Genomic DNA, 461,373 nt, shown 5'->3' on the forward strand with positions numbered 1-461,373 from the left:
CGCCTTCACCGGCTCCACCGCCATCGGCCGCCATGTGGCCGGCACCGCCGGAGAGGGCCTCAAGCCGGTCACCGTGGAGCTCGGCGGCAACGCCGCCCACATCGTCTTCGAGGACGCCGACCTGGAGAAGGCGGTCGGCGCGATCATCAAGGCCTTCGTCTTCAACACCGGCCAGTTCTGCATGGGCGGCCCCCGCCTGCTGGTCTCCCGCCCCGTCCACACCACCCTGCTCGGCATCCTCGCCGACGCGGTGCCCGGCGTACCGGTCGGCGATCCGCGCGATCCCGGCACCGTCGTCGGACCGATGGCGGGGGAGAAGCACCTGAAGAAGGTCGAGGAGTACGTCGACCTGGCCCGCAAGGAGGGCGGCCGGATCGTCTGCGGCGGGGAGCGGCTCGACCTCGACGGCTACTACTACAAGCCCACCGTGATCGCCGACCTCTCCAACGACTCCCGTGTCGTCCAGGAGGAGATCTTCGGCCCGGTTCTCACCGTGCAGCCCTTCGACACCGAGGACGAGGCGGTCGCCCTGGCCAACTCCACCCCGTACGGCCTCGCCTCGGGCATCCAGACCTCCAACCTGGCCCGCGCCCACCGCATCGCCGACCGGCTCCAGGCGGGCATCGTCTGGATCAACGACTGGGCGATGCTCGACCCGGCGGTGCCCTTCGGCGGCGTCAAGGACTCCGGCTTCGGTCGCGAGTACGGCCCCGAGGCGCTCGCCGCGTACACCAGGGTCAAGTCCGTCGTCGTCTCGCTCGGCTGAGCGCGCCCGAACCAGCTTCAGAACCAAGGGAGTTCGTACGATGTCCATCACCACCCGCGCCGCCGTGGTCGAGTCCGGCGGCGCACCCTTCACCCTCTCCGACGTCGTCCTCGACGAGCCCGGGCCCCACGAGGCGGTCGTCCGGATGGTCGCCGCCGGTCTGTGCCACACCGACCTCGGCGTGGCGAGCGGCGGACTGCCCTTCCCGCTGCCCGGGGTCCTCGGGCACGAGGGCGCGGGCGTCGTCGAGGCCGTCGGATCCGCCGTCACCGGCATCGCCCCCGGCGACCACGTCGTGCTGTCCTTCACCTCCTGCGGCGCGTGCCGCAACTGCGACGGCGGCCACCCGGCGTACTGCTCCACCTGGCTGCCGCTGAACCTCATCGGCGGCCGCCGGGCCGACGGCACCAGCCCGATCAGCCGTGCCGGGGAGCCGCTGGGAGGCCACTTCTTCGGCCAGTCCTCGTTCGCCGAGCGGGCGGTGGTGAACGACAGAAGCCTGGTCAAGGTCGACACCGACGTACCGCTGGAGTCGATCGCCCCGCTCGGCTGCGGGGTGCAGACCGGCGTCGGCGCCGTGTGGAACGTGCTGAAGCCGGCCACCGGCTCCACCATCGTGGTCCTGGGCGCCGGAGCCGTCGGCCTGTCCGCGGTGATGGCCGCCGCCCTCACTCCGGCCACCACCGTCGTCGCCGTCGACCGGGTGGGCGAACGCCTGTCGCTGGCCAAGGAGCTGGGCGCCACCCACACCGTCGACGCGGGCGAAAGGGACCTCGCCGAGGCCCTGGCGGAGATCACCGGCGGCCGGGGCGCGGACGGTGTCGTGGAGACCACGGGCAACGTCGGTGTCCTGCGCCAGGGCGTGGACGCGCTCGCCGCCCGCGGCACCCTGGTCGTCGTCGGCGCCCCGCCCTTCGGCACCGAGGTCGCCCTGGACGTCAACGGACTGCTCGGCGGCAAGCAGGTCGTCGGTCTCACCCTCGGCGACGCCGAGACACAGTCCTTCATCCCCGCCCTGGTCGAGCTCGTCAAGGACGGGCGCCTCCCGTTGGACCGCCTGATCAGCACCTACCCCTTCGCGGACATCGAGCAGGCGGTGCGGGACATGCGCGCGGGCAAGGCCATCAAGCCCGTCCTGACGTTCTGACCCGAGCTGCTGTTCCGACTCGGACGTCCTCAGTCGACGGTCAGGACCAGCTTCCCCGTGGTCCGGCCGGTGTCGCCCAGCGCATGCGCCTCGGCGGCATCGGCCAACGGGAAGGTACCGGCGATCGCGGGGCGCAGCTTCCCCGCCTCCACCAGCTCCGCGATCGCCTTCATACCGGCCCGGTCGGCGTCCACCAGGACGAACTGGACCCGGACACCGAGCCGTTCGGCCTCCTCGTGCACCTCGGGACCCGTGCCCGGAAGGATCGACACCACCACTCCACCCGGACGCAGCACCCGCAGTGAGCGCAGCGCGTGATCGCCGCCCATGGTGTCCAGGACCACGTCGACGTCCTTGACGGCCTCGGCGAAGTCGGACTCCCGGTAGTCGATCACCTCGTCCACGCCCAGCTCCCGCAGGAACGCGTGCTTGCCCGAGCTGGCGGTGCCGATCACATACGCCCCGCGGGCCTTGGCGATCTGGACGGCCACATGGCCGACACCACCGGCCGCCGCATGGATCAGCACCCGCTGCCCCGGCTGGAGATCGGCATGCTCCACGAGGGCCTGCCAGGCGGTCAGCGACACCAGGGGAAGGGCCCCGGCCCCGACATGGTCGATTCCGGCGGGCTTGGGCACCAGGGCGCGCGCCGGGGCGATGACGTACTCGGCGTGCGAACCGGCACCGTAGGGGTAGGGCAGCATCCCGAAGACCTCGTCCCCGACCGTGAAGTCCGAGGCGCCGAACCCGGTCGCCTCGACCACGCCCGAGACGTCCCAGCCCAGGACGAACGGGGGCTCACCGAGGAAGATCCCGAGGGCCCGGTGCTTCCAGTCGGTGGGGTTGAGCCCGGCCGCCCGCACCCGGACCAGTACCTCGTTCGCCCGCGGTTCGGGCCGCTCCAGCTCCACTTCCCGCAGTACCTCGGGACCCCCGAGGATGTCCTGACTGATGGCTCGCATCGTGTTCTCAGTGCTCATGGTCACAGAGCCTGCCCGGCCCCGCCCGCCCGGGAAATGGCATGAAGGCCATCATTCGATAGGATCGTGCCATGCGTGGGACGAGCGGTGCGGAACGGGTCGTGGTGCTGGCCCTGGACGGGGTCTACCCCTTCGAACTGAGTATCCCCAGCCGGATCCTCGGCGCCGCCGACGGCCGGTACGAGGTCCTGACCTGCACGGTCGACGGCCGTCCGGTGCGCACCAGCTCCGACTTCACCGTCGGTGTCGAGCACGGACCCGAGCTCCTCGCCACCGCCGACACGGTGGTGATCGCGCCGATCGCGCCCGACCGGATGCCCCCCACCTCGCTCCCCGAGGAGGTCCGGGCCGCCCTGGCGCTGATCCGGCCCGAGGCACGCATCGTCTCCATCTGCACCGGCGCCTTCGTCCTGGCGGCGGCCGGGCTCCTCGACGGCCGCCGGGCCACCACGCACTGGCAGCTCGCCGGCCACTTCCGGCGCCTCTTCCCGCACATCGACCTCGACCCGGACGTCCTCTTCGTCGACGACGGCCGGATCCTCACCTCCGCCGGGGCCGCCTCCGGAGTGGACGTCTGCCTGCACCTGGTCCGCAAGGACCACGGCAGCGAACTCGCCAACGCCGTGGCCCGCCGCTGTGTCGTCCCGCCGTTCCGGGACGGCGGCCAGGCGCAGTACATCGAACAGCCGGTCCCCGAGCGGGGCGCCGCCGGCACGGCCGCGACCCGTGCCTGGGCCCTCGAACGCCTCCACGAGCCGCTCACCCTGGCCGACCTCGCCGCCCACGCCCGGATGAGTCTGCGCACCTTCGCCCGCCGCTTCAACGAGGAGGTGGGCCTGAGCCCCGGCCGCTGGCTGATCCAGCAGCGCGTCGCCCGGGCCCGCCACCTGCTGGAGGCCAGCGACCTGTCGGTGGACCACATCGCGGGCCAGGTCGGCTTCGCCACCGGCGCCTCCCTGCGCCAGCACCTGCACGCCGCGATCGGTGTCTCTCCCCAGGCCTACCGGCGCACGTTCCAGGCGGCCGGACGCTGAACGTTCCGGGGCGCCGGAGCGTCGGAGGAGCGGAACAGCGGTCGGTGATCAGGGGGCGGGGTATGCGCGCAGGGGTCGGGGCGGTGGCGGTGGCGGTGCTGGTGGCCATGGCGGTCGTGGGGTGCGGGGAGGGCATCGACGAGGACATGGTCGTCGCGGGGGAGCCCCCGGCCGCGCCGTACGGCGGACCGCTGTACCTGCCCATGAAGGAGGTGGACGAGAGCGGCGAGCGGGCCGTGCTCACCCGGTCGGGCGCCGCGGGACGGGCGCTGGAGTGCGAGGGCGAGGCCTACGCGGGCAGCAGCGGCGAGGAGTGGAGCCGGGCGGACGCGGGGGAGAGCCCCGAGGAGGGCCTGAAGGCGTACTTCGACATGGAGCAGCCGGAGGTCCCGCGCACCGGATACCGTCTGGAGGCCGAGCGGGACGGCCGGGTGCTGTACTCCTTCGACGTGAACGGCAGGACCAAGGTCGCCGTCGTCGTCGCCGAGGACCGGAAGGGCAGACCGGGGTGGGGCCCGGAGGCGAGCGCCTCGTGCGACCCGGCCGAACTCCCCGCGAGCTTCACCGACTCCTGGGGGACCGAGATCTGGACCGACGCGACCGGGAAGCGGATCCCCGTCACCACGGTGCACAGCTCCCTCGGCCCCGAGCACTGCGACTGGCAGAGCGCCCGCATGCTGCACCTGGGCCGGGGCCGGAACGCCGAGCAGTTCGTCCGCGATCCCGAGGGCGTGTTCGAGCGGGACTTGCTCACCGGCCCGTACGACGGTGACGTCCGGATGCCCGACGACGCCCGCGACACCGGATACCGCCTGGACGACCGGGAGTTGTGGCTGACCGACGACCGTACGACGGCGTACGTCCGTACTCCCGACGGCGTGGAGGCATGGCCCCGGACGAAGGACGTGATCGCCTGTATGTGAGGGACCGCAGGCGTCACCGGCTCGCGTGCAGCGCCACCAGCAACTGCCAGACCTGGTCGGCTATGTGAGCGGGTTCCGCGTCGAGCAGGCCGTGCAGCCAGTCGGCCAGTACCCCCGCGAACGTGGCGGCCACCGCCGACGCCACCAGCGGCGCGTCGGCGGCCCCCGCGAGTTCGCGCTCGCGCAGGCTGTACGCCCGCAGGTCCCGGTGCAGCACCCGCCCCAGCGGACCGCCGCCGCCCGGACTCAGCAGCGCCCGGTACAGCCCCGCGTGCGGGGTGAGCGAGGCGAAGAACTCCGCCAGCGCGGGCGGCGCGTGCACCGGGTCGGGCCGGCCGCGCCAGGCGTGCAGCGCCTGAACCGCCTCCCGTACGACGTCCGCGCAGGCGTCGACCGCCAGGGCCTCCAGGCCGTCGTAGTGGACGTAGAACGTGGCCCGGCCGACCCCCGCCCGGCGGACCAGGGCGGCCACGCCGACCTCCGCCAGCGGCCGCTCGGCGCACTCCGCGAGCAGTGCCTCGCGCAGTCGCGCCCGGGTGCGGGCCGCGCGCGGGTCCTCGGCGGCGGGGCGGGTCACTGCGCGATCAGGACGGCGGCCAGGGCGAGCGCGCCCGGCAGGGCCTGTGCGAGGAGGATGCGGACGTTGGCGGTCACCGCCCCGTACACGCCTGCCACGATCACGCATGCCAGGAAGAACACCTGGGCGCGGAAGCCGGTCGGATCGGCGGCGACGAGGCCCCAGACGAGGCCGGCCGCGAGGAAGCCGTTGTAGAGGCCCTGGTTGGCGGCCATGGCGGCGGTGGCCTTCGCCATCTCCTGGTCGAACCCGTGGAAGGACATCCCCGGCTTCTTCTGCCACAGGAACATCTCCATCACCAGGATGTACGCGTGCAGTGCCGCCACCAGGCCGACCAGCACGTTCGCCAGGATCTCCATCAGGTTCTTCCTCTGTTGCTCGGGACGGGGTATTTCTTGGACGGGTGTCCATTATAACTGGACATCCGTCCAAGAAGCCCGTCGGGCCGGTGCCCGTCGGCTCGACGCGGCGGCGGCGCGGCCGGCCGACTGAATCGGCCGGGCCGGGATATCCGCTAGGTACAGGGCCGCGCGGCACGGACGCCTCGCGCCCGGACCTATCGGAGGAGACATGGCCTTGGTGAAAGCGGGCGTCGTCGTGCTCGACTGTGCCGAGCCGGAGAAACTCGCGGAGTTCTACAAGGAGTTGCTGGACGCGGAGCAGACGAACGAGAGCGCCAACCTGGTGGAGATCAGGGGCGCCGACGGGATCCGGCTGGCGTTCCGCCGTGATGTGAACGCGACACCGCCGAGCTGGCCCCGCCCCGAGAACGCGCTCCAGGTCCATCTGGACTTCGTGGTGGAGGAGTTGGACGAGGCTGAACGCAAGGTCATCGGCCTCGGTGGACGCGCGCTGGACACGAGGGACGCCACCGGCATCCACGAGGAACGTGGTTTCGCCGACCCGGCAGGGCACTCCTTCACCCTGCGGCTCATCCCGTCCACGGCACCGAAGCAGGGGTGAGGTGAACGAGGGGGGCTCGCAGCGCCGCGAGCCCCCCCCCGTGCCGTCGTCCGCCGTGCCGTCGTCAGGCCCGTGCCGCCGGTGTGGCCGGGCCGTCCGCCGTCGTCAGTCGCGGCCGCCCTTCTCCGAGGCGGGCCAGACCCCTGTCGAGCGTTCGATGGCCTTCGCCCCGGTGCGGTCCACCGCGCTGCGGACCACGGCGAAGATGGCGCCCTGGACCGCCGCGGCCAGCAGGATCTCTCCCCAGCCGCGATCCCGGTCCAGCGCGTCGGGGGCGTCCTCCTCGTGCCGTATCGCCATCCAGGTCTTGCGGAAGGCGAGCCCGGCCAGGGCGCCGCCCGCCCAGCCCAGGACGAAGCCGACGGGCTGGTAGGCGAGGGGCAGTTTCTTCTTCTTGGCCACGTGGATCTCCTCCATCGATGGGTGCGTTGCTCGCGCGTTCAGGGCCGTCCCCGTGCCGGGACCTCCTCGTCGGCCGGCACCGGCCCCGGCGGTGTCCCGTCGCCGAACGGCCGCCCGCCCAGTTCCTCGCGGTGGTGCGGCGACAGCCAGCCGGACAGATCGGGGCCGAGCGGCACGATGCCGGTCGGGTTGATGCCGGTGTGGACCTGGTGGTAGTGCCGTTTGATGTGGTCGAAGTCGACCGTGTCACCGAACCCGGGCGTCTGGTAGAGGTCGCGGACGTAGGCCCACAGCACCGGGTTCTCCGCCAGCTTCCAGCGGTTGCACTTGAAGTGGCCGTGGTAGACGGCGTCGAAACGGACCAGCGTGGTGAACAGCCGGATGTCCGCCTCGGTGATCGTGTCCCCGACCAGATAGCGCTGCCGGGCCAGCCGCGCGGTCAGCGCCTCCAGCCGCCGGAACACACCGGCGCACGCGGCCTCGTACTCCTCCTGGCCGGTGGCGAAGCCCGCCCGGTACACCCCGTTGTTGACGTCCTCGTAGACGTCCGCCATCACCGTGTCGATCTCGTCGCGCAGCGCCTGCGGATAGAGGTCGGGAGCCCCCGACCGGTGCAGGGCCGTCCACTCGGTGGCGAGGTCCAGGGTGAGCTGCTGGTAGTCGTTGGTGACCAGCTTCCCGCTGGGCACGTCCACCACCGCCGGCACGCTCACACCGCCCGGGTGGTCGCGCTCCCGCCGGTCGTAGGCCTCACTGAGGTGGTGGATGCCGAGGACGGGGTCACGGCCGTCCGGGTCGAGGGTGAAGCGCCAGCTGCGGTCGTCCTGGATCGGATCGGCGACGGCGAGGGAGAGGGCCTCCTCCAGACCGAGCAGCCGCCGGGAGACCAGCGAGCGGCTCGCCCACGGACAGGCACGGCTGACCACCAGGCGGTAGCGGCCCGCCTCCACCGGCCAGCCGTCCCGGCCGTCGGCGGTGATCCGGTCCGTGAAGTGGCTCTTGGACCGCTTGAACGCCTTCCTGCCGTAGGTGCTGTTGCCGTCGTCTCCGGCACTCATGTGTCCTCCCTGCGGTACGCCCTGGTGAACGCGTTCCCCGATTTCCGCCGACGGCACGGGGTGTGTCCCATCCCGCCGGGGGCAGTCGGCGGAGGTGACCGAGACATCTCCGCACCACAAGGCCGACCGCAGGACCCGCGTCACCGTGCTGGTGGCGCTCGCCGCCAACCTGCTGATCGCCGTGGCCAAGGCCGTCGGCGGACTGCTCGCCGGATCGCCCGCTCTGCTGTCGGAGGCCGCGCACTCCGTGGCCGACAGCATGAACGAGGTCTTCCTGCTCGCCGCGCTGCGCCGCAGCCGCCGTCCCGCCGACCGGCGCCACCCCTTCGGATACGGCAAGGAGCGGTTCTTCTGGTCGCTGCTCGCGGCCGTCGGGATCTTCGTGATGGGCGGCTGCTTCTCCTTCTTCCAGGGCTTCGAGGCGCTGCGGGGCGGCTCCGAGGAGAAGCTGAGCGGCTATGTGGCGGGTCTGGTGGTCCTGGGTGTCGCGCTGCTCGCCGAGGGCGGCTCGCTGCTCCGCGCCCTGTACCAGGCGCGCCGGCAGGGCCGGGGCGGTGACGGCCTGCGCGATCCCGCGCTGCGCACGGTGGTCGCCGAGGACGGCACCGCGGTGCTCGGCGTCACCCTCGCGATGGCCGGCATGGCGCTGCACATGGTGACCGGGCAGGTCGTGTGGGAGGCGTCCGCGTCCCTGGCGATCGGCGCGCTGCTCGTCTACGTCGCCTACCGGCTGGGACGCGAGGCCCGCGCCCAGCTGATCGGGGAGGCCGCGGATCCGGAGGCCAGCGGCAGGATCCGGGTGCTGCTGGACGCCCAGCCCGAGATCGACAGCGTGGAGGCGCTGTTCACGATGAAGATGGGGCTCGACGCGCTCCTGGTGGCCGCCCGCGTCGACCTGATGCCCGGTCTGGACAGCGAACGGGTCGAGGAGGTGGCCGTCCGCATCAAGCGGTCCCTCGCGAGCACGGTCCCGGAAGCGGACCAGATCTTCCTCGACGTCACCGACCGGCGCGCCGCGGAGGCACGAGAAAGCCCCGCCGCGACGGGGGAGCGCGGCGGGGCCTGAGGCTCGGGTGCCCGGTCGTCACGCGTCCATGCGCATCCGGGCGAAGATTTTTTCCGAGCCGTCAGTTCCCGTCCGCGGGCTCCAGCACGAAGACCGGGATGACCCGATCCGTCTTCTTCTGGTAGTCGGCGTACGCCGGGTAGGCCGCGACGGCACGCTCCCACCACTCGTCCTTCTCCGCCCCGGTGATCTCACGGGCGACCATGTCCCGTTTCGTGGGCCCGTCCTGGAGCTCCACAAGCGGTTCGGACTTGACGTTGTGGTACCAGACCGGATGCTTGGGCGCTCCGCCCAGCGAGGCGACGGCGGCGTAGCGCCCCTCGTGCTCGACCCGCATCACCGGCGTCTTGCGCAGCTTGCCGCTCTTGGCACCCTTGGTCGTCAACAGGACGACGGGCATGCCCGTGTCCATCAACGTCGTGCCCTTGGTACCGCCGGAGCTCTCGTACAACTCCACCTGGTCGCGCACCCACTGCTCGGGGCTGGGCTCGTACTCGCCCTCAAGAGGCATGTTTCATCCGTCCCATCGTCATCGACTACGGCTGACTCGTACCGAGTTCAACTTCGGCACGTGCGGTATCCATCCCTACCTTGTTTCCGGCCGTTCCCCAAAGGGTGCCGCCCGGCCATCGGCGTTCATCTCCGGCCAGTTTGCGTCCGCCACCGATCTGGCCGAACTTGTCGTCGCCCCATAGGTGCCCGGGGCATCTAATGAAGATCTGCACGACGCACTCTTCGTCTGCGAGGTCTTCCATGACGGAAACGCAACCCGTCGCCTTCCCCCAGGACCGGACCTGTCCCTACCACCCGCCCACCGGCTACGACCCTTTGCGCACCGATCGTCCGCTGAGCCGGATCACGCTCTTCGACGGCACTCCCGCCTGGATGGTCAGCGGTCACACCGCCGCCCGCGCCCTGCTGGCCGACCCGAGGCTGTCCACCGACCGGACCCACCCCCGGTTCCCCGCGATCACGGCCCGCTTCGCGGCGGTGCGGAACAAGCGCGCCGCGCTCCTCGGTGTCGACGATCCCGAGCACCGCGCCCAGCGGCGGATGATGATCCCCAGCTTCACACTGAAACGCGCCACCGAACTCCGGCCACGCATCCAGCAGGTCGTGGACGAGCGGCTCGACGCGATGATCGCGCAGGGACCGCCCGCCGAACTCGTGAGCGCCTTCGCGCTGCCCGTGCCGTCGACGGTGATCTGCGCCCTGCTCGGTGTCCCCTACGCGGACCACGACTTCTTCGAGGAGCAGTCCCGGCGGCTGCTGCGCGGCCCCGCGGGTGAGGACGTCATGGACGCCCGTGAGCAACTGGAGTCCTACTTCGACGCGTTGATCGACCAGAAGGACAAACAGCGGGAGCCCGGCGACGGCGTCCTGGACGAACTCGTCCACCAGCGGCTGCGCGAGGGCGAGATGGACCGCGAGGAGCTGATCGCCCTCGCGCTCATCCTGCTGGTCGCGGGACACGAGACCACCGCGAACATGATCTCGCTCGGCACCTACACCCTCCTCCGGCACCCCGACCGGCTGGCCGAGCTGCGCGGCGACCCCGCACTGCTGCCCACGGCGGTCGAGGAACTCATGCGGCTGCTGTCGATCGCCGACGGGCTGCTGCGGATGGCCACCGAGGACATCGAGGTGGCGGGCACGACGATCCGGGCGGGCGACGGCGTGGTCTTCGCGACCTCGGTCATCAACCGCGACGAGGACGTCTACCCCGATCCCGACAGCCTCGACTGGCACCGCCCGGCCCGCCACCACGTCGCGTTCGGCTTCGGCATCCACCAGTGCCTCGGCCAGAACCTGGCCCGCGCCGAGCTGGAGATCGCCCTGCGCAGCCTGTTCGAGCGGCTGCCCACCCTGCACCTGGCCGCCCCGGCCGACGAGATCCCCTTCAAGCCCGGCGACACCATCCAGGGGATGCTGGAACTCCCCGTGACCTGGTAAGAGGACCGAGGTCATGCACATCGACATGGACATCGACATCGACACCGACGTCTGTATCGGCGCGGGCCAGTGCGCCCTGGCCGCCCCTGGCGTCTTCACCCAGGACGACGACGGCTACAGCACCCTGGTGCCCGGCCGCCGGGACGGTGCCGGCGATCCCATGGTCCGCGAGGCGGCCCGCGCCTGCCCGGTCGGCGCCATCACGGTGTCCGAGACCGTGCGCTGACCGCCGGCAGGTCGAGGACACCCAGCCCGACCCGGCGCAGCCGCGCCGGGTCGGCGACCACGTCGTAGGCCGTGATCCGCCCGTCCGTCACCGTCACCGTCAGGGCGAGCAGCAGCCGCCCGCGCGGGGCGACGACGATGCCGGCGTCGCCGTCGACCAGGGCGAGGGCGGCGAACCGGGAGCGCTCGCGCAGTGCCAGGGTCCCCTCGGCCACCGCACGGGCGCCGCGCAGTTCGGCGGGTACCCCGGGCGGCAGGACGGCGGGGTCGGCCCGGCGGACCACGTCGGGGGCGAGCACGTCGAGCAGTCCGCCGAGGTCGCCGCCCCGCGCGGCGGCCAGGAAGGCCTCGACGACCCGGCGGTGCCGGTCGAGTTCGGCGTCCGGGACGGCGGGAGTGCCCCGGACCTTGTGCCGGGCCCGGCTGGCGAGCTTCTTCGCGGCCGGCACCGAGCGGTCCACCACCGCCGCGACCTGGTCGAAGGGCACGCCGAACAGGTCGTGCAGCACGAACGCGACCCGTTCGGCGGGGCCCAGCCGCTCCAGCACCACCAGGAGGGCGATGCTCACCGAGTCGCCGAGGACGGCCTCCTCCTCGGGGGCGTTCGCACCGGCCCGCTCCGGCACCTGCGGGCCGTACGGCTCCTCCCGCCGCGAGGCGCGCGAGCGGAGCATGTCCAGGCACACCCGGGAGACCACCGTCGTCAGCCAGCCCGCCAGGTTGTCGATGGAGTCGGCGTCCGTACGGCTCAGCCGCAGCCAGGTCTCCTGTACGGCGTCCTCCGCCTCCTCGGCCGAGCCCAGCACGCGGTGCGCCACCGCCCGCAGCCGCCCGCGCCGCTCCTCGAACCGCCGCGCCAGTTCGTCGTGCCCGTCCATCGGTCACCTTCCTCCCTCGTGCTCCGTCACCCCCCTGACGCATCCGACCTGATCGAGGTGACCGGCATGACCCTCCTGCACATCGACGCCAGCGCCGACACGGCCGCCGACTCCGTCAGCAGGCGCCTGACCGACCTGTTCGCCACCACCTGGCGGGCCCGCCGGCCGACGGCCGAGCACCGGTACCGCGACCTGTGCGCCGCCCCGGTCCCGCCGCTGACCCCGGCGTACACCACCCTCGGCCGCCGCGTGGAGCGCGCGGGCTTCGTCCCGCCGGACAAGGTCCCGGCGCTGATCGACCACGCCGCCGAGGAGCACGAGTGGCGGCTGACCCGCCCCCTGATCGACGACCTGCTCGCCGCGGACACCGTGCTGCTGGGGGTGCCGATGTACAACTTCTCCGTCCCCGCGTCCCTGAAGGCGTGGATCGACCGCGTCACCTTCCCCGGCGCGTACGCCGACCCCGACACCGGCGAGAGCCGGCTGAGGGACACCCGTGTGGTCGTGGTCATGGCGCGCGGCGGCGGGTACGGCCCCGGCACACCGCGCGAGCCGTACGACTTCCAGACGCCCTACCTCAGGGCCTACTTCGGCAACCTCGGAGTGCGCGGCACGCACTTCGTGGCCGCCGAACTGACCCTCGCCGGGCTGCTGCCGCACCTGGCGGGCGGGCAGGAACTCGCGGACCGTTCCCTCGACCGGGCCAGGGCCGAGGTGACGGCCCTGGCCGCCGGCTGACCTCAGCGGGCCGCCAGCAGTGACCGGGCCGCCTCGCGGGCCTGCGCGGCAGGCCGGGTGCTCCCGGTGATCCCCGCCGTGACCATGGCGCCCTCGGCCAGCAGGAACAGGGGCCCGGCAAGGGCGGCGGGGTGTCCGGCGGCGGTCACGAGGGAGGTCAGGTAGTCGGCGAACGCCCGCTTGTGGGCCCGCACTTGAGCCGCCACGCGTTCCGAGGTGGCGCCCAGTTCACCGTAGGAGTTGATCCAGGCGCAGCCGCGGAAACCCTCCTCGCCGAACCACCGCTCCAGCCAGTCGAAGACGGCGAGGACACGCGCCCCGGGATCCTGCTCGCGCTCCACATACGCGGCGAGCCGTCCGCGCCAGCGCCCGTCGCGCCGCTCCAGATAGGCCTCGACCAACTGCTCCTTGGCCGGGAAGAGCTGGTAGAGCCGCTTGAGGGAGACCCCGGACGCGCCTCGGACGTCGTCCATGCCGACGGCCTGGATGCCCCGCCCGTAGAACAGCTCCTCGGCGGCGTCCAACGCCCGCTCACGGGCCACCGCACTGTCCATGTCCGACCACTCCTTGACGCGAGAACCAGCGTTCTCCTACGGTAGCAGCCACTGCGGAGAACGCACGTTCTCTCTTACTGTCCCGGAGGATGCCATGTCCGACCGCCCGCCCCTGCCGCCCTTCACCCGCGAGACGGCGGCCCAGAAGGTCCAGGCCGCCGAGGACGCCTGGAACACCCGCGACCCGCACCGGGTGGCGCTCGCCTACTCCGAGGACTCGGTGTGGCGCAACCGCGACACCTTCGTCACCGGCCGCGCCGAGATCGTCGCGTTCCTCGCCGCCAAGTGGGCCCGCGAGCAGGACTACGCGCTGCGCAAGGACCTGTGGGCCTTCGACGGCAACCGCATCGCCGTCCGCTTCCAGTACGAGTGCCGGGACGCCGAGGGGCAGTGCTGGCGGTCGTACGGCAACGAGCTGTGGGAGTTCGACGAGCACGGGCTGATGACCCGGCGCGAGGCGAGCATCAACGACGTCCCGATCGAGGAGAAGGAGCGCCGCCTCGTCGGCCCGCGTCACGCCTCCGAGCGGGGGCTGTCCTTCCCGCTTCAGTAGGGTTCCGAGGTGACCGAACAGGACGAGACACCGCCCTTTCTGTACGTCGTCGTCTGCGCCGCCGGTGTCGCCGCGGGCGTCGGCGAGCTGATCACCGCCGCGCAGGAACGGGCATGGCGGGTCGGGGTCTTCGCGACGCCGACCGCCATGAACGGCTTCTTCGACACGGCCGCCGTCGAGGCGCGCACCGGCCTCCCGATCCGCTCCGCCTGGCGCCGCCCGGGCGACCCGCGGCCCTTCCCGGACCCGGACGCGGTCGTGGTCGCCCCGACCACCTTCAACACGATCAACAAGTGGGCGGCCGGTATCGCCGACACCCTCGCCCTGGGCACCCTGTGCGAGGTCTCCGCCCAGGGCGTCCCGATCGGCGTCCTGCCCTGTGTCTCCGACGCGCTCGCCGGCCACCCCGCCTACCGGGACAGTCTGATACGGCTGCGCGGGATGGGCGTGCGCTTCGCCGACCCCGGGCGGGACGGGGAGTTCGCGTGGGAACGGGCGCTGGACCTGGTCGGGCGGATCGGACGGTGACAGGGGCGGCCGAGCCGCCACGCCGGGACGCCGGGGGCGAGTTCCGCCTCGGACCGCGGACGGGTTGGGCATGGAGCGCACGCGAAGTCGTACGCTCCCCTTCGTACCCATCTCGAAGGCAGGAGCGGCAACGATGCAGTACGTGAAGCTCGGTTCGACGGGTCTGGACGTCTCGCGGGTCTGTCTGGGCTGTATGTCCTACGGCCTGCCCGACCGCGGCGTGCACGAGTGGACCCTCGACGAGGAGGCCTCGCGTCCACTGATCCGGCAGGCGCTGGAGGCCGGGATCAACTTCTTCGACACGGCGAACGTCTACTCGGACGGCACCAGCGAGGAGATCGTCGGCAAGGCCCTCGCGGACTACGCGAACCGCGACGAGATCGTGCTCGCCACCAAGGTGCACGGCCGGATGCGACCGGGGCAGAACGCCTCCGGACTCTCCCGCAAGGCGATCATGACGGAGATCGACCACAGCCTGAGCCGTCTGGGCACCGACTACGTCGACCTCTACCAGATTCACCGCTTCGATCCGCACACCCCGGTCGAGGAGACGATGGAGGCCCTGCACGACCTGGTCAAGGCGGGCAAGGTGCGCTACATCGGGGCGAGTTCGATGTACGCCTGGCAGTTCTCCAAGATGCAGTACACCGCCGAACGGCACGGCTGGACGAAGTTCGTCTCCATGCAGAACCACTACAACCTCCTCTACCGCGAGGAGGAGCGCGAGATGCTGCCGCTCTGCGCCGACCAGGGCGTGGGCGCCCTGCCCTGGAGCCCGCTGGCCCGCGGCCGCCTCACCCGCGACTGGGGCACGGTCACCGAACGCAGCGCCACCGACAACTTCGGCAGCCGCCTGTACCAGGAGGGCGACCGGGCCATCGTCGAGTCGGTCACCCGTATCGCGAACGACCGGGACGTGCCCCGCGCCCGCGTGGCGCTCGCGTGGCTGCTGGCCCAGGACACGGTGGCCGCCCCGATCGTGGGCGCGGGCAAGCCCCACCACATCGAGGACGCGGTGGCCGCGGTGGACCTGGAGCTGAGCGACAAGGAGATCGAGGAGCTGGAGGAGCCCTACACGGCCCGTCCGATCTCCGGTCACTGAGCCTAGGGCCTGTCCGGCGGATCATGTCGCGGTCGCGGGGGTCTGGCACGCCCATCAGCACCGTGACTCCATGCGACCTGATCCGCCGGACAGGCCCTAGTGGGGCCCGTGCGGTTCGAACTCGGTGCCGCACGGGCCGGCCCCCTCGCTCTCGGGCAGCCGGACCCGCTCCCCGCTCATCGCGATGGTCCGGTAGTACTCCCCGATGCGCTCGGTCGACGCCCCGACGTAGTGCCCGATGAACGACCGCCGGAAGCGGTCCGTGGTGCCGTTGGGCTGTGAACCGTGCACCAGACTGCCGTTGAAGAACAGCACGTCCCCCGGAGACATGTCGACCGGCACGGCCGCGAGCCCCGCGGGCGGCGGCACGTACTCCCGCGCGAAGGACACCTCCGAGTCCGCCTCCTCCGGACAGAACAGGTCCATCCGATGGGTGCCGGGCACGACCTCCAGGCCGCCGTTGTCCCGGTCGATCACATCGCAGGCGATCCACGCCGCCACACACGTGCCCGGCTCGACCCGAAGGTAGAAGTTGTCCTGGTGCAGCGCCTGCCCCCGGGCCCCGGGCGGCTTGAAGTAGAACATGCTCTGCGCGGCCAGCACCTCTTCCCCGAGCAGCCCTTCCAGGATCTCCCGCAGCCGCCGGTCCAGCAGGAACCGCCGGGCGAGATCGTCGATCTCGTGCGGCTGCATCACCCGGGGATGGCGGTGCAGCGGATCCTCCGACACACGCGGTGAGAAGTGTCCCGGCACCGGCCCCGCCGCGTGCAGCGCCGTGAACCGGGCGCACAGCGCGTCGATCTCGTCGGCCCCGAACAGTCCCCGGGCGACCATGAAGCCGTCCTCCTGGAACCGCTGGACCCCTGTGGTGATATCCGTGACTGTCATCCGCCCTCTTCCTGGTTCTCGACGCCGAGGTGTGCTCCACTCGTCACGCTAGGCCGCCGTGCCCCGCAGGAGGATGCCCGTGACCGCTGACGGATTGCCCGAGACTGCTGCCACCCCCGGCGACCCCGCACCGCCGCCGGGCCTGGTGGTGGTCGGCCGCTTCGACCAGCGGCCGGGCTACGGCGTCAACCGGCCCCGCGGATCGGACAGTTGGCTGTTCACCTGGACGACCGGCGGACGGGGCCGACTGCGTCAGGGCGGTACCGCGACCGGGGCGGGCGCCGGGGACCTGGTGGTCCTGGGGCCGGGTGTCCGGCACGGCTACGGCGTCGAACAGGGCGTCGCGCACTGGGAGTTCTGGTGGGTGCACTGCGGGGCCAGACCGTCCTGGCACCCCTGGCTCCAGCCGTACGGCACGGGGGACGGGATGTACGTCGTGCCCGGCGCGTCCGGGGAGCCGCACGGCCGGATCGAGGCGGCCTTCCGGCGGATGCTCGCCGACGCCCGCTGGACCGGGACCGGGGCGCCGCCCCCGACCCCGCCGGCCGACGACCGGGTCGCCGTGGCCCACTCCACCACCGCCAGGGAACTCGCCCTGTCGGCGCTGGAAGAGGTCGTCCTGCTCACGGCCGGCGCCGCCCACGCCCCGTCGTCGGAGCGGACCGACCTCGACCCCCGCGTGCTCAGGGCCCAGGAGCTGATCGCGGCCGACCCCGGAGCCCCGCACACCGTCCGTTCGCTCGCCGAGAGCGTCTCGCTCTCGCCGTCCCGGTTCGCCCACCTCTACACCCGGCAGCTCGGCCGGTCCCCGATGCGGGCGCTGCGCGAGGCACGGCTGCGGCACGCCGCCCGGCTGCTGGAGGGCACCGATCTGCCCGTGGAACGGATCGCGGCCGCCTCCGGTTTCGCCAGCCCCTTCCACTTCAACCGGGTCTTCCGCGAGCACCACGGGCTGCCTCCGGGGGCCTACCGGACACACTGCTCAATGGTTGGAACATGATCTCGCGGGACCGGCCGGATGCGCGGTGTAGTGGCCGTTCAATGGTTTGAGTGGCGGCGACCCCGAGCCAAGTGAATCCCATTTCCAAATCAAGCCACCGATGCGACCGTAAACACCTAAGATGCCGGGGCTTGACGGCGGATCAAATCCCGGCTGCGCGCACGCAATGCACAAAAGCGCGAGATCTCTTGTTAGGTATCGCTGACCTGTGCAAAGGTGTGCCGTGTCGGCGCACAGACCATACACATTCTTCGTCGCGCCCAAGTGACCACTCTCGTACGCCCCTCATGCTTCAAAAGAGCTGTCCAGGCGGACGTACCCATTGGTATGGACTTTATGCAGCAGGTCCTCGGGAGGAATACCGCCGTGAAAGACGCAGGGCTGTCGAATTCTCCGACTCCCGCTCGCCCGTCCGCCGTCACGGACGAGCAACTCAGTGCCGAGCTCAAGAAGTGGAGTGGAGCGACCCCCGCGCTGCAACCGGTGGGTGAACTCCTCGACCGGCACTGGGAAGCCGCCTTCGCCTACGCGCGGCTGTGCACCGACGGCGCTCGTCCCGCGGGAATGCTCACCACCGCGGCATTCACCAGGCTCTTCGGCGAAACACTGCGCCAGACCGGGCCGACCTCGGCCTGGCGGCCCCAACTCCTTGTCACGGTCCGCCGTATCGCCGCGGAGTGGGACGCCGACCGCAGACGCGACATGCTCCACCCGGAGCTGAGAACCGACAGCGGCGAGGGAGACCACGCCGTCGCCCGGCTGCTGCCGCCGGCCGACCGCCGGCTGCTGTCCGGCGCGTTCCAGCGCGTGCCGCAGTCGGCCCGCTGCCTGCTGTGGCACGTCGAGGTGGAGGGCGAGCCGCTGGCCGTCCCCGCCGCGCTGCTGGGCCTGGACGAGGAGGACGCCCGGGTCGAACTCGGGCGCGCCCGCGACCGGTTGCGCGAGGAGTGCCTCCAGGTCCACCGCGAACTCGCGCCCGAGCAGGAGTGCCGCCACTACCTCCGGCTGCTGGACGTGACCTACCGCCGCGGCGGTGTCGAGCTCGACAAGGACCTGCGCGCCCATCTGGAGGGGTGCCGGCACTGCCGGTACACCGCCGACCAGTTGCACCAGTTCAACCAGGGGCTCGGCGGCGCGCTGGCCGAGGCCGTCCTCGGCTGGGCCGCGCAGGCCTATCACGGGACCCGCGTGCACATGAACGGCGTACCGGAGGAGCCCGAGGCCCCGCCCGCCCCGGCCGCGCGGGAGATACCGGCCCCGCCGATCGCGGGCGAGTCGTTCTTCCCGCTGCCGGACGCCGCGCCCCCGCTGCCGGACGCCGTGCCCCCGCTGCCCGATGCCGCGCCCCCGCCGCCCGCGCGGACGCCCACCGTCGCCGCTTCCGAAGAAGCTCCGGCGGCCGGTCCGCGCGCCCGCGCTCGCGCCGCCTCGCGGCGTTCCACCCACAAGAAGGCGTCCCGGCGGACCTCCCGCCGCAACCTCGGCGCGGCCGTCCTGACCGTGAGCGGCCTGATCGTCCTGCCGCTGGTGCTGTGGTCCTCCCTCGGCCCCAACGACGGGACCGGCACGGCCGGCGACGCCACGCCCTCGGACGCGGCGGACACCGACACGGGCGCCTCGGCCTCCGATCCGTCCTGGGTCGGTGCCGGTGACGCGAAGCAGGGCACCCTGCGCGGCCGGCTGCACAACGTGGCCTCCGGGCTGTGCGTCGGCGTCGTCGGCACGAAGGCCGTCAAGGGCGCGGAGACCGAGCTCACCGAGTGCTCCTCGGTGGCCGGGCAGCAGTGGTCGTACGACACCGACGGGCTGCTGCGCAGCGCGGAGGACCCCGACCTCTGCCTGGACTCCCACCTCGGCTACTCGGTGCAGCTGGCCCCCTGCACGGGCGCGTCCACGGCGGGTGCCAAGAGCACCCGGTACGACTTCACCCTCCAGGGCATGCTGGTGCCCCGCTGGGACCAGGACCTGGCCCTCACGCCCGCGGCCACCGACGGGGCGGGCGCCCTGGTCGTCAAGACCCGCGACGACGCCGCCGAGCAGCGCTGGGTGATCGACACCTCCAAGCCCGACCCGCAGATGGAAGTGGTCAACTGGGGCGCGGAGGCCACGCCTTCGCCCACGCCCACGCCCACCCCCAAGGCGTCGAAGCCCCCCACACCGACGCCCGCACCGACCCCGTCCACCACCCCGTCGGCCCCCCGGACCACCCCGGCGCCGACCCCGTCGGCCACGGACCCGTCGAACGCGTACTGCTACTACAACCCCTCCTACTGCTCCGGGGGCGGCCAGTACGGCGGGTACCCGGGATACGGCGGTGGCTATGGCGGCGGCTACGGCGGTTATGGCGGGTACGGCGGCGGCTACGGAGGCTACGGCGGCCGCTGAGCGAGGGCTCAGCCCCCGACGAGCCGGAGCGACACCCACAGCGCGAGCACGGCGGCGAGGAGGGCGGCCGGCACGGTCAGCAGGCCGAGCCGGGTGAACTCGCCCAGGTCGACATCGTGCTCGTGCCGGTGCGCGATGCGCCGCCACAGCAGCGTGGCCAGCGACCCGGCGTAGGTGAGGTTCGGGCCGATGTTCACCCCGAGCAGCACCGCGAGCACGGCGCCGGGTCCGGCCGCCGAGGTCAGCGGCAGCAGGACCAGCACCGCGGGCAGGTTGTTGATCAGGTTCGCCAGGACGGCGGCCAGCACGGCGATGCCCAGCAGCGCGGCGAGCCCCGTCCCCGCGGGCAGCAGGTGCCGCAGCCCGTCGGCCAGGCCGTTGTCGACGACCGCCCGTACGACGACGCCGAGCGCCAGGACGAACGCCAGGAACGGCGGTGACGCGGCCCGCACCACCCCGAGCGGGGTGTCCTGCCGCCGGACCAGCGCCCGCCCGGCCAGCACGAGCGCCCCGGCCAGCGCGGCCCAGGCGGGCTCGACGCCGACGGCGGAGGTCACCACGAACCCGGCCAGTGTGCAGCCCACGGTGACCAGCGCGAACACCGGCAGCGCGGGTGCCTCGGCCGGCTCGGGGGAGGGCGCGACCTCCCTCAGCTCGCGGTGGAAGAAGCGCCGGAAGACCAGGTACTCGGCGGCGATCGCGACCAGCCAGGGCAGCGCCATCAGCGCCGCGAACCGCGTGAAGCTCAGCCCGCTGGCCGCGAACGCCAGCAGGTTGGTGAGGTTGGAGACCGGCAGCAGCAGCGAGGCCGTGTTCGACAGGTGCGCGCTGGCGTAGGCGTGCGGCTTGGCGGGGACGCCCATGCGGGTGGCGGTGACGAACACCACCGGCGTCAGCAGCACCACCGTGGCGTCCAGGCTGAGGACGGCCGTGATCGCCGACGCCAGCACGAACACCGCTGTCAGCAGCCGCCCGGGCGAGCCCGCCGCCCGCCGGGCCATCCAGGCCCCGCACGCGTGGAAGAGCCCCTCGACGTCGCAGAAGTGGGCCAGCACCAGCACGGCGGCCAGGAACCCGACCACCGGCCCGAGCCGCTCGACCTCCTGCCACGCGTGCTCCGGCGAGATGATCCCGGTCGCGATCGCCACCCCCGCCGCCGGGACGGCCAGCACGGCCTCCGGCCATCCGAAGGGCCGCAGGACCGCCCAGGCGAGTACGGCGACGAGCAGGAGGACGGAGAGGGTTTCGGCGAGCGGGGTGTTCAGGGCGGATCCTTCAAACGTGAACAAGTGTGCGCGTCCATGAAACCAGGTTTCGGTAAGAGGCCGGTCTGACCGGCTTGGACGGCTTGCCCCCGCCTGGGCGTCGCGTTCTCCGGGCGGTCGGCGTACGCGCCTCCTGCGCACCGGGGACGGTGGTGTCGGCGGTGGGCGCGCACGTCGTGCCGGGGCGGATCAGGCCCCGGTGCCGGGGCTGAATGTGATGAGCCGGACTGTGGACTCGTTGCCGGAGACCGGCACCCGGCCGCCCTTCCAGGTGACCTGCAGTGGTGCGCGCTCGTCCGGTGGGGTGACGAGCAGGGTCGCGGGGGTGGCGGCGCGGGCTCCGCTGACCTCGGGGTTGGCGAAGGTCAGGCCGGCCCAGGCGCTGGCGCCCGGGGCCAGGGTGACCGTTTCGGGCGGGTCGGGGGAGCGCACGGGGTCAGGACCCAGCTGCTTGCCGGACGCGTCGAGGAAGGCGGCGCCCGGATAGCCGCGCACGGTGCAGGTGCGGTCGGAGGTGTTGGTGAGGACGATTGGGAAGTTCTCCTGCCCTGCCCCCGGGTTGTTGCGGCCGACCGACGCGCGCAGCTCGGGGGTGTGGCAACGGGTGCCGGTCGCCGGTGCCGGGGCATCGGTCGTCCCGGGCGGCGAGGCGGTCGGCGTGGCCGTGGCGCCCGGCTCGGCGGTCGTCGTGGCGGGGCCCGGCGAGGGGTCGGCGGCGGGGGAGGAGGCCGGGGTGGTCGTGGGTCCGCCGGTCGCCGGGGCGGCCGTGCCGGGCACGGTCCGCGGAGCGCCCGCGTTCTCCGCACCGGTGCCGCAGGCGGTCACCGCAGCGAGCACCGCGACCGTGCTCGCGAGCAGCCCCGCCCGCCTCCTGCCTGGGGACGTCTTGACCATGTCAGTCCACACTCCCGGAACTCCCCACACGTGGGACGGACGCCTCACGCGTGTACGGCGCTCTGTGCCCCGTCACAGAGGTCCGATGCGGCCGGACCCGGAAAAGTTCGCGCAGCCCGGAGAAAAATCCTGTCAGTCTCCGACGCGTACGGCATCCAGGACGCGGTCGGCCACCGAGGCACCCCCGCTCTGCCGGATCTGCACATACACCTGGGGCCGCTTCCCGCCGTCCGCCGGGAGGAGCGCCGCCTCCGTGACCGATCCGTCGTCCCCCGGACAGCCGCTCCACCTGCGGATCCTGCCGTGCCACACGGCACCGGCGTAATCGCGGGCGCCGTCGTAGCGACAGCCCGGATGGACGACCCCGTTCACCGCGGCCGTGACGTCACCGCGCTCGCTCAGGCCCACGAACACGCCGTTCACCGCCGCGCCGAGGTCCTGCCAGGCCTCCACGTCGTCGGCGACGACCAGCCCCGGCTCGCGCCCGGCGGGCAGTCCGAGGAGCCGCGGATCCCAGCCCGAGGCGCGCAGCTGCCGCCCCCACGCGCCCGGCACCTCGGCCCTGATCCGCCCGGTGCCGTCCTCGACCCGCACCTCCGCGACCGGGGAGTGCCGGTCCACCAGCACGGATGTCACCCCGCCGGCCACCACCGCGACCACGACACACCCCAGCACCAGCACCCGCCCGCGGCGGCCGGAGCGCGGGCCGGACGCCTTGGCCGCCAGCCGCTCCAGCTCCTCGGCGAAGGCCCGCGCACTGGGCCACCGCCGCCCCCGCTCGGGCCGGAGCGCCCGCAGCAGGGCCCGCCGGACCTCGGGATCCAGACCGGGGCGCAGCCGGTCGGGCCGCACGATCCTCCCCGGCGGGCCCGGCACCGCACCGGTGACCAGGTGGTAGCCGACCGCGCCCAGGCTGTACACGTCGGCACGCTCGTCGATGCCCACGCCGGGTTCGGCCTGCTCCGGCGGCCGGTACCCCGCCGACCCCGCGGCCTGGGTGAGCCCGGAGGCCTGGGCGAGGCTCTTGGCCAGCCCCAGGTCGGCGACCAGCACCCGCGAGGCCCCGTCCGGGACCCCGGCCAGCAGCACGTTGGTCGGCTTGATGTCCCGGTGCACGATCCCCGCCTCGTGCAGCGCGGCCGCGCCCCGGGCCGCCGCCGCGGTCAGCCGCAGCGCTTCGGACACCGGCAGCGGGCCGTCGGCGAGCAGGTCGGCGAGGGTGCCGCCGTCGGCGTACTCCATCACGAAGTACGGTCTGCCGTCGGGCAGTTCACCGATGTCGTAGACCTGCACCACCCGGTCCGAACCGGCCCGGCGCAGCATCCGGGCCTCGGACAGGAACCGCTCCCGCACGTCCAGGCGCGCCGACCAGTTGTCCGCGAGGACCTTGACGGCCACCGGCGCTCGGAGCACGTCGTCGTGCGCCAGCCACACCGTGCCGAACGCGCCGCTGCCCAGGCGCCGTTCGAGGCGGTAACGCCCGATCCGCTCGACGGAGTGCATACGACTATCATGCCTGCCCTGCGATCGACTCCGAGGGGAGCGCCCGTGCCGGACACCGCTCCGACCGAGGACCTGGCACGGCGTGCGGCCGGCGGCGACCCGGCCGCGCTGGACGAGCTGCTCCACGCCATCCGCCCCGAAGTCGTCCGGCGCTGCGGACGGTTCCTGCCCTGCCGTGAGGACGCCGAGGAGGCGGCACAGGACGTACTCCTCCAAGTCGCCCGGAAGATCGGCACGTTCGAGGGGCGCAGCCGCTTCGGCACCTGGCTCCACACGGTCGTGGCCAACTGCGCCCGTCAGAAGTATCGCGAGCTCAGGCGGCGGGCCGCCGAACAGCCCGCGCCGATCGACGTCGAGCGGCACGCGGACCCCCGTACGACCAGTGTGATCGCCGGTTCCCGCCTCGACCTGCTGGACGCGCTGGACCGGCTGGAGCGTGAACACCCGCACCTGGTCGCGCCGTTGGTGTACCGGGACATCTGCCAGCTGGAGTACGCCGAGGCGGCCGAACGCGCCGGGATCCCGCTCGGCACCTTCAAGTCACGGCTGCACGAGGCCCGCAGACAGGTACGGCCCTGGCTGGCGGCGCCCTCCTGACCGAGACCGGGGTCCGGCTCCTGCGGACGGCGCCCGAGGGGATTCACACCTCGTCGGCGAGTGCGATCTCCGCCCAGATCGTCTTGCCCTCGCCGGTGTGCCGGCTGCCCCAGCGCTGGGTGAGCTGCGCGACCAGCAGCAGCCCGCGGCCGCCCTCGTCGAAGGTCTTGGCGCGGCGCAGGTGCGGAGCCGTGTGGTTGGTGTCGGACACCTCGCAGATCAGCGTGGTCTCGTCATGGATCAGCCGCAGCCGGATGGGGTGGGCGCCGTAGCGGATGGCGTTGGTGACCAGCTCGCTCACCACCAGCTCGGCGGTGAAGCTCACCCCGCTCAGCGACCACCTCTCCAGCTGGGCGACGACCTGCTTGCGGATCGGCCCCACGAGCGCGGGATCGGCCGGGATGTCCCAGGTGGCGACCTGCGAGGACGGCAGCCCCTTGGTGCGGGCCAGCAGCAGGGCCACGTCGTCCAGGGCACCGCCCGCCGGGAGCAGCTCGTGCAGGATCAGGTCGCACGTCTCCTCCAGCGAACCGGAGGAGCGGGACAGGGCCTCGCACAGCAGTGCCTGACTGGCGTCCACGTCCCGGTCCCGGGTCTCGATCAGACCGTCGGTGTACAGGGACAGCACGGTGCCCTCGGGCAGGGCGAACTCGACCGACTCGAACGGCAGCCCGCCCAGGCCCAGCGGCGGCCCGGGCGGCAGGTCGACCTCCTGGGGCGAGCCGCCCGGCGGGCTCATGACGGGCGCCGGATGTCCGGCCCGCGCCACGGTGCAGCGCCGCGAGACCGGGTCGTACACGGCGTACAGACAGGTGGCGCCGACCTCGCCGGGACTGCCCTCGCCGCCGGCCTCCGCGGACAGCCGGACGACCAGGTCGTCCAGGTGGGTGAGCAGTTCGTCGGGGGCGAGGTCGATGTCGGCGAGGGTGCGGACCGCGGTGCGCAGCCGGCCCATCGTCGCCGATGCCTGGATGCCGTGTCCGACGACGTCCCCGACCACCATCGCGACCCGCATCCCGGACAGCGGGATCACGTCGAACCAGTCGCCGCCCACCCCGGCGCGGGCCGCCGGCAGATAGCGCGAGGCGGCCTCCACGGCGGCCGTGCGCGGCAGTGACCGGGGCAGCAGGCTGCGCTGGAGGGCGAGGGCGGTCTCACGCTCGCGGGAGTAGCGGCGGGCGTTGTCGATGCAGACGGCCGCCCGGGCGGTGATCTCCTCCGCCAGCAGCACGTCGTCGGGGGTGAAGCCGTCCGGCCGCCGGAAGCGGGTGAGGACGGCGACGCCGAGGGTCTGGCCGCGGGCCTGTATCGGCACCGACATCGTGGAGTGGATGCCGTACTGCTTGATCCGCTCCAGCCGGACGTCGTCCCAGCTGAGCCAGTCCGAGAGATCGCCGGTGTCCGTCGAGGCGACGATGGTGTGGCCCACCACCAGGGAGTCGGCCTGCGGGGAGGAGGCGGGGTAGACGTCGACCTGACCGGGCTTGGCCACGGCTTCCGGGTTGCCCGGGTTGATCGACCGGTGGGCGGCCCGGCGCAGACTGAACGGGGCGGTCAGCCGCCCGCTGAGGTACTCGCCCCCGTCGGCCGGAGGGTCCAGCAGGTCGACGCTGACGAAGTCGGCCAGGGCGGGGACGCAGACGTCCGCCAGTTCCTGCGCCGTCCGGGTGACGTCGAGCGTGGTGCCGACGCGGACGCTGGCCTCGTTCACCAGTTGCAGCCGCTCCCGGGCGAGGTACTGCTCGGTGAAGTCATGGGCGGCGACGCACACGCCCCGCACCCGTCCCCGGTCGTCGGTGATCGGGGCGATCCGGGCGAGCCAGGCGTTCATGCGCTCGTCGCCCATCGGCAGATACGTGCGCACGTCGTGCCCCCGGCCGGTGGTGAGCACGTGGTGCAGATGCTGCTCGATGTCCGCGCTCTGCGGTCTGCCGCTCATCTCGGGGACCCTCAGGCCCCGCACCCGCTCCTCGGGCAGGCCGAGGATCTCGGCCATGGCGCCGTTCATCCGGCGCAGGCGCAGCCGCTCGTCGTAGATCGCGACGGCGCAGGGGGACTGGACGAGCCGGGCGTCGTCCAGGGGGTCGCCCGGCGGGGACGGGCCGTCGCCCTCCAGCGGGGTCACGACCAGCCAGCGCCCCGGTCTGTCGTCGGCGGGTTCCCTGCGGTGGGCCAGGAGCCACACCGCCACCGTCGAGCCGTCCCGGTGACGCAGGGTGAGCGTGCCGTCCCAGCGGGGTGGCCGCGGTGTCCGTGGCAGGTCCCCGTCGACCAGCAGATCCGCGGCGGAACGGCCCACCATCTCGGCGGCCGAGTAGCCCAGGAGGCGGCGCGCGCCGTCGTTCCACTCCAGGAGTGTGCCCGTGTCGTCGACGACCGCCCGCGCTGTCGCGGCGTCGTCGAACGGATACACGGGACTCATCGGCGCCACTCCATTGCGCACACTCACAGTGAACAGATGTTTTCACTCGGGCTCCAGCCTAGTGCGTCGCGCCTGCGCGTGGACGGGAACTGCTGTGCGGGCGGCGGTGCGGTCGGGTCGCGATCGGGGCGCGGTCAAGGGGGAAATCCGGCCGTTGTGACACCTGGGGTGGAAGCGGCTCACCGCACCCTTGACGGGCGCGTGCGACAGGCCGACAGAATCTGTTTGTTCACGATCAGTTGTGAGTACTTCTGGGCCCTGATGAGGGAGAGCCGCCATGACGGTCACTCGCAGATCGGTACTACTGGCCTCCGCGGCCGCACCGGCCGCCGGCGCACTGGCCGGGACCCCGGCGGCACAGGCCGCCGAGGCCCTGGCGGCGGGGGGAGCCGCCGGGCGCGGCACGATCCCGCTGCGCGACGGCTGGCGCTTCGCGCTGGTCGACCCGGGCGGGATCACCGACCCCACCGGCGAGTACGCCGACGCCGCCGCCCCCGGCCACGACGACTCCGGATGGCGCCAGGTCGCCGTCCCGCACGACTGGAGCATCGAACTCGCCCCGACCACCGAGCACGGCACCACCAGCGGCACCGGGTTCTTCCCCGGCGGCCTGGGCTGGTACCGCCTCGCCTTCACCCTGCCGCCCTCCTACGCGGGCAAGCGGATCTCGGTGGAGTTCGACGGCGTCTACATGGACTCGTACGTCCACTGCAACGGCACCGAGGTCGGCCGCCACCCCTACGGCTACACCGGCTTCGCCTTCGACCTCACCGACCTGCTGCACACCGACGGCACCACCGCGAACGTCCTGGCGGTCAAGGTGCAGAACCGGCTGCCCAGCAGCCGCTGGTACTCGGGCAGCGGCATCTACCGCGAGGCCCGCCTCGTCGTCACCGAACCGGTCCACGTGGCTCGCTGGGGCACGTATGTCACCACCCCCGACATCACCGCCGAGCGCGCCACGGTCAAGGTGGAGACCTCGGTGGTGAACGGGACGGGCGCGGCGGCACCGGTCGAGATCCGGTCACGGGTCAGGGACCCGCGCGGTCGCACGGTGGCCCGTACCGCCTCCACGGTCACGGTCGACGGACAGGCCACGGAAGGCCACGAACTCACCGTCCCCGACCCCCAGTTGTGGGACTTCGAGACACCGCGCCGCTACACGCTGGAGACCGAACTGCGCTTCGGCGGCAGGACCGTCGACACCTACCGCACCCCCTTCGGCTTCCGCACCTTTCGCTTCGACCCGGACGAGGGCTTCCACCTCAACGGCACCTATCACAAGATCAAGGGCGTCGACCTGCACCACGACCTGGGCGCGCTCGGCGCCGCCGTCGGCATCGACGCGATCCGCAGACAGATGACCATCATGAAGTCGATGGGCGTCAACGCCTTCCGCACCTCCCACAACCCGCCCGCGCCGGAGATGATCCAGGTCTGCGAGGAGATGGGCATCGTGATGCTGGTGGAGGCGTTCGACTGCTGGAGGACCCCCAAGAACCGGTACGACTACGGCCGGTTCTTCGACGAGTGGGCCGACAAGGACGTCACGGAGATGGTGGAGGCCGCCCGCAACTCGCCCGCCGTCCTCATGTGGTCGATCGGCAACGAGGTCCCCGACTTCTCCTCCACCGCCGGCCTCGCGATGGCGGACCGGCTGATCGCCGCGGTCAAGGCCTCCGACGACACCCGTCCGATCGTCATCGGCTCCGACCGGCACCGCAGCGTGCCCGCGCCGGGCACCCCGGGCGACCTGCTCCTCGCCAAGCTCGACGGCCTCGGCCTGAACTACAACACCGCCAAGTCGGTGGACGCCCTGCACGCCCGCTACCCGCACCTGTTCCTCTTCGAGTCCGAGTCCTCCTCCGAGACCTCCACCCGCGGCACCTACCAGGAGCCGGAGCACCTCAACACCGGCGAGAACCACACCCCCGGCAGGCGGGCGACCTCGTCGTACGACAACAACCTCGCCTCCTGGACCATGAGCGGCGAGTACGGCCACAAGAAGGACCGCGACCGGAAGTGGTTCGCCGGGGAGTTCCTGTGGTCCGGGATCGACTACATCGGGGAGCCCACGCCGTACAACGTCTTCCCGGTGAAGGCGTCCTTCTTCGGCGCCGTCGACACGGCCGGCTTCCCGAAGGACATGTACCACCTCTTCCGCAGCCAGTGGGTGAGCGAGCCCATGGTCCATCTGCTGCCGATGACCTGGAACCACCAGGAGGGCGACACGGTCGAGGTGTGGGCGTACGCCAACGTCGCCTCCGTGGAGCTGTTCCTGAACGGCAGGTCCCTCGGCACGCGGACGTTCGACACCAAGAAGACCCTCGACGGCCGCGCGTACCTGGAGACCACCGAGGCCACCGGCGACGACAAGACCTTCACCGACGGCCCCTACCCGGGCAGTTACACCAGCCCGAACGGCAGCGCGGGCAAGCTCCACCTCACCTGGAAAGTCCCCTACGAGCCGGGCGAGTTGAAGGCCGTGGCCCGCAGGAACGGCAGGGTGGTCGCCACCGACGTCCTGCGCACTGCCGGCGCACCCCACGCCGTACGCCTCACCCCCGACCGCACATCCCTGGCCGCCGACGGCCGTTCCCTGGTCTTCGTCACGGCCGACGTCGTCGACGCCCGGGGAGTCGTGGTGCCCGACGCCGAGCATCTGATCTCCTTCGCGGTGACGGGCGGCTCCCTCGCGGGGCTCGACAACGGCCGTGAGGAGAGCGCCGAGCGCTACCAGGCGAGCACCCGCACCGCCTTCCACGGCAAGGCGCTGGCGATCGTCCGTGCCGGGACGGAACCGGGCGCCGTGAAGGTGACCGCGCGGGTGTCGGGCCTGCGCCCGGGCACGGCGACCGTACGGGCCGCCCCCGCCCGCCCGGCCGTGACCACTCCGGCCGCCGTGCTCCGGCCCGATCACCCGGCGCCGCCGAACTATCCGTACGCGGACGCCAGTTACTCCGGCCGTCCCGACACGCTGCCGGCCGCCATGCTCGACGGCGACCCGGCCACCGGCTGGTCCAACGCCTTCGTCAAGGCCGCCACCGCGCTGCTGCCCGCCTTCAACGGAGCCCGGACCGAGGACTGGGTGTCGGTGGACTTCGGGCGGACGCGGACCTTCGACCGGGTGGAGGTCTCCTTCACCCTGAGCGCGACCCACAGCCTGCCCTCCTCGATCGAGGCCGAGGTGTGGGACGGCCGGGCCTACGTGGCGGTGACGGGGGCGGTCGTCGACTGGGCCACCGCCTCCGACGAACCGACGGTGGTCGCCTTCGACGCCGTGCGCGGCTCCCGGCTCCGGCTCACCCTGACCAGCGCCCACCCGGACCAGGCACGCGGCGCGATCCGCATCAGCAGGCTGGAGGTCCCGGCCGGCTGACCGCCGCCGCACGGTCCTCGAAACGGTTCGGGCGGAACGAGTCCCGTCCGGACCGTTGACGGGATGTCATGGCTGCAACAAGCATGGCCTTCGCCCACATCTGGGAGCGCTCCCACGCCGAGCGTGACCCGTACCTCTCCGAGGAGCCCGGACGTGAAACGACGCAGAACCGCCCTGATCTCCCTGACGGCCCTGCTCGGGGCGGCACTCGTGGGCCTCCCCGCCCCCGGGGCCGCCGCCGACGAGGTCGAACAGGTCAAGAACGGCACCTTCGACACCACCACCGCCCCCTGGTGGACCACCAGCAACGTCACCGCGGAACTGTCCGGCGGACAGCTCTGTGCCGCCATACCGGGCGGCACCGCCAACCGCTGGGACGCCGCCGTCGGACAGAACGACATCACCCTGGTCAAGGGCGAGTCGTACAAGTTCTCCTTCAGCGCGAACGGTTCGCCCGAGGGACACGTGCTGCGCGCCATCGTCGGGCTGTCGGCGGCGCCCTACGACACCTACTTCGAGGTCAGCCCGCAGCTCAGCGTGTCGGGCAACACCTACTCCTACACGTTCACCTCGCCCGTCGACACCGCCCAGGGCCAGGTCGGCTTCCAACTCGGCGGCAGCGCCGACCCGTTCCGCTTCTGCATGGACGACGTGTCCCTGCTGGGCGGTGTCCCGCCCGAGGTGTACGAGCCCGACACCGGGCCCCGGGTCCGGGTCAACCAGGTCGCCTATCTGCCGGCCGGTCCCAAGAACGCCACACTGGTCACCGACGCGACCGCCAGTCTGCCCTGGCAGCTGAAGAACGCCACCGGCGCGGTGGTGGCCCGGGGCGCGACCGTCCCGCGCGGCACCGACGCCTCCTCCGGGCAGAACGTGCACTCCATCGACTTCGGCGCCTTCAAGAAGAAGGGCACCGGCTTCACCCTGGTCGCCGACGGCGAGACCAGCCGCCCCTTCGACATCGGCACGAGCGCCTACGAGCAGCTCCGCCTCGACGCGCCGAAGTACTACTACACCCAGCGCAGCGGCATCGCGATCCGCGACGACCTGCGCCCGGGCTACGGCCGCGCCGCCGGACACGTGAACGTGGCCCCCAACCAGGGCGACAAGGACGTGCCCTGCCAGCCGGGCGTGTGCGACTACACGCTCGACGTCACCGGCGGCTGGTACGACGCGGGCGACCACGGCAAGTACGTGGTCAACGGCGGCATCTCCACCTGGGAGGTACTGAGCACCTACGAGCGCGAGCTGCTGGCCCGCACCGGGCAGGCGGAGCGCCTCGGCGACGGCACCCTCGCCATCCCCGAGAGCGGCAACAAGGTGCCCGACATCCTCGACGAGGCCCGCTGGGAGCTGGAGTTCCTGCTGAAGATGCAGGTGCCGGCCGGGCAGCCGCTGGCCGGCATGGCCCATCACAAGATCCACGACGAGCAGTGGACCGGTCTGCCGCTGATGCCGAGCGACGATCCGCAGAAGCGTGAGCTGCACCCGCCGTCCACCGCGGCGACCCTGAACCTGGCGGCGACGGCCGCGCAGGCGGCCCGTCTGTACAAGCCGTACGACAAGGCGTTCGCGGCGAAGGCCCTCGCGGCCGCCCGCACCGCCTGGGCGGCGGCGCTCGCCCACCCCGACCGGTACGCCTCGGAGAGCGACGGCATCGGCGGCGGCACCTACGCCGACAACAACGTCACCGACGAGTTCTACTGGGCGGCGGCCGAGCTGTACCTCACCACCGGTGAGAAGGCGTTCCAGGACCACGTCCTCGCCTCGCCCGTCCACACCGCAGACATCTTCACCCCCGTCGGCTACGACTGGGCCAGGACCGCCGCCGCGGCCCGCCTGGACCTCGCCACCGTGCCGAACAGGCTGCCCGGCCGCGACAAGGTCCGCCAGTCCGTCGTCAAGGGCGCCGACCGCTACCTGGCCACGCTGAAGGCCCACCCGTACGGCATGCCGTACGCCCCCGAGGGCAACGTCTACGACTGGGGCTCCAACCACCAGATCCTGCACAACGCGGTCGTCATCGCCACCGCGTACGACATCACGGGCGGCTCGAAGTACCGGGACGGCGCCGTGCAGAGCATGGACTACATCTTCGGCCGCAACGCGCTGAACATGTCGTACGTGACCGGCTACGGCGAGGTCAACGCCCATAACCAGCACGCCCGTTGGTACGCCCACCAGCTGGACCCGAGCCAGCCCAACCCGCCGCGGGGGACCTTGGCGGGCGGGCCGAACTCGAGCATCCAGGACCCCTTCGCACAGAGCAAACTCCAGGGCTGTGTCGGCCAGTTCTGCTACATCGACGACATCCAGTCCTGGTCGACCAACGAGCACACCATCAACTGGAACTCGGCCCTGACCCGGATGGCGTCCTTCGTGGCGGATCAAGGCTGAGCGCCTCGGAGCCGGCACTCGCGTGCTCCACCAGCTCACCGGGCCTCAAGTGCGCGGTGAGCGTGTGGAGCCGCGCCTGATCGAGCGGCTGGTGCACCTCGACGTACTCACCGTGCGGCAGCCGCTTGATCACGCCGGTCTCCCGGCCGTGCAACACCAGCTCCTTGTCCCGGAGTTGCAGCCCGAGGCAGATCCGGCGGGTCACCACGAACACCACCGCCGGGACCACGAACACCGCGATCCGTACCAGCCAGGTCACCGTGTTGATCGACAGATGCAGCCGGGTCGCCACGATGTCGTTGCCGCCGCCCGCCAGCAGCACCAGGTACAGGGCGATCCAGGCCGCGCCGAGCGCCGTGCGCACCGGCCGGTTGCGCGGGCGGTCCAGCAGATGGTGCTCACCCTTGTCACGGGTGAACCGGGCCTCCAGGAACGGGTACACGCCGATGAGCACCAGCAGCAGCGGGAACACCACGATCGGGATCAGCACCCCGAGGACGAGGGTGTGGCCCCAGAAGGTGATCTCCCAGCCCGGCATGATCCGCACCAGCCCCTCCGCGAAGCCGAGGTACCAGTCGGGCTGGGCGCCCGTGGAGACCTGGTCGGCGCGGTAGGGGCCGTACGACCAGACCGGGTTGATGCTCGCCACGGCCGCGAGCAGTGTGAGCGAGCCGAAGACCAGGAAGAAGAAGCCGCCCGCCTTCGCCATGTAGACCGGCATGAAGGGGGTGCCGACCACGTTGCGCTCGGTCCGTCCGGGACCCGCGAACTGGGTGTGCTTGTGGTAGAAGACCAGCAGCACGTGGGCCACGACGAGCGCCGCCATGATGCCCGGGATCACCAGGATGTGCAGCGAGTAGAAGCGGGCCACGATGTCGTGGCCGGGGTACTCGCCGCCGAAGAGGAACATCGCCAGGTACGTGCCCACGATCGGCACCGCCAGCAGGGCGCCGTGGACGAACCTCATGCCCGTCCCGGACAGCAGGTCGTCGGGCAGCGAGTAGCCGAAGAGCCCCTCGAACAGCCCGAGGAACAGCAGCGACCAGCCGAACAGCCAGTTGAGCTCGCGCGGCTTGCGGAACGAGCCGGTGAAGAAGTGCCGCATCATGTGCGTGAGCATCCCGGCCACGAAGACGAGCGCCGCCCAGTGGTGCAGCTGCCGGATCAGCAGCCCGCCGCGCACGTCGAAGCTGATGTCCAGGGTGGAGGCGTACGCCTCGGACATGCGGACGCCGTTGAGAGGGGCGTAACTGCCGTGGTACGTCACCTCGTTCATCGACGGATGGAAGAAGAACGTGAGGTACACGCCGGTCAGGATCAGCACGATGAAGCTGTAGAGGCAGATCTCGCCGAGCAGGAAGGACCAGTGGTCGGGGAAGACCTTGCGCAGGTACTTCTTGCCCAGGGTGTGGGTGCCGAGGCGGCCGTCGAACCAGTCGGCCATCCGCTCGCCCCTGCCCCGCCGGCCGGTGCCGGGTACCTCGGAAACGCTCTGTTCGGACATAGGTGTGGTCCTCCCGATGGCTCGCTCACCAAAGGGACGGCGTCGGGGGACCGGAATGTGACATCACCCCGTCCCGATGTGGCCCACGCCACAACGGAGCCCGTGCCACGACCGTCGGGCGGCGGGCCCGGTACCCCGGCAGTACTCACTTGACCTGGGGTTATTTACGGGTAAGTACCCGAGCGGTACCGTGGTGGCATGCCTGCTCTGAACGTGGAATTCAGCGATCGCGAGCTGGAGGACCTGCGGCAGATCGCCAAGGAGCGCGGTACGTCGATGAAGGCCCTGGTGCGCGAGGCCGCCGCGGCCGACATCGCCCGGCACCGCGCGCTGCAGGAGGGTGCCGAGGCCTTCCGCCGGTTCTTCGCCTCCCATGCCGACGAGTTCGCGGCCGCCTTCCCCGACGACGAACCCCGGGCCCAGGGCGCCGGGCGGGTCGCCTGACCGATGGCTCCCGTGGTCCACATCGACGTGCCCTGGCTGCTCCAGCGTCACGAAGAGGTCCTGCCCGAGCAGCCCGTCATCAACGACTTCTCCGCGCTGGTGGCCGCCGTCGCCCGGCACCGTGTCGACCCGCCGCGCCTCGGCGTGGACTCCGACCCCGCCTGGCGGGCCGCCGCGCTGCTGCACACCCTCGCCCTGCTCAAGCCCCTGCCGTCGGCCAACGCCCGCTTCGCCTGCGCCACCGCGGTGGCCTACATGTTCGTCAGCGGCGTCGGCATCGACCCGCCCTACGGCACCCTCGTCGACCTCGCCCGCGACCTGATCTCCGGCAAGACCGACGTGTACGGGGCCGCCGACCGGCTGCGGTCCTGGCAGATCTGACCCCGTCGCGGGATCTGCCGTCCGCCCTCCGGGCCGCCGACCGAGGGCGGGAGGAACGGGGTCGGCGGCCGTCGTCGCGCAGGAGAGCCTCCCCGAGCTCTCGGCTTCGCTCGAGCCCGGGGCGACCCCCACCCTGCGCGGGGCCTCCGAGGAAAAGGCCGGGTTCCAGTCCACTACGCGGTGCGGCACGCGGGGAGCGTGCGAGGCCCTGCGGCACGTGCGCGTGATTCACACGGGGCGCATGGAATCGTGAAAGGCCGGACGGGGCACATGAGTTGCGCTCGTATCCGACGTGCTTTCCATGAGGTGCATGTTGCCCCGGTGCCTTGTTGGCCCTGTGTGACATGTGCAAGGGTGAACTGTCGGTGTGGGGGGGAAGGACCGGCTCGCATTCGTCCCGAGGGGAAACGGGGGCGGGCGGATGCTGGTGAATTCACGCTCCCTGCACCCGCGCCCGAAAGCCGCGCCCCGATCCCGGGCCCTTTCGGCGACCAGAACTTCTGTGTGCGCCCTGCGCGCGGGAAGGAATCAGCTCAGTGCTCACCCCCCACCCCCCTCGCCCGCCCTACCCACCGTCCGGCGCAGTTCCCGGGGATTCGGACGAGAATATCGGCGACGCCCTCACCGGCCGCCCGGACCACGAGACCTCCCGGTCCGTCGCGCTCCTCATGGCCCGGCACTGGCGGCAGACCCACGAGTACGCGGTGATCTGCCTCGCCGCCGAGGGCACCGCCTCCATGGTCACCGCCGCCGCCTTCCACCAGGTGCTCGGCCGTCTCGCGCTCGGCGAGAAGGCCGTGGCGCTGCGCCCGAGGCTGCTCGTCACCGTGCGGGACACGGTCCGGCAGTGGGCGGCAGAGGACCGGATATCCGATGTTCTGCCGGAGCTCCGGAAACCCGCCGGCACTCGCGGTGTGCGGTCGGCCGTGTCGTCGACGCCCGAACATCGCAAGCTGGCCGAACGGTCATTCCACGCCCTTCCCGGACTTTTTCGGTGTCTGTTGTGGCATGTGGAGGTGGAGGGGGAGTCCTTAACCGTTCCCGCCGCCCTCCTCGGCGTGGATACCGACACCGCGTCGGTGTCACTCGAACAGGCGCGTGAAAAATTCCGTGAAGGTTGTGTACATGCCCATCGAGAACTCGCGCCGACCCAGGAATGCCGGTACTACAACCGGCTCCTCGACGTTCCCATTCGCCGCGGCGGGGCCCTGCTGCCGGATGTCCAGCAGCATCTGGGGCAGTGCGGCCACTGCCGTAATGCCGCCGAACAACTGAGCCATTTCGAGGGCGGGCTGGGGGTGCTGCTCACCGAGGCGGTGCTCGGCCGGGGCGGCCGCCGCTACCTCGACACCCGCCCGGGCCGGGGGCACGAGGAGCCGCGCGTCCGCGTCTCGGGCCGGCACGGCGGCGGACGCAGACGCCTGCTGCCCGGTGTCCCCGCATCCCTCCGCCGCCCGACCCCCGGAGGACCGCGCTCCTCGCGCACCCTGGTCGCCGGCGTCGGTCTCGCCTCCGCCGGGCTCGTGACCGCCCTGCTCGTCGGCGGCCTGTGGACGGACGACGACGGCGCCGACCCGGCCGCCTCCACCAGCGCCACCGGCGGCCTCGGCACCACCCCGGGCGCGTCCTCGGGCACCGCCGGACTCCCCTCCGGGCCCGGAACCACCCGGCTGCGCAACCTCGCGACCGACCTGTGCCTCGACATCGACGGCGAGCCGAAGGCCGGGGCCGGCACCGAACTCGCGGCCTGCTCCGACACGCCGACCCAGCAGTGGTCGTACGAGGACGACGGGCTGCTGCGCAGCGTGGCCGAGCCGGACCTGTGCCTCGACTCGCACCTGGCCGCCGGAGTGGTGGTCCTCGGCACCTGCGCCGCCCAGAACACGAAGCGGGGCGACGACGTCCGCTACGACCTCACGGTCCAGGGGGAGGTGCTGCCGCGCGGGGACGGGCAGCTGGCCTTCACCCCCACCACCGACGACCCGGGCGCCGGGCTCGTCGTCAAGATCCGGGACGGCTCCGCCCGACAGCGCTGGCTGACCGACCCGGTCTCGACGGCGAGCCCGGGTTCACTGTCCGGACCCGCGACGAGGACGCCGTCCACGCGCGTGGTGACGCTCTCCGAGCGGACGTAGAGGCGAGCCGTCGCCAGGGCGCCGGACGGTGGTCGGGCGCCGGTTCTCTCGCGGATGTCCGGAACCGCATCCCTCCCTCGACGCTCCAGGCGTCACCGAGCGGCACGGCTGGCAGTCTGGTGCGGCGATGACCGCGCACGACACAGCTGTGGGGGGCAGGACCGTGTTACGCGTTCACTTCACCGCCGAGGACCTGGCGCGCGTCCAGGTCGCCACCGAGCTCGACCCCCTGTGGGAGACGGTGCTGGGGCTTCAGCAACTGACCTGTCCGGGGCGGGGCGCCCGTGTCTTCCGGCTCTGGCGGCGGCAGGCGGGTGAGGTCGTGACGCAGCGTCAACTGGAAGGCGCCGTACGGATGTTGTCCGCTCTGGTGCCGAGCAGCGGGGCCTTCCCGGACTTTCTCACCCCGGCGGCGGCCGCATCCGGACTCGATGCCGGGCTGGACGCCGTCCGGGGCACCCCGCTCGGGCGTCTGCGGCGCGAACTGCGGTGGCTCCCAGTACCCGCCCGGCGCGGGCCGGCACCCCTGTGGCTGCGGGACCTGGCGGCCGGCGACCGGGACCGGATGGCCGAGCTCACGGACGCGCTGCGCGCCGTGCACGAGGCGGTCAGCGCTCCGCACTGGCCGGAGGCCGCCGCCCTGGTCGAGGCGGACCGTGCCCTGCGCGCCCGGACGCTGCGGGACGGCGGTGTGCACGGGCTGCTCGGCTCGCTGTGCACCGCCGTACGGTGGGATCCGCCGGTGCTGCACGCCGACTACCCGGTCGACCGCGACCTGCGTCTGAACGGCCGGGGCCTGCGGCTCATCCCGTCGTACTTCTGCTGGCGCACCCCGGTCGCGTTCGTCGACCCGGAACTGAGGCCGGTCCTGGTCTATCCCGTCGACCACGGCACCCCGGGCGCGGCCCGGGACGACCGGCAGGCTCTGCCCGCCCTGCTGGGCCGCACCCGTGCCCGGGTGCTGGCGGCGCTGGACGACACGGCGACGACCGGGGAGCTGGCCCGCCGCCTGCGGGTGTCACCGGCCTCGGCCAGCCAGCACGTGCACGTCCTGGCCGCCGCCAACCTGGTGCGCAGCCGACGGGAGGGAAACCAGGTCCTGCACAGTCTCACGCCCCTCGGCAGCGCCCTGCTCAGCGGGCGGGTGCCCCTCGGCACGTCCCTCACCTGAGGTTTTCGGGCCTCCCTGAAACACATGGCGCCCCCGGCACCACGCGGCCCACGCTGTCGGTGGGGCCGGAACCGTGGCCCACCGACCACAAGATCCAGCACGATTCAGGGGGAACACACTCATGGCACTTCGCAAACTGGCCGCGACCCTGCTCGCCGCCGGGACGCTGACGGCGGGATCGCTGATCGGCGCCTCGTCGGCCTCGGCGGCCCCGGCGGGCGCCCAGCTGGACTGCCCGTACTACTTCGTCTGCGGGCAGGCCGCCAACGGCAGCTGGTTCCGGTACAAGACCTGTGACTTCGAGTTCCAGCTGCCCAACCTGATCGGCTCGGGGCCCCTGATCAACAACCAGACGCCGGGCACGGTGGCGAAGTTCTACGACAAGAACCACAAGCTTCTCTTCACCTCCAAGGCGTACCAGTCTCGCACGGTGAACTGGACGCCGGTCTGGTACGTCATCGCCTGCTGAGGCACGGCACGGCCCGCGGGGCGGCGCACGTCACCGCCCCGCGCGGCCGACGGTCAGGCCGGATCCTCGACGAGGTCCCCGGGGCCCACCGTGGCCGGCCCGGCATGGCCGGACAGCGCGAGGGTGAGGTCCAGCTCCGCCAGCAGACAGCGGACGACGTGCTCGACGCCCGCCTGTCCGTCGAGCCCGAGGCCGTAGACGTACGGGCGTCCCACGAGCACCGCCCGCGCGCCGAGCGCCAGGGCCTTGAAGACGTCGTCGCCGGTGCGGACCCCGCTGTCGAACAGGACCGTCAGCCGGTCGCCGACCGCTTCCACGACCCGCGGCAGCGCGTCGGCGGCCGCGACCGCGCCGGCCACCTGGCGGCCGCCGTGGTTGGACACCACCACGCCGTCCATCCCGGCGTCGGCGGCGAGCCGGGCGTCGTCCGGGTGCAGGACGCCCTTGAGGACGATCGGGCCGCCCCAGTTCTCGCGCAGGAACGCCAGGTCCGGCCAGGTCTTGGCGGGATCGGAGAACATGCCGACGAAGTGCATCACGGCCGCGTTCGGATCCTCGTGCACCGGCTTGGCCAGCCCCGCTTGGAACGCCGGGTCGGAGAAGTAGTTGGCGGTGCCCACCCCGCGCAGGAACGGCAGATACGCCTGGTCGAGATCGCGCGGCCGCCAGGACAGCATCGGGGTGTCCAGGGTGACGACGAGGACGGTGAACCCGGCCGCCTTCGCCCGGTCCAGGAAACTCCGGGCCACCTCGGGATCCTTGGGCCAGTACAGCTGGAACCACCGCTCGGCGTCCCCCATCGCCTCCGCGACCTGCTCCATCGGGGTGCTGGACGCCGACGACAGGATGTACGGCACTCCCTGCGCCGCCGCGGCCCGGGCGGCGGCCGGCTCGGCGTCCGGGTGCATGATCGACAGCACGCCGACCGGTGCCAGGGCCAGCGGGGCGGGCAGTGTCCGCCCCAACACCTCGACGGACAGGTCCCGTTCGTGCACGTCCCGCAGCATGCGCGGCACGATCCGGCGCCGCTCCAGAGCCGCCCGGTTGGCCCGAGCCGTACTGCCGTCGCCCGCGCTGCCCGCCACATAGCCGACCGGACCGGGACCGAGCCGCTGCTCGGTGAGCTCCTCCAGCCGCGTCAGATCGGTGGGCAGGCGCGGCACGGCACCCGACATCCCGTTCAGGTAGATCTCGTACTGGAAGTCCGCCCAGTGCTTGGCCATCCGTGCGCCCAGCCTCTCCTCGTCGAGCCGCGTCGCCCCGACCATACTGGCCGGTACGGCACCGAGGTCAGGCCCGGGACGTGGCCGAGGGGACGGTCTCGCCGTCGGGGCTCCCCGGACCGGTGATCGGCGGCACCGGCACGTCCACCGTGCGGACCAGCCGCGCGCCCTCGGGGCCGTACACCGCCCGCGGCTCGGGGAAGAGCCGCAGCAGCGTCAGGAACAGCACCGCGGCCACGACCAGCGACAGCGGCAGTCCGATGTCCACACCGTCGGCGAGATCCCCGAGCGGTCCGACGAACTGGCCCGGGATGTTGGTGAAGAGCACCCCGATCAGGGCCGACACCCACCAGGCGGTCATACCCCGCCAGTTCCAGCCGTGCGCGAACCAGTAACGGCCGCCGCGCTGACGGCGGTTGAAGACCTGAAGGGCGTCCGGGTCGTACCAGCCGCGCCGGGTGAGGTAGCCCAGCATCATCACGACCATCCAGGGCGTCGTACACGTGACGATCATGGTGGCGAAGGTCGAGATCGACTGCACGAGGTCCAGTTCGAACCGTCCGACGAAGATGAACACGATCGACAGCGCCCCGACCAGCACCGTCGCCCGCACCCGGGACAGCCGCGGGAACACCGAGGAGAAGTCGAGCCCCGTGCCGTACAGGGCGGTCGTCCCCGTCGACATCCCGCCGATCAGGGCCAGCAGACACACCGGCAGGAAGAACCAGCCCGGCGAGATCGCCAGCAGCCCGCCCACGAAGTCGGGGGCCGCCGGGTCGACGTACCGCGGCGCCTGCGCGGCGATGATGCTCGCGGTCGCCAGCCCGAAGACGAACGGCACCAGGGTCGCGATCTGGGAGAGGAAGGCGGCGCCGACCACCCGACGGCGCGGGGTGCTCGCCGGGATGTAGCGCGACCAGTCGCCCAGGAAGGCGCCGAAGGAGACCGGGTTCGACAGCACGATCAGCGCCGCGCCGATGAACGACGGCCAGAACAGCGCGTCGGTCGCCGCGTCCGCCGACTCCGTGAAGACGCCCGCGTACGACGGGTCGAAGTCACCGGCGAAGGCGACCGCGCCCAGCAGGAACAGCACGGTCGCCGAGGCCACCGCGACCTTGTTGACCCACAGCATGAACCGGAAGCCGTAGACGCACACCACGAGCACCAGCCCGGCGAACAGCGCGTACGCCACGCCGTAGGACACGTCGTCGCGCTCCAGGCCGAAGAGCCGGTGGGCGCCGCCGACCAGGGCGTCGCCGGAGCTCCACACCGAGATGGAGAAGAACGCGACGGCGGTGAGCAGCGACAGGAACGAGCCGACCACCCGGCCGTGCACACCGAGGTGCGCCGACGAGGAGACGGCGTTGTTGGTGCCGTTGACCGGCCCGAACACCGCCATCGGACACAGGATCAGCGCGCCGACGACCACGCCGAGGAGGGTGGCGGCGAGGCCCTGCCAGAAGGAGAGGCCGAACAGGATCGGGAAGGCGCCGAGGACACAGGTGGAGAAGGTGTTGGCGCCGCCGAACGCGAGGCGGAACAGATCGAGCGGACGCGCGGTGCGGTCCGCGTCCGGGATGCGCTCCACGCCGTGGGTCTCGACCTCGGTGAGGGAAGGGGGCGAGGGCGGGGCGGCGGGGGAGACGGCGGCGCCGGACTGCTCGGGTGGCGCGGGCTGTTCGGGCCGGTCGGAATGTTCGGGCTGCGGGGACACGGGGGCTCCAGCGGGGACGGGGCGGTGGAGCGCGGGGTGGCGCGGCGGTGGGGACGGGCGGTCGCCGACGCCGGGGTGTGCGGCGGTGACGGAGCCCGTCCTCTCGGCGGTCCGCCGACCGTACGGCGGCGCAACGGGCTCGGAACAGAAGGCGTTTCATCCATCTTCCGGCCTTCTGGTGTGCGAATCATCCACCGGAGTCATCGACCGGAGTGATCGACCCGAGTCATCCACCCGAGCCATCCACCGGGGTCATCACCCACCGGCCCCGCCCACCGGCCTCGTCCACTCGGCGCTCACTCCTCGTCGGCCGGAGTGTCCTCGGGCTCGGCGTCGGGTCCCTGTGCCCGTACCCGCTGGACGTGTTCCAGGGACTCCCGGAGCTCGGCGAGCCAGTCGTCGGTGTGGCGCTGGACCAGGCGCACGCACCAGGCGAGGGCGTCGCTGCGGCTGCGGGCCACCCCGCCGGCGATGAGGGTGTCCAGGACCTGACGCTCGGGCTGCCGCAGCCGGGTCATGACGGGGGCCGCGACATGCGTGAACAGGGCGCGCTCCGAGCCGCACTCCACACCCCAGGAGACCTTCCGGCCGTACCGGTGCTCGGCGTCGCGTGCCACCGCGATCCGGGCGTCACGGGTGCGCTCCCGGAACTCCTGGATCCGGCCCTGTACGGCGGCCTCCCGCTCGGCGGCCGGGGCGTCCTCGACCAGCCGGGGTTCGGGAACACGGCCGATGACGGTGATCTCCTCGCGGTCGACCGTCACCTCGACGAGCTCCTCGAACAGATCGTCCGGCAGGCGGCCGGCGAACCAGCCGCGCAGCTTCTCTTGCTGCTCTGAAGTAATCATGTAATTACCATTACTCCGCGTGGACGGGAACGCAAGAACCTGTGCCCCGGGTGCGCTCAGGGCTGAAAAGCGGAATGTTTCAGGCCTATTGCCGAGCGGGGGAGATCCGGCCATCCGGCCGGACGGGCCGATCAAGAGCCGCTCGCTTCGGGGGTCTTGGCGTTCGAATTCCGTTACTTCACGCCACTGATTCAATACGCAAGGTTACTGAAACCCGTGGGGTCGATGTGAGTTTCGGTGGCGGACTCGGCAGACTCGCGCTCGCCGCAGTCGGCACCGACCGGGCCGGCCGTGGCACACCCTCGAATCCAGCGGAAGGATGCACACGATGCGGAACACCGCGCGCTGGGCGACGACCCTCGCCCTCACGGCCACCGTCGTCGGCGGCCCCCTCACGGGAGCCGCGCTCGCCGCCCAGCCCACCCCGTCCGCGCTCTACGCCCCCTCGGCCCTGGTGCTCACCGTGGGCCACGGCGACAGCGCGGCCCTCGCCACTCCGGAACGCGCGGTCACCCTGACCTGCGCACCGACCGCCTCCGGCACCCATCCCGCGGCCGCCCTGGCCTGCGCCCAACTGCGCGCCGTCGACGGCGACATCGACGCCCTGACGCCCGGAAGCGACATCCGCTGCACCAAGCAGTACGACCCCGTGGTGGTCACCGTGGACGGTGTCTGGAGGGGGCAGCGCGTCTCCTATGAGCGCGTCTTCGGCAACGAGTGCGTGAAGAACTCCTACGGGAGCGGTGTCTTCACGTTCTGAGACCGGGATCCCGTGGCCCCCGTGAACCCTTCAGGAGGCCCGTGACCGGGGAGTGCGAGCTCCTGTCACGGGGACCTGTGATCCCGCACCGGGGGTCGGCGGACGGAGTGGGGCCGTCCGCCGACCTCTTGGCCTCAGCCCGCCTCGTCGGGCAGCCGGGGCAGGGGAGGGAAGCGGCCCGACAGGCCCGAGGCGCGCAACAGCCGCAGCACGCGCGGCTGGTCCGTGACGACACGGAGCCGCCCGTCGCGCTCCCTGGCCCGCCGGTCCGCGCGGCACAGCACCCGCAGCCCCGAGCAGTCGAAGAAGTCCACGTACCGCAGATCCACCAGGACGTCCGGCCCGGGGCCCGAGGTCGCCGCGTCCAGGTGATCGGCGAGGAGGTGGGCGGTCGCCACGTCTATCTCGCCCGAGACCTCGACCACCGTGAAGGGACCGCCGACCCGGGTGCGGGCGTACTGGTTAGTCACGGGTGCTGCGGGGACGGGCTCGTCGGCGTCGGGTTCGTCGGCGTCGGGCGTCATGTCCTCTCCACCTCGGCGGGGCACGCATGTGGTCTCGGTAGTTACCCCGGCCGGGTCCGCTACATCCCTGTGGAGAGACCCGCAAGATCTGGTTCACTCGACCTGGTGAATTTCTGTCAATAGGATTGACAATTCACGTGCAGGGGTCAACTACCCCTGGGTGCGGTCCCGGTGGCTGGTGTCGCACCACGGATAGCGCCGACTGCGGCGACAGGTGCACAGAGCCACCCGGAAGCGGTCGGAGGCGACCGTGGTGCCGTCCTCCAGTTCCACTTCCACCGGACCTTCCACCAGCAGCGGGCCCTTGCGCCGCACGGTGATCCGACGGGGCCGCTCAGACGGGGAGTTCGGCACGGACGACCACCAGTTCCTCGTTCTCGTCGGTGGGGGAGAGCAGCCCGCGCCGGCGCAACCAGTCCTCCCGGCCCCGCAGTACGGGACCGAACGCGATCCGGGTCCGGCGGGTCACGGATGCCTTCAGGCCGGCCGCGCGCAGCCGGTCGAGGGTGCGTCCCGGATCGCTCAGCGCGGAGTGCACCATCAGCAGGACGCCCCCGGGTCGCAGCAGCGTCGGCGCCTCCCCGCAGATCCGGTCCAGGACGAGCCGCCCGTCGCGGCCCGCGTCCCAGGCCCGGGCGCTGCCCCGGGGCGGTCGGGCGCCCATGGGGGCCGGCACGTACGGCGGGTTGGTGAGGATGAGGTCGTACAGGCGGTCCTGGGCGGGTGTGAAGAGGTTCCCGCGCCGCACCCGGAGCGGCACCCCGGCCACCCAGGCGTTCAGCCGTGCCGTGCACACCGCGCGCCAGGACACGTCCACCGCGGTCACCCGGGTCCCGCGACGCGCGGCCTCGATGGCCAGCGCCCCGCTCCCGGTACCCACGTCGAGGACGTCCGCGCCGGGCGGCAGCGACTCTTCGGACAGGGCCCCGGCCAGCAGGGCGGTGTCCTCCTGCGGGGCGTACACGCCCGGGAGGACCAGCGGCAGCATCAGAGGATTCACGTGGATCGAGTACCCCGACATTCAGGAGATATCGGAGATTCCGGTGTGCGCTGGTGTTTCCGGTGTCGTGTCCGGTGCCGCGCCCAGGGGCGTACGCAGCGACGAGCGTCCTGCCCGCCAGGCACCCAGCACCTGCGCGGCGAAACGGTCCTCGACGTGCCCGGTGGCGTCGATTCCGAAGGCCACGTCGGGGGCGAGCTGCGGCTCCTGGGCCAGCAGTCCGCCGATGACGTCATGGCGGACGACCTGCTCGTGGACGGCGTCGGCCTCGACGTGCTCGTCGTAGAAGAACGCGGCGGCCGGGCCGGCGTCCGTGCGCCGCATCGCCTCGGCCAGCCGTCGTGAGCCCGGCGAGGAGGTGATCTCCACGGCCGCGAAGTGACCCACCAGCGCGCCCCGCAGGGACCGGTGCAGGCCGAAGAGGGACATCAGGTTGACCGTGGCCAGCAGCTCCGCGGAGGCCGCGTCGAGATAGCGGCCGTACGTCGTGTCCAGGCCCAGGTCCGTCATCAGGTCGGCGAACAGCTTGGCGTGCACCCGGTCGGGGCGGCCGCCGCCGTACTCGTCGAACTCCACCGCCGCCATGCCCGCCTTGGCCCGGCCCCACAGCCGGGGCAGCACCCAGGCGTGCGGGTCGGCCTCCTTGAGGTGGTAGAGCGAGCGCTGCGCCGCGTACTCGCGCAGCTGCCACAACTCGCCCTCCTCGCGCAGGTAATGGGTGACCCCGCTGCCCTCGACGGGTTCGACCAGCAGCTCCGCCAGGGCGTCGTCGACGCTGTCGTGGACGGTGGTGTCGGCGCGCAGGGCCGACAGGAAGCGGTGCTCCAGCGCGGCCCGGACGCGCAGCACCTCGGGGTCCCACTCGCGGTCCGGGGACACGCCGGCGAAGCCGCGGTAGTGCAGCTCGTAGCAGAGGTACAGGGCGAGCTGGAGATCGTCGCCGTAGACGGCCGCGGCCGCGATCTCCTCGGCACGTGGGAGGGGTCCGGCACCCCGCAGGTGCTCCGCGACGGCCGCGGAGACGGGGCCCCGCGAGCCCGGCAGTCGTGGTTCCCGACTCTCGTGTGGCATGCGCGCCGGGTACCCCACCCGTGTCGCGCCACCCGCCCGCGTGGAGCCGCCCGCAGGGGGTACTCCGGGTCGGCATGAAGGCACTAGTGATCAACTGCACGCTCAAGCGGTCGCCGGACCCCTCCAACACCGAGGCGCTGGCGCACGTGGTCGTGGAGTCGCTGGAGAAGGAGGGCGTGGACGTCGAGGTCGTCCGGGCCGTCGACCTGGACATCGAACCCGGGGTGGTCAGCGAGGCCGTGCGGCCCGGCGACGCCTGGCCCTCCCTCCACGCCCGGCTGCTCGACGCGGAGATCCTCGTGATCGCCTCGCCGACCTGGCTGGGCCGTCCCTCCTCCGTCGCCCAGCGGGTGCTGGAGCGGATGGACGCGCTGATGTCCGAGACCGACGGCGAGGGCAGGCCGGTCGCCTACAACCGGGTCGCGGGCGTGGTCGTCACCGGCAACGAGGACGGCGCGCACCACGTGATCAGCGAGATCTCCGGTGCGCTCGCCGACCTCGGCTACACGATCCCCGGCCAGGCGTGGACCTACTGGCACCTCGGGCCGGGCCCCGGCCCCGACTACCTCGACGACGAGCGCGGCCGCGCCTGGTCGCACCGGACGGGCCGGGCCATGGCCGCCAACCTGTACGGCGTGGCGCGCGCCCTCGCCGACCGGCCGCTGGGCGCGCCGCCCGAGTAGGTCAGTCGCCCTCGGACTCCTCCTGGGCGCGGGTGTTGGGGGTGATGGCCTCCGACGCCTCGCCCCGGTGGCGCCGCTGCTCGGCGGAGTCCCGGGTGCGGGTCGCGGCGTCCTCGGTCTCACGCACGACCTCCTCGAAGGCGGTGCGGGGCGACTCGTCGCGACGGTTCTTGCCGGAGTCGGTCATGTCGCGGTCGGTCGTGTCGCGGTCGGTCTTGCGATCGGTCTCGCGATCGGTCATGGCGGGCTCCTCGTCTCCGGTCTCTGTTCGTCTCCGGTCTTCGTCTCCGGTCTCTGTGGATTCCCCGGCCCGGTCGGATCTCCTGGTACGACCGGATTCCCCGGTCCGGTCGGATTCCCGGGCTCGGTCGGATTCCCCGGTCCGTCCGGGCCGTTTCAGGTCGTGGAACTCGCGATGCGCAGCGGCACCGGGTCAGGGGGCGCGGCCTCCTCGTTGCGGCGGGTGATCTCCGCCCACCAGGACGCGCCGTCCTCGATGTGCCGCAGCAGGACCCCCTCCCGGATCGCCCACGGGCAGAGCGTGAGGGTCCGGATGCCGGTCAGCTTCATCGCGGTGTGGCCGACCACCGCGCCGGCCAGGCTCTGCGCGGCGCGCGGGGCGGAGATGCCGGGCAGCAGGGCGCGTTCGGCGGCCGGCAGGACGGACAGCCGGTCGACGGCGCGGCGCAGGTCCTCGCGGTGCAACCGCCGTTCCACGAACGGGCCGTACCGTCCGGGCGGGGCCCCGCACAGTCGGCCCAGCTGCTGGAAGGTGCGCGAGGTGGCCACGGCGGTGCGCGGTCCCTCCCAGCGGATCCGGGCCGACGCGTCCCGCAGCTGATGCCGGACCTTGCGGCGCAGCGCCCGCATCTGCTCGGGCGAGGGCGGGTCCTGCCCCTCGAAGAACTCATGGGTCAGCCGGCCCGCCCCGAGCGGCAGGGAAGCCACGAAGTCCGGAAGCCGCCCCCGGCCGAAGGCCACCTCCAGCGAGCCGCCCCCGATGTCCAGCAGGGCGAGCGGCCCCGAGCGCCAGCCCATCCAGCGCCGCGCCCCGAGGAAGGTCAGCTCGGCCTCCACCTCGCCCGGCAGGGTGCACAGCCCCACCCCGGTGCGCGTCCGGACGGCGCGCAACACCTCCTGACGGTTCGGGGCGCCGCGCACCACGGCGGTGGCGAAGGCCAGCGGGCCCGCCGCACCCCACCGGGTCGCGGTCCGGCTCGCCTCGGAGACCGCGTCGACCAGCCGCTCCACCGCCTCCTCCGGAATCGGCCCGCCCGGCCGCACCTGATCGGACAGTCTCAACCGCCACTTGGCGGTGTGGACCGGCAGTGGCACCCCGCCCTCCGCGTCCGCCACCACCAGCCGGACCGTGTTCGACCCCACATCCACCACGCTGATTCGCATGGACCCGTGAGTACCCACTTCAGGGACCGTCCAACGTCAGGGGCGCGCCGGGAGGTCACCCTCGGCCACCGTCCGGGCACGATCAGGTGCTCGCCCGGGCCGCGGAGAGGGGCCGCCGTCTCCCTGAAGACGGCGGCCCCTCGGACCGTGGCGGCCGGGCCGGATCACCTACGGATCGGATACGGATCACATGTGGACGACCGGTGCCGCGTCGGCGTCCTGCTCAGGGACGCCGCGCCGGTAGAGCAGGAACGCGATCGCCGTGCCGGCGGCGAAGAAGCCGGCCGACCACCAGAAGGCGGTGGTGTAGCTCTCGACGGTGGCCTGCGCCTGGACCAGCTTGTTCGTGGCGTCCTTGCCGGTCAGGTAGTCGGTGGCGGCGCTCGCGGCCAGCGTGTTCAGCAACGCCGTACCGATCGAACCGCCCACCTGCTGCATGGCGTTGACCGTGGCGGAGGCGACGCCCGCGTCCTCGGCCGCCACTCCGCCGGTGGCCAGCTGCATGGCGGGCGGCATCACCAGGCCGAGACCGGCGCCGATCACGATCAGCTGCGGCAGGACGGCGGTGGCGTAGTCGGAGGCGACTCCGATGCCGGTCAGCCAGGCCATGCCGACGGCGGCGATCGCGAAGCCCAGCGGGATGGCGGCCTTGGGGCCGATCCGCGGTACCACCCTCGTGGTGCCGAGCTGGGCCGACACCATCAGCGCCGCGACCATCGGAAGGAACGCCACACCGGTCTTGGTCGGGCTGAAGCCCAGGTTCAGCTGGAGGTAGTAGGTGAGGAAGAGGAACACACCGAACATGCCCGCGCCGGAGATGAGCACGGCCAGGAAGGAGGCCGCCCGGTTGCGGTCCAGCAGGATGCGCAGCGGCAGCAGCGGGTGCGCGGCCCGGGTCTGCCACCACGTGAAGGCGGCCAGCAGCACACCGCCGGCGATCAGGAAGCCCCAGGTGGCGACCGAGGACCAGTCGTGCGTCTCGGCGTTGGAGAACCCGTAGACCAGGGAGAACAGACCGGCGGCGACCAGGACGGTACCCGGCACGTCCAGCTTGGAGTTCGCGGCGTCGCGGTGGTTGTTCAGCAGGAACCAGCCGCCCGCGAAGGCGACGACGGCGATGACGACGTTCACGTACAGCGTCCAGCGCCAGTCCAGGGCGTCGGTCAGGATGCCGCCCAGCAGCAGACCCACCGCGCCGCCCGCGCCGGCGATGGCGCCGTACACGCTGAACGCCTTGGCGCGCTCGCGGGCGTCGGTGAACGTGGTGTTCAGCAGGGACAGCGCGGCCGGCGCCAGGAGTGCGCCGAAGGCGCCCTGGAGGGCGCGCGCGGTGACCAGCATCTCGAAGTTGGTGGCGGCGCCGCCGAGGGCGGAGACCGCGGCGAAGCCGACGATGCCGATGAGGAAGGCCGGCTTGCGTCCGAAGAGGTCCGCGATGCGTCCGCCGAGCAGGAGCAGGGAGGCGAAGGCCAGCGCGTAGGCGGTGACGATCCACTGCCGGCTGCCGTCGGAGAACCCGAGGTCGGCCTGGGCCGACGGCAGGGCGATATTCACGATGGTGGCGTCCAGCACCACCATCAGCTGGGCGAGCGCGATGACCGCGAGGATCCACCACTTCTTGGACGAGGCGGCGGCCGGCGCCTCGACGGCGCCTGCCTGTCCGCTCTCGGTCAGGGTCTTCTGTGACATCGGGGCCAACTCCAGGGAAGTCGATCGAAGGGGTATGGGCAAGCAAGGGTTACGAGCACGTAAACGAAACCGTTTCGTACACGTCGAGGTTAGACCACTTCGATCGAAACGGCAACGTTTCGCTTGGCGGGGCTTCCTGGCATGTATTCCTTGACAGGCATATAACTGGAGCGGCATGGTGGAGTCATGTCCGACGCCGCTCTGTGGACCGCCCTCGCCGACCCGCACCGGCGCGCGATCGTCGCGCTGCTGCTGGAGCGGCCGCGACCCGTCGGCGAGATCGCGGAGGCCTGCGGACTCAGTCAGCCCGGCACGTCGAAGCATCTGAAGGTGCTGAGGGAAGCGGGCCTGGTCCGGGTGCGGCACGACGCGCAGCGCCGCGTCTACGCGCTCGACCCGGGCCCGATCATCACCCTGGACGCCTGGCTGGCGCCGTACCGCAAACTCTGGAACGACAGCCTCGACGCCCTGGGGCGCCGCCTGGACGAGACGGCGTCGGATCCCCCGGACACCCCCTTGCCGAAGGACTGATCCGCATGGCCACCGAACTCACCGGCACCTATCTGACCCTGGACGACGGCCGCCCGGCGGTCCGTTTCAGCCGTGTCTACGACCACCCCGTCGAGCGCGTCTGGCAGTTCGTGACCGAGGCCGACCATCTCGCCGCGTGGTTCCCGTTTCGCGCGCAGTTCGAGCTGCGTCCCGGCGGAACGGTCACCTTCCCCGACGACCCGGACATGGCGGACCACCCGGGCACGGTGATCGCCGTCGACGTGCCCCGCCACCTGTCCTACGCGTGGGACGGCGACGAACTCCACTTCGACCTGGAGGAGATCGACGCCAAGCGCACCCGCTTCACCCTCACCAACGTCCTGGCCGCACAGGACACCGCCGCGCGTACCAGCGCCGGTTGGGAGATGTGCCTCCAAGCCCTCGACGCCAAGGCACGGGGCGAGCGGTACGAAGAGCCGCACGCCGGGGTCACGGCGCCGTGGAAGGGTGTCTACGACGCCTATGCCGCCGCCGGCTTCCCCTCGGGCGCGCCGGTCCCGGGCCCCGGCGCCTGACCCCTCACGCCATCTGCCGTCGCACCAGCTCGTGCAGCCGCCCGCCGGTGTCCGCGAGCAGTTGGGCGGGCGGGCCCTGCTGGGCGACCTTGCCGTTCTCCATGACGATCACACGGTCGGCGTCCAGCACGGTCGACAGGCGGTGGGCGATGACGATCCGGGTGGCGTTGAGGGCCTTGGTGGACTCGATCACCGTGCGCTGCGTCTCGTTGTCGAGGGCGCTGGTCGCCTCGTCGAAGAACAGGATCCGCGGCCGGCGGATCAACGCCTGCGCGATCATCAGGCGTTGGCGCTGGCCGCCGGAGATCGCGCCGCTGCCCGAGACGATGGTGTGCAGCCCCATCGGCATCCGCTGAATGTCCTCGGCCAGGCCCGCCATCGCGGCCGCCGCCATCGCCTCCTCCGGCGTGTACGGCTCGGTCCCGCAGATGACGTCCAGGATGGACCCGGTGAACGGCTGCGCGTGCTGGAGCACCACCCCGCACTGCCGGCGCACCGCCGACTGGTCGAGAGCGGCCAGGTCCTGGCCGTCGTAGAGCACGCTCCCGGAGACCGGGCGGTCGAAGCCGATCAGCAGTCGGAGCAGGGTCGACTTGCCGCAGCCGCTGGGGCCGACGATCGCCACGAACTCGCCCGGCCGGATCTCGAACGACACGTCGTCCAGGACCAGCGGGCCGTCGTCGGAGTAGCGGAAGGACAGCCGCCGGGCCTCCATCGCGCCGGTCAGCGGACCCGGCCGGGTGCTCGCCGTGCGCACCTCGGGCGTCGCGTCCAGGACCGGCTTGATCTCCTCGAACAGCGGCAGCGCGGCCACCACTGAGACGAAGGCGCCGGTCAGCGAGGTGACCGAGGTCAGCAGCATGGTCACCGAGGTGTTGAAGGTGAGGAACGCCGCCGCCGACATCGTGCCCTTCGCCGGACCCGCCAGCAGCATGAACATCAGCAGGGTGCACAGCGGCAGGTACACCGCGCCCGCCACCGCGGTGAGGTTCTTGATGCGGCCGACCTTCTGCTGGAGCTCACGGCTGCGCGCGAACTCCGAGGCCCAAGCGGCGTACGCGTAGTTCTCGGCCGCCGCGACCCGCAGCTTGGGCAGGCCGCGCAGGGTCTGGAACGCCTGGTTGTTCAGCTTGTTGCCGAGCACCACCAGACGCCGCTGCCAGCGCACCTGCCACAGCCCGAGCCCGAGGAACAACGCGGCGATGACGACGAGCATGCCGATCGCGGCCGCAGCCATCGACGCGCTGAACCAGAACAGCAGCCCCAGGTTCATCGCTCCTACGGTCACCGACTGGGCGACCGTCGGCGCGATGCCCGCCATCATCCGGCGGATCGAACTGATGCCCATGGCCTGGCTGGCCAGTTCGCCCGTCGAGCGCTCGGTGAAGAACTTCGTCGGCAGCCTCAGCAGCCGGTCCCACACCGCCGGCTGGAGCGTCGCCTCGATCCGGCCCTCCAGACGCAGCATGGTGAGGTTCTGCATCAGCATGAACACCGCCGCCACCACACTGCTGACGATGACGGCCAAGCACACCTGCACGATCAGTTCGGTCTGCGCCTTCGGCACGAACTCGCCGAGCACCTTGCCCGTCGCGATCGGCACCAGCGCACCGATCGCCACCGTCACCAGCATGCTGATCAGCAGGTTCGCCATGTCGCCCGTCGTGCCGCGCATGCTGAACCTGAGCAGCCCGAGCGGACTGAGCCCACGGTCGGGCAGCGGACGGTAGAACATCACCGCACGCGGCTCGAACTCCTCCGCGTTGTCCTTCTCGATCGGCGTCTCGCGCCCGGTCGCCGGATGCACCGCCACATATCCGCCGCGCCGCCACAACAGCGCGACCGGCGCCCCCGACAGCGCCCGATGGCCCACCAGCGGCCCGACGTTGTCACGCCACCACCGGCCGTCCAGGCGCACCGCCCTCACCCGCACGCGCGAGGCGAGGGCGATCCGCTCGATCGGGTCGAGGCGGTCGCTCTCGGTGCCGCTCTGCGCGGGCTCCGCGAGGGGGATCCCGGCCGCCCGGGCGACCAGCTTGCAGGCCGCGTAACTGGCGTCCGCGTCGGCGGCCGTCGTCCGCCGTTTGGACTTGCCGATGGACGCCAGCAGCGTCTGGTCCGCCTGGGCGCGGACGGCCTCACCGGCCTTGATACCGGCGGCCGTGCGCGTCTCGTGGGTGCGCTCCACCTGCTCGATCCAGCGGTCCAGCGTGGTCAGCAGCCGGTACTGCTGGTCGACCATGGACTGCCACACCGCGGGATCCATCAGCAGGTCGGCGGCCGCCTCCTGGCCGTACAACGAGCCGTACTGCACGCTGCCCGGCGGCACCTGCATCCAGAAGACGTCCTCATCGGTCACCTCCGCGGCCCGCTCGGTGGCCATCGGCGCCTGGAAGAGGATGGACAGGCTGCGGCCGACACCGAGCGCGAGGGCGTACTCCAGGGGGCTGGTGGTCGGCGGCACGTACTGGGGGTTGCCGTACGCGTCGTACGACCAGGTCTGGGTGTGCGCGGGCTCGTACAGCTCGCGCAGCCCGATGCGGTGCACCACGCAGTCCCTGAGCGGCCGGGCCACCAGAGTGTGCTGGGGCCCCGCCACCGGACCGAGCAGCAGCGCGCCCGGTTCCAGACGGCCCAGATGGTGCCAGTGGCCCTGCTGCTCGGCGTCCACCGCGAACAGGTCCACCGCGCCCGACGCGACCAGCCACAGCACCTGCGGCCCTTCCAGGTCGAGGCGGTTGAAGCCGGCGCAGTCGATCCGCGTGCCCATCGCCCCGAGCGCGTCGAGAACGAGGTCGCCGTCGTAGGGGGAGGTCATGTCACCTGGGGAGGTCATGTCACCGTTCCTTGACCAGCGTCGCGTACGCGCCGCCGCGCGCCACCAGCTCCTCGTGCCGCCCGCGTTCCACGATCGTGCCGTGTTCGAGTACGACGATCTCGTCGCTGTCGCGCACGGTGCTCAGCCGGTGTGCGATCACCACACAGGCGCAGCCGCGCTTGCGCAGGTTGTCCATGACCACGAGCTCGGTCTCCGCGTCCAGCGCGCTGGTCACCTCGTCGAGCACCAGGATGCTCGGCCGGCGCACCAACGCCCGCGCGATCTCCAGGCGTTGGCGCTGCCCGCCGGAGAAGTTGCGCCCGTCCTGCTCCACCTTGCTCTGGATGCCGCCGGGCCGGCGCATCACCACGTCGTACAGGGCCGCGTCCCTGAGGGCGTCGATCACGGCCTCCTCCGGGATCGACGGGTCCCACAGCGCGATGTTGTCGCGGATGGTGCCCTCGAACAGGAACACGTCCTGGTCGACGAAGGACACCGAGGACGCGAGCGCGCCGCGCGGGATGTCGTCCAGACGCTGGCCGTCGATACGGATCACGCCCTCCCAGGGCGCGTACAGACCCGAGATCAGCCGGGACACCGTCGACTTGCCGCTGCCGGATCCGCCGACCAGGGCGACCTGCCGGCCCGGGCCCACGGTCAGGTCGAAGCCCGAGAGCAGCGGTTTGTCCAGCGGGTTGTAGCCGAAGGTGATGTTCTCCAGCTCGACATGGCCGTGCAGCCGGCGCGTGGAGTCGCCGCCGCCCCGGCGGCCGTAGAGCGGATCGGCCTGGAAGTTCTCGACGTCCTTCAGCCGGGCCACGTCGGCCGCGAAGTCCTGGATCCGGCTCGCGACGCCGTTGAGGCGGGTGATGGGGGCCGTGAAGCGGGTGACCAGGGCCTGGAAGGCGACCAGCAGGCCGACCGAGATACCGCCCTCGACCGCCCGCATGCCGCCGATCCACAGGATGAGCGCGCTGTTCAGACTGGCGAGCGTCGGCGCGACCACGCCCAGCCAGGCGCTCGGCACCCCGAGCCGCTGCTGCTCCTCCAGCGTGGTGGCGTGCTGCCCCGCCCACTTGCGGAAGTAGCCCTCCTCGCCGCCGGTCGCCTTCATCGTCTCGATCAGCTGGAGACCGGTGTAGGCGGTGTTGGTGAGCCGGGCGCTGTCGGCGCGCAGCTTCGCCGTCCGGGTGGCGCGCAGCCGGATGACGACCCGCATGGCCACCACGTTCAGCAGGGCCACCCCGATGCCGACATAGGTGAGCTGGGGGTCGTAGGTATAGAGGAGGACCGCGTAGAGGACGACGACGACCGCGTCCACGCCGGCCGCCGCCAGGTCGCGGGCCAGGGTCTCGGCGACCTGGTCGTTGGACTGCAGGCGCTGCACCAGGTCGGCCGGGCTGCGCTGGGAGAAGAACGTCACCGGCAGCCGCAGCAGATGCCGCAGGAAGCGGGCGCTGGAGAGGGTGGAGGAGATGATCCGGCCGTGCAGCAGGTTCGCCTGCTGGAGCCAGGTCAGCACCAGGGTGAGCAGTACGCTCGCGCCCATCGACGCGAACAGCACGCCGAGCAGCGAGGTCTGTCCGCCGATCAGGAACATGTCGATGTACTGGCGGCTCAGCGCGGGCACCGTCGCGCCCACCAGCACCAGCAGCAGACTCGCCAGCACCGCCGCCGGCATGGTGCCCGCGGTGCCGCGCAGCCGGGCCGGCATCGCGCCCAGTACTCCCGGCTTGCGACCGCCCCGGGTGAAGCCCTCACCGGGCTCCATCACCAGGACGACACCGGTGAAGCTGCCGTCGAAGTCCTCCATGGGGACGAAACGGCGGCCCTTGCCGGGGTCGTTGATGTACACCCCGCGGCGGCCGAAGCGGCGGCCCATGCCGTCGTAGACGACGTAGTGGTTGAACTCCCAGAAGAGCACGGCCGGCGTCTTCACCTCGGCGAGCGCGGCCGTGTCCATCTGCATGCCCTTGGCCGTCAGGCCGTAACTGCGGGCCGCCTTGAGCAGGTTGCTCGCGCGCGAACCGTCGCGCGAGACACCGCAGGCGATGCGCAGTTCCTCCAGCGGGACGTGCTTGCCGTAGTGGCCGAGCACCATCGCCAGCGAGGCGGCGCCGCACTCCACGGCCTCCATCTGGAGGACGGTGGGCGTGCGGACGGTCTTCGCCTTCCCCGTGGGGACCGGGCGGCGCTTGGGCGGGGCGGAACGGCGCCGGCTACGGGTGTCCGGTGCGGTGCTCACGGCAGCAGCCAATCGACGGGGCGCTGGTCGGCCAGCCGGATCGAGCCCGAGGCCGCGGTCATGGAGGTGAGGGTGAACGGCGGTCCGTCGGCGGACGACCACTTGTAGCCGCTCTTGGTCTCCTTCGACCTGTCCAGCTTCACCAGGACCGCCACCGGCCGGCCGTCCTTGGTGAACTGCTCGCCGAGCTGGCTGTCACCGAGGAACGCGGCGATCTGCTGCGCGGACTGGGCGGAACGGTCCACCGACTGCACATGGCCGCGCAGGACGCCGTACTCCTGGGTGGGCACCGAGGAGACGGTCAGGTCCACGGCCGCGTTCTCGGGAATGGAGGCCGCGTTCTCGGCGGGCACGTACACGGTGGCGTACAGCGGGTCGGAGGCGCGGGCGACCTTCTCCACGGCGGCGACGTTCGCGCCGGTGGAGATGATCTGCCCGATCGTCGCGGCGAGCGCGGTGACCCGGCCCGCGGCGACCGTGCGCACGACGGTGTCGCCCTCGGCGGTACGGACCTTCAGTACGGGGGAGTCGGCGGGCAGCCGCTGTCCTTCCTCGGCGATCACCTGGGTGACCTGGCCCGCGACCGGGCTCTGGAGGATGTAACTGCCCTCCGCGTGGGTGAGGATGGCGGGCGCGCTCACCGTGGAGGCGACCGAACCGGTCACCGCCCACACGGACGCGGCGGCCATGGCGACCACGGTCACGGACAGCACGAGCCAGCCCTGGGGGCGGGCGAAGCGCACCGGAAGGTCGAGCTCCTCCGGCGACTGGAGCTTGGCGAGGGCCTGTTGGCGGAACTGCACGGAACTTCCCTCACCTGGAGAGATCTTCTGAGGCAGGCAAAAGCCCCGGAGCCGGGATACGGCTCCGGGACTCAGTGATCACATCTGGTGCGATCAGAGACCGGAAACCAGGTTGGTGACCGCACCGGTGTTCAGGCCGGTGGCGCCCTCGACGGTGCCGACGACCGTGTTGACCAGGCCGGAGACCGGGGCAACGCCGTCCACCAGGTTGGTGACGGTGCCCAGGGCGTTCAGCTGCAGGCCGCCGGAGACGTTGTCGAGCTCGGCGTCGGAGATCTCGACGGTCTCAACCTGGGGGGTGGAGTTCATGATGGAACTTCCCTTCATATGGATATTTCACAAGGGGGGGAGCGGCCCCCTCTGGGGACAGACGGACGGCCGCGACCGCAAGCACCAGCACCTTCGTTCCCGAAGGCCCTGTCGGCCCCTGCGGTGCGATGGATCAAAGCACGCTGCGGTGGCGCGCATCCAATCAACCATCCGTCCCACCAGGGCACTTGTGCCTCATGAGCACCGTTGCGTGCAGGACTGTGCACGCCGTGGTGGCGAGTTCTTCACATGGGCCGCCGCATTGGCCCGCGCGAACTCTTGCGGTCCGGCGAGCGAATCCGACACTCCGCGCCAATGGTCGGCGTCCGTCATTCCGCCGCGCGATTCATTTCCGTGCCGTGATGCCCTTGGGGGGCAGGTGTGCAGATTCTCTGGAGGGAGGATTCGACGCCGTGTTCGCGACCGACCGTTGCGGGCCGGTTGCCGACCGTGTCAGTCCGAACGGGGTCGGGCGTCAGTCGAGAAGTGCTCGGACGTCAGTCAAGGAGTGCTCGGACGTCAGTCGAGAAGTGCGTAGACCGTGCTCGCCCGTGCCGCGGTCTTCCCGGACGCCTCGTCGGTCAGCGTGATGTCGGCGAACGCCATCCGGCGGCCCAGCTTGGTGACCACCGCTTCGATCAGGACATCCGAACCGGTCACCGCGCGCTGGAAGGACGTGGACTGCTGCACCGTCGTCATGGGTCCGTACCCGCCCCGGGCCGCCGAGACGGCGAGCACGGTCGCCGTGTCGGCGGCGGCCATCAGTGACTGCCCGGACAGCCCGCCGCCCTCCCGGGCCAGCCGCGGTGACCAGGGAAGTCGCAGGATCGCGCGGTCCTCGCCCACGGCCTCGACCCGCAGGCCCAGTTCGAGCACCCAAGGGGCGAAGTCGTCGGTGAGGATCTTGTCGGCTTCGGCGGTGGTCATCGTCATATGGGGGATTGTTCCCCCTGCCGCGGCGTCCGGCGCCGGTCATGGCCGATTCGCGGTCGCACGCGGGGCGCGCGGAAACGGAATTGAACGCCCCGCACGAGCCGTGCGTACCTCCTGCCATCCAGGCGCCCCCCAACAACTGCCGCCCGGCGGCAGCACACTCCGGTCCCTCAGGAGGTCGAGAAGTTTGAGTCACAAGCGAATTCCGAAGCGCAAGGCCGCGATAGCGGCGGGCGGTGTGGTGGCGCTCGGAGCCGCCGCCATCCTGCTCCCCAACGCCAACGCGTCCCAGGACGGCGCGTCGGACGACGCCGCCGCCGCGCCGAGGACCCTGAAGGCAGGGGATGCCTCGGACCTCGCCTCGCAACTCCAGGGCCTGCTGGGCGAAGCCTTCGCCGGTTCCTACTACGACAGTGACAGCCAGCAGCTGGTCGTCAACGTCATCTCCGGCGACGACAACAACGTGATCGTCCAGGCGAAGAAGGCGGGCGCCAAGGTCCGCGAGGTGGAGAACAGCCTCTCGGAACTGTCCGCCGGCGCGCAGACGCTGAAGACCGAGGCGACCATCCCCGGCACCTCCTGGGCCGTCGACCCGCGGACGAACAAGATCCTCGTCACCGCGGACTCCACGGTCACCGGTGCCAAGTGGGACAGACTGGAATCGACGGTCGACACCCTCGGTTCCGGCATGGCCACCATCAAGAAGTCGGCCGGCACCTTCAAGACCTTCCTCTCCGGCGGCGACGCCATCTTCGGCGGCGGCGCACGCTGCTCGGCCGGCTTCAACGTCGTCGCGGGCGACGGCAGCCCCGCCTTCCTGACCGCCGGTCACTGCGGGGTCGCGGAGGCCGCGTGGTCCGACACGGAGGGCGGCGAGCCGATCGCCACCGTCGACGCGGAGACAGCCACCTTCCCCGGTGCCGGTGACTTCGCCCTGGTGAAGTACGACGACCCGGCCACCGAGGCGCCGAGCGAGGTCAACGTCGGCGGCGGCCAGACCGTCCAGATCTCCCAGGCCGCGGACGCCGCGGTCGGCCAGGAGGTGTTCCGGATGGGCAGCACCACCGGGCTCGCCGACGGCCAGGTCCTCGGACTCGACGCCACCGTGAACTACCCGGAGGGCACGGTCACCGGACTCATCCAGACCAACGTCTGCGCCGAGCCCGGCGACAGCGGCGGCTCCCTGTTCACCCAGGACGGTCTGGCCATCGGCCTGACCTCCGGCGGCAGCGGCGACTGCACGGTCGGCGGCGAGACCTTCTTCCAGCCGGTCACCACCGCCCTGGAAGCGGTCGGCGCGACACTCGGCGCGGGCGGCGCGGCCGGCGGTGCGGGGGACCAGGCAGGCGGTGAGGAGGCCGGTGCGGGCGACCAGGCCGGTGGCGAGGAAGCCGGAGCCGGTGAGGAAGCGGGCGCGGGCGAGGAAGCGGGCGCCGGTCAGGAAGCGGGCGCCGGCGAAGAGGCCGGAGCCGGTGAGGAGGCCGGGGTCGGCGAGGACACCGGGGTCGGTCACGAGACCGGCACCGGAGCCGAGGGCGAGTCGGGTCTGACCCAGACCAACTGACCCCCGCGCCCCATGAGATGAACCCACCCCGGCCGCACCGCGGTTCCGGTCGGTGGTGGACCGGTCCGGCCCTCCGGCGGGAGGGCCGGACCGGTCTGTGCGTACGGCCCCACCACGGCCGCCGACGGCACACGAATGCCCGGCGCGAGGGTGAGGCCGACCGCGTACCCAGCAGACCCGGACCCATGCCCCCTCAGTCGATGCGCGTAGCCGCGCGCGAGCGCCGGGTGTGCGCCCCCGCGCCCCTCGATGGCCGGTTCCTCACGCCCGCGGACGGTGACGGACGCGAACAATGGGGCACGCGCTCAACACCATGTGGCGACGTTCGGTCGGCGGAGGGGGCGGAAGTGATCCGGGTGCTGTTGGTGCACGACGAGTGTCTGGTGCGATCGATCCTGGCGGAGTGGCTGCGCAGGGAACCCGATCTCGGGGTCCACGACACCTCCTGGCGCGGCGCGTCGGGACAGGTGCGCGCCGTTCGGCCGGACGTCTGCGCGGCCGACCTGGAGTGCTCCGACTCCTACGGCATCCCGCCCCTCGGCGAGCTGTGCGCCCGGGGCCCGGACCTGACCCCGCCCCGGCTGCTGGTCCTCGCCGCCGCGAACCGGCCCGGCCTGCTGAAGCGGGCCGCCGAGGTGGGGACGCTCGGCTACGTCGACAAGGAGGGCGCGCCGGAGAACCTGGTCCGGGGAATCCGCCGGGTCGCGGAGGGGAAACGTTTCGTCGACGACTCGCTGGGCTTCGGTTTCCTCAAGGCCTCGCAGATGCCGCTGACCCGCAGAGAACTGAGCGTGTTATCCCTGGCGGCGGAGGGTGCCTCCGTCGCCGAGATCGCCGGAAGCCTGCACCTGTCCCACGGGACGGTGCGCAACTACATGGCCGCCATCACCCGCAAGACCGGGGCCCGCAACCGCATCGACGCGATCCGGATCTCCCAGGGCGAGGGCTGGCTCTGACCGCCCGGAGGACGCGGTGGCCCAGCCCCCCACCAGCGCACGGTAGGGCGCCGAACCGCGTACCAACTCCTCGTGCGTTCCGTACGCCGTACGCCGCCCGTCCATCACCAGCACCCGGTCCGCCCTGCGGGCCGAGCTGATCCGGTGGGCGACGACCACGAGGGTGCCGCCGGGCCGGGCCGCGAAGGCGCGCTCGGCGCGTTCCTCCGCCGCCGGGTCCAGGTGGCAGGTCGCCTCGTCCAGCAACACCAGGGGGGCGTACGACAGATAGGCCCGGGTCAGCGCGACCAGCTGCCGCTCGCCCGCGGACAGGGCCGCCGGATCGACGGTCGCCGACGGTCCGCCGAGCGCTTCGAGCAGCGGCGCGAGTCCCACCGCCCCCGCCGCGGCGAGCAGCTCCGCCTCGGGAATCGGGTCCGGCCGGAACAGGCCGAGGTTCTCCGCGAGGGTGCCGGTGACGACGTACGCCTCCTGCGGGATCAGCACCCGCCGTCCGACCGCGCCCGGCTCCGTCACCGGCCGCCCGTCCACCCTTACCGTGCCCCGGCGGGGCCGCAGCAGCCCGGCGACCAGCGCGGTGAGCGTGGACTTCCCGATCCCGCTCGGGCCTACGACGGCCAGGTGCGCGCCGGCCGGGACGTCGAGGTCGAGATCGTCGATCACGGGGGCGCTGTGGGGGCCGTAGGCGAAGGTGACGGAGGTGAGGGAGAGGGCCGGGGCGGGGCCGGTGGGACGGGCGGGGCGGGCGGGGCGGGGCGGGTTCGAGTAGGTGCTGCCGCTGCCGCTGCCGCTGTGGCTCGTGCCGGCGCTGTCGGTGGTGCCGGTGCCGTCGGTGGTGCTCTCCCGGATCAGTCGGCGCAGCACCACGACCAGGCGGGAGCCGCTGGTGCCCAGGCCGTGGACGAGGTTGTTCAGGGCGGGAAGGAGGGAGTGGGTGACGTAGGCGAGCGCGCCGACCAGGGCGCCCGGGGTGACGCCGCGGTCGAGGAGCCAGGGCGCGGCGACGAGCAGCAGCACGATCGGCAGCTGACCGCCGAGCGCGAGGGAGGCCGCGCGCAGGACGCCCCAGCGGGCCAGGGAACGGGCGGCCCGCAGCTCCGCGTCGATCCGGCTGTCCGCCCCGGCGGCGATCCGGGCCTCCGCGCCGGTCGCGGTGATGTCCCGCAGCCCCGGGCAGACGGCCCCGAGGTTCTCGGCCAGCTCCTCGTCGGCGACCAGGAAGGTCTCCTGCCTGCGCGCCAGCGGCCGCAGCGTCGCCGCGAACAGGCCCACCCCGGCGAGCAGGGGAGGCCCGACGACCAGCAGGAGCAGCGGGTCCAGTGAGAACAGGCCGACCAGGGCGCCGACGCTGGTGAACAGGAACGACCGCGACACCATCACCAGCCCGGCGAACGTGTCCCGCGCGATCTCCACCTGCTGGGTGAGCCCCGACAGCGCCCCGGGGTCCGCCTCCCGCACCCCGCGCGCCACGACCCGCTCGACCAGCCGGTCCCGGAGCGGTTCCGCCAGCGCGGCCACCGCCGCGTACACCCGGGCCGTGCCGTACGCGCCCACGAGCACCCCGAGCCCGGCCACCCCGAGCCAGCCGAGCCCGACCTCCGGCCGCCCGGCCAGGAACCCCGCGTCCAGAGCACGGGCCGGGGCATAGCCGGTCAGGAATGTCTGCCCCGTCTCCAGCACGGACCACCCACCGAGCCGCACCAGCACCCGCCACCGGGCCCGCAGGAACCGCAGCCCGAGCCGAGAGATCCGTTCGCTCACGACGGCTCCCCCTCCCCGGCCCGACCGCGACACCCGACCCGGCTCGGCTCGTCGGGGTCGGTGCGCCGCCAGGGCTCCTCGGCTGCCCCGGTCCGGCCGTGCTCTTCAGAGAGCGGAACCGCGCCAGGTCCTTCGGCGGGCCCTCCCTCACCGGGCTCGGTGGGTGGTGCGCCCCGGCGGGAGCTCCCGCGATCACGCCCACCGCCGGACCGCCCGTTCACCCCGGCCTTCGCACTGCCCCCAACCCGGCGGCTTCCCCCGGATCCCCCGCCTGCCCCGAGCCCGCCCCTGACGTCGGCCTCGGCCTCCTCGCTTCCCTCCGTCCCCCCGAACACCGCCCGATACCCCGCCTCCTCCCACAGCTCCCCGTGCGTGCCCACCGCCCGCACCCGCCCCCCGTCCAGCCAGGCCACCCGGCCGGCGCGGGCCGCCGTGGAGGCTCGGTGGGCGATCAGGAGGCGGGTGCTGTCCGGGCCGGCGTGGACGAGGGCGTCGGTGATGTGGGTCTCGGTGACGGTGTCGAGGCTGGAGAGGGCGTCGTCGAGGACGAGCAGGCGGCCGCCGTGGGCGAACGCGCGGGCGAGACCGAGGCGTTGGGACTCGCCGCCGGAGCGGGGCGCGTCGGCGACGGCGGTGGCGTAGCCGTGGGGGAGGCGGCGGACGAAGTCGTCCGCGCGGGCGGTGCGGGCCGCCTCCCGGACCCGGGCGGGGGAGGGGGAGGCCGGTCCGAGGGCGATGGCGTCCTGGACGGTGTCGCCGAGCAGGGCGGGCCGCTCGAAGGCGTGGCCCACCGCGCGGCGCAGCGCCTCGTGGGTGAGGTCGCGCAGGGGCACGCCGTCGAGCAGGACCTCGCCCTCGTCGGGGTCGGTGAGCCGCCCGGCGACCGCGGCGAGCAGCGACTTGCCCGCGCCCGACCTGCCGACCACGGCGAGGGTCGTCCCGCCGGGCACGACGAGGTCGAGCCCGTCCAGCACGGGCCGTCCGCCGCGCCGGGCGGTGACCCCGCGCAGCTCCAGGCGCCCCGGGCCGGGCGGCAGCGAACGGGAGCCGTGGGCGGTGGCGGGTTCGGCCAGGACCTCGCCCAGGCGCCCGGCCGCCGCCCTGGCCCGGGCCAGGCCCGCGAGGTGGCCGACCAGCACGCCGACACCGGTGGCCAGGACCGCGTACCGGGAGGCCGCGAGCACCTCGCCGACGGTGAGGCGGTGCCGGACGAGGAGGACCCCGGCGACGGCGACGATCCCGAGCTGGAGCAGTGGCGCCACGGCGACGGCCTGGCCGCTCGCCCGCCCCTGCACCCGCCACATCCGGTGTCCGGCCCGGGACAGCTCGGGCAGCGGCCGCAGGATCCGGGCCGTCTCCCGGTCCGCCGCCCCGGCCGCGGCGATGGTCCGGTGTCCGGCGACGGCCTCCGCGAGCGCCCCGGCGATCCGGCCCTGCACGCGCTGGTAGTGCGTCACGCATTCCGTGGTGTCGCGGGCGAAGGCGCGCAGCAGCAGCGCCAGCACCGGCGCTCCGGCCAGGAACACCACGGCGAGCCAGGGGCTGATCAGTCCCAGTGCGACGATGCCGCCGACCGGTCCGACGACCGCGGAGAGCAGGGCGGCGCGGGCGGTCGGTGCCGTGCCGGCCTGGGCGGCGTTGCCGACGAGGCGGGCGACGAGGTCCCCGGGGCCGAAGCGGGCGGCGGCGCGCGGTCCGACGGCCAGGACGTGGCCGGTGAGCCGCCGGCGCAGCCAGGCCGTGGTGCGGGCGTCGACCGTGCCGCGCAGTACGGTCTCGCAGCCGTCGAGCAGCGCCAGCAGCAGGACGAGCCCGGCGCAGCGGAGCACCCAGTCGGTGGCCGGGGCCCGCGCCAGCAGCAGGTCCAGGGTGCGGCCCAGGGCGGCCGGCAGCAGCAGTCCGGCGCCGGTCGCGGCCGTGCTCACCAGGCACAGGACCAGACAGCGGGCGGGGGCCGGACCGAACGGCCCGTGCGGCACCGGGGCGGGTTCCGGGGCGGTGGTCATGCGGCGGCGGCCCCCTCGGCGGGTGCGGGACCCCGGGCGGCCCCTTCCTCGCGGGAAGGAACCGCCCGGGGCCGTGGACTCGCGGTGCCCGTCAGAGACAGAGCGTGAGGCTCGCCGCGCTGACGCAGGACAGCAGGCTGAGGGTGCTGGGGCCACCGCCCTCGGTGCGCTCTTCGGTCTCCATCGTCTGCAGGTCGAGAAGTGCCATGTCGTTTTCCTTCCTTCGGTGTCGTCTCCCGTGGGGACGGGGTTGCGTCACGGCTCCGTCAGGTCGCGGAACCGCGCTGTGGGGGCCGCCCGATCGGCGGCAGGAACGGCAGGTGAGCCTCGGTCCGGGTGCCGAGGGCCGCGCCGAGCGCGAGCAGGCACCCTGCCGTTCCGGTGCCCAGGTCCATCGACAGACGCATCATCTGGTGTCCTGGGAAGGCCAGTTGGCCCTGGTACGACATCGCGAACCAGCCGAGTCCGGCGATCTGTTCGGCGAGCCGTGCGTCACTCGCGCCGGGCGTGCCGGTGCGAGCGAGGTGCAGGATCATTCCGGCGCGGCCCTGGAGCAGGCCGGGCTGCACGTAGAAGCGGCTGGTCGCGGCGGTCAGGATGCCGCTCCGGGCGCGCTCGAACTCCCCGTCGGCATCGGTGACATGGGCCAGGAGGTCGTCCAGGACCATCCCGATGCCCGCACTCCCGTCGCCGAGGTACGGCAGCGTCCGCCAGCCCTCGTCGACCTCCAGCGAGCCGCCCGGGTGCGTCACACAGCACGCCAGGTCCCGGCGCAACGCCACCCCCGCAGCGTCCAACAGCCGGGTCTCACCGGTCCGTTCGTACTGCCGCAGCAGGAACAGCGCGGGCCCGGTGGCCCCTCGCATGAGCCCGGCCCGCCGCCGGGGCGTGTCGGCCGGCGGTTCCGCGAGACGTCGTACGAGGATGTCGGCGGCCTCGGCGGCGCGGTCCCGCAGCTCCGGCTCGCCGGTCGTCCGCGCCAACTCGCCTAGCACCAGACCCAGTCCGGCAAGGCCACCGTGCAGGTCGGAGGAGAGGTTCTGCCAGCGCTCGGCGAGGATCGCCCCGATCAGGTCGAGCGCGCGCTGCCGGTGTCCGAGCCGGTCCAGGACGTGGGCGACGCCCGCGAGTCCGTCGTACAGCCCGAGTGGCGTGCCCGTCGGCGCGGGCGCGGTGCGGGCCAGCAGCCAGCGCTCGCCCTCCTCGTGGCGTTCGGCGCCGACCGCGTCCAGCGCGTACAGCACGCCGGCCGCGCCGTGCGCGAGACCGAGGCCGCCGCCGTCGTTGAACTGTGTGATGTCGCCCGGGAAGAGCCGGTCCTCGCGGTCGGGGGTGGCCGAGGCGAGGATCGCCTTGACCATGGAGTCGCGGCTGTAGGGCCAGTCGCCGGGGTCGGCATAGGCGGCCGGCAGTGCGGACGACGGCCGCGCGACCGGGTCCCGGGCGATCTCCGCGACCGCCTCGTCGAGGAACTCCCTCGGCACGTCCGGGAACTGACGGGTGATCACCTCGGCCAGATGGGCCGCCTTGCCCCGGTCGACCACGAACAGCGTGGTGACGGGCAGGAACAGGGCGAGCCGCAGACAGGCCAGCGCGTACCGGTCGACGTCCACGCCCCTGCGGTCGGGCGGGGCGAAGAAGCCGGGATGGGCGACCACCTGGCGCCCGTTCTCCGTGACCGGTGCCGCGGCCTCGAAGTCGAGCAGGGACACCGACTCCTCGTCGGGCGCGACCATGATGTTGAAGACGTGCAGGTCGTTGAAGACGATCCCGCGCGCGTGCACCGCCTCCACCGCCCGCTCCACCAGCCCGTGGATGCGCAGTGCCCACGCGGTGTAGTCGGCCACGGCCTCGGGGTCGGGGTCCGGGGTGAGCAGCGGGTGCCGCTCGGCGAAGAAGGAGTTGAGCGGGCGTCCCTCCAGGAAGTCCATGACGAGGAACCGGTGGTCACCGAGCGTGAACCAGTCCCGTACCTCCGGCACCACACCGGTCCCCGACGCCTGCTCCAGGGCGTACTTCTCCCGCTCCAGGCGCGCGATCGCGTCCGCCCCGTCGGAGGCCAGCCCCGCGTGCGGCCGCCCCTCCTTGAGCACCACCCTGCTCCCGTCGCGGGTGTCGGTGCCCGCGTACACCCCGCCACCGTTGGAGAAGTGCAGCGCCTTCTCGATGCGGTACGGCAGCTCGCCCACCGTCGTGGTGTTGCGGGCCGCCAGATGCGGCTGGAGGAAGGCGGGCAGCGTCACCCACTCGGGCACCTGGAAGGAGGGCGCCCGCCGGTCCGGCACCAGCGTGCCCGCGCCGTCCCGCACCGCCGGCACCAGCGAGCCCCGCTCGTCGACGACGAAGGTGCGCGCGAAGGCGCCGTAGCGGACGTAGAGCGGACCGTCGTACCAGCGCAGATCGGTGAGGATGTAGGGCCCCTCGAAGCCTTTCAGCAGGTCGCCCAGCTCGCGCAGCACGGTGTGCAGCTGCTCCTCGTCGGCCGGGTAGACGGTGACGAACTTGCCGCTGGTGTCGCGCGCCGCGTACTTGGTGTTGCGCAGGTGCAGCAGGTGCGGGCCGGGCACGAACTTGAACGGGATGCGCCGGGGCACGCAGTACTCCCACACGATCGCGGCGATCCGCTCCGCGTTCGCCCGGGTGGCCGAGGCGTGGATCTTCCAGCCCTGGGCCGGGCCCGCCACCGGGGCGCCGTCCGGGCCGAGCGGCGTCAGCGTCAGCCAGTCGCCGATGCGTGACCCGTCCCAGCCCTCGGGCACCGCCCGCCGCGCCGCCTCGTACAGCGGCGCCGCCTGCCCACCCTCCGCGGACAGCCGGTCCGGCGTCTCGTAGAAGTGTCTGTCGGCGAGCGCGTACACCTCGTACCGCTTGTCCATGCGACCCCCTCCGTGGAACCGGCAACGAGCCTTCCAGTGGGCCGACGGGTGCGGACAGTCACGGCTGTCACGAGATCGCCGTGCGGAACGCATGCGTCAAGTCTTGTTCGGTCGGTTTCGAGCGCGGCCTCCGCGCGGGCTCCACGGAACGGTCACAGGGGCTGCGCACGTGCCGGATACGCGCTGTAATGGCGGACGTGGTCAGTGAGGGCGCTGCGGGACGCAGATCGAGAACCGTGCGTGCCGAAGACGCCCTGAAAACGCTCACCACCGATCCCGACTCGCGCGAACGGCTCCGCCGCGTCCTGGAGCAGGCACTGGTCTTCGCGGGAGCGACCTTCGCCGCCGTGTACACCCCCAGTGCGGACGGCGACCCGCTCTGCCTGGTCGAGTCCGTCGGCGTCCCCAGGACCTTCTACGGTCTGCGGGACAGCTACACCCGCTCGGGGCGCTCCCCGGTGGCCGAGGTGCTGCGTACCGGACGCCCCCTGTGGCTGGGCCCCGCGGAGCTCGCCGCCTTCCCGGAGTCCCGGCGGACCCCTGCGCGGGAGTTCTCCCTGGCCGTCCTGCCCGGCCAGGGGGACGGCGGCGGGACCTGCCTGCTCGCGGTGAGCGAGGAGGCGGCCGGCTTCGACAGCGAGGGCCGAGCCTGCCTGGAACTGATCGCCGACGCCGTGATCGGCCCGGTCCTGGGCCGCCCGGCCGAGGGCGAGGAACTCCAGTCGGGCGCCTTCAGCCTCGCCATGGACAGCGGACGCGTCGAGGTCGGCGACGACATCCTGGAGCTGTTCGGCCTCTCCCGTGAGGCGTTCGACGGCAAGGTCGAGACCCTGCTCGGGCTGACCGTGCCCGAGGACCTGCCCTCCCTGATGTCCGTGGTGGAGGCCGACCACATGTCCATCGGCGAGCGCGAGCTGGAGTTCCGGGTGCTCCAGCCCACCGGACCACCCCGGTGGCTGCGGCTGAGCGGCCGGCTCCTGCCCGGCGGTGAGGGCCGTCCGGCCCGGCTGGTGGGCACGGTCGGCGACGTCTCCGCGCTGCGCTCCGACGTCACCGACGTGGCCCGGGTGCAGCGCCTGGCCGCAGCCCTCGCCGTCGCCGGCACCGTCCACGACGTAAGCCAGGCCGTCGTCTCCGCGCTGCGCGGCCCGCTCCAGGCCGACCGGATCGCCCTCGCCGAGCTGGAGAACGAACGGCTCGTCGTCACCGTCCTCGACCCGCCCGAACCGGAGGCCTGGCCCGAGCTGTGGCGCATGGAGTGGCGCAGCGAGTGGCCCGACGCGCCGGTGCGGGCCATGCCCACGCTCGCCGCCGCGCTGCGCGAGGGCCGCGCCCAGATCTGGCCCGCCGGAGCCGCCCTGGAGCCCGCCCTCGCCGACGTCGGCCCCGGCGGCCTCGCCGTACTGCCGCTGCCCGCCGCCGGCCGGATGGCCGGGGCCTGTCTGATCGGCTGGGACGCCCCGCACGACTTCGGCACCGACGAACGCGCCCTGCTCACCGCCTCCGCCGGCCTCGCCGGACAGGCCCTGATGCGCGCCCACGCCTTCGACGCCGAGCACGAACTCGTCGGCATGCTCCAGCGCCAGCTGCTGCCCCGCCGCCTGCCCAAGCTGCCCGGCGCGGTCGCCGTCGCCCGCTACCTGCCGAGCACCGCGGGACTGGAACTCGGCGGCGACTGGTACGACGTGATCCCGCTGCCCGACAACCACGTCGCCCTCGTCATCGGCGACGTCCAGGGCCACAGCGCGGGCGCCGCCACCCTCATGGGCCAGATGCGCACCGCGCTGCGCGCCTACGCCGTCGAGGGGCACCCGCCGGACGTGGTCGTCTCGCACGCCAACCGGCTGCTGACGGACATGGAGACCGACCTGTTCGCCACCTGCGCCTACGTCGACGTCGACCTGGAGGAGGGCTCCGCCTGGTGCGTGCGCGCCGGACACCTGCCGCCGGTGCTGCGTCACCCGGACGGCAGTACGGAGATCGCCGAGGCCGAGGGCGGGCCACCGCTGGGCGTGGTCACCCAGGCCGACTTCCCGATGAGCCCGCTGCGACTGCAACCCGGCACCGTCATCGCCCTGACCACCGACGGCCTCGTCGAGACCACCGAGGACGACATCGACGTGGGCATGGACCGCTTCGCGCACGGCCTGGCCGTCTCCGACCCCACCCACCTGGGCCTCGTCGCCGACGCCCTGCTCGGCAACGCCCGCCGCAGCGACGACGTCGCCCTGCTCCTGCTGCGCTACGACGGCATGGCCACCCGCCCCCAGCGCGAGGGCTGGACCGTGTGGCGCGTTCCGCAGGCCGTCGGCCAGGCCCGCCGCTTCACCCGCCGCACCCTGCGCACCTGGGGGGTGCCGGCGGACGACATGGACGCCGTGCTGCTGGTCGTCTCCGAACTCGTCACCAACGCCCTCGTGCACACCGACGGCCGGGTCCGCCTCGACCTCACCCGGATCAACCACCGGCTGCGCGTCGCCGTCACCGACGCCTCCCCGCGCACCCCGGTCAAGCCCACCAGCATCGGCTGGGAGGCCACCGGCGGACGCGGCATCCTCCTGGTCGAGGCACTGTCGGCCGCGTGGGGGACCGTGCCGGTCAGCGGCGGCAAGCAGGTCTGGAGCGAACTGACGCTGCGCGGGTGAGGACGGCCCGCCCAGCGGGGTACCCGGGGCCGAGACACCCGACAAGGAGGCACGTCATGCCCCAGCACGTCAGCGACATCATGACCTCCGCGCCCGTCACCGTGGAACCGCAGACCTCCGTGACCGCGGTGGCCCGCATCATGCGCGACCAGGACCTGGGCGCCGTCCTGGTGACGGACGGAGACGACCTGCGCGGCCTGGTCACCGACCGCGACCTGGTGGTGCGCTCGCTCGCCGACGGCGGCGACCCCGAGCAGACCACCGTCGCCGGCGCGTGCAGCGACGACCTGGTCACCGTGACCCCCGAGGACGACCTCGACCGCGCCATCGAGCTCATGCGCGAGCACGCCGTACGCCGCATCCCGGTCGTCGACCACGGCCGCCCCGTCGGCATCGTCGCCCTCGGCGACCTGGCCATGGAACGCGACCCCGAGTCGGCCCTGGGCGACATCAGCGCGGCCCGCCCCAACACCTGAGCACTCGTACGAGTGACATGCGTGTGCGGTGCGGGGGACGAGCCGTCCGGTTTGACCGGAGTGTGGCAGGGGACCCGGAGGCGCGGACAGAACCGTCGCAGCCGCAACGACGGTCCGAACGACAGAAGGAAGATGAAGCGCCGTGACCGCGCAGACCAGTGAGAAACCCGTCGCCCGTCGGCCCGAGACAGGGTGGTCCAGGGCCCGCCGCCTGCGCGGCACGCACGCCCTGCGGACCTGGCTGCCGGCCGTCGAGGAGAAGAGCGTGCCGCACGCTCCGCGGCCCGCCACCGAGGGGAACATCGTCCGCGGCGAGGACTGAACCCGTGGTGGTGCCGTAACGTCCAAGCCACGCACTCGCCATGGTCCGTTCGGGCGGGCTAGGGTGAGGCAGATGAAGGCACTCGTGCTGTCCGGCGGCGCCGGGACACGGTTGAGGCCGATCACGCACACCTCGGCCAAACAACTGGTACCAGTGGCGAACAAGGCTGTCCTCTTCTACGGCCTGGAATCCATCGCCGCGGCCGGTATCACCGACGTGGGAATGATCGTCGGCGACACCGCCGCGGAGATCCAGGAGGCCGTGGGGGACGGGTCGAAGTTCGGCCTGGACATCACCTACATCCCCCAGGAGCGCCCCCTCGGACTTGCCCACGCGGTACTGATCGCCCGGGAGTTCCTCGCCGACGACGACTTCGTGATGTATCTCGGCGACAACTTCATCGTCGGCGGCATCACCGACCTCGTCGACGAGTTCCGCACCCACCGTCCCGACGCCCAGATCCTGCTCACCCAGGTGCCCGACCCGCGGTCCTTCGGCGTCGCCGAACTCGGCCCGGACGGACAGGTGATCGGCCTGGAGGAGAAGCCGGAACACCCCAGAAGCGATCTCGCGCTCGTCGGCGTCTACCTGTTCACGCCCCGCATCCACCAGGCCGTCGACGCCATCGAGCCGTCCTGGCGCGGCGAACTGGAGATCACCCACGCCATCCAGCACCTCATCGACAGCCGCGCCGAGGTCCGCTCCACGGTCATCAACGGCTACTGGAAGGACACCGGCAACGTCGGCGACATGCTGGAGGTCAACCGCAGGGTCCTGGAGACCCTGGAGCCCCGCATCGACGGCGAGGCCGACGAGGAGTCCGAGACCATCGGCCGGGTCGTCGTGGAGGAGGGCGCGCGCATCGTGCGCTCCCGCGTCGTGGGCCCCGTGGTCATCGGCGCCGGGACCGAGGTCGTCGACTCCTATGTGGGACCTTTCACCTCCATCGCCGAGAACTGCCGAGTCACCGACAGCGAGCTGGAGTTCTCCATCGTGCTGCGTGACTCCTCGATCCGCGGTGTGGGACGGATCGAGTCCTCGCTCATCGGCCGCCACGTCGAGGTGACCCCGGCGCCCCGGGTGCCCAGCGCCCACCGCCTCGTCCTCGGTGACCACAGCAAGGTGCAGATCCATCCATGAACCTTCTCGTCACCGGTGCCGCGGGGTTCATCGGCTCCACCCACGTCCGGGCACTGCTCGCCTCCCCCGAGTCCGACGCGTTCCGGAGCACGGTGCCGGACAAGCTGACCTACGCCGGCACCCTGGGCAACCTCGAACTCGACGGTCCCCGACCGGAGTTCGTGCAGGGCGGCATCCGCGACGAACTCGGCCACCGCCCCCGGCACGACGTCGCGGCCGGCCTCGCCCTCGCCGGAATGCCCGGCCGGCCCGTCCTGACCACCGAACTTCCGGACGGCGGCGCCTTCGCGCGCACCGCCCGGTTCCGTCGCGACACCGTGGACGTCGTCGACGATCATCGCGCTCTCGCGCACGGCGGCCGGCAGCAGCCGGGCCTGCCGTCGCTGCGTGACCGGCGCACAGCCCTGCACGAAGCCCTTACCCGGATCCGCAAGGAGTGCCCCGCGTGAAACGCCATGAGTTCCTCCGGGAGCTGCACAAGGTCAGCGCCAACCGCAACTACCTGGAGATCGGCGTCAACGACGGCCGCAGCCTGACGTTGTCCCGCGTCCCCAGCATCGCGATCGACCCCGCCTTCAAGGTGGTCACGGAGATCCGCACCGACGTCCACCTGGTGAAGGCCACCAGTGACGACTTCTTCGCTCGCGACAACCCCCTCCAGCACCTCAAGGGGGGCCGCCACCCGCTGCGCAACCTGCGCCGCGGCCGCAGCCCGATCGGCTACTGGCGCAAGACCAGCCTCGACCTGTCGTTCATCGACGGCATGCACCTGTTCGAGTACGCGCTGCGCGACTTCATGAACGTGGAGAAGTACTCGGACTGGGGCAGCGTGATCGTCCTCGACGACATGCTGCCGCGCAACATCGACGAGGCGGCCCGCGACCGGCACACCGGTGCTTGGACCGGTGACGTCTACAAGGTGGTGGAGATCCTCAACCGCTACCGTCCCGAGCTGGTGACCGTCCTGGTCGACACGCAGCCCACCGGTCAGCTGGTGGTCTTCGGCGCCGACCCGGACAACACCGTGCTGCACGACAAGTACGACGAGATCATGGCCGAGTTCGAGGTGCCCGACCCGCAGAAGGTGCCCGAGGCGATCCTGGAGCGGGTGCAGGCGGTGACGCCCGAGAAGCTGGTCGGGGCGCCGTTCTGGCGGCCGCTGGTGAAGGCCCGCAACCTCGGCATCCCGCGCTCCCGTGGCTGGGAGCCGCTGCGCAAGTCCCTGGAGGACCTCGCCGCCAAGCACTGAGCTCCGGCTCGGCAGAGCCTGGGTCCGGACCCCGCAGAGGGTCCGGACCCAGGCTCTCGTGCTGTCCGGCCCCCGTGCGGGGTTCGTGCGGTCAGCCCCGGCGCGCCTTGAGCCGGTTCGCCGCCGAGCGCCGCACCCGTCCGAGCACGCGCCGCGCCCTGCGGGCCAGTCGCCGCACGGCACCGGGCACGGGAGGACGCACCACCTGTACTCCGCCCGCCCCGGCGCGCAGGCCGAGCGGCAGCGGCAGGAAGCGCGGCTCGTCCGCACCGGGGACCAGGCACAGGGCCAGCCGCCGGGGCGTGCCCTTGAGTTCGGCGACCGGCACGGCGGCCTCCAGGACCGACCCCTCGCCGTCCGGGGCGAGTGTGCCGGGAACGTCGAGGGAACCGCTCGCGGCGGTGAGCCGCAGCACCACCGCGGTGTCACCGGGGACGTACACCGGCACGGGCACACGGATCCGGTCCTCGGTGACGGTCGCCTTGGTGACCTCGGACAGGCCGAGGCGCTTGGTCGCCCGGTCGACGTCCAGGGCGAGATGGCCCTTCACGGTCCAGTACGGCAGGACCACCCGGCCGGCCGCCACACCGGCGGGCGCGGCGGCGTCGCCCTTGCGCGGACTCGGTCCCAGCCGGCACTCCTTGGTCCAGCCGCCCAGCCTCACGCGGACGAGAGCGTCCCACAGGCCGGGCTCCGGCGGGACACCGTCCGCGGCGCTGGCGGGGTCGACGGTCGCGGTGGCCCGCAGCACCAGCCGGACCCGCTCGCCGTCGCCCACCGGGACCATCTTCCGGGTGACGTCCACCGACTGGAAGTACTGGGCGGAGGAGGAACGTTCGCGCAGCAGCAGATCCACCGTGGCCTTCCCGAACGCGCTCACCGTGTCGGCGCTCACCAGGGCGATCGCCTCGGCCACGTCCTTCGGGGCACCCCCGGTCGCGGCACCCGAAGGACCGGACGGGAACGTCATCACCGCACCGGCGGCCCGGTACTCGGCGGTGAGGTCGACCACGAGCGAGCCACCCTCCCACCGGATGCCGCCCGGCTCGGCCCGGACGGCCACGGAGGCCTCCCACTCCGCGAACGCCACCAGGTCGTCGAGGCGGTCGGCGGCGATCAGCGCGGCGATGATCCGCTGGGTCAGCGGCAGCCCCGCCGCGACACCGGGCGCGAAACGCTCCACCACCACACCGTGGATCTCCCGGAAGAGCTCCTTGCGGTAGTCCTCCGGCGCCGTCAGCAGACGCTTGCCGCGCATCCGCTCGACCATCTCGATCCGCAGCCAGCGCCGGTGCAGCCGGTCGCGCACCGGCCCCGGCTCGGTGTACCGGTCGACGACGTCGAGAGCCTCGCGCAGGTTCTTGAAGTAGCCCACCGGGTCGAAGCGCTGGAAGCCCGCGTTGGAGGCGTCGTCGCGTTTGACGTGGTAGTAGCAGACGTAGTCGCTCAGCACCGACACATTGCCGGCCCGCAGATAGGCCTCGGTGACGAAGACATGGTCCTCCAGCCGCCGCCTGCCCTCCGGGAAGCGCAGTCCGATGTCGTCGAGGAACTCCCTGCGGAACATCTTGTGCGGGGTGAGGCTGTCGATCAGCGGGGCGTTCTCCACGCTCGCACGAGGGTGGTTGCGGCGGAACAGCTCCACCGGCACGCCCCTGCCCTTGCCCGCCATCTTCCCGACGACGACGTCGGCGGAATGGGCGACGCCGTAGTCGTACATCCGCTCCAGGGCCTCGTCGCCGAGGTAGTCGTCGTTGTCGACGAACATGACGTACTCGCCCTTGGCGGCGGCGATGCCGACGTTGCGGGGCTTGCCCGACCAGCCGGAGTTCTCCTGGTGCACGACCGTGACCCGGGGGTCCTCGGAGGCGAGCGCGTCCAGCCGGGCGGGCGTGCCGTCGGTGGAGCCGTCGTCGACGAAGATCACCTCGTACTCGTCCGGGGGCAGCGACTGTCGCTGGAGTGAGGTGATGCAGTCCTCGATGTAGATCCCCGGGTTGTAGACAGGGATGATGACGCTGACCTTGACCGGCATCGGTCTTCGGGCCCCCTTGGTTCGCTCGCCGCACGATTTGGGCTGATGCGCGTTGGCAGATGCTAGCGCCACGGGGTGAGTTGTCCATCTTCGCCCCCGGCTCGGCGTGCCCGGCACCCGCGGCGGCGCGCGGGACGGGACGGCACGGGTGGGAGCGGCAACGCGGCCCGGTACCAAGGGAGTTCGGCTACGGTGTGCGGTGGCCGACGAACGGCGGGGAGGGGAGCGGAGCCGATGCACGGGCATCCGACCGGTGGAACGTCGATCAACTCCTCCGTGGCGCACCCCGCGCGGGTCTACAACGCCTGGCTCGGCGGCCGGGACAACTACCCCGCCGACCAGGAGGCCGCCGAGCTGGCCGCCGCGGCCAACCCGAGGATCGTCCCGGCCGTCCGCGCCAACCGCGCCTTCCTGGGGCGGGCCGTCCGCGAGCTGTCCCAGGCGGCGGGCATCCGCCAGTTCCTCGACATCGGCACCGGCATCCCGACGGCGGACAACACCCACGAGGTGGCCCAGCGCGTCGACCCCGGCGCCCGCGTGGTCTACGTCGACAACGACCCGATCGTCCTGGCCCACGCCCGCGCGCTCCTCGTCAGCACCCCGCAGGGAGCGACGGACTACGTGGAGGCCGACGTCCGCGACGTCGACCGCATCCTCGCCGTGGCCCGGCAGACCCTCGACCTGTCCCGCCCCGTCGGCCTCATGCTCGTGGCGATCCTCCAGTACGTCCCGGACGCCGACGACCCGCACGGCATCGCACGGCGGCTCCTGGACGCCCTCGCCCCGGGCAGCCATCTGGTGCTGTCCCACCCGGCCGCGGACATCGGCGCCGAGGAGGTCGCCGCGTCGATGCGCGTCTACAACCAGCGCGCCGCCGAGCGGGCCGGCGCGACACCCCGTACGCACGCCGAGGTCACCCGGTTCTTCGACGGCACCGACCTGCTGGACCCGGGGGTCGTGGAGCTGCCCCGGTGGCGCCCCGGACCCGACGACGAGCCCGCCCCCGCCGGGCTGCCCATGTGGTGCGGAGCCGGCCGCAGGCCCTGATCGCCGGGCCCCTCTAGGCTGACCCCGTGCGTCTGCTGCTGATGTCCGACACCCACCTCCCCAAGCGTGCCAAGGCCCTGCCCGCGCCGCTGCTCGCCGAACTCCCGCACGCGGACGTCGTGTTCCACGCCGGGGACTGGGTCGACACCGCCACCCTGGACCTGCTGCAGAGCCACAGCCGCAGACTCGTCGGTGTGTACGGCAACAACGACGGGCCGCAGCTGCGGGCGAGGCTGCCCGAGGTGGCGTACGCCGACCTCGACGGCCTGCGCTTCGCCGTGGTCCACGAGACCGGAACCGCCCAGGGCCGCGAGGCGCGCTGCGCCGCCCGCTTCCCGGACACCGACGTCCTGGTGTTCGGGCACAGCCACATCCCCTGGGACACCACCGCCCCCACCGGCCTGCGCCTGCTCAACCCCGGCTCCCCGACCGACCGCCGCCGTCAGCCCCACTGCACCTACATGACGGCGACGGTCGACGGCGGCACCCTCACGGACGTGGAGCTGCACCGCCTGCCGCCCCGGTAGCCGAGCCGGGGGCCGCCACTGTCGGTGCCCCCTGTCACCAAGGAACCATGGCCGATACACCGATGTCCCTCCTCCGGCACGCGGTGAGCCCCACGAGGCACACGGGCTCGCCCCGCTCCGTCCTCCTGGAGCGGCGGGGGATGCACTGAATCGCCACCGTAGGCCGTGTCGATGGAAGGAATCCTCCATCTCCCGGCTCTGGCTGGGGCACCCCCTGCCTCCCTTCCCACGCTGAGTCGTGGTCGGCCAGGACGCCCCGCGGGCCGGGGCCGGGCCGACGTGACGACGACGGTGGAGAGGAACCCCGATGACCGCTGAGCACGTGCTGACGCCCACGGCGTACCGAGGGCGGTGGGTGGCGCTGACCGCCCTGCTGCTCGGTGAGGCGATGAACCTGTTGGACGCGACCGTGGTGCAGGTCGCCGCACCGAGGATCCACGCCGGTCTGGGCGGGTCGGTGTCCGACATCCCGTGGTTCACGACCGCCTACACGCTGCCGTTCGCGGTGCTGCTGATCACCGGTGGCCGGCTGGGTGACATCGCCGGGCGCAAGCGGTTGTTCGTGATCGGGGTGATCGGTTTCATGGTCGCGTCCGTCGCCTGCGCGGCGGCGCCCACGGTCGGCCTGCTGCTCGCCTTCCGGGTGGTGCAGGGAGCCGCGGCGGCCGTGATCGTCCCGCAGACCATCGGCCTGATCAAGGCGATGTTCGCCGGCCCCGAGATGTCCAGGGCGCTGGGCACCATCGGCCCGGTGACGGGGCTCGCCGCCGTCTGCGGACCGGTGCTCGGCGGGGTGCTCACCCACGCCGACCTGTTCGGCTCCTCGTGGCGCGCCGCCTTCCTGGTGAACGTCCCCGTCTCGCTGGTCGTCCTCGCGCTCTCGCCCCGCCTGATGGAGAACCGCGCCCCCGAACGGCCCACCCTCGACGTGACCGGCACCGTGCTGGCCATGGCTGGTGTCGGTCTGGTCGTGTACCCGTTGGTCGGGGCCGGTCCGACCGCCGTGTCGGGGTGGCACTGGGCGGCCCTCGCGGCCGGTTCGTGCCTGATCGTGGTGTTCGCGGTGCATCAGCGGGCGGTCGCTGCTGGCGGGCGCAGCCCGCTGGTGGAGCCGAGTCTGTTCACCCACCGCGGCTTCCCGGCCGCCCTGGTGACCTCGATGTCCTTCTTCGCGGTCACCAACGGTGTGATGACCGTCGTCGTCCTGCAGCTCCAACTCGGCCTGGGCGCCGACGTGCTGACGGCCGGACTGACCCTCGCTCCGTGGTCGCTGGGCCTGGCCGTCGCCTCCTGGGTGGCCGGAGCTTGCCTGGTCACGCGCCACGGCCACCGCGTGATGACCCTCGGGCTGGCTGTGCTGCTGGTCGGCGCGCTGGGTGCCGTCGCCGTCTACCACGCGGCCGACCCGCACCGGTACCCGGCACCGCTGCTGCTCGCGCTCGGGGTCGTGGGACTCGGCGCGGGACTGTTCGCCCCGGCGTTCTTCACCCTCGCGCTCCGGCCGCTGCGACCGCAGGAGATCGGCTCGGCCGCCGGCCTGCTGAACGCGGTCCAGCAACTGGGCGCCACACTCGGGGTGGCCGTCCTCGGCAGCGTCTACCTGAGGAGCGCCGGCGACGGCGGTGCCCCTGCCGCGCTGCACGCCGTCCAGGCCGCCGTCTGGGCCGGCGTGGCGCTGGTCGTGGCCGCCCTGGCCACCAGCCGGATGATGACCCGGACCCCGTAGCGTCGGCCGCGGGCTGTCACAGCCGCGTGCGGGCCGGGGCGGGCGGCCGCCTGGCGCGGGCCGGATCCGTGACGACGGGGCTCGCGGCCTTGAGGTTGCGCAGGACCGGGCTGCTCTCCAGGCTGTGGACGGCGTCCAGCGAGCCCAGGCGCCGGGTCAGGTAGTGGTGCAGGTCGGCGGGGTCGCGGCACAGGGCCTGGGCCACCAGGTTGGTGGGCCCCGTGGTCGCGGCGACATAGGCCAGTTCGTCGTGACCCGCCAGCGTCGTCGCCACGCTCTCCAGCCGCGCCGGGGGCACCGACATCCACAGCAGCGCCCTGGTGTGGGCGCCGAAGTGCCCGGCGTCGACCTCGACGTCGTAGAAGACGGCGCCGCCGGCCCGCAGGTCCGCCAGCCGGCGGGCCACGGTGGCCGGGGACCAGCCGGTCGCCCGGGCCAGCTCCGCGTGGGTGGCGCGCCCGTCCTTCTGGAGGGCGAGCAGCAAGTCGGTGTCGCCGTCGGTGAGTCGGCGCGGCACGGGGACGTACGAGCTCTCGGCCTCCTGGTGTTCGCGCAGCAGGCGCTGCTGGTCCTCGTCCAGGGTGTCGGCGCTGCGACGCCAGTGCGTCGGTCCGCCGAGGTAGGTGTGCAGGACGCAGTGCGCGGACACGGCGGTGACGGCGCTGGTGCGTGGAATGTCGCGCAGGAGAAGGGAGTTGCCCGCGTCGGCCGCGGTCGGCGCGTGGACGATCGCGACGATCTCGGTGCCACCGGAGGCGAGTTTCACCCAGGAGGTGTCCTGCCGGCGCACGAGCGCGTGGGCCAGGTCCTGTGCGGAGCCCGCCGCCGCGGTGAGCCGCAGCAGCCACTGGGTCCGGCCCGCCCGATGGGGGTCCGGCAGTCCCACGACCCTCAGGGACGCCTCGCCGCGCAGCCGGCGGTAGCGGCGCGCGACGGTCTGCGGGGAGACGTCGAGGGCCGTGGCGATCCGGCTGAACGGGGCGCGGCCGTCGATGTGCAACGCGTGGATCAGGGCACGGTCGAGGTCATCCAGCATGCGCCCATCCTGCACTCCCGTGTCCGGCCATCGCTCAGTCGTTCAGTCACCTGAACATGAATCATGTGCACGTCTATTGACGCGTCCACGGCAACTACCTACCTTCCTGGGAAAGCGCTTCCTGTCCGTCATGCGGGGTCCGGTCGTCCGGTGGCCGTTCATGTAGTTGAACCAGCCGCATCGTCGCGCGAGGGAGCCCCCAGAGCAAGGGGCCGGCTGCCCGCACGTGCTCCACCGCACCGGACCACCCCCTTCAGGGCCCACGGACGGCCTGCCGACCGGCAGGCCGACAGCGAGCAACCGAAGACCGAATGGGGAAGCGAGATGAGGCGATCAGTCGCACTGCGGCTCTGCGCGGCACTGGCCATGACGGGCCTGGCGACGGGGACCGGTGCCGTGCTGCCGATACCCGAGGCGTCGGCCGCGACCGGTGGTGTCACCGGGTACGCGACCCAGAACGGCGGGACCACCGGCGGTGCGGGCGGGCAGACGGTGAAGGCCACCACGGGCACCGCGATCCACGCCGCCCTGTGCGGCCGGGCCAGCGCCAGTACCCCGATCACCATCCAGGTCGAGGGAACCATCAACCACGGCAACACCACCAAGGTGTCGGGCAGCAGCTGCAACACCGCCGCCGGCGTGATCGAACTGAAGGCGATCAGCAATGTCACGATCGTCGGCGTCGGCAGCGGCGCCGTGTTCGACCAGTTGGGCATCCACCTGCGCGAGGCCCGCAACATCATCATCCAGAACGTGACCGTCCGGAACGTCAAGAAGTCGGGTTCCCCCACGTCCAACGGCGGTGACGCCATCGGCATGGAGCGCAACGTCCGCAACGTCTGGGTCGACCACGTCAACCTGGAGGCCTCGGGCGGGGAGTCGGAGGGCTACGACGGACTCTTCGACATGAAGGACAACACCCAGTACGTGACCCTGTCCTACAGCGTGCTGCGCAACTCCGGCCGCGGCGGCCTCGTCGGCTCCAGCGAGAGCGACCTCTCGAACGGCTTCATCACCTACCACCACAACCGGTACGAGAACATCGACTCCCGCGCCCCCCTGCTGCGGGGCGGCACCGCCCACATGTACAACAACCACTACCTGCGCCTGAACGAGTCCGGCATCAACTCCCGCGCCGGCGCTCGGGCCAAGGTGGACAACAACTACTTCGAGGACTCCAAGGACGTCCTGGGCACCTTCTACACCGACGCGGCCGGGTACTGGCAGGTCGGCGGGAACACCTTCGACAACGTGACCTGGTCCAGCCCCGGCAGCGAGAACCACCCGGCCGGCCCCAATCCACAGTCCAACACCACGATCACCATCCCCTACTCCCACAGCCTCGACGCGGCCGGATGCGTGCCGGGCATCGTGAGCCGGACGGCCGGCGCCAACAAGGGGCTCCAGGTGTCGGACGGCACGTGCTAGGTGTGTTGATCACCAACGCCGTCGACGCCGTCCGGGTCGGGAAAACGGTCCGACGGCTGTGAGCCCGTCCTGACACAGTGGCGCGCCGCGACCCGTATCGAACCCGTGACCGCCGCGGACCTGCGACTCATGCAGACCCTGGCGCAGCGCGTCACGAGGTGATCGACTGGTACGACGGTGCGGCGGCCGGTCTCGACCGTACGGTGATTCCGTGCGCCGGCGACGAGTTCGCCCTGGAGCGGTGGTCGGCGCACGCGACGGTCGCCTGCCTGGGCGGTCCGGGTCATCCCGGTGCCCGCGGGCTGTACTACGGCGTAGGGTTCCGGAGGCTCTCGCGGGACGCGCCGCTCATCAGGACCGCGACCGCGGGCTGAGAACCGGCCGTTCGGGTAGGTGACCCGGCAGCACACCCTGGTCGCGGCGGATGGGGAGAACATGCGAGTCGTCGTCATCGGCGGAAGCGGGCACATCGGCACCTTCCTCGTGCCCCGGCTGGTGCGGGCCGGCCACGAGGTGACCACCATCAGCCGGGGCCGCCGGACCGCCTACGCCGATGCCCCCGAATGGCAGCAGGTACGGCAGGTCGTCGCCGACCGGGAGCGGGAGGACGGCGAGGGCACCTTCGGCGACCGGGTGGCCGGGCTGCGCCCGGACGTGGTGGTCGACCTGGTGTGCTTCACCCCGGAGTCGGCCACCGCACTGGTCGGGCGGCTGCGCGGCGAGGTCGGACATCTGCTGCACTGCGGCAGCGTGTGGCGCCACGGCCCCAGCCACAAGCTGCCGATCTCCGAGGGTTCGGGCACGGCTCCCGTCGGCGAGTACGGCGTTCAGAAGGACCGGATCGCGCGGATGCTGAAGGAGGAGACCGCCTCCGGGGGCCTGGTGACCACCTCCCTGCACCCCGGGCACATCGTCGGTCCCGGCTGGCACCCGATCGGTCCGCTGGGAAACCTCGACCCCGCCGTCTGGACCACGCTGTCCGCCGGAGAGCCGCTCCGAATCCCCGGCGGCGGTGTCGAGCTGATGCACCATGTGCACGCCGACGACGTGGCCCAGGTTTTCGAACAGGCGGTCCGGCACCGGGACGCGGCGGCGGGGGAGGACTTCAACGTCGTCGCTCCCACGGCGCTGAACGTCCGCGGCTACGCCCACATCGCGGCCGGCTGGTTCGGACGGACCGCCTCACTGGAACCGGTGACCTGGGACCGGTTCCGCCGGACCACGAGCGCGGAGTACGCCGAGCAGAGCTGGGAGCACCTCCACCGCAGCCAGTGCTTCACCATCGAGAAGGCCAGGGCGCTCATCGGCTACGCGCCGCGCTACGAACCCGAGGACGCCGTACTCGAATCAGTCCGCCGGCTGATCGACCTCGACGAGCTGAAGGTGGCCGGCCCGCTGGTCGTGTGATCGGAGCGGTGCGTCAGGACGCGGGCGGTGGGAGGGGCCGGAGCCGGGTGCGCAGGAGGCAGAACTCGTTGCCCTCCGGGTCGGCCAGGACGTGCCAGCTCTCGGTGCCGGTCTGGCCGACGTCGGCGGGCCTGGCCCCCAGAGCGAGCAGCCGCTCCAACTCGGCGTCCTGGTCGCGGTCGGTGGCGTTGACGTCGATGTGCAGGGGGAGCTTGGCCCTGCGCGGGTCGCCGCCGGGGCTGAGGACGAGGGTAGGCTGCGGGCCACCGAAGCCGACGTCGGGCGGCCCGATCTCGATGCTTCCGTCGTCCTCCCGGCCGAGTTCGACGTAGCCGAGGGCCTCGCTCCAGAACGCGGCGAGCCGGTCGGGGTCGACGCAGTCGAGGACCAGCTCACTGATGCGGCATGCCATGTCACGAGTGTACGGAGACGGCCCCGGAGCACCGGATCCGTGCGCTCACGGCGCCTCGGCCTCTCGGCCTCTTAGGCGGTGAACCTCTTCGCGAGATCCCGGAGCCGTGCCACGGCGGAGGTCATCGCGTAGGGCACCCGGTGTCCGCAACCGGTGGTGACGACGCTCGGCGCGTCGGGCGCCCGTTCCCGGACAAGGGTGGTGCGGTGCCGCGGACGAGGGGACGCGCTCGCGGGTCGGGTGCGTCAAGGACGCATCAAGTGGCTGGTCACAGGCGATACTTGACGAGCGGGGCCGCAGCGGTCCCACGACACGCAGACATGAGGGAGGCGACGTCCGGGTGAGCAGTTCCGACAAGGGGATCAGCAAGGTCGAGGTGAGGCTCAAGTGGGATCCGAGCCCTCTGGGAGAGCCGCCTCGTCACCTCGACATCATCGCCGCGACCTACACCGCGGACGATCCCCACGGGCCGCCCGTGTACGTCGTCCACTACGACAGCCGGTCACCGGACGGCACCATCAACATGACCCGGCACAGCCAGACCGGGCAGGGTTTCCGCTTCGTGGAGGTGATGGTGCTGGAACTCGACCGGCTGGCCTCCAGCTTCGGTCGGGTCGTGGTCGGCGTGGTCTTTCACCAGAGGGGTGGGCAGCGGACCTTCGGTGACCTGACGAACGCCGGCGTGGCGGTCGTCGAGAAATACACGGAACTCCTGGTGGACGACTTCGCTCAGGTCGCCGACTCCACCGCCACCACCGTCGCGGAGTTCGTCCGGAACGGCGTCGGCGGCTGGGAGTTCCACGAGATGGTCCGCGGCTTCGACAGCGACGCGGTGGCCTTCGCCCAGGAGATGGGCGCGATCCGGTAGCCGCACCTCCAGGGGCCGGGGCGGGTGGGGTTCGGCGGCGCGGAACGGCTTCGCTACGGGCGCCGCCGTCGACGGCGGCGTATCCGCGAGGCCGTCAGGACCACGACGGCCAGCGCGGCCACCGCCGCCGCGGCCCGCTTGGCGACCGGCACCCCGGCGGTGCGGAGGAGGTCCAGCGGCTCGTCCGGAGGCCCCGGCTCCCTCTGCCCCTCCTGCCCCTCCACCGTCCCCTCCGCCTCGCCCAGTCGCTCCGCCAGGCACTCGGCGAACCGGCCCACGATCCGGTCGCCGACCTCCGCCAGCACACCGCGGCCGAACTGGGCGGGCCGCCCGGTCACGGTGAGGTCGGTTCGGACCGACACCGCCGTGGCGTCACCCTGACTCGTCAGCGTGCCGGTCACGGTGGCCCGGGCGGTGCCCTGGCCGCGGGTCTCCCGGCCGCTCGCGATCAGCACCATGCGGTGCGCGGCCCCGTCCTGCTCCTCGAAGACGGCGGTGCCCTTGTAGGTGACGGTGATCGGACCCACCTTGACCTTCACCGAGCCGGTCACGGTCTTGCCGTCGTAGTCCTCGACCACCGCCCCGGGCAGGCACGGCGCGACGCGTTCGATGTCGACCAGCGTCCGCCAGGCCTCGTCGACCGGCACGGGGACGGTGAACTCGTGGTGCAGTTCCATGACTTCCTCCAGACGGGCTCGACGAAGGCCGGCTGCGGGGCGGCGGCCCTCAGAACCACGGGTCTCAGGACGACGGGCTTCGGGAAGGCGGGTGGATGGCCCCGGCCGTCGCGGTCAGCGGGGCGCCGCTGCCGCCCCACCGCAGCGCGACGATCTCCGCGGCGACGGACACGGCGACCTCCTCGGGCGTACGGGCACCCAGGTCGAGCCCGACGGGGGAGCGCAGCCGGGACAGCTCGGCCTCGGTGAGCCCGGCCTCGGCCAGCCGCTTCATCCGGTCGTCGTGGGTACGGCGGCTGCCCATCGCCCCGATGTACGCGGCCGGCCGGCGCAGCGCCTCCTCCAGAAGCGGGACGTCGAACTTCGGGTCGTGGGTGAGGACGCAGATCACCGTGCGCTCGTCGGTCTGCGTCCCCCGGAGATGGCGGTGCGGCCAGTCCACGACCACCTCGACGCCGTCGGGGAACCGCTTCGGCGTGGCGAAGACCGGGCGGGCGTCGCACACGGTGACCCGGTAGCCGAGGAAGTCCCCGAGGCGGGCGACCGCGGCCGCGTAGTCGATGGCGCCGAAGACCAGCATGCGCGGCGGTGGCGCGAAGGAGTGCAGGAACACGGAGACGGAGTCCTCCCGGCGCTCGCCGCGCGGCCCGTAGTGCCTCAACCCCGTCGCACCCAGGGCGAGTTCACCGCGCGCGTCGGCACTGACGGCCGCGTCCAGACCGCTCGTGCCGAGGGTGCCGGCGACCCGGTCCGGCCACACCGCGAGGGTGGCACCGCGCGGCGCGGGGCCGTCGGTCACGGTGGCGACGGTGGCCGGGCGTCCGGCCGCGACCGTCCCGGCCACCTCGCCGAAGGAGGGATCGAGGGCCGCCGTCACGGGACGTACCAGCACGGTGATCTCGCCGCCGCAGGTCAGCCCCACCGCGAAGGCGTCCTCGTCGCTGTACCCGAAGGTCGCGAGCCGCGCCTCGCCGCTCGCCACCACCTCCTGAGCGAGCTCGAACACCGCCGCCTCGACGCAGCCGCCGGACACACTGCCCACGACCTCGTCGTCCGGGCCCACGGCCATGGCGGCACCGGGATCGCGCGGAGCGCTGCGGCTGCGCGCGACGACCGTGGCCAGACCGAAGGGCGCACCCGCCGCGTACCAGTCGCCGAGCACCGGGAGAATCTCACGCATCGTCCGCTCCTCTCACCACCGCCGCCAGACGCTCCAGCGCGGCCGGACTGTGCCCCTCGACGAACGCGTCCACACTCGGCAGCGCCGCCGCCATCCCGGCCGCCAGGGGCGCGTATCCGGGGCGCGCCTTGCGCGGATTGGCCCAGATCACTCGGTGCGCCAGCCGGTGCAAGCGTCGCATCTGGGCACCGAGCAGCTCCGGATCGCCACGCTCCCAGCCGTCCGACAGCAGCACCACGACCGCGCCGCGCGCCGTCCCGCGCTGCCCCCACCGGTCCAGGAACACCCGCAGCAGCTCCCCGAGCCGGGTACCCCCGCTCCAGTCCGGTACGGCCGCGGCGACCGCCGCCATCGCCAGGTCCGGATCGCGCTGCGCGAGTTCCCGGGTCACCCGGGTGAGCCGGGTGGCGAGGGTGAACACCTCGGTGCGCGTCGTGCGGGCGGAGGCGTGCGCGAACCGCAGCAGGGCGTCCGCGCACGGCGTCATCGAGCCGCTGACATCGACGAGCAGCACGACCCGGCGCGGGCGCTCGGCCCGTGCCCGGTGCCGTAGCGGCGCCGGTTCCCCGCCGTGCCGCAGCAGGTCCCGGACGGTCCGGCGGGGATCGGCCTCACCGCGCCGGGCCGGCCGCCGGCGCGGGGTGCGCCGCGTCGGGCCGGGCAGCGCGAACGCGGCGAGGAGCTGGTGCAGCCGGGTGCGCTCGGCCGCGTCCAGCTCGGCGATGTCACGGTGCCGGAGCACCTCTGCGGAGCTCGCGAGCGCGCCGGTGGGCGTGGTGTGCCGTTCGTTCTCGGGTGCCGTCGTCCCAGGCGTGTCCCGTACGACGAGTCGCGGCCGTGGCGGGATCGCCGCCTTGGGCGTCGGGCCTTCCGGCGCGTCGCCGCCGGCGTCCGCGAAGTACGCCGTGAACACCTCGTCGTAGCGCTCCAGGTCCTCCCGGCTCCCGCACAGCGTCGACCGCCCCGCCCAGTACACGTCCCCGCGTACCCCGGGCCGCAGCACGGCCACGGCCCGAAGGAAGGCGTGCACCCGCTCGGCGCTCGCGTCGAGGCCGCCCGCCCGCAGGGCACGGGCGAAGCCGAGGAGAACGGCGTCGGCGCCCCGGCCGGTGACGGAGTCCACGGCTCTCACGCCCCGTGGGCGGCGAGGACCGCGGCCAGGTCGAGCCCCCGGGCCCGCTCGGTGTCCTCCCGGTACTTCAGGACCGAACCCAGCGTCGCCACGGCCAGCTCGGCGTCCACCTCCTCCGCGCCGAGGGCGTCCAGGGCCTCGGCCCAGTCGATGGTCTCGGCCACGCCCGGCGGCTTGACGAGGTCCTCCTCCCGCAGGGCCTGCACCAGCCCGGTGACCTGCTCGGCCAGCCGTGCCGAGACCCGGGGCAACCGCCGCCGCACGATGGCCAGTTCGCGGCCGAAGGAGGGATGGTCGAACCAGTGGTACAGGCAGCGCCGCTTCAGCGCGTCGTGCACCTCGCGGGTCCGGTTGGAGGTCAGCACGACCACGGGCGGCACCTCGGCGCGCAGGGTGCCCAGTTCCGGGATCGTGACGGCGAACTCCGACAGCAGCTCCAGCAGGAACGCCTCGAACTCGTCGTCGGCGCGGTCGATCTCGTCCACGAGCAGCACCGACGGCCGGGTCTCCAGCGCCCGCAGCAGCGGCCGGGCGATCAGGAAGCGCCGGTCGTACAGCTCGCCCTCCAGCTGGTCGGCGTCGGTGACCCCGGTCGCCTCGGCCGCCCTGAGGTGCAGCAGCTGGCGGGGGAAGTCCCAGTCGTACAGGGCCTGTGAGGCGTCGATGGCCTCGTGGCACTGCAACCGGATCAGCGGGGCGTCGAGCGCCTCGGCGAGGGCGGAGGCGAGCGCGGTCTTGCCGACGCCCGCGTCGCCCTCGCAGAACAGCGGCCGGTGCAGCCCGAGGGCCAGGAAACAGGCGACGGCCAGTCCGTCGTCGACGAGGTACCCCGTCTCCTCCAGACGGGCCCGCACCTGCTCCGGCCCCTCCATCCGCGTGATGGTCGCTCACCCCATCCCGGCCGCCGCGAGGACCGCCCGCCTGGTCAGCACCCGCGCCAGATGCGCCCGGTACTCGGGCGAGGCCGACAGGTCCCGCGTCGGCCGGGTCCCCTCCGACGCCGCCTCGGCGGCCCGGGCCACGGACCGGGCGTCCCCGGCACCGGACAGGGCCTCCTCGACGGCCGGGGCGCGCAGCGGTGTCGGGCCCATGTTGGACAGCCCGATCCGGGCCTCGCCGATGTGCCCGTCCGCGCGCCGCACCAGCGCGGCCACGCCGACGACCGCCCAGGCCTGCGCCGACCGCTGGAACTTCTCGTAGTGGAAGCCCCAGCCGTCGGCCTTGGGGATCCTGATCTCGGTGAGCACCTCGTCCGCCGCCAGTGCGGTCTGGAGGTAGTCGACGAAGAAGTCCCGCGCGGGGATCGTCCGCCGGCCTCCCGGCCCGTGCGCGATGAGGTCGCCGTCCAGAGCGAGTAGTACGGCGGACAGGTCACCGGCGGGATCGGCGTGCGCGAGCGAGCCGCCGAGGGTGCCGCGATGCCGTACGGCCGGATCCGCGACGGTGGCTGCCGCGGCCGCCAGCAGTCCCGCGTGCCGGCGGACGAGCGGGTCGCGGATCAGGTCGTGGTGGGTGGTGAGCGCGCCGACGACCAGCGTGCCGCCGTCCTCGCGCACCCCGCGCAGTCCGGGCAGCCGCCCGACGTCCACGACCAGGTCGGGGAAGGCGAGCCGCATCCGCAGCAGCGGCAGCAGGCTCTGCCCGCCGGCCAGCACCTTGGCCTCCTCGCCGGCGTCGGCGAGCGTGCGCACCGCCTCCTCGACGCTGCCGGGACGGGCGTACTCGAATGCCGGGGGAATCATCGGGAGGCCTCCCTCACCGCTCGCCACACCCGCTCGGGTGTGCAGGGCATGCGGATGTCGTGGACGCCCAGCGGGCGCAGCGCGTCCACGACCGCGCCCACCACGGCGGGCGTGGCGGCGATCGTCCCGGCCTCACCGACCCCCTTGACCCCCAGGGGGTTGGAGGTGGCGGGTGTCTCCGTCCGGTCGGTCGTGAACTCCGGCAGGTCGGGGGCGGCGGGCACGAGGTAGTCGGCCAGTGTGCCGGAGACCAGGTTGCCCTCGTCGTCGTAGACCGCCTCCTCGAACAGGGCCTGTGCGATCCCCTGGGCGAGTCCGCCGTGCACCTGGCCCTCGACGATCGGCGGGTTGACGACCCGGCCGACGTCGTCCACACAGACGTAGGAGCGGATCCGGGTGTGCCCGGTCTCGGTGTCGACCTCGACGGCGCACAGATGGGTGCCGTGCGGATAGGAGAAGGTGTCCGGGTCGAGGACGTGTCCGGCGTTGAGGGTGGGCTCCATGCCGTCGGGCAGGTCGTGCGAGGAGAACGTCTCGAAGGCGACCTCCTGGATGCTCCGGCGGGCGTCCGGGGAGCCCTTGACCGAGAACACCCCGTCGGTGAACTCCAGGTCCCGCTCGCTCGCCTCCAGCAGATGGGCGGCGACCTTGCGGGCCCTGTCCACCACCTTCGTCGCCGCGTGGTGCACGGCCGTGCCGCCTACCACCAGCGACCGCGAGCCGTAGGTGTCCATGCCCTGCGGGGCCGCCCGGGTGTCCCCGTGCACCACCTCGACGTCCTCGAACGGCACCCCCAGCACCTCGGCGGCGATCTGGCTCCAGCAGGTCACATGGCCCTGCCCGTGCGGGCTGGTTCCGGTGACCACCTCGACCTTGCCGGTGGGCAGCATCCGCACGCTCGCCGCCTCCCAGCCGCCGGCCGCGTACCGCAGATCCCTCAGCACCCGGCTCGGTGCCAGCCCGCACATCTCGGTGTACGTCGACACGCCGATGCCGAGGCGCACGCTGTCGCCCCGTTCGTTGCGGTCGGCCTGCTCGGCGCGCAGCTTGTCGTAGCCGAACAGCGCGAGCGCCTTGTCGGTGGCGGCCTCGTAGTTGCCGCTGTCGTAGGTCAGACCGGCGATCGTGGTGTACGGGAACTCCTCGTGCCGGATCCAGTTGCGGCGCCGCAACTCCACCGGATCCAGGTCGAGTTCGACGGCCAGCTCGTCCATGATGCGTTCGATGGCGTACGTCGCCTCCGGGCGGCCGGCGCCCCGGTAGGCGTCCGTGGGCGTCCTGGTCGTGAAGACGCCGGTGACGTTGAGCTCGTAGGAGCCCATCTTGTAGATGCCCGGGTACATGAACGCGCCCAGGATCGGGATGCCCGGCGTGACGAGCATCAGGTAGGCGCCCATGTCGACCAGCAGGTCGGCCTTGAGGCCGAGGACCGTGCCGTCGCGGGTCGCGGCGATCTCGATGTCCTGGATCATGCCCCGGCCGTGATGGGTCGCCAGATAGCCCTCGGAGCGGGACTCGGTCCACTTCACGGGGCGTCCGACGCGGCGCGCGACCGTGAGGGCGATGGCCTCCTCGCCGTAGACCTGGAGCTTGGAGCCGAAGCCGCCGCCCACGTCGGGGGCGACGACCCGCAGCTTGTGCTCGGGCACGCCGGTGACCACGGCGAGCATGACCCTGAGGATGTGCGGGATCTGGGTGGAGGAGTACACCGTGTACTCGTCCGAGGCGGCGACCGGGGTGACCACGACCGCGCGCGGCTCCATGGCGTTGGGGATCAGGCGCTGCTGGTGGTAGCGGCGCTTGAGGGTGACGTCGGCGCGCCGGCGGACCGAGGCGAAGTCCTCGCCGGTCCTGAGCGGCCAGTCGTAGCAGCGGTTGGTGCCCTTGTCGGCGTGGACCAGGGGAGCGTTCTCGGCGAGCGCGGCCTCCAGGTCGAGGACCGGGGGCAGGGGCGTGTAGTCGACCTCGATCGCCTCCAGGGCGTCGGCGGCCGCGTACCGGTCGCGGGCCACCACGACGGCCACCGGATCGCCGGCGTACCGCACCTCGTCCACGGCGATCGGCGGGTGGTCGGGCAGCACGATGTCCTCGGTCACCGGCCAGGCGCAGGGCAGCGAGCCCAGGCCTTCCGCCAGGTCGGCGCCGCTGAACGCGGCGACGACGCCCGGCCGTTCGAGCGCGGGCGTGACGTCCACCCGGTCGACGCGGGCGTGGGCCATCGGGCTGCGCAGGATCGCCAGGTGCAGCAGTCCGCTCACGGCGATGTTGTCGGTCCAGTTGGTCTGCCCGGTGATCAGGCGGGCGTCCTCCTTGCGGAGCCGGGCGCGGCCGATCTCCTGGGCGGTCATGCCGTGACCTCCCGTTCGAACTGTTCGGACTGCTCCGGCTGCTCCGACTGTTCGGAGGCGGTCAGGACGGCTCGCACGATGTTCTGGTAGCCCGTGCAGCGGCAGAGGTTGCCCTCCAGCGCGTGCCGGACCTCGTCGGCGGAGGGGTGCGGGTTCTCGCGCAGCAGATCGCGCGCCGCCATGAGCATGCCCGGGGTGCAGTAGCCGCACTGGAGGGCGTGCCCCTCGTGGAAGGCCCGCTGGAGCCCGGTCCACTCGCCGTTCCGGGCAAGCCCCTGGACGGTGGCCACGTCGCTCCCGTCCGCCTGGACGGCCAGCACCGAGCAGCTCTTGACGCTCACGCCGTCCAGGTCGACCGTGCAGGCCCCGCAGTTGGAGGTGTCGCATCCGATGGGGGTGCCGGTCAGACCGAGGCGGTCACGCAGGTAGTGGACCAGGAGAAGACGCGGTTCCACCTCGTCCTCGTAGGCCGTACCGTCCACTTTCACCGAGATGCGGGTCATGTGCCCTCCCAGGAAACATCGGACGTGATGTGCGTCACTGTAGGACTGGCACCGGAAGGCGGCGAGGGCCGCAGCACGCCTTTGTTGAGCGTTAATCCGTTGCCGTCGCGGCGCGGGCTCTGATGCACTGCACAGGAACCGCCCCCCGAAGATCCAGGAGAAGCGATGCGAACTGCGTGCATGTCCGCCCAGGAAGGAATGACCCCCATTTCTAAGGACATGACGCTTCGTGCATTTGCTCAACCTCGGGATCCTCGCCCATGTCGACGCCGGTAAGACCAGCCTGACCGAGCGGCTGCTGCACTCGGTCGGAGTGATCGACGAGATCGGCAGCGTCGACGCCGGCAGTACGCGGACCGACACCCTCGCGCTGGAGCGCCGGCGCGGTATCACCATCAAGTCCGCCGTCGTCTCCTTCGCGGTCGACGACGTGACGGTCAACCTCATCGACACCCCCGGCCACCCGGACTTCATCGCCGAGGTGGAGCGCGTGCTCGGCGTGCTCGACGGCGCCGTGCTGGTCGTCTCGGCCGTCGAGGGCGTCCAGGCCCAGACTCGCGTGCTGATGCGCACCCTGCGCCGCCTGGGCATTCCCACGCTCGTCTTCGTCAACAAGATCGACCGCAGGGGCGCGACGGACGAGCCCGTGCTGCGGGCGCTGTCCGAGCGGCTCTCGGTGGCCGTCGTCCCGATGGGCACGGCCGACGCGCTCGGCACCCGCGAGGCGCGCTTCGTCCCCGGGCTCGGCCCGTCCGCGCTCGACGTCCTCGCCGACCACGACGACGACCTGCTGTCCCGGTACCTGGAGGGCCCTGTCCCCGACGACCGGGTGCACGCCGCGCTCGTCGCCCAGACCCGGCGGTGCCTGGTGCACCCCGTGTACTTCGGCTCCGCGGCGACGGGCGCGGGTGTGTCCGAACTCGTCGTCGGGATAAAGGAGTTGCTCCCCGCGGCGGACGGCGAGCCCGAAGAGCGGGTCGCCGGCACGGTGTTCAAGGTCGAGCGCGGTCCGGCGGGCGAGAAGATCGCCTACGCGCGCGTGTTCTCCGGGACCCTGCGCACCCGCGACCGGATCCCCTTCGGCGAGAACCGCGAAGAGGGCCGCGTCACCGCGATCAGCGTCTTCGAGCAGGGTGCGGACGTCCGGCAGGACACCGTCCCGGCGGGGCGGATCGCCAAGCTGTGGGGCCTGGAGGGCGTCCGGATCGGCGACGCCCTCGGCGAACCCCGCACGGCGCACGAGCACCACTTCGCCCCGCCGACCCTCGAAACGGTCGTCGTCCCGGGCCCGGGCACGGACCGCGGAGCCCTCCACCTCGCCCTGACCCGCCTCGCCGAACAGGACCCGCTGATCGGCCTGCGCCACGACGAGGTACGCCAGGAGACCTCCGTCTCCCTCTACGGCGAGGTCCAGAAGGAGGTCATCGAGGCCACGCTCGCCGAGGAGTTCGGCCTCGACGTCAGCTTCCGCGAGACCACGCCCCTGTGCGTCGAGCGTCCGGCCGGGTCGGGGGAGGCGGCCGAGTTCAACAAGAAGGACGACAATCCCTTCCTCGCGACCGTCGGCCTGCGCGTCGACCCGGCCCCGGTCGGCTCGGGCGTGGACTTCCGTCTGGAGGTGGAACTCGGCTCCATGCCGTACGCCTTCTTCAAGGCCGTCGAGGACACCGTGTGCGACACCCTCGCCCAAGGACTGCACGGTTGGCAGGTCACCGACTGCACGGTCACCATGACCCGGTGCGGCTACTCGCCCCGGCAGAGCCACGCCCACCAGGGCTTCGACAAGAGCATGTCCAGCACCGGCGCCGACTTCCGGGGACTGACCCCGCTGGTCCTCGTCGAGGCGTTGCGCCGCGCGGGCACCCGGGTGCACGAGCCGATGCACCGCTTCCGCCTGGAGGCACCGGCGGACACGCTCGGCGCCCTGCTGCCGGTGCTGGCCGCGCTGCGCGCCGTACCGCAGGCGACCGGGACGCGCGGCGAGACCGCCATACTGGAGGGTGTGATTCCGGCGGAGCGGGTGCATGAACTGGAGCAGAGGCTTCCGGGTCTGACCCGGGGCGAGGGAGAACTGGAGAGCGCGTTCGACCACTACGCGCCGGTCGCGCGGGCGACCGTGCCGTGCCGGCCGCGTACCGATCACAACCCGCTCAACCGCAAGGAGTACCTGCTCAACGTGACGCGTCGCGTCGGTGGTTGAGGTCCGGATCGACCCTCGCGTCGACCTTTCGGTCCAGAAGTCGACCTTTCGGTCCGGAAGATGAAACTTACTCATCAGTCAGAAACTGTTGACTGTGTACCGAAATCACCGGACTGTAATGGACATGCCGAATATACGCGCGCGTTTGCTCGTAGTTCTGGTGATCCTCTCCGGATTCCTGACAGTGTCGGGCGTACGACCCGCCACCGCCGAAGCCCTCCCCGACTCCCTCTGGTTCGACGACACCCCGATCACCGTGCAGGACGGCAGATTCACCGACGGCCAGGGCCGCGAGGTCGTGCTGCGCGGCTACAACGTCTCCGGCGAGACCAAGCTGGCCGAGAACAAGGGCCTGCCCTTCGCCTCGGTCGCCGACGCAAGGAAGTCCGCGACCGCGCTGCGCGCCCTCGGCGGCGGCAACTCGGTCCGCTTCCTGCTCTCCTGGGCCTACGCCGAACCCGTGCGCGGACAGGTGGACACCGCCTACCTGTCCGCCGCCACCGCCCAGATGCGGGCCTTCCTCGACGCCGGCATCCGCGTCTACCCCGACTTCCACCAGGACCTCTACTCCCGGTACCTGTTCGACCCGGACAGCTGGTACACCGGCGACGGCGCCCCCAAGTGGGCGGTGGACCTCGGCAACTACCCGGACGAGTCCTGCGGGATCTGCTTCCTGTGGGGCCAGAACATCACCCAGAACGGCGCGGTGAAGGCCGCCCAGCACGACTTCTGGCACAACACCCACGGTCTCCAGGACTCCTTCCTCGCCATGGCCCAGCAGACCATGGCCTACGTCCGGCAGAACCTGACGGCCGACCAGTTCAGGGGCGTCATCGGCTTCGATCCCTACAACGAGCCGTACGCCGGCAGCTACGACTCCGGCCAGAACAGCCGCACCTGGGAACGCGACCTGCTGTGGCCCTTCTACGTGAAGTTCCGCGCCCGGATGGACGCGGCCGGCTGGCAGGACAAACCCGCCTTCGTCGAGCCGAACCTCTTCTGGAACGGCAACGTCAGCAAGGAGGAGGGCGGCCTCCTCGACGCAGGCGTCCTCGGCTCCCGCTACGTCTTCAACACCCACTTCTACGACCAGAAGGCCATCTCCGGCATCCTCATGTGGGGCAACGCCTCGGACGGCCAGTACGTGAACGACTTCAGGACGGTCCGCGACCGGGCCGCGGCGCTCGGCACCACGGGCATCGTCAGCGAGTTCGGCCACCCCCTGAACGGCTCCACCGCCGGCAAGGCGCCGACCGTACTGAAGGCGATGTACCAGGCCCTGGACTCCCGGGTGAAGGGCGCCGACTGGTGGACCGCGCCCGCCACTTCGGGCCCCGTCCTGTCCGGCTCGCAGTGGCAGTGGGACATCTACCACGGCCGCCACCACGAGCTGATGAACGGCAACCCCGACAAGGTGCTCACCGAGGGCGACGCCTGGAACGACGAGGACCTCTCCGCCGTACGCCTCGACGACTCGGGAACGGCCGTACTGCGCCAGGACGCCCGCCTCCTGGACCGGATCTACCCGAGCGCCACCGCCGGCACGACGGCCGCCTTCACCTACGAGGACCGCTCCCGCGACGGCTCCACCACCCTGACCTGGAACCCGGTCCCCGGCTCACTGCCCAACGTCTCCCGCCTGGTCGGCACCGGACAGTACGGCCTGTTGGTGTGGCGCTCCGACGGCACCTCTGCCCCCACCGAACTGCACCTGCCGGCGTCCTTCCCGACCGCGACCACCACGGTGGTCTCCGACCTGGGCACCTCCTACGGCCCGCCCGCCTACACCCGCACCACACCGATCGCGGCGGCCCCCGAACCCGGCGGCACCGGAAGCCGCCGCCTGCTCCTGACCGCCCCCGACAACGGCGTCCTGCACTACGCCCTGGTCACCAACGGCACGGCGAATCCCGCACCGGCCCTGCTGAACGCGGCCCGCTCCGAGCTGTCCGCCTGGGCGGCCCAGGAGTTCTGAGGGCCGCTCGACGCTCCGGGGCGCCGGTCCCACCACAGGGCCGGGCGCGGATCTGGTGTCGGCGTGGGGACGCCCCTGTCGGTTGCGCCCCGATTGCTTTCCTAGGGGTCCTAGGTTAAAACTAGGACCCCTAGGATATGGCGAGGGGTGCATGGTGCGGGCCGGGCTGACAGAGGGCCGGGTGACGGTCGCGGTCCGGAACGTCGCCCTCCACGGCGCCGCCGGCGACCTTCCCGGTGGGCGAGTCGGGCAGCACCTGATCGGGATGCTCGGCCTCCCACGCGGCGATGCCGCGAACCAGTCGGTCGTAGGAGTCGTCGTCCAGCACCGAGGTGCCGCTCGTGTAGTAGGCGGCCGACGCCTTCAAGGACCGCCTCGAAGATCCGTGGCGCCACAGGGACCGGCCGCGTGCGCTATGATTGATCTTGAGCTGGTCGCCGCAACTCCGGACGACTGGTCGTGCGTTGGTGGTCCAAGGAAAGACGCCCCGCTTCCTGCGGGGAAATGCAGGTGCAAGGCCTGCCCGGCGCTCTGATCCGAGCCCCGTCCCGCCGTCACCGGGATGGGGCTCGCGGCATTTCCCCAACTGCTCGGCGCGTTCGCCTGCACTCCACGCAGTTGCGTGGCGTCCTGGGTCATCCGGTCTGCGCTGGGTTCTTGAGGACCTCTGTCAGGGCGGAGATGCTGTGGTCGCCGTGGCCGGCTTCGACCGCTCGCTCGAGCAGGTCGTGGAAGGGCTTGTGCCAACCCGTGTCGAGGTTCGCTTCCTTGCCGAGTTCCTCGTCGTGGGCGGCTCCGTCCAGGAACAGGTTCACGGAGGAGGCGGGCTTGCTGTAGTCACCGCTGTCGATCTCCTCGGCGAAGACCGGCAGTACGGAGTTGATCATCTCGAACCACTTGATGCTGAACCGAACCATTGAGGCCGCCTTGAGTCCACGGGCCTGCATTGCTGCCGCGCCTTGGAAGAAACCGACGAGCGCGGGCAGCAAGGTGCCGCCCACCGCCATCTCGTACAGGGCGGCGAGGTCGACGTCGGTACCGAGGTAGACGGTGTCGCCGCCCAGCACCCGCAGCGTCGACGCGAACTCGTCGAAGACGCTGTTGTCGCCGCCGTAGTACAGGAGGGTGTCCTCGGCACCGACGGCGGACGGCACGTTCTTGATCGCTCCGTCGAGGTGGCGTGCGCCGTGTCCAAGCGCCCATTCGGCCATGTGTCGGGCCCCGGCCGGTGAACCGCTGTTCAGAGTGACAAGGGCTCGCCCCTTGAGCGCGGCGGCGGCCGGTTCCAGGGCTTCGATGGTGCTGTCGTAAGTGGTCAGGCAGGCGATGACCAGCGGACTCGCCGCGATCGCCTCAGCCGTCGTGTGCGCGTGAACGGCCCCCTTGGACACGAGCGGCGCGGCCTTCGACGGGGTCCTGTTCCAGACGGTGGTCGGATGTCCGGCGTCGGTGAACGCCTCGGCCAGTGCGCTGCCCATCGAGCCCAGTCCGATGACGGTCACGGGAGTGCGGTGATGCTCTGTCATGTGGTGCTCCTGCCTGCGACCGATCGCCCTGAGGATCTGGAACAACGTCAAATATGAGGCATGTGAACGGAGTTGTTGCGGTCCCGGCGCGATGCCTGCTCCATGCTGCGAGGGCGCTGACAGTTCTGCAAGTACCTACAATTTTGTCAGGTACCCACATTTTTGTTAGGGAGAAGCGCTGATGAAGAAGCGGGGCTATACCTGCGGGCTGGACGCTGCCATCGATGTCATGGGAGGGAAATGGAAGGGGCTGATCCTGTTCTGGCTCGGCGAAGGACCGCTGCGCTTCGGCGAGTTGCGCCGGACCGTGTCCGGTATCAGTGAGCGGATGCTGATCCTGCAGCTGCGGGAACTCGAGGCCAGCGGCCTGGTGCACCGCGAGGTCCATCACCAGGTCCCACCCAAGGTGGAGTACTCACTGACCGACTTCGGCCACTCGCTCATCGCCGCTCTCGCCCCACTCGGCCAGTGGGGCGAGGAACACATGGAGCGTCTTGAGGCCCTCCCGTGAGCTGGAGCTCGTTGCCGCGCGACGCACGGCGGCCGGGGACGGAGCGGGTGCGGCCGTGGCCCGGCCGGCGGGGTGAGCCTCAGGAGGCGGGGCCGGTCCAGTTCGCCGTGACGTTGCCCAGGCGCACGCGCTGCGGGTGGTCGCCCACCGGCACGGAGACCGTCTTGCGGCCGGTGGCGAAGTCGATCGCCGTGACCTGGTCGGCGCCGCTCTCGGAGACGACACAGCTCTTGCCGTCACCGCTGACCGTGGCCCAGTAGGGCTTGGAGGCGGTGACGAGCGGGCCCTCCTGGAGGGTGGCGCGGTCGACGACGGTCGCGTAGTCGTCCATGGTGCCCGCGACGCACAGCTTGGTGCCGTCCGGCTTCATCGAAAGACCGTGGTGGCGCGAGTCGTTGACGAAGGTCGTGCGGTCGTCGCTGGTCGCCGGGTTCTTCGGCAGGGTCTTCGTCCGGGTGATCTTTTCGGTGGCGAGGTCGTACTCGAAGAAGCCGTTGAAGAACGACACCTGGAAGTAGAGCTTGGACTCGTCCGGCGAGAACACGGCCGGCCGCACCGCGTCCGAGTGGTCCGTGAGGCCGATCGCGTTCAGCTTGTCCCGCATGTCGATGACCTTGACCTGCTTGTACGTGGTCGCGTCGGCGACGGTGATGCGCCGGTCGCCCTTCGTCCAGTCCAGCCACGGGGCGTCGGTCTGGGTGTTCACGTCACCGATCGCCATGTTGTAGATGTACTTGCCGTCCTGGCTGAAGATGTTCTCGTGCGGTTTGTCGCCGGTGGCGAACGAACCGAGCTGCTTGCCCGTGACGATGTCCAGCACGTGCACGGTGTTGCCGGTCGAGGCCGACACCGCCACCCGCTTGCCGTCGGGGGAGACCGCCATGTGGTCGGCGCGGTAGCCGGAGACCGCGAAACGCCAGTTGATCCTCCCGGTGGCGAGATCGATCGAGACGACGTCGGCGAAGCTCGGCCGGGAGACGACCACCGAGGTGCCGTCCGGGGTGGAGTACATGTCGTCCACGAACTGGTCGTGGCCCTCGCCGACGGTGTTGCGGATGGTCATGAAGGCGATCCACCGGATCGGGTCGGCGTTGATCTCCGCCATCCGCTGGTCCTTGTCGGGGATCACGTTGATCCGGCCGATCTTCGCGAAGTCGCCGGTCGACTTGATGACGTCGGCGGTGCCCTCCCAGTTGTTGCCCACGAACATCACCTCGCGCAGGGCGGCGGCCGAGGTGTCCGGGGCGGCGGTGGCGGCGGTCGCGGGGACGGTGACGGTGAGCACGAGGGCGGCGGCGGCAACGGCGCGGAGGTGCCTCGGTCCGAAAGCGGGCATGACTGCGCTCTCCTCTGGAGATGGCGGCTCTTGAGTCGGGCATGCCAAAGCGATGCCACGGCGGGCGGCAGATCTGAACACGATGGGATTCAGAGTCAACTTACTGCAAAGTAAGGAAGGGGTGCCCTTCTCCACAAGACTGCGTACACGACAAAATTGACCTGGAACGAAGCGCCCGGAGACCGGGCGGGACAAGGAGGCGCGCGTGGCGGGCAGGCTCAAGGCGCCGACGGGCCGCTACGGCGGCAAGTCGGCCGAGGAGCGGCAGGCCGAGCGCCGTCGGCGCTTCCTGGACGCGGCACTCCAGCTGTTCGGCGACACCCCCGGCTACCGGGGCACCACGGTCGCCGCGCTCAGCGAGGCCGCCGGGCTGTCCACCCGCCAGTTCTACGAGGAGTTCCGCACTCTGGAGGACGTGCTGGCCGCCCTGCACCTCCAGGTCAACGACTGGGCCCAGGAGGCGGTCCTGGCCGCCGTGGCCGAGGCGGAGCACCTGCCCCTCGTCGACCGGGTCGCCGCGATCTTCCGGGCGTACGCGGCGAACGTCACCGGAGACCGGCGTCGCGTCCGCATCACCTTCGTGGAGATCATCGGCGTCAGTCCGCGCCTGGAGGAACAGCGCCTGGCCCGCCGCGCCCACTGGGTCGACCTCGTCTGCGCCGAGGCGGAGGCCGCCGTCCGGCGCGGAGAGGCCGCACCCCGCGACTACCGGCTCCCCGCGACCGCCTTCATCGGCAGCGTCAACGGCCTGCTCCACGACTGGAACGCCGGCTGGCTGGACGCGACGCTGGACGAGGTCGTCGAGGAACTGGTCCGGCAACTGCTGGGGATCCTGCGTCCCCCGGACTGGCCCCCGCCCCCGCCCTCGGCCTGACGCCGGGCTGCGCTTGTGCCGGACCGCTTCGTCAGCGGGGCGGGTCCGTGTTCAGACGGTTCACCGCGGCCACCACGGGCGCGACGCCGTCCTCCGCGCGGATCCGGGCGCCCAGGGCCCGGGCGCGCTCGCGGTACCCGGTGTCGGCGGTGGCCCGGGTGAGGGCCGCGGCCAGGGTGTCGGCGGTCAGGCGCCGCAGGGGCAGGGTGCGCGGGGCGACTCCCAGGGTGACCAGGCGGGTGGCCCAGAAGTGCTCGTCGAACTGGATGGGCACCGGGACGGCCGGGACCCCGGCGCGCAGCCCGGCCGCTGTGGTGCCCGCGCCCGCGTGGTGGACCACCGCGGCCAGGTGCGGGAAGAGCAGCGCGTGCGGGATCTCGTCGACGGTCAGCATGTCGTCACCGGCCGCCTCCAGGCCGCCCCAGCCGCGCTGGATCACTCCACGCAGCCCTGCCCGGCGCAGGGCGCGGACGATCTCGGCGCTCAGCCGTCCCGGGTCGGGCACGGTGGCGCTGCCCAGACCCACGAAGACCGGCGCGGGTCCTGAGTCGATGAACTTCCGTACCTGGGAAGGGAGTTCGGCGTCGCCGTCGTACGGCCACCAGTAGCCCGCCACCTCCAGGCCCGCCCGCCAGTCGCGCGGCCGGGCGACCACCCGCGGGCTGAAGCCGTGGAACACCGGCCAGTCCTGTCGCTCCCGGGCGCGCAGCGCGGCGGTGGACCCCGCTCGGGGCAGGCCGAGGCGGGACCGCACCGCCGGCAGGGTCGCGGCGTACACCCGCTCCACCGCCAGGTTCATTCCCAGCCCCGCCACGCGGTTGCCCGCCGCTCCCCAGGAGCCGGTGCCGAGCAGTGGCGGGACGAACTCCCGGGTGGGGGCGAGCGGTTGGAGGTGCAGGCCCAGGCTCGGCAGGGACAGCCCCTCGGCCACGGTGTGCCCCAGCGGGACCAGCGGGGCGGACAGGAGCAGCACGTCGCTCGCCAGGGCGGCCGCCACCACGTCGTCGGTCATCCGCCCGGCCAGGTCGCGTGCCATCGCGACCATCCGCGCCATCTTGCCCACGCCGGTCGCACTGCGGTGCAGCCCCCGGCCCCGCGCCGACTCCAGCTCCGCCCGCGGATCCAGCGGCAGCGGACGGAACCGCAGCCCGGCCCGCGCCACCAGCGACTCGAAACAGCCGTGGGTGACGAGGGTGACCTCGTGCCCGGCCACAGCCAGACCGTGCCCCAGACCGGTGAACGGGGCCACGTCGCCCCGGGATCCCGCCGTGATGATCGCTACGCGCACGACGGACAGTATGGCGGCGGAGCAGGTTCTCCGGGGCGAACGACCCGTGGGCTCCGGCCAATCAGCTCGCCGCGCAAGGTGGCCGAGAGGTCACGCCACGCAACCGGCGTGACCTCCTCGCGTCACTCGTCCCAGGCCTGGATCATGGTCTGCTCGACGATCTTGCCGTCCCGCAGGGTCAGCATCGACTCGGCGAGGACGCGTACCCCGTCGGGGTACCGGCAGCTCTCGCTGAAGGCGACGCGGTCGTCCTGGACGACGCACTGTTCCAGTTTGTGGGTCATGTCGCGGCTGTAGACGTCGTCCAGCATCGCGCTGATCTCGTCCCTGCCGTGCAGGACCTTGGGGTGGCTCGGCTGGGTGTTGCGGTCCACGACGCGCAGTTCCGCGTCGTCCGCGTAGAGCGACAGAAGGGTCGCCGCCTGTCCTTCGATGCCCCGGCGCAATGTTTCGGTGTCGAAGCCGGATCCTGCCGCGGTGGCCATGGTGAACCTCCTTCGAGGGCCGCGGCCCGACGAGGAGCGGACCGCGTGGCCCTTCTCCTTCGAGACTCCTCCGCCCCGGCGGCCTCGGCAAGCGCGGCCCGGGCACTCCGCCTGACGGGTGAGCGGTGCCGGGCGGCCGTGTCCGCGCCGGGCCCGCCCGCGTTGCTGAGGGCATGATCTCAACTCGACGTATCGTCGCCGCCGTGGGTCTCGCCGTGGGTGTCACCGGCCTCGCCGCGCCCCTCGCGAACGCGGCCGACACGGCGGCCCAGGATGCCGCCGGCAAGCTGAGCCCCATCGCCATGCTCGACTCGCTCGCCGTGAGTGACGTCCCCGCGGAGCACAAGGCCGAGATCCCGCGGCCCTCGGCGCAGCTGGCCCAGGCCAACCGGCTCAACGACCTGAACCAGCTGCAGCAGCTCACCGGTCTGGCCGCTCCGGTCACCGGTCTGGTTCCCGGCATCGAGTACTGAACCCTCGCCGTCACCCCGAAGGGCCGCCCGGCATCGGGCGGCCCTTCGGGTGTTCCCGGCCCCCGAGTCCGCGACACGATCCGCCGGACAGGCCCTAGCCGTGATGCCCGTCGCCGTCGCCGTCCAGGAAGTGGAAGCCGGGGCGCGGGTGCATCAGGAAGTCGTGGTGCGAGATGTTCCACGCGTAGGCGCCCGCCAGCGAGAACGCCACCCGGTCACCGGCCCTGAGGCCGGGCGCGGGAACGTGCCGGGACAGGACGTCCTTCGGGGTGCACAGCTGCCCGGCCAGGGTGATCCGCCCGTTCCCGGCGGCCGGGCGTGGCCAGGGGTGCGGCCAGGAGTCCACCGGCAGCACGGAACAGGGCTGGTCGTGGCCCTTGGTCGCCGGGGTGCGCAGATGGTGGGTGCCGCCGCGGACCACGGCGAACTCCTCGCCGTGGCTGCTCTTCACGTCCAGCACCTCGGTGGCGTACCAGCCGCAGTACACCGTCAGCGCCCGCCCCGGCTCGATGCGCAGGGTCAGGCCCGGGTGCGCCTCGGTCAGCCGGGCGAGTCCGGCGCCGTACGCCACCCAGTCGAAGCGGCGCTCCGGGCGGGCGTAGTCGACGCTCATGCCGCCGCCCACGTTCACCTCGGCGATCGGCACGCCCAGGCCCGTCGCCCAGGAGACGACGGTCCCGGCCACGGCCAGCAGCTCGGCGGCTTCCAGGCCGCTGGCCAGATGGGCGTGGACACCGCGCAGTTCGAGCTGCGGGTGGCTGCCGTCGGTGAGGGCGTGGACGACCTCGCGGGCCTGCTCGGGGTCCATGCCGAAGGGGGTGGGCCGGCCGCCCATCGCCAGCGAGCTGCCCGCCAACGACCCGTCGGCGACCGGCAGGTTGACCCGGACCAGCACGCCCACCCGCCGCCCGGGCGCGTGCCGCCGCGCCGACTCGGCGAGCATCCGCAGCTCGTGTCCGCTCTCGACATGGAAGCGCTCGACTCCCCGGTCCAGCGCGGCCGTCACCTCCTCCGGTGTCTTGCCGGGACCGCCAAAGGCGAGCGGCCGGCCCGGCACCGCCTCGGCGACGTGGGCGAGTTCGCCCCCGGAGGAGACCTCGTAGCCGTCGACGTACGGGGCGAGCGCGGCGAGGATCTCCGGCTCCGGGTTGGCCTTGGCGGCGTAGTACAGCTCCACCCGCTCCGGCAGGGCGGCCCGCACGGCGGCTGCGTGGGCGCGCAGGCTCGTCACGTCGTAGACGTACGCGGGCAGTTCGGTGGCGGGCAGGGACAGGACGCGGTCGCGGACCGCGGGTGTCGGGTCGGTCATCGGGTACCTCCGGACGCGCCGGGCCGGGTGTGCGAGCAGGTCATCGGGTACCTCCGGACGCGCCGGGCCGGGTGTGCGAGCAGGTCATCGGGTACCTCCGGACGCGCCGGGCCGGGTGTGCGAGCAGGTCATCGGGCGCCCCCGGTCGTCCCGCGCTGGATGTCCACGTTGAGCGGGGACGGCAGCCGCACATAGCCGGCCTCGCGGTCGGGCTTGCGCTCCCAGCGGGTGAGCAGGTTGGTCTTCGCGGGCAGCGGCACCCCGGCGAGCAGGGCGGCCAGCCGCGGCGGGCAGCCGCACCGCTCGGCGTACGCCCGCAGCGTGTCGCGGACCCGGCCCCACAGCTCCGCCTCCGCGCCCGGGTGCAGGTCGGCGACGGCGGCCAGCAGCTCGGCCACGTGGTTGACGAGGAGGCAGTACACGACCCGGTCCCAGCCGCGCTGGGCGTCGTAGGTCATCGGGCCCGCGACCTCGGGCGGCAGCGCGGCCAGGGTCTCCGCGTGGTGCTCGGGCACCAGCTTGGTGCCCTCCAGGTCGCGGAAGAGGACCTGGACGGGCATGCCGTCGCCGTCGACGCCGATCAGGACGTTCTGCAGGTGCGGTTCCAGGACCAGGCCGTGGTCGAAGTAGGCGGCCAGGACGGGCGGGAGCAGCAGGTCGAGATAGGCCGACCACCAGTCCAGGGCCCGCCGCTCGTCCGCCCCGTCGAGGAGGCGGGAGAGGTGGGCGGGGCCGGTCGGGTACTCGTCGGCGACGGCCGCCGCGAGCAGGGGAGTCGTGCCCGGCGCCAGCCGCGCGGGCAGCCCTTCGCGGACGATGACGCCGAACCCCTCGAACAGGGCCCGGTCGGGTGTGCCGTCGGGGCCGGGCAGGGCGAGCGTTCGGTAGGCGGGCTCGCGGAGCACCGCGCTGCCCGGGAAGCGCTCGGCGAGGTCGGCCAGCGCCGGGGCCAGCACGCGGGTGAGCGCCACGGCGCCGGCCAGCTCGTAACTGCTGTTCTTGCGCAGGCAGTTGGTGATCCGGACGTTGAGGCTGAACTTCAGGAACGTCTCGCCGTCGTACAGGGTGCGCACGGAGGCGGTGGCCGAGAAGGGCCGTCCGCCCGGCCCGAGGTCGATGACATCACCGCTCGCCAGGGCCGCGCGCAGCGCCGGGTGGTCCTGGAGGGTGTCGTACTGCCACGGGTGGGCCGGCAACAGCCGGTAGCCGTCCGGGACGTCGGCGCGCTGCCGGTCCAGCACGGCGACGGCCGAGGCGTCCGCGTACTCCTCGGCGATCAGGTCGGCGCGGACCGCCAGATGCCGCAGGGGGAAGGCGGCGCCGACCTCCGGCGCGTACGCGGACCAGGCCTGCGGGTCGCCGGTGCGGGCCTTGGGCGTCGGGTGGAAGCGGTGCCCGAACAGCAGCGACTGCTCGGAGGCGAGGTAGACCGAGAGCCGGTCCTCGGGCGCCCGGTCGTCGCGCGGTGCGGACAGGGCGGCCGCGACCGCCGCGTGGCTGGAGGCGATCTGTTCCAGGAACTCCTCGTTGCGCACGCCGGTGCGCAGCCACAGCTCGTCGTGCGTGTACGCGGCCAGGCGTCGCCAGTCCACCTCCGCCCAGCCGTCGTCGCGCTGCTCGCCGACCGGGCCGGTGAACCGGTGCGCGCCGAGCAGCGAGGAGCGGCGCAGGGCGACACGCAGCAGGACCCCGCGCCGCGGGAGCCGCAGCAGGAGCCGGCCGTCGGCGACGACACTCTGGTGCTCGGGGCCCGACACCTCGCGCAGCAGACAGTTGAGGAGCGTGTGTGCCACCACGTCGTCGGCGGTGGGCAGTGCGGCGGGCGCGGAGGCGGTGCCGTCCTGCGCGGCCGGGTCGGAGAGCTGGGGGGTGCTCCCGGACGATGTCTGGGGGAGGGTCAGCGAGGGCATCAACGGCTCCTGCCAGTGCGATACTTGAGCGGGGGGAGAGTGATCGCGAGAACGGTGACGGCGGCCGCGGCACCGCCGGTCAGCACGGGGGCGGCCGGGCCGTAGCGGGCGCTGCCCGCCGCCGCGGCCAGGCCGGCGGCGACCGCGCCGGCCTTGGAGAAGAACTCCAGCGAGCCGAACATCCCGCCGGGCGCCCGGCCCCGGGCGCAGTCGGCGGCCAGGATCTGCAGGCACACCAGCCCGAAGGTGAGACCGGCGCCCAACAGCAGGCGTACGGCGACCAGTTCGGGCAGCGATCCGGCCACGCCGTGTCCGGCGAGCCCGAGCGCGATGCAGGTGAAGCCGAGCGCGAGTCCGGTCCGCGGACGGTCGCGGAAGACGGAGTGCACCGCCAGCGCCGCCACCAGGTAGCAGAGGTGGGGCAGGGCGAAGAGCACGCCGGACAGCAGCGGCGAGGCCCCCGGTATTCGGTCGTCGACGAGGGCGATCAGATACGGGAAGGAGATCACCGTGGAGAAGACGAAGGCGAACTCGAGCGCGTACAGCGTCCTCAGCGACACCACGGGCGCCGCCCCGGAGACGGGCACCGACTCCTTCGCGTCGGACCGCTCCCGGGCGGCCGGCTCCGGCTCGGGCAGCGCCGCCAGCAGCAGCGCGGCCGTCAGCGGCAGCACGGCGAGCAGCGCGTACTGGCGGTGCGGCGACAGCCAGCCGGACAGCGAACCGACCACGATCGGCGCCGCCACCAGGGCGGCCCGCGCGCTGCCCTGCATCAGGGTGAGCGCCTTGGACAGCGCCGGGCCCTCCAGGGCGGCGCCCAGGTAGCCGTTGGACGCGGCGAACGTCCCGCCCAGGACACCCTGGAGCACCAGCGCCAGCGTGAAGGTGGCCAGGGAGTCCGCCCAGCCCGCCAGCAGAAAGGCCAGGGCCAGTCCCAACTGGGCGCGCAGCAGCAGCCGTTTTCGCCCGTAGCGGTCGGCGAGCCGGCCCCACAGCGGCGCGCCCAGCGCGCCGAACACGGTCGGCACGACATACAGCACGCCCGCCCAGCGGGCCTGCCGGTCGCCCAGCTCCGGCAGGATCTCGGTGAGATACGGCGGCAGCCCGAGCGCGGCGAAGGAGGCCACGAAGTAGCAGCCCGCCACCGCGTGGACCTGCCCCCGGCCGAACGACGCCCGCGGTATCCGCAGCGTCCCGGCGCTCATGCCGAACCCCCCGCTGGGCGCAGGTAGTTGGGGCCGGTGGTGTAGTGCTTGTTGATGTCGGCCGCGCCCGATCGTTCCTTGGACAGCAGCGTCCCGGCCGTCACCATCGCCTTCACCGGCAGGGCCGGCGCGTCGAGCACGCGGGCGCGCAACTGCTGCGCCGCCTCGCCGCCCAGCCGGTCCACCGCCTGGGTCAGCCGCTCACGGATGAGACCCAGCACCGCGTCACGGTGGCGGGGGAGCCCGAACGCGTAGGCCCCGGCGCACAGATGGAGCGTGATCGTGGTGAACAGGTCGGCGACGGCGGAGTCGTCCCGGCCGAAGGTCCTGGGGTCGTCGAAGCCCCACGGGCCGGGCAGCACGGCCTGCAGCCGCTCGGTGTTGATCCGGGGCCCGTCGTTGTCCTTGAACAGCAGGCGCAGGCTCCTGGGGCGCAGCACGAGCGAGATGTTCTGCTGGTGCGACTCCAGGGCGATGCCCTGGCCGAACAGGGTGGTCTGCCAGTCGAAGAGCAGGGTGAGGCAGGCGTCCAGCAGCGCGAGCGGGTCGCCGTCGTAGAACCGGTCGGCCAGGTGGTCCAGGACCAGCCGTCCGTCGGGGGCCTCGGCCAGGAGCGCGGCCATCGGCACGATCGCGGCGCCGTCGAGTCCCGCCGGGTAGCGGCGGCACAGCACCGCGAGCAACTCGTGACCGGCGTGGGCGTAGGTGGACTCGTCGGCGTGCAGGATCATGGCCCGGAAACGGGGCTCGCGCGAGGCCGCCGCCTCCAGCAGGCGCTGGCCCGCCGCCCCGTCCACGAGGGTTCCGGGCTTGATGGAGCGCTTGTTGCGCAGGCCCAGGGTGGCGGTGGCCAGGGGGAGTTTGAGGTGCACGGACGGATCGTCGGCCACCGCCACGGTGCGCATCGACAGGGTGGGCACGACCTCCAGATGGGCCCGCTCGGCGAGCACGGCGCTGTCCGCCAGACCGGCGTCCCGCAGCGCCTCCTCCAGCGGGGCACCGACGGTCAACGGGTGCACGGGCAGCGCCACATGCGTGTCCCGGACCTGCGGCAGACCGAGCAGGGCCGGGGTCGGCCAGAAGTCCGGCAGCGGTCCGGTCAGGGTGAGGGCGGCGCGGGGCACGGCCAGCCAGCGCAGGGCGAACCGCGGATGGAACTCCGGGGCGTAGAGCCGTAGATGCTCCTCCGTGAGCCCGGAGCGGCCCCGCGAGGTCGGATAGACGGGGTGGTCCAGCCGCGCGGCGAGGGTGTCGTGGGCGAGGGCCGCGGTGAGGCCGGTCCAGCGTGCCGGGTCGCCGCCGTGCAGGGCGGTCAGCCGCTCGGCCGTCTCCTCCCGCGTCGCCGCGTGCAGCCGCATCGTCTCCAGCGTCTGCCGGCACTCCTCGGCGAACGCGTCGAAGCCGCCCCGGTCCGCCGGCTCGGCGAGCGCGCGCAGGGCGTCCAGGACCGCCCCGTACGAGGTCAGCTCGGCGCCGTCCGACTCGCGGAGCAGCAGCGGAAGCCGGGCGGCGTACGCGCTCTGGAAGCCGTCCTCGATCACGGGCAGCAGCAGGGAGCCGTCCGGGGTCGCCAGCCGCAGCCAGGCGCCGTCCGGCCGGTGGACGGGCGTGGACCGGGTGCGCAGGCCCACCACGTCCTCGCGCAGCAGGGCGCCGAGCACCCGGGTGAGCAGCTCGGCCTCGCAGGTGTCCGTGGCGGTCGGCGCGCTCACGGCTGGATCTCCCAGCGCCGGGCCGAAAGGAACGCGGCCGAGACCCGGTCCACCGTCGTCTGGTCGGTGCCGACGGCCCGCAGCACGCCGAGGTAGTCCCGGTTGGTGCGGTACAGCTCGTGCCGCTCGCCCACCGCACGCAGCGGACGGTACGTCAGATGCACGCCCTCGATGGTGAGTTCGGTGGCGGAGGGGGCGTCGGTCAGCGTCCCGCCCCGCCGCGCGCACGGGTACTCCAGACGCGCGGCACCGTCCCGACGGGCCCCCAGGTCGGCCGGCAGCCGCTCGCCCAGATGGGTGCGCAGGATGTGCTCGAACAGGGGCACGTCCAGCAGCCGGGCCAGCAGCAGGTCGCACTGGTCGCCGATGGCACGGTAGTTGACCTCGATGATCCGGGCCCGGCCCGCGTGCACCACGAACTCGGTGTGGCAGGCGCCGAACCCGACGCCCAGCGCGTCCAGTTGGGCCAGCACCTGCGCCACGACCGGCTCCGGATGCGCGGGGACGAAGGTGAGGGTCTCCTCGATGAAGTACGGCGGAGGCGACAGCTCGGTGTGGAAGCCGCCCAGCACATGGCGGCGCTCCCCGTCGCCCAGGGTCTCCAGGGTGTACAGCTCGCCGGGCAGGTACTCCTCCACGACCAGGACGGCACCGGGACGCCGGTCCAGGATCTCCTTGGTGTGGGTGACCAGTTCCTCGGCGTTCTCGACGAGGACGACGTCCTCGCTGGCCACGCCCTCGCGCGGCTTGACCACGCACGGGTAGGGGGCGTCGAGCGCGGCGGGTTCGGTGAGCTCGGCCGACCACACGGTGTCCGCGCCGGCGCCGGCCAGTCGGCGCCGCATCTCGGCCTTGTCCTTGCAGCGCAGCGTGGCCCGCCAGTCCTTGCCCGGCAGGTCGAAGTAGGCGGCGGCCAGGGCGGCCTGGGTCTGGAGGTGGTCGCTGTTGGTGAAGACGCCGTCGGGCCGGTGGTGCGTGGAGATCCGGGTGATCACGGCCCGGAAGTCCCGGACATCGCACTCCAGGACCTCGACGTCCGGGTAGGCGGCGCGGTGCGCGTCGGGCTGGTCGGTGAGGACGGTGACGTCCAGGCCGAGCCGGGCGGCGGCGGGCAGGAAGCCCTCGGTGACGGAGTCGGTCGGATTGAGGGCGAGCAGGTACAGGCGCATGACTGTGGAGCAACTTCCGCTAGCGGGTGGGGGGCTGGGGGCGGGCCGCACGCGGGGACACGCGGGGCGGGCACGCCCCGCACCTCGTCCCGGGCGAGGCCCGCCCCGGTTCAGCGGGAGTTACGCCGCCGGGAGGGCCACACCCGTGGCCTTGGCGACGTCCTTGAGCATCTGCTCGGCGGCCTGTACGCCGATGCCGGACATCCAGGTCTCGTCCGGGACCTCGAAGACCTTGCCGTCCTTGACCGCGGGGAGGGACTTCCACACCGGGTTGGAGACGACGTCGGCCTTCTGCGTCTTGTCGTCGGTGTCGGCGGAGGTGACGAAGATCAGGTCGGCGTCGGCCTGGTCGATCTGCTCGGGGCTGACGTCCTTCATGGTGACCTCGGGGTCGGTGGAGACCTGCGAGGAGGGGCGCTTGAAGCCGATGTCGTTCAGCACGACACCGCTGTAGGAGTTGGACGCGTACAGCCGGGTCGGGCCGGCGATGAAGCGGACCACGGACACGGTCGGCATGGTGCCGGCGTCCTTCTTCTTGATGGCCGCGCCGAGGGCCTTGGCCTGCGTCTCGTACTCGGTGAGCTTGGCCGCGGCCTCCTTCTCCAGGCCGAGCGCCTCGGCGTGGACCTTCAGGTTCTGCTTCCACACACCGCCGGTGGTCTCGGTGAAGACGGTCGGCGCGATCGCGCTGAGCTTGTCGTAGACCTTCTCGTGGCGGACCTTCGAGGACAGGATCAGGTCCGGCTTGAGCGAGGCGATCTTCTCCAGGTTGGGCTCCAGCAGCGGACCGACGTCGACGGTGTCCTTGAGCTCGCCCTTCAGGTACGTCGGGAAGCCGCCCTCGGTCTTGAAGTGCGGGGCGACCGCGCCCACCGGGTCGATGCCCAGCAGGGTGACGTCGTCCAGCTCACCGGTGTCGAGGACGACGACCCGCTTCGGCTGCGAGGGGATCTTCACGTCGCCCATGACGGTCTTGAGGGTGCGCGGGAAGGCGTCCGAGGAGGCACCGGTGGCCTTGGCGGTGTCGGCCGTGTCGGAGGAGTCCTCGCTGCCGCAGGCGGCCAGGACGGCCGTGCCGAGCAGGACGGAGAGCAGCACGGCGAGCAGCCGGCCGAGTCTGCGCAGGGGAGAGCGCTGGAGCATGGGGAGCGTTCTTTCTGGTAGGCGTACGGCCCGGGGGGCGTACGGGTGGTGCGGGTCAGGCGGTCGCGGCGGAGTGCCGTACCGCGCTGCTTCTCGGGACGACCAGCGGGGTGCCGGTCTCGGGGTCGGGGATCACCCGGCAGTCCACGTCGAACACGGATTTCACGAGGTCGGCGTCCAGGACGTCGGCCGGAGGGCCGGCGGCGGCGAGGCGGCCGTCCTTGAGGACCACCATGTGGTCCGCGTAGCGGGCGGCCTGTCCGAGGTCGTGCAGCACCATCACCACGGTGCGGCCCGCCTCGGCGTGCAGGGCGGCCACCAGGTCGAGGACGTCGAGCTGGTGCCGCAGGTCGAGGAAGGTGGTCGGCTCGTCGAGCAGTAGCAGCTCGGTGTCCTGCGCCAACGCCAGGGCGATCCAGGCGCGTTGGCGCTGTCCGCCGGACAGCTGGTCGACGGGCTGGTCGCGCAGCGGCGTGGTGCCGGTGCGCTCCAGGGCCTCGTCCACGGCCTTCTGGTCGGCGGCCGACCAGGGGCTCAGCAGCCGCTGGTGCGGGTACCGGCCGAGCCGGACGAGGGCTTCGACGGTGATCGCCTCGGGCGTGACCGGCTGCTGCGGCAGCAACCCCATCCGCAGGGCCAGCGCGCGGGCGGACATGCGGTGGATGTCGGTGCCGTCGAGGGCGACGATCCCGGCCGCCGGTGCCAGCAGTCGGCTCAGGCCGCGCAGCAGCGTCGACTTGCCGCAGGCGTTGGGGCCGACGATCGCGGTGACGGCCCCGCCGGGCAGGGTGAGGTCGAGCCCGCCGACGACGAGCCGGTCGCCGTAGCGCAGGTCGAGGCCCTGGGTGGAGAGCTGGTTGGCGGTGGTCATGCGGGGCTCCTTGGCACCGGCCGTACGCGGTGTCGCCGTGTCGGCCGTACGCGGTGTCGAGACGTCGGTCATACGTGGTGCCGGTACGCCGGTCGTACGCGGCTGCGGTACGCCGGTCATGCGGGGTTCCTTCGGACGGGCGAGGCCTGGCGGAACATCAGCACCAGCAGCCAGGGCGCGCCGAGGCTGGCGGTGACCGCGCCGACCGGCAGACCCTCGATCGGCAGCAGATGCTGCACCACCAGGTCGGAGGCGAGCAGCAGCACGGCCCCGGTGAGCGCGGCCAGTCCCAGGGAGGCGGCCGTCGGCGGCCCGGTGACGAACCGCACGATGTGCGGCACCGCGAGCGCCACGAAGGTCACGGGCCCGGCGAGCGCGGCGGCCAGCGAGGCCAGCACCACGGCGACGACCAGGAGTTGGAGGCGTGCGGCGGACGTGGAGAGACCGAGGGAACCGGCGGAGTCGTCGCCGAGGTCCAGCACGGCCAGTCGGCGATGCATCACGAGCGCGGCGGCCAGCGCGAGGACCATGGCGCCGCCCGCTCCCCACACCTCGGTCCAGGTCCGGCCGTAGACCGAGCCGGTGGTCCACTGGAGGGCGGATCCGGCGAGCTCCGCCGGGAAGCGCACGATCAGCAGGTTCACGGCGGCGGCCAGGCCCGCCTGTACGGCGAGTCCGGTGAGCACCAGCCGGGTGACGGCGAGCCCGGAGCCCCAGGCGAACACGCCCAGCAGCAGTGCGGCCAGCAGACCGCCGCCCAACGCGCCGACGGGGATGAGCAGTTGCGAGGCCCCGGCGGCGATCAGCGCCACCGCGCCCAGCGAGGCGCCGCCGGTGATGCCCATGACGTCGGGGGAGGCCAGGGGGTTGCGGAAGAGCCGTTGCAGCACGCAGCCCGCCGCGCCGAGGCCGGCCCCGGCGACGATCGCCGCCACCGTGCGCGGCGCCCGGAACTGCTGCACCACCAGGACGTCACCGGGATCCCCGGCCCCCACCAGGGCGCGCAACGCCGTGCTCGCGGACATCGGGATGTCACCGGTCGTCAGGGAGACGGTGAGCAGGACGGACAGCGCGGCCAGACCGCAGACGGCGAACACCAGGACGCGGCGGCGCACCCGGGTACGGGACGAGGACGGCGTACGGACGGACAGGACGGTGGCGGTCATCGGGTCACCTTCCGGGCCAGCAGAGCCAGCAGGGGCGCGCCGAGGAACGCGCTCACGATGCCGACCTCCAGCTCCGAGGGGCGGATCACCAGCCGGCCGATGACATCGGCCCCGAGCAGCAGCAGCGGGCCGGCGATCAGACAGCCGGGCACCAGCAGCCGGTGGTCGCCGCCGAGCAGCGGCCGTACGAGATGAGGGGCCGCGAGTCCGATGAAGGCGATCGGCCCGGCCACGGCGACCGCCGACCCGGCGAGCAGGACGACCGCGACACCGCCCGCGAGCCGGATCCGGGCCACGGGTACGCCCAGTGCCTGGGCCGCGTCGTCGCCCAGGGCGAGGGCGTTGAGGGCGGGGGAGATGGCGAGTGCGACCAGCAGGCCGAGGACGAGGGTGGGCAGGACCGGCCAGAGCACGTCGAAGGTGCGTCCGGACAGCGATCCGGCGAGCCAGAAGCGTGCCTCGTCGAGGGTGCGCTGGTTCAGCAGCATCACCGCCGACGTCCAGGACAGCAGGACCAGTTGGAGCACGGTCCCGCCGAGCGCGAGCCGTACGGGGTCGATGTCCCCGGCGCGGCGGGCCAGTGCCTGGGCGAACAGGGCGGCGCCCGCCGCTCCGGCGAAGGCGAACCACACGTACTCGGCGGGACTGTTCAGCTTCAGCGCGAAGATCGCGACGACGACCGCGAAACCGGCGCCCGCGTTGATGCCGAGCGTGGTCGGCGAGGCGAGCGGGTTGCGGGTGACCGCCTGGGCGACGGCGCCCGCGACCCCGAGCGCCGCGCCGACCGCGAGGCCGATGACCGTACGCGGCAGGCGCAGTCCGGTCACCACGAGGGCGTCCCGTCCCTGGGCGTGCCCGAACAGCGCGTCGGCCACCGTGGACAGGGGGACCGAGCGGGCTCCGAGGGCGAGGCTCAGCGCGGCGCACAGCGCGAGGGCGCCGACTCCGGTGAGGAGGACGGGTATGTGCCGGAAGGCACGAAAGGACACACCTGTGGTTGGTGCGTCCCGTTGGGTCGCAGTCACGAGCCGTGAGCTTAGGTGAGGCTTGCTTTACTTTTCAACTGCCTGTGTCCCTGCTTTGAACTGCTTTGACGTGCGGGTTTTGTGATCGTCCCCGTGGAACCCCTTGATCGCTTGGGTTCGCGGGGTCGAGTAAGGTAAGCCTTGCCTATTTGGTTGCTCGCCCGCAAATCCATCCGCACATCCGCCCTGGAGCGCCCATGTCCGTGGCCCTTGAGACTCCGCCGGCCGGCGCTGTCACCCACGTCCTCGCCGACGGCTACCGACGGCTGGCCGACGTCTGTGAAGCGCTCGCCCTGCGGGTCGCGGAACCGGGCTCGGAGAGGGGTCAAGTGGGCTTGTCGGCAGCGGAGTTGATGTCGGATCAGGGCGCCCTCGACGCGTTCGTCGACGCCGAGGCGGCCCGCGTCCTGGACCGCTACGGAACGGCCCCGCGCCGCGATGTCGCCGCCTCCCGCGCCCTGCACGACTACGCCTGGTCGGTCGGCCTGCTGATGGGCGGCGTCTGGTACCTGGAACGGAGGGTGCCGCGCATCCGGCCCGAGGACCTCCGGCTCGACCTGGACACGGCCACGTACACGATCACGCCGGGCGGTGAACTCGCCTGCCTGACCGGGGACTCACTGGCCGGAGGGCCCGGTGTGCTGGCCCTCCCGGAGGAGGAGCAACTGCGGGCCGCGCTGCGGATGGCGGTCGCGGATCACATGCGCCCGCTGCTGGTCGCGCTCGGGCCGACCGTACGGCGCGGAGCGCGCACCCTGTGGGGGATGGTCTCCGACGACCTCGTCTCCGGAATCTGGTACCTGGGCCGGATGCTCGGCCAGGAGGGCGAGGCGGTGCGCGCCGCCACCGACGTCCTGCCGATCGCGGTGCCGCCCTATCCCACAGGCGCGGACTTCCGCCACCTGGTCGGCGACGACGGCCGACGGCACGCCACCCGTACCCGCGCCGGCTGCTGCATGTTCTACAAGATCAGGCCGGAGGAGGCCTGCGTCACCTGCCCGCGCACGGGCGACGCGGAGCGGCTGCGCCGCCTGGAGGCTTGACCGGCCGGGGCCCGATCGGAGCCTCGGTCGACTGGCCCTCGCTTGTAGTCCTGACCGACCGGTCCCCGCCTGGAGGCTTGACCGATCGGCCTCGGCCGGAGTCCCGATCGACCGGTCCCCGCCTGGAGGCTTGCCCGACCGGCCTCGCCCGGAGCCGCGACTGACCGGTCCTCACCTGGAGCCCTGACCGGCCGGCCCCCGCCCGGAGGCTTGCCCGACCGGCCTCGCCCGGACCCCCGATCGACCGGCCCCCGCCCGGAGCCCTGGCCGACCGGCACCCGACCCGAGCCCCGCGCGGCGCCCCGCGGTCACTCCGCCGTCGCCAGGAACTGGGTCGCCGCCAGCTCCGCGTACAGCGGGTCCGTACCCACCAGCTCCCGATGGGTGCCCACCGCGCGCACGCGTCCCGCGTCCATCACCACGATCCGATCGGCCATCGTCACCGTGGACAGCCGGTGCGCCACGACCAGCACCGTGGTCGTCCGTGCCACATCCGCCACCGTGTCCCGCAGCGCCGCCTCGTTCACCGCGTCGAGCTGCGAGGTGGCCTCGTCCAGAAGCAGCAGCCGGGGGCGGCGCAACAGGGCCCGGGCGATGGCGACACGCTGACGCTCACCGCCCGACAGCTTGGTGCCGCGGTGTCCCACCAACGTGTCCAGCCCCTTCGGTAGCCGGGCGACCAGACCGTCGAGACGGGTCGTCTTCACCACCCGGGCGAGCGCGTCCTCGTCCGCCTCCGGACTGCCCAGCAGCAGGTTGTCCCGGAGCGAGCCCGACAGCACCGGGGCGTCCTGCTCCACATAGCCGATCGCGGACCGCAGCCGGGACAGCTCCCAGTCCGCCACGCTCCGGCCGTCCAGGGTGATCGCGCCCGACTCGGGGTCGTAGAACCGCTCGATGAGCGAGAAGACGGTCGTCTTGCCCGCCCCCGAAGGCCCGACGAACGCCGTCATCCCCCGGGCGGGCACCGCGAACGTCACCCCGTGGTGGACGTACGGCAGGTCGTCGGCGTACCGGAAGCGGACGTCGGTGAAGGCCACGGCGGCGGGCTCGGCCCCGGGGGAGGGCAGCGGCGCGGGCTCGGCGGCCGGTTCGGCGGGCAGCCGCAGCGCCTCCTGGATCCGGGCCAGCGCCGCGGACCCCGTCTGGTACTGGGTGATCGCACCGACGACCTGCTGGATCGGCGACATGAGATAGAAGACGTACAGCAGGAACGCCACCAGCGTGCCCACGTCGACGGCACCGGTCGCGACCCGCGCCCCGCCGACCGCCAGCACCGTGATGAACGCGATCTGCATCGCGAGCCCTGCCGTGTTGCCCGCCGCGGCCGTCCACTTGGCGGCGCGCACGCTCTGCCGCCAGGACTCCTCGGCCGCCTCGTGCAGCCGTATCTCCTCCCGGTGCTCGGCGCCGGACGCCTTGACCGTGCGCAGCGCGCCGAGGATCCGCTCCAGCGAGGCCCCCATCACCCCGACCGCGTCCTGCGCCTGCCGGCTGGCCCGGTTGATGCGCGGCACGATCACCCCGAGGACCGTGCCCGCGGCCAGGATCACCGCGAGGGTGACGCCGAGCAGCACCGGATCCACGAAGCCCATCATGGCCACCGTCGCCAGCAGCGTGAGCCCGCCGGTGCCCAGGCCCACCAGCGAGTCCGTGGTGACCTCGCGCAGCAGGGTCGTGTCGGAGGTGATCCGGGCCATCAGATCACCCGGTTCGGTACGGTCCACCGCCGCGATGCGCAGCCGCAGCAGATACGACGACAGGGCACGCCGCGCGCCGAGCACCACCGACTCCGCGGTGCGCCGCAGCACGTACGAACCCAGCGCCCCCACCGCCGCGTTGGTCACCACCAGCCCCGACATCAGGAGCAACGCCCCGGTGATCGCGCGGTCGTGGGACAGGTCGTCGATCAACTCCCGTGCCACCAACGGCAGCAGCAGCCCCGTGGCGCCCGTCAGGAGCGACAGCACGGCGCCCACCAGCAGGGCCCAACGGTGCGGTCGTACGTAGGCGAGGAGCAGCCGCCACGTGGGCGGGGCGGCCTCCTGCTGGGCAGTGCTCACGGTGCTCCTTCGAGCTGCGCCGGGTGGGGGACTCAGGCTACGTCGGCGGCGCGCGGGGGTGCGCCCCGGTTTCCGGCTGTGCCCCGGTGTCCGGTGCCGGGCGGGCGGCGAAGAGCACGAGCGCCCCGGCCCGCCCTCCGTTCGTGATCTCGTGTCGTTACCGATCAGTCACGCGTAGGGTCGGGGCTGGGACAGACGGACACGGGTTCGAGAGAAAGGGCCGGCCCATGGCGCAGGAAGTACGCGGTGTGATCGCACCGGGCAAGGACGAGCCGGTACGGGTGGAGACGATCGTCGTACCCGATCCGGGGCCCGGCGAGGCCGTGGTGCAGGTGCAGGCCTGCGGGGTCTGCCACACCGACCTGCACTACAAGCAGGGCGGCATCAACGACGACTTCCCCTTCCTCCTGGGCCACGAGGCCGCGGGTGTCGTGGAGGCGGTCGGCGACGGCGTCTCGGACGTCGTGCCGGGCGACTTCGTGATCCTCAACTGGCGTGCGGTGTGCGGTCAGTGCCGGGCGTGTCTGCGGGGGCGTCCCTGGTACTGCTTCGCCACCCACAACGCGACGCAGAAGATGACCTTGACCGACGGTACGGAGTTGTCCCCGGCGCTGGGGATCGGGGCGTTCGCGGAGAAGACGCTGGTGGCGGCCGGGCAGTGCACGAAGGTGGATCCGACGGTGGCGCCGCAGGTGGCGGGTCTGCTCGGGTGTGGGGTGATGGCCGGGATCGGTGCGGCGATCAACACCGGGAACGTCGGGCGTGGGGACACGGTCGCGGTGATCGGCTGCGGCGGCGTCGGCGACGCGGCGATCGCCGGATCCCGCCTCGCGGGTGCCGCGAAGATCATCGCCGTCGACATCGACGACCGGAAACTGGAGACCGCCCGCTCCATGGGCGCCACCCACACGGTCAACTCCCGGCAGACCGACCCGGTCGAGGCGATCCGCGAGCTGACCGGCGGCTTCGGCGCCGATGTCGTCATCGAGGCGGTGGGCCGCCCGGAGACGTACAAGCAGGCGTTCTACGCCCGCGACCTGGCCGGCACCGTCGTCCTGGTCGGCGTGCCGACCCCGGAGATGAAGCTCGAACTGCCGCTGCTGGATGTCTTCGGGCGCGGCGGCTCCCTGAAGTCCTCCTGGTACGGCGACTGCCTGCCCTCCCGCGACTTCCCCATGCTCATCGACCTGCATCTGCAAGGACGCCTGGACCTCGGCGCGTTCGTCACCGAGACGATCGAACTCACGGATGTGGAGAAGGCCTTCGAGCGGATGCACCACGGCGACGTCCTGCGCTCGGTGGTGATGCTCTGATGGCCGCCCGCATCGAACGCCTCGTCACCTCCGGTCAGTTCAGCCTCGACGGCGGTACCTGGGACGTCGACAACAACGTCTGGATCGTCGGCGACGACCACGAGGCGATCGTCATCGACGCCGCCCACGACGCCGACGCCATCGCCGAGGCCGTCGGCGACCGCCGGCTCACCGCGATCATCTGCACCCACGCCCACAACGACCACATCGACGCCGCCCCCGCCCTCGCCGAGCACACCGGCGCGACCATCTGGCTCCACCACGACGACCTGCCGCTGTGGAAGCAGACCCACCCCGACCGGGCCCCCGACGCCCGGCTGCTCGACGGCCAGGTCATCGAGGCCGCCGGCGCCGACCTGACGGTCCTGCACACCCCCGGCCACGCGCCGGGCGCCGTCTGCCTCTACGACCCCGGTCTCGGCACCGTCTTCACCGGCGACACCCTCTTCCGGGGCGGCCCCGGCGCCACCGGCCGTTCCTACTCCCACTTCCCGACCATCATCGACTCGATCCGTGACCGTCTCCTGACCCTGCCGCCCGAGACGAAGGTCCTCACCGGTCACGGTGACCCGACCACGATCGGCGCGGAGGCCCCGCATCTTGAGGAATGGATCGCCCGTGGCCACTGACGAAGTCGGACTCTCCACCGAGGAGACCGGCCTGCTCACCGGCGAGGTCGTGCCCGTGCACGGCGTGAACGTCCTGCGCTGCGCCGCCGACGGCCCACCCCTGGACGGTGAACGCGCCGCCCTGGACCTGATCGGCGACGCCTTCGGAGGGGACGCCCAGGTGGTCGCCGTCCCGGTCGAACGGGTCGCCGAGGAGTTCTTCCGGCTGCGCTCGGGCATCGCGGGCGCCGTGATGCAGAAGTTCGTGAACTACCGGCTGCGCCTCGTCGTGGTCGGAGACGTCTCCGGGCACATCGCCGACAGCACCGCCCTGCGCGACTTCGTCCACGAGACCAACCAGGGCGGTCACATCTGGTTCCTGCCGGATCTCGACGCGCTGGCGGAGCGGCTGCGCGCGGCCGGGTGAACCCGCCGTAAAACACGACAGAGGTTGTCCGGCTTTCCCGTCATGCTCGACACGACAACGGGCACAACGGAAGGCCGGACATGTCTCAACCGCTGAAGGACAAGGTCGCACTCGTCGCCGGGGCGACCCGGGGAGCCGGACGCGGCATCGCCGTGGAACTCGGGGCGGCGGGCGCCACCGTGTACGTCACCGGACGCACCACTCGGGCCCGCCGCTCCGAGTACGACCGTCCCGAGACCATCGAGGACACCGCCGACCTGGTCACCGAGGCCGGCGGCCACGGCATCGCCGTCCCCACGGACCACCTCGATTCCGCACAGGTACGCGCCCTCGTCGACCGCATCGCCGACGAGCGGGACCGTCTGGACGTCCTCGTGAACGACGTCTGGGGCGGTGAGCGGCTCTTCGAGTGGGACAGCCCGGTGTGGGAGCACGACCTCGACAACGGCTTGAAGCTGCTCCGGCTCGGCGTCGAGACCCACGCGATCACCAGCCACCACGCGCTGCCCCTGCTGCTGCGCCGTCCCGGCGGACTCGTGGTCGAGATGACCGACGGAACCGCCGAGTACAACGGCGCGAACTACCGCAACACCTTCTTCTACGACCTCGCCAAGACCTCCGTCCTGCGCATGGCCTTCGCCCTCGGCCACGAAGTCGGCCCACGCGGTGCCACCGCCGTCGCCCTCACCCCCGGCTGGCTGCGGTCGGAGATGATGCTCGACGGGTTCGGGGTGCGCGAGGACAACTGGCGCGACGCCACCGCCCGCATCCCGCACTTCGCGATCTCCGAGACACCCCGTTATGTGGGCCGGGCCGTCGCCGCCCTCGCCGCCGACCCCGACGTGGCCCGCTGGAACGGCCAGTCCCTCTCCAGCGGCGGCCTCGCCCAGGTGTACGGCTTCACCGACCTCGACGGCAGCCGCCCCGACGCCTGGCGCTACCTCGTCGAGGTGCAGGACGCGGGGAAACCGGCGGACACCACGGGCTATCGCTGAGGCGACACCGGGTTCGCCGCCGGGAGCGGCCGGCGTGCCGCATGGCCCGGCGGCAGGCCCAGATCGTCACGTACGGCCCGGTAGTAGCCGTCGCGCCCGGCGCGCTGCCGCTCCAGGAGAGCCTGCCAGGCCCGCGGATCCTGTGTCCCGTCACGCAGAAACTCCTCCATCGCCATCACCGTGACGACCCACTCCCGGGCCTTCTCCACCACCGCGGGGGCACCCAGCATGAGCAGCGCCTCCCCGCTCGGATCCCGGGCGACGGTCACCTCGGCCAGCAGCGGTGTCGCCTCCTCAAGCGACAGGGGGTGCGGATGCGGGTCGTTGCCGAGTTCGGCCGCGACCCGGTAGGCCAGCGTCACGGACTGCTTCACGGACCGCGCGTAGTCGGAGTACACCGTCAGCCGCCGCTCCTCCCAACGCGCCGCCTGCTCGCGCCGGAACCGCATCCGGTCGCCCCTCACGACCACCAGATACGAAGCGCACGCGCCGATCACGACACCGATCAGGGCGGGAAGTTGCTGAAGGAAGGCGGACATGACAGCACGGTAGCTGCCCGGTTGATCTCCCGGGCAGTACCGTCGCTCCCATGACGGACACCACACGCTTCGAGGGCCACGCGGTTCTCGTCACGGGCGCCGCACGGGGCATCGGCGCGGCCACCGCCCGGCGCTTCGCCGAGGAGGGGGCCCGGGTCCTGCTCACCGACGTGGACGCACCCGAGGCCGAGCGGACCGCGGCGCGGCTGCGAGGCCAGGGACTGACGGTCCTGGCTTCGGGATGCGACGTGGTTGACCGGGCGTCCGTCGAGGCGGCCGTGGCGCGGGCGGTCGACGCCTTCGGATCCCTCGACGTCCTAGTCAACAGCGCCGCCCGGTGCACCGCCGACGTCCCGCTCTTCGAGGACCAGTCCGACGAGGCCTGGGCGGGCGACCTGGACGTCACCCTGACCGGCCCCTACCGCTGCGCCCGCGCCGCCCTCCCGCACCTGGCGGCCTCCGGCCGGGGCGCCATCGTGAACATCGGCTCCGTCAACGGCCTCCAGTCCTTCGGCAACCACGCCTACAGCGCCGCCAAGGCCGGCCTCGGCTCCCTGACCCGCACCCTCGCCGGACACGCCGCCCCGCGCGGAGTGCGCGTCAACCTCGTGGCGCCGGGCACGGTCCGCACCTCGGCCTGGGAGGGCCGCGACGAGGACCTGGACGCGGTCCGCGGCCTCTATCCCCTCGGCCGCGTCGGCGAACCGGAGGACATCGCCGCGGCCGTCGCCTTCCTCGCCTCCCGCGACGCGGCCTGGATCACCGGGACCACGCTGACGGTCGACGGCGGCCTCACCACGATCAACACGGGCTTCCGAACAGCGCTTGACGGGCGGTACGGGGACGACTGAGCACCGGCCCGCCGCACGGGCCTACCGCGTCACCGCCTCCAGCAGCCGCACCAGCAGTGACCGCGCCGCGGGCCCCGTCGGGCCCTCCGTACGCCAGGCCAGCGCGACCCGGCCGCGCGCCCGGGGATCGTCGATGCGCAGGGTCGGCAGCCCGAACCCCGGGCCCGGTCCGGGGATCACGGCGACCCCGAGTCCCCGGGCCGCGAGACGGGTCAGCGCGTCAGGAGCCGCCGCCTCGAAGGCGATGCGCGGCCGGAACCCCGCCTCGGTGCACAACCGGTCGACCACCGCCCGCACCCCGGTCCCACGGACCAGGCTGATCAGCGGATACTCCGCGAGCGCGGCCACCGGAACCGCCCCGGCACCGCCGTACGCGGCGAACAGCGGATGCCCCTCGGCCGCGGCGGCCACCAACGGCTCGTCCACGAAAACCCGCATCGCCACGCCGGTCGGCGGCTCCTCGTCCTCGACGCCCACCACGGCGATGTCCAGCTCCCCGCGCCGCAGCGCCGTGAGCATCCGGTCGGAGGTGTCCTCGGTGAGGGTGATCTCCACCCGTGGATGGTCGTCGTGGAAGTCGGCCAACAGCCCCGGCACATCGGCCTCGTGGCGCAGCACGCCGGGGATCAGTCCGATCCCCACCCGGCCGCGCAGCAGCCCGGTGAACTCCGCCGCGGTCTGCCGCACCCCGTCCACGGCCGCCAGCGCGGCCCGCGCGAACGGCAGCACCGCCGCGCCCACCTCGGTGACCCGCACCGAGCGGCCCGAGCGGTCCAACAGGGGCTGCCCCAGCTCCCGTTCGAGCTGCCGGATCTGCGCGCTCACCCCCGGCTGCGCCAGATGCAGCCGCGCCGCGGCCCGCGTGAAACTCGCCTCCTCCACCACGGCGACGAAGTACTGCAACTGCCTCAACTCCATAACCGGACATGCTAGTTACCGGACGCCGTAGTTCTTGGACTTCTGCCCAGCAGGTCGCGAACCTGGAGCCATGGGAAGCGCAGCGCACGACCTCACCGCCGCCATCGCCGCCGAACGCACCGAGCTCGCCGACCTGTTCACCGGCCTGACCCCCGAGCAGTGGGAGGCCCCGACCCTGTGCGTGGGCTGGCGGGCCCGCGAGGTGGTGGCGCACATGTCGATGGGATTCCGGTACCCGACCGGGCGGGTGCTGTGGGAGTTCGCCAAGGCACGCGGCAGCCTCGACCGCACCACCGACCGGCTCGCCCGCCGCGACGCCGCCCACCACACCGACGCCCGGCTCGCGGGGTACCTGCGCGACCACGCCCGTCACCCGTGGCGACCGCCCGTCGGCGGCCTCGCCGCTGCGCTGGGCCACGACGTCGTCCACGGCCTGGACGTCACGGTCGCCCTCGGCGTCGACCGCCGCGTCCCCGAGGACCGGCTGCGGATCGTCCTCGGCACCGTCGCCCCGCGCACCCTGCGGTTCTTCGGCGCCGACCTGCACGGCGTCCGGCTGTGCGCCGAGGACCTCGACTGGTCCTTCGGCACGGGGGAGCCCCTGTACGGCGCGGCGCAGGACCTCCTCCTGATCGCCTACGGGCGGCGCCTGCCCGCCGGACGGTTGAACGGCGTCGATTGTCACCGTTTCGTCGCAGCGTGAAGGGTCCTACAACCGAATCCCCCGGGCACCGGTCTAGCTGGCAGAGAGATCGAAGGATTGCCTGAAGGGGGAAAGAACCATGGGGGACATGCGCAGACGGTCGGCCGTCGCACTCGGGATCACCGGACTGGTGGCTCCGCTCACGCTCGCGCTGGGCGCCACGCCCGCGGTGGCGGCGAGCTGCACCACGCAGACCGGGCCCTACCAGAAGCAGGTGGAGAAGTTCCTGGGCCGCCCGGTCGACGGCAAGCAGTCGGCCGCCGACTGCAAGGCCATCCAGGCCTTCCAGACCAAGCACGGCATCACACCGAACGCCGGTTACGCGGGATCCGTCACCTGGGGCGTGATGAACCTGATGAACAAGCAGAAGGCCGTGGGGAACAACCCCAACAAGGACGGCAAGTGCCCGGTGAACAAGGGCCGGATCGCCTGTGTGAACCTGACCCTCCAGCTCAGCTGGATCCAGGACGGCAAGAAGCTCGTCTACGGCCCCGTCCCGGTCCGCACCGGCCGCAACGGCTACGAGACCCGCACCGGCCTGAAGAAGATCTACTGGCGGAACATCGACCACGTCTCCAGCATCTACAACGTGCCGATGCCCTACGCCCAGTTCTTCGACGGCGGCCAGGCCTTCCACTCGGTCGGCGTCAGCATGTGGAACCCGCCCGGTTCGCACGGCTGCGTCAACATGACCAAGACCACCGCCAAGAAGTACTGGTCGCTGCTGAAGAACGGCGACGACGTCTTCGTGTACGGCCGCAAGCCGGGCACCTGACCCACACCAGAGGCACCCGGCTCGCGCCGACGACGGGACGCTCAGGCCCCCGGGGCATCCCCGAAGTCCGGAATCGCCAGCCGGGCCCCACCCTGCCGCGCCGACTCGTGCGCGATGACGCCCGGCAGGGTGTAGCGGGCCGCCACCCACGCGTTCACCGACGGCAGCGTGCGTGTGTTGACCGCGGTGACGAAGTCGTCCACCAGGAAGTGGTGGCTGCCCTCATGGCCGTTGTGGAGGTTGTCGAACTCCCTCGGCAGCCGCGCCCGGTCGTGCACCGGCGCCGACCCCGACGTGAAGGCGGCCCGCAGATCCGGCGCGATGTGCTGGAGCGAGGGGTCGTCGGGGGACAGCGTGGGCTTGGGCTCCAGCAGCTCGCTGATGTCCTTCACGCCCTTCTTGTCCTGCCACAGGGCCACCGTCGCCAGCTGCTCCATGCTCGCCTCCGTGCCGAAGAAGCGGAAACGGGACTCCCGGATGTGCGAGGGATAGCCGACCCGCCGGAACTCGTTCGTACGGAGCGATCCGCCGCCCGCCACCTCGAACAACGCGGTCGCGTTGGAGACGTCGTTGCCGAACCGGCTGACCTCCTTGTCGAACACCCCGTCCCCGCGGTCGTCGGTCACGCCGATCGCCGACACGCTCACCGCGTGCGTCTGCCAGGCGCCCAGCACCCCGCCCACCGAGTGCGTCGGGTACAGCAGCGGGGGATAGCTGGCGGTCTCCTTCCACTTCTCGCCGCCGCTGTACTGGTACGCCTCGTAGAACCCCAGGTCCATGTCGTGGACGTAGTCGCCCTCGGCGTAGAAGATCCGCCCGAAGGCGCCCTCGGCGATCTGGTTGCGGGCGTGCACGGTCGCCGGGTTGTACTGGCTGGTCTCACCCATCATGTACGTCAGCCCGGTCGCCCGGACCGTGTCGATGATCGCCGCTATCTCCTCGGTGGTGATCGCCATCGGCACCGCCGAGTACACGTGCTTGCCGGCGTTCAGCCCCTGGACGACCAGCGGCCCGTGCGTCCAGCGCTGGGTGAAGATCGCCACCGCGTCGACGGCCGGCGAGTCGAGCATCGCCTCGTACGACGGGAAGGTGCCGGCGAGACCCTGCGCGGCGGCGAGCTGCTCGGCCCTCTCGGGCAGCAGATCGGTGACGTACACGTCACCGACGCCGGGGTGGGCCTGGAACAGCGTGGCGAACTGGCCGGAGAACTGGCCGGCGCCGACGATGCCGAGCGAGAACGTCATGAAACGGGTGCCCTTCACTGGGAGAGTCACTGCGGTGGTCACTGGGAGAGGATGAGGTTGATCTGTTCGTTGGTCCGGTCGAGGCTGCTCACGGGTTTTCCGTTGCCGTAGATGTCCTCCATCGCGGGCGTCATGAGCGCCGTCATGTCCGCCGAGTAGCTGGCGATCGGGTACGAGAAGGTCCGGGCGTGCTTCTTGTCGGCCACCGGTTCGGTGAACGACGACACGTCGATGCCCTTCTTCTCGTACGCGGCGACGGCGGCCCGGGTCCCGGCCGGGGTGGCGGGGAAGACGACGCCGTAGCGGCCGACGACGGTCTGGCACTTGTCCGAGGCCAGGTAGGACACCCACTTGCGGGCGCCCGCCTTGTTCTTGGAGGCCTTGGTGATGGAGTCGGCGAGGCCGTTCATCATCGTGGCGCGCTTGCCGATCGGCCCGACGGGGGTGAGCGCGGACTTGATGTCCAGGCCCTTGAACCCCGCGTAGGTGGAGATCATCCAGGCGCCGTCCAGGGCGATGGCGGCCTTGCCCGCGGCGACCTGGGTGTTGGCCTGGTTGGACTGGATGTTGTAGTCGGACAGGGGTGGCATGTAGCCCTTCCTCGCCAGCCCGAAGTACCAGTCGACGACGGACTGGAAGGTCTTGCTGTCGTACTGGTACTTCGTGCCCCAGCGCGGCTTGTCCAGGTAGTTCCATCCGGCGGAGGCGGCGAAGTTGCTCCACTGCGTCTGGCCGTCGCCGAAGCCGCCGCCGTTGGTGGCCAGCCCGTACACCTTGACGTTGTTCCTGTCGAAGCCCGGCTCGTCGCCCCGCCTGCCCTTGGCGTCGACGGTGAGATGCGCGACGGCCTTCTCGAAGGTGCCGCCGTCCTCCGGGTTCCAGGACAGGCTGTTGAGCCGCTCCGCGGTGAGCCCGGCGTCCTTGGCCATCTTGGAGTTGTAGAACAGCGCGACCGTGTCCCAGTCCTTGGGAGCGCCGTACCGGTGGCCGTCCTGGCCGATCCAGTTGGCGGCGAGGCCCGGCTGGTAGTCGGAGTCCTTGATGCCGAGGTCGTCGAGGGGCTCCAGGACCTTCAGGTCGGCGAACTGGCCGAAGTTCTGGATGTGGTCGGTGAACACGTCCGGCTGGGTGCCCGCGATGAACCCGGCGGTGAGCTTGGTCCAGTAGTCGCTCCACCCCAACTGGGTGATCCTGACCTTCAGCCCGGGGTTCTCCCGCTCGAACCCCTTCGCGCAGGCCTGGTAGGCGGGCAGCTGGTTGGCGTCCCACAGCCAGTAGGTGACCGTGTTCGGGGAGGACCCGGCGGCGCCTCCCTGCGCGCAGCCGCTGACCAGGGACAGCGCCAGCGCTCCGGTCGCCGCGACGAGCGTACGAATCCGCATCACAGTCCCCTCACTTGATTCCGGTGAAGCCGATGGAGCTGACGATGCGGCGCGCGAAGCACGCGAACAGCACCAGCATGGGGAGCGCGGCGATCAGGGTCGCCGCCGAGAGCCCGGACCAGTCGACGCCGGTCGCCGGGGTCTGCGCCCGGAAGACCGCCAGCGCCACGGTCAGTACGCGGGAGCTGTCGCTGTAGGACACCATCAGCGGCCAGAAGTAGTCGTTCCAGGAGGTGATGTACGTCAGCACGGACAGCGTGATGATCGGCGTGGACGCCATGGGCAGGACCACCCGGAAGAAGATCTTGACCTTTCCGGCGCCGTCGAGCAGCGCCGCCTCCTCGACCTCGCGGGGGATGTTCATGAAGAACTGCCGCAGGAAGAAGACCGCGAACGGGGTCATGAACAGGCTGGGCAGCGCGATGCCCCACAGGGTGTCCACCAGGTGCAGTTGCTTGATGAGCACGAAGTTCGGCAGCAGGGTGAAGATCGTCGGCACCATCAGCCCGGCCAGGAACAGCCCGAACACCTTGTCCCGGCCGCGCCAGCGCAGGCGTGCGAAGGCGTAGGCGGCCATCGCGGAGAAGAAGATCTGACAGCCGGTGATCAGGGTCGAGACGAACACCGAGTTGAGCAGATAGCGCCAGAAGTCGAGCCCGCCTCCCGCGCCGCCCTGGGCGACGGCCTCCTCGGCGGACTGCATGCCGAGTGCCCGCTCGAAGCCGCCGGCGCCGACGTCGACCGGCAGCGGGTTGGCGGGGTCGGCGTTGAGCCCCGCGTTGGTGGACAGCGCGGTGCGCAGGATCCAGTAGAAGGGGAGCAGGGTGATGAGCACGATCAGGCCCATCACGGTCCAGGCGGCGACCCGGCCGGGGGAGAACCTGCGCCCGACCGGCCGTACTGCGGTCGTCGTCGTTGTCACGGCAGCCACGGTGAGCTCCTTCCGTCAGCCGAGGTCGGTGCGGCCGGCCCGGGTGAGCCGGTACTGCAGGATGGTGATCGCGCTCAGCACGACGAGCAGGGCGACGGACATCGCCGAGGCGTAGCCGAACTGGAAGCGGCCGAAGGCGGAGCCGTAGATGTAGTACTGGAGCACGTTGGTGGCGTTCGCCGGGCCGCCCGCGGTGGTCACCGCGACGGTGTCGAACACCTGGAACGAACCGATCACCGTCATGATCAGCACGACCGCGAGCACCGGCCTGAGCAGCGGCATCGTGATCCGCCAGAACATCCGCCACTCGCTCGCGCCGTCCACCCTGGCCGCCTCGTACATGTCGTTCGGGATCGCCTGGAGGCCGGCGAACAGCAGCAGCGCGGTGTAGCCGACGTGCCGCCAGACGTTGATCAGCGCGATGGTGGGGATCGCCCAGGTCTCGTCGGCGAGGAACGGGATGCGGTCCACGCCGACGGCGGCGAGGATCTCGTTGCCGATGCCGAGCTGGGTGTCGAGGATCCACAGCCACACCAGGCCGGCGACGACGTTCGACATCAGATACGGGGTGAGCACGATGCCCCGCAGCAGGGCCGACTGCGTCAGCCGCTGGAGCAGTACCGCGATCGCCAGCGCCGCCACGGTCTGCACGCCGATGTTGATGAGGACGTACTCGACGGTGACCGTCAGCGAGTCCCAGAAGATCGGGTCGTTGACCATGCGGACGTAGTTGTCCAGGCCCACCCACTCCGCGGGGGTGAGCAGGTTGAAGCGGGTGAAGCTCAGATAGATGCCCCGCAGCGTCGGCCAGAGCAGGAAGACCACGAAACCCAGCAGTGCCGGAGCGAGGAACACCGCGGCCAGACGGCCGTCGCCCTGGTTCTCACCCGCCCCGGCCCGCTGTGCGATCGTCTTGGGCGGCGCTCCCTCGGCGCCACCCAGGGGGAGGCGCGAAGGTGGACTGCTGGAGGCGATGGTCATCGGGAGACTCCCTCGTCTGCGGCGGCTCGTCCTCGTGGGCACTTACTTTTGAGGCGAAAGAATCCTGGCGTCAAGGGGCGTGCAAACATCTTTTCCAGGCCATCGGGTGGGCCCTAGAATGGTCACGTTGGTTTCACAGCAAAAGAAATCTTTGTCGAGAGGTCCGAACCTGATGACCCCAGGTGCCGCCAGCTGGCTGCCGCTGAGTCCGGGCGAACGCTCGGTGGCGATCGAGGTGCTCGTCCACGGCCCGCTCTCGCGCACCGAGATCGCCCGGCGACTGGACCTGTCGGCCGGCAGCCTCACCCGGCTGACCAAACCGCTGATCGAGTCCGGCCTGCTGGTCGAGGTCCCCGAGGCGGGCGCCCCGGCCGAGGCCCGCCAGGGGCGCCCCTCGCAGCCGCTCGACGTCGTCGCCGAGTCCCGCTCCTTCCTCGGCTTCAAGATCACCGAGGACATGGTCTACGGCGTCGTGACCACCCTCAGGAGCCACATCGTCGCCCGCCACGACCGGCCCCTGGCCGGCCACGACCCCGCCCTGGTCGCCGATCTGCTCGCCGAGATGACCGCCGACCTCGTCCGCGACCACCCCCGGCTCGCCGGGATCGGCATCGGGGTCGGCGGCCTGGTCCGGGACCGGTCGACGGTGGGGGAGTCGGCCTTCCTGCACTGGCGCGACGTGCCGCTCGCCGCGCTCGTCGAGGAGCGCACCGGACTGCCGGTGGTCGTCGAGAACGACGTCGCCGCGCTCGTCGAGGCCGAGACCTGGTTCGGCGCCGGTCGCGGCCTCGACCGCTTCGTCGTCCTCACCATCGGCGCCGGCATCGGCTACGGCCTGGTCCTGGGCGGCAGCCGGGTGCCCTACGCGGAGGAGGACCGCGGGTTCGGCCGCCACTGGATCCTGGACCCCAACGGGCCGCTCACCCCCGACGGGGAGCGCGGCAGCGCCATCTCGCTGCTCACCATCCCCAGCATCCGCTACCAGATCCAGGCCGCCACCGGCCGCGAGTACACCTACGAGGAGATCCTCGCCCTCGCCGCTGCCGAGGAGCCGCTGCCCGCCCGTGTCGTCGCCGAGTCCGCGCGTGCCCTCGGCATCCTGGTCGCCCAGATCTCCAACTTCGTCATGCCGCAGAAGATCCTGCTCGCCGGAGAAGGGGTCGGTCTGATGGAGGTGGCGGGCAAGGTGGTGGAGGACACCATCCGCTCCCACCGGCACCCGCTGGCCGCCCCGGTCGACCTGGAGACCAAGGTGTCCGACTTTCACGACTGGGCCCGCGGTGCCGCCGTCCTGGCGATCCAGGTGCTGGTCCTGGGCTCGGCGGACGCCTGAACTCGGTTCTCCCGGTGGACAGATGGACGTGATCAGCGACACGGTCCGAAATATCCTATTGGCTCGTGATTACTCACATCGCCTTCACGTCCGGAGTCGTATGCTTCACATCATGTCCACCACCGTTGAACCCACTACCGAACGATCGGCTGACGAGGTCAACGAGGAGATCCGGGCCCTGTGGCTCCGGTCGGGCGGGACACTGAACGGCGAGCAGCGCGAGGAGTACCGGCGCCTCGTCCTGGAGTGGGCCGCTTCGGCCCCCCAGCCGGCCGGCGCGGCCTGATCACCGCCCGGCCGAGGACCGCCCCAGGCATCAGTCCGTGATCCAGGGGCACCCCTGACCGGATGGGCCCCGTCCTCGCTCTGGCTTCCGCCGTCTGCTACGGCATCGTCGACTTCGCCGGCGGCCTGCTCTCCCGGCGCGCCCACCCCGCCGCCGTCACCTTCCTCGGCCAGCTCGGCGGCCTGCTGTTCGCCTGCGGCGCGGCCCTCCTCCTTCCCGCCGGCGGACCGCGCCCGGCGGACCTGCTGTGGGGCGCGCTGTCCGGCGTCGGCAGCGGCGCCGCCATGCACTTCCTCAACCGCGGGCTGAGTCGCGGCGCCATGAGCGTGGTCGTCCCCGTCAGCGCGGTCACCGGCGTCGCCCTGTCCGTGCTGTGCGGGGTCCTCCTCGGCGACCGCCCGACGCTCCTGGCCTGGATCGGCATCGCCGTCACGGTGCCCGCCCTGTGGTGCGTGGCCGGAGGCCGCGCGGGCCTCGGCGGTGAGACCGGGGACGGCCTGCTGGCCAGCGTCGGGGTCGCCGTCCAGTACATCGCGCTCGCCCAGGCCGACCCCGCGAGCGGGCTGTGGCCCGTCGCCGCCGGCCGCGTGGCCGCCGTCCTCGTGCTGCTGCCGGGCGCCGCACGTCACCCCGACCGCCTGCGCGTGCCGCCGCGACAGGGCCTCCAGGCCCTCCTGATCGGAGCGGGAGCCGCGCTCGGGCTCGTGCTGTATCTGCTCGCCGCCGGGCAGCAGTTGCTCGCCGTCGCCGTGGTGCTCGCCTCCCTCTACCCGGCCCTGCCGGTCCTCCTCGGGCTCGCCCTGCTCCACGAGCGGGTCGGCCGCAGACAGACGGCCGGCCTGCTCGGCGCGGCCGTCGCCACCGTCCTGCTCAGCCTCGGCTGACGGGACATCGGCCCCGGGGCCCGCACACCGGCAGGCCGCCGCCCCGTACGACGGTGAAGTCGGCGACGGCGGGGCGCGCGGGACACGAGACGCACCCGACGCCCCGGGCGTCAGCCCCAGGTCGCCGAGTAGTACCGCCGATAGGCCTTGCGGTCCTGCTCCGCGCGGATGAACCGCGTGGCCACCAGGGCCACCAGACTCCCCGCGATGACCAGCAGCCCAGGACCGACGTTCCTGGGGTCCGTGATCCGCGAGAGCAGGGCCTCACCTGCCTGCCCGCCCGCCACCGGACCCGACGCCCCGGGCTGGGCCGCACCGGGGGCGATCGCGCTCTGCGTGGCGGAGGCGGACGGCGCCGGCGAGGGCGTGCCGCCCGCACCGCCGGCCGCCGGTGCCGCCACGAGCAGCTTCACCTTCAGATCGGCCAGCGCCTTCGTCACCGGCTGGAAGAACGTCGTCCCGCCGCTCGCGCAGTCACCGCTGCCGCCCGAGGTCACCCCGAGCGCGATCCCCTCGGAGAACATCGGGCCACCGCTGTCCCCGGGCTCGGCGCACACGTTCGTCTCGATCAGCCCGGTGACGGTGCCCTCGGGATAGTTCACCGTCGCGTTGAGCGCCGTCACCTCGCCGTCGCGCAGCCCGCTCGTGCTGCCGCTGCGGAACACCCGCTGCCCGACCGTGGGATCGGCCGCACCCGTGATCTGCACACCCTTGCCGTCGCCGATGGCCACCACGGAGGCTCCCTCGCCGGCCGCACCGCCCGAGTACTCCACCAGGGAGTAGTCGTTGCCCGGGAAGCTCTGCGTGGTCGTGCTGCCCACCGGCTCCCGGCCCCCGCCGTCCGCGAACCACGCGGAACCGGTGGGTCCGCAGTGCCCGGCGGTGAGGATGAAGTCCTTGCGCCCGTCGGTCACGTTGAAGCCCGCCGAACAGCGGCCGGCGGTCGACAGGATCGGCTGCGCGCCGTTGATCCGGGTGGTGAAGGTGCCCTGGGCGCGCTCCATGCGGACGAAGCTGCCGATGCCGTGGGCGACGCGGGTCATCTTCGACCAGTTGTCGGCCGAGACGGTGCTGTCGGCGCGGACCACCACCTGGTTGGTCCGGTAGTCCATCGCCCACGCCGTCCCCGGCACCCGGGGCGCCGAACGCAGCGTCGCCGTCGCCGACTTCAGCTCGTTCATGCTGTGGGACACCATCTTCGGGGCGGCACCCGCCCGTTCGACCTCGGCGGCCGCCTCCTCGTCGGTGACCGCGACCACCGGCTTGCCGTCGTCACCGACCCAGGCGCCCGCCGTACGCGAGGCGCCCAGGCGTGTGACCAGGTCGGCGCCCGTGTCACCGGCCGTCTGCGCGTACGTCCGCGGTAAGGGGGCGGGGGTTTCGCTCGCCATCGCGCGCGTCACCATCGTCCCTCCCAGGAGGAGGCCGCCGACGGCCGCCAGCCGCGTCACTCGCCGGACGACCCGTCGTCGTGCGTGCCTCATGCATGGCTCCCGAACCCGAACTCTTGGTCAACACCGCCGAGCGCTCCCGTGGTTGAGCGCCCTCCTCCCATACGTGGGCGGGGCCCGAGGTGTTCACGGGACGGGCGATCTTTCCGGGTCCGCCGCGTTCCCCTGATTCCGGGGCGCACCGCGGCCGCCTATCTTGTGGCCCATGACCAGGATCCCGTACGACCCGTCCGGTGAACCGAATCCCCTGCGCGTCCTCACCCTCGACAGCCTCCGATGTCGTACGAGCATGAAATGGCGGACCTATCCCGAGGACGTGCTGCCGCTGTGGGTGGCCGAGATGGACGTGCCGCTCGCCGAACCCGTGCTCCGCGCGGTGACGGACGCACTGGTGCTCGGGGACACCGGCTACCCCGCCGGGACCGCCTACGCGGAGGCGCTCGCGGCCTTCGCGGAGAAACGGTGGGGCTGGGACGGGCTCGCGGTGGAGCGCACCGCGATCGTGCCGGACGTGATGCTCGGCGTGGTCGAGATGGTGAAGCTGGTCACCGGTCCCGGCGATCCGGTGGTCGTGAACCCGCCGGTGTATCCGCCGTTCTTCCATTTCCTGACGCACATGGACCGCCGGGTGGCCGAGGCCCCGCTCGGCGCGGACGGCCGGCTGGACCTCGACGTGCTGGAGGAGACCTTCCGGCGCTCCGTGGCGGGCGGAGGACGGGCCGCTTACCTGCTGTGCAGCCCCCACAACCCGACCGGCACCGTCCACACCGCCGCCGAACTGAGCGCCGTCGCCACGCTCGCCGACCGGTATGGGGTGCGGGTCGTCGCCGACGAGATCCACGCGCCGCTGGTCCTGCCCGGCGCGGACTTCGTGCCGTACCTGAGCGTGCCGGGCGGCGAGCGGGGCCTGTCGCTGATGTCGGCGTCCAAGGCCTGGAACCTCGCCGGGCTCAAGGCGGCGCTCGCCGTCGCGGGGTCCGAGGCCGCCGCCGATCTCGCCCGGATGCCCGAGGAGGTCGGCCACGGCCCGAGCCACGTCGGGGTCATCGCCCACACCGCGGCACTGCGCGAGGGCATTCCGTGGCTGGACGCCCTTCTGGCCGGCCTCGACGACAACCGGCGCCTCCTCGCCGCACTGCTGGCCGCCCGGCTGCCCGCGATCGCCCACCGTCCGCCCGAGGCCACCTACCTCGCCTGGCTCGACTGCCGCCCCCTCGGCCTCGGCGACGACCCCGCGGCCGTCTTCCTCCACGGCGGCCGCGTGGCCCTCAACCCCGGGCCCGACTTCGGCACCGGGGGAGCGGGGCACGTACGGCTGAACCTGGCGACCTCACCGGAGAACGTCGAGGAGGCGGTGCGACGGATGACGACGGCGCTCGACTGAGCCCCGCCGGGCCCGCGTCACCGCGGGCCCGGCCGGATCGAGCTCTCGCCGCCTGATCACGCCGGCCGAGCAAGGCGGCAGTCGGCTGTCAGGAGCGGCTGCCGGGAGCGGCTGCCGGCAGCCCGTCCGGCCGGTCGTGGCTGTCCGGCCGCTCGTGGCTGACGGTCGCCAGCAGGTGACCGACCAGCGGGTTCTGGTCGTTCTCGCGCCAGGCGACGGCGACGCGCGTGCGGGCGGTGTCCGGCGTGATCCTGCGGTAGGCGACGCCTTTGAGACGGATGCGCCGGATGCCCGCCGGGGCCAGCGAGACGCCCAGACCGGTTTCCACGAGGGCGCACACGGTCTGCCACTCCACCGCGTGCTGGGCGATCCGCGGGGTGAATCCCGCCGCGGTGCAGAGGCCGACGATCTGGTCGTGGAACCGAGGGCCGACGGCGCGGGGCAGCAGCACGAAGGGTGAGTCCGCCAACTGTGCGAGGTGCACGGTCCGTTGGGCGGCCAGCGGATGGGCGAGCGGCAGCACGGCCACGAACGGCTCGCTGAGAACCGTCCGGAAGCCGAGCTCCGGCTCGTCGGTGGGGGGTTCGCGCAGCAGGCCGACGTCGATGGTCCTGTCGTGCAGGGCGGCGATCTGCGGCGCGCTGGTCATCTCGTGGATGTCCAGATGAACGCCGGGGAACCGGTGCCGGAAGGTGCGCAGCAGACCGGGCAGAACGGTCAGCGCGAGGGAGGCGGCGAAGCCGATCCGCAGACGCCCGGTCCGGCCGCTGCCGACGGCTCGGGCCGCGGCCAGGCCGTCCGCGAGATCGGCGAGAGCCCGTCGCGCGGCGGGCAGCAGTTCCCGGCCCGCCGGGGTGAGCCCGACGCGTCCTGGTTCACGGCTGAACAGGGCGTGGCCGACCTTGCCCTCCAGGCGGCGGATCTGCTGGCTCAGCGGCGGCTGCGCGATGCCCAGGCGCGCGGCCGCGTGGCCGAAGTGGAGTTCTTCGGCGAGGACGACGAAGGCGTGCAGCTGCTGAAGGGGCAGTTCGGGACGCTCCATACGCCTAGAGATATCAGGTCATGCCTCACGCTGTATTAGACGTATCACCGCTGGCCGCTTAGCGTTCCGCGCATGACAGAGCGACGTGCGATCCTCGGCGGCTCGACCTTCGAGGAGCAGATCGGCTACGCCCGTGCCGTGGTCGACGGCGACCAGGTGCATGTGTCCGGGACGACCGGGTTCGACCCCACCACCATGACGATCTCCGACGACGTGGTGGAACAGGCCGAGCAGTGCCTGCGCACCATCGAGGGCGCGCTGGCCGAGGCGGGGTGCGCCTTCGCGGATGTGGTGCGGGTGCGCTACCTGCTGCCCGACCGCGAGGACTTCGAGCGCTGCCGGCCGGTGCTGCGCCGTTGCTTCGGTGAGGTTCGGCCGGCCGCGTCGATGCTCGTGTGCGGTCTCGCCGATCCCCGTATGAAGATCGAGATCGAGGTGTACGCACGGCGGCCGACACAGGACGGGCCCCGGGGCGATGGACGGACCCTGCCCCACAGCGGCGCGGTGAGCGATCACCCCGAAGCACCTGTCATGCCGGTCGCGGCCCATGAACCCCCTTACTACGTCGCTGTCTTCACCACCGTGCGAACCCAGGACCAGGACGCCTACAGCGAGACCAACGCCCGCCTGGAAGACCTGGTGCGGGAGCTCCCCGGATACCTGGGGATGGACCACGCGCAGACCCCCGGCGGACTCGGTATCACCGTCAGCTACTTCCGGGACGCCGACGCCCTCACACGGTGGCGGACCGACGCCGAGCACCGCGCGGCGCAACAGCGCGGGCGGGCCGAGTGGTACGAGAGCTACACGCTGCACGTGGCGAAGGTGGAGCGGAGCCACGGGTTCACGCGGGCGGCGGATTCGCAGGGCACCGGCACTGGTGGCGCGCGGCCCCGGCAAGGCGTTCGGTGAGGCCGCCTAGACTTCCCGGCATGGACGACACCCCGCTGGAGCGGCTCGGCGCCGGCAGGTACTTGCTGGTGACCAGTTATCGGAAGAACGGCACCCCGGTCGCCACCCCGGTGTGGGTGGTCCGTGACGGGGACGCGCTCGGTGTCTGGTCGGCCGCCGACGCCTGGAAGGTCAAGCGCATCCGGGCGCGCGGCGACGTCCTGGTGGGGCCCTGCGATCTGCGCGGCAACCCGACCGGCGAGCAGGTGCCCGCGACCGCCGAGATCACCGACGCGGAGACCACCGCCCGGTATCGCAAGCTCCTCGCCCGCAAGTACGGCCTCGTCGGCCGTCTCACCCTCCTCGGCAGCCGACTGCGCCGGGGCCTGGACGGCACGGTCGGGATCCGCGTGACGCTCTGACCCAGGAGGGACGCGCGACCACGAAATCCCGACCACGAAAACTCGACCACGAAATCCCGACCACGAAACTCAGCCACGAAAAAGGGGGCCCGGGCCGTACGGCCCGGGCCCCCTCGTGGGTGATGGTTACGACGCGTCCAGCACCGTGCCGGTCTGTACGGGATGGCCGGGCAGCGGCTCGCCCTCGTCGTCGGTCAGTGCCAGACGTACCGACTCGGTCGGCTCGGCCACCTGGTCACCGATGGTCGGTATCTCGATGTCGACGCTGGTGCTCCCGGCCGGGACGGTGGCCCACAGCCACAGGTCCGCCGCGGACAGGGTGCGCTCCGGATCGGCCGCCTCACCGGAGACGTCCAGGAGCCACTGCGGGTCCACGTCCTTGGTGGACAGTTCGGCGCCCTCGGTGACGGGCATGATCCGGATCGGCTTCCAGAGGTCCACCGCGGCGGGCTCGGACAGCGACATCCGCCAGGTCAGCTTGGCACCTTCGGCCACGCGGTCCGCGACCGGCGCCAGGGTGACCGCCGGCTCGGGGTCGTCGTTGCGCACGGTGACCCCGCCCGCGTAGGCGCCGACGACCGCGTTGCGTACCGCCTTCACGGCGATGGTGTGCCACACGTCGTCGCCGAAGACGGTGTCCCCCTTCACCTGGACCGGTACGTCGATGGCGTTGGCGCCGGGCCGTACCGTCACCAGCCGGTCGGTCTCCTTGCCGGTGACCGGGTCGACGACGTACAGGCGTACCTGGCCCTTGCCCTGCCCCGAGACCTGGACCGGGACCCGGTAGGTGCGGGTGCCAGAGTCGCCCTCGTCGACGGTGAGACGGCCGATGTCGACGCGGGGCAGCGTGGCCGCGCTCACGGCCGGGGTGCCGGGGGCAAAGCCCCAGGCGTCCATCAGCCAGGCCTTCCCGGACGTCGAACGCGGGGTCAGCTCAAGGGACTTGACGTGCCGCAGGTCAAGCCCGGCCCGGGTGGCCGCGCTCAGCGGGACGCGGACCTCACGGGCCCAGTAGGAGGAGGTGCGGTTGCTGCCCGGCAGGCCGTCCACCGTGACCCGGCCCAGGGTGGCCCGGCGGCCCGAGGCGTCGGTGACGGCGACGTCGAGCTTGGTGCCGGTGGTGTTCGGCGGCACGAAGACGCGCAGCGCCAGATCCTTGGAACCGGCGAGGGAGAGCGGCTTGGCGGGGGTGACGCGCGCGGGGGTGCCCGGCGCGGACCAGCCCAGGGCGACCGCACGCCGGCCCGTCTCGCGCTGCGTCACCCATGAGGCGAAGTGCGGCGAGGCACCGTCCGTGTCGGGTGTCAGGCAGGCGGCGGCCGGGTCGGGGTCGATCGCCGAGCACAGCTTGGCGCCGGTCACCTTCATCGGGCCGTCCGGCAGGAAGCCGCCGCCCCGGCGCGCACCGACCGCGTGGGTCAGGACGCGGGCCGGGTCGGCGGACGGGGCCCGCTTGCCCGAGCCGTCGAGCAGGGGACGCACCCGGTCGTCACCGGCGACGAACAGCCGGGCCGCGGCGGCGATGTAGGTGGCGCCGGCCTGGTGCTGCTGGTCGGCGGTCAGCCGGGTCGCGGTGCCCGTGGAGCACACCGGGTCCCGCTCCTCCTCGTCCTCCCAGAAGTCGTCCCAGGAGGGCGCCTCGGACTGGCCCGGGGTCCACTCGCTGTTGAAGTAGTTGTGGTTGGCGCCGACCATGTACACGGCGCTGTGCAGGGCGGTGCCCTTGCTCACCGAGCGCGTGCCGTCGACGAACACCTCGCCCTGGAGGTCGGAGACGTCGCCGTCGCAGCCCGGCAGGATCGTCATCGACGGCACGTCCGCGACCGGATTCTGGCCGAAGATCGTCGGTCCGATCAGCACGTTCCCGCGGATCTTCCAGCGGACCGGGCCCCGGTAGCCGTCCTGGGCGGCGGGCGGCGGAGCGAGGCTGTCCATCGCCGCCCGGTTCACGCCCTCGCCACCGCGCGAGTGACCGACGAGCAGGACCCGGGAGAGGTCCGCCTTCGGCGCCTTGCGCACGGCGGCCGGGGCCTTCGCCGGGTGGGCGGACCAGTCGGCCCAGCGGGCCAGGTGTTGGCGCACCAGCGAGGAGCGCGCCTGGGCGCCGGCGTCGTCGAGGTCGCCGTCCTGGCCGTTGACACCGTTGGCGGAGATCGACACCGTCACATAGCCCTGGGAGGCCAGCAGTTGCTGGTCGCGCAGATAGCCCCGGTGGCTGGGGATCTCCTTCATGCCGGCCGCACAGGGCCAGTCGATGCTGATGTCCTCCTCCGCGCCCGGCTTGTAGCAGGTGGGGTGACGCCCGTGCAGGAAGAGCGCGAGGGGGCGCTTGCCGGTGGCGCCCTTCGGGGCCACCACCTCGCCGCGCATCTCCACCGGCTCGGCGAGACCGGGCAGCCGTATGGAGGCGAGTTCGTACTCGCCCCTGACCGTGCGGTACGAGCCGGGCTTGCCGGGGTCGACGGTGTTGGCCGGCAGCTGGGCCGACGGGCGCACGGCGCGCGGGTTCCGCTGGCCGGACGTGTCGTCCGCGGCGTCCAGCCGGCGGCCGGCGGCCTGTGCCTGAAGGTCGGTCAGCTCGGCCGGGGCGGCCTCGTCGAGGGGGAGGCGGAAGGTCCGTCCGTCCTTCCCCTGGTCCGGCACGCCGAGCAGCTTGCCGCCGGCATGGAACTCCACGCGCGCGTCCCCCATGCCCACGCGCTTCGGGGCACGCCAGACCAGCTCGCGCGCGGTGCCCTCGCCGCTGATCCGCCAACCCGGCGGAAGCTCCTCGCCGGCCGGTGCGGCACTCAACGGCTGTGCCGGTCTTGGTGGTTGGGCCTGTGCCAGTCCGGGCGAGCCCGCCAGGGCCGCCAGCACCGCCACGGCGGTCACAGATATGCGCCGGGTACTACGGGTCAATGGTCCTCTCCTCTAACCCCCGAGCGTGGGCGCCCCGTTCGTCCCGGGAGCCTCACGTGTCACAAGGGACGGTGGAAGACCGTCTGTGGGTTGTCTGTGATCGGAAAATGATCGAGGTCGACCGATGTGATCAAGCCAGTGGAAGGCGCTCCCGGCGCGCTCCCGGCGAGAGGGGGCGTAGTCGGCCGCGCGGCGGGGGAAGCGCTCTCCATGAGCCGAAGCACCCGCCGCGCGGCCGTGGTCGGCACCGGCCACCGCGCCCAGCTGTTCACCCGGGCCCTGGCCGAACGCCCCGGCCACCTCGTCGCCGCCCTCTGCGATCCCAGCCCGGCCCGGATGGCCTTCCACAACGCACTGCTGGCCGCGGCCGGCGAACCCGCCGCCACCCGGTGGGAACCCGACCGCTTCACCGACATGCTCGCCAAGGAGGCCATCGACGAGGTCGTCGTCACCACCGTCGACGCCGAGCACGACCGCTACATCGTCCCCGCGCTGAAGGCCGGCTGCCGGGTCGTCACCGAGAAGCCCATGACCGTCGACGCGCACCGCTGCGCCAGCATCCTGGACACCGTCCGTGACACCGGCAACTCCCTGACCGTCGCCTTCAACTACCGCTTCAACCCCACCCACGAGAAGGTCCGCGCCCTGCTCGCCGAGGGCGCCATCGGCGAGGTGCTCTCCGTCCACTTCGAGTGGCTGCTCGACGTCCGGCACGGCGCGGACTACTTCCGCCGCTGGCACCGGGAGAAGCGCCACAGCGGCGGCCTCATGGTGCACAAGTCGAGCCACCACTTCGACCTGGTCGACTGGTGGCTCGCCGACGAGCCCGAGGAGGTCTTCGGCTACGGCCGGCTCGCCTTCTACGGCCGTGAGGCGGGCGAACGCCACGGACTGCGCCGGGACTACGACCGCGCCCACGGCGCCGCCCCGGCCGCCGACGACCCCTTCGCCCTGGACCTGGCGGCCGACGACACCCTGCGCGCCCTCTACCTGGACGCCGAACCGGACAACGGCTACGTCCGCGACCGCAACGTCTTCGACGGTCCCGTCACCATCGAGGACGACATGGCCGTCCTGGTCCGCTACGCCCGGGGGGCGACGATGACGTACCACCTCACCGCCTACTCCCCCTGGGAGGGCTACCGGGTGATGTTCAACGGCAGCGCGGGACGCCTGGAACTGGAGGTGGAGGAGAGCCGCTGGCAGCCCCCGCGCAGCCGGATGAGCTCCGCCACCGGCGCGGTGCACGGGGACACCGCCGCCGAGCACGCGGGCGGGGCGCGGCTCACCCTCCGCCCGCTGTGGCGGCCTCCGGCCGAGGTGCCGCTCACGACCACGCACGAGGCGCACGGCGGCGGCGACCCGCGCATGCTCGACGCGCTGTTCGGGCCGGTGGAGGCCGGTGTGTCCGGTGAGCTCGGGGAGCCGACCGATGCGGGCGCCGGTACCCACCCGACGGCCACCGAACGCGACGGGGCCCTCGCGCTCGCCGTGGGCCTCGCCGCCAACCGGTGCTTCGAGACGGGCGAGCCGGTACGGATCCGGGATCTGGTGCCCGGGGTGTGGCGCCGGTAGGGGCGGGGGTCAGCTCCAGGCGCGGTAGGGCTCGTCGAGCAGCTGGAAGACCGGCTCGCCGCGCACCGGGTCCTGCGCGGTGGACAGCCGTACCCGGTCCCCGCTGTGGATGCCGACGGGCGGGCCCATGACCCGGCCCCGCACCACGAAGCCCTCGGCCATCTCGATCAGTGACACATTGCGCGCGGCGGGGGTGTTGCGGTGCACCACCGTGGAGTGGCGGACCGTCCCGGCACCCTCGCTGCGCTCCGTCCGCAGGTCGCTGCCCTGGCACACCGGACACAGCAGCCGGTGGTACATGGCGGTGCCGCACCAGTTGCAGCGCTGGAAGAGGATGGCCTCGCTGTCGGCGCTCCGGGGAGCCGGGGGCCTGGGGTCGAGGAGGCCCGCCGCGGAGCCGACGGTCTGAGGGGCGACGTTTCCTGAGGGGTGATACACGCTGGTCAACTCCCTGCGCTCGGCCGGAAATCCCACGTGCCGGATGACCGTGCACGCACGTGCCCGGTTCACCGTGCCACCGTGCACGCCCTCAGCGTATGGCACTGAGTGCCACTCGTAAAGGCACTGCGTACCCCTTGATGGTTCTCCTGTCGGTGTCAGTCACGCCCCAGCGTGGTCTCGATCTCCTGGACGACCCGCCACAGCGGCGCCCCGCGCCGGGACACGACCACCACCACGTCCTCGGGCTCCTCGCCGACGACGGGGGCAGGACCGGCGCCGAAGGCGGACTGCACATACCCCAGGGCGTGGTCCACCGTGGCGCTCGCCTCGCCCCGGCCGTCCGAACGCAGCCAGGAACGCAGCGCGTTGTTGTGCGCCGCGACCACGGCGGCCGCGATCACGTCGGCCTGGAGGGTCCCGTCACGCCGGCCCGCGAACCGCGCCCGCAGATACTCGGCGAGTGCGCGCTCGTAGCGCCACACCACCGACAGCTCGTAGGCCCGCAGCCCGGGCACCTGCTTGGTCAGGCGGTAGCGCTGCACCGAGAACGTCGGGTTCTCCGCGTACATCCGCAGCACCAGCCGGGCCGCGTCGCAGACCCGCGCCACGGGCTCCTCCGTGCCCTCGCCGGAGGCCAGGAACGCCGTCATGTCGGCCAGGCACCGTTCGTGGTCGGGGAAGACCACGTCCTCCTTGGAGGGGAAGTAGCGGAAGAACGACCGCCGTCCGACGCCGGCGAGGCCGACGATGTCGTCGACGGTGGTCTGCTCGTACCCCCGCTCCAGGAACAGCCGGAAGGCGGCCGCGACGAGCGCGTCCCGCATGGGCGGCTTCCCGGCCGCGGCCTCCGCCGTCTCGTCCTTCTCGGCGCGGCGGGCCGCCGCCCTGCTGGAGCTCATGGACGCGAACGTAGCACCCGGCCGGTACCGATGGCACTCAGTGCTGCCGTACGAGGGTACTGAGTGTCGAGCGTCGGCCGGTGAACTCCTGGCGCGGTAGCCGCGTATCACTTCCCGGGGAAGGCCGGAGGTCCCTGTGGAAGGGGACGGAGGGAGTGCAGCATGCCGATACCGCCCGACCGGGGAACAGCTCACGACGATCCGCCTCTCGAACCCGTCCGTGTGCTGCGCCACCGCAACACCGACGCCCTCGCCGAGCTGATGAGGGAGTACCAGCGGGACAACGGCGTCTACGAGACGGTGCCCCTGCCCGCGCCGCGGCCCGGGATCGAGCCGGCGACGGAGGAACTGCCGCGGGTCGCCGGCGGGCGCCCGGCCCCGCCCGGCGACCGTGGCCGGGTACCGGGCCCGCGCCGAACCGTCGTCGTGGCGGCCGTGACCGCCGCGGCCGTGATCGGCTTCGGCTGCGCCCTCTTCCTGCCCGGCCGGAGCGCCGACACCGCGGCACCGGCCCCCTCGGCGCCCCAGGACACGTCCGCGCCGCAGGACACGTCCGCACCCCCGTCCGTCCCCCCTGCCGCGTCCGCCGCGCCCACCCCGACCGTCTCCTCGGGTACCGACCCGGACGGCGCCGGCACGCTCCGCGAGGGAGCCAACGGTCCCGAGGTCAGCGACCTCCAGCAGCGTCTGCTGCGTATCCCGAATGTCTACGACAACGGCCCCACCAGCGGCAGCTACGACGCCGTCCTGACCGAGGCGGTGGCCCGTTTCCAGCTCTGGTACGGCATCCGCGGCGACGAGACCGGCGTGTACGGCGACGACACCCGGCAGGCCCTGGAGTCCCGGACCGGCGGGGTGGGCGGGGGATGACCGCGGGCGTCGTCCCTCCCGCACGGATGGCATCCAGGTCTGTGCCGTGATGAGCTGAGCCACGGAACCCCAAGAGGAGCGGAGCGAGCATGGCGGGCATGGACGCGTTCCTCGGCCGGCTGAACCCCGACATGTGCGTGGTGACGGCCGCGGCCGACGGCGAACGGGCGGGCTGTCTGGTCGGCTTCGCCTCCCAGTGCTCCATCCGGCCACCGCGGTTCGTGGTGTGGCTGTCCAAGGTGAATCACACCTACCGGGTGGCGCGCTCCGCCCGGTTCCTCGCCGTGCATCTGCTCACCCCCGAACAGCACGAGCTGGCCGAGCTGTTCGGCTCGCGCACCGGTGACCGGACGGACAAGTTCGCCCACGTCCGCTGGCGGGAGGACCAGGACGGGGCGGTCGTCCTGGCGGACGCGGCGGCCTGGTTCGTCGGCGGGGTCGTGCTGCGCGCCGACGGGGGCGACCACGTCGGCTTCGTCCTGGACCCGGTCGCCGCCGGCGAGGGCGAGCGGCCGGGCAAAGGCCCGCTGCTGCGGCTCGACGACGCCGTCGCCATCCCTCCCGGTCACCCCGTGGACTGAACACCCGCCCCAGGGCTCGAACACCGGGCAACGCGTCGGGAAAGTGACGGCGCCGGCGGATCGCCGGACGTCACCATGGGCAGCCCTTGTCCGAGGGCTCGTCCGTCCCGAACCGAAGGCCACGCCGATGAGCGGCTCCCGCATTCCGGGCCTGGTGCTGCCCGCCGTATTCCTGCTGGCTCTGGTCGTGGGCGTGGTCTGGTACTGGAGACACCGCGGGGACGACTGAGCGCCGGGCGACCCCACGGGCGCCGCCGGATCACCCCGGCTCGGTCGGTACCCGGATGTCGAGGACGCACACGTCGTCCCGTCCGTCGCCCTCCAGGAGCGCGGCCAGCAGGGGTGCCAGGGTGCTGGGCCCGTCGGTGTGATGGGTCAGGGTGGCCTCCGCGAGCCGCTCCAGGCCGCTGTCGATGCCCTCCGTGGGCCGCTCCACCAGGCCGTCCGTGTACAGGATCAGCCGGTCGCCGGGCTGGAGGTGGCACTCCGCCTCCTCGAAGACCGGGGTGCCGGTCGCCCCGAGCAGCATCCCTCGTGGGCGGCCCAGGTAGCGCACCTCGCCGTCGCGCAACAGCAACGGCGGCGGATGGCCCGCCTGCGCCCACTCCAGGCGCCGCTCGTCGGGGTGGTAGCGCGCCAGCACCATGGTGGCGGTGCCGTGGGTGTCCCGGGAGTGCAGCAGCAGGGTGTTCAGCCGGGTCAGTGCCCCGGTCAGCGACGACCCGGTGATGACCATGCCCTTGGCGGTGAAGCGGAGCTGGGCCATCGTGGCGACGGCGTCGATCCCGTGACCGGCGACGTCACCGACCACGAACAGGGCGTCCCCGTCGGGCAGTTCGATGGCGCTGAACCAGTCGCCGCCCACGTGCAGTCCCGACTGGGCGGGCAGATAGGCGACCTCGACCCGCAGCCCCGCCAGCCGCACCGGCCGGGTGGGCAGGGGCAGCAGCGCGTGCTGGAGCCGGGCGGCCAGGGTCCGCTCGGCGCGCAGGACTCCGTGCTGGGTGAGGATCGCCTGCTCGCTCTCCACGAGGGCGAGCTCCACACTGCGCAGGGCGGTGACGTCCTGGACGAAGCCGTGCACCTCGACGGGTGTCCCGTCGACGTCCGGCACGGCCTCGGCGACGGCCCGCAGATGCCGCACGCCGCCTCCGGCCCGGATCCGGAACGGCACGTCGAACGGCCGACCGGCGCCGAGGAGCTCGCGTACCGCACGGGCCAGCGTGGGCGCGTCCTCGGGCAGCGTGTGGCCCGGAAGGTCGGCGAGGGCGATCGGGCCCTGCGCAGGGTCCCGGTCGAAGATGGCGAAGACCTGGGAGGACCAGCCGATCTCGTGGGTGACCAGGTTCCAGTTCGCCCAGCCCAGGTTGCCCAGCCGCTGTACGTCGGCCAGCCGCTGTTCCTGCCGGTCGGAGGACTCGCGGCGGATCCAGGTGACGACCAGCCCGTTGCCCAGCCGTGCGGCCCGCACCGCGTACATGGCGAGCCCCGGAGTACCGGCCACGACCTCCTGGTGGGCGAACGGCTCGCTCTCGTACGGCTCCCCGGTCGTCAGGGCGCGCAGGCAGCCGTGCCACAGCTCCTCGTCCGCCATGCCCGGGACGCACTCCAGGATCCGCCGGCCGACCAGGTCCTCCTCGGTGCGGCCGAGGACGTCGACCGCGTCCGCCGTCGTCGCGTCGACGCGATAGTCCTCGACGTCCCCGGAAGGGGTGCGCAGCGGGGTCAGCAGCAGGGCGGCCCCCGGCAGCGAGGAGAACACCGACCGCGCGGCCCGCGTCGTACCGATGACGGGTTCCTGCCGGTCGTCGATGGTGCGCAGGAGCCCGGCGCAGAGCCGAGCCACGGCCCGCAGCAGGTGCCGCACCGGCGGGGTGAACGGCCCGCCGCGGGTGCGCAGGACGCCGAGACAGACGTCGGTCGCGTCCTCCGACGGCACCGGCAGCCAGGCGCGGGAGCGCCACCGCTCGGGCGGATCCCCGATGAGCAGATACCGCTCCCGGTCCGTGTCGGTGTCCTCCAGCCAGCGCGGCTCCTGTGCGCGCAGTGCGGCCAGGGCGGCGATCCCGCTCAGCGGCGGCACCTGGTTCCACTGGGCGGCCAGGGCGTCGTCGACACCGGCGTGCCCGATCAGTTCGAGCCCTCCTGCGGGCATCCGGCGGTAGAGCATGACCGCGTCGGCGCCCACGTCCGACGCGAGGTGGGCCAGCAGGCACCGGGCGAGTTCCTGCGGGGTGCCGACATGGACCAGGGCCTGGCCGAGGCGGCTCAGTGAGGCGAAGTCGTCGTCCGGGCCGGCGCTGTCGTCCTCGTCGGCCGTGTCCCCGGAGGCGGGAACCGTGAGCGGGGACCCGTCGGATCCGCCGGCGCCGGCGGGCCGGGGTTCGGCCGGGGCGGGGCGCAGCGGGGACCGCAGCTGCCCGAGCGTGATCCAGCACTCCTCCAGCAGCGTGCGGCGCGCGGACTTGGCGCGCTGCAACAGCTCCTCGCCGGCGGCGTCCAGGGAACACCCCGCCTGAGCCATCAGCACGCCCTTGGCGCGCTCCACGACGGCCGACGTGGCCGTCTGGTCCCGCAGCCGGTCCAGCTCGGCGCGCTGGCGGGCAACGATCTTGGCCAGCGCGGCCGTGTCGGGCGTGGCGCCGGGATCAGCGGGGCTGGCGGACTCGCTCGTCACGCGTTGAGCATCGCACATCGGGCGCGGTCCGATCGTGGTGTTGTCCCACGGATCGCACGTGGTGGTGAATTCCGGCGTCGGCACGTGCCCCGGCCGTGCCGCCCGGTCCGGGGATCAGCGGTCCGGCGGCCGGTACAGCCACAGCCGCAGCACCCTGCTCAACAGCGGCATGACGAGGTAGGTCAGCACCGGGAGCAGCACCACGGGGAACACCGCGGCACGCAGTGGCAGCGGCCAGGCGGCGGTCGCGGGCGTGACCAGCCACTGGATCAGGAGCGTGAACGGATAGGCGCCGAGGAAGGTGGTCAGCACCATCTTCCACCGGGGCGGGGCCTGCACGGTCGTGCCCGGCAGGCCGAACCAGGTCTCCATCCCGGTCGTCGACTGGCGCTCGCTGCCGATCTCCGTCGCCACGCCCTCGATCCGCCCGTGCCAGTCGGCCCGCTCCGGCGACTCCAGCCAGGCGGTGAGCCGCTGCGGATCGGACCAGCGCAGCACCGCGTGGTAGCGGTGCCCGTCCTCCGGGCGCAGCCACGAGACGCCCTCGTTGCCGGGGAACCGTCTGGCGCAGCGGCTGATCCCGCGCGTCCACTTCTCGAACTCCCGCTCGTGCCCCGGCCGCACTTGCCAGGTCAGCACCGTGGTGACCGGCTCGGCGCGCCGTACTTCGGTGGTGCTCATGGTCACCACGTGTGCCACGCGGGACCGGAGTCATGCCCCGCGGTCACGGATCCGACGGCTTCGGGGCCCGGTCAGCGGCCGTGGGAGTGGTCCACCAGGGCTCGGGTGACGGCGCGGACACTGCGCGCGATGTGCTGCAACTGGCCGACCTCCGCCGCGTACAGCTTGATCGTGTGCTCGATGACCGACTCCGGCAGCCCCAGCGCGGGCAGGTCGGCCCGCGCGGTCTGGAGGGCGGTGCGGGCGACGCGGATCTCGTGCTGGACCTGGATCTGCGCGTGCCGGGCGAGCAGGACGGGGTGCCGGATCAGCGCCGGATAACTGGCGTAACGCGCCGGGACCAGCTCGCGCAGCCACCTGGCCGCCGATCGCTCCCAGTCGTAGCTGCCCGGGGTCTTGACCTGGCACGGCCAGTCCGGGCTGATGCGCGTTGTCGTCAGGGTCATGGTCATCGCTTCCGGGTGTGCGGCGTCGTGAGGGTGATCGACGGGATGGGGCGGCCCCGGTCTAGGGGATGACCGGGGCCGCCACGGGCGCTCGCGCGAGGCGGCGCCCGACCGAACATCCGTGGCGCCGACGCGGGTAGGAGACGGCGGCTACGGGTGCTCGTGCGAGCGGAACGTGTCCCGGTGCGGCCCGGGGAGCGATCCGTGAGCAGTATTTATATATGCCGTTCGCTTTGCAAGGCGCATGAAAACATTCATGCGCGCTTTGTTGCGGATGGTCCCCTTGTGAATCAGTCCCGCAGGAAGAACTGGTGCTGGTCGGAGATCTGCTCGTACTCCTCCAGCCGCGCCTGCGTCCGCTCGGGATCGGCGTCGGTCATCGCCTGGAGCAGGGCGGCGGCCATCACGCCGGGCGCCGCGTAGGAGTCGAAGACCAGGCGGGAGCCGGTGCCGGTGGCGAACACCACGTCGGCCTCGTCGGCGATCGGACCGAGTGCGAGGTCGGTGATGAGGGCGACCTTCAGGCCCGCGCTGCGGGCGACCCGTACCGCGGTGAGGGTCTCCTGGGCGTGCCGGGGCATCGAGAACGCCAGCACCCAGGTGCCGCCCGCCTCGCGTGACTGCAGCAGCGCGTCGTAGGCGACGCTGCCGCCCCGCGTCACCAGCCGGACGTCCGGGTGGACACGACGCGCCGCGTAGGCGAAGTACTCGGCCAGTGACGCCGAGATGCGCAGGCCCAGGAGCGTCAGCGGGGTCGACCGGGACAGCCGGCGGCCGATGTCGATGACCTGGTCGGGGGCGGCGAAGTCGCGGCGCAGGTTCTCCAGGTTGTCGATCTCGGCGTCGACGGCGGCCTGGAGTTCGTTGCCGTGCTCCTCCGCCGCCAGGGGACCGCCCGCCAGGGTGCCGAGCGCGATCGACTGGAGCTTCTCCCGCAGGGAGGGGTACCCGCTGAAGCCCACCGCGGCGGCGAAGCGGGTCACGGAGGGCTGGCTCACACCGACCCGCTCGGCGAGATCGGTGATCGAGAGGAAGGCCGCCTCGGTGATGTGCTCGATCAGGTACTGGGCGATGCGGCGCTGTCCGGGAGACAGCCGGGGCCGGTCGAAGAGCGCCCTGAGCTGGGACGTCGGGGAGACCTCGGTCTCCGGCGCGGTCTTCCCCGAAGTGATCGATGATGCCTGTGCGCGTGCCTGCTGCGGCGATGGCACCGGTGCGCCTCCTTTGTCTCCCACAGAAGTTCAACATAGCCCACACACAGTGGTGACCAGCGCCGAAGCGTGATCGTCCGGATTCGGGAGGAAAGACGGATACGCGCGCGCCCGCCGGGAACCCGCCCCGCGAAAGCGACCGACGACGGACGAGGAGCAGCCCGCATGACCGTCCCCGAGGAGAACCGCCCGAAGACCGGGACCACCGACGAACTCCTCGACCACCGGGAGACGACCACCCCGCGCACACCGGGCGGGACGAGCCGCACCCTGCGCGAGGCCCTGGAAGAGGCACAGGTGCGGCCCGACGACTTCGAGGAGGAGTGAATGAGCGCCATCAGCGCGCTGGAACAGGCCCTGGAGAACCGCTGGGAGGCGCTGTGGGCCCGGGTCTTCGACAAGGAACCCGTCGAACTCCTCGACGCCCTGCGCCGCGAGTGCGACCGGCACACGGTCGTGTGCAGCGAGTCCCGGACCGTGGTCCCCAACGCCTACGACGTCGAACTCGCCGACTTCGTCTACGACGAACTCACCCGCCGCGACAGCCGGGTGGGCCAGGAACTCACCGACAGCCTCGCCCGGCACGCCGAACGCCACGGCTACGAGTGGGCGGGACCGCTCACCGTGCACCTCACCAGGTCGCCGCACCTGCCCAACGGCCGCTACCGCGTGGCCAGTCGGGTGATGACCCATGTGAGCGCCGACGGATTCCAGCACGCGACGTCCTGACGGCACGCGACGCCCTGACGGCACGCCTCGCACGGAGGCGACGGTGGTCACCGCCGGTAGATGGTGATCGAGTGCCCGACCTCGTCGACCGGACGACTGCTGTCGATCAACTCGGCCAGCCGTCCCCGCGCCTTGGCGACGGCGGAGTCCGACACCACCAGCACCCCGCGCACCTCCCGCACGGGCACCCCGCGCGGATCGGCGGCGGTGATGCCGTAGAAGGACGGCACTCCGCTGCCCTTGTAGACGAGCCACAGGCGCTCGCCCCGGTACCGCTCGCGCAGCCGGTCGGCGAGCCGGCCCAGGTCCTGGCCCCAGTCGACGTTGGAGTCGTGCAGCCGCTGACTGGTCCGGGCCGGACCGCCGAACGCCTCGTTGGAGTACGGCAGGTAGGAGGGGTACGTCCGCAGCGAGCTGACCGCGACGAACAGCACCAGCGCCCCCGTCGCGACCGGCGCCCACCGCCACCGCAGGGCGGGCAGGGCGCCCGCGGCCACCGCCAGGAACATCGGCAGGAACAGGACGTAGCGGGTGCCGAAGTCCCGTGACGCCTGCATGGCCGTGGCCAGCAGGACGGCCGCGGGCACCAGCAGGTACGGCGCCGCGGGCCGCAGTCGCCGTACCGCCACCACGGCGACGGCGCCGGCGGCCCACAGTGCGAGCATGCCGAGCGGGGTCTTCACCAGCAGCGCGACGGGCAGGTAGTACCAGAGGGAGCCCTCGTACACCCGCCCGAACAGGAATCCCTGCCAGGGGCGGTTCTCCAGGCCGAACTGGATCCGCATCCCGTCCCGGTAGGCCTCCGGGAACGGCATCAGGTGGACCAGCAGCCCGCGCTTCCCGTGCACGATCGGCACATGCTGCTGGGGCGTCCAGCGCAGCCGCGGATCGACGATCAGGTACGACACCCAGACGACGGCGACCGCGGTCACCGCCACCACGGCCGCGCCCGCCGCCGCCCGCAGCAGGGTGGTGCGGCGCCGGTCCGGTGAGCCCGCGCTCCACACCGAGACGCCGGCCAGGACCATCAGCACCGGAACGGCGGCCAGCGCGTTCATCTTCGTGGCCAGGGCGGCACCGAGCGCCGCTCCGGCGAGCGGCAGGTACAGCCGGGGCCGGCGGCGGGCCCGCCACAGCAGCCACACCGAGGTCAGCAGGAACCCGGCCATCGGTACGTCGAGCGTGGCCAGCGAGCCGTGCGCGATCACGTCGGGGGAGAAGGCGTACAGGGCCAGTGCGGCCAACGCGCCGACGGGACCTGCGAGTTCACGGGCGAAGGCGAAGACCACGAGGCCGAACAGCAGGGTCAGCGCGATCACCGGGAGGCGGGCCCACAGCATCAGATGCCACGGGTCGTTGCCGGACTCGTACAGCAGATGGCGGCCCACCCGCCCCTGATCGCCGGTGAAGGACGTGTCGACGTGCGGATCGGCGAGCGCCACGCCGGTGGCGACGACGAGCTTGCCGAGCGGCGGGTGTTCGGGGTTGTACCGGACGCGGTGCTCGTGCAGGTAGTCGGCGGCCGTGCCCACGTACACCGGCTCGTCGATGGTCGGCGTCTGCCGCACGGCCGTCGACACCATCGCGGCGGCCATCTGGGCGAGCAGGACGACCACGAGGAGCGGCACGAGCCACCGTCTGCCGGGCCGCCGCGCGGCCGACGGGCCCGGGAGGGTCTCCGGGGCCCGGGCCTCGTGCAGGTCGCGTGCCATCATCCGCCCAGCGGTGACACCGGGCGGGTGGTGGCGGGAGCGGGGGAGCGGCGTCTCATGCGCCTACTCTGCACCAGCTCCCGCCCCGTGGGGTGTTACCGCTTCAGGAGTCGTACCGACAGACCGCCCGCCGTGTAGAGGGGTACGGCCCGCAGCGTGTCGGAGTTCAGCTCGACGCGGTCGAACTGGCCGCGCAGCACCTTGGTGCCGAGCACGCGGACCGTGCTGCCCGCCTTCGGCGGCCGCTTGGCGTCCAGGCTCAGCGAGAGCACGCTGCCCCGGCCGAGCACCGTCCGGCGCGTCACCTCAAGGACCGGCTCCTGGCCCGAGCGCAGTGTCACGTCGAGCGTGCCGGACTCCTGGGCGTAGGTGCCGTGGACCTGCAGCGACCTGCCGAGTTCCAGGGTGCCACCGGTGACCCGCACGTCGCCGTGGCCGAGCGCGTGGGCCGAGGCGGCGACCAGGACGCCGCCTTCGAGGACGGTGCCGCCGGTGTAGCGGTTGTGGCCGGTCAGGGTCAGCGTGCCGGTGCCCCGCTTGGTCAGCCCGCCCTCGCCCTCGATGTCGTTGCGCCAGCTGTCGGCCGCGTGGAAGCCCCCGGCCGCCGCGTCGAGCGTGACGGTCACGTCGGACTCGAAGGCGCCGTATCCGTCCGCCGCCGCGAACAGGTTCAGCCGCCCCCACTGCTCGAAGCCGTCCAGCAGTACGTACCCCGAGGGCAGCGCGGTCGTGCGCAGCACCGCGCGCCGCTGGGCCGCGTCCAGGTACGGCAGCCGGGTCTCCAGCAGGACCTCGGCGCCCTTGGGCACGGTCAGCGGTTCGTCACGGCCCCGGCGGGTGAGCACGTACGTCAGCTTGGGCCGGACGGCGCACTCGTTGGCGTGCCGGTCGGCGTAGGCGTCGGAGCCGTCCGAGTGGGCGTAGGAGTACAGCGTGTCCGCGGTGGTGCCCGTCTTCTCGGTGAAGTACTTCAGCGCCTGGGCGCGTGCCGCGGACTTCAGGCCGGCGTTCGCCGGGTCGGCCAGCGCGGCGGCGGCCAGGGCGGTGGCCATGGTCCGGCCGCCGAGGACGTCGACCGTGGAGTGCATGCCCGACATGATCCGGGTGTGGCTCAGCTCGAAGGCGCGGGTCACCAGCTCCTGGAAGCGCTCCGGGACCGCGTAGGCGAAGGCCAGGGCCGCCAGGTGGAAGGCGTTGGTGTGGCCGCTGGGGAAGCCGCCGTCCTCGGCCGCGTTGGTGCTGCGCTGGCGCAGCAGCTGGGGCACGACGACCACCTCGGAGTCGTACACCGGGTAGCCGAGCGCGTCGGTCCTGCCGGTGTCGACGACCTCGCTGTCCTCGTTCATGCGCCACGGACGCGGGTACTGGAAGGCGAACTTGGCCGGGTTGCCGGAGGCGAACGGGCCGCGCACCGTGTCGACCAGCCGGGCCACCTGGCCCAGCGCCGAGTCGTAGGAGCCGGCGCCGAGCGCGGATCCGGCGGGGGCGCCGGCAGGTACGGCGTCGCTGATCGTGGTGGGGGGCGTGGTGGCGGGTGCCTCGGTGATCGAGGTGACCGCCTTGGCGCCGGACCGGTACAGGTCCGCCAGAGGGCCCAGACCGCCGATCATCGCGTAGCTCTGGTGCTGACGGTCGTAGACGAAGGCATCCCTGGCCTGCGCCTCCGTCCGGGCGCGGGTGAGCCGGGCGCAGTAGCGCATGTTGGCGCGCAGTACCTCGGGCATCAGGGGCGTGCCGGTGTTCCAGGCGTCGCCGGTCTTCCACACCTTGGCGAAGCCGCCGAGGATCCGGAGTACGGCGTTGGTCTCGGCCGTCTGGTTCGCCACGACGTTGGTCTTGTAGTCGTCGACGAACGCGGCGGCGGCCGTGACGCCCTTCGCGTCGGCGGCGGCCAGCCAGCTGACGAGGGTCGGGGCGGCCAGGACGCCGGCCGAGGCGCCCAGGGACGTCTTGAGGAATCCCCTGCGTCGCATGGTGTGTTCGGTGAGCGAGTGGGAGTGCTGCCCGGCGGAAGACGGCATGGATGGGCCTCTCTTGAGTTCTGCGGCCGTACGGCCGGGAGCTGGTGCGGATGCGACTCATGATGCGCCGGACCACGTGTGTGTCGAATGCGCTTTCTGAAGTCGTACGAGCGAAGATCTACGGCCGAGTCATGTCGGAGTGGAGGAGACTCGGCGACCGGAACATGTCACACAAGTGAACGGGCCATCGCCACGGCCCCGTCGACCGGCGGTGCGCGCAGGGGCGTCGGCCGGGCCGCGGGTACCCCCTCGGCCAGCGCCACGACGAAGGCGTCGTACAGCGACGGCTGGGCGAGGACGGTGCTGCCCGCGACCACCACGTCGTCGACCACCACCCCGCGGGCGGCGAGCCGTTCGACGAGCGCGGCCAGGGCGCGGCCCGCCTCGGCGATCACGGTGCGGGCGAGTGCGGATCCGGCCTCGGCGGCGGCGAAGACGGCCGGGGCGTGCCGGCCCCAGTCGGCGGAGGCGGAGGCGACGTGTTCCAGCGCGGCGCCGAGGGCGGGCACGTCGGGGACGTCGAACCCGGTGAGCAGACCGAGCGCCAGCGCGTCGGGCTCCTCGCCGCGGTCGTGCGCCGCCCAGACGGCACGGACGGCCTCGCGGACGAGTCCGGCGGCGCCGCCCTCGTCGCCGAGGAGCGCGCCCCAGCCGCCGACCTGGACCGGGGTGCCGTCGGCGAAACGGCCCACCGCGACCGAGCCGGTGCCGGCCACCAGACCGACCCCCTTGTCCAGGCCCGCGGCCGGGACCAGCAGTTCGGCGTCGCCCACGACCAGCGCGGGCGCGTCGAAGTGCAGTTGGAGAGCGGTGCGGATCTGCGCGCACTGGCGCGGGGTCTCGCAGGCGTGCCCGCCGACGGCGAGGGCGGACGGGCGCGCGCCCGCGGGAAGCGCCTCGGCGGCGAGCGCGGCCAGCCATCCGGCGGCGGCCAGCGGGTCGTGCGGCCGCCAGCCGCTGCTGGACCGGACGTGATCGGCCACCGGGGCGTCGCCCGCTACCGCGCGGAGCTGTGTCTTGGTGCCGCCCACGTCGATGCCGACCACGAGCGGGCCGGGCACAGGGGAGTCCTGCACGGAACCTCTTTCGTCGGTGCGCTGAGTGCTGCGACGGTGGGCGAACCGTGCCTGGAGGCAGGTGAGTTGACGTACTAGGGAAGCCCCGGGACGGGCTTCTGACGGACACGGCAGGCGAGTACCGTGACGTTCGTTAGGAAGTTAACTAACGAAGTACAGTGCGTGTCAATAGGCGTCACGAACTCGGCTCGCCCGGCCTGAAGCCCGGGTCGGGGACGCAGGGCGCCGGAGCAAACCCATCGCCGCCTCCCGCCGAGCCGATCGGCCCTGGAGGACGGCCTGTGACCTGGGGGAAGTGTGGAGCACGACGTGGTAAGAACCCCCCGTCTGACCGAGAGCGCGAGCGCTGTGTTCGCCGTGCTGGCCCAGGCGGGCACCGCCACCCGGCCGCAACTGGCGAGTCTCGCGCGCCTGTCCAAGCCGACGGTCTCCTCCGCCGTCGCCGAGCTGGAGGGCGTGCATCTGGCCGCCCACTCCGGCACCTCCTCCGGCGGTACGGGCCGCAGCGCCGCCGTGTATCGCCTGGGCCCGGCCGCGGGCGCCGTACTGGCCGTCGACCTGGGCCCGGCGGTGACCCGGGTACGGGGCTGCGCCCTGGACGGCAGCCTGCTCGCCGAGGCCACCGGTCCCCGGGAGGACGCCGCCGGCGTGGTGCGCGAGGCGCTGTCCGCGCTGCCCGCCGACGCCCCGCTGCGCACCATCGTCGTGGCCGTCGGTGACGTCACCCCGCCGCAGCGGATGCGCCCCGCCACGGCCAAGGCCGGGCCCGTCTTCGACGCGGTGGCCGTCGCGTTGCCGCCCGGGGTCCCCGTCCACCTGGAGAACAACGTCAACTGCGCCGCCCTCGCCGAACTGCACGAGGGCGCGGCACGCGGCCGCCACACCTTCGGCTATCTGCGGATCGGCGTCGGTATCGGTCTCGGCATCGTCGTGGGCGGGCAGGTGCTGGCCGGCGCCAACGGCGCCGCCGGAGAGCTGGCCCGGCTGCCCTACCCCTGGGACGACGACCTGGAACCCCGCCACGAGGCGCTGGAGGAGTACATCGGCGCCCGCTCCCTGCTGCGGCGGGCCGCCGAGGCATGGCCGGATTCCGACGACTCCTGCCCCCGCACCGCCGAGCGCCTGTTCACCCTGGCCGGACAGGGCAGCGCCGTCGCCCGCGCGATCGTCGACCGGCATGCCGTGGACGTGGGCCGGCTGGCTGCCGCCGTGACCGCCGTACTGGACCCCGGACTGCTCGTGCTGGGTGGCAGCACCGGTGCGTATCCGCAGCTCCTGCCCGGTGTGCGGGCCGAGCTGGAGCGGCTCAGCTGGCCCACCGAGGTGGTCAGCAGCCGGGTGGGCGATCTCGGCACGGTCGTGGGGGCCGCACGGCTCGCGGTCGCCAGAGGAGTCCAAACCGTGACCGAGGCCGGGGGGACGAAGGATTGACGGTTTCGGACTCGGTCTGCCAATGTCCGGACAAGCGCTTTCTAAGTCGGCCGGGACGCCGGCTTGGAGCGAGCGTCCCGCCCGTACTCGACGTACGGCAACCGCACGAGGGCGTGCCCGTGCGGTGACGGCCGGAGGCCGGGGACCCTCGCCCGTCAGGATGACGCGGCCGGGCGAGGCCGTGCCCTCGGAAAGCGGACTTTCCTGCACAATGCACCCGTGCCGCTCGGTCGGCGCCGTGCTCCGTCTCGTACGACGAAAAGGGATCGAAGATGACCACTGTGGGTGTGCGGCGCTCTAGCCGTCTCGGCCGCGGCGGCATGCGCCGCCTGATTTCCCTCGCTGCCGCCGCCTCGGCGGGTGCCCTGCTGCTCTCCGCCTGCGGGTCGGACTCCGGCTCGGGCGGCAGCTCCAAGTCGCTGACCTTCTGGATCTCCACGGTTCCGGGGCAGGACGCCGGCTGGAAGAAGATGGTCGCGCAGTACAAGAAGGAAACCGGCGTCGACGTCAAGCTCGTCAACATTCCCTACGACGGCTACGACGCGAAGCTCCGCAACGCCGCGCAGGCGAACTCCCTGCCCGACGTGGCGGCGGTGCCGAAGCTGGACCCGATCTGGTCGAACAAGCTGCTCGACCTCAGCGACATCGCCAACAACAAGGCGAACAAGATCAACGCCAACTTCGTCGCCAAGGACTCGTCCGGGAAGGTGCTGTCCATCCCCTCGGACGTCACCGCGTCCGGCATGTTCATCAACAAGTCGCTCTTCGAGAAGGCCGGCGTCGACTTCCCGACCTCGCCCCAGAAGACCTGGACCTGGACCGACTTCATCAAGGCGGCGAACGAGGTCCGGGAGAAGACCGGCGCCAAGTACTCCCTGACCTTCGACCAGTCCCCGTCCCGGCTCCGCGCCATGGTGTACGAGATGGGCGGCAAGTACGTCCACGCGGACTCCTCCGGCAAGTTCTCGGTGGACGCGGCGACCAAGAAGGCCGTGAACACCTTCGTCGGCTGGAACGACGACAAGACCATGCCGAAGTCGGTGTGGACCAGCGGCGCCGACCCGTCGGCGATGTTCCAGAGCGGTGACGTGGTCGCCTACTGGTCCGGCGTGTGGCAGGTGCCCGCCTTCGCGGAGAGCATCAGCAAGTTCGAGTGGGCGAGCGTCCCGACCCCCGCCCAGCCGGTGCAGGCCAGTGACGTCAACAGCGGCGGCATGACGGTGGGCTTCAACAACAACGCCGACGCGGCCGGTGCCGCGACGAAGTTCCTGACCTGGCTGTACGAGCCGGCCCACTACCAGGCGCTGTGCGAGGCGTCCGGATTCCTGCCGGTCGAGAGCGGTCTGAACCCGAAGTACCCCTTCAAGTCCGAGGCGGCGCAGGCGGCGTTCAAGCTGTACAACGAGTCGATCCCGCTGTACGCCCCGATCTCCGGCTACTTCAACAGCGCGCAGACGAACTGGGTGCTGAAGGGCAAGAGCCTGACCGAGGACCCGACCAAGACGGAGCTCGGCAAGGCCATCAACGGCCAGCAGTCGGCCGACAAGGCCCTGGAGAACATCGTGGCCGGCTACAACCAGCAGGTCGGCGGCTGAGCCGAGACCCGGCAGGCCCGGGCGGCGGGGACCAGACACCGCCGCCCGGCCTCGGGCCCCCATGATGCCGGGCTCACGGCCTGAGCCCACCGGAACCCCATCCACCAGCACGGAGTCAGGAAGATGACCAAACGCGCCTCGGACGTGTCCGCCGTGTCCGTGAGCCCGCCCAGGAGACGCAGTAAGTACACCCTCGCGCCGCTCGTCCTCATCGCGGCCAACGTCGTGCTCTTCGCGCTGTTCTTCCTCTGGCCGGCGGTGATCGGGCTCGTCTACTCGTTCACGAACTACACGGGTGTGGGGGCGTTCCAGTTCATCGGACTGGACAACTACCAGAAGCTGTTCGGGGATTCCATCTTCTTCGACGCGCTGACCCGGACGCTGCTGTACACCGTCCTCTTCGTACCGCTGAACTTCGTGCTCTCGCTGCTCATCGCCAACGTGCTGGTGAGCAAGCACGCCAAGGGCACGTCGGTCGCCCGCATCTTCTTCTTCATCCCGTGGCTGCTGTCGCCCATCGTCGTGGGTGTGCTGTGGCGGTGGCTGTTCGGTGAGAACTTCGGACTGGTCAACTACCTCATCGAGAAGGTCGGCGGCAGCGCCGTGCCGTGGCAGTCGAACGCGGATCTGTCACTGCTGGTCGTCGTGGTGGCGGCGTCCTGGGCCTGGACGGGCTTCTCGATGCTGCTGTTCATCGCGGCGATCAAGAACGTGCCGACGTCGTACTACGAGGCGGCCGCGCTCGACGGCGCCGGTCCGTGGCGCCAGTTCATCAGCATCACCCTGCCGAGCATCGCGCCCACGTCCTTCATCGTCATCCTGCTCAACACGATCCACGGGATGAAGGAGTACCCGCTGTTCGCCGCCCTCAACAACGGCGGACCCGGAACGACGAACAACCTGCTTGTCCAGTACATCTACCAGACCGGGTTCAAGTCGGGCCAGATCGGCTACGCGAGCGCCGCGTCGTTCGTGCTCATGCTCATCCTGATGGCCGTCGCGATCATCCAGTTGTTCGTCAACCGGCGGGTGGAGAACCGATGACAACCACAGACATGCCCCGCAAGGTCGACGCAGGGCCCGCACGGCCCGTCCGCAGGAAGCGGTCCGGCGGCTCGGCCACCGGTGGGCTCCGGCGCGCGGTCGCGCCCACGACACTGCTGTGGGTCCTGGCGGCCGTCTACGGGCTGCCGGTGCTGTGGTTCGTCCTCAGCTCCTTCAAGCCGGCGGGAGACCTGTTCTCCCTTCCGCTGACGGTGTTCCCCGAGAACCCCACCGTGTCGGGTTACAAGGCGGCGTGGGAGAGCGCCAACTTCTCCCAGTACTTCATCAACACCACCATCGTGTGCGTGATCGCGACGATCCTCACGGTGGGCGTCAGCTGCTGCACCGGGTACGCGCTGGCCAAGTACGACAACAAGTGGCTCAAGGTCTTCTTCGTCGGCATCCTGGCCACCACGATGCTGCCGTCCGAAGTCATGCTCGCCCCGCAGTTCCTGGTGGTCCGCGACCTCGGCCTCTTCAACTCGCTCGCCGGCATCATCCTCCCGGCCGTGCTCACCGCGACCGGGTGCTTCATGTTCCGCCAGTTCTTCCTGACGGTCCCCGACGAGCTCATCGAGGCCGCCCGCATCGACGGGGCGCGGGAGCTGTCGATCTTCCTGCGGATCATGGTGCCGATCTCCCGGCCCATCATGCTGACGCTCGCCATCCTGTCCTTCCAGTGGCGCTGGAACGACTACATCTGGCCGCTGCTGATGCTCAACGATCCCGAGAAGTTCACGGTCCAGATCGGCATCCAGAGCCTCGTCGGCGCGCAGAACATCAACTGGTCGGTGGTGCTGGGCGGTTCGGTCATCTCCATGGTCCCGCTGATCGTCGTCTTCCTGGTGTTCCAGAAGTACGTCATGAACGCCGACATCAACGCCGGACTGAAGGACTGACCTTGCCCCACCCGCTCGACCACGAGTTCGTCCGGTCGGCGGCCCGCGCCGCCGACCGGACGACCGCCCCCCTGGCGGCCGGCCCCGACGAGGAACCCGCCGGTGTGCCGCACCGTGGTCTGGCGCGGCGGGTGAAGACCCTGGTCGCGGCCTACCGTTCCCCGGACTCGGCACTGCACGGCAGCGCACGGGCGGTCGCCGCCGCGCTGACCCACCTGCGCGCCCTGCGGGCCGTGCAGACGCCCTCCGGTCTCTTCGCGGGCGGCGACAACGTCCAGTCACCGCCCGACTCCGCGTTCACCGTCAACGACGTGTGCGACGCGTACGTCCTCGCCGCCGACGCGGGACCGGAACCGGTCGAGGTGACGGCCGCGCTCGCCGAGATCGCCGATGCCGCCACCGCCAGTCTCCTGACCGGCGGCGTGCACACCCCGAACCACCGCTGGGAGCTGAGCGCGGCCCTCGCCCGACTGCACCGGTCCTTCCCCGACGACCGGCTGCTCGACCGCGCCGAGGAGTGGCTCGCCGAGGGCGTCGACATCGACACGGACGGCCTGTACTCGGAACGCAGCGCCGTCTACGCGTCCATCGTCACCAACCCGGCACTGCTGTTGCTGGCCGACGTCCTCGGGCGTACCGACCTGCTGGACGCCGTCGAACGCAACCTCGCCGCGACCCTGGACCTGATCAGGCCGGACGGCACGGTGGAGACCGTCCACTCGCGCCGCCAGGACCAGAAGCTCTCGTTCGCGCTGTGGCCCTACCTGCCGCACTACCGGCTGCTCGCGATCCGTACCGGCCGGGGCGACTTCGCCCGCGCGGCCCGCCTGGCGGCCGCCGGCGGCATCGACGACCCCGACCTGCTCGCCCAGACCCTCCTCACCCCGGAGCTGTGCCGCGCCCTGCCGGCCCCGGAAGCGGAGCAGCTCCCGCGCGACCGGTTCCTGTCCACCGCACGCCTCGCCGCACACGTCTCGGCCACCGCGCACACCGTGGTGTACGGCGGCTCCGACGTGCCCGAGCACCGGCGCATCCGCTCGGGCCTCGCCTGCAACCCCACCTTCCTGCGCATGTTCGCCGGCGACGCCGTCCTCGACGCGGTCCGCCTCTCGCGGGCGTTCTTCGACCTGGGCCCGTTCCGTGCCGCCGACATGGAACGGCTCGCCGACCACCGGTACCGGCTCACCCAGACCCTCACCACCGCCTACTACCAGCCGCTCCCCAAGGACCACGGGCGCGACGACGGCGCCTACCGGCTGGTGGACGAGGGCCGCTTCTCCGCGGCGATGGCCTTCCCCGACCGCCCTCGGGACGAGGTCTCCCACACGACCCGGGTCGAGGTCGACCTGCGGGAGGACGGGGCCGACCTGCGGATCGACATCGGCGGCCCACCGGTGCCCTGGGCCCTCGAACTGACCTTCCGGCCGGACGGCGAGCCGCAGGGCGCCGTACCGCTCGGCGACGGAAGCTGGTGCCTGACGACCGAACCGCTGACCTACCGCGTCGGCGACGACGAGATCCGGGTCGAGGCCGCCGTCGAGACGGGCGAGCCGCTCGCCGGGCCGGACCGGACCGACGTACTGCGCTACGACCCGGGCCAGGACTACACCGTGGCCGGCGGCACCGACGCGACGACCGGACATCGCGTCTACCTCGGCGGGCAGGGGCCGCAGACACTGACCCTCACACTGCGCGCCAGACACCGACCCTCACACCGCGCGCCACGACCGTCACAGGCATGAAGGACTGATTCCCGTGCACCTCCCTCGTCAGCTCGGCCCGTTGCACGACCTGCCGGACTCCCCGGAGGCCTACGACGCCGTCCTCGCCGACGTCACCGAGCAGGCCCTCGCCCGGCTGACGCCCGAGGGCAGCCTCGAACACCCCGACTGTGTCGACGACATCGGCGACACCTCGCTCGGCATCACCTCCCTGCTCGCGTTCGCCTGGCAGCGGAACAAGGACCCGAAGCTGCCGGAGGCGGTCGGCCGCAGCCTCGCCTTCCATCTGCGCGAGCGGGTGTACACCGACGACAACCCGGGCTACCCGAACCTGAAGGTCCGCGACTCCGGCCTGCCGTACGCCCGTTACACCCTCGCGGCGGGCGCGCACCCCATCGGTGACTGGCCGAGCACGGTGTGGGCGCTGCTCCAGGCGGTCAACGTGCTCGACGCGGCGGAGGGACTCGTCGACGACGACCAGCGGGCCGAACTCCTCGACGTGGCCCGCGGATACTGGCGCTGGCTGACCGAGGCGACCTTCTTCAACCCGCAGGAGGCGGGCAACCAGGCGATCGGCTGTGTGGTCGGCGGCCTGATGCTGGCCCGCCATCTGCCCCTGGAGGAAGGGGAGTCGGTCCGCGCCCGCGCACTGGAGCTGTACACCGACGAGATCCGCGCCCACCGGGTCCGCGACCGCGGCGCCCTGCTGCCCCCCGAGCACGGCGGCGCCTACGACAACAACTACGGCCCGATCTCCCTGTCCTTCCTCGCCCAGGCCCACCGGATCAGCGGCGAGGAGGTCTTCGCCGAGGACGGCGACGTCCTGGCCCGCTACATCGACGCCCGGCTGACAGGCGGCGGCTTCGACAACGGCGGCCCCCGCTACAGCGAGCAGCACTCCGCCTTCGAATCGGTCCTCGGCCTGCGCTACTTCGGCGCCCGGATCGGCTCCGACCTCGGCCGCTACCGGGGCGACAGCCGCTGGGCCCGGCACGCGGTCAAGGAGGACGGCGGAGTCGACGGCCACTTCGCGTGGATGCTGGTCTGGCAGATCCAGGACACCACCCCCTGGCACCGCGAGCCGTCCACGGCCGCCGTCCGCCACCAACTGCGCGCCGGCACGGTCTCGGTGGCCTTCGACAGCCACCTGACCCCGGCGGTCGTGGAGGCCGGGGGAACGTACTACCTGCCCGCCGCCGTCAACCGCCAGCACGGCCACGGCCCCGTCACCGACGGCTTCCTGCTGTGCCGCCCGATGGGCGAGGTCCGCGTCCGCGACATCCGCGCCGACGGCCTCACCGCCAAGCTGGTCACCAAGCCCGTCGTCGGCCGCGACCACGTCCTGCGCCATGTGCGCTCCCTCTACGTCACCGACGGCACCACCCTGTGGACCACGGTCGCCGTGGAACGCCTCCCCGACACGCCCTACCTGCTGGCCGGCCTGCCGTACGCCGAGGACGACGGCGACCGCGTCCGCCGTACCGCGACAGGATCCGTCTCCTCGGCGGGCACCCTCCGCCTGACCCACCCCACCGCACCGGGCCCCGACCACTTCGACGCCCGCGCCGACCTCACCCAGGAACAGGCCGCCTTCGCCCTCGCCGAGGACCCCCGCGGCTACGGCAACCCGGACACCGGCTGGCGCCACCTGATCAGCTCCACGGCCCTGGAGGCGGACCCGATTCCGGACGCCCCGGAGGACCTGCACGTCTTCGCGGTGCGCTACGGCACGCAGGAGCCGCTGGAGGTGTCGGCGCGGTGGACCGAGGCGGGACTCACGATCCGCACCGGGGCCTTCACGGCGGTCATCGGTGCGGAAGACGCCTACGGGGAGCCGGAGCTGACGCTGCGTGCAGCGGCCCGCCACTAGGACAGGAACTGACCTAGAAGCCTCCTAAGGTCGGAAGGAGCAGCACGAGCACGCACGCACTCAGGAGGCAGGCGGATGACCGTACAGCCCGTCCCGGACGGATACCACACCGTCACGCCGTGGATCATCTCGCGTGACACGGCCCGGCTCATCGACTACATGACGGAGGCCTTCGGCGCCGAGGAGATCGCCCGGGTCGTCGGGGAGGACGGCCGGATCGGGCACGCCGAGGTACGGATCGGCGACTCGGTCGTCATGCCGTTCGACGCGCCGCCCCACTGGCCGCCGACCCCCGCCTTCCTGCGCCTGTACGTCGAGGACGCCGACGCCGCCCACCGCAGGGCCGTCGAAGCCGGCGGCACCTCCGTGACCGAGGTGACGCACCTGTTCTTCGGCGACCGGATCGGGCGGGTGCGCGACCCCCTGGGCAACCTGTGGTGGCTCCAGACACGGGTGGAGGACGTCGGCCCGGAGGAGATGGAACGCCGCCTCGGCGACCCGAAGTGGACCGAGGCGATGGCGTACGTCCAGGGCGCCGACTTCTTCCCGGGCGCCTCCGGCCCCGGGGCCTGACCGGCCTCAGACCACCAGGTCGGCCCGCCCCCGCGTCGCGGCGACCAGCTCCGCGTTGCGCTGGTCGCTGCGCCGCACCCACTCCACCGCCTCCTCGTACGGCTTCCCGAACTCCACGTGCCGGGCCACCAGCCGCCGTACCCGCACCTCCTCGTCGATCTCGCAGAACCACACCTCGTCCAACGCGGCCCGAACCCGCCGCCACGCCCCCGTGTCGAGCAGCAGGTAGTTCCCCTCGGTCACGACCAGCCGAGCGGACGCCGGCACCGGAATCGCCCCCGCGATCGGCTGCTCCAGCACCCGCTCGAAGCCGGGCGCGTACACCACCTCGTCGTCGCCCTGGACCCGCAGCCGCCGCAACAGCGCCGCGTACCCGAAGGCGTCGAACGTCTGCGGAGCGCCCTTGCGGTCCCGGAGCCCGAGCCGTTCGAGTTCGACGTCGGCGAGATGGAAGCCGTCCATCGGCACATGCGCCACCCACGGCTCCTCGTCCGCGTTCAGCGCCCGCACCAGACGCTCGGCGAGTGTCGTCTTGCCCGCGCCGGGGCTGCCGGCGATGCCCAGCACCGCACGGCGGCCTTCGGGGGCGAGGGAGCGGGCCCGGATCAGGAGGTCGTCGAAGGTCGGCGGCACGGACCGAGTGTGCCATCCGGCCCCGGGTCGAGGACCACAGGGAGGCGAGGCACCCTTGACCCGGGGGAGGAGGGAGCCCAGACCGTGTCCGACGCCCCGACCGACGACGCCCCGACCGACGAGGCGCAGATCCGCGCGCTGATCACCGAATGGGCCGCGGCCGTCCACCGCGGCGACCTGGCGGGCGTCCTCGCCTACCACGCCGAGGACCTCGTGATGTTCGACGTGCCGCCGCCTCACGGCGGCATCCGGGGCCTGGCCGCCTACGGTGCCGCCTGGCCGCCCTTCTTCGCCTGGCAGGCCCAGGGCGCCCGCTTCGACATCGATTCCCTCGACATCACGGCCGGCACCGACGTGGCCTACGCCCACGCGCTGGTGCGCTGCGCCACCCCGGAGGAACTCGCCGCGCACCCCACCCTGCGGCTCCGACTGACCTTCGGCCTGCGCAAGGAACGGGGCCGCTGGCTGGTGGCGCACGAGCACCACTCGTTCCCGCACGACTGACCCGAAGGCACACCCCCGGCCGCCGTGTGGCGTGCGCCACTCACTGGAGAGGCGGTTCCGGGGAACCGGGTCCTGTATGACCACGGACCTCGGTCTTCCCGAAGACATCCAGGCCTGCCTGTTCGACCTCGACGGGGTCGTCACCCGGACCGCCGTGGTGCACGCGGCGGCCTGGAAGGAGATGTTCGACGCGTTCCTGCGCGACCGCGAGGGCGAGCACTTCCGGCCGTTCGACGACCACGACTACGACGAGTACGTCGACGGCCTCCCCCGCGGCGACGGCGTACGCACCTTCCTCGCCTCCCGGGGCATCGAGCTGCCCGAGGGCGACCCGGACGACCCACCGGACGCCCCGACCGTCCACGGCCTGGGCAACCGCAAGAACGCCCTGGTCCTGGAGAAGATCCGCACCGACGGCGTCGAGGCCTACGACGGCACCCTCCGGTACCTCGAAGCGGTGCGCGGGCACGGACTGCGCACCGCGATCGTCTCCTCCAGCGCCAACTGCCTCGACGTCCTGCGCTCCGTCGACGCCGAGCACTTCTTCGACGTACGCGTCGACGGAGTGGTGGCCGCCGAGCGGAGGCTGCCGGGCAAGCCGCGTCCGGACACCTTCCTGGCCGCCGCGCACGACCTGGGCGTCGAACCCGCGCGCTGCGCGGTCTTCGAGGACGCGCTGGCCGGCATGGACGCGGGCCGCTCGGGCCGGTTCGGGTACGTCGTCGGCGTCGACAGGGTCGGACAGACCGACGCGCTGTACGCGCACGGCGCGGACGTGGTCGTCAAGGATCTCGCGGAGCTGGGAGGCAAGGAGTGATCACGAACCGGTCGTACACCGTCGAGCCGTGGGCCGTGCGCGAGACCGACCTCAAGCTCGACGTGCTGGCCCAGAGCGAGTCGGTGTTCGCGCTGTCCAACGGCCATGTCGGCTGGCGCGGCAACCTCGACGAGGGCGAACCGCACGGCCTGCCCGGCTCCTACCTCAACGGCGTCCACGAACTGCACCCGCTGCCCTACGCCGAGGCCGGCTACGGCTACCCGGAGTCCGGCCAGACCGCCATCAACGTCACCAACGGCAAGGTACTGCGCCTGCTGGTCGACGACGAGCCCTTCGACCTGCGCTACGGCCGTCTCGTCGCCCACGAACGCACCCTGGACCTGCGCCGGGGCGTGCTGGAGCGGACCTGCGAGTGGATCTCCCCGGCCGGCTCCCGGGTGCGGGTGCGCTCGACACGGCTGGTCTCCCTCACCCAGCGGGCGATCGCCGCCGTGGCCTACGAGGTGGAGCCCGTCGGCTGCCGGACACGCGTGGTGATCCAGTCGGAGCTGGTCGCCAACGAGAGCCTGCCCGCCCCGAACGGCGACCCGCGCGCTGCCCGGGCGCTGAAGTCGCCGCTGGAGCCCGAGGAGGACTTCGCCGACGGACTGCGGCTGCGCCTGGTGCACCGCACCCGCCGCAGCGGCCTCAGGGTCGCGGTGGCCGCCGACCATGTCCTCGACGGCCCCGAACGGACCACGACCGGCAGCGAGAGCAACGTGGACGTCTCCCGGCTGACCGTCACCTCCGTCCTCGAACCGGGCCAGCGGCTGCGGGTGGAGAAGCTGGTCGCCCACGGCTGGTCGAGCGCCCGCTCCCGGCCCGCGATGAGCGACCAGGTCGAAGCGGCCCTGGCCGCGGCCGGACACAGCGGCTGGCAGGGCCTGCTGGACGAACAGCGGGCCCACCTCGACGACTTCTGGGCACGCGCCGACGTCGAGGTCGACGGCGACGAGGAGATCCAGCAGGCGGTCCGCTTCGCCCTCTTCCACGTCCTGCAGGCCGGGGCCCGGGCCGAACAGCGGGCCATTCCGGCCAAGGGACTGACCGGCTCCGGTTACGACGGCCACGCCTTCTGGGACACCGAGACCTTCGTGCTGCCCCTGCTGACCTACACCGCGCCCGACGCGGTCTCCGAGGCGCTGCGCTGGCGCCGGCACACCCTGCCCGCCGCCCGTGAACGCGCGGCCCAACTCGGCCTGCGCGGCGCCGCGTTCCCCTGGCGTACCATCGAGGGCTCGGAGGGCTCCGCGTACTGGCCCGCCGGCACGGCCGCCTTCCACGTCAACGCCGCCGTGGCCGACGCCGTGGTCCGCTACACGGCGGCGACCGGCGACACCGCCTTCGAACGGGACACGGGCCTGGAACTGCTGGTGGAGACGGCCCGGCTGTGGCGCTCCCTCGGCCACCACGACCACCACGGCGTCTTCCACCTCGACGGCGTCACCGGCCCCGACGAGTACAGCGCGGTCGCCGACGACAACCTGTACACCAACCTGATGGCCCGCTCGAACCTGCTCGCGGCCGCCGACGCCTGCGAACGCCACCGGGACCGGGCCGACGAACTCGGCGTCGACGACGAGGAGACCGCCGGCTGGCGCGACGCCGCCCAGGCCGTGCACATCCCCTACAACCACGAACTCGGCGTCCACGAACAGCACGCCGGGTTCACCCGCTACCAGCGCTGGGACTTCGCCGGCACCCGCCCCGACCAGTACCCGCTGATGCTCCACTTCCCCTACTTCGACCTCTACCGCAAACAGGTCGTCAAACAGGCGGACCTGGTCCTGGCGATGTACCTGTGCGACGGCTGGTTCGAGGAGTTCCACGACGAGGAGCAGATCGCCCGCAACTTCGCCTACTACGAGCCGCTGACCGTCCGGGACTCATCCCTCTCGGCCTGCGCCCAGGCCGTCGTCGCCGCCCGGTCCGGCCATCTGGACCTCGCCTACGCCTATACGGCCGAGGCGGCGCTGATGGACCTGGCGGACCTGGAGCACAACACCCGCGACGGGCTGCACATCGCCTCCCTCGCCGGTACCTGGACGGCCCTGGTGGCCGGGTTCGGCGGACTGCGCCGCGACGGCGACTCGCTCCGGTTCGCGCCCCGCCTGCCCGAGCGGTTCAGCCGCCTCGCCTTCACGCTCCAGATCCTCGACCGCCGGCTGCGCGTGGAGATCGGCCCGGACAAGGCGACGTACATCCTGCTGTCGGGCGGCCCCCTGACCATCCGCCATCACGGCGCCCCCCTCACCGTGAACGGCGACGGCCCGGTCGCCCGCCCCGTCCCGGCGGCCCGGACCCGCCCGGCCCCGCAGCAGCCCCCGCACCGCGCTCCGCACGCCCGCTGACCACGGCTGTCGCACACCTGGCCGAACTCCGCCCTGCGCACCCGCCCGATGCGGGTTAGTTTGGCCATGATCCGCTGTCCCGGTCCCGTTTGTGGGGTCTTGGCTGCCCTACGCCAGGTAGGGGTGAGGGGTGGACGATGGCCCACGGCACGAACGCCATGCTCGTCGGTATGCGACGACGTGAGCCGGCGAGCGTGCCGCCTGCGTCCCGGTACCGGACGCACGGCCCCTGGCCGCTGGCGGCGGTGGCCGGCCTCTACACCCTCGCCCAACTGGTCCTCGTACGCCCCGGCATGGGCCTCGGCTGGGACGAGACGGTGTACGTCAGCCAGGTCGGCACCCAGGCACCGGCCGCCTTCTTCAGCGCCCCGCGCGCGTGGGGCGTGCCGCTGCTGGTGTGGCCCGTGGCGTCCTGGTCGACCTCCACCGAACTGCTGCGCGTCTACCTCGCCCTGCTGTCCGGCCTCGGCCTCTACCTGGCCCTGCGGGTGTGGCGCGGCATGTTCCCGACCCGGGTCCTGGCCGTGGCCGGTGCCCTCTTCTCCACCTTGTGGGTGAGCCTCTTCTACGGCCCGCAGGCCATGCCCAACCACTGGGTCGCGTTCGCCGCCCTGGCCTGTGTCGGATGCTTCCTGCGGGCCCGCGCCGACCGCCTGGACCGGGCCGCCCTGTGGGGCGTGGCGGCCGGCGGCGCGATCATGGCGTGGATGCGCCCCACCGACGCGGTCTGGGTGACGCTGCCGCTGCTCGTCCTGGCCGCCGCCACCCGCCTGTGGCGGCCCGGCCTCGCCCTGGCGGGGGGCCTCGCGGCGGGCGCGGCACAGTGGGTGATCCACGCCTACCTCTCCTACGGCGGCCTGGGGCAGCGGCTGCACGAGGCCTCGGAGGTGCAGGGCGGACTGGGCTGGTACTTCGCCGTCGACGACCAGATGCGCGGCCTGATGGGGCGGGCCCTGTGCCGCCCGTGCACCGGAGCGCTGCCCAACCCGGCGATCACGGCCTGGTGGTTCGTCCTCCCGCTGCTGGCCGCCGTCGGCCTGGCCGTCGCCGTGCGGGCCCGCCGCACCGGACCCACGCTGCTGCTCGTGGCCTGCGCCGGCACGGCCGCCGTGCCCTACCTCTTCATGATTGGATACGCGGCTCCCCGCTTCCTGCTGCCCGCCTACCTCCTGCTGTCGATCCCGGTCGCCGACGCGCTGTTCCACCTGGTCAAAAAGCCGGGCGGCCGATGGCGTCCGGTGGCCGCCGTCCTGGTCGCGATCGGCCTGACCGGACATCTGGCTGTGCAGTACGCCGTACTGGACCGCACCGTGGACCGCACCACGGCCGCCCGCGGCGACTGGGCCCGCACCGCCGCCGACCTGCACCGCCTGGGCGTCCGCCCGCCCTGTCTGCTCACCGGGCACGAGGCCATCCCGGTCGCCTACTACACGGGCTGCTCCGCGGCCAACACCAGCGGCAACAACGCCAACAACACCCCGGCCGGCATCCGGCGCACCGCCGAGCGGATCCCGACGGCGACCCTCAGCAGGCCGGGCGTGGCCCCACCCCGCTACGCACGCGGCTGGCGCACCCACGAGTCCGTCGACCTCGACCTCCACGTGGCACCGCCGCCGCGCGGCGACGACCCCGCATGACCTCCGAACCGATCGCTGTCACGCCCACCCGAAGACACGTCTACCGGCACACCGCCCTGACCCTCGCCGTGCTGGTCGCCGTCGGCTGCCTGGCCAAGCGGCACTGGCCCGTGCTGGAGACCGGCGCCCTGCGCCTGGCGGTGGCCGACCAGGGCTGGCTGCTGGCCGGCGCGGCGGCCGCGGCCGGCACCTGGCTGTGCGCGGCCCTCGCCCAGCAGGGCGCCGTACTCCGGCGGCTGCCCCGCGGACGGCTGGTGGCCGCCCAGTTCGCCGCCTGCGCCGCCAACCTCGTCCTGCCCGCCGGGATCGGCGCGGGGGCCGTCGTACTGCGCTTCCTCATACGCTGCGGGCTGCCGGCCGGCCGCTCGGCGACCGCCGTCGCGGTCAAGGCCACGGCCGGGGGAGTGGCGCGCGCCGCCCTGATCGCCGTACTGGCCACCGCCTGCCCGGGCGTCCTGCGGATCCCGCCCACCTGGGGCGTCTGGGCGGTCGCCGTCGGCCTGCTGCTCGGGGGCACCGTCCTGCTCGCCGTCCGGCTGTGGCCCCGGTGCCGCCGCGTGCTCGGCTCGGTGCTGTCCGACGTCCGGGCCGTCCACGCCCGACCGCACCGGGCGGTGGCCCTGTGGGGCGGCTCGCTGGCCTTCGCCGTGCTGCACGCGCTCGTGCTGATCGCCGTCACCCGGGCCGTCGGCCTGCCCCTGGCCCCGGCCCTGGTGGCGCTGCTGTACCTGGCCGCGAGCAGCGCCGCCGCTCTGCTGCCCACCCCCGGCAATCTCGGTTCCCTTGATGCCGCGCTCGTCCTCGCCCTGGCCGCGGCCGGAGCGCCCGCGGCGGTGGCCGCCTCGGCCGTGCTCGGCTACCGCCTGCTGACGGTGTGGATCCCGCTGGTCCCGGGACTGCTGGTGCTCGGGATCCTCGTGCGCCGCAGGGACGTGTGAGCGCACCCGGCGTTTCCCGCCCGGCGGCTTCTGGTAGGACATCGGGTGTCGGTTCCGAGGCGAGGGGGAGTGCCATGACGTGGAACGAGAACGGCGGGCGGCTGGGGGAGGAGTTCTTCACTCCGGGGGCCTCGTCCTTCACCGAGTTCCTGGCCGCGCACCGGCCGGAACTGCTCATCACCCGCCCGGTCCTGCCGGACGGTGTGGTGGCGGCGTCCGACCAGGTGCCGCACGGCACCACCATCCTGGCCCTGACCTTCCGCGACGGCGTCCTGATCGCCGGCGACCGCAGGGCCACCATGGGCAACCTCATCGCCCAGCGCGACCTGGAGAAGGTGCACCCGGCCGACGACCACACGGCGGTCGCCTTCGCCGGCACCGTCGGCCTCGCCCTGGACATGGTGAAGCTGTACCAGGTCGAGCTGAAGCACTTCGAGAAGATCGAGGGCGTCGCGATGAGCCTCGACGGCAAGGCGAGGCGGCTGGCCGGCATGATCCGGCAGAACCTCGGCCAGGCCATGCAGGGCCTCGCCGTCGTCCCGCTGCTGACCGGCTACGACCCCTCGGCGCCCGAGGGGGAGCGGGGCCGCATCTTCAGCTTCGACGTCGCCGGCGGCCTGTACGAGAAGCGGGACTTCCACGCCGAGGGCTCCGGATCGCCCTACGCCCGGGGTGCGTTGAAGAAGCTGTTCCGCCGGGGCATGGACCGGCGCGACGCGGCCCTGGCCGCCCTCCAGGCCCTCTACGACGCGGCCGACGACGACTCCGCGACCGGTGGCCCGGACGTCAACCGCCGGATCTTCCCCATCGTCTCGCTCATCACCGAGGACGGCTTCGAGCGCCTGCCCGAGCCGGAGACCGAGGAGCTGAGCCGGGAGATGGTCGAGCAGCGCCGCAGCAGGCCGGACGGACCTAACGCGACCGCCTGACGGACCGAAGGCACGCCCTGACGGACCGACGACCCCCCTGACGGGGCACTTTCCCCACTCGTGGGGAAGATCTGCCACGGGCTTTACTGCACATGACTTGCAGGTACCGGAGGATGGCACGAGGCTGCTCGACGCGGCCGTACGAGCGAGAGAAAGATCCTCCCCCCGATGACGGCCGCCCCTGAGACCACTCCGCCCCTCCTCCCCGCCACCGCCCCCGCGAGGGGGTCGGCCTGGCACCGCGTCCGCGGCTCCATGACGCGGCAGGAGTGGCTCAGGGTGGGCGGGATGGCCGCCGTCGTCGTGGCCCTCCATGTGATCGGCTGGGTCACGCTGATCGCGATCGTCGCCCCGCACCACTACAGCATCGGCGAGAAGTCCTTCGGCATCGGCATCGGTGTCACCGCCTACACCCTCGGCATGCGGCACGCCTTCGACGCCGACCACATCGCGGCGATCGACAACACCACCCGCAAGCTGATGGGCGAGGGACAGCGCCCGCTGTCGGTCGGCTTCTGGTTCTCGCTCGGTCACTCCAGCGTCGTCTTCGTCCTGGCCCTGCTGCTCTCCCTCGGCGTCAAGACCCTCGCCGGACCCGTCCGCGACGACGGCTCCCGGCTCCACGACGTCACCGGCCTGATCGGTACGACCGTCTCCGGGACCTTCCTCTACATCATCGCCGCGATCAACCTGGTGATCCTGGCCGGCATCTGGAAGGTGTTCCGGCAGATGCGCTCGGGCCACTACGACGAGGCCGCCCTGGAGGAGCAGCTGAACAACCGCGGCTTCATGAACCGCCTGCTGGGCCGGGTGATGACGTCGATCACCAAGTCCTGGCAGATGTACCCGCTCGGCCTGCTCTTCGGCCTCGGCTTCGACACCGCCACCGAGATCGCCCTGCTCGTCCTCGCGGGCTCCGGCGCCGCCTCCGGCCTGCCCTGGTACGCGATCCTGTGCCTGCCCGTGCTGTTCGCCGCCGGGATGTCGCTCCTGGACACGATCGACGGCACCTTCATGAACTTCGCCTACGGCTGGGCCTTCTCCAAGCCGGTCCGCAAGGTCTACTACAACCTCACCATCACCGGCCTGTCCGTCGCCGTCGCCCTCCTCATCGGCACGGTCGAACTCCTCGGCCTGCTCGCCGAGAGGTTCGACCTGCACGGCCCGTTCTGGGACTGGATCGCCGGCCTCGACCTGAACATCCTCGGCTTCGTCATCGTCGGCCTCTTCTTCGCCACCTGGATCGTCGCCCTGGTCGTGTGGAAGGTCGGCCGGATCGAGGAGAAGTGGTCCGCGGGACTGGCCCGGCCGGCTGCGCGGGCCGAGGAGGGCGCCTGAGACAGCGGCCGCGCCCGCGGTGCGGAACCGCCCAAGATCACTCCAGCGGCGTAGCGGTAGAACGATTCACCAGGTGAAAGGGCACGGCGATCGCTCAACCGGGCGGCACACACCGGTCATTCTGGGACGGCAGTTCTCGTTCCGGACATCGGCCAAGGAGTTCCCTTGCGTATGCGTCGTACCCTCACCAACGCCCTCGGTTCCGCCGCCCTCGTGCTCGCCTCGCTGGGCGCGGTGACCACCACCGCGACCCCCGCTGCCGCCGACCCGTGCGGATTCTTCGAGACGAGCTCCGACGCCTTCTACAACCACTGCACCTCCGACGGCTCCCGCGTGGTGATCAAGGTCGAGATCGCGCTCGCGCCCGATGTCGAGCGCTGTGTCGGACCGGGCAAGCACTGGCTCGGCTCCGCCGACAAGATCCAGGGCGCCTACTACGTCGGCCGCACCTGCTGACGAACCGCCCCGCGTCGGACCCTGTGCTCCGTACCGCCCGCGCCGGGCGGTACGGAGCACTTGCGCGTCAGGACCGCACCCGCAGATCTCTGCGCCACCTGACGAGTTCCTTCTCCGGGTCCCCGGTGTAGGACCACGGGGTCCGCGTGGCCCGCGGTCCCAGCAGCGTCAGCAGCGGGGCCGCGACCTCCCGGACGCCCGCGTGACAGGCCGCGTGCGCCAGGTAGTTGACGTCACGCAGCTCGTCCGGCGCCACCTCCTTCTCCGGCCGGTCCGCGAACCAGCGCTGCCAGGTGCGCTCTATGTCGCTGACCGCGCCGTCGTTCTTCCAGTGCTGCCCGAGCCCCACCGGTGCCCGGCCGTCGGCGGCGGAGTCCTGGGCGTAACGGAACTCCTCGACCCGGGCGTACTGCACCAGCACCGGCAGTGCGCAGCCGGGCGGGGACACCCCCGCCGCGTCGCGGGCGAAGTCGTACATCAGGCCGTGCGAACCGTGCCAGCGGGCCGCGTAGTAGTGCAGCACCTGGAGGTGGCCCTCCACGCTGTACGGGTCCCGCCCGTGCAACTCGTCCCACCAGCGCGCCAGTTCCTGCCGGCGCACCCCGGACGGATACAGCCGCGCCACGGAGATCAGGGAGACCCAGGGGGTGGGGTCCTCCGGATACGCGCGGGCCGCCTGGAGGCAGGCCATGACCGCGCCGTCGACGCGGTGCTGGTCGATCGGCACGCCCCGGCCCGCGGCGATGGCCAGGTTGAACGCCCGGGTGGTCTCGGTCGCCGCCCGCAGCACCAGGGCGTCCGGGCTGGGCTCGGCGGCCAGCCAGGTCTCCACCGTCGAGCTGGACGCGCAGACCTGTGCCAGTCGCCGGACGCGATGTCCGCGCACCGGCCAGTCCGGGCCGGTGCTCCGCAGCAGTTCACGCAGTCCCTGCCAGCGACCGATGACGACGTCCTGGCGGGTGATACCGAGAGCGGTGTCCCCGCAGTCGGGGTCGAAGTCGGGAGTGAATCGGTCTCGCGCCATCGGGCGGGTCTCCCTCAGAAGTCGGTGGGGAGATCGTCGTGGGTCCGGGAGAGCGCGAGCGCGCCGTCGTCGGGGACGTAGTCCGTCTCGATCGTGCGGGCGGCGTCGAGCCGGGCGGGCCGGTAGTAGTCGCTGCCCCGCATCCAGTACCAGAACATCGGGATCAGGCCCACGGCCAGGCCGCCGAGGCCGATCGTGATCGCGGCGGTGCTCAGTTCGCCCAGCGACTCGACCAGCACCCAGAACATGAACAGGGCGCCGAACAGCGGCCACAGCCCGCCGAGGACGAAGTTGGCCACCGACTTCAGCAGCATCCTGCGGTAGGCGACGACCGCCGCGAGCCCGGCGAGTCCGTAGTACACGGCGATCTGGAGGCCGATCGCCGAGATGGCGTCGGAGAGGATGTCGCCCACCGTGCCCAGGGCGTTGGAGGCGATCAGCATCACCATCGCCACCGTGCCGACGACCGTGATGGCCACCCACGGGGTGTTCCAGCGCGGATGGACGCGGCCCAGCGCGGACGGCATCGTCCGGTCCCGGCCCATCGCGAACAGCGAGCGGGTGACCTGGATGAGGGTGGTCTCCAGGGTGGCGATGGTGGACAGCATCACCGCCACGACCAGCAACTTGCCGCCCCAGCCCGGCCAGATCTCCTCGCCGAGCACCGCGAGCACGTTGGCGTCGTTCTCCTCGATCTGCTGCGCCGACAGGATCACGTTCACCGCGATGGTGAACGCCTCGAACAGCAGGAAGACGATCCCGACCCCGATCAGGCCCGCGAGTCCCGTCGTACGACGGCTGTTGCGGGTCTCCTCGCTCAGGTTGCTGGTGACGTCCCAGCCCCAGTAGTAGAACGCGGCGATCAGCGCGCCCGACGCGAAGCCCGCCATGCCGTCGAAGTGGCCGAGACCGAGCCAGGACCAGTCGAAGGCACGGGCGTTGTCGGTGTGGAAGACGGCGAGCACCGCGAAGAGCGCCAGGATGGCCAGCTCTATGCCCGACATCAGGAACTGCGCGCGGACGGTGAGCCGGGCGCCGCCGAGCACGACGAACAGCATGACCAGGAACCAGCCGGCCCCGACGGCCGTGGACAGCGCGGTGTTCTCGGCGAGTCGCTCGTCGAAGAGGGACAGCGTCATCGAACCGGCGGGCAGCGAACCGGCCACCATGAAGATGGTCGTCGAGATCACCAGCGCCCAGCCGCTGATGAAGCCCAGGAAGGGATGGAGCGTACGTCCCACCCAGGAGTAACTGGCGCCCGCGTTCACGTCGATGCGGCCCAGATAGCTGAACGCCAGCGCGATGCCGAGCATCGGTATGGCGCAGTACAGCAGAGCGGCCGGACTGGCCAGGCCCACCGCCCCGACCAGCACCGCGGTGGTCGCGGCCAGCGAGTAGGCCGGGGCACTGCCCGCCACGGCCATCACCACCGTGTCGAACGTGCCGAGGGCGTTGGCCTGAAGTCCTCTGCCCCTGTTGATGCTCATGGTTGCGCTGCTTTCCGTCGTGCACGACGTGAGGGCGAGCGGCCCTGACGGCGTTGGGGGGTGGGGGGGTGAAGCGGTGAGCCGGCCCCGGACACGAGAGGGATGGCCCCGGGCCGGGAGGATGGAAGAAGGCGTGGCGGATACCGCGGGATCGCTGCGTGGGCGGACGGTCACACCGTGTGTGCGTGTGATGATAGCGGCACCCCTTGAGCTTTCAAGATTGACCGGGAAGTAACCTCCCGCGGTTGCCTGTGGCGGAACGGGACACCCGTGAGACAGCAGTGCACGAGAGCGCGAGGGAGGCGGTCATGGACACGGAACGCACCGACGCCGAACCGATGGCGGACGACGCGTACCAGCCCACCGGCAGCAACGAGGAGCAGGAGGACGCCGCCCCGCTCGACCTCCAGGACGCCCTCGACGAGCGCACCTACGACGACACCCTGGACGAGGGCTACTCGCCGCCGGAGAAGCCGCTCGGGGTCACCGGACACGGCACCACGGCCGCCGAACAGCGCGACGGCGAGAGCCTGGACCAGCGGCTGGCCCAGGAGGTCCCCGACGTCGCCCCGCCCTCCGGGGACGGCATCGGCGACGCCCCGGACGCGGCCGGCGAGCCGGTCGACCCGGAGGCGGGCGAGGCCCGCGCCGGGCGCCTGGTCGCCCCCGACGAGGGCGCCCACCCCGACACCACCAAGGAGGCCGTCGCCTCCGACGTGGGCATCGACGCGGGAGCCGCGGGCGCGGAGGAGGCCGCGGTGCATGTCGTCGAGGACGACACCGAGCTGCCGGAGGACGATGAGAACGCCGAGTACGACGACGAGTACGACGCCGAGGGCGACGAGATCTGACGCGCTGTCAGTTTCCGTGCACCCCCGGCGGGTTCAGTCCCCGATCCGGTCGATCAGCCGCAGCTTGTTCGTGGCGTCCAGGGCGGCGACCTTGTAGGACTCCGCCAGCGTCGGGTAGTTGAAGACCGCGTCGACCAGATAGTCGACGGTGCCGCCGCAGCCCATCACGGACTGGCCGATGTGGATCAGTTCGGTGGCACCCGTGCCGAAGCAGTGCACCCCGAGCAGGGTGCGGTCCTCGGGGGAGACCAGCAGCTTCAGCATGCCGTGCGAGTCGCCCATGATCTGTCCGCGGGCCAGTTCGCGGTAGCGGGAGATGCCCACCTCGAACGGCACCCGTTCCTCGGTGAGCTGGTCCTCGGTCCGGCCCACGAAGCTGATCTCGGGGATGGTGTAGATGCCGATCGGCTGGAGGTTGTGCATGCGGGGGACGGGCTCCCCGCAGGCGTGGTATGCCGCCGCGCGGCCCTGTTCCATCGACGTCGCCGCCAGTGCGGGGAAGCCGATGACGTCACCGACGGCGTAGATGTGCTCCACCTCGGTGCGGTAGTGCTCGTCCACCGTGATCCGGCCCCGGGCGTCCGCCGACAGGCCGGCCTTGTCGAGGTCGAGGTCGTCGGTGAGGCCCTGCCGGCCCGCCGAGTACATCACGGCGTCGGCGGGGATCTTCTTGCCGCTCTCCAGGATGGTGAGCGTGCCCCGGGGATGGCGCTCGACCGCGGCCACCGTCTCCCCGAAGCGGAAGGTCACGGCCAGGTCCCGCAGGTGGTACTTGAGCGATTCGATGACCTCGATGTCGCACATGTCGAGCATCCCGGCCCGTTTCTCGACCACGGTGACCTTGCTGCCCAGCGCCGCGAACATGGACGCGTACTCCATGCCGATGACCCCGGCACCGACGATGACCATGGAACGCGGCACCCGCTCCAGGGCGAGCACGTTGTCCGAGTCCATGATCGTGCGCCCGTCGAACTCGACGCTGCCCGGACGGGCCGGACGGGTACCGGTGGCGATCACCACGTGCTCGGCGGTCAGGAGCCGTTCGTGGCCGCTGATCTCCCTGAGGGCGAGGGTGTGGGCGTCGACGAAACGCGCCGTCCCCGAGTGCAGGGCGACGTGGTTGCGGGAGAGCTGGCTGCGGATGACGTCGACCTCGCGGCTGACCACGTGCTGGGTGCGGGCGGTCAGGTCGGCGACGGTGATGTCCTCCTTCAGCCGATAGCTCTGGCCGTACAGATCGCGCTGGGTGAGTCCGGTGAGGTACAGCACCGCCTCGCGCAGCGTCTTGGAGGGGATGGTGCCGGTGTGGATGGAGACCCCGCCGACCATGTCGGGGCGGTCGACGACGGCCACCCGGCGGCCCAGCTTGGCTGCGGCGATGGCGGCCTTCTGGCCACCCGGACCGGATCCGATGACGAGCATGTCGTAGTCGGGCACCCTCCGGAGTCTGACAGCCCGGGGGGCCGGTTCGAAAGGGTGAACAGGTAATCACCCGGGGCGTGCCGGTCCCGCGCGCGACGGGACACCGCACGCCCATGAGCGCCGGTCGGTCAGGGCAGGAGCTTGTCCATCGCGGCGGGCCCCTCGGCCTCCAGCTTCCGCTTCGCCCATGCGAGAGTGCGCGGGGTGAGGTCCTTGCCCGAGGCAAGGACCAGGTCCTCCGCCGACACCTCGGTGCCGGTACGGGTGTGGAGCAGGGCGTCCGGGGTCGCGCGGTCCTCGGACGGCCCGGACACGTCGGGCTGTGACGTCGGCATGATGCAGCTCCTCGGATCCGGATCGTTCCTCGGTCCCGGTCTACCCTCACCGGTCCCGATATCACCATTCAACGCCCCGGCCCACCCTGCATCCCGAGAGCGGACCGAACCCGCGGAATTCGGTGTCAGGGACCGATCAATCGGGGTACGGTGATGGCGCACGCCCCGAGACCGACGGAAGGAGGCGAGTGCCGTGCTGATCACCACCATCGAGCGCTCCCTTTCCGTTGCCCCGGCGTGGATCGTCTGACCGGGAGCGCGTCCCGCTGCGTCACGCAGCACGTATCCCGGAGGAACCCATGACCGATCCGGTCATCCGCGCGCTCGACGAGCGCGACGCCCAGCTCTTCGACGCCCTGCCCGACCCGCTCGACGCGGCGGAAGGACACCGGCGCACCCGCCACCGCCCCGACTGGAAGCGCGTCGCCCTGCGCGACGGCCAGGTCGTGGCACGCGGCGCCTGGTGGGGCGGCCCCGACGACACCGAACCGGTCAACCTCAACTGGTTCGACGTGGCCGAGGGCGAGGAGGAGGCCGGTGCCGAACTCCTGCGCACCGCGCCCTGGCGGGTCGAACTCGAACTGAACCTGCCCGGCGGCTGGCGTGAGGATCCGGCGCTGCGTACCGCCGCCGAGACCCGCTTCACCGCCGCCCGCAAGGCCGGCTACGAACTCCTGGTCGAACGTTTCCTGTACCGCTGGACCCCGGAGTGCGGGCTGCCCGAGCGCTCCGGCCGACTGCGCTTCCGCCCCGAACCCGACGACGAGGTCTTCCGTGACGCGCTGATCCGCATCCACTCCGTCACGCTGGACGCCCATTCCCTGCTCGCCATCGAGGAGGGCGGCATCGAGAAGGCCGCCCAGGAGGAACTCGACTTCTTCCACTGGTGCCCCTCGCCCCGTGAGTGGTGGCAGCTCGCGCACACACCCGAGGGTGAACTCGTGGGCATCCACATCCCGGCCCACAACCCCTCGGGCCCCTGCGTCGGCTTCATCGGCGTCGTGCCCGAACAGCGCGGACACGGCTACGCCTACGACCTCCTCGCGGAGTGCACCCACTTCCTGGTCGAACAGGGCGCGGAGTTCGTCTCCGGCGCGACGGACCAGGGCAACTTCCCCATGGCCGCCAACTTCACCAAGGCGGGCTATCCCGTCGTACGCGAACGCCTGAACTTCCGGGCGCCCGGCACCGACTGATCCGCCGCCGCCCCGGCACCGGCGGACGGTTCGGACCGTCCGTCGGTGCCGGGTGGCATGCTGATCCAGGGTGATCGGCGGCGGACGACGGAGGCGGCGTGGGGTTCGAGGGCGAGGTCTGGCAGGTACGCAGCGGTGCGGACACGGTCGGGGAGATCCTGATCGACGACGCCGACTTCCCCTGGCTCTCGGGCCACTTCACCGCGGGTCCGGGATACGGCGCCGTCCGGGAGCTGTTCGCCCGCGAACTCGCCCTGACCGAACGGGACGACGAGGGGCACTGGCAGCAGTGGGAGGAGGCCTACGAGGAGATCCGGCGGAGCGTGTCGCTGGCCTCGCCGGACGGTCCGGTCGCCGAGTTCCTGCTGCACATCGACGGCGACCGGGCGTGGTTCCGGTGGAGCGACGAGCCGTTCGGCGAGGAGACGTAGGCGGACGCGGGCCGCGACCCGCCCCCCAGCGGCTGCCCCCGCTGCCCCGCCTGCCCTGTCGGAGATCGGCAGCCCCCGCCGTCGCCCGAAAGCGGGCCCGCGTGGGCCGAGGGCTCAGCCGGCCGCGCCGTTCAGCAGCGTCTCCGCCTCCGTGAGTACCTCCGTGACCCGCAGGCCGAACGCGGCGTCGCACGGGTGCGGGCGGCCCGTGCGGGCGGCCTCCAGGAGTTCGTCCGCGGCCCGGAGCAGGGCCGGCACCGCGCCCTCGGAGCTGTCCGGAAGGAGCGTCACGCCCGACTCGCCGCGCAGTTCCACCGCGGATCCGGCCGCCGGGGGTGGGGCCGTGAGGCTCAGCGTCAGGGTGCTGGAGGCGCCGCCGGTGTGGTCGAGGACCAGGTGGACGGTGTCGCCGGGGCCGGGGGCCGCGGCGGCCACCCGCCGTACGTCACCGAGGACCGGCATCAGCACGGACAGGGCATGCGGACCCACGTCCCACAGGGCACCCTTCTCGCGCCGCCACGGCGAGTCGGCGAAGGGGCTGTCGGTGGTGAACACCGACCCCAGCCACTGCGCCCGCGCCGTGAACCAGCCCTCGGTGGCGGCCTGTTCGGCGATCCACGCAGCGGGCTCGGTCAGGAACCGGGCGGTGAAGAACACGACCGAGGCGACCTGGGCCTTCTCGACGGCGTCGACCACGGCCCGCGCTTGCTCGACGGTCGTCGCGACGGGTTTGTCCAGCAGCAGATGGCACCCGGCCCGCGCGGCCCGCGCCGCGAGCTCGGCCTGCACGCCCGGGGGCAGCGCGACGGCCACGGCGTCCACGTCGGCCAGCAGCGCGTCGACCTCGTCGTACGCACGCGTGCCGTGCAGATCCGCCACCTCCTTGGCGGCCTCCGGACGCCTGCCCCACACGCCCACGAAGTCCAGCCCCTGGTGCTCGCTCAGGGCGGGGGCGTGGGCCATCCGGGCCCAGGGGCCGGTGCCCAGCAGTCCGATGCGCATGCCGTCGCCTCTCGATGCCGTCGATCCCGATGGCGACCCGATCTCCGGGCGCCGCCGTGAGCGTCACACGAGGCCGGAGCGCGGGCAACCCCTTTCCACCGGCCTACCGATTCAGTGTCTCGGCTGCTGAATGCGTTCTCATTCTTCTATTGGACCTATGAGGTCCGCCGGGAGGAGGCTGGGACGGTCCGGTGTCTTCGGCATCCCCGTGCGACGCCACCGGACGCCGTCTGTTCCGCGCGCCATCCGAAAGAGGTCACGACCCCATGCAGACCCGCCGCATCGGTGACATCGAAGTAAGCGCGATCGGACTGGGTGCCATGCCCATGTCCATCGAGGGGCGGCCGGACGAGACCCGCTCCCTCGCCACCATCCACGCCGCCCTGGACGCCGGGGTCACGCTGATCGACACCGCGGACGCCTACCACCTGCACGCCGACGAGGTCGGGCACAACGAGACGCTGATCGCCAAGGCCCTCGCCTCCCACGACCGCGGCAAGGACGTCCTGGTCGCCACCAAGGGCGGCCATCTGCGCCCCGGCGACGGCAGCTGGACGCTCGACGGCAGCCCCGAGCACATCAAGGAGGCCTGCGAGGAGTCCCTGCGCCGGCTCGGCGTCGAGGCCATCGACCTCTACCAGTTCCACCGCCCCGACCCGAAGGTGCCCTACGCGGAGTCCGTCGGCGCGGTCCGTGACCTTCTCGACGCCGGGAAGATCCGCATGGCGGGCATCTCCAACGCGGACCCGGAGCAGATCCGGCAGGCGAACGAGATCCTCGGCGGCCGCCTGGTCTCCGTGCAGAACCAGTTCTCCCCGGCCTTCCGCTCCAGCGAGCCGGAACTGCGCCTGTGCGACGAACTCGGCATCGCCTTCCTGCCCTGGAGCCCGCTGGGCGGCATCTCCCGCGCCGGCGACCTGGGCTCCGTCCACGCCCCGTTCGCCCGGATCGCCGAGGCCCACGGCGTGAGCCCGCAGCAGGTGTGCCTGGCCTGGATGCTCGCCAAGTCGCCGGTGGTCGTGCCGATCCCCGGGTCGAGCCGCCCCGAGACGATCCGCGACTCCCTCGCCGCGGCCGATCTCACCCTCACGGCGGACGAACGCGCGGAGCTGGACGCCGTCTGAGACCCGCGCACCCTGTCGTTCGTTCGTGGCCCGGACCGTGCGTGGGCTGGCACCGGCGATCCTCCGCTCTCTAGGATGGACTCCCTGTCCTGCCAGGCCAGTTGGCCCGGCACGAAGCTGGGGGAACGATGGAGACCGGTAAGAAGCTGTCCACGCAGATCGACGCGTCCGTCCCCACCGCGGCGCGGATGTACGACCACTACCTGGGCGGCAGGGACAACTACGCGGCCGACCGCGCGGCGTGCGAGGAACTCGACAAGGTCGTTCCCAGCACCCGCCGACTGGCCGTCAACAACAGGCGTTTCCTCCAGCGGGTCGTCAGGACACTGGCGGCGGAACACGGCATCCGCCAGTTCCTGGACCACGGCTCCGGCCTGCCCACCCAGGACAACGTCCACCAGGTCGCCCAGCGCATCGACCCGGCCTCGCACGTGGTCTACGTCGACAACGACCCGATGGTGCTCGTCCACGGCCGGGCCCTGCTGGAGCAGGACGAGCGCACCGCCGTCATCCACGCCGACATGCGGGAGACCGAGGCGATCTTCTCGCACCCCGAGACCGAGCGGCTGATCGACTTCAGCCGGCCCGTCGCGGTGCTCTTCAACTCGGTGATGCACTGCATCCCCGACAGCGAGACCGACGGGCCGCTCGCCCTGGCCCGCCGGGTGGCCGAGCGGCTGGTGCCGGGCAGCTACATGGTGATGTGCCAGCTGGTCAGCGAGGACCCCGAGGTGCGGGAGTTCGTCACCAACTTCATGGACCAGGCGACCCAGGGGCACTGGGGCCGGGTGCGCGAGGAGAAGGACGTCGCCGAGTGGTTCGAGGGGCTGGACGTCCTCGAACCCGGTCTGGTCGAGGTCTCCACCTGGCGGCCCGACTCCGAGGTGGCCCCCCGTCAGCTCACCCACGAGTGGATCGAGTTCGGCGGCGTGGGCCGCATCCGCTAGCCGAGCGGGAGACCTTCTCGTCCCTCCGGCGATCACGCCCCTCACGGGACCACTCCGGTCCCGTGAGGGGCGTTTCGTTTAGGTGTGCCGGGAGTGCGCAGGCGTCCGCCGGGCGCGTCGGGGTCCGCGGCTCATCCGCCGTAGCGCTGCTCCATCGTCTCGCGGAGCAGCTTCAGGGAGGCGCGGGGTTCGAGTGCCTCGTCGGCCAGCCGGTCGAGGGCGACCCGGTACTCCTCCGTCTCGTCGAGGTCCTCCAGGAAGTTGGCGCTCTTGATGTGCTCCAGGTAGACCACGTCGGGCAGGTCGCCGCCGAAGCGGAGATAGGTGATCGGGATGGCCGGCGCCGACGCGTTCGTCACGTCCAGCGGGACGATCTGGACCGTCACATTGGGCCGCTGGGCCATCGCCACCAGGTGCGTGAGCTGCTCCCGCATCACCTCGCGGCTGCCCAGGACCCGCAGCAGTACCGACTCGTCGAGGACCGCCCACAGCTGCGGGGCGTCCGGGCGGTCCAGCAACTGCGCCCTGCGCGTGCGCAGTTCGACCCGGCGCCGCACCTCGCTCGCGGCGGCCGCGGGCAGGCCCCGCTCCACCACCGCCCGGGTGTAGTCCGGGGTCTGCAGCAGACCGGGCACGTACTGGATCTCGAACGTACGGATCGCGGCCGCCGCCTCCTGGAGGCCGACCAGCCGGTCGAACCACTCGGGCATCAGCCGCTTGTCGTAGCGCTGCCACCACCCCGGCTCACCGGCGCGCTGGAGCAGCCTCAGCAGCACCGACGCCTCGTACTCGTCGGTGCCGTACAACTCCAGCAGGGCGCGGACGTCGCTCTGGGCGGGCGGCCTACGGCCCTTGCCGGACTCGATGCGGGACAGCTTCGCCGCGCTGAAGCCGAGGGCCTTGGCCGCCTGGTCCTGGGCGAGACCGGCGTCCTCGCGGAAACCCGCCAACTGCACGCCGACCAGCATCTTCAGCAGAGTCGGGGCCGGCTCGGGCCGGTCCAGATACGGTTGCAGGCGGGAGATGCGATGCGACTCGGGGGACATCCAGACTCCCAGTAAACCGGCATAGAGGCGGTCCACATTATCGCACCGCATCGTGTCGCACCGCATCCGTCCGAACACGTAAGGGAGTTGACCATCTCGTCACAGCAGATGGTCGAACTCGCCCTCCTTGGCTCCGGCGACGAACGCCGCCACCTCCGCCGGCGTGTAGACCAGCGCCGGACCGTCGGGATCGCGGGAGTTGCGCATCGCGATGGTCCCGTCGACCAGAGGGGCGACCTCGACGCAGTTGCCCTCGGCGTTGCTGTGCCGGCTCTTGATCCAGCAGGCGTCCAACGAACTCGCCCGCACTCCGTTCCGCACTGATGGCACCGCAGTCTCCTTGCTGTTCACGTTCTTCGCCGGGCACCGGGCCCGGCCGTCGGCCGGGTGACAGGACGGGTTCCCCGTCCCTCCCGCCCCATCCGTTCGTTCGTGCAATTTCTCGTGCAATTGCACGCGGACGCTGTCTGCGTGGATAATAGCCACGGCGTCAACCCCATTCGTGACGCCCCGTCTTGACGTCGCATCAGGGAGATGCCGTGTCATCACCTGCGAACCACGTGCTCCGGCAGCCCCACCGGGCGGTGCCGGGGACAGGTGGAGCGGCCACGACCGGCGCCCTCCCGCCCCCCGAGCGACCCGCGGATCCGGGGGAGCGGTCGGCCTCCCGGCCGACGCCGGCGACCGAAGGGGCGGGTGCGGCGGCGCTGCGGATCAGCTGCAGCGGACAAGGCTTCGCCCTGGCCCGCGACTTCACCCGGGACACGCTGCGCCGCTGGTCCCTGGACCACCGCGGCGACGACGCCGCCCTCGTGATCACCGAACTCGCGGCCAACGCCGTGGCGCACGGAGTGCCCGGCTCGGCCACCGGCGAGGAGGAGGTGTGGCTGGGGATCATGCTCGACTCCGACCATGTCCTGCTCACCGTCTCCGACCCGGGCGACGATCCGCCCGCGTACACAGTCACCGGCGACCCCGCCCTGCGGGAACACGGCCGGGGGCTGATCATCGTCGACGCCCTGGCCGAGGAATGGGGCTGGACGCTCAAGCCCCCGGCGGGCAAGACCGTCTGGGCCAGGTTGTCGACCTGCCCTCCTCCCTGACATGACTGCCGCGGAAAGGTCTCACGCCATGCGCACCGCTCCCGAGCACCAGCCGAGCAACGAGCGCACCGACCACCACCGGCCGCCGACCGGGGCGGACCGGTCCACGCCCCTGACCGGCCTGGGACGGGTGCCGTGGCGCGAGATCCAGGACTCCACGGGCAGCGCGGACGCCATCCCCGTCCTCCTCGACCGCGTCGCCCGCGGCGACGAGGACACCGCCCGGGCCGCCCTGGCCGATCTGCGCCGACGCATCTGCCAGTACGGCTTCGTCGTCGAACAGGCCACCGCCGCCACCGTCCCCTTCCTCTGGGAACTCGCCCAGCGACCCCAGGTGGCCTGCCGTGCGGAGATCATCCAGCTGCTCAAGAGCATCGCCGACGCCCGGCAGTGGGAGAACACGGCGGCCGTCTACCCCAAACTGCTCAACCACCGTGAGAACCACGTGGTCTGGGAGCGCAAGGCCCGCCAGGCCGTCCGCGACCGCCGCGGTGCCCTGCGACGCCTGATGGCGGAGGAGGACGCCGACGCCGACATAGCCCGCGCGACGACGGAACTCGCGCGCACGCTCGGCGAATAGAGCGGCCGAACCACTTCCCGCCGGTGCGGTGGACGCATCGGTGACCCAGGCCCGCACGCCCCTCGCCCGCACCGCCTGAGCGGTAGGCCGCGCGGCGATGTCCCGCGCCGGTCCCTGGCCGAGGCCGACCCGTTATTGAAAATGGTTTTCGAACGCAGTACGGTGTGTACGTCGTATACCCCGTGCGTTCGGCCGTTCGGCTGCCCGGGGGTTGGTGCAGGCAAGGGGAGAGGGATCCGGCGTGATAAGTCGGCGTACCGCGCTGCGCGGTGTCGTGGGAGGGGCGGCCGTGGTCGCCGTCGGCGGAGGGCTGACGGCCTGCGGAGAGGGCGACGGGAGCGCACAGCCCGCCGGTGCCGACGCGTCCGCCACTCCGCGCAAGGGCGGGAAGCTGCGGGCGGCGTTCATCGGGGGGAGCGCGGAGTCCACCGACCCGACGCTCGCCGCCGGTGTCGGCATCGACTACGTGCGGGCCCGGGTCGTCTGGGACACCATCGGTGAGCTGGACGGCGGCAAGCCCGTGTGGCGGCTGGCGGAGTCCGTCGAGCCCAACTCCGACGCGACGCAGTGGACCGTACGGATCAGGAAGGGCGTCACCTTCAGCGACGGACGCCGACTCGCCGCCCGTGACGTGCTGTTCAGTCTGCGCACGCTGGTCGAGAAGCGCAGCCCGCAGGGCGGCTTCGCCACGCACCTCGACCTGAAGAACGCCCGGGCCCGCGACGAGCGGACCGTCGAACTGCCCCTCACCATGGCCGACGGGTTCTTCGATCTCGCCCTCGCGCATTCGATGTTCGTGTTCCCCGACGGCACCAAGAACCTCGCCAAGGCCGTGGGCAGCGGACCCTACGTGCTCAAGCGGTGGCAGCCCGGACGCAGCAGTGTGCTGGCCCCGCGCGAGGACTACTGGGACGCGGACAACGGCGGCCCGTACCTCGACGAGCTGGAGCTGATCTCCGTCACCGACGCGGCGGCCCGGCTCAGCGGCCTGAAGTCGGGCCAGTTCGAGTACGCCGGCGGGCTCGCCCTCACCGCTGTACGCACCGAACGCGGCAACAGCGCGCTGCGCGTCGAGACGCCGCCCAAGGACCTCTGGGTCGACCTCAACCTCCCCATGAACCTCGGGCTGAAGCCCTTCACGGACGCGCGTGTCGTGCGCGCGGTGAAGCTGGCGCTCGACCGCGAGTCCCTGGTGCGGACCGTGACGCTCGGCCAGGGCGAGGTCGGCAACGACCTGGTGGGCGCGCACCAGCCGTACTACGACAGCGGCATCGCGCAGACCGCCTACGACCCCGAGCAGGCGAAGAAGCTCCTCGCCCAGGCCGGACAGGAGGGGCTGTCGGTCACGATCCGCACCTCCGACTACGACTACGGCACCGAGGAGAGCGCCACCGCGATGGTGCCGATGCTCGCGAAGGCCGGGATCAGGGCGACGCTCGACAAGGTGCCCGCCGCGGACTACTACAGCGACTTCAAGACGATCCTCAGCACGCCGGTGCAGACCGCCGCCTATCACCCCAACCCGCTGCCGCTGGCGATCCGTACGTACTACGGCTCGACGGCCTCCTTCCCGCTCACCGGAACCAAGGGCGCGGCCGACGTCGATCCGCTGATCGCCGCCATGAACCGCGCCACCCGCGAGACGGACCGCCGGGCGCGCGTGGCGGACGTCCTGCGGCATCTGCACGAACACGGCGGCGACGCGCTGTTCGCCCGGGTGCCCACGGTGTCCGGATCGGCCGCGAAGGCGCACGGGGTGAAGTCGCGCGGCTACGCGGACTTCCCCAGCCTGCGGGACGCGTTCGTCGAATGAGCCCGTCGCAGTCGTGGCGCGCACGCCCGAGACCCGCGTGGGGGCCCCGGTGGTGGGCGGCCCGGAGTGCGTGGGCGCTGCTGGTGCTGCTGATCGTGTCCGTGCTGGTGTTCGCCGCCACCGAGGCGGCGCCCGGCGACGCGGCCACCGCCCGGCTCGGCCCGCAGGCCCCCGCGGACGCCGTCACGGCGCTGCGCGCCCGGCTGGGGCTGGAGCGGCCCGCGCCGCTGCGGTACCTCGACTGGCTCGGGCACGCCGTGCGCGGGGACTTCGGCGCCAGCTACGCCAGCGGGAGACCGGTGGGCGAGCTGATCGCCGACCGGTTCGGCAACTCCCTCGTCCTGGGGCTCGCCGCCACCGCCGTGCTGGTGCCGCTCGCCGTCGGACTCGGCCTGTGGGCGGGGCTGCGGGCCGGGCGGCGCGGTGACCGGATCGTCTCCGGCACGGCTCTCGGGCTGGCCGCCGTACCGGAGTTCGTCACGGGCGCCCTGCTGATGGCGGTGTTCGCGGCGGGGCTGGGCTGGCTGCCGGCCGTGTCCCTGCTCGGCGCCGGGCAGGGGCCGCTCGACGCACCGTCCGTGCTGGTCCTGCCGGTGCTCACCCTGGTCTCGGTGTGCCTGGCGCAGAACCTGCGGCTGGTGCGGGCCGGTGTCGCCGAGGCCGCCCGGTCCCCGGCGGTGGAGGCCGCGCGGCTGAACGGGGTGCCCGAGAGCCGGGTCGCCCTGCGCCACGTCCTGCCCGCCGGGCTCGGTCCCGCGGTCCCGATGCTCGCCCGCTCCGCCGCGTACCTGCTGGGCGGGGCGCTCGTCGCCGAGTCCCTGTTCGGCTATCCGGGCGTCGCCGCGCTCCTGGTGGACGCCACCGCGGCCCGGGACGTCCCCGTGGTGCAGGCGGTGGCCCTGCTCGGCGCGGCCGTCGCGGTGGCCGCGAACCTCGTCGCCGACCTGGCCGTACCACTCCTGGATCCCGTGCAGAGGCACCCGCGATGACCCTGATGTCCGAACGCACGCCGTCCGTGGCCGTCCCCGAGGCCGGCCGGCCGGAGCGGCGGCGCCGGCGTGGACGGGCCGCACTGGCCGTCCTGGTGCTGGTCGCCGCCGTCGCCCTGCTCGGACCGCTGTTCGCGCAGCACGCCGTGACCGAACCCGTGGACATCCCGTACGCGCCCGGCAGCGGCCGAGCCCCTCTGGGAACCGACCGGTTGGGCTCCGACGTGCTCAGCCGGGTGCTGTCCGGCGGCCGTTCCCTGCTGCTGAACGCACTCGCGGTCACGGCCGCGGTGTGCGCCCTGGGCGCGGTCGCCGGAATGGCCGCCGCCTACCGCAAGGGATGGACCGACACCCTGATCCTGCGCCTGGCCGACGTCCTGCTAGGGCTGCCCGCCTTCCTCCTGCTGAGCGTGGTGGTCGTGGCCACCGGACGGGGCACGGCGGGCGTCGCCCTGGCCGCCGGGCTCGTCCTGCTGCCGGAGAGCATCCGCGTGGTCCGGGCCGCGACCCTGCGCATCCTCTCCCAGGACTACGTGGAAGTCGCCGTCGCCCGGGGCGAGCGCACGGCGAGCCTGCTGGGGCGCGAGGTGCTGCCCAACCTCGCCCCGGTGCTCGCCGCCGACGCGGGGGTGCGCTTCCTCGGTGCGATCACTGTCGTGGCCACCGCCGCGTTCCTCGGCTACGGCGCCCAACCACCCGCCGCCGACTGGGGGTTGATGGTCCTGGAGAACCGCGACGGCCTCACCCTGCAGCCTCTCGCGGTCCTCGCCCCGGCCGTCCTGCTCCTGGTCCTGCTGCTCGCCACGAACCTGCTGCTCGACGCGGCGTTCCCCGGCCCGGAGGTCAGAGCCGTCGGCCGTCGGCGCAAGGCCGCGGCGAGCTTCTCCGAGGCACCGCCGGGCGGCCTGCTGGCCGTGCGCGGACTGCGCGTCGAGAGCGGTGCGGGACACCCCGTGCTCGACGGCGTCGACCTCGACCTCGCGCCGGGCGAACTCCTCGCCGTGGTGGGGGAGTCGGGCAGCGGCAAGACCACGCTCGTGCTCGCCGCGCTGGGGCACGTCGCCCCGGGGCTGCGGCACACGGGAGGCGCCGTACGGCTCGACGGGCACGACCCCATGACGCTGGACGAGCGCCGGCTGCGGCGGCTGCGCGCCTCCGTGTGCGGGTACGTCGCCCAGGATCCGCGCACCGCGCTCACCCCGCACCTGCGGGTCGCCACCCAGATCCGCGAGGTGCTCCGGGCCCGCCGCGTGCCGAGGGAGCAGTGGCCGGAGCGGATGGAACGCGCCGTGCGGCTCGCGGGGCTCGACCGGCCGCAGGAGATCGTCCACCGCCTGCCGCACCAGCTGTCCGGCGGTCAGCGGCAGCGGGCCGCACTGGCGGTGGCCCTCGCCGCACAACCCCGGCTGCTCGTCCTCGACGAACCCACCAGCGCCCTCGACACCGTCACCGCCGCCGCGTTCCTCGCCGACCTGACCCGGCTGCGGCACGAGACGGACACGGCGGTCCTGCTCGTCTCGCACGACCTCGCCTCGGTCGCCACCGTGGCCGACCGGGTGGCCGTCATGGAGAACGGGCGGGTGGTCGACCACGGGCCGGCGCAGGCCGTGCTGACGGACCCGGCGACGGAACACGCGCACGCGGCCGGCCCCGCCCGGCCGGACGCCGGTGACCCCGTGGGGAGCCTGCTCCGCGCCTCCGGCCTCTCACTCCTCCGCGGGAGACCGGTACTCGACGGCGTGTCCCTCGCCCTCGACCCGGGAGACTGTCTGTCCGTCGTCGGCCCCTCCGGCTGCGGCAAGACGACCCTGCTGCGCTGCCTCGCCGGGCTCGACGTCCCCACCGGCGGCGGGATCCACCTGCACGGCGAGCCGCTCGCCCCGGACGTGCGCGACCGCCGGTCCGGACAGCGCCGCCGGGTCCAGCTCGTCCCCCAGGACCCGTACGCCTCGCTCAACCCCCGCCACACCGTGGCCGCGATCGTCGGCCGCCCTCTCGTGTTCCGCCCCGACATACCGGCGGCGCGGCAACCGGCCGAAGTGGAGCGGCTGCTCGCACAGGTGGGCCTGGACCCGCGGCTGGGCGGACGGCTCCCCGGGGCCCTGTCGGGCGGGCAGCGGCAGCGGGTGGCACTGGCCCGGGCGCTGGCCGCGAACCCCGAGGTGCTGCTCTGCGACGAGGTGACCAGCGCCCTGGATCCCTCGGTGGCGGCCGCGGTCACCGAGCTGATCGCCGGCCTGCGGGACCGGTGGGGGATCGCCGTCGTCATGGTCACGCACGACCTGTCGGTCGCCGCCCGCCTCGGAGGCCGCGTGGCGGTGCTGCACGAGGGCCGGATCCGCGAGACGGGACCGGCGGGCCGGGTGCTGAGCCGGCCCGAGCACGACGTGACCCGCGCCCTGGTGGCGGCGATGCCCCACCGGACGCGGCCCGCCGGAAAGGATCTGACACGGTGACCTTAAGGTGGCGGTATGCCGAGCCCGACGACCGACAGCGACGGAACGCGCCCCGCGACCGGGAAGCGCCGCGCCCCGCTGAACCGGGCGAGCGTCGTGGCCGCCGGACGGCGGGTGGCCCGCGACGAAGGGCTGTCGGCGGTGACGCTGCGCCGGGTCGCGGCCGAACTCGGTGTGACGGCCATGGCGTTGTACCGGCACGTCGGCGACAAGCGCGAGCTGCTGGTGGCGATGCTGGACGACGTGGCCGAGCACCTGGTGATCCCGGACCGCGAGGGAACGCCCTCGGACCGGCTGGTGCTGGCCTTCCGCGCCCTGCACGACCATCTGACGGCCGAGCCGTGGGTGACCGAAGTCCTCAAGGCCGGCGAGCTGTTCGGGCCGCGCGCCTCCCGGTTCGTCGAACATGTGCTGGCCCTGCTGGAGGAGGCCGGGCTCGGCGACGAGCGGGCGGCCGACGCCTATTGGGCGCTGTGGTGGTACACCTTCGGGCATCTGTCGTATCTGCCCGCGTTGCGGCCCGAGGGCCGCCCCGCCCGGGCCGAGCTGATGACCCGAGTCCCGGCGACCGACCATCCCCGGCTGGCCCGCATGCTGGCCCGCCCGCCGCGCCAGGCGGCGGCGGAGGACGCGTTCGTGCCCGGCCTGAGGGCCCTTCTGCGGGGCCTGCTGACGGACTGAGACCCAAGGGCCCGTGCCTCGCGCACGGCACCCGACCGGTTCTCCGCCCGCATGTATACGCCGTATATCCATGTCTGCAAGGGGTTTGCCCATGACCCAGGACGTACACCGGGAACCGGCCGCCGAGGCCGACTCCCCGGCCGGCAGCGGATGGCTGCTCGCCACGACGTCACTGGCCGCCGTACTGATGACGCTGGACATCACCGTCGTCAACGTCGCCCTGCCCGAGGTCGCCGCCGACCTGGACGCCGGACTGACCGGCCTCCAATGGGTGGTGAACGCCTACACCCTGACCTTCGCCGCGCTCCTGCTGCCCGCCGGAGCCCTGTCCGACCGGATCGGCCGACGGAGCATGTTCCTGGTCGGCGTCGCCGTCTTCACCGCCGCGTCGGCGGGCTGCGGCGCCGCGCCCGGCGTCGGGACGCTGATCGCCTGCCGCGCCGTGCAGGGACTGGGCGGCGCGATGGTGATGTCGACCGCGCTCGCCCTGATAGCCGGGGCCTACGAGGGACGGCGCCGCCAGTCGGCCATCGGGATGTTCTCCGCGGCCGGCGGCGCCGCGGCCGCCCTCGGGCCGGTCGTCGGCGGCGCCGTCGTGGAGGGGCTCGACTGGCGGTGGATCTTCTACGTCAACCTGCCGGTCGGCGTCCTCATCCTGGTCGGCACCGTGCTGCGCGTGCCCGCCGACCGCACCCGCGAACTGCCCCGCCCCGAGGGCCGGTTCGACCTCGTCGGGCTGCTGCTCGCCGCGGGTGCGCTGCTCGGCCTCAACTACGGCCTGGTGACCGGACCCGAGGACGGCTGGACCTCCGCCTCCGCCCTGCTGCCCCTGGTGGCCGGGGCGCTGCTCGTCGCCGCGTTCGCGGGCTGGGAGACCCGGCGCCGGGACGCGGCGATGTTCGACGTACGGCTGCTGCGGGTGCCGTCGTTCACCGGCGCGATCGTCCTCAGCTTCGTCTGCCGCGTCGTCAGCTTCGGCGTGCTGCCGTACCTGATCCTGTGGCTGTCGGGCATGCTCGGCCACAGCCCGCTCGGCACCGGCCTGCGGCTGCTGGCGATGACGGCCTTCATCATGCTGGTCGCCCCCTTCAGCGGGCTGTTCCTGAAACTGATGCCGACGCGCGGGGTGATGGCCCTGGGCACCGGGATCACCGCGGTCGCGCTGCTCACCATGGCGCGGGTCGGCCCCGACGACTCCTGGCTGGTGATGCTGCCCGGCCTGGTGCTCCTCGGCATCGGCGGGGCGATCGCCTTCCCGCCGCTGATGGGCATCGCCGTCGGGGTCGTGCCCCCGGAGCGGGCCGGAATGGCGTCCGGGATGACCAACACCTTCTTCCCGCTCGGCACGGCGACCGGAGTGGCCGCCTTCGGCGCCGTGTTCAGCACCCGCATCGACCACGACCTGGACGACACCAGGCTCGCGGCGCTCGGCGTCCCGGAGGGAACGCGGCAGCAGGTCCGGGACGCCGTCGCCGCCGGGCAGTTCGGGCAGCTCGAACGCGTCCTGCCCGCCGCGGCCCGCGAACCCGTCCTGGACGCGGCCCGCTCCGCGCTCACCGGCGGCCTGGCCACGATCTGCCTCACCGCGGCCGTGGTCAGCCTCCTCGCCGCCGTCGCCTCCTGGACCCTCATCCGCGACCGGGATCAGCTGACCGCGAAGGAGCCGGCCGATGTCCCCGCCTGACGTCTACGGCCCGGCCGCCGAGTTCTACGACCTGCTCGCCGCACCGGCCTGGGCCCGGCTCGGCCCCCTGCTCCGCAAGGCGCTGGACGGCGTCGACCCGCAGCACGGGCCCCTGCTCGACCTCGGCGCGGGCACCGGGCTGTCCACCGAGGCCGCCGCCGACGCCGTCCCCGGCGCGCGGGTGCTGGCGATGGAGCCGTCCGCCGGGATGCGCATCGCGCTGTCCACCCGCCTCGCCTGCCGGCCCGCGCTCGCCGACCGCGTCACCGTCACCGCGGGCACGGTCCACGACGCGCGACTGCCGCCCCGCCTGTGCGCGGCCGTCGCCCTCGGCGTCGTAGGACATCTCCTTCCCGCCGAACGGGCCGCCCTGTGGCGGGAGTTGAGCCAGCGGCTGGCGCCCGGAGCGCCCGCCGTCGTCGACGTCCTGGACCGCACCGCGCCCCCGACCCGGGCGCCGCTGCGGCTGGCGACGCGGCGCGTGGGCGCGCTGACCTACGAGTCGTGGAGCGAGGGCGCCGACGACGGCTGGACCCTCACCTACCGCGTACGCGAGGGGCAGCGGGTCGTCCGCGAACACGCCGTACCGCTGCCCTGGTCGGGGATCGGCATCGACCTCCTCGCCGAGGAGGCCGGGGCCGCCGGACTCCGGTGCACGCGGCTCGCCCCCGACTTCGCGGTATTCCGTACCACCACCCGAGAGGAACACTCATGACCGGCGCGGCCCTCGCGGACACGCGAGAGGGCACCCCCGACACCGCCCCCCAGCCGCCCGAGGCCCCCGGCTCGCCGCCGGGCCTCGGCGACCTGCTCGCCCCCGTGCGCGGGCGCCTGATCGCCGCGGTCGTCGCCCAGGCGGCGGCCGCGGTCTGCTCGACGATCCCGTTCATCGCGGTCGCCGAACTCGCCCGCGCCCTGCTGGCGTCCGGCGGCCCGGACGAGGGCCGCGCCTGGGCCGCGGCGTGGACCGCCGTGGCCGCGCTGGTGGCCCGCCTCGTGCTGTACGCGACCGCGGGCGTTCTCACCCATCTCGCCGACGCCGACCTCCAGCTCGGGCTGCGCCGCCGCATCGCCCGACACCTGGGGCGGCTGCCGCTGGGCTGGTTCACCGAGAACAGCTCGGGCGAGGTGAAGAAGGCGGCGGGCGACAACATCTCCACGCTCCACCACCTCGTCGCGCACACCGCGCTGGAGGTCACCGCGGCGATCGTCGTGCCGCTGACCGCCCTGGTCTACCTGTTCACCGTGGACTGGCGGCTCGCCCTCGTCGCCCTGCTCCCGCTCCTGCTCGGCGGCCACTTCTTCACGCGGGCCATGTCCGGCGGGGAGGAGGTGACGGCAAAGTTCTTCGGCGCCATGGGCGGCGTGAACGCGGCCGTCGTCGAACTCGTCCAGGGCATCGCGGTGATCAAGGCCTACGGCCGCACCTCCCGCGCCCATCGCGCCTACGACGACGCGGCCGACAGCTTCTCCGTCTTCTTCCGCGACTGGATCATGAGTACGACACGGGCCAGCACATCGGCCGCGCTCGCCCTCTCCGGCCCGGCCGCCCTGCTCGTCGCCACCGTCGCGGGCACCCTGTTCGTCACCCGGGGCTGGACCGACGCCGTCGACCTCGTGCCGTTCGTCCTGCTCGGCCCGGCCCTGACCGGGTCGGTGATGGGACTGGCCCAGTCCGGGCATGCCGTCCAGGGCGGCCTCCAGAGCGCCCGCGAGATCCACGCGCTGCTGGCCGCCCCCACCCTGCCCGAGGCGTCCGAGCCGACGGCACCCGCGCCGGACGGCCGCGTCGAGATGACCGGCGTCGGCTTCAGCTACGACGGCACCACCGACGTCCTGAGCGGCATCGACCTGACCCTGCGGCCGGGCACCGTCACCGCTCTGGTCGGCGCCTCGGGATCGGGCAAGTCCACCCTCGCCCGGCTGGTGCCCCGCTTCTGGGACCCGTCCGCCGGCACGGTACGCATCGGCGGCACGGACGTGCGGGACATCGCCCCGAACGACCTGTACCGGCAGGTCTCTTTCGTCTTCCAGGAACCCCACCTGCTGCGCACCACGGTCCGCGACAACATCCGGCTCGGCCGCCCGGACGCCGACGACACGGCCGTGGAGCGGGCCGCGCGCGCCGCACACATCCACGAGCGGATCACCGCGCTGCCGCGGGGTTACGCCTCGGTCATCGGCGAGGACGCGCGGCTCTCCGGCGGCGAGTCCCAACGCCTGTCCGTCGCGCGGGCGTTGCTCGCCGACGCACCCGTCCTCGTGCTGGACGAGGCGACCTCCTTCGCCGACCCCGAGTCCGAGGCGGCCGTCCAGGAGGCCCTGTCCGCGCTGGCCGCGGGCCGCACCCTGCTGGTCATCGCCCACCGGCTCGCGACCGTCCGCGACGCCGACCACATCGTGGTCCTGGACGGCGGACGCATCGCCGAACAGGGCACCCACGACCGGCTCGTGGCCCTGGACGGCCGCTACGCCCGTCTGTGGGCCCTCCAGCAGAAGGGAGCCGCGCGATGACCGCGCTGCTGACACGCGTACTGGGACGCGAGCAGACCCGGGGGCTGCGCCGCGTCCTGCTCTGGGCGGCCGTCGCCGCCGCCCTCCAGGGAGTGGCGTACGCCCTGCTGGTGCCGCTGCTGACCCGGCTGCTCGGCGACGACCCGGAGGCGGCCTGGCCGTGGGTCGCCGCTCTCGCCGCCGCGACGGCCGGCTACGGGATCGTCGCGTTCGGCGCGGCCGTGCGCGGCAACCGCTTCAGCGCCGACCTCGGACGCACGCTGCACCACCGCATCGGCGACCATGTCGTCGCGCTGCCGCTCGGCTGGTTCGGCGGCGAACGCACCGGCGCCCTCGGCCAGGTGGCGGGACAGGGCGTCGTCCAGGTGATGAACGCCGCCGCCAATCTGCTCCGGCCGCTGTGCGTCGCCTTCGTCACGCCCGCCGTCGTCGTGCTGGCCACGTTCGTCTTCGACTGGCGGCTCGCCCTGGCCATGCTGGTGGCGGCGCCGGTCGCGGCCGCCGCGTACCGCTGGTCCGGGCGGCTGATGTCCCGTGTCGACCGGCAGTCCCACGCCGCCGCCGTGGAGACCGCCGACCGCCTGGTGGAGTTCGCCCGCCACCAGCCGGCGCTGCGCGCCTTCGGACGGACGGCCGAGGACCACGAACTCCTCGACGCCGCCCTGCGCGAGCAGCGCGCCGAGGCCCGCGCCGCCACCCGCCTCGGAGTACCGGGCGTCGCGGGCTTCGCGCTCGCCGTGCAGCTCTGCTTCACCTGCGTCCTGCTGCTCGGCACGGTCCTGGCGGTCAACGGATCGATCGCCGCCGGCGAGCTGATCGCCGTCCTCGTCCTGGCCGTGCGCTTCGTCGAACCCATGGGCGCGGCGGCCGAGCTGGGCGGCTCCCTGCGCGTCGCCCGCGGCACCCTGGAGCGCCTGGACGAGGTGCTGGCCACCGATCCGCTGCCACAACCGCAGAACGCGGCGCCGCTCCCGCGGGAGTACGGCGTGGAACTCGACGGCGTCCGCTTCGACTACGGCGACGGGCGCACCGTGCTCGACGGAGTCGACCTGCGCGTCCCCGCCGGGCGGACCGTGGCCCTGGTCGGCCCCTCCGGCTCGGGCAAGACCACGGTCACCCGGCTGCTGGCCCGCTTCTGGGACGTGAGCGCGGGCACGGTCCGCGTCGGCGGGACGGACGTCCGGGACCTGACGACGGACCAGCTGATGGCGCGGCTCGCCATGGTCTTCCAGGACGTGTACCTCTTCGCGGGCACGATCGAGGAGAACATCCGCGCCGGACGCGAGGACGCCACCGACGAGGAGGTCCGCGAGGCCGGACGGCTCGCCCGCGTGGACGAGATCGCCGAGCGGCTCCCGGACGGCTGGGCCGCCCGCGTCGGCGAGGGCGGCACGGCCCTGTCCGGCGGCGAACGGCAGCGCATCTCCCTCGCGCGGGCCCTGCTCAAGCAGGCGCCGATCGTGCTGCTGGACGAGGCGACCTCGGCGCTCGACGCGGAGAACGAGGCCGCGGTGCAGCAGGCCGTGTCGGCGCTCACCGCGGACCGGACCGTGCTGGTCGTCGCCCACCGGCTCGACACCATCCGGGAGGCCGACCTGATCGCCTTCCTGGAGGGCGGGCGGATCGTCGAGCAGGGCACCCACGAGGAGCTGATGGCGCTCGCCGGGCGCTACGCGGCGTTCTGGGCCGAGCGGGAGCGGGCGAGCGGGTGGCGTCTGGCGGCGCGTCCGTAGACGTCGGGAAGGGCGGCACGGTAAATCACCGTGCCGCCCTTCCGTCTGCGTGTCACCCGGCGGGCGCGCAGGTCACCAGGTGGATACCGGTCCCGGTGACCTGACGGCCGGCGACCCGCAGTCCGGCCCGTGCCACCAGGTCGTCCAGTTGTCCGGGCGTCCGCTCACGGCCGCCGAACAGCACCAGCAGCCGTAGATCCATGGCCGCGGCCACGTCGGCGCGGCGGCCGTCGGTGACCAGGTTCTCCACGACGAGGATCCGGCCGTCCTCGCCGGCCGCCTCGGCGCACCGGCGCAGGATCCGTTCGGCCTCCTCGTCGCTCCAGTCGTGCAGCACCCAGGTGAGCAGATACAGGTCCCCTCCGGCGGGCAGCGGGTCGAAGAAGCTGCCCGGATGCACCGCGGCCCGCTCGGCCAGCCCGGCCGATGCCAGCGCCCGCCCGGCCTCCTCGGCCGCCTCCGGCAGGTCCAGCAGCGTGCCGCGCAGCCCGGGGCGTGCCGTGAGCAGCCGGGTGAGCAGCGATCCGGAACCGCCGCCGACGTCCACCACGTGCCCGCGCTCGGGCCAGGCGTACGCGGCGACGACCTCCGGCGCCGCGAACCGGGTGTGCGCGGCCATCAGGTCGGCGTAGGAGCGGGCGAGTCCGGGGTCCGCCAGGGTGTCCTCCCACAGGGACCGGCCGTGCACGAGCGGATAGGCGGGCTCTCCCGTGCGCACGGTGTCCAGCAGGCGCCCGAAGGCCTGGTCCATGCGCCCGCCCATGCCGTCCAGGTCGTACCAGGCGCGCAGCCCGAACGCGCCGCTGTCCTTGAGGAGTTCGGCCGCGGGCGTGAGGGCGTACGTGTCCTCGGCCGGCTCGGCGAAGACGCCGCGGCCGGTGAGCACGCGCAGCAGCCGGCGCAGCCCGTCCGGGTCGGCGCCCGCGGCCCGGGCGAGGTCGGGCAGGGCCGTGTGCCCGGCCACGATGTGGTCGGCCAGACGCAGGGTGGCCGCGACCCTGATCGCCCACGGCATGACGAGGTCGGCGAGCGCGTTCAGGTCGACGCGCGAGGGGGCGGCTTGCGGAAGGGTGGTCATGTCGCTCCAGCTTCAGGGGAGTACGGGATGCGCGGCGGGGGCGGAGGCACCGCAGACATCGAGGACGGCCGCGACGACCCGCTCCCGTTGCGGAACCAGGTAGAAGTGACCGCCGGGCAGCACCCGGTAGGCGAACGCGCCGGACGTGGCGTCCCGCCAGGCCGCGGTGTCCTGCGGCGTCGCCTCCTCGTCGCGGTCCCCGGCGAGGGCGGTGAGCGGGCAGCGCAGCCGGGCGGCGGTGTCCGGGCGGTAGGTCTCGATCAGGCGGTAGTCGGCCCGCACCGCGGGCAGCACCACGGACCGCACCTCGGGGTCGTCGAGCAGGGCGGCATGGGTGCCGTCCAGGCGGAGCAGTTCGGCGGCGAGGCCGTCGTCGTCCCGCAGGTGGACCGTGCCGGGGCGCTGGCGGTGCGGCCCCGGCCGCCCGGAGACGACCACGTGCCGCGGGCCCACGCCCGAGGACTCCAGGCGCAACGCGGTCTCCCAGGCGACCGAGGCGCCCATGCTGTGCCCGAACAGGACGTGGTCCCGCTCCGGCCGGTCGGCGCGCAGGGCGTCGGCGACGGCCCCCGCGAGGTCGGCCATGGACTCGGCGGCGGCCTCCGTGAGCCGGTCCTGACGGCCCGGGTACTGGACCGCGACCAGCTCCACGTGCGGCGGCAGCAGACGGGCCCACGATGTGTAGAAGGCGGCGCTGCCGCCCGCGTGCGGACAGCACACCAGCGACACGCGCGCCGCCGGTCGGGGCAGCGGGCGGCGCAGCCAGGTGGAAGCAAAGCTGGTCACAGGAGTCGCTCCAGGTGGACGGGGAGCGCGGCGGGGCCACGGCTCATGAAGTCGCCGGCGCGCCGGAAACGGAAGTCGGGGGCGAGCCGCGTTCTCGGGTACCGGTCGATCAACACCTCCGCGGCCACCCGTAGTTGGAGCCGGGTGAGGGAGGCGCCGAGACAGGCGTGCGGGCCCTTGCCGAACGCCAGATGGGCGCGTACCCCCGGCCGGTCGGGCCGGAACGCGTCGGCGTCCGCACCCCAGCGGGCCGCGTCGCGGTTGGCGGAGGCGACGACGGCGACGACGCGTTCCCCGGCCCGCACGGGTGTGCCGGCCACGGTCGTGTCGCGGGTGGCGGTACGCATCTGCCACAGCGCCGGCGGGTCCAGGCGCAGCGACTCCTCGATCGCCTCCGGCAGCCCCTCGGCCCGCCAGTGGTCCTCGCACAGCAGCCGCAGCACCAGATTCCCCAGCGCGTGACGGAGGTTGGGCACCCCGGCCACGATCAGGAAGTGCAGGAACGTCACCGCCTCGGTCCGGTCCAGCCCACCGAGAACACCGCTCAGGACCGGGCCGTCCGCGGCCCGCAGCGCCCAGCGTTCGAACGCGGGCCACTCCGCGTGCGCCCGTTGACCGAGCAGGTCGGTGAAGGCGCCGGCCCAGCGGTCGTAGTCCGCCGCGTCGGCCTCCTCGACCCCGCAGAAGGCGGCCAGCACCGATCGCGGCAGCGGCGCGGCGAACGCGTCGACCAGGTCGGTGTCCGGCTCCAAGCGGTCCGCGAGCGCTTCTGCCCGCTGTCGTACGACGGGTTCCAGCTCCGCCATCACGGCCCGCGCGAAGGCAGGGGAGAGGAGCCGGCGCAGCCGGGTGTGCGCGGGCGGGTCGAGCTGGGAGAGGGCCAGCTCCCGGTCCGCTTCGGGGGTGTCCGGTACGGAGGTGTTGTTGCGGCGGCTCGACCAGAGGGCCGGGTCCGCCAGCACCGCCCGCACCTCCGCGTCGCGGACCACCACGTGCCAGCCGGGCAGCGGGGTGGACACGGGACGCTCGCGGCGCAGCGCGGCGAGCCGGGGGTAGGGGTCGTCGGAGTGGCTCAGGTCGAGCGGGTTGAAGGCGGCGGGCGGGGCGGCGGCCGACGCGCCGGCAGCGGCGGACGGACGGGAGAGCGGGGACGGGCCGGACGCGGCCGCCGAGGTGGTCACAGGCCCTCCCGCTCGCGTACCGCCGCGACCAGGTCGGGCGCGGTGACCGGTTCCGGCGCGGGACGGCGTACCAGGTCCGGGTAGCCGAGCCGGGCCGTGAGGTCCTGCCAGATCTGGCTGAGCGTGAGGTGGTACTGGCCCGCGCGCATCGGGTCCTCGCCCGCTCCGGCCGCGGCCGCCATCGCGCGCAGGGCCCGGCGTACGCCGTCCGGCCACACGTCGGTGTACACCTCCCGGTGCGTGGGCGCCTCGGCGGGGCCGACGGACTGGACGCTCGGCAGATGCACCAGCCGGTGCGCCTCGGTGTCGAAGTCCAGTTCGCCGTCGTCCCCGCGCGGTGCGGGCAGCGCCGGGCTCCACAGGACCGGGCCGTGCGTCCCGGCCAGGAGCAGCGTGCCGCCGGTGAAGCCGAGGGTGGCCCGGTGCAGCAGGTGGGTGTGGTTGTCGGGGTCCTCAGGGTCGAGCTGGTTCAGGACGCGCAAGGTGAGGGGGATGCCGCCGAGCCGGCCCTCCAGAGTGGTGAACGGGCCCCCGTCGGCGCTCGGTTCGCCCAGCTGCCAGGGGCGCAGCCCGCCCAGTGCCTGGCCGAGGATGTCGATCAGGTCGTAGGACACGTGGACCGCGCACGCGCCCTCCGCGTACAGCAGTTCCTGCCGCTCGGCCAGATGACGGGCCGCCGCGAGGAAGCGGCGCACCGGGGCCAGGTGCGGATAGAAGGTGTTGAGCCGGTACTGCACGCCGTGGCGGCGGGCGGCGCGCAGACAGGCGGCCAGCTCCACCTGGTGGATCGGATGCTCGTGCAGCACATGCGTGCCGTGCGCCATCAGCCGTTGCGCGAGCGCGGCCCCCTCTCCGCCGCCGACCCCGTTGGGCACCACCACACAGGCCAGGTCGGCATGGCGGGGCACCTCGTCGGGATCGGTGAGCAGGGGGACGCCGTAGCGCTCCGCGCATGCCTTGGAGCGGGCGCTGCCGCGGCCGAGAACCCCGGTCAGCCGGAACGGGAAGCCCGGCCCCGGATCCCGGAAGGCACTGAGGTACACGCGGCCGAAACCGGTGCCGCAGACGACGACTCGGGTCACGGAGGTCACAGGATTCCTTCTTCCAGGGGGAGTTCGGCGAGCGGCCCGTCCAGCAGCCGCAGCCCGGTCACGGCGGGTGCCTGGGCGAGGCGCCGGGTGAGGCGGGCGGGGTCGGGCAGGTCGGCGAAGTGCAGCTGTCCGCGCGGGAGTTCGCCGCTCAGCAGGGCCAGGGCCGCGTGGGCGGCGGAGGTTCCGGTCAGGGCCGAGGAGTCGGTACCGGTCAGGACGAGCGAGCGCCCGTCCAGCTCGCAGGTCACGGCCTGGTACGGCGTGCGCCCCGCCAGATCGGTCAGGGTGGCACGCGACAGCTCGTCCGCCGCCGCGGCCACGGATCGGCCCGGCGACAGCCCCGCGCGGTGGCGGTCGAGGACCGCGCGGGTGTGCTCGCCGCCGAACACCGTGTACCAGCGCACCTCGCGCAGCCCGTACCGGCCGGCGACGGCCACGGCCTCCTCGGTCAGGTACGGGATCGCCGTCACCGCCCCCGGAAAGTACGGGAGCCGGGCGGCACGCTCCACGGCCAGCGTCCCCGGCACCCGGCGCCCGTCACGCCAGACGGCCGTCACCTCGCCGCCCGGACGGGCCAGCCGGTCCATGAAGTCCCGGGCGGCGGCGGGCGGGAAGTCGGGGAGACCGCCGACGCGCACGGTGAGGGTGCCGCCCCGGGGCCCGCCTTCCTCCCGCTCGCGCCCGCCGGCCAGCAGCCCGGGCAGCAGGCCCGCGAGCCCCGGCATCAGCCCCGCTCCTACCACGGCCGTCCGCCACCGCAACAGCCGTGCGTACGACGGCGGTTCGGACAGTTCCGCCGTGTCGTTGACGTCGACCGCGTCCGCGCCCGCCGACAGCGCCGCGGCCACCACGCGGTGGCCCACGGCCCGGACGGGCCCGGTGGCGTTGACGACCACACGGCACTCGGCGCAGAACGCGGCGAGGGCGTGCGTGTCGGTCACGTCCACCGGATCCGGCCACAGTCCGGCCCCCGGGGGCAGGGCCCGGCCGGGCGGGCGGCGCACCGCCGCCCGCACCGGCCCGACCCCGAGCCGCAGCAGTTCCTCCAGCACGGCACGGCCCACCGCTCCGGCCGCCCCGACCACGCCCACCGCGACCTGCGCGGTCCGGCCTCGGTTCACGGTGCGTCTCCGGCAGCCGCGGCCACCTGGTCGACGTGCGGTGCGCGCAGGCAGCTGAAGTGGTCGCCGTCGACGTCGACCACCGTCAGATCCCCGAGGCACACCTCACGCCACAGCTCGTCCGCCTCCTGCCCGAACCCGGCGAGGAACCGCAGCCGGCCCCGGGGCTGGACGAGGGTGATGTCCCCCGCGTACGGCTGGGTGGTGTGCAGCGAGGCGGCGGCGAAGGCGTGCCGGAACACCCGGTACAGACCCGGCACATGAGCCGCGTCCCCGTCACCGCCCACGGTGCGGGCGATCGCCGCGAGCCGCTCCGGCTGGGGCACCTCGGCCAGGGCGCGCATCCGGCGGGCCACCGCCTCCAGGCGCGGTTCACCGCACAGGGCGGCGAAGGCACCGGCCGGCACCCGGCCCGGGGTGGCGTCGAGGACGGCCCGCAGCGCCGCCCCCAACTCCTCCTCGTCGTCCGGGTATCCGGCCGCCGCCGGGTCCGCGCCGAGCACCCGGGCGAAGGCGTGCTCGATCAGCAGCTCGTCCTCGCACACGAAGGCGGGCGGACTGCTGCTGACCACCGTCAGCCGGTCGACATGCGCCCCGCCCTCGGTGAGCTGCCGGGCGATCTCGGTGGCCAGCTGTCCGCCCAGGCAGTAGCCGGTCAGCCGGAACCGGTCGGCACCGGTCGCGGTCAACCGCCGTACGTGCTCGGCCGCGAGCCGTTCCACGAACTCCTGCGGCGGGATCTGTGTGCACGCCTCGACATCGCCGACGGCCAGACCGACGAGCGGCCCGTACGCGCCGAGCCGGCCCGCGAGATCGCGGTACGGCGCCATGGTGCCGATGCCCTCGTGCACCAGCACGTGCAGCACTGTGCCGTCCGGCGCGTCACCGAGGGGCAGCAGCACGGACGCCTCGCCCGCGCCCGCCTCCGGGGCGTCCGTCCCGCGCAGATGGCGGGCCAGGTCGGCGACCGTCGGGCGGTTGAGGAGCTCCCGCAGCAGCGTGTCGAACTGCTGGTCCGCCGCCTGCGGCACCTCCTCGATCAGCCGTGCCGACAGCTGGGCCAGCAGCAGCGAGTCCGCGCCGAGGTCGAACAGGCTGCGGTCGCGGGGCACGGCGGCGACCCCGAGGGCCGCCGCGGCCACCGTGGCCAGCCGCTCCTCCAACTCGTCGGCGGGCTCGGCGGATTCCGGGACGGCGGCGGTGTGCCGCTCCTCGGCCGTGGCCTCCGCCCGGGCCACCAGGGCCTTGCGGTCCACCTTGCCGTTGGGGGTGAGCGGGAGCGCGTCGAGGACGTGCAGCGCGGCGGGCAGCATGTACACCGGCAGCCGCGCCGCGAGGTGGTCGAGGGCCTCCGCGGGGTCCAGGAGGGCCCGGTCGGTCTTGAAGCGCACGGCGAAGACGTGCTGGCCCAGCGGCTCCAGCGGGTGGCCCTCCTGCGGCAGGCACAGCGCGTTCGCGCCGCCGGCCTCGGCGAACAGGCGCAGCCACTGCTCGCGGGTGACGAAGGTGGCGTCCGCCTCCGCCGCGCTGCGCAGGTCCTCCGCCCCGGTCATCATGAACGCCTGCGAGATCAGGATCTCGTAGTGCTCCCGGGTCGGCTCGGTGACCAGCAGCAGCCCGCCGGGCACGAGCAGCGAGCGCAGCGAGGCGAGCGCCGCCGCCGTGTCCCGGGCGTTGTTCAGCACTCCCGCGCAGACGACCGCGTCGAACGAGTTCGGCGCCAGCCCCTGCCCGGCCGGATCGCCGTCCACGTCGTACAGCCCGTACCGCAGCCTCGGATCGGGCCCGAAGCGCTCGCGGGCCCTGTCCAGGAAGAACGGGCTGACATCGGTGAACAGCCACTCCACCGGTGTCCCGTCGAGCGCCGCCAGCGCGCCCGCCGTGCTCGCCCCGGTCCCGGCGCCCACCTCCAGCACCCGCAGCGGCCGGCCGGCCGCCGCCTGCTCCTCGGCCGCCGTGCGCAGTGCCTCGGCGAGGACCCGGTTGAGGTAGGCGGACATGACGTTCTCGCGGTAGGCCGCGTCGGCGGTCTCCATGCGGGCGCCGGGGAAGAGCAGGTCGACGGCGGCGACCCGGTCCTCCATCAGGGCGTCCAGCCGGTCGGCGTGGGCCCGCAGATAGTCCAGCAGCTCGGTCGGGCCGAGCCCGTCGCTCCATACGGCGGCGACCCGGTCCCACGCCTCGGCGGCCGGAGGCGGGTCGCCCGCCAGGCGGTAACGATCCGCGTCGAGGCTCAGGAGCCCCTCGTCGTGCAGGACCCGCAGCCAGCGCCGGACCACGCGGTGATGACGCGGTGCGGCCGTCGCCCGGGCCACCTCGTCCGCGGTGTGGGCGGCCTCGCGGTCCCCGAACACGCCGCGGGCGCGCAGCGCGTCGAGCATGGACGCCAGCGACGCCTCATCCAGCAGGGTGGCGAACTCGGCGACCCGCTCCGGCTCGGTCACCTCGAAGGCGTCGGCCGCGGCGCGGGCCCGGTGCGCCAGATCGTCCTCGCCCGCCCTCACGACCGGCGCGAGGCGCGCCGGTTCCGCGAAGGCGACCAGGCGGCGCTGGAGCGGATCGTCGCCGACGGCGAGCACGGATGCCCCGCCGACCGCCGGATGGCCCGTCAGCACCGCCTCGATCTCGGCGAGTTCGATGCGATGCCCCCGGATCTTGACCTGTCCGTCCTCGCGCCCCAGGAACTCGATGTCCCCGCCGGGCAGCCACCGGCCCAGGTCACCGGTGCGGTACAGCCGCTCCCCGGTGACGGGGTGGGTGACGAACCGCCGGGCCGTCGTCTCCGGGTCCCCGTGGTAGCCGAGCGCCAGGCCGCTGCCGCCGATGCACAGCTCGCCCGGCACCCAGTCCGGCCGGGGCCGCAGTGCCTCGTCCAGGACGTGGAAGGTCTGGTTGGCGAGCGGCCTGCCGTACAGGATGCTCGGCCGGTCCGGGTCCACGGGCCGCTCGATGGGGTGGTGGATCGACCAGATCGCCGCCTCGGTCGCGCCGCCCAGGCTGATCAACCGCAGCCCCGGCAGCAGCTCCCGCACCCGGTCCGGCAGCCGGACGGGGATCCAGTCGCCGGACAGCAGCCCGAGCCGCAGCCCGGACAGCCCCGCCACGTCGGCCGCGCCGGCGCCGGAGGCCAGGTAGTCGTACAGCATCTGGAGCTGTGCCGGGACCGAGTTCCACAGGGTCACCCGGTGGCGGGCCGCGAGGTCGGCCCAGTGCGAGGGGTCGCCGCGCCGCTCGGCGTCCGGCAGGACGATCGCGCCGCCGTGCGCGAGCGGTCCGAACAGGTCGTACACCGACAGGTCGAAGCCCAGCTGCGCGAGCCCGAGGACCCGGTCGTCCGCGCCCACCGCGAACCGCTCGTCGATGTCGGCGACCGTGTTCAGCGCGGCCCGGTGGGAGACCACCACGCCCTTGGGCTCACCGGTCGACCCGGAGGTGTAGATGATGTAGGCCGCCTGGTCGGGGTCCACCGGCCGGAACTCCACCGCCTGCGACGGCTCCAGCCCGTCGACGGCGAACGTCGGCAGGTCGTACGAGCCCTCGACCCGCGTCTGTGTGAGCACGGCGACCGCGCCGCTGGAGGCCAGGACCTTCGCGCGGCGCGCGGGCGGGTGGACGGTGTCGACCGGTACGTACACGCAGCCCGCGGCCAACGTGCCGAGCACGGCCGGGACCTGCTCCCAGCCCTTGTCCATCACGACCGCGACCCGGTCGCCCGCAGCGACCCCGGCCTCCCGCAGCCGGGCGGCCACCGCCCGGGCGTGCCCGGCGAGTTCGGCGTAGGTGAGGGTACGGTCGGGCGCGATGACCGCCGGGCGGTCGGCGTGCGCGGCGGCCGCGGCGAACACCCGCTCGTGCAGCAGCCCGTCGGGCAGCGGCCGCGCGGTGGCGTTGACGTCCGCCTGCCGGGCCGCCTGGGCCCGCGGCAGCCGCACCGGTCCTGTGCTGTCCCACGGGGCGTCGGAGACGGCCAACTCGCGCACCAGGGAGGCGAAGGCGCCGAACGCGTCATCGGCCAGCCCCTCCGGGAGGACGCCCTCGCGCACGTCCCAGCCCAGCAGGATCTCCCCGCCCGCCTCCATCACCTGGCAGTCGATCCACACCTGTGGTGTCTGCGTGACGCCGTGCACGACCCTGCCGGGCCCCGTGGCCGGCGCCTCCGTGCCCTGAAGGGTGCTGGTGAACACGACCGGCATCAGCGCCTGCCGGTCCGCACGGCGGGCGGCCTCGCGCAGCACCTCCACACCCGAGTACAGCCCGTGGTCCAGGTCCTCGAAGAGCCGCCCGCCGAGCGCCCGGGCCCGCTCCGCGAACCCCTTGTCGGCCTCGGGCTCGACGGCCACCAGCGTGACGGACGTGAAGTCGCCCACGACCCGGTCGATGTCGGGGTGCACCGGCCGCTTGGCGAACACGGGCAGGTTGAGTGTGAAGCGCGGCTTGGCGCTCCACCGTCCGATCACCTCGGCGTAGGCGGCGAGCAGCACGGTGGAGACGGTCAGGTCGCGCCCGGCGGCCCGGCGCCGCAGCGCCGCGGACTCCTCGGCGCTCAGCCGGTCGGCCAGCCGCCGGAAGCGCACCCGCGCACCCGGCTCCTCGGGCAGCACCGGCAGTTCGGGCGCCGCGGGCAGGTCGTCGAGCCGGTCCAGCCAGTAGGCGCGGTCACGGGCCCAGCGGGCGCTGTCCCGCAGCCGCCGCTCGGCGAGCACGTGGTCGCGGAAGGACACCGGTACCGGATCCGGCACCCGCTCGGGCGTGAGGCACAACTGCTCCAGCTCGCCCAGCAGTTGCTGCACCCCGGAGAAGTCGGTGACGAGCAGGTCGACGGACAGGTGCACGAGCAGCCGTTCGGGGGAGTGCGTCAGCCGCACGTCGAACAGCGGCCAGGCGGCCGGGTCGTAGGTGCGCTGCGCCAGCTCCGCCCGGATCCGCTCCGCCTGCCCGGCCTCCGCCACCGGGATCCCGTACGGCGGCAGGTCCTTGAGCACCTGCTGGCCGTCCGGGTGGTACACCGTGCGCAGCGCGTCGTGCCGCTCGACCAGGGTCCGCCACGCGTCGGCGGCCCGCTCGGGGGCGACCTCGCCCGGCAGCTCGTACTCCAGGTAGGCGTGGCAGCCGATCCCGCCGTACGGGAAGGCGTCCGTGCGGCCCAGCAGGTACGAGGACTGCACCTGCGTCAGCGGGAAGGGCAGGTGCCGCCCGTCCGGGTCGGGCACCAGGGGCTCGGCGAACGGGTCGCGCAGATGGGCCAGTACGGCGTCACGGTCGGCGCCCAGCCGCTCGCGCAGGTCCTCGGTGAGGGCGCCCTGGGGCGCCCGGAAACGGATACGGCCGTCCTCCTCCCACAACTCGACTCCAGCGGCGGCCAGTTCCGACACCAGCTCGGCGGCGCTCACAGTTCCCCCTCTTCCCAGTTCTGATCGATGGTGCGGTCGGTGATGTCGTCCACGGCGGCGGCCAGCGCGGCCACGGTCGGGGTGGCGAAGAAGTCCCGCAGCGGGACCTCCACGCCGGTGCGTTCGCGCAGTCGCGCGATGAGGCGGGTGGCGAGCAGACTGTCGCCGCCGGCCGCGAAGAAGCCCTGTTCGCGGCCCGCGAGCGGGCTGTCGGGCAGCAGCTCAGACCAGAGCCCGGCGACCACCTCCTCGGTGGCGCCGCGAGGCGGTCCGCCGGCGTCGGTCCCGGTGTCCGTCGCCACCGGAACGGCGGCGGACCCCTCACCGGCCCGCAGACCCGTGGTCAGGATCGCGGCGTCCCAGTCGTCGGCCGCCGACAGCTCCTGCAGCAAGGCGAGTTGACGGTGCATCAGTGACTCGGTGAGATCGTCCGGCAGCAGCCCGGACACCGCGTCCCAGGTGAGGCGCAGCCCCTCGGCGTCCTCCAGCACCTGGTGGTCGAGCCAGACCTGCGGGGTCTGGGACACCGACCAGTGCGGCGGGGTCAGCAGCCGGGCCCGGTCGTCGTCGATGCCGAGCGCGCTGGTGAACACCACCGGCATGGCCGCCCGGTCGGGACCGCGCTGCTGGGCGAGCTGCCGCATCACCCACACCGCCGACACCGCCCGGTGGTCGAGGTCGGTCCACAGCCGGGCCTGCACCCCCCGCAGCCGCGCGAGCCAGGACTCGCCCGCCCGCGGATGGTGGGCGGCCAGCAGCAGAGAGGTGAAGTCACCGGCGATCCGGTTGACGTCGGGGTGGATCTCCTGCCGGTCGAACAGCGTGAGGTTCACGGTGAGTTCGGGACTCGCCGCGTGCTCGCCGAGCGCGTCGGCGTACACGGCGAGCAGCAGCACGGAGGGCGTGATGCCGTAGCCCCGGGCCCGTTCCTTCAGCGGCTCCCACCTGTCGTACGGCAGATGCGTGGCGCGTCGTGCGAAGCGCGGGCGTCCGACGGCCGACGGCTCGCGCACCAGCGGCAGCCGGGGGGCCGGCGGCAGCGAGGGGAGCCGCTCGCGCCAGTACGACCGGTCGGCCGCGAGGGTCTCCTCCTGCGGCCGGACCGAGGCGAGGTAGTCCCGGAACGTCACGTCCACCGAGGGGAGTTCGGCGTCCGGATCGTCCCGCAGCTGCCGCAGCTCGGTGAAGACGATCATCATGCTGAGACCGTCCAGCAGCAGGTTGTCCAGGCTGACGCCGATGCGGGTCCGGCCGTTGCCGTAGTGGACGGCCCGTACGTCGAACAGGGGCCAGCGGGTGGGGTCGAGGACCTGGTGGGACATCTCCTCGCGGAGGGTGGTGAGGTGTTCCTCGCCGTGGCGTACGGGGATGGTGAAGTCCGGTGTCTCCGTCTCGGGCAGGACGCGTTGGCGTCCGTCCTCGTCGAAGACGGCCCGCAGCATCGGATGCCGTGCGATGAGCCGTCGCCAGGCCCGCTCCAGCACGGCGAGGTCGACGTGCTCCTCGTCGGTCTCGCTGTAGTAGTGCGCGCCGACCCCGCCCAGGTCGAGCTGTGCGTTCCGGCCGATCCAGTACGCCTGCTGCACGTCGGTCGCCTCGAACGGCTCGTGCGCGTGCGCGGGATCGCTCACCAGGACCTGTGCGACCGGCTTCTCGGCGTCCAGAGTCAGGGTGGCGGCGTAGTCCTTGAGGACCGGGTGGGTGAACAGTGCCGCGATCCGGGCACCGCGCACCCCGGCCTCGCGCAGGCGGGCCACGAGGCGCGTGGCGAGCAGACTGTCGCCGCCGAGGGCGAAGAACTCGTCGTCCCTGCCCACCTGTTCGGCACCCAGCAGCTCCCGCCACGCCGCGGCGACCAGCTCCTCCACCGGGCCGTCCGGCCGCCGCGTGGCGTCGGCGGACACCCCGAGACCGGCCGCCCGCTCGGTGAGCGCGGCCCGGTCGACCTTGCCGTTGGCGGTCAACGGCAGCCCGTCCGGCAGGGGCACGAGCGCGGAGGGCACCGCGTGCGCGGGCAGATGGTCGGCGAGCCGCCGCTCCACCTCCGCCAGGTCGAGCGAACCCTCCGGGACCACGAACGCGGTGAGCCGTTGCCTCCCCCGGGGCCCGGTCGCCACGGTGATCGCACGGGCGACCCCCGGCTGCGCGTGCAGCGCCGCGTCGACCTCACCGAGTTCGGTGCGATGGCCGCGGATCTTCAGCTGGTGGTCGCGCCGCCCCAGGAACTCCAGCAGCCCGTCGGGACGGTAGCGGCCCAGGTCCCCGGTGCGGTACCAGCGCTCCCCGCCGTCGGTCACGAACCGGTCGGCGGTGCGTTCCGGATCGCCCCGGTAGCCGGTGGCCACCCCGGCTCCGCCGATCCACAGCTCGCCCGGCACCCAGTCCGGACTGTCCTCGCCCCGCGGACCCACGACCCGGAACCGCTGTCCGCGCAGCGGCGTCCCGTACGGCACCGACGGCCAGCCCTCGGGCGCGCCGTGCGTGGCGTCGTAGGCGTTGGACCAGATGGCGGCCTCGGTGGCCCCGCCCATGGCGACGAGCCGGCAGCCGCTTTCGGCCGGCAGCCGCGTGTGCAGGTCCAGCGGCACCCAGTCGCCCGAGACCAGGGCGAGCCTGAGGCCGGGCGGTGCCTGTCCCGCCGAGGCGGTGAGCAGCATGTCCAGGAGCATCGGTACGGAGTTCCAGACGGTGACACCGTGCCGCGCCGCCAGATCCCGCCACCTCTGGGCGTCCCTGCGCTCCTCCTCGGCGACCAGGACGAGTGCGCCGCCCGCGCCGAGCAGCCCGAAGATGTCGTACACGGACAGGTCGAAGTCGAGCGCGGAGACGGTCAGGACCCGGTCGCCGGGGCCGACGCCGTGCCGTTCGTTGATGTCCTCGACGGTGTTGGCGGCGGCCCGGTGGGTGAGCTCGACGCCCTTGGGCTCACCGGTGGAACCCGACGTGAAGATCACGTACGCGCACGAGTCCGGGTCGGCGACCACGGGTCCCGCCAAGGGCGCGGGCAGCGGCCCGGCGAGGAACTCCGCGTCGAGCACGCACCGGGCGCGCGACGCCCGGAGCATCCGGTCGCGCCGCACCGGCGGCTGGTCGGCGCCGACCGGGACGTACGCCGCCCCCGCGGCGAGCACACCGAGCACGGCACAGATCTGCTCCGGCCCCTTGGGCAGCGACACGGCGACGGTGTCACCGGGTTCGACCCCGCGCGCCGCCAGCGCGGCGGCGACGCGCAGCGCCCGCTCGCGCAGCTCGCCCCGGGACATCTCGCCGTCCTCGCCCCAGAGCAGGGCGGGGGAGTCGGGTTCTGCGGCGGCCCGTTCGAAGAACGGCAGGTGCAGGGCGCGTTCGCCGCCGGGCCTGCCCGTGGCGTTGACCCGCTCGCGCACCGCGCGCTGTCCGTCGGGCAGCAGCGCGGGCCGGGGCAGCCGCCAGTCGCCGTCCGCCAGATGGCCGAGCAGCTTCTCGAAGGCGGTGGACATCGTCTCCACCAGGTCCGCGGGGAACAACCCCGTGACGGCGTCCCACTGGTGGCGCAGTGTTCCGTCCCGGCCCTCGTACACCTGGAGGTCGAGCCAGACCTGCGGGGTCTGGCTGACGCCCCACACGCGCTCCGGGAATCCGTCGGGCGCGTCCATGGACACGCCGTCGTCCACGCCGAGCGCGCTGGTGAACACCACCGGTACGGCGGCCTCCCGCTCGCCGCGTGCCCGGGCCAGCTCGCGCATCACCCACACCGCGGAGACCGAGCGGTGGTCCAGGTCGCGCCACAACTGCTCCTGGAGTCCGCGCACCCGGGTCAGCCAGTTCTCGCCGGGACGCGGGCGGTGGGCGGCGAGGAGCAGCGAGGTGAAGTCCCCGAGCACCCGGTTGATGTCGGGGTGGATCTCCTGCCGGTCGAACAGGGTGAGGTTGACGGTGAGTTCGGGGCACTCGCTCCAGGTGCCGAGCACCTCCGCGTAGGCCGCCAGCAGCAGGGTGGAGGGGGTGACGCCGTGCTCGCGGGCCCGGTCCTTCAGACGGTGCCAGCGCTCGGCGGTCAACTGTCCCGAGGTGCGCGTGAAGCGGGGGCGGCCGATCGTGGCCGGGTCGCGCAGCAGCGGCAGCCGGGGCGCCGGCGGCAGTTCGGGCAGCCGGTCGCGCCAGTACGCCTGGTCGGCGGCGAGCGTCTCGGGTGCGGGGCGGACGGAGGCGAGGTAGTCGCGGAACGTCGGTTCCACGGGCGGCAGTTCGGCGTCGGGGTCGGCGTAGAGCGCGCCCAGCTCGGTGTAGACGGTCATCATGCTGAGGCCGTCGAGGACGATGTTGTCGAGGCTGACGCCGATGCGGGTCCGGTCGTCGCCGTAGTGGACGGCCCGTACGTCGAACAGGGGCCAGCGGGTGGGGTCGAGGACCTGGTGGGACATCTCCTCGCGGAGGGTGGTGAGGTGTTCCTCGCCGTGGCGTACGGGGATGGTGAAGTCCGGTGTCTCCGTCTCGGGCAGGACGCGTTGGCGTCCGTCCTCGTCGAAGACGGCCCGCAGCATCGGATGCCGTGCGACCAGGCGGCGCCAGGCCGCTTCCAGCCGCGGCAGGTCCACGTCGGTGCCGTCGAACTCCGAGTAGTAGTGCGCCCCGACCCCGCCGAGCCGCATCTCCTCGGCCCGTCCGAGCCAGTAGGCCCGCTGGACGTCCGTCGCCGGGAAGGGCTCGTGCGCGTGCTCGGGCTCCGGCACCAGCGCGGGGACGGCGGAGCTGCCCGCGTCCAGGGTGAGCGCGGCGGCGTAGTCCTTCAGGACGGGGCGCGTGAACAGGTCCGCGATGCGGGCACCGCGGACCCCGCGTTCGCCGAGCCGGTGCAGCATCCGGGTGGCGAGCAGGCTGTCGCCGCCGAGCGCGAAGAAGTCGTCCTCGCGGTGCACGCCACGGGAGCCGAGGAGGTCCCGCCACACCTCGGCGACCAGTTCCTCGGCACCCGGCCGGGGCGGGGTACCCCGCCGGCCGCCGTCCTGTGCGGACGAGACGTGCCGGGCGAGGAGTTGGCGGACCGCGCGCCGGTCGACCTTGCCGTTGGCGGTCAACGGCATGACCGGCAGCAGGACCAGCCGGTCGGGGACCATGTACGACGGCACCTGGCCCGCGACGAAGGCGCGCACCCGGTCCGTGTCGCAGGGCACGGCGTCCGGGGCGCGGACCGCACGGATCAGCAGCGCGGGCTCCTGGTCGCGTACGGAGGTGTCCACCTCGCCGAAGCCGTGGCCGCGCAGCACCTGCTCCCAGGCCGAGGGCGGCAGCAGCGGGCTGCCGGCCGCCCGGCGGGCCGGGTCCGCGGTCGCGAACCCGCGCGTGGGCAGCGCGGCGCAGATCAGGGCCAGCGGCGGCAGCTCGCCCTGCTCGACCGCGAGCAGGACACCACCGGGAGCCAGCAGCGCCGCCGCCTGGGCGACTCCGGCGGCCGGGTCGTCGAAGGCGTGCAGGGCGCCGACGGCGAGCACGGCGTCGAATGCGCCGGGCAGCCCCTCGGGCAGCGCGCCGTCGGGCAGCGCCCGGAACCGCAGGTCGTGCGGCAGGCCGGCGAGCCGGGCGCGGGCCTGCTCCAGCAGCGCGGCGGAGGTGTCGAGCAGAGTCACCTGCACGTTCTCCGCCGGGAGGTGCTCCGCCACACGGAGGGCCGCCAGTCCACCGCGCGCCCCGAGGACCGCGACCCGCAGCACACCCCGGCCCGGTTCCGCGGCCAGGGCGCGCAGCGCGTGCGCGCACTCCCGCGCCGCCACCGCACCGGCGGGCAGCGCGTCGAGCGCCGCCTCCGGTGAGAGCACGGGGTCGTCGAGGAGTTCCAGCGGATCGCGCTCGCCGGTGACCATGGCCCGCAGGTCCGCCGTCCGCTCGGTCAGCCGGGCCAGCACGGGTTCGAGGCGGGTTCCGGCGACGCGTTCGGCCAGGGTCTCCGCGTGGACGGGCGCCGTGTGCCGGCGCAGCCGGTCACGCCACAGGTCCGCGAGACCGCGCATGTGCTCGGCCGGCCGCGGCCCGCCGTCCAGGATCCGGCCCAGGGCATGCGCGACGACCTCCGCCTCCAGCGGGTCCGGCCGGGAGGCCACCACCCGCGGACGCACCCCGTCGCCCCGGCCCGCCCCCTCGCCGAGCGCCGGCGCGTAGGCGGCGACCAGTGCCCGCGGTCCCGCGTCGGTGTCGCCGACGACGGCCGCGACCGCACGGCCCACCCCCGGCGTTCGCTCGACAGCCGCCTCCACCTCGCCCAGCTCCACGCGGTGGCCGCGCAACTTGACCTGGGAGTCGGCCCGGCCGAGGAACTCGACGGTGCCGCCGGGCCGGTAGCGGGCCAGGTCGCCCGTGCGGTACCAGCGCAGCCCGTCGTGCCGGACGAACCGGTCGGCGGTGCGCCCGGGGTCGCCGAGGTATCCGTCGGCCACCCCGGCACCGCCGATCCACAACTCGCCGGGCACCCAGTCCGGACAGTCCCGGCCCCGGGCGTCGACGACCCGGCACCGCACGTTGCGCAGCGGCGTCCCGTACGGCACCGCCGTCCAGTCCTCCGGCACCGCGGCGCCGTTCACCTCGCAGACCGTGGAGTGGATCGCGGTCTCCGTCGTACCGCCCAGCGCCACGAACCGGCAGCCGGGCGCGCGCTCCGCCAGCCGTCCGGGCAGGTCGACCCCCACCCAGTCACCGCCCAGCAGCACCAGCCGCAGTGCCGCGAGGCCGTCTCCGGCGGTGCTGAGCAGCATGTCGAGCACGGACGGGACGCAGTTGAGGACGGTGACGCCGTGCCGGGCCATCAGCGTGTGCCAGCGTGCCGCGTCCCGCCGGTCCTCCTCCCGCACGAGCACGACGGCACCGCCGGCGGACAGCGGCCCGAACAGGTCGTACACCGACAGGTCGAAGTCGAGCGCGGACAGGGCGAGGGTCCGGTCGTCGCCGTCCACGGCGAAGCGCTCGTCGAGGTCGTCGACCGTGTTGCGCGCCGCGCGGTGCGGTACGACGACCCCCTTGGGCTCACCCGTGGAGCCGGAGGTGAACAGGATGTACGCCGGGTCGTCCTCCGGCACCGCGACCGGCTCCTTGACCGGCTCGTGCGCCAGCGCGTCCGACACCGTCAGCGCCACCACACCGTCCGGCAGCCGCGCCGTGTCCTCGGTGACGAAGGCGACCCGGGCCTCCGCGCGGGCCAGCACCCGGTCGCGGCGGGCCGGCGGGTGGTCGCGTCCGACCGGCACATAGGCCGCGCCCGCGGTCAGCACGCCGAGCACGGCGGCGATCTGGTCGGGTCCCTTGGGCAGGCAGACGGCGACCCGGTCGCCGGGGCCGACGGCGTGCGCGGCGAGCGCGGCGGCGATCCGCCGGGCGCGCTCGGCGAGTTCGCCGTACGTGAGGACTCCGTCGGCGCCCCACAGCAGCGCGGGCCGGTCCGGGGCGCGCTCGGCGCCGTTCAGGAAGTCCTCGTGGAGCAGCAGTCCGGTGCGCGGACCGTCGGTGGCGTTGGCCCGCGCGCGTGCCTCCCGCTGGGTCTCGGGCAGCAGCTCCGGGACGGGCGCGTCCCAGGGGGCGTCGGAGGCGGCGAGGGTGTCCACCAGCGTGCGGTACGCGGCGAACATGGCGTCCAGCATGTCCTGGGGGAACGCCTGCTCCAGCGCGTCCCAGTTCACCAGCAGTCCGCCGTCGAGCTCGGTGACCTGGGCGTCCAGCCACACCTGCGGCCCCTGCGAGATGATCCACACCGGCCGTCCGAAGCAGGCTCGCACGTCCTCGGAGAACAGCTCGCCCAGGTTGAGGGCGCTGGTGAACACCACCGGAGCGAGGACCCGCCCGCCGCCGCGCTGGGCCCGGTTCAGGTCGCGCAGCACCTCGACACCGGAGTAGGAGGCGTGCGCGGCGTCCTCGAGGAACCGCTCCTGCATCGTCCGGGCCCGCTCCTGGAACACCTGGGGGCCGGACACGTCGGCGGTGAGCAGCACCGACCCGGTGAAGTCGCCCACGAGCAGCGGTACGTCGGGATGCAGCGGCTCGCGGTCGAACAGCGGCACGTTCAGCAGGAAGCGGTGCTCGGCGCTCCAGGCGGCGAGCACCTCGGCGTACGCGGTGGCCAGGGCCATGGCCGGGGTGACGCCGTGCCGGTGGGCACGGGCGAACAGGGCCTGGCGTGCCTCGGGCGGCAGCCAGTGGTGGCGGCGGGTGACGCGGGGGCGGACCGGCTCCTGGGCGACGGGCAGGGCGGGTGCGCCCGGCAGGTCCGGCAGCCGGGCCGCCCACCAGGCCGCGTCCCGCCGACGGTCGCGCTCCCGCTCGGGGGAGGCGGCCCGGTCGGCGAGATAGCGGCGGAAGCTGTAGCCGACGGGCGGGAGGGTCTCCGTACCGCCGTAGAGGGCCGCGAGGTCGGCCAGGAGCACTCGCAGGCTCAGCGCGTCGGCGGCGAGCATGTCCAGGTTGAGGTGGGTGCGGGTCCGGCCGTCCGGCAGCAGTGACAGCTGTACGTCGAAGACCTCGCCCGCGCCGACCCGCAGCATGCGGTGCGACAACGCGTCCCGCAGCTCCGCCAGCCGGCGGTCCACCTCGTCCTCGGGCAGCGCGCGCAGGTCGTGCACGCGCAGCCCCGGCCACGCGGAGGCGGCCGGGGTGTGCTGGCGGCCGTCGTCACCGAACACGGACCGCAGCTGGGCGTGCCGGGCGAGCAGGGCGCGTACGGCGCGCTCCAGGCGCTGCGGGTCGACGCCCTCGCCGTCGAACTCGTTGTAGAAGTGCGCGGCCACGCCGCCGAGTGCGTGCTCCTCGCCGCGGCCCACCCAGTAGGCGTGCTGCATCAGGGCCAGATCGAAGGGGGAGGTTTCGTCGTCGGCTCGGGTGTCGGCTCGGGAGCCGATGTCGGCGGGGGCGGGGGCGTTCGCGGGCGGTTCGGGGGCGTCGTCGGCGGGCCGGCCGTCGGGGCTCGGACATCGCTCGGCCAGCAGTTCCCGCCAGGCGTGCAGCGTGGGGGTGCGGGCGAGCTCCGCGAAGGTCAGCCGGATGCCGGCGCGGCGCAGGGCGGCGGACACGGTCATCAGGCGGATGGAGTCCAGGCCCTGCTCGATGAGGTTGTCGTGGGGGCCGACCCGCTCGGCGTCGGGGCCGAGCCAGTCCGCGAGCAGGGGACGGATCGTCCGCGGGAGATCGGGTTCTGACACTGCGTCACCAGCCTCGATGGCTTCAGTTATTGAAAATGATATTCATTTACTACAGTATGAAGAGGGGGATGGACAAGCCCCTGCCGAGCAGGACACGACCAGAGGGGGACCACGTGCTGGACGGCTGTACGCCCTGGCCCGAGGAGCTCGCCGCGCGCTTCCGGGAGGCCGGACACTGGCGAGGCGAGACGTTCGACCGGCTGCTGCGGGCCTGGACCCGCGCCGACCCGCACCGCATCGCCCTGGTCCACGGCGACCGACGGCTGGACCGGGCGGAGCTGGAGCGGTCCGCCGACCGCGTCGCACATCGGCTGGCCGGACTCGGCGTCCGGGCGGGGGAGCGGGTGGTCCTCCAGCTCCCGAACGTGCCCGAGTTCTTCACCGTCTTCTTCGGCCTCCAGCGACTGGGCGCGATCCCCGTCCTCGCCCTGCCGCTGCACCGCCGCAGCGAGATCGTCCACCTGTGCCGGCTCTCCGGGGCCGTGGCCTACGTCGCACCCGACGTCCACCAGGGTTTCGACCACCGGGAACTGGCCGCCGAGGTGGCCGAGGAGTGCCCGGACCTGCGTCACGTCCTGGTGGTCGGCGACCCCGGCGCCCATCTCCCGCTCGACGGCCCGGGCGCCGCCGGAGAACTGCCACCGGCTCCGGACGACGCCTCCGAGGTCGCCCTGCTCCTGGTCTCCGGCGGGACCACCGGGCTGCCCAAACTGATCCCGCGCACCCACGACGACTACGCGTACAACGTGCGGGCCAGCGCCGAGCTGTGCGGGTTCGGCCCCGGCACCGTCTACCTCGCCGCGCTGCCCGTGGCCCACAACTTCGCGCTCGGTTGTCCCGGAGTGCTCGGTGCCCTGCACGCGGGCGGCACCGCCGTGCTCACCGACGAGGCCGACCCGGACACGGCGTTCGCCCTGGTCGAGCGTGAACGCGTCACCGTGACCGCGCTCGTGCCGCCGACCGTCCGCATCTGGGCGGCGGCCACCGAGTGGGACGAGGCGGACCTGTCCTCGCTGCGGCTGCTCCAGGTCGGCGGCGCCCGGCTCCTGCCCGAGCACGCCGCCCGGGTGCGCGCGGCCTTCGGCCCCGTCCTCCAGCAGGTCTTCGGCATGGCGGAGGGCCTGCTGAACTACACCGAACCCGACGCGCCGGAACACGTCGTCCTGCACACGCAGGGCCGGCCGCTGTCCCCCGACGACGAGGTCCGCGTCGTGGACGAGCACGACCGCGACGTCCCGCCCGGCGCGACCGGCCGGCTCCTCACCCGCGGCCCCTACACCCTGCGGGGCTACTACAAGGCCACCGCCCACAACGCCACCGCGTTCACCGCCGACGGCCACTACCGCACCGGCGACCTCGTCCGGCGCACCCCCACCGGCCATCTCGTCGTCGAGGGACGGGTGAAGGAGCAGATCAACCGCGGAGGCGACAAGGTGGCCGCCGCCGAGGTGGAGGAGCAACTCGCCCACCACCCGGCGGTCCTGGACTCGGCCGTCGTCCCCGTCCCGGACGACCTGCTCGGCGAACGCACCTGCGCCTTCGTCGTCCCCAGGGCCGGTACCGCCGCCCCCGACCGGAACGCGGCGGCCGCCTTCCTCCGGGAACGCGGCCTGGCCCCGTACAAGATCCCCGACCGGGTCGAGAGCCTCGACGCCCTCCCGGTGACGGCCGTCGGCAAGACCGACAAGAAGGCACTGACGGCGCTGGCGCGCGAGCTCGCGACCGAGGGCGCGCGGCGCAACGAAGGGAACCCCCGTTCATGACCGGCACGACCGATCCCCGGCCCACCGCCGTCCCCGTCCCCACCGCCTCGACGTCGAGTTCACCCCGGATGCCCAGCGCCTCACCCGGTTCCTGGGACCCCCAGGACTCCCGGACCTGGAACTCCTGGGCCGACGCCCTGCCCGCACTGGGTCCCGAGCACACCGTCGAGTCCCCCGAGAGCCCGGCGGAGGCGGCGGTCCGCCTCGCACGTGCCGGGGTCGGCGGCGAGTACGTCGTCTACGAGCGCGCCGGGGTCTGGCACTACGCCTGCGGTCCCGCGGCCACCGTCACCCTGGACGCCGAGCGGATCACCGCGCGCTGCGGCAACCGATCGCTGACCCGGCCCCTCGGCGCGGCGCCGATGCGGCAGATCGCCGACGTCCTGGCCCAGCTGCCGCACCGGGGTTGGCGGGTGTACGGCTGGGCGGCCTTCGAACTGGCCCACCTGCTGCACCCCGACACCGGGGACACGGGACGGGACCCGCTGCTCCATCTCATGCTGCCGACCACCGAGGTCGCCCTCACCCCGGGAACGGCACGCATCCGCACGGCGGACCCGGAGCACCTGCCGCTCATGGCCAAGGCCCTGGCCGGCCCCACCGGGACGGTCGGCGAGGGCCACGACGACGTGGAGGAGCTGCTGAGGTCCGGGGCGGAGCCGTACCAGAACGCCGTCACCCGCACCGTGGCCGACATCCGGGCCGGCCTCCTCCAGAAGGCCGTCCTGTCCCGGCCCCTGCCGCTGCCCGCGCACACGGCGCCCGACCTGACCGCCAGCTACCTGGCGGGCCGCGGCGCCAACACCCCCGCCCGGTCCTTCCTGTTGGACCTGGGCGGCTGGCGGGCGGCGGGCTTCAGCCCCGAGACCGTGGTGGAGGTCGACGGGGCCACCGGCCGCGTCTCCACGCAGCCGCTCGCCGGTACCCGCGCCCTCGCCTCCCACCCCGACGAGACCGCACGCCTGCGGGCCGACCTGCTCGGCGACCCCAAGGAGATCCACGAACACGCCCTCTCCGTCCGCCTCGCCGTCGACGAACTGGCCGGTGTCTGCCGGCCCGGCACGGTCGTGGTCGAGGAGTTCATGACGGTCCGGGAACGCGGCTCGGTGCAGCACCTCGCCTCACGCGCGGCGGGACAGCTCGGCGACGGCCGGGGCCCCTGGGAGGCCTTCGCGGCCCTGTTCCCCGCGATCACCGCCACCGGCTGCCCGAAACCGGAGGCGCTGCGCGCGATCAGCCGCTACGAGGACGAACCCCGCGGGCTGTACGCCGGAGCCGTGTTCACCGCCGACGACCGGGGATCTCTCGACGCTGCCCTCGTCCTGCGCACCGTCTTCCAGCGCGACGGCCGCACCTGGCTGCGGGCGGGAGCCGGAGTGATGGGGCAGTCGACGCCGGAACGGGAGTGGGAGGAGACCTGCGAGAAGCTCCGCAGCGTGGCCCCGCACCTCCGCCCCGGCTCCGGCACGGCTCCCGCGGAGCCACGGTGAGGGGGGAGGGTCACAGCCGCGTGGCCGTACGGATCAGCCCCGCCAGGGCGAGCGAGCGGCTGTGCGCGGGCCAGGCGATGTGGGTGACGACGGGGGGCGCGTCGCTGAGCGGGACGGCGGTGTGCTCGGACCACAGCCAGGCCCGGGCGGATTCGGGGAAGACGGCCAGCGTCCGGCCGAGCGCGATCAGTTGGGCCAGCTGCGTCTGGTCGCGGATCTCGGGGCCCGGGCCCGGCGGGTAGGTGCCGTGCTGCTGCCAGCGCGCCGGTGGCAGGTCGGGGACGTCGCTGATGTCGGCCAGGGACAGCGTCTCGCGCGCCGCGAGGGGGTGCCCGGCGGGCAGGACGGCGATCTGTCCCTCGGTCATCAGCTCCTCGCTGTCGAACCCGGCGAGGGAGTTGAACGGCGCGTGCATGAGAGCCACATCGGCGCGGCCGTCGCGCAGCAACTCCGGCTGCTCGCACATGCCGCACGGCAGCACCTCGATCTCCGCGGCATCGGGTTCGGCCGCGTGGGCGGCGAGAAGCTTCTGCAACAGCTCGTGGGACGCCGCCGCCTTCACCGCCAGCACCAGACGATCGCGGGCGCCCTCCGGTCCGCCGGAGCCGCCGGCGCGACGGGTGCGGCGGGTGGCGGCGGTGATCGCGTCGAGGGCCGCGCGGCCCTCGTGCAGCAGCACCTCTCCGGCGCCGGTCAGGCTCACACCACGCCGGTTGCGCTCCAACAGGCGGACACCGAGGCGCCGTTCGAGCCGCTGGATCGCCCGGGACAGCGGCGGCTGGGCCATCCCGAGGCGCTCGGCGGCACGGCCGAAGTGCAGCTCCTCGGCGACGGCCGTGAAGTACCTCAACTCGCGGGTCTCCAAGGGCTCCAGGGTGTCCATGGCCGCACCATACCTGTGATACCCGACGGGTATGACAGAGCACCGTATCGGTGTTGGATGCGCCGCTCGTCCGCGCGTGACCATCAGGGGCATGAGCGAAACGAAGAACGCGCTGGTGACCGGCGCGAACAAGGGCATCGGGTACGAGATCGCGGCCGGGCTGGGCGCCGTCGGGTACCGGGTGGGCGTGGGAGCGCGCGACGAGGCCCGGCGTGAGACCGCCGTGGAGAAGCTGCGGGCCGCGGGGGTGGACGCGTTCGGGGTGCCGCTGGACGTGACCGGCGACCGGAGCGTCACCGAGGCCGCGGAACTGATCGAACGACGGGCCGGGCGCCTGGACGTCCTGGTCAACAACGCCGGCATCTCGGGAGACACCGGGCCGGGGTGGGTGCAGGACCCGACCATGCTCGACCTCGACCTGGTCCGCACGGTCGTGGAGACCAACGTCCTCGGTGTCATCCGGGTGACCAACGCGATGCTGCCGCTGCTGCGGCGCTCGGCGTCACCCCGCATCGTCAACGTCTCCAGTGCCGTGGCCTCCCTGACCCGGCAGGCGGACCCGGGGATCGAGATCGGCCCTGTCATGGCGGCCTACGCGCCGTCGAAGACGTTCCTCAACGCCGTCACCGTGCAGTACGCCCGCCAGTTCACCGGTACGAACATCCTGATCAACGCCGCCTGTCCGGGCCTGGTCGCGACCGACTTCACCGGCTTCCACGGACCCCGCACACCCGAACAGGGCGCGGCCACGGCGATCCGGCTCGCCACGCTGCCCGACGACGGCCCGACGGGCGCGTTCTTCGAGGACGACGGCGCCATCCCCTGGTGACGCCGGATTCCGCCTGCCGTCCGACGCTCCCGGCGCCGGTCCAGAGGCCCACGGACTCCGAAGAACTCCGATCAATTGCCTCCCGTGGCTCCAACTTCTTTCACCCTACGCACCGTTGACACGATCCGGACCCCAGATCAATCATCATACATCCGATGAATGGGAGCCGCTCATGAGTGCGTATCCAAGACGTCAGGTGCTGGGCGTCGCGGCGGGTGTGACAGCCGCGGCGACGCTTCCGCCGGCCGTGGGTGCCCGGGCGCGGGCCGCGGACGGGACGACGGGGCAGGCGGGGCGGGCGGGGGAGTGGGTCTCGGTCCCCGACCCGGTACCCGTCCCCCTCGACGCCCTCTTCGACAACGACGGCATCGACACCGCCACCGCACGCGGCGGCGACTTCGACGGCTCGGGCTACACGTTCCCGGGCGAGGAACTCCCGGCCGGACGGATCGACGTCGACGGGATCTCCTTCCTCTTCCCGTCGTCCGCCGCTGGCGCCGGGAACAACGTCGTCGCGCTCGGCCAGCGCGTCGACCTGCCCAAGGGCCGTTACATGTCCGCCCTGTTCCTCACCGCGGGCAGTTACGGCGACGCCTCGGGCACGGCCACCGTGCACTACGCGGACGGCTCGTCCACCACCGCGGCACTGGGAGGTGCGGACTGGTACGCGGCGGGCGGCCCGCTGTCGGCCGCGTACCGCTACGGGCCGGACGGCACCAAGGACGAGCACAGCGTGGGGATCGGCGTATCGGAGGTGTGGACCGACCCTCGGCGGGAGGCGGTCGCGCTCACGCTGCCGAAGACCAACCCGGTCGAGGTCGGCAAGACGTCCTTGCACGTCTTCGCGCTCTCCCTGCAGCCGGCCGCCCAGGGGCGCGCGCTGGTCCTGCGGGACGCGCACTCGACGAACTCGCTGCTGGAGTCCACCGGCGCCCAGAGCGTCGAGGCCACGGTCGTCAACGCGGGCACCGTCGCCGTCCTCGCCGCCGACGGGGTCTCGGTGGCCGTCGACGTGCCCGGCGCCCGCACCGTCGAGCCGGCGCGCGTCCGCCGCCTCGACCCCGGTGAGCAGGCGCGCGTTCGCGTCGGCATCCGCAACCGCACCGGCACCGCGCCCGGCACCGCACAGGACGGCACGGTGACCGTCAGCGGGCGCGGCGAACAAGTCACCGCGAGAAAGGGCAGGGTGACCCTCGGCGTCGCCGACTACCGGCCCACCGAGACGTCCCTCTACGGCCATCAGGCGCCGTACTGGTTCCAGGGCGCCAAGTTCGGCATCTTCATCCACTGGGGCGTCTACTCGGTGCCCGCCTGGTCGCCCGTCGGCAAGCAGTACGCCGAGTGGTACTGGAACCACATGCAGGATCCGGCGAACGCCGTCTACGCGTACCACCGGGAGAAGTACGGCGAGGACTTCGCGTACGACGACTTCATCCCGATGTTCACGGCGGAGAGGTTCGATCCTCGGGCGTGGGTCGAGCTGTTCCGGGACGCGGGCGCGCAGTACCACGTGCTGACGTCGAAGCACCACGAGGGCTTCGCCCTGTGGGACACGAAGGTCTCCGACCGCAGTTCGGTGAAGCTGGGACCGAAGCGGGACCTGGTCAAGGAGCTCTTCGACGCCTCCCGGCGCCACACCCCCGAACTCCACCGCGGCCTGTACTTCTCCATGCCCGAGTGGTTCAACCCGGACAACCCGTGGATGGGCCACGCCCCGCGCAATCCGTACACGCAACAGCCGGTGCCGTACACCGGGTACACCGCGGGCAAGGACTACGTCCGGGACTACCAGGCCCCGCAGATGCTGGAGCTGATCCACGGCTACGACCCGCAGCTCATCTGGTGTGACATCGGCGGCGCCAACGACAGCGTCCGGGTCCTGGCGGAGTACTTCAGCCGGGCCAAGAACCGCCGCCGGCCGATCGAGGTCACCGTCAACAACCGCGCGGGCATCGGCTTCCACGACTTCACGACCCCCGAGTACACGACGTACGAGAACACCGTCGTGGCCAAGTGGGAGTCCAGTCGTGGCCTCGATCCCTTCAGTTACGGCTACAACCGGGCCACGCCCGACGACGCCTACATGACGACCGAGGAGGTCGTGCACAGCCTGGTCGACATCGTCTCCAAGAACGGCAACTTCCTGCTCGACATCGGGCCGCGCGCCGACGGCACCATCCCGGAGATCATGCAGAGGCGGCTGCGGGAGACGGGCCACTGGCTGCGGACCAACGGCGAGGCGATCTACGACACGACGTACTGGTCCCGCATGGCCCAGCTGGGCGAGGACCTGCGGTTCACGATCCGGCAGAACGAGGCGTTCTACATCCACTCGCTGGCCCGGCCGGGCGCGAAGCTCACTGTCGAGGCCCCGGTGCCGATCCGCAGCGGCGACAAGGTGACGATGCTCGGCCACGACCGCCCGCTGACCTGGACCGTCAGCAACGGCTCGCTCGTGATCGACGTACCCGAGGCGGCCCGCGGGGCAGGACAGCACGTGTGGGTGTTCAAGGTGGCGTGGCGGGGCTGAACCGGTGCCGCCGCCGTCCCTGGACGGCGGCGGTCGGGCGGCCTCAGATGGTTGAGGCCGCCGTCGACGGACAGGCTCGAACCGGTGATGAAGCTGCTCTGATCGGAGGCGAGGAAGGCCACGGCGGCGGGAGCGTTTCCGGCGAGCCGCCGACGAGGGAGACCTGCCCCCGGGAACCGATCCGGGGCTCCTGGCCCGCTACGTCACCACCCTGGCGTACGGCATCGCCGTGCAGGCCGCGAGCGGTGTCTGCCGCGAGGAGCTCCAGGCGATGGCCGACGCGGCCCTACGCGGCTTTCCGCTGACCTGAGAGAGCGGCTCGGGCGACCGGCACGGCGAGGTGTCCGCCGGCTCGCGAACTCGTCCGAGCAGGCGTCCCCGACCCCTGGAGGGTCACCCGTAGAGCGAGCGGGCTCCCGGGCTGTCGCCCTTGAAGCGCTGGCCCGCGGCGATCTCCTCGCCGACCACGGACCAGACGGTCTCGTCGTCCTCGAAGGGGAGCGGGTCGATGCCGCTCGTCTCCTGGCGGATCCGTTCGACCTCGCTCTCCAGGCGCTCGAAGTCGGCCTCCTCGTCGTCGCCGCTGAAGGTGAACTCTTCGAGCAGGCGCTGGAATCGGAGGGTGACCTGGATGAGGGAGGAGACGTCCGTGTGGAGTCCCCGCACGGTCTCCTCGTCGGCGTCGAAGGCGTGCACCGCGCCGGATCCGGGGTCGAGGGCGAGATGGACGTTGAGCAGCCAGCCGATGACGGGCCACCCGCCCGCGTCCTGCGGGGCGTCCTCGAAGTCCTCGGTGTCGACGACGTCCTGGACGAGGGGCAGCCGACCGGAGTCCTCGTCGGGCTCACGCAGCAGGAGCGTCCCGGTGGGGACACCGACGGTCTGCAGGAGGCGGGCGCCTTCGGTGTCCGCGGCGGGGGGCGGGAAGGCGGTGGCGGGCAGGGTCGCGAGCCGGTCCTCGCCGAAGATGTCGGCGAGTTCGCCGCGGGTGACGTCGAAAAGCACTGACGGAACTCCGAACTCGGCGGCGCCGCGGGCGCCGTGGGTCTTTTGGTGGACAGAAAGCGTTCACAACAACAGCGTTGCGGATCGAGGTGCTTTCGGCGGCGGTCCGATTTCACCCCGCCGCCCGCTCACCCGGCCTCCTATGGAACGAACTTGTTGTCCGAGGGTGAGAGGTTCATCACTGTACCAGTGCGTCCCCCGGAGACCCCGTGCTGGTCCCACTGGTCGTGCAGCCACTTGACGTAGGCGCGGTGTTCCCGGTCCTTCTTGTACTTGCTGAGCTCTTCGCCGTTCGGGCCCTTTTCGGACTGATCGTATTTCGAGCTGTGCGTGACGTCGAGATTGTCGGGGAATTCCCGGGCAAGATATTTGTCGCACTTGGGATTCTTCTGGCAGGGCTCACGTTCCGTGAAGAGCTCGCCGACGTTTCCCTCGTGCCCCCTTTTGATCAGCGGGTGTCCGATGGAGCGTTCGGAATGTGCCTCACCGCTGGCGCCGACCAGGATGAAACGATTCCCCTTGCCGTCGTCGTAGAGCGCCGACGCGTAGTTGCCGCCGGGTATGTAGGAACCGGGGCGTTCGGTGCGGTTGGCGTAGCGGCCGAGCTGGGTGGCGCGGGACAGGTCGGTGGAGCCGGGCGCGACCTTCGTCGAGTTGACCTTGGTGCCGTTGTCGGGCTTGTTCTTGCGCTGCTTGTCGCCCTTGTTGTTCCACGGGTACCAGGCCTTGTCGCCGAGTACGTCGTTCACCCCGGAGGAGTCGTTGTGGCGGACGGGGGTGGTGGTCCCGTCGTGGTGCAGCTGGCGTATCGAACCGTCGTCGCTGAGGAGATACATGGGCGTGTCGCCGTCGTGCTTGACCTTCTTGACGTCGACCTTCTCGGCTTCGTCGCCGATGTCGTGGTCCTTGCGCTTGAGGTCCTTGGAGGCGGTCTTCACCCGGTCCGGGATGGTGTCCGTGACATGGTCGGTCACCTTCTTGGCGGCCTTCTCCATGCCGTCGAGGGCACCCTCGAGGATGGAGTCGAAGGCCTCGGTGAAGGTGTCCTTGCCCTTGGTCTTGCCGAAGGTGGTCTTCGACTTGCCGAGGTGGATCCCGGACTGGCTGCTCATGTCGCCGCCGTGGCGGGAGACCTTGCCGGCGCCGTCCTCGAACTCGACGTGGTCGATGACCGTCTTCTTGCCCGCGCCGCCGGACCCACCCGCGTCGTCGCCGGCGGAGGCCAGTTTCATGCCGCCCGGGTTGTTCCCGGGGTTGAAGGCTCCCTCGGCGAGGTCGAGGACCGTGTCCGCGACGAGTTCCTGGAGTTTGCCGGTGACGGGCTCGGTGACCTTCGCGACGAGCTCGTCGACGATCCGCTCGACCGCCTCGTCGATGAGCCGCTTGACGATGGTGCGCATCAGGGCGATCTCACCGGCGGCGACCGCGGCGGAGATGCCCAGGGTCACCGGCGCGGCGGCGAGTTCGGCGACGATGGTGGCGGCGAGCACCCCGAGCTCGATGCCCGCCTTGACCTTCATGCCGCGGATGATCTGGCCGACACCGTCACAGGCGTCCGCGAACAGCCGCGCCAGCTCGGGGATCTTGTCCAGGTGACCGGCCTTCACATGCGACCAGTGCTTCTGCATGGACTCGACGGCCCAGCCCTCGGAGGAGTTGAGGATGCGGGTCACGGCCTTGTCCGCGTCGCCGCCGTGGCCCTCGAAGTCCTTGGCGAAGTCCCGTATGGACGTCGCCATCTCGAAGTAGTCGTCCTCGTCGACGTTGGGCCAGTTGACCCCGATCAGGTCGAGTGCCTCGTCGATGATGCTCGGCAGTACCAGACCCATGGCCGCGCGTTCCCTCCCCCGTCACCTGCATCTCCTGCCCTCAGCTAACGTGACAGATTGTCAGGTACACAAGTTGAAAGCGGGTCGCGTCGCCGATCTGTGACAAGAGTCCCATCCGACGGTGGGTGCACCGGAGTTGGTAGCGGAGCGAGGGGCGTCCCCCGTGGGGCGGCCGTCATCGCGCCCGCAGCCGCACGAGCGCGTCGTCCGTCCCCACCACCAGGTCCCCTTCCGCCGTGAAGGCGATGGCGTGGGCCCGGCCGCCGGGGCGGAAGGTGCGCAGCCGGTCGTCGTCCAGGGCCCGGTGTTCGACGAGTCCGTCCGACCAGGCGATCGCGAGGACGAGCCCGGTGTCGGCCGCCGTCACCGCCACCGCGTCGACGGCGCAGTCGCGAGCGGCCACCGGCTCGGGCATGGGGTCGGTGTGCGGTGCCCACGCGCGTACGGTGCCGTCTGCGCCGCCCGTGTACAGCAGGACGAAGGCGTCACCCTCCGCGGAGACGGACAGGGCGGTCCCGGCGACCGCGGTGACGCGCCCTCGGTGCAGGGCGGCGGTACGCGGCTCGGCGCCGACGGCCACCACGTGCACGGTGCCGGCCGCGTCACCGAGGACGACACGGTCCGCGAACCCGGTCAGCGCGGTGACCGGCTCCCGGCGGTGGCCCGTGTACCGCTCCACGGCTTCGAGGAGCTGCTCCTGAGCGGAGGGGCCGTCGTCGATGAGGGCGGCGAGCCCCTTGCGCCGCGCGGACTCGACGGCGCGCTGGGTGTGCAGGAGGCCGTGCTCGTCCAGGACGCTGACAGTGCCGTCGCCGTACTCGGCGGTGGTACGGGCGCCGGGCACGGGATGCGGGAGGCGGCCCACGGAACCGGCGCTGTCCGCGTCGAGGAGGCGCACGGTGCCCTGGTGGTCGGCGACGACGAGCTGCCCGGCCAGCGGGCCGGTACCGGCCGTCAGGGAGCGGACCGGGCCGGGCCACGGCGGGCTGACGTCACCGCGCACCCGGTGCCGGACGACGGTCCAGGAGGCGTGCCGGGCAGCGGAGTCGAGGGCGGCGGGCAGCCGCGGATCGGCGGCGTCGCCGAGGGCGGCGAGCAGGACCAGGGCGCGTTCGGCGGCCGGCTGCTCTCGGGTCAGGGCGGCGCCGGACCGCAGCCAGGCGGCGCGCAGTCCGCCGTGGCTCTCCTCGGAGCGTTCGTACGCGACGGTCACACTCCAGGGGTCGGCGGCACAGACCGAGGCGGGATCGTCCAGGTCGAACGGTTCCTCCGGCTCCGGTTCCTGTTCCGTGAGCCCGGTCGGGTCGACGGGGTGGGCCGCCTCCCAGGACGCGCGGCGCGCCTCGTCGGTCCACTGGGACTCGTCCAGGTCCATGCGGGCACAGAGACCGGCGGTGAGCTCCCGCTCCCACCGCGTACCGGAGCGCACCTCCACCAGCACCCGCACATGCTCCAACGCGGCGAGGTCCAGGGCGAGTTCGACAAGAGCGCCGGGCTGCTCGGCGCGGTGCAGCTCGGGCAGCGCGATCACGGTACGGCGCCGGTCGGCGGCCAGCGCGGCCAGGAGGTCGCCGGGGGAGCGGGCGGCGATCGACAACTGCTGGCCGAGCATCCAGGCGGCCGTGGTCGCGGTCTGGCCGGGCAGGGGTACGAAGCCGTGGACGCGGCGCTCGTCGACGGTGCCGGGCCGGGTGCCGTGGCCGATCAGCCAGGCCAGGAGCCGTGACTTGCCGCTGCCCTCGGCGCCGGTGACCACGGCGAGGCCCGGGGCGCGGGGGTCGCCCAGCCAGGAGAGCAGGGCGGCCGCGGCGGGCTCCCGCCCGGAAGCGGGCCGGGACCAGGGCGTGGCGGTGTCGGCGGTCATGAACGCGTCTCCGTTTCTGCGGAACTCGGGCGGCGCCTCACTGCCGGGCCTGCCGCGCGGCGTGGGCGATGAGCTCCTCGATGCCTTCGTCGCGGGACTCCGCGGTGGCGCCGTAGTCGAAGCTGTGCGTGAACTCGGCGTGCGCCAGGACGGACTGGAGCCGGACGGAGCAGTAGTGGCCCGGCATCATGCACGGCTCCAGTTCGCAGTAGACGCGGCGGACCTGCTCGGGCTCCACCCCGGCGGCGGAGAGCCGCTGCCACAGCTGCTCCTCGGGGTGCGGGCGGCCGGGGCCGGTCCGGGCGGTGACGATCTGCTCCACACCGTCCTCGCCGACGTACTCGAAGGCCGAGGAGAAGGGGAAGTTGAGGGTGTGGCGGACGTCGTCGAGCACCCGCGACCACCAGTTCTCCCGGTCGGCGACGGCCTCCGGGTCGATCTGCCGGACCTCCCGCACCAGCGCGGCGAACGCCTCGGCGGCGGACCGGAGCCCGTCGGAGGCGGCGATCACCGGGAGGGCGCGGTCCAGGGCGGCGGCGCAGTGCGTGAAGGCGGCGACGTCCGAGTTGACGAACAGGGAGGGTTCGCCGCGTCCGAGGAAGAGGGCCTTCACGGAGCCGTCGGAGCGGACGCACAGTTCCGCCAGCCGGTCGGTGCCGATGCGCACCCACTCCGCCCACTCGCCCTGCAGCGCGACGCCGCGATGGCCGGTGTACATCCCCAGAGTCGGCCCGTCGGTGTCGTCCGCCGCGATGAAGTACGGGCCGACGTGCAGCGGTACACCGACCTGCGCGAGGTGGCTGCGGGCCGAGGCCGGCACGGTCCCGTACGAGGCGGGCATGGCGATGCGGCGCAGCCCGTAGGGGCCGAACTGTGCGACGGCGGGGTCCGAGGGGAGCTCGGGCATCACAGACCTCTCACGGTGGCGGACGTGTCAACTCCACCTTATGCGCAGGCCAGACAGGGTCCCGGGGGCTGTGACGAATCCGAGACGAGGCCCTGGTGTACACGGTCCCGGCAGGGGAAGAAAGCGCTTGCTCTGCATTCGGCAACCGGGAGGACCACCGCCGATGGCGTCGCCGTTCGAGAGACCCCTCGACCATCGCTACCGAGGCGAACACCCGATACGCACCCTCGCCTATCTCTTCCGTGCCGACCGCCGCCGCATCGCCGCGGCGGTCGGCGTCTTCACGGTCAAGCACAGCCCCATCTGGCTGCTGCCGCTGATCACCGCGTCGATCATCGACACCGTGGTCCAGCACCAGCCGATCTCCCGCCTGTGGACGAGCACCGGCATCATCCTGTTCATCCTGCTCGTCAACTACCCGCTGCACGTGCTGTACGTCCGCCTCCTCTACGGCAGTGTGCGCCGCATGGGCACCACGCTCAGGTCCGCGCTGTGCACCCGCATGCAGCAGCTGTCCATCGGCTACCACTCCCGCGTCAGCGCCGGCGTGCTCCAGGCCAAGGTGGTCCGGGACGTCGAGACCGTCGAGCAGATGGTCCAGCAGACCGCGGAGACCGGGCTCGGCGCGACCACCGTGCTGATCGGCGGACTGGTCATCATCGCCGTGCGGACTCCGGAGTTCGTCCCCGTCTTCCTCGTCGTCGTGCCCGCCGCCGCGCTCGTCGTCGCCCGCCTGCGGGCCCGGTTGCGCACCCACAACGAGCACTTCCGGCACGAGGTGGAGACCCTGTCCTCCCGGGTGACGGAGATGACCCGGCTCATCCCGGTCACCCGCGCCCACGGCCTGGAGGGCAAGGCGCTGCGCCGCATGGACGGCACCCTGCGCCGCCTGCTGACCTCCGGGATGCGCCTCGACCTCGTCAACGGCCGGTTCGGCTCCCTGGCCTGGGTCGTCCTCAACGTGATCGGCGTGCTGGTCCTGGCCGGCGCCGCGCTGGTCTCGTACTACGGCGTCTGGGGCGTGACCGCGGGCGACGTCGTCATGCTCAGCGCCTTCCTGACCACCCTCACCAACTCCACGACGACGCTGGCGGGACTCGCCCCGGTCATCACCAAGGGCCTGGAATCGGTCCGTTCGGTCGGCGAGGTCCTCCAGGCCCCGGAACTGGAGGACAACGAGGGCAGGACCGAGGTCTCCTCGGTGCGCGGCGCCGTCGCCTTCCAGCACGTCGGGTACGCCTACGACGACAACGGCCGGGCCGCCGTACGGGACTTCAGCCTGACCGTGACCCCCGGGGAGACGATCGCCCTCGTGGGTGCCTCCGGCGCGGGCAAGTCCACCGTCCTCAACCTCGTCATCGGCTTCATCCGCCCGACCACCGGCCGGCTGCTGCTCGACGGCACCGACATGAACACCCTCGACCTGCGCACCTACCGGCGTTTCGTCTCGGTCGTCCCCCAGGAGTCGATCCTCTTCGACGGCACCGTCCGCGAGAACGTCGCCTACGGCATGGACGACGCCGACGAGGAGACGGTGCGCGCGGCCCTGCGCGACGCCAACGCGCTGGAGTTCGTCGACCGGTTGCCGCGGGGCCTGGACACCCTGGTCGGAGAGCGCGGCGCGCGACTCTCCGGCGGGCAGCGCCAGCGCCTGGCCATCGCCCGTGCCCTGATCCGCGACCCCCGGGTGCTGATCCTGGACGAGGCGACCTCGGCGCTGGACACCCGGTCGGAGGCGCTCGTGCAGGAGGCCCTCGCCCGGCTGCTGCACGGCCGCACCACGTTCGTGGTGGCGCACCGGCTGTCCACCGTGCGGGGCGCGGACCGGATCGTCGTGATGGGGGACGGCCGTATCGAGGAGATCGGCACGCATGAGGAGCTTTTGAGCCGGGGTGGTGCGTACACGGCTCTGCACGGTCAGGTCGCCTGACAGGAAAAACGGGCGTGGGAGGTAACGGGATCACGCCAATCGTGCGTTTCGACGCCGAGAAGACGAATGGTCGGGCGTGGATCGGGCATACGCAGCGAAAAATCAAGAGAGGGGCGCTACGTGCTCGTTCCGGACCCGAAGGTCGTCAGGAAGTTGCTGACGCGGTACGCGACACTGCGGATCGCGCAGGCGGAGAGGGAGAGGCAGGAGACGACACGTGAACTGGACGACGTCACCTACACGCTCTGCGTGATGATGAGTGCCGCCGACATCCATGAGGCGGTGGCCAGGGCGGACGCGCTGCTGCTGGAAGCCGCCCGCCCGGCGGAGACCGCTCCGGCGGACGACGGTGAGGAAGGCCTGCGGCTGGCCGGGTGAGGCCGGGCCAGGCCGTGTGAGGCCGGGACGTCCCGGAGGCGAAGGTTCAGGTCGGCTCCGGGACGTCGTCCTTCCTGGCGTGGAACGCGGCGCGGTACGCCTGCGGGGTGGTGCCCACCACCCGGCGGAAGCGTTCGCGGAAGGAGGTGGGGGAACCGAACCCCGCCTGCCGCGCGATCCGTTCGACCGGGTGGTCGCTGTTCTCCAGCAGGTACTGGGCCCGCCGTACCCGGGCCCGCAGCAGCCATTGCAGGGGAGTGGTGCCCGTCTGCTCGCGGAAACGGCGGCTGAAGGTGCGCTCGCTCATGCCCGAGCGGGCCGCCATGGCCGGCAGGGTGATCTCCCGGGCGAGGTTGTCCTCGATCCACTCCAGAAGCGGCTCCAGCGTCGAGCCGCGCGGCACCGGCGGATGCTCGTGCACGATGAACTGGGCCTGCCCGCCCTCCCGTTCCAGCGGCATCACCGACATGCGGGCGGCGTGCGCGGCGACGGCCGATCCCAGGTCCAGCCGGATCATGTGCAGGCACATGTCCAGGGCCGCGGCGGCGCCGGCCGAGGTGAGGATCCCGCCGTTGTCGACGTACAGCACGTCGGGCCGCACGTCGATGAGCGGGAAGCGGCGCGCGAGGTCGTCGGCGGCGACCCAGTGGGTGGTGGCGCGGAGCCCGTCCAGCAGCCCGGCCTCCGCCAGCACGAAGGCGCCCACGCACACGGACGCGATCCGGGTGCCCGCCTCGGCGGCCTCCCGGAGAGCCGTCACCACGGCGGGTGACAGCGGCCCGGCCTCGTCGGAACGGCCCGGCACGATGATGGTGTCGGCGTCCGCCAGGGCTTCGAGCCCCCGGTCGATCCGCAGACCGAAACCGCCGTCCGCGGGCACCTCCGGCGACTCGGCGCACAGGCGCACCCGATAGGGACGGCGGCCGTCGGGCAGCCGCGTCCAGTCGAACACCGTCATGGGCGCCGCCATGTCGAACGGCACCACGTGATCGAGAACCAGGACCTCCACCGTGTGCATGACCGCCACGATAGGCAGGTTCCCGCCATCCGCGTACACCCCGCCGAGACCGGATCCGAGGAACATTCCCGCTGCTGGGGACTGTTGGCGGGAATCCGTTGGTACCTGTCGTTTCCGCCTCTGTGTGATCACCCGCGGGATTCCTAGGGTGAGGCCCCATGACCAAGTTCCTGCTGTCCCTGCACGTCCTGGCCGCCATCGTCGCCATCGGTCCCGTCACCGTGGCGGCCAGCATGTTCCCGCCCGCCGCGCGGCGCGTCCGAGTGGGTGCCGACGGACCGGACATCGCGGGCGTCGGCACCGTACGTCTGCTGCACCGCATCTGCCGGGTCTACTCCGGCATCGGCCTCGCGGTGCCTCTCCTGGGGTTCGCCACCGCCGCCGCGATGGGGGTCCTGGGCGACGGCTGGCTCGTGACGTCCATCGCCCTGACGGCCGCGGCGGCCGGCGTCCTGGTCGCCTTCGTCCTGCCCCGCCAGGACGAACTCCTCGAACGGCTGGACGAGCGGCAGACGGTCGAGCGGGACAGTACGGTGCGACTCGCCATGTTCACCGGTGTGTTCAACCTGCTGTGGGCGACGGTCACCGTCCTGATGATCGTCCGGCCCGGATCCACCACCGGCGCCTGAGGGAGCGGGGCGCCGGTCGGCCCCGCGTCAAGTCCAACGCCGGAATTCGTCCTCAGGTGCGGGAAGGCGCTTACACTCGGCAGTCGTGCCCACGTGCATGGGCAGTAACACGAAAGGCGCGTTGACGGGTGTTCCAGGATTCCCCCATCTACGACCGGCTCGTCGCGGAACGCGGCGACATCCCTCTTCAGGTACGCAGGGAGGCCGAGCGCGTGACCAGGGAGCTGGAGTTCGTCATGCGCCCCTTCCAGTCCGCCCTCGGCTCCGGGCTCCCCACCGACCGGCCTGCCGCCCCGGGAGCGGGATGGCAGCGGGCCGCCCTGCCCGGCCCGCGCCCCTACTGACGACGGCTCAACGCACCACCGAGCCCCGGTCGTTGACACGTGACGGCCGTTCCTGCCCCGGAGCGGCCAGCCACTCGGCGACGGCCAGCGCGATCGGCTGCCCGGTGTCCACCTCGACGAAGCCGAACTGCCCCGACTGGTTGCACTCCAGGAACCACCAGGTGCCGTCCGCGTCCTCGGCGAAGTCGAAGGCACCGTACGCCAGTTCGGCATCGCGCAGATAGGCCTGTACGCCCGCGGCGACACGGGCCGGAACCTCCACCGGCCGCCACGGCGCGGCGCTCGGGGCGAACCGGACGTCGATCTCCCCGGGGTCCGCGTCCTGGTCGGTCGCCTTGCGGGCGGCCAGCATCCGGTCGCCCACGGCGGTCAGGCGGATGTCCGCCCGTTTGGCGACCCGGCGTTGCAGCAGGGTGGGTCCGTGGGCGACGGCGGAGAAGTCGGTGTCCGGCGCGACCCGGCTGGTCGGCACGGCCAGCGGCGGATCCTGCGGATGCGTACCGGAGACCGGCTTGACCACCAGGTCCGGATAGCGTTCCGCGAACGCGCGCGCGGCCTGCGGGAACGTCGTGATGAGGGTGGCCGGCACCGGCAGCGCGCACCGCTGGGCGAGATGCAGCTGCCAGGGCTTGTGACGGGCCCGCCGGGCCGCGTCGGGGTGGTTCATCCAGCGCGCGGCACTGCCGCGCAGCATGCCGTAGAGCGCCTGGGAGGCCTCCTCGGTCAGCCAGTCGGACGGAACGGCCGCCCGGGCGGCCGCCGCCCCGGGCCTGCGCACCCAGATCGACCGCAGCCCGCCGATGCTCACCAGACGGCCTGCGGCCGACAGATGGCCGCGGAAGGCACCGTGCACGTACTCCCCCGACAGTGCCACCCCGCCGGGCAGGTCGGCGGGGTCGAGCCGGACCACCGGGACCCCCGAGGCGTTGAGGTGCACGACCACCATGTCCGCGGTCACGTCCTCTTCGCTTGTCAGAATCAACACGGTCATGGTCGACGGCCCGTGTTCAGTCGTCGAAGTGTGTTTTGGACCCCGCAGTGGAGGTGGTGGTCCCCAGCTCCCTCATCAGGCCGTGGTCGCGGGCGGCTATCCGCCCGTCGCGAAGCACGTTCAACTGCAGTCCGGAGTCGTAGGCGTACGGAGTGGTGGCCTCCAACTCCGCGGCCGGACGTGCGTAGTTGAGCGCGAACGGTTGCATCGTCTCTCCCTCGCCGGTACTGCTCGATCACACGACGGTCACCCTGCGGCCGCACTCGTTCCCCCGGCGCGTCCGGGCTTCCAGAGACTTATACGAATCGAACGGGTGATTGGTTTCCTTACGGTGCGTAGTCGCGCTCGCGTGGCGCCTCCCGCGCACGCGTGCCGGGGGAGGCGCGCAGGGTGCGCAGGGCCAGGAGCAGTACGCCGATGTCGTCCAGGTACACGGGGTCGGGCACCAGATCGGTGGGCAGGACGAAGTACAACAGGGCACCCCAGAAGACCCAGCGTGGCCCGGTCGGAAGTCCGGCCCGCCGCAGCTCGCGGCGGGTCCGCACCAGCCGCACGAACACGGCGACGGCGAAAGCCAGCACCAGCGCCGCGAGGATCGCGACGGCGACGATCACTGTGGTGGTCGTGTCCACGGGCGGTCCTCCTCGTAGGGACGTGCCGCGTTGTGCGCCCGTCTCCTGACGGATTCCCCCTTATGCCGCCGCTATTGCCTGCCGAACGCGGGTTGGCGCGCGCGGGGGCGCACGGCGCGCGGCGTCACTCCGGCGGAACACCCCACTCATACACCTGGGTCACCCGAGTGGCACGCCGCACCGGAGGCGCCTAGGAATGGTCCACGTAACGTCGCGTGTCGCGCGTCGGGGGGCGCCGTCGGCGACCGCACTCAACCCTGGAGCTGAGCATGACCACCGGCCCTTCAACAGCACCCTCGAACGAAACGGCCATACCCGTCCCCGAACCGGCCGATCTCACCGACCGGGCGGAATCCGGGCGCGGCGATCCGGTCGGCGAACTCGTGCGTGCCGCCGTGGCGGACCGGCCGCTGGATGACATCGCCCACCTCATCACCCTGCTGGAACGCTCACCGGAGTACGCGGAGGCCACGGTCGCCGCGCTGCGCGCGGTGGGCGTGAACCGGTCCGTGGAGGACGTCACCAAGCTCGTCGTCCTGCTGACCAGGCCACCACGTGACGTGGCCAGCGCGGACGAGGCGATCCGCGCGGCGGCCGAGTCCCGCCCCCTCGAAGAGGTGACCCGGCTGCTCTCGCTGCTCCACCGGACACCCCTGGAACCCCACTGCGGCGAAGAGGCCGTGCGGGCCGCCGCCGCGGGCCGTCCCGTGGAGGAACTGGTCGACCTGATCGGACGGTTGGCCGAGGAACGCCAAGCACTCATGACACCGCCGGGCTTCCCCCCACCGCCCCAGGACGCCCCGGCCCACCCGGGTGCCGCCGACGGCACCTTCCCGATGGGCGCGGTGCCGGCGCACGCCGCGGGTCCGGCGGGCCGCTCCGCCGCGGCCCCGCGCTACCGGTCGCCCAGAGGGCCGGGACGACAGCCCTTCCGGCCCGCCCGGCTCGCCGTCCTGGCCCTCCTCGTGTGCGGGGTGCTCAGCTTCCCGCTGCACCGGGACGGCGTGTCCGTCCGGGTCTACGGATTCGCGCTCGGGGTGTCCGTCCTGTGCGTCGTGCTGGCGCTCGTGCTGGCCGTACGGTCGACCGTGCCGACGCTCGCGGCCGCGGTCCTGGTACCGGCGGCGCTGGCCGCGGGCCAGTTGTTCGAGGGCAGGCTGCTCCACTCGGCCGGACTTGCCCGGGCCCTGGATCTCGCCCTCGCCCCGGCCTGGATCGCCGGCGCGGTCGCCGTGTGCGCCGCCCTGGCAGCGCTGACGGCCCTCTTCGCCCGCCTGACCTGGCAGCCACCACGGCAGGCCGCCGTACAGCCGATGGCGGAGGCGGGCCGGGCCCCGGCGGAGTGACCCGGCCGCATCCACCTCGCATTCTCGCCCCGGCCCGTGTGTGATTGGTACGCGGTCCGGGGCGAGGCGCGTGGGGTGACGGGGGAGCGGCAGACGTATGACCAGGACCTGTTTCTCCCGGACCCGCCTCCCCGGCTAACGGCCTCGCGTCCGCCCCTCCCGCAGTGCCGTCAGTACCCGGTCCGGGGTGAGGGGGAGTTCGCGGAGGCGGGAGCCGGTGGCGTGGTGGACGGCGTTGCCGATCGCGGCCGGGGTCCCGACGATGCCGATCTCGCCGATGCCCTTGCTGCCCATCGGGTTGAGGTGCGGATCGTGCTCGTCGATCCAGTGCGCCTCGATCTCGGGGACGTCGGCGTGGGCGGGCACGTGGTAGGCGGCGAGGTCCGCCTCCGTGAAGTCGCCGAACGCCGCGTCCATGGTGCTGCCCTCGGTCAGCGCCATACCGAGCCCCATCGTCATCGCGCCGACGAACTGCGAGCGCGCGGTACGGGCGTTGAGGATGTGCCCGGCGGCGTAGACACCCAGCAGCCGCCGCACCCGGACCTCGCCGGTGACCGTGTCGACGGCCACCTCGGCGAAGTGCGCGCCGAACGCGTGCCGCGCCCAGGGACTGTCGGTGTCGGCCGTGCCGGTGGTGTCGGCATGGGCCGAGATGCCGTCCCCGGGCAGTGGCCCGGCGTGTACGGCGAGGCGTTCCGTCAGCCGCGTGCAGGCCTCGTGGACCGACCAGCCCCAGGAGGCGGTGCCCGAGGAGCCGCCCGCCAGCGGGGCCGACGGCAGGTCGCTGCTGCCCACCTCGATCCGGACCCGGTCCAGAGGCGCGCCGAGCGCGTCGGCCGCGACCTGGGCCAGTACCGTGCGGGCGCCCGTGCCGATGTCCGTGGCGTTGACGCGGACCAGGAAGCCCCCGTCGGGCAGGGCGCGGGCCTCGGCGGTCGACGGCGACACCTGCACGGGGTAGGTGGCGGCGGCCACCCCCGAGCCCACCAGCAGCGGGCCCTCCCGGTGGGAGCCCGGCCGGGGATCGCGCCGTGACCACCCGAAGCGCCGGGCACCCTCGCGCAGACACTCCACCAGGTGCCTGCTACTGAACGGCTTGCCGCTGTCGGGTTCGCGGTCCGGTTCGTTGAGGACCCGCAGCTCCACGGGGTCGATGCCGAGTTCACCGGCGAGCTCGTCCATCGCCGACTCCAGCGCGTACATGCCCGGGGCCTCGCCCGGCGCGCGCATCCAGGACGGCGAGGGCACGTCGAGCGGTACGACGCGGTGGAGGGTGCGGCTGTGGGGTGCGGCGTACATGACGCGCGCTGGCATCGCGGCCTGCTCCACGAACTCCTTGACGCGCGAGGTGTGCGTGGTGACCTCGTGCAGGACGGACGTGAGGCTGCCGTCGGGTGCCGCGCCGAGCCGGATCCGGTGCAGCGTGGGCGCCCGGTGTCCGACGACGGCGGGCAGCATCCGCCGGGGGAGGGCGACGGTGACGGGCCGGCCGGTGTGCCGGGTGGCCATCACGGCGAGCACCACGTCCGGGCGGGGCGTGCCCTTGGACCCGAAACCGCCGCCGACGTGCTCGGCGACGACCGTGATCCGCTCCTCGGGCAGTCCGAACAGCTGGGCCAGCGTGGCGCGTACGACCGTCGACCCCTGGCTGGAGGTGTGGACGGTCAGCCGCTCACCGTCCCAGTGCGCCGTGCTCGCGTGCGGCTCCATCGGATGGTTGTGCAGCGGCGGCACCCGGTAGGCGACGTCGACCCGCACGGCCGAGGAACCGAACACCTCCTCGGGCTCACCGTGTTCGGCGCGGGCCGGATACCCGCCGCCCACCTCCTCGGGGACGTAGGAGGCGGGGTGCGCGGCGGTGAGGGTGACGTCGTGGTCCTCCGCGTCGTAGGCGACACGGACGGCGGCGGCGCCGGCCCGGGCCGCCTCCGCGGTGTCGGCCACCACCAGGGCCACGAACCAGCCGCGGTGCGGGACCCGCGCGTCCTGGAGCACGGCGAGCGTGGCGTCGTCCGGCTCCACGAGGCGCGGCGCGTTCTCGTGGGTGAGCACGGCCCGCACGCCGGGCACGGCCAGTGCGGCCGCCGTCTCGACACCGGTGACCCGGCCGCGGGCGATCGCGGCGGGCACGGGCCGGGCGAACAGGCGGCCGGGGCGGGGCTGCTCGGCGGCGTAGCGGGCGGTGCCGGTGACCTTCTCCAGCCCCTCCCGGCGTTCGGCGGGAGCGCCCAGGACGGTCGGGACGCTGGCCATGAGGTGTCCTCCTCGGGGTGGACGCGGGGTTCAGGTCCGGGCGGCGGCGGTGAGCCGGGTCAGGACGTCCACGGCGAGAGCGCGGGCCAGGGGCACCTTGTAGGCGTTGTCCCGCAGGGGCTGCGCGGCGGACAGCTCGAGGTCGACGGCGTGCTCGAAGGCGGCCTCGGTCGGGGCCGCGCCGATCAGGGCCTCCTCGGCACGGCGGGCCCGCCAGGGCCGGTGCGCCACCGCGCCGAAGGCGATCCCGGCCCGGGTGACCACCCCGTCGCCCACCCGCACCACGGCGGCCACGGAGGCCAGGGCGAAGGCGTACGACGCCCGGTCCCGGGCCTTGCGGTAGGCGGACGGCACTCCCGCCGTGGCGGCCGGGAGCAGCACGCCGGTGACGATCTCACCGGGCCCGATCACGGTGTCCTGCTCCGGCCGGTCCCCGGGCAGCCGGTGGAACTCGGCCGCCGCGACGCTCCGGGCGCCCTGCGCGCCGTAGAGCTCCACGCGCGCGTCGAGGGCGGACAGGGCCACCGCCATGTCGGACGGGTGGGTGGCGATGCAGTGCGCGGAGTGCCCCAGCACGGCGTGGTCGCGGTGGACGCCGTCGCGGGCGCCGCAACCGCTGCCCGGTTCCCGTTTGTTGCAGGGCTTGGTCACGTCCTGGAAGTAGGGGCAGCGGGTGCGTTGCAGCAGGTTGCCGCCGGTGGTGGCGGCGTTGCGCAGCTGGCCCGAGGCGCCCGCCAGGAGCGCCTGTGACAGCGCGGGCCAGCGGTACCGGACGGCGGGATGGGCGGCGAGGTCGCTGTTGCGGACCGTCGCGCCGACCCGCAGCGAGCCGTCGGGCAGCTCCTCGATCGTGTCCAGGGGCAGCCTGCTGACGTCGACCAGGGTGGCGGGCCGTTCGACGCCGAGCTTCATCAGGTCGACCAGGTTGGTGCCGCCGCCGAGGCAGCGGGCCCCGGGCCGGGTGGCGAGCGCGTCGGCGGCCTCCGTCACGCTGGTGGCCCGGACATAGTCGAAGGTCCTCACGGGATCACGTCCTCGACCGCCTCGACGATGCGCGGATAGGCGCCGCACCGGCAGAGGTTGCCGCTGAGCCGCTCCCGGATCTCGCCCTTGTCCAGCCGCACGGGCTCGCCCGAGGGCGCGGCCGGGTCGGTGACGCGCGAGGGGTGGCCCGCCGCGGCCTCGGTGATCGCGCCGAGCGCCGAACAGATCTGGCCCGGGGTGCAGTACCCGCACTGGAAGGCGTCGCGGTCCAGGAAGGCCCGTTGGAGCGGATGCAGCTCCTCCCCGTCACCCGCGAGCCCCTCGACGGTCGTCACCTCGCAGCCGTCCAGCGCCACCGCCAGCAGCAGACAGCTGTTGAGCCGGCGCCCGTCCACCAGGACCGTGCAGGCGCCGCACTGGCCGTGGTCACAGCCCTTCTTGGCGCCCCACAGATCGAGATCCTCGCGCAGGACGTCCAGCAGGACGCGCCGGTGGTCGACGCTCAGTGTGTGCGGCTTGCCGTTGACCCGCAGTGTCGTGTCCGAGTACCGACGGGGTGCGGTGTCGCCGTCGCGGTCTTCGTGACTGCCCATGTCGTACGTGCCTTCCGGGACGGACCGGTGCCGTCGCAACCGCGTATCCACACCGCGGCGGCTCACACATACGAGTGCCCTAGGAGGGACCGTGCGGCGGCCGGTTCCTGCCGTTGCCCTTGAGGCGTTCCAGTGTGCGGGTCAACTGCTGGAGCGGGGAGGCGGGCCGCTCGGAGGGAGGCCGCGGCGGTTCGGGGGCGGCGGGCGCGGACTCGCGGTACGCGGCCAGCGCCTCGTGGGCCCGCTCGGCCGCCTCCCGGTACAGGTCCCGGGACCTGGTCATGGCGTCGAGGGCCTCGGCGTACATCGCGACGAGCCGGCGCTCGCGGTCGAGTTCCTCCTCCGTCGTCAGCAGCTGCCACTGCTCCCGCAGCGCGGTGACGGCGTCGTCGGCGCCGTCCGGCAGCGCCGGCCCGGACACGGCGTACCGGGTCAGCGTGTCGATCAGCTCGGTGGGCTCGGAGCCGTCGAGGAAGACACTGCGTACGGAGAAGTCGTCGTCGGAGGCGGCCCGCCGGGGCAGGATCACGGCGCCGCCGCGCGGCACCTGGACGCCGATTTCGCGCAGCGCCCAGTTCACAGCGCGCAGCTGCTGGGGTGAGGCGCGGTGCTCGACCACCCGGTGCCGCAGGCTCTCGGGCAGCAGCGGGTTCAGCGACTTCAGACCGCGCGCGTCCGGGGTCATCGCCTCGTGCACCACGAGATGGATGTTCCAGCTGTCGCGCACGGCCTCCCGGAACAACCGCCGTACGGCCTTGTCGTCGGCGGGCAGGCGGTTGACGTCCCGCAGGCTCAGGCCGGTGGCGTCGTCGTGGTCCCAGCCGGCGTCCGGCGCCTCGGGCCAGAACCTGGTGGCGGGGGAGGGCCACCGCTGGTCCCACGGGCTCTCGGCCTCGGCGACCAGGACCCATGCCTGCCCCTCGCGCGCGTCGGACGGCAGCGTGAGCCTGGCGCGGACGGTGACGTCCCCGGGGGCCCGCCAGCGGGCCTCGAAGACCGACCCGGGCGCGCTGTCGGTCCCGGTCGGCTCCTGATGGTCGTCGATGGTGCCGCCGTCCCCGAGTTCCCGCAGGCGTTGCCGGATCAGGTCCTGCGGGTCGGCTCCGAGGTGGCGGCCGCGGGCCGGCCACACCGTGGGGGAGGAGGCGGGACGGGCGGTGGGGGAGGTCGGCATGAGTCCATCTGGAGTGCGGGGGCACGTGCCGTACCAGTATCGCCGCCGGTCGCCGCCGACGATCACCCGGGGTCCCGCGGACGTCCCGCCGACACTCAGCCCGCCTGCGGCGACGTCGTCGCCCCCGCGAGCCTGTCGGTCATGTCCGCGGTCTGCGCGGCGGGCGGCGGCGTCACGTCCACCGGGGTGCCGAAGTCGTCGAAGCGCAGGGTCGTCGTACTCGTCACCCGGGTCTCCGCACGGTCCGTCGGGGTGCTGTCCCGCAGCGGCCGCAGGGTGAGCGTGACCGTTTCCTGCCGCAGGCGGCCCCGGTCGTCCAGCCACAGGTGCAGCGGGACCGAGGACGTGCCCAGCTGCTTGCGCAGCGCCTCCGCGCGCGCCCGGTCGCCGCGCGCCAGGGCCGCCACGTCGACGTCGACGCGGTAGTGGGTGGTCCGGGTGCCGTTCAGGGTCTGGGTGCCGACCTCGCGGACCTTGCCGGAGTCGACGTCCTTGAGGTAGGTGAAGGGCTCGACCGGGTCGCTGACCTGCGTGCCCCGGGACGCGGAGCCCTGGAGGCGGGCGGGGTCGATCTTCGTCCAGGTCCTGCCCTCGGGCAGCGGGCCGCGCTGGGAGGCGGGCGGCTTCTGGTAGACGATCCCGTCCACCAGGCGCTGTTCGAGGCGGCTGCCCTGCGAGGTGAGCGTGACCCGGCTGTCGCCCCGGGCGAGGTCCACCGTGCCCCGGCCCTGGGCGGTGACGCTCTGCCCGCCGGCGACGGCCTTGCTGGAGACGGTCAGTTTCGCCGTGTCCGCGGCCACGGTCCTGTCGTACGCCGAGCGCACGGCCCGCGTCGCGTCGGCCGGGTCCGACCCGCTCGCCGAGCGGCCCGCCGGCGCGGCGCCCTCGTCCGAGCCGCCGCAGCCGGCCGCCGTACCCGAGACCAGCACCACCACGGCGACGGCACTTCCCCAGCGTGTCCTCGACACCGCGCACACACCCTCTCCGGTCGGGAGGCAATGGGTTGACAGGTTCCGGTGCCGGGTTGCCCTTCCGGCGGGCCGCCATGCGCCCTGTTTCAGCCACGCGTGAACCCGCTCGCCCCGCGCGGCCGCTGCTCCGCATGCCCTCACGTGCCCTCGTGTGCGTCGTCGGCCATCGTGGGCAGGAGCTACGGCGACCCATCCCGGTTCGCGACAGGGAGTGATCTCATGCACGTCGATCTCACCGGCCGGACGGCCCTGGTGACGGGTTCCTCGCAGGGCATCGGAGCGGCGATCGCCGCCGGGCTCGCCCGCGCCGGGGCACGCGTCGCGGTCAACGGACGGGACGCCGACGGCCTCGCCAAGAGCGTCGAGGCGCTGCGGGACGAGGTGCCCGACGGGGAGTTCGTGGCCGTCGCGGCGGATCTCGGCACCGAGGAGGGGGCGGCCGGGGCCCTCGCCACGCTGCCCGACGTCGATGTCCTGGTCAACAACCTCGGTATCTTCGGCGCCCGGCCCGCACTGGAGATCAGCGACGACGAATGGCGCCGCTACTTCGAGATCAACGTGCTGGCCGCCGTCCGGCTGACCCGCGCCCATCTGCCCCGGATGAGGGAGCGGGGCTGGGGCCGGGTCCTGTACATCGCCAGCGACTCGGCCGTCGTCGTCCCGGCCGAGATGATCCACTACGGCATGACGAAGACCGCCCTCCTCGCGGTCGGCCGCGGCTTCGCCAAGGAGGCGGCGGGCAGCGGTGTCACCGTCAACTCCGTGATCGCCGGGCCCACCCGCACCGGCGGCGTCGAGGACTTCGTCCGCGAACTCGTCGACCGCGACCTGCCCTGGGACGAGGCACAGCGCGTCTTCATGCGCGAGCACCGCCCCCAGTCACTGCTCCAGCGCCTGATCGAGCCGGAGGAGATCGCCAACCTCGTGGTCTACCTCAGTTCGGAACAGGCGTCGGCCACGACGGGCGGGGCGGTGCGCGTGGACGGGGGGTACATCGACTCGATCCTGCCGTAGGGCTCTCCGCTCGGATCCTGCGGTAGACCGTCCGCACCGCGCACACGGGGCGCGCGGTGTGCACCCGGGGTGCGCGGGAGTCGCTCCGTGCCGCAGGTGTTCACTCCTGTCCCGACGGCGACGGGATCCGCACAATGGCTCACCGAGCAGGGCCCGCCCACCATCCGCATTGGGGCGGGCCCTGTTCGCCCGACGGGTGCGCGACCCGTACGGATGACAGCCGGTGTGGCCGAGTTGAATATATCGGCGGACGATATATTCTGAGTGCATGGCATCGAAGAGCATGACCCAGGCGACGTTCTTCGTCCTGACCGCCCTGGCCGACCAGCCACGGCACGGGTACGGGATCCTGCGCGAGGTCGAGGACCTGTCCGGCGGCGAGGTGCGGCTGCGGGTCGGCACGCTGTACGGCGTGCTGGACCGGCTCACCGCGGACGCGCTGATCGTGCTGGACCGCGAGGAGGTGCAGCAGGGGCGGCTGCGGCGCTACTACCGCCTCACCGACGACGGAATGCGCGCCCTCACCGCCGAGGCCGAGCGCATGGCGGCCGGCGCCAGCGCCGCGCAGCGGCGGATCGCCGAGGGCCGCCGCGCTCCCGAGCGCCCCGTCACCCCGCCCGCCACGGGCCCCGGACTCGCGGGAGGTCTCGCATGACGACGCTGCTCGAATCGCGCTACCGCATGGTGCTCCGCCTGCTCCCCGCCTACTACCGGCGGGAACGGGAGGAGGAGATGGTCGAGATCTACCTGTGGGACGTCGACCGCGAGACACAGGACCAGAGCCGGCCCACGCTCGGCGAGGTGGCCAGCATCGCCGCCCTCGCCCTGCGCACCCGACTGGGGGCCGCCGGCGCGCCCCGCCCCTACGACCGGCTCGGCGCGGCCGTCCGGCTCTTCGCGCTCTTCGCCGTCCTGCTCCAGGCGGCCTCCGCGGTCGTCGACCGCGTCCTGGGACTGACCTGGGCGACGACCCACGGCCCGGCGCAGTGGGACATGTACCTCTCGGGCTTCACCGTGCGGGGACCGGCTCTCGCGGTCGTGGAGATCACCGTCTGGACGCTGCCCCTGCTGTGGACGGCCGCCTACTTCGCCCTCCTGCACGGCCGGCTGCGTCTCGCCCGGGCGGCCGCGCTGCTCGCCGCGCTGCCCACGCTCTGGCCGTTCCTCGCTCCGCTGGTCAGCACGTGGTTCCCGCCGTCGACCGCGTTCACCACCACGACCGCGCTGTTCGCCTGGCTCACCGCCCTCACCCTGTGCGCCGCCCACCACCGCGACGCCCCGCCGGCGTCGCTGCCGGTCGGTACGCCCGGGCTCGCCTTCGCCGCCTGCTCCGTGGTGATGGGCGCCTCCGTCGTCCTGCTGCCCCTCGCCGCCGACACGGTGTGGGCACCGGCCACCTGCTTCGCGGTCGGAGCCCTGGGCTGGCTGCTGTGGCGCGCCCGCCGCGACGACCGCGGCACCGCCTGCGGCGCGATCGCCCTGGCCGCGCTGGGCCTGCTGCTCCTCACGGTGCGCGTGGCCGCCCTGTACCCGTGGCTCGGCACACCCGTCCCCGCCCTCGTCCTCGGCGGTGCCCTCGTCCAGGCGGGTGTCCTCTCCCTGCTGGTCGCCGTGCTGGCCGTGGTGGGCGGCCGGGATCTGGCGGCGGCACGCTGAGCGCCGCCGCGCGCCGTCCTCAGTGCGGATAGGCGCGCGGCGGACGCTGCCGGCCCAACTCGTCGCGGAACTCCGCGACGACCGAGCTGATCTGACGCATCAGCGCGGTGTTCTCCAGGCGGTCGAGATAGAGGTTGCGGCGGGCCAGGCCGGTGGCGTCCACGCAGAAGTACAGGGCCATGAGCGGGTTGACGAACAACTCGCTTCCCTTGGTCCGTTCGGTGAAGCGGACGTCGCCGAAGTCGCCGCGTACGGCGGCGGCGATGGAGCCGTTGACGATGCTCGGACGGTCCGGAGTGGTCCGCTGGGCGTGGGCCACCGCGTCCAGGTAGAGGGCCCCCTCGCGGCTGCCGGGCGGCAGGGAGAACGCGCCGAGGTAGGCGCCGTCCCGCTCCAGCGCGGCCAGGTTCTCCAGGACCAGCGCGTGGTTGACGCCGTGATAGGCGTCCACGCCGAAGCCCAGGGACGCCACCAGGCGCTGGGGTATCCCCTCCAGCCCGGTCACGGCGGCCAGGCTGGCCATGTCCTCCTCCGGAGTGCCGAGCCCGTGCTCGTCGCCGCGCATCAGGATGTCGGTGCCGCCGTCCACCAGCACGATCGCGTCGACGCCGCCCAGATGGTCCACCAGGGCGCGGTAGGCGGCCCGCAACGGCCGAACCCCCGTCTGCGGGAAGGCGTAGACGGTGGACGGCAGGTCCTGCTCGGCCAGCCACCGGGCCAGCGTGCGCTCGGGGAAGTAGTCGCCGCGGGCCGCGGTGTCCGGGCGGATCGCCGCCACGTCGTGGTCCAGCCACACGTCGGTGTCCAGGCCGTACAGGTCGGCGAAGGAGAGGTTGGCGAGATGGACGTCCTTGCCGGCCGATCGCAGGGCGAGGGCCAGCGGCAGCCCGGCGTACACGTCGAAACCGCCGCCCGCGCCGGCGATGAGGACCCGGTGGGCGTCCCGCAACCGGGAGAAGAACGGGGGCTCTTGGAGGGTGAACACCGAGGGACGGTAACAGGGCGGCGGATCGTGGGTCCGGCCGAAGTAAGTACGATAGCCGTGAAGTTTGACAGTCTTCGTACTATCGGCTTGAGTGGGGCGCGGCGGTGGCGTGCGGTCACCGTCGCCACCTGACGGATGGGGGAGATCCGCATGGTCGCAACGGTGCGTTTCCACGAGGTCGGCGGCCCTGAGGTGCTGCGCCTGGAGGAGGTGGACGTCGGTGGGCCCGGCCCCGGCGAGTTGCTGATCCGGGTGGACGCGATCGGGCTCAACCGGGCCGAAGTCCTCTTCCGCGGCGGTCGGTACATCGAACCGGTCAGGGAGTTCCCGGCCCGGCTCGGCACCGAGGCGGCGGGCGTGGTGGAGGCGGTCGGCGCGGGCGTGACGGGCTTCCGGACCGGCCAACCGGTCAGCGTCGTGCCCGCGTTCTCGATGAACGACTACGGCGTCTACGCCGAGCGCGCGATCGTCCCCGCCGCCGCGGTGCTGCACCGCCCCGACGGACTCGACGCGATCGAGGGCGCGGCGGTGTGGATGCCCTTCGTGACGGCGTACGGCGCGCTGGTCGAGGTCGGCGGGATGCGGGCCGGGGACACGGTCGTGCTGACCGCCGCCTCCAGCGGCGTGGGACTGGCCGGCATCCAGGTGGCCCGGAGGGCGGGGGCCGTCCCGATCGCCACCACGCGCAGCCGTGCCAAGCGGGACGCGCTGCTGAAGGCCGGGGCGGCCGAGGTGATCGTCACCGAGGAGGAGGGGGTCGTGGAGCGCGTGCTCGACGCGACCGGGGGCCGTGGCGCGGAGTTCGTCTTCGACGCCGTGGCCGGACCGGGCGTCCTGGACCTCGCCAAGGTGGTCGCACCCGGCGGCACGCTTTTCGTCTACGGCGCACTCAGCGGCGCGGTGACGCCCTACCCGGGCTTCGATCTCGGGATGCCCGCGCTGAACATGCGGACCTACACGCTCCACGAGACGACCCGGGATCCGCGGCGCCTGCGCCGGGCCGAGGCCTTCGTCACCTCCGGCTTGAGCAGCGGAGCCTTCACCGCCTCGGTGGACCGGGTCTTCGGCCTGCACGAGATCGTGGAGGCCCACCGCTATCTGGAGGCGGGAGCCCAAGTGGGCAAGGTCGTGGCGGTCGTCGAGCACTGACAGACCCGCGGGCCCGTCACCCGGCGGCCCAGATGTCCGCCTCCCACTCCAGGTGCCGCGCGAGCTCGGCCTCCCCGGGCCGTGCGGCGGCCGGTGCCGTCGACGGCGGTGTGGGAACGCCGCGGGAGATGTTGCCGCTCACGGTGATGTTGTACTCGACGCGCGGGCGGCGCAGCGCCTCGTAGTGGGAGAGGGCCGCGTCCATGTCCGGTGCGTCGCGCAGGGACTTGGCGAGGATCACGGCGTCCTCCAGGGCCATCGACGCGCCCTGCCCGGTGGCGGGGGAGGCCGCGTGCGCCGCGTCGCCGAGGATCAGGGTCCGTCCCGAGCGCCACGGGGTGCCGACGGGGATCTCGGTGGCGTTCGTGACCAGAAACGTCCCGGTGGTGGCCTCGACGATGTCGGCGGCCGGGGTGGTGTCCTTGCGCAGCAGCGGCAGGAGCAGGTCGCGCCACGTCCCCGGCGTACCGTGCGCGATCTCGTCGGCGGACAGCGGGTCGGCCGACACGCGGGCGAACCAGTACGTCTCCCCGTCGGGCGACACCGCGTGGCCGAAGGCGGCCGCGCTGCCCCGCACCATGGTGATCCGCGCGTCCTCCTCGGAGGGGGACGAGGGCACGGGTGCGGTGCGCGTGTAGCCGTAGAACACCCGCTGGCCCGCGTAGACCGGCTGAGCCTCGGAGGCGATCGTGCCCCGGACCGTGGAGCCGAGGCCGTCGGCGCCGATGAGCAGGTCCGCGGTCGCGGTGCCGCCGTCGGCGAAGCGGGCGGTGACGCCCGCGGGGCCGCTCTCCACGGAGACGAGCCGGGCGCCGTGCCGGATCTCGATGCCCCTGCGGGCGGCCTCGGCCTGGAGGGCGGAGTTCAGGTCGCCGCGGCGCAGGCAGCGGTACCGCAGGAGCGGGTCGGCCGACTCGCCGAGGGGTGCCTGGGCCAACTGCTCGCCGGTGCCGTCGAGAACGCGCATCGACGTCAGCGGGAAGCCCAGTGCGGTCACCGCCGCGGAGGCGTCGAGCTGCGCCAGGGCGCGCATGCCGTTGCTCGCGAGGGTGAGGAACGCGCCCAGGTCCTCGGCCGAGTCGGGATGCGCCTCGTGCACGACGACGTCGAAGCCCGCCTTCCGTACGGCCATCGCCGTCGCCGAGCCGGCGATCCCGCCACCGATGACAAGAATGCGTGCCACGCCCACCCCCGCTTGCCCGTGCCCACCCCGCGCGCTCATGCCCGCACGGGAGAAACGCCCCGACGGCGCCCCGAGTTCCGCGGCGCCCGGACCGCTCTCGCCGTGCGTCTACCACCCATAGGCGTCACTGCCTTGACTGGTGACGACGAGGCTGTCAGTATCGTCGGCACGGCGTCTGAGAGGAGACCGGGATGACCGAAGAGAAGAGGCACGTTTCCGACGTGGCCGAGGCCGAGCGGCGGGCGCGGTTCGGTGCGTTGCCGGATCGGATCCGCCTTGAGGACACCGTCGAGGAGCGGCCGGCCACCGTGCCCGACCCCGCCAGGGACACCTACAACCCGGACGAGTGGCTGGTGCGCTCCTGCCTGTGAGCCGTATGGCAAAGCCGGGCCCCGCAGCTTCTGCTGCGGGGCCCGGCTTTGCCATACGGTTCAGGCGCCGCTCTCGCGGAGCATGTCCTCGCGCTCGACGAGCTTCACGCGCTCGCGGCCCTGCGGCTCGCCCAGCGCCTTCTCGGCGGCGTCCAGCTTGTACCAGCCCTCCCAGGTGGTGAAGCGGATCTCGCGCTCGGCGAGGAACGCGTCCACGGCCTCGGGCTCGGGCGAATCCGGCGTCTGGAGACGGCCGTCGGCGAAGTCGGCCAGCAGGTTGGACACCGTCTCGTTGGCGTCGCCCTTGGTGTGGCCGATCAGGCCCACCGGGCCGCGCCGGATCCAGCCGGTGACATACGTCGACCGCAGGTGCTCGCCGCTCTCCTGGATGACCCGGCCGCCCTCGTCCGGGACGGTGCCCGTCTCGATGTCCCAGGGCAGCTTGGGGAGTTTGTCGGAGAGGTAGCCGACGGCGCGGTAGACGGCCGTGACGTCCCAGTCCTTGAACTCGCCGGTGCCCTTGACGTTGCCGGTGCCGTCGAGGGCGGTGCGCTCGGTGCGCAGGCCGACGACCTTGCCGTCCTCGCCGAGGATCTCGGACGGCGACTCGAAGAAGTGCAGGAAGAGCTTGTGCGGGCGGTCGCCGACATCGCGGATCGCCCAGTTCTCCAGGGTCTTGGCGACCATGTCGGCCTGCTTGTTGCCGCGCCGGGTCTCGATCGAGCCCTCGTCGTAGTCGATGTCCTCGGGGTCGACGATGACCTCGATGTTGGGGGAGTGGTCCAGCTCCCGCAGCTCCATCGGGGAGAACTTCGCCTGCGCCGGGCCACGACGGCCGAACACATGGACTTCCAGCGCCTTGTTGGCCTTCAGGCCGTCGTAGACGTTCGGCGGGATCTCCGTCGGCAGCAGCTCGTCCGCGGTCTTGGCGAGGATGCGCGCCACGTCCAGCGCCACGTTCCCGACGCCGAGCACGGCGACCTTCTCGGCCTCCAGCGGCCAGCTGCGCGGCACGTCCGGGTGGCCGTCGTACCAGGAGACGAAGTCGGCGGCGCCGTACGAACCGTCCAGCTCGATACCGGGTATGGCGAGCTCACGGTCGGCCGTCGCGCCCGTCGAGAAGATCACCGCGTCGTAGAACGCGCGCAGGTCGTCCAGGTTCAGGTCGCTCGGGTAGTCGACGTTGCCGAACAGACGGATCTGCGGTTTGTCGAGCACCTGGTGGAGGGCCGTGATGATGCCCTTGATGCGGGGATGGTCGGGGGCGACACCGTAACGGATCAGGCCGAACGGGGCCGGCATCCGCTCGAAGAGGTCGATGGACACACCGGGTTCGGCGGCCACGTCGGACTTGAGCAGGGCGTCGGCGGCGTAGATGCCGGCGGGGCCGGCTCCGACGATTGCTACCCGCAGGGGGCGGGGCATGATCAGGTTCCCTTCGAGCGGTGATAGATCGACTCGACGGGAAGCCTAAACTAAGGCAAGCCTAAGTCGGTACGCGGGTCCGATCTATGAGCTCATAAGGTCACTTTATGACGAAGCGCCGCATGGATCTTACCCCCTCCCGCTGACCAGCGGTCCGGCCCTACGGCAGGTTCTGCTCCGCCCAGATCACCTTGCCCGCGGGTGTGTACCGGGTGCCCCAGCGCTCCGTGAGCTGCGCGACCAGGAACAGACCGCGTCCGCCCTCGTCCGTCATGGCCGCGTACCGCAGATGGGGCGAGGTGTTGCTGCTGTCGAAGACCTCGCAGACCAGGGTGCGGTCGTACAGCACACGGACGTGGATGGAACCGCCGCCGTAGCGGATCGCGTTGGTGACGAGCTCGCTCAGGATCAACTCCGTGGTGAACGTGAGCTCGTCGAGGCCCCACCGGGCCAGCCGGCGCGTCACCGAGGCACGTACCTCCCCGACCGCCGCCGGGTCGGAGGGCACCTGCCATTCGGCGATCCGGTCGGCGGCCAGCGCCCGCGTGCGCGCCACGATCAGGGCGATGTCGTCGCTGGGCTTGGCGGGCAGTCGCGAGTCGAGGACGACCCGGCAGGTGTCCTCGGGCGAACTCCCGGCCCGTTCCAGGGCGTCGCGCAGTTGGTCGAGGCCCACGTCGATGTCGTGCTCCCGGTCCTCGACGAGCCCGTCCGTGTAGAGCACCAGCCGACTGCCCTCCGCCAGGTCGAGGTCGAGGGTCTCGAACGGCAGCCCGCCGAGGCCCAGCGGGGGACCGGCCGGCACGTCCGGGAACTCCACCCGGCCGTCGGGATGGATCAGCGCCGGCGGCGGATGGCCCGCGCGGGCGATCGTGCACCGCCGGGCCACCGGGTCGTAGACGGCGTACAGGCAGGTCGCCCCGGTGACCGGGGCGCTCGCCTCCTCCTCCGCCTCGTCCTGGTCGATCCGGGAGACCAACTCGTCCAGGAGCGCGAGCAGTTCGTCCGGCGGGAGGTCCAGCGCCGAGAAGTTGTGCACGGCCGTGCGCAGCCGCCCCATCGTGGCCGCCGCGTACAGACCGTGGCCGACGACGTCCCCCACCACCAGTGCCACCCGGGTGCCGGACAGCGGCAGGACGTCGAACCAGTCGCCGCCCACGCCGGCCTGCGCGGGCAGGTACCGGTAGGCGATCTCCAGGGCGTTCTGCTCGGGCAGCCTGCGCGGCAGCAGACTGCGCTGGAGCGTCACCGCCATGCCGTGCTCACGGGTGTAGCGCCGCGCGTTGTCGATGGACACGGCGGCCCGGGCGACCAGTTCCTCGGCGAGGGCCAGCTCCTCCCGGTCGAACGGCTCGGGCTTCTCGGACCGCCAGAAGCTCACCACGCCCAGCACCAGGCTGCCCGCCCGGAGCGGCACCGCGATCAGCGAGTGGATGCCGTACGCCACCACCTGGGCCGAGCGCTCCAGGTCCTGCGCCTGCCAGCCCGGGGCCTCGCTCAGCCGCGGCTCGACGACGGCCGCCCCGCCGCTGAGACTGCGCGCCTGGGGTGAGGACTCCACGAGCCGGATCTGCTCGCCCACCGGATACAGCGGGGCGTCCTTGCGGATCCCGCTCAGTGCCGTGCGGCTCAGGGCGCGGGCAGCCTCCGGCTCTCCGCCGCCGAGCACGGCGTCGAAGAGGTCGACGGTCGCGAAGTCGGCGAACCGGGGCACCGCCAGCTCGGCCAGCTCCTCGGCGGTGCGGGTGACGTCCAGGCTGGTCCCGATGGCCACGCCGGCGTCGTAGAGCATGTTGAGACGCTCGCGGGCCGCCTCGGCGCGGCCGGACAGGGCGCGCAGCTCGGTGGAGTCGCGCAGGGTGGCGACGGTGCCGGGCGGGCCGCCCCGGCTGTCGGTGGTGCGCTGGTTGACCGCGAGGAGCCGGTCCTTGACGAGGTGCACCTCGTCGGTGGCGACCCGCCCGGAGGCCAGCAGGCCGGCCGTGTCGGGCGGCAGCCCCAGGGCCTCCACCTGCCGTCCCTCGGCGTCGTCCGGCAGGTCGAGCAGCCGGTGCGCCTCGTCGTTGGCGAGCAGCAGCGTGCCCGTGTCGCCGACGATGAGCACACCCTCCCGGACGGAGTGCAGCACCGCGTCGTGGTGCTCGTACATGCGGGTCATCTCGTGCGGGCCCAGGCCGTGCGTCTGGCGCAGCAGCCGCCTGCTGACCAGCGCGGTGCCCGCCGTGGCCAGCGCGAGACCGGCCGCGGCGGCGATCAGGACCAGCGGCATCTGCCGGTTGGCGGCGCCGCCGACGTTCTCGGTGGTGATCCCCGCCGACACCAGGCCCACGACCGTGCCGTCGTCCGCCTTGATCGGCACCACGGCCTGCACCAGCCGCCCGATGGTCCCGTCGACCTCCTCGGTCACGACCCGTCCGGCCTGCGCCGGAGCCAGGGTGCCGACGAACTTCCGGCCGATGCGGTCGGTCTTGGGGTGGGTGTAGCGGACGCCGTCGGTGTTCATCACGACGATGAAGTCCACGCCGGTCGCCCGGCGGGCCGCCTCGGCGCGGGGTTGCAGCACCGCCGTCGGGTCGGGGGCGCGCAGGGCCTCACGGGTGCCGGGCGCGTTGGCGAAGGACTCGGCCACCGCCACCGAGCGGTTGCGTGCCTCCGTGGTGCTGTCGCGGCGGGCCTGGAGCACCAGCGCGGCGACCGCGGCCACGACCAGCAGCAGCACGACCACCACTTGCAGGACGAAGACCTGACCGGCCACGCTGCGCCCGCTGAGCGCCGCCCGCAGTCCCGCCGTCATGTCCCGCCGCCCGGCGGGCGGGCCCTCGGAGAGCGGTCGCCCCGGCTGCCCGAGCGCGCCCTGAGCGCGGTCCGGCGTGTGGGGTGCGCGCGGACCGCCGGGACGGCGGGTCGACCGGGTCCAGGATCGCCCCAAGAGTCGGACCATGTGCTTATGTCTACACTGCCGGGCCCCCAGGAGGCGAGGGGCGTCACATGGCGTGACAAAGTGACCTCCCGTTGACAGAAGGCGTGTTGTGGCATCTTCCGGCCCTCGGCGTCAGCGCGCGTCACGGCGGGCGGCGAGCAGGAGGGCGATGTCGTCGGGGCGGTCCAGGGCGTGCCGGGCCGCCGCGGTCAGCCGGTCGGCCATCGCGGCCAGCGAACGGCCGCCCGGACGGGCCGCGGGGCCACCGGCCTTCGCCAGCGCCACCCGCAGCGCCCCGATGCCGTCGTCGATGTCGCCGCCGGGCACCTCGACCAGACCGTCCGTGTACAGCGCGAGGACGGCGCCGGTCTCCATCCGCAGCTCCGACACCGGATAGCGGGCCCGCGGGTCCACCCCGAGCACCACCCCGCCGGGCAGGTCCAGGACCTGGGTGCGGCCGTCCGGGCGGCGCAGCAGCGGCGGCGGATGCCCGGCCCGGGCCACCCGGGCGAGCCCGGTCGCGGGGTCGAGGCGGATGTAGCAGCAGCTCGCGAAGAGTCCGGGATCGAGGTCGATGAGGAGGTGGTTGGTGCCGCTCATGACCTCGTCCGGCGGCCGGTCGCCCAGCGCGAACGCCCGGACCACGCTGCGCACCTGCCCCATGGTCGCCGCCGCCTGCACCCCGTGCCCCTGCACGTCCCCGATGACCAGCGCCAGACCGTCCCCGGCCTCCACCACGTCGTACCAGTCACCGCCGATGTCCATGCCCTGGGTGCCCGGCAGATAGCGGCCCACGGTCTCCACCCGCGGATGCGCCGACAGCCGCCGGGGCAGCAGCGCCTGCTGGAGCCCGCGGGCCAGGGCGGCCTCGGTCTCGTAGCGCTGCGCCTTCTCCATGGCGTGGGCGATCAGACCGGCGAGCGCGGTGAGGACGGTGCGTTCCTCGGTGCTGAAGCTGCGCCGGCGGTCGAAGCCCAGGATGCAGGAACCGACCGGCCGGCCGGAGGCGATCAGGGGCAGGAAGGCGCGGGCGCCCTCGGTCGCGTCCAGCGGGATGCCGGGATAGGCGTCCGTCAGCTGCTGCATCGAGTCGAAGAACAGCGGGCGGCCGGTGGTCAGCGTCTCGACGCCGGGCAGATGGACGTCCAGGCCCACGCCCTCGAACGGGGCGAGGAAGCCCGGCGGGAAGCCGGACTCCCAGGCCAGGTACAGATGCCGGTCCTGCAGCAGGTAGATGGCGAGCCGGCGGCCGCCGAAGGCGGGCAGCACCTCGCGCATGACGACCGCCGCGACCTGGCGGGCGGTGACCGCCTCGGTCAGGGCGATGGCGAGGACGATCGGACGGTACAAGGGCGCCGGCGGGACGAGACCGGACGCCGTGCCAGGACCGGCTTCCGGGCCGGCCTGGGCCGCCGGGTCCGTGGCCACCGGCGGGACCTCGGCGACGTGTCCGGGCGCCAGGTCGGCGGGGGCGGTGTCCGACATGCGGGCCGCGGGGTGGATCACGCAGGTCAGCCGGTCCGGGCCGGGGTGTACGGCGAAGGACAGCCAGTCGCCCTCCGACGGCTCCGGCGGCTGCGGCGGCTGCGGCGCCGATGTGTGTGCCGGCGGTCTGGAGACGTGGAAGTGCACCGGGTCCGGTGCCAGCAGCGCACCGCGCAGATGGTCCTCCACGTCCGGCCGGCCGATCCACGGCACGGTCTCCCACAGGGGACGGCCGAGCAGCTCGATCCGCTCGCGGCGCAGCAGGTGCGCGGCGCGCGGATTGGCGTAGACGACCAGTCCGGCGCGGTCCAGGCAGAACACGCCCTCCGGCAGCAGGTCGGCGGCCGCGTCCGCCACCGCGGCCGGCCCCGGATCGAGGACGATGCCCTTCACCGGGCCCACGCTCGTCCACATGCCCGACAGGTCGCCCGCCTCCTCGGCGCTCCACAGGTCCACCAGCCGCAACGCCCCCTCCGGCCCGCGCAGATACAGCGGCAGGTGCGGCGGTCGGCCCACGGACGCGCCGCGCAGCGCCGCCAGCAGGAGATGCGGTTCGGTGGGCGCCACGGTCCGCGCGAACTCCTCCACGGTTCCGGGGAAGCCGTCGGGCGGCACGCCCAGCAGCAGGTGCAGGGCCTCGTCGGCGGTCACCGTCTCCGTGGCCGGGTCCCAGGCGAAGCGCCCGAGGCGCTCCACGGGCGGACGGGTGGCCGCGGGCCGCACGCACAGCGGGTCGTCGTCCCAGGCGACGGCCTCGGCACCGTCCTCCAGGCCCCGCAGGGCGGCCCCCAGGTCCTGGGCCACCCGTGCCATGCGGTCGCGGACGGTCAGCACCTCGGCCGCGTCCGCGACGGAGGGCCGCAGCACGGTGAGGACGCCGAAGGGGGCCGAGCCCGCCCCGACCGGGATGTAGAGCGAGCCGAACTGGAAGGGCAGACCGGCCGCGAACTGGGGATAGCGGCGCATGGTCTCCGTGGCGTTCGGCAGGACCACCTGCACACCCAGCCGGTAGGCGTCCGCGACCGGGAAGGGACGGTCCACGTGCAGCCGCCACCAGGGGCGGAACAGGGGCCCGGGCAGTCCGGCGAGCACGGCCAGCCGCAGCACTCCGGGGGTGCGGCAGCGCAGGTAGACCCCTCCCGCGTGGCCGCCGGTCGCGCTGACCGCCTCCGTGGAGGCGTCGATCAGCAGTGCCGCCAGCCGTCCGGGCGTGGGTTGCGTGTCCTCGGCGCTCCCAGTCATCGGCCCTACCTCGTCCGTGCGCCGTCACACGGGCGACGACACAGCCAGCATGCGCCACACGCCCCCCGGTGCGCATCCGCGCGGACCCGCCCGCCGGAGCGCGTTTGCGGACGCCGCGACCGAGCAGCCGATCCCCTGGACCTTGTGCCTGGTGGAAAGGAGCACGTAATGGCGGCGGGCGAGCCCGACCCCCTGGAGATCGCTGCAGACCCGGAGGCGGTCAAGCGTCACCGCACCCTGTTCAGGGCCGTGCGCCGGCGCCGGAACCCGCCCCTGCGGCGGACGGACATCACGGTCACGGACGAGGCGGCGGTCAAGCGGGCCGTGAAGGCGGCCTCGCTGGGCAACGCCATGGAGTGGTTCGACTTCGGCATCTACAGCTATCTCGCCGTCACCCTCGGCCATGTCTTCTTCCCGTCCGGGAACGACACCGTCCAACTGCTGTCGTCCTTCGCGACCTTCGCGGTCTCCTTCCTGGTCCGGCCGCTCGGCGGCATGGTCTTCGGACCCATGGGGGACCGGATCGGCCGCAAGAAGGTCCTGGCCACCACCATGATCATGATGGCGGCCGGCACCTTCGCCATCGGCCTGATCCCGTCCTACGCGGCGATCGGCTTCTGGGCCCCGGTCCTGCTGGTCCTGTTCCGCATGGTCCAGGGCTTCTCCACCGGCGGTGAGTACGGCGGCGCCTCCACCTTCATCGCCGAGTACGCCCCGGACCGGCGACGCGGCTACTTCGGCAGCTTCCTGGAACTGGGCACGCTCGCCGGATACGTCGGCGCGGCCGGCCTGGTGACGTCCATGACCGCGGTGCTGGGGAGCGCGGGCATGGAGTCCTGGGGCTGGCGGGTGCCCTTCCTGATCGCGGGTCCCATCGGACTGGTCGGCCTGTATCTGCGGCTGCGGCTGGACGAGACCCCGGCCTTCCAGAAGCTGGAGGACGAGTCCCTGCACCGGGCCTCCGACGTCGCGTCCGCCGTGGAGACGACGACCAAGGGCGACCTGGCGGCCGTCTTCCGGGACCAGTGGCGGATGCTGATCCTGTGCATCTGCCTGGTCGGCGGCTACAACGTCAGCGTCTACATGATCCTTTCGTACATGCCGACCTATCTCTCCGAGGAGATGGGCTACTCCGACGCGCACGGGCTGCTGCTCCTCATCGCCACCATGGTCGTGATGATGCTGGTCATCAACCAGGTGGGGCGGCTCTCCGACCGGGTGGGCCGCAGGCCGGTGCTGATGGCCGGGATGCTCGGCTTCCTCCTGCTGTCGGTTCCCGCGTTCCTGCTGGTCGAGCAGGGGTCCCTGGTGGCCGTGTCGAGCGGGATGCTGATCCTCGGTCTGTCGCTGGTGTGCATGGTCAGCACGATGTCCGCGGCCCTGCCCGCCCTCTTCCCCACTCAGGTGCGCTACGGCGCCATGTCCATCGGCTACAACTTCTCCACCTCCCTGTTCGGCGGCACGACCCCCTTGGTGGTCACCGCGCTGATCTCCGCCACGGGCAGCGACCTGATGCCCGCGTTCTACGCCATGGGGGCGGCCCTGATCGGCGCGATCGCCGTGGCCTGCATGAAGGAGACGGCCCGCAAGCCGCTGGCGGGTTCACCGCCCTCCGTGGCGACCCCCGAGGAGGCGGCCGACCTGGTGGAGAGCCGGGCGCCGGCGCCCCGCTTCTGACACACCGCTCGCCGCAGGCGGCCACGCACCCGCCCGCGGCGGCATGTGTGTAACGAGCATGTTTTCCTACGGCGAGGCAACGCCCCGGCGACGCCGGGGTGGCCCCGGTCATGGCTTGGCCAACTCCATGCGGCTCGTTGGCCACACGTTCACCACTTGCCCCTGATGTCCTGCCCCGAGCCGGGCGGAGAGTGATCGGCGGCCGGTCTCCCGCACTCACGGGACCGGCGCACCTCCTCCTCTCCGTCTGCTCAACAAGGGGCATTCATGGCTGAGTTGACCCGCCGTAGACTTCTGGGTTCGGCCGCCGGCGCGCTGGGCGGCGCCGCGGCGCTCTCGCTCCTCCCGCCGAGCGTGCAGAAGGCCGTCGCCGCCGAGCCGCCCCGGCACGGTTCGCTGCGCGACATCGAGCACGTCGTCCTGCTGATGCAGGAGAACCGGTCGTTCGACCACTACTTCGGCACCCTGTCGGGCGTCCGCGGCTTCGCCGACCCCCGTGCGCTGAAACTCGACACCGGGCGCTCGGTCTTCTACCAGCCCGACGCCGAGAACCCCAAGGGCTACCTGCTGCCCTTCCACCTCGACACCCGTACCTCCAGCGCCCAGGCGATACCGTCCACCAGCCACGCCTGGTCGGTGCAGCACGAGGCCTGGAACGGCGGGAGGATGGACCGCTGGCTGCCGGCCCACCGCAAGGCGGACGGCGTCAACGGCCCGTACGTCATGGGCTACTACACGCGCGAGGACATCCCGTTCCAGTTCGCCCTCGCCGAGACCTTCACCATCTGCGACAACTACTTCTGCTCGGTGTTCGGGCCCACCTGGCCCAACCGCCTGATGTGGATGACCGCGAGCATCGACCCGGACGGCACCCACGGCGGCCCGATCACCAGCAACGTCGCACCGACGCCGTACCGCTGGACGACGTACGCCGAACGCCTCCAGGCGGCCGGGATCAGCTGGAAGGTGTACCAGCAGGACGACGACTACGGCTGCAACATGCTGGAGCAGTTCCAGGCCTTCAAGGACGCGAAGCCCGGTTCCGACCTGTACGAACGCGGTGTGCGTCCGCAGCCGGAGGGCACCTTCGAGGACGACGCCCGGGGCGACCGGCTGCCGGCGGTGTCCTGGATCATGCCGACCAGCTACCAGTCGGAGCACCCCGACTACCTGCCCGCGGCCGGCGCCGACTTCGTCGCCTCCAAGATCGAGGCCATCGCCTCCAACCCGAAGGTGTGGCGCAAGACCGCGTTCATCCTCAACTACGACGAGAACGACGGCCTGTTCGACCACGTGCCCCCGCCGACCCCGCCCGCCGGAACCCCCGGTGAGTTCATCCAGGGGCTGCCGATCGGCGGCGGCTTCCGGGTCCCGGCGATCATCATCTCGCCCTGGACGGTGGGCGGCTGGGTCGCCTCCGAGGCCTTCGACCACACCTCCGCGCTCCGCTTCCTGGAGCGGTTCACCGGCGTCGAGGAGCCCAACATCACCGACTGGCGGCGGGACACCTTCGGGGACTTCAGCTCGGCGTTCCGCTTCGCCGGCACTCGCCCGCGGCCGCCCCGGCTGCCCGACGACACCGCCGAGCAGCTCCAGAAGGCCAAGGAGGAGGTGGCCACCCTGCCCAAGCCCACGCTGCCGGGCGCCGACCAGAGGTTCCCGCGCCAGGAGCGGGGCCGCCGCCCGCACGTGTAGCACCCCCGGGAGGACCGGATCGAGCCGCCGACACCGGCCGGTCCGGCCCGTCCACCCGGGGCGCCGCGGTCGCCACGCCCGGACCGCGACGGCGGTCAGCTCAGCACTCGCCGCCCCACACCGCGCTGTGCAGCGTGACCGGGCCCAGGAAGCTGTCACGGTTCGGGTCGTTCGGGTAGTGCAGGCACCCCGTGATGTTGTCGCCGTAGGCCGTGACGCTGAACCGGATGTGGTCCGCTCCGGGGAAGCGCACACCGTTGTTGATGATGACCATCCCGTGCTCCGAGTGCAGGTTGTACAGGTTCCCCTCGGACTTCCACGTCGGCTGTCCCCACGCCACGTCGTTGTTCCAGACGCAGACGTATCCCCTGGGACAGTCCTCCGGGGCGGCCGCCGCGGGCGGCGCCGACGCCACTCCCGTGGCCGCCGTCATCAGCAGGGCCGCCACACCCAGGCCCGCCTTCTTGCGCAACCGTGTCTTCACCGTTTCCTCCGTCTCGGACAGCGCCGGGAGGCTGTTGCCGGCCGGCCGCTCCAGACGGTCCAGCCTGGCGCCCGATCGACGGGTTCGGTCCCTGACAGATGTCAGGAGGCTACGAGACGGTTAAGTTCCCCTCAAACCTTGATGGCCGGGCGGTGATCTCCCCATGATGAGGGCATGACGACAGCGGTGCGGGCCCTGACCCGTCTGGTGGACTGGCCCGACCTCGTGGAGGCGCGGCCCAGTTGCGGTACGGGGCGTGCGCTGCGTGCCGACGGGGCCGAGATCGCGCACTTCCACTCCGACCGGATGGTCGACGTCCATCTCTCGGCTCCCGCGATCCATCGGCTGCGTCGTGACCTGAAGGGCTCGACCGCCATTCGCCTGGTGCCCGCGTCCGGCTGGGTGACCGTCCGCCTGGAGTGCGAGTCGGACATCGATCTGCTGATGACGCTGGTCAGTGTCGCCCTGAAGGCCCACCAGGGCGGCACGGTCGGCGAGGCGGTGCCGGCCGTGCGCTGCAACGAGCACCGAGGTGCGGCGATCGCGCGATGACGGTCCGTCAGCCGTGGAAGTTCACGTAGCCGTTGCGGTCGGGGTCGGAACCGCTCTTGGTGTACGCGTGCACGTCGGCGCGGGCACCGGAGGGCTTGTAGAAGTAGATGGTGTCCTTGTCGTTGTTCCACATGAAGTTGCAGTTCTGGCGGTACACGACGTTGTTCCCGTCGGAGTCGGTGCCCCGGCCGCCACGCAGCTTGATGTAGTCCCCGGGCTGGAGGGTGTGGCTCGCGGTGAACTTGAAGGTGTTGCCGGCGGCGTCCTTGACGACGTGGCCCTTCAGGTTCACGGTCGTCGACCGCGAGTAGTTCTTGATCGTCAGGTACTCGTTCTTGGTGTTGCCGGTGGTGCAGTTGTTGGAGTCCGAGCCGGGCGCGTCGTACTGGACACCCTTGAGCTTCAGGGCCGAGGAGTACTCGGCGGCCTGGGCCGGAGCGGCGGTCACGGCGGCTATGAGTCCGGCGGCGCCTGCGGTGGCGGCCAGGACATGACGCTTGCGCATGGGAAATCCCCCCTGTGGTGCGACTGGAGCGTCAGGAGCCTACATCCTGTGTGAACGTTCAATGGCATAAACGTGGGGAAAACGTGAAGGGCGAGGTCTGTCCGGTCACGGCGATAGGGTCCCGCCATGGATCACACGGACGTGGGAATCGTGCACCCCGGCTCCATGGGAGCCCAGGTGGCCGCGCAGGCCGTGGCGGCGGGCGCCAGGGTCCGGTGGTCGGCCGAGGGCCGCTCGGGCGCCACCCGTGAGCGGGCCGCGCGGGCGGGGCTCGAAGCCGCCGCGAGCATGGCCGAACTCACCGCCCGCTGCGGCCTGGTGCTGAGCGTGTGCCCGCCGGCCGCCGCCCTCGACGTCGCCCGGCAGGTCGCGGCGACCGGGTTCGACGGCGTCTACGTCGACGCCAACGCGGTGAGCCCGCGCCGCATGGAGCAGATCGCCGAGACGCTGGCGGGCAGCGGGGCGACCCTGGTCGACGGAGGGATCACCGGACCGCCGCCCCGCACCACCGGAACCACCCGCCTCTACCTCTCCGGTGACGCCCCGGCGGTGGAACCGGTCCGCGCGCTGTTCGCCGGCACCCTGCTGACCCCGGTCGTCCTCGACGGGCCCGTCGGCCGCGCCTCGGCGCTGAAACTGGCCTTCGCCGCCTACAACAAGATCTCCTACGCGCTCGCCGCCGAAGCCTCGGCCCTCGCCGCGGACCACGGCGTCCTGGACGACCTCCGCGACCTCACCGCCCAGTCGCTGCCCGGCACCCCGCTGGCCGCGCCGGACGGGCTGGCGGGCGCCGGGCCCAAAGCCTGGCGCTGGGAGCCGGAGATGCGGGAGATCGCCGAGACCTGGCGGGACAGCGGCCTGCCCGGCACCTTCGCCGACGCCGCCGCGCGCACCTTCGCGCGGTGGGAGGAACACAAGGACGCCCCCACCGTGACGAGCGATCGCCTGATCGCCGACCTCCTGGACGAGCGCCACGGCGCAGCGTGAACACAGGCCACGGCGGGCGGACGCGGCCGCCCGCCGTGCGAGGCCGGCTCAGGCGCAGGACGGCACGTCGTCCAGGGACGGCAGGAACCGGCGCCACTCCGACGCGGACAGCGGATCGCCCAGGCTCGCGCACAGCCGCCGGGCGATCGCGTCGGCGTCGGTCGACCACAGCCGTACGGTGTGGTCCTCGCCGCCCGCCGCGAGCGTCCCGCCGTCCGGGCTGAAGGCGACGGCGTACACGTGCCCCGTGGCCGCCGTCAGCACGGCCCGTGCCTCGGGGGCCCGGGGCTCGGAGACGTCGAACAGCCAGACGGTGGCGTCCGTGCTCCCCGCCGCGAGGGTGGTCCCGTCGCGGCCGAAGGCCACGGAGTACACGTAGTTGGTGAATCCCGTCAGCTCGGGGCCGACCCGCCGGGGCGCGGCGATGTCGCGGGTGTCCCACAGCCGGACCGTACGGTCCGCGCTCCCCGCCGCGAGCAGCCCGCCGTCGGGACTGAAGGCGACCGACCACACATACCCCGTGGGACCGCGCAACGTCACCAGCGGCTCGGCGCGCGACCCGTCCGTGCGCCAGACGCGGACGGCCCGGTCGATGCTGCCCGCGGCCACATGCCGTCCGTCGGGGCTGAACGACACCGACAGCAGCGCGTCCGTGGCCCCGGTGAGCGTGCGCAGCGCCCGCACCCGGTCCGCCCGCCGCACGTCCCACAGGCGTACGGTCGCGTCGTCGGCGCCCGTCACCAGGACCGTGCCCGACGGGGCGAAGGCGAGGGACTCCACCGTGCCGGTGGCGGCCGCACGGAACGGGGCGCCCCGCGGGCTCAGCCCGCCGTCGGGCGTGTAGGCGAAGAGCCGCGCGAGCCCGTCGCCGTAGCCGACCGCGAGAAGCCGCTGCCGGGGCGCGAAGGCCACCGACTGCACGAAGGTGTCGCCGTCCGGCTTCCACGGCCTGCCCACCCGCTCGTGCCGGGCCACGTCCCACAGCTGGAGGTGCAGCGTGCCGACGGCGAGCAGCCGGCTGTCCGGACTGTAGGCGAGGGCGTTGACCCCCTCGGCCGAGGTCAGCACCGGCGAGGGCAGGGACCACAGCCGCGTCACCCCGTCCGCGCAGGCCGTCACCAGCGTCCGCGCGTCGAACCACACCACCGAGGTCACCGCCCCCGGGTGCGGCAGCGTGGCGGTCACATGGCCGGCCGCGCGGTCCCACAGCCGTACGGCGTCGTCGCTGCCGCCGATGGCGAGGACCCCGCTGTCCGGGCCGAACGCCACGGCGTTGACCCAGCTGGTCGCCTCGCCGCCGGCGTCCGGGGCGCGGCGGGGGCGGGTCGGGTCGGACACGTCCCACACCCGGGTGGTGCGGTCCTGGCTGCCGGCCGCGAGGAACCGCCCGTCCGGACTGAACGCCACGCTCAGGGCGGACCCGTCGAACGCCTCCAGCGTGGCCAGGGGACGGGCACCGGACGCGCCGCCCGTACGCCACAGCCGGGCACGCCCGTCCCGGCCCGAGGCCGCGAGCAGCGCCCCGTCCGCGCTGAACGCCACCGCCTGGAGGAAGTCCCCGCCGCCCCGGAACACCACGGGACGCGCCGCCCCGGCCGCCTGCCCGTCGGCCCACAGCCGCGCGGTGCCGTCCGCCCCCGCGGCGGCCAGGCCCCGGCCGCCCGGGACGAACGCCAGCGCGTACACGGTCTCGGCGGACGCACCCGCGAGAGCGGGCAGCGGCCGCGGACGCCGGGGATCGGAGACGTCCCAGCGCCGCAGCAGGCCCTTGCCGCCGCCCGCCACCAGGGTGCGGCCGTCCGGGCTCAACGCCACCGCGAAGACGGCGAGTTCGGCCGAGACGCGCAGCCGGGACAGCCGCTCGGGCCGGGACCGGTCGAGGGTGCTCCACAGCCGGACGGTGCCGTCGGAGGAACCGGCCGCGAGCAGCCGGCGCCCGCTGTCGAGCGCCACGGACTGCACCAGGCCGGTGAACCCGGTCAGCCGGGTGGCGGTCGGGGCCGCCGAGGAGTCCATCAGCCGGGCCCGCGCCTCCTGGGTCGGGGCGGTGCGGTAGGCGGCCAGGGCGAGCTGGGCGCTGACCGCCGGGTCGTGCGCGCCGATCCGGTCGGCCTCGGCGGCCAGTTCCCGCGAGACCGCCTCCGTGCGCGCCCGGTCGGCACGCGAGCGCTGCCCCTCGGCGTACACCGACAGACCGCTGGCCACCAACAGCAGCACCATCGCCGTGGCCAGCAGCTGACGCAGCCTGCGGGTACGGCGCCGGGCCGCGCGCCGCTCCTCGTCCTCGTGCCGCGCCGAGGCCTCCAGGAAGGCCCGCTCACGGGTGTTGACGGCCTCGCGGTGCGCCGCGTCCGCGGCCCACTCGCCGGTCAGCGCCAGCGCCGTGCCCCGCAGCAGCAGCCCCGGGTCACGGCCGGACTCGTCCCAGCCGCGCGCCGCCTCGGTCAGCCGCCGGTGCACACGCAGCCCGGCCCGGTCCGCGCCGATCCACTCCCGCAGCCGCGGCCAGGCGGACAGCAGCGACTCGTGCGAGATCTCCACGGTCTCGCTGTCGGCCGTGACCAGCCGCTGCTCGACGAACGCGGCGAGCACCGCGGCCGGCTCGGCGGGCGGCGCCCCGTCCGGGCCCGCCAGCCCCTCCAGCTCCCGGCGCTGCGCCCGCCGCCGGGTGGGCAGGGTGTCGTCCGTGACATGGACCAGCCGGAGGAAGACCAGCCGGGCGAGCTCCCGCTGTACGTCGGACAGGTCCGCGAACACCGTCTCCGCGGTCCGGGACACCGCGTCGTGGATCCCGCCGCTGGCACGGTAGGCCTCGACGGTCAGGCGGCCCCGCGGGGCGCGCTGCCAGGTGGCGTGCAGGGCGTGGCTGAGCAGGGGCAGGGTGCCCGGGTCGTGGGCCGCGGCGGACTCCTGCGAACCGCTGCCCGAGCGCGGGGCGAGATCCCGCGCCAACAGCTCCACCAGGCCGCTCTCCACCTCCAGACGCGCCTTGCGGGCCGGTCCCGTGATCGCCCGGCGCATCTCCTCGGCGCTCAGCGGGCCCACCACGACCTGATGGTTCTGGAGCGCCTCCGCGAGCCTGGGATACCGCAGCGCCTGCGCGTAGAAGTCGGCCCGCAGTCCGATCACCACCAGGGCGGGCGCGGGCGGCAGCAGCTCCACGAAGCGTCTTCGTACGCTCTCCCGCGCACCCGCGGTGAACAGCTCCTCGAACTGGTCCACCACGACCAGCGGGGCCGGTCCGGCCTCTGCGAGCCGCCGCGTCAGCTCGGCCACGGGATCGCGGCCCGGCGTCATCAGCACGACCGCGCGATCCGCCGCCCCGTCGCGCACCGCCGGAATCAGCCCGGCCCGCAGCAGCGACGACTTCCCCGACCCCGACGGCCCGACCACGGCGAGCAGCCCACCGCCGACGGCACGGCGCGCGAGCGGGACGTGGGGGCCGGTGCCCCGCGCCGACGGGCCCGCGACCGGGTCACCTGTGGTCGGCGGCCGGGCGCCCGCGTCCCCCGCGTCCGGACCACCGTGCGCGTCGCCCGCCGTACGTGAGCCGCCGTCCGTCGCCTCCGTCTCCTCCGTCTGCTCCGTCGGCGGACCTCCGCCCGTCCCGGCCTCCGGCGGCACACCGTCCTCCGCGTCCGCCGCCAGGCTCCGCAGGCGGTCGGCGAGATGGTGGGTCAGGTCCTCACGGCCGAAGAACCAGTCCGCGTGCTCCTCCTCGAAGGCGCGCAGGCCGCGGTAGGGCGACGGCGAGCCGGGGCCGGGACGGCCGGGGGTCATGCGGACGCGGACGAGGGCCTCGTTCCAGCGGCGCAGGACGTCGGGGTCGTCGATGCCGCAGGCGCGCAGGATGCCGGCGAGCAGTTCCGGAGCCCGGACCGGTGGGAGATGACGGCCGGAGAAGTAGTCCCCGGCCGTGCTCGACGCGATGCGAACCGTGCCGGCCACGTCCCGGACCGTCAGCCCCGCCCGTAATCGGGCGGCGGTGAGCAGCCGGCCGAAGTCGGCCGCCGAGGCTATGCCGTCCGGATCCGTGTCGCCGTTGCCTTCCCGCTCGTGGTGCCCGTCCCGCTCGTCCCGGCCCATCGGCATCGCCCCCGGCAGTGTCCAGCCGACAGGGCCCAGGAGCCTGTCCGACTTTGTCCGACCACTGTCGGGGCTGGTCCGGGCTTGGGGCAACGGGCTGTTTTCGGCCCGCCCGACACGCTTTCCTCAAGTGGGGGCCGACGCGCCGCACGGCATGGAGGGGAGCCATCGCCGTGCGGCCGTGGGCCCCCTGCCGTCTGCCGTGACCGCCGTCGCTCAGCCCCACAGGGGGTACGTCTCGACCCGCTCCAGCCGCTCCGGGCGGGTGTCGGTGTAGGTGAGGGTCATCCGTGTGTAGTGCGGCAGGCCGGGCTTCTTCGTCCACTCCCCGGGGCGGTCGAGGCGGACGAGCACCGGATACGAGTGGAAGGTGCCGGCCGCGCAGTACGGCTCGCAGTCGTTGACCACGTTGCGGCCCCGGGCCATCGCCGCGTCCGCGTCCCAGCGCGACCAGGTCAGCGAGGTGAGCCGGCTGTTTCCGTCGCCGCAGGCGAGCATGAAGTCCGCCGGGCGGACCAGGGGCTTCCAGAAGCAGTCGACGAGCACGGGGTCCGCGGCCGCCGGGGTCACGGCCCGTACGGGTGCGGGAGCCGCGGAAGGGGAGGCGGAGGCCGGTGCCATGGCCGCCGCGAAGAGTACGACGGCACCGAGCGCGGCCGCCTTGGTCGTCCTGAGTCCTGGCATGTCCGCTCCCCGCCGTCCGTGCGCGCCTGCCATCAAGACGTTACGACCGCGAACGGGGACGCACCACTGGAACCGGCCAAGGCCGTGTGCGCAGTGGTGCGTCCCCGGTGAGGAGGTGGTGGAGCCGGTGCGGCTAGTCCTTCTCGGTGGCGGTCACGTCCGTGATCGTCCAGCGCTGGTTGGAGCCGGAGTTGGGCTGCCAGGTGGTGACGGCCGCGCCCTCGCCGGTGGCCTGGCCGCCGACCTCCAGCAGACGCCCGGTGGCCGCGTTGACCAGGGTCCAGGTGCCGTCGCCGGTGGTCGACAGGATCCACTCGGCGGCCGCGTCCCGCTCACCGGTGTCGGCCTCGATCACCGGCACGTTGTCGCGGACGGCCAGGCGCTTGCCCTCGGCCGGGTTGCTGAACTCGTAGCGCTGACGGTTGCCGGTCTCGCCGAACCGCCCGGTCAGCTGCCACTGCTGTGCGGTGCTGCCGTTCCCCGTGCCGATGACCAGGTTGGTGCCGTTGGCGGCGACGGTGACGGCCTTGCCGCTCTGCACGCCGGTCAGCGTGTAGTCGTGGCCCTTGCGCAGCAGCGGGGCGTCCTTCGCGACACCGGAGACACCCTTGACGGCGAAGGTGGTCACCGACTGGGCGGGCACGGTGAAGGTGGCCTTGCGGTCGACGACCTTGACCGGCGCCTGCCGGGCCAGCTTGCCGTCGGCGCTGGTGACGACCGGCGTGACGGTCGCGCCCCGGCTGACCTCGCGGAACTTGGACAGGTCCAGGGTGACCGTGCGGGCCTCGGTGGTGCTGTTGACGTGGACGAGCGAGGCGCCCTTGCCGTTCGCGGTCACGGCGGCGGCGCTGGAGGTGTCGTTCGTCTTGATCAGCTTGTCGCCGGGCTTGATGAAGTGCGTGAAGTTGCGCGCGGTGTCGAACTTCGTGTTGGTGTAGATCGGGCAGGTCTCCAGGGTGTCCTTGGAGGTGCAGCTGAAGGGAAGCTGGATGCTGCCCCAGTTGCCGCCCTTGGCGGACTCGCCGCCCGGCTTCATGTTGTCGTAGTCCTCGACCGGCTGCCAGAACACCCAGGCCTTGGGCTCCAGTTCCCGCAGGTCGTCGACGATCCGCTGGGCCAGCCCGAGACCGGGCCGCATGTCGGTGAAGCTCTGCCCGTCGCCCCAGTCGCCCTCGACCTCGCTCATCCACAGCGGCTTGTCCGCCGCCTTGGCCAGGTCGCGCACGGTGGTGCGCTGACCGGTGCCGTAGGTGTGGACGTTCATCTGGTCGACGAGGTCCTTGGACTCCTGGGAGTAGGAGTTCCAGTTCGTCGCGAAGATGGACGGGTTGGTCTCGTCCATCGCCGAGATGTCCGCCTTGACCTTGGCCTTCTTCAGGGCGGGCGCCAGCGCGGCGAGGACCTTCTCCTGGAGCGCGGGACCGATGTGGGCGCCCTCCTGACGGCCGCCGACCGGCTGCCCGTCCGCGCCCAGCCGGGTGCCCCAGTAGTTGGTGTTGGGCTCGTTGAACGGGTCGACGGTGTCGACCTTGATGCCCTCCGCCTTCTCCAGCCGCTTGGTCGCCCCCGCCATGTACGCGGCGAAGTCGTCGACCGACTCCTCCTTGAGCTGGTCGGCGTTGGCGTCGAAGCCGCCCGACACATAGCCGCTGACGGTCATGAACCACGGCGGGGAGTTGCTGAAGGTCTCCCAGTGGGTGATGTCCTTCTTGATGCGGTCCACCCACCAGCGCTGGGTGGCGTCGGCGTCCTTGTTCCAGTCGGCCGGGTCGTCGGCGCTCCACCAGTCGGTGTCCTCGCGGGTGGTGCCCGCGGGCGCCTTCCACCAGCCCTCCACGGCGCCGCCGGCGCGCAGATAGTCCTTGACGTCGGGGGCGTTGCCGCCGCCGATGTTGTACCGGGCTATGTTCAGCGCCAGGCCGTCGTCGCCGAAGAGGAGCTTCGCGAGCTTCTCGCGTATCGCCGGCGGATAGTCGCCGGTGGCGTTGGCGAACCAGACCAGGCTGGTGCCCCAGCCCTCGAACTTCTCCTGCTTGTACGACGGGTCAGGCGTCACGGTGACCGAGGCGGCGGCCTCGGCCTGCGCGGGAACGCTGAGCAGGGCGGCCCCGGTGGCCAGGGCCGTCAGGACGGATGCCCCGAGGAACCGTCTGCTACGGGTACGGCGTGCCATCGTGTGCTCCCAACTGCGGTGGTGGTCGCTGCGGTGGGCCCTCCCGCCGTGGGGGCGGGAGGGACTGCCCTCGGACGGACGGGTGCCGCCCGAGGAGTCGTGGGGTGCGTGTGTGGTGCGGTGGGTCAGACGGACTGGCGCAGGACGGCGACGTCCCGGGGACCGAGCGTGAGGGCGCCGCCGGTGTCGGTGGTGCCGATCAGGACCTCTCCGGCCAGGCCGGAGACCGGCACGGTGTCGTCCGTCCGGTTGACCAGGAACAGGAACCGGCTGTCGGCGCCGCGGCGCACGGTCAGCTCGACGCGGCCCCGGAGGTCCGCGGGCAGTTCGCTGTCCACCCCGGCCGGCCCGAGCAGGCGCGGCAGCAGGGCCGTGAGCCCCGGTACGCCGAGCCGCGTGGAGACGTAGGAGGCGGAACCGGTGCCGCTCGCGCGCCGGGTGACGGCGGGGCGCCCGGCCTGCGTACCGGTGCGGTAGCGGACCAGGACCTCCGTCTCGGCGTCGGTCACGGTGATCCGGTCGGTCCACAGGCTGCCGGTGCTCGCGTCGTCCAGCTCGACGGTGTCCTCGGCGAGCAGCGGGCCGAACTCCTCGATGCGGATGCCGAGCAGATCGCGCAGGGCGCCCGGGTAGCCGCCCAGCCAGATGTGGTCGTTCTCGTCGACGACCGCGGAGAAGTAGGTGGCGATCAGATGGCCGCCCTGCTCGGCGTAGCGCGTGAGCTCCTTGGCCAGGTCGGCGGGGACCATGTGCAGCACGGGCGCGATCAGCACCTGGTGGCGGGAGAGATCGGCGCGGGTGGTGACCAGGTCGGCGCGGATGCCGAGGGCGAGGAGCGCCGAGTACCAGTCGAGCGCCTCCTGGCGGTAGTCCAGCAGGGCGGTGGGGTGGGAGTCCTGCTCACTGGCCCACCACGACTCCCAGTCGTAGATGATCCCGACCCGGGCCGGCTCCCGCTCGCTGCCGGCGACCGGGGCGAGGGTCCTGAGGGTGGCGCCGAGAGCGGCCACCGCGCGGAAGAGCTCGCTGTCGGCACCGGCGTGCGGCACCATCGCCGAGTGGTACTTCTCCGCGCCGGCCACGGACTGCCGCCACTGGAAGAAGCACACCGCGTCGGCGCCGTGCGCCACGTGCAGCAGCGAGTCCCGGGCCAGGTCGCCGGGCCGCTTGGCCACGTTGACCGGCTGCCAGTTGACCGCGCTGGTGGAGTGCTCCATCAGGAACCAGGGCCGCCCGCCCGCGACACCGCTGGTGAGGTTGGCGGAGAAGGACAGCTCGTCGCGGTCCTGGGGGCCGGGGTGGACGTAGTGGTCGTTGGAGACGAAGTCGATCTCCTCGGCCCAGTCCGGGTAGTTCATGCCCTTGGTGCCGTTCATCACCATGAAGTTCGTGGTGACGGGCACGTCCGGGGTGAGCTCGCGCAGGATGTCCCGCTCGGCCCGCAGATAGTCCTTGAGCGCGTCCGAGGAGAAGCGCTTGAAGTCCAGCTGCTGGGTCGGGTTGGGGTGCGCGGCGGCGAGACGGGGCGGCAGGATCTGCTCCCAGTCGCTGTAGCGCTGCGACCAGAAGGCCGTGCCCCAGGCGTGGTTGAGGGCGTCGAGCGTGGTGTAGCGGGCGCGCAGCCAGACGCGGAAGGCGCGGGCCGCGTCGTCGGAGTAGTCGTAGATGTTGTGGCAGCCCAGCTCGTTGGAGACGTGCCAGGCGACCAGCGCGGGGTGGTCGGCGTACCGGGTCGCCATCTCGCGCACCAGGCGCAGGGCGTGCTCGCGGAAGACGGGCGAGGTGGGACGCCAGTGCTGGCGGGCTCCCGGCCACAGCGTCTCGCCGGTCGCGGTGACCGGCAGGATCTCCGGGTGCGCGGTGGTCAGCCAGGGCGGCGGGGAGGCGGTGGCGGTGGCCAGGTCGACGCCTATGCCGCCCGCGTGCAGCAGGTCCATGACCTCGTCGAGCCAGGCGAAGTCCCAGGTGTCCGCGGCCGGCTGGATGCGGGCCCAGGAGAAGATCCCCACGCTGACGACGTTGACGCCGGCCTCGCGCATCAGGCGGACGTCCTCGTCCCACACGTCCCGGGGCCACTGCTCGGGGTTGTAGTCGGCGCCGTACGCGAAACGGGGGGTGGGGTCACCGTCCGGCCCGCCCGAGCGGGACAGGAGGGTGGAGATCATGGCGGTCCTTCCGAAAGGGGGTGCACGGGGCGGCGCGGCCCGGGAGCCGCGCCGCCCGGAGTTCTCTCCTGCTTCCCGACTGCTACTCGACGGTGAAGCCCTGCTCCTTGCCGTACTTGATCGACGCGTCCTGCCAGGCCTTCAGGCCCTGCGCCAGCGTGGTGCTGGAGACATAGGCCTTGCCGACCGTGTCGTTGAAGATCGAGTTGGCGTACTGCTGGAAGGGCAGGTACGACCAGTCGCTCGCGACGTTCGCGGCCGACTCGGCGAAGATCTTGTTCGCCTCCTGGCCGCCGAAGTACTCGAACTTCTTGCTCTGGAACGCGGGGGACTCCAGCTCCGCCTTGGTGGCGGGGAAGGCGCCTTCCGACACACGGGTCGCGACACCGTCACCGGAGTTGGCGTACTCGACGAAGGCGTAGGCGAGTTCCTTGTTCTTGCCCAGCGCGGGCAGCACCAGCGAGCTGCCGCCGTTCTCCGCGCTCGCCTTCTCGCCCTTGGTCCAGGCCGGCATCGGGGCCGCGCGCCAGTCGCCCGCGGCGTTCGGCACACCGGTGGTGAAGTTGGCGGGCATCCAGGCGCCGGTGGTCAGCGTGGCGATGCTGCCGTCACCGAGGCCCTTGTACCAGTCGTCGGTCCAGCCGGTGATCGGGGAGACGAGCTTCTCGTCGATCATCTTCTGCCAGACGGCCTCGTACTTCTTGGCGCCGGCGTCGTCGAAGTTGATGGAGACCTTGGTGCCGTCGACCTTGTAGGGGCGCGAACCGGCCTGCCACAGCATGGAGGTGGTGAAGCCCGCGTCACCGGCGTCGTTGGCGATGAACACCTTGGGGTCGGCCTTGTGCAGCTTGCGGGCCGCCTCCAGGTACTCGTCCCAGGTGGTCGGGACGGCGATCTTGTACTTGTCGAAGACCTTCTTGTTGTAGAACATCGCCATCGGACCGGAGTCCATCGGCAGGCCGTAGACCTTGTCACCGTCGCTGACGGCGTTCCACGGGCCCGGCGTGTACTTCGAGGCGAGCTTGTCGGCGCCGAACGGGGCCAGGTCGGTCAGGCCCTTGGTGAGGGAGTACTGACCGAGCGCGAAGTACTCGATCTGCGCGACGTCGGGCACGCCCTTGCCGGCCGAGATGGCGTTCGACACCGCGGTGTAGTGCTTGTCGCCCGACCGCTCGCTGACGAGGTTGATCTTGACCTTGGGGTACTTCTTCTCGAAGTCGGCGGCGACCGTCTTCAGCGTGGGCTCCCAGGCCCAGACATTGACCGTGCCGCCCTTCTTCAGGGCCGCCTGGATGTCCGCGGCGGAGACCTGCTTCTGCTCGGATCCGCTGTCGTCCGAGCTGCCACAGGCGGTGGCGCCCAGGGCGAGGGCGGAGACGAGGGCGAGGCCGCGCAGGATGCGGCTCGTTGTTCTGCGCATGGAGGTGCTTCCACTTCGTCGTGGGTGGGACAGGTGAGGGTGGGGGTGGTACGGGTGGTGCTCAATCGTGGGGTCTGGGGGCGTCATTCCTTGACGCTTCCCGCGGCGAGTCCGGACTGCCAGTACTTCTGGAGCAGCAGGAACACCGCGATCAGCGGCACGATGGTCAGGAGCGAACCGGTGATCACCAGGTTGAAGATCACGTCACCGCCGATGGTCTGCGCCTGGGCGCTCCAGGAGCTGAGCCCCAGGGTCAGCGGATACCAGTTCGGGTCCTTCAGCATGATCAGCGGAAGGAAGTAGTTGTTCCAGGTGGCGACCGTGGTGAACAGCAGGACCGTCACGATGCCCGGGGCCAGCAGCGGCAGGGAGACCTGGAAGAAGGTCCGCACCTCGCTCGCGCCGTCCATCCGGGCCGCTTCCAGCAGCTCGGTCGGGATCGCCTCGGCCGCGAACACCCACATCAGATACAGACCGAACGGCGAGACCAGCGACGGGATGATCACCGCCCAGGGGGTGTCGGTCAGCCCCATCTTGCTGAACATCAGGAACGTCGGCACCGCGAGGGCCGTACCCGGCACGGCCACCGCGCCGATCACCACGGCGAAGATCGCGCGCTTGCCGGGGAAGTCGAACTTCGCGAGCGCGTAACCGCCCAGGACCGCCAGCAGCGTGGCACCGCCCGCGCCGAGCACCACGTAGAGCAGGGTGTTCAGCAGCCAGCGGCCGAAGATGCCGTCGTGGTAGGTGAAGGTGTCCCGGATGTTGTCCCAGAAGGCGAAGTCGCCCGCGAACCACAGGCCGTTGGAGTCGCCCAGACCCGCCTGGGTCTTGGTGGAGTTGATGACCAGCCAGATCAGCGGGACGACCGTGTAGAGCACCATCAGGGCCATCAGCGCGGTCAGCAGCTTGCTGCGCCTGGGCTTGCCCGGTGTGTGCCTGCGCGGGCTGCGCAGACGCGGGGCGCTCTTGGTGGGAGCGGGGGTGGCGACGGAAGTGGTCATCGGGTCACGCTCCCTTGCGCATGCCGCGCAGCTGCACGACATAGGCGACCACCATCGTGATCACGCCCATGATGATGGCGACGGTCGCGGAGTAGTTGTGCTGCTGGCCGTTGAAGGACAGCGAGTACGTGTAGAAGTTCGGCGTGTAGTCGGTGGTGATGGAGTTCAGCGCCAGCGGACGCAGGATGCTCGGCTCGTTGAAGAGCTGGAAGCTGCCGATGATCGAGAAGATGGTCGCGATCACGATCGCGCCCCGGATCGCGGGCAGCTTGATCGAGGTGATCACCCGCAGCTGACCCGCCCCGTCGATCTCGGCCGCCTCGTACAGCGAGGACGGCACGACGCGCAGCGCCGAGTAGAAGATCAGCATGTTGTAGCCGACGAACTCCCAGGTCACGATGTTGCCGATGGAGGCCAGCACCCAGTCGGGGGAGAGCAGGTTGGGCAGCGTCACGCCGAAGGCGGAGTTGATGTCGCCGACCAGGCCGTACTTCGTGCCGTACATGAAGCCCCACATCAGGGTGGCGACCACCGCGGGCACCGCGTACGGCAGGAAGATCGTGATCCGGAAGAAGCTCTTGCCGTACAGTCGCCCGCTGTCCAGTGCCAGCGCGACCAGCAGGGCGATGCCGAGCATGATCGGCACCTGGATCACCAGGAACAGGCCGACCCGGCCGACCGAGTCCCAGAACTGCTCGTCCTTGAACGCCTGCGTGTAGTTGTCCAGGCCGACGAACTGGTTGCCGCCGATGAGCTGGTTGCGATAGAGGCTCAGGTAGACCGAGTACACGATCGGTGCCAGGAAGACCAGGGCGAAGACGGCCACGAAGGGACCGATGAACCCCCACCCCGTCCAGGAGCGCCGGTCCTTTCGCGCCGGGGGTGGTGCCGACCGCGGCTGGGCGGCCGCCGGCGGTTGCAGCGTCGTCATTGTCGTTCCTCGCTCGTCCACGTCCTGGAACCGGTGGTGCGGATCCGGACGCCCGTCGCGGGTCCAGCGCCACCGCGATGTTTACGCAAACATCAGCCCTTCCGGAAAGGGCGCAAGCTGTTATGTTTACGTAAACATCCGATGGCGGCATGTCTACACTGCCCCGTCGGCGGGGGTCAAGGGTCCTCCGGGGAAACAGTGACGTGAACAGCGGTGAGAGGTGGCTGACGGCGAGTGGAGACGGTGGGAAGAACGCCGACGAACCCGTCGGGCGACGGGCCGAAACGCGTCCGTGGCCGGCTCCGGCGCGGTGGGCGGGCCAGTGCCTCCATGGCGGATGTCGCCCGGCTGGCGGGCGTGTCGTCGCAGACCGTCTCCCGGGTCTCCAACGGTTACGCCGGTGTGAACGAGGAGACCCGCCGCCAGGTCCTCGCCGCCATGAAGGAACTCGGCTACCGGCCCAACAGCGCGGCCCGCGCCCTCAAGCGCGGCGAGTTCCGTACCATAGGTGTGATCACCTTCACCCTGTCCACCACCGGCAACGTGCGCACCCTGGAGGCGATCGCCACCTCCGCCGCGGCCGAGGGGTACGCGGTGACGCTGCTGCCCGTCGCCATGCCGACCCAGGACGAGGTGCGGGGCGCGTTCTCCCGGCTGGAGGAGCTCGCCGTCGACGCGGTCATCGTCATCATGGAGGTCCACCTCCTCGACGCCGCGACCGTCACCCTGCCGCCGCACGTCCAGGTCGTGGTGGTCGACTCCGACGCCGGTGACCGCTACACGGTCGTGGACACCGACCAGCACAGCGGCAGCCGCATCGCCGTCCGCCATCTGCTCGACCTGGGCCACCGGACCGTCTGGCATCTGGGCGGCCCCGAGGACTCGTTCGCCGCCCAGCGACGCACCGACGCCTGGCGCTCCGCCCTGGAGGAGGCCGGCCGCCCCGTGCCGCCCCTCGTGCGCGGCGACTGGTCGGCCGAGTCCGGCTACCGGGTCGGCCTCGAACTCGCCGCCCAGCAGGAGTGCACCGCCGTCTTCGCGGCCAACGACCAGATGGCCCTGGGCCTGCTGCGCGCCCTCCACGAACGCGGCCGACGCGTACCCGAGGACGTCAGCGTCATCGGCTTCGACGACATCCCCGAGGCCGGCTCCTTCCTGCCCCCACTCACCACGCTCCACCAGGACTTCGCCGAGGTGGGACGCCTCTGCGTCGAGGCCGTGCTGCGCAAGATGCGCCAGGTCGGCCCGGAACGGGGCACGACGTTGGTACCGACCCGGCTGGTGGAACGCGCGAGTACGGCGCCGCCGCCGGTGGGGGGTGGCGGGGGAGGGTGACGGCCGGGACCGGACCTTGCGGTCGGCGGGACGTGGCTCGGTGGGTCCGTGGTCGTCGGGGTTCTGTGCAGCGGCCCTGGGCTTGACGGGCGGCCCGCGTCACCGGGCCGACCGTGAGTCAGGGCAGGTGGGAGGTCTCCTCGGGGCGCCGGCCGTGCACCGGGGGTGGGCTCGGGTCGGCGGTCGGCCTGCGCTGCAGACCAGGGGCCGGGCAGCTGCCCGCGTCGGCCGCGGCACCGGTTTGCGGCCGGGCCCGGGGCACGCCCTGGGGACGGGGCCAGCAGCGGAACTCCGCCCCAACGGCTAGGGGCGGGGCCGGCCGTCGCCGCGCGCAGTGCTGAGGGCGTCCCGGGGAGGGCTTCGCCCTACTGGGCCGCTCCTTGCTCCACCGGGCCAACTCCGTTCACCCGGCTACGAGTCGCTCTCACGTCCACCAGCACCCCTGTGGACCCGCTCCCGGATGTCTGTGTGGGGCCGGGGTGCTCGGTGCGTAGGAGCAGGGCGCCGGGGGCGGGCGGTGCTGTGGCCCAGGCCACGTCGGTGACGAGACGGGGGGCATGTCGGAGGGATCGGGGGGCGGGCTACCGTTGCGTGAAGTCTCTCTGTCCCCACCGGAATCAGTTCGGACGGCCCCGGAAGTGCTCGCAGAACTCTCCCCGCTCATCGCCGCGACCTCCCAGTGGCTGACCTGTGCCTACCCGTCGGGCGGCGGCGCGCTCGCCTCCGCGCTGTGCGAGGTGCAGGCACGGCAGGCCGTGACGGTCGCCGCCTGGCTGCGGTACCCCACGCCGATGGACGCCGCCCTGGTCCACATGGCCGGCCCCGGCGGCTCCACCCGGCTGGACTGGCTCACGGGCGGCACGGACGGGCCCGACGCCCAGGACCCGGACGAGCACGCCTGGCGGAGCTGGGTCGACGAGGTCGTGGCGAGCTGGGCGGCCTGTCTGCTCACCGACCCGGACCTGGCCGACCGGGCCGTGGCCGCGATCGCCGAGGGCGGCCGAACCGCCGCCACGGTCGCCGAGTTCCGCCGCCTGACCGCGCCCGACGACACCGACCGCCGGGCGGCCGCCCTGCTGCGCCACCCGGACCTCCTCGCCCCGGTGGCGGATCTGCACCGGGACCAGCTGGTGGAACGGCTGCGGCCGGGGCGGGCGCTCATCGCCTGACGCCTGACGGTGGCGCCCGCCGGAGCCGGGCCGGGAGCGGGCAGTCGTACCCAGCCGTACTCAGCCGTGCTTGCCGCGTCCCGTCAGCGCGTCCCGCAGCCGGTCGACCAGTCCCGCACCCGGGGCCAGCAGCTTGTTGGCCGGCGGGGTGTCCGGAGCGGAGGGGTGCGGCCTGGTCGGGGCCACCTTCTTGGCCATGCGGACCTTGTCACCCAGGTCGTTCAGCGCGTCGGCCGGGCAGGCCACCCGCAGTTGGGGGAAGAGGTTCTCCTCCTCGTCGGCGATGTGGGAGCGGATCTCGCTCATGAGCAGGGTGATCAGCCGGTCGAACTCGGGGTCGTCCGCCTCGCAGCCCTCCAGATCCTTCATGATCCGCTCGGCCTTGGAGTGGTCCTCGATCTCCCGGTCCGCCATGGTGTTCCCGTTGACCAGGTGTTCCCGCACGGCCGGGTAGAGATAGGCCTCCTCGGCCACCGAGTGGCGCACCAGTTCCATGGTGGCCTGGTCGGCGTGGACCTTGCGGTCCTTGTCACCCGACGGCAGCGCCTCGATCCGGCCGAAGATCTCCTCGACCTCCCGGTGATCGGTCACCAGCTCGTCGATGACGTCTCCTCCGTGTCCCATGCCCTTCACCTCCAGCCAGTCGGCGGCGGCTCCGGTCGGAACCGCCGACTCCCGAGTGCCCAGGCGGGTGCGACCTACGCCTGGGCACAGCTGTGTCAGTACCTGTGGGGGCGGCTCTTTGAACAGGGTGTTCGTCGCCGTTGAGCAGCGCCAGGTTGTGCTCGAACAGGGTGAGCACGGCGAGCGTGCAGTACTCCTCCAGGAACAGCTGACCGCTGGTGGAGAAGCCGATCGACCCCGGGCCGCGTTCGTCGAGCAACTCCCGGTCCGGGCCGCCACCAGATCCATCGCGGCGTTCGCCTGCCAGGCGAACAGGTCCCCCGGGCCACGGCGGACCAAAGCCGCCCCGGTGGGTGTGGGCCGAGGCCATCACTGGAACCCGTCCGGGACACGGACGTACCACCTCCGGGGAGGCCACGTGAGCGACGCCGTAGACGAACTCGATGAACTGGATGAACTGTCCGGACGGGTGCGCGGGGAGGTGGCCCGGCGGGCGGAGCGGCTGTGGGAGGTCGCGCGGGAGCTGCACGCCGACCCGGAGTACGCCTTCGAGGAGCACCGGGCCGCCGCCCTGCTGGGCGCCGAGCTGCAGCGCGAGGGGTTCGCGGTGGAGCGGGGCGTGGCCGGGCTGCCCACGGCCTTCGTCGCCCGGGCGGGCGCCCGCAGCCGCCCGTCCGTCGCCCTGCTGCTGGAGTACGACGCGCTGCCCGGCCTCGGACACGCCTGCGGCCACAATCTGATCGCCGCCGCCGGACTCGGCGCCGCCCTCGTCGCCCGGTCCGTCCTGGACGGGGACGACGGCACCGTCATGGCGGTGGGCACGCCCGCCGAGGAGGGCGGCGGAGGCAAGGTCGCCGAGGTCGACGCGGGAGTCTTCGACGACGTCGACGCGGCGCTGATGTTCCATCCGGGCGTCTACAGCTGGCAGTGGGCCCCGCTGACCGCGCAGGCCCAGTACCGGGTCGGTTTCCACGGCCGCGCCGCGCACCCCACCGGCAACCCCACCGAGGGCATCGACGCCCTCGCGGCGCTGATCCAGCTGTTCAACACCCTCGCCGTGGTCGGGCGGCGGCTGCCGGAGGGCTCGCACGTCCAGGGCATCGTCACGGACGGCGGCCGGGCGACGAACATCGTCCCCGAGTACGCGGAAGGGCTCTTCGGTCTGCGCGCCGCGACGACCAAGGCCCTGGAGGACCTCGCCGGCGAGCTGCTCACCTGCGCGCACGGCGTGGCCCGGGCGACCGGAACGACGGCCTCGGTGGTCCGCGCCACGCTCCGCTACGAGCACTTCCGCGACAGCACGGTACTGTCCGGGCGGTTCGCCCGGCACCTGGAACGCACGGGCCTCACTCTGACACCGCCCGCACCGGGCGTGTACCTGGGCTCCTCCGACATCGGGAACGTCAGCGGACGTGTGCCCGCCATCCACCCCTTCGTCGCGATCATGGATCCGGACGGCTCCGACCACACGCCCGAGTTCGCCGCCGCGGCCGCCTCCGAGCGTGGCCGTCAGGTGCTGCTGGCGGCCACGGAGGCGCTGGCCTGCACGGCGCTGGACGTGCTGCTGCGCCCGGAGGTGCGGGAGCGGGCGTGGATCGATCACGCGACGGGACTGGGCCTCGGCTGACGCGGCGCGTCTCTGTGCGTGCGCCTCTGTCAGGGCGTGGGTCTGTCAGGACGTGTGCAGCTGGTAGACGTTGAAGGCGCGCCGGATCACCGGCTGGGCCACGTTCCGCACCCGTACGCCCCCGGCCGTCATCCCGTGTTCCGTGCCCGCGTGGGCGTGCCCGTGCACGGAGAGATCCGCGCCCGCCGTGTCGATCGCCTCGGCGAGCAGATAGCTGCCGAGGAACGGGTAGATCTCCGGCGGCTCGCCCGCGAGGGTGTCCGCGACCGGGGAGAAGTGGGTGAGCGCCACCCGCACCTCGCAGTCCTGCCTCCCCAGGTCCTCCAACGCGGTGCGCAGGGCGTCGGCGCTGCGCCGGGTGTAGCGCACGAACTCCTTCATCAGCGGCTCGCCGAACTCCCCGGCACTGCGCCCGACGAACCCGCCGCCGAAGCCCTTGGTCCCGGCGACGCCGACCCGGGTGCCGCCGCACTCCAGGACCGCGCCCTCACCCTCCAGGACCGCGACCCCCGCCTCCTGGAGGATGCCGGTGACCTTCTCCGGCTGTTCGTCGTGGTGGTCGTGGTTGCCGAGCACGGCGACGACCGGCACCGGCAGCCCCCGTACCTCCTGGGCCACCACCCGGGCCTCCTCCGGGGTGCCGTGCCGGGTGAGGTCGCCGGCCAGGAGCAGCAGGTCGGCGCAGTCGGGCAGGGTGTCGAAGGCGGGCCGCAGCAGCCCCTGGCTGTCGGGCCCCATGTGGATGTCCCCCACGGCGGCGACGCGGATCACGACAGCTCCTCCGCATGGTCGGGTGAGGCGTTGTCCGCCACCACCACGTCCGTGTGCACGGCCAGTCCGGCCAGCGCCTCGTGGACGGTCCGCAGCAGGGTCTCCCGGCACTGCGCGGAGGGCACCGTGCCGCTGACCACGACCGCTCCGGCCCGGATCTCCGCCCGCACGCCCAGCTCACCGAGTTCCTCGGCGGCGAGGCGGTCGCGCAGATGGGCGACGCGGTACTCGACGTTCTCCTCGGCGTGGGCGGCCCCGCCCGTGCCCGCCTGCTCCGCCGCGGGCTCGGTCATCGCTGTCCCTCCTTCGCGCTCCGGTGTGTCTCGGTCCTGGGCGGAATGACCTCCAGCCGTTCCAGGAAGTAGAAGAAGGCGTCCGGCATCGGCGCGTCGCCGCAGGCACGGCGCACCTCCTCCCAGTCGACCCGTTCCCGCAGCGTGCGGGCGATCGGCAGGACCGCCCCGAAGTCGCAGTGGTGCTCGGAGAAGGCGGCCAGCAGGCTGTGCACCAGGTCGGTGGGGGCCAGGACCGGCATGAAGACCGAGTCGACGGACAGTTCCTGGGCCCGTGCCAGCAGTTCCGTGGTGACCGGCTGGTGCGCCAGCTCGAAGATGAGGTCGACCTGCTGGCCCAGGCAGTTCGCCTTCAGCAGCCAGTCCTCCGGCGGTGTGAACACCTGGAGGCCGGCCTCGCGCAGCGTGTCGGCGACGGCGTCGGCGTCCTCGGGCCGGATGCAGAAGTCGACGTCGTGCTGGAGGTTCTGGGCGCCTCCGTGGGCGTACACGGCGACGCTGCCCGCGAGCGCGAACAGGTGGCCCTTGCGTTTCAGGATCGCGCCGACCTGCTTGGTGGCCTGGAGGATCGCCTGATTGCGGTCCAGGGGCAGGTCACCCGCGAGCACCTCGTTCTGGGGGACGAGCTCGGGATCTCCCGCCGCCAGCCGCAGCTCGGCGACGCCGGCGCGCTGGTCGAGAGCGTTGTCGTCGGCGTGCTGCGCCATCGAAGCCCCCTTTCCTGGTCCCCGCGCGGTCCCCGCCCGGGGACCGCCGTCGAAGAACCGTGACGGCGAGGGCCGAGTACCCGGGGCGCCGGGTTCGACACGGGCACGTCGGGCGGGGGCCCGGCCCGGCCTCTCCTGCGGGCGATCGGCGATCCATATGAGAAGAACCCGCCGACGATGGCGTCGGCGTCGGCAAAGGCAGTTGAGACGGTGCCCTTGGTGGGGAAGAGTCCGTGGGTATGGAGTTCTTCTGCTACCACCGTGATCGGCCGGGCTCCCTCGCGTTGCGCGAGGAATTGCGCGAGGAGCACTGGTCCTACATGGACCGGTACGCGAAGGAGCTGATCGCCCGCGGTCCGACCTTCGCCGATGACGGTGAGACGCCCACCGGCAGCGTGCACATCGTGGACCTGCCCGATCCCGCCGCCGCCCGCGCGTTCGCCTTCGACGAGCCCACCCACCAGGCCGGCGCGTACCGGGACGTGCTGCTGCGCCGGTGGCGCAACCTGCTGGGGCGCACCATGTGGGACTTCCCCGGCGGCCGGACCGGTGGCAACCGGTACCTGGTGCTCGGCCTCGGCGCCGGCCCGGCCGCCGATCTCGCCCCGCCGCCCGACCGGGACGAGCTGGTCGCCTACGGGCCCCTGCTGTCCGACGACGGCGACACCTGGCTGGGTACGGCGGTGCTGCTCAGGGCCCCGGACCCGGACGCGGCAAAAGCCGTCCTGACGCCGGACCGGTACGCGGACATCGAGGTCCACGACTGGGAGTTCGGCGGGCGTCGCTGAGCCACGCGGGCCCATGCCCCGCGGCCCGTGTCCCATGCCCCGCGACCCCCGTCCCCGGCCCCGCGGCCCTCGTCCGGTCCCGGCGTCCGGTCGAGGCCGCGGGGCGAGGCCCTTGCCCACCTCCGCGGCGCGAACCGCCGCTCCACGGTCAGTCGTGCCGGGCGCGTTCGATGGACACCTTGGGCAGGGTGCGTGCCAGCCATGCGGGGAGCCACCAGGCCCGGGTGCCGAGCATCTGCATGGCCGCGGGGACGATGAGGCACCGGATGACCACGGCGTCGAGAAGGATCGCGACGGCCAGGCCGAGTCCGAACTGCTGGAGCATGCGGTCGGAGCTGAGGACGAAGGCGCCGAAGACGAACATCATGATGGCCGCGGCCGCGGTGATGACCTTGCCGGTCGAAGCGAGTCCTTCGCGTACGGACTGCGCGGGGTCCTTGGTGCGGGTCCATTCCTCGTGGATGCGTGAGATGAGGAAGACCTCGTAGTCCATGGACAGACCGAAGACGATCGCGAAGATCAGCGCGGGGATGAAGGCCTCGACGGGGCCGGGCTGTGCGCCGAACCAGCCGTGCTGGAACACCAGGGTGATCACGCCGAGCGCGGCGGAGATGGACAGCAGGTTCAGGACGGCGGCCTTCACGGGAATCCAGACGGACCGGAAGACCAGCAGGAGCAGCAGCGAGGAGACACCGACGACGACGGCGACGAACAGGGGCAGCCGGTCGGCGAGGGTCTCGGAGACGTCCTGGGAGGCGGCGGTGGCACCGCCGACCAACACCTCCGCTCCGGTGCTGCGCTCCAGGGGTGGGGCCACGTCCTCGCGCAGGCGGTGCACGAGGTCCACGGTCCCCTCGTCCTGCGGTGAGGTCGTCGGGTAGACGAACACGGTGGACAGGGCGCCGTCCTCGGAGGGCACGGCCGGGCCGGCCGCGGCGACTCCGTCGGTCGTGGCGATCTCGGCCTGGACGGTCCTGCCGGCCTCCTGGTCGCCCTTCACCAGGACGACGAGGGGACCGTTGAAGCCGGGGCCGAAGCCCTCGGCGAGCAGGTCGTACGCGTGCCGGGACGTGGTCCCCCGGGGGTCGTTGCCGGAGTCGGCGAAGCCCAGGCGCATGCTCAGCGCCGGTGCGGACAGCGCCAGGAGCGCGATCACGCCGACCAGCAGGGTCGGGATCGGGCGCCGTTGCACGGCGCGTGCCATGGCGCGCCAGCGGTTGCCCTCGGTCCTGCCCTTCTCCGCGGCCTTCGCCCGCTGCCTGAGCACATGGCGCTGGATGCGCCCGCCGAACAGGCCCAGCAGGGCGGGCAGCAGCACCAGGGAGGCGGCCATGGTGATCAGGACGGTGATGGCCACCGCGAGAGCGATGCCCTGGAGGGATCCGAGCCCGAGGGCGACCAGGCCCAGCAGGGCGACGATGACCGTACAGCCCGCGAAGAACACCGTGCGGCCGGCGGAGTCGAGGGCTTTGCGGCCGGCCTCCGCGGCCCGGGCACCGGCCAGCAGCTCGTGACGGTAGCGGTAGAAGATCAGCAGCGCGTAGTCGACGCCGACCCCGAGGCCGACGAGCATCAGGATGGGCGGGGTGAAGTCGGCGACGGTGACGATGTGCGAGGCCAGGGCGATCAGGCCGATGGCACCGCCCACCGCGAACAGCGCGGTGATCAGCGGCAGTGACGCCGCCAGCAGTGAACCGAACAGCAGCACGAGGATGACCAGGGCGGCCACGATCCCGGTGAGTTCGGCGGTCGGCGCCTCCTTGTCCTCCGCGTTGCGCGCGGCCTCACCACCGACCTCGACCTGGAGGCTCTCGGTGGCGATGCTCCGCGCGGTGTCGATGATCCTTGCGACGTCCTCCTTGGGGACCTCCTCGGTCTTGCCGTCCAGCGTGACGGACGCGTAGGCGATCGTGCCGTCCTCGGACACCGCCGAGGTGTCGGTGAAGGGGCTGCGCACGTCGGCGACCCCAGCCATCCGCTTCACCTCCGCCAGCATCGGCTCCACGCTGTCCCGGGCGCTCCGGACGCCGGCCGTGTCCTTGAAGACGATCTCGACGCTGTCGCCCGCCTGGTCGCTGCCGTGCTTCCTGAACAGGTCGGTGGCCGCCTGGGAGTCGGTGCCGGGCAGGGTGAAGTCGTTCTTGTACGCCGAGCCGGCGGCGGTGGAGCCGAGCGTGATGGCGGCCACGACGGCCACCCAGAGCACGAGGGCGGCCCAGCGATGACGTTGCGCCCAGCCGGCCAGGGCTCCGAACCGTCCGTCGGGTGCGGACGGGCCGTTCTGCGGCGGCGGTGGAGCGAGGGACGCGGCCGAGCCGCGGGGGGAAGACATGATGCCTACCTCGAATTCGAGCGAGTGGTGCGTGGAGTCACCGCCACGCCCACGGCCGCGCCGGCGAGCGCGAGGACGGCGAGCGCCGACCCCGCGAACACGCCACCGACCGCGATCGAGAACGTTCCGACGACGGTGAGCAGCAGAATTCCGGCGGCGGCGCCCACGAGCGCGCCGACGCAGGCAGCGGTGATCCGCGTGGGAGTGAGGGACGAGAACATGGCCCCGAGCCTGCCCGCGCACCCCGGGCGGGGGCGTCGGCCCCTGGCTGGCAGTCGGTCTGCACCAGCGGCCGGAGAGGACGGCCGGGCCGTACACCAGCGGATGTACGGCCCGGCCGGTGCGTACTGCTCCAGCACGCACCCTGGGCGCATATCCGGACATACGGGGCTGGGTGCGGTCGTGCCGCGGGCAGAATGAAGCAATGCCGCACCTGGATGTCACCCGCCTCCGCCTGCCCACAGGGCCGCGTGCCGATCTGGCGCTCGCGGGTGTCGTACTGGTGCTGGCAGGGGTGGCCGAGGGGCAGCGGCTGGGCCCGGACTGGAACGCGAGCACGTCGGTCGTCGCCTCCTGGCTCGTGGCCCTCACGGTGTGCACGGCCCTGCCGCTGCGCCGCCGACACCCGGTGGCCGTCGGCTGGTTCACGGTGCTCGGCACGGGCCTGTACCACCTGCTGAGCACGATCGACGGGCCACTCGTCGTGATCCCCGTCGCCGCGCTCTACGGTCTGGCGGCCCACGGGCGGATCCAGGCCGCGGTCGCCATGGCGGCCGTGATGGTCATCGGCCTGGGCGCGGGAGTGGCGGCCGGCACCGGTGATGTCAACGGCACGGCCGTGTTCATGCTGACCGGCTGGCTGGTCGCGGTGGTGGCCCTGGGCGGGATGCGCCACGGCCGGGTCGCCCATGCCGAGGAGGAGGCCAGACTGCGGGCCACGCGGGAGCGACTGCGCATCGCCCGTGAACTGCACGACGTGATCGGCCACAACATGTCGATGATCCACGTGCAGGCGTCCTCCGCCCTGCACCGGCTGCAGAAGGACCCCGCTCAGGCCCAGGAAGCGCTGACCGCCATCAAGCAGGGCAGCAAGGAGGGCCTGCGGGAACTGCGCGCCACCCTCGGCGTCCTGCGCCAGGTGGACGAGGAAGCCCCCACCGCCCCCTCACCGGGGCTGTCCACGATCGAGGACCTGGTCTCCTCGGCCGCCCGGGCCGGTGTCGCCGTACGCATCGAGCGGAGCGGAGCACCCTGCGTCCTGCCGGCGGCGGTCGACCTCGCCGCCTACCGCATCGTGCAGGAATCACTGACCAACGCCGTCAGTCACAGCGGCGCCGAGCACGTCGTCGTCCGGCTCCACCACAGTGACCGCGCACTGACGCTCAACGTCCAGGACGACGGGAAGGGCGCGCCCCCGGCCGGGCACGGAGCCGGCAGCGGCATCGCCGGCATGAGGGAACGGGCGCTCGCGCTGGGCGGAACACTGGACGCGGGGCCCGACAGTGCGGGCGGATTCGTCGTCCGGGCCCGGCTACCGTTCTGAAGGCGACCACGCGTCCCTGAAGGCAACCACGAGCCGATCGGCGGAGCAGTTGATGATCAGGATCCTGCTGGCGGACGACCAGCGCCTCGTGCGCGCGGGGATCCGCGGCATCCTCGACGACGAGGACGACCTGCACGTGGTCGCCGAGGCCGCCGACGGGCACGCCACGCTCGCCGCCTGCCGTGAACTGCGGCCCGACGTCGTGCTGATGGACATCCGCATGCCCGGCATGGACGGCCTCGAAGCGGCGCGCCGCATCGCCGCCGACGAGCAACTGGCCTCGGTGAAAGTGGTCATGCTGACGACCTTCGACCTGGACGAGTACGTGTACGGGGCGCTGCGCGCCGGCGCCACGGGCTTCCTCGTCAAGGACACCGAACCGGCGGAACTCCTGCACGCGGTCCGCGTCGCCGTCCGCGGCGACGCCCTCATCAGTCCGTCCGTCACCCGACGGCTCATCACCGAATTCGCCAACCGCCCCGACCACACCCGCAAGCCCGACCAACGCCTCGACGCCCTGACCGTCCGCGAGCGCGAGGTCATGCAGCTGATCGCCGCCGGCTGCACCAACGACGAGATCGCCGCCCGCCTCGTGGTCTCCCCCCTGACCGCCAAGACCCATGTCAGCCGCATCATGGCCAAGCTCGGAGCCCGGGACCGCTCGCAGGTCGTCGTCCTGGCCTACGAGTACCGCATGGTCAGACCTGGATGGCTCACGGACTGAACCCGTGGCCGCCACCGGCCTCCGCCACACCGACGACTGCCGTGACCGACTGCCGTGACCGTCTGCCGTGACCGACTTCGGTGACCACGGGACCCCTCCCGGACACCCGCGCGTAGAACGGCCTCATGACCACATCGGCCCGCCGTGCGGGCCGGCTGCGGCGGAGCACCGGTCGTCGCAGGCGTCGTCGAGGAGGGACGGTCATGGGGCAGGTGCGCGAGGGGGCACGGCTGGGGGCCTGGGCCGTCGGCGTGGTCGCCGGCCTGGCGGTGTTGTACGTGATCGGGGTGTTCGCCTTCGGGGGCGCGGGGTGGATCACCGCCCCGTTCCGCGGCGAGGCGGACGAGCGCGAGAACACCGTCGGCTCCGGCGAGTTCCGTCGGACCACGTACGAGGAGTTCTTCGACCTGTGCGAGGCCGTCCAGAACGCCGAGGGGACGATCCAGGCGCTCCAGGAGGAGCGGAGGTCCGCCTCGGAGACTCGTACGACGCAGATCGACCAGTCGATCACCGCGCTGAAGGCCACACGGATCGAGTCGGTCAACGCCTACAACGCGAAGGCCGCCCAGGAGCACCGCGCGCCCTTCCGTGACAAGGATCTGCCGTACCGGCTGGACGCCGGCGCCGAGCGCACGACGTGCGCCGACTGATCCCCATCTCATCCCGGGAAGAGGGCAGCACCGCATGAAGAAGTCCGTACGCATGGCCCTGGCCGCCGTCGTCGCGCTCGTCCTGGGTCTTGCCCTGGCGTCCTGCACCGACTCCAGCCAGGACAAGGAGAACAAGGCCAAGCAGGACAACTACGATCACCTGGTGGCCCAGCAGCCGGCCGGCCGCATGGCGTACTCGCCGACCCGCGAGGCGATCAACCAGTGGATCAGGACATGGGGGAAGCGGGGCAAGCTCTCCTACGTCTACATCCAGAACGCCAACGGAGAGTACGGCTACTTCATCATGAAGGGCCTGCCGGTGCCGCGCTGCAAGATGCTCACCCCCACGGAGAAGGTGGAGTCCTCCAGCAACGGCGTCGCGGTCCTCGCACAGCCCGGGATGGACGGCACGTACACGTCGGGCTCCACCTGCAACGCCTACTACGGCTTCGACGCCACGACGGGCGCGTACATGGAGTTCACGGTCGGCACGAACCAGTCGTTCTTCCTGTTCGACAAGCCGATGACGATGCCGGAGTACGCCCGGGCGAAGCAGTTGGGGCCGACCTCGGTGAAGGACGTCGAGTAGCGATCGTGAGCGGTCGGGGCCGGTGGGCGGCGCTCGACCGCGCACGGCCTCCGCCGGAGTGATGAGTTTTCGCACCCACACCCGTCACACCTACGACAGGACGCGACGAGGCGGAAGGATGACGTGATGGGTGCGGACACGCGGCTGGAGGAGCTGGGCGTGAGCGGGCTGGGTGCGAGCGGGCTGGGCGAGGTCGACGAGCCGACGTTCACGGGGCTCGCGGAGCGGCACCGGCGGGAGCTGCACGTGCACTGCTACCGGATGCTCGGGTCGTTCGAGGACGCCGAGGACACCGTGCAGGAGACGTTCCTCCGGGCCTGGCGGCGGCGGGAGACCTTCGAGGGGCGGTCGACGTTCCGGGCCTGGCTGTACCGGATCGCCACCAACGCCTGCCTGGACCTGCTCGCCAAGTGCCGCCCGGAGCCCGCGACCGGCGGTGAGGTGCTGTGGCTGCAGCCCTACCCGGACCGGCTGCTCGACGAGCTGGCCGCGGGCGAGGCGGACGAACCCGAGACCGTCGCCGTCGCGCGGGAGACGATCGAACTGGCGTACCTGGTCGCGGTCCAGCACCTCGCGCCGCGCCCGCGGGCCGTGCTGATCCTGCGGGACGTACTCGGCCGGCCCGCGAAGGAGGTCGCGGAGATCCTCGGGGACTCCGTCAACTCCGTGAACAGCGCGCTGCAGCGGGCCCGCGCCGGCATGCGGGAGCACCTGCCCGCCGAGCGGCAGGACTGGACCGGCGGCGAACAGGACGCCGGGACGCGCGAGTTGGTGCGCCGCTTCACCGACGCGAGCATCGCCAAGGACGTCGACGGCCTCGCCGCCATGCTGCGCGACGACGTCCGCTGCTCGATGCCGCCCACCCCGGGTCTGTACGTCGGCCGCGACGCGGTGGTGAACGACTGGGTCGGGGACGGGTTCGAGGACCTGGGGCGTCTGCGCTGCGTCCTGACCTCGGCGAACCGGCAGCCCGCCCTCGCCTTCTACCTCTGGCAGGAGCAGGCGGACGCCTACCTGCCGCTGACGATCGACGTCCTGCGCATCACCGGCGGGGCGATCGCCGAGATCGTCACGTTCCACGAGGACCGGTTTCCGCGGTTCGGGCTGCCCGAGCGCCTGCCGGCGGAGGGGACGGAGTAGTCCCGGTGTGGACGCTCGAACTGCGCGGTGGCGCGCGGGTCGCGGTGGTCGCGGGGCAGTGGTACGACGCGTTCGGCGTCGTCACCCGCGGGCGGGTGCAGCTGGAGCTGCGCGACGGCGAGCCCGGCCCTGTCCTCGGCCGCGACGCCGGTTTCTGGCTCCGCGGCACCGGCGTCCGCGCCCTGCGCAACCCCGGCCTTCGCACGGCCACGGTGCGCATCGTCACCCCCGGGGCCAGGACCGCCACAGGGCGGCGCTCCTTGCGGCGTGCAGGGCGAGGGGACGGCGGCGACGCGGAGAACGCGGGTGCGGCGGCCGTCGGACCGTCCCGGCGCCGTCGGCCGTGGTTGTGCCGTCGGCCGTCGCTGTGCCGCGGGCCACGAGGTCTGCGAGGTCCGCGATCGGGTGCTGACTGGCGCCGCCCGGGCTCGGCGTGAACCGGCCATTCTCTCGGCGCGTACCTGCCACCGCGGTCAGCGCGGGTTTCGGCGCGCCTACGCTCGGCATGATCAACACAGATCTCCGCAGGTGCCACGGCGCCGGGCCGATCGTTTGCTCGACCAGCAACGGACCGGGACGGAGCTGACCATGGCGGGAAACCATCCGGGCCGAGCCGGCGGCCGGGACCCGGGGATCATCGCGGTACTCGGTGCGTTCGTCCTCAACGGCGCGCTGCTCGGCTCGTGGGCCCCTCGGGTGCCGGCGCTGGCCGAGCAGATCGGGGCCGAGGAGGGTGCGCTGGGGCTGTCCCTGCTCGGGGCCAGCGTCGGCATGATCGCCGCTTCGCTTCTGGCCGGCCGGCTGTGCGCGGCGTTCGGCGCCCGTGTCGTGATGACGGTGTCCGGCGTCGCCGGGTCCGCGATGCTTCCGGCTCTGGGACTGGCGAGGTCGCCCGCGACGCTCGGCCTGCTGCTGATCGCGCTCGGCGGGCTGGTCGGCGTGATGGACGTGGCGATGAACGTGGCCGGTGTGACAGCGACCCGGCGGACCGGCCGGGCGATCATGCCGCTGTTCCACGCGGCCTTCAGTGTCGGCACGCTGGCCGGTTCGGTCGGTGCCGCGGTCGCGGCCGGACAAGGACTGGCACCGGGCCCTCATTTCGTCGTCGTCGCGGTGGTCTGTGGCGGCGTCACCGTCGGCATCGCCCGCTGGATTCCCGTCGAGGCACGACTGAAGGTGGCCGCGAAGAGCGGGTCCGTCGGGCGGGCGCCGTTCAGGCGACCGGCGCTGTGGCTGCTCGGTGGCGTGGCGCTGTGTGCCTCGATAGCCGAAGGAGCGACCGCGGACTGGTCGGCGCTGTTCGGTGTGCAGGAGCGCGGCCTGAGCGAGGCCACCGGCGCCCTGATCTACTCGTGCTTCTCGATCACCATGGCGTGCACCCGCTTGTGCGGTGAGGCGATCCAACGTCGGTGGGGCGCACCACGGATGCTCATCGGCGGTGCGGCGATCGGTGGGCTCGGGCTGGCCACCGCGGTCCTGGCGCCGTCGCCGGCGCTCACCTTCGCCGGCTTCGCCGTCGCCGGTGTCGGTCTGGCGTACGCGTCCCCCGTCGTCATGGAGTTGAGCGGCGCGGCCGGGCGGCGGGCCGACGGGGGCGGTGGCGAGCGGGAGGTCGCGTTCGCGACCACCATCGCCTACAGCGGGTTCCTGCTCGGCCCTCCGATGGTGGGCGGCATCGCCGCGCTGACCAGCCTGCCGGTCGCGCTCGGCGCTGTCGCGGGTCTCGTGCTGTTGATCGTCCCGCTGACTCTGGCCGCGGGTGCCTTCCGGCGCCGGGAGGTGGCCGCGGCCGAGGAGCCGGGGGCGGACCCCGACCCGGGGACGGCGATCGGGCGCAGAGCGGGCTGAGTTCGCGGCCACGGCCAGGGTGCAGGGGCGCGGGGGTGTGTCCCCTGCGGTCCCATCGCGCCGGGGATGCTCGGTCACAGCGTGGTGGACAGCCAGAGGGCCGCGGCCGCGGTGGTGATGAGCCCGAGGTTGAGTGCGATCCGGCGGTCCTCACCGGTCAGGTGGACGGCGATCGCACCGGCCTGCTGGAGGACGAAGCCGGTGGCCGCGGCCGTCGCCAGCGGGGGAGCGATGCCGGTCAGCGGTGGCAGGACCAGTCCGGCCGCGCCCAGGATCTCCACCGTTCCCAGGGCCTTGAGGGCGGGCAGGGGGACGCGGTCGACCCAGGCCATCATCGGCCGGAGTCGATCGCGGCCGTGGATCACCTTCAGCGTGCCGGCGTAGACGTAGAACAGGGCGAGCAATCCCGCGACGATCCAGTAGGCGATGTTCATGAGGCGAGGTCGGTGGCGGGCTGGGTCGCGTAGCGGCTCATCGCGTCGACGTTGGCCTGTCGCGTCAACGGGCGGCCGTCGGCGAGCACCTGTCGGAGGTCCCGGAAGTACTGCACGTACAGGTCGGGCGTGAAGGTGCTGAGCAGGACGGCGGGCAGGTCGGTCGGATTGGCGAAGGCGTGAGGGGTGCCGGGCGGAACCATCACGAGCGTTCCCGTGCCGGCGTCGTACTCCTCGTCCCCGACGGTGAACCGGACGGTGCCGGACAGGACGTAGAAGCCCTCGTCGTGCCGGCCGTGGCGGTGCTGCGGCGGTCCCTGGGTGCGTGGGGCGAGGACGGACTCGGCGATCGCGAGGCGGTGGCCGGTGTGGCTGCCGTCCTCCAGGATGCGCATGCGCGTGGTACCGAGAACGATCGTCTCGCCGTCGCCGGGGCCGACCACCGATACGACGGGGTCGGCCTGCCGGTCACTGGTCCTGGTTTCTTCGGTCATGCCCATGAGTGGACCGCCAGGGCTCTGCCGGTGTCCAAGACCGGTCCCGCGCGGCCGATACCTCGTAGGTATCGTTGCAGGGTGGAGCTACGGACCTTGCGCTACTTCGTGGCGGTCGCCGAGGAACTCCACTTCGGCCGGGCCGCCACCCGACTGCACATGAGCCAGCCGCCGCTGAGCCGGGCCATCAAGCAGTTGGAGGCCGAGGTAGGGGCCCTGCTCTTCGCCCGCTCGCCCACCGGCGTCACGCTCACTTCGGTGGGTACGGTGCTGCTCGACGAGGCGCGGGCCCTGCTCGACCACGCCGACCGCGTCCGGGTACGGGTGAGCGCGGCGGCCGGCGTCGCGACCATCACCGTCGGCATCCTGGGCGACGGCACCGATCCGGGGGTGTCCCGGCTGGCCGCCGCTTATCACCGACGGCATCCCGGGACCGACATCCGCATCCGCGACACCGACCTGACCGACCCGACCTGTGGGCTGCGCGCCGGACTGGTCGACATCGCCCTGACCCGGGCACCGTTCGACGAGACCGCCCTCACGGTGCGTGGGCTGCGAGCCGATCCGGTCGGCGTGGTCCTGCGCGCCGACGATCCGCTGGCCCACCGCGACCGGCTGCGGCTCGCCGAGCTGAGCGACCGCCGTTGGTTCCGGTTCCCGCCGGGCACCGACCCCCACTGGCAGTCCTACTGGAACGGCGGCCGACTCCGTGAGGGCCCGGTCGTGCGCACCGTCCAGGAGTGCCTGCACGCCGTGCTGTGGAACGGCACGATCGGCTTGGCCCCGCTCGGCCACGACCTGCCCGCGGAGTTGGCCGTGGTGCCGCTGGCCGACATGGCGCCGAGTCGAGTCGTCGTGGTGTGGAACGACGGTGACACCAACCCGCTGATCCGATCCTTCGTCGAGACCGCGACAGCCGCGTACCGCCCCTGAACGGCGTTGTCGGCTCACCCGGAACGGAAGCGACGTGCCGAGCGCATCGGTCACCGAGAGCGCTCGACGGCGCGAGGCGTCAGCGGATCTCCGCCGCGTCGAGCAGGGCGGCCACCGTGGGAGTGATGAGCCCTGTCAGCGTGTCGGCTCCGATGCCCGCGCGGGCGCTCGCTCCGTCGAAGACCAGCATCAGCTGCCGGGCCAGCAGATCCGGATCGCTCGCCCCGCCCGCTTCGGCCTCGGCGCGCAAGAAGGCTTTCAGGTTCCCCTTGACCCGGTGGGCCACCTGGCTCGCCGGGTGACTCTGGTCCTTGAGCTCGATCTGCACGGACAGGTACCGACAGCCTCGGAATTCGGGGGCACCCGCCTGCGACGTCAGCCGGCCGAAGACGTGCAGGATCCGCTCGCGGGGTGAACGGCCGTCGTCCGCCGCGGGCAGAAGAGTCGCCACGAAGGCGGGAGCGCGCTCCGTCAGGCTCGCCGCGAGGAGTTCGTCCTTGCTCCCGAACAGCTGGTACATGGAGCGTTTCGATACTTCCGCCGCCTTGCACAGCGCGTCGACGCCGGTGCCGACACCTTCTTGATAGGTGAGCGTGGCCGCTGCCTCCAGCAGCCGCTCTCTGGATCCTGGCTTCACCTCTGTGGTCATACGGTGAGGGTAACTCGCTTTCGCCCGAAAGGAAACCGATCGGTTTTGGATGCTGGGGCGGTGCCCGCCACCCGCGACGATCGGTTCGCTGAACACGGATCGCGTGGTGGCGGGCACCGTCCCGTCCCGGAGGTGACTCCTCGGGTCAGTGGGCGATCACGGGCTCGCCCTCCGAGGGCTCCAGAGCCCGATTCGGCATCAGGAACGCGACGAGCACCGCACCGACCACGAAGATCCCGGCGCCCCAGGCCAGCGTGGCCGTGTAGCCCTCGACCCCGGCCTGCGCCGCGGTCAGCGCGCCGGGCTTGTGCGAGGACAGGTAGTCGGCCGTGGCCGATGAGGCGACGGTGGTCAGCAGCGCCGTGCTGATCGAGCCACCCACCTGCTGACTGGTGTTGATCAGTGCCGAGGCGACGCCCGCGTCCTCGTGGTGCACGCCCGCGGTCGCACCCTGGAACGCGGTGGTCATCACCCCGCCGATGCCGAGACCCAGCAGGATCATGCCGGGCATGATGTCGGCGACGTAGCCGCTGTCCAGTGTGAGCCGGGTCAGCAGGGCCATGCCGGTCGCGGCGACCAGGAAGCCGGCGCTGACCACGATCTTCGGGCCGACCCTGGGCAGGATCAGCGAGGGCACCGTGGTCGAGGAGGCGACGATGCCCCCGACCATCGGCAGGAAGGACAGGCCGGCCTCGATCGGCGAGTAGCCGATGCTGGCCTCCAGGTAATAGGTCAGGAACAGGAAGATCGAGAACATCCCCATGCCCAGGACGAACACGGCCAGGAACGAGCCACCTCGGGTCCGGTCCAGCACGACGCGCAGGGGCAGCAGCGGATGCGCGACCCTGAGCTCCACCCACGCGAACACCGCGAGCAGCACCACGCCGCTGATCATGGAACCGAGCGCGACCGGGTCGGTCCAGCTGGTGGATTCGACGTGCGCGAAGCCGTAGACGATGCCGAACAGTGCGGCGCTGACCACGACGGTGCCGGGGATGTCGATCTTGGGGCGATCGGTGACCGCGGGCTTGGCCAGCAACAGCAGCGCACCGACCAGCGCGACGCCCGCGAAAATGACGTTCACGTACATCACCCAGCGCCACGACGCCCATTCGGTGAGCATGCCGCCGAGCAGCAGGCCGACCGCGGCGCCCGCACCGGACAGCGCGCTGAAGATGCCGAACGCCTTCGGCCTCTCGGCCGGGTCGGTGAAGGTCACGCTGAGCAGCGAGAGCGCCGCGGGCGCGAGCAGCGCGGCGAAGAGGCCCTGGGCCACGCGTGCCGCGACGAGTATCTCGAAGGTGCCGGCCGCGCCGCCGACGATGGACGCGACCGCGAAACCGATCAGGCCGGTCACGAAGGTGGTGCGGCGGCCGAACAGGTCGCCGAGCCGGCCACCGAGCAGCAGCAGGCTGCCGAACGCCAGGGCGTAACCCGTGATGACCCACTGCCGGCTGCCGTCACTGAAACCGAGGTCGTGTTGCGCTTCGGGCAGCGCGATGTTCACGACGGTCGCGTCGAGCGTGACCATGAGCTGTGCCACGCCCAGCACCACGAGTACCCACCAGCGCATGGCGTGTGAGCCGCGGCGGCCCGAGTCTGTCTTCCCGGAGGCAGGCGCCCCGCGATCGAACGTGGTAGTCATCTTTTCCCTTTGTCGCTGTTCATGGGCCGAACGTCGGTGGAAACCGATCTGTTTCCAGCTAGGAAAACAGATCGGTTTCCTTGATGCAAGCGAGCCGGTGATCTCGACCTGTCGAACGCGGCGGCGCCGCCACGTCTTGCGCTCGGAAACTGATCGGTTTACGATCGTGGAAACTGAACGGTTTCCATGTGTGAGGGTGGTTGCGCCCTCCGATGCCCGAAGCGAAGGAGTCTGCGCCATGCCCAGCCAGGAGATCCGTCCCACGATCCACATTCCGGGGACCACCAGCCACACCCTCGCCCCGCGCGCCGGACGCCCGGGCCGCGAGGGAACGCTGCGCTACCTCAAGGCGGGCACCGGTGCGCCCCTGGTGCTGCTGCACACCGTGCGCACCCAGGCCGAGCACTTCCGGCGCCTCATTCCGTTGGTCTCGGACCGGTACACCGTGTACGCCCTGGACCTGCCGGGGATGGGCTACTCCGAGATCGTGCCCGGTGCGTCGTACGACGAGCCGGCCATGCGCGCGGGCGTCGAGCGGCTCCTGACCGAACTCGACCTCCACGACGTGACGCTGGTGGGGGAGTCCATGGGGGCGGTGCTCGCCCTGACCACCGCGGCCGATCTGCCCGAGCGGGTACGACGGGTCGTCGCGGTGAACACCTACGACTTCCAGGGCGGCATCGCCCGGTCCAGTCTTCTCGCCCGTGTGGTGGTCGGCGGTGTCCTGGCTCCGGGGGTGGGCCCGGTGGTCGCCGGGGTGGAACCCAAGGCCGTCGTCCGCAGGGTCCTGCAGGGCGGGCTGGGCGACAAGAGCGCGCTGCGGGAGGACTACCTCGACGAACTCCTCCAGGTGGGCAGCCGCCCCGGCTACCCGAGCGTCGCCCGGGCCGTGTACCAGAGCCTGCCCAGCCTCATCGCCGCCCGCTCGCGCTACTCCGAGGTCAAGGCACCCGTCCACCTCGTCTACGGGGAGAAGGACTGGTCCCGGCCCTCGGACCGGCAGGCCAACAAGCAGCTGCTTCCGGCCGCCGACTTCACGCAGCTGGCCGGAGTGGGTCACTTCATCGCGCTCGAGAGGCCGGAGGTGGTCGCCGACCTGCTGAACGCGGCGGCGTGACCACCGTCGGGCTCCGGCAGCGGCCACTCCCGTACGGGCGTCGTCCGCCGGTCACTCCCGTGCGCGCGTCCGGCGGCCACGCCCGCACGGGCCTCGTCCGGGCCGGCGCCTGCTTCGAGAACGCTCGCCTCGCCGAACGCCCGGGGGAGCCGCCGCCGGTGGCGCTACGCTCCTGTGTCGTGCAGGCCACACGTCTCGACACCGCTCGCATCCGCGCGGCTCGCCGGGTGATCGACCCCGTCTTCCTCGACACCCCGCTGTACCGCTGCGAGGCGCTGGAGCCCGACCTCGGGTGCACGGTGAGTATCAAGCTCGAAACGGCGAACCCCGTCCGCAGCTTCAAGGGCCGCGGTACGGAGGTGGTCGCGAGCCTGCTCGCCGACAGCGGTCCGCGAGCAGCGGTGTGCGCCAGCGCGGGCAACCTGGGTCAGGCCCTCGCCTGGTCCGGTCGCGGCCGGGGGCTGGACGTCACGGTGGTGGCATCCCGCTTCGCGACTCGGGCCAAGCTTGATCGCATCCGCGCGCTGGGCGCCAGGTTGGAGCTGGTGGACGGCGACCATGAGCTGGCTCGCGAGCGGGCGGCGGCCATCGCACGGTGCGACGGCATCCGGCTGGTCGAAGACAGCCTGGACATCGAGACCTGCGAGGGCGCGGCGACCATCGGTCTGGAACTGGTGGACTCCACGCCGTCGTTCGACACCGTCCTGATCGCTCTGGGCGGTGGAGCGCTGGCCACCGGTGTGGGCCATGCGGTGAAGGCACTGGCACCCGAGGTCGAGGTGATCTGCGTCCAGCCGCTGGGCGCACCGGCGTTGACACTCTCGTGGCGCCAACGGCGTGTCGTCACCACCGAATCGACCGACACCATCGCCGACGGCGTCGTCGGCCGGTACCCCATCCCGGCCGTCCTGGACGACCTCCTCCTGGTCGCCGACGACGCCGTGCTGGTCCAGGAGGCATCGATCATCGCCGGCATGCGGATGCTCCTCGACCACGCCGGCCTTGTCGTAGAACCCTCGGCGGCCCTCGGTGTCGCAGCGATCCTCGAAGACCGTGACCGCTTCGCCGGCCGCCACGTCGTCACCATCGTGTGCGGCAGCAACGTCGACGTGGACGCCTACCACCGCTGGGTCGGCGCGGCCGCCCCTCACGGCTCCTGACAACAACTCCTCCACCGCTGGCCGGCCGGCACTTTCACAGCGGCCGGAACCTAGACGACCGCCGGCAGCACGGTCAGCGTTCCCGCGGCCGTGTCGATCGTCGCCCGGGTACCGAGGGGGACGGTCGGGGGGTTGGTGCCGTGCCCGGCGGGGAGCCCGCCCAGGACCGGAACTCCGAGTGCGGACAGTCGGTCGCGCAGGACATCGCCGATGCCCCATCCACCCAGCGTGGGATCGCCGGCATCGCGGTCGAAGCCGAGGAACTGGCCGAGGGCGACACCGCGCAGACCGTCGAGCGCACGGGAGCGGATGAGCTGGGTCAGCGCTCGGTCGACCTCGCCCAGCCCGGTTCCCCTCTGGTGTTCGAGAAAGAGGATCGCGCCCCGCAGGCTGGGCAGGCCGGCGCCGGTCTCCGTACGGATCGCGTCGAGGTTGCCGCCCATCAGGACGCCCGTCGCCGTGCCCTCCACGGTGACGTCCGCGGTGGCCTCGGACGGGTCGCGGTGGAGGGTCACGGGGTCGGTGGTCATCAACGCGCGGCGCAGGGACTCGGCCGAGGCGGGCCCCGTATAGGTGTCGTCGCGTTTGGCGAAGGGGCCGTGGAGTGTGGCCAGGCGGCATCGTGACCACAGGGCGAGGTGGAGGTGGGTGATGTCGCTGAAGCCGACGACCGGCTTCGGGTCCTGCCTGAGAGCGTCGGTGTCGAGGTCGTCGACGATGCGATAGGTGCCTTTCCCGCCCAGGGCGGCGATCACGGCCCGGACGCCCGGATCGCGGAACGCCGAGTTCAGGTCGCCGACCCGGTCCTCGTCGCGGCCGGCCATATAGCCCCACTGATCGAAGACGTGTTCACCCACCTCAACCCGAAGGCCCCAGGAGGTGAGCAGGTCGACACCCCGCGCGACTTCTTCCCGACTCGGCGGACAGGCAGGAGAAACGATCCGCACCCGGTCCCCGGGCCGCAGACGCGGCGCCCTCAACGTCTGCGGACTCTCGTGGTCATCCATCCGACGATTCTGCCTGCGCCGAGCCCACGCCCGTCGGCCGGCAGCAGTATCGGCACGTTCGGATACTCACGTGTGCGGAATGGAGTGTCCGCAGACCGGGCCGCAGGTGCAGCGGAGTGTGCGAACTGACCCGGGGCGCGCTCCCCACGGCTACGAGCCGGTGCGCGAGGTGATGGTTCTGGCGGACACGTGGTGGAGAGGACTGAACTCGTCGGCAACGAGTGCGGCATGGGACGCCGTCGTAGGTCAGGTTCGCCGAACCGAAACGAGCGGCCCGGCGTAATCGGGAGGCGGTGCGGAAGCGGGATGCTGAACACTTCGCCGTGTGATCGTGATGCATCCCGTCCTGGAGACGTACACACCGGACGGCTTCGACCTCTGGCCCGTCGGCGAGACCAAGCCGTTCGGCTGGTTGCCCCTCAACGGGGAGCTCTCACCCACTGAGGTCGGGACGGCCATGATGTGCATCGTCGGCTGCAATGGCATCGATCCTGACGGTGAACGGTCGCTCCGGCCGGCCGCCGCGCTCGACCAGTTCCTTCACGGACTGCTGACCTTCGACCACCTCTTCGCGGCCGGAGGCCTACGAGTCACCGACCGCTCCACAGGCGTCACCTTCCTGCCCGGTTGCTGCGACGGGTTGGAGGACTGGCGCGACTGGCACCGGTTCGTCGACGACGGCAGCCTGCTCGGATTCGGCCACGACCCCGTGTCACCGATTGCGGAGCGCTTCGGGGACACCGTCCGGCTCACCGTCAACGCCGAGCAGAGCGACAGTCCGGTGATCGAGCTGTGCGTAACGGAGCTCCGCCACCTGCTCGCCGGTGCCGAGCGCGACCTGGCGGACTTCCTCGTGCTGGCGACCGACTGGTCCGCCCGGCACCTGCCGGTCCACGGCGCTGCCGTCACCAGGGCCCTCGCCCGCGTTCTCGACCTTCCCGCGCGGGACTTGCCGCCGGAGCGGTAGGACGGGCGCGGGCTTGGCCGGCCGCGTGGGCGGTCTCTGACGGTGTCAGCGTGTGCGACGCGGCCGTCCGAGCCGCTGTCGTCCGATGAAGGTAACCCGGCAGGTTCCTCCGGTGTCGAAGTCCCGGCGGGCGGAGCCCTGTTCGCCCACCGTCACCTCGTACCGGTCGGGCGGCGGCGTGTCCTTGGCGGTGTCGGCCTCCGCGTACACCTTCGCCTCGCCCGGTCCGGCCGTGTCGGGTTGTCGGGCTTAAAGACTCATGTAGCCGGAAATGATTACCCCCGAACGTGTGATGGAATCGCTGCCGGTGCCCGGCGGAAGCCTCTCCGGACCGCCGGAGCCGCGGCCGGCCGACGCACGGGGGAGGGGCTTGTCGTGCGTGCGTCGCCCTTGTATCTGCGGCCGCGACTGGAGCCGCCACTGGCCACGTTGCTGGAAGCCGTGCCGTTCCTGCACTCGCTCGTCGACGGGCTCGGTTCGCCGCTCAACGTGGTGGTGCCGGAGCGCATCGCCGAGAACGCCGAGCGTTTCCGCGGCGTGTACCGCAAGCACCATCTCGGCGGCCGGGTGTTCTTCGCGCACAAGGCGAACCGCTCCAGCGCCCTGGTGCGGCGGCTGGCGGCGACCGATCCGGCCGACGTCGGCGTCGACGTGGCCTCACTCGGTGAACTGCGGCACGTCCTGGGCGCCGGTTTCACCCCGGGCCGGGTGATGGGCACGGGCCCCAAGGACCCCGAGTTCCTCTGGCTCGCCGCCCGCACCGGGGTGACGGTGAACGTCGACTCGTACGCAGAGCTGGACCAACTCGCCGGACTGGTACGCAAGTACGCGCTGCCCAGGGTCGATGTCCTGCTGCGACTGTCCGAGTTCGAGGCGACCGGCTCCGGTGTGAAGGTACTGTCCCGGCGCAGCCGCTTCGGTTCCCCGACGAGGGAGGTCAAGGCACTCCTGGACGCGGTCGAGCGGCACCGGGACAGCGTCGAGCTGATCGGGGTCGGATACCACCTGGACACGACCGGACTGGCGGAGAAGGCCGTTGCCCTGGACCGCTGCGTGATGGTCATGGACGAGTGCCACGCCCGGGGACTGGCACCACGCGTCATCGACATCGGCGGCGGATTCGGAGTCGGCTATGTCGCCGACGCCGGCCAGTGGGAGCGCTACACGACCGAGCTGACCAACGCCGTACTGGGCACCCGCCCCGCCCTGACCTGGCGCGGTCACGGCTACGGCCTGCGCAACGAGGGCGGCACGCTGCGCGGAGCGCTGGGCCTCTACCCGGCGCACCGCCCGTCCGCCGGGCCCGGGTACCTCGACGAACTCCTCTCCCTGCCGTCCCCGTCCCTCGGCCGCCCGCTGGGCACCGTGCTCCTGGAGCAGTTCTACGAGCTGTACACGGAGCCGGGACGGGCCCTGGTCGACCAGTGCGGGCTGACCCTGGCGCGGGTCCTCGACGTGCGTGCCACGGACACGGGCCCGCCCTTGGTGCGCCTGGGCATGAACGCCGCAGACGTGAGCCTGGAGGAGCACGGTGTCCTCGTGGACCCCGTCCTGCTGACCCGTACGGAGCGCGGCGAGGGAGACGACCCGGCCGGCGTCGGAGTCCACCTCGTCGGAAATCTCTGCCTGGAGGCCGATCTGATCACCCGCCGCACCGTCTTCCTGCCCCGGCTGCCCCGCCCCGGCGACCTGCTGGCCTTCGCCAACACCGCGGGCTACGCCATGGACTTCCACGCCCACGCAGCGCAACAGCAACCCGTCGCCCGCAAGGTCGCCGTCGTCGGTGACGGCGACGGCGGCTCATGGCGCTGGTGCCTCGACGAGGAGTACTGGCCCGTCACGTATCCGGGGGAAGCGGAGTCATGAGGTACGACACCATCACGGAAGCGATCGGCAACACCCCGCTGCTGCGCATCGACCCGGCCGTCCACGGCCTGCGCACCATCGACCTGTACGCCAAGCTGGAGCTGCTCAATCCCTTCGGCTCGGTCAAGGACCGCTCCGCCTGGAACATGGCCCGCCCGGGGCTCACCGACGCGGTGCGGCGCGGCGCGACGGTCGTGGAGCTGTCCAGCGGGAACACGGCGAAGGCCCTCGCGCTGCTCGCCGGCATGCACGGACTGGGCTTCAAGAGCGTCACCAACCGCATGCGGGTACCGGAGATCAAGGAACTGCTCCTGCTGCTGGGCGCCGAGATCGAGGAACTGCCCGGCCGGAGCGAATGCCTCGACCCGACCGACACGGACGATCCGCTGACCCGGTTCCACCGGACCCTGGCCGGACCGGAGACCTCCTACCTGCACACCGACCAGTACTTCAACCCGCGCAACACCGAGGCACATGTGACGGGCACCGGACCGGAGATCGTCAAGGACCTGGACGGGCGGGCCCCGGACTGGTTCATCGCCTGCGTGGGTACCGCCGGTTCGTCCACCGGCGTCGCCCGGGTCCTGCGTGAACACGACCCCGACGTACGGGTCGTCGGCCTGGTCGCCGACAAGTCGGACTTCATCCCGGGCATCCGCACCATCGACGAGGTGCAGGAGGTCGGCCTCTTCGACCCGGCGACGTACGACACGATCGAACCGGTGACCGCGGACGAGGCCATCGACGGGATGCTCACCCTGATCCGCCGCTGCGGCCTGCTCGCGGGCCCGACGGGCGGTGCCGCCTACCACGGCGCCGTACGCCATCTCCGCGCCCTCGACGGCGAGTCGTCCGACCGGCGCACAGCCGTCTTCATCGTCTGCGACCGGGCCGAGAGCTATCTGAGCTATGTACGGCAGCGCCGCCCCGAACTCCTCGGCAAGCCGCCCCGGAAGAACTCCGCGACCGCCCTCACGGAGGCGGAGGTGCGGGCGGAGGCCAAGGACATCGACACCGAGGGCGCCCGGCGGTGGCTGGCCGGCGAACATCCGCCGCTCGTGGTCGACCTGCGCGGCCCGCACGCGTACGCCGCCCTGCACATCGACGGCTCGGTCAACATCGTCGACGAGCTCTTCGACGAACTCGTACGCGGCGGCCTGCCGTTCAGCAAGAACCGGCCGGTGCTGCTGGCCTGCCCGGTCGGCGAGAAGTCCGCCCGCTACGCCGCCCTGCTGACCCGGATGGGCCATCCCGACGTGCGGAGTCTGAGCGGCGGCATCGTGGCCTGGCGGGACGCGGGCGCGCCACTGGTCCGGGACTGACCGGGTGGGCGCCAAGGAGGAGTTGACGCCGCTGACCGCCTGGCAGCGCGAACTGCGACAGCAGTTCCCCATCATCACCGGCCACCCGGCACTGGCCTACCTCGACAGCGCCGCCACCGCGCAGAAGCCGCAGGCCGTGCTCGACGCAGCCCACACCTACCTCACGACCTCGAACGCCAACGCCGGCCGAGGCACCTACCCGTGGGCCAACCGGACGACGGAGCTGGTGGACCGGACCCGGCAGCGGGTGAAGGAGTTCCTCGGCGACCCCGCCCCGGAGCGCTCCGGAGTCCACTTCGTCGGCGGCACCACGGAGGGCCTTCGGACCGTGGCCCGCGACTGGCTGGCCTCCCGTCTCACCGACGGCGACGAGATCCTCGTCCCGTACGCCGACCACCAGGCGAACCTGGATCCGTGGCTGGAGGTCCAGCGGCTCCTGGCCGAGCGGGGCGTCGGCATACGGGTGCGGGGACTGCCGTACCAGACGGAGTCCGGCGATTACGACCACCGCGCGCTGCCCGGCATGATAGGCCCGCGCACCCGCTTCGTCGCCGCCACCCACATCCACCACGTCTACGGCGGCGACATGAACGTGCACCGGCTGCGCGAGGCCGTCGGCCCCCACGTGCCGATCTGTCTGGACGCCGCCCAGAGCATCGGTCATCTGCCGGTGTCCGTGGCCGAACTCGACGTGGACTTCGTGGTCTTCTCCGGGCACAAGGCGCTGGCGCTGCCCGGCACCGGGGCCGTGTGGGCCCGCAACTCGCCCGCCCGAGGACCGCGGTTCCGTCCCGGCGGCTGGCAGGGCACCCCCAACACCGTGGGCATCGCCTCACTCGAAGCCGCCCTCGACTGGCTGGAGGCGGCCGGTACCGACCGGATCGCCCGGTGGACGACCGCGCTCGCGGCCCGGATGACGGACGGGCTCCGCCACCTCGCGCCGTACGAGATCCTCGGATGTCAGGCCAGTCTGGCCGCCGACTCAGCCGTACAGCGGCGCCACGGCATCGTCTCCCTCCGGCACCACGACATCCCCTCCGACGACCTCGGCTTCATTCTCTTCAGCCACGGCTTCATGGTCCGGGCCGACAGCCTCTGCCAGGCCGGCGCGGACGAGAAGAGCGCTGCGGTACGGGTCAGCGTGCACGCGTACAACACGGTCGAGGAGATCGACCGCCTGCTGGACGTCCTCGCCTCGCTGGGCTGAACGCGGACCGGTCGCGCGAATGGGAACCGTTTTCACCTGTAGAGTCGCGCTGACCCAGGAACGGCGAGACGGCAGAGGTGGCACGACCGGATGGGCGTGAGTATGGCGACGGCCAGGCTGTGGGTGGAGCGATGGGAGCGTCAGCAGCAGCGCTACGCCATCGATCGCGAGGAGCGCTTCACCGTGATCGCGGATGTCGTCGAGCACGCCACGGCCGGCCGGTCGCGGCCCCTGCTCCTCGACCTGGGCTGCGGACCCGGTTCGCTCTCCGCCCGGCTGGCCGGGCGCATGCCGGACGCCGAGATCGTCGCCGTGGACATGGACCCCCTGCTGCTGGAACTCGCCCGCACCCACCACCCGTCCGCCGCCCGCTACGAAGAGATCGCGATCGGCGACGACGGATGGACCGACGCCCTCGGGCTGAACCGCCCCCTGGACGCGGCCGTCTCGACCACCGCCCTGCACTACCTCTCCGAACCGGCCCTGCTGCGGACCTACCGGCAGCTCGCGGACCTGCTGGGCCCGGGCGGTCTGCTCGTCAACGGCGACCACTTCGCCCAGCAGAGTCAGCCCTGCTCGGACCTCACCGCCCATGTCGGACACCGCCGTGCCGAGCGCACGCGCACGCACGCCCACGAGGACTGGCAGTCCTGGTGGACCGCGGCGGCCCTGGACCCCGAGCTGACCGATCTGTTCACCGAGCGCGAGCGGCGACAAGCGGCACACGGCCACCAGGGCGGCAACGGCAACGCCCTGTCCCTGGCCCGCCACACCGACCTGCTCCGGCAGGCGGGCTTCCGGCACATCGCCCCGGTCTGGCAGTTCGGCGACAGTCACGTCCTCGTCGCGGTCAAGGACTGAGCCGGCCCGTCCGCGAAGGCGGCCGGTGTCAGGAGGCGGCATCAAGGCCGCGTAAAGATTGCCGGAACCAGGCAATGTTCTCCTCCGTGCCCGCGTGCGAGCATGCGCTCACCGGCAAGGCGGCGGTGGTGAGGGGCGGTGAGCGCGGATGGCCTGGTTTCTCGGTCTGGGCATGGTGGGGGTCGTCCTCCTCGTGCTGTCGCTCGTCCTCGACGGTCTCCTTGAGGGGCTTCTCGACGGCGTGGACGCGCTGGACGGCCTGGTCGACGGGTGGCTGTCGCTTCCGGTCGTCGCCGGATTCGTCTCGATGCTCGGCTTCTCCGGCGCGATCGTCATGGGCACCACCGGGCTGGGCGCCCTGGGCGCCGCCGCGATCGGCGTGCCGGCCGGAATCGGCACAGGATGGCTCGCGTACCGGCTCGGCCGTGCCCTGATGAGTGATCGCTCCGGTGCCGCTCCTCGCGACGACGACCTGATCGGTGTCGCGGGATCGGTGGTCACCGCCATTCCGGCCGACGGCTACGGCGAGGTGCTGGTCCGCCGGTCCGGGCAGCCGGTGAAGCTCGCGGCGAGGAGCGCTGTCCCGGTGGCGCGCGGTGCGCAGGTCTGGGTGGAGGAGGCGCTGTCGCAGACGGCGGTCTCCGTACGCCTGGTGGAACGCTGAGCCGTCCCGTCCCCGCGCTGTTCCGGGCGTCGTTCGCCCACATCACATTCGTATCGATCTGCCGTCCCCCGGGGCGGGCTGAGGGGGAGTTCGTCATGAGTCCAGTCGTCATCGCCGTGATCGGCGTCGTCGTCCTGTTTGTTCTGCTCGGCCTGGTGGTGGTCACGCGGTACAAGGTGGCGGGTCCGAGCGAGGCGTTCATCGTCACCGGACGGCGCGGCAAGAAGGCCACCGACCCGGAGACCGGCCGGGTGTTCACCGACAACAGCGGTCAGAAGGTCGTGGTCGGCGGCGGTGTCTTCGTCGTGCCGTTCGTGCAGCAGAAGTTCACCCTGGACCTGTCCTCGCGGCACATCCCGGTCGCGGTGCGCGGCGCGGTCACGCTGCGCGGGGTGAAGGCGCACCTGGAGGGTGTCGCGATCGTCAAGGTCGGCGGCAGCGAGGACTCCATCCGCGCCGCGGCCCAGCGGTTTCTGATGCAGCAGGACGGCATCGTCGGCTTCACCCAGGAGGTGCTCTCGGGTGCGCTGCGGGCCATCGTGGGCCGGATGTCGGTGGAGGACATCATCCGGGACCGGGCCGCGTTCGCCGGGCAGGTCGCCGAGGAGGCCGAGGCGAGCCTGTCCGGGCAGGGCCTGGTGCTGGACGCCTTCCAGATCCAGGACATCAGCACCGAGGGCTCCTACCTGGAGGACCTGGGCCGGCCGGAGGCCGCCCGCGCCAGGCAGGAGGCCGACATCGCCGAGGCGGTGGCCCGGCGCGCCGCCGAGCAGGCCCGGTTGAAGGCCGAGGAGGAGATCGCCGTCGCGCAGCGGACGTTCGCGCTGAAGCAGGCCGAGATCAAGGCGGAGACGGACGAGGCCGCCGCCCGTGCCGCCGCCGCGGGTCCGCTGGCCGAGGCCGCCCGGTCGCAGGAGGTGCTGAGCGAGCAGGAGAAGGTCGCCGAGCGGCAGGCCGCGCTGACCGACCGTGAGCTGGACACCAAGGTCCGCAAGCCCGCCGACGCCGCCCGCTACCAGGCCGAGCAGGAGGCCGAGGCCCGCCGGATCGCCCTGGTCAAGCAGGCCGAGGCGGATGCGCAGCGGTCCCGGCTGACCGGTGAGGGCGAGAAGGCGCACCGCGCCGCGCTGGCCGACGCGGTCCGTATCGAGGGCGAGGCCGAGGCCGCCGCCATCGGTGCCAAGGGGGCCGCCGAGGCCGAGGCGATGCGGAAGAAGGCCGACGCGTTCGCCCAGTACGGCGACGCGGCCGTGCTGCAGATGCTCGTCGAGGTGCTGCCGCAGGTCGTCGCCAAGGCGTCCGAGCCGCTCAGCGCCATCGACAAGATGACGGTCATCTCCACCGACGGCGCGAGCCAACTGTCGCGCACCGTCGCGGACAACGTCGCCCAGGGCGTCGAACTCCTCAGCTCCACCACCGGAGTCGACCTCGCCGAGCTCCTGAAGACCGTCACCCGGCGGGCCGACGGCGCGCGGCCCACGACCACGGCATCCACCGAGGCCCACGGGAAGGTCGCCATCACCGGCTGATTTGGCCAAGCCTCGGCCGAACCAACCCTTCACCCATCGCACACAGGTGTTCCATGATGTGGTGCGTGTCGTCACTCCGAAGGCGAGGTGGCGAAGTTCCGGGAGAGGTGGTCCGGGTGGGTCCGTTCGTGCGGTGGAACGGCCTTGCCGCTTCCTCCGCGAGGACGTCCACGGAGATCGTCCTGCTCGATCCCGAGGACCACCTCATCGGGCAACTGCGCTTCCGCGCCTGCCCGGAGTGCCGTACGGGGCAGATACTGGACATCAGGGTCTGCGACGCCTGGCAGCGCCAGGGGCTCGGTCGTGAGCTCGTCCGTTCCCTTCTCGCCCATCGTCTGGGCTACCGGTGGAGCACGACCTTGCAGACCCGGGACGGCCGGGCCTTCTTCCTGGCGATGACCGAGGAGACCGCGGTGGCTCTGCCTCAGGGTGGCCCCTTGTGCGGACACCTCATGGGGCGGATCCGGCGAACATGGCGAGGTTTCCTGGACCGCTGACGGGCTGACGGGATGGCGAGTTGCACGCGAAAACCGATCGGTTTACAGTGAGTAGAAACTGATCGGTTTCACTCCCATTCCCACCAGGCAGAGGACACCTCGATGTCAGAGCGCAATCCCATCCTGATCACCGGTGCCGCAGGCGAGATCGGTGGGGTGAGCCGGACGATGGTCGACATGCTCCTCGAACAAGGGCACCCGGTGCGCGCGTTCGTACGGCAGGACGACGAACGCGCCGACTCGCTCCGCCGGGCCGGGGCCGAGGTCTTCGTCGGTGACCTGCTCACCATCGCCGACGTGACCGCCGCGCTGAAGGGCGTGCGGCGCATCTACTTCAGCATGGGCCTGACGCCGTACTACACCGACGCCGTCAGCCTGATGGCCGCGGCGGCGCGGGCCCAGGGCGACATCGAGGTGTTCGTCAACATCTCCGAGTACGAGCAGTCGTTCATGACCTTCGACCACATGACCGCGCCGGAGGACGAGCGGCGCGCACGGCTCGGCGGACTCGTCGCCGACTGGTCGCCGCAGCAGCGGGCCCACTGGGTCGCCGAGCAGGTGCTGGAGTGGTCCGGCGTCCCGACGGTCAACATCCAGGCGGCCTTCTTCGTCGAGAACCCCATCATGACCTGGCTGGCCCTCGGCTCACTGGCCGACGGTGAGCTGCGTCTGCCCTTCGGCGACCACCGGTTCGCGCCCATCGCCGGTTACGACGTGGCGGAACTGTGCGCGAAGATCCTGGCCGACCCGGCGCCGCACATCGCCAAGTCCTACGCGCTCACCGGTCCGGAGATGAAGGACGGGCACGGGTTCGCCGAGGACTTCGCGGCCGTGCTGGGAAGCCCGGTCACCTACGTCCCCGAAGACATCGAGACCTGGAACGCGGCCTATGTGGACACCCACATGGCCGCCTACCCGCACATCGCGGAGCACCTGAAGACCCTGACCCGGATCATCGGCCGCGGAGGATACGGCGGGATCACCGACGAGCTGGAACCCCTGCTCGGCCGTCCGGCGAAGACCGTGCGGTGGGCTCTGGAGAACCACCCCCGCCTCAGGAAGCTGACGGCTGCCTGAGCCGCCGAGGGCGTCCCGTCCCAGGTGCCCGTCAGGCCAGCGTCCCCCGGGACCGGAGCAGCGGCAGCACGTGATCCCGTACGGCGGGTGCCAGCACCAGATCCGGTTCGTGACCCGTCACCCAGCGCATCGCCGCCAACTCGGCCGCCGGCCGTGGCACCCCGTCGATCTCCACCTCGTAGACCGTCATCACCATCGGCACCCCTTCGAGCGCGGCGACGGCCTCCACCACCTGGAGCCGGCGACGGGTGACGGGCACGACGCCGAGCTCCTCGGCCAACTCGCGCACCAGCGCCGCCTCCAGGTCCTCGCCCGGGTCCGGCTTGCCGCCCGGGATGTAGAAGATCTCCGGGGCGGCCTGCTTGCTGACGACCAGAAGCCGGCCGGCCCGGACGATCACGGCGGCGGAGACGATCAAGGACGGGGAGTAGCCGTCGGGCCGCGCGGGCGTTTCCTGAGTCATGGGGCCCATGATCGCAGCCCGGTGTCGGCGAGGACGGAGATGCCCGTGGGCGTGACTGACACCGCGGGGCCGGGTACTCGGGGCGTTCGTCGGTGACCGGCGGTCCGGCGGCCGTGCGGCGGTCGGGCCGGCCGGTCACGGCAGTCACGAGTCGAAGGAGCCCACGCATCATGACGGACGTGTCGAGCAAGGGGCCCGGTCCGGACGACGACCGGAAGGTGCTCACCAACCGGCAGGGCCATCCCGTCCACGACAACCAGAACCAGCGCACGGTCGGCGCCCGCGGCCCGGCGACCCTGGAGAACTACCAGTTCCTGGAGAAGATCAGCCACTTCGACCGGGAGCGGATCCCGGAGCGGGTGGTGCACGCCCGCGGCGTCACGGCGTACGGCTGGTTCGAGGCCTACGGCACCTGGGGCGAGGAGCCCGTCGACCGCTTCACCCGGGCCAAGCTCTTCCAGGAACGCGGCAAACGCACCGACGTGGCCGTCCGCTTCTCCACCGTGATCGGCGGCCGGGACTCCTCCGAGGCGGCCCGGGACCCGCGCGGCTTCGCGGTGAAGTTCTACACGGAGGACGGCAACTGGGACCTGGTCGGCAACAACCTGGGCGTGTTCTTCATCCGGGACGCCATCAAGTTCCCGGACGTCATCCACGCCCTGAAGCCGGACCCGGTGACCTTCGAGCAGCAGCCCCGGCGGATCTTCGACTTCATGTCGCAGACGCCCGAGTCGATGCACATGCTGGTCAACCTCTTCAGCCCGCGCGGCATCCCGGCCGACTACCGCCACATGCAGGGCTTCGGCGTCAACACCTACAAGTGGGTCAACGCCGAGGGCCGGACCGTCCTCGTCAAGTACCACTGGATGCCCAAGCAGGGCGTGCGCAGCATGACCGAGGAGGACGCGGCGAACGTCCAGGCGGAGGCCCTCGGCCACGCCACCAAGGACCTCTACCAGGCGGTGGAGCGCGGTGAGTACCCCGAGTGGGAACTCCTCGTGCAGATGATGGACGACCACGACCATCCGGAACTCGACTTCGACCCGCTGGACGACACCAAGACCTGGCCCGAGCAGGAGTTCCCGCCGAAACCGGTGGGCCGCATGGTGCTCGACCGCATGCCGGAGAACTTCTTCGCGGAGAACGAGCAGATCTCCTTCGGCACCGGCGTCCTCGTCGACGGACTGGACTTCTCCGACGACAAGATGCTCGTCGGCCGCACCTTCTCCTACAGCGACACCCAGCGCTACCGCGTCGGCCCCAACTATCTCCAGTTGCCGGTGAACCAGGCCAAGAACGCCGAGGTGCGCACCAACCAGCGCGACGGCCTGATGACGTATCACGTGGACGGCGCGGGCGAGGCCGCCGACGTCAACTACGAGCCCTCGATCAGGGGCGGCCTGCGGGAGGCCCAGTACCCGACGTCCGACGAGCAGGGACCCGAGATCCGGGGCCGGCTCACTCGCCAACGCATTCCCCGCACCAACGACTACCAGCAGGCGGGCCAGCGCTACCTGCTGATGGAGGAGTGGGAACGCGACGACCTGGTCGCCAACTTCAGCACCCTGCTCGCCCAGTGCGACCGGCCGGTGCAGGAGCGCATGGTCTGGCACTTCCTGCTGGTCGAGAACGACCTCGGACTGCGGGTCGGCAAGGCCCTCGGCATCAGCCCCGAGGACGTCGCCGGCCTCGAACCCCTGGCCTCCCAGGACCTCACCGACGAGGACCGCGAACGCCTGTCCCACCTGGGCAAGAACCCGCCCCGGGACATCGAGGGCCTCACCATGACCCACTGCGTCCCGGACGAGCGGCACGTCGTGACGCGGTGACCGTGAACCGGTGACCGGGCCGCGGCCGGCCAGCCGGGCGGGCGGCTCAGACGGGCAGCTTCGCCCGGGCCCGGCCGGCCGCGGCGACGGGACGCGCGGTGGTCGCGGTGGCGCGGACCTGGCGGCCCCTCCAGTGGGCCTCGCGGCGCAGGTCATGGGCCGTGTGGCGGCCGCGCCACCACATCGAGGGACGGCCGGCGGTGTCGTCGGCCGTGATCAGCAGACCGCCGAGCATCGACAGGTTCTTGAAGAAGTGGATCCGCTGCTGGGCACGCTCCGAGGGATCCTCGATCTCCCAGAACCGGTGCGCGGCCAGCGTGGTCGGGACCAGCGTGGCGGCGATGGCCAGGGCCGACAGCCGGGGGAGGCGCCCGATGCCGAGCATGACGCCCGCCGCGACCTGCACGGCACCATGGAGGCGTACGACCTGCTCGGTGCGGTCGGGCAGGACGTCGACCCGGTCGGTGACCGGCCGTACGACGTCCTCGGCGACGGGCGCCACCTCCTTGGGGTCGCGTACGGAGCTCAGACCGCCGGTGACGAACATGGCGGCGAGCAGGGGGCGGCCTGCCAGGCGCAGGACACTCATGGGGCCCTCCTCGGGAGTGGGAAGCGCTGCGGGCCCCGGGTTCCCCGCCGCCCACCCACTCATGCGGCGCCGATCGCCCCGGCGCTTCACCGGACGCCGTCGGCCTCGCCGCCGAGGGGAGCCGGCCAGTCGCCCCGCCCGGCCAGATGAAGGACCAGCGCCGCGATGTTCCAGGCGTCGTCCTCGCCGCGATGGTGGCGTCCTTCGAGCGGCAGCCCCGCGATCCCCAGCGCCTGCGCCATCCCGGGGCGCTTGCGCAGCCCGTGCGCCGTGGTGAAGACCGCCTTGGCGTTGGTGTGGCGCCGGCCGAAGGGATACGCCGTGCCCGTGGCCCGGCACTGCCGGAGGAACTGGTTCCGGTCGTAGTCGCCCCAACTGGCCCAGGCGCGGACACCGGCCCGGTGCTCGGCCGCCAGCAGCCGGCACGCCTCGGCGAAGGACACCCCCGTAGCGACCTCGGCCTGGGTGAGCCCGGTGAGCTCGGTGCAGAAGGCGCTCACGGTGGAGCGGACCGGCCGTACCAGGATCCGATGGCGGGCCACCCGCTCCCCGGCGACCGGATCGACCACGGTCAGCCCGATCTCGATGATCTCGCCGGCCGCGCCGGGCGGAGGGGAGCCGGGCCAGCAGGTCGCCTCGACGTCCACGACGTTCACCAGGCGCTCGCCTCCTGTGCTGTTCATGGCGGGAGCGTAGGGTCGGCGGCGCGTCCGGGGCACCCCGTTTATGACCGGCCCGTACGAGATTTCTGTGAATTTCGGGGACGGTTGAACACACGGGGGCCGCGCTGCGTATGGGGCGGGGGGATTTCCATGCTCGAACGCCCGAGACGCGCAGGAGTACTTCCGTGGGACGCAACAAGCGCAGACGCCCGACCGGCGCACGACGCGCGACCTTTGCCGCAGTGGCACTGATGCTGGGTGGCGGTGGGCTGGTCGCGGCCAACGTGTACGCGTCGGCCACCGAGGACGGCTCGGGCGGTGAGACCGGCGGACAGTGGCCGAGGGCCGCCACGATCGACTGCCCCGATGTCGGCGACCGGCTGACCGACGTGCCGGGCGAGGCGCGGGCCGACGTCGACAAGGACCTCGCGCAGCTGGACCAGCAGACGGCCGAGGCCTACCAGCGGCTCCAGGACCCGGCGACGGCCGCGCAGCTCGCCGGCGACGCGAACGCCGAGGGCGTCATGAACCCGCTGAAGGAGAACCGGGCGGCGACGATCGAGCGGATCGCCGCCGCCATCGACCGTGCCGGGGACCGCCCGGATGGGCTCGACGCCCTCGCCGAGTGCACCCTGCGCAAGGCCGACAACCAGGCCCAGGGTGCCGACGCCGGCCAGAGCCAGGACGGCCAGAACGATGGCGGCCAGAACGATGGCGGTCAGGACGGCAACGGCCAGGGCGACGGCGGCCAGGACCAGGGCGAGCAGCAGGGCAATGGCGGCCAGGCCGGCAACGGCCCCGTCGCGGGCGACTACGTCGACATCACCACCGTCCAGCCCAACGCCCAGACCCCCAAGGCCCGTTCGAACGCCTCCCGCGGCACCTTCGCCACCAGCTGCGGAGTGAACGCGAACGGCCTGTTCAACTCGGACAACGTGATCGTCGCGCCCGGCGTCTCCAACGGCGCCCACCACTTCCACGACTACGTCGGCAACCAGGCCAACAACGCCTTCGCGAGCGACCAGGACCTCGCGAACGGCGAGACGACCTGCGTGGACCAGGGCGACAGGTCCACGTACTACTGGCCCGTCGTGCGGCTCCAGAACGGCACGCAGGAGCAGGACGCCAACTCCCCGGGCGGCGGCATCGAGGGCAACGCCGGCGAGATCGTCACCCCCAAGCAGGTCACCCTCGACTTCGTGGGCAGCCCGCAGGGCAAGGTCACGGCCATGCCGCGGTTCCTGCGCATCATCACCGGCGACGCCAAGGCGTTCGTCAACGGCACCGCCAACGCCAACGCGTCCTGGAGCTGCACCGGCTTCGAGGACCGGCAGCTGAAGGACAAGTACCCGCTCTGCCCCCAGGGCAGCGACGTGGTGCGCACCTTCAAGTTCCAGAGCTGCTGGGACGGACGGAACATCGACAGCGCCAACCACCGCACCCACGTGGCGTTCGCCCAGGCCGACGGCGCGTGCCCGACCGGCTTCCAGGCCATTCCGCAGCTCGTGCAGCGCATCGTCTACGACATCGACGCGCCGAGCCTGCAGGACGGCGGCCGGACCGTCCCGCTGTTCGCGGTGGACTCCTTCCCCGAGCAGCTGCACAAGCCCGTCACCGACCACGGCGACTTCATCAACGTCTTCGACGAGAACCTGATGAAGGAGATGGTCGACTGCATCAACGCCGGCCGTAAGTGCGGCGCGGGCGCGGACCAGGGCGGCGACGGCGGCGACAACGGTGGCGGCGGCAACGGTGGCGGCGACGGCGGCGGCAACGGTGGTGGCGACGAGCCCGAGGAGCAGCCGTCGCCGACGGCGAAGCCGACCCCGGACGCCCCGAACACCCCTGACACCCCCGACACCGGCAACGGCGGGAACACCGGGAACGGCGGCGACCAGTCGGGCGGCAAGGGCGACGAGCAGCCCCCGGCGGACACCCCGACCGACACCCCGGCCGACACACCGACGGACAACGGCAAGCCCACCGAGCCCGGCGCCGAGGTCCCCAAGGCCGTCACGCCCACCCCCGGCGCCACCACAGCCTCGCCCCAGGGCCAGGCCATAGGCGAGGCCGTCACGTCCGAGGCGCCGACGACCGCCGCTCCCACGACCGGTGCCGTGGCCCAGCCCCCGCTCGGTGCGCAGACCGAACCGCAGGGATCCGGGGGCAGCCTCGCCGAGACCGGCTCGCAGCTGTGGCCGGCCGCCGTCGGAGCGGTCCTCCTGATCGGAGGGTTCCTCCTGCTGATGCGGACCAGGCGCGGTTCCGCCCGATGACGGGAGAGACGTTCACTCCCACGGGTCAGTAGGCCGAGGCGCGGGAGCGCGGATGCGGTTCAGATGGAGTCCGTGCGTATATCCATCACCGCGGCGATCCGCCGCTCCCGTTTCCTCGCGGCAGGACTCCTGCTCGCCCTGTGCTCCATGAACCTCACCTCGCCCGCCGCTCACGCGGCGGGCGATCCCGTTCCCGCCCCGGTCCGCGGTTCCGCCCGGATGGGCATGGGAGTCGTGGCCCACGACGGCCAGGGAGGCATTCCCCTCGACACCCGAGCCACATACACCGAGGGCGTCGACGTCTCCAGCCACCAGCGCAACGTCGCCTGGTCCACCCTCTGGAACAGCGGAGTCCGCTGGGCCTACGCCAAGGCCACCGAGGGCACGTACTACACGAACCCGTACCACCCGCAGCAGTACGGCGGCGCCTACGACGTCGGCATGGTCCGCGGCGCCTACCACTTCGCCACCCCGGACACCACGAGCGGAGCGGCCCAGGCCGACTACTTCGTGAACCACGGCGGCGGCTGGTCCGAGGACGGCAGGACCCTCCCGGGCGCGCTGGACATCGAGTGGAACCCCTACGGCCCGTCCTGCTACGGCAAGTCCCGCAGCGCGATGGTCTCCTGGATCCGTGACTTCCTGAACCGCTACAAGACCCGCACCGGCCGCGACGCCGTCATCTACACGGCCACCAGCTGGTGGACCGAGTGCACCGGCAACTACGCGGGCTTCGGATCGACCAACCCCCTGTGGATCGCCCGCTACGCCTCCACTGTCGGCACCCTCCCGGCGGGCTGGTCGTCGTACACGATGTGGCAGTACACCTCCTCCGGCCCCACCGTCGGTGACCACGACAGGTTCAATGGGTCCACCGACCGGCTGCGGACGTTCAGCCGCGGCTGACGGCAATGGATCGGCACGGGGGGTTTGCCGGAACGGCAACTTCTCTTGCCCGTCCGGGCCGCCGGGACGGAGGCTTCCCGCAACGACCGAGCCGTGTTGCGACCAGGAGGCGTCATGACCGAGATCCCCACCACTGAGGCGGCCGAGTTCTGGGAGGCCCGTTACGCGGGCGAACAACGCGTCTGGAGCGGCCGCCCCAATCCGCTGCTCGTGCGCGAGGTGAGCGGCCTCGCGCCCGGTACCGCCCTCGACCTGGGCTGCGGTGAGGGCGCGGACGCGGTGTGGCTCGCCTCGAAGGGCTGGCGGGTCACGGGTGTCGACATCTCTCCCACCGCGCTGGAGCGTGCGGCCGGGCATGCCGCCGACGCGGGTGTCGCGGACCGGGTGGTGTGGGAGCGGCACGAGCTCGGCGTGACCTTCCCGGAGGGGGTCTTCGACCTGGTCAGTGCCCAGTTCCTGATGTCGCCGGTGCACCTGGACCAGGAGGCGGTGCTGCGGCGGGCGGCCGCGGCGGTGGCGCCGGGCGGCACGCTGGTGATCGCCATGCACGCCGGATGGCCGTCATGGCAGGACGAACCGCCTTTCGACGCGGAGTTCCCCACGCTGGACGGCGTGCTGACCTCCCTCGCGCTGCCGGAGGAGAGCTGGAAGGTGGAGACCATGGAGGCGGTCCGCAAGCCGAGCCCCTCGCCCGAAGGCGTCGAGGGGTTCCGCGAGGACAACGTGTGGCGGATCCGGCGCATCGGATCCTGACGTCGGCTCCTCGCTCCGTCGGCCCGGCCCCGTCGCTCTGGCCCCTTAGGTCCGGCCCCTTCGGTCTCGTTCTGACGTTCTCGACCCGTTGGCCTCACCCCGTCAGTCCCGCTCCGCCATGACCTCGCCGATCGCCTCGCGTGCCGCCTCCAGTGCCGCCGCCCGGTCCTCGGGCACCAGCCCGATCCGGGTGCGCCGGTCGAGCACGTCCGCCTCGTCGAGCGCGCCCTCGTGGCGAACCGCCCACAGGAGTTCGGCCCGGGTCACCGGATGGCCGGGCAGGACCGGGGCGCGCAGGCGGGGGTCGGACGCGCCGAGCGCGTGCACGGCCGGTGCCTCGGTGCCGTAGCGCCGTAGGAGAGGGCGCGGCGCGGGAAGGGTGTCCAGGACGTGGGGCGGGGCGGCGCCGACGAGGGGGAGCGAGGCGGTGGGGGACGGGCCCGCGGCCAGGCCCCGGGCGGTGACGGTCGCGTCCACGGCGTCCTCGGCCATCCGGCGGTAGGTGGTGAGCTTGCCGCCGACCACGGTGATCACGCCGTCCGGTGAGGTGAGCACCGCGTGCCGGCGGGAGATGTCGGCCGTCCTGGCCGCCGTACCGGAATCCGCCGCCGTGTCGAGCAGGGGCCGCAGGCCGGCGAACGCGCCCACGACGTCGTCGCGTTGGACGGGGAGGTCGAGGACGGAGCCGAGGACGTCGAGCAGGAAGCCGATGTCGGACTCGGGGGCCTCGGGCACGTCCGGGACGTCGCCCTCGACCGGCTCGTCGGTGAGGCCGACGTAGACCCGGCCGTCGCCCTGGGGCAGGACGAGGACGAAGCGGCTCGTCTCGCCGGGGACCGGGATGTGCAGGCCCGCGGGGAGCGGGCCGAGGCGGTCCGCGCGCAGGACGAGGTGGGTGCCGCGGGAGGGCCGGATCCGGATGCCGTCGACCAGGTCGCCGGCCCACACGCCCGAGGCGTTGATCACCGCTCGGGCGCGGATCTGCCCCTCGGCGCCGGTGAGTTCGTCCCGGATCCGGGCGCCGGAGCCGGTGACCTCCAGGGCCCGGACGCGGGTCAGGATCCGGGCGCCGTGTCCGGCGGCGGTGCGGGCGAGGGCGGTCACCAGACGGGCGTCGTCGGTGAGCCGGCCGTCCCAGGACAGCAGACCGCCGCGCAGGCCGTCGGTGCGCAGCGCCGGGGCCAGATGGCGGGTCTCCACGCCGGACAGCCGACGTGGGGCGGGCAGCGTGGCCCGCGCCGTACGGGCCGTCAGCCGCAGCGCGTCCCCGGCCCGGAAACCCGCCCAGGTCACGGCCGCCTGAGTGCGGGAGACCAGCGGAGTGAGGGGCAGCACGAACGGCTGGGCCCGGACCAGATGGGGCGCGGTGCGCTCCATCAGCACCCCGCGCTCCACCGCGCTCTCGTGGGCCACGTCGAACTGCCCCGAGGCGAGATAGCGCAGCCCGCCGTGGATGAGCTTGGAGCTCCAGCGGGAGGTGCCGAACGCCAGGTCGTGCGCGTCGACCGCGACGACGCTCAGACCCCGGGCGGCGGCGTCGAGGGCGGCCCCGGCGCCGGTCGCGCCGAGACCGACGACCAGGACGTCCACCACGGGACCGTCGACGGTGTCGGCCAGTTCGCGGGAGCGGCGGGCGGCGGACAAGGACGTGCTGCTCATGGGCTCAGGGTCCTCTCCAGGACGGTGCGCAACTCCCCGAGGAAGGCGTCGCCGCTCAGCTCCGGGTCGTCCTCGTCGGTCATGGTCCGCAGGGACAGGGTGAAGGACTGCACGATCAACAGCAGGGCACGGGCCTGCCGTTCGACCGGGGCGGCGCGGACGGATCCGTCGGCGTGGCCTTCGCGCAGCCCGTCGGCCAGCAGGCCCAGGAGGGCGTCCTGACTGGCCCCGCGCCGGTCGAGCACATAGGGCAGGAGCAGTTCGGGATCGACGTCGACGATCTTGCGGAACAGGGGGTGCGCGCGGAAGGCCGCCACCCCGGTCACCAGCCCGTCGACGATCAGGCTCCGCGCGTCCGCGTCGGGACGCCGCTCCGGCATCGACGCGGTGGCCACCCCGACCCACTCGCGGGTCATCAGGTCCCCGACCAGGGTCCGCACGTCGGGCCAGCGCCGGTACAGCGTCATCCGGGAGACACCCGCGCGACGGGCCACGTCGGTGAGCGTGGTGCGGCGGACACCGACGGCCAGGACACAGTCGCGGACCGCGTCGAGGACCGTGTCGTCCGTGCTGTTGTGACGAATAGGCGTCATGTGTCACAGTGTAACGCCTCGTGGGCCTCCCCGGCCCAGGAAGCCGGTGTTCTTCGATCGAGCGGTGAGGACGACAGTCATGGACGACATGCTGTGGAGCGGCTGGGGCGACCCGGCCAGGGCCACGCCCTTGCCGGAACCGGTCACCGGACTCCTGCGCGACCTGCTCGGGGTCGAGCCGAGCGGCACGCGGACCGTCGCCCTGGCGGACATCCCCGTCCCGCCCTCGCCCCTGGACACCGCCGCCCGACGGTCCCTGGCCGCGATCGTCGGCGAGGAGCACGTCCGCGTCGACGCGGAGTCCCGCATCCGGCACACCCGCGGCAAGTCCACGCCCGACCTGCTGCGCATACGGGACGGTGACGTCGACGACATCCCGGCGGCCGTGGTCCTCCCGGAGAGCCACGACGAGGTGCTGGCCGTCCTGCGCGCATGCGCCGAACACCGCCTGCCCGTCGTCCCGTTCGGCGGCGGCACCAGCGTCGTCGGCGGCCTCGCTCCCGGCCGACGCGGTGCCTTCGTCGCCCTGGACCTGCGCCGCATGAACCGCCTGCTCGCCCTCGACCCGGTCTCCCGCACCGCCACCCTGCAACCCGGCCTGCGTGCGCCGCGGGCCGAGGCGCTGCTGGCCGAACACGGCTTCACCCTCGGCCACTTCCCCCAGTCCTACGAGTGGGCGACGATCGGCGGATTCGCCGCCACCCGCTCCAGCGGACAGGCCTCCGCGGGCTACGGCCGCTTCGACGAGATGGTCCTCGCCCTCACCGTCGCCACCCCCGAGGGCACCCTCGACACCGGCCGCGCCCCCCGCTCGGCCGCCGGACCCGACCTGCGTCAGCTGCTCCTCGGTTCGGAAGGGGCGTTCGGCGTGATCACGTCCGTGACCGTACGGATCCGTCCCGTCCCGCAGGTCCGCCACTACGAGGGCTGGCGGTTCCCCTCCTTCGAGGAGGGCACCGCCGCCCTGCGCCGGCTCGCCCAGGACGGGCCCCGCCCGACCGTCCTGCGGCTGTCCGACGAGACCGAGACGCTGATCGGCCTCGCCCGGCCCGACGCCATCGGCTCCGCCGCCCTCCCGCAGGCCACCGGCTGCACGGCGATCGCCGGCTTCGAGGGCACCCGGGAGGACACCACCCGCCGCCGGGACCGTGCCGCCGCCGTCCTGCGTGACCACGGCGGCACCCCGCTGGGCGAGGAACCGGGCGAGCACTGGGCCCGCGGCCGCTACTCGGCCCCCTACCTGCGCGACGCCCTGCTCGACGCCGGGGCGTTCGCGGAGACCCTGGAGACCGCGACCTTCTGGTCCGGCGTCCCCCGGCTCCACGCGGCCGTCGGCGAGGCGCTCACCACCACTCTCACCGGCGCGGGCACCCCGCCCCTGGTCATGTGCCACATCTCCCACGTGTACGAGAACGGCGCCTCCCTGTACTTCACCGTGGTCTGCGCCCAGGCCGACGACCCGCTCGCCCGGTGGGCCCGCGCCAAGCGGGCCGCGAACGAGGCGATCCTCGCCGCGGGCGGCACGATCACCCACCACCACGGCGTGGGCACCGACCACCGCGACGGCTACCTCCGGGAAGCGGGCCCTCTCGGCATCGCGGCCCTCCAGGCCGTCAAACGACGACTGGACCCGGCGGGGCTGCTCAACCCCGGCGTCCTCCTGCCCACAGACTGACCCCACCTCTCCCGGTAATCCCCGGCGATCCCGCCGAACGTCCCGATCCGTCCCGACTCCCGCCCGCACGGAGGCGCCCCCGATGCGACCGTTCACCGCCGTCGTCAACCCCACCGCGGGCGGATCCACCGGGGCCGCGGCCCTGCTCGCCGTGGCGCGCCTGCTGCGGGAGGCGGGGGCGGAGCTGGAGACCGAGTACAGCCGCAGCCTGGCCCACGCCCGGGACCTCGCCCGCGACGCGGGGGAGCGGGGGCGGGCGGTGCTCGCCGTCGGCGGGGACGGCATCACCGGATGCGTCGGCGGCGCCCTCAGCGGGACCGGCACCCCCTTCGGCATCGTCCCGGCCGGCCGCGGCAACGACTTCGCCCGCGCCCTCGGACTGCCCACCGACCCCACCGCCCTCGCCCGCATCCTGCTCGACCACGCGCCCCGCCCCGTCGACACCATCGAGGTCCGCTCGGCCGTCCACGACCGCACCGTCGTCCTCGGCAGCGTCTACGCGGGCGTCGACGCTCTGGCCAACCGCCACGCCAACCACGCGCGCCTCCTGCGCGGCACCGCCTCCTACTACGCCGGCGGCCTCAGGGCGGTCACCACCTGGCGACCGGTGCGCTACCGGGTCACCGTCGACGGCGAGACGCACGACCACACCGGCTACACGGTGGTCGCCGCGAACTCCGGCCACTACGGCTCGGGCCGCGTCATCGCTCCCGACGCACGCCTGGACGACGGCCTCCTCGACGTCGTGATGATCCGCGAGGCCCCCCGCCGGCTGTTCTTCGCCCTGATGAACGAGCTGAAGACCGGCGCCCACGTGCACCGCCCCGAGGTGCGGATCCTGCGCGGCAGCCGGATCCGCATCGAGGCCGACCGCCCGGTGCCCTACGGTGCCGACGGCGAGGTCGAGGCCGCCCTGCCGGTCACGGCCACCGTGCTGCCCGGCGCGCTCCAGGTGCTGTGCTGACCGGTCCGCGTTTGGGGGCGGAACCGACGGTTACCCGGACGTTCACATCGACGTCCAAGCCGACTGGGGTGAGGAATCGTGGCCGGAGACCAGAAGGCCAAGGGCAAGAAGGAACAGGCCAAGGGCAAGGCCAAGGAAGCGATGGGCCGCGCCGTGGGCAACGAGCGCATGGAGGCCGAGGGCCGCGCCGAGCAGGCCAAGGGCGACGCCCGCCAGGCCAAGGAGAAGACGAAGGACGTCTTCAAGCACTGAACGTCCCCACAACAGGGCGGTGGGTGCCACGTCGGCCGACGTGGCACCCACCGCCCTGTGTGACCCGGTGACAAAGGCACGGCAGAGCCCTGCGTTCCTGTGAGCACCGCCTGAGCCGACGCGGGCGGCCGCCCTACCGTCCGGCTTATGAACACGAGTCGCAGCAAGAAGAGAACGTGGCGCACCACCGCGCTTGCGGTGCTGCTGACCGCGGGAGCGCTGACCGCCACCACCGCGGGAGCGCGGGCCGACGACACCAGGACCGAGACACCTGTGGTCACCTCCGTGCCCGCCGACGGCGTGACCGAGTCGATGGTGCGGGTGAAGGTGCCGCTGCCGGCGTCCTTCGGGACCCGTCCGGCGGCGTGCGACTGGCTGTCGTACCTGCGCTACCGCTCCTCGGCCGGACCGGACGCCTCGGCCGACGCCGACCGGATCCTCCTCGCCCAGCCGGGCATCCTGGAAGGGGCCGGAGCCTTCGACAGCGTCGCCCGCAACACCGTGGCCCGCGCCGCCGAGCAGGGCAGCCACATCGAGTTCTGGGCGCTGGACCGGCGTTCCAACTGCCTGGAGGACCGCACCGGCGTCGCCTCCGGCGACCAGCGCGCGGCCGTCGACTACTACTACCGCGGCAAGCAGGTCGCCGGCCGCACCTTCGACGGGTACGTCGGCAACGACCGCCTGGGCTGGATGGCGAGACTCGGCATCGAGCAGACCGTCCGCGACGAGTACGACCTGCTCGCCGCCGAACTGCCCGACCAGGCCCTGCGCAAGCGGAAGGTGCTGTGCGGCGGGCACTCGCTCGGCGGGGTGATCACCGGCTACTTCGCCGCCGCCGACTTCGACGGCGACCCCAGGACCACCAAGGACGCCGGACACAACCAGTGCGCCGGCTACTTCGCCCTCGACACCACCGTCTCCACCTCACTGGCCGACCTCAGCGGCAGCATCCCCGACGACACCAACCTGCCCGACATCGGGCTCGGTCACGGCGCCGTGCAGGCCGGGCTCGACAGCGGCGTGCTGTCCCGCTCGCTGTCCGCGCCGGTACTGCTCAACCCGGAGACGATGACCCTGCTCGCCATCGCGGGCATGGGCGCGGTCCGGGACGTGGACGCCGAGGCCGCCCTGCCGGGCCTGCTGCCCCAGAACCTCAACATCCAGGCCACCAACCGCTTCCTCTTCTCCGAGGACACCGCCACCTTCCTCAGCGGCTCGCCCGCGGTGAAGGACTTCCGGCTCACCAACGGGGCGGTCCTCGGGGCGCTGATGGACGACCAGTCCGTCCCGCTCGCCTTCCTCCAGAGCAGCGTGGGCTTCTTCGACGGCGGGCCCGTCGTCGACAAGAACTTCCCCGTCGCCAACGGCGGCGACGCCCAACCGGGCCTGTTCGGCACCGAGTACAAGGCCATCCCCGACCAGCCCCACGGGCCGCTGTACACCTGGCGGAACTACGACCGGGTGGGCGACGCGGACGATCCCGGGTACCGGTCGGCGGACGGTACACCGTTCACGAACGCGGGCAAGGAGGTCACCGACATCCGGGAACTGGCCCGCAGTCTGGCCGAGCAGCCGCTCGACTTCACCGAGCAGTACTTCCCGACCAAGCTGGTCACCGACATCCAGATGTCGACGTCACCGCAGGTGAAACGGCTCGTCGTGCATCCCGGGGGCCTGACCGCCAACCCGACGCTCACGGTCCTCGCGGGCGACGGGCTGCTGGCGGGCCGGGTCCCGGCGGACCTGAACCCCGTGGTCGCCGACGGTTACCAGCACCTCGACGTCCTCACCGCCGCACCCGTGCAGAACAACGGCCGGCCCGAACCGGTGTCGACCAACCTCGCGCGGTTCGCGCGGACGCCCGGATAGCGGGCCCTGCCCCACACACGGAGGCCGGTCGCTCCCCAGAGCGACCGGCCTCTTTCCGCGAGGTGCTGCGAGGGTGAAGCGCGCTCACACCTTGCCGGCGGCGAAGGTGGCCGCCGCGTCGGCGTTCGCCGTGTAGCCGAGGTGCGCCCCGACATCGTTCCCACCGGCCTGGCAGACGGGGTCGCCCTGGGCGCAGAAGTCGATGGTGCGGCTCTGGTAGGTGCCGGTGACGCTCTTGCCGAGCGCCCGGATCGGGTTGCCGAACAGCAGCACGGCGGCGACTCTCGGTTCGAGGGCCGCCGGAATGGTCGCGACGATGGGGCTGCCGACGACCGCGCCCGCACTGCTGATGCCGATCGAGTTGTCGACGACGTTCGCGCCCTGCGAATAACCCACCAGGACGAAACGCTGGTTCGGGCACGAAGCCGCCTGACTCCTCACATGATTGACGAGGTCCGCGTTTCCTTGCGCGGCCGACGTCGGGGAAAGGTCGGCGGGATAGTTCACCTTGTAGCTGGACAGGCTTTTACCGGTGATTTTCTTCTGGATCGCGGAATACACCGGGTCGCCGACGATGAAACCGAGCGTGCCCGGTTCAAAGGTGCCGCGAGCTGCCACGACGTCGACGTCGGTGCAGGCGGCGGCCGTCGCGGTGGGGGCCGCGACGGTGGCGAGGCCGGCCCCGCCGGCCAACGAGAGCGCGGCGAGACACAAGCGGATACGCATGGGGATCCTCCGTGTGCGGGGCGCGTGGGGCGCCTGCGAAAAAGGACGGTCCCGAACGTATTCGCTTTTCCGGCCCAGGTGTTATGCAGAGAATTATGGAATTGCCTCGGGTTTTTGTGCCTCCACGCGCAAAGCGAGAACGAGGTCCAGGCGTGTGTCCGGATCGTGCAGGGCGTCGCCGAACAGCTTCTCCAACTGCCGCAGGCGGTAGCGCACCGTCTGCGGATGCACGTGGAGCCGCAGGGCGACGTCGGGGACGTTGCTGCCGCTCAGCAGCCACGCCAGCAGGGTTTCCGCGAGCCGTGGCCGCTGGCCCGCCGACACGGTGTCGAGCGGGGCCAGGACACGCGCCCGCAGATGGTCGAGCAGCGGCTCGTCGCTGTGCAGCAGCAGCGTCGACAGGTGGTCGGCGCACCGCACCACGCCCTGCCGGGGCAGGATCCCACGGCCCATCAGGCCCAGGGCCCGGCTGGCCCAGTGCAGCGACCGCGCCGCGTCGGCGAGCGGTACCGTCGGCCCGATCGCGGCCGGGCGGCCGCGCAGCGCGACCGCGAGGGCCCGGCCGCCGAACCGGCCCGAGCCGTCCGGGTCGGGCAGCAGCATGCGCGGGGGCCGGGACTCCATGTCCACCAGCGCGCCCGCGGTCGCCAGCGGCCGGTCCTCCTCGTGCTGGTCCGGGCCGGCGGCGAGCGCGACGACCGCGACCTGCCGCGGTACCGTCCAGCGCGCGCCGTGCGCCAGGTCCTGCACGGCCTCCAGGGCCACCGGCCCGTCACCCAGCAGCAGTCCCAGCAGGCGCCTGCGCCGTCGCTCCAGCTCGCCCGTGTCGCCCAGCCGGGCCTCCGAGTAGCCGGCCGCCGCCGCCTCCGCGACCTCGTGGACGGTCCGGAACGCCAGTTCGCCGAGCGCGGCCACGACCGTGGAGTCCAGGCCCAGTTCCTCCGCGGTGCGGCCCATCCGCCGCCAGGCGTGCATGCCGCCCACCCGCAGCGCGGACTGGAGGGTGTCCAGGCTGCTGCCCTCCTGCGCCACACTGCGGCCGAGTGCGTAGTAGGTGGCGGTGATGGTGTCGCCCGCACCGCACGGGTCGGCGATGTGGTCGACGAACAGGGTCAGGGCCTGCACGACCCCGGCTCTGAGGCCGTCGCGGTAGACGGGGTTGTCCGGTTGCGCGTACTCCGGGACATGACGGCAGACCTCCGCCTCCACTTCGTCGGCGACCGTCTCCAACTCGTCGCGCAGCACCTTCGCGAGTTCGGGCGGTACCGATACGGCGCCAGGACCGGACAGTCCGCCGTGCGGGGCGGGAGACGCCATCGCGGACACTCCTTTCACCCGGATACGGCTCACCCGCGGGCTGTTGCCCGTGGGGCGCACGGGTCGTCCCGGATAGGACGGACGACCCCTGCGTTCCGTTCCGTGCCCCCATGGCTCCGACATCACTCGGGCACGCCCAGCGCATGGGCGAGCATCGGCCACGAGGCGGTGAACTCCTCCTTCCAGTAGGCCCAGCTGTGTCCTCCTCCCGGGTAGAAGTGCGTGGTGACCGGGATGCGCAGGCGGGCCAGGGCGTCGGTGAAGCGGTGGGCGGAGGGCCACAGGGCGCTCTCCAGCGCCCCGGGCAGCGGATCGCCTCCGCCGCCGACCAGTCCGCTGCCGTTGGAGACGTACAGCGCGGTGCCGCGCAGCCCCTCGGCACGGGCCCGCGGGTTGAAGTCCCGCCAGGTGAGCAGGTTCAGCAGCGGGTTGCCCCACAGCGAGGAGGGCGAGAGGTTCTCGCGGGCCACGATGGCGTCCATGATGGCCGGGACTCCCGGTGCGGTGGTGTCGAGGATGCCGCTGTAGGAGGCCGCCGCGCCGAACGCGCCGGGGTGGCGGGCCGCGTGTGCCATCGCCCCGTACCCGCCGGTGGAGACACCGGCCACCACGCGCACCCCGGAGGCCCGGTAGTCGCGCCGGAGCAGCGCGGGCACCTCCTCCAGCTGGAACCTCTCGTAGTCGGCCCCGTCGCGCCAGACGCTCGGGATGCCGGTGGGGCCCGCGTCGGGCATGGCCACGATCAGGTCGCGGCCCTCGGTGAAGGCCTCGATGTCGGTCTCGCGGGTCCAGGACGTGTAGTCGTCGTGGGCACCGTGCAGCAGATACAGGACCGGGTAGGTCCGGTTCGGCTGCGCGGCGAAACCCGACGGCAGGATCAGCCGCACCGGCGCCCCGCGGCCGAGCGCGGCGGAGGTGACGGTGACGTCCAGGGTGCGCGGCCCCAGGCGGGTCGCGGCCCGGGCACGTCCTGCGGCGGCCCCGGCCCCGAACAGGGCGGCCAGGCCGGCGACGGCGGCCGCCCTGGTGACGGTGCGCCGGGGCACGGCGGTGCTGTGGTCGAACATGGCGGCTCCTCGGATTCCGGCTCAGTACCTGTGCTCGGGGCCCCGGTTCACCGGGCGTCCTCGGCGAGCACCCGCCGCAGATGGACGGCGATCTCGTCGACCCACGGGGGGTCGAGCAGCGACAGATGGTGTCCGCCCACCGGCACGACCTCCAGGCGCGGGCAGACCTCGTCCCAGCCCAGCGCCCGGTCGTCCCGCTCGTAGGCGGGGTCGCGCACGGTGTGCGGCGCCGCCTCGTCGGCCCGGTACAGGACCACCCGGCCGTCGTACCGGCCCGGCCGGTGGGCCTCGCCGATCCGCAGGTCCAGGTAGGAGGCCCGCTGGTGCTCCAGCGCGGCGGACGGCACGTCGGCGGCCTCGCGCACGGCCCGCAGCACGGCGTCGATGCGAGCCGCGTCGTCGTCCATCGCCACCAGCTCGTCGTACGGCAGCTCCAGCCGGGCGCCGTAGGCGTCGGCGACGTGCCGGGCGAAGCCCTCCAGGTGGGTGCGGATCCGGTCGGGCACGGGGAGGGGCAGGGGTCGCACGGAGTCGACGAGCACCACCAGGTCCACCGTCCGTCCCGCGGCGGTGAGGTGGCGTGCCGTCTCCTGGGCGAGGAAGCCGCCGAACGACCAACCCCCCAGCAGGCAGGGCCCGTCGGAGTGCGTGGCGGCGATGATCTCGGCGCAGCGGCGGGCCTTGTCCGTCACCGTGCCCGCGTCCTCCATGCGGTCCAGTCCGTACACCGGCCGGTCGTCGCCGAGGCGGTCGGCGAGGGCGCGGTAGACGTCGGTGGAGCCGCCGGCGGCGTGGAACAGGAACAGGGGAGGCCGGGAGCCCGTGGGCCGCAGCGGCCGAAGGGCCGGCTCCTGCGGAGGCAGCGCCCGCCGGACACGGTCGGCCGCCTCCTGGACGGTGGCGGTGCCCAGCAGGTCCCGCAGCGGCAGATCGATCCCGAACTCGTGTTCCACCGCCGTACGGATGCGGACGGCCATGAGCGAGTCGAGGCCGAGGTCCGTCCAGGCCGTGCCGGGCGTGACGCGGCCCGCGGGGTGCCCGGTGACGGCGGCGACGTGGTGCGCCAGCCGGTCCAGGACGGAGGCGGGCTCCCGCGGAGGGCCGGGTTCGGGGCGGGGCGCCGGCGTTGCCGGGCCGCGGTCGCGGACGCCGTCCGTCCACCAGTACCGGACGTGCCGCCACCGCGGAGCGGGCAGATCGACGACCCGGCCGGGCGGCAACGGCAGCCGTGCGCCCGCCGCGTACAGCGCGCCCACCTGCCGTATGAAACCGGCGGAGTCGTCCGCGTCCCGTCGCAGCGTGCCGACGACCAGCGCGTCCGGGGCGGTGTCGGCGACGGCGCGGGTCAGGACCGGATGGGGCGAGATCTCGACGAACGCGGTGTGGCCGTCGGCCGAGGCCGCCGCGACCGCCCGGTCCAGGCGTACCGGCCGCCGCAGATTGGCGGCCCAGTGGGCGGCGTCGAAGACGCAGTCGCCGCGCGGGTCCTCCAGGACCGTGGAGTAGACGGGCACGCGCGGCCGCCGCCCCCGTATCCCGGACAGCGCCTCGGTCAACTCCGGCAGCAGGGCGTCCACATGGGGCGAGTGACCGGCGCCGACCACCCGCATCGCGCGCGCGGCCCGGCCCTCCTTCTCCAGCCGCCGTACCAGCCGGTTCACCTCCGGCTCCGCACCCGTGACCACCTTCTGCCGGGGCGAGGAGTGCACGGCGACATGGACACCGGGGAAGTCCCCCCGCAGCGCGTCCAGTTCGGCGTCCGCCACGTCGACCACGGCCATCGCGCCGCCGCTCAGACCGCTGAGCAGCCGGGCCCGTACGGCGATGACACGGGCCGCGTCGGACACGTCCAGGGCGCCCGCGCACACGGCGGCGGCCACCTCGCCCATGGAGTGCCCGATCACCGCGGCGGGCTCCACACCCCGGGACCGCCACAGCTCGGCCAACGCCACCTGCAGCCCGAACAGGACGGGCTGGGCGACCTCCAGGCGGTCGAGGTCGTCACCGGAGGCGAGATGGTCGTAGAGCGACAGCCCGCACTCCGGGGCCAGTTGGGGATCGAGTTTCTCCACGGCGGCGGCGAACGCGGGCTCCTCGGCCAGCAGTCGCCGCCCCATGCCGGTCCACTGGCCGCCGTAGCCGGAGAACACCCAGACGGGACCGGGTCCCACCAGGTCGCGGTCGCCCGTGGTGACCGAGGCGTGCGGCTCGCCCGACGCCAACGCTGCCAGGGCGTCGGCGAGTTCGTCCCGGTCGCGGGCGGTGACGGCGGCCCGCACCGGACCGCGTCCGGTGCGCCCGGCGAGGGTCCGCGCCACGTCGGCCGGACGCGCGGCCCGTCCTTCGGGGGTGCGCAGCCAGTCGGCCAGCCGGGCGGCGGTGTCGCGGAGCCGCTCGGCGTCGAGGTCGGAGAGCGGGTACAGCCGGGCGCCGGGCTCCTCCGGCGCCGGCGGAAGCAGTGCGCCGGGCCGCCATTCCTCCAGGACGGCATGGGCGTTGGTGCCGCCGAACCCGAAACCGGAGACCCCGGCGGTGGCGGTGCCGCCGTAGCGGGGCCACGGCTCGGGTTCGGTGACCACGCGCAGCCGGTCGTCGTTCCCGACGCCGCTGTCGGCGCAGTGCAGGGAGGGCGGGATGCGGTCGTGGTGCAGGGCCAGGACCGCCTTCACCAGCCCGGCGATGCCCGCCGCCGACTCCAGATGGCCCAGGTTGCCCTTCACCGAGCCGAGCAGCAGCGGCTGGTCGGGGTCCCGGTCCCGGCCGAGCACGGCGCCGAGCGCGCCCGCCTCGATGGGATCGCCGAGCGGGGTGCCGGTGCCGTGCGCCTCGACGTGGTCGACGGTCGCGGGGGCGAGCCCGGCCCGCGCGTACGCGGATCTCAGCACCGCCTGCTGCGCGGCCGGGTTGGGCGCCATGAGGCCGCCCGAACGGCCGTCGGAGTTCACGGCGGTGGCCCGGACGACGGCCAGGATCCGGTCGCCGTCCCGCTCGGCGTCCGAGAGCCGTTTCAGCAGCACCGCCGCACACCCTTCCCCGCGCCCGATGCCGTCGGCCGCCGCCGAGAACGGCTTGCACCGGCCGTCCGGCGCGAGGGCACCGGCCCGGCCGAACGCCACGCCGACGACGGGGGAGAGGAGCAGGTTGACCCCGGCGGCGATCGCCGTGTCGCTCTCGCCCGTGCGCAGGCTGACACAGGCCTGGTGCACGGCGACCAGGGAGGAGGAGCACGCGGTGTCGACGGCCATGCTCGGCCCGTGCGTGTCCAGCACGTACGCCAGCCGCCCCGCCGCGACGCTCAGCGCGGCGCCCGCCGGCGCCCAGGGATCGACGGCGGCCGGGTCGGCGCCCGTGAGCTGCCCGTACTCCGGGGCGGAGATCCCCACGAAGACACCGGTGGCCGTTCCGGCGAGCGACGCGGCCGGAACGGCGGCGTGCGCCAGGGTCTCGTGGACGACCTCCAGGAGGATCCGCTGCTGCGGGTCCATCACCGCGGCCTCGCGCGGGGTGATGTGGAAGAAGTCCGCGTCGAACCCGGCCACGTCGTCGAGATAGCCGCCGTACCGGGGCGCGTCGGCGGGCGGGAACGGGGTGAAGTCGCGCCACCGGTCCTCGGGAACCCGCCGGATCGCGTCGACGCCGTCACTGAGCAGCCGCCAGTAGTCGGCGGGCCCGTTCACCCCGCCCGGAAGCCGGCAGCCGACCCCGACGACGGCGACGGGCTCGTCGTACGAGGCGTGGGAAGCGTGGGAGGCATGCGAGGCGTACGACGGCTGCGACCCGACCTGACCGGAGGAGCCCTCGTCCGCCCCGCCGCACAGCCGCGTGACCAGCGCCTCGCCCGTGGGCGCCTCCCACAGAAGCGTCGCGGGCAGTTCGCGCCCCAGGGCGTGGGACAGCTCCCCGGCGAGGACCACCGCGTCCCGCGAGGACATGCCGAGGTCGGCGAGCGGTCGGTCCATCGGCACGGTCGCGGCGGGTGTGCCGGTCCAGGCGGACACTCTGTCGGTGATCAGACGGCGCAGCGCGGCCGCCGGGGCGATGTCCGTCATTCCGCCACCCCCGCCCGTTCGTAGGCGCCCTCCGTGTAGCGCGCGCGGGTCAGGGCCCGCGACACCTTGCCGCTGGAGGTGCGGGGCACGGCCCCCGGCGGCACCACGACGACATCGGCGAGACGCAGCCCGTGCCGCGCCGAGACCGCCCCGCGCACCGCGCCGACCAGGGCCGGGACGTCGATCGCGGTCAGCTCCGTGGACCGGGTGTGCTCGGCCACGACCACCACCCGCTCGCCCGCCGCACCGGGGACCGCGAACGCGGCGAGCCGGTCGCGGCGCACGGCCGGGTGCGCGTCCTGGACGGTGGCCTCGATGTCCTGCGGATAGTGGTTGCGCCCGTCGACGACGATGAGGTCCTTGAGCCGGCCGGTGACCACCAACTGCCCCTCCAGCACGGCCCCCAGGTCGCCCGTGCGCAGCCAGGCGCCCGGACCGACGGCGGGATCGGCCGGCTCGGCGCCGAAGACACGGCGGGTGTCCTCGTCCCGCTTCCAGTAGCCGCGGCCGACGTTGGGACCCTGCACCCAGATCTCGCCGACCTCGCCCTCCGCGAGCACGGCGCGCGTGACGGGATCGACGATCCGCAGCCGCTGGCCCGCCGGGGTCCCGCACCCGGCGAGCAGCACCGCCCGCGGGTCGTCGGGGCGCGCGGGCAGGGCCTTGCCGGTGGCGAGGGCGTCCCGGTCCAGCGCGAACCGGCGCAGTGGCTCTTCCGGGCGGGCCGCGCTGACGAACACCGTGGCCTCGGCGAGTCCGTACGAGGGACAGTGGCTGTCCGCCGGCAGTCCCCGCGCCCCGAAGGCGGCCTGGAAACGGTCGACGGTGCCGGGGCGGACCGGCTCGCTGCCGTTGATCAACGCGGCCACACCCTCCAGCCGCAGTTCCGCCCGCTGCGCGTCGGTCACGGCCGAGGCACAGTAGTCGTAGGCGAAGTTGGGTGCCGCGCTCACCACGCGGGGATGCGCGGCGAGCAGCCGGAGCCAGCGCACGGGCTGGTGCAGGAACGCGGCCGGGTCCATGATCACGGACATCAGTCCGCGTGTGACCGGAGCGGCGACGCTCAGCACCAGCCCCATGTCGTGGTAGAGCGGCAGCCAGCCCACGCAGGTCAGCGGGTGCGCGTCGGCTCCGTAGGCGGTCAGCGCCTGCCGGGCGTTGGCGACGACGTTGCCGTGGGTGATCTCCACGCCCGCCGGGGCCCGGGTCGAACCGGAGGTGTACTGGAGGTAGGCGGTCGCGGTGGGGTCCGTGGCGACCGGGTACCGGTCGTCCGCGCGGGAGTCGGGGACCTGGTCGGCCGCCACGATCCGCACCGGCACGCGCTCGCAGAAGTCCCGGACCTCCTCCAGGGAGCGGCTCGTCGTCACGACGACCGAGGGAGTGGCGTCGGCCAGGACGCCCGCCAGCCGGTCGGCGTGTCCGGGCAGGCCCGGCGGATACAGCGGTACGGCGACCATCCCGGCGGCCAGTGCCGCCAGGAACCCGGTGACGTACTCCGGGCCCTGGGGACACAGCAGCGCCACCCGCGTGCCGGGTTCGGCCTCCTCGGCGAGCCGGGCCGCCAGGGCCCGCACCCGCACGTCCAGGCGGCGCCAGGTCAGGGTGCGGTGGACGCCGCGCGAGTCCGGCGCGGGATGGTCGACGAAGGTGAACGCCCGGCGGTCCGGCGTGGCCAGGGCCCAGTGCCGCACGAACTCCGGCAGGGTCCGGCACGGGGGAGCGAGCGGGGGGCGGCGGTGGTCCATGGGGCGTGGCTCCTCACGTCGCGGGGAGACGGGGCGGACGGGGCGGTGGAGCGGACGGGGCAGTGGGGCGATCGGGGGAGATCGGGGCGATCGGGACTGTCGCGTCGGAGCGGGTGCCGCGGGTGCCTCGGGTCAGAGCGGGATGTTGCCGTGCCGCCGCTGCGGCATCGGGGCGCGCTTGCCGTGCAGCGCGCGCAGGGCGCGGCAGACGTGCGCCCGGGTCTCGCGCGGGGCGATGACGTCGTCGACGTAGCCGCGCTCGGCGGCCAGGTACGGGGTGCCGTACGTGCTCTCGTACGCGGCCACGAGCTGCGCGCGCAGCGCCTCGGGGTCCTTGGCGGCGGCCAGTTCGCGCCGGTGCAGCAGGCCCACCGCGCCCTCGGCGCCCATGACGGCGATCCGGGCGGTGGGCCAGGCGAGGTTGACATCGGCGCCCAGATGCTTGGAGCCCATGACCGCGTACCCGCCGCCGTAGGCCTTGCGGACCACCACGGTGACCTTCGGGACGGTCGCCTCGGCGTAGGCGTAGAGGAGCTTGGCGCCGCGCCGGATGATGCCGCCGCGCTCCTGGCGGACGCCGGAGAGATAGCCCGGCACGTCGGCGAAGGTGAGCAGGGGGATGCCGAACGCGTCGCAGAACCGCACGAACCGCGCGGCCTTCTCGGAGGCGTCGATGTCGAGGACACCCGCCGCGTGCAGCGGCTGGTTGGCGACGACACCGACCGAGCGGCCCTCGACCCGCGCCAGCGCGCAGATGATGTTCGGCGCGAACAGCTCCTGGACGTCGAGGAGTTCACCGTCGTCCACGACCGCGCGCAGGATCTCGCGCATGTCGTACGCCTGGCCGAGCCGGTCGGGAACCACCTCGTCCAGCCGGTCCCCGGCGGGCGGCTCCACCGGCGCGTACTCGGGCGGCCGCTCCAGGTTGTTGGCGGGCAGGTACGACAGCAGGTCCCGTACGGTGTCCAGGGCGTCCTGCTCGTCGGCGGCGAGGAAGTGGGCGTTGCCGTTCACGGAGTTGCTGGTGTGCGCGCCGCCCAGCTCCTCGGCGGTGGTGCGCTCGCCGGTGACCGTCTCGATGACGTCGGGGCCGGTGACGAACATGTGCGAGGCGCCGTCGACCATCACCGTGAAGTCGGTGATCGCCGGCGAGTATGCGGCCCCGCCCGCGCACGGCCCGAGGACGACCGAGATCTGCGGGATCACCCCCGAGGCCTGCACATTGCGGCGCACCAGCTCGGCGTAGAGGGCGAGGGAGGCGACGCCCTCCTGGATGCGGGCGCCGCCGGAGTCGTTGAGCCCGATCACCGGACAGCCGGTCTTCAGGGCCAGGTCCATGAGGGCGACGGTCTTCTCGCCGAAGGCCTCGCCCATGCTGCCGCCGAAGACCGCGGAGTCCTGGGCGAACACACAGACCGGGCGGCCGTCGATGGTCGCGTGCCCGGTGACCACGCCGTCGCCGTAGGGCCGACGGGCTCCGTCCCCGGTGGGCCGGGCCCGCACGAACAGCCCGGTCTCGGCGAACGAGTCGGCGTCCACCAGCCGTTCGATCCGCTCCCGGGCCCCGAACTCGCCACGCCGTCTGGATCTGCCCGGGGCCACCGCCCCCGTCCGGCGCCGTGCCAGATCGGCGATGCGATCGGCGGTCCGGTCGGGCACGTACGGCGCGGTCCGCTCTGTCTCGGACCTTGTCGCCTCAGTCGTCACAGCCACCTCCGAACTCGGCTTCGAATATGGCAGCGGCGGAGGCGGCGACCGGGCGGAACGGGACGGTGTTTGCCTCAGGTGAGTGCTGCGGGGCATGGGTTCGTCCGGGGGTGACAAGGGGCGGGGCCCCGGCCGTACGCAGCCGGGGCCCGTCCACGCCTACGTCATCGCGGCAGCGTCCGTGTCGCGGCGAGCGATCCCGCGCGGTAGCCCTCCAGCCGGACGGCGGTGCCCGGCGCCGGGTCCGCGTCCAGCGTGACCGTGGTGTCCCCGTCGACCACGTCCACCGAGGCCCGCGGGCGATCCGCCACGAAGACGTCGACGCGGTCCAGGCCGGTGGTGTGCACGGTCAGCGCGGCGCCCGGCCCGGGTTCCGCGTCGAGCCGGAACACGGGAAGGCCGGCGAGTAGTTCGCCCGCGTGCGCGAGCAGGTCGACGTTGTCCTTGAGCAGGTCGTCGCGGGTCATCCGGTGCCGGACGTCCGGTACGACACCGAGGTCCTCCAGCGGGGTGCCGGCGAGCGCGCCCACGCGCACCGTGCGCCGGATCGCCACCCGCAGGCTCGCGCCGCCCGGCAGCGGCCGGTACGGCGACTCCGGATCGGGCCCGGGGTCCGGGGCGGGGAGTTCCAGCAGGAGCTTGAGGAGCTCGTGGGTCCAGACGTTGGCCCCGCCCGCCCCGGTGTTGTCGTCCGCGCCGAGCACGGGACCGATGCCGTGGTCCTGGAACCCGGCGGCGAAGATGTCCGTGGCCGAGTAGCAGCGCGCGTCGGTGACCAGCACGACGGGCCCGTGGTACCGCTGGCCGATCGCGTTCGCCCCCTCCTGCGGGGTGATCGGGAAGGTGGCGGAGAAGGCCGACCCGGTCTCCAACGACTGCTCCAGCGAGGGGAACCACGGCCCCAGGTCGATCTGCCGGGTCGGGTTCGCGGCATGACGGCGGCAGATCCGCAGGTTGAGCGGTGTGCTGAGGAACTGCACCGGCTCGGGCACCACCTGACGCGGCGTCAGTGTCTGGAGCAGGAACTCGGAGGCGTGGATGTGGCCGCCGCCGTTGCCCCGCACGTCGAGCACGAGGCCGGTGCGCGGGATCAGGCCGAGCAGCCGGACGAACTCGGTGACGAAGCCGTCCGGGTCGGTGGTGTTGAAGGTGAAGATCCGGATGTGTCCGAACGTTCCCGACGGCGTGGTGACCGTGCGGGCGCGGAAGAACCCCGGCAGCGCCGAGGGGATGTCCGCCGCGTCGAGGGCCGGCTCGGTGGTGAGTTCGGCCGGGCCGTCGGCCTCTTCCAGGCCCACCACCTGCGGCATGTGCAGGAGCTTGGTCGCCCGGTTCATCTCGTCGCCGACCAGGTCCAGGCCCTGGGCGGCCGCCGCCTCGGTGAGGTCGTCGGCGTCGACGAGGGCGGGCAGGTTCTCCGTCACCCGCCACGGCTCGCGCAGTTCACGGGCCGTCCCGTCGGCGCCGGTGTAGCCGAGGACCACCCACTCCTCGTCGGGCGCGCGGTGCACCGCGAGCGGCCGGACGGTCAGCGACTGAACCCCGCGCGAGTGCCGGGCCGCCGGGTTGCTCCCGGCGAAACGGTCCGCGCACAGCTCGACCTGGCGGGCGATGGGGACGCCGTTCCAGTGCGTGACCTCGGTGCCCGGACCGAACCCGGGCGGCGCCGCGAAGTCGCGCACCGTCCGCGTGACCAGGTAGCCCGAGCCCGGCCCGGCGGCGTAGTGCTCGATCTGGAAGGGCAGATAGGCGATCTTCCCGGCGAAGGGGCGCGGCAGCACGTAGTTGGTGTGCAGGTCCCGCACCGAGTGGAAGAGCGCCGACAGTTCGGCGTGGAAGCGCCACTCCGGGTCCATCGTGGTGTCGCTCTGCCGGCCGAGGCGGACCAGCAGCAAGCGCAGCCGCTGCACCGGGTTGACGGCGTACATGGCCGTCTTGAGCGGCAGGTGCGCGTAGTTCTGCTCCAGGAGCACGAGCGCCTGCTGCACCAGGACCTTGCGCTCCGCGAGCGTCAACGCGCCCGCTCCGCTCAGGAAGTCGGACAGCGGCGCGGCCGCCGCCAGTTGCTTGGGAATCCACGCGGGTGTCGTGGAGGTGTCGTTACCGGTCATGGGTCCTCCCTCGGATGATCAACCGTCCGGCACATGTGCCGCACACCGATCCCCGCGCGCCCATGACCGCGCCGCTCGTCCGAGGAGCCCACCGCGCACCGTCGAGCCGTCCATGATTCCCCCGTGCGGCGCGGCGCCCAAGCGGCCCCTTCACCGCTCCCTCAGCATGCTCCCCGGCGGACGCCGCCGCGAGGTGTTCCGGCGGGACTACGCCATCCGTCGGGCACCCGGTCCCGTGTCCGGCGCGGGGAGTTCGGCAGGTCCATCAGGTCGGTTGCGACCGTGGCGAGCGGGGCGAGCAGGGCTGTCCGACCATGGAATCCCCCCTGTGCCATGAGCCTCTAACACACCAACTCGTCCCGATCAACGGCGTGTTGAGGCGTTCTCCTGCACAATGGGCTGTTTTCCGCATTGCGCGCGGGTAGCGTGAGTACGCGGACACCGGCGTGAGGGGACGTGCCATGGATCCGATTGCGCTGGCGGCCGGAACCGCTCTGGTGGGAGCGATGGCGACCGACGCCTGGCAGAGCGCGCGCACAGGGATGATCACCCTGTGGCGCCGGGTACGGCCCGAACAGGCCGACACCGTCGAGGAGGAGCTGGCCGAGACGCGCGCGCAGGTGCTGGCCGCGCGGGCGGACGGCGAGAGCGAGACCGAGCAGACCCTGGCGGCGGACTGGCAGTTGAGGCTCCAGGCCCTGCTGCGGGCCGACCCCGCGATCGCCGCCGAGCTGCGGCACCTGCTCGACACCCGGCTCACCCCGCCGCTCACCGCCGACGAGCGGACCGCCGTGGGCTCGCTGGTGATGTGGGCGGAGGCGTCCGGCGGCGGGCGGGTGTACCAGGCGGGCCGGGACCAGCACATCACCGAGCGATGAGCACGTTCGACGATCCCGCGCACGGCGACGAACAGACCCGCTTCGAGGCCGAGGCGTCCGACGGCGCACGGATCTACCAGGCCGGACGGGACCAGTACGTCGCCGAACGCGACCTGCATCTGCACTACCGCACCGGAGTCCGCCGGGCGCGCGGCGCCCTGGGCGACATGTCCGCCGTGGAGTGCCCCTATCCGGGGCTCGCCGCGTTCGACGAGGAGCAGTCCTCCTGGTTCTTCGGCCGGGACGCGGTCACCGCCGACCTGCTGGTCCGCCTCGACGCCCGGCTCAGAGGCGGCGGTGCGCTCGCCGTGGTCGCCCCGTCCGGGGCCGGCAAGTCCTCCGTCCTGCGGGCCGGTCTGCTGCCCGCCCTGGCGCGCGGGGCGCTGCCCGCGGTGGGCTCGGGATCCTGGCCACGGGTGCTGCTGACCCCCACCGCCTACCCGGTGGCGGCGCTGTTCGCCCATCTCTCCCACGCCCTCGGCGCGGACCCTCGGCATCTGCACGCCGCCCTGCGTGTCGGCCCGCAGGCGTGTGTGGCCGCGCTGCACGCGGCGACGGAAGCCGGTCCCCCGTCGGGAAGAGATTCCGGAAAGGGAAGACCGTCCGGAAGGGGACGTCGTCTCGTGCTGGTCGTCGACCAGTTGGAGGAGATGTTCACGCTGTGCGGGGACGAGCGGGAGCGGCAGGCCTTCCTTGACGTGCTGAGCGGGCTGGCCCGCCCCCGGCCGGACGGCAGGGGGCCGGCCGCGCTGGTCGTGCTGGGCCTCAGATCGGACTTCTACTCGCCGTGCGCCGACTACCCGCAGCTCCGGTCCGCCCTCCAGGACGGGCAGTTGGTGATCGGCTCCATGACCCGGGCCGAGCTGGAGGAGGCGATCACGCTCCCGGCGAATGCCGTCGGCCTGGACGTGGAACCGGGTCTGACCGAACTGCTGCTGCGGGACCTCGGCGCACACACCGGCCACTACGAGGCGGGACGCCTCCCGCTCCTCGGGCACGCGCTGCGCGCCACCTGGCAGCAGCGGCACGGCCATGTCCTGACCGTCGAGGGCTACCGGGCGACCGGCGGCATCCGCAACGCCGTCACCACGACCGCCGACACCATCTACCGCGCGCTCCAGCCCGACGAACAGCGCATCGCACGCTCCCTGTTCCTGCGCCTGGTCAGGATCGGCGACGGCGTCGAGGACACCCGACGCCGCCTGCCGCGCGCGGAGTTGCTCACCACCGGCCCGGACCCGCGGGCCGCGGCCACGGTCATCGCGGTGTTCACACAGGGGCGGCTGCTGACGCAGCATCAGGACACCGTCGAGATCACCCACGAGGCGCTTCTCCAGGCCTGGCCCCGGCTGCGGGAGTGGATCCAGGCCGACCGGGCCGGACACCTCCTCCACCAGGACCTCGAAGAGGCCGCCGCCGCGTGGGAGCGCTCCGGCCGCGACACCGGCATGCTCTACCGCGGGCAGCGGCTGGAGACGGCCCGCGCGTGGGCCGAGCAGTCGGCGCACGAGCAACTAGGCCCGGCCGCCGCTACGTTCCTCGCCACGTCCGTCCAGCACGGCCGGCGCGGGATCCGCCTGCGCCGTACGGCTGTCGCGGCGCTGACCGCCCTGGCCGTGATCGCCTCCGCCGCGGCCGGTCTCGCACTCCAGCAGCGCTCCGAGGCACAGGCGCAGCGCGACGAGGCCGTGTTCAGCCGGATCAAGGCGGAGAGCGACGGCCTGCGGGAGAACCAGGCCTCACTGGCCGCCCAGCTGAACCTGTCGGCGCTCGCCCTGCGTCCGGACGACCCCGACCTGCGGACCCGGCTGATCGAGGACGCGAGCAGGCCCCTGTCCCGGCCGCTGACGGGCGGCGGGAGCGGGCCGTTCGGCTCCCTGGCCTTCAGCCAGGACGGGAGCCTGCTGGCGGCGGGCAGCGATCACGGGTCCGTGCAGCTGTGGCGGTTCTCGGAGTCCGGCGGGGCCGAGCCGGTCGGGCGCGTGGCGAGCGACTCGGACGAGGGGCCCGTGTACGACGTCGCGCTGCACCAGGGCAGGAAGCTGATGGCCACGGCCAACAACGACGAGCGGGTCCGGCTCTTCGACCTCGCCGATCCCGCGCGCCCCCGGCTCCTGGGCGACGTGGACGCCACCGGGGAGGACGACGCCCGAGCCGCTCTCACGGTGTCCTTCAGCCCCGACGGGAAGACCATGGCCACCGCCGCCAACGGCGAACGGGCCCAGATGTGGGACATCACCGACCCGCTCCGGCCCCGGCGGCAGGGCCTGACGCCCGCTGCCTCCGCGTTCTGGGGCATCACCACCGTCGTGTTCAGCCCGAGCGGGCGGTATCTGGCGGGTGCCGGTGACGACGGCTCGGCCCAGCTGTGGGACGTGCGCGACCCCGCGAAGCCCGTGTCCCTGGGGAGCACCGAGGGTATTCCCGAAACCGACGTCCTCGACTGGGAGGGCGGCGTCGCCTTCAGCCCGGACGAGGCCACCCTGGCCACCGGGGGCAGCGACGGCTTCGTACGGCTGTGGGACATCACCGACATACGCCGGCTGAAGCTGCTGGGCAAACCCCTGCCGCACGAGTTCTCGGCCGTCACCGACGTGGCGTTCAGCGCCGACGGCCGCACGCTCGCGAGTACGAGCGCCTTCGAGGCCGTATGCGTGTGGAACCTGGCCGATGTGACGGACGTTCCGCTGATGAAGCCGCTGCGCGGGCATCTCATCGGTGCGCGCGCCCTGGCGTTCCGGCCGTCCGACGACACGCTCGTCTCGGCGGGCGCGGATGCCGCGCCGCTGGTGTGGGATCTCCGGCGGACCGTGCTGAACCAGGACAGCGGGGTGATGCTCGCCAAGGCGTTCCGCCCCGACCGCACCATGGTCACGGTCAACGACGACGGGGCCGTCCGCCGCTGGAGCCTCCAGGACGTGGGCCGTCCCGCGCTGCTGGAGAGCGGCTGGTTCGGCCGCGCGACGAGCAGGACGACGATCGAGGAGTGGCCCGCCACCGTCACGCTGAGCCCCGACGGCGAGACCATGGCCCTGTACCGCGAGACCACAGGCATCGAGCTGTGGGACATCACCGACGTTCGCCGGCCGAGACACATCCTGGTGGTGCCGAAGACGAACCGGGAGTACTTCAGCACGCTCGCCTTCAGCCCGGACGGTCATGTCCTCGCCGCCAGCGACCAGTTCACGCCGTGGCTCTGGGACGTCACGGATCCCGCCCGCCCGAAGCCGCTCCACCGGGTTCCCCGGAGTCCCGAGGAACCCTTCCGGCTGGATGTGCTGGCCTACAGTCCCGACGGGCGACGGCTCCTGGGGCTCTACAGCGCCCCGAAGCAGGTCCACGTGTGGGACGTGACGGACCCCGCTCGCCCGCGCCTCGACGGCCGTACCGAGGAACTGCCTCTCAACGGCGTGCACGCCCTGACGATGGCCGTCAGCCCGAAGGGACATCTCCTCGCCGTCGGCAGCGACGAGGGCCGTATCCATCTATGGTCCCTCACCGGTTCCGGCCCCCCTTCCCCCAGGGGCACCGTTCTCGTCCCCACCGGAGCCACCCACTCCCTCTCCTTCAGCCCCGACGAACGCCTCCTCGTCAGCGGGCACGAGGACGGCTTTCTGCGGCTCTGGGACGTCTCGGCCGAACCCAAGGCCTTCGGGCGGCCGCTCACCGGTCACACCCGGGCCGTCGACACGGTCGCCTTCGTCCCGAACGCCCCGCTGATCGTCAGCGACGGCTTCGACGGCACCGTGCGCCTGTGGCCCACCGAGACCAGCTACGACATCGGCCTGGTCTGCGCGGCGTCCTCCGGCACGCTCACCCGGGCCGAGTGGGGGGAACACGTGTCGGGCCTGCCGTACGATCCGCCGTGCGACGGGCGGTCGGGGTGAGCGGCCGACGACGGTTCTCTTCAACTCCGCGTAGCGTGCGGCCTCTTGGGGGGTGGTCGCGCAGACAGTCCCGCGGGATGCGCTGGTTGCGGTACGGCCTGCTCGGGCCACGCGGCGTCGTACTCGGCCATCTCCCCGACGCTCCAGGTCGTTCGTCCCGGACACTTGACTCTGCTCGCATCGGTCGCGATCCTCGTCACACATCTTGCGCCGGTCATGACAATCGCCGCGACGGCGCCGTACCGCCCACGACACAGACGACAGAGACGAGGGCAGTGGCCATGACCGGACGCCCGTACCGTAGGCGCAAAGAGGTGACGGTCCTGTCGCTGCTCCTCTTCGTGCTGGCCATCGCCCTCGGCCCGACGCCCAGTTCGGCGGCCGGTACCCAGTGGTGGGTGCCGACCGCCCGGCCCGCCCCGGACTCCGGGATCGATGTCAGCGGGGAGCCGTTCACCGGGACCAACTCCGCGGGAGAAGTACGGGGGTTCGTCGACGCGCACAACCACCTGTTCTCCAACGAGGCCTTCGGCGGCCGCCTCATCTGCGGCAAGCCCTTCTCCACGGCCGGCATCGCCGACGCCCTCAAGGACTGTCCCGAGCACTACCCCGACGGCACCCTCGCGATCTTCGACTACATCACCCACGGCGGTGACGGCCGGCACGACCCGGTCGGCTGGCCGACCTTCAAGGACTGGCCCGCCTACGACTCGATGACCCACCAGGCGAACTACTACGCCTGGATCGAGCGCGCCTGGCGCGGCGGCCAGCGCGTCCTGGTCAACGACCTCGTCACCAACGGCATGATCTGCTCGGTCTACCCCTTCAAGGACCGCGGCTGCGACGAGATGACCTCGATCCGTCTCCAGGCGAAGCTCACCTACGCCCTCCAGGACCACATCGACACGATGTACGGCGGCCCCGGCAAGGGCTGGTTCCGGATCGTCCTCGACAGCGCCCAGGCCCGCGAGGTCGTCAAGCAGGGCAAGCTGGCCGTCGTCCTGGGTGTCGAGACCTCCGAGCCCTTCGGCTGCAAGCAGATCCTCGACATCCCGCAGTGCAGCCGGGCCGACATCGACAAGGGCCTCGACGAGCTCCACGACCTGGGCGTGCGCAGCATGTTCCTGTGCCACAAGTTCGACAACGCCCTGTGCGGGGTCCGCTTCGACGAGCACGGCCTCGGCACCGCCATCAACGTCGGCCAGTTCCTGTCCACCGGCACCTTCTGGAGGACCGAGAGGTGCACCGGCCCCCAGAAGGACAACCCCATCGGCCTGACCGCGTCGGACGCCGAGGAGGACCTCCCGGACGGCGTGGAGGTCCCGGCGTACGACGAGAACGCGCAGTGCAACGTGCGCGGGCTCACCGACCTCGGCGAGTACGCCGTACGCGGCATGATGCAGCGCAAGATGATGCTCGAGATCGACCACATGAGCGTCAAGGCCACCGGCCGGGTCCTCGACATGTTCGAGGCCGCCTCCTACCCGGGTGTGCTCTCCTCGCACAGCTGGATGGACCTGAACTGGACCGAGCGGGTCTACTCCCTCGGCGGCTTCGTCGCCCAGTACATGCACGGCTCCCAGGAGTTCGGCGCGGAGGCCAAGCGCACCGACGCGCTGCGCGAGAAGTACGACGTGGGCTACGGCTACGGCACCGACTTCAACGGCATCGGCGACCACCCCGCCCCGCGCGGCGCCGACACCCCGAACCCCGTGAAGTACCCCTTCGAGAGCGTCGACGGCGGCTCCGTGATCGACCGGCAGACGACCGGGCAGCGCACCTTCGACTACAACACCGACGGGGCCGCGCACGTCGGCCTGATCCCGGACTGGATCGAGGACATCCGGCTCGTCGCCGGCCAGGGTGTGGTGGACGACCTCTTCCGCGGCGCCGAGTCCTACCTCGACACCTGGGGCGCTTCCGAACAGCACCGGGCCGGAGTGAACCTGGCCGACGGCCGGACGGCGACGGCCAGTTCGTCCGAGTCGAACCCGTTCACCAGCTACCAGCCCGGACGGGCCGTGGACGGCGACGACGACACCCGCTGGGCCAGCGACTGGAGCGACGACCAGTCGTGGCAGGTCGACCTCGGCGCCACCCAGCTGGTCTCGCGCGTCACCCTCGACTGGGAACGTGCCTACGGCAAGTCGTACCGCGTGGAACTGTCCACCGACGGCGTCACCTGGCAGACCGCCTGGTCCACCACCGCCGGCGACGGCGGCCTGGACACGGCCCGCTTCACCGGCACACCCGCCCGCCACGTCCGGATCCACGGCCTCGAACGCGGCACCGACTGGGGTTACTCGCTGCGCGAAGTGGGCGTCCACAGTGGCTGAGGCGGGGGTGTACGCATGGCACGGATGCCGTCGGCCGAGCGGCGTCGGCAACTGACGGAGGCGGCGATCAGGGCGATGGCCCGGGACGGGGTGGCGAAGACCACCACCCGGTCCATCGCCGCCGAGGCCGAGGTCTCCCTCAGCGTCTTCCACTACTGCTTCGACTCCAAGCAGGCCCTGATCGAGGCGGTCATCACCACCCTCACCGACCACTCCGTGACGGTGGTGAAGGAAGCCCTGCGGCCCAGGGCCACCCTTGAGGAGACCGTCCGGGCCGGCTTCGAGGCCTACTGGAACCACGTCCGCACCCACCCCGACGAGCACATGCTCACCTATGAACTCACCCAGTACGCCCTCAGACAGCCGGGATTCGAGCACCTGGCCCGCCGCCAGTACGAGCTGTACGGCGCCGCCTACGCCGAACTCATCGACGGCCTGCGCGAGGGCATGGACCTCCAACTCCACGTCCCGGTCTCCGTGCTCGCCCGCTACCTGGCCGCCATGACCGACGGACTGACCCTCAACTACCTCGTGCTCGGCGACGCGGCCGCCTGGACCGACATCCTCGACACCGTCACCGCCCACATCGCGGGGCTGGTCCGGGCCTGAGAGGCCCGAGAGGCCCGAGGCCGACCGGTGATACTGACGAGGTGCCTCCGACTCCGTCTCCCGAGCCCCGCCTGCCCGCCCCCGTCACCGCCGACGCACCCGAAGCGATAGCGCGCCCGCTGCTCACCCAGTCCTGGCTGGACCTCACCTTCCTGCACTGGGCGGCGGACCCGGCCGACGTGGCCGGTCTGCTGCCGCCGGGCACCGTCCCCGACACCCTGGACGGGGTGACCTACGTCGGTCTGGTCGCGTTCCGGATGCACCGCGTCGGCTGGTTCCGTCTCCCCGGCGTGCCCTACCTCGGGAGCTTCCCGGAGACGAACGTCCGCCTGTACTCGGTGGACGCGCACGGACGCCGGGGCGTGGTCTTCCGCTCGCTCGACGCCTCCCGGCTGATCCCGGTCGCGGTGGGGCGGCTCGCCTTCCGGATGCCCTACCTGTGGTCCCGCATGACGATCCGCGCCGACGGCGACACGGTGACCTACACCAGTTCCCGTCGCTGGCCCGGCCCGCGCGGTGCCCACAGCCGCCTGACCGTACGGGTCGGCGAACGGATCGAGGAGGCAACGGAGTTGGAGCACTTCCTCACCGCCCGCTGGGGCATGCACAACGCCTTCCTCGGCCGGCCGGTGTTCCTGCCCAACGCCCACCCGCGCTGGCCTCTGCACCGCGCCACGCTGGTCGCGTGCGACGAGGACCTGGTGGCGGCGGCGGGGCTGCCGAAGCCGGTGGGGGAGCCGGTGAGCGTGCTGTACTCGCCGGGCGTCCCGGTCCGCTTCGGCCGCCCGGGCCGCCCGGCGGGCATCCCGACCCCATGACGGTGCCCGGCTCCTCCCGCCCCGCCGCTCAGCGCGTGTCGACGATGCCGCCGGTCACGGCGATGACCTCGCCCACCGTGTAGCTGGAGTCGGCGTCGGAGGCGAGATAGACGTACGTCGGCGCGATCTCCTCCGGCTGTGCGGCGCGTTCGATCGGCGCCTCGCTGCCGATGTGGGCCAGCCCGTCCGGCGGCATGTGCCGGTCCGCCTCGTTGAGCGGCGTCCAGGTCGGCCCCGGCGCCACCACGTTCGCGCGCACCCCGCGCTTGGCCAGGTGCACGGCGAAGGACTTGGTGAGGGTGATCAGCGCGGCCTTGGACGCCGCGTAGTCGATCATCGTCGTACTGCCCTTGAGAGCCTCCTCGGTGGCGGTGGCGATGACGGCGTCCCCGGCCTCGAAGTGGGGCAGTGCCGCCATGAGGAGATGGAAGTAGGCGTAGACGTTGGTCCTGAACGTCCGGTCGAAGTCCTCGGCGTTCAGCTGCTCCAGCTCCAGCTTGCTGTTGAGGTAGGCGGCGTTGTTGACCAGGATGTTCAGCGCGCCGAGCTCGCCCACCGTCCGCTCCACGGCCTCCCGGCAGAACGCCGGATCCATCAGGTCGCCCGGCAGGAGCAGACAGCGCCGCCCCTGCTCCCGTATCTCGCGCTCCACCTGTTCCGCGTCCGGCCGCTCCTCGGGGAGGTGGACCACGGCGACGTCGGCGCCCTCCCGCGCGTACAGAAGCGCGACGGCGCGTCCGATGCCGGAGTCGCCCCCGGTGATCAGCGCGACCTTGCCCTCCAGCTTGCCGCAGGCGCGGTACCGGCTCGCCCGATACCGCGGTGCCGTGCGCATGTCGGCCTCCAGGCCGGGCCACTGCTGCTTCTGGGAGTCGTAGGGCGGGACAGGTTCGGAGACGACCTGCGGTGCGGTGTGTTCGGGCTCGGGCTGCAAGGCTGTTCCTCTCTCCGTGCCGTGCGGGACGGGCGTTGCCGCGCGTGCCCGCCGTGTTTTCCCCCGCACCGCGTTCCCGATCCGGCGCGGGGCAACCGGACCGGTTCGCGCGCACCGGCGCGATCGGCCGGGCGGGGGAACGGCGGGAGTGGAAGCGGATCCCGTGCCGTTCCGTGCGATGTACTGCCCTGACCAGTCGAAACACGACACCTTCACGGAGGGGGCGCATGACCGGACGAGTGACCGGACGAGTGCGCGGCGCGGCCGTCGCCGTCGTCCTCGCCGCCACTGTCGGCGCGTGCGGCACGGTCTCGGAACGCCGTGACGACGTACGCGAGGCGACGAGGGCCTTCCAACAGCACCTCGCCGACGGCGCGTACGACCGCGTGTGCGCGGCCCTCGCCCCCGGAACCGTCGAGGAACTGGAGCACTCGGCCGGCAGCCCGTGCGCCGAGGCCCTCGGTGAGGAGGCCCCACCGCGCGGCGGCGCCCTGCGCGGGGTGGACGTCTACGGCAACCAGGCACGCGCGGTGCTCGCCACGGACACGCTGTTCCTCTCCCGCTTCGACAGCGGCTGGAAGATCGTGGCCGCCGGCTGCACCGAGCGCCCCGGACAGCCGTACCGGTGCCGGATCAAGGGGGGATGAGCGGTGCGGACCATGTTCACCACGGTGCTGCTGATCATCGCGGTCGGCCTCGCCTACCTCGCGGCGGTGGGACTGATGCAGCGATGAACCGACGCGCCTTCGTCCGGGAGAACGGCCTCGGGCTCTTCTTCACCGTCACCTTCCTCCTGACCCTGGTCGGCCAGGCCGTCGCGGGCCACGCCGACTTCAACAACCAGCTGATCGCCGAGCAACTGCGGCCGGTCGGACTCGCCGAGTACGTCACCACCTCGGACTTCGCGGTCGACGTGGCGGAGAACTGGCAGTCGGAGTACCTCCAGTTCTCGCTGTACATCGGTGTGACCGTCTGGCTGCTCCAGCGCGGATCCCCCGAGTCCAAGGAACTGCACAAGGGCGGCACCGAGTCCGACAAGGACCAGCGGGTCGGCGAGTACGCCGGGGAGAACTCGCCCAAGTGGGCCGCGGCCTCCGGATGGCGGCGCGCGCTGTACTCCCACTCGCTGCTGCTGGTCATGGGGACGATCTTCGTGCTGTCGTGGCTGGTCCAGTCGGTCACCGGTGTGGCCGCCTCCAACGAACAGCAGCTACGGCAGCTCCAGGCCCCGATGAGCTGGTCCCAGTACCTGGGCGCGGCCGACTTCTGGAACCGCACCCTCCAGAACTGGCAGTCCGAACTGCTGGCCGTCGCCTCGATGGCGGTGCTCTCGATCTACCTGCGACAGCGCGGCTCCCCGGAGTCGAAACCGGTCGGCGCGGCACACGACGCCACCGGGGTGGAGAGCTGACGGCGTCGTTGACCTCAAGTCCGGTCCAGGTCCTAGCGTCAGTGTCGGTTGATCATCGACTGGCGACAGGAGAAGACCCAGTGATCCTCGTGACCGGCGCCACCGGAAACATAGGAAGCGCCCTCGTCAAGGAACTCCGGACGTGGGACGCCGGACCGGTCGGGGCCCTGACCCGGCACGCCGCGGCGGCCGGCCTTCCGGCGGGCGTCGAAGCCGTCGAGGGCGACCTGACGCGACCGGACTCGTTCAAGGCCGCGCTCGAAGGGACGCGTTCGCTCTTCCTGCCGTCCCGCGTGGGACCGGACGCCCACATTCTCCGGGCCGCCGCGCGGGCGGGCGTCGAGCACGTGGTGCTGGTCTCGTCCATCACCGTCCAGAGCCACCCGCACCTGGGCCCCGCCGGCGAGAACCTGGCCGTCGAGCGCCTGCTCCGGGACAGCGGTATGGCGTGGACGATTCTGCGGCCGACACAGTTCGCCTCCAACGCCCTGTGGTGGGCGGACGCCGTACGCGGGCGCCGGCCGGTCCGCCTGGCCTACGCGGACGTCGGCCTGCCCACCGTCCACCCCGCGGACATCGCGTCGGTCGCTCGCGCCGCGCTGACCGGCACCGGCCACCGGGGGCAGACCTACGCGCTGACCGGCCCGGAGCGGATCACTCCCCGCCGGCAGCTCGCAGCCCTCGCACGGGTGGTCGGACGGGACGTGCCGCTCACCGAGATCGGCCGCGAGGAGGCCCACCACGACCTGGCCGCGTTCATGGGCGACGAGGCCGCGGCGGCGATCCTCGACATCACCGGCGGCGACCTCAACGAGGAACTGCTCGCCGTGCGCGACACCGTCACGCGGGTCACCGGTGCCCCGGCCAGGACCTTCGGGCGATGGGCCGTGGAGAACGCGGGCTCCTTCCGCTGAGACTCACTCGTGCGTCACCCGCAGCGGCTCGAACGCGATGCGCGTCCGGCCGCCGTCACCGGCCCAGGTGACCTCGACGCCGTCCGCGTCGACCGTCACACCGGAGACGGCGTCCGCCGGATCGGCGCACGCGGCCCGGGCGGACAGGGTCGCCAGGCCCACGTGCACGGTGGTGCCCCCGGCCGGGCCGCTCAGTCGCGGTACCTTGGCCCAGCGCGTGTACGCGGTGCCCTGCGGAGCGCGGACCGTCTCGGCGCTGTCCTCGTCCCAGCCGTGCAGGCCGCGCAGCGTCGAGACCAGGTCCTCCTCCGGACCCGTCGCCCAACCGGTCTGGGTGACGCGGGTGCCGGCGGGCGCGCCGATCACCCGGTGCACCCGCAGCTCGTACGGTCCGCGGGCGATGGTGACGCTCTCCACCCGCAGCCCCGGCACCATCGGCGGACCCCCGGCGAACACGGGCCGGTGCCACGAGGCGGCCCAGCCCCAGCCGTCGCCGTGCCCCGCACCGAGCGGATGGATCCGCCTGCGGACGCTGCGCCGGCCGTGCACCTCCACCCCCAGGTGGTTGTCGGCGACGTTGGCGGTCGCGGTCGGCCCGGTCCGGGTGGAGTACGCCTGCCGCCCGTAGTGCGGATCGTCGGCGTCGGGGGCCTCCGCCTCGTGCGGGCGCACATGGTCGCTGCCGTGGTTGTGCAGTCGTACGATCCCGTCGGCGCGCGTCGACTGCACCAGCAGCCCCGGGGCGGGAAGCGCGAGGACGCGGTCGGCCTCCTCCACCGGCGCGGCCTCCTCGCGGGCCGTCCACAGCGGGTGGTCGGCGGGGGCGAGGAGCGACACGAACGCCTTGGACGCCCAGTAGGGGGACGCCGGACCCGAGTACGACTGGAGGGTGGCCTCGTGCGGGCCGTACCAGCCCAGGCCCAGCAGCCCGTCCTCGGTGAGCGCGCCGCGGTCGAGGAAGTGGCGCAGGCTGCCGCTCGCGAGCCGCCGGGAGGCGCCCGGGGCCAGCGGTGTGTCGCCGGTCAGGGCGCCCAGGCCGACGGCGGCGGAGGCGGCGAAGCGGTACGTCAGGGAGCGGCCGAAGTGCAGCGGAGCCCCGTCCGCGCCGAAAGTCGCGGCGAAACCCTCCAGGTGGGCGCGCAGGCGCGGGCCGTAGCGGGCGGCGAGCTCGGTGTCGCCGGCCAGGTGGGCGTCGAGCACCGGGTACAGGTGCAGCGCCCAGCCGTTGTAGTGGTCGAAGGCGCGCCCGTCGCCGTCGGCGTACCAGCCCTCGCCCCGGTACCAGGTCTCCATCAGCTCCAGCGCGCGCTCGCGTGCCGCCGCCGTCTCGGCGTCCCCGCGGCCCACGGACTCCAGGAACCCGGCCACGGTGAAGGGGAAGAGGTACCAGTTGTTCGGCGCGGGCGTGTGCCGCAGCGCCCCGCGCAGCCACTCCTCGGCCCGGTCGCGTACGGCGTCGTCGAGGTGCTTCCACAGCCAGGGCGCCGTCAGCCGCAGCCCGAGCGCGACGGACGCCGACTCGACCATGGGCTGGCCCTGGACGTGGTGGTCGAGGATCAGGGGCCAGGACTCGGTGTCGTCCCGGCCCGGCGTACGGGTGCCCGAGGCGAGGCCCTGGGCGTACCGGTCGAGCCAGCCGTGCGGATCGTCGCCGCCGGACCCCGCCACCCGGAAGGCGGCGGCGAGGAACGTCCGGGAGTAGCCCTCCAGCCCGTCCGAGCGCACCCCGGACCCCGAGGGCCGTCCGGGCAGGTCGAGCAGGGCGCACCCGGGCGTGCCCCAATGCCACGCCGCCGTCAGGAGCCCGTCCGCCACCGCCTCCCAGTGGGCTCGGGTGTACCCGGTGTGCGGGCTGGACTCGCGGTCCTCCGCGGGGAGTTCGAAGGGGATGCTCATGCGAGGAAGGCCAGCCTTTCGCGTCGTACGGGATGCAGGAACCCGGCACCGGAGGCCCAGCGTGCCGTCTCGGCCACGGCGTGGTCGGCCAGGCGGCGCCACTCGTTGCCCTCGGATCCGGCGAGGTGCGGGGTGATGAGCGCGTTCTCGCACCGCCACAACGGGTGCTCCGGCGGCAGGATCTCGGGATCGGTGACATCCAGGACGGCCCGGATCCGCCCCGCCAGCAGGGCGTCGGTGAGCGCCTCCTGGTCGACGACCGCCCCGCGCGAGGTGTTGATCAGTACGGCGTCGGCCGGCATGGAGTCGATCAGGGCACGGCCGACCAGTCCGCGGGTCGCGGGCAGCAGCGGGGTGTGCACGCTGAGGATGTCGCAGCGGGCGAACAGCTCCGCCAACTCCACGCGCGTAACGCCCAGTTCGGCGGCGTCGGTGTCCGTGATGTACGGGTCGTGCAGCAGGACGTCGACGTCGTGCGGGCGCAGCAGCTCCACGACCCGGCGGCCGACGAGCGACGCCGACAGGATGCCGATCGTACGGCGGTAGTTGCCGACGGTCCGGGGTGTGTCGAGCCAGGTGCGCCGCTGGGATGCGCGGTACTCGCGGGCCCGCTCCAGGACGTGCTTGCCGGAGAGCAGGATCATGGCGAGGGTGTACTCGGCCACCGGTACGGCGTTGGCCGCGGCGGCCGAGGAGACCTCGATGCCGCGCTCCCAGCACGCGTCGGTGACATGACCGCGCACACTGCCCGCCGTGTGCACGACGGCCCGCAGCCGGGGTGCGGCCTCCAACACCCGCGCGTCCAGTGGCGGGCAGCCCCAGCCGGTGATCAACACATCCACGTCGGCGAGGACTTCGCGGGCCCGCGGTGTCGACAAGTCGTCCAGCCCGGGGAGGGGAGCCAGGTCGCAGAGCGCGCCCAGCGCCTCCAGCGACTCGGGGTCGAGGACGGCCGCCGCGGCCTCCTGGGACATGGCCAGCGCGGCCCGGGGACGGAACCCGGGGCCCGGTACGGTCACTTGACGGCTCCCGCGGTCAGGCCGCCCCGCCAGAAGCGCTGGAGCAGGACGAAGGCCAGGATCAGCGGCAGCACGGCGAGCAGCGAACCGGTGATCACCACGGAGTAGTACTCGGGGGAGACGGACGCGGAGCTGTTCCACTGGTACAGGCCCAGGCTGACCGGATACAGGTCCTGGTTGGACAGCATCACCATCGGCAGGAAGAAGTTGTTCCAGATCGCGGTGAGCTGAAACAGGAAGACGGTCACCAGACCGGGTCCGAGCATCCGCAGCGCCACCCTGAAGTAGGCGACCAGTTCTCCCGCGCCGTCCATGCGCGCCGCCTCCAGCACCTCGTCGGGGACGTATCCCTGGCTGAAGATCCGGCCGAGGTAGACCCCGAACGGGTTGAACAGGACGGGGATGAACACCGCCCAGAAGGTGTTGACCACGCCGACTTCGGAGGCCATCAGGTACAGCGGCAGCGCCAGGACGGTCTGCGGCACCATCACCGCCGCCAGGACCAGGCCGAACAGCTTCTCCTTGTGCCGGAAGCGGTACTTGTCGAAGGCGTACCCGCAGGCGACGCTGATCAGCGCGCCGAGCGCGGCGCCGAGGACCGCGTACAGCAGGCTGTTGACGTACCAGCGGCTGTACAGCCCGCCGTCCATCGCGAACAGATCGCGCACGTTCTGTGCGAGCGAGAAGTCGCCCAGCGACAGCAGATCGCTGCTGAACAGCGCGTCCCGGTCCTTGGAGGCGGCGAGCACCAGCCACAGGCCGGGCAGCACGGTGTAGAGCACGGAGATGGCGACGACCACGTTGACGGTGGCGCGGCCCAGCAGCCGGGGGCGCAGCAGGGTGCTGTCATGGGCGCTCATCGGGCCTCCTGGGCGTCGGCGCGGCTGGTCCAGCGGGTGACGCCGTAGGACAGGGCTATCGTGCACAGCAGCAGGACGACCGAGGCGGCCGCCGCCAGGCTGTAGTTGTTGCGGGTGAACGCCGCGTCGTAGATGTACATGCTCGGCGAGAACCGCGAACTGATCATCGGCGAGGAGAGGTTGAGCAGCATCGGCTCGGTGAACAGCTGGAGCGCCCAGATCAGCGTGAAGATCGCGACCATCACGATCGAGGCACGCACCAGCGGTGTCTTGACCTGGAGCGCGGTGCGCACCGGCCCGGCGCCGTCGACGACCGAGGCCTCGATCACCTCGCGGGGCACGGCCTGGAGAGCGGCGTAGAAGACCACCATGTTGTAGCCGAGGTTGCTCCACAGGGCGATGTTCACGATGGACGGGACGACGGTGTGCACGCCCAGGAAGTCGATGGTGATGTCGGCCTTGGCGAACAGGTCGATGATCGGGCTGATGCCGGGCGTGTACAGGTACAGCCAGATCAGCGCGGCGATGATCCCGGGCACCGCGTGCGGCAGGAACAGCCCCAACTGCGCCCAGGCGCGCAGTCGTACGACACCGGAGTCCAGCAGCAGCGCCAGGACGAGCGCCCCGCCGACCATGAGCGGGAGGTAGATCAGGCAGTACAGGGTGACGGTGCCGAGGCCGCCGAGGAAGGTCGGGTCGGTCAGGACGGCCGCGTAGCTGCGCAGGCCCACGAAGACGGTGCGCTCGGGGCCGAAGCCGAGACCGGGCTGGTCGTCGCTGAAGAAGCTGAGGTAGACGGCCGTGCCGACGGGGATCAGGAAGACGGTGACCAGCAGGGCGAAGAAGGGCGTCATCAGCACACCGCAGGCGGCGAGCCGACGGCGCCGGGCGGCCTTGCGGGCGCGCAGCCCGGCGACGGGCGCGGTGGGCGGCGCGGCCGTGGCCGGCGCGGGCTGCTGGGTGGTCGCGGTCATGGGGTGTCACCTGCCTTTCGGGCGGCTCAGGTGGTGTGCTGGGTGGTGGACAGGCCGAGCGCCCTGAGGTCGGGCATGGTCCCTTCCTGGGCGGTGCGCAGGGACTCGACGAGCGAGCCCCGGCCGGCCCCGGCGCGGGCGAAGGCGTCCTGCATGACCTTCTGCGTGGCGGTCATCCGCGGGCCCCACACCCAGCCGTCGCGGATCTTGGCGGCCTCCTGCTCGAACAGCTCGTAGATGTCCTGACCGCCGTAGTACGACCGGTCGAAGGCCGCGCGTCCGACGGCGATCAGGGCCGCGACCGCCGGGTACTGGCTGCTGGTGCCGCTGGAGAGCCGGGCGCGCAGGGCGTCCGGGTGGGACACCTGCCACTCGATGAACTCCATCGCGGCCTCGGGGTGCCGGCAGTCCTTGGTGACGGCGAACGTGGAGCCGCCGTGCGTGCCGACGGCCGGCCGGGCGGTGTCCCACTGCGGCAGCGGCGCGATCCGCCACTGGCCCTTCTGACCGGGCCGCGCGTTCATCTGCGCGCCCGCGTCCCAGGCGCCGCTGAGACGGGTCAGCACCAGCCCGTTGCCGATCTGCGCGTCGGCCTGTCTGCTCTCCACGGCGTTCATGAAGATGTCGTCCTGGTCGATGAGCCCCTGCCAGTAGGCGGCCACCCGGCGGCTGGGCGCGTCGGCGAGCGACACGTTCCAGGCCCCCTCGCTCGTGTCGAACCACTGGGCGCCCGCCTGCCAGGCGTAGGCGGCGAACTGGGTCATGCCGTCCGTGGGGAAGAGCACCAGACGCCGGTCGGACACCTTGCGGCGCACGGTGCGGGCCAGCTCGGCGAACTCGTCCCAGGTACGCGGTACTTGGAGGCCGTACCGGTCGAACAGATCGGTGCGGTAGTGCATCACCATCGGTTCGACGTCCAGCGGGACGCTGAAGGTCTTCCCCTGGAAGGTGGTCAGTCCGAGCGCCTGCGGCAGCAGCTTGGCGCGCAGGGTGTCGCTGACGAGGTCCGTGATGTCACGGGCGACGCCGTCGATGGCGAAGCCGGGGACCTGCGGGTACTCGATGGTGGCGACGTCGGGGGAGTTGCCGGCCCGCGCCGCGTTGCTGAGTTTGGCGTAGCCGCCCTGCCCTCCGGAGGGGATCTGCTGGAAGTCGACCTGGATGCGGTCGTGGGTCTTGTTGAAGGCGTCGACCACCTCCTGGCTGCCGCGCAGCGCGGACCAGAACGTGATCACCGTCTTGCCGGTGCTGCTCACTCGGGCTTCCGACGATCCGCTGCAGGCGCTCACGGCTCCTGTCAGCGGCACGGCGGCCGTCGCGGCGAGCATCGACCGACGGCTGGGTCGACCGGGCATGGCGCCTCCCGCGGCTCCTCGTGTCGTTTGGGGGACACGACTGTTCGGGACACGGGAATCCTCAACGCGGTGACCGCAAACGGTCAAGAGAGCGATCAGAAGAAAATAAAGCGGTCAAACGCTCATACGGTGTGCGGGTCCACCGTCCGGGTCGATCCGCGCACGGTCAACGCCGGCAACAGCTCGACGCGCCGCACCGACCCCTCCCGGGCCCCTGCCAGACGCTGGAGCAGCACCTGCGCCGCGACCCGCCCGACCTCCGCCTTCGGCGGGGTCACCGCGGTCAGCGGGATCGCGCCCAGCCCGGCCACCACGTCGTCGTAGGCCACCATCGAGCAGTCCTCGGGCACGCGTACGTCGTGTTCCGCCAGCTGCTGGACGGCCATCAGCGCGTCCACGTCGCCGTGCACGACGGCCGCCGTCGCGCCGAGCTTGCGCAGCAACGCGGGTACGTCCGCCGTCTCCTGGTCCGTGTACGGCCCGGCGTGACCGGCCGCCGGGGAGCTCAACGCCCACGCCCACTCCTCGACCAGCGGATGGGCCGCGGCGATCTCGGTGAAGGCGGCCCGCAGGGTCCGCGCGGTGGGGCTGTCGTCCCGGGTCGCGAACACGATCCGCCGGTGACCGAGCCCCACCAGGTGCTCCACGGCCAGATGGGCGCCGTACCAGTGGTCCGAGCACACCGAGTCCAGGGCGTGCAGCGCGCTGCCGGGCCGCGGCCGGCGCTCCATCAGCACCGCCGGCACCTCCAGCGCGGCGAGCCAGCCGTAGTCGGCCTGCTCCACGGCGGGAGTGCGCCACCGGGGCGCCAACAGCAGGCCGCGCGCGCCGTCGGCGAGCGCCCGCTCCACGAGCGGGCGCTCCGCCCCGGCCACCTGGGGCGCGATGTGCAGCGCGATGCGGACGCCCGCCTCCTCCAGCACCGTCCGCGCTCCGTGCAGCGCCTCGTACAGATACGAGTGGCGCTCCGGGACCACCAGGGCGACCCGGTCCCCCTCCGGCTGTGCGGCACCGCTGCTGGGCAGCTCCTGTGCGGACGTCGTCGTGTGCACGACCCCGTGGCCGCGGCGGAGCCGGCCCTCGCGGGTCAGCTCCTCCACGTCCCGGCGCAGCGTCACCACCGACACCTGGAGCTCGGCGGCGAGATCCCGCACCCGCGCCTTCCCGCGCGCCTCCACCGCGGCCAGGATCCGCTGCCGCCTGAGATCGACCGGCTCCCGCACGAGGCCTCCCGAGCGCGTCCATGTTCGTTTGATCGGATGCGCGCCATCATAACGATCGTCTCGGGTGGCGGTCCCTGTCGTGCGGGAGGAAACGGACTGGAGAGGGGTGTCAGCTGAGCGGGTCCAGCGTGAGGTACGCCTGCCGCGGGCCGCCGTCGTGGACGAGCGACTCGTGGTGGCCGACGTCGTCGAAGGCGAACGCGTACGCCTTGCCGTCCGCCATCTGCGCGTGGATGAGCCGCGCGTAGTGGTTGGTCGCCGGGTCCTGGTAGAAGTTCGCCGCCGAGGTGTCGGGCTGCTGCGGATTGACCAGCAGCGTGGAGCGGTTGAACCCGGCGCACAGTGTGCGCGAGATCGGCCCGCGCACCGCGTCGTTCGGGGCGTCCAGGAGCTTGTGGCAGCCGAAGACGCTGTCCGCGTCGGGTTTCTGGAAGCTGGTGACGACCGCGCCGGAGCCGTTGGTGAAGTTCATGACGCCGCCCGAGACACGGCCGTAGTACCTGGTCCCCGGCTGGTCGGCGAACGGGGTCACCGTCAGCGTCTGGGTGGCGTACTTCTGCCAGACCCGGTCGATGTAGCCGCTCATCACCGACGCCGGAAGCACCCCGCTCCCCACCCCGTGACCGGGGGAGAGCGCCCGCAGGACGGTCCCGTCGGAGCGGGTCCGCACCAGGCCGGCCCATCCGCCGGACTGTGCCCTGAGGCCGTTCAGCACCGCGTTGTAGCCACCCGCCTTGAGATGGCCGGTGTTCACCGTGCTGCCGTCGGCGCGCTGGACGCCGACCGCGTAGGGGGCGGAGAACATGTCGACCTGGGTGCTGTTGAGCCACAGGCCCGAGTCGTTGAGCGTGTACTCGGACCAGTTGAACAGGATGTCGTGGTTGGGGTCGCCCGGATTCTGCACGGCCGGCTGCACCAGCCCGCCGGTGGCCAGCTGGAAGACGAGCTTGCGGCCGTAGGAGAAGTAGATCCGGCCGGAGAACTTGGGGATCCGGATCGTCTTCGCCTGCCCCGCGGCCGGCCCGGGGATGGACGCGTCGGGCGCCGGGACGGGTGGGGCGCCGCCGGCGGGCCAGGCGTGGAACGTGCCGTTGGCGTCGGCCCAGCCCTGCCGGCCGCTCGCCAGGTCCGTGCCGATCGTGTAGACGTACACCGGCTCACCGCGGCCGGAGTTGTTGGTCACCTTCAGTGGAATCGTGTCCGGCACCGCGGCCCGGGCGGGCTCCGGCACCGCGAACGTGAGCAGCGATCCCAGCAGCGCGGCCGCCGTGGCCAGGGACGAGAGCCGGGGTTTGAGTCCTGTGCGCACTCTCCACCTCCGTGGGGGTTCCCGGTACGAGGCTTGGTTCGTACCTTTTTGAGAGCGCTCTCAGCGTCGCGTTGCGATGCGTACATGTCAATGTGTGCGGCAGGGCGGGAACGCCAAAGGGAACCGCCCCCTCAGGGCGGTTCCCCGGATCACACGCGCGCGGTGAGCGACGCTCAGCAGCGCCGCAGCCCGTACTTGCTCGGGTCGGCGTCGAACGAGCTGTGGGTGAACACCCAGTCGGCCGGCACGTACCCCTCCGTGCCGTCGACGCTCCAGTCGGGGACCGTGCGGTACCAGGTGGTGTTGTTGCCGCCGTGCAGACCACCCGTCGACCAGCAGGTGAAGTAGCTGAAGGTCGTCTTCAGCAGACCGTTGAACTCGCTCTCGTGCCAGGGCACATACCGGGTCGGCGCATCCCCGCGGTTGCCACACCACAGTCGGCCGTCGGTCCGGACGCCGCACTCCGCCGCCGCTCCCGCGGGTGCCGCCTGTGCGGAGGGGGCGGCCAGGGTTCCGGCCAGCATGGTGGCCAGCGCGGTGGAAAACATGACTGCCTTGACGCGTCTCCCGAACATGGTTCTCCTTCTGTGAGCCGGCATACGAAGTCTGTCCCTGCCGCCGCACGCTAGAAGCCCGGGCCCCGCTGCGGTTCCTGACACATGTCAGGGTGCGCCGCGCCGATGAGTTTCCCGCGCGGACACCGTCTCCTCTTCTGCGGGGGCCGATCCACGACGAGCTGGAGGTGTGCGCGGTGAGCGGAGCGGTACGGCAGGAAGCGCTGGAGCGGTTGGACGTGCTGGTCGGAGAGTGGGTGGTGGAGGCCGGATTCCCCGGGCAGCCGGCGGTCGAGGCACGCAGTGTGTTCGACTGGACCCTGGACGGACGCTTCCTGGTCCAGCGCACCGAGGTGCCCCTCCCCGAGGCCCCGGACAGCATGGCGATCATCGCGACCGACCCGGAGACGGGCGCGTACACACAGCACTACTTCGACACGCGCGGTGTGGCACGGTTGTACTCGATGACCTTCGCCGACGGGGTGTGGCGGCTGCTGCGCGAGACACCGGACTTCTCGCCCCTGTCGTTCCGGCAGCGCTTCACCGGCCGGCTCGGTGCCGACGGCGACACCATCGAGGGCGCCTGGGAGCTGTCGAAGGACAGCTCGGCCGACTGGGAGCACGACTTCGCCCTCACCTATCGCAGGAGCGGCTGAGATGGGTGCCGCCGGAACACCCCGAGCGCCCGCCGAGACCGTGCGCGGCGTCATCGGCACGAGCCTGTACATGGTGCTCGCCACCGCCGACGAGTCCGGCCGGCCATGGAGTTCACCGGTCTACTTCGCCCACCTCGACTGCCGGGAGTTCTTCTGGGTCTCCTCGCCGGAGGCCGCCCACTCCCGCAACATCCTGGTCCGCCCCGAGGTGGGCATCGCGGTCTTCGACTCGTCGGCGCCGATCGGCACCGGCCAGGGCGTCTACATGTCCGCCGTGGCCGCACCGGTGGACCGCGCGGACCTGGAGCGCGCGATCGAGGTGTTCTCCAGGCGTTCGATGCTGCACGGCGGGCACGCGTGGACGGCCGATGACGTCGACGCGGCCTCGGGCACGGCGCTGTACCGCGCGGTCCCCGACGCCCACTGGATCCTGGCCAAGGACGGCCGCCCGGACCACCGGGTGCGGGTCGACCTCACATGACGTGCGCGACGGCCGGCCCTGTCTACGACACGGCACGTGGATCGAGCAGCCCGGCATCGACCAGGTCGGCCCACAGGCCGTCGGGTGTCCCGGCCTGGAACGCCTCGGAGTTGAGGCGCACCTCCTCGGCGGTGCGCATGCCGATCACGATGCCCGCGACCGCCTGGTGCAGCAGCGGGAAGGCCATCGCTGCCTGAGGCAGGGTCACACCGTGCGCCTCGCAGACGTCGGCCACGGCGTGGGCGCGGCTGAGGATGTCCGACGAGGCGGGGCCGTAGTCGAAGGTGGCGTCGGCGGCGGGCCGCGGTGTGGCGAGGAGCCCCGAGTTGAAGACGGAGGCGGCCAGGACGGACACCCCGCGTTCGACGCAGGCGGGCAACAGGTCGTCGAGGGCGCTGTGGTCCAGCAGCGTGTAGCGGCCGGACAGCATCACCACGTCGGCATCGGTCTCCCGTACCAGCGTGGTCAGCCGGACGGGGTCGTACATGCCCGCCCCGACGGCGCCGACCACACCCTGGGCGCGCAGCTCGGCCAGGGCGGGGAATCCGCTGCGCAGGGCGGCCTCGAAATGTTCCTCCGCGTCGTGCAGGAACAGCACGTCGATCCGGTCGACGCCCGTCCGGGCCAGCGAGTCCTCGACGCTGCGCAGTACGCCGTCCCGCGAGAAGTCCCACACCCGGCGGTGCGTCGCGGGCACATGGAAGGCCTCGTCCCTGCGCCCTTGCGGGTCCTGCGGGACGAGGAGCCTGCCGACCTTCGTCGAGAGGGTGAACTCCCGTCGTGGCGCCGTGCGCAGGAATTCTCCGATCCGGCGTTCGGAGTGGCCGATGCCGTAGTGCGGGGAGGTGTCGAAATAGCGGATGCCGCACTCCCAGGCGGCTGCCAGGGCCGCCGCCGCGGTCTCGTCGTCGAGCGGTGCGTACAGCCCGCCCAGTGGCCCGCCGCCGAAACCCAGCTCCGTGATCTCCACGTCGCTGCGCCCGAGTCGCTTCGTCCGCATCCGGTGGGTCCTCCTCGCTTCGTGTCCCTGCCTCGGCGGACGACAGTCTCGCTCCGCAGGCGCGGGAGCTCCATCGATTTTCGCGCGGATCATCATGTTTCCTTCGATCGGACTATTCGTTCCTCGCATATTCTGTGAGCTTTGAGTGGTAGATTCGTCGCTGTGCGAATGTCTCTGGAGGAGCGGGTGCGATCGGCGGTGGCGGCGTTGCTGTATGCGGCGGGTGAGTCGCAGACGGACCTCGCGACCGCCCTGGGGGTCAGTCAGGCGCAGGTGAGCCGTCGTCAGTCCGGCAGCGCGGCCTGGAGTCTGGCCGACTGCGACGCCGTGGCCACGCACTACGGCATCGACGTGCTCGACCTGCTGGCCGGACCGACCCGGGCCTCGGAGTCCCTGCCCGTCGACCGCCGCCGGGCCGCCGGTCGTCCCGGGGCCGGTCGCCCGGGGGCCGCCCAGGAAGAGGGGGTGTCCCGGTGACGGGCTTCGAGGCGATCGACGCGCTGCTCGCCGCCGCGAAGGAGGAGGTCCCGCTGCCCTCCGTGGAGGAACGGCGTGCCCTGCGCGAGCAGTTGAACCTCTCGCGCGCTCAGGTCGCCCAGGTCCTCGGGGTCAGCCCGTCGACGGTCGGCGGCTGGGAGAGCGGGCGCGATCCGGGCGGCGAGGTGCGCGAGAAGTACGCGTACTTCCTCGAAGGGGCCCGCACCAAGCTGGCGGAGAGGGCGGGCGAGCCGGTCGAGGCCGTCACCGACGCCACCCCCGACGGCGCCGTGGAGGAGGGCGCGGACGTCTCGGCGGCCGACAGCGGGGCGGAGGACGTCGAGTCCCTCCCCGCGCCCCGGCCGTGCGTCCTGTGCGGCGGCCCGGCCCGCCACCAGGTGGCCGGCTTCCCCCAGCACCTGGACCCCACCGACTGCGGCACGGCGCCGGCCGCGCGGCCCTCACACGCGGCCGAACCGCGGCAAGCGGCCGCGGACCCGGCAGCACCGGGACACCCGGCCGGAGGCGCGGCGGTCCCGGAGCCGCCGGTCGCGCGGGGGGTGGCACCGGGACAGCCCGGGAAGCCGGCCGCGCAGACGGAGGAGACCCGGCGCCCCACCCGCGGGGACCGGCCCCGGCGCCTCGCGCAGCAGGTTCCCGTCCGTCCCGTCGGCCGCCGTGTGCAGACCGCCGTCTCCGGGTCCCCCGACCTGATCGGCCAGGCCGTCGCGGCCGCGCTCGCCCGGCACGACGGCGATGTCGACGCCGCCACCGCGGCGCTGGTCAAGCGCGCGATCCCGGACGCGATGGCGTTGCTCGACGAGACCCGCAAGGGCGGTCGCTACGACATCGTCGCGCACCCCTGGATCCCGGACGTGCTGCGCAAGCAGTCCGCGCGCGGCGCCGACCAGATCTGGGAGGCCCGCCCCAAGTGGTTCCGCGCGCACCTCCCGCCCGGCGTCCACGAGGTGACGGCCCTGGACATCAACGGCGCCTACCTCAGCGCCCTGAAGACCCACCTCCCGATCGGCCGGCTGGAGCATTCCACGGGCTTCGGCCACGACCGCCGCCGCGCCGGCGTCCACCTGATCACCCCACCGGTCTGGGAGCACGAGGACGTCCTGCCCAACCCGATCGGCAACCGCGACGAGCCCGGCCCGCTCTGGGTGACCGAGCCGACGCTGCGCCTCCTGCTGCGCCTGTCCGGGCCGACGTACGGACTGTGCGACCCGCCGGAGATCCACGAGTCGTTCACCTCCGGCGCGACGGAAGGCCTCCTGGAGAAGTTCCGGGTCGCGCTGAAGGACGCCCGGGACGGGGCGATCGCCGCGGGCGACGAGGTGACGCTCGAATACGTGAAGGCGATGTACTCGAAGTTCGTCTCCACGATGGGGGAGTCGAACTACAACCGGGAGCTGTACCGCCCGGACTGGATGCACCTGATCCGCTCCCAGGCCTTCGCCAACCTCTGGATGAAGGCCTACAAGGCGCACGCCGAGGGTCTCACCGTCGTCCGTGCGATGGGCACCGACGAACTGCACGTCAGCGGCGACTGGCGGACGGTGTTCCCGGAAGGCCGAGGCGTGTCCGAGGTGAAGGTCAAGGACGTGTATACGGTGGGCTCCGGTGCCGAGTCCGACGGCCCGTAGGCTTCCAGGAATTCCGTCAGGAATTCCGTTCGGCGAGATGAGGAGACGAGGTGCCGGAGCGTCATATCGAGTTCGGGAAATTCGGGGCGCGAGGTGTCAGGGGCCATGAGGCCGTGGCCCGGCAGCTGGACGCGCTCGCCGGTTTCGTCACGACCCCGGTCACCGCGCGCCGCGGTCTGGTGGCGCGCCTGCACTACCTCACCCGTACGCCGCACGCCCGCCGGGCGGCCCGCGAGGCGGGGCTGACGGTCACCGACCGCACGCTCAGGGCGTGGCTGGAGGGGACCCGCAGTCCCTCCAGGCGCAACCTGGAGAGGATCGAGACCGCCTACCGCACGGTGCGCCGCCACAACGTGGCCCGCTATCTGCTCGCCCGTCTCAACCGGGAGGGCCGCGGCACCCGGGTGGAGTTCCACCCGGTCAACCAGTCCCAGGTCGATCGCCCGCACCAGCGGGTGGTGGAGTACCGCACGCTCAACGTGCGCCGCTGGGACGGGATCGTCGAGGCCTGGGCCGCGGACGACCAGGACGCGCTGGACGAGGCCTGGGTCACGCACGCCGTGGTGGATCTCGGCTCCCAGTGGGGCCAGTACGAGTACGTCACGAACATCGGCTTCGCGGCCTGACACCACCGGCGGGGCCGCCGGCCGGCCGCCACGACGAGGGGCCCGCACCCGTGAGGTGCGGGCCCCTCACCCGTAGAAAGTCGAAAGGGTGTTTCATTCGCGGAGGAGGGCAGGTTAGGGTCACGCTGTAGGAGATCTTGTGTGGAGGTGCCCCCATGGAGAACAGCGTGCCGGCCCGGCCAGGACGTCCACCGGGCACCGGGGCCGTGGAAGGGGCACTGACGGCCCGCCAGGAGGACATCGTCCTGTTCATCAGGGACGCCGTCCGGCGCCAGGGCTATCCGCCGTCGATGCGCGAGATCGGCCAGGCCGTGAACCTCGCGAGCACCTCCTCGGTCGCTCATCAGCTGATGACGCTGGAGCGCAAGGGCGTGCTGTACCGCGACCCGCACCGGCCGCGCGCCTATCGCGTCCGTGACTCCTGGGCCCCCGATCTGGAGGACCGGGCCGCGCACCCGGTCGACGTGCCGCTGGTCGGACGGATCGCGGCCGGTGCGCCGCTGCTCGCCGAGGAGATGGTCGAGGACGTCTACACGCTGCCGCGCCAACTCGTCGGCGAGGGCGAGATGTTCGCCCTGACGGTGTCCGGTGACAGCATGATCGACGCGGCGATCTGCGACGGCGACATCGTCATCGTGCGCCGCCAGGACAGCGCCGACCACGGCGACATCGTCGCCGCCCTCCTCGACGACGAGGCCACGGTCAAGCAACTGCACCGCAAGGACGGCCAGGTCTGGCTCATGCCCCGCAACCCCGCCTACGAGCCGATCCCCGGCGACCAGGTCCAGGTGCTGGGGAAGGTCGCGAGCGTCCTGCGCCGCCTCTGAGCGCCGCCGGCACACGATCCGTACCGCCCGAGGGACACGCACGCGCACCCGTCGGCCCGCCCTCGTTCACGGCATGCCCAGGCTCTTTCGATACGGTGCCAGGGGACCGGAGTTCGCCACGACGGCGGCACACGCGGCATCGGCGGCGCAGGTTCGGCCCGGGTTCTCGGCAGGCAGCAGGGTGTTGCCGGAGAACTCCAGGTCGTGCGGGTCTCCGCAGCCCTCGTCCGGGTTCTGCTCGTCGGCCGGCGGCCAGGCGCCGGGGAAGGCCCGCCGCTCGACCCACTCGGGCACCGCGTCGTCCCAGAAGTTGCCGCGGTAGCGCACGTGCCGGACGGGGCGGTCCCCCCACTCCTCACTGCACCCGCCGATGGAGGCGACGTAGTCGTGGACGACGTTGCGGTCCACGGTGACCCACTTGGAGCTGTCGTCGGTGTAGATGCCGACGTTCCAGACGCCGTACTTGCTGTCGGTGACCGCGTTGCCGCTGATCACGGCCCCGTCGGCGTACGAGGTGCCCTGTTCGCCGCGCAGGTAGATCCCGCCTCCGTCGACCAGGAGCCGGTTCGTCGCGAACACGCGGTTGTCGAGGATGCGGTTGCCGTGCATGACGCCGCGTAGGTCCTCGGCGGGCCCCGACAGGATGCCGGTGTAGGGGACGTCGTCGACCTGGTTGTGCGCGATGGTGGTCTCCTGGGTCGCGGTGTCCCAGATGCCGGAGGACGCGCGGTACTCGGCGCCGGTGCGGTGGATCCAGTTGTTGGTGATCCGGTTGCCGCGGTTGGTGCCCTTCATGGCGGGCGGGACCACCCCCATCAGGATCCCGCCGTCGGAGACATCGGTGATGACGTTGCCGTCCACCACGTTGTGTGAGCTGTTCTGCGACAACTCCAGGGCCTGGGCGCCCAGATGGATGAACCGGTTGCCCTCCAGGGTGATCCGCTCGGCGGTACGGAAGGCGACCGCGCCCGGCACCGTCAGCAGCTCCGGCTCCGCATCCTTCCCGGGCCGCAGGTACATGCTCCACGCGGCGGGGAAACCGGCCGGCTCGTTCGGTGCCAGCCAGGTGGCGTGGGCGAAGGTCAGGCCGCGGAAGCCGACGTCGTGCAGCGGCCTGCCGGGCCGGCCGCTGCCGGTGACCAGGGACTCCAGGACGGGCGCGACCACCCGGGCGCGGCGCACGTCCTCCCCGGGCCGGGGCAGGTAGAGCAGCTGGTGGTGTCCGGGGCGTGAGCGGTCCAGGTACCAGCTGCCGGGCCGGTGCGCGAAACTCGTGGAGTTCTCCACGACGGCCGGCTCCTTCAGCAACTCCGGCCCGCCGTACAGCGCTTGGATCAGGTCCCAGCACGGCTGGTCCATGGTGAGGGCGGACCCACGGCCGCTCGCGGAGACACCGGCGACCCCGCAGCGGCCCTCGACGTAGCCGGACCGGTAGACGAACTCGACGTCGCGGGGGTTCCGCCAGGTCCGGGGGACGGCGCTGTCGGTGACATAGCCGGTCTTCGTCACCTTGAGCGCGCCGGGGAAGCCCGCGCCCTCACGGGTCAGCCGCGTAGCGCGCCGGTCGTCGACGTAGAGCTGACGGGTGTCGAGGGCGCCCACGTCCGCCCGCCAGAAGCCCTTCAGTTGCGGGTCGGGCCGCCATCCGGAGATCTCCCGGCCCCCGCTGAAGGTCACCCGTTCCTGACGGGGTGTCCCGTAGCCGTAGGCCTGGTAGATGACGCGATGGCCGTTGCGGCCCGAGTCGCCCGCGGCCTCCGACAGCCGCAGGGGTGCCTTCAGGGTGTAGGTCCCGCCCCGCAGGTTCACCACCAGGTCCGACGTCATCCCGGCCGCTCGCGCGCGTATGGCCTGTTGGGCCCGTGCCGGAGTGGCGAAGGGCCGGTCCACCGTGCCCGGCCAGGAGTCCTTCCCCCAGGGAGCGACGTACAACTGAGCCGCGGTGTCGGGCGTGGCCGCCGCCGGGGACGGCGCCGCCGCCATCGACATCCCGACCGCCCACGCCGCCGCTATCCCAACGGCCGCTCGTGTCCGCGTACGCAAGAACGCCATACCGCCTCCTCGATCGTCCCGGCCAGCCTGGGGGAGGGGGCGGTGCCGGGACATCGGCCGATCGTGTCCGGAGCCGTCACCTCGGGCGGCGGAGCCTCGACCAAAGTCGGCGGCGGCCGGATTGCACGTCGACCAAAGTCGACCGAAGCCGACGGACGTTGGCGGACGGCGACCGACTTCGGCCCGAGGATCTGGTTCAGACCAAACCCTTGACAGGCAAATCTCTCACTTCTTAAATCACGTAGTGAACTAAGTGCTCACCAGGGTCGGTTACCGCGCTCCAGCCCCCTGTCGGCGCGGTACCCGTCCACTTCCCCTGCTCGCCCCACGTCTGCCTCTCAGGCCGATCTGTCATATGTCATGCCCCTGTCATTCACGACGGGATCCCCCACTCCAGAAACGGACGCCGACGCGATGACCACGAGGTTTCCGCACAGTCCCGCCGCACGCGGCCTACTGGGCACGGCCATTGCCGCCGCCCTTCTCACCGCCCTCACCGGCACCCCCGCCAGCGGTGCCGCGACGGCCACCGGACAGATCACCGGCGTCGGCGGCATGTGTGTGGACGTCGCGGGCGCCGCCACGGCCAACGGCACGGCCGTCCAGCTCTACGACTGCAACGGCACCGCGGCGCAGCAGTGGACCGTCGGCGGCGACGGCACGATCCGCGCGCTCGGCAAGTGCCTCGACGTGGCCTCGGGCGGCACCGCCGACGGAACGCGCACCCAGCTGTGGGACTGCAACGGCAGCGCCGCCCAGCGGTGGACCGTCACCGCTGCCCGGGACATCGTCAACCCGCAGGCGGACAAATGCCTGGACGCCACCGGCAACAGCTCCGCCAACGGCACCCCGCTCCAGATATGGACCTGCACCGGAGCCGCCAACCAGAAGTGGACGGCCCCGGGCGGCGGCGGGACGGACCCGGCACCCGTCGGCCCCATGGCCGTGGCGCCGTACCTCTACAACGGCTGGGGCAGCCCGCCCAGCCCGACCACGGTGATGAACGCGACCGGCGTCAAGTGGTTCACGCTCGCCTTCGTCCTCAGCAACGGCTACTGCAACCCGCAGTGGGACGGCAGCCGCCCGCTGACCGGGGGAGTGGACCAGCAGACCGTCACCACCGTGCGCGGTGCGGGCGGCGATGTCATCCCGTCCTTCGGCGGCTGGAGCGGCAACAAGCTGGAGAGCTCCTGCTCCAGCGCGGGCGAGCTGGCCGCCGCGTACCAGAAGGTCATCAACGCCTACGGGCTGAAGGCGATCGACATCGACATCGAGGCCGCGGCCTACGACAGCCCGACGGTGCAGCAGCGCACGGTCGACGCCCTGAAGACCGTCAAGGCCAACAACCCCGGGATCAAGGTGTACATCACCTTCGGCACTGGCCAGAACGGCCCCGACAGCAGTCTGATCGGCAGGGCCGCCGCCTCCGGGCTCACCGTCGACAGCTGGACGATCATGCCGTTCAACTTCGGCGGCGCCGGACAGAACATGGGTCAACTCACCGTCCGAGCCGCCGAGGGCCTCAAGACCGCGGTCAAGAACGCGTACGGCTACACCGACGACCAGGCCTACCGGCGCACCGGCATCTCCTCGATGAACGGCATCACCGACAACAACGAGACGGTGACCGTCGCCGACTTCCGCACCATCCTCGCCTACGCCCAGCAGCGCCACCTGGCCCGGCTGACCTTCTGGTCGGTCAACCGCGACCGGCCCTGCACCGGAGGCGGCGCCGACACCTGCTCGGGCATCGCCCAGCAGCCCTGGGACTTCACCCGGGTCCTCGCCCAGTACAACGGCTGACCCGCGCCTGCCCACCCCCCTCACGCCGCCGCATCGGCACAGGAGAAGACGTGTTCCGACTTCCAGGCTTCCGACTCCCCGCTCCTCGACTCCCCAGACCCCGTATCACCGGCCCCCTGACCGCGGCCCTCGTCGCCTCGGCCACCGCCGCCTCGATCCTCACCGGCCCGCAGCCCGCCGAGGCGGCGGCCGCCGCTCTGCCCACCGGCTGGTCCACGGTCGTCAACTCCGGCAGCGGCAAATGCCTCGACGCCCGGGCCGCCGCGACCGTCAACGGCACCGCCGTACAGCAGTACCCCTGCAACAACAGCACCGCCCAGCAGTGGAGTTTCACCGCGACCGGCGACGGCTACGTACGGATCGGCAACCGCAACGACGCCCAGCAGGTCGTCGACGTCAGCGACGTCTCCACCGCCGACAACGCGGCCGTCCACCTGTGGACCTACGGCGGCGGCGCCAACCAGCAGTGGCAGCCCGTCGACGAGGGCGGCGGCGCCTACCGTTTCGTCAACCGCAACAGCGGCAAGTGCCTCGACGTCCCCGCCGCCTCCACGGCCGACAGCGTCCAGCTGGTGCAGTACACCTGCAACGGCACGGCCGCCCAGCGCTTCCAGGTGGCGCCCGTGAGCACCGCGCCCGGAGACGTCGACCTCGGCCCGAACGTGGTCGTCTTCGACCCCTCCATGCCTTCGTCCACCATCCAGAGCCGCCTGAACCAGATCTTCCAGCAGCAGGAGACCAACCAGTTCGGCTCCCAGCGCTACGCGGTGATGTTCAAGCCCGGCACATACAGCAACGACGTCAACGTGGGCTTCTACACCCAGGTGCTGGGCCTCGGCCAGTCGCCCGACGCGGTCACGATCAACGGGGCCGTGCATGTCGAGGCCGACTGGTTCCCGCCGCAGAACGCCACCCAGAACTTCTGGCGCGGTGCCGAGAACCTCTCGGTCAACCCCACGGGCGGCACCGACCGGTGGGCGGTCTCCCAGGCGTCCGCGTACCGCCGTATGCACGTCCGCGGCAACCTGGAGCTGAGTGACGGCGGGTGGTCCAGCGGCGGCTTCATGGCCGACACGAAGATCGACGGCCAGGTGCGCTCCGGGACGCAGCAGCAGTGGCTGACCCGCAACTCCCAGCTCGGCGGCTGGACCGGCTCCAACTGGAACATGGTCTTCGTCGGCAGCCAGGGCGTGCCCGGCACCAGCTTCCCCAACCCGCCCTACACCACGGTGAACCAGACCCCGACCGTGCGGGAGAAGCCCTTCCTGTACGTCGATTCCGCGGGCGCCTACCAGGTGTTCGTGCCGTCCCTGCGCGCCAACTCCTCGGCCACCACCTGGGCGAACGGCAGCGCCGCCGGCACCTCGCTCGGCATCGACCGGTTCCATGTCGTCAAGCCCGGCGCGACCGCCGCCCAGATGAACGCGGCCCTGGCCGAGGGCAAGAACCTGCTCGTCACCCCCGGCGTCTACCACCTCGACCAGACCCTGCGGGTCACCCGCCCCGACACCGTCGTCCTCGGCCTCGGACTCGCCACCTTCATTCCAGACAACGGCATCACGGCCATGACGGTCGCCGATGTCGACGGCGTGAAGGTCGCGGGCGTCCTCTTCGACGCCGGCACCACCACCTCGCGGACCCTGGTGGAGATCGGTCAGACCGGCGCCGCCGCCGACCACTCCGCGAACCCCACCTCCCTGCACGACGTGTACTTCCGCGTCGGCGGAGCCGCCGTCGGCAGGGCCACCACCAGCCTCGTCGTCAACAGCGACGACGTCATCGGCGACCACATGTGGATCTGGCGCGGCGACCACGGCACCGGCATCGGCTGGAACAGCAACACCGCCGACACCGGGCTGGTCGTCAACGGCGACGACGTCACCATGTACGGCCTGTTCGTCGAGCACTACCAGAAGCACCAGACCATCTGGAACGGCAACGGCGGGCGGACGTACTTCTACCAGAACGAGATGCCCTACGACCCGCCCGACCAGGCCGCCTGGATGAACGGTTCCACCCAGGGCTACGCCGCCTACAAGGTCGCCGACTCGGTCACCAGCCACCAGGCCTACGGCCTCGGCAGCTACTGCTTCTTCAACGTCAACCCGTCCGTCACCGCCGAGCACGCCTTCGAGGCCCCGAACAACCCGAACGTGCGCTTCCGGAACATGGTGACCGTCTCCCTCGGCGGCACCGGCACCATCCGGCACGTCATCAACGACCGGGGCGGCCCGTCCAACTCCTCCACCAACGTGGCCAACCTGGTGAGCTATCCGTAGCAACACCCGGGGGCCGACCACAGCGGCGCACGGGCGGCCGGGCGTCAGCCGCAGCCCGGTGCCTCGGGGGCGTCCTTCGCGTGGCGGGTCAGCGCGCAGACCGTGCGCAGCGTGATCCTCCAGTCGTCGTCGTGGAGGACGGCCGCCCCCTGGCCGCCGGTGTCGAGCCGGCGGCCGTCCCGGGTGAGGGTGTAGGCGACGTCGGCGTTGAGGTCGGAGGTGAAGGCGACCGAGGTCACCTCGGCGCGCAGGCGGCTGCCGAGGGGATCGCGGAAGAGGTTGTCGATCATCAGCGCGTTCTCGTGGCCGTTCTCGACGACCTCGCTGCGGTCGTCCACGGAGGACTTCGGGTCGAAGAAGACCCGCCAGGCCTCCCTGATGTCCTGCTCGGCCCCGTCCGGGTCCTCCGGGGCCGTACCGGACGGCGTCGGGGACGGTGCGACGGTCGGGGCCGCGCTCGACGTACTCGCCGAGGCGGAGCCGGACGAGCCGCCTGCGGCCGGCGGTGTCTCCTCGGACGCCGCGCCGCCGTTGTCGCAGGCACCGGTGAGGACGAGGGCGGCGGCGACGAGCACCGCCCGGGCCGCGCGGGGTGTCGCAGAGGTCATGGAACTCCACCTTCGGGGTCGCCGTGTGGCTGAACTACCCGGCTGGGGTGCGTTCATCCGGACGGATTCGGCCCCGTGCGCGTCGGCTCAGCCGTCCCGGCGTGTCGGGTGGGCCCGGTCGGCGGGGAGGTCGAGGCGGAGTTCGTAGCCGCCCTCGGCGGTGGGTCCGGCGACGACGGTGCCCCCGAGGAGCTCGGCCCGCTGGCGCAGACTGATCAGGCCGTGGTGCGCGCCGGGCAGGGGAAGGGCGGGACGGCGGGGCGCGCTGTTGGTCACCGTGGCGCGGACGGCACCGTCCTGGTGGTGGACGTGGATGGTGGCGGTGGCGCCGGGAGCGTGCTTGCGTACGTTGGTGAGGGCCTCCTGGACGGTGCGGTAGACGGCCCGCTGCACGGGCGGCGACAGGTCCTCGGGCAGGTCGGTCCGCAGTTCGGCCTCGATACCGCTGCCGTCGACCAGCCGGGGCAGGTCGGTGAGCGACGGCTGGGGGGTGAGCTCCGTGGGGCGACTGCCGCCGGCGCGCAACACGCCCACCATGTGCCGCAGTTCGTCCAGGGTCTGCACACTCAGGCGCCGGATCGTCGCCGCGGCCTCTCTGGTCTCCGGGTCCCGGCTGCCGACCTGGAGCACCCCGGCGCGCACGGCGATCAGACTGACCTGGTGGGAGACCACGTCGTGCATCTCCCGGGCGAGCTCGGCGCGCTCCTGCGCCAGCACCCGCTGTGCCAGCAGGGCGCGCTCGCTCTCGCGGGTCTCGGATATCTCGGTGAGCCGCAACGACAACTCGCGCCGGGCCTGCACGAGTTGGCCGAGGAACACCGGAGCGGCCGCCGTCGCCAGACTGTAGGTGGCGGTGATCAGGCCGAACGGGTCGGTGAGGTCGGCGAACTCGGGGTCCGGCCACGACCACGAGGTGGTGTCGGACGCCGCGACCGCCAGGGCGCACCAGGCCAGTGGCACCCGGCGGCGGGTGAGTGAGGCCAGCGTGTACAGCGCGACCAGCGTGGCGAAGACCGCGTCGGAGACCAGGACGGCCGGCAGCGCGACCAGGAAGGTGAGCCACGGCAGTCGGCGGCGCAGCGTGAGGGCGGCGGTGGCCAGCAGGGCGCAGGCCATGCGGGACCGCTCGTCGGCCTCGACGTGGACCCAGATGTCCAGCAGCGAGACCCCGACCAGGACGGCGTCCAGCAGCAGCGCCCGCGCTCGCATCAGCGGCGCTCCTCGTCCGGCCGCCCCTGGTCCGGCTCCTGGTCCTGCGACTGGTCCGGTGAGGGATCCAGCAGGCCCGCGCGCTCGGCGAGCAGGGCTGCCTGGACGCGGGTGCTCACCTCCAGTTTGCCGAGCAGGGCGCTGACATGGTCCTTCACCGTGCTGGTGCTCAGATGTATCCGGCCGCCGATGTCCGTGTTGGACAGGCCCTCGGCGATGAGGACGAGGACATGGCGCTCCCGGGCGGTCAGCCGCCCCACCAGCCGGGCCGCCGGTTCCCATCTCCCGCCCGCCAGGTAGCCGTCCACGACGGTGCGGGTGACCTTGGAGGACAGTACGACCCCGCCGTCCGCCAACGACCTTACGAGATGGGGAAGTTGCTCGGGATCGGTGTCCTTGAGGAGGAAGCCGGCGGCTCCCGTGCGCAGGGCGGTCGCCACGTACTCGTCCATGTTGAAGGTCGTGAGCATGGCCACCACGGGCGGGTCGGGCAGCCGGCGCAGGTCGGTGAGGACCGTCAGTCCGTCGACGTCCGGCATCCGGATGTCGAGCAGTACCACCGCGGGGCGCAACTCCCGCACGGTTCGGACCGCTTGGCCTCCGGGGACCGCCGCCACGACCTCGATGTCGTCCGCGGTGTTGAGGATGTGCTGGAAGCCCGTGCGGATCAGGGCCTCGTCGTCGACCACCACTACCCGGATCATCTGGCCCCCCGGCCCCTCGTCGGACCACCACCGGACCTTACGACGTCGTAACCCGGTCGCTGGTTCCTTTTGCCCTGGTTCACCCGCCGACCGGCGGGGGTGGCTCCGGCCGTCCGAGGGATGGGCCGCGCCCGCGCCGGCCCCGACGCTGGAGGACATGACACAGGACACGTCATCCGGCACGCCCCCGGCGCCCGCCGCCGAGACGGACCGCCTCCCGACCCCTGTCCCGCCCCCCGCGTCGACCGGCCGGCTCGTCGGCGTCGACCTCGCCCGCGGTCTCGCCGTCCTCGGGATGTACGCCGCCCATGTGGGCCCGGATCCCGCCGCCGGCGGGCCGATCGGCTTCGTCATGGAGCTGGCGCGCGGACGCTCCTCCGCGCTCTTCGCCCTGCTCGCCGGGTTCACCCTCGTCCTCATCACCGGCCGTCCGCTCCCGCGCACCGGCCGGGCGGGCCGCCAGGCGGTCGTACGGATGGTCATCCGCGCGGCCCTCCTGATCGTGCTGGGCTTCGCCCTGACGGCCCTGGACACCGAGGTCGACGTGATCCTCGCGTTCTACGGGCTGGCCTTCCTCGCCGTCCTCCCCCTGTACCGGCTGCGCGCCCGCACCCTGGCGGCCGTGGCCGCCGCGAGCGCCCTGGTCCTGCCCCAAGTGCTGTACGTGCTACGGCGGTCGAGCGACAACGGCGACTGGTCGGACGCCGTGATCGGCCGCGACCCGCTGGCCCGGCTCAGCGGCACGGACGGCCTGCTGGAACTGCTCGTCACGGGGGAGTACCCGGTGCTCACCTGGGCGCCGTTCATGATCGCCGGGATGGCGGTCGCCCGGCTCGACCTCACGCGGGCCGACATCCGCTCCCGGCTGGCCCGCACCGGCGGCGCCCTGGCGGTCCTCGGTTACGGCGGCTCCTGGCTGGCGCTCCGGCTGGTCCCCCACGCGCGCGCGAACGTCGCCGCCGCGACCGACGGGGGCTCCGCGGCCTCCGCCTGGTGGTCCGACACCGTCGGCTACCCCGTCGAGGACACACCGGCCGACTGGCTGCTGGTGGCCGCGCCCCACAGCCAGACGACGTTCTCCATCCTGGGCAACACGGGTGTCGCCCTCGCCGTTCTCGCGCTCTGCCTCACGGTCGCCTGCCGTATGCCCCGCCTCACCCGGCTGGCCCGTCCCGTCACGGCGGTGGGCATGATCGCGCTGACCGCCTACGTCCTGCACGTCTTCGCCGTCCATGTGGTCGGCATGGAGGAGGAGACGGGTCCGGCGCTGCTCGCCCTGGCCTGTTTCACGGTGGGCGCCACGGTGTCGGCGGTTCTTTGGACACGACGGTTCCGACGGGGACCGCTGGAGTACCTGCTGCACGCCAGTACGCTGCCCGCCCGCCACATGAGATGAGGTGCGGGCGAGCAGCGGGCGGTCGCCTCAAGCCCGCGGGCGTGGCTGTCCGGCGTCCGGCGCCGCGGGAGTGACGGTCTCTCCCCGGATCACGCGGGGCGCCGTCCGCTCCCCGGCGGGCTGCTCCTCCTCCTGCGCCGCCCCGGCCTCCGCCTTGAGGATGCGCGCCGAGCGGCCCGCCGAACGGGCCAGCTCGGGAAGCTTCTTGGCGGCGAGGACGGCGATGACGACAAGGAGGAGGATCGCGAGTTCGCTCAGTCCGAACATGCGGCCACCGCCCGTCAGACGCCGACGCCGAAGTCGGACGCGATCCCGGCCAGCCCGGACGCGTACCCCTGTCCGACGGCCCGGAACTTCCACTCGGTGCCGTTGCGGTAGAGCTCGCCGAAGACCATCGCGGTCTCCGTCGAGGCGTCCTCCGACAGGTCGTAGCGCGCGATCTCCTGGTTGTTCGCCTGGTTGACGACCCGGATGAACGCGCCCCGGACCTGGCCGAAGCTCTGGCCGCGGTTGTCGGCGTCGTGGATGGAGACGGGGAAGACGAGCCGCTCGATCTCGGCGGGCACGGCGGCCAGATTCACCTTGATCGCCTCGTCGTCGCCCTCGCCCTCACCGGTGAGGTTGTCGCCGGTGTGCTCGACCGAGCCGTCCGGGCTGGTGAGGTTGTTGTAGAAGACGAAATGCAGGTCCGAGGCGACCTTGCCGGAGGCGTCGAGCAGCAGCGCGGATGCGTCGAGGTCGTAGTCGGTGCCGGTGGTGGTGCGCACGTCCCAGCCCAGGCCGACCAGCACTGCGGTCAACCCCGGTGCCTCCTTGCTGAGCGAGACGTTGCCGCCCTTGGAGAGAGAAACTCCCACTGTTTTCCTCCTGATTGAGACCGTGCCTGATGCGGATCGTGCCGGGTGTTGCCGGGTGGTGCCGCAATCGAATCTACATCACTGTAGAAGTTGCGGGAGGCGGGATCCGGACACCCGGGCACCGGATGTCCTTACGATGGACCGCCCGTGACATGCGCGGCAGCGGAAGGGAGACAGGGCGTGGCGGATCACCGGCGTCCCCGGCGACGGGGACAGGGCGAGCTGGAGGTACAGGTCCTTTCGGCCCTGCGGGAGGCTGACGGCCCGGCGACCGCGGGCTGGGTGCAGGAACGGCTCGGCGGGGACCTCGCCTATACGACCGTCGTCACGATCCTGACCCGGCTGCTGGCCAAGGGAGTGGTGACCCGGGAGCGCGCGGGCCGGTCCTTCGCCTGGACGCCGGTCTCGGACCAGGCCGGGCTCGCGGCGCACAAGATGCGCAGGCTGCTCGACGGCGAGAGTGACCGGGAGGCCGTGCTGGCCAGCTTCGTCACCTCCCTCGAACCCGACGACGAACGTCTCCTGCGGGACCTGCTGGAGCAGGCCAAGGACGAAGGGGAAGTCTGAGAGCGCATGGGGGTGTTCGTCTTTCTGCCGCTCGTCCTGCCGCTGACCGCGTGGCCCGTGGCGCGGCTGGCCGAGCAGCATCTGCATCCGCGCGCCGCCACCAGGCTGGTGACCGCCGTCGCCGGTGTGATGGCGCTGTGCAGCACGGTGTGTCTGGGGCTGCTGATGGTGGTCGGGACCGCGCAACTGCCCGGCAACCCCCTGCCGGACGGCTGGTCCGACCCCGAGGTGCGCGAGGCCGTGCCGTACGACGAGGTGGCCGGCAAGGCGGCCATCCCGGCCCTGATCGCGGTCGCCGCGGTGTGCGGGCGCACCCTGGGGCGGCACACCCGCGTCCGCCGTCGCGCCCACCGGGCCCTGGCCGGACTGCCGGTCACGGAGGTGGCCGTGCTGCCCGACGCCGTGCCGTACGTCTACGCCCTGCCCGGCGACGGCAGGTCACGGGACCGGATCGTGGTGACCACGGCGCTGCTCACCGGTCTCCGGCCCGCCGAACGCCGGGCCCTGTTCGCCCACGAGCGGGCCCACCTGGCGGCCCGGCATCACCGGTTCCTGCTCGTCGCGCGCCTGGCCGCGGGCGCCAACCCCTTCCTGCGTCCGCTCGCCACCGCGGTGGCGTACACCACCGAGCGGTGGGCGGACGAGGAGGCGGCCCGTGTCCTCGGCGACCGCAGGGGCGTGGCCCGCGCGGTCGGCAGGGCGGCGCTGGTCGCCCGCGCCACCCCGGTTCCCACGCTCGCGGGATTCGCCACCCCCGGACCGGTCCCGCGCCGGGTGGCCGCCCTGCTCGGCCCCGCCCCGGTTCCCGCGCGCGGCTGGCCGCCCGGGTTCACCGCGGTCGGCATGGCCGTGTGGACGGCGGCCGCCGGGACCGCCGTCTCCGCCATGTCCTCCGCGAACTCCGCGGTGACGATGGTCCTCATCCTGCATGCGGCGACACCGCTGTAAGGCCACCGCCCGGGCCAGGAACAACCACGCGCCGAGAGCCGTTCTCTACAAGCGAGTAGAGACGCGCTTTGCGCATCCTTTACCATCGAGTGAAGGATCTCCACCGACCGAACGAACGAATGAACGACGAAGGAGCCAGAGTCCCGCAATGGGTGAGCCTCCCAGTACCGGCTGCGCCGCACTCCGACCACCGAAGGCCGACAGGGGATCGGGGGTGGCGCGGTGACCGAGGTCCTGCTGCTCCTCCTGGCCCTCCTGCTGACCCTGGCCTGCGCGGTCTTCGTCGCCGCCGAGTTCTCCCTGACCACCGTCGAGCGCGCCGACCTGGAGCGCGCGGCCCAGGCGGGTGAGCGCGGCGCCGAGGGCGCGCTGAAGGCCGTACGCCGACTGACCGTGCAGCTCTCCGGCGCGCAGCTCGGCATCACCGTCACCTCGCTGGTCATCGGCATGCTCGCCGAGCCGTCCCTCGCCGCACTGCTGCGCGGCCCGCTGCGGGCCGTCGGTCTGGGCGGCGCCGCCTCGTCGGTGGCGACCGTGCTGGGCGTGGTCGTCTCCACCGTCGTCCTGATGGTGGTGGGTGAACTGGTCCCCAAGAACTGGGCGATCTCCCGCCCGCTGGCCGTCGCCAAGGTGGTCGCAGGCCCGCAGCGCGGATTCACCGCGGCCTTCGGCCCGTTCATCCGGCACCTGAACAACACCGCCAACCGGTTCGTCCGCCGCATCGGCCTGGAACCCGCCGAGGAGCTGGCCTCCGCCCGCGCCCCCGAGGAACTGGTGGCGCTGGCCCGGCACTCGGCCGCCGAGGGCGCCCTGGAGGCCGACTCCGCCGAACTGTTCGTCCGTACCCTGCACCTGGGCGAGCTGACCGCCGAGAACGTCATGACGCCACGGGTCGACGTCAAGGCCCTGGAGGCGCACGCCACCGCCGCCGACGCGGCCAACCTCACCCACGCGACCGGCCTGTCCCGCTTCCCGGTCTACCGCGACAGCCTGGACGAGGTCGTCGGAACCGTCCACATCCGGGACGTCCTCGCCCTGCCGCCGGACCGGCGCGCCACGACACCGGTGACCGACCTGGCCAGCCCGCCCCTGCTGGTGCCCGACAGCCTCCCCGCCGACCGGCTGCTGGAACGGCTGCGGAGCGCGCGGACCATGGCCGTCGTCATCGACGAGTACGGCGGTACGGCGGGCCTGGTGACCATGGAGGACATCGTCGAGGAGGTCGTCGGTGAGGTCCGCGACGAACACGACCCCGTCGAACCGCCCGACCTGCTGCCCGCACAGTCGGGCGCGGACGGCCGCGCGGTCTGGGAGGCCGACGGATCCGTCCGCCTCGACCAGCTGGACGGGATAGGACTGACGGCACCGGAAGGCCCGTACGAGACCGTGGCCGGCCTGATCGCCACCCGGCTCGCCCGCATCCCCGCCAAGGGCGACACCCTGGACCTGGACGACGGCTGGCGGCTGCACGTCCTCGACGTCGAGCACCACCGCGCCGACCGCGTCCGCATCACCGCACCCGACCGGGCCCACGCACCGGTGCCCGCACAGGCGGGGGAGGAGTCCCGATGACCACGCTGCAACTCGCCATCGGCGCCCTGACCCTGCTCACCAACGCGTTCTTCGTGGGCGGCGAGTTCGCCCTGATCTCCGTCCGCCGCAGCCAGATCGAGCCGCGCGCGAAGGAGGGCGACACCCGGGCCCGGATGACCCTGTGGGGCCTGGAGCACCTCTCCGCGATGATGGCCACCGCCCAACTCGGCATCACCGTCTCCTCGTTGGTACTGGGCGCCGTCGCCGAACCGGCCATCGCGCACCTGCTGGAGCCCGCCTTCGAGGCGGCCCACGTCCCGCACGCCCTGGTGCACCCGATCGCGTTCGTCATCGCGCTCACCGTGGCCACGTATCTGCACATGCTGATCGGCGAGATGATTCCCAAGAACATCGCGCTGGCCGCGCCGGTCCCGACCGCCCTGCTGCTCGGCCCGCCCATGGTGGCGCTCACCCGCGCCCTGCGGCCTGTCGTGTTCGGCATCAACGCCTTCGCGAACACGCTGCTGAAGCTGCTGCGCGTCGAGCCCAAGGACGAGGTGGAGTCGGTGTTCACCGACGACCAGCTCGCCCGCATGGTGGTCGACTCCAGCCAGGCCGGCCTGCTGTCGCCCGCCGACGGCGAACGGCTGCGCGACGCGCTGGAGCTGGGCACCAGGCCGGTGGGAGAGATCCTCGTGCCCGCGCGGACGATGCGGACCGTCGCCCACACCGTCACCCCGGCCGAGTTGGAGCGGACGGCCGCCGAGGCGGGCTACTCCCGCTTCCCGGTCACCGGCCCGCGCGGCACCCTGCTGGGCTATCTGCACATCAAGGACACCCTCGGCGTCGCCGACCGCGACCGGCCGTTCCCGCGCGAGGTGCTGCACCCGGTCACCCGGGTACGCATCGACACCCCGCTGGACGACACGCTCACCGCGCTGCGCGCGGGCGGCAGCCACCTGGCCGCCGTCACCGGCCACACGGGCTCCGTCCTCGGGTTCGTGACCATGGAGGACGTCCTGTCCGAGCTGGTCGGACCGGCCCCCGCCGCAGCCTGACCGCCCCAGGGACCCGCCCCGGACAGGCCCGGCACACCCGTTTCCGCCGACTCGCGAGGAGGACGGGATCATCGGCTCGGTCGATGCCCGATCCGTCCCCGGCAGTCCGCCCGGGGGCGGACCGGGCCCGCCGGTGAGCCGGGACGCCCGGTGTGCGCGGTCGCCGAGGACCCCGCGGTCGCGGACGCGGGTGCCCCGCTGGCAGGGTGATCCTGGACGACCTCCTGGCCCGCTCCCGGCTTCCCGCTCCCCGCAACCGCGGACGGGTCGACCCTCCGGTCCGCGCCCTACTCCGGGTGCGACCGGCGCGGACCGGGCACCGCGTCCAGCCCCTCGGGGCCGGGCGCGGGCCGGGTACGGCGAGGCGGCTCAACGGCCGTGGACCGCAGGAACGCCCAGCTCGTGTCCGGCTCCACCGCGAAGCGGAACAGGCGCCGCACCGGCGGTGTGCACAGCAGGGCCCCCACCGCGGCCGCGACCACGGTGACGACGATCTCGCCCAGCGGCTGCCGGATCCACACCGGGTCGTACCAGCCCCAGAACTTCGCGCCCTGCGCGAGGAACCCGTGCAGCAGATAGGCGTACAGCGTGCCCGCGCCCAGCACGGTGAACCACATGGGCCGGCGCGGCACCCAGGCCAGGAAGCAGACGACCAGGAGCAGCGAGCAGCCGTACAGGATCACGGTCATCACGGGCCCGTACCAGAACGGCGCCCCGAGTTCGCCCGCGGTGTCCCGGTCGAAGAACCAGGCGCCGCTCGTCCGCGGCACCGCCCAGTACGCCACGGCGAGCGCCGCCACGAACACGGGGACCGACAGGATCCGCACCGCCCTGCGCCGCACCAGCCGGAAGTGCTCCGGCCGCAGGCACAGGCCCAGCACGAAGAACGGCAGGAACTGCAGGGCCCGTTGGAGAGCGAGGTCGTTGCCGATGTCCGGGGAGATCGTCGCCGGCACACCGATGGCCAGCGTGAGCGGCAGCGGCCACCGCACGAGCCGCCACAGCGGGGTGGTCAGCCGCCAGATGAACAGCGCCGCCAGGAACCAGGTCAGATACAGCGGGTTGAGCAGCGTGATCGGGCGCTCCGGCACCTGGTCGGTCCACCGGGTGAAGAGCGTGTACGCGGTCTCGAAGACGACGTAGGGCACGGCCACCCCGGTGACCAGGCGTTCGATTCGTCGCGCGCTCCAGTCGAAACCGCGCGAGAAGTAGCCGGAGACGATGATGAACGCCGGCATGTGGAACGCGTAGACCACCATGTAGGCCGCCGTGACGGCCCGGCTTCCGCCCCGCAGCGGCTCCCAGGCGTGGGCCACCACCACGAGCACGATCGCCAGGTACTTGGCGTTGTCGAAGAACGCGTCCCGGCGCACCGCCTCCGACCCGGGCGAGTCCCTCGCCGGCGCCGCCGCGCGGCCGGACGCCGCCGTCCGTGTGGTGTCGCTCATCCCGCCCCCTGTCGTGCACGTGTGAAACCCGTGAGGGAAGATGCGCGTCTTACGAGAGTTACGGCAGTGGCGTCGAGAGAGAGCATCCGGGGCGCCTTGCCGATCCGACGCGACGTAAACGCACCTGTTTTCGAAGTGACGTAAACGCACCCGTTCTCGAAAGGGCCGCCCGTGTCCTCCACCTCGCCCCGGCCGGACGGCACCGTCCGCGTGATCACCCTCGGCGGAACCATCGCCATGACCCGCGGTGCCGAGGCGGGCGGTGTGACCCCGAGCCTGACCGGAGCCGATCTCGTCGCCGCGGTACCGGAGCTGCGTGATGTCGCGCACCTCACGGTCGAGGACTTCCGCCGGCTGCCGGGTGCCTCACTGACCCCCGAGGACATCGCGGCCCTCGTGATGCGCGTCGCCGAGGCGGAGGCCGAGGGCGTGCACGGCGTGGTGGTCACCCAGGGCACCGACACGCTGGAGGAGACGGCCTTCCTGGCGGACCTCCACCACGGGGGCGACATGCCGCTCGTCTTCACCGGAGCCATGCGCAACCCGAGCCTGCCGGGTGCCGACGGCCCGGCCAACCTCCTGGCCGCCGTACGCACGGCCGCGTCGCGGGACGCCCGCGGCCACGGCGTCCTGGTCGTCATGGGGGACGAGATCCACGCCGCCGGGCAGGTGCGCAAGATGCACACCACGAGCGTCGCCGCCTTCGTCTCGCCAGGCACCGGGCCCGTCGGGCACGTCGTGGAAGGCGTTCCCCGTCTGCACGGCCGGGCGGTCCGGCACCCGTGCGTGCCCCTGCCCCGGGACGGCCACCCGCGCGTCGAAGTGGTCACGGCCACGCTCGGCAGCGACGGCGCGCTGCTCGACGCCCTCGCGGACAGGGTCCAGGGGCTGGTCGTCGCCGCCTTCGGCGCCGGTCACGTCCCGGCCTCCTGGTGCGACCGCCTCGAAGCGCTCGCCGCGGCCATGCCCGTCGTCCTCGCCTCCCGCATCGGCACCGGACCGGTCCTCGCGAGCACCTACGCCTTCCCCGGCTCCGAGAGCGACCTGCTCGCCCGCGGCCTCATCGGCGCCGGATCCCTCGACCCGTTCAAGGCCCGCCTCCTGCTGGGCGCCCACCTGGCGGCAGGCAGCTCCCGCGCCGAGACCGAGGCGGCGTTCGCGAGCCGCCGCTGACCCCGGCGCCGGTCGGGCTTGGCGCAAACGTGGCCGGCGCTTTGCCGCTTCTGCGTTGTTCGCCCCCGCGTCCCGAACCTAGCCTCGCCTGCGGATCTAGGAGGCGGGCATGCTGCAGTACGTCCGAGAACAGGCAACGGGGCTCACCAAGGACCAGCGGAACGCCTTCGTCGCGGCCTATCTGGGCTGGGCGATGGACGCCTTCGACTACTTCCTCGTCGTCCTCGTCTACAGCGAGATCGCCGACGACTTCCACGTCTCCCTCACCGACATGGCGTTCCTGACCACCGCCACCTTGGTGATGCGTCCTGTCGGCGCCCTGATCTTCGGCATGTGGGCGGACCGCGTCGGCCGCCGCCTGCCGCTCATGATCGACGTCGTCTTCTACTCGGTGATCGGGTTCGCCTGCGCCTTCGCGCCCAACTACACCGTGCTGCTCGTGCTGCGACTGCTGTACGGCATCGGGATGGGCGGCGAGTGGGGCCTGGGCGCGGCGCTGGCCATGGAGAAGATCCCGACCGCCCGCCGCGGCTTCTGGTCCGGTCTGCTCCAGAGCGGCTACTCGCTGGGCTATCTGCTCGCCGCGGTGGCGTTCTTCGTCATCGAGCCCGTCTTCGGCTGGCGCGGACTGTTCGCCTTCAGCCTGGTGCCGGCCCTGGTCGCCCTGTGGGTGCGCAGCCGGGTTGAGGAGAGCGAGGTGTGGGAGAAGAGCGTCCAGCTCAACCGCACCCCCGCCCACCAGGTGTTCAGGAACCCGGCCGTGCTGCGGCGCTTCGTGTACCTGGTGGCGCTGATGACCGCCTTCAACTGGATGTCGCACGGCACCCAGGACATCTACCCCACCTTCGTGAAGAAGGGGCTGGACCTCTCCGCGAACACCTCGATCGCGATCGCCGTGGTCTACAACATCGGCGCCATCATCGGCGGCGTGGTGCTCGGCGCCTACTCCGAGCGGCTGGGCCGACGCCGGACGATCATGATCGCGGCGGCCGCGGGCCTGGTCGTGGTGCCCTTCTTCGTGCTCTCCACCACGGTCGGATGGCTGATGCTCTCCTCCTTCCTGATGCAGGTGTGCGTCCAGGGCGCCTGGGGCGTCATCCCGGCGCATCTGACCGAGATGAGCCCCGACTCCATCCGCGGCTTCTACCCGGGCGTCACCTACCAGCTGGGCAATCTGATCGCCGCCCTCAACCTGCCGATCCAGGAGGCCCTCGCCGACCACCACGGATATCCGACGGCCATGGCGTCGACGGTGGTGCCCACCCTGGTCGTGGTGATCCTGCTCAGCGCCCTCGGCACCGAGGCCAAGGGCATCCGCTTCGGCGCGACGGGCACGCGGGTGCCGAGTCCCGCCGGGGCGGACGGTGCGCAGACCTGAGACGGCCCCGGGGCGGCTGCTGTCGCGGGACCGTGCCGTCGAGGGCGCGCTGTCGCTCGTACGGTCCAAAGAGTCGTGTGATGGTCGGGTTTTCGATCTTCTTCTCCTTACGATCCGCAGGTCCGCCGCATTCCGGTTCGGGTCCGTGGAACCGGCGTGCCCGTGCACCGCCGACCGTGAACCAGGACCGCATGAGCTCAGCAGACCGCCGACTGCGGGCCGCGGCCCGTCACTTCGGCCGCCGACGCTTCCTCTCCCTGACCGCCGCGGCCGCCGCGCTGGCCTTCGCCACGAACGTCCCGGCCGCAGGCGCGGCGGGCGTCCGCAGGATGGACCCGTCGAAGATCCCCGTCGATCCGTTCACCCTGGGCGTCGCCTCCGGGGACCCGCTGCCGGACTCCGTGGTGCTGTGGACCCGGCTGGCGCCCGCACCGTACGAACCGGGCGGCGGCATGGCCGGGCTGGCCGCCGTGGTCCTGTGGGAGGTGGCCCTGGACGAGCGGTTCGCCGCCGTGGTCCGCACCGGCGCCGCCGTCGCCCACCCCGAGTACAACCACACCGTGCACATCGAGGTCGGCGGCCTGGACCCGGACCACCGGTACTTCTACCGCTTCAGGGCCGGAACGTGGATCAGCGAGACCGGCCGCACCCGTACCGCCCCCGCCCGCACCTCGGCCGCCAACCGCCTGACCTTCGCCGCCGTGTCCTGCCAGGCCTTCCACGACGGCTACTTCACCGCCCACCGGCACCTCGCCGAGGACGACGTGGACCTCGTCCTCCATGTCGGTGACTACCTCTACGAATACCCCGTGAACTCCGCCGGCGGCGCCCGCGGCTACCCCACCGGCACCCTGCCCTCCGTCTTCAACCGGGAGACCGTCACGCTGGAGGACTACCGGCTTCGCTACGCCCTGTACAAGAGCGACCCGGACCTGCGGGCGGTGCACGCGGCCCACCCGTTCGTCGTCACCTGGGACGACCACGAGACCGAGAACAACTACGCGGGCGCGGTCGACGAGCACGGCGGCCCGCCCGAGGCGTTCCTGCTGCGCCGGGCCGCCGCCTACCGCGCCTACTGGGAGAACCAGCCGCTGCGCACCGCCCAGCTGCCGGTCGGCTCCGACCTGCGGCTCTACCGGCGCCTGCACTGGGGCACCCTCGCCCAGTTCGACGTGCTCGACACCCGCCAGTACCGCTCCGACCAGGCCTACGGCGACACCAGGCACGTGCCCGGACCGGAGTCGGACGACCCGGCGCGCACCATGACCGGGCAGGCGCAGGAGGACTGGCTGATCGACGGCTGGCGCACCTCGGACGCGGTGTGGAACGTCATGCCCCAGCAGGTCTGCTTCTCCCAGCGCAGACTGGACCTCAACGCCGCGTCACTGATGTCCATGGACGCCTGGGACGGCTATCGCGCCTCCCGCGACCGGATTCTCGCCGGGGCGAAGGCGACCGGCATCGAGAACCTGATGGTCCTCACGGGTGACGTCCATGTGGGGTACGCCTTCGACATCAAGGACGTCTTCGACGACCCGGCGTCCAGGACCCTGGGGACGGAGATCGTCGCCACCTCGATCGCGAGCGGCAAGGACGGCGCCGAGAAGCCCGGCACCTGGGACACCTACATGAAGGCCAACCCGCACCTGAGGTTCTACGACGGGCGGCGCGGCTACGTCCGGGTCGCCCTGGGGCAGCGGGAGGCCCGGGCCGACTTCAGGACCGTCTCGGCGGTGACGACCCCGGGGGCGCCGATCGCGACGCCGGGGTCCTTCGTCGTCGAGGCGGGGAACCCGGGCCTGGAACCCGTGTGAGGCCGATGTGACACCGGTGTGAGAAGTGTCCCGTCGGGCGGGGATTCCGGGCCGCGGCGTGGGATCGCTATCATCCGATAGGAACTATTTGGGGTTAATGCCCTGAATCGGCAGAAATCCCCTCGGAGCGATCCATGTCCCGCAAGCGCCCCCCGCACGACGGCGACGAGCTGCTGGCCAGGCTCGGATCGCTGACGTCCCGGGCGCGCGAGCACGCGGAGCTCCAGCGCTCCCGGGTCGAGCTGGCCATCGCCCTCCAGCGCGGCATGCTGCCCGCCGAGATGCCCACCGAGCCCGGTTTCCATCTGGCGGTCCGCTACGCACCGGCCTGCCACGGCCTCAACGTCGGCGGGGACTGGTACGACGCCTTCCGCATGCCCGACGGCCGGATAGGACTGTCCATCGGGGACGTGCAGGGCCACAACATCGAGGCCGCCGCCTTCATGGGGCAGGTGCGGGTCGGTCTGCGCGCCCTGGCCTCCGTGACGAGCGAGCCCGGCGAGCTCCTCGCCCGCACCAACGACCTCCTGCTCTCCCTCGGCACCGACCTCTTCGCCACCTGCACCTTCATGCGCCTCGACCCGGCCACCGGCGTCCTGGAGAGCGCCCGGGCCGGACACGTCCCCTGCGTCTGGGCCACGGCGGACGGCAAGTCCGGTGTCGCCGACGACGAGGCCGGCCCGCCCCTCGGCGTCCAGGCCGGCATGACCTACCCCGTGACCCGGTACCGCCTCACCACCGGCGGTGTGTTCGTCCTGCTCACGGACGGGGTGGTCGAGGGCCCGTCCATGGAGGTCGACCAGGGACTGGACCAGGTCGTACGACTGGCGGGGGTCGCCGCCGTGGCGGGCATGGACGCGAGCGCGCTCGCCGCCGCCGTGATCCGGGGCGCGGACCGGGTGGGGCACGAGGACGACGCGGCCGTGCTGGTCGTGGGGTACGACGGAGCGGCGGAGGCCCCCCACGTGAGGGTGGCGGGCGCGGCCGAAGTTCAGCCGTAGGGCGTCACGCCGCCGCTCTCACCTCGCCGGAACGGCGGGGCCGGTGTCTGATGGCTGGTGTGGTGGGTAACGAGGAGCTGCGCCGGACGGGCGTCTTCGTTCTCCGGACACTGGGCGTCGCCGCCTGCTACTACGCCGCCGGGCGGCTCGGGCTGTTGCGGAACCTGGTCGTCGAGGGCGCGGTGTTCACCCCCATCTGGCCGCCGACCGGGGTCGCGGTGGCCTGTCTGCTGGTGTTCGGACTCAGTGCGTGGCCGGGCATCGCCCTCGGTGTCCTGCTCGTCATCATGCATCTCACCTCGCTGTCGCCCGAGGTGCTCGGCAATCTGGCGGGCAACACCGCCGCCCCCGTCTGCGCCTACCTCATGCTGCGCCGGGTGGGCTTCCGCACCGACCTCAGCCGGCTGCGGGACGGCCTGGCACTGGTGTTCCTCGGCGCCCTGACAGGCATGCTGATCAGCGCCACGGTGGGTGTCGGCATGCTCGTCGTCACGGGCCACCTCACCACGGGAGGCTTCTGGTCCGTCTGGCTGGCCTGGTGGGTCGGCGACGCGATGGGCGTCCTGATCGTCACGCCGCTTCTGCTGTTGCTGCACGCGACACGATGGCCCCCGAACCTGTCCCGCTGGCCGGAGGCGACCGGACTCGCCGTCTTCACCTGCGCCGTCGTCCCCCTGGTCACACACAGCACGGTCAGCGTGCTGTTCCTGGTCTACCCCCTGCTGATCTGGGCGGCCTTGCGCTTCCAGCTCGTCGGCAGCATGCTCTGCGCCCTGTTCACCTCCGTCATGGCCACCGTCGCCGCCACGGACGGGGCCGGCCCCTTCCACGGGCTGACCCACATCGAGGTGATGATCAAACTCCAGGCCTTCAACGGCACCATGGCCCTCACCGCCCTGCTCCTGTCGGCGGTGATCACCGAGCAGCGCAACACCCGGCGCTCGGTGGAGCGGGCCTGCCAGGAGCTGGTGGAGGTGCTGGAACACCTCACCGCGGGCGACGCGCCACGGGGCCAGCCAACGAGGGAGCCCGACCGGCCGCGACCGGACCAGCCGGACCAGGCGCAGTGGTGAACGCCATGTCGGTGAACGCCATGCCGGTGATCGGCCGGCGTGGCGCTCGGTCGGCGCGCCCCGCCGAGCGGGGGTGACTTCGGCGGGCGGGGTCGCCGGACACCGGTCCGGGGGCCCACTCGCGCAGCGCGGCCCTGACAAGGAAAGATGAGGGCGTCAACGTAGGACAAGTCATGTGTGGGAGCGGGCAGATGCAACACGAGCGAGCGGGCAGGCCGGCCGGTCCTGAGGATCTCGTCGACGTCGCCCGGCTGGTCACGGCGTACTACGCGGCGCAGCCCGACCCGGCCGAGCCGGGCCAGCGCGTCGCGTTCGGGACCTCCGGACACCGCGGATCGTCCCTGGCGACCTCGTTCAACGAGGCACACATCGCCGCCACCAGCCAGGCCATCTGCGAGTACCGCGCGAGCCAGGGCACCGACGGCCCCCTCTTCCTGGGCGCCGACACCCACGCCCTGTCGGAACCGGCCAGGGTCACGGCCCTGGAGGTCTTCGCGGCCAACGACGTCTCGGTCCTCATCGACAGCGCCGACGGCTACACGCCCACCCCGGCCGTCTCGCACGCCATCCTCACCCACAACCGCGGACGGACCTCGGGCCTCGCGGACGGCGTCGTGGTCACGCCCTCCCACAACCCGCCCACCGACGGCGGGTTCAAGTACAACCCGCCCAACGGCGGCCCGGCGGCCTCGCAGGCGACCTCCTGGATCCAGGACCGGGCCAACGAGATCATCGCCGGCGGCCTGAAGGACGTACGGCGCATCCCGCACGCGCGGGCCCTCGCCGCGGCGACCACCGGCCGCTACGACTTCCTCGGCACCTACGTCGCCGACCTGCCGAGCGTGCTGGACCTGGACGCGATCCGTACGGCGGGCGTCCGGATCGGCGCCGATCCGCTCGGCGGGGCGTCGGTCGCCTACTGGGGCCGGATCGCCGAGGCGCACGGGCTCGACCTGACCGTGGTCAACCCGCACACCGACCCCACCTGGCGGTTCATGACGCTGGACTGGGACGGCAAGATCCGCATGGACTGCTCGTCCCCCTACGCCATGGCCTCGCTCATCGAGCAGCGCGACCGGTACCAGATCTCCACCGGCAACGACGCCGACGCCGACCGGCACGGCATCGTCACCCCGGACGCGGGGCTGATGAACCCCAACCACTACCTGGCCGTGGCCATCTCCTACCTCTACTCCCGCCGCGAGGGCTGGCCCGCCGACGCGGGCATCGGCAAGACCCTGGTGTCGTCCGGGATGATCGACCGGGTCGCCGCCGACCTGGGCCGCCGGCTCGTCGAGGTCCCCGTCGGATTCAAGTGGTTCGTGGACGGCCTCGTCGACGGGACGATCGGGTTCGGCGGCGAGGAGTCGGCCGGCGCGTCCTTCCTGCGTCGCGACGGCTCGGTGTGGACCACCGACAAGGACGGCATCATCCTCGCGCTGCTCGCCGCCGAGATCACGGCCGTCACCGGGAAGACGCCGTCCCAGCACTACGCCGGCCTGACCGACCGCTTCGGCGAGCCCGCCTACGCCCGCATCGACGCGCCCGCCTCCCGCGAGGAGAAGGCCCTGCTGGGCCGGCTCTCCCCGGCCCAGGTCGGCGCCAAGTCCTTCGCCGGTGAGGATGTCACCGCCGTCCTCACCGAGGCCCCGGGCAACGGCGCGGCCATCGGCGGCATCAAGGTCACCACCGCCAACGCCTGGTTCGCGGCCCGCCCCTCGGGCACCGAGGACGTCTACAAGATCTACGCCGAGTCCTTCCTCGGCCCCGACCACCTCACCCAGGTCCAGGAGGAGGCCAGGGCAGTGGTCCAGGCGGCGCTGGGCGAGTGAACCCCACGCTGCCTCAAGCGACACGCAGGTCGAGCAGTTGTCGCGTGTGCTCGGGCACATGGTTGCCGGCGAGGCCGTCGATGAGGGTCGCCAGCGGAAGCGGCTGGTCCACCGCGACGGCGTCGTTCGACAGCAGGAGTGTCGGTACGAGGACCGCGGCGGCCTGATCGTCGAGCTGATCGGCGATGTCGCACAGGACGCCGGCCTGGCGTCGCACATGGTCGATCAGCTCCGCCCGGTCCGCGTGCCGGGCGATGATGCGGTCGAGATTCCAGACGTCCAGGGAGACCCGGTTGTCGAGGGTGGGCCGCCCGCCGGCGACGACCCCCAGGGCGACCGCCGCGACCGCCGCGTCGAGGCTGAGGAGATGGGCCAGCACGTGGTCGGCGTCCCAGCCTCCGTCGGCCGCCTTGCCCAGGCCGGGCGCGGCTGCGGCGTCGAACAATCCGTCGTAGGCGCTGCGCAGTGCGGTGGTGTCCATGGGGTGTGTTCCTTCACTCGCGGGGAGGGCGGCCGGTGGGGGAGCGGAGTCTCCGGGCTCTGGTCGAGAGGGGTGGCATCGGATCCTGGTCGGGGAGCGGGGAGCGGGGAGCGGGGAGCGGGGAGCGGGGAGCGGGGAGCGGGGCGCGGGGCGCGAGAGGGCGTGGAGCCGGGCGCCCGGTCGGGTGGCGCGGCGCCTGGATCCTGCGGCAAGGGCGAGGTGATGGGGCTCTGTTCAGGAGGCGCGGGGGCTCGACCCCTGGGCAGGGGCGCGGAGCCGAACCCCCGGTGAGGTGTGGAGCCTGGGGCCTGGACGGCGCAGGGGCTCCGGTCGCGGGTGCCGTGGGCGGCGCCGGGCCCCGGTTCAGGAGGTGTGGGCGTCCGGGCCCGGTTCGGGGGGCGTGGAGTCCGCGTCCCGCTCCGCCGCCTCGGCGACGCGTTTGATGGTCGCCAGGCGGCGGTCCCAGTCGGCCGCCAGTGAGGCCATCCAGCGTGCCGTCGCGTCCAGGGCGGCGGGGCGGACCGCGTACCGCACCTCGCGTCCGACCCGGCCACCGGTGACCAGCCCGGCCGCGTCCAGGACGGCGAGGTGTTTGACCACCGCCTGCCGTGAGACGGGGAGTTGCTCGGCGAGCGTGGTAGCGGTGGCCTCGCCCCGGGCGGCGAGCAGATCCAGCAGCTGCCGCCGTGTCGGGTCGGCCAGCGCGCCGAGGACGCTGTCGACGACGTCGGCGGTGCCGGGGCGTTCCTCCGTCACGTGGAGGGCTGCTCGGCGCGCGACTTGAGCGCGTCGAGTTCCAGGGGCCAGCCCTGGGAGTGGTCCTTGTGGTTCTGGCTGCGCAGTTCCTCGGACCCGGCCAGCGCCGTGAACCCGCTCTCCACGACCCGGAGCCGGGTGTGGTCGCCTTCTTCGCTCAACGTGAACTCCACCAGGGTGCTGTTGTTCTCACGCAGCTCCTCCCCGGGGAACGCGCTGGTCCAGCGGTACGCCAGATACGTCGGCGGCCGCACCTTCTCCACCCGCACGGGGAAGTCGCCGTGCTCGGGGTTCTTCGCCACCATCGTCTCGCCCTCCCTTGCCACCGTGCCCGGCAGGCTCGCCTTGTCGGCCACCCAGAACCCGGGCTGGGCCACCAGCGACCAGACCCGCTCCAGGGGTGCCGCGATCAGGGTCTCGCGCTCGATTCGGTCCTCGCTCATGAGGGGCTCCTTCATCGACGTCATTGATGCAACTCCAGGGTTGCACGTCCACCACCCAAGGCGCAACCCTGGAGTTGCACCTTGGGTGGTGGTGACGACCTGCGCGCTACACCGAAGCCCGCTCCAGTCGGACGATCACGCTCTTAGACGTCGGCGTGTTACTGATGTCCGCCACGCTGTCGAGCGGGACCAGGACGTTGGTCTCCGGGTAGTAGGCGGCGGCGGAGCCCGGGGGAGTGGGGTAGGCGACGACGCGGAAGCCGTCGGCGCGGCGTTCCGAGCCGTCGGTCCAGATGCTGATGAGGTCGACGAGGGTGCCGTCGGGCAGGTCGAGGTCGGCGAGGTCGGAGGCGTTGACGAGGACGACGCGCCGGCTGCCCTTGATGCCCCGGTAGCGGTCGTCCATGGCGTAGGGGACGGTGTTCCACTGGTCGTGGGAGCGCAGGGTCTGGAGGACGAGGTGGCCCTCGGGCGCGTCCAGGGCCGTGAAGGCGTTGGCGGTGAAGAGGGCCTTGCCGCTGGGCGTGCGGAACACCCGCTCGTTGACGGGGTTGGGGAGGCGGAAGCCGCCCGGGCGCCGTACCCGCTCGTTGAAGTCCTCGAAACCGGGGACGACATGGGCGATACGGTCGCGGACCAGGTCGTAGTCGGCCTCGAAGTCCGCCCAGGGGATGTCCGGTTCGGCACCCAGGACCCGGCGGGCGAGGCGGGTGATGATGGAGACCTCGCTCAGCAGGTGCGGGGAGGCTGGGGCGAGGCGGCCGCGGGTGGCGTGGACCTCGCTCATGGAGTCCTCGACCGTCATGAACTGCTCCCCGCCCGCCTGGACGTCACGGTCGCTGCGGCCGAGCGTGGGCAGGATCAGCGCCGTCCGTCCGCACACCGCGTGGGACCGGTTGAGCTTGGTCGAGATGTGCGCGGTGAGGCGGCAGTTTCGCATGGCGCGTTCGGTGACGTCGCTGTCCGGAGTGGCCCGGACGAAGTTGCCCGCCACGCCGAGGAAGAGCTTGGCGCGGCCGTCGAGCATGGCCCGGATGGAGTCGACGGAGTCAAGGCCGTGCGCCGTCGGGGCGGTGAAACGGAACTCGGCGCCCAGCCGGTCGAGGAAGGGCTGCGGCATGCGCTCCCAGATGCCCATCGTGCGGTCGCCCTGTACGTTGCTGTGTCCGCGGACCGGGCACACCCCGGCGCCCGGACGGCCGATGTTCCCGCGCAGCAGGAGGAAGTTGACGACCTCCCTGATGGTGGGCACGCCGTGTTTGTGCTGGGTGAGGCCCATGGCCCAGCACACGATGACGCTGCGGCTGTTCAGGACGCGTTCGTGGACCCGCTCGATCTCGTCGCGGCTCAGGCCGGTGGCCGCCAGCACCGCGTCCCAGGACGTCGTGGCGCGGATGTGCTCGGCGAAGGCGTCGTAGCCCGTGGTGTGCGCCTCGATGAACTCCCGGTCCAGGACGGTGCCCGGTTCCTTGTCCTCGGCCTCCAGCAGCATCAGGTTGAGCGCCTGGAACAGGGCCAGATCGCCGCCCGGCCGGATCTGCAGGAACTGGTCGGCGATGTCCGTGCCGCGGCCGATGATCCCGCGCGCCTTCTGCGGGTGCTTGAAGCGCAGCAGCCCCGCCTCGGGCAGCGGGTTGACGGCGACGACGCTGCCGCCGCGACGCTTGGTCTCCTCCAGCGCGGTCAGCATGCGCGGGTGGTTGGTGCCGGGGTTCTGCCCGACGACGAAGACCAGGTCGGCGTTGTACAGATCGTCCAGGCCGACACTGCCCTTGCCGATGCCCAGGGTCTCGTTCAGGGCCGAACCGCTGGACTCGTGGCACATGTTGGAGCAGTCCGGCAGGTTGTTGGTGCCGAAGGCCCGCGCGAACAGCTGGAGCAGGAACGCCGGCTCGTTGGCCAGCCGCCCGGAGGTGTAGAACAGCGCCTCGTCCGGGTGGGCCAGGGCGCGGAGCTCGTCGGCGAGCAGGTCCAGTGCCTCGTCCCAGCCGATGGGCTCGTAGTGCGTGGCGCCCTCGCGGAGCACCATCGGCTCGGTCAGCCGGCCCTGCTGGTTGAGCCAGTGATCCGACTTGCGGCTCAGTTCGTCGACCGAGTGCTGACGGAAGAAGTCGGCGCTCACCCTGCGGGAGGTGGCCTCGTCGCTGATGTGCTTGGCGCCGTTCTCGCAGTACTCGTTGCGGTGCCGCTGCCCCGGCGCGGGTTCCGGCCAGGCGCAGCCCGGGCAGTCGAAGCCCTTCGCCTGGTTGATGTTCAGCAGCGTCAGCGCGGTGCGCTTCGGCGAGGTCTGGCCCAGCGCGTACTTCAGGGCGTGGGCGACCGCCGGAGCGCCGGTGGCCCATGTCCGGGGAGCCGTCACCGACAGCTCGCCCTCATCCGGTTCGTCGCCGTCCCGCACCGCGCACCACGCCCTCTCCGTCATTCGCCTCCCCACTCTTCGCCAGGCCATCGGCCCAGGTCAAAGCGGTAGTTGTTATCGCGTGATAGGCCGCACCGATCAGATCGGGCGGTCGCCGGGACGGTACGCGTGGCGCGGTGGATCATTGAGGCGTGCTGCTCCGCCAACTCGAGTACCTCGTCGCCCTCGCCCGCGCCCGCCACTTCGCGAAGGCGGCGCAGGCCTGCTACGTCTCCCAGCCGGCCCTGTCCGAGGGAATCCGCAAACTGGAGGAGGAACTCGGCATCCCCCTGGTCCAGCGCGGGCGCAGGTTCGACGGGCTGACCCCCGAGGGCGAGCGGGTCGTGGTCTGGGCGCAGCGCATCCTCGCCGACCGCGACGCGATGCAGGGCGAGATCCAGGCCCTGCGGGCCGGGCTCACCGGGCGGCTGCGCATCGGGACCGTGCCCACCGCGGCCACCGCGGTCGCGCTGCTGACCCAGCCGTTCTGCGCCGCCAACCCGCTGGCCACGGTCCAGGTCTTCGCCGACCTCCAGGCCGAGGACATAGTGAACAGACTCCGGACGTACGAGCTCGACGCCGCCGTGACCTATCACAGCTCGGTCGCGGCCCACGACTTCACGTTCGTCCCGCTGTACCGGGAACGCTATGTCCTGCTGACGCAGCGGACCGCCCCCGACTCCGGTCCCGCCGACATCTCCTGGGAGGAGGCGGCCCAGTACCCCCTGTGCCTGCTGCACCCGATGATGCAGGGCCGCCAGGTCCTCGACGCCGTGTTCGAGGCGGTGGGCGTCACCGTGACCCCGCGCGTGGAGACCGACTCGATCGCCTCCCTGTTCGCCCAGGTCAGGGCCGGACAGTGGGCGAGCGTCGTGCCGCACGCCTGGCTGCACGTCTTCGGCGTCCCCGCGGGCATGCACGCCGTGCCCCTGGTCCGCCCCGTCCGCACGGAACGCATCGGCCTGGTGCTTCCGGCCCGCGCACCCGTGCCCGTGATCGGCCAGGCCCTCATCGACGTCGCCGGGCAGGCCGACATCGCGGCGGCGCTGGAGCGGCTGCCCGACTAGCGGTGCTTCAGTCATGGGTTCTTTTGTCGTGCAAGGCGTGGGAGAGCCTGCCGTACACCCCAGTGAAATCCGGGCATGGCATCGAAAAGAGTCGAATGTTGAGCGGCCTGTCGACAACAGACATCCTATGAGTCGAAGCTGTCCCCATGGATCGCAGACACTTCCTCGCATGGTCGACCACGGCCGGAGTCGGCGTGACACCTCTGATGACGACCGGTGGACCGGCCGCGGCCGCGGGCCCCGCCAGGACGGAGGACGCGGCCGGGCCCGACGCGCGGCCCGGTGATCTCACCCTCTGGTACCCCCGTCCGGCCTCCGCCTGGCTGGAGGCGCTGCCCATCGGCAACGGGCGGCTCGGAGCGATGGTCTTCGGCGGCACCGACCGCGAAGTGCTCCAGCTGAACGAGGACACGGTGTGGGCGGGCGGCCCCTACGAACCCGCCAATCCGAAGGGCCTCGCGAGTCTCCCCGAGATCCGCAGGCGGGTCTTCGCGGGGGAGTGGGCGGACGCGCAGTCGCTGATCGACTCGGACTTCCTCGGCATCCCCGTGGGCGAGTTGATGTACCAGACCGTAGGGGACCTGAGGCTGTCCTTCGCGGCCACGGGCGAGATCGGCGACTACCGGCGCACGCTCGACCTCGACTCCGCCGTCACCGCCGTCCACCACACCCGGAGCGGGGTGACTCATCGTCGGGAGTGCTTCGCCAGCCATCCCGACCAGGTAATTGTCATGCACCTGACGGCAGGCGAATCGGGTGCCGTCTCCTTCACCGCCGCCTTCGACAGTCCCCAGAGCGTGACCGCCTCGTCGCCCGACCGGATCACCGTCGCGATCGACGGAACCACCGAGACCCGCGAGGGCATCACCGGTCAAGTGCGCTTCCGGGCACTGGCCCGCGCCCGGGCCCACGGTGGGACGGTCAGCAGCGAGAACGGCACCCTCACGGTCACGGGAGCCGACTCCGTCACCCTGCTGGTCTCCGTCGGCACCAGCTACACCGACTACCGCAATCCCACCGGCGACCACACGGCCCGCGCCGCCGCTTTCCTCGACGCCGCCTCGGACACGCCGTACGCCCGGCTCCGCGAGCGGCATGTCGCCGACCACCGGCGCCTGTTCCGGCGGGTGGAACTCGACCTCGGCACGACCGGGGCCGCGGCGCTCCCCACCGACGAACGGGTGGCGAACTTCGCCTCCGCGGCCGACCCGCACCTGGTCGCCCTGCACTTCCAGTACGGGCGCTACCTGCTGATCGCCTCGTCACGGCCCGGCACCCAGCCCGCCACCCTCCAGGGCATCTGGAACGACTCGCTCAGCCCGCCCTGGGACTCCAAGTACACGATCAACATCAACACGGAGATGAACTACTGGCCGGCGACCGTCACCAACCTCCTGGAGTGCTGGGAACCGGTCTTCGACCTGCTCGCGGACCTGTCCGTGGCGGGGGCCACCACCGCGCGGGTGCAGTACGGCGCCGGGGGGTGGGTCACCCACCACAACACCGACGCCTGGCGTGGCACCGCCCCGGTGGACGGCGCGTTCTGGGGCATGTGGCAGACCGGCGGCGCCTGGCTGGCCACCGCGATCTGGGAGCACTACCTCTTCACAGGCGACACATCGGCACTGGCCCGGCGCTATCCGGTGCTGCGGGGCGCGGTGCGGTTCTTCCTCGACACCCTGGTCACCGATCCGGCGAGCGGACACCTCGTCACCTGCCCGGCCGTGTCACCGGAGAACGCCCATCACGAGGGGGTGTCCGTCTGCGCCGGCCCGACCATGGACAACCAGATCCTGCGGGACCTCTTCGACGGGTTCGTCAGCGCCTCGGAGCTCCTCGGCGAGGACGCGGACGCCGGGATGCGCTCCGCGACGCGGGCGGCGAGGGAGAAACTGCCGCCCATGAGGATCGGCGCCCGGGGCCAGTTGCAGGAGTGGCAGCAGGACTGGGACGCGGGCGCTCCCGAGCAGGGCCACCGGCACGTCTCGCATCTGTACGGCCTGCATCCCAGCAACCAGATCACCGCACGGGAGACACCGGAACTGTTCGCCGCGGCCCGCAGGACGCTGGAGCAGCGCGGGGACGCGGGAACCGGCTGGTCGCTCGCCTGGAAGATCAATTTCTGGGCGCGGCTGGCGGAGGGCGCCCGCTCCTACGAGCTCCTGTCCGACCTGCTCACCCCCGAGCGGACCGCGCCGAACCTCTTCGACCTGCATCCGCCGTTCCAGATCGACGGCAACTTCGGCGCCACGGCCGGTGTGTCGGAGTGGCTGCTCCAGTCCCACGCGGGCGAGCTGCACCTGCTGCCCGCGCTGCCTCCCGCACTGCCGTCCGGCCGGGTACGCGGTCTGCTGGCGCGCGGCGGCTTCGAGGTGGACCTGACGTGGCACGAGGGCGCCTTGCGGGCGGGCACGCTCCGCTCCCGCTCCGGCGGACGGGCGGTCGTACGGTCCGCGACACGGCTGAAGGTGAGCTGCGACGGCCGTCCGGTCCGGGTGCGCCGCCCCGAACCGGGGGTGATCGTGTTCGACACCGCGCGCGGGGCGACGTACCGCCTTCATCAGTAGGGTCGTCGGCATGACCGACACCTCCCTGCGCTCCGTCACCGTCGAGCGAACCGGCCCCGGACACTTCACCGCGACCAACGCCCGCGGCGGCACGATCAGCTTCGGCAGCGGCCCCGAAGGGGACGCGGACTTCACCCCCGTCGAGCTGCTGCTCGCCGCGCTCGGCGGGTGCACGGCCGTGGACGTCGACATCGCCACCAGCCGCCACGCCGAGCCGAGCGAATTCTCCGTGGCGGTCACCGGCCACAAGATCAACGACGAACTCGGCAACCGGATGACCGACCTCACGGTCACCTTCACCGTCGCCTTCCCGGACGGCGAGGGCGCCGAGCGCGCCCGCACGATCCTGCCCCGGGCGGTCCGGACGTCCCACGACCGGCTCTGCACCGTGAGCCGCACGGTCGAGACCGGTACGCCCGTCACCGCGACGGTCGAGGACGCCTGACCCCCGAGGGCGGTCCGGGCGGTGCGGCCGCCGGTGGCCCCCGGCGGCCGGCGTCGACTCGCCGACGGCGCTCGTACTCGCCCCGTCCGCCCTGCGTACCCTGTCCCCGTGTCACCCTCCCGCCTGCGCCGTGTCGCCGTTCTCGTGCTCGAAGGGGCCAAGCCACTGGACGTCGGCATCCCCGCGCAGGTGTTCAGCACCCGCGCGAGCATGCCGTACGAGGTACGGCTGTGCGGTGCCGCGCCGGGGCTGGTGACCGGGGGCGACGGGCTGTCGTACCACGTCGCCCATGGCCTCGACACGCTGGTGTGGGCCGACATCGTGTTCATCCCCGGCTACCGGTTCCCGGACCGTGACGACCCGCCGGCGGCGGTGGTCCGGGCGCTGATCGCCGCCCACGACCGGGGTGCGCGCCTGGCCGCCATCTCCACCGGGGCCTTCGCGCTCGCCGCCACGGGGCTGCTCGACGGCAGGCGGGCCACCACCCACTGGCACTACACACGGGCGCTCATGACGAGGCATCCGCTCGTCCAGGTGGACGAGAACGTCCTGTTCGTGGACGAGGGCACGGTGCTGACCTCGGCCGGTGCCGCCTCGGGCATCGACCTGTGCCTGCACATCCTGCGCGGCGACCTCGGCGTGGCCGCCTCCAACCACGCCGCCCGACGCCTGGTCGCCGCCCCCTACCGCAGCGGCGGCCAGGCCCAGTACGTGCCGCGCAGCGTGCCCGAACCGCTCGGTGAACGCTTCGGCGCCACCCGCGAATGGGCGCTGCGCCGGCTGGGGGAGCCGCTCACCCTCGACATACTCGCGCGGCAGGCGGGCGTCTCGGCGCGCACGTTCTCCCGGCGCTTCGTCGAGGAGACCGGCTACACCCCGATGCAGTGGGTCATGCGCGCCCGCATCGACACGGCCCGCGAACTGCTGGAGCGCTCGCAGCTCGGCATCGAGCAGATCGCCGCCGACGTCGGCCTCGGCACCGGCGCGAATCTGCGACTGCACTTCCAGCGCATCCTCGGCACGACGCCCAGCGAGTACCGGCGCACCTTCGCCCAGGGCGAGTAGCCCAGGGCGGATCCGCCTGGCGCGATCCTTTTGAACCATGGCGTTCGCGCCACTGTCGACGGCAAAGCCCGCGAGCGAGCCTGGTGGAGAACCCGAAGGGACAGGATTCATGACTCGCATCGCCATCAACGGATTCGGCCGCATCGGACGCAACGTGCTGCGCGCACTGCTCGAACGCGACAGCACCCTCGACGTCGTGGCCGTCAACGACCTCACGGAACCCGCCACCCTCGCGCGACTGCTCGCCTACGACAGCACCGCCGGACGGCTCGGCCGTCCCGTGACCGTCGACGGCGACACCCTCGTCGTCGACGGCCGCCGCATCACCGTGCTCGCCGAGCGCGAGCCGGCCCAGCTGCCATGGGCCGACCTCGGTGTCGACCTCGTCCTGGAGGCCACCGGCCGCTTCACCTCGGCCAAGGCCGCCCGCGCCCACCTCGACGCGGGCGCCAGGAAGGTGCTCGTCAGCGCACCCTCGGACGGCGCCGACGTCACCCTGGCGTACGGGGTCAACACCGACGCCTACGACCCGCAGGTGCACACGATCGTCTCGAACGCCTCCTGCACGACCAACGCGCTCGCCCCGCTGGCCGCGGTGCTCGACGAACTCGCCGGTATCGAGCACGGGTTCATGACGACGGTGCACGCCTACACCCAGGAGCAGAACCTCCAGGACGGACCGCACCGCGACCCCCGCCGGGCCCGGGCCGCCGGAGTGAACATCGTGCCGACCACGACCGGCGCCGCCAAGGCGATCGGCCTGGTGCTGCCCAACCTCGACGGCAGGCTGTCCGGCGACTCCATCCGTGTGCCGGTCCCGGTGGGCTCGATCGTCGAACTCAACACGACCGTCAGCCGTGACGTGACCCGCGAGGACGTCCTGACGGCCTACCGGGAGGCGGCCGAGGGACGGCTCGCCGGTGTCCTGGAGTACTCGGAGGACCCGCTCGTCTCCTCCGACATCACCGGCAACCCGGCCTCGTCGATCTTCGACTCGGCCCTCACCCGTGTCGACGGCCGCCATGTGAAGGTGGTCGCCTGGTACGACAACGAGTGGGGTTTCTCGAACCGGGTGATCGACACCCTCGAACTCCTCGCGGCCGGCTGAGCCGCGGAGGGGCTCCGGGCACGAACAGTGCCCGGAGCCCGTTTTTCGTCAGGGCTTGATGCCGACCCCGGTCCACAGGCTGACCTCGGCGTCCGTGGGCGCCTCGGCGAGGGCCGCGCCGTCGGCGGCGTCCGGGCGCCAGCGGTGCCCGACGGTGACACCCGGGTCGAGCAGGTCGAGCCCGTCGAAGAAGCGGGCCACGTCCTTCCGGGCGCGGAACTGCACCGGTGTCCCCGCGCCGGTGTAGATGTCGGTGACCTTCTGCCAGGTGGCCGGGTCGAAGTCGGGCGTGCAGTGGCTCAGGGCCAGCGCGCTGCCGGAGGGAAGCGCGGAGAGCAGACGGCCGACGATGCCGTACGGGTCCTGCGCGTCGGTGACGAAGTGCATGAGCGCGTTGAGCGACAGGGCCACCGGCCGGTCCAGGTCCAGGACCTCGGACAGTTCGGGGGCGTCGAGCAGCGCCGCGGGGTTGTTGACGTCCGCCTCGATGTAGGTGGTGCGGCCCTGCGGAGTGCTGCGCATGAGGCGCTCGGCGTACTTCAGGACGAGCGGGTCGTTGTCGGCGTACACCACACGCGCCTCGGGCACGACGCTCTGGGCGACCTGGTGCAGGTTCGGCTCGGTGGGGATGCCGGTGCCGATGTCGAGCCACTGGCGGATGCCGTGCTCCCGGGCGAGCACCCGGGTGGCGCGGTGCATGAAGGCCCGGTTCTCGCGGGCGCACACGAAGATGCCCGGATAGGCGGCAGCCACGGTCTCGGCGGCCTGCTTGTCGATGTCGAAGTGGTCCTTGCCGCCGAGGTAGTAGTCGTACATGCGGGCGGAGTGCGGCCTGCTGGTGTCGATGCCCCGTGCGGCGTGGGTGTTGCTCATCCTGTCCCCTTCGGTGGTGTGCGCGGTGTGCCGGGCGGGTCGCGGCCGGGGCCGGCTTCGATCCTCCCCGCGGGTGGTGCGGTCTAGCGGGCCGTCAGGTGATCGGCGAGACCTCTCTTGATCCCCTGGACGAATGCGGCGATCTCCTCGGGCGTGTAGATCAGTGCGGGACCGGTGGGATCGGTCGACTGCCGCAGGGCGACGCGGCCGTCGGCGAGCTGCTTGGTCTGGACGCACTGGCCCCCGTTGGGGCCGCTCCACGGGCTCTCCCAGCCCTGCTCGCCGAGATCGGAGGCGGGCATCCCGTTGTACACACTGCCGTCGGCGATGGTCATGAGTACTCCTTGCGCAAGCGGTGCAGCAGAGCCCTGCTGTCCGCGGAGGAGGTCAGAAGGGACATCCGGTTGTGCGCCTCCAGATGGGCCGCGACGTCGGAGCGCTGGTCCAGGTACACGGAGGCGGACAGGATTTCGCTGTAGACGACGTCGGGCAGTTCCGGTTCCTCGAACCGGAAGTAGGTGAAGGGCGCGCACGCGCCGACGTGCGCTCCCGCCGAGAACGGCACGATGTCGACGCTGACGTGGTCCAGCTCCGAGACCTCCAGGAGCCGGTCGATCTGCTCCCGCATGATCTCCGGACCGCCCGCCACCCGGTGCAGGACGGCCTCCTCCATCACCACCCACAGGGTGGGGGCGTCGGCCTTCTCCAGCAGGCTCTGGCGGCGCAGCCGCAGATCGACGCGCCGCTCCAGGTCCTCGTCGCTCTCGTTGGGGAACCCGCCGCGCAGGACGGCCCGCGCGTAGCCGTACGTCTGCAACAGCCCGGTGACGTACTGGGGTTCGTAAGTGCGAAGGGTCTTGGCGCCGCTCTCCAGGCTCACGTAGGCGGTGAACCAGCTGGGCACCACGTCACGGTAGGCGTGCCACCAGCCGGGCTCGTTGGCCCGGTCGGCCAGGTCGATGAACTCGTCGATCTCCTGCTGTCCGGCCCCGTAGGTCTGGAGCAGCTTCTCCACGTACAGGGGCTTGAGACCGACCTCCGCCTTCTCCAGCCGGCGAATGGTCAACGACGTCACACGCAGGGCCTTTGCCGCGGCGTCCAGCGATACGCCCGCGTCCAGCCGCCGTTCCTGGAGCCGACGGCCCAGGATCATCCGCAGGACCGTCGGTGCGCTGGAGCCCGCACCCGCACGAGCGTCACTCACTGCCGCCACCTCCTGATGCTGTGTCACCAGCGCCTGTCCGGCGGAGAGTTAAAGATGCCGCCAAACGGATATCGTCTTGTTGAAATTATCAGGGAGACGGTTGCAGTGTGAACTCGGCTGCGAGCATAGTTACTTGTGCAAGTGGTTCCTCCGAATAGGGAGGCGCCGCTGTCAACTGGCGTTCCGCTACGCAGAGTTGACGTGCGCCGACGCTCCGAATCCGCGCGGACGCCACGCTGGGAACACCCCTCTCCCGGCAGATCCGCCGCTTGCCCCTCCTCCCCCCTGCGCTTCTCACTGACGGAAGGCGACAAGCGTGTCCCCCCACACGACTTCCTCCCCCCAGCTCTTAGACGCCGTGAGCCCGGAGCGTACGCACTGGATCGAACTCCCCGCGCAGCGCTCCAGCGTCAGAGTCGCCCGCCGCTCGGTGAACGCCCGCATGACCGCCTGGGGACTGCCCGCCGAGATCTGTGCGGACGCGGTGCTGCTGGTGTCGGAACTGGTCACCAACGCGGTGTGCCACACGCGCAGTGTGCAGGTCCTGTGCGGCGTCGGACGTGTGACGGACGACTGTCTGCGCCTGGAGGTGCACGACCACGACGTCAGGGCGGACAGGCTGCCCCGCTGCGAGGCGGGGCCCGAGGACGAGAGCGGACGCGGACTGTTCCTGGTCCAGGAGATCGCGCGCACCTGGGGATTCGCCCGCTCCCGCCTCACCGGCGGCAACGCGGTCTGGGCGACCTTGATGATCGGCGGCTGAGAGGGCACGTTCGAGAGGGGCGGCCGAACTGCCCGATCGTCAGAAGCCGACGTCGGCGGGCCGGTAGGCGGGAGGCCGGCGCACACGACTGGCCTGCTCGTAGGCGTACGCGAGGCGGAGCAGGGTCGGCTCGCTCCACGCCGTACCCATGAAGGTCACCCCCACCGGCAGGCCGAACGCGAACCCGGCCGGGACGCTGATCGCGGGATGTCCGGCCAGCGCGGCGGGCGTCGACGCGCCACCGGTGTAGCTGTCCCCGCGGACCAGGTCGATCTTGGCCGGCGGACCGCCCGTCGGCATGACGAGCGCGTCCAGGCGGTGGCGGCGCAGCACCGCGTCGATGCCCTCGGTGCGCGAGAGCCGGTGGTTGGTGGCCAGGGCCTCGCGGTACTCGCTCTCGCCGAAGTCCAGCTCGTGCACCGCCTCCAGCCCGTCCTGCCGGACATAGCGGAGTTCGCGGTCGGCGTGCGCGCGGTTGAAGGCGATCAGCTCGGCCAGGCTGCGGGGATGGTCGCCGGGGGCGTTCGCCAGGTAGGCGTTCAGCCCGCGCTTGATCTCGTACGCCTGGACGACCATCGAGCCGGGCAGGTCCTCCAGTTGTTCGGCGGTCGGGATGTCGGCCGGGTCGACCACGGTCGCGCCGGCCTTCCGCAGGGTGGCGATGGCCCGCTCGGCGATCTCGTCGGCGTGGTGGCTGTAGCCGAAGTACACCGTGCGGGGCACGCCGATCCGGGCCCCGCGCAGCCCGTCGGCGTCCAGGAAACGGGTGTAGTCGCGGTGGAAGTGCCCGCGGCCCGCCCGGGTCGCCGGGTCGCGGTCGTCGAGACCGACCAGGGTGCCGAGCAGGATCGCGGCGTCGCGGACCGTGCGGGCGATCGGGCCGACACTGTCCTGGCTCGGCACACCCGGGATCACTCCGCCGCGCCCGACCAGGCCGACGGTCGGCTTCACCCCGACCACGCAGTTCGCCGAGGCCGGGTCGATGATCGAGCCGTTGGTCTCGGTGCCGATGCCGGCGACACAGAGGTTGGCCGCGGCGGCCACCGCGGTACCGGAACTCGACTCGTTCGGCGACCGGTCCAGCTTGTACGGATTACGGGTCTGCCCGCCGCGGGCGCTCCACCCGGCGTGATGGGTCAGCGACATCCCGCCCGCCCACTCGCTCAGGTTGGTCTTCCCCAGGACGACCGCACCCGCCGCCCGCAGCCGGGCGGCGACCGTGGCGTCCCGGGCCGGACGCAGGCCCTCCAGGGCGAGCGACCCGGCCGTCGTGCGCATCCGGTCCGCGGTCTCCACCAGGTCCTTGAGCAGGACGGGCATCCCGTGCAGCGGCTGGCGACGGTCCCCTTCCGCGTCGAGGCGGCGGGCCTCGGCGAGCGCGTCCGGATTGACCTCGATCACCGAGCGCAGCAGCGGGTCGACGCGCTCGATGCGTTCCAGGTAGTAGCGGGTCAGGTCTACGGCGGTCAGCCGCCCGTCGGCCATCCGCCGACGGAGTTCGGTGATGCCGAGTTCGTTCAGGTCGGTGGGCGCGTCGGGTTCGCCGCCCGTGGCGCGGGCGGAGGCTTCGCCGAGCCACGGCGAGGCCGCCGTGGCGGTGCCCAGCGCGAGCATGGTGCGGCGGGAAGGGGCGATCCGGTCCATGCACCGAACGCTAGGGCTCCGCGCCGCCGATCTCGCTCCGGCCGGCCCCCGGATCGAACAGGGGGAGTACCCCCTGCTCCGTCGGAGGCCGGCCGGAGCCGCGGTCAGCTCCCGACGGCGGGCCGCAACCGCAGCGTGAGGATCTGGAAGGGACGCAGGGTCACCTCCACGCCGGCATCGGTGTGCCGGTGGGACGCCGGGTCGTCGACAGGGCGCTCCAGGAGATCCGTCGCGGTGACCGACGCCAACGGGAAGGCGGTGGTCAGGGTGGCCCGGACACGGGTGCCGCGGGATTCGTAGAAGCGGACGACGACGTCGCCGCTGCGGTCGTCGGCGAGCTTGACGGCCTCCACGACCACCCCCTCGTGGTCGACCGTGACCAGCGGGGCGACCGTCGCACTGCCCGGCACCGCACGCTCGGGCAGGTTGAAGCGGTAGCCCTCGCGGGTCGCCTCGGCGACATCGGCGCCGATGACGAGCGCGTAGCCGAGCCGGTGCGTGCCCTGGTCCTGGTCGGGGTCGGGGAAACGGGCCGCGCGCAGCAGGGAGAGGCGGACCGTGGTGGTCGTGCCCCCGTCGGAGCGGACGTCACGGGTGACGTCGTGCCCGTAGGAGGAGTCGTTGACCAGCGCGGCACCCCAGTCCGGCTCGCCGACGTGCAGGAAGCGGTGCGCGCAGACCTCGAACTTGGCCGCGTCCCAGCTGGTGTTGGTGTGCGTGGGCCGCTCGACGTGCCCGAAGGGGATCTCGGCGGTCGAGTGGGCGGCCCGGACGTCCAGCGGGAAGGCGGCCTTGAGGAGCTTCTCCCGCTCGTGCCAGTCGACGACGGTGTCGATGACGAGCCCACGGGAGCCGGACGGCAGGGACAGGGTCTGCTCGATCCGCGAGTCGCCGAAGACGCGCACCACGCGGACGCCGGTGCCGTTCGCGGTGACGGACTGAGCATCGGTGAGGTCGCGGACGGTGTTGCGGTAGAAGACGTCGATGTCCCAGGCGTCCCACTGGTTGGGGAAGTCCTGGTGCAGCTGGAGCAGGTTGCCGACCGCGCCGGGCGCCAGGGCCTCGCGGCCGGCGGTGTGGTCGTAGGCGGAGGTGATCAGACCGCGGGCGTCGACCACGACCCGCACCAGGCCGTTGTCGAGGACGAAGCCGTCCCCGTCGGGCACCGGCGTCACCGGAGTGGTCTTGGACGTGCGTGGGCCCGCGCCGAGGGCCGGCACGCCGCCGCGCGCGTGCGGCGCGGCGTTGAAGACGACCGTGCCGCCGCCGGGATTCCCGGCCAGTGTGCGCTGGGCCTCGCCGATCAGCTCCTCCAGCTCCCGGGCGACGGCCGCGTATGTCTCCTCCGCCTCGCGGTGCACCCAGGCGATCGACGTGCCGGGCAGGATGTCGTGGAACTGGTGCAGCAGCACCGTCTTCCACAGCCGGTCCAGGGCCTCGTACGGATAGGCCTGCCCGTGCCGGACCGCGGCCGTCGCCGCCCACAACTCGGCCTCGCGCAGCAGGTGTTCGCTGCGCCGGTTGCCCTGCTTGGTGGCGAGCTGGCTGGTGAGGGTGCCGCGGTGGAACTCCAGGTACAGCTCGCCGGACCACACCGGGGCGCCGCCGTTCGCCTCGTACTCGTCGTGCGCGCGCCGGAAGAAGTCGGCCGGGCCCTCGATCTCGATGCGGGGCGAACCCTCCAGGTCTTTCAGGCGGGCGGCGCGGGCGAGCATCTCGCGGGTGGGACCGCCGCCTCCGTCGCCGTAGCCGAACGGGATGAGCGAGCTGTTGGAGCCGCTCTTGTCCTGGAAGTTCCGGACGCTGTGGGCCACTTGGTCGCCGGAGAGGTCGCCGTTGTAGCTGTCGACGGGCGGGAAGTGGCTGAAGATCCGGGTGCCGTCGATGCCCTCCCACCAGAAGGTGTGGTGCGGGAACTTGTTGGTGGTGTTCCAGGAGATCTTCTGCGTCAGGAACCAGCGCACCCCGGCCAGCTTCATCAGCTGGGGCAGGGCCGCGTTGTAGCCGAAGGTGTCCGGCAGCCACATCTCCTCGGTCTCGACGCCGAACTCCTCCAGGTAGAACCGCTTGCCGTGCACGAACTGGCGCACCAGGGCCTCGCCGCCGGAGATGTTGGTGTCCGGCTCCACCCACAGGCTGCCGCTCGGCAGGAACTGTCCGGTCTTCGCCTTCTCCTGCGCCCGCGCGTACACCTCCGGCCGGTGCTCCTTGAGCCAGGCGAGCTGCTGCGCCTGGGACATCACGAACTTGAACTCGGGGTGCTCGTCCATGAGGTGGGTGACGTTGGAGACGGTCCGGGCCACCTTGCGGACGGTCTCGCGCAGCGGCCACAGCCAGGCGGTGTCGATGTGGGCGTGTCCGACCGCCGAGATCCGGTGCGCGCTCGCCTGCGCGGGCGCCGCCAGGACGGGGGCGAGGGCGGATCGGGCCGCCGCCGCGCTGCCGCCGACGTCCTGGAGGTCCACCGCGTCCAGGGCGTGTTCGACCGCCCGCAGGATCTGCCAGCGGCGCGGGTCCTGGGGTGCCAGCTCCGGCATCAGCTGGCCCAACACCTCCAGATCCTGGACCAGTTCGTGCACATTCCGATCGAGCACGGCCAGGTCCAGGCGCCGCAGCCGGTACAGGGGCTCGCCCGGGTCGGCGGCCGGGTCGCCCAGCCAGGGTGCGGGACCGCCCACCGAGGTGGGCCCGAAGGTGAGCTCGTCGGGGGCGGTGTGCATGACGACCGGGTTGGCGGCGGCCTCGACGAAGACGGTGAACTCCTCGCCGCCCACCGCCCGTTCGGCCACCGGAACCCAGATGTTGCGCGGATTGAGCGCCTTCACGGCGGTGCCGTCGGGCCGGTAGACCAGACCCTCGGCGGAGAAGCCGGCGGAGTGGGTGGCGAAACCGAGGTCCAGGACGGCCTCGACCGTCTGGCCGGCCCAGTCGGCCGGGACCGTACCGCTGACCTTGAACCAGCTGGTGGACCAAGCGGGCCCCCAGTGGTCCCCGACCCGGGCCGGGCGGTAGGGCGCGGCCAGAGCTTCGCGGACCGGGACCGGCTCGCCGGGGACGTGCCAGACCTCCACGTCGAGGGGGACCGAACGGGCGTGGACGGCAGGCCGGATGCGCTCGCCCAGCACCCGGGCGAGCCGCTGCTCGGTGACGTCACGATCGTTGTGCATGGGATGCCTGTTTCTGTACGGAGTGGGGGGAGTCAGCCCTTGAGCGCGCCGCCGAGCGCGAAGCCGCCGCCGAGCTTGCGGGCCAGCAGGAGGTAGAGCAGGACGACGGGCAGCGAGTAGAGGAGCGAGAAGGCCGACAACTGCCCGTACTGCGTCTGGTCGTGGGCGCTGAGGAAGGTGAACACGCTGACGGAGGCGGGGAGTTTCTCCGGCGACAGCAGCAGGATGAAGGGGACGAAGAAGTTCCCCCACATGCCGATGAACGTGAAGATGGTGACCACCACGACACCGGGCCGCATCAACGGCAGCACCACCCGCCACAGCACCTGCATGGTGTTCGCGCCGTCGATCCGGGCCGCCTCCTCCAGGACGACCGGCACGCCGTCCATGAAGTTCTTCATCAGCCAGATCCCGAACGGCAGCGCGGACGCGGCCAGGAACAGCGTCGTGCCGGGCATCGAGTCGATCAGGTTGACCTGCACGAACATGCTGTAGACCGGGATCATCACCGCCGTGATCGGCAGACCGGTGGAGAACAGGATCGTGTACAGGAACGGCCGCCGAACCCGGGAGCGGTAGCGCGAGAGCGGGTAGGCGCACAGCACCGACGCCACCACGGTCGCCGCCGTCCCGAAACCGCACAGCAGCAGGCTGTTGAGCATCGGCCGGTAGGTGGTGTCGACGTTGAGGACCGCGTCGAAGTTGTCGAACGTCAGCGACGAGGGCCACTGGAGCCGGAAGCTGTTGGTGTCGCTCACGGACGCGAGGACCATCCACAGCAGGGGCAGCACATAGAGCACCGACACGGCGAGCAGGACGGCGTTGATCGCGACGCGCCCGGGCCGGACGCGCCGCCCGCGCGGCGAGCGGGACGCGACCGGAGTCCTCTCGACGGTCGCGGCGGGTGGGGTGGCGACGGCGGCCATCAGTCGTCCTCCAGTTTCAGCAGCCGGATGTACACGACGGAGAACAGCGCGCCGACCACCAGCAGCACCAGGGCGATCGCCGTGCCGTAGCCGATCAGGCTGTTCTGGAAGGCCTGTTGGTACATGAAGATCGGAAGCGTCTCGCTCTTGTTGCCCGGTCCGCCCCGGGTCATGGTGTAGATCAGCCCGAAGACGGAGAGCGTCTGGAGCGTGATCAGCATCAGGTTGGTCAGGATCGAGGGCCTGATCACCGGCAGCACGACCCGCCACAGCCGCTGCCAGGGACCGGCGCCGTCCATCTCGGCGGCCTCCAGCAGCTCCCGGGGCACGTCGTTGACGGCGGCCGTGAAGACCATCATCGAAAAGGCGGTGCCGCGCCAGACGTTGGCCAGGCACACCGCCAGGATCGGCATCGTGTACAGCCAGTTCTGCTGCGGCAGACCGACCGCGTCCAGGAGCGAATTCAGCGAGCCCTGGTCGTAGAAGAAGGCGTACATCAGATAGCCGGCGACCACCTCGGGCAGCACCCAGGCGGCGATGACCACCCCGTTGACCAGGGACCGCACCGGCTTGGTGGCCTTCTCCATCAGGACGGCCAGCGCCAGTCCGAGCGTGTTCTGCCCGATGACGGCGGAGCCGACCACGAACACCAGGGTCAGCCACACCGAGTTGAGGAAGTCGGCGTCCTCGAAGGCCCGGGTGAAGTTGTCGAAGCCGACGAAGGAGGTGCCGGTGGCGCCGGTGAGCTGCATGTCGGTGAACGCGTAGTACACGCAGTACGCGATCGGACCGGCCAGGAAGACGGCCAGCAGCACCACGGCCGGCAGCGTCGGCAGGCCGCGCAGCAGGGTACGGACGGCAGGAGCGGGCGCCCCGCGGGACCGGCGGTGGCCGGTCCCGTGAGGCGCCGGGGCGACGGCGGTCACGAAGTGCCCTCCGCCGTCTTGTCGTCGCCCACCGCCGCCTTGACATCGTTATCAAATGTCTCGGCGGCCTTGTCGACCGAGGCCTGACCGGTCGTCACGGACTCCATCGCCTTCTGGATGGCGGTGGAGACCTGGTTGTAGGCGGGCAGTCCGGGCCGGTAGTGGGTGTCGGCGACCAGCTCGGTGAAGAACTTGTTGGTCGGCACCGCCTTCAGGTACGTCGGGTCGGCCGCCACGTCCTTGCGTACCGCGATCGTGGCGTTGCGCGCGTTCCAGGTCGCGGAGTTGGCCTTCGTCTGCAGCGTCGTCGACAGGAACTTCCACGCCAGGTCCGGGTTCTTGGCCTTGGCCGGGACCGACCAGGCCCAGCCGCCGGACATGCTGGTACGGCCGGGGGCCTGACCGTTCTGGGTGGGCATGGCCGCGGTGCCCATCACCGACTGCCACTCGGTCCACGGCTTGGCGGCCGAGGAGCTCCAGTTGTTGGGCATCCAGGAGCCGTCGATGTCCATCGCCAGCTTGCCCTGGGGGAGGAGCTCGGTGCCGACCGTGGTGCCGAAGTTGGCGCCGAGCGCCTGTTCCTTGGCCGGGCCGAGTCCCTGGTTGTACACGGTGTGCACGAAGTCCAGCGCGTCCTTGAAGCCCTTGCCGCCCACGACCCACTTCTTCTGCGAGGCGTCGTAGAGGGACTTGTCGCCGGCCGGGGTGCCGTACAGCAGCATCTCGAAGCCCTGCATGGAGGACGCCTCGCCTCCCGCCGTACCCGTGTAGAGGTTGAGCGGAGTGACGTCGGGCAGCTTCGCCTTGATCGTCCTCGCCGCGGTGAGGACGTCCGCCCAGGTCTTCGGCTGCCAGGGCACGGTGATCCCGGCCTTCTGGAAGAGCTGCTTGTTGTACCAGATCCCGCGCGTGTCGGTGTTGTCCGGGACGCCGTAGACCTTGCCGTCGGCGGCCCCGCTCACCGCGCCCTTGGCCGCGTCGGCGTACTGCGCCCAGTCGGCCCACTTCGCGGTGTAGGAGTCGAGGGGCTTGAGATAGCCGCCCGCGATGTCGGAGTTGATGAGGGCGGTGTCCTCGTAGACCAGGTCCGGCGCGGTCGCGGGGGAGCGCATCATGAGCTGGATCTTGGTGTAGTAGTCGTTCTCGGAGGCGGTCACCGGCACGAGGGTCACCTTGGTGCCCGGGTTGGCCTGGGTGAACTGCTTCACCATCGAGGCGAGGAAGGTGGCCTGGAGCTTGTTGGTGCTGTCCAGGTTCTGCCAGTAGACGACCTTGATCGACTTGGCCGAGCTCCCTGACGAGCCCGAGCCGCAGCCGGTGACGGCCAGGGCGGTGGCGGCGGTGAAGGCCGCGGCGGTGACGAGTCTGACGCGCACAGTGGTTCCTCCGGGACATGAAACCTGTGGGAGAGCCGCGATTTTTCGACCGGGGGCCAGGACGGACGGCACCCCACACGTGGCGCCACCCTGCGCTGTCTGGCCTCGATGGCCGGATTTTGTGGGCGTCAGCTAAATCCATTTGATGGATGAAGTCAATGCTTCGAGTATGTAAACTTTCGCCACCGGAGGGCCTGTCGCAGGCCTTCCCAGGGGGTGGGGTCGACGTGAGGGGATCAGGTGACCGACAGGTGACGATGCTCAGTGGGACGAACCTGCCGCGGGTCGGCGGCTACAACCAGGCCGTCGTCCTGGACGCCATCCGCACCTCGGGACAGGTGAGCCGGGTCGAGCTGGCTGCACTCACCGGTCTGACCAACCAGACCGTCTCCAACGTCGTCCGCAAACTGCTCGACGCCGGACTGGTGGCCGAGTCCGGCCAGGCCCCCTCCAGCGGCGGCAAGCGCCGGACCCTGCTGTCGATGCGGGCCGACGGCGCCTTCGCGGTCGGCGTCCACCTCGACCCCGAGGCCGCGGTCATCGTCGTGGCAGACCTCGCCGGAGACGTCGTGGGAAGCCGCAGGATGCGGCTGACCGAGCCCGGTGATCCCGCGGACGTCGTGGAGCGGGTCGCCCGCGCGGCCGGGCGGCTCGTCGAGCGCAGCGGGGTGGACCGCGCCCGCCTGCTCGGCCTGGGCATCGCCGCACCCGGTCCGCTGGACGGCACCACCGGAGCCGTGGTGTCCCCGCCGAACTTCCCCGGCTGGGGGCGGGTGCCCCTGGCGGACATGTTCGCCGAGGCCACCGGCCTGCCGGTCGCCCTCGACAACGACGCCACCGCTGCCGCGATCGGGGAGCGCTGGATCGGCGGCGCCGCCCGGGCGGGCAGTTTCCTCTTCATCTACTTCGGCACCGGCATCGGAGCCGGCATCGTCCTCAACAACACCGTGCTGCACGGCGATTCGGGCAACGCCGGCGAGTTCGGCCACATGGCGGTCGAACCGGGGGAGCGCGTCTGCCACTGCGGCGCCACCGACTGCCTCGGCCCCTACGTCAGCCCGCCCGCCGTCATCGACGACCTGCTGCGCCTGCACGGCCGCGCCGCCGCCGACCGCATAGGCCTGACCGGCACCCCCGACTCCGTCCACCACGACTGGAAGGCCCTGCGCCGCGCCGCCCGCGCCGGCGATCCCGACGCCTGTGACGTCGTACGCCGTGCCGCGCGCCGGATCGGCGAGGCCGCCCGGGGAGCCGCCAGCCTCCTCGACGTCGGCCGGGTCGTCCTCGGCGGCGAGGCGCTGCGCGGCATCGAGCCGATCCTGCGCGAGGAGATAGACGCCGCCGTCAACCGCACCTCCGTGGCCCGCGCCATCCGCGCCGTCACCGTCGAGCAGAGCGTCATCGGCGACACGGTCGGCGCGGTCGGGGCCGCCTCACTGGTGCTGCACGGCAACTACGCGCCGGGGTGGCGGATGCTGACCGACGTGTCCGGGTGACACGCCCGTCGGACGGGGACGTGGTCCGCGAGGGGTCAGCCCTCGGCGGCGATCGAGGGAGCCACCAGGGCCGCCAGTTCGTCCGGGGTGCGCGGACCGGGGGCGGAGTCGTCCAACAGGCCCTGCTCGCGCAGCAGTCGAGTGGCGGCGATGCCCCAGGGCAGCCGTAGCCCCGCCTGCCGGAGCAGGTCGGTGCGGGCGAGCATCGTGGCGGCGGGGCCGAGGTGCGCGCCCGACGGGGTGAGCACGGCCGCGTCGTCGGCCCAGCGCAGGGCGAGGTCGACGTCATGGGTCGCCATCACCACGGTCGTTCCGGTGCCGCGCAGGTCGTCGAGGGTGGTCAGGAGCCGCTCCTGACCGTCGGGGTCCAGTCCGGCGGTCGGCTCGTCGAGGATGAGCACGCGGGGGCGCATCGCCACGGCACCGGCGATCGCGGTCCGCTTGCGCTGGCCGTAGGAGAGCAGATGCGTGGGCCGGTCGGCCAGGGCGGTGATGTCCAGGGCGGCGAGCGCCTCCTCGACCCGGGCCCGCACCTCGGCATCGGGCAGACCGAGGTTGAGCGGACCGAACGACACGTCCTGGGCGACGGACGCGGCGAACAGCTGGTCGTCCGGGTCCTGCACGACCAGCTGGACGGTGGTGCGCAGCCGGGTCAGGCCCTTGCGGTCGTGGCGCACGGGCCGCCCCTCGACGGTCAACTCACCGCCGCGCGGCCGCAGTCCGCCGCTGAGCAGCCTCATCAGCGTGGTCTTGCCACTGCCGTTGCGCCCGAGCAGGGCCAGCGCGCGCCCTTCACGCACCTCGAAGTCGAGCCCGCTCAGGACGGTGGGACCGTCCTCGTAGGCGAAGGACGCGCCCCGCAGGGCGACCAGCACGGGCTCGCTCATGACAGCGGCCTTTCCAGTACGAAGGTGAGGGCGGCCACGGTCGCGAGGAGCAGGACGGCGGCCGCCGTGAAGCGGGCCGAGACCCGGGCCTCGGGGACCAGGACGCGCAGAGTGCCGTCGTAGCCGCGTCCGGCCAACCCGTCCTGGAGTCGGGCCGCCCGGTCGAAGGCACGCACGAACGCCGTGGCACCGAGCCCGGCCAGGGACCGCCACTCCGCCGCCCGGCCGGTGTGCCCGAGCCGGGCGGCCTGGGCCTCCCGGATGCGCCGCATGGAGTCCAGGAGCAGAAAGCTCATGCGGTACGTCACCAGCGCCACGTCCACGACGGGCGCGGGCACGCCCGCCTTCACCAGCCGGGGCAGCAGGTCGGACATCGGCGTGGTGAACGCGAACAGCAGCACACCGAGGGAGGCGGCCGAGGTGCGCAGCAGCAGCTCCCCGGCCCGGACCGGCCCGTCGGGGGCCGGGGCGACGAACCCGTCGGGCCCGCCGACCTGCACGAGCAGGGTGAGCGCGCCGGTCACGCAGAAACCGAGCGGCACCCGGTAGGCGCGCCACAGCCGGCGGGCGGGCACGCCCGCCGGGCCCAGCAGCACGACGAGCGCCGTCGCCAGCACCAGGGCCGCGCCCGGCCAGGGCGGCAGCGAGATCGCCAGCACGGTCAGTCCGAGCCCGAGCACGGCCTTGTCCACGGGATGGCGGTGGCGCCAGCGGCTGCTGTGCGCCGCCGCGTCGATCGGCAGCACGGGCGCTCAGGTCCGTTCGGCGGAGGGCTCGTCGGAGGCCGCCTGCGCCGCCGTGTCCTGGGCCTCCAGCCGGGCCAGCGCCCGCTGCTCACCCTGGCGGCGTCCCCGGTGCAGACCGAAGTAGTAGGTGAGCACGCCCGCGCCGATCGCCGCCTGGAGGGCGAACAGCGCCGACTCGATCTCCCCGGACGGCGGTTCGTACAGCGGTGAGAACCACGGCTCGTAGTCCGGTTCGATCTCGGTGATGGCCGTCTCCGCCTCGGCGTCGGCGCCGGTGAACGGCTCCTCCTTGTGGTCGCCCAGCCCGAGGGCCAGCGGCAGCACGGCGAGGGCCACCACGACCAGCAGCAACAGGGTGTTGATCTTCGCGTTACGGCTCATCGGGCCACCGCCTCGGTCCCGGTCGCCGCCCGCTTGCCCGCCGCCAGGACGCCCAGCCGGATCAGCTCTCCCTTGCTGGACTGGCTCAGCAGCCGCATCACCAGCACGGTCAGGAGCCCCTCGCTCACCGCGAGCGGGATCTGCGTGACGGCGAAGATGGAGCCGAACTTGCCCAGCGCGCCCAGGAACCCGCTGCTCGGGTCGGGGAACGCGAGCGCCAGCTGCACGCTGGTCACGCAGTACGTGGACAGGTCGGCGACGAACGCGCCGAAGAACACCGCGACCATCAACGGCACGTCGTACCGCCGCAGCAGCCGGTAGACGGCGTAGCCCGCCCAGGGCCCGACGATCGCCATCGAGAAGACGTTGGCGCCGAGCGTGGTCAGACCGCCGTGGGCGAGCAGCAGCGCCTGGAAGAGCAGCGTGATGGTGCCCAGTACGGCCATGATCGGCGGCCGGAACAGGATGGCGCCGAGCCCCGTGCCGGTGGGATGCGAGCAACTGCCCGTCACCGACGGCAGCTTCAGCGCGGACAGGACGAACGTGAAGGCCCCGGAGGCGCCGAGGAGCAGGGTGCTCTCCGGATGCTCCCTGACCTCACGGGTGAGGGAGCGGACTCCGTGGACGACGAACGGCGCGGACGCGACACCCCAGGCGATCGCGTGCGCCGGAGGAAGGAAACCCTCGGCTATGTGCATGGCTCAGCAGACCCTCTCCAGCACCTCGTGGATGGTTGACGCGCCTTGGCCGGTCTCCTGGCTTACGGGTGACACCGCCCGTGCTCCGCCTTCCCGGGTCCTTGAACCCAGTGGCTGCCCGTGAGGGCTGGAGCCGGACTTCCCGATTCACAGTGGCGAGGGCCGCACCGGCATCACACCGGATTTCCCGTTCACCAAGGCGTGGTGACAGTAGTGCGCGTACACAGGGAATGACAAGCGGCGGCGAGGGGGCGCGCGGGCGGCGCCGGACGGCTCGTGCCCGGCGCACACCAGGGCGGCCCCGAACTCCCGTGCGGGCAGGCCTTCAGCGTTGCCCGAACGCCCCCAGAATGCGTTCGGCGGCCAGCGTGGCCGTCAGCTCGCCGTCCCTGACCTGCTGTTCGAGGGCGGGCGTCAGGGCCCGTACCGCCGGATCGGCGTGCAGTCGGCCGAGGAGTTCGTCGCGGACCATGCTCCAGGTCCACTCGACCTGCTGGTCGCGCCGTTTGGCGGCGAGGCGTCCGGTGGAGTCCAGCAGGGTGCGGTGCTGCTCCAGGCGTTCCCACACGGTGTCCAGGCCGGTGGACTCGCGGGCACTGCAACTGAGCACCGGTGGCGTCCAGGCGGCGTCCTTGCCGTGCATCAGCCGCAGTGCGCCCGTCAACTCCCGTGCCGCGGCCCGCGCGTCGCGCTCGTGCGGGCCGTCCGCCTTGTTGACGGCGATCACGTCCGCCAGCTCCAGGACGCCCTTCTTGATGCCCTGCAACTGGTCGCCGGTGCGGGCGAGGGTGAGCAGCAGGAAGGAGTCCACCATGCCGGCGACCGCGGTCTCGGACTGGCCGACGCCGACGGTCTCCACCAGGATCACGTCGTAGCCGGCCGCCTCCATCACCACGATCGACTCGCGGGTCGCCTTGGCGACGCCGCCCAGCGTGCCCGCGGTGGGGGAGGGGCGCACGAACGCCGCCGGGTCGACGGCCAGTCGCTCCATCCGCGTCTTGTCGCCGAGGATCGACCCTCCGGTGCGGCTGGAGGACGGGTCGACCGCGAGCACGGCCACCCGGTGCCCCAGCGAGGTCAGCAGGGTGCCGAACGCGTCGATGAACGTCGACTTGCCGACACCGGGAACACCGCTGACGCCGATCCGTCGCGCCCGGCCGCTGTGCGGGAGCAACTCGGTCAGGACCTGCTGCGCGAGCGCCCGGTGCTGCGGCCGGGTGGACTCGACGAGCGTGATGGCGCGCGCGACGACCGCCCGTTTCCCGTCGAGGACGCCCTTCACATAGCCGTCGACATCGATCACAGGTCGTGCCCGAGGTCGTCCGACAGCCGCTTGACCAGGTCGTACGCCGCGTCCGGGATCACCGTCCCGGGCGGGAACACGGCCGCGGCGCCCATCTCCAACAGCGTCGGCACGTCCTGCGGCGGGATGACCCCGCCGACCACGATCACGATGTCCTCGCGGCCCTCCTCGGCGAGCGCCTCGCGCAGCGCGGGGACGAGCGTGAGGTGACCGGCGGCCAGCGAGGAGACCCCGACGATGTGCACGTCCGCCTCGACGGCCTGGCGGGCCACCTCGCCCGGGGTCTGGAACAGGGGGCCGACGTCCACGTCGAAGCCGAGGTCGGCGAAGGCGGTGGCGATGACCTTCTGGCCGCGGTCGTGGCCGTCCTGGCCCATCTTGGCGACCAGGATGCGCGGCCGGCGGCCCTCCGCCTCGGCGAAGACGTCCACCAGGGCCCGGGTGCGCTCCACGTTCTCCGACTCTCCTGCCTCGTTGCGGTACACGCCGGAGATCGTACGGATCTGGCTCGCGTGCCGGCCGTACACCTTCTCCAGGGCGTCGGAGATCTCCCCGACGGTCGCCTTGGCGCGCGCCGCGTTCACGGCCAGCTCCAGCAGGTTGCCCTCGCCGCCGGCCGCCCGGGTGAGCGCGTCCAGCGAGTCCTGGCACGCCCGCTCGTCCCGTTCGGCGCGCAGCCGGCGCAGTTTCTCGATCTGCTGGGTGCGCACGGAGGAGTTGTCGACCTTGAGGACGTCGATCTGCTCGTCGGTCTCGACGCGGTACTTGTTGACGCCGATCACCGGCTGCCGGCCGGAGTCGATCCGGGCCTGGGTGCGGGCCGCGGCCTCCTCGATGCGCAGCTTGGGGATGCCGGCGTCGATGGCCTTGGCCATGCCGCCCGCCGCCTCGACCTCCTGGATGTGCTGCCAGGCCCGGCGCGCGAGGTCGTAGGTCAGCTTCTCCACGTAGGCGCTGCCGCCCCACGGGTCGATGACCCGGGTCGTGCCGGACTCCTGCTGGATCAGCAGCTGGGTGTTGCGGGCGATGCGCGCGGAGAAGTCGGTGGGCAGCGCGAGTGCCTCGTCGAGGGCGTTGGTGTGCAGCGACTGGGTGTGGCCCTGGGTGGCCGCCATCGCCTCCACGCAGGTGCGCGTGACGTTGTTGAAGACGTCCTGGGCGGTCAGTGACCAGCCCGAGGTCTGCGAATGGGTGCGCAGGGACAGCGACTTGGCGTTCTGCGGGTCGAACTGCCTCACCAGCTTCGCCCACAGCAGCCGGGCCGCCCGCAGCTTGGCGATCTCCATGAAGAAGTTCATGCCGATCGCCCAGAAGAAGGACAGCCGGGGCGCGAACGCGTCCACGTCCAGGCCCGCTTCACGGCCGGCGCGGATGTACTCCACCCCGTCCGCGAGGGTGTACGCCAGCTCCAGGTCGGCCGTCGCGCCCGCCTCCTGGATGTGGTAGCCGGAGATCGAGATGGAGTTGTAGCGCGGCATCCGCTGCGAGGTGAAGGCGAAGATGTCGGAGATGATCCGCATCGACGGCTTCGGCGGATAGATGTAGGTGTTGCGGACCATGAACTCCTTGAGGATGTCGTTCTGGATGGTCCCGGCCAGCTTCTCGGGCGGTACGCCCTGTTCCTCGGCCGCCACGATGTACAGCGCCAGCACCGGCAGCACGGCGCCGTTCATCGTCATCGACACGGTCATCCTGTCCAGCGGAATCCCGTCGAACAGCTGCCGCATGTCGTAGATCGAGTCGATCGCCACGCCCGCCATGCCGACGTCACCGGTGACCCGCGGGTGGTCGCTGTCGTAGCCGCGGTGGGTGGGCAGGTCGAAGGCGACCGACAGGCCCTTCTGACCGGCCGCGAGGTTGCGGCGGTAGAACGCGTTGGACTCCTCGGCGGTCGAGAAGCCCGCGTACTGGCGGATCGTCCAGGGCTGGTTGACGTACATCGTCGGGTACGGGCCGCGCAGATACGGGGCGGCGCCCGGGTAGGTGCCCAGGAAGTCCAGGCCCTCCAGGTCCTGCCCGGTGTACAGCAGCTTGACCGGGATGCCCTCCGGGGTCTCCCACAGCAGGTCGTCCCCGCCGGCCGCCCGCTTGACGGCCGTACGCCACTCGTCGGCGCCGCCGTCCACGGCCGGACTCCCCAGCTCGATCCCGGAGAAGTCGGGGACGGAGGGGCCAAGGGGGGCGGTCATCGGGACACTCCCATGCGGTCGAGGGTGGCGGACAGGACGGCCACGGCGTCACAGCCCGCGAAGACGTACGCGTCGACACCCTGGTACTGCCCCGGACGCCCCGCGAGGAACACATGAGAGGCACCGGTGGCCCTGAGCTCCGCGGCCACGCTCTCCGCCTGCTCCTCGTACAGGGCGTCGCTGGAGCACAGACAGACCTCGGTGGCCCCGCTCTCGGCGAACGTGCCGTCGGTGACGGGCTCGATGCCGCCGGCCTGGAAGAGGTTCGAGGCGAAGGTCGTGCGCGCGGTGTGGGCGGCGGCGGGGCCGATGGCCGCAAGGAAGATCCGGGGCCGGGAGCCGGTCGCGGCCAGATGGGCGTCGGAGCGGGCGCGCAGTTCCTCGTACGCCTCGTCGCGGCGGACCCGCGGCAGACCGCCGGAGGGGGCCTCGGGGGCGGGCCGGCGCTCCACCGGCTTCTCGGCGAGGTGCGGGAACTCGCTGACGCCCGTGATGGGTTCGCGCCGCTTGGAGAGCTTCTTGGAGCGCTCCGCCCAGGTCGTCGCCAGGTCCGTGCGCAGCCGTCCCGAGCGCAGTACGGCCGCCTGGCCGCCGTCCCGCTCGATCGTGCGGAAGAACTCCCAGCCCGCGTGGGCGAGTTCGTCGGTGAGGCGCTCCACGTACCAGGAGCCGCCCGCCGGGTCGATCACCCGGGACAGATGCGACTCCTCGATGAGGATCGTCGAGGTGTTGCGGGCGATGCGCCGTGCGAACGCGTCCGGCAGACCGAGTTCGTTGTCGAAGGGCAGCACGGTGACGGAGTCCGCCCCGCCCGCCCCGGCGGCCAGCGTGGCGATCGTCGTGCGCAGCATGTTCACCCACGGGTCCCGGCGGGTCATCATCACCGGCGAGGTCACCACGTGCTGGAGCTGTGCGCCCGCCGCCGGGGCGCCGCAGGCCTCGGCCACCCGGGCCCACAGCCGGCGCGCGGCCCGCAGCTTGGCGATCGTCAGGAACTGGTCGGCGGTCGCCGCGTACCGGAACTCCAGCTGCGCACACGCCTGTTCGACACTCAGCCCGGCTTCGGTCAGCTCCCGCAGATACGCGACGCCGGTGGCGATCGAGGCACCCAGCTCCTGCGCGGCCGAACCGCCGGCCTCGTGGTACGGCAGCGCGTCCACGGTCAGGGCCCGCAGCCCCGGGTAGGTGTCGGCGCACCGCCTCGCCAGGCCGGCCACCGTAGCGATGTCGTACGACCGCCCGGTGCGGGCCTCGTGACCGAGCGGGTCCCCGCCCAGGTTGCCGCGCACCGCCTCCGGGGCGACGCCCCGCTCCTCGTACAGCCGCAGCAACTCACGTGCGGCGGGCTCCACTTCGGGGCCGGCGTCCAGGACGACCGGGGCCAGGTCGAGATACACGCCGTCCAGAACCCGGCCGAGTGAGGACACCGGGATGCCGCCCTCGCCGACGACCAGCCACAGCGAGGTGACGCCGTTCTCCAGATCCCCGAGGACCGTGGCGGCGTCGGCCACCGAGTGCCGCTGCCGCACGTCCCAGCCGCCGACGGTGTTCCCCTCGGCCCGGCTCCCTCGTACGAAGGGGGCGAACCCCGGGAAGCCCGGTTCGGGCGCGGCGTCGTGCGCGGTGAACAGGGGACGGGTGCGCAGCCCGTCCTCCAGCGCGGTGGACAGGGCTTCCTCGGCCTGAGCACCCTCGACGTCCTTGCCCGACTTGCGCAGCACACCCGCAACGAGGCGCTGCCACTGCTCGTGGGACACGTCAGGGAACTCGGCGGCCAGCTCAAGCCCGTCGTCAGGCAGGACCGTCATGCTCGGATGCTAGGACACCGGCCCAAAGGAGCAGCAGGGGGCATGGCTGTGATCTCGCCCTCTCCGCGACTGTGACCTGGCCCTCTTCGCCCGTCCGAGGGGTGTGTCTCGCCCGCGCGTCGGGAGGACGCCGGGACGGCGTCGGCGGCGCCATCGGCCGTCCGGATCGGCCCCGGAGCCGCCCGGGGGTCAGTCGTCCGACGGCGAGTGGAGCGCCCTCGGGAGCCGGACCATGAAGACGTCGACCGGGTCCTCCGCCTCCAAGATGAACCCGTGGCGCTCGTACAGCCGTCGGGCGGCGCTGCCCTGGAGGACGTTCAGGCGGACGGACGCGCCGTCGGCGTCGGCCCGGTCCAGCAGGGTGCGCAGCACCGCGGATCCGAGCCCCCGGCCCTGGAGACGCGGGGCGAGATAGAAGTGCTCCAGCACCCGCCCGTCCTCGGCGGGACGCACGGTGACGCAGCCGGCGACAGTGCCGTCGGCCACGATCACCGAGGTGTCGCGCGGGGAGAAGGAGTCCCGCAGCCGCTGCCGCACCCGCTGTTCGTCGAACCGTCCCAACCGCTCCAGATCCGCGCGCATCACGGTCGCCCGCAGTTCCACGAGCGTCTCCAGATCCGCCGGCTCGGCGGGGCGCAGGTGCCAGGCGGGCGTCGCCCGGTTCGGCCGTATCTCGTCCGTCCTCGTGTGCGTGTTCATGGCCAGAGTGTCTCAGGGGGCGCTGTGACCAGGCACGCGGCGTGATCCCTCACCGGTCGGGAGGCGTCCGACGGCGGCGGTAGGTGTCACGAGGCATCGGGATGCATCGGAGGTTCAGAAGAGATCCAGGATCTCCCTGAGGGAGGCGACGGACGGCACGTCGGCCGCGGCGGGCGAGTCCCGGCACAGCGCGCGTCCCGCATAGCCCAGGCCGATCGCCGCGGCCACCAGGTCCGGGGCGTCGTCCACGAACAGACACTGGTCGGGCGCGAGACCCAGCGCGGAACTGGCGTGGTGGTACATGCGCGGATCCGGCTTGGTGCAGCCGAGCACCGCGGAGATCGCGTACGCCTCGAAGTACCCCCTGATCCCCAGTCCGGCGTGGAGTTCGGGCAGTTCGGGCCAGGCGTCCGACACCACGGCCATCCGCACGCCCCGCCGGCTCAGCTCCCGAAGGGTCTCCTCGACGTCCGGGAAGGTCTCCAGGTACACCGCCGGTGCGACCTCGCGGCGGAGGTCGGCCAGGAGCCGCGAGGTGGCCTCCACACCGAGGTGGCGGAGGACGACCCGGTGGTAGTCGTCGTAGTCGGGCGTCGAGGACAGGGCGGCGAGGTGGTCGTCGCCCGCGGAGACCGCCTCCTCCAACTGCTCGGGCGTGAGGGACGGTTCATGGGCCAGGAGGATCTGCTCGAAGTCCGCCCGCGGGTTCCAGCGGCCGCCCTTCGGCCGCATCAGGACACCGCCCGAGTCGAGGAGAACGGCACGGAGGGTCCCGGGAGAGCCTGGTGGAGTCGTCACCCGCACAGTCTGGCGAGCAGAATGTTTCCCGCCAACATCACGGACCGGTCGCCACGCCTTGAACCGCCCCGCACGACAAGGAGCTCGTCCATGGATCTTCGAGCGGCCCTGGCCGCCCACCGTCTGGTCGCGATCGTGCGCGGCGCGGACCCGGAGGCGGCGCTGCGCACGGTGCTGGCGCTGGCGGACGAGGGCGTCCAACTGATCGAGGTGTCCTTGTCCGGCAGGGACGCCCTGACCGTCATCGAGCGTGCCCGCGAGGCCCTCGGCCCGGACCGCCCCCTCGGTGCCGGAACCGTCCTGACCGCCGACGACGCCCGTGCCGCCCGGCAGGCGGGGGCGGACTACGTCGTCACGCCCGCCCTCGGCGCCGGCGTCGAGACGGCACTCGCTCTGGGGCTGCCGGTCCTGGCCGGGGTGATGACCCCGACCGACGTCCTGGCCGCCCGGACGGCCGGTGCGACCGCCCTGAAGATCTTCCCGGCCGCCCAGGCAGGAGGTCCCGCCTATCTCCGGGCGCTGCGCGGCCCGTTCCCGCGGGAGCTGTTCGTGCCGGTGGGCGGCGTCGACGAGGAGGCCGCCCGGGCCTATCTGGCCGCCGGGGCGACCGCGGTCGGTGTCGGCTCCCCTCTGGTCGGCGACGCGGCCGACGGCGGCAGCCTCACCGCGCTGCGCGACCGGGCCCGCGGCTTCCTGACCGTCGTACGGCAGGAGTCGGTGCGGGAGCCCGTGCGACAGCCCGCCGGAAAGCGGCAGGCCGGAGAACAGCCCGCCGGAGGGCAGGTCTCATGACGAAGGTCTGGCGTCCCGCCGAAGGTGCCGTGGTGTGCGTCGGGGAGACCATGGCCGCCCTCGCCCCCGCACCGCCCGATGCGCTGGAGACCGCAGAGGCCCTGCGGCTGTCGGTGGCCGGGGCGGAGTCGAACGTGGCGATGTACCTGGCCGACCTGGGCGTCCCCGTCTCCTGGCTCTCGGCGTTGGGCGACGACGCGTTGGGACGCCGAGTGCGGGCCGCGGTCGGTGCGGCCGGTGTCGACGTCGGCGGTGTGCGCCACGACCCCGAGCGGCCCACGGGCCTGCTCGTGAAGGAACCGGCCGGCGGCCGCACCCGCGTCCACTACTACCGCGGCGACTCGGCGGCCTCCGCGCTGGGACCCGATGTCCTGGCCGACGACAGACTGCGATCGGCCTCCTTGCTGCACCTGACGGGCGTGACCCCGGCACTGTCCCCGTCCTGCCGGGACCTGGTGACGGCGGCGCTCACCACCCCGCCGGGCGGCCGGCCGTATGCCGTCAGCTTCGACGTCAACCACCGCCCGGCGCTCTGGCCGGCCGGGACGGCCGCCCCCGTGCTGCGTGACCTGGCCGACCGCGCCGACATCACCTTCGTCGGCCTCGACGAGGCGCAGGAACTCTGGGACGCCGACCTCGAACCGGCCGGCGTCCGGGAGCTGTTGCCGCACCCGCGTCTCCTCGTCGTCAAGGACGGCGCCCACGCGGCCACCGTCTTCGGCGACGAGGAGGTCCGCACCGTGCCCGCTCTGCGCACGGAGGTGGTGGAATCCGTCGGCGCGGGCGACGCCTTCGCCGCCGGATTCCTGGCCGGGCTGCTGCGCGGCGAGGACGCGGACACAGAACGCGCCCTCCGGCTGGGCCACATCACCGCGACCTCGGCACTCAGGGTGACCGGCGACCACGGGCCCTTGCCGGACCGCGAGGAGATCGAGCGGTTGCTCGGCCTCCCGGCGCGGGAATGGGCGACGGCGGTCGTTCGCTCCGGGACGGCGTCGGTCGTCTACTCCGGAGCGGATGACGGGGGGTTCACGCATTCACCGTGATGTTGGAACTCCCGCTGCTCTGATATCCCTCGGTCGCGAGGATCATGTAGTAATTGAAACTGCCCAGGCGCATTCCGGCACGGGCCCACGCGTCGAAGTGGTTGCCCGTGGTGATGGTCCCGCCGGTCCGCTTCGCCTGCCGGACGCTCCAGAACTGCGGGAAGGTCTTGTTGCCTTCGACCGAGGGCGCGTTGTACCGCATCGTCTGGTAGATGTCGTACGTGCCGCCGTCGCTGCTGACCGTGCCCTTGTACGTGCCCGTGGGCCGGTAGGTGCCCCAGTTGTCGACGATGTAGTACTCGACGAGCGGATTTGACGTCCACCCGTAGAGGCAGAGGTATCCGTTGCCGGACGGGCTGAAGCTGCCCGAGTACCGTACGGTCCTGCGGCCGCCGTTGCTCCAGCCCTTGCCGCACACGAAGTTGCCGGTGTTGCGCCACGAGGTGCTGTAGTTGCCGCCGGCGCCCAGGGTCATGGAGACCGTCCCGCCGGCGTCGGTCCAGAACGAGTAGTAGAAGCCGTTGTGGTTGCCGGTCTGGTTCGCCGTCACGGTCCGGTTCGGCTCGGCGTGCGCGGTGCCGGGCAGCACCAGCGCCGACGCGCCCAGCGCGAGGGCACCGGCCCCGCCGATGAGCCCCCTGCGGCTGATTCCGCGATTCATGACGTGGTTCTCGTCCATACCTGTCTCCTCCTCGACCGTCCTGTCGATGCCATGACAATGAAGCGGGGAAGGGGTGGGTTGTCAACGGTTATCGCAAGCCTTCCGGAAGGTATGTCCGGAACGCCTATCGCTCACCTGGAATGATCGAGAATTCTTTGAAAAGGCGGATCGGAGCGAGGTGACGGAATTCCGAAAAGTTTCGGAGCTCTTCCGGATCGCAATGCACCGGGAAGGACGCACCGGGAGGACGCACCGGGAGGGCGGCTCACCGCTCGTGGACGACCCGCCCGTCGAAGACCGTCAGGTCCACCTCCGCGTCGGTGATCCCGTGCGGGTCCAGGTCGAGCAAGGGGCGGTCCAGGACGCAGAGGTCGGCGACCTTGCCGACCTCGACGGACCCCTTCCACGTCTCGGCGAAGTCCTGGCGCGCCGCGTTGACGGTGTACGCCCGCAGCGCGTCCGCCAGACCCACGCACTGCTCCGGGCCGCTGCGCCGGCCGCTCGCCTTCGACTCCCGCAGCATCATCGCCGCCACCCCCTGCCGCCAGTCGGGCTCCGTGATCGGCGCGTCGCTGGACGCGCAGACCGCGATCCCGGCCTCGACGGCGGACCGCACGGGCCACTGGTAGGCGGAGCGTTCGGCCCCCACCACCTCGTCCATCAGGTCGGAGACCGTCCACTTGATGGCCGGGTTCATGTTGATGCCGTAGCCGTGCGCGGCGAGCTTGGCGAGGCTGTCGGCGCCGACGAAGTCGCCATGGATGACGTAGTGCCGGGCGTCGGGCCGGGGTGTGGCCGCGTCCGCCGCGAGGAACGCGTCCACGACCGTGTCGATGGCCCGGTCGCCGGTGACGTGGACACCCAGTTGGAAGCCCGCCTCGTGGGCGATCCGGATCATCTCGCGCAGCTCGTCTACCTGGAGCGCGGGGGTGGCGCCGTGCACGCACAGGGCGCCGTGGCCGCCGTCGGCGTAGGGCTCGTTCATCCAGGCCGTCCGGTTCGGCGGCACTCCGTCGGCGAAGATCTTGACGCCGATGGCGCGCAGCAGGCGCGGATCGGCCGACTCCGGGCGGCTGAGCTTGGCCAGCCCCTCGCGCACGTCGGCGGCGGAGCCGCCCATGGGCGCGGGCAGCAGCAGGACGCTGACCCGCGCCTGCAGTCCGCCGTCGGCCGCGAGATCCGCGTAGGCCGTCCAGTTGTCGGTGCTCAGTCCGCCGAACAGGGTGGTGGCGCCGCCGGGGCCGAGGCCGGGCTCGGTGTAGCTGGTGATGCCGCGGGTGTGGAGCTCCGCGATCACGTTGTGGATGGCCCGGCGGCGCTGGGCGACGGTGGGGGAGGGGAGTTCGGCCCGGAGGAGCCCCTGGGCGGCCTCGCGCAGGATGCCGGTGGGCTCGCCGTCCGCGTCCAGGTCGATCACGCCGCCCGCCGGGGGCACGCTCGACGCGTCGATTCCGCACGCGCGCAGGGCCGCGGTGTTGACCCACGCCATGTGGGAGGAGAAGTCGGTCAGGCAGACCGGGTTGCCCGGCGCCACGGCGTCCAGGTCCCGACGGTGCGGGAACCGCCGGGAATCGGCCAGACACTCCGCGAGGTACCCCGGATCCCAGCCCAGCCCGACGATCCACTCGCCGGGCCGGGCGGCCCGCGCCTCCTGCCCCACGACGGCCGCGATGTCGGCGATCGACGCGACCGCCGGATGCCCCACCGCGACGGCGAACGGCGGCTTGGTCATGCCGTAGGCGGCCCCGTGCAGATGCGAGTCGTTGATGCCGGGCAGTACGGTCCGGCCGCCCAGGTCGACGACGCGTGTGCCGGGGCCGGTCAGGGCGCGGATCTCCCTGTCGCCGCCGACGGCGACGATGGTCCGGCCCCGGACCGCCACGCCTTGGGCCACCGTGAAGTCGTCGTCCACGGTGAGGACTTGGCCGCCGGTCAGGACGAGGGTGGGGGTGCTGTCGTCGCTCACGCGCTGGCTCTCCAGGGAAACGGGCCCGTCGCGGCGGGCGTCGGCTGTGCCGAACAGGAAAGCGCCGGGACACCCGCCCCACCATCCGTAGAAATACCGACCCCGCCTTGTCCCGCACCCCCGACCCGCATACCGTAAGGGCCCAAACAACCCGCCCGGACGCGGTGGACGGGGCCGACGGGAGGCGCACATGCTCAGTCACCGGCAGCTCGCCGCCGCCACCCGCATCGGCATGCTCACCCGCGAGCGCGACCCCGTCCCGGCCTGCGGCGAGGCCCTGCGGGAACTCGGCCGGGCCCTCCCCTACGACGCCGTCACCCTGCTCGGCATCGACCCCCTCTCCGGCGCCCACGTCCAGATCGCGGGCGTCGGCTACCCGGCCGAGACCTCCCGGGCGCTGGCCGCCGAGTTCGTCTCGACGCCGTGGTACGCCAACGTCGTACGACAGGAACTGCCGCGCTCCATCTCCGAGGACGCCGACGACGACCCCGGACCGCGCTTCCGGCACGGCTGGTTCTACGCCGAGCGGGTGCGCCCGGCCGGTTTCCGGGACGGGCTGACCGGAGCCCTGCGCCACGAGGGGCGCCTCGTCGGCCTGGTCCACCTGTCCAGTGCGGCGGCGGACGCCTACGACACCGAGGCGCGCCACCTGCTCGCCTCGATCCTGCCCGCACTGGGCGTCCTCACCGACCCCACCGCACATCTCGACGCCCTCCACGACCTCCCCGAGGGCGCGGCGGCGAACCTCGTCACCGGCGACGGTGTCCTCGGCATGCCGGGCCGGGCGGCCGCCGACGTCCTGGACGACGACGGCTTCCGCCGGCTGGTGGAGGCCTTCACGGCCCTCGCGCACGGCCGACGGCTACGGCTGCTGTGGCCGGTCGGATGCGCGTGGCGCCGGGTGGTGCTCCAGCGGTGCACGCTCGGGCCGACGGCCCGCGACGCGGTTCTGGTCCACCAGGAGCGCACGGAACTGCCGTACGGACTGAGCCCGCGCGAACTCGACGTGCTCACCCGGGCCGCCCGCGGACAGACCAACCAGGCCATCGCACAGGCCCTGTTCCTGTCCCCGCGTACGGTCCACACCCACATCGAGCACCTGCTGCGCAAGACCGGCTGTGCCTCACGCGCCGAGGCGACGGCCCTGGCCGTCCGCGACGGCGTACTGCGGCCCGGCCCCGAGGACCTGCGGCACTTCGCCGAGGCCGTCGTGCTGCCGACGACAAAAGCGGTGGACAGAGATCACGTGGTCAGCAGACTGGCCCCATGACCACGACGGAACCCAAGGCCGACCTCCGCTTCTATCTCCAGGCCGCCCGCGACGCCCTGTTGTGGAAGCTCGACGGGCTCTCGGAGTACGACATACGCCGACCGCTTACACCGACCGGCACCAATCTGCTGGGGCTGGTGAAGCACACGGCGACCATGGAGTTCGGCTACCTCGGCGACACCTTCGGACGGCCGCCCGGCGAGCCCCTGCCCTGGGCCGGCGAGGGCGCCGAGCCCAACGCGGACATGTGGGCCACCGCGGAGGAGTCACGCGACTTCGTCGTCGGGCTCTACCGCCGGGTGTGGGCGCACGCGGACGCGACGATCGAGGCGCTGGCGCTGGAGACCGTCGGCCGGGTCCCGTGGTGGCCGGACGGGCGGGACGAGGTGACCTTGCACCACGCCGCCGTGCGCGTGATCGCCGACACCCATCGGCACGCGGGGCACGCCGACATCCTGCGCGAACTCCTGGACGGTGCCGTGGGGATGAACCAGGGCAACACCAGCATGCCGTCGACCGACCCGGCCTGGTGGGAGAGCCATCGCGAGCGGCTGGAGCAGGCGGCTCGCGAGGCCGACAAGCGGGCATGACGCCGGGGCCGGGCGGGACGCGTGGGTCCCGCCCGGCGCCTCGGCCGTCAGCAGCAGCGGCCCTGCGGGTGGGTCTCCCGGTGCAGCGCGCGCCGCGCCTCGTAGACGCGGCGGCTCGGTACCGGTGCCAGCGGGTGCCGGCGGCGGTGCCGCTCGCAGTAGCGGTCGTAGTCGGCCTCGCCCGTCAGCTCGCGCAGATACCAGCGCACCGCCCGCGACCAGCGCCGCACGCTCATGAGCGGGCCCCCGCCAACGGCTCGCCGACGCGCTCGGAGTCGTCGAGCCGGGACGCGACGTACGGCGCCTCGGTGGTGGGGAGCGGGACGCGGGACCTGATCGCGCGCACGCACACCACCGCGGCGTTGGCCATCACGACCGCGACCAGCAGCAGGAACAGGACGATGAGGACGCCGTCGACGGTCGAGTTGGTGACCACGGTGTGCATGTCGTCGAGCGACTTCGCGGGCGGCAGCACCTGCCCGGCGTCGGTGGCGTCGGCGTACCGGGCGCGCTGGGCGAAGAAGCCGACCTTGGGGTCGTCGGAGAAGACCTTCTGCCAGCCCGCCGTGAAGGTCACCGCGACCACCCAGAGCAGCGGCACGCCGGGCACCCAGGCCCAGCGCAGTCGGCCGGACTTGATCAGGATCGTGGTGCAGACGGTGAGGGCGATCGCGGCGAGCAGCTGGTTGGCGATGCCGAAGAGGGGGAAGAGCTGGTTGATCCCGCCCAGCGGGTCGGTGGCCCCGGTGTACAGGAAGTAGCCCCACGCGGCCACGACGAGCGCGCTGCACAACCAGATGCCCGGCTTCCAGTTGACCCGGCCGAGGGGCTTGAACACATTGCCCAGCATGTCCTGGAGCATGAACCGCCCGACCCGGGTGCCCGCGTCGACCGTGGTCAGGATGAACAGCGCCTCGAACATGATCGCGAAGTGGTACCAGAAGGCCTTCATCGCCGTACCGCCGAAGACCCCGGAGAAGATCTCCGACATGCCGACGGCGAGGGTGGGCGCACCGCCGGAGCGGGCGATCAGGGTTTGTTCCTCGACCGCCTTGGCAGCCTGCGTCAGCTGGTCGGGGGTGATGGTGAAGCCGAGTCCCGCCACGGCGTGCGAGGCCGATTCCGCCGTGGTGCCGAGGAGGGCCGCCGGGGCGTTCATCGCGTAGTACAGGCCGGGTTCGAGGGTGGCCGCGGCGATCAGCGCCATGATCGCGACGAACGACTCCATCAGCATGGCGCCGTAGCCGATCAGCCGGACCTGGGACTCCTTCCGGATCAGTTTCGGGGTGGTGCCCGAGGCGACCAGGGCGTGGAATCCGGACAGCGCCCCGCAGGCGATGGTGATGAACAGGAAGGGGAACAGGGACCCGGCGAAGACCGGCCCGGCGCCCGAGCCCGCGAACTGGCTCACCGCGTCCGCGCGCATCACGGGCGCGGCGACGACGACACCGACCGCGAGCAGCGCGATGGTGCCGATCTTCATGAACGTCGACAGGTAGTCGCGCGGCGCGAGCAGCATCCACACCGGCAGCACGGATGCGACGAAGCCGTACCCGACCAGGCAGAAGGCCAGGGTCGTCGGGCTGAGCGTGAAGGTGCCGGCCAGCGAGGAGTTCTGCACCCAGCTGCCGCCGACGATCGCCAGGAGCAGCAGGGCCACGCCGATGAGGCTCGTCTCGACCACCCGGCCCGGCCGGATCCGGTGCATCCAGAAGCCCATGAACAGGGCGATGGGCACGGTCATCGCGACCGAGAAGGTGCCCCAGGGGGAGTGCGCGAGGGCGTTGACCACGACCAGTGCCAGCACACCCAGCAGGATGATCATGATGGCGAGGACGGCGACCAGGGCCGCGGCCCCGCCCGCCCGGCCGATCTCGTCCCGGGCCATCTGTCCCAGGGACGTGCCGTCCCGCCGCATCGACAGGAACAGCACCACCATGTCCTGCACGGCCCCCGCGAAGATCACCCCGGCGACGATCCACAGCGTGCCCGGCAGGTAGCCCATCTGCGCGGCGAGCACCGGGCCCACCAGCGGCCCGGCGCCGGCGATCGCGGCGAAGTGGTGGCCGAGCAGCACCCGGCGGTCGGTGGGCTGGAAGTCGACGCCGTCCTCCAGCCGTTCGGCCGGGGTGGCCCGGCTGTCGTCGGGCTTCAGCACCCGGCGGGCGACGAACCGGGCGTAGAAGCGGTAGGCGATGGCATACGACCCGAGCGCGGCCAGCACCAGCCAGATCGCGGAGATCCGCTCCCCGCGCGCCAGCGCCAGCACCCCCCAGGCGACGGCGCCGACCAGCGAGACGGCCGACCACAGAACAAGGGAGCGCATTCGTGATTTTTCCGGCACCGCCGGGTGGTTTTCGGGCAGGACGGACGTAGGCATGGCGGCTCCTAGAAGGTGCGACAGGGCGGCGTGACATTCCGCCCGCTGTCGGTCTGTGCAAGAGTTGCCCACCCGCCGGAACCGGTTGACAGCGAATTTCCAGCAGATTTTCCGCCGGTTTCCCGTCAACCGAATGAGCCGTCCGCGCAACTACTCGGCGAGGGCACAGGCACACCAAGGACGGTGAACCATGGCCGACGGCGCCATGACCGCGACGTTCCTCGCCGTGATCGGCGGGGCGTCGCTGCTCGCCGTGACCGCGCGCCGGCTGCACCCCGGCGACCGGCTGCCCTCCCTGGAGGGCTGGGCCCTGGCCGACCGGAGCCTCGGCCCGGTGTGGACCTGGTTCCTGCTCGGCGGCACGATCTTCACCGCGTACACCTTCACCGCGGTCCCCGGGCTGGCCTACGGCAACGGCGCGCCCGCGTTCTTCGCGGTGCCGTACACGGTGATCGTCTGGCCGCTCGCCTTCGTCCTGCTGAGCCGCCTGTGGACGGTGGCCCGCCGGCACGGGTACATCACCGCCGCCGACTTCGTGCGGGGCAGATACGGTTCGCCGCCGCTGGCCCTGGTGGTCGCGCTGACCGGGATCCTCGCGACGATGCCGTATCTCGCCCTGCAACTGCTGGGCATCCGGGCGGTGCTGACCGCCGGGGGCGTGTATCCGCGTGGTGCGGGCGGGGACCTCGTGCTGGTGGCGCTGTTCGCGGGGCTCGCGGTGGCGACCTACCGGCACGGGCTGCGCGCTCCCACCGTGATCTCCGCGCTCAAGGCGGTGGCCGTCTTCGTCTCGCTCACCGCGGTGTGCTGGCTGGTCCTCGCCCGGCTCGGCGGCCCCGGCGCGGTCTTCGAGACGGCGGCCCGACGGCTCGGCGGGACGGACGTGGAGCACTCCGCGCTATTGCTGTCGCCCGCCCAGCAGCCCGCCTACGCGACCCTCGCCCTCGGCTCCGCCCTGGCCCTGCTGATGTACCCGCACGTCCTCACCGCCGGGTTCGCCGCCGACGGCCCGCGTACCCTGCGCAAGGTCTCCGTGGCGCTGCCGGCCTGGACCGGGCTGCTGGCCCTCTTCGGATTCCTCGGCGTGGCCGCGCTCGCCGCCGAGGTGCGGGCCCCGAGGGGCGGTGCCGAGGCCGCCGTGCCGATGCTGGTCGACCGGCTGATGCCGGCCCCGCTGGCCGGGCTGGTGTTCGCCGCGATCACCGTGGGGGCGCTGGTGCCCGCCGCCGTGATGTCCATCGCCGCCGCCACCAGCTTCGTACGCAATGTGTACGTCGAGTACGTCCACCCGACCGCGACGCCCAAACGGCAGGTGCGCATCGCCAAGGTGGTGTCGCTGACCGCGAAGGTGGGGGCGGTCGCGTTCGTGTTCGGGCTGCGCGACCAGGACGCGATCAACCTCCAGCTGCTCGGCGGTGTCTGGATCCTCCAGATCTTCCCGGCCGTCGCCCTCGGCCTGTTCACCTCCCGCCTGCACCCCCGGGCGCTGCTCGCCGGCTGGGCCGCCGGCATGGCCGCCGGGACCGTCCTGGTGGTGCGCGAGGGCTTCTCGTCCGTCGTCCCGATCGGCCTCGGCGGCCCGCCGGTGGAGATCTACGCCGGAATGGTCGCCCTGCTGCTCAACCTCACCGTCGCCGTCCTCGTCACCGCGGCCCTCGAACGCCTCGGGGTGCCGCGCGGCGCCGACCTCACCGACCTGCCGCCCCGCCTGGCCCTCAGGCGGCACCCCGAGACGGGAGCGAACCACCCGTGAGACGCCGACCGACCCCGCCCCTCACGCTGCCGTCCCTACCCCCTCCCACGGACGCGGCCGAGGCGCTGGCCCCCGTGGTGAGCGACCCGGCCGACCTGGAGCGCGAGGCCGGCCTCGCCCGCCTGTTCGAGCTGCACTACGCCTCCATGCTGCGGCTGGCCGTGCTGCTCGGCGCGGACGACCCGGAGAACGTCGTCGCCGAGGCGTACTACCAGATCTACCGCAAGTGGCGGCGGCTGCGGGACACCGAGGCGGCGGAGGCCTACCTGCGCTCCACCGTCTGCAATCTCACGCGGATGCGCATACGGCACCTCCAGGTGGCCCGCCGGCACGTGGAGAACCCGCCGGAGGAACTCGTCGCCTCGGCCGAGAGCACCGCCCTGCTGCGCGAGGACCAACGCGTCCTGATCGACGCGCTCCAGCACCTGCCCGCCCGGCAGCGCGAGGCGCTCGTGCTGCGCCACTGGCTCGGCCTGAAGGAGAGCGAGATCGCCGCCGCGATGGGCATCTCCTGCGGCTCGGTCAAGACCCACACCTCACGCGGCATCGCCGCACTGGGCCAGGCGATGGAGGCCCGGCGATGAACCGTATGGATCACGAGCACGGTGGCCTGCCTGAGGGCTCGGCGGCCGAGTCCCGCACCGAGCGGGAGCTGCGCGAGGCCCTGGAGGCCCTCGCCGGGGGAGTGCGGGCCGCCCCCGACGCCTATCGCACCGCCCGCGGCGACTGGCTCCGCCGCGAGCGCCGCCGCCGGCTCGTCCTCGCCGTCCTCATCACCGTGGTCTTCACCCTGGCCACCCTGATCGGCCTGTGGGTCCTCAACCAGGCCCCGGCCGACCCCGGCGTCATCTTCTCGGGCACCGGGAGGACGGCCGACCTGGTGGACAGGTAGGGGCCGCGCGGTCGGAGGTCCCTCCATACATAGGATGAGTCACCGACCGTCCTTCCTGTCATGCCTGTTGACATGCGCACGGTGAGTGCTAGGTTCCCCGATACACCCGATGTATTGAGGATCCGTCAGCGCTGGAGGACGAGGATGACCTCGCACTCGGAGAAGCACTCCCCCCTGCCCAGAAGATCCTTACTCGGCACCGCGCTGGGCAGTGCCGCGGTGGCGGCCCTGCCCAGCGCGGCCGGCGCCGAGGAGCCCGCACAGCCGGGAGACAGTGGTGAAGCCGTAGCGGGTGGCAGACGCCCCTGGAGACTGCGCGACACGATGAGCGACGAGCAGGCCTGGGCCCGATTCCTGCGCGCCCAGGACCTGGTGTGGACCAGACTGCCCACCCGTTGGTACGAGGGGCCGTTCCTCGGCGACGGACTGCTCGGCAGCATGATCTACCAGGAGCCGGGCACCGACCGGATCCGCTTCACCGTCCAGCACGGCCGGGTCCAGGACCACCGGCCCGAGTTCGGCAGCGGCTGGGGCACCGCCCGCCTGCCGGTCGGACATCTCACGCTCGAACCGGCCGGCACGATCACCGCCGTCGACTGGCGGCTGAGCCTGTGGAACGCCGAACTCACCGGCACGATCACCACCACCGCCGGCACGCTCACCCTCGCCGCCCTCATCCACGACGAGGTCCTGGCCGTCCGCGTGAGAGCCCAGGGCGACGAGCGGGCCACCTGGACCTTCCACCCCGCAGAGGCCATCAGCCCGCGCAGCCTCAGCGAGGCCCCGCCCGCCGGATACACCCCCAATCCGCCCTGGACCTCCAGGACGTCCGCCGACGGCACCGAGCTGGTGCTCCAGCCCCTCACCGGCGGCGGCCAGACCGCCACCGCCCACCGGCGCACGGGCGACGATCTTCTGCTCAGCGTCGGCCACAGCTTCCCCTCCGACACGGCGGCGGAGGCCGCGGCCCTGCGCAATCTGCGGCGCGGGACGTCGTACACCGCGCTCAGACGGCCGCACACCCGCTGGTGGCACGCCTTCTACCCCAAGAGCTTCGTCTCCTTCCCCGACCAGCGGCTGCAGAGCTTCCACTGGATCCAGCTCTACAAGGTCGCCTCGGCCAGCCGCGCGGGCGGCCCGGTCATGGCCACCTCCGGGCCCTGGCTGGAGCCCACGCCCTGGCCCGCGGTGTGGTGGAATCTCAACGTCCAGCTGGAGTACTGGATCGTCCACGGCTCCAACCACCTGGAACTCGACTCCCTGGCCACCACCGTGCGGCAGAACCAGGAACAGCTCGTCGCCAATGTCCCCGCCGCCTACCGGGCGGACAGCGCCGGCGTCGGCCGCAGCTCCGACATGTTCGCCACCCGGAGCGTGGGCCGGCCGGGCACCGGCGCCGAGACCGGCGACCTCACCTGGGCCCTGCACAACGTCTGGCTGTCCTACCGGCACTCCATGGACCGGTCCCTGCTGCGCGACACGGTCTTCCCCGTCCTGCGCCGGGCCATCAACTACTACCTGCACTTCCTCACCCAGGGCAGCGACGGCCGACTCCACCTGCCGAGCACGCTCTCGCCCGAGTACCCGGTCGTGCCGCCCCAGGACACCACCTACGACCTGGCCCTGATCCGCTGGGGCTGCCACGCACTCATCGAGTCCGCCGAACTGCTCGGCATCGACGACGAGTTGATCCCGCGCTGGCAAGAAGTGCTGGCCCGGCTCACGCCCTACCCGGTCGACGACAACGGCTTCATGATCGGCGCCGACACCCCCTACGCCCAGTCCCACCGGCACTACTCGCACCTGCTGATGGTGTATCCGCTGTACCTCGTCACCTGGGACCTGCCCGAGCACCGCGAACTGATCACGAAGTCGGTGGCCCACTGGCAGGCGCTGAGCAGCGCCCACCGCGGCTACAGCTACACCGGGGCCGCCTCGATGTACGCGACGACCGGCGACGGCGACACCGCGCTCACCTATCTGCGGAAGTTCTTCGACCCCACCACCCGATATCCCTGCCGCCCCAACACGCACTACACCGAGGCCGGTCCGGTCATCGAGACCCCGCTGTCCGCCTCGCAGTCCCTGCACGACATGTTCTGCCAGAGCTGGGGCGGCGTGATCCGAATCTTCCCGGCCGTCCCGTCCGCCTGGGCCGACGTCACCCTGCACGACTTCCGCACCCAGGGCGCCTTCCTGGTCACCGCCGTCCGCAGAGCCGGGACCACCCGGTTCATCCGGATCAAGAGCCTGGCGGGCGAGCCGCTCACGCTCCGCCACGGCCTCACCGGCGCCCTCACCGCCCTGCTGGACGACGGCACCCCCGCCCGCACCCGGGATCTCGGCGACGGCACCCTCGCCATCGACTTGCCGAAGGGCCGCGAGGTGCTCGTCCACTCCGGCGCCCGTCCCGACCTCGTCGTCGCGCCCGTCGCCGTCGCGGAACCGGGCCCGGCCTGGGGACTGCCGTAAAGCCACACACCTCGGAGGGTTCACATGGCTGTTCCGATCAGAACCGCGGTCGCCGGGCTCTGCGCCGGGCTGGTCGCCACGCTCCTCACCACCGGTCCGGCGCAGGCCGAGCCGCCGCACGATCATGCCTGGGCCGTCTCGACCTCGGCCCACGCACCCCGCGCACGGATATCCCTGGACGACACCACCGGCACGCTGAGCCTCGCGGTGTCCCGGGACGGCCGTACGGTCATCGAGCCGTCGCCCGTCGGCATCGTCACCGAACAGGCCGACCTGTCCAGGGAGTTGCGCTTCCTGCACCGCAAGGACCGCCGCATCGAGGAGCGTTACCGCACCAAGTCCGGCAAACGGGTGGAGCGCACGGTCCGGATGAACGAGACCCGGCTGTCGTTCGCCACCGCCCAGGGCGCCCGCCTCGACCTCGTGGTCCGCGCCTCCGCCGACGGCGTCGCCTACCGATACGTCCTTCCCGCCGGCCACGGCGATGTCCTGGGGGAGACCTCCGCGTTCACCCTGCCGTCCGACGCGAGCGCCTGGCTGAGCACCTACCGGCCCGACAACGAGGGGCAGTTCGCCCAGTACACCGCCGCTACCGCACCCACCGGCGCCTACTCGCCCCAGGCGCTGTTCGCGACCGACGGCGGCTACACCCTGCTCGCCGAATCCGACCTCACCGGCGCGTACTCCGGCGCCCGGCTCACCCACGAGCAGGGCAGCGGCGCCTACCGGGTCAGGCTCGCCGACGACCGCGTCCGCACCGACGGCCCGCTCGCCACCCCCTGGCGGGCCATGGTCACCGGCGACCTCGCCACCGTCACCCGGTCCACCTTCACCGACGACCTCGCCCCCGCCTCCAAGGTCCGCGACACGTCCTGGATCCGCCCCGGCACCGTGCTGTGGACCTGGCTCGCCGGCGGCCGTGAAGCGGGCCAGAGCCTCGCGGCGCAGAAGGCCTACGTCGACTACGCCGCCGAACGGGGCTGGCCCTACGAGGCCGTCGACGCGGGCTGGTACTTCAAGCCCGGCGAGTGGGACACCACCGACCCGGACTGGCAGACCACCAGCTGGATGCCTGAACTGGTCGACCACGCGCGCGCCAAAGGTGTCGGCATCATCGTCTGGATCCACCAACGAGAACTGGACACAGCCGCAGAACGCGCGCAATGGCTGCCGACCCTGGAGCGATGGGGCGTCAAGGGCGTCAAGATCGACTTCATGGACTCCGAGGCGCAGTCCATGCTCCAGTGGTACGACGCGATCCTCGCGGACACGGCCGCCCACCACCTCATGATCGACTTCCACGGCTCCACGATCCCCAAGGGCATGCAGCGCACCTGGCCGCAGGTCATGACCCTGGAGGGCGTTGCCGGCGAGGAGAAGCGCACCAACACCGCCGCCCACCTCACCGCCCTGCCCTTCACCCGCAACGTCATCGGCTCCATGGACTTCACCCCCGGCGCCTTCCAGCGCGTCGGCCTGCGCCCCAACTCCGACGCGGCCGAGACCGGACTCGCCGTCACCTACGAGTCGGGCCTGCAGATGTACGCCGGCACGCCCGAGTCGTACGACGCCCGTCCCCTCGCCCGCGCCTTCTACGACCAGCTCCCCGCCGCCTGGGACGACACCCGCCTCCTCGCCGGGCGGCCCGGCCAGGAAGCCGTTCTCGCCCGGCGCGCCGGTGACCGCTGGTTCCTGGGCGGGGTCTACGCCGGTGCCGCCCGGACGGCCGACGTGCCGCTGACCGTCGGGCCCGGGAAGTGGCTGGTGGAGACGATCAAGGACGGCGCCGACGGCCTCGTCCAGGACCGGCAGGTCCTGCGCGGCGGCGACACCCTGCGCGTCGACGTCGTCGCGGGCGGCGGCTTCGCCGGAATCGCCTGCCCCTGGCGTCCGGGCGTCGGCACCTGCCACCGCTGAGCGGGACGAAAGTTGCCGCGGGGGCCAACTCCCTTTCATTTTCGTCCACTTGGAGGGACGCGCATGAGTGTTTCCCGGCGTACCGTCCTCACCACGGCGGCCGCTGCCGCCGCGGCCGGTGCCGCCTCGGCGCCGGCCGCGAGCGCCGCTGAAGACCGCACACCGGTACCGGCCCCGACCCTGCGCACACTCCGTGCGGCGGCCGACTACGCCGTCGAGAAGGTCCGTACGGTCGCACCGCACGTGACCGCCTTCCCGGTCGGGACGAAGTTCGAGAAATGGGTCTACTCGCAGAACGGCGACTGGGTGGGCGGCTTCTGGCCGGGAACCCTGTGGATGGCGTGGCTCCACAGCGAGGACGAGACCTTCCGCACGTGGGCCCTGGCCTCGGCGGAGGGACTCGCCCCGCGTCAGCACGACACCGGCACGCACGACCTCGGTTTCCTCTTCTACCCGTCCTGGGTCACCGCCTGGCGGCTGACGGGCGAGGACACCTGGCGAACGGGTGCCCTGCGGGCGGCCGACTCCCTGATCCGGCGCTACAACCCGCACGGCCGCTTCATCCGGGCGTGGGGCGCGCTGAACGAACCGAGGAACGCGGGCCGGGTCATCATCGACACGATGATGAACCTCGATCTGCTGGCCTTCGCGAGCCGGCAGACCGGCGACCCGGCGTATCTGGACATCGCCGTCGAACACGCGCGGACCACCCGGCGGGTGTTCCCCCGCCCCGACGGCTCGACCCCGCACGTGTTCGACTTCGACCCGGACAGCGGCGCGCCGATCGGCCCGAACACCGTGCAGGGCTACGGCCCCTCCTCGTGCTGGTCGCGCGGCCAGGCCTGGGGCGTGTACGGCTTCACCACGATGTACCGCCGCACCGGCGACCCCGGGTTCCTCGCCACCGCCCGCCACCTCGCGGACTTCGCGGTGGGCGCCCTCACCCCGGATCACGTACCGGTGTGGGACTACCGCGCGCCGCAACAGCCGTACGACATCAAGGACGCCTCGGCGGGCGCGATCCTGGCGTGCGGGCTGCTCGACCTGGCCGCGGTCGGCGCGGGACGCTCGTACCGTCAGGTGGCACTGCGGCTGCTCACCGCCCTGTCCGAGACCTGCCTGACGAGGAACTCGGTCCGGGCCGAGGCGGCCGTGGCCCGGTGCACCCGCAACCGCCCGGCGGAGGACGGCATCGAGATCTCCCTGCCGTACGCCGACTACTACCTGCTCGAAGGCATCCTGCGCGTGCTCCGGCCGCGGGACGTCGACCGGGCGATCGACCTGTCCACGGTCCGACGGCCGCACTGATAGAAAAGGAGCGATGGAGGACAACGATTCGCATGCGTTCCGCGCGGGGCAGTCGGGACTGGTCGTCAGGGTCCCGGAGGCAGAGCCCGCCGTGCGCCCCTGGCGCGACCGGCTGGACCCCTCGGCCCGTGCCGGCGTACCGGCCCATGTCACCGTGCTCTTCCCCTTCCTGGACCTCGACCGGATCGACCGTGGCGTGCACGACGCCCTCGGTGAGGTGTTCGGCCGGCACCCGTCCTTCGAGGTCCGTTTCGCACGCTGTGGCCGCTTCCCCGGACTGCTGTATCTCGTCCCCGAACCGGACACTCCGTTCCGCAGGCTCACCGACGCGGTCGTCGAGCGGTGGCCGGAAACCCCTCCCTACGGGGGGAAGTACGGTGACGCCGTCCCGCATCTGACCGTCGCCCAGGACCTGGACGAGGCGGCCGAGGAGCAGGCCGAGGCCGACCTGCTCACCCGTCTCCCCGTCCTCGCGCGGGTCTCGGCGGTCGACCTGGTGGTCCACGACGGAACCCGGTGGCGGCTGCGGGAGTCCTTCGCGCTGCGTTAGCCCCTCCGGCGCTGGGCCTCGTACAGGTTGCGCGGCCGTACCGCGTCCGGACTGCCGTACAGCTCCAGGCGGGTGTGCAGATCGCCCGGGAAGTCGGGGACGTCGATCTGGTCGAAATCCCTGACCTCGTCGATGCCGACGGTCGCGGAGTACGGCGCCAGCCCGTCGATCCTGACCAGGCCCGCCCGGCCGTTGGTGACGCGGATGTTCCAGTGTGTGAACCGGGCGCCGAACAGCGGGCCGGCGCTCGCGTCGCCGCCGTGGCGGCCGGTGTTGTTCACGGTGATGTCCGTGCGGACGTTCGCGAAGGGCAGGCCGCGGTGGCTGTCGAAGGTGCCCACGCGCATGTCGCCGCGCGACCAGACGTTGTACGACGACAGTCCCTCGACGTTGATGCCGTGCAGCTGGGTGTTCGCGGGCGCGGGGCCGGTGCGCTCCTCGATCGTGAAGTCCTCCACGAGGTTGTCGTGCGAGCCCTCACGGCAGAAGTAGGGGTGGTGCGCGCCGCGGCCCGCCACCCGGGTCCGGCGCAGCGTGCACGCGGAGGCGGCCACGAGGCCGAAGCCGTTGTCTACGTGGCGGACCGTCACGTCGTCCACCCAGCAGTCGTACGCGCACTGCAGGACGACGCCGTTGTGGCCCTTGTCCAGCAGATGCGGCTGCTGCGGTGTATCCGGCGCCTCCAGCGTCAGCCCCTCGACCCCGGCGCCCGTCAACTCCGGTACGTGGGTGGTCAGTCGAGGGTCCCATGCGGGGCGCAGGTCGAGCGGGAGCGGTCGGTCGAGGGTGAGGTGCCGGCCACGGACCCGGGCGATGCGGACGGGCCACTCGTAGGGGACGTACGACGTCAGTTTCGTCTTGTCGGCCCAGGCGTAGGCCGCCGGTCCCGGGCCGCCGCCGCACATGTGCTGCAGGAGGGTGTGGTCCGCGTCGTCGGCGAGCCGGAGCAGGACCAGGGCGCCGGGTCGCAGCGCCGAGGCGTCGGCGACCGTCACCGTCCAGGAGCCCTGCCGTGCCGGGGCGAGGGTCGTGAGCGTCCGCCACTCGTCGCGCCGGTTGCCCGTCCAGCCCTCGAAGGGCCAGGACTTCGCCCTGATCGCGGCGACGAGCGCGTTCCAGCGGGCCTCGGGGGCCAGCCAGATCAGACCGCCCGCCCACGACCAGCCCGACTTGTCGCCGCCGTAGCGGGAGCCGTACACGCCGATCAGCTCGGTGAGGTTCCTCGTCGCGTACAGCGTCGTACGGCCGCTGCCGGCGCCCCTGAGGACCACGTTCGAGTGGGCCACCCGGATCACGTCGTCGATGCGGAACGTGCCCGGAGGGACGGTGACCGTGCCGCCTCCGGCCCGCCCGGCGGCCGCGAGGGCGCGGTTGATGGCGGGGGCGGAGTCGGTGGTGCCGTCCGCCACGGCGCCGAAGTCGCGCACGTCGGCGAAGACGCGGTGGCGGGGGAGGCGGGTCGCCCCGCCGCGGCAGCCGGCCCGGCCGACGTACGGGATCTGCGGGTGGGTGAACGGGGTGCGGCCGAACTCCCGCCACAGGACGGGGATGTCGGCCCGAGCGGTTTCCGGACCGGCCGCCGTCGCTGTGCCGGCGCTCGCCACCACGGCGGCGGCGCTTCCCAGCAGGGTTCGTCTGGTGATGCCTTGGATGGTCATGCTCATGTCATTCCGGTTGTCCGTGGCACCGGTGTGCGCGTCTGTCATGCCCGTACGCCCTTCCATGGGTGAGTCATGGATGTGAACGACGTTCAGATGTGCGGTGACCGGTGAGCATGCCACGGGCCCCTGGAGCATGAAAGAGGTTGTGCGGGTTTTGTTGGTTCGGACCAATGGCGGGGCTGATTCGAGTGGCCGGTCGGGCTCCTTGACCCCCGGTCCGCCCTCCATGATGCTGAGTTGCGACACGTGAGGTGTGTGCCGTAATAGGCAACATCCGAGTCTCGTACCAGCGAGGAGTGGCCATGTCGCACCAGGTCCGTGCTGTCGTCGCGCTAGGGAAGGGCGCCCCCGTCAGTCTCGAAACGATCGTCGTGCCCGACCCGGGCCCGGGTGAGGCGCTGGTGAAGGTTGAGGCCTGCGGGGTCTGCCACACCGATCTGCACTATCGCGAGGGTGGCATCGGCGACGACTTCCCCTTCCTGCTCGGCCACGAGGCCGCGGGGGTCGTGGAGTCGGTGGGGGAGGGGGTGACCGAAGTCGTGCCGGGTGACTTCGTGATCCTCAACTGGCGTGCGGTGTGCGGTCAGTGCCGGGCGTGTCTGCGGGGGCGTCCCTGGTACTGCTTCGCCACCCACAACGCGACGCAGAAGATGACCTTGACCGACGGTACGGAGTTGTCCCCGGCGCTGGGGATCGGGGCGTTCGCGGAGAAGACGCTGGTGGCGGCCGGGCAGTGCACGAAGGTGGATCCGACGGTGGCGCCGCAGGTGGCGGGTCTGCTCGGGTGTGGGGTGATGGCCGGGATCGGTGCGGCGATCAACACCGGGAACGTCGGGCGTGGGGACACGGTCGCGGTGATCGGCTGCGGCGGCGTCGGGGCCGCGGCGATCGCCGGGTCGCATCTGGCCGGCGCGGCGAAGGTCATCGCCGTCGACATCGACCCGCGCAAACTGGACACCGCCGAGAAACTGGGCGCCACCCACACGGTCAACTCCCGGCAGACCGACCCGGTCGAGGCGATCCGCGAGCTGACCGGCGGCTTCGGCGCCGATGTCGTCATCGAGGCGGTGGGCCGCCCGGAGACGTACAAGCAGGCGTTCTACGCCCGCGACCTGGCCGGCACCGTCGTCCTGGTCGGCGTGCCGACCCCGGAGATGAAGCTCGAACTGCCGCTGCTGGACGTCTTCGGGCGCGGCGGCTCCCTGAAGTCCTCCTGGTACGGCGACTGCCTGCCCTCCCGCGACTTCCCCATGCTCATCGACCTCTATCTCCAGGGCCGACTGAATCTGGACGCCTTCGTCACGGAGACCATCGCGCTGGACGAGGTCGAGAAGGCCTTCGAGCGGATGCACCACGGCGACGTCCTGCGCTCGGTGGTGGTCCTCTGATGGCCGGCGCCCGTATCGAGCAGTTGGTCACCTCCGGCACCTTCAGTCTGGACGGCGGTACCTGGGACGTCGACAACAACGTCTGGATCGTCGGCGACGACCACGAGGCGATCGTCATCGACGCCGCCCACGACGCCGACGCCATCGCCGAGGCCGTCGGCGACCGCCGGCTCACCGCGATCATCTGCACCCACGCCCACAACGACCACATCGACGCCGCACCCGCCCTCGCCGAGCGCACCGGAGCCCCGATCCTGCTCCACGGCGACGACCTGCCGCTGTGGAAGCAGACCCACCCGGAGCGCATGCCTGACGGCGAGCTGACCGACGGCCAGATCCTCGCGGTGGCCGGTGTCGAGCTGACCGTCCTGCACACCCCCGGCCATGCCCCCGGCGCGGTGTGCCTGCACGCCCCGGCTCTGACGGCCCTCTTCGGCGGAGACACGCTCTTCGCGGGCGGACCGGGGGCCACGGGACGCTCGTACAGCGACTTCCCGACGATCGTCGCGTCCATCCGGGACCGACTGCTGACCCTGCCCGGCGACACCGTCGTCCACACCGGGCACGGGGAGACGACCACCGTCTCCGCCGAGGCTCCGCATCTCGGCGAATGGATCGACCGAGGCTTCTGAGACCGGCCTCCGGAGTGTTTCGCGTGGCGCCCGGTCCGCCTGTTTGCGCAGGTGGTTCGGGCGCTTCGCGCTGCCTGGAGCGCAGCGGGGCGAGCCGTCCGAACCGGGCCTTGTGACGCCTTGACAACGCTTCGGAGCCGCCTTCAGACTGACGTTGCGCTTACCGCAATCCGTTTCGCTATACGCACCGAGGTGTCATGATGATTCCCGCGTGCCGTCTCTCGGATCTCCCGCGAGGCGAGGCCTACCGGCTCGACATCGATCCGCCGGTCTCGGTGTTCCACACCGACGACGGCGAGATCTTCGCCATCGACGACACCTGCACCCACCAGGACGCCTCGCTCGCCGACGGCTGGCTGGAGGGCTGCGAGGTGGAATGCCCGCTGCATGCCTCGAAGTTCGACCTGAGGACCGGAGCGGTCGACGCCCCGCCGGCCAAGCTCCCCGTGCGCACGCACGAGGTGACGGTCGAGGACGGCATGATCTACGTCCGCATCTCCACGGACGCCCCCAACCTGCCGCCCTGCATCGCGGCCCGGCTCGCCGGGGAACCCGCGTGAGGACGGTGGCCGTGGTGGGAGCCTCGCTCGCCGGACTCTCGGCGGCGCGCTCACTGCGGAAACGGGGCTACGACGGGCGGCTGGTCGTCATCGGCGACGAGCTCCACCGCCCGTACGACAGGCCCCCGTTGTCCAAGGAGTTCCTCGCCGGCACCATCGGCGAGGCGGAACTCGCGCTGGAGACGGACGACGAGGACCTGCGTGCCGAGTGGCTGCTCGGCACCCGTGCCACCGGCTTCGACCGGACGGCCCGTGCCGTCCGGCTCTCCGACGGCCGGGAGGTCCGCGCCGACGGATTCGTCCTCGCGACCGGCGCCGCGGCACGCACCCTGCCCGGCGCCGAGGGCCTGGCCGGAGTGCACGTCCTGCGCACCCTGGACGACGCCCGCGCCCTCAGGGACGAGCTCGCCCTCGGCGGACGGCTGGTGGTGATCGGCGGCGGGTTCATCGGAGCCGAGGTCGCCTCCACCGCCTACGCCCTCGGACTCGACGTGACGGTGATCGAGGTGGCCCCGACACCACTCGCGGCATCGCTCGGCCCGGCCATGGGCTCCGTCGTCTCCGGCCTCCACACCGACCACGGCGTCCGGCTGCGGTGCGGCGTGGGCGTCAAGGGGCTGAGCGGGGAGCGCCGCGTGGACGCCGTGCTGTTGGAGGACGGCAGCACCGTTCCCGCCGACATCGTGGTCGTCGGGGTCGGCGCGCGCCCGTGCGTCGAATGGCTGGAAGGGTCCGGTATCGCGCTCGACGACGGCGTCAAGTGCGGTGCGGACGGCCGCACCGGCCTCGGCGGCGTGGTCGCCGTCGGGGACTGCGCCAACTGGTACGACCCCCGTGCGGGCCGGCACCGTCGCGTCGAGCACTGGACCGGTGCGCGGGAGCGGCCCGACGCGGCTGTCGCGGCCCTGCTGTCCTGGGGCGAGTCGGAACCGGGCGTGCCCAAACCGCCGTACTTCTGGTCGGACCAGTACGGCGTGAAGATCCAGTTCGCCGGTCACGCGGCCCGCGCCGACAGCGTGACGGTCGAGGAGGGCAGCCCGGACGAGCGCAACGTCCTGGCGGTCTACCGGCGTGCCGGCCGCCCGGTCGCCGTGCTCGGCATGAACCAGCCACGGCTGTTCACCCGCTGGCGGAAGCATCTCGCCATGGCGGCCTGACACGCGGCGGCCTGAAACACCCCGGTCCGGGTCACCGCAGTCCGAACCATCCGTGCCCGAGGCATCGCGACGGCCCGAGCCGTCGCGACCGCCCCGACACCGCTCATAGCCGCTCAACACCGTTCATCAGCGCTCGCACGCCCGTGGCCGCCCGAGGCCCCCGCGGCGTCGCTCCACCCAACAACGCCGTCCGGAGTCGCTCTTCCCGGCGCGTGAATACCCCTCCACGACGTTTCCCGAGGAGTGCACCGTGACCTCGACCAGCCTGCCGGACAGCCTCATCGCCACCCTCCCCGGCTCCTCCTACACCGATCCCGGGATCTTCGCCCAGGAGCAGGAGCGCATCTTCGAGACCATGTGGTTCTGCGTCGCGCGCGCGTCCGACCTGGCCGCGCCGGGCGCCTTCCGGACCGTCGACGTGGGCCGCGAGAGCATCCTCGTCACCCGCGCCCGCGACCACTCGATCCGCGCCTACTTCAACGTCTGCCGGCACCGCGGCGCCAAGCTGTGCACCGAGGAGTCCGGCGAGGTCAAGCGGGCCTTCCAATGCCCGTACCACGCCTGGACGTACGGCCTCGACGGCAAACTCGTCGCCGCCCCCAACCTCACCAAGATGCCCGACGTCGGCCGCACCGAGTACGGCCTGGTGACCGTGGCCACCCGTGAATGGCTCGGCTACGTCTGGGTCTGCCTGGCCGAGAACCCGCCCCCCTTCGAGGAGGAGGTGATCGGCGATGTCGTCGGCCGCCTGGGCGACGTCGAGTCGATCGAGCGCTACGGCATCGAGGACCTCTCCGTCGGCAAGCGGATCGTCTACGACGTGAAGGCCAACTGGAAGCTCATCATCGAGAACTTCATGGAGTGCTACCACTGCGCCACCATCCATCCCGAACTGACGGAGGTCCTGCCGGAGTTCGCGGACGGATACGCGGCCCAGTACTACGTGGGCCACGGCGCCGAGTTCGGCGAGGAGGTCCAGGGGTTCACCGTGGACGGCTCCGAAGGGCTGGACCGCATACCGGGCGTCTCACCGGAGCAGGACCGCCGCTACTACGCGATCACCGTCCGGCCGCAGGTCTTCATCAACCTCGTGCCCGACCATGTGATCTTCCACCGCATGTACCCGATGGCCGTCGACCGCACCGTCGTGGAGTGCGACTGGCTCTACCTCCCGCACGTCGTCGACAGCGGCAAGGACGTCGGCCGGTCCGTGGAGCTCTTCGACCGGGTCAACCGGCAGGACTTCGAGGCGTGCGAGCGCACGCAGCCCGGCATGAGCTCCCGCCTCTACGCCAAGGGAGGCGTCCTGGTCCCCAGCGAGCACCACATCGGTGGCTTCCACGACTGGGTCAACGAGCGTCTGGGCGCTCGTCCGCAGTAGAGGGCGCGGTGGTGGGAACGGCGGCAGGTCAGCCCAGGTAGCCCATCCGGTGGCTGATCTCGTCCGCGCCCTTGCACAGCACCGGGGCCAGCTCGTGCAGGCGCTCCTCGGTGAGCCGGTACGAGGGGCCCGAGGCGCTCAGGGCCGCGACGACGTCGCCTTCGCGGTTGCGGATCGGGGCGGCCATGGCGTGCAGGCCGAGCTCCAGTTCCTCCCGGGCCCAGGCGTAGCCGCGCTCCCGGGCCTCGGCGAGGTTCTTCTCCAGCTTCGTCTTCGCCGTGATGGTGTGCGGGGTGACCTTCTTCAGGCCGGCCTCGGCGAGCAGGGTGGCACGGTCCTTCGCGGGCAGATGGGCCAGCAGGATCTTGCCGCTGGAGGTGGCGTGCAACGGGGTCAGCTGGCCGACCCAGTTCTGCGCGGTGACGGCGCCCGGGCCACGCACCTGGTAGAGGTTGACCGCGTAGTGCTCCTGAAGCACGGCGATGTTGACGGTCTCGCCGATCTCCTCCGCCAGCCCCTCACAGACCGGGCGGCCCTGCTGTGTGATGTCGATGCGGCCCGTCACGGCGCCGGCCAGGCGCACGATGCCGAAGCCCAGCCGGTACTTGCCGCGCTCGCCGGCCTGTTCCACCAGGCCCCGCGCCTCCAGCGCGCCGAGCAGACGGAAAGCGGTGGACTTGTGAACATCGATTTCGGCCGCCACCTCGCTGACGCCCGCCTCGCCCCGTTGGGCCAGGATCTCCATGACGCTGATGGCACGGTCGACCGACTGCACTCCGCCGGCCTGTGAAGTGGACACTTCTGAGTCAGGGCTGTAGTTGCTCACAACGAAACTATACGCGCAGTACGCTACAACTTGTTTACGTCTGCGACGCTGACCAGGGCTTTTCTCCTGGTAGGGGACAGGTGTCGGGTCCGGGTGCCTGCCGTCCCCACCTGGGGGTTCAAGGCGGTTGTCATGGAAGTGTGCACGTGTTGTGTGCGGTCGGCGTCCCCTCCGGTATGGACCAGTTCTCGACAACCGCGTGCAGAATGCCCCATTCCGCCATGTCCGCGGTTCTATGCTCTTCGGGCACCGACAGGGGAGACGACGTGGGGGGCGTGCCAGATGGGGACAGCGCGGAGCGGGACATCGGCATGGAAGTCGGGGGTCAAACGGCTCGTCGGACGTACCGGATTCGACATCGTGCGCAGCACCGACAACCGGGGTGGAGTGGACGACTTCATCCCCTTCGAAGCGACGATGAGGGCCGCGCGGGCGGCCGGACTGTCGGTCGGTGACTACATCGACGAGGTCATGAACGGGACGCCCGGCGCCACCCAGTCGACCATCGACGAACTGCGTGCTCTCGGCGTCTTCGCCGCCGGGCCGGACACGGTGCTGGAGATCGGTCCCGGCTCCGGGCGGTACCTGGAGAGGACGTTGAAGGAGTGCTCGCCGGGGCGCTACGAGATCTACGAGACAGCGGCGCCCTGGGCCGCCTATCTGGTGGAGACCTTCGGCGTGGTCGCCCGGCCGACCGCCGGATCCAGTCTCACGCCGACTCCCGACGGCAGCGTCGATCTCGTGCTGGCTCACAAGGTCTTCAACACCCTGACCTTCCTCGGGACCTCCCGCTACTTCTTCGAGATGGCCCGTGTCGCGCGACCCGGCGGCCGGATCGTCTTCGACGTGATGACGGAGACCTGCCTGGACCCCGCCGCGATGCGCGCCTGGGCGACGAAGGGCGGTGAGGGGCACGACTCGTACCCGGCCGCCATGCCGCGCCGGACATGCGTGGACCTCTTCGCGACCCTCGGCTGCGACCTGGAGGCCGGCTTCCTGGCCCCCATGGGGGTCGCCTCCACCGAGGTGCTCGTCTTCCGCAAGAAGGCCTGATCCACTCGAAGGGGACCTGGTCCATCCGGACGCCTTCCGTCCTCGCTGGTCGCGCGGCGTGTCTTCGTCGCCGAGCCGATCAAGGTCGGTCATCGGATGGTGAACATGGCTACAAATCTTGAGCACAAATTCCACACACCCTCTCTCCAGGCGGGCGTTGATGGTCTAGATTGACGGATCACATGCAGGGACACAGAGCCACAAATCGTGATCTATGGGTCCAGCGCGGCGAACAGTCAGGGTCTCGTTCGCGACGCCGGACGTGGGGGTGATCGATTCCTGGAGCTCTGGCGGGGCCACGGGTGTGGGGAGCACCCGACGTCTCGACGGTTCCTGCACACCTGGAGAGCCGCGCAGGACGTACGAGTCCACTGCCGTCCAGGTGAGTTGTTCAAGAAGCGCTGAAGCAGGCGGGGTGCCATTCATGGGGGGCGTGGGTCTCCCGGGAGGAGGGGCAGCGCGACGCCGGGGGGCGTGGGCCCTCAGGGGAGCAGCAGGGCGGGAGGCGGGGGCCTCTCGGGGGGAGGGACTGTGTTGGGCAAGCACGTCGAACCCACTGGCGACCTGGGAAGAACGCGACAGGGGGAATTAGTCAGCCCGTTTCCGTCGGACCGCGGGCATCCGGCGGACGGGGGCATCGGCCGGCCCGCGATCGACTGGGAACAGCGGTACCGCCGTACCGTGATCATCAGCGATACCGTGGCCACCGCCTTCGTGGTGGCGGCCATCGGCGGCTTCTTCGGCGCCCGGGACGCGGCCAACTGGCACGAGAAGTGGCGCATCCTCGCCTTCGGCACCGAGCTCCTTGTTCTGGGAGCGCTCGCGCTGAGCCGGGCGTGGGCGCCCGCCGTACTCGGCCAGGGTGCCGAGGAGTTCCGCAGACTGGGACGCTCGCTGTTCACCGCGGCCGTCGTCCTGTCACTGGGCGGGATCGCCCTCGCCTCACGCAACATCAAGCTCTGGATCTTCGTCGCGATCCCGGCGATCGCGCTGGTCACCATGACCGAGCGGTACGTACTGCGCCTCCGGCTGCACAAGCAGCGCAAAGAAGGACGATGTCTGCGGCCGGTGCTCGCCGCCGGCAGCCCGGCCACCGTGCGCGATCTGATCGCCCGGGCCCGCAAGTTCCCGCATCTGGGCTGGCGGGTGGAGGCGGTGTGCACACCGGACGGCCTCGGGCTCGACGGTGACCAGTTGGACGGAGTACCGGTGGTCGGCCGGCTGGCCGACGTCGCCGACCATGTCCGCCAGGGCGGCTACCGAGTCGTCGCGGTGACGCCGGACCCGCACTGGTCACCGGACCGGCTCCAACGGCTGGCCTGGAACCTCGAGGGCAGCGACACCGAGATGGTCGTCGCCCCCGTGCTGATGGAGGTGGCCGGTCCGCGGCTGCACGTCGACGCGGTACTCGGGATCCCGCTGCTGCGGGTCAGCATGCCGACCTTCAGCGGGGGCCGCCGGGTGATCAAGGGGGTGGTCGACCGGGTCGGCGCGGCGATCCTGCTGGTGCTGTTCGCGCCGCTGATGGCGCTCGTCGGGCTGCTCGTGCTGGCGGACAGCCGGGGCGGGGTGTTCTACCGCCAGCGCCGGGTCGGCAAGGACGGCCAGGAGTTCACGATCTTCAAGTTCCGCACCATGGTCGCCGGGGCCCACCGCACACGGGCCGAGTTGGCCCACCGCAACGAGGGCGCCGGCCTGCTGTTCAAACTCCGCCGGGATCCGCGGGTGACCCGGGTGGGAGCGGTACTGCGCCGGTACTCGATCGACGAACTCCCGCAGCTCTTCAACGTACTCACCGGCTCGATGTCGCTCGTCGGCCCGCGGCCCCCGCTGCCGGAGGAGTCCGCCGAGTACGGACCGGACATCCGGCGGCGGCTGCTGGTCAAGCCCGGGCTCACCGGGCTGTGGCAGATCAGTGGACGCAGCGACCTGCCGTGGGAGGAGGCGGTGCGGCTCGACCTGCGGTACGTGGAGGACTGGTCGCTCGCCCTGGACGCGGTGATCTTGTGGAAGACACTGCGCGCGGTGTTGCAGGGCCAGGGGGCTTACTGATGCGCGGCGGCCTCCGGCCGACGCGCGGACCGCAGGCCACAGGGGCCTGCCTTGGGGGGAGGGACGCGTCATGAGAGTCAGCGTTTTCGGGCTCGGCTACGTCGGCTGCGTGTCGGCCGCATGCCTGGCCGGCATGGGACACGAGGTCATCGGGGTCGACGTGAACCAGGCGAAGGTCGACCTGGTCGACGACGGCAAGGCTCCGGTGGTCGAGGAGCGGATCGGCGAGCTCACCGCCGAAGTCGTACGGACCGGAGCGCTGCGCGCCACCCGCGACGTCGAGGAGGCGATCAAGGGCAGCGACGTGTCGCTGGTCTGCGTGGGCACACCGTCCGAACCCAACGGCAGCCTGTGCACCACGTACTTGGAGCGGGTCACCGAGCAGATCGGCGCCGCGCTGGCCGCGAGGGTCGGACAAGGGAGCCGGCACACGGTCGTGTTCCGCAGCACCATGCTTCCGGGGACCTGCCTGAACCTGCTGATACCCCTGTTGGAGAAGCACTCCGGGGGCACGGCCGGGGTGGACTTCGGGGTCGCGGTCAACCCGGAGTTCCTGCGCGAGGGCACGAGTGTGCGGGACTTCTTCGACCCGCCCAAGACCGTCATCGGCGAGATCGACCCGGCGAGCGGCGACGTGGTCGCGGCGCTGTACGAGGGACTGCCCGGCGAGACTTTCCGGGTGCCGGTCCCGACGGCCGAGGCGATCAAGTACGCGGACAACGCGTTCCACGGCCTCAAGATCGGCTTCGCGAACGAGCTGGGCGCGGTGTGCCAGGCCCTCGGGGTGGACGCACACCAGGTGATGGACGTGTTCCTGGCCGACCGCAAGCTGAACATCAGCCCCGCCTATCTGCGGCCGGGCTTCGCCTTCGGCGGCTCCTGCCTGCCCAAGGACCTGCGCAGCCTGGTCCACGCGGCGCAGCGGGCCGATGTCTCGGTGCCGATCCTCGCCCACGTGCTGCCCTCCAACTCCGCCCACCTGCAGCGCGCGGTGGACCTGGTCGAGCGCACCGGCAAGCGCCGGGTGGGCCTGTTCGGGCTGTCCTTCAAACCCGGCACCGACGACCTTCGCGAGAGCCCCCTCGTAGAACTGGCGGAGAGGCTCTTCGGCAAGGGGTACGACCTGCGGATCTACGACGCCAACGTGAACCTCTCCCGGCTGATGGGCGCGAACCGCGAGTACATCGAGAACCGGCTGCCGCACCTGGAGCAGCTGCTCGCCAACTCCGTGGACGAGGTGCTCGACCACGCCGAGGTGTGTCTGATCGGGACCAGGGACCCGGCCGTCCTGTCGGCGCTGCCCCACGGTGACAGCCCGGTGCTGGTCGACCTCATCCACCTTCCCGACGCCGAGGCGCGGCGGGCCGACCCGGGGTACGTGGGCCTTGCCTGGTGACGCGATGAACGGTGAGGGAGCGGGGCGGCGCGCGCTGATCCTCGTGGAGAACCTGTCGGTGCCCTTCGACCGGCGGGTGTGGCAGGAGTGCACGACCCTGCGCGACGCGGGCTGGGAGGTGCACGTCATCTGTCCCCGCGGGGAGAAGCGGGACACGGAGCCGGAGGCGGTGATCGACGGGGTGCGGATCCACCGCTACCCGTTGCGCGCGGCCACCGGGGGACCGGCCGGCTACCTGCGGGAGTACGGATCGGCGTTGTGGCACACGGCCCGGCTGGCCCGCAGGGTCGGCCCGGTCGACGTGGTCCACGCCTGCAACCCGCCCGATCTGCTGTTCCTGCCGGCCCTGTGGCTGAAGCGGCGCGGCGCGCGGTTCGTCTTCGACCAGCACGACCTGGTGCCCGAGCTGTACCTCTCCCGGTTCGACCGCGGCGAGGACCTGCTCTACCGGGCCGTGTGCGCGCTGGAACGGCGCACCTACCGGGCCGCGGACATCGTGCTCGCCACGAACGAGAGCTACCGGGACGTGGCGGTGCGCCGTGGCGGCCGGCGGCCGGAGGACGTGTTCGTGGTGCGCAGCGCGCCCCAGATCGAGCGGTTCCAACCGGTGCCGCCCGAGCACGAGTTGAAGCGCGGCAAGCCTCATCTGCTGTGCTACCTCGGTGTGATGGGCCCGCAGGACGGTGTCGACTACGCCCTGCGCGCCCTCGCGAAGCTGCGCGACGAGCTGGGGCGGACCGACTGGCACGCGGTGTTCGTCGGGTCCGGGGACGCCTTCGACGCGATGGTGGAGCTGTCCCGGCGGCTCGGACTGGCGGACCAGGTGCAGTTCACCGGGCGCATCCCGGACGCCGATCTGGTGCGCTATCTGTCCACCGCGGACGTGTGCCTGTCCCCGGACCCGCGCAATCCGCTCAACGACGTGTCGACCATGAACAAGGTCCTGGAGTACATGGCGATGGGCCGGCCGATCGTCTCCTTCGACCTGAAGGAGGCACGCGTCTCCGCCGGTGACGCCGCCGTCTACGCGCCCGCCGACGACGAGGCCGAGTTCGCCGGACTCGTCGCACTGCTGCTGGACGACCCGGAGCGGAGGGCCCGGATGGGCAAGATCGGCCAGGAGCGGGTCGGCGGGCCGCTCTCCTGGCGGAACTCACAGGCGTCACTGCTCGCCGCCTACGCCGCCGCCTGCCGGGACCGCGCTCCGGTGTCCGCGGGCGACCGGATCCGCACCGGGAAGAGGCGGCGTAGTTGAACGATGAAACGATACGCCTGGTCACGATCGGGCGGGTCATCCGACGGCGGTGGCGGCTGCTCGCCGTCCTCGCCGTGGTGGGTGCGCTCGTCGGCTTCGGTGCCTCCGTGGTGTTCCCACCGCGCTACACCACATCGGCATCGGTCCTGCTGTCGGGACAGTGGGAAGAACGTGAGCTGCTCACCCAGGCGGCGATCGCGACCAGCTCGGTCGTGGTCGACCGCGCCGCCGACCGGCTCGGCTGGACCGAGTCCGGCAGCGAGCTGCGCGACCGGGTGAGCGCCACCGCCGCCGAGGGGAACATCATCAAGATCTCGGGCACGGCCGACACCCCGCAGCGTGCGCAACAGCTCTCCGACCAGGTGGCCGAGGAGTACGTCGCGTTCGCCGCACGGCTCGCCGGCGACACCTCCGACCCGGACGCGGCGACCCGGCCCGAGGCACTGCGCAAGCTGGTGGTGCAGACCAGCCGCCGTATCACCGAGCTGGCCGGTGCGGCCGACCCGGGGCAGAGCGTGGAAAGCGTGCAGGGCCGCACCGAGCTGGAGAAGCTGCGCACCACGCTCCAGGAAGCCATGGAGAAGCTGGAACAGGTCGACCCCTCGCTCAACAAGGCCAACATGGTCGTCATGGGGCCGGCGGCCCGGCCGACCGGTGAGGCCCCGCCCACCAGACCCCAACTCGTCGTCGCCGGGGCACTGCTGTTCTTCCTGCTCGCGGTCGTCGGCCACCTGGCCGCGGCACGGGCCGGCCGCAGACCGCGTGCCGAACCGGAGATCGCCGCGGCGCTGGGCTCGACCCTGCTGGGTTCCGTCGACGTACCCGGCGAACCACGCGCGCGGCGGCCGCGGGCCCGCGGACCGCGCGCCTGGACACGCCGGTTCCTCGGCGTCGACACCCGGTGGGACATACCCACCCCGCAGGCCTCCGGCGGTGAGACGGGGAGACGGATCCGCTACGCACGCGTGTGCGCCCGCCTGCGGAACCAGATGCCGGCCGCCCGCCGAGAGCTGCTGGTCGTCGTACCGGACGACGACGACATCGCCCACCGGGCCGCCGAGCACCTCGCCGCCGAGGCGGGAGGCGATCCGCTGCTGCGGGTGGTCGAGGTGCCGGTGTCCCGGCCGCTGGTACCGGACCGCAGCACCGAGTCCGGAGTCCTGGTCGTGCTCAGCGCGGGCAGCCGCACCGCGGAGGAACTCGCCGGCCTCGCCGAGGCATGCGCGGACGCCGGGCACGAGGTCGTCGGCACCGTCGTCGCCGGCCCGGTCCGGGCCCCTACGACGAAGTCCGTCGGCTCCCCTCCGCAGGGCGCCGCGCAGGCGGTCGCGGTGGGCGCCGACCCGAGCGGAGGTTCGGCATGACGACGAGCACGGTGCCGGAGCCGCCGGCCGCCGCTCCGCTCCTCGACCTCCAGGCACTGGTGGTGGCGGTGCGCAGGCGGCGCCGACTGTGGTGCCTGGTGGGGCTGCTCGGGCTGCTGGCCGGTGCGGCGGTGGCGGTCCTGCTGCCGCCACCACCGACCGCGGTGACCACCGTGCTCGTCGCGCACGAGGCGGATCAGCCGAACGACCCCGGCACCCTGATCCGCACCGACGCCGCACTGCTGCAGACCACCCGGATCGCCGGCCGGGCCCTGGAGGCCCTCGACTCCCCGCAGCGCCCGGAGGACTTCATGCGGGACTACCAGGGCCTCGGCCTGACCAACAACCTGCTGCGGATCACCGTCACAGGTGCCGACGACGCGGAAGCGGTGGCCCGCGCCAAGGCGCTGGCCGACGCGTTCGTCGAGGACCACGTACGGCGGATACGGGAAGCCGCCGACGCCGAGGCCAAGGCCCTGCTCGGTCAGCGGGACACCATGCGGGACGAACTCGCGCGGGTCAACGAGGAGATCGGGAGCGGAGCGCCGCAGAGCGACCCCGAGGCGTCGGCGAACCTGGAGTCCCTCTTCGCCCGCCGGGCCGAACTCACCTCGCGGATCGCCGACTTCGACCAGCGCGCCGAGGAAGCACGCCTGGGCACGCCCCGGCTCGTCGCGGGCACGCAGGTCGTGGACGCCGCGCGCGCGGTGCGTCACTCCCTGCCCCGGACCGCCGTCACCAACGCCGGGATCGGGCTCGTCCTCGGACTCGCCCTCGGGCTCGCGCTGGCAGCGGTCGGCTCGGTGGTGGCGGACCGCCCCGTGCTGCGCAGGCAGATCGCGGCGAACCTGGGTGCCTCGGTCCTCGCGGAGCTGCCCCGCCGGCCGGCGATGCTGTGGCGGCGCCGACGGAACCGGGTGGCCCGCGAGCGGCTCACGACGTCCCTGGCCCGTGCAGCGCGTGACTTCGCGGAGCCGATGTCGCTGCTGGAACTGGGCTGTGCCCGCACCGTGAGCGGGATCGCGCTGGACGTCGCGAGGGTGCTGGCGGCGGAGGGGCCTCTGGTCGTCGTCGACGGTCTGCCCGGCTCGCAGCTCGCGGGCCGCCGACAGAAACCGGGGGACCCGACCGTGGTGAGCGGTGGGCACGCCGCGGCCGGGTCTCAGCACGAGCGGCGGCTGGGCGTCGGCTCGGTCGCGCCCGGCACCGCGTGGACCGACCTCGCGTACCTCGGCACCCGGACCGTGCTCGTCGTACGTGCCGGACACGGCAGCGCCGCATGGCTGCACACCGTGGCGCGGCAGCTCGCGGACCAGCACATACCGGTGATCGGTGTGGTGCTGATCGATCCCGATCCCCGTGACCGGACCGACGGCACGCTGTGGGACGGGCAACACACCGCGCCACGCGGCGGGAACGACGGGCCGGCCCGGCAGAACGGGACGGGCCCACGGCACAAGGAGCGGTCGCCCATGTGGGCGGCACGGGTCCCGGACAGCGACCAGGAGGCGCGGTAGCACATGTGTGGCATCGCAGGCACGTATCGATGGCCGGACGGGAAGGTCGTGACCGACCGGCTCACCGAGACCCTCGCCCACCGCGGTCCGGACGGATCGGGTCGGTACAGCCACCCCCTCGGTGACGGAGAAGTGCATCTCGGGCACCGCCGGCTGGCCATCATCGACCTGTCCGAGACCGGCGCGCAGCCGATGGCCTCGGGCGGCCTCGTCCTGACGTACAACGGCGAGCTGTACAACGCGCCCGAGCTGCGTGCCGAACTGACCTCCGCCGGGGTGCGCTTCCGCGGCACCTCCGACTCCGAGGTACTCCTCGAGGCCTGGCGGCGCTGGGGCACCGACTGTCTGCCCCGGCTGCGCGGCATGTTCGCGTTCGGGATCTTCGACGAGCGCACCGGTGAGCTGGTGCTCGCCCGCGACCAGCTCGGCATCAAGCCGCTGTTCCTGATCCGGCGCGGCGGCGGCCTGGTGTTCGCCTCCGAGCTCAAGGCGCTGGCCGCCGCGAGCGGCGGGACGCTTCAGGTGGACCATGCCGCGCTGGTGGCCTCGCTGCTGTACTACTGGGTTCCGGACTCACGGTGCGCGTTCCGCGAGGCGGAGAAGCTCCCCCCGGGAAGCTGGCTGAAGGTGCGGCCCGACGGCCGGGTGGAGCGGGGACGGTTCTGGAACCTGAAGGACGTCGCCGCCGAGGGCCGGGACCGGGCCCGGGCCGGCGAGCGGCCGGACCTGGCGGCCGTCGTCGAGGAGTCGACCCGTCGGCACCTGCTCTCCGACGTCCCCGTGGCGACCTTCCTCTCCGGTGGCCTCGACTCCAGTTACCTCACCGCGCTGGCGGCCCGCGACCGGCCCGGGATCGCCGCCTACACGATCGGGTTCCGCGCCGAGGACGCCAGATTCGAGGCGATGCCCGACGACCTGCGCTACGCCCGTCAGGTCGCCGAGCGCTTCGGCGTCGACCTGCGCGAGATCGAGATCGCCCCCAACGTGCTCGACCTGCTGCCACGGATGACGCACCACCTGGACGAGCCGATCGGTGATCCCGCCGCGATCAACACCTTCCTGATCTGCTCGGCCGCCCGGGAGGCCGGGATCAAGGTGCTGCTCTCGGGGATGGGCGCCGACGAGCTGTTCGCCGGTTACCGCAAGCACCTGGCCAACCTGCTCGCGCTGCGCTATCAGCGCGTGCCCCGGCCCCTGCGGCGCGGGGTGTCCGCGGCCGTGGACCGGCTGCCGGTCGCCACGAGCCGCCGGGGGTACCGGTCGGTGCGCTTCGCGAAGCGGTTCCTCTCCTTCGCCGAACTGCCGGAGGAGACCGCGTTCCGGCGCAGCTACACCCTGTACGACCAGGACGAGCTGCTCGCCCTGCTCGATCCGGACCTGGCCGGGACGGTCGACGACGTGCTGACCGAGCACGCGGACGTCTACGAGGACAACGACCTCGACGACTTCGTCAACCGCATGTGCCTGGGCGACGCCCGGATGTTCCTGCCGGGCCTGAACCTCGCCTACACGGACCGCTCCAGCATGGCCGCGTCCACCGAGGTGCGGGTGCCGTACGTGGACGTCGACGTGGTCAGGGCGGCGTTCGCCGTGCCCGGCGACCGCAAGATCGTCGGACGGCAGGGGAAGGCCGTCCTGAAGGAGGCGGCCGCCTCGATCCTGCCCCGGGAGATCGTCCACCGGCCCAAGGGTCTGTTCAGCGCCCCGCTGCGCGCCTGGATGAGCCGGGATCTGGCACCCCTGGTGCGCGAGGTGGTCAACGACGGCCTGCTCGTCCGTTCCGGGTTCCTGCGCCGCGACGCGCTGGCGCGGATGGTCGCCGAGGACGCCGCCGGGCAGCGGGACTTCTCCAAGCATCTGTGGCATGTGCTGACCCTCGAGTACTGGTACCGCGACGCGATCTCCGGGTCCGGTCAGAGCGCTCGGCCGACGGCTTAGGAAATCAGAGGAGTTCGGGTGAAACAGGTTGTGCAGAACTACAAGAGCGGCGAGCTGGCGGTGCTCGACGTACCGGTGCCGGGGTGCAAGCCGGGCGGTGTGCTGGTCCGCAGCGCCTATTCGCTGATATCGACCGGGACCGAGCTCATGAAGGTGTCCGAGGCCGGCATGTCGATGGTCGGAAAGGCCCGCTCCCGTCCGGACCAGGTGGCCAAGGTCATGCAGAGCGTGGCCACCAACGGGGTGCCCGCCACTTACCGCAAGGTGATGGGCAAACTGGACTCCTACACCCCGCTGGGCTACTCGCTGTGCGGGGTGGTCGAGCAGGTCGGCGTCGGCGTCGACGACGTGAAGGTCGGCGACCTCGTGGCCTGCGCCGGCAACGAGCACGCGCTGCACGCCGAACTGAACTGGGTGCCCAAGAACCTCTACACCCCGGTGCCGGACGGCCTCGCTCCCCGGCACGCGGCCTTCGGCACCGTCGGGTCGATCGCGTTGCAGGGCGTCCGCCAGGGCGAGTCACGACTCGGCGAAGTGGCCCTGGTCATCGGCCTCGGACTGATCGGGCAACTGGTGGTGCAACTCCTCGTCGCCTCGGGAGTACGTGTCGTCGGGGTGGACCCCGATCCGGTGCGGTGCGAGCTCGCCCAGCGCCTGGGGGCCACCTCCTGCGGAGATCCCGCGTCCGCGGCCGTGGAGGTCGCCGTCGCCGAACTCACCGGCGGTCACGGCGTGGACCAGGTGTACCTGGCCGCCGGCGGCGGCAGCAACCAGCCCGTCGAGCTGGCCGCCCGGCTCTGCCGGGACCGCGGCCGGGTCGTCGACATCGGCAAGTGCCGCCTGGACCTGCCGTGGAACGCGTACTACGAGAAGGAACTCGACGTCCGCTTCTCCCGTTCCTACGGCCCCGGCCGCTACGACCCGGAGTACGAACTGCAGGGCCGGGACTACCCGATCGGCTACGTGCGCTGGACCGAGCGCCGCAACCTGGCCTGCTTCCTCGATCTCCTCGCCCGCGGCCGCGTCGACGTGGAGCCGTTGGTCTCCCACGTCGCCGACTTCGACGACGCCGTGGAGACGTACCAGCGCCTGAAGGACGGCGACCTGAAGGCCGTGGCGGTGCTGTTCAAGTACCCCCGGCAGGTGGCGGAGGCGCAGGCTCCGGAGGTGGCCGTGCCCGCCGCTCCCGCGCGGCGCAGTCCGGTGCGGGCCGCCACGACGCCGGTGCGCCTCGCGTTCGTCGGTGCCGGGAACTACGCCACGTCGATGCTGTTGCCGCACCTGGCCGGGCGCGACGGCGTCGAGCTGTCGACCGTCGTGACCACGACGGCGCTGTCCGCGGCCAACGCGCAGCGCAAGTTCGGCTTCACCGAGGCCACCACCGACCTCGACGCCGTACTCGGTGACAAGTCCGTCGACGCGGTGTTCGTGGTCACCCGCCACAGCTCCCACGCCGAACTGACCCGGAGGGCACTGCTGGCCGGCAAGGCCGTGTTCGTGGAGAAGCCCCTGGCCCTCACCGAGGACGAACTGGCCGGGGTGCTCGCCGCGGTGGAGGAGTCCGGCAACGACCGGATCCAGGTCGGCTTCAACCGGCGGTTCGCACCGCTGCTGCGCGAGGCGAAGCAGCGGTTCGGCGCCCGGACCGGTCCGGCGAGCCTGCGCTACCTGGTCAACGCCGGGCGACTGCAGCACGGCAGCTGGTACCTCCAACAGGGCACCGAGGGCTCGCGGTTCGCCGGCGAGGGCGGGCACTTCATCGACACGGCGAGCTGGCTGCTGGAGGCCGACCCGGTGTCGGTGTACGCGGTCGCCGCGCCAGGCACCGACGACCTCCAGGTCGTGCTGCGCTACCCGGACGGGTCCACCGCCACCATCAGCTACGTCACCACCGGGGCGCCCGGCTTCCCCAAGGAGACGCTGGACCTGGTCGCGGACGGCAAGGTGCTGAGGCTCGACGACTTCGTGCGGGCCTCGCTGTACACGGACGGCGGGGCCGGCCGCGGGCGGTGGGTCAGTTCACGGCTGCCCAAGGCCCGGGACAAGGGCCAGAACGCCGAACTCGCCGCGTTCGTCAGGGCCGTACGGACCGGCGGGCCGATGCCCGTACCGCTGGAGTCGCTGGTCGCCACCACGGCGGCCACTCTCGCCGTGCGGGCCGGGCTGGCGGCCGGTGCACCGGTGACGTTGGCGAGGGCGCGATGACTGTGAACTCGGGGAGTCCGGGCTGGTACCTGCGCCGGCTGTCCCGGATGAGACCGGCGGAGGTCGGCGGCCGGGTGGGCGACGCGGTGCGCAGGCGGCGGTGGCGGTCGGCGCGGCCGGACGGCCCGAGCGTGAGCGATGCCCTGTTCACCGCGGTCCTGCCCGCGGGGGCTCTCGCCGCGGTGTCGCCGGACGCCGCGAAGCGCCTCCTCGCCGAGGCCGACCGGCTGATGGTCGGACACGTCGAGTACTTCGGGGTGGTCCGCGACGACCTGGCCGACCCGGACTGGTGGTGCGACCCGAAGACCGGGCGCCGGGCCCCGTGGGGCTACGCCTTCGACGTGCCGTACCGGAACGAGGACGTGGTCGGGGACATCAAGCAGATCTGGGAGCTGTCCCGGCACCAGTACCTCACCGTGCTCTCCGCCGCCTACGCGATCACCGGGGACGAGCGGTACGCCGAGCGGGTCGCCGAGCACCTGCGGTCGTGGTGGGCGGCCAACCCACCGCTGCGCGGCGTGCACTGGATCAGCGGCATCGAGCTGGGGATCCGGCTGCTGTCCTGGGTGTGGATCCGCCGGCTGCTCGACGGCTGGCCGGGCGCGGCCGCGCTGTTCGAGGACAACCCGGTGGCGCTGAAGCAGATCTGGCACCACCAGCGCTGGCTGGCCGCCTTCCCCAGCCGGGGGTCCTCGGCGAACAACCACGTCATCGCCGAGGCCGCCGGGCAGTTCGCCGCGGCCTGCGCCTTCGGCTGGTTCCCCTCCTCGGCGCGCTGGCGGGCCGACGCGCTGCGGTCGCTGGAACGACAGCTGCGCGCCAACACCTTCGGCTCCGGCCTCAACCGTGAACTGGCCACCGAGTACCACGGCCTGGTCCTGGAACTCGGCCTGGCCGCGCTGGCCGAGGCGGATGCCGCCGACGTGCCGGTCCCCGCGTCGATCCGGCTGGTGCTGCTGCGGATGACGGACGCGCTCGCAGCCGTCGTGGACAACCGCCTGCGGCCACCGCGCCAGGGAGACGCGGACGACGGACACGGTCTGATCGTGGACGGCGTGGGCACCGACCGCTGGGCCTCGCTGCTGGCCACCGGGGACGCCCTGTTCGGCCGGCTCGACTGGTGGCCGGCGGTGACCGGCACCGATGTGCGCACCCCGCTGCTGGCCGCCCTCATCAAGCCCACCCGACCGTCCGTGATGCGCCCGGTGAGCCGCCCGGCGCACTTCGCCGACGCGGGCATGACCATCCTGCGCGGCCTGCGGGAGACGGACGAGATCTGGTGCCGCTGCGACGGCGGCCCGCACGGCTTCCTGTCCATCGCCGCCCACGCCCACGCGGACGCTCTGTCCGTGGAGGTCCGGCACGACGGGGTCGACGTGCTCGCCGACCCGGGGACGTACTGCTACCACGGGCAGCCCGAGTGGCGGCGGTACTTCCGGTCGACCCTCGGCCACAACACCCTGCAGCTGGACGGCGATGACCAGTCCGTCTCCGGTGGCCCGTTCCTGTGGACCCGGCAGGCCCGCAGCCGCGTCCTGGTCGCCGATCCCTCCGACGAAGGGGTGGGCCGTTGGTGTGCCGAGCACGACGGCTACCGGCGCTCCGTGCACCGCCGACGGGTGGAGCTGACGGCCGCGAGCCGGGAGCTGAAGGTGGTGGACGAGGTCCGCGGCCCACACGGCCCGCGCCGGGCCGTACGCCTGGCGTTCCACCTCGGCCCGGCCATCGCCGCCGACCTGGTGGCGGACCGGGCGGAGCTCACCTGGACCCGGGACGGCGAGGACCGCTCCGCGATGCTCGACCTGCCCGGGCAGCTGTCCTGGCGGGCGCACCGTGGCGAGAGCGACCCGCCGCTGGGCTGGTACTCCGCCGGCTTCGGGCGCAGGGAACCCGCCACCACGCTGGTCGGCACCGGCTTCGCCGACGGCGCGCAGATGTTCACCACCGTCCTCAGGTTCCGTGACCAGGGGGCCAGTGATGAGTCTCCGTGAAGGACCGGCCGCACGGCGCCGGGGGATCGGTCGGCGGCACTGGGCGTTCGCGCCGGTGGGGCTGGCGTTGGCCCTGTTGGCGGTGACCGGGTGTGAGAACACACCGGGCGCGCGGGCGAAGCCGAGCGCCGAACCGTCGTCCACGTCCGTCGCCCGGGCGTGCGCCCGGCCCGCGGCCGGGCCGACGAAGGCGCCCGAGGGCGCGGTCACGGTCGACGCCACGGTGGTCGGCGATCTGGCCGCGAAGACCAGCAGCAACCCGCCGAACACCACCTTCTGGCTTCGACCGGGCAAGCACCGGCTCACCCCGGACCGCTACGCGCAGGTCATCCCCAAGGAGGGCAACCGCTACCTCGGCGCGCCCGGCGCGGTGCTCGACGGACGGAAGAAGAACCAGTACGCGTTCGGCGGGGCGGCCCGCGACGTCACCATCCGCCATCTGACCGTGCAGGGCTTCGTCGCGCCGCAGGACCAGGGTGTCGTCAACCACGACTCGGCCGACGGGTGGGTGATCGAACAGACCACGATCCAGTACAACTCCGGTGCCGGACTGATGGCCGGAGCCCGCCAGCAGATCCGCGGCAGCTGCCTGCGCGGCAACGGCCAGTACGGCCTGAACGCCTACAAGCCCGGCAACTCCATCCGTGGCCTGGTGGTCGAGGGCAACGAGATCGTGGGCAACAACACCGACGACTGGGAGCGGCGGCGAAAGGGCTGCGGCTGTACCGGGGGCGCCAAGTTCTGGGCCGTCAACGGCGCCGACATACGCGGCAACTGGGTGCACGACAACCGCGGAACAGGGCTGTGGGCGGACACCAACAACAACGACTTCCGCATCGAGGACAACGTGCTGGAGGCCAACGACGGTGCCGCGCTGATCTACGAGACCAGCTACAACGCGGTCATCCGGGACAACACGATCCGGCGCAACAACTGGGTCGAGGGCCGTGAGAAGGCCGAGCACGGCGACAGCTTCCCGTTCGCGACCGTCTACGTGTCCGAGTCCGGCGGCGAACCACGGATCCGGGCCCGCACCGACAAGATCGAGATCTATCGGAACGTACTGGAGAACAACTGGTCCGGGATCACCCTGTGGGAGAACGCCGACCGGTTCTGCAACAGCCCGGCCAACACCTCCTCCGGTGACTGCACCCTGCTGGTCCGGGACACCGACCGGTGCGCCCGGCCGGCGATCGCCACCGCACCGCTCTACGACGACTGCCGGTGGAAGACCCAGCGCGTGGACATCCACGCCAACCGCTTCGTGCTGGACAAGTCCGTCGTCAAGTGCACGGAGAAGTGCGACCGCATGGCAGTGCTCGCCAACTACGGCACCTACCCGGACTGGTCGCCGTACCGGGGCGAGAAGGTGGCCGAGGCGATCACCCGCGAGCAGCGCAACCGCTGGCACGACAACGTCTACCTCGGCCCCTGGAACTTCGTCGCCCAGGACACCAGCCAGGTGCTCACCTTCAAGGGCTGGCAGGGCCGCCCCTACCAGCAGGACACGGGCAGCACCCTCGACCCGCGGGCCGGTGGTTGAGATGACCGCGGACATCAGGCAGGGCGGACCCGGGACGGCGGCCACGCGGCCCGACACCGAGCCGCGCCCCGCGGGCCCCCCGAGGATCGTCGGGATCGCCTGGGGGCTGCTGATCCTCAACACGCTCGGCTCCGCCGGGGCCAGGACCGTCATCCCGCTGCCCCGCTCCCTCATCCAGATGATCACGATGGGAGCGCTGGCCGCCGCCTTCGCGCTGGCGCTGGCCGCCAACCTCCGGCCGCGCGTCCGGGCCAGCGCCTACCTGCTGCTGCTCACCCTGCTGCTGGTGCCGAGCGTGATCGCCAGCGCGAACCTGGAGTCCGGGTTCGGCGCGCTGTTCCGCTGCGCCCGGCTGGCCCTCTTCGTCGGCACCTTGTGGCTGCTCAGCCGCTGGTGGGACGGCGGCCTGACCTTCGTCCGGAGCCACATACGGATGTATTTCGCGGTGCTCGGGTCGGTGGCCGCCGGCCTGCTCGTCTCACCGGGCGCGGCCATGCCCGAGCTCTACGGCGGGAGGCTGGTCGGCGCGTTGTGGCCGCTCACCCCGCCGCAGATCGGACAGTACGCGGCGGTGATCATCGGGCTCACCGTGCTGCTGGTGGTGGGGCGCCGGGCCGACCGGGCCAGTGCCGCGGTGGTGATCGTGCCGTCCCTCGCCCTGCTCGCGCTGACCCACACCCGGACGGCCACGCTCGGCCTGCTCATCGGGCTGCTGCTGGCGATCGGCTCGCTCATTCTGACCAGCGCCCGCGCCCGCCGGTTCTTCGCCTGGGCGGTGCTGTGCGCCACGGTGGCCGCGGTGGGGTTCGGCTCCCTGCTGCAGGCATGGTTCCTGCGCGGACAGACCCAGGAGTACTTCACCAGCCTCACCGGCCGGGCCAAGGTCTGGGACGCGCTGCTGGCGGAACCCCGGACGACCGTGCAGCAACTGTTCGGCACGGGCCTGGGCGACAAGTCCTTCGGGGGACTGCCGATCGACAACAGTTGGCTGGCCGTCTACCACGAGCAGGGCCTGACCGGTGTCGTCCTGGTGGCGGCCGTCATCGTCGTCCTCGGCGGCGTCGCCCTGCTGCGGCCACCGTCGATCCAGCGGGCCTGCGCGCTCTTCCTGATCACCTACTGCGGGATCGCCTCGTACACCGAGGCCGGGCTCGGCGACGCCTCGCCGTATCTGCTGCATCTGGCCGTGGCCGCCTCGCTCCTGGCCACACCCGCCGCGGCGACGCGCCTGCCGGCGCCCGCCGTTCCCCGACGACGCGTCCCGCGCTGGGCCCATGGACAGGAGGTGAGCTGAGCATGCACGTCCTCGTGGTGCACAACCGCTACTCCTCGGCGCAGCCGAGCGGCGAGAACAAGGTCGTCGACCAGGAGGTGGCGCTGCTGCGCGGGGCCGGCCACCGGGTCGGGCTGTTCGAGCGGCGCAGCGACGACATCGCCGCCCG

The 461,373-nt window shown here is 72.3% G+C and carries 388 protein-coding genes, 6 pseudogenes and 1 riboswitch (2 of these 395 only partly in view); of the genes and pseudogenes, 208 read left to right on the forward strand and 186 right to left on the reverse strand.

Features of this window, described 5'->3' with window-relative positions:
- Together K4B79_RS07430 and K4B79_RS07435 are read left to right on the forward strand one after the other, a co-directional pair.
- A protein-coding gene (locus K4B79_RS07430) for an aldehyde dehydrogenase family protein (RefSeq protein WP_232025499.1) crosses the window boundary here: on the forward strand, positions 1-766 show its 3' portion. Its footprint begins 686 nt before the window's first position; 766 of the gene's 1,452 nt are visible here — the last part of the coding sequence; its start codon lies off the left edge, out of view; it ends in the stop codon at positions 764-766.
- A gap of 40 nt (positions 767-806) precedes the next feature.
- Complete coding sequence (locus tag K4B79_RS07435; protein ID WP_232025500.1) at positions 807-1,913, forward strand: NAD(P)-dependent alcohol dehydrogenase; 1,107 nt, start codon at positions 807-809, stop codon at positions 1,911-1,913.
- 29 nt (positions 1,914-1,942) lie between these two features.
- Here K4B79_RS07435 and K4B79_RS07440 read toward each other — a convergent pair whose 3' ends face one another.
- Positions 1,943-2,893, reverse strand: a complete 951-nt coding sequence (locus K4B79_RS07440; RefSeq protein ID WP_232025501.1) for an NADP-dependent oxidoreductase — start codon at positions 2,891-2,893, stop codon at positions 1,943-1,945.
- Positions 2,894-2,964: 71 nt separating this feature from the next.
- On the opposite strand from K4B79_RS07440, the gene K4B79_RS07445 reads away from it, so the two are divergent.
- The gene (locus K4B79_RS07445; RefSeq protein WP_232025502.1) at positions 2,965-3,927 is read left to right on the forward strand and encodes a GlxA family transcriptional regulator; all 963 of its coding nucleotides are present in this window, start codon (positions 2,965-2,967) and stop codon (positions 3,925-3,927) included.
- A 62-nt stretch (positions 3,928-3,989) separates the two neighbouring features.
- Positions 3,990-4,850 carry a hypothetical protein gene (locus K4B79_RS07450; RefSeq protein WP_232025503.1) on the forward strand — a complete coding sequence of 287 codons (861 nt, stop codon included), beginning with the start codon at positions 3,990-3,992 and terminating at the stop codon, positions 4,848-4,850.
- Between the two features lie 13 nt (positions 4,851-4,863).
- Here K4B79_RS07450 and K4B79_RS07455 read toward each other — a convergent pair whose 3' ends face one another.
- Both K4B79_RS07455 and K4B79_RS07460 read right to left on the reverse strand, forming a co-directional pair.
- The gene (locus K4B79_RS07455; RefSeq protein ID WP_232025504.1) at positions 4,864-5,427 is read right to left on the reverse strand and encodes a TetR/AcrR family transcriptional regulator; all 564 of its coding nucleotides are present in this window, start codon (positions 5,425-5,427) and stop codon (positions 4,864-4,866) included.
- Positions 5,424-5,786 carry a DUF1304 domain-containing protein gene (locus tag K4B79_RS07460; RefSeq protein ID WP_232025505.1) on the reverse strand — a complete coding sequence of 121 codons (363 nt, stop codon included), beginning with the start codon at positions 5,784-5,786 and terminating at the stop codon, positions 5,424-5,426. Before K4B79_RS07460 ends, K4B79_RS07455 begins: the two co-directional genes overlap by 4 nt.
- Positions 5,787-5,997: 211 nt before the next feature.
- On the opposite strand from K4B79_RS07460, the gene K4B79_RS07465 reads away from it, so the two are divergent.
- Positions 5,998-6,390 (forward strand): VOC family protein, encoded by a 393-nt coding sequence (locus K4B79_RS07465; protein ID WP_232025506.1) that lies wholly within the window; start codon positions 5,998-6,000, stop codon positions 6,388-6,390.
- 105 nt (positions 6,391-6,495) lie between these two features.
- On the opposite strand, the gene K4B79_RS07470 is transcribed toward K4B79_RS07465, so the two are convergent.
- A complete protein-coding gene (locus tag K4B79_RS07470) occupies positions 6,496-6,792 on the reverse strand; it encodes a DUF4235 domain-containing protein (protein ID WP_232025507.1) in 297 nt (98 codons plus the stop codon).
- 38 nt (positions 6,793-6,830) lie between these two features.
- The gene (locus K4B79_RS07475) at positions 6,831-7,850 is read right to left on the reverse strand and encodes a glutathione S-transferase family protein (protein WP_232025508.1); all 1,020 of its coding nucleotides are present in this window, start codon (positions 7,848-7,850) and stop codon (positions 6,831-6,833) included.
- A 145-nt stretch (positions 7,851-7,995) separates the two neighbouring features.
- On the opposite strand from K4B79_RS07475, the gene K4B79_RS07480 reads away from it, so the two are divergent.
- Positions 7,996-8,916 carry a cation diffusion facilitator family transporter gene (locus K4B79_RS07480; protein ID WP_374208446.1) on the forward strand — a complete coding sequence of 307 codons (921 nt, stop codon included), beginning with the start codon at positions 7,996-7,998 and terminating at the stop codon, positions 8,914-8,916.
- A 61-nt stretch (positions 8,917-8,977) separates the two neighbouring features.
- Here the strand turns inward: K4B79_RS07480 and K4B79_RS07485 are convergent, their stop codons facing one another.
- Positions 8,978-9,427: a nitroreductase family deazaflavin-dependent oxidoreductase gene (locus K4B79_RS07485; protein WP_232025510.1), complete on the reverse strand. Its 450-nt coding sequence runs from the start codon at positions 9,425-9,427 to the stop codon at positions 8,978-8,980.
- A gap of 242 nt (positions 9,428-9,669) precedes the next feature.
- Here K4B79_RS07485 and K4B79_RS07490 point away from each other — a divergent pair, with 242 nt between their 5' ends.
- Both K4B79_RS07490 and K4B79_RS07495 read left to right on the forward strand, forming a co-directional pair.
- On the forward strand, positions 9,670-10,869 hold the full coding sequence (locus K4B79_RS07490) for a cytochrome P450 (protein WP_232025511.1): 1,200 nt from the start codon (positions 9,670-9,672) through the stop codon (positions 10,867-10,869).
- 25 nt (positions 10,870-10,894) lie between these two features.
- Positions 10,895-11,095 carry a ferredoxin gene (locus tag K4B79_RS07495; RefSeq protein WP_232026213.1) on the forward strand — a complete coding sequence of 67 codons (201 nt, stop codon included), beginning with the start codon at positions 10,895-10,897 and terminating at the stop codon, positions 11,093-11,095.
- Here K4B79_RS07495 and K4B79_RS07500 read toward each other — a convergent pair.
- Positions 11,070-11,972 carry a sigma-70 family RNA polymerase sigma factor gene (locus K4B79_RS07500; RefSeq protein WP_232025512.1) on the reverse strand — a complete coding sequence of 301 codons (903 nt, stop codon included), beginning with the start codon at positions 11,970-11,972 and terminating at the stop codon, positions 11,070-11,072. The genes K4B79_RS07495 and K4B79_RS07500 overlap by 26 nt on opposite strands.
- 66 nt (positions 11,973-12,038) lie before the next feature.
- On the opposite strand from K4B79_RS07500, the gene K4B79_RS07505 reads away from it, so the two are divergent.
- A complete protein-coding gene (locus tag K4B79_RS07505) occupies positions 12,039-12,710 on the forward strand; it encodes an FMN-dependent NADH-azoreductase (protein ID WP_232025513.1) in 672 nt (223 codons plus the stop codon).
- A gap of 2 nt (positions 12,711-12,712) precedes the next feature.
- On the opposite strand, the gene K4B79_RS07510 is transcribed toward K4B79_RS07505, so the two are convergent.
- The gene (locus tag K4B79_RS07510; RefSeq protein WP_232025514.1) at positions 12,713-13,264 is read right to left on the reverse strand and encodes a TetR/AcrR family transcriptional regulator; all 552 of its coding nucleotides are present in this window, start codon (positions 13,262-13,264) and stop codon (positions 12,713-12,715) included.
- 94 nt (positions 13,265-13,358) lie between these two features.
- Between K4B79_RS07510 and K4B79_RS07515 the strand changes: the two genes are divergently transcribed.
- The 3 genes from K4B79_RS07515 to K4B79_RS07525 all read left to right on the forward strand — a co-directional run bounded on the left by K4B79_RS07515 (position 13,359) and on the right by K4B79_RS07525 (position 15,447).
- Positions 13,359-13,817, forward strand: a complete 459-nt coding sequence (locus K4B79_RS07515) for a nuclear transport factor 2 family protein (protein WP_232025515.1) — start codon at positions 13,359-13,361, stop codon at positions 13,815-13,817.
- Between the two features lie 9 nt (positions 13,818-13,826).
- Complete coding sequence (locus K4B79_RS07520; protein WP_232025516.1) at positions 13,827-14,345, forward strand: flavoprotein; 519 nt, start codon at positions 13,827-13,829, stop codon at positions 14,343-14,345.
- A 133-nt stretch (positions 14,346-14,478) separates the two neighbouring features.
- Positions 14,479-15,447, forward strand: coding sequence for an aldo/keto reductase (locus K4B79_RS07525; RefSeq protein ID WP_232025517.1), 969 nt, complete (start codon positions 14,479-14,481; stop codon positions 15,445-15,447).
- Between the two features lie 96 nt (positions 15,448-15,543).
- On the opposite strand, the gene K4B79_RS07530 is transcribed toward K4B79_RS07525, so the two are convergent.
- On the reverse strand, positions 15,544-16,335 hold the full coding sequence (locus K4B79_RS07530) for a phytanoyl-CoA dioxygenase family protein (RefSeq protein WP_232025518.1): 792 nt from the start codon (positions 16,333-16,335) through the stop codon (positions 15,544-15,546).
- A gap of 73 nt (positions 16,336-16,408) precedes the next feature.
- Between K4B79_RS07530 and K4B79_RS07535 the strand changes: the two genes are divergently transcribed.
- Together K4B79_RS07535 and K4B79_RS07540 are read left to right on the forward strand one after the other, a co-directional pair.
- Positions 16,409-17,335 (forward strand): helix-turn-helix domain-containing protein, encoded by a 927-nt coding sequence (locus K4B79_RS07535; RefSeq protein WP_232025519.1) that lies wholly within the window; start codon positions 16,409-16,411, stop codon positions 17,333-17,335.
- A gap of 366 nt (positions 17,336-17,701) precedes the next feature.
- Complete coding sequence (locus K4B79_RS07540) at positions 17,702-19,720, forward strand: ricin-type beta-trefoil lectin domain protein (protein ID WP_232025520.1); 2,019 nt, start codon at positions 17,702-17,704, stop codon at positions 19,718-19,720.
- Between the two features lie 8 nt (positions 19,721-19,728).
- On the opposite strand, the gene K4B79_RS07545 is transcribed toward K4B79_RS07540, so the two are convergent.
- The 3 genes from K4B79_RS07545 to K4B79_RS07555 form a co-directional block, all read right to left on the reverse strand.
- Positions 19,729-20,985: an arsenic transporter gene (locus K4B79_RS07545; RefSeq protein ID WP_374208447.1), complete on the reverse strand. Its 1,257-nt coding sequence runs from the start codon at positions 20,983-20,985 to the stop codon at positions 19,729-19,731.
- Between the two features lie 189 nt (positions 20,986-21,174).
- On the reverse strand, positions 21,175-21,879 hold the full coding sequence (locus K4B79_RS07550; RefSeq protein ID WP_232025522.1) for a DUF4232 domain-containing protein: 705 nt from the start codon (positions 21,877-21,879) through the stop codon (positions 21,175-21,177).
- Positions 21,880-22,011: 132 nt separating this feature from the next.
- Positions 22,012-23,382, reverse strand: coding sequence for a serine/threonine-protein kinase (locus tag K4B79_RS07555; protein WP_232025523.1), 1,371 nt, complete (start codon positions 23,380-23,382; stop codon positions 22,012-22,014).
- Positions 23,383-23,427: 45 nt separating this feature from the next.
- Between K4B79_RS07555 and K4B79_RS07560 the strand changes: the two genes are divergently transcribed.
- Positions 23,428-23,979 (forward strand): RNA polymerase sigma factor, encoded by a 552-nt coding sequence (locus tag K4B79_RS07560; protein WP_232025524.1) that lies wholly within the window; start codon positions 23,428-23,430, stop codon positions 23,977-23,979.
- A gap of 43 nt (positions 23,980-24,022) precedes the next feature.
- Here K4B79_RS07560 and K4B79_RS07565 read toward each other — a convergent pair whose 3' ends face one another.
- Entirely contained in the window at positions 24,023-26,401 is a 2,379-nt protein-coding gene (locus K4B79_RS07565; protein ID WP_232025525.1) for a SpoIIE family protein phosphatase, read from the reverse strand.
- A gap of 277 nt (positions 26,402-26,678) precedes the next feature.
- On the opposite strand from K4B79_RS07565, the gene K4B79_RS07570 reads away from it, so the two are divergent.
- Entirely contained in the window at positions 26,679-29,780 is a 3,102-nt protein-coding gene (locus K4B79_RS07570) for a glycoside hydrolase family 2 TIM barrel-domain containing protein (protein WP_232025526.1), read from the forward strand.
- A 153-nt stretch (positions 29,781-29,933) separates the two neighbouring features.
- The gene (locus tag K4B79_RS07575) at positions 29,934-32,177 is read left to right on the forward strand and encodes a glycoside hydrolase family 9 protein (RefSeq protein ID WP_232025527.1); all 2,244 of its coding nucleotides are present in this window, start codon (positions 29,934-29,936) and stop codon (positions 32,175-32,177) included.
- Here K4B79_RS07575 and qcrB read toward each other — a convergent pair.
- Positions 32,122-33,681, reverse strand: coding sequence for a cytochrome bc1 complex cytochrome b subunit (gene qcrB, locus K4B79_RS07580; protein WP_232025528.1), 1,560 nt, complete (start codon positions 33,679-33,681; stop codon positions 32,122-32,124). The genes K4B79_RS07575 and qcrB overlap by 56 nt on opposite strands.
- A gap of 198 nt (positions 33,682-33,879) precedes the next feature.
- Here qcrB and K4B79_RS07585 point away from each other — a divergent pair, with 198 nt between their 5' ends.
- The 5 genes from K4B79_RS07585 (at position 33,880) to K4B79_RS07605 (ending at position 38,281) form a co-directional block, all read left to right on the forward strand.
- Positions 33,880-34,125: a hypothetical protein gene (locus tag K4B79_RS07585; protein WP_232025529.1), complete on the forward strand. Its 246-nt coding sequence runs from the start codon at positions 33,880-33,882 to the stop codon at positions 34,123-34,125.
- A 3-nt stretch (positions 34,126-34,128) separates the two neighbouring features.
- Positions 34,129-34,506 carry a toxin Doc gene (locus K4B79_RS07590; RefSeq protein ID WP_232025530.1) on the forward strand — a complete coding sequence of 126 codons (378 nt, stop codon included), beginning with the start codon at positions 34,129-34,131 and terminating at the stop codon, positions 34,504-34,506.
- A gap of 536 nt (positions 34,507-35,042) precedes the next feature.
- Entirely contained in the window at positions 35,043-36,641 is a 1,599-nt protein-coding gene (locus tag K4B79_RS07595; protein ID WP_232025531.1) for an RICIN domain-containing protein, read from the forward strand.
- A gap of 163 nt (positions 36,642-36,804) precedes the next feature.
- Positions 36,805-37,812 (forward strand): ArsR/SmtB family transcription factor, encoded by a 1,008-nt coding sequence (locus K4B79_RS07600; RefSeq protein WP_232025532.1) that lies wholly within the window; start codon positions 36,805-36,807, stop codon positions 37,810-37,812.
- 121 nt (positions 37,813-37,933) lie between these two features.
- Complete coding sequence (locus K4B79_RS07605) at positions 37,934-38,281, forward strand: hypothetical protein (protein WP_232025533.1); 348 nt, start codon at positions 37,934-37,936, stop codon at positions 38,279-38,281.
- A 53-nt stretch (positions 38,282-38,334) separates the two neighbouring features.
- Here the strand turns inward: K4B79_RS07605 and K4B79_RS07610 are convergent, their stop codons facing one another.
- The 3 genes from K4B79_RS07610 to K4B79_RS07620 all read right to left on the reverse strand — a co-directional run bounded on the left by K4B79_RS07610 (position 38,335) and on the right by K4B79_RS07620 (position 42,066).
- Positions 38,335-39,504: a lactate 2-monooxygenase gene (locus tag K4B79_RS07610; RefSeq protein ID WP_232026214.1), complete on the reverse strand. Its 1,170-nt coding sequence runs from the start codon at positions 39,502-39,504 to the stop codon at positions 38,335-38,337.
- Between the two features lie 67 nt (positions 39,505-39,571).
- Entirely contained in the window at positions 39,572-41,218 is a 1,647-nt protein-coding gene (locus K4B79_RS07615; protein WP_374208431.1) for a purine-cytosine permease family protein, read from the reverse strand.
- A 296-nt stretch (positions 41,219-41,514) separates the two neighbouring features.
- Positions 41,515-42,066: a hypothetical protein gene (locus K4B79_RS07620; protein WP_232025534.1), complete on the reverse strand. Its 552-nt coding sequence runs from the start codon at positions 42,064-42,066 to the stop codon at positions 41,515-41,517.
- A gap of 328 nt (positions 42,067-42,394) precedes the next feature.
- On the opposite strand from K4B79_RS07620, the gene K4B79_RS07625 reads away from it, so the two are divergent.
- Positions 42,395-42,826: a subtilase-type protease inhibitor gene (locus tag K4B79_RS07625; RefSeq protein WP_232025535.1), complete on the forward strand. Its 432-nt coding sequence runs from the start codon at positions 42,395-42,397 to the stop codon at positions 42,824-42,826.
- 134 nt (positions 42,827-42,960) lie between these two features.
- Here K4B79_RS07625 and K4B79_RS07630 read toward each other — a convergent pair whose 3' ends face one another.
- From K4B79_RS07630 to K4B79_RS07645, 4 genes are all read right to left on the reverse strand, one after another.
- Complete coding sequence (locus tag K4B79_RS07630) at positions 42,961-43,350, reverse strand: anti-sigma factor antagonist (RefSeq protein ID WP_232025536.1); 390 nt, start codon at positions 43,348-43,350, stop codon at positions 42,961-42,963.
- A 150-nt stretch (positions 43,351-43,500) separates the two neighbouring features.
- The gene (locus K4B79_RS07635; RefSeq protein WP_232025537.1) at positions 43,501-43,704 is read right to left on the reverse strand and encodes a CDGSH iron-sulfur domain-containing protein; all 204 of its coding nucleotides are present in this window, start codon (positions 43,702-43,704) and stop codon (positions 43,501-43,503) included.
- The gene (locus tag K4B79_RS07640; protein WP_374208432.1) at positions 43,685-44,371 is read right to left on the reverse strand and encodes a HemK2/MTQ2 family protein methyltransferase; all 687 of its coding nucleotides are present in this window, start codon (positions 44,369-44,371) and stop codon (positions 43,685-43,687) included. Before K4B79_RS07640 ends, K4B79_RS07635 begins: the two co-directional genes overlap by 20 nt.
- Entirely contained in the window at positions 44,372-45,421 is a 1,050-nt protein-coding gene (locus tag K4B79_RS07645; protein ID WP_232025538.1) for an iron-containing redox enzyme family protein, read from the reverse strand. It abuts the gene before it with no gap.
- 74 nt (positions 45,422-45,495) lie between these two features.
- Here K4B79_RS07645 and K4B79_RS07650 point away from each other — a divergent pair, with 74 nt between their 5' ends.
- Positions 45,496-46,104 carry a flavodoxin family protein gene (locus tag K4B79_RS07650; protein WP_232025539.1) on the forward strand — a complete coding sequence of 203 codons (609 nt, stop codon included), beginning with the start codon at positions 45,496-45,498 and terminating at the stop codon, positions 46,102-46,104.
- Between the two features lies 1 nt (position 46,105).
- Here K4B79_RS07650 and K4B79_RS07655 read toward each other — a convergent pair whose 3' ends face one another.
- The 3 genes from K4B79_RS07655 to K4B79_RS07665 form a co-directional block, all read right to left on the reverse strand.
- Positions 46,106-46,345, reverse strand: coding sequence for a hypothetical protein (locus K4B79_RS07655; RefSeq protein WP_308280418.1), 240 nt, complete (start codon positions 46,343-46,345; stop codon positions 46,106-46,108).
- Between the two features lie 155 nt (positions 46,346-46,500).
- The gene (locus tag K4B79_RS07660) at positions 46,501-47,508 is read right to left on the reverse strand and encodes a Ppx/GppA phosphatase family protein (protein ID WP_232025540.1); all 1,008 of its coding nucleotides are present in this window, start codon (positions 47,506-47,508) and stop codon (positions 46,501-46,503) included.
- A 186-nt stretch (positions 47,509-47,694) separates the two neighbouring features.
- Positions 47,695-49,197 (reverse strand): MFS transporter, encoded by a 1,503-nt coding sequence (locus K4B79_RS07665; protein WP_232025541.1) that lies wholly within the window; start codon positions 49,195-49,197, stop codon positions 47,695-47,697.
- Between the two features lie 186 nt (positions 49,198-49,383).
- On the opposite strand from K4B79_RS07665, the gene K4B79_RS07670 reads away from it, so the two are divergent.
- Positions 49,384-49,728, forward strand: a complete 345-nt coding sequence (locus tag K4B79_RS07670; protein ID WP_232025542.1) for an ArsR/SmtB family transcription factor — start codon at positions 49,384-49,386, stop codon at positions 49,726-49,728.
- 5 nt (positions 49,729-49,733) lie between these two features.
- Positions 49,734-50,264: an SRPBCC family protein gene (locus tag K4B79_RS07675; protein ID WP_232025543.1), complete on the forward strand. Its 531-nt coding sequence runs from the start codon at positions 49,734-49,736 to the stop codon at positions 50,262-50,264.
- Between the two features lie 4 nt (positions 50,265-50,268).
- On the opposite strand, the gene K4B79_RS07680 is transcribed toward K4B79_RS07675, so the two are convergent.
- The 5 genes from K4B79_RS07680 to K4B79_RS07700 form a co-directional block, all read right to left on the reverse strand.
- Positions 50,269-53,082: an NHLP bacteriocin export ABC transporter permease/ATPase subunit gene (locus K4B79_RS07680; protein ID WP_232026218.1), complete on the reverse strand. Its 2,814-nt coding sequence runs from the start codon at positions 53,080-53,082 to the stop codon at positions 50,269-50,271.
- Between the two features lie 19 nt (positions 53,083-53,101).
- Positions 53,102-55,327, reverse strand: a complete 2,226-nt coding sequence (locus K4B79_RS07685; protein WP_232025544.1) for an NHLP family bacteriocin export ABC transporter peptidase/permease/ATPase subunit — start codon at positions 55,325-55,327, stop codon at positions 53,102-53,104.
- Positions 55,324-56,130 carry an HlyD family efflux transporter periplasmic adaptor subunit gene (locus K4B79_RS07690; protein ID WP_232025545.1) on the reverse strand — a complete coding sequence of 269 codons (807 nt, stop codon included), beginning with the start codon at positions 56,128-56,130 and terminating at the stop codon, positions 55,324-55,326. Before K4B79_RS07690 ends, K4B79_RS07685 begins: the two co-directional genes overlap by 4 nt.
- 93 nt (positions 56,131-56,223) lie before the next feature.
- Positions 56,224-56,439 (reverse strand): type A2 lantipeptide, encoded by a 216-nt coding sequence (locus K4B79_RS07695; protein WP_232025546.1) that lies wholly within the window; start codon positions 56,437-56,439, stop codon positions 56,224-56,226.
- A gap of 519 nt (positions 56,440-56,958) precedes the next feature.
- Positions 56,959-57,372: a PaaI family thioesterase gene (locus K4B79_RS07700; RefSeq protein ID WP_232025547.1), complete on the reverse strand. Its 414-nt coding sequence runs from the start codon at positions 57,370-57,372 to the stop codon at positions 56,959-56,961.
- Between the two features lie 187 nt (positions 57,373-57,559).
- On the opposite strand from K4B79_RS07700, the gene K4B79_RS07705 reads away from it, so the two are divergent.
- Both K4B79_RS07705 and K4B79_RS07710 read left to right on the forward strand, forming a co-directional pair.
- On the forward strand, positions 57,560-58,936 hold the full coding sequence (locus K4B79_RS07705; RefSeq protein WP_232025548.1) for a S1 family peptidase: 1,377 nt from the start codon (positions 57,560-57,562) through the stop codon (positions 58,934-58,936).
- A gap of 200 nt (positions 58,937-59,136) precedes the next feature.
- A pseudogene (locus K4B79_RS07710) lies at positions 59,137-59,808 on the forward strand (LuxR C-terminal-related transcriptional regulator); the annotation flags it as partial.
- On the opposite strand, the gene K4B79_RS48555 reads toward K4B79_RS07710, so the two are convergent.
- The 4 genes from K4B79_RS48555 to lanKC form a co-directional block, all read right to left on the reverse strand.
- Positions 59,731-61,653 (reverse strand): ATP-binding cassette domain-containing protein, encoded by a 1,923-nt coding sequence (locus K4B79_RS48555; RefSeq protein ID WP_374208433.1) that lies wholly within the window; start codon positions 61,651-61,653, stop codon positions 59,731-59,733. The pseudogene K4B79_RS07710 and the gene K4B79_RS48555 sit on opposite strands and share 78 nt — an antisense overlap.
- Positions 61,650-63,659 carry an ABC transporter ATP-binding protein gene (locus K4B79_RS07720; protein WP_232025550.1) on the reverse strand — a complete coding sequence of 670 codons (2,010 nt, stop codon included), beginning with the start codon at positions 63,657-63,659 and terminating at the stop codon, positions 61,650-61,652. The genes K4B79_RS48555 and K4B79_RS07720 overlap by 4 nt, the downstream gene beginning before the upstream one ends.
- Before the next feature lie 91 nt (positions 63,660-63,750).
- On the reverse strand, positions 63,751-63,867 hold the full coding sequence (locus K4B79_RS07725; protein WP_232025551.1) for a SapB/AmfS family lanthipeptide: 117 nt from the start codon (positions 63,865-63,867) through the stop codon (positions 63,751-63,753).
- Between the two features lie 58 nt (positions 63,868-63,925).
- Positions 63,926-66,535 carry a class III lanthionine synthetase LanKC gene (lanKC, locus tag K4B79_RS07730; protein ID WP_232025552.1) on the reverse strand — a complete coding sequence of 870 codons (2,610 nt, stop codon included), beginning with the start codon at positions 66,533-66,535 and terminating at the stop codon, positions 63,926-63,928.
- 197 nt (positions 66,536-66,732) lie between these two features.
- Here lanKC and K4B79_RS07735 point away from each other — a divergent pair, with 197 nt between their 5' ends.
- The 6 genes and pseudogenes from K4B79_RS07735 to K4B79_RS07760 all read left to right on the forward strand — a co-directional run bounded on the left by K4B79_RS07735 (position 66,733) and on the right by K4B79_RS07760 (position 72,367).
- On the forward strand, positions 66,733-69,180 hold the full coding sequence (locus K4B79_RS07735; RefSeq protein ID WP_232025553.1) for a SpoIIE family protein phosphatase: 2,448 nt from the start codon (positions 66,733-66,735) through the stop codon (positions 69,178-69,180).
- Between the two features lie 56 nt (positions 69,181-69,236).
- Positions 69,237-69,656: a CBS domain-containing protein gene (locus K4B79_RS07740; RefSeq protein ID WP_232025554.1), complete on the forward strand. Its 420-nt coding sequence runs from the start codon at positions 69,237-69,239 to the stop codon at positions 69,654-69,656.
- Positions 69,657-69,798: 142 nt separating this feature from the next.
- Positions 69,799-69,978 (forward strand): hypothetical protein, encoded by a 180-nt coding sequence (locus tag K4B79_RS07745; RefSeq protein ID WP_232025555.1) that lies wholly within the window; start codon positions 69,799-69,801, stop codon positions 69,976-69,978.
- Positions 69,979-70,050: 72 nt separating this feature from the next.
- Positions 70,051-71,118, forward strand: coding sequence for a glucose-1-phosphate thymidylyltransferase (locus K4B79_RS07750; protein WP_232025556.1), 1,068 nt, complete (start codon positions 70,051-70,053; stop codon positions 71,116-71,118).
- Positions 71,115-71,300: pseudogene (locus K4B79_RS07755) on the forward strand (NAD-dependent epimerase/dehydratase family protein); the annotation flags it as partial. The gene K4B79_RS07750 and the pseudogene K4B79_RS07755, both read left to right, overlap by 4 nt.
- A gap of 263 nt (positions 71,301-71,563) precedes the next feature.
- Positions 71,564-72,367 carry a methyltransferase type 11 gene (locus K4B79_RS07760; protein ID WP_067443491.1) on the forward strand — a complete coding sequence of 268 codons (804 nt, stop codon included), beginning with the start codon at positions 71,564-71,566 and terminating at the stop codon, positions 72,365-72,367.
- A 91-nt stretch (positions 72,368-72,458) separates the two neighbouring features.
- On the opposite strand, the gene K4B79_RS07765 is transcribed toward K4B79_RS07760, so the two are convergent.
- The gene (locus K4B79_RS07765; protein ID WP_232025557.1) at positions 72,459-74,402 is read right to left on the reverse strand and encodes a glycosyltransferase family 2 protein; all 1,944 of its coding nucleotides are present in this window, start codon (positions 74,400-74,402) and stop codon (positions 72,459-72,461) included.
- Positions 74,403-74,636: 234 nt separating this feature from the next.
- Between K4B79_RS07765 and K4B79_RS07770 the strand changes: the two genes are divergently transcribed.
- The 3 genes from K4B79_RS07770 (at position 74,637) to K4B79_RS07780 (ending at position 77,702) form a co-directional block, all read left to right on the forward strand.
- On the forward strand, positions 74,637-75,449 hold the full coding sequence (locus K4B79_RS07770) for an SAM-dependent methyltransferase (RefSeq protein WP_232025558.1): 813 nt from the start codon (positions 74,637-74,639) through the stop codon (positions 75,447-75,449).
- A gap of 26 nt (positions 75,450-75,475) precedes the next feature.
- Positions 75,476-75,976, forward strand: coding sequence for a metallophosphoesterase family protein (locus K4B79_RS07775; RefSeq protein WP_232025559.1), 501 nt, complete (start codon positions 75,476-75,478; stop codon positions 75,974-75,976).
- A 307-nt stretch (positions 75,977-76,283) separates the two neighbouring features.
- A complete protein-coding gene (locus K4B79_RS07780) occupies positions 76,284-77,702 on the forward strand; it encodes an MFS transporter (protein WP_232025560.1) in 1,419 nt (472 codons plus the stop codon).
- 16 nt (positions 77,703-77,718) lie between these two features.
- Here K4B79_RS07780 and K4B79_RS07785 read toward each other — a convergent pair whose 3' ends face one another.
- On the reverse strand, positions 77,719-78,738 hold the full coding sequence (locus K4B79_RS07785) for an Lrp/AsnC family transcriptional regulator (RefSeq protein ID WP_232025561.1): 1,020 nt from the start codon (positions 78,736-78,738) through the stop codon (positions 77,719-77,721).
- 324 nt (positions 78,739-79,062) lie between these two features.
- Between K4B79_RS07785 and K4B79_RS07790 the strand changes: the two are divergent.
- The 3 genes and pseudogenes from K4B79_RS07790 to K4B79_RS07800 form a co-directional block, all read left to right on the forward strand.
- Positions 79,063-80,163, forward strand: a pseudogene (locus K4B79_RS07790) (pectate lyase family protein); the annotation flags it as partial.
- Between the two features lie 161 nt (positions 80,164-80,324).
- Complete coding sequence (locus K4B79_RS07795) at positions 80,325-80,540, forward strand: hypothetical protein (protein WP_232025562.1); 216 nt, start codon at positions 80,325-80,327, stop codon at positions 80,538-80,540.
- 61 nt (positions 80,541-80,601) lie between these two features.
- The gene (locus tag K4B79_RS07800) at positions 80,602-81,573 is read left to right on the forward strand and encodes an NAD-dependent epimerase/dehydratase family protein (RefSeq protein WP_232025563.1); all 972 of its coding nucleotides are present in this window, start codon (positions 80,602-80,604) and stop codon (positions 81,571-81,573) included.
- Between the two features lie 13 nt (positions 81,574-81,586).
- Here K4B79_RS07800 and K4B79_RS07805 read toward each other — a convergent pair whose 3' ends face one another.
- Complete coding sequence (locus tag K4B79_RS07805) at positions 81,587-81,985, reverse strand: VOC family protein (protein ID WP_232025564.1); 399 nt, start codon at positions 81,983-81,985, stop codon at positions 81,587-81,589.
- A 277-nt stretch (positions 81,986-82,262) separates the two neighbouring features.
- Here K4B79_RS07805 and K4B79_RS07810 point away from each other — a divergent pair, with 277 nt between their 5' ends.
- Positions 82,263-82,853 (forward strand): TerD family protein, encoded by a 591-nt coding sequence (locus K4B79_RS07810; RefSeq protein WP_308280425.1) that lies wholly within the window; start codon positions 82,263-82,265, stop codon positions 82,851-82,853.
- Between the two features lie 53 nt (positions 82,854-82,906).
- Here K4B79_RS07810 and K4B79_RS07815 read toward each other — a convergent pair whose 3' ends face one another.
- The 7 genes from K4B79_RS07815 to K4B79_RS07845 all read right to left on the reverse strand — a co-directional run bounded on the left by K4B79_RS07815 (position 82,907) and on the right by K4B79_RS07845 (position 90,435).
- The gene (locus K4B79_RS07815; protein WP_232025566.1) at positions 82,907-83,530 is read right to left on the reverse strand and encodes an SRPBCC family protein; all 624 of its coding nucleotides are present in this window, start codon (positions 83,528-83,530) and stop codon (positions 82,907-82,909) included.
- Between the two features lie 64 nt (positions 83,531-83,594).
- Positions 83,595-84,710, reverse strand: coding sequence for an XdhC family protein (locus tag K4B79_RS07820; RefSeq protein WP_232025567.1), 1,116 nt, complete (start codon positions 84,708-84,710; stop codon positions 83,595-83,597).
- Positions 84,703-85,842 (reverse strand): vWA domain-containing protein, encoded by a 1,140-nt coding sequence (locus tag K4B79_RS07825; protein WP_374208434.1) that lies wholly within the window; start codon positions 85,840-85,842, stop codon positions 84,703-84,705. The genes K4B79_RS07820 and K4B79_RS07825 overlap by 8 nt, the downstream gene beginning before the upstream one ends.
- Complete coding sequence (locus tag K4B79_RS07830) at positions 85,839-86,714, reverse strand: AAA family ATPase (RefSeq protein ID WP_232025569.1); 876 nt, start codon at positions 86,712-86,714, stop codon at positions 85,839-85,841. Before K4B79_RS07830 ends, K4B79_RS07825 begins: the two co-directional genes overlap by 4 nt.
- A gap of 15 nt (positions 86,715-86,729) precedes the next feature.
- A complete protein-coding gene (locus K4B79_RS07835; RefSeq protein WP_232025570.1) occupies positions 86,730-87,584 on the reverse strand; it encodes an FAD binding domain-containing protein in 855 nt (284 codons plus the stop codon).
- A complete protein-coding gene (locus K4B79_RS07840) occupies positions 87,581-89,932 on the reverse strand; it encodes a xanthine dehydrogenase family protein molybdopterin-binding subunit (protein ID WP_232025571.1) in 2,352 nt (783 codons plus the stop codon). Before K4B79_RS07840 ends, K4B79_RS07835 begins: the two co-directional genes overlap by 4 nt.
- Positions 89,929-90,435, reverse strand: coding sequence for a (2Fe-2S)-binding protein (locus tag K4B79_RS07845; RefSeq protein WP_232025572.1), 507 nt, complete (start codon positions 90,433-90,435; stop codon positions 89,929-89,931). Before K4B79_RS07845 ends, K4B79_RS07840 begins: the two co-directional genes overlap by 4 nt.
- 229 nt (positions 90,436-90,664) lie before the next feature.
- Between K4B79_RS07845 and K4B79_RS07850 the strand changes: the two genes are divergently transcribed.
- Together K4B79_RS07850 and K4B79_RS07855 are read left to right on the forward strand one after the other, a co-directional pair.
- Positions 90,665-92,635 carry an elongation factor G gene (locus K4B79_RS07850; RefSeq protein ID WP_232025573.1) on the forward strand — a complete coding sequence of 657 codons (1,971 nt, stop codon included), beginning with the start codon at positions 90,665-90,667 and terminating at the stop codon, positions 92,633-92,635.
- Positions 92,636-92,753: 118 nt separating this feature from the next.
- A complete protein-coding gene (locus K4B79_RS07855) occupies positions 92,754-94,610 on the forward strand; it encodes a cellulase family glycosylhydrolase (protein ID WP_232025574.1) in 1,857 nt (618 codons plus the stop codon).
- A gap of 196 nt (positions 94,611-94,806) precedes the next feature.
- Here K4B79_RS07855 and K4B79_RS07860 read toward each other — a convergent pair.
- Positions 94,807-95,007, reverse strand: a pseudogene (locus tag K4B79_RS07860) (DNA ligase LigA-related protein); the annotation flags it as partial.
- 238 nt (positions 95,008-95,245) lie between these two features.
- Positions 95,246-96,160: an NAD(P)-dependent oxidoreductase gene (locus tag K4B79_RS07865; protein WP_374208448.1), complete on the reverse strand. Its 915-nt coding sequence runs from the start codon at positions 96,158-96,160 to the stop codon at positions 95,246-95,248.
- Between the two features lie 157 nt (positions 96,161-96,317).
- Here K4B79_RS07865 and K4B79_RS07870 point away from each other — a divergent pair, with 157 nt between their 5' ends.
- On the forward strand, positions 96,318-96,647 hold the full coding sequence (locus K4B79_RS07870) for a winged helix-turn-helix transcriptional regulator (RefSeq protein WP_232025576.1): 330 nt from the start codon (positions 96,318-96,320) through the stop codon (positions 96,645-96,647).
- Between the two features lie 79 nt (positions 96,648-96,726).
- Here K4B79_RS07870 and K4B79_RS07875 read toward each other — a convergent pair whose 3' ends face one another.
- Positions 96,727-97,983, reverse strand: coding sequence for a YncE family protein (locus tag K4B79_RS07875; RefSeq protein WP_232025577.1), 1,257 nt, complete (start codon positions 97,981-97,983; stop codon positions 96,727-96,729).
- Positions 97,984-98,188: 205 nt separating this feature from the next.
- On the opposite strand from K4B79_RS07875, the gene K4B79_RS07880 reads away from it, so the two are divergent.
- Complete coding sequence (locus K4B79_RS07880; RefSeq protein WP_232025578.1) at positions 98,189-98,857, forward strand: TetR/AcrR family transcriptional regulator; 669 nt, start codon at positions 98,189-98,191, stop codon at positions 98,855-98,857.
- Positions 98,858-98,888: 31 nt separating this feature from the next.
- On the opposite strand, the gene K4B79_RS07885 is transcribed toward K4B79_RS07880, so the two are convergent.
- Both K4B79_RS07885 and K4B79_RS07890 read right to left on the reverse strand, forming a co-directional pair.
- Positions 98,889-100,130, reverse strand: coding sequence for a glycosyltransferase (locus tag K4B79_RS07885; protein WP_232026219.1), 1,242 nt, complete (start codon positions 100,128-100,130; stop codon positions 98,889-98,891).
- A 137-nt stretch (positions 100,131-100,267) separates the two neighbouring features.
- Positions 100,268-100,630 carry a nuclear transport factor 2 family protein gene (locus tag K4B79_RS07890; RefSeq protein WP_232025579.1) on the reverse strand — a complete coding sequence of 121 codons (363 nt, stop codon included), beginning with the start codon at positions 100,628-100,630 and terminating at the stop codon, positions 100,268-100,270.
- 173 nt (positions 100,631-100,803) lie between these two features.
- Here K4B79_RS07890 and K4B79_RS07895 point away from each other — a divergent pair, with 173 nt between their 5' ends.
- Positions 100,804-101,103: a hypothetical protein gene (locus K4B79_RS07895; RefSeq protein WP_232025580.1), complete on the forward strand. Its 300-nt coding sequence runs from the start codon at positions 100,804-100,806 to the stop codon at positions 101,101-101,103.
- Positions 101,104-101,197: 94 nt separating this feature from the next.
- Here K4B79_RS07895 and K4B79_RS07900 read toward each other — a convergent pair whose 3' ends face one another.
- The 9 genes from K4B79_RS07900 to K4B79_RS07940 form a co-directional block, all read right to left on the reverse strand.
- Positions 101,198-102,412: a type III PLP-dependent enzyme gene (locus K4B79_RS07900; protein ID WP_232025581.1), complete on the reverse strand. Its 1,215-nt coding sequence runs from the start codon at positions 102,410-102,412 to the stop codon at positions 101,198-101,200.
- Between the two features lie 128 nt (positions 102,413-102,540).
- A complete protein-coding gene (locus tag K4B79_RS07905) occupies positions 102,541-104,322 on the reverse strand; it encodes an IucA/IucC family protein (protein ID WP_232025582.1) in 1,782 nt (593 codons plus the stop codon).
- A complete protein-coding gene (locus tag K4B79_RS07910; protein ID WP_232025583.1) occupies positions 104,322-105,527 on the reverse strand; it encodes an MFS transporter in 1,206 nt (401 codons plus the stop codon). Before K4B79_RS07910 ends, K4B79_RS07905 begins: the two co-directional genes overlap by 1 nt.
- Complete coding sequence (locus K4B79_RS07915) at positions 105,524-107,239, reverse strand: IucA/IucC family protein (protein WP_232025584.1); 1,716 nt, start codon at positions 107,237-107,239, stop codon at positions 105,524-105,526. The genes K4B79_RS07910 and K4B79_RS07915 overlap by 4 nt, the downstream gene beginning before the upstream one ends.
- Complete coding sequence (locus K4B79_RS07920; protein WP_232025585.1) at positions 107,236-108,408, reverse strand: ATP-grasp domain-containing protein; 1,173 nt, start codon at positions 108,406-108,408, stop codon at positions 107,236-107,238. The genes K4B79_RS07915 and K4B79_RS07920 overlap by 4 nt, the downstream gene beginning before the upstream one ends.
- A 120-nt stretch (positions 108,409-108,528) precedes the next feature.
- Positions 108,529-109,551: an ABC transporter substrate-binding protein gene (locus K4B79_RS07925; protein ID WP_232025586.1), complete on the reverse strand. Its 1,023-nt coding sequence runs from the start codon at positions 109,549-109,551 to the stop codon at positions 108,529-108,531.
- 55 nt (positions 109,552-109,606) lie between these two features.
- Entirely contained in the window at positions 109,607-110,422 is an 816-nt protein-coding gene (locus K4B79_RS07930; RefSeq protein ID WP_232026220.1) for an ABC transporter ATP-binding protein, read from the reverse strand.
- 116 nt (positions 110,423-110,538) lie between these two features.
- Positions 110,539-111,588 (reverse strand): FecCD family ABC transporter permease, encoded by a 1,050-nt coding sequence (locus tag K4B79_RS07935; RefSeq protein ID WP_232025587.1) that lies wholly within the window; start codon positions 111,586-111,588, stop codon positions 110,539-110,541.
- Entirely contained in the window at positions 111,585-112,577 is a 993-nt protein-coding gene (locus K4B79_RS07940; protein WP_232025588.1) for a FecCD family ABC transporter permease, read from the reverse strand. The genes K4B79_RS07935 and K4B79_RS07940 overlap by 4 nt, the downstream gene beginning before the upstream one ends.
- A 233-nt stretch (positions 112,578-112,810) precedes the next feature.
- On the opposite strand from K4B79_RS07940, the gene K4B79_RS07945 reads away from it, so the two are divergent.
- Positions 112,811-113,656 (forward strand): (2Fe-2S)-binding protein, encoded by an 846-nt coding sequence (locus K4B79_RS07945; protein WP_232025589.1) that lies wholly within the window; start codon positions 112,811-112,813, stop codon positions 113,654-113,656.
- A 308-nt stretch (positions 113,657-113,964) separates the two neighbouring features.
- Here K4B79_RS07945 and K4B79_RS07950 read toward each other — a convergent pair whose 3' ends face one another.
- On the reverse strand, positions 113,965-115,719 hold the full coding sequence (locus tag K4B79_RS07950) for an ABC transporter ATP-binding protein (protein WP_232025590.1): 1,755 nt from the start codon (positions 115,717-115,719) through the stop codon (positions 113,965-113,967).
- A 227-nt stretch (positions 115,720-115,946) separates the two neighbouring features.
- On the opposite strand from K4B79_RS07950, the gene K4B79_RS07955 reads away from it, so the two are divergent.
- The 4 genes from K4B79_RS07955 (at position 115,947) to K4B79_RS07970 (ending at position 119,062) form a co-directional block, all read left to right on the forward strand.
- Positions 115,947-117,032: an S-(hydroxymethyl)mycothiol dehydrogenase gene (locus K4B79_RS07955; protein ID WP_232025591.1), complete on the forward strand. Its 1,086-nt coding sequence runs from the start codon at positions 115,947-115,949 to the stop codon at positions 117,030-117,032.
- A complete protein-coding gene (locus K4B79_RS07960) occupies positions 117,032-117,661 on the forward strand; it encodes an MBL fold metallo-hydrolase (RefSeq protein ID WP_232025592.1) in 630 nt (209 codons plus the stop codon). Before K4B79_RS07955 ends, K4B79_RS07960 begins: the two co-directional genes overlap by 1 nt.
- A 31-nt stretch (positions 117,662-117,692) precedes the next feature.
- Positions 117,693-118,067 carry a DUF4180 domain-containing protein gene (locus K4B79_RS07965; protein WP_232026221.1) on the forward strand — a complete coding sequence of 125 codons (375 nt, stop codon included), beginning with the start codon at positions 117,693-117,695 and terminating at the stop codon, positions 118,065-118,067.
- An 80-nt stretch (positions 118,068-118,147) separates the two neighbouring features.
- Positions 118,148-119,062 (forward strand): SDR family oxidoreductase, encoded by a 915-nt coding sequence (locus tag K4B79_RS07970; RefSeq protein WP_232025593.1) that lies wholly within the window; start codon positions 118,148-118,150, stop codon positions 119,060-119,062.
- Here the strand turns inward: K4B79_RS07970 and K4B79_RS07975 are convergent.
- Positions 119,053-119,601, reverse strand: coding sequence for a hypothetical protein (locus tag K4B79_RS07975; protein WP_232025594.1), 549 nt, complete (start codon positions 119,599-119,601; stop codon positions 119,053-119,055). The two genes, K4B79_RS07970 and K4B79_RS07975, sit on opposite strands and share 10 nt — an antisense overlap.
- A 50-nt stretch (positions 119,602-119,651) precedes the next feature.
- Here K4B79_RS07975 and K4B79_RS07980 point away from each other — a divergent pair, with 50 nt between their 5' ends.
- Positions 119,652-120,452, forward strand: a complete 801-nt coding sequence (locus K4B79_RS07980; RefSeq protein ID WP_232025595.1) for an SDR family NAD(P)-dependent oxidoreductase — start codon at positions 119,652-119,654, stop codon at positions 120,450-120,452.
- 21 nt (positions 120,453-120,473) lie between these two features.
- Here K4B79_RS07980 and K4B79_RS07985 read toward each other — a convergent pair whose 3' ends face one another.
- Complete coding sequence (locus tag K4B79_RS07985; RefSeq protein ID WP_232025596.1) at positions 120,474-121,370, reverse strand: LysR family transcriptional regulator; 897 nt, start codon at positions 121,368-121,370, stop codon at positions 120,474-120,476.
- A 70-nt stretch (positions 121,371-121,440) separates the two neighbouring features.
- Between K4B79_RS07985 and K4B79_RS07990 the strand changes: the two genes are divergently transcribed.
- Together K4B79_RS07990 and K4B79_RS07995 are read left to right on the forward strand one after the other, a co-directional pair.
- A complete protein-coding gene (locus tag K4B79_RS07990; RefSeq protein WP_232025597.1) occupies positions 121,441-122,073 on the forward strand; it encodes a maleylpyruvate isomerase family mycothiol-dependent enzyme in 633 nt (210 codons plus the stop codon).
- Positions 122,074-122,152: 79 nt separating this feature from the next.
- A complete protein-coding gene (locus tag K4B79_RS07995) occupies positions 122,153-122,848 on the forward strand; it encodes a L,D-transpeptidase family protein (RefSeq protein WP_232025598.1) in 696 nt (231 codons plus the stop codon).
- Between the two features lie 41 nt (positions 122,849-122,889).
- Here K4B79_RS07995 and K4B79_RS08000 read toward each other — a convergent pair whose 3' ends face one another.
- From K4B79_RS08000 to K4B79_RS08015, 4 genes are read right to left on the reverse strand one after another with little or no spacing between them, the layout of a single operon-like run.
- Positions 122,890-124,092 carry a Gfo/Idh/MocA family protein gene (locus K4B79_RS08000; protein ID WP_232026222.1) on the reverse strand — a complete coding sequence of 401 codons (1,203 nt, stop codon included), beginning with the start codon at positions 124,090-124,092 and terminating at the stop codon, positions 122,890-122,892.
- A 38-nt stretch (positions 124,093-124,130) separates the two neighbouring features.
- Positions 124,131-125,474 carry an ABC transporter substrate-binding protein gene (locus K4B79_RS08005; RefSeq protein ID WP_232025599.1) on the reverse strand — a complete coding sequence of 448 codons (1,344 nt, stop codon included), beginning with the start codon at positions 125,472-125,474 and terminating at the stop codon, positions 124,131-124,133.
- 10 nt (positions 125,475-125,484) lie between these two features.
- Positions 125,485-126,405, reverse strand: a complete 921-nt coding sequence (locus tag K4B79_RS08010) for a carbohydrate ABC transporter permease (protein ID WP_232025600.1) — start codon at positions 126,403-126,405, stop codon at positions 125,485-125,487.
- Between the two features lie 15 nt (positions 126,406-126,420).
- On the reverse strand, positions 126,421-127,386 hold the full coding sequence (locus tag K4B79_RS08015; RefSeq protein WP_232025601.1) for a carbohydrate ABC transporter permease: 966 nt from the start codon (positions 127,384-127,386) through the stop codon (positions 126,421-126,423).
- 172 nt (positions 127,387-127,558) lie between these two features.
- On the opposite strand from K4B79_RS08015, the gene K4B79_RS08020 reads away from it, so the two are divergent.
- The 3 genes from K4B79_RS08020 (at position 127,559) to K4B79_RS08030 (ending at position 129,889) form a co-directional block, all read left to right on the forward strand.
- Positions 127,559-128,719, forward strand: coding sequence for an ROK family transcriptional regulator (locus K4B79_RS08020; protein WP_232025602.1), 1,161 nt, complete (start codon positions 127,559-127,561; stop codon positions 128,717-128,719).
- 100 nt (positions 128,720-128,819) lie between these two features.
- The gene (locus K4B79_RS08025; RefSeq protein WP_232025603.1) at positions 128,820-129,005 is read left to right on the forward strand and encodes a hypothetical protein; all 186 of its coding nucleotides are present in this window, start codon (positions 128,820-128,822) and stop codon (positions 129,003-129,005) included.
- Positions 129,006-129,067: 62 nt separating this feature from the next.
- The gene (locus K4B79_RS08030) at positions 129,068-129,889 is read left to right on the forward strand and encodes a DMT family transporter (RefSeq protein WP_232025604.1); all 822 of its coding nucleotides are present in this window, start codon (positions 129,068-129,070) and stop codon (positions 129,887-129,889) included.
- 110 nt (positions 129,890-129,999) lie between these two features.
- Here the strand turns inward: K4B79_RS08030 and K4B79_RS08035 are convergent, their stop codons facing one another.
- Positions 130,000-131,373 (reverse strand): S1 family peptidase, encoded by a 1,374-nt coding sequence (locus K4B79_RS08035; protein WP_232025605.1) that lies wholly within the window; start codon positions 131,371-131,373, stop codon positions 130,000-130,002.
- A gap of 172 nt (positions 131,374-131,545) precedes the next feature.
- Here K4B79_RS08035 and K4B79_RS08040 point away from each other — a divergent pair, with 172 nt between their 5' ends.
- Positions 131,546-132,724: a MalY/PatB family protein gene (locus K4B79_RS08040; protein WP_232025606.1), complete on the forward strand. Its 1,179-nt coding sequence runs from the start codon at positions 131,546-131,548 to the stop codon at positions 132,722-132,724.
- 88 nt (positions 132,725-132,812) lie between these two features.
- Here the strand turns inward: K4B79_RS08040 and K4B79_RS08045 are convergent, their stop codons facing one another.
- Positions 132,813-133,766: a LysR family transcriptional regulator gene (locus tag K4B79_RS08045; RefSeq protein WP_232025607.1), complete on the reverse strand. Its 954-nt coding sequence runs from the start codon at positions 133,764-133,766 to the stop codon at positions 132,813-132,815.
- Positions 133,767-133,838: 72 nt separating this feature from the next.
- Between K4B79_RS08045 and K4B79_RS08050 the strand changes: the two are divergent.
- The 3 genes and pseudogenes from K4B79_RS08050 to K4B79_RS08060 all read left to right on the forward strand — a co-directional run.
- Positions 133,839-134,222, forward strand: a pseudogene (locus K4B79_RS08050) (RidA family protein); the annotation flags it as partial.
- Positions 134,223-134,270: 48 nt separating this feature from the next.
- Positions 134,271-134,678 carry an antibiotic biosynthesis monooxygenase family protein gene (locus K4B79_RS08055; RefSeq protein ID WP_232026223.1) on the forward strand — a complete coding sequence of 136 codons (408 nt, stop codon included), beginning with the start codon at positions 134,271-134,273 and terminating at the stop codon, positions 134,676-134,678.
- A 20-nt stretch (positions 134,679-134,698) separates the two neighbouring features.
- Positions 134,699-135,079 (forward strand): PPOX class F420-dependent oxidoreductase, encoded by a 381-nt coding sequence (locus K4B79_RS08060; RefSeq protein WP_232025608.1) that lies wholly within the window; start codon positions 134,699-134,701, stop codon positions 135,077-135,079.
- Between the two features lie 126 nt (positions 135,080-135,205).
- Here K4B79_RS08060 and K4B79_RS08065 read toward each other — a convergent pair whose 3' ends face one another.
- Complete coding sequence (locus tag K4B79_RS08065; RefSeq protein WP_232026224.1) at positions 135,206-137,953, reverse strand: hypothetical protein; 2,748 nt, start codon at positions 137,951-137,953, stop codon at positions 135,206-135,208.
- 237 nt (positions 137,954-138,190) lie between these two features.
- On the opposite strand from K4B79_RS08065, the gene K4B79_RS08070 reads away from it, so the two are divergent.
- Positions 138,191-139,555, forward strand: a complete 1,365-nt coding sequence (locus K4B79_RS08070; protein ID WP_232025609.1) for a Gfo/Idh/MocA family protein — start codon at positions 138,191-138,193, stop codon at positions 139,553-139,555.
- Positions 139,556-139,564: 9 nt separating this feature from the next.
- Here K4B79_RS08070 and K4B79_RS08075 read toward each other — a convergent pair whose 3' ends face one another.
- Both K4B79_RS08075 and K4B79_RS08080 read right to left on the reverse strand, forming a co-directional pair.
- Entirely contained in the window at positions 139,565-139,993 is a 429-nt protein-coding gene (locus K4B79_RS08075) for a Zn-ribbon domain-containing OB-fold protein (RefSeq protein WP_232026225.1), read from the reverse strand.
- Positions 139,994-140,151: 158 nt separating this feature from the next.
- On the reverse strand, positions 140,152-140,895 hold the full coding sequence (locus K4B79_RS08080; protein ID WP_374208435.1) for a TetR family transcriptional regulator: 744 nt from the start codon (positions 140,893-140,895) through the stop codon (positions 140,152-140,154).
- 162 nt (positions 140,896-141,057) lie between these two features.
- Here K4B79_RS08080 and K4B79_RS08085 point away from each other — a divergent pair, with 162 nt between their 5' ends.
- Together K4B79_RS08085 and K4B79_RS08090 are read left to right on the forward strand one after the other, a co-directional pair.
- Positions 141,058-141,765 carry a peptidoglycan-binding domain-containing protein gene (locus tag K4B79_RS08085; RefSeq protein WP_232025610.1) on the forward strand — a complete coding sequence of 236 codons (708 nt, stop codon included), beginning with the start codon at positions 141,058-141,060 and terminating at the stop codon, positions 141,763-141,765.
- Between the two features lie 89 nt (positions 141,766-141,854).
- Complete coding sequence (locus K4B79_RS08090) at positions 141,855-142,346, forward strand: flavin reductase family protein (RefSeq protein ID WP_232025611.1); 492 nt, start codon at positions 141,855-141,857, stop codon at positions 142,344-142,346.
- A 259-nt stretch (positions 142,347-142,605) separates the two neighbouring features.
- Here K4B79_RS08090 and K4B79_RS08095 read toward each other — a convergent pair whose 3' ends face one another.
- The 4 genes from K4B79_RS08095 to K4B79_RS08110 form a co-directional block, all read right to left on the reverse strand.
- Positions 142,606-145,041 carry a SpoIIE family protein phosphatase gene (locus tag K4B79_RS08095; protein WP_269463246.1) on the reverse strand — a complete coding sequence of 812 codons (2,436 nt, stop codon included), beginning with the start codon at positions 145,039-145,041 and terminating at the stop codon, positions 142,606-142,608.
- 96 nt (positions 145,042-145,137) lie between these two features.
- Positions 145,138-145,704: an antibiotic biosynthesis monooxygenase gene (locus tag K4B79_RS08100; RefSeq protein WP_232025613.1), complete on the reverse strand. Its 567-nt coding sequence runs from the start codon at positions 145,702-145,704 to the stop codon at positions 145,138-145,140.
- A 71-nt stretch (positions 145,705-145,775) separates the two neighbouring features.
- A complete protein-coding gene (locus tag K4B79_RS08105) occupies positions 145,776-146,156 on the reverse strand; it encodes a hypothetical protein (RefSeq protein ID WP_232025614.1) in 381 nt (126 codons plus the stop codon).
- A gap of 284 nt (positions 146,157-146,440) precedes the next feature.
- Positions 146,441-147,385 carry a MurR/RpiR family transcriptional regulator gene (locus K4B79_RS08110; protein ID WP_232025615.1) on the reverse strand — a complete coding sequence of 315 codons (945 nt, stop codon included), beginning with the start codon at positions 147,383-147,385 and terminating at the stop codon, positions 146,441-146,443.
- Positions 147,386-147,526: 141 nt separating this feature from the next.
- Here K4B79_RS08110 and K4B79_RS08115 point away from each other — a divergent pair, with 141 nt between their 5' ends.
- Both K4B79_RS08115 and K4B79_RS08120 read left to right on the forward strand, forming a co-directional pair.
- Positions 147,527-147,688 carry a hypothetical protein gene (locus tag K4B79_RS08115; RefSeq protein ID WP_232025616.1) on the forward strand — a complete coding sequence of 54 codons (162 nt, stop codon included), beginning with the start codon at positions 147,527-147,529 and terminating at the stop codon, positions 147,686-147,688.
- Positions 147,689-148,090 carry a DUF3662 domain-containing protein gene (locus K4B79_RS08120; protein WP_232025617.1) on the forward strand — a complete coding sequence of 134 codons (402 nt, stop codon included), beginning with the start codon at positions 147,689-147,691 and terminating at the stop codon, positions 148,088-148,090.
- Positions 148,091-148,137: 47 nt separating this feature from the next.
- Here K4B79_RS08120 and K4B79_RS08125 read toward each other — a convergent pair whose 3' ends face one another.
- The 3 genes from K4B79_RS08125 to K4B79_RS08135 all read right to left on the reverse strand — a co-directional run bounded on the left by K4B79_RS08125 (position 148,138) and on the right by K4B79_RS08135 (position 152,899).
- Positions 148,138-149,805 (reverse strand): phospholipid carrier-dependent glycosyltransferase, encoded by a 1,668-nt coding sequence (locus K4B79_RS08125; RefSeq protein WP_232025618.1) that lies wholly within the window; start codon positions 149,803-149,805, stop codon positions 148,138-148,140.
- Positions 149,806-149,897: 92 nt separating this feature from the next.
- Positions 149,898-151,823, reverse strand: a complete 1,926-nt coding sequence (locus K4B79_RS08130) for a phosphatase PAP2 family protein (protein ID WP_232025619.1) — start codon at positions 151,821-151,823, stop codon at positions 149,898-149,900.
- A gap of 167 nt (positions 151,824-151,990) precedes the next feature.
- Positions 151,991-152,899 (reverse strand): BadF/BadG/BcrA/BcrD ATPase family protein, encoded by a 909-nt coding sequence (locus K4B79_RS08135; RefSeq protein ID WP_232025620.1) that lies wholly within the window; start codon positions 152,897-152,899, stop codon positions 151,991-151,993.
- A gap of 309 nt (positions 152,900-153,208) precedes the next feature.
- Between K4B79_RS08135 and K4B79_RS08140 the strand changes: the two genes are divergently transcribed.
- From K4B79_RS08140 to K4B79_RS08170, 7 genes are all read left to right on the forward strand, one after another.
- Positions 153,209-154,330 (forward strand): ROK family protein, encoded by a 1,122-nt coding sequence (locus K4B79_RS08140; RefSeq protein ID WP_232025621.1) that lies wholly within the window; start codon positions 153,209-153,211, stop codon positions 154,328-154,330.
- Positions 154,331-154,602: 272 nt separating this feature from the next.
- On the forward strand, positions 154,603-155,925 hold the full coding sequence (locus K4B79_RS08145) for an extracellular solute-binding protein (RefSeq protein WP_232025622.1): 1,323 nt from the start codon (positions 154,603-154,605) through the stop codon (positions 155,923-155,925).
- Positions 155,926-156,048: 123 nt separating this feature from the next.
- Positions 156,049-156,969 carry a carbohydrate ABC transporter permease gene (locus K4B79_RS08150; RefSeq protein WP_232025623.1) on the forward strand — a complete coding sequence of 307 codons (921 nt, stop codon included), beginning with the start codon at positions 156,049-156,051 and terminating at the stop codon, positions 156,967-156,969.
- Positions 156,966-157,868 (forward strand): carbohydrate ABC transporter permease, encoded by a 903-nt coding sequence (locus K4B79_RS08155; RefSeq protein ID WP_232025624.1) that lies wholly within the window; start codon positions 156,966-156,968, stop codon positions 157,866-157,868. The genes K4B79_RS08150 and K4B79_RS08155 overlap by 4 nt, the downstream gene beginning before the upstream one ends.
- A 2-nt stretch (positions 157,869-157,870) precedes the next feature.
- Positions 157,871-159,610 (forward strand): hypothetical protein, encoded by a 1,740-nt coding sequence (locus tag K4B79_RS08160; protein WP_232025625.1) that lies wholly within the window; start codon positions 157,871-157,873, stop codon positions 159,608-159,610.
- Positions 159,611-159,623: 13 nt separating this feature from the next.
- The gene (locus tag K4B79_RS08165) at positions 159,624-161,459 is read left to right on the forward strand and encodes a hypothetical protein (protein ID WP_232025626.1); all 1,836 of its coding nucleotides are present in this window, start codon (positions 159,624-159,626) and stop codon (positions 161,457-161,459) included.
- Between the two features lie 75 nt (positions 161,460-161,534).
- Positions 161,535-162,032 (forward strand): VOC family protein, encoded by a 498-nt coding sequence (locus tag K4B79_RS08170; protein ID WP_232025627.1) that lies wholly within the window; start codon positions 161,535-161,537, stop codon positions 162,030-162,032.
- Between the two features lie 6 nt (positions 162,033-162,038).
- On the opposite strand, the gene K4B79_RS08175 is transcribed toward K4B79_RS08170, so the two are convergent.
- A complete protein-coding gene (locus K4B79_RS08175) occupies positions 162,039-162,665 on the reverse strand; it encodes a nucleoside/nucleotide kinase family protein (protein WP_232025628.1) in 627 nt (208 codons plus the stop codon).
- 84 nt (positions 162,666-162,749) lie between these two features.
- Between K4B79_RS08175 and K4B79_RS08180 the strand changes: the two genes are divergently transcribed.
- The 8 genes from K4B79_RS08180 (at position 162,750) to K4B79_RS08215 (ending at position 171,635) form a co-directional block, all read left to right on the forward strand.
- Positions 162,750-163,169: a YybH family protein gene (locus tag K4B79_RS08180; RefSeq protein ID WP_232025629.1), complete on the forward strand. Its 420-nt coding sequence runs from the start codon at positions 162,750-162,752 to the stop codon at positions 163,167-163,169.
- A gap of 76 nt (positions 163,170-163,245) precedes the next feature.
- On the forward strand, positions 163,246-163,986 hold the full coding sequence (locus K4B79_RS08185; RefSeq protein WP_232025630.1) for an HAD family hydrolase: 741 nt from the start codon (positions 163,246-163,248) through the stop codon (positions 163,984-163,986).
- Positions 163,983-166,337 carry a glycoside hydrolase family 65 protein gene (locus K4B79_RS08190; protein ID WP_232025631.1) on the forward strand — a complete coding sequence of 785 codons (2,355 nt, stop codon included), beginning with the start codon at positions 163,983-163,985 and terminating at the stop codon, positions 166,335-166,337. Before K4B79_RS08185 ends, K4B79_RS08190 begins: the two co-directional genes overlap by 4 nt.
- A 137-nt stretch (positions 166,338-166,474) precedes the next feature.
- The gene (locus tag K4B79_RS08195) at positions 166,475-167,974 is read left to right on the forward strand and encodes a hypothetical protein (RefSeq protein WP_232025632.1); all 1,500 of its coding nucleotides are present in this window, start codon (positions 166,475-166,477) and stop codon (positions 167,972-167,974) included.
- Complete coding sequence (locus tag K4B79_RS08200; RefSeq protein WP_232025633.1) at positions 167,971-168,912, forward strand: lysylphosphatidylglycerol synthase domain-containing protein; 942 nt, start codon at positions 167,971-167,973, stop codon at positions 168,910-168,912. Before K4B79_RS08195 ends, K4B79_RS08200 begins: the two co-directional genes overlap by 4 nt.
- Positions 168,913-168,986: 74 nt before the next feature.
- A complete protein-coding gene (gene prcB / locus K4B79_RS08205) occupies positions 168,987-169,841 on the forward strand; it encodes a proteasome subunit beta (RefSeq protein ID WP_232025634.1) in 855 nt (284 codons plus the stop codon).
- 168 nt (positions 169,842-170,009) lie between these two features.
- The gene (locus K4B79_RS08210; protein WP_232025635.1) at positions 170,010-171,179 is read left to right on the forward strand and encodes a HoxN/HupN/NixA family nickel/cobalt transporter; all 1,170 of its coding nucleotides are present in this window, start codon (positions 170,010-170,012) and stop codon (positions 171,177-171,179) included.
- A 171-nt stretch (positions 171,180-171,350) separates the two neighbouring features.
- Positions 171,351-171,635, forward strand: coding sequence for a DUF6355 family natural product biosynthesis protein (locus K4B79_RS08215; protein WP_232025636.1), 285 nt, complete (start codon positions 171,351-171,353; stop codon positions 171,633-171,635).
- Between the two features lie 67 nt (positions 171,636-171,702).
- On the opposite strand, the gene K4B79_RS08220 is transcribed toward K4B79_RS08215, so the two are convergent.
- Together K4B79_RS08220 and K4B79_RS08225 are read right to left on the reverse strand one after the other, a co-directional pair.
- Complete coding sequence (locus K4B79_RS08220) at positions 171,703-172,659, reverse strand: hypothetical protein (protein ID WP_232025637.1); 957 nt, start codon at positions 172,657-172,659, stop codon at positions 171,703-171,705.
- A 14-nt stretch (positions 172,660-172,673) separates the two neighbouring features.
- Positions 172,674-174,146, reverse strand: a complete 1,473-nt coding sequence (locus K4B79_RS08225; RefSeq protein WP_232025638.1) for an APC family permease — start codon at positions 174,144-174,146, stop codon at positions 172,674-172,676.
- A 308-nt stretch (positions 174,147-174,454) separates the two neighbouring features.
- On the opposite strand from K4B79_RS08225, the gene K4B79_RS08230 reads away from it, so the two are divergent.
- Positions 174,455-174,997, forward strand: coding sequence for a DUF5709 domain-containing protein (locus K4B79_RS08230; RefSeq protein WP_232025639.1), 543 nt, complete (start codon positions 174,455-174,457; stop codon positions 174,995-174,997).
- A gap of 33 nt (positions 174,998-175,030) precedes the next feature.
- On the opposite strand, the gene sthA is transcribed toward K4B79_RS08230, so the two are convergent.
- Entirely contained in the window at positions 175,031-176,434 is a 1,404-nt protein-coding gene (gene sthA, locus K4B79_RS08235) for a Si-specific NAD(P)(+) transhydrogenase (protein WP_232025640.1), read from the reverse strand.
- Positions 176,435-176,547: 113 nt separating this feature from the next.
- Positions 176,548-176,754 carry a hypothetical protein gene (locus K4B79_RS08240; protein WP_232025641.1) on the reverse strand — a complete coding sequence of 69 codons (207 nt, stop codon included), beginning with the start codon at positions 176,752-176,754 and terminating at the stop codon, positions 176,548-176,550.
- Positions 176,755-177,053: 299 nt separating this feature from the next.
- On the opposite strand from K4B79_RS08240, the gene K4B79_RS08245 reads away from it, so the two are divergent.
- The gene (locus tag K4B79_RS08245) at positions 177,054-177,950 is read left to right on the forward strand and encodes a GNAT family N-acetyltransferase (RefSeq protein WP_232025642.1); all 897 of its coding nucleotides are present in this window, start codon (positions 177,054-177,056) and stop codon (positions 177,948-177,950) included.
- Positions 177,951-178,048: 98 nt separating this feature from the next.
- The gene (locus K4B79_RS08250; RefSeq protein ID WP_232025643.1) at positions 178,049-178,381 is read left to right on the forward strand and encodes a hypothetical protein; all 333 of its coding nucleotides are present in this window, start codon (positions 178,049-178,051) and stop codon (positions 178,379-178,381) included.
- Between the two features lie 114 nt (positions 178,382-178,495).
- On the opposite strand, the gene K4B79_RS08255 is transcribed toward K4B79_RS08250, so the two are convergent.
- The gene (locus K4B79_RS08255; protein WP_232025644.1) at positions 178,496-179,383 is read right to left on the reverse strand and encodes a Gfo/Idh/MocA family protein; all 888 of its coding nucleotides are present in this window, start codon (positions 179,381-179,383) and stop codon (positions 178,496-178,498) included.
- Positions 179,384-179,649: 266 nt separating this feature from the next.
- Between K4B79_RS08255 and K4B79_RS08260 the strand changes: the two genes are divergently transcribed.
- Both K4B79_RS08260 and K4B79_RS08265 read left to right on the forward strand, forming a co-directional pair.
- Complete coding sequence (locus tag K4B79_RS08260; RefSeq protein ID WP_232025645.1) at positions 179,650-180,507, forward strand: aldo/keto reductase; 858 nt, start codon at positions 179,650-179,652, stop codon at positions 180,505-180,507.
- A 128-nt stretch (positions 180,508-180,635) separates the two neighbouring features.
- Entirely contained in the window at positions 180,636-181,454 is an 819-nt protein-coding gene (locus K4B79_RS08265) for an SAM-dependent methyltransferase (protein WP_232025646.1), read from the forward strand.
- A gap of 131 nt (positions 181,455-181,585) precedes the next feature.
- Here K4B79_RS08265 and K4B79_RS08270 read toward each other — a convergent pair whose 3' ends face one another.
- On the reverse strand, positions 181,586-182,500 hold the full coding sequence (locus K4B79_RS08270; RefSeq protein WP_232025647.1) for a helix-turn-helix domain-containing protein: 915 nt from the start codon (positions 182,498-182,500) through the stop codon (positions 181,586-181,588).
- Between the two features lie 99 nt (positions 182,501-182,599).
- Positions 182,600-182,830 (reverse strand): DUF397 domain-containing protein, encoded by a 231-nt coding sequence (locus tag K4B79_RS08275; RefSeq protein WP_232025648.1) that lies wholly within the window; start codon positions 182,828-182,830, stop codon positions 182,600-182,602.
- 209 nt (positions 182,831-183,039) lie between these two features.
- Between K4B79_RS08275 and K4B79_RS08280 the strand changes: the two genes are divergently transcribed.
- The 10 genes from K4B79_RS08280 to K4B79_RS08325 all read left to right on the forward strand — a co-directional run bounded on the left by K4B79_RS08280 (position 183,040) and on the right by K4B79_RS08325 (position 196,053).
- Complete coding sequence (locus K4B79_RS08280) at positions 183,040-183,603, forward strand: ATP-binding protein (protein ID WP_232025649.1); 564 nt, start codon at positions 183,040-183,042, stop codon at positions 183,601-183,603.
- 28 nt (positions 183,604-183,631) lie between these two features.
- Complete coding sequence (locus K4B79_RS08285; RefSeq protein WP_232025650.1) at positions 183,632-184,183, forward strand: hypothetical protein; 552 nt, start codon at positions 183,632-183,634, stop codon at positions 184,181-184,183.
- A 241-nt stretch (positions 184,184-184,424) separates the two neighbouring features.
- Entirely contained in the window at positions 184,425-185,996 is a 1,572-nt protein-coding gene (locus K4B79_RS08290; protein ID WP_232025651.1) for an ABC transporter substrate-binding protein, read from the forward strand.
- The gene (locus tag K4B79_RS08295; protein ID WP_269463249.1) at positions 185,993-186,985 is read left to right on the forward strand and encodes an ABC transporter permease; all 993 of its coding nucleotides are present in this window, start codon (positions 185,993-185,995) and stop codon (positions 186,983-186,985) included. Before K4B79_RS08290 ends, K4B79_RS08295 begins: the two co-directional genes overlap by 4 nt.
- Positions 186,986-186,990: 5 nt before the next feature.
- Positions 186,991-189,441: an ABC transporter ATP-binding protein/permease gene (locus K4B79_RS08300; RefSeq protein ID WP_232025653.1), complete on the forward strand. Its 2,451-nt coding sequence runs from the start codon at positions 186,991-186,993 to the stop codon at positions 189,439-189,441.
- A gap of 15 nt (positions 189,442-189,456) precedes the next feature.
- Positions 189,457-190,122, forward strand: coding sequence for a TetR/AcrR family transcriptional regulator (locus K4B79_RS08305; RefSeq protein ID WP_232025654.1), 666 nt, complete (start codon positions 189,457-189,459; stop codon positions 190,120-190,122).
- A gap of 91 nt (positions 190,123-190,213) precedes the next feature.
- A complete protein-coding gene (locus tag K4B79_RS08310; RefSeq protein WP_232025655.1) occupies positions 190,214-191,806 on the forward strand; it encodes an MFS transporter in 1,593 nt (530 codons plus the stop codon).
- On the forward strand, positions 191,793-192,521 hold the full coding sequence (locus K4B79_RS08315; protein ID WP_232025656.1) for a class I SAM-dependent methyltransferase: 729 nt from the start codon (positions 191,793-191,795) through the stop codon (positions 192,519-192,521). The genes K4B79_RS08310 and K4B79_RS08315 overlap by 14 nt, the downstream gene beginning before the upstream one ends.
- Positions 192,518-194,320 (forward strand): ABC transporter ATP-binding protein, encoded by a 1,803-nt coding sequence (locus K4B79_RS08320; RefSeq protein ID WP_232025657.1) that lies wholly within the window; start codon positions 192,518-192,520, stop codon positions 194,318-194,320. Before K4B79_RS08315 ends, K4B79_RS08320 begins: the two co-directional genes overlap by 4 nt.
- Complete coding sequence (locus K4B79_RS08325; protein WP_232025658.1) at positions 194,317-196,053, forward strand: ABC transporter ATP-binding protein; 1,737 nt, start codon at positions 194,317-194,319, stop codon at positions 196,051-196,053. Before K4B79_RS08320 ends, K4B79_RS08325 begins: the two co-directional genes overlap by 4 nt.
- Before the next feature lie 52 nt (positions 196,054-196,105).
- On the opposite strand, the gene K4B79_RS08330 is transcribed toward K4B79_RS08325, so the two are convergent.
- The 7 genes from K4B79_RS08330 to K4B79_RS08360 are packed head-to-tail and all read right to left on the reverse strand — an operon-like array spanning position 196,106 to position 215,855.
- The gene (locus K4B79_RS08330; RefSeq protein WP_232025659.1) at positions 196,106-197,131 is read right to left on the reverse strand and encodes a methyltransferase; all 1,026 of its coding nucleotides are present in this window, start codon (positions 197,129-197,131) and stop codon (positions 196,106-196,108) included.
- Positions 197,132-197,143: 12 nt separating this feature from the next.
- A complete protein-coding gene (locus K4B79_RS08335; protein ID WP_232025660.1) occupies positions 197,144-197,917 on the reverse strand; it encodes a thioesterase II family protein in 774 nt (257 codons plus the stop codon).
- Positions 197,914-199,098 (reverse strand): cytochrome P450, encoded by a 1,185-nt coding sequence (locus K4B79_RS08340; RefSeq protein WP_232025661.1) that lies wholly within the window; start codon positions 199,096-199,098, stop codon positions 197,914-197,916. The genes K4B79_RS08335 and K4B79_RS08340 overlap by 4 nt, the downstream gene beginning before the upstream one ends.
- Complete coding sequence (locus tag K4B79_RS08345; protein ID WP_232025662.1) at positions 199,095-200,180, reverse strand: Gfo/Idh/MocA family oxidoreductase; 1,086 nt, start codon at positions 200,178-200,180, stop codon at positions 199,095-199,097. The genes K4B79_RS08340 and K4B79_RS08345 overlap by 4 nt, the downstream gene beginning before the upstream one ends.
- Positions 200,181-200,185: 5 nt before the next feature.
- The gene (locus K4B79_RS48235; RefSeq protein ID WP_232025663.1) at positions 200,186-201,310 is read right to left on the reverse strand and encodes a saccharopine dehydrogenase NADP-binding domain-containing protein; all 1,125 of its coding nucleotides are present in this window, start codon (positions 201,308-201,310) and stop codon (positions 200,186-200,188) included.
- Positions 201,307-206,700 (reverse strand): non-ribosomal peptide synthetase, encoded by a 5,394-nt coding sequence (locus K4B79_RS08355; protein ID WP_232025664.1) that lies wholly within the window; start codon positions 206,698-206,700, stop codon positions 201,307-201,309. Before K4B79_RS08355 ends, K4B79_RS48235 begins: the two co-directional genes overlap by 4 nt.
- Positions 206,697-215,855: a non-ribosomal peptide synthetase gene (locus tag K4B79_RS08360; protein WP_232025665.1), complete on the reverse strand. Its 9,159-nt coding sequence runs from the start codon at positions 215,853-215,855 to the stop codon at positions 206,697-206,699. The genes K4B79_RS08355 and K4B79_RS08360 overlap by 4 nt, the downstream gene beginning before the upstream one ends.
- A gap of 68 nt (positions 215,856-215,923) precedes the next feature.
- Between K4B79_RS08360 and K4B79_RS08365 the strand changes: the two genes are divergently transcribed.
- Complete coding sequence (locus tag K4B79_RS08365) at positions 215,924-217,618, forward strand: (2,3-dihydroxybenzoyl)adenylate synthase (RefSeq protein WP_232025666.1); 1,695 nt, start codon at positions 215,924-215,926, stop codon at positions 217,616-217,618.
- Between the two features lie 68 nt (positions 217,619-217,686).
- Positions 217,687-219,108 carry a salicylate synthase gene (locus K4B79_RS08370; RefSeq protein WP_374208449.1) on the forward strand — a complete coding sequence of 474 codons (1,422 nt, stop codon included), beginning with the start codon at positions 217,687-217,689 and terminating at the stop codon, positions 219,106-219,108.
- Positions 219,109-219,118: 10 nt separating this feature from the next.
- On the opposite strand, the gene K4B79_RS08375 is transcribed toward K4B79_RS08370, so the two are convergent.
- Positions 219,119-219,991 carry a LysR family transcriptional regulator gene (locus K4B79_RS08375; RefSeq protein ID WP_232025668.1) on the reverse strand — a complete coding sequence of 291 codons (873 nt, stop codon included), beginning with the start codon at positions 219,989-219,991 and terminating at the stop codon, positions 219,119-219,121.
- 91 nt (positions 219,992-220,082) lie between these two features.
- Between K4B79_RS08375 and K4B79_RS08380 the strand changes: the two genes are divergently transcribed.
- The 3 genes and pseudogenes from K4B79_RS08380 to K4B79_RS08395 form a co-directional block, all read left to right on the forward strand.
- Positions 220,083-220,820: an SDR family oxidoreductase gene (locus K4B79_RS08380; RefSeq protein ID WP_232025669.1), complete on the forward strand. Its 738-nt coding sequence runs from the start codon at positions 220,083-220,085 to the stop codon at positions 220,818-220,820.
- 172 nt (positions 220,821-220,992) lie between these two features.
- The gene (locus K4B79_RS08385; protein ID WP_232025670.1) at positions 220,993-223,350 is read left to right on the forward strand and encodes an alpha-L-fucosidase; all 2,358 of its coding nucleotides are present in this window, start codon (positions 220,993-220,995) and stop codon (positions 223,348-223,350) included.
- A gap of 127 nt (positions 223,351-223,477) precedes the next feature.
- Positions 223,478-223,660, forward strand: a pseudogene (locus K4B79_RS08395) (TetR/AcrR family transcriptional regulator); the annotation flags it as partial.
- An 83-nt stretch (positions 223,661-223,743) separates the two neighbouring features.
- On the opposite strand, the gene K4B79_RS08400 reads toward K4B79_RS08395, so the two are convergent.
- The 4 genes from K4B79_RS08400 to K4B79_RS08415 form a co-directional block, all read right to left on the reverse strand.
- Positions 223,744-224,355, reverse strand: coding sequence for an SUKH-4 family immunity protein (locus tag K4B79_RS08400; RefSeq protein ID WP_232025671.1), 612 nt, complete (start codon positions 224,353-224,355; stop codon positions 223,744-223,746).
- Between the two features lie 140 nt (positions 224,356-224,495).
- Positions 224,496-226,184, reverse strand: a complete 1,689-nt coding sequence (locus K4B79_RS08405; RefSeq protein ID WP_232025672.1) for a WXG100-like domain-containing protein — start codon at positions 226,182-226,184, stop codon at positions 224,496-224,498.
- A gap of 175 nt (positions 226,185-226,359) precedes the next feature.
- Entirely contained in the window at positions 226,360-228,048 is a 1,689-nt protein-coding gene (locus K4B79_RS08410; protein ID WP_232025673.1) for an ATP-binding protein, read from the reverse strand.
- A gap of 37 nt (positions 228,049-228,085) precedes the next feature.
- Positions 228,086-228,955: a nucleic acid/nucleotide deaminase domain-containing protein gene (locus tag K4B79_RS08415; protein ID WP_232025674.1), complete on the reverse strand. Its 870-nt coding sequence runs from the start codon at positions 228,953-228,955 to the stop codon at positions 228,086-228,088.
- Between the two features lie 163 nt (positions 228,956-229,118).
- Between K4B79_RS08415 and K4B79_RS08420 the strand changes: the two genes are divergently transcribed.
- Positions 229,119-230,885: an ABC transporter ATP-binding protein gene (locus tag K4B79_RS08420; protein WP_232025675.1), complete on the forward strand. Its 1,767-nt coding sequence runs from the start codon at positions 229,119-229,121 to the stop codon at positions 230,883-230,885.
- A gap of 120 nt (positions 230,886-231,005) precedes the next feature.
- Positions 231,006-231,263 (forward strand): DUF5133 domain-containing protein, encoded by a 258-nt coding sequence (locus K4B79_RS08425; RefSeq protein ID WP_232025676.1) that lies wholly within the window; start codon positions 231,006-231,008, stop codon positions 231,261-231,263.
- A gap of 46 nt (positions 231,264-231,309) precedes the next feature.
- Here the strand turns inward: K4B79_RS08425 and K4B79_RS08430 are convergent, their stop codons facing one another.
- On the reverse strand, positions 231,310-232,281 hold the full coding sequence (locus K4B79_RS08430; protein ID WP_232025677.1) for a GlxA family transcriptional regulator: 972 nt from the start codon (positions 232,279-232,281) through the stop codon (positions 231,310-231,312).
- A gap of 158 nt (positions 232,282-232,439) precedes the next feature.
- Between K4B79_RS08430 and K4B79_RS08435 the strand changes: the two genes are divergently transcribed.
- Both K4B79_RS08435 and K4B79_RS08440 read left to right on the forward strand, forming a co-directional pair.
- Positions 232,440-232,910 carry a hypothetical protein gene (locus K4B79_RS08435; RefSeq protein WP_232025678.1) on the forward strand — a complete coding sequence of 157 codons (471 nt, stop codon included), beginning with the start codon at positions 232,440-232,442 and terminating at the stop codon, positions 232,908-232,910.
- A gap of 128 nt (positions 232,911-233,038) precedes the next feature.
- On the forward strand, positions 233,039-233,254 hold the full coding sequence (locus K4B79_RS08440; RefSeq protein ID WP_232025679.1) for a hypothetical protein: 216 nt from the start codon (positions 233,039-233,041) through the stop codon (positions 233,252-233,254).
- 7 nt (positions 233,255-233,261) lie between these two features.
- Here K4B79_RS08440 and tgmB read toward each other — a convergent pair whose 3' ends face one another.
- From tgmB to K4B79_RS08455, 3 genes are all read right to left on the reverse strand, one after another.
- Positions 233,262-234,245: an ATP-grasp ribosomal peptide maturase gene (gene tgmB / locus K4B79_RS08445; protein WP_232025680.1), complete on the reverse strand. Its 984-nt coding sequence runs from the start codon at positions 234,243-234,245 to the stop codon at positions 233,262-233,264.
- 16 nt (positions 234,246-234,261) lie between these two features.
- Positions 234,262-234,453: a putative ATP-grasp-modified RiPP gene (tgmA, locus tag K4B79_RS08450; protein WP_232025681.1), complete on the reverse strand. Its 192-nt coding sequence runs from the start codon at positions 234,451-234,453 to the stop codon at positions 234,262-234,264.
- A 118-nt stretch (positions 234,454-234,571) separates the two neighbouring features.
- A complete protein-coding gene (locus K4B79_RS08455; RefSeq protein ID WP_232025682.1) occupies positions 234,572-234,877 on the reverse strand; it encodes a DUF1232 domain-containing protein in 306 nt (101 codons plus the stop codon).
- A 269-nt stretch (positions 234,878-235,146) separates the two neighbouring features.
- Between K4B79_RS08455 and K4B79_RS08460 the strand changes: the two genes are divergently transcribed.
- Positions 235,147-236,223, forward strand: a complete 1,077-nt coding sequence (locus K4B79_RS08460) for a hypothetical protein (RefSeq protein ID WP_232025683.1) — start codon at positions 235,147-235,149, stop codon at positions 236,221-236,223.
- A gap of 135 nt (positions 236,224-236,358) precedes the next feature.
- On the opposite strand, the gene K4B79_RS08465 is transcribed toward K4B79_RS08460, so the two are convergent.
- From K4B79_RS08465 to K4B79_RS08485, 5 genes are all read right to left on the reverse strand, one after another.
- A complete protein-coding gene (locus K4B79_RS08465; RefSeq protein WP_232025684.1) occupies positions 236,359-238,476 on the reverse strand; it encodes a xanthine dehydrogenase family protein molybdopterin-binding subunit in 2,118 nt (705 codons plus the stop codon).
- Positions 238,477-238,506: 30 nt separating this feature from the next.
- Positions 238,507-239,499, reverse strand: coding sequence for an FAD binding domain-containing protein (locus tag K4B79_RS08470; RefSeq protein ID WP_232025685.1), 993 nt, complete (start codon positions 239,497-239,499; stop codon positions 238,507-238,509).
- The gene (locus K4B79_RS08475) at positions 239,496-240,053 is read right to left on the reverse strand and encodes a (2Fe-2S)-binding protein (protein WP_232025686.1); all 558 of its coding nucleotides are present in this window, start codon (positions 240,051-240,053) and stop codon (positions 239,496-239,498) included. Before K4B79_RS08475 ends, K4B79_RS08470 begins: the two co-directional genes overlap by 4 nt.
- A gap of 79 nt (positions 240,054-240,132) precedes the next feature.
- Positions 240,133-241,227, reverse strand: a complete 1,095-nt coding sequence (locus K4B79_RS08480) for a hypothetical protein (protein ID WP_232025687.1) — start codon at positions 241,225-241,227, stop codon at positions 240,133-240,135.
- A 95-nt stretch (positions 241,228-241,322) separates the two neighbouring features.
- Positions 241,323-242,195 carry a hypothetical protein gene (locus K4B79_RS08485; RefSeq protein ID WP_232025688.1) on the reverse strand — a complete coding sequence of 291 codons (873 nt, stop codon included), beginning with the start codon at positions 242,193-242,195 and terminating at the stop codon, positions 241,323-241,325.
- 222 nt (positions 242,196-242,417) lie between these two features.
- Here K4B79_RS08485 and K4B79_RS08490 point away from each other — a divergent pair, with 222 nt between their 5' ends.
- From K4B79_RS08490 to K4B79_RS08500, 3 genes are all read left to right on the forward strand, one after another.
- A complete protein-coding gene (locus K4B79_RS08490) occupies positions 242,418-243,212 on the forward strand; it encodes an SDR family NAD(P)-dependent oxidoreductase (RefSeq protein WP_232025689.1) in 795 nt (264 codons plus the stop codon).
- A gap of 283 nt (positions 243,213-243,495) precedes the next feature.
- Positions 243,496-243,867 carry a PadR family transcriptional regulator gene (locus K4B79_RS08495; RefSeq protein ID WP_232026227.1) on the forward strand — a complete coding sequence of 124 codons (372 nt, stop codon included), beginning with the start codon at positions 243,496-243,498 and terminating at the stop codon, positions 243,865-243,867.
- Entirely contained in the window at positions 243,864-244,868 is a 1,005-nt protein-coding gene (locus K4B79_RS08500; RefSeq protein WP_232025690.1) for a hypothetical protein, read from the forward strand. The genes K4B79_RS08495 and K4B79_RS08500 overlap by 4 nt, the downstream gene beginning before the upstream one ends.
- A gap of 19 nt (positions 244,869-244,887) precedes the next feature.
- Here the strand turns inward: K4B79_RS08500 and K4B79_RS08505 are convergent, their stop codons facing one another.
- Positions 244,888-245,853 carry a DUF1152 domain-containing protein gene (locus K4B79_RS08505; protein ID WP_232025691.1) on the reverse strand — a complete coding sequence of 322 codons (966 nt, stop codon included), beginning with the start codon at positions 245,851-245,853 and terminating at the stop codon, positions 244,888-244,890.
- Between the two features lie 150 nt (positions 245,854-246,003).
- On the opposite strand from K4B79_RS08505, the gene K4B79_RS08510 reads away from it, so the two are divergent.
- The gene (locus tag K4B79_RS08510; RefSeq protein WP_232025692.1) at positions 246,004-247,002 is read left to right on the forward strand and encodes a zinc-dependent alcohol dehydrogenase family protein; all 999 of its coding nucleotides are present in this window, start codon (positions 246,004-246,006) and stop codon (positions 247,000-247,002) included.
- Between the two features lie 16 nt (positions 247,003-247,018).
- Here the strand turns inward: K4B79_RS08510 and K4B79_RS08515 are convergent, their stop codons facing one another.
- Positions 247,019-248,185, reverse strand: coding sequence for an FAD-dependent oxidoreductase (locus tag K4B79_RS08515; RefSeq protein WP_232025693.1), 1,167 nt, complete (start codon positions 248,183-248,185; stop codon positions 247,019-247,021).
- 191 nt (positions 248,186-248,376) lie between these two features.
- Here K4B79_RS08515 and K4B79_RS08520 point away from each other — a divergent pair, with 191 nt between their 5' ends.
- Complete coding sequence (locus K4B79_RS08520; RefSeq protein ID WP_232025694.1) at positions 248,377-248,556, forward strand: hypothetical protein; 180 nt, start codon at positions 248,377-248,379, stop codon at positions 248,554-248,556.
- 60 nt (positions 248,557-248,616) lie between these two features.
- Here the strand turns inward: K4B79_RS08520 and K4B79_RS08525 are convergent, their stop codons facing one another.
- The 3 genes from K4B79_RS08525 to K4B79_RS08535 all read right to left on the reverse strand — a co-directional run bounded on the left by K4B79_RS08525 (position 248,617) and on the right by K4B79_RS08535 (position 255,628).
- A complete protein-coding gene (locus tag K4B79_RS08525; protein ID WP_232025695.1) occupies positions 248,617-249,981 on the reverse strand; it encodes an FAD-dependent oxidoreductase in 1,365 nt (454 codons plus the stop codon).
- A 160-nt stretch (positions 249,982-250,141) separates the two neighbouring features.
- The gene (locus K4B79_RS08530) at positions 250,142-252,775 is read right to left on the reverse strand and encodes a SpoIIE family protein phosphatase (protein ID WP_374208450.1); all 2,634 of its coding nucleotides are present in this window, start codon (positions 252,773-252,775) and stop codon (positions 250,142-250,144) included.
- A 258-nt stretch (positions 252,776-253,033) separates the two neighbouring features.
- Positions 253,034-255,628, reverse strand: a complete 2,595-nt coding sequence (locus K4B79_RS08535) for a SpoIIE family protein phosphatase (RefSeq protein WP_232025697.1) — start codon at positions 255,626-255,628, stop codon at positions 253,034-253,036.
- 168 nt (positions 255,629-255,796) lie between these two features.
- On the opposite strand from K4B79_RS08535, the gene proP reads away from it, so the two are divergent.
- Positions 255,797-257,305 (forward strand): glycine betaine/L-proline transporter ProP, encoded by a 1,509-nt coding sequence (proP, locus tag K4B79_RS08540; RefSeq protein ID WP_232025698.1) that lies wholly within the window; start codon positions 255,797-255,799, stop codon positions 257,303-257,305.
- 267 nt (positions 257,306-257,572) lie between these two features.
- Positions 257,573-259,000, forward strand: a complete 1,428-nt coding sequence (locus K4B79_RS08545; RefSeq protein ID WP_232025699.1) for an alkaline phosphatase family protein — start codon at positions 257,573-257,575, stop codon at positions 258,998-259,000.
- A gap of 100 nt (positions 259,001-259,100) precedes the next feature.
- Here K4B79_RS08545 and K4B79_RS08550 read toward each other — a convergent pair whose 3' ends face one another.
- On the reverse strand, positions 259,101-259,484 hold the full coding sequence (locus K4B79_RS08550) for a peptidase inhibitor family I36 protein (RefSeq protein ID WP_232025700.1): 384 nt from the start codon (positions 259,482-259,484) through the stop codon (positions 259,101-259,103).
- A gap of 174 nt (positions 259,485-259,658) precedes the next feature.
- On the opposite strand from K4B79_RS08550, the gene K4B79_RS08555 reads away from it, so the two are divergent.
- Complete coding sequence (locus K4B79_RS08555; RefSeq protein WP_232025701.1) at positions 259,659-260,036, forward strand: luciferase domain-containing protein; 378 nt, start codon at positions 259,659-259,661, stop codon at positions 260,034-260,036.
- Between the two features lie 7 nt (positions 260,037-260,043).
- Here K4B79_RS08555 and K4B79_RS08560 read toward each other — a convergent pair whose 3' ends face one another.
- Positions 260,044-260,541 (reverse strand): lamin tail domain-containing protein, encoded by a 498-nt coding sequence (locus tag K4B79_RS08560; RefSeq protein WP_232025702.1) that lies wholly within the window; start codon positions 260,539-260,541, stop codon positions 260,044-260,046.
- A gap of 126 nt (positions 260,542-260,667) precedes the next feature.
- Here K4B79_RS08560 and K4B79_RS08565 point away from each other — a divergent pair, with 126 nt between their 5' ends.
- Positions 260,668-261,528, forward strand: a complete 861-nt coding sequence (locus tag K4B79_RS08565; RefSeq protein WP_232025703.1) for an NAD(P)-dependent oxidoreductase — start codon at positions 260,668-260,670, stop codon at positions 261,526-261,528.
- A gap of 48 nt (positions 261,529-261,576) precedes the next feature.
- On the opposite strand, the gene K4B79_RS08570 is transcribed toward K4B79_RS08565, so the two are convergent.
- The 7 genes from K4B79_RS08570 to K4B79_RS08600 form a co-directional block, all read right to left on the reverse strand.
- Entirely contained in the window at positions 261,577-265,620 is a 4,044-nt protein-coding gene (locus K4B79_RS08570; protein WP_232025704.1) for an nSTAND1 domain-containing NTPase, read from the reverse strand.
- A 210-nt stretch (positions 265,621-265,830) separates the two neighbouring features.
- The gene (locus K4B79_RS08575) at positions 265,831-266,298 is read right to left on the reverse strand and encodes a hypothetical protein (protein WP_232025705.1); all 468 of its coding nucleotides are present in this window, start codon (positions 266,296-266,298) and stop codon (positions 265,831-265,833) included.
- Positions 266,299-266,431: 133 nt separating this feature from the next.
- On the reverse strand, positions 266,432-268,471 hold the full coding sequence (locus K4B79_RS08580; RefSeq protein WP_232025706.1) for an RICIN domain-containing protein: 2,040 nt from the start codon (positions 268,469-268,471) through the stop codon (positions 266,432-266,434).
- A 125-nt stretch (positions 268,472-268,596) separates the two neighbouring features.
- A complete protein-coding gene (locus tag K4B79_RS08585; RefSeq protein ID WP_232025707.1) occupies positions 268,597-270,636 on the reverse strand; it encodes a beta-galactosidase in 2,040 nt (679 codons plus the stop codon).
- An 82-nt stretch (positions 270,637-270,718) separates the two neighbouring features.
- On the reverse strand, positions 270,719-272,056 hold the full coding sequence (locus tag K4B79_RS08590; RefSeq protein WP_232025708.1) for an ABC transporter substrate-binding protein: 1,338 nt from the start codon (positions 272,054-272,056) through the stop codon (positions 270,719-270,721).
- An 83-nt stretch (positions 272,057-272,139) separates the two neighbouring features.
- Positions 272,140-273,060, reverse strand: a complete 921-nt coding sequence (locus K4B79_RS08595) for a carbohydrate ABC transporter permease (RefSeq protein WP_232025709.1) — start codon at positions 273,058-273,060, stop codon at positions 272,140-272,142.
- 4 nt (positions 273,061-273,064) lie between these two features.
- Complete coding sequence (locus tag K4B79_RS08600) at positions 273,065-273,991, reverse strand: carbohydrate ABC transporter permease (protein ID WP_232025710.1); 927 nt, start codon at positions 273,989-273,991, stop codon at positions 273,065-273,067.
- A 330-nt stretch (positions 273,992-274,321) separates the two neighbouring features.
- On the opposite strand from K4B79_RS08600, the gene K4B79_RS08605 reads away from it, so the two are divergent.
- Positions 274,322-275,326, forward strand: a complete 1,005-nt coding sequence (locus K4B79_RS08605; RefSeq protein ID WP_232025711.1) for a LacI family DNA-binding transcriptional regulator — start codon at positions 274,322-274,324, stop codon at positions 275,324-275,326.
- A gap of 638 nt (positions 275,327-275,964) precedes the next feature.
- Complete coding sequence (locus tag K4B79_RS08610; RefSeq protein ID WP_232025712.1) at positions 275,965-276,495, forward strand: hypothetical protein; 531 nt, start codon at positions 275,965-275,967, stop codon at positions 276,493-276,495.
- Positions 276,496-276,555: 60 nt separating this feature from the next.
- Here K4B79_RS08610 and K4B79_RS08615 read toward each other — a convergent pair whose 3' ends face one another.
- Complete coding sequence (locus K4B79_RS08615) at positions 276,556-277,119, reverse strand: hemerythrin domain-containing protein (protein WP_232025713.1); 564 nt, start codon at positions 277,117-277,119, stop codon at positions 276,556-276,558.
- Positions 277,120-277,537: 418 nt separating this feature from the next.
- On the opposite strand from K4B79_RS08615, the gene K4B79_RS08620 reads away from it, so the two are divergent.
- Positions 277,538-278,746 carry an amidohydrolase gene (locus tag K4B79_RS08620; RefSeq protein WP_232025714.1) on the forward strand — a complete coding sequence of 403 codons (1,209 nt, stop codon included), beginning with the start codon at positions 277,538-277,540 and terminating at the stop codon, positions 278,744-278,746.
- 45 nt (positions 278,747-278,791) lie between these two features.
- Here K4B79_RS08620 and K4B79_RS08625 read toward each other — a convergent pair whose 3' ends face one another.
- Genes K4B79_RS08625 through K4B79_RS08635 form a run of 3 tightly spaced genes read right to left on the reverse strand, consistent with a single transcriptional unit; the run spans position 278,792 to position 280,517 of the window.
- Positions 278,792-279,517, reverse strand: coding sequence for a metallophosphoesterase family protein (locus tag K4B79_RS08625; RefSeq protein WP_232025715.1), 726 nt, complete (start codon positions 279,515-279,517; stop codon positions 278,792-278,794).
- Positions 279,514-279,810: a BON domain-containing protein gene (locus K4B79_RS08630; RefSeq protein ID WP_232025716.1), complete on the reverse strand. Its 297-nt coding sequence runs from the start codon at positions 279,808-279,810 to the stop codon at positions 279,514-279,516. The genes K4B79_RS08625 and K4B79_RS08630 overlap by 4 nt, the downstream gene beginning before the upstream one ends.
- Complete coding sequence (locus K4B79_RS08635) at positions 279,807-280,517, reverse strand: nucleotidyltransferase domain-containing protein (RefSeq protein ID WP_232025717.1); 711 nt, start codon at positions 280,515-280,517, stop codon at positions 279,807-279,809. Before K4B79_RS08635 ends, K4B79_RS08630 begins: the two co-directional genes overlap by 4 nt.
- A gap of 239 nt (positions 280,518-280,756) precedes the next feature.
- Between K4B79_RS08635 and K4B79_RS08640 the strand changes: the two genes are divergently transcribed.
- On the forward strand, positions 280,757-281,305 hold the full coding sequence (locus tag K4B79_RS08640) for a YciI family protein (protein WP_232026228.1): 549 nt from the start codon (positions 280,757-280,759) through the stop codon (positions 281,303-281,305).
- Positions 281,306-281,453: 148 nt separating this feature from the next.
- Here the strand turns inward: K4B79_RS08640 and K4B79_RS08645 are convergent, their stop codons facing one another.
- Both K4B79_RS08645 and K4B79_RS08650 read right to left on the reverse strand, forming a co-directional pair.
- Positions 281,454-283,637 carry an MMPL family transporter gene (locus K4B79_RS08645; protein WP_232025718.1) on the reverse strand — a complete coding sequence of 728 codons (2,184 nt, stop codon included), beginning with the start codon at positions 283,635-283,637 and terminating at the stop codon, positions 281,454-281,456.
- A 5-nt stretch (positions 283,638-283,642) separates the two neighbouring features.
- Positions 283,643-283,858 carry a hypothetical protein gene (locus K4B79_RS08650; RefSeq protein WP_232025719.1) on the reverse strand — a complete coding sequence of 72 codons (216 nt, stop codon included), beginning with the start codon at positions 283,856-283,858 and terminating at the stop codon, positions 283,643-283,645.
- Positions 283,859-284,061: 203 nt separating this feature from the next.
- Here K4B79_RS08650 and K4B79_RS08655 point away from each other — a divergent pair, with 203 nt between their 5' ends.
- From K4B79_RS08655 to K4B79_RS08685, 7 genes are all read left to right on the forward strand, one after another.
- Positions 284,062-285,180 (forward strand): sensor histidine kinase, encoded by a 1,119-nt coding sequence (locus K4B79_RS08655; RefSeq protein WP_232025720.1) that lies wholly within the window; start codon positions 284,062-284,064, stop codon positions 285,178-285,180.
- Between the two features lie 52 nt (positions 285,181-285,232).
- On the forward strand, positions 285,233-285,904 hold the full coding sequence (locus K4B79_RS08660; RefSeq protein WP_232025721.1) for a response regulator: 672 nt from the start codon (positions 285,233-285,235) through the stop codon (positions 285,902-285,904).
- 203 nt (positions 285,905-286,107) lie between these two features.
- The gene (locus K4B79_RS08665; protein WP_232025722.1) at positions 286,108-286,554 is read left to right on the forward strand and encodes a hypothetical protein; all 447 of its coding nucleotides are present in this window, start codon (positions 286,108-286,110) and stop codon (positions 286,552-286,554) included.
- 34 nt (positions 286,555-286,588) lie between these two features.
- Positions 286,589-287,143, forward strand: a complete 555-nt coding sequence (locus tag K4B79_RS08670; RefSeq protein ID WP_232025723.1) for a hypothetical protein — start codon at positions 286,589-286,591, stop codon at positions 287,141-287,143.
- A 126-nt stretch (positions 287,144-287,269) separates the two neighbouring features.
- Entirely contained in the window at positions 287,270-288,283 is a 1,014-nt protein-coding gene (locus tag K4B79_RS08675) for an RNA polymerase subunit sigma-70 (RefSeq protein ID WP_232025724.1), read from the forward strand.
- A gap of 5 nt (positions 288,284-288,288) precedes the next feature.
- Positions 288,289-288,720, forward strand: a complete 432-nt coding sequence (locus K4B79_RS08680) for a hypothetical protein (protein WP_232025725.1) — start codon at positions 288,289-288,291, stop codon at positions 288,718-288,720.
- A 151-nt stretch (positions 288,721-288,871) separates the two neighbouring features.
- On the forward strand, positions 288,872-290,131 hold the full coding sequence (locus K4B79_RS08685; protein WP_232025726.1) for an MFS transporter: 1,260 nt from the start codon (positions 288,872-288,874) through the stop codon (positions 290,129-290,131).
- 74 nt (positions 290,132-290,205) lie between these two features.
- Here the strand turns inward: K4B79_RS08685 and K4B79_RS08690 are convergent, their stop codons facing one another.
- Both K4B79_RS08690 and K4B79_RS08695 read right to left on the reverse strand, forming a co-directional pair.
- Positions 290,206-290,565 (reverse strand): DoxX family protein, encoded by a 360-nt coding sequence (locus K4B79_RS08690; protein WP_232025727.1) that lies wholly within the window; start codon positions 290,563-290,565, stop codon positions 290,206-290,208.
- On the reverse strand, positions 290,562-291,065 hold the full coding sequence (locus K4B79_RS08695) for a cupin domain-containing protein (protein ID WP_232025728.1): 504 nt from the start codon (positions 291,063-291,065) through the stop codon (positions 290,562-290,564). The genes K4B79_RS08690 and K4B79_RS08695 overlap by 4 nt, the downstream gene beginning before the upstream one ends.
- Positions 291,066-291,140: 75 nt before the next feature.
- Between K4B79_RS08695 and K4B79_RS08700 the strand changes: the two genes are divergently transcribed.
- The gene (locus tag K4B79_RS08700) at positions 291,141-291,992 is read left to right on the forward strand and encodes a LysR family transcriptional regulator (protein WP_232025729.1); all 852 of its coding nucleotides are present in this window, start codon (positions 291,141-291,143) and stop codon (positions 291,990-291,992) included.
- A gap of 79 nt (positions 291,993-292,071) precedes the next feature.
- Here K4B79_RS08700 and K4B79_RS08705 read toward each other — a convergent pair whose 3' ends face one another.
- Positions 292,072-292,641 (reverse strand): TetR/AcrR family transcriptional regulator, encoded by a 570-nt coding sequence (locus tag K4B79_RS08705; RefSeq protein ID WP_232025730.1) that lies wholly within the window; start codon positions 292,639-292,641, stop codon positions 292,072-292,074.
- Positions 292,642-292,786: 145 nt separating this feature from the next.
- Positions 292,787-294,286, reverse strand: coding sequence for an MFS transporter (locus K4B79_RS08710; protein ID WP_232026229.1), 1,500 nt, complete (start codon positions 294,284-294,286; stop codon positions 292,787-292,789).
- Between the two features lie 238 nt (positions 294,287-294,524).
- Here K4B79_RS08710 and K4B79_RS08715 point away from each other — a divergent pair, with 238 nt between their 5' ends.
- Positions 294,525-295,403 (forward strand): alpha/beta fold hydrolase, encoded by an 879-nt coding sequence (locus K4B79_RS08715; protein WP_232025731.1) that lies wholly within the window; start codon positions 294,525-294,527, stop codon positions 295,401-295,403.
- Positions 295,404-295,582: 179 nt separating this feature from the next.
- Complete coding sequence (locus tag K4B79_RS08720; protein WP_232025732.1) at positions 295,583-296,563, forward strand: threonine ammonia-lyase; 981 nt, start codon at positions 295,583-295,585, stop codon at positions 296,561-296,563.
- A gap of 50 nt (positions 296,564-296,613) precedes the next feature.
- Here the strand turns inward: K4B79_RS08720 and K4B79_RS08725 are convergent, their stop codons facing one another.
- Complete coding sequence (locus K4B79_RS08725) at positions 296,614-297,570, reverse strand: S66 peptidase family protein (protein WP_232025733.1); 957 nt, start codon at positions 297,568-297,570, stop codon at positions 296,614-296,616.
- A gap of 334 nt (positions 297,571-297,904) precedes the next feature.
- Here K4B79_RS08725 and K4B79_RS08730 point away from each other — a divergent pair, with 334 nt between their 5' ends.
- The 9 genes from K4B79_RS08730 to K4B79_RS08770 all read left to right on the forward strand — a co-directional run bounded on the left by K4B79_RS08730 (position 297,905) and on the right by K4B79_RS08770 (position 307,560).
- Positions 297,905-298,537 carry a hypothetical protein gene (locus tag K4B79_RS08730; protein WP_269463306.1) on the forward strand — a complete coding sequence of 211 codons (633 nt, stop codon included), beginning with the start codon at positions 297,905-297,907 and terminating at the stop codon, positions 298,535-298,537.
- A gap of 375 nt (positions 298,538-298,912) precedes the next feature.
- Positions 298,913-300,403 carry a Y4yA family PLP-dependent enzyme gene (locus tag K4B79_RS08735; protein ID WP_232025735.1) on the forward strand — a complete coding sequence of 497 codons (1,491 nt, stop codon included), beginning with the start codon at positions 298,913-298,915 and terminating at the stop codon, positions 300,401-300,403.
- Positions 300,400-301,725 (forward strand): pyridoxal-phosphate dependent enzyme, encoded by a 1,326-nt coding sequence (locus tag K4B79_RS08740; protein WP_232025736.1) that lies wholly within the window; start codon positions 300,400-300,402, stop codon positions 301,723-301,725. The genes K4B79_RS08735 and K4B79_RS08740 overlap by 4 nt, the downstream gene beginning before the upstream one ends.
- A gap of 4 nt (positions 301,726-301,729) precedes the next feature.
- The gene (locus K4B79_RS08745; protein WP_232025737.1) at positions 301,730-302,932 is read left to right on the forward strand and encodes an aminotransferase class V-fold PLP-dependent enzyme; all 1,203 of its coding nucleotides are present in this window, start codon (positions 301,730-301,732) and stop codon (positions 302,930-302,932) included.
- A 90-nt stretch (positions 302,933-303,022) separates the two neighbouring features.
- Positions 303,023-303,793, forward strand: a complete 771-nt coding sequence (locus K4B79_RS08750) for a class I SAM-dependent methyltransferase (RefSeq protein ID WP_232025738.1) — start codon at positions 303,023-303,025, stop codon at positions 303,791-303,793.
- 148 nt (positions 303,794-303,941) lie between these two features.
- Positions 303,942-304,457 carry a hypothetical protein gene (locus K4B79_RS08755; RefSeq protein WP_232025739.1) on the forward strand — a complete coding sequence of 172 codons (516 nt, stop codon included), beginning with the start codon at positions 303,942-303,944 and terminating at the stop codon, positions 304,455-304,457.
- A gap of 95 nt (positions 304,458-304,552) precedes the next feature.
- Entirely contained in the window at positions 304,553-305,986 is a 1,434-nt protein-coding gene (locus K4B79_RS08760; RefSeq protein WP_232025740.1) for a flotillin family protein, read from the forward strand.
- A gap of 116 nt (positions 305,987-306,102) precedes the next feature.
- Positions 306,103-306,483, forward strand: coding sequence for a GNAT family N-acetyltransferase (locus tag K4B79_RS08765; protein WP_232025741.1), 381 nt, complete (start codon positions 306,103-306,105; stop codon positions 306,481-306,483).
- Between the two features lie 102 nt (positions 306,484-306,585).
- Complete coding sequence (locus tag K4B79_RS08770) at positions 306,586-307,560, forward strand: NmrA family NAD(P)-binding protein (protein ID WP_232025742.1); 975 nt, start codon at positions 306,586-306,588, stop codon at positions 307,558-307,560.
- Positions 307,561-307,591: 31 nt separating this feature from the next.
- Here K4B79_RS08770 and K4B79_RS08775 read toward each other — a convergent pair whose 3' ends face one another.
- Positions 307,592-308,023 (reverse strand): NUDIX hydrolase, encoded by a 432-nt coding sequence (locus K4B79_RS08775; RefSeq protein WP_232025743.1) that lies wholly within the window; start codon positions 308,021-308,023, stop codon positions 307,592-307,594.
- A gap of 170 nt (positions 308,024-308,193) precedes the next feature.
- Here K4B79_RS08775 and K4B79_RS08780 point away from each other — a divergent pair, with 170 nt between their 5' ends.
- Positions 308,194-309,852, forward strand: coding sequence for a catalase (locus K4B79_RS08780; protein ID WP_232025744.1), 1,659 nt, complete (start codon positions 308,194-308,196; stop codon positions 309,850-309,852).
- Between the two features lie 46 nt (positions 309,853-309,898).
- Here K4B79_RS08780 and K4B79_RS08785 read toward each other — a convergent pair whose 3' ends face one another.
- Both K4B79_RS08785 and K4B79_RS08790 read right to left on the reverse strand, forming a co-directional pair.
- Complete coding sequence (locus K4B79_RS08785) at positions 309,899-310,441, reverse strand: DoxX family protein (protein ID WP_232025745.1); 543 nt, start codon at positions 310,439-310,441, stop codon at positions 309,899-309,901.
- Between the two features lie 86 nt (positions 310,442-310,527).
- Positions 310,528-311,124: a 3'-5' exonuclease gene (locus tag K4B79_RS08790; RefSeq protein ID WP_232025746.1), complete on the reverse strand. Its 597-nt coding sequence runs from the start codon at positions 311,122-311,124 to the stop codon at positions 310,528-310,530.
- 230 nt (positions 311,125-311,354) lie between these two features.
- Here K4B79_RS08790 and K4B79_RS08795 point away from each other — a divergent pair, with 230 nt between their 5' ends.
- The 3 genes from K4B79_RS08795 (at position 311,355) to K4B79_RS08805 (ending at position 315,038) form a co-directional block, all read left to right on the forward strand.
- Entirely contained in the window at positions 311,355-313,379 is a 2,025-nt protein-coding gene (locus K4B79_RS08795) for a DUF1996 domain-containing protein (RefSeq protein WP_269463309.1), read from the forward strand.
- A 63-nt stretch (positions 313,380-313,442) separates the two neighbouring features.
- Positions 313,443-314,285: a lysozyme gene (locus K4B79_RS08800; RefSeq protein WP_232025748.1), complete on the forward strand. Its 843-nt coding sequence runs from the start codon at positions 313,443-313,445 to the stop codon at positions 314,283-314,285.
- A gap of 114 nt (positions 314,286-314,399) precedes the next feature.
- The gene (locus K4B79_RS08805) at positions 314,400-315,038 is read left to right on the forward strand and encodes an SAM-dependent methyltransferase (RefSeq protein ID WP_232025749.1); all 639 of its coding nucleotides are present in this window, start codon (positions 314,400-314,402) and stop codon (positions 315,036-315,038) included.
- A gap of 102 nt (positions 315,039-315,140) precedes the next feature.
- On the opposite strand, the gene K4B79_RS08810 is transcribed toward K4B79_RS08805, so the two are convergent.
- Together K4B79_RS08810 and K4B79_RS08815 are read right to left on the reverse strand one after the other, a co-directional pair.
- Positions 315,141-316,697: a glycerol-3-phosphate dehydrogenase/oxidase gene (locus tag K4B79_RS08810; protein WP_232025750.1), complete on the reverse strand. Its 1,557-nt coding sequence runs from the start codon at positions 316,695-316,697 to the stop codon at positions 315,141-315,143.
- Positions 316,694-317,290 carry a TetR/AcrR family transcriptional regulator gene (locus K4B79_RS08815; RefSeq protein ID WP_232025751.1) on the reverse strand — a complete coding sequence of 199 codons (597 nt, stop codon included), beginning with the start codon at positions 317,288-317,290 and terminating at the stop codon, positions 316,694-316,696. Before K4B79_RS08815 ends, K4B79_RS08810 begins: the two co-directional genes overlap by 4 nt.
- 88 nt (positions 317,291-317,378) lie before the next feature.
- On the opposite strand from K4B79_RS08815, the gene K4B79_RS08820 reads away from it, so the two are divergent.
- The 4 genes from K4B79_RS08820 to K4B79_RS08835 all read left to right on the forward strand — a co-directional run bounded on the left by K4B79_RS08820 (position 317,379) and on the right by K4B79_RS08835 (position 322,050).
- A complete protein-coding gene (locus K4B79_RS08820; protein WP_232026230.1) occupies positions 317,379-318,965 on the forward strand; it encodes an FAD-binding oxidoreductase in 1,587 nt (528 codons plus the stop codon).
- Positions 318,966-319,047: 82 nt separating this feature from the next.
- Positions 319,048-319,929 (forward strand): diacylglycerol/lipid kinase family protein, encoded by an 882-nt coding sequence (locus tag K4B79_RS08825; RefSeq protein ID WP_232025752.1) that lies wholly within the window; start codon positions 319,048-319,050, stop codon positions 319,927-319,929.
- 78 nt (positions 319,930-320,007) lie between these two features.
- Positions 320,008-320,181 carry a CsbD family protein gene (locus K4B79_RS08830; RefSeq protein ID WP_232025753.1) on the forward strand — a complete coding sequence of 58 codons (174 nt, stop codon included), beginning with the start codon at positions 320,008-320,010 and terminating at the stop codon, positions 320,179-320,181.
- Between the two features lie 147 nt (positions 320,182-320,328).
- Positions 320,329-322,050, forward strand: a complete 1,722-nt coding sequence (locus K4B79_RS08835; RefSeq protein WP_232025754.1) for a hypothetical protein — start codon at positions 320,329-320,331, stop codon at positions 322,048-322,050.
- A gap of 84 nt (positions 322,051-322,134) precedes the next feature.
- Here K4B79_RS08835 and K4B79_RS08840 read toward each other — a convergent pair whose 3' ends face one another.
- The 7 genes from K4B79_RS08840 to K4B79_RS08870 form a co-directional block, all read right to left on the reverse strand.
- Positions 322,135-322,776, reverse strand: coding sequence for a cutinase family protein (locus tag K4B79_RS08840; RefSeq protein WP_232025755.1), 642 nt, complete (start codon positions 322,774-322,776; stop codon positions 322,135-322,137).
- Between the two features lie 93 nt (positions 322,777-322,869).
- Positions 322,870-324,093, reverse strand: coding sequence for a PucR family transcriptional regulator (locus tag K4B79_RS08845; protein ID WP_232025756.1), 1,224 nt, complete (start codon positions 324,091-324,093; stop codon positions 322,870-322,872).
- A 122-nt stretch (positions 324,094-324,215) separates the two neighbouring features.
- Positions 324,216-325,160 carry an alpha/beta hydrolase gene (locus K4B79_RS08850; RefSeq protein ID WP_232025757.1) on the reverse strand — a complete coding sequence of 315 codons (945 nt, stop codon included), beginning with the start codon at positions 325,158-325,160 and terminating at the stop codon, positions 324,216-324,218.
- 47 nt (positions 325,161-325,207) lie between these two features.
- Positions 325,208-329,209, reverse strand: a complete 4,002-nt coding sequence (locus K4B79_RS08855; protein ID WP_232025758.1) for a type I polyketide synthase — start codon at positions 329,207-329,209, stop codon at positions 325,208-325,210.
- Positions 329,206-330,957: a fatty acyl-AMP ligase gene (locus tag K4B79_RS08860; protein ID WP_232025759.1), complete on the reverse strand. Its 1,752-nt coding sequence runs from the start codon at positions 330,955-330,957 to the stop codon at positions 329,206-329,208. Before K4B79_RS08860 ends, K4B79_RS08855 begins: the two co-directional genes overlap by 4 nt.
- 132 nt (positions 330,958-331,089) lie before the next feature.
- Entirely contained in the window at positions 331,090-332,616 is a 1,527-nt protein-coding gene (locus K4B79_RS08865; protein WP_232025760.1) for an acyl-CoA carboxylase subunit beta, read from the reverse strand.
- A gap of 212 nt (positions 332,617-332,828) precedes the next feature.
- On the reverse strand, positions 332,829-334,775 hold the full coding sequence (locus K4B79_RS08870; protein WP_232025761.1) for a S41 family peptidase: 1,947 nt from the start codon (positions 334,773-334,775) through the stop codon (positions 332,829-332,831).
- Positions 334,776-335,236: 461 nt separating this feature from the next.
- Here K4B79_RS08870 and K4B79_RS08875 point away from each other — a divergent pair, with 461 nt between their 5' ends.
- The 5 genes from K4B79_RS08875 to K4B79_RS08895 all read left to right on the forward strand — a co-directional run bounded on the left by K4B79_RS08875 (position 335,237) and on the right by K4B79_RS08895 (position 343,303).
- Positions 335,237-335,653 carry a hypothetical protein gene (locus K4B79_RS08875; protein ID WP_232025762.1) on the forward strand — a complete coding sequence of 139 codons (417 nt, stop codon included), beginning with the start codon at positions 335,237-335,239 and terminating at the stop codon, positions 335,651-335,653.
- Positions 335,650-339,540, forward strand: a complete 3,891-nt coding sequence (locus K4B79_RS08880; RefSeq protein ID WP_232025763.1) for an NACHT and WD repeat domain-containing protein — start codon at positions 335,650-335,652, stop codon at positions 339,538-339,540. The genes K4B79_RS08875 and K4B79_RS08880 overlap by 4 nt, the downstream gene beginning before the upstream one ends.
- A 281-nt stretch (positions 339,541-339,821) precedes the next feature.
- Positions 339,822-341,876, forward strand: a complete 2,055-nt coding sequence (locus K4B79_RS08885) for a discoidin domain-containing protein (RefSeq protein WP_232025764.1) — start codon at positions 339,822-339,824, stop codon at positions 341,874-341,876.
- Positions 341,877-341,891: 15 nt separating this feature from the next.
- Complete coding sequence (locus K4B79_RS08890; RefSeq protein ID WP_232025765.1) at positions 341,892-342,485, forward strand: TetR/AcrR family transcriptional regulator; 594 nt, start codon at positions 341,892-341,894, stop codon at positions 342,483-342,485.
- Between the two features lie 41 nt (positions 342,486-342,526).
- Entirely contained in the window at positions 342,527-343,303 is a 777-nt protein-coding gene (locus K4B79_RS08895; RefSeq protein ID WP_232025766.1) for a YqjF family protein, read from the forward strand.
- A 28-nt stretch (positions 343,304-343,331) separates the two neighbouring features.
- Here the strand turns inward: K4B79_RS08895 and K4B79_RS08900 are convergent, their stop codons facing one another.
- Entirely contained in the window at positions 343,332-344,237 is a 906-nt protein-coding gene (locus K4B79_RS08900; protein ID WP_232025767.1) for an SDR family oxidoreductase, read from the reverse strand.
- Positions 344,238-344,464: 227 nt separating this feature from the next.
- On the opposite strand from K4B79_RS08900, the gene K4B79_RS08905 reads away from it, so the two are divergent.
- From K4B79_RS08905 to K4B79_RS08915, 3 genes are all read left to right on the forward strand, one after another.
- Positions 344,465-344,884, forward strand: coding sequence for a hypothetical protein (locus tag K4B79_RS08905; protein WP_232025768.1), 420 nt, complete (start codon positions 344,465-344,467; stop codon positions 344,882-344,884).
- An 83-nt stretch (positions 344,885-344,967) separates the two neighbouring features.
- The gene (locus K4B79_RS08910) at positions 344,968-345,648 is read left to right on the forward strand and encodes a DUF6766 family protein (RefSeq protein ID WP_232025769.1); all 681 of its coding nucleotides are present in this window, start codon (positions 344,968-344,970) and stop codon (positions 345,646-345,648) included.
- 80 nt (positions 345,649-345,728) lie between these two features.
- Complete coding sequence (locus K4B79_RS08915; protein WP_232025770.1) at positions 345,729-346,562, forward strand: SDR family oxidoreductase; 834 nt, start codon at positions 345,729-345,731, stop codon at positions 346,560-346,562.
- Positions 346,563-346,565: 3 nt separating this feature from the next.
- Here K4B79_RS08915 and K4B79_RS08920 read toward each other — a convergent pair whose 3' ends face one another.
- The 8 genes from K4B79_RS08920 to K4B79_RS08955 form a co-directional block, all read right to left on the reverse strand.
- Positions 346,566-348,458 carry a DUF2264 domain-containing protein gene (locus K4B79_RS08920; protein WP_232025771.1) on the reverse strand — a complete coding sequence of 631 codons (1,893 nt, stop codon included), beginning with the start codon at positions 348,456-348,458 and terminating at the stop codon, positions 346,566-346,568.
- The gene (locus K4B79_RS08925; protein ID WP_232026231.1) at positions 348,455-349,432 is read right to left on the reverse strand and encodes a hydroxyacid dehydrogenase; all 978 of its coding nucleotides are present in this window, start codon (positions 349,430-349,432) and stop codon (positions 348,455-348,457) included. The genes K4B79_RS08920 and K4B79_RS08925 overlap by 4 nt, the downstream gene beginning before the upstream one ends.
- A gap of 41 nt (positions 349,433-349,473) precedes the next feature.
- A complete protein-coding gene (locus K4B79_RS08930; protein ID WP_232025772.1) occupies positions 349,474-350,337 on the reverse strand; it encodes a carbohydrate ABC transporter permease in 864 nt (287 codons plus the stop codon).
- Complete coding sequence (locus tag K4B79_RS08935; protein ID WP_232025773.1) at positions 350,334-351,311, reverse strand: carbohydrate ABC transporter permease; 978 nt, start codon at positions 351,309-351,311, stop codon at positions 350,334-350,336. Before K4B79_RS08935 ends, K4B79_RS08930 begins: the two co-directional genes overlap by 4 nt.
- A gap of 26 nt (positions 351,312-351,337) precedes the next feature.
- Positions 351,338-352,666, reverse strand: a complete 1,329-nt coding sequence (locus K4B79_RS08940; protein WP_232025774.1) for an ABC transporter substrate-binding protein — start codon at positions 352,664-352,666, stop codon at positions 351,338-351,340.
- A gap of 122 nt (positions 352,667-352,788) precedes the next feature.
- Positions 352,789-353,889, reverse strand: a complete 1,101-nt coding sequence (locus tag K4B79_RS08945) for a substrate-binding domain-containing protein (RefSeq protein ID WP_232025775.1) — start codon at positions 353,887-353,889, stop codon at positions 352,789-352,791.
- Positions 353,890-353,998: 109 nt separating this feature from the next.
- Positions 353,999-355,198, reverse strand: coding sequence for a glycoside hydrolase family 64 protein (locus K4B79_RS08950; protein WP_232025776.1), 1,200 nt, complete (start codon positions 355,196-355,198; stop codon positions 353,999-354,001).
- Positions 355,199-355,371: 173 nt separating this feature from the next.
- On the reverse strand, positions 355,372-355,773 hold the full coding sequence (locus tag K4B79_RS08955) for a hypothetical protein (RefSeq protein ID WP_232025777.1): 402 nt from the start codon (positions 355,771-355,773) through the stop codon (positions 355,372-355,374).
- 176 nt (positions 355,774-355,949) lie between these two features.
- Here K4B79_RS08955 and K4B79_RS08960 point away from each other — a divergent pair, with 176 nt between their 5' ends.
- Positions 355,950-356,408 carry a DUF1579 domain-containing protein gene (locus K4B79_RS08960; protein WP_232025778.1) on the forward strand — a complete coding sequence of 153 codons (459 nt, stop codon included), beginning with the start codon at positions 355,950-355,952 and terminating at the stop codon, positions 356,406-356,408.
- Between the two features lies 1 nt (position 356,409).
- Positions 356,410-356,889: a pyridoxamine 5'-phosphate oxidase family protein gene (locus K4B79_RS08965; RefSeq protein WP_232025779.1), complete on the forward strand. Its 480-nt coding sequence runs from the start codon at positions 356,410-356,412 to the stop codon at positions 356,887-356,889.
- A gap of 22 nt (positions 356,890-356,911) precedes the next feature.
- Here K4B79_RS08965 and K4B79_RS08970 read toward each other — a convergent pair whose 3' ends face one another.
- Entirely contained in the window at positions 356,912-357,889 is a 978-nt protein-coding gene (locus K4B79_RS08970; protein ID WP_232025780.1) for an aldo/keto reductase, read from the reverse strand.
- A 168-nt stretch (positions 357,890-358,057) separates the two neighbouring features.
- Between K4B79_RS08970 and K4B79_RS08975 the strand changes: the two genes are divergently transcribed.
- The 4 genes from K4B79_RS08975 (at position 358,058) to lexA (ending at position 361,468) form a co-directional block, all read left to right on the forward strand.
- Positions 358,058-358,366, forward strand: a complete 309-nt coding sequence (locus K4B79_RS08975; protein ID WP_232026232.1) for a helix-turn-helix domain-containing protein — start codon at positions 358,058-358,060, stop codon at positions 358,364-358,366.
- Complete coding sequence (locus tag K4B79_RS08980; RefSeq protein ID WP_232025781.1) at positions 358,363-360,015, forward strand: helix-turn-helix domain-containing protein; 1,653 nt, start codon at positions 358,363-358,365, stop codon at positions 360,013-360,015. Before K4B79_RS08975 ends, K4B79_RS08980 begins: the two co-directional genes overlap by 4 nt.
- A gap of 50 nt (positions 360,016-360,065) precedes the next feature.
- Complete coding sequence (locus K4B79_RS08985) at positions 360,066-360,641, forward strand: transcriptional regulator (protein WP_232025782.1); 576 nt, start codon at positions 360,066-360,068, stop codon at positions 360,639-360,641.
- A 155-nt stretch (positions 360,642-360,796) separates the two neighbouring features.
- Positions 360,797-361,468 carry a transcriptional repressor LexA gene (gene lexA, locus K4B79_RS08990; RefSeq protein WP_232025783.1) on the forward strand — a complete coding sequence of 224 codons (672 nt, stop codon included), beginning with the start codon at positions 360,797-360,799 and terminating at the stop codon, positions 361,466-361,468.
- A gap of 66 nt (positions 361,469-361,534) precedes the next feature.
- Here the strand turns inward: lexA and K4B79_RS08995 are convergent, their stop codons facing one another.
- Positions 361,535-363,520, reverse strand: coding sequence for a right-handed parallel beta-helix repeat-containing protein (locus tag K4B79_RS08995; RefSeq protein WP_232025784.1), 1,986 nt, complete (start codon positions 363,518-363,520; stop codon positions 361,535-361,537).
- Positions 363,521-363,934: 414 nt separating this feature from the next.
- On the opposite strand from K4B79_RS08995, the gene K4B79_RS09000 reads away from it, so the two are divergent.
- Both K4B79_RS09000 and K4B79_RS09005 read left to right on the forward strand, forming a co-directional pair.
- Positions 363,935-365,323: a chitinase gene (locus K4B79_RS09000; RefSeq protein ID WP_232025785.1), complete on the forward strand. Its 1,389-nt coding sequence runs from the start codon at positions 363,935-363,937 to the stop codon at positions 365,321-365,323.
- Positions 365,324-365,427: 104 nt separating this feature from the next.
- Positions 365,428-367,602, forward strand: a complete 2,175-nt coding sequence (locus K4B79_RS09005) for an RICIN domain-containing protein (protein WP_232026233.1) — start codon at positions 365,428-365,430, stop codon at positions 367,600-367,602.
- Positions 367,603-367,646: 44 nt separating this feature from the next.
- Here the strand turns inward: K4B79_RS09005 and K4B79_RS09010 are convergent, their stop codons facing one another.
- From K4B79_RS09010 to K4B79_RS09020, 3 genes are all read right to left on the reverse strand, one after another.
- Positions 367,647-368,210: a hypothetical protein gene (locus K4B79_RS09010; protein WP_232025786.1), complete on the reverse strand. Its 564-nt coding sequence runs from the start codon at positions 368,208-368,210 to the stop codon at positions 367,647-367,649.
- Between the two features lie 87 nt (positions 368,211-368,297).
- Entirely contained in the window at positions 368,298-369,419 is a 1,122-nt protein-coding gene (locus tag K4B79_RS09015) for a sensor histidine kinase (RefSeq protein WP_232025787.1), read from the reverse strand.
- Positions 369,419-370,123: a response regulator gene (locus K4B79_RS09020; protein WP_232025788.1), complete on the reverse strand. Its 705-nt coding sequence runs from the start codon at positions 370,121-370,123 to the stop codon at positions 369,419-369,421. Before K4B79_RS09020 ends, K4B79_RS09015 begins: the two co-directional genes overlap by 1 nt.
- A gap of 157 nt (positions 370,124-370,280) precedes the next feature.
- Between K4B79_RS09020 and K4B79_RS09025 the strand changes: the two genes are divergently transcribed.
- A complete protein-coding gene (locus K4B79_RS09025) occupies positions 370,281-371,519 on the forward strand; it encodes a DUF418 domain-containing protein (protein WP_374208437.1) in 1,239 nt (412 codons plus the stop codon).
- Positions 371,520-371,546: 27 nt separating this feature from the next.
- On the opposite strand, the gene K4B79_RS09030 is transcribed toward K4B79_RS09025, so the two are convergent.
- Complete coding sequence (locus K4B79_RS09030) at positions 371,547-371,786, reverse strand: twin-arginine translocase TatA/TatE family subunit (RefSeq protein ID WP_232025789.1); 240 nt, start codon at positions 371,784-371,786, stop codon at positions 371,547-371,549.
- A 14-nt stretch (positions 371,787-371,800) separates the two neighbouring features.
- A complete protein-coding gene (locus K4B79_RS09035; RefSeq protein WP_232025790.1) occupies positions 371,801-372,376 on the reverse strand; it encodes a TerD family protein in 576 nt (191 codons plus the stop codon).
- A 180-nt stretch (positions 372,377-372,556) separates the two neighbouring features.
- On the opposite strand from K4B79_RS09035, the gene K4B79_RS09040 reads away from it, so the two are divergent.
- From K4B79_RS09040 to K4B79_RS09055, 4 genes are all read left to right on the forward strand, one after another.
- Positions 372,557-372,943: a BlaI/MecI/CopY family transcriptional regulator gene (locus K4B79_RS09040; protein ID WP_232025791.1), complete on the forward strand. Its 387-nt coding sequence runs from the start codon at positions 372,557-372,559 to the stop codon at positions 372,941-372,943.
- A 6-nt stretch (positions 372,944-372,949) separates the two neighbouring features.
- A complete protein-coding gene (locus K4B79_RS09045; RefSeq protein WP_232025793.1) occupies positions 372,950-373,891 on the forward strand; it encodes a M56 family metallopeptidase in 942 nt (313 codons plus the stop codon).
- 222 nt (positions 373,892-374,113) lie between these two features.
- Positions 374,114-375,463 (forward strand): hemolysin family protein, encoded by a 1,350-nt coding sequence (locus K4B79_RS09050; RefSeq protein ID WP_232025794.1) that lies wholly within the window; start codon positions 374,114-374,116, stop codon positions 375,461-375,463.
- Complete coding sequence (locus K4B79_RS09055; RefSeq protein WP_232025796.1) at positions 375,460-376,482, forward strand: hemolysin family protein; 1,023 nt, start codon at positions 375,460-375,462, stop codon at positions 376,480-376,482. The genes K4B79_RS09050 and K4B79_RS09055 overlap by 4 nt, the downstream gene beginning before the upstream one ends.
- A 287-nt stretch (positions 376,483-376,769) precedes the next feature.
- Here the strand turns inward: K4B79_RS09055 and K4B79_RS09060 are convergent, their stop codons facing one another.
- Positions 376,770-377,930, reverse strand: coding sequence for an acyltransferase family protein (locus K4B79_RS09060; protein ID WP_232025797.1), 1,161 nt, complete (start codon positions 377,928-377,930; stop codon positions 376,770-376,772).
- 171 nt (positions 377,931-378,101) lie between these two features.
- Between K4B79_RS09060 and K4B79_RS09065 the strand changes: the two genes are divergently transcribed.
- From K4B79_RS09065 to pgm, 6 genes are all read left to right on the forward strand, one after another.
- Positions 378,102-379,103, forward strand: a complete 1,002-nt coding sequence (locus K4B79_RS09065) for an asparaginase (protein ID WP_308280420.1) — start codon at positions 378,102-378,104, stop codon at positions 379,101-379,103.
- A gap of 109 nt (positions 379,104-379,212) precedes the next feature.
- Positions 379,213-380,481: an MFS transporter gene (locus K4B79_RS09070; RefSeq protein WP_232025799.1), complete on the forward strand. Its 1,269-nt coding sequence runs from the start codon at positions 379,213-379,215 to the stop codon at positions 380,479-380,481.
- 191 nt (positions 380,482-380,672) lie between these two features.
- On the forward strand, positions 380,673-382,295 hold the full coding sequence (locus tag K4B79_RS09075) for an alkaline phosphatase D family protein (protein ID WP_232025800.1): 1,623 nt from the start codon (positions 380,673-380,675) through the stop codon (positions 382,293-382,295).
- A 134-nt stretch (positions 382,296-382,429) separates the two neighbouring features.
- On the forward strand, positions 382,430-383,296 hold the full coding sequence (locus K4B79_RS09080) for a PP2C family protein-serine/threonine phosphatase (RefSeq protein ID WP_232025802.1): 867 nt from the start codon (positions 382,430-382,432) through the stop codon (positions 383,294-383,296).
- A gap of 50 nt (positions 383,297-383,346) precedes the next feature.
- On the forward strand, positions 383,347-384,369 hold the full coding sequence (locus K4B79_RS09085; RefSeq protein ID WP_232025804.1) for an MASE1 domain-containing protein: 1,023 nt from the start codon (positions 383,347-383,349) through the stop codon (positions 384,367-384,369).
- 191 nt (positions 384,370-384,560) lie between these two features.
- Positions 384,561-386,201, forward strand: coding sequence for a phosphoglucomutase (alpha-D-glucose-1,6-bisphosphate-dependent) (gene pgm / locus K4B79_RS09090; protein ID WP_232025806.1), 1,641 nt, complete (start codon positions 384,561-384,563; stop codon positions 386,199-386,201).
- Positions 386,202-386,214: 13 nt separating this feature from the next.
- Here the strand turns inward: pgm and K4B79_RS09095 are convergent, their stop codons facing one another.
- The 4 genes from K4B79_RS09095 to K4B79_RS09110 all read right to left on the reverse strand — a co-directional run bounded on the left by K4B79_RS09095 (position 386,215) and on the right by K4B79_RS09110 (position 390,303).
- A complete protein-coding gene (locus K4B79_RS09095) occupies positions 386,215-386,682 on the reverse strand; it encodes a hypothetical protein (protein ID WP_232025808.1) in 468 nt (155 codons plus the stop codon).
- Between the two features lie 363 nt (positions 386,683-387,045).
- Positions 387,046-387,438, reverse strand: a complete 393-nt coding sequence (locus tag K4B79_RS09100; protein ID WP_232025810.1) for an ArsR/SmtB family transcription factor — start codon at positions 387,436-387,438, stop codon at positions 387,046-387,048.
- Complete coding sequence (locus K4B79_RS09105; RefSeq protein ID WP_232025812.1) at positions 387,435-387,881, reverse strand: SRPBCC domain-containing protein; 447 nt, start codon at positions 387,879-387,881, stop codon at positions 387,435-387,437. Before K4B79_RS09105 ends, K4B79_RS09100 begins: the two co-directional genes overlap by 4 nt.
- 106 nt (positions 387,882-387,987) lie before the next feature.
- Positions 387,988-390,303: an FdhF/YdeP family oxidoreductase gene (locus K4B79_RS09110; protein WP_232025813.1), complete on the reverse strand. Its 2,316-nt coding sequence runs from the start codon at positions 390,301-390,303 to the stop codon at positions 387,988-387,990.
- A 128-nt stretch (positions 390,304-390,431) separates the two neighbouring features.
- On the opposite strand from K4B79_RS09110, the gene K4B79_RS09115 reads away from it, so the two are divergent.
- From K4B79_RS09115 to gap, 5 genes are all read left to right on the forward strand, one after another.
- Positions 390,432-391,346, forward strand: coding sequence for a LysR family transcriptional regulator (locus K4B79_RS09115; protein ID WP_232025815.1), 915 nt, complete (start codon positions 390,432-390,434; stop codon positions 391,344-391,346).
- 146 nt (positions 391,347-391,492) lie between these two features.
- Positions 391,493-393,913 carry a glycoside hydrolase family 95 protein gene (locus K4B79_RS09120; protein WP_232025817.1) on the forward strand — a complete coding sequence of 807 codons (2,421 nt, stop codon included), beginning with the start codon at positions 391,493-391,495 and terminating at the stop codon, positions 393,911-393,913.
- A 10-nt stretch (positions 393,914-393,923) separates the two neighbouring features.
- Positions 393,924-394,358, forward strand: coding sequence for an OsmC family protein (locus tag K4B79_RS09125; protein ID WP_232025819.1), 435 nt, complete (start codon positions 393,924-393,926; stop codon positions 394,356-394,358).
- Between the two features lie 108 nt (positions 394,359-394,466).
- Entirely contained in the window at positions 394,467-395,423 is a 957-nt protein-coding gene (locus K4B79_RS09130; RefSeq protein ID WP_232025821.1) for a GlxA family transcriptional regulator, read from the forward strand.
- Positions 395,424-395,532: 109 nt separating this feature from the next.
- Entirely contained in the window at positions 395,533-396,531 is a 999-nt protein-coding gene (gene gap, locus K4B79_RS09135; protein ID WP_232025823.1) for a type I glyceraldehyde-3-phosphate dehydrogenase, read from the forward strand.
- A 48-nt stretch (positions 396,532-396,579) separates the two neighbouring features.
- On the opposite strand, the gene K4B79_RS09140 is transcribed toward gap, so the two are convergent.
- The 3 genes from K4B79_RS09140 to K4B79_RS09150 form a co-directional block, all read right to left on the reverse strand.
- The gene (locus K4B79_RS09140) at positions 396,580-397,404 is read right to left on the reverse strand and encodes an SAM-dependent methyltransferase (RefSeq protein ID WP_232025825.1); all 825 of its coding nucleotides are present in this window, start codon (positions 397,402-397,404) and stop codon (positions 396,580-396,582) included.
- Between the two features lie 83 nt (positions 397,405-397,487).
- Positions 397,488-397,739 (reverse strand): DUF397 domain-containing protein, encoded by a 252-nt coding sequence (locus tag K4B79_RS09145; RefSeq protein ID WP_232025827.1) that lies wholly within the window; start codon positions 397,737-397,739, stop codon positions 397,488-397,490.
- Entirely contained in the window at positions 397,736-398,608 is an 873-nt protein-coding gene (locus K4B79_RS09150) for a helix-turn-helix domain-containing protein (protein ID WP_232025829.1), read from the reverse strand. The genes K4B79_RS09145 and K4B79_RS09150 overlap by 4 nt, the downstream gene beginning before the upstream one ends.
- A gap of 358 nt (positions 398,609-398,966) precedes the next feature.
- On the opposite strand from K4B79_RS09150, the gene K4B79_RS09155 reads away from it, so the two are divergent.
- Positions 398,967-399,371: an ATP-binding protein gene (locus tag K4B79_RS09155; RefSeq protein ID WP_232025831.1), complete on the forward strand. Its 405-nt coding sequence runs from the start codon at positions 398,967-398,969 to the stop codon at positions 399,369-399,371.
- A 39-nt stretch (positions 399,372-399,410) separates the two neighbouring features.
- Here K4B79_RS09155 and K4B79_RS09160 read toward each other — a convergent pair whose 3' ends face one another.
- The 5 genes from K4B79_RS09160 to K4B79_RS09180 form a co-directional block, all read right to left on the reverse strand.
- Positions 399,411-401,015: an amidase gene (locus K4B79_RS09160; protein WP_232025833.1), complete on the reverse strand. Its 1,605-nt coding sequence runs from the start codon at positions 401,013-401,015 to the stop codon at positions 399,411-399,413.
- A 104-nt stretch (positions 401,016-401,119) separates the two neighbouring features.
- A complete protein-coding gene (locus tag K4B79_RS09165; RefSeq protein WP_232025835.1) occupies positions 401,120-404,182 on the reverse strand; it encodes an alpha-mannosidase in 3,063 nt (1,020 codons plus the stop codon).
- A gap of 32 nt (positions 404,183-404,214) precedes the next feature.
- Positions 404,215-405,108, reverse strand: a complete 894-nt coding sequence (locus tag K4B79_RS09170; protein WP_232025837.1) for a carbohydrate ABC transporter permease — start codon at positions 405,106-405,108, stop codon at positions 404,215-404,217.
- Positions 405,108-406,034, reverse strand: coding sequence for a carbohydrate ABC transporter permease (locus K4B79_RS09175; protein WP_374208438.1), 927 nt, complete (start codon positions 406,032-406,034; stop codon positions 405,108-405,110). The genes K4B79_RS09170 and K4B79_RS09175 overlap by 1 nt, the downstream gene beginning before the upstream one ends.
- Positions 406,031-407,410, reverse strand: coding sequence for an extracellular solute-binding protein (locus K4B79_RS09180; RefSeq protein ID WP_232025839.1), 1,380 nt, complete (start codon positions 407,408-407,410; stop codon positions 406,031-406,033). Before K4B79_RS09180 ends, K4B79_RS09175 begins: the two co-directional genes overlap by 4 nt.
- Positions 407,411-407,667: 257 nt before the next feature.
- Here K4B79_RS09180 and K4B79_RS09185 point away from each other — a divergent pair, with 257 nt between their 5' ends.
- A complete protein-coding gene (locus K4B79_RS09185) occupies positions 407,668-408,906 on the forward strand; it encodes an ROK family transcriptional regulator (RefSeq protein WP_232026237.1) in 1,239 nt (412 codons plus the stop codon).
- Between the two features lie 35 nt (positions 408,907-408,941).
- Here K4B79_RS09185 and K4B79_RS09190 read toward each other — a convergent pair whose 3' ends face one another.
- The 9 genes from K4B79_RS09190 to K4B79_RS09230 form a co-directional block, all read right to left on the reverse strand.
- Positions 408,942-409,793 carry an energy-coupling factor ABC transporter ATP-binding protein gene (locus tag K4B79_RS09190; RefSeq protein ID WP_232025841.1) on the reverse strand — a complete coding sequence of 284 codons (852 nt, stop codon included), beginning with the start codon at positions 409,791-409,793 and terminating at the stop codon, positions 408,942-408,944.
- A complete protein-coding gene (gene cbiQ / locus K4B79_RS09195) occupies positions 409,790-410,539 on the reverse strand; it encodes a cobalt ECF transporter T component CbiQ (protein WP_232025843.1) in 750 nt (249 codons plus the stop codon). The genes K4B79_RS09190 and cbiQ overlap by 4 nt, the downstream gene beginning before the upstream one ends.
- Before the next feature lie 6 nt (positions 410,540-410,545).
- Complete coding sequence (locus K4B79_RS09200; protein ID WP_232025845.1) at positions 410,546-410,920, reverse strand: energy-coupling factor ABC transporter substrate-binding protein; 375 nt, start codon at positions 410,918-410,920, stop codon at positions 410,546-410,548.
- Positions 410,917-411,618 carry an energy-coupling factor ABC transporter permease gene (locus tag K4B79_RS09205; RefSeq protein ID WP_232025847.1) on the reverse strand — a complete coding sequence of 234 codons (702 nt, stop codon included), beginning with the start codon at positions 411,616-411,618 and terminating at the stop codon, positions 410,917-410,919. Before K4B79_RS09205 ends, K4B79_RS09200 begins: the two co-directional genes overlap by 4 nt.
- Positions 411,619-411,648: 30 nt before the next feature.
- A riboswitch (cobalamin riboswitch) is annotated at positions 411,649-411,832 on the reverse strand.
- A 111-nt stretch (positions 411,833-411,943) separates the two neighbouring features.
- The gene (gene meaB / locus K4B79_RS09210; RefSeq protein ID WP_232025849.1) at positions 411,944-412,921 is read right to left on the reverse strand and encodes a methylmalonyl Co-A mutase-associated GTPase MeaB; all 978 of its coding nucleotides are present in this window, start codon (positions 412,919-412,921) and stop codon (positions 411,944-411,946) included.
- Positions 412,918-415,110 (reverse strand): methylmalonyl-CoA mutase, encoded by a 2,193-nt coding sequence (scpA, locus tag K4B79_RS09215; RefSeq protein WP_232025851.1) that lies wholly within the window; start codon positions 415,108-415,110, stop codon positions 412,918-412,920. Before scpA ends, meaB begins: the two co-directional genes overlap by 4 nt.
- Positions 415,107-416,918, reverse strand: a complete 1,812-nt coding sequence (locus K4B79_RS09220; RefSeq protein ID WP_232025853.1) for a methylmalonyl-CoA mutase family protein — start codon at positions 416,916-416,918, stop codon at positions 415,107-415,109. Before K4B79_RS09220 ends, scpA begins: the two co-directional genes overlap by 4 nt.
- Positions 416,919-417,107: 189 nt before the next feature.
- A complete protein-coding gene (locus tag K4B79_RS09225; RefSeq protein ID WP_232025855.1) occupies positions 417,108-417,617 on the reverse strand; it encodes a GNAT family N-acetyltransferase in 510 nt (169 codons plus the stop codon).
- Between the two features lie 114 nt (positions 417,618-417,731).
- The gene (locus K4B79_RS09230; protein ID WP_232025857.1) at positions 417,732-418,415 is read right to left on the reverse strand and encodes an HAD family hydrolase; all 684 of its coding nucleotides are present in this window, start codon (positions 418,413-418,415) and stop codon (positions 417,732-417,734) included.
- A 90-nt stretch (positions 418,416-418,505) separates the two neighbouring features.
- Between K4B79_RS09230 and K4B79_RS09235 the strand changes: the two genes are divergently transcribed.
- Complete coding sequence (locus tag K4B79_RS09235; RefSeq protein ID WP_232025859.1) at positions 418,506-419,207, forward strand: bifunctional 4-hydroxy-2-oxoglutarate aldolase/2-dehydro-3-deoxy-phosphogluconate aldolase; 702 nt, start codon at positions 418,506-418,508, stop codon at positions 419,205-419,207.
- Complete coding sequence (locus K4B79_RS09240; RefSeq protein ID WP_232025861.1) at positions 419,204-420,253, forward strand: sugar kinase; 1,050 nt, start codon at positions 419,204-419,206, stop codon at positions 420,251-420,253. Before K4B79_RS09235 ends, K4B79_RS09240 begins: the two co-directional genes overlap by 4 nt.
- Here K4B79_RS09240 and K4B79_RS09245 read toward each other — a convergent pair.
- Together K4B79_RS09245 and K4B79_RS09250 are read right to left on the reverse strand one after the other, a co-directional pair.
- Positions 420,237-420,914: a glycoside hydrolase family 11 protein gene (locus K4B79_RS09245; protein ID WP_374208451.1), complete on the reverse strand. Its 678-nt coding sequence runs from the start codon at positions 420,912-420,914 to the stop codon at positions 420,237-420,239. The two genes, K4B79_RS09240 and K4B79_RS09245, sit on opposite strands and share 17 nt — an antisense overlap.
- Before the next feature lie 265 nt (positions 420,915-421,179).
- Positions 421,180-422,880 carry an amidohydrolase gene (locus tag K4B79_RS09250; RefSeq protein ID WP_232025864.1) on the reverse strand — a complete coding sequence of 567 codons (1,701 nt, stop codon included), beginning with the start codon at positions 422,878-422,880 and terminating at the stop codon, positions 421,180-421,182.
- A gap of 190 nt (positions 422,881-423,070) precedes the next feature.
- On the opposite strand from K4B79_RS09250, the gene K4B79_RS09255 reads away from it, so the two are divergent.
- Positions 423,071-424,150, forward strand: a complete 1,080-nt coding sequence (locus K4B79_RS09255; protein ID WP_232025866.1) for a helix-turn-helix transcriptional regulator — start codon at positions 423,071-423,073, stop codon at positions 424,148-424,150.
- Positions 424,147-424,740 carry a DinB family protein gene (locus K4B79_RS09260; RefSeq protein WP_232025868.1) on the forward strand — a complete coding sequence of 198 codons (594 nt, stop codon included), beginning with the start codon at positions 424,147-424,149 and terminating at the stop codon, positions 424,738-424,740. The genes K4B79_RS09255 and K4B79_RS09260 overlap by 4 nt, the downstream gene beginning before the upstream one ends.
- A 47-nt stretch (positions 424,741-424,787) precedes the next feature.
- Here the strand turns inward: K4B79_RS09260 and K4B79_RS09265 are convergent, their stop codons facing one another.
- Entirely contained in the window at positions 424,788-424,976 is a 189-nt protein-coding gene (locus tag K4B79_RS09265; RefSeq protein ID WP_232025870.1) for a YbdD/YjiX family protein, read from the reverse strand.
- Positions 424,973-427,120 (reverse strand): carbon starvation CstA family protein, encoded by a 2,148-nt coding sequence (locus tag K4B79_RS09270; protein ID WP_232025872.1) that lies wholly within the window; start codon positions 427,118-427,120, stop codon positions 424,973-424,975. Before K4B79_RS09270 ends, K4B79_RS09265 begins: the two co-directional genes overlap by 4 nt.
- Before the next feature lie 190 nt (positions 427,121-427,310).
- Here K4B79_RS09270 and K4B79_RS09275 point away from each other — a divergent pair, with 190 nt between their 5' ends.
- From K4B79_RS09275 to K4B79_RS09305, 7 genes are all read left to right on the forward strand, one after another.
- A complete protein-coding gene (locus K4B79_RS09275; protein WP_232025873.1) occupies positions 427,311-428,873 on the forward strand; it encodes a sodium:solute symporter family protein in 1,563 nt (520 codons plus the stop codon).
- Complete coding sequence (locus tag K4B79_RS09280; protein ID WP_374208440.1) at positions 428,870-429,457, forward strand: sigma-70 family RNA polymerase sigma factor; 588 nt, start codon at positions 428,870-428,872, stop codon at positions 429,455-429,457. Before K4B79_RS09275 ends, K4B79_RS09280 begins: the two co-directional genes overlap by 4 nt.
- A complete protein-coding gene (locus tag K4B79_RS09285) occupies positions 429,454-429,765 on the forward strand; it encodes a hypothetical protein (RefSeq protein ID WP_232025875.1) in 312 nt (103 codons plus the stop codon). The genes K4B79_RS09280 and K4B79_RS09285 overlap by 4 nt, the downstream gene beginning before the upstream one ends.
- A 144-nt stretch (positions 429,766-429,909) precedes the next feature.
- Complete coding sequence (locus tag K4B79_RS09290; RefSeq protein ID WP_232025876.1) at positions 429,910-432,237, forward strand: glycosyl hydrolase family 95 catalytic domain-containing protein; 2,328 nt, start codon at positions 429,910-429,912, stop codon at positions 432,235-432,237.
- A 24-nt stretch (positions 432,238-432,261) separates the two neighbouring features.
- Positions 432,262-434,154, forward strand: a complete 1,893-nt coding sequence (locus tag K4B79_RS09295; protein ID WP_232025878.1) for a glycoside hydrolase family 97 protein — start codon at positions 432,262-432,264, stop codon at positions 434,152-434,154.
- A 63-nt stretch (positions 434,155-434,217) separates the two neighbouring features.
- The gene (locus K4B79_RS09300; RefSeq protein WP_232025880.1) at positions 434,218-435,462 is read left to right on the forward strand and encodes a glycoside hydrolase family 88 protein; all 1,245 of its coding nucleotides are present in this window, start codon (positions 434,218-434,220) and stop codon (positions 435,460-435,462) included.
- A gap of 13 nt (positions 435,463-435,475) precedes the next feature.
- On the forward strand, positions 435,476-436,012 hold the full coding sequence (locus K4B79_RS09305) for a 2'-5' RNA ligase family protein (RefSeq protein WP_232025882.1): 537 nt from the start codon (positions 435,476-435,478) through the stop codon (positions 436,010-436,012).
- Here K4B79_RS09305 and K4B79_RS09310 read toward each other — a convergent pair.
- Positions 436,009-437,676 (reverse strand): glycoside hydrolase family 55 protein, encoded by a 1,668-nt coding sequence (locus tag K4B79_RS09310; RefSeq protein ID WP_232026239.1) that lies wholly within the window; start codon positions 437,674-437,676, stop codon positions 436,009-436,011. The genes K4B79_RS09305 and K4B79_RS09310 overlap by 4 nt on opposite strands.
- A 299-nt stretch (positions 437,677-437,975) precedes the next feature.
- Between K4B79_RS09310 and K4B79_RS09315 the strand changes: the two genes are divergently transcribed.
- The 5 genes from K4B79_RS09315 to K4B79_RS09335 all read left to right on the forward strand — a co-directional run bounded on the left by K4B79_RS09315 (position 437,976) and on the right by K4B79_RS09335 (position 442,791).
- Positions 437,976-439,061, forward strand: a complete 1,086-nt coding sequence (locus tag K4B79_RS09315; protein ID WP_232025884.1) for an S-(hydroxymethyl)mycothiol dehydrogenase — start codon at positions 437,976-437,978, stop codon at positions 439,059-439,061.
- Positions 439,061-439,693 carry an MBL fold metallo-hydrolase gene (locus tag K4B79_RS09320; RefSeq protein WP_232025886.1) on the forward strand — a complete coding sequence of 211 codons (633 nt, stop codon included), beginning with the start codon at positions 439,061-439,063 and terminating at the stop codon, positions 439,691-439,693. The genes K4B79_RS09315 and K4B79_RS09320 overlap by 1 nt, the downstream gene beginning before the upstream one ends.
- A 197-nt stretch (positions 439,694-439,890) precedes the next feature.
- Positions 439,891-440,253: a bifunctional 3-phenylpropionate/cinnamic acid dioxygenase ferredoxin subunit gene (locus tag K4B79_RS09325; RefSeq protein ID WP_232025888.1), complete on the forward strand. Its 363-nt coding sequence runs from the start codon at positions 439,891-439,893 to the stop codon at positions 440,251-440,253.
- Complete coding sequence (locus K4B79_RS09330; protein ID WP_232025889.1) at positions 440,250-441,410, forward strand: NAD(P)/FAD-dependent oxidoreductase; 1,161 nt, start codon at positions 440,250-440,252, stop codon at positions 441,408-441,410. Before K4B79_RS09325 ends, K4B79_RS09330 begins: the two co-directional genes overlap by 4 nt.
- Positions 441,411-441,660: 250 nt before the next feature.
- Positions 441,661-442,791 carry an aromatic ring-hydroxylating oxygenase subunit alpha gene (locus tag K4B79_RS09335; RefSeq protein WP_232025891.1) on the forward strand — a complete coding sequence of 377 codons (1,131 nt, stop codon included), beginning with the start codon at positions 441,661-441,663 and terminating at the stop codon, positions 442,789-442,791.
- Between the two features lie 28 nt (positions 442,792-442,819).
- Here the strand turns inward: K4B79_RS09335 and K4B79_RS09340 are convergent, their stop codons facing one another.
- Positions 442,820-443,566, reverse strand: a complete 747-nt coding sequence (locus tag K4B79_RS09340; RefSeq protein ID WP_232026240.1) for an IclR family transcriptional regulator — start codon at positions 443,564-443,566, stop codon at positions 442,820-442,822.
- Between the two features lie 333 nt (positions 443,567-443,899).
- Between K4B79_RS09340 and K4B79_RS09345 the strand changes: the two genes are divergently transcribed.
- The 12 genes from K4B79_RS09345 to K4B79_RS09400 all read left to right on the forward strand — a co-directional run.
- On the forward strand, positions 443,900-444,670 hold the full coding sequence (locus tag K4B79_RS09345) for a class I SAM-dependent methyltransferase (RefSeq protein ID WP_232025893.1): 771 nt from the start codon (positions 443,900-443,902) through the stop codon (positions 444,668-444,670).
- A gap of 531 nt (positions 444,671-445,201) precedes the next feature.
- Positions 445,202-446,722, forward strand: a complete 1,521-nt coding sequence (locus K4B79_RS09350; RefSeq protein ID WP_232025895.1) for a sugar transferase — start codon at positions 445,202-445,204, stop codon at positions 446,720-446,722.
- 70 nt (positions 446,723-446,792) lie between these two features.
- On the forward strand, positions 446,793-448,118 hold the full coding sequence (locus K4B79_RS09355) for a nucleotide sugar dehydrogenase (protein WP_232025897.1): 1,326 nt from the start codon (positions 446,793-446,795) through the stop codon (positions 448,116-448,118).
- Between the two features lie 4 nt (positions 448,119-448,122).
- Positions 448,123-449,373, forward strand: a complete 1,251-nt coding sequence (locus K4B79_RS09360; protein ID WP_232025899.1) for a glycosyltransferase family 4 protein — start codon at positions 448,123-448,125, stop codon at positions 449,371-449,373.
- The gene (locus K4B79_RS09365; RefSeq protein ID WP_232025900.1) at positions 449,370-450,737 is read left to right on the forward strand and encodes a YveK family protein; all 1,368 of its coding nucleotides are present in this window, start codon (positions 449,370-449,372) and stop codon (positions 450,735-450,737) included. The genes K4B79_RS09360 and K4B79_RS09365 overlap by 4 nt, the downstream gene beginning before the upstream one ends.
- Positions 450,734-452,254 (forward strand): Wzz/FepE/Etk N-terminal domain-containing protein, encoded by a 1,521-nt coding sequence (locus K4B79_RS09370; RefSeq protein ID WP_232025902.1) that lies wholly within the window; start codon positions 450,734-450,736, stop codon positions 452,252-452,254. Before K4B79_RS09365 ends, K4B79_RS09370 begins: the two co-directional genes overlap by 4 nt.
- A gap of 3 nt (positions 452,255-452,257) precedes the next feature.
- A complete protein-coding gene (gene asnB / locus K4B79_RS09375; RefSeq protein ID WP_232025904.1) occupies positions 452,258-454,192 on the forward strand; it encodes an asparagine synthase (glutamine-hydrolyzing) in 1,935 nt (644 codons plus the stop codon).
- Between the two features lie 18 nt (positions 454,193-454,210).
- Entirely contained in the window at positions 454,211-456,397 is a 2,187-nt protein-coding gene (locus tag K4B79_RS09380; RefSeq protein ID WP_232025906.1) for a bi-domain-containing oxidoreductase, read from the forward strand.
- On the forward strand, positions 456,394-458,388 hold the full coding sequence (locus K4B79_RS09385) for an alginate lyase family protein (protein WP_232025908.1): 1,995 nt from the start codon (positions 456,394-456,396) through the stop codon (positions 458,386-458,388). Before K4B79_RS09380 ends, K4B79_RS09385 begins: the two co-directional genes overlap by 4 nt.
- Complete coding sequence (locus K4B79_RS09390; protein ID WP_232025910.1) at positions 458,375-459,931, forward strand: right-handed parallel beta-helix repeat-containing protein; 1,557 nt, start codon at positions 458,375-458,377, stop codon at positions 459,929-459,931. The genes K4B79_RS09385 and K4B79_RS09390 overlap by 14 nt, the downstream gene beginning before the upstream one ends.
- Position 459,932: 1 nt before the next feature.
- The gene (locus tag K4B79_RS09395) at positions 459,933-461,225 is read left to right on the forward strand and encodes an O-antigen ligase domain-containing protein (RefSeq protein WP_232025911.1); all 1,293 of its coding nucleotides are present in this window, start codon (positions 459,933-459,935) and stop codon (positions 461,223-461,225) included.
- A gap of 2 nt (positions 461,226-461,227) precedes the next feature.
- Positions 461,228-461,373: the 5' portion of a glycosyltransferase gene (locus K4B79_RS09400; RefSeq protein WP_232025913.1), read on the forward strand. It continues 1,048 nt past the right edge of the window; the window shows 146 of its 1,194 coding nt (coding positions 1-146); its start codon is at positions 461,228-461,230; its stop codon lies beyond the right edge, outside the window.

The organism is Streptomyces lincolnensis (assembly GCF_021173675.1).
GTDB lineage: Bacteria > Actinomycetota > Actinomycetes > Streptomycetales > Streptomycetaceae > Streptomyces > Streptomyces lincolnensis_B.

Coding starts and splice junctions, on each gene's coding strand:
- K4B79_RS07435 (WP_232025500.1), top strand. CDS start 807: ATGTCCATCACCACCCGCGCCGCCGTGGTCGAGTCCGGCGGCGCACCC.
- K4B79_RS07440 (WP_232025501.1), bottom strand. CDS start 2,893: ATGAGCACTGAGAACACGATGCGAGCCATCAGTCAGGACATCCTCGGG.
- K4B79_RS07445 (WP_232025502.1), top strand. CDS start 2,965: ATGCGTGGGACGAGCGGTGCGGAACGGGTCGTGGTGCTGGCCCTGGAC.
- K4B79_RS07450 (WP_232025503.1), top strand. CDS start 3,990: ATGCGCGCAGGGGTCGGGGCGGTGGCGGTGGCGGTGCTGGTGGCCATG.
- K4B79_RS07460 (WP_232025505.1), bottom strand. CDS start 5,786: ATGGAGATCCTGGCGAACGTGCTGGTCGGCCTGGTGGCGGCACTGCAC.
- K4B79_RS07465 (WP_232025506.1), top strand. CDS start 5,998: ATGGCCTTGGTGAAAGCGGGCGTCGTCGTGCTCGACTGTGCCGAGCCG.
- K4B79_RS07475 (WP_232025508.1), bottom strand. CDS start 7,850: ATGAGTGCCGGAGACGACGGCAACAGCACCTACGGCAGGAAGGCGTTC.
- K4B79_RS07485 (WP_232025510.1), bottom strand. CDS start 9,427: ATGCCTCTTGAGGGCGAGTACGAGCCCAGCCCCGAGCAGTGGGTGCGC.
- K4B79_RS07490 (WP_232025511.1), top strand. CDS start 9,670: ATGACGGAAACGCAACCCGTCGCCTTCCCCCAGGACCGGACCTGTCCC.
- K4B79_RS07495 (WP_232026213.1), top strand. CDS start 10,895: ATGGACATCGACATCGACACCGACGTCTGTATCGGCGCGGGCCAGTGC.
- K4B79_RS07500 (WP_232025512.1), bottom strand. CDS start 11,972: ATGGACGGGCACGACGAACTGGCGCGGCGGTTCGAGGAGCGGCGCGGG.
- K4B79_RS07505 (WP_232025513.1), top strand. CDS start 12,039: ATGACCCTCCTGCACATCGACGCCAGCGCCGACACGGCCGCCGACTCC.
- K4B79_RS07510 (WP_232025514.1), bottom strand. CDS start 13,264: ATGGACAGTGCGGTGGCCCGTGAGCGGGCGTTGGACGCCGCCGAGGAG.
- K4B79_RS07515 (WP_232025515.1), top strand. CDS start 13,359: ATGTCCGACCGCCCGCCCCTGCCGCCCTTCACCCGCGAGACGGCGGCC.
- K4B79_RS07525 (WP_232025517.1), top strand. CDS start 14,479: ATGCAGTACGTGAAGCTCGGTTCGACGGGTCTGGACGTCTCGCGGGTC.
- K4B79_RS07530 (WP_232025518.1), bottom strand. CDS start 16,335: ATGACAGTCACGGATATCACCACAGGGGTCCAGCGGTTCCAGGAGGAC.
- K4B79_RS07535 (WP_232025519.1), top strand. CDS start 16,409: ATGCCCGTGACCGCTGACGGATTGCCCGAGACTGCTGCCACCCCCGGC.
- K4B79_RS07550 (WP_232025522.1), bottom strand. CDS start 21,879: ATGGTCAAGACGTCCCCAGGCAGGAGGCGGGCGGGGCTGCTCGCGAGC.
- K4B79_RS07555 (WP_232025523.1), bottom strand. CDS start 23,382: ATGCACTCCGTCGAGCGGATCGGGCGTTACCGCCTCGAACGGCGCCTG.
- K4B79_RS07565 (WP_232025525.1), bottom strand. CDS start 26,401: ATGAGTCCCGTGTATCCGTTCGACGACGCCGCGACAGCGCGGGCGGTC.
- K4B79_RS07570 (WP_232025526.1), top strand. CDS start 26,679: ATGACGGTCACTCGCAGATCGGTACTACTGGCCTCCGCGGCCGCACCG.
- qcrB (WP_232025528.1), bottom strand. CDS start 33,681: ATGTCCGAACAGAGCGTTTCCGAGGTACCCGGCACCGGCCGGCGGGGC.
- K4B79_RS07585 (WP_232025529.1), top strand. CDS start 33,880: ATGCCTGCTCTGAACGTGGAATTCAGCGATCGCGAGCTGGAGGACCTG.
- K4B79_RS07590 (WP_232025530.1), top strand. CDS start 34,129: ATGGCTCCCGTGGTCCACATCGACGTGCCCTGGCTGCTCCAGCGTCAC.
- K4B79_RS07605 (WP_232025533.1), top strand. CDS start 37,934: ATGGCACTTCGCAAACTGGCCGCGACCCTGCTCGCCGCCGGGACGCTG.
- K4B79_RS07610 (WP_232026214.1), bottom strand. CDS start 39,504: ATGGCCAAGCACTGGGCGGACTTCCAGTACGAGATCTACCTGAACGGG.
- K4B79_RS07620 (WP_232025534.1), bottom strand. CDS start 42,066: ATGATTACTTCAGAGCAGCAAGAGAAGCTGCGCGGCTGGTTCGCCGGC.
- K4B79_RS07625 (WP_232025535.1), top strand. CDS start 42,395: ATGCGGAACACCGCGCGCTGGGCGACGACCCTCGCCCTCACGGCCACC.
- K4B79_RS07630 (WP_232025536.1), bottom strand. CDS start 43,350: ATGACGCCCGACGCCGACGAACCCGACGCCGACGAGCCCGTCCCCGCA.
- K4B79_RS07640 (WP_374208432.1), bottom strand. CDS start 44,371: ATGTCGGGGTACTCGATCCACGTGAATCCTCTGATGCTGCCGCTGGTC.
- K4B79_RS07645 (WP_232025538.1), bottom strand. CDS start 45,421: ATGCCACACGAGAGTCGGGAACCACGACTGCCGGGCTCGCGGGGCCCC.
- K4B79_RS07650 (WP_232025539.1), top strand. CDS start 45,496: ATGAAGGCACTAGTGATCAACTGCACGCTCAAGCGGTCGCCGGACCCC.
- K4B79_RS07655 (WP_308280418.1), bottom strand. CDS start 46,345: ATGACCGATCGCGAGACCGATCGCAAGACCGACCGCGACACGACCGAC.
- K4B79_RS07660 (WP_232025540.1), bottom strand. CDS start 47,508: ATGCGAATCAGCGTGGTGGATGTGGGGTCGAACACGGTCCGGCTGGTG.
- K4B79_RS07665 (WP_232025541.1), bottom strand. CDS start 49,197: ATGTCACAGAAGACCCTGACCGAGAGCGGACAGGCAGGCGCCGTCGAG.
- K4B79_RS07670 (WP_232025542.1), top strand. CDS start 49,384: ATGTCCGACGCCGCTCTGTGGACCGCCCTCGCCGACCCGCACCGGCGC.
- K4B79_RS07675 (WP_232025543.1), top strand. CDS start 49,734: ATGGCCACCGAACTCACCGGCACCTATCTGACCCTGGACGACGGCCGC.
- K4B79_RS07680 (WP_232026218.1), bottom strand. CDS start 53,082: ATGACCTCCCCCTACGACGGCGACCTCGTTCTCGACGCGCTCGGGGCG.
- K4B79_RS07695 (WP_232025546.1), bottom strand. CDS start 56,439: ATGAACTCCACCCCCCAGGTTGAGACCGTCGAGATCTCCGACGCCGAG.
- K4B79_RS07700 (WP_232025547.1), bottom strand. CDS start 57,372: ATGACGATGACCACCGCCGAAGCCGACAAGATCCTCACCGACGACTTC.
- K4B79_RS07720 (WP_232025550.1), bottom strand. CDS start 63,659: ATGACCACCGCCCCGGAACCCGCCCCGGTGCCGCACGGGCCGTTCGGT.
- K4B79_RS07725 (WP_232025551.1), bottom strand. CDS start 63,867: ATGGCACTTCTCGACCTGCAGACGATGGAGACCGAAGAGCGCACCGAG.
- lanKC (WP_232025552.1), bottom strand. CDS start 66,535: ATGGACAAGCGGTACGAGGTGTACGCGCTCGCCGACAGACACTTCTAC.
- K4B79_RS07740 (WP_232025554.1), top strand. CDS start 69,237: ATGCCCCAGCACGTCAGCGACATCATGACCTCCGCGCCCGTCACCGTG.
- K4B79_RS07750 (WP_232025556.1), top strand. CDS start 70,051: ATGAAGGCACTCGTGCTGTCCGGCGGCGCCGGGACACGGTTGAGGCCG.
- K4B79_RS07765 (WP_232025557.1), bottom strand. CDS start 74,402: ATGCCGGTCAAGGTCAGCGTCATCATCCCTGTCTACAACCCGGGGATC.
- K4B79_RS07770 (WP_232025558.1), top strand. CDS start 74,637: ATGCACGGGCATCCGACCGGTGGAACGTCGATCAACTCCTCCGTGGCG.
- K4B79_RS07780 (WP_232025560.1), top strand. CDS start 76,284: ATGACCGCTGAGCACGTGCTGACGCCCACGGCGTACCGAGGGCGGTGG.
- K4B79_RS07785 (WP_232025561.1), bottom strand. CDS start 78,738: ATGCTGGATGACCTCGACCGTGCCCTGATCCACGCGTTGCACATCGAC.
- K4B79_RS07800 (WP_232025563.1), top strand. CDS start 80,602: ATGCGAGTCGTCGTCATCGGCGGAAGCGGGCACATCGGCACCTTCCTC.
- K4B79_RS07805 (WP_232025564.1), bottom strand. CDS start 81,985: ATGGCATGCCGCATCAGTGAGCTGGTCCTCGACTGCGTCGACCCCGAC.
- K4B79_RS07815 (WP_232025566.1), bottom strand. CDS start 83,530: ATGGAACTGCACCACGAGTTCACCGTCCCCGTGCCGGTCGACGAGGCC.
- K4B79_RS07820 (WP_232025567.1), bottom strand. CDS start 84,710: ATGCGTGAGATTCTCCCGGTGCTCGGCGACTGGTACGCGGCGGGTGCG.
- K4B79_RS07830 (WP_232025569.1), bottom strand. CDS start 86,714: ATGGAGGGGCCGGAGCAGGTGCGGGCCCGTCTGGAGGAGACGGGGTAC.
- K4B79_RS07835 (WP_232025570.1), bottom strand. CDS start 87,584: ATGATTCCCCCGGCATTCGAGTACGCCCGTCCCGGCAGCGTCGAGGAG.
- K4B79_RS07840 (WP_232025571.1), bottom strand. CDS start 89,932: ATGACCGCCCAGGAGATCGGCCGCGCCCGGCTCCGCAAGGAGGACGCC.
- K4B79_RS07845 (WP_232025572.1), bottom strand. CDS start 90,435: ATGACCCGCATCTCGGTGAAAGTGGACGGTACGGCCTACGAGGACGAG.
- K4B79_RS07855 (WP_232025574.1), top strand. CDS start 92,754: ATGGACATGCCGAATATACGCGCGCGTTTGCTCGTAGTTCTGGTGATC.
- K4B79_RS07870 (WP_232025576.1), top strand. CDS start 96,318: ATGAAGAAGCGGGGCTATACCTGCGGGCTGGACGCTGCCATCGATGTC.
- K4B79_RS07875 (WP_232025577.1), bottom strand. CDS start 97,983: ATGCCCGCTTTCGGACCGAGGCACCTCCGCGCCGTTGCCGCCGCCGCC.
- K4B79_RS07890 (WP_232025579.1), bottom strand. CDS start 100,630: ATGGCCACCGCGGCAGGATCCGGCTTCGACACCGAAACATTGCGCCGG.
- K4B79_RS07895 (WP_232025580.1), top strand. CDS start 100,804: ATGATCTCAACTCGACGTATCGTCGCCGCCGTGGGTCTCGCCGTGGGT.
- K4B79_RS07900 (WP_232025581.1), bottom strand. CDS start 102,412: ATGACCGACCCGACACCCGCGGTCCGCGACCGCGTCCTGTCCCTGCCC.
- K4B79_RS07905 (WP_232025582.1), bottom strand. CDS start 104,322: ATGCCCTCGCTGACCCTCCCCCAGACATCGTCCGGGAGCACCCCCCAG.
- K4B79_RS07910 (WP_232025583.1), bottom strand. CDS start 105,527: ATGAGCGCCGGGACGCTGCGGATACCGCGGGCGTCGTTCGGCCGGGGG.
- K4B79_RS07920 (WP_232025585.1), bottom strand. CDS start 108,408: ATGCGCCTGTACCTGCTCGCCCTCAATCCGACCGACTCCGTCACCGAG.
- K4B79_RS07925 (WP_232025586.1), bottom strand. CDS start 109,551: ATGCTCCAGCGCTCTCCCCTGCGCAGACTCGGCCGGCTGCTCGCCGTG.
- K4B79_RS07930 (WP_232026220.1), bottom strand. CDS start 110,422: ATGACCACCGCCAACCAGCTCTCCACCCAGGGCCTCGACCTGCGCTAC.
- K4B79_RS07935 (WP_232025587.1), bottom strand. CDS start 111,588: ATGACCGCCACCGTCCTGTCCGTCCGTACGCCGTCCTCGTCCCGTACC.
- K4B79_RS07945 (WP_232025589.1), top strand. CDS start 112,811: ATGTCCGTGGCCCTTGAGACTCCGCCGGCCGGCGCTGTCACCCACGTC.
- K4B79_RS07955 (WP_232025591.1), top strand. CDS start 115,947: ATGGCGCAGGAAGTACGCGGTGTGATCGCACCGGGCAAGGACGAGCCG.
- K4B79_RS07960 (WP_232025592.1), top strand. CDS start 117,032: ATGGCCGCCCGCATCGAACGCCTCGTCACCTCCGGTCAGTTCAGCCTC.
- K4B79_RS07970 (WP_232025593.1), top strand. CDS start 118,148: ATGTCTCAACCGCTGAAGGACAAGGTCGCACTCGTCGCCGGGGCGACC.
- K4B79_RS07975 (WP_232025594.1), bottom strand. CDS start 119,601: ATGTCCGCCTTCCTTCAGCAACTTCCCGCCCTGATCGGTGTCGTGATC.
- K4B79_RS07980 (WP_232025595.1), top strand. CDS start 119,652: ATGACGGACACCACACGCTTCGAGGGCCACGCGGTTCTCGTCACGGGC.
- K4B79_RS07985 (WP_232025596.1), bottom strand. CDS start 121,370: ATGGAGTTGAGGCAGTTGCAGTACTTCGTCGCCGTGGTGGAGGAGGCG.
- K4B79_RS07990 (WP_232025597.1), top strand. CDS start 121,441: ATGGGAAGCGCAGCGCACGACCTCACCGCCGCCATCGCCGCCGAACGC.
- K4B79_RS07995 (WP_232025598.1), top strand. CDS start 122,153: ATGGGGGACATGCGCAGACGGTCGGCCGTCGCACTCGGGATCACCGGA.
- K4B79_RS08000 (WP_232026222.1), bottom strand. CDS start 124,092: ATGACGTTCTCGCTCGGCATCGTCGGCGCCGGCCAGTTCTCCGGCCAG.
- K4B79_RS08005 (WP_232025599.1), bottom strand. CDS start 125,474: ATGCGGATTCGTACGCTCGTCGCGGCGACCGGAGCGCTGGCGCTGTCC.
- K4B79_RS08015 (WP_232025601.1), bottom strand. CDS start 127,386: ATGACCATCGCCTCCAGCAGTCCACCTTCGCGCCTCCCCCTGGGTGGC.
- K4B79_RS08020 (WP_232025602.1), top strand. CDS start 127,559: ATGACCCCAGGTGCCGCCAGCTGGCTGCCGCTGAGTCCGGGCGAACGC.
- K4B79_RS08025 (WP_232025603.1), top strand. CDS start 128,820: ATGCTTCACATCATGTCCACCACCGTTGAACCCACTACCGAACGATCG.
- K4B79_RS08030 (WP_232025604.1), top strand. CDS start 129,068: ATGGGCCCCGTCCTCGCTCTGGCTTCCGCCGTCTGCTACGGCATCGTC.
- K4B79_RS08035 (WP_232025605.1), bottom strand. CDS start 131,373: ATGAGGCACGCACGACGACGGGTCGTCCGGCGAGTGACGCGGCTGGCG.
- K4B79_RS08040 (WP_232025606.1), top strand. CDS start 131,546: ATGACCAGGATCCCGTACGACCCGTCCGGTGAACCGAATCCCCTGCGC.
- K4B79_RS08045 (WP_232025607.1), bottom strand. CDS start 133,766: ATGGAGCGTCCCGAACTGCCCCTTCAGCAGCTGCACGCCTTCGTCGTC.
- K4B79_RS08060 (WP_232025608.1), top strand. CDS start 134,699: ATGGACGACACCCCGCTGGAGCGGCTCGGCGCCGGCAGGTACTTGCTG.
- K4B79_RS08070 (WP_232025609.1), top strand. CDS start 138,191: ATGAGCCGAAGCACCCGCCGCGCGGCCGTGGTCGGCACCGGCCACCGC.
- K4B79_RS08080 (WP_374208435.1), bottom strand. CDS start 140,895: ATGAGCTCCAGCAGGGCGGCGGCCCGCCGCGCCGAGAAGGACGAGACG.
- K4B79_RS08085 (WP_232025610.1), top strand. CDS start 141,058: ATGCCGATACCGCCCGACCGGGGAACAGCTCACGACGATCCGCCTCTC.
- K4B79_RS08090 (WP_232025611.1), top strand. CDS start 141,855: ATGGCGGGCATGGACGCGTTCCTCGGCCGGCTGAACCCCGACATGTGC.
- K4B79_RS08095 (WP_269463246.1), bottom strand. CDS start 145,041: ATGTGCGATGCTCAACGCGTGACGAGCGAGTCCGCCAGCCCCGCTGAT.
- K4B79_RS08100 (WP_232025613.1), bottom strand. CDS start 145,704: ATGAGCACCACCGAAGTACGGCGCGCCGAGCCGGTCACCACGGTGCTG.
- K4B79_RS08105 (WP_232025614.1), bottom strand. CDS start 146,156: ATGACCATGACCCTGACGACAACGCGCATCAGCCCGGACTGGCCGTGC.
- K4B79_RS08115 (WP_232025616.1), top strand. CDS start 147,527: ATGACCGTCCCCGAGGAGAACCGCCCGAAGACCGGGACCACCGACGAA.
- K4B79_RS08120 (WP_232025617.1), top strand. CDS start 147,689: ATGAGCGCCATCAGCGCGCTGGAACAGGCCCTGGAGAACCGCTGGGAG.
- K4B79_RS08125 (WP_232025618.1), bottom strand. CDS start 149,805: ATGATGGCACGCGACCTGCACGAGGCCCGGGCCCCGGAGACCCTCCCG.
- K4B79_RS08130 (WP_232025619.1), bottom strand. CDS start 151,823: ATGCCGTCTTCCGCCGGGCAGCACTCCCACTCGCTCACCGAACACACC.
- K4B79_RS08145 (WP_232025622.1), top strand. CDS start 154,603: ATGACCACTGTGGGTGTGCGGCGCTCTAGCCGTCTCGGCCGCGGCGGC.
- K4B79_RS08150 (WP_232025623.1), top strand. CDS start 156,049: ATGACCAAACGCGCCTCGGACGTGTCCGCCGTGTCCGTGAGCCCGCCC.
- K4B79_RS08155 (WP_232025624.1), top strand. CDS start 156,966: ATGACAACCACAGACATGCCCCGCAAGGTCGACGCAGGGCCCGCACGG.
- K4B79_RS08170 (WP_232025627.1), top strand. CDS start 161,535: ATGACCGTACAGCCCGTCCCGGACGGATACCACACCGTCACGCCGTGG.
- K4B79_RS08185 (WP_232025630.1), top strand. CDS start 163,246: ATGACCACGGACCTCGGTCTTCCCGAAGACATCCAGGCCTGCCTGTTC.
- K4B79_RS08195 (WP_232025632.1), top strand. CDS start 166,475: ATGGCCCACGGCACGAACGCCATGCTCGTCGGTATGCGACGACGTGAG.
- K4B79_RS08200 (WP_232025633.1), top strand. CDS start 167,971: ATGACCTCCGAACCGATCGCTGTCACGCCCACCCGAAGACACGTCTAC.
- prcB (WP_232025634.1), top strand. CDS start 168,987: ATGACGTGGAACGAGAACGGCGGGCGGCTGGGGGAGGAGTTCTTCACT.
- K4B79_RS08210 (WP_232025635.1), top strand. CDS start 170,010: ATGACGGCCGCCCCTGAGACCACTCCGCCCCTCCTCCCCGCCACCGCC.
- K4B79_RS08215 (WP_232025636.1), top strand. CDS start 171,351: ATGCGTCGTACCCTCACCAACGCCCTCGGTTCCGCCGCCCTCGTGCTC.
- K4B79_RS08220 (WP_232025637.1), bottom strand. CDS start 172,659: ATGGCGCGAGACCGATTCACTCCCGACTTCGACCCCGACTGCGGGGAC.
- K4B79_RS08225 (WP_232025638.1), bottom strand. CDS start 174,146: ATGAGCATCAACAGGGGCAGAGGACTTCAGGCCAACGCCCTCGGCACG.
- K4B79_RS08230 (WP_232025639.1), top strand. CDS start 174,455: ATGGACACGGAACGCACCGACGCCGAACCGATGGCGGACGACGCGTAC.
- K4B79_RS08240 (WP_232025641.1), bottom strand. CDS start 176,754: ATGCCGACGTCACAGCCCGACGTGTCCGGGCCGTCCGAGGACCGCGCG.
- K4B79_RS08245 (WP_232025642.1), top strand. CDS start 177,054: ATGACCGATCCGGTCATCCGCGCGCTCGACGAGCGCGACGCCCAGCTC.
- K4B79_RS08255 (WP_232025644.1), bottom strand. CDS start 179,383: ATGCGCATCGGACTGCTGGGCACCGGCCCCTGGGCCCGGATGGCCCAC.
- K4B79_RS08260 (WP_232025645.1), top strand. CDS start 179,650: ATGCAGACCCGCCGCATCGGTGACATCGAAGTAAGCGCGATCGGACTG.
- K4B79_RS08265 (WP_232025646.1), top strand. CDS start 180,636: ATGGAGACCGGTAAGAAGCTGTCCACGCAGATCGACGCGTCCGTCCCC.
- K4B79_RS08270 (WP_232025647.1), bottom strand. CDS start 182,500: ATGTCCCCCGAGTCGCATCGCATCTCCCGCCTGCAACCGTATCTGGAC.
- K4B79_RS08285 (WP_232025650.1), top strand. CDS start 183,632: ATGCGCACCGCTCCCGAGCACCAGCCGAGCAACGAGCGCACCGACCAC.
- K4B79_RS08295 (WP_269463249.1), top strand. CDS start 185,993: ATGAGCCCGTCGCAGTCGTGGCGCGCACGCCCGAGACCCGCGTGGGGG.
- K4B79_RS08300 (WP_232025653.1), top strand. CDS start 186,991: ATGTCCGAACGCACGCCGTCCGTGGCCGTCCCCGAGGCCGGCCGGCCG.
- K4B79_RS08305 (WP_232025654.1), top strand. CDS start 189,457: ATGCCGAGCCCGACGACCGACAGCGACGGAACGCGCCCCGCGACCGGG.
- K4B79_RS08310 (WP_232025655.1), top strand. CDS start 190,214: ATGACCCAGGACGTACACCGGGAACCGGCCGCCGAGGCCGACTCCCCG.
- K4B79_RS08315 (WP_232025656.1), top strand. CDS start 191,793: ATGTCCCCGCCTGACGTCTACGGCCCGGCCGCCGAGTTCTACGACCTG.
- K4B79_RS08320 (WP_232025657.1), top strand. CDS start 192,518: ATGACCGGCGCGGCCCTCGCGGACACGCGAGAGGGCACCCCCGACACC.
- K4B79_RS08325 (WP_232025658.1), top strand. CDS start 194,317: ATGACCGCGCTGCTGACACGCGTACTGGGACGCGAGCAGACCCGGGGG.
- K4B79_RS08330 (WP_232025659.1), bottom strand. CDS start 197,131: ATGACCACCCTTCCGCAAGCCGCCCCCTCGCGCGTCGACCTGAACGCG.
- K4B79_RS08365 (WP_232025666.1), top strand. CDS start 215,924: ATGGACAAGCCCCTGCCGAGCAGGACACGACCAGAGGGGGACCACGTG.
- K4B79_RS08370 (WP_374208449.1), top strand. CDS start 217,687: ATGCCCAGCGCCTCACCCGGTTCCTGGGACCCCCAGGACTCCCGGACC.
- K4B79_RS08375 (WP_232025668.1), bottom strand. CDS start 219,991: ATGGACACCCTGGAGCCCTTGGAGACCCGCGAGTTGAGGTACTTCACG.
- K4B79_RS08380 (WP_232025669.1), top strand. CDS start 220,083: ATGAGCGAAACGAAGAACGCGCTGGTGACCGGCGCGAACAAGGGCATC.
- K4B79_RS08385 (WP_232025670.1), top strand. CDS start 220,993: ATGAGTGCGTATCCAAGACGTCAGGTGCTGGGCGTCGCGGCGGGTGTG.
- K4B79_RS08405 (WP_232025672.1), bottom strand. CDS start 226,184: ATGGGTCTGGTACTGCCGAGCATCATCGACGAGGCACTCGACCTGATC.
- K4B79_RS08410 (WP_232025673.1), bottom strand. CDS start 228,048: ATGACCGCCGACACCGCCACGCCCTGGTCCCGGCCCGCTTCCGGGCGG.
- K4B79_RS08415 (WP_232025674.1), bottom strand. CDS start 228,955: ATGCCCGAGCTCCCCTCGGACCCCGCCGTCGCACAGTTCGGCCCCTAC.
- K4B79_RS08420 (WP_232025675.1), top strand. CDS start 229,119: ATGGCGTCGCCGTTCGAGAGACCCCTCGACCATCGCTACCGAGGCGAA.
- K4B79_RS08430 (WP_232025677.1), bottom strand. CDS start 232,281: ATGCACACGGTGGAGGTCCTGGTTCTCGATCACGTGGTGCCGTTCGAC.
- K4B79_RS08435 (WP_232025678.1), top strand. CDS start 232,440: ATGACCAAGTTCCTGCTGTCCCTGCACGTCCTGGCCGCCATCGTCGCC.
- tgmB (WP_232025680.1), bottom strand. CDS start 234,245: ATGACCGTGTTGATTCTGACAAGCGAAGAGGACGTGACCGCGGACATG.
- tgmA (WP_232025681.1), bottom strand. CDS start 234,453: ATGCAACCGTTCGCGCTCAACTACGCACGTCCGGCCGCGGAGTTGGAG.
- K4B79_RS08460 (WP_232025683.1), top strand. CDS start 235,147: ATGACCACCGGCCCTTCAACAGCACCCTCGAACGAAACGGCCATACCC.
- K4B79_RS08465 (WP_232025684.1), bottom strand. CDS start 238,476: ATGGCCAGCGTCCCGACCGTCCTGGGCGCTCCCGCCGAACGCCGGGAG.
- K4B79_RS08475 (WP_232025686.1), bottom strand. CDS start 240,053: ATGGGCAGTCACGAAGACCGCGACGGCGACACCGCACCCCGTCGGTAC.
- K4B79_RS08480 (WP_232025687.1), bottom strand. CDS start 241,227: ATGCCGACCTCCCCCACCGCCCGTCCCGCCTCCTCCCCCACGGTGTGG.
- K4B79_RS08490 (WP_232025689.1), top strand. CDS start 242,418: ATGCACGTCGATCTCACCGGCCGGACGGCCCTGGTGACGGGTTCCTCG.
- K4B79_RS08495 (WP_232026227.1), top strand. CDS start 243,496: ATGACCCAGGCGACGTTCTTCGTCCTGACCGCCCTGGCCGACCAGCCA.
- K4B79_RS08500 (WP_232025690.1), top strand. CDS start 243,864: ATGACGACGCTGCTCGAATCGCGCTACCGCATGGTGCTCCGCCTGCTC.
- K4B79_RS08510 (WP_232025692.1), top strand. CDS start 246,004: ATGGTCGCAACGGTGCGTTTCCACGAGGTCGGCGGCCCTGAGGTGCTG.
- K4B79_RS08520 (WP_232025694.1), top strand. CDS start 248,377: ATGACCGAAGAGAAGAGGCACGTTTCCGACGTGGCCGAGGCCGAGCGG.
- K4B79_RS08525 (WP_232025695.1), bottom strand. CDS start 249,981: ATGCCCCGCCCCCTGCGGGTAGCAATCGTCGGAGCCGGCCCCGCCGGC.
- K4B79_RS08530 (WP_374208450.1), bottom strand. CDS start 252,775: ATGACGGCGGGACTGCGGGCGGCGCTCAGCGGGCGCAGCGTGGCCGGT.
- K4B79_RS08535 (WP_232025697.1), bottom strand. CDS start 255,628: ATGACTGGGAGCGCCGAGGACACGCAACCCACGCCCGGACGGCTGGCG.
- proP (WP_232025698.1), top strand. CDS start 255,797: ATGGCGGCGGGCGAGCCCGACCCCCTGGAGATCGCTGCAGACCCGGAG.
- K4B79_RS08545 (WP_232025699.1), top strand. CDS start 257,573: ATGGCTGAGTTGACCCGCCGTAGACTTCTGGGTTCGGCCGCCGGCGCG.
- K4B79_RS08555 (WP_232025701.1), top strand. CDS start 259,659: ATGACGACAGCGGTGCGGGCCCTGACCCGTCTGGTGGACTGGCCCGAC.
- K4B79_RS08560 (WP_232025702.1), bottom strand. CDS start 260,541: ATGCGCAAGCGTCATGTCCTGGCCGCCACCGCAGGCGCCGCCGGACTC.
- K4B79_RS08565 (WP_232025703.1), top strand. CDS start 260,668: ATGGATCACACGGACGTGGGAATCGTGCACCCCGGCTCCATGGGAGCC.
- K4B79_RS08570 (WP_232025704.1), bottom strand. CDS start 265,620: ATGCCGATGGGCCGGGACGAGCGGGACGGGCACCACGAGCGGGAAGGC.
- K4B79_RS08575 (WP_232025705.1), bottom strand. CDS start 266,298: ATGCCAGGACTCAGGACGACCAAGGCGGCCGCGCTCGGTGCCGTCGTA.
- K4B79_RS08580 (WP_232025706.1), bottom strand. CDS start 268,471: ATGGCACGCCGTACCCGTAGCAGACGGTTCCTCGGGGCATCCGTCCTG.
- K4B79_RS08585 (WP_232025707.1), bottom strand. CDS start 270,636: ATGATCTCCACCCTCCTGTCCCGCTCGGGCGGGCCGGACGGTGACCCC.
- K4B79_RS08590 (WP_232025708.1), bottom strand. CDS start 272,056: ATGCGCAGAACAACGAGCCGCATCCTGCGCGGCCTCGCCCTCGTCTCC.
- K4B79_RS08595 (WP_232025709.1), bottom strand. CDS start 273,060: ATGACCACTTCCGTCGCCACCCCCGCTCCCACCAAGAGCGCCCCGCGT.
- K4B79_RS08600 (WP_232025710.1), bottom strand. CDS start 273,991: ATGACGACGCTGCAACCGCCGGCGGCCGCCCAGCCGCGGTCGGCACCA.
- K4B79_RS08605 (WP_232025711.1), top strand. CDS start 274,322: ATGGCGGATGTCGCCCGGCTGGCGGGCGTGTCGTCGCAGACCGTCTCC.
- K4B79_RS08615 (WP_232025713.1), bottom strand. CDS start 277,119: ATGGGACACGGAGGAGACGTCATCGACGAGCTGGTGACCGATCACCGG.
- K4B79_RS08630 (WP_232025716.1), bottom strand. CDS start 279,810: ATGACCGAGCCCGCGGCGGAGCAGGCGGGCACGGGCGGGGCCGCCCAC.
- K4B79_RS08635 (WP_232025717.1), bottom strand. CDS start 280,517: ATGGCGCAGCACGCCGACGACAACGCTCTCGACCAGCGCGCCGGCGTC.
- K4B79_RS08640 (WP_232026228.1), top strand. CDS start 280,757: ATGGAGTTCTTCTGCTACCACCGTGATCGGCCGGGCTCCCTCGCGTTG.
- K4B79_RS08645 (WP_232025718.1), bottom strand. CDS start 283,637: ATGTCTTCCCCCCGCGGCTCGGCCGCGTCCCTCGCTCCACCGCCGCCG.
- K4B79_RS08650 (WP_232025719.1), bottom strand. CDS start 283,858: ATGTTCTCGTCCCTCACTCCCACGCGGATCACCGCTGCCTGCGTCGGC.
- K4B79_RS08655 (WP_232025720.1), top strand. CDS start 284,062: ATGCCGCACCTGGATGTCACCCGCCTCCGCCTGCCCACAGGGCCGCGT.
- K4B79_RS08660 (WP_232025721.1), top strand. CDS start 285,233: ATGATCAGGATCCTGCTGGCGGACGACCAGCGCCTCGTGCGCGCGGGG.
- K4B79_RS08665 (WP_232025722.1), top strand. CDS start 286,108: ATGGGGCAGGTGCGCGAGGGGGCACGGCTGGGGGCCTGGGCCGTCGGC.
- K4B79_RS08670 (WP_232025723.1), top strand. CDS start 286,589: ATGAAGAAGTCCGTACGCATGGCCCTGGCCGCCGTCGTCGCGCTCGTC.
- K4B79_RS08675 (WP_232025724.1), top strand. CDS start 287,270: ATGGGTGCGGACACGCGGCTGGAGGAGCTGGGCGTGAGCGGGCTGGGT.
- K4B79_RS08685 (WP_232025726.1), top strand. CDS start 288,872: ATGGCGGGAAACCATCCGGGCCGAGCCGGCGGCCGGGACCCGGGGATC.
- K4B79_RS08690 (WP_232025727.1), bottom strand. CDS start 290,565: ATGAACATCGCCTACTGGATCGTCGCGGGATTGCTCGCCCTGTTCTAC.
- K4B79_RS08695 (WP_232025728.1), bottom strand. CDS start 291,065: ATGGGCATGACCGAAGAAACCAGGACCAGTGACCGGCAGGCCGACCCC.
- K4B79_RS08705 (WP_232025730.1), bottom strand. CDS start 292,641: ATGACCACAGAGGTGAAGCCAGGATCCAGAGAGCGGCTGCTGGAGGCA.
- K4B79_RS08710 (WP_232026229.1), bottom strand. CDS start 294,286: ATGACTACCACGTTCGATCGCGGGGCGCCTGCCTCCGGGAAGACAGAC.
- K4B79_RS08715 (WP_232025731.1), top strand. CDS start 294,525: ATGCCCAGCCAGGAGATCCGTCCCACGATCCACATTCCGGGGACCACC.
- K4B79_RS08725 (WP_232025733.1), bottom strand. CDS start 297,570: ATGGATGACCACGAGAGTCCGCAGACGTTGAGGGCGCCGCGTCTGCGG.
- K4B79_RS08730 (WP_269463306.1), top strand. CDS start 297,905: ATGCATCCCGTCCTGGAGACGTACACACCGGACGGCTTCGACCTCTGG.
- K4B79_RS08740 (WP_232025736.1), top strand. CDS start 300,400: ATGAGGTACGACACCATCACGGAAGCGATCGGCAACACCCCGCTGCTG.
- K4B79_RS08750 (WP_232025738.1), top strand. CDS start 303,023: ATGGGCGTGAGTATGGCGACGGCCAGGCTGTGGGTGGAGCGATGGGAG.
- K4B79_RS08755 (WP_232025739.1), top strand. CDS start 303,942: ATGGCCTGGTTTCTCGGTCTGGGCATGGTGGGGGTCGTCCTCCTCGTG.
- K4B79_RS08760 (WP_232025740.1), top strand. CDS start 304,553: ATGAGTCCAGTCGTCATCGCCGTGATCGGCGTCGTCGTCCTGTTTGTT.
- K4B79_RS08770 (WP_232025742.1), top strand. CDS start 306,586: ATGTCAGAGCGCAATCCCATCCTGATCACCGGTGCCGCAGGCGAGATC.
- K4B79_RS08775 (WP_232025743.1), bottom strand. CDS start 308,023: ATGACTCAGGAAACGCCCGCGCGGCCCGACGGCTACTCCCCGTCCTTG.
- K4B79_RS08780 (WP_232025744.1), top strand. CDS start 308,194: ATGACGGACGTGTCGAGCAAGGGGCCCGGTCCGGACGACGACCGGAAG.
- K4B79_RS08785 (WP_232025745.1), bottom strand. CDS start 310,441: ATGAGTGTCCTGCGCCTGGCAGGCCGCCCCCTGCTCGCCGCCATGTTC.
- K4B79_RS08790 (WP_232025746.1), bottom strand. CDS start 311,124: ATGAACAGCACAGGAGGCGAGCGCCTGGTGAACGTCGTGGACGTCGAG.
- K4B79_RS08795 (WP_269463309.1), top strand. CDS start 311,355: ATGCTGGGTGGCGGTGGGCTGGTCGCGGCCAACGTGTACGCGTCGGCC.
- K4B79_RS08800 (WP_232025748.1), top strand. CDS start 313,443: ATGGAGTCCGTGCGTATATCCATCACCGCGGCGATCCGCCGCTCCCGT.
- K4B79_RS08805 (WP_232025749.1), top strand. CDS start 314,400: ATGACCGAGATCCCCACCACTGAGGCGGCCGAGTTCTGGGAGGCCCGT.
- K4B79_RS08810 (WP_232025750.1), bottom strand. CDS start 316,697: ATGAGCAGCACGTCCTTGTCCGCCGCCCGCCGCTCCCGCGAACTGGCC.
- K4B79_RS08815 (WP_232025751.1), bottom strand. CDS start 317,290: ATGACGCCTATTCGTCACAACAGCACGGACGACACGGTCCTCGACGCG.
- K4B79_RS08820 (WP_232026230.1), top strand. CDS start 317,379: ATGCTGTGGAGCGGCTGGGGCGACCCGGCCAGGGCCACGCCCTTGCCG.
- K4B79_RS08825 (WP_232025752.1), top strand. CDS start 319,048: ATGCGACCGTTCACCGCCGTCGTCAACCCCACCGCGGGCGGATCCACC.
- K4B79_RS08835 (WP_232025754.1), top strand. CDS start 320,329: ATGAACACGAGTCGCAGCAAGAAGAGAACGTGGCGCACCACCGCGCTT.
- K4B79_RS08840 (WP_232025755.1), bottom strand. CDS start 322,776: ATGCGTATCCGCTTGTGTCTCGCCGCGCTCTCGTTGGCCGGCGGGGCC.
- K4B79_RS08845 (WP_232025756.1), bottom strand. CDS start 324,093: ATGGCGTCTCCCGCCCCGCACGGCGGACTGTCCGGTCCTGGCGCCGTA.
- K4B79_RS08850 (WP_232025757.1), bottom strand. CDS start 325,160: ATGTTCGACCACAGCACCGCCGTGCCCCGGCGCACCGTCACCAGGGCG.
- K4B79_RS08855 (WP_232025758.1), bottom strand. CDS start 329,209: ATGACGGACATCGCCCCGGCGGCCGCGCTGCGCCGTCTGATCACCGAC.
- K4B79_RS08860 (WP_232025759.1), bottom strand. CDS start 330,957: ATGGACCACCGCCGCCCCCCGCTCGCTCCCCCGTGCCGGACCCTGCCG.
- K4B79_RS08870 (WP_232025761.1), bottom strand. CDS start 334,775: ATGACCGGTAACGACACCTCCACGACACCCGCGTGGATTCCCAAGCAA.
- K4B79_RS08875 (WP_232025762.1), top strand. CDS start 335,237: ATGGATCCGATTGCGCTGGCGGCCGGAACCGCTCTGGTGGGAGCGATG.
- K4B79_RS08880 (WP_232025763.1), top strand. CDS start 335,650: ATGAGCACGTTCGACGATCCCGCGCACGGCGACGAACAGACCCGCTTC.
- K4B79_RS08885 (WP_232025764.1), top strand. CDS start 339,822: ATGACCGGACGCCCGTACCGTAGGCGCAAAGAGGTGACGGTCCTGTCG.
- K4B79_RS08890 (WP_232025765.1), top strand. CDS start 341,892: ATGGCACGGATGCCGTCGGCCGAGCGGCGTCGGCAACTGACGGAGGCG.
- K4B79_RS08905 (WP_232025768.1), top strand. CDS start 344,465: ATGACCGGACGAGTGACCGGACGAGTGCGCGGCGCGGCCGTCGCCGTC.
- K4B79_RS08910 (WP_232025769.1), top strand. CDS start 344,968: ATGAACCGACGCGCCTTCGTCCGGGAGAACGGCCTCGGGCTCTTCTTC.
- K4B79_RS08920 (WP_232025771.1), bottom strand. CDS start 348,458: ATGAGCATCCCCTTCGAACTCCCCGCGGAGGACCGCGAGTCCAGCCCG.
- K4B79_RS08925 (WP_232026231.1), bottom strand. CDS start 349,432: ATGTCCCAGGAGGCCGCGGCGGCCGTCCTCGACCCCGAGTCGCTGGAG.
- K4B79_RS08930 (WP_232025772.1), bottom strand. CDS start 350,337: ATGAGCGCCCATGACAGCACCCTGCTGCGCCCCCGGCTGCTGGGCCGC.
- K4B79_RS08935 (WP_232025773.1), bottom strand. CDS start 351,311: ATGACCGCGACCACCCAGCAGCCCGCGCCGGCCACGGCCGCGCCGCCC.
- K4B79_RS08940 (WP_232025774.1), bottom strand. CDS start 352,666: ATGCCCGGTCGACCCAGCCGTCGGTCGATGCTCGCCGCGACGGCCGCC.
- K4B79_RS08955 (WP_232025777.1), bottom strand. CDS start 355,773: ATGTTCGGGAGACGCGTCAAGGCAGTCATGTTTTCCACCGCGCTGGCC.
- K4B79_RS08965 (WP_232025779.1), top strand. CDS start 356,410: ATGGGTGCCGCCGGAACACCCCGAGCGCCCGCCGAGACCGTGCGCGGC.
- K4B79_RS08970 (WP_232025780.1), bottom strand. CDS start 357,889: ATGCGGACGAAGCGACTCGGGCGCAGCGACGTGGAGATCACGGAGCTG.
- K4B79_RS08975 (WP_232026232.1), top strand. CDS start 358,058: ATGTCTCTGGAGGAGCGGGTGCGATCGGCGGTGGCGGCGTTGCTGTAT.
- lexA (WP_232025783.1), top strand. CDS start 360,797: ATGGAGAACAGCGTGCCGGCCCGGCCAGGACGTCCACCGGGCACCGGG.
- K4B79_RS08995 (WP_232025784.1), bottom strand. CDS start 363,520: ATGGCGTTCTTGCGTACGCGGACACGAGCGGCCGTTGGGATAGCGGCG.
- K4B79_RS09000 (WP_232025785.1), top strand. CDS start 363,935: ATGACCACGAGGTTTCCGCACAGTCCCGCCGCACGCGGCCTACTGGGC.
- K4B79_RS09010 (WP_232025786.1), bottom strand. CDS start 368,210: ATGACCTCTGCGACACCCCGCGCGGCCCGGGCGGTGCTCGTCGCCGCC.
- K4B79_RS09015 (WP_232025787.1), bottom strand. CDS start 369,419: ATGCGAGCGCGGGCGCTGCTGCTGGACGCCGTCCTGGTCGGGGTCTCG.
- K4B79_RS09020 (WP_232025788.1), bottom strand. CDS start 370,123: ATGATCCGGGTAGTGGTGGTCGACGACGAGGCCCTGATCCGCACGGGC.
- K4B79_RS09025 (WP_374208437.1), top strand. CDS start 370,281: ATGACACAGGACACGTCATCCGGCACGCCCCCGGCGCCCGCCGCCGAG.
- K4B79_RS09030 (WP_232025789.1), bottom strand. CDS start 371,786: ATGTTCGGACTGAGCGAACTCGCGATCCTCCTCCTTGTCGTCATCGCC.
- K4B79_RS09045 (WP_232025793.1), top strand. CDS start 372,950: ATGGGGGTGTTCGTCTTTCTGCCGCTCGTCCTGCCGCTGACCGCGTGG.
- K4B79_RS09055 (WP_232025796.1), top strand. CDS start 375,460: ATGACCACGCTGCAACTCGCCATCGGCGCCCTGACCCTGCTCACCAAC.
- K4B79_RS09060 (WP_232025797.1), bottom strand. CDS start 377,930: ATGAGCGACACCACACGGACGGCGGCGTCCGGCCGCGCGGCGGCGCCG.
- K4B79_RS09070 (WP_232025799.1), top strand. CDS start 379,213: ATGCTGCAGTACGTCCGAGAACAGGCAACGGGGCTCACCAAGGACCAG.
- K4B79_RS09075 (WP_232025800.1), top strand. CDS start 380,673: ATGAGCTCAGCAGACCGCCGACTGCGGGCCGCGGCCCGTCACTTCGGC.
- K4B79_RS09080 (WP_232025802.1), top strand. CDS start 382,430: ATGTCCCGCAAGCGCCCCCCGCACGACGGCGACGAGCTGCTGGCCAGG.
- K4B79_RS09085 (WP_232025804.1), top strand. CDS start 383,347: ATGGCTGGTGTGGTGGGTAACGAGGAGCTGCGCCGGACGGGCGTCTTC.
- pgm (WP_232025806.1), top strand. CDS start 384,561: ATGCAACACGAGCGAGCGGGCAGGCCGGCCGGTCCTGAGGATCTCGTC.
- K4B79_RS09095 (WP_232025808.1), bottom strand. CDS start 386,682: ATGGACACCACCGCACTGCGCAGCGCCTACGACGGATTGTTCGACGCC.
- K4B79_RS09105 (WP_232025812.1), bottom strand. CDS start 387,881: ATGAGCGAGGACCGAATCGAGCGCGAGACCCTGATCGCGGCACCCCTG.
- K4B79_RS09110 (WP_232025813.1), bottom strand. CDS start 390,303: ATGACGGAGAGGGCGTGGTGCGCGGTGCGGGACGGCGACGAACCGGAT.
- K4B79_RS09120 (WP_232025817.1), top strand. CDS start 391,493: ATGGATCGCAGACACTTCCTCGCATGGTCGACCACGGCCGGAGTCGGC.
- K4B79_RS09125 (WP_232025819.1), top strand. CDS start 393,924: ATGACCGACACCTCCCTGCGCTCCGTCACCGTCGAGCGAACCGGCCCC.
- gap (WP_232025823.1), top strand. CDS start 395,533: ATGACTCGCATCGCCATCAACGGATTCGGCCGCATCGGACGCAACGTG.
- K4B79_RS09140 (WP_232025825.1), bottom strand. CDS start 397,404: ATGAGCAACACCCACGCCGCACGGGGCATCGACACCAGCAGGCCGCAC.
- K4B79_RS09145 (WP_232025827.1), bottom strand. CDS start 397,739: ATGACCATCGCCGACGGCAGTGTGTACAACGGGATGCCCGCCTCCGAT.
- K4B79_RS09160 (WP_232025833.1), bottom strand. CDS start 401,015: ATGGACCGGATCGCCCCTTCCCGCCGCACCATGCTCGCGCTGGGCACC.
- K4B79_RS09165 (WP_232025835.1), bottom strand. CDS start 404,182: ATGCACAACGATCGTGACGTCACCGAGCAGCGGCTCGCCCGGGTGCTG.
- K4B79_RS09170 (WP_232025837.1), bottom strand. CDS start 405,108: ATGGCCGCCGTCGCCACCCCACCCGCCGCGACCGTCGAGAGGACTCCG.
- K4B79_RS09185 (WP_232026237.1), top strand. CDS start 407,668: ATGCTCAGTGGGACGAACCTGCCGCGGGTCGGCGGCTACAACCAGGCC.
- K4B79_RS09190 (WP_232025841.1), bottom strand. CDS start 409,793: ATGAGCGAGCCCGTGCTGGTCGCCCTGCGGGGCGCGTCCTTCGCCTAC.
- K4B79_RS09200 (WP_232025845.1), bottom strand. CDS start 410,920: ATGAGCCGTAACGCGAAGATCAACACCCTGTTGCTGCTGGTCGTGGTG.
- K4B79_RS09205 (WP_232025847.1), bottom strand. CDS start 411,618: ATGCACATAGCCGAGGGTTTCCTTCCTCCGGCGCACGCGATCGCCTGG.
- scpA (WP_232025851.1), bottom strand. CDS start 415,110: ATGACCGCCCCCCTTGGCCCCTCCGTCCCCGACTTCTCCGGGATCGAG.
- K4B79_RS09220 (WP_232025853.1), bottom strand. CDS start 416,918: ATGACGGTCCTGCCTGACGACGGGCTTGAGCTGGCCGCCGAGTTCCCT.
- K4B79_RS09225 (WP_232025855.1), bottom strand. CDS start 417,617: ATGAACACGCACACGAGGACGGACGAGATACGGCCGAACCGGGCGACG.
- K4B79_RS09235 (WP_232025859.1), top strand. CDS start 418,506: ATGGATCTTCGAGCGGCCCTGGCCGCCCACCGTCTGGTCGCGATCGTG.
- K4B79_RS09240 (WP_232025861.1), top strand. CDS start 419,204: ATGACGAAGGTCTGGCGTCCCGCCGAAGGTGCCGTGGTGTGCGTCGGG.
- K4B79_RS09245 (WP_374208451.1), bottom strand. CDS start 420,914: ATGAATCGCGGAATCAGCCGCAGGGGGCTCATCGGCGGGGCCGGTGCC.
- K4B79_RS09255 (WP_232025866.1), top strand. CDS start 423,071: ATGCTCAGTCACCGGCAGCTCGCCGCCGCCACCCGCATCGGCATGCTC.
- K4B79_RS09260 (WP_232025868.1), top strand. CDS start 424,147: ATGACCACGACGGAACCCAAGGCCGACCTCCGCTTCTATCTCCAGGCC.
- K4B79_RS09265 (WP_232025870.1), bottom strand. CDS start 424,976: ATGAGCGTGCGGCGCTGGTCGCGGGCGGTGCGCTGGTATCTGCGCGAG.
- K4B79_RS09270 (WP_232025872.1), bottom strand. CDS start 427,120: ATGCCTACGTCCGTCCTGCCCGAAAACCACCCGGCGGTGCCGGAAAAA.
- K4B79_RS09275 (WP_232025873.1), top strand. CDS start 427,311: ATGGCCGACGGCGCCATGACCGCGACGTTCCTCGCCGTGATCGGCGGG.
- K4B79_RS09285 (WP_232025875.1), top strand. CDS start 429,454: ATGAACCGTATGGATCACGAGCACGGTGGCCTGCCTGAGGGCTCGGCG.
- K4B79_RS09290 (WP_232025876.1), top strand. CDS start 429,910: ATGACCTCGCACTCGGAGAAGCACTCCCCCCTGCCCAGAAGATCCTTA.
- K4B79_RS09295 (WP_232025878.1), top strand. CDS start 432,262: ATGGCTGTTCCGATCAGAACCGCGGTCGCCGGGCTCTGCGCCGGGCTG.
- K4B79_RS09300 (WP_232025880.1), top strand. CDS start 434,218: ATGAGTGTTTCCCGGCGTACCGTCCTCACCACGGCGGCCGCTGCCGCC.
- K4B79_RS09305 (WP_232025882.1), top strand. CDS start 435,476: ATGGAGGACAACGATTCGCATGCGTTCCGCGCGGGGCAGTCGGGACTG.
- K4B79_RS09310 (WP_232026239.1), bottom strand. CDS start 437,676: ATGAGCATGACCATCCAAGGCATCACCAGACGAACCCTGCTGGGAAGC.
- K4B79_RS09315 (WP_232025884.1), top strand. CDS start 437,976: ATGTCGCACCAGGTCCGTGCTGTCGTCGCGCTAGGGAAGGGCGCCCCC.
- K4B79_RS09320 (WP_232025886.1), top strand. CDS start 439,061: ATGGCCGGCGCCCGTATCGAGCAGTTGGTCACCTCCGGCACCTTCAGT.
- K4B79_RS09325 (WP_232025888.1), top strand. CDS start 439,891: ATGATGATTCCCGCGTGCCGTCTCTCGGATCTCCCGCGAGGCGAGGCC.
- K4B79_RS09345 (WP_232025893.1), top strand. CDS start 443,900: ATGGGGACAGCGCGGAGCGGGACATCGGCATGGAAGTCGGGGGTCAAA.
- K4B79_RS09355 (WP_232025897.1), top strand. CDS start 446,793: ATGAGAGTCAGCGTTTTCGGGCTCGGCTACGTCGGCTGCGTGTCGGCC.
- K4B79_RS09360 (WP_232025899.1), top strand. CDS start 448,123: ATGAACGGTGAGGGAGCGGGGCGGCGCGCGCTGATCCTCGTGGAGAAC.
- K4B79_RS09370 (WP_232025902.1), top strand. CDS start 450,734: ATGACGACGAGCACGGTGCCGGAGCCGCCGGCCGCCGCTCCGCTCCTC.
- asnB (WP_232025904.1), top strand. CDS start 452,258: ATGTGTGGCATCGCAGGCACGTATCGATGGCCGGACGGGAAGGTCGTG.
- K4B79_RS09385 (WP_232025908.1), top strand. CDS start 456,394: ATGACTGTGAACTCGGGGAGTCCGGGCTGGTACCTGCGCCGGCTGTCC.
- K4B79_RS09390 (WP_232025910.1), top strand. CDS start 458,375: ATGAGTCTCCGTGAAGGACCGGCCGCACGGCGCCGGGGGATCGGTCGG.
- K4B79_RS09395 (WP_232025911.1), top strand. CDS start 459,933: ATGACCGCGGACATCAGGCAGGGCGGACCCGGGACGGCGGCCACGCGG.